The sequence below is a fragment of the Ralstonia sp. 25C genome (assembly GCF_051904805.1).
Taxonomy (GTDB): domain Bacteria; phylum Pseudomonadota; class Gammaproteobacteria; order Burkholderiales; family Burkholderiaceae; genus Ralstonia.
The window spans coordinates 2,606,219-3,067,591 of the sequence record NZ_CP196737.1 but is presented as its reverse complement, the minus strand read 5'-3'; the positions used below and the strand labels follow the sequence as shown (position 1 = coordinate 3,067,591).

General features: G+C 62.8%; 421 protein-coding genes, 2 tRNA genes, 1 other RNA gene and 5 pseudogenes (2 of these 429 only partly in view). 207 read left to right on the top strand and 222 right to left on the bottom strand.

The annotated features are described in order from the left end of the window. The 14 genes from glyA to ACS7SF_RS14315 form a co-directional block, all read left to right on the top strand. Positions 1–1,044, top strand: the 3' portion of a protein-coding gene (glyA, locus tag ACS7SF_RS14380) for a serine hydroxymethyltransferase (protein ID WP_426397490.1). The gene continues 204 nt to the left of window position 1, outside the view; 1,044 of the gene's 1,248 nt are visible here — the last part of the coding sequence; the start codon falls outside the window, past its left edge; it ends in the stop codon at positions 1,042–1,044. A 128-nt stretch (positions 1,045–1,172) separates the two neighbouring features. Then, positions 1,173–1,637, top strand: coding sequence for a transcriptional regulator NrdR (gene nrdR, locus ACS7SF_RS14375; RefSeq protein WP_426397488.1), 465 nt, complete (start codon positions 1,173–1,175; stop codon positions 1,635–1,637). A 98-nt stretch (positions 1,638–1,735) separates the two neighbouring features. Further along, positions 1,736–1,927: a prepilin-type N-terminal cleavage/methylation domain-containing protein gene (locus ACS7SF_RS14370; protein ID WP_439890410.1), complete on the top strand. Its 192-nt coding sequence runs from the start codon at positions 1,736–1,738 to the stop codon at positions 1,925–1,927. A gap of 43 nt (positions 1,928–1,970) precedes the next feature. Next, positions 1,971–2,840 (top strand): PilW family protein, encoded by an 870-nt coding sequence (locus ACS7SF_RS14365; protein ID WP_439890409.1) that lies wholly within the window; start codon positions 1,971–1,973, stop codon positions 2,838–2,840. Beyond that, positions 2,834–3,478 (top strand): pilus assembly protein PilZ, encoded by a 645-nt coding sequence (locus ACS7SF_RS14360; RefSeq protein WP_439890408.1) that lies wholly within the window; start codon positions 2,834–2,836, stop codon positions 3,476–3,478. Before ACS7SF_RS14365 ends, ACS7SF_RS14360 begins: the two co-directional genes overlap by 7 nt. Beyond that, positions 3,475–5,310 (top strand): pilus assembly protein, encoded by a 1,836-nt coding sequence (locus ACS7SF_RS14355; protein ID WP_439890407.1) that lies wholly within the window; start codon positions 3,475–3,477, stop codon positions 5,308–5,310. The genes ACS7SF_RS14360 and ACS7SF_RS14355 overlap by 4 nt, the downstream gene beginning before the upstream one ends. Continuing rightward, positions 5,310–5,717, top strand: coding sequence for a prepilin-type N-terminal cleavage/methylation domain-containing protein (locus ACS7SF_RS14350; protein ID WP_439890406.1), 408 nt, complete (start codon positions 5,310–5,312; stop codon positions 5,715–5,717). Before ACS7SF_RS14355 ends, ACS7SF_RS14350 begins: the two co-directional genes overlap by 1 nt. After that, positions 5,705–6,274 (top strand): GspH/FimT family pseudopilin, encoded by a 570-nt coding sequence (locus ACS7SF_RS14345; protein WP_439890405.1) that lies wholly within the window; start codon positions 5,705–5,707, stop codon positions 6,272–6,274. The genes ACS7SF_RS14350 and ACS7SF_RS14345 overlap by 13 nt, the downstream gene beginning before the upstream one ends. Positions 6,275–6,293: 19 nt before the next feature. Then, on the top strand, positions 6,294–7,406 hold the full coding sequence (ribD, locus tag ACS7SF_RS14340) for a bifunctional diaminohydroxyphosphoribosylaminopyrimidine deaminase/5-amino-6-(5-phosphoribosylamino)uracil reductase RibD (protein ID WP_439890404.1): 1,113 nt from the start codon (positions 6,294–6,296) through the stop codon (positions 7,404–7,406). A 6-nt stretch (positions 7,407–7,412) separates the two neighbouring features. Continuing rightward, the gene (locus tag ACS7SF_RS14335) at positions 7,413–8,057 is read left to right on the top strand and encodes a riboflavin synthase (protein ID WP_439890403.1); all 645 of its coding nucleotides are present in this window, start codon (positions 7,413–7,415) and stop codon (positions 8,055–8,057) included. 136 nt (positions 8,058–8,193) lie between these two features. Next, entirely contained in the window at positions 8,194–9,324 is a 1,131-nt protein-coding gene (gene ribBA, locus ACS7SF_RS14330) for a bifunctional 3,4-dihydroxy-2-butanone-4-phosphate synthase/GTP cyclohydrolase II (RefSeq protein WP_439890402.1), read from the top strand. A gap of 84 nt (positions 9,325–9,408) precedes the next feature. Further along, positions 9,409–9,903 carry a 6,7-dimethyl-8-ribityllumazine synthase gene (gene ribH / locus ACS7SF_RS14325; protein WP_439890401.1) on the top strand — a complete coding sequence of 165 codons (495 nt, stop codon included), beginning with the start codon at positions 9,409–9,411 and terminating at the stop codon, positions 9,901–9,903. A 51-nt stretch (positions 9,904–9,954) separates the two neighbouring features. Beyond that, positions 9,955–10,422, top strand: a complete 468-nt coding sequence (nusB, locus tag ACS7SF_RS14320) for a transcription antitermination factor NusB (RefSeq protein ID WP_012761449.1) — start codon at positions 9,955–9,957, stop codon at positions 10,420–10,422. Between the two features lie 43 nt (positions 10,423–10,465). Continuing rightward, on the top strand, positions 10,466–11,650 hold the full coding sequence (locus ACS7SF_RS14315; protein ID WP_439890400.1) for a pyridoxal phosphate-dependent aminotransferase: 1,185 nt from the start codon (positions 10,466–10,468) through the stop codon (positions 11,648–11,650). An 88-nt stretch (positions 11,651–11,738) separates the two neighbouring features. Here ACS7SF_RS14315 and ACS7SF_RS14310 read toward each other — a convergent pair whose 3' ends face one another. Beyond that, positions 11,739–12,932, bottom strand: coding sequence for a transglycosylase SLT domain-containing protein (locus ACS7SF_RS14310; protein WP_439890399.1), 1,194 nt, complete (start codon positions 12,930–12,932; stop codon positions 11,739–11,741). Between the two features lie 536 nt (positions 12,933–13,468). Here ACS7SF_RS14310 and ubiD point away from each other — a divergent pair. From ubiD to ACS7SF_RS14285, 5 genes are all read left to right on the top strand, one after another. Then, complete coding sequence (ubiD, locus tag ACS7SF_RS14305; RefSeq protein WP_439890398.1) at positions 13,469–14,980, top strand: 4-hydroxy-3-polyprenylbenzoate decarboxylase; 1,512 nt, start codon at positions 13,469–13,471, stop codon at positions 14,978–14,980. 120 nt (positions 14,981–15,100) lie between these two features. After that, positions 15,101–16,606, top strand: coding sequence for an NAD-dependent succinate-semialdehyde dehydrogenase (locus tag ACS7SF_RS14300; protein WP_439890397.1), 1,506 nt, complete (start codon positions 15,101–15,103; stop codon positions 16,604–16,606). A gap of 87 nt (positions 16,607–16,693) precedes the next feature. Further along, positions 16,694–18,748, top strand: a complete 2,055-nt coding sequence (locus tag ACS7SF_RS14295) for an acetoacetate--CoA ligase (RefSeq protein ID WP_439890396.1) — start codon at positions 16,694–16,696, stop codon at positions 18,746–18,748. A gap of 129 nt (positions 18,749–18,877) precedes the next feature. Beyond that, the gene (locus ACS7SF_RS14290; RefSeq protein ID WP_439890395.1) at positions 18,878–19,618 is read left to right on the top strand and encodes a hypothetical protein; all 741 of its coding nucleotides are present in this window, start codon (positions 18,878–18,880) and stop codon (positions 19,616–19,618) included. A 143-nt stretch (positions 19,619–19,761) separates the two neighbouring features. Then, entirely contained in the window at positions 19,762–21,099 is a 1,338-nt protein-coding gene (locus tag ACS7SF_RS14285; RefSeq protein ID WP_439890394.1) for a GGDEF domain-containing protein, read from the top strand. A 52-nt stretch (positions 21,100–21,151) separates the two neighbouring features. On the opposite strand, the gene ACS7SF_RS14280 is transcribed toward ACS7SF_RS14285, so the two are convergent. Next, on the bottom strand, positions 21,152–22,357 hold the full coding sequence (locus ACS7SF_RS14280) for an amino acid aminotransferase (protein WP_439890393.1): 1,206 nt from the start codon (positions 22,355–22,357) through the stop codon (positions 21,152–21,154). Between the two features lie 52 nt (positions 22,358–22,409). Further along, entirely contained in the window at positions 22,410–23,336 is a 927-nt protein-coding gene (locus ACS7SF_RS14275; protein WP_439890392.1) for an EamA family transporter, read from the bottom strand. Between the two features lie 120 nt (positions 23,337–23,456). Here ACS7SF_RS14275 and ACS7SF_RS14270 point away from each other — a divergent pair, with 120 nt between their 5' ends. From ACS7SF_RS14270 to trmB, 4 genes are all read left to right on the top strand, one after another. Beyond that, on the top strand, positions 23,457–23,963 hold the full coding sequence (locus ACS7SF_RS14270; protein WP_439890391.1) for an Lrp/AsnC family transcriptional regulator: 507 nt from the start codon (positions 23,457–23,459) through the stop codon (positions 23,961–23,963). Between the two features lie 106 nt (positions 23,964–24,069). Continuing rightward, the gene (locus tag ACS7SF_RS14265) at positions 24,070–24,477 is read left to right on the top strand and encodes a hypothetical protein (protein ID WP_439890390.1); all 408 of its coding nucleotides are present in this window, start codon (positions 24,070–24,072) and stop codon (positions 24,475–24,477) included. Positions 24,478–24,574: 97 nt separating this feature from the next. Next, positions 24,575–24,648, top strand: a tRNA-Gly gene (locus tag ACS7SF_RS14260). 86 nt (positions 24,649–24,734) lie between these two features. Beyond that, positions 24,735–25,505, top strand: a complete 771-nt coding sequence (gene trmB, locus ACS7SF_RS14255; RefSeq protein ID WP_439890389.1) for a tRNA (guanosine(46)-N7)-methyltransferase TrmB — start codon at positions 24,735–24,737, stop codon at positions 25,503–25,505. 18 nt (positions 25,506–25,523) lie between these two features. Here the strand turns inward: trmB and ACS7SF_RS14250 are convergent, their stop codons facing one another. The 4 genes from ACS7SF_RS14250 to ACS7SF_RS14235 form a co-directional block, all read right to left on the bottom strand. Further along, a complete protein-coding gene (locus ACS7SF_RS14250; RefSeq protein WP_439890388.1) occupies positions 25,524–26,636 on the bottom strand; it encodes an NADH:flavin oxidoreductase/NADH oxidase in 1,113 nt (370 codons plus the stop codon). A gap of 117 nt (positions 26,637–26,753) precedes the next feature. Then, positions 26,754–27,635 (bottom strand): undecaprenyl-diphosphate phosphatase, encoded by an 882-nt coding sequence (locus ACS7SF_RS14245; RefSeq protein WP_439890387.1) that lies wholly within the window; start codon positions 27,633–27,635, stop codon positions 26,754–26,756. A gap of 51 nt (positions 27,636–27,686) precedes the next feature. Continuing rightward, positions 27,687–28,280, bottom strand: a complete 594-nt coding sequence (locus tag ACS7SF_RS14240; RefSeq protein WP_439890386.1) for a DUF1439 domain-containing protein — start codon at positions 28,278–28,280, stop codon at positions 27,687–27,689. Positions 28,281–28,285: 5 nt separating this feature from the next. After that, the gene (locus ACS7SF_RS14235; RefSeq protein ID WP_439890385.1) at positions 28,286–28,543 is read right to left on the bottom strand and encodes a YkgJ family cysteine cluster protein; all 258 of its coding nucleotides are present in this window, start codon (positions 28,541–28,543) and stop codon (positions 28,286–28,288) included. A 214-nt stretch (positions 28,544–28,757) separates the two neighbouring features. Between ACS7SF_RS14235 and ACS7SF_RS14230 the strand changes: the two genes are divergently transcribed. The 4 genes from ACS7SF_RS14230 to ACS7SF_RS14215 all read left to right on the top strand — a co-directional run bounded on the left by ACS7SF_RS14230 (position 28,758) and on the right by ACS7SF_RS14215 (position 32,148). Next, complete coding sequence (locus ACS7SF_RS14230; RefSeq protein ID WP_439890384.1) at positions 28,758–29,501, top strand: TetR family transcriptional regulator; 744 nt, start codon at positions 28,758–28,760, stop codon at positions 29,499–29,501. A 95-nt stretch (positions 29,502–29,596) separates the two neighbouring features. After that, positions 29,597–30,247 (top strand): protein-L-isoaspartate O-methyltransferase family protein, encoded by a 651-nt coding sequence (locus tag ACS7SF_RS14225; protein WP_439890383.1) that lies wholly within the window; start codon positions 29,597–29,599, stop codon positions 30,245–30,247. 37 nt (positions 30,248–30,284) lie between these two features. Continuing rightward, positions 30,285–30,617, top strand: coding sequence for a rhodanese-like domain-containing protein (locus ACS7SF_RS14220; RefSeq protein ID WP_439890382.1), 333 nt, complete (start codon positions 30,285–30,287; stop codon positions 30,615–30,617). Between the two features lie 121 nt (positions 30,618–30,738). Next, complete coding sequence (locus ACS7SF_RS14215) at positions 30,739–32,148, top strand: TolC family outer membrane protein (RefSeq protein WP_439892763.1); 1,410 nt, start codon at positions 30,739–30,741, stop codon at positions 32,146–32,148. Here the strand turns inward: ACS7SF_RS14215 and ACS7SF_RS14210 are convergent, their stop codons facing one another. From ACS7SF_RS14210 to ACS7SF_RS14195, 4 genes are all read right to left on the bottom strand, one after another. Continuing rightward, the gene (locus ACS7SF_RS14210; protein WP_439890381.1) at positions 32,149–32,847 is read right to left on the bottom strand and encodes an META domain-containing protein; all 699 of its coding nucleotides are present in this window, start codon (positions 32,845–32,847) and stop codon (positions 32,149–32,151) included. A 103-nt stretch (positions 32,848–32,950) separates the two neighbouring features. After that, positions 32,951–34,267, bottom strand: a complete 1,317-nt coding sequence (gene waaA / locus ACS7SF_RS14205; RefSeq protein ID WP_439890380.1) for a lipid IV(A) 3-deoxy-D-manno-octulosonic acid transferase — start codon at positions 34,265–34,267, stop codon at positions 32,951–32,953. Next, positions 34,267–35,265, bottom strand: a complete 999-nt coding sequence (gene waaC / locus ACS7SF_RS14200; RefSeq protein WP_439890379.1) for a lipopolysaccharide heptosyltransferase I — start codon at positions 35,263–35,265, stop codon at positions 34,267–34,269. The genes waaA and waaC overlap by 1 nt, the downstream gene beginning before the upstream one ends. 43 nt (positions 35,266–35,308) lie before the next feature. After that, positions 35,309–36,697, bottom strand: a complete 1,389-nt coding sequence (locus tag ACS7SF_RS14195; protein ID WP_439890378.1) for a phosphomannomutase/phosphoglucomutase — start codon at positions 36,695–36,697, stop codon at positions 35,309–35,311. 166 nt (positions 36,698–36,863) lie between these two features. Between ACS7SF_RS14195 and ACS7SF_RS14190 the strand changes: the two genes are divergently transcribed. The 5 genes from ACS7SF_RS14190 to ACS7SF_RS14170 are packed head-to-tail and all read left to right on the top strand — an operon-like array spanning position 36,864 to position 42,850. Continuing rightward, a complete protein-coding gene (locus tag ACS7SF_RS14190; RefSeq protein WP_439890377.1) occupies positions 36,864–38,021 on the top strand; it encodes a glycosyltransferase family 4 protein in 1,158 nt (385 codons plus the stop codon). Then, complete coding sequence (locus tag ACS7SF_RS14185; RefSeq protein WP_439890376.1) at positions 38,018–39,334, top strand: sugar transferase; 1,317 nt, start codon at positions 38,018–38,020, stop codon at positions 39,332–39,334. Before ACS7SF_RS14190 ends, ACS7SF_RS14185 begins: the two co-directional genes overlap by 4 nt. Before the next feature lie 41 nt (positions 39,335–39,375). Next, positions 39,376–40,494, top strand: a complete 1,119-nt coding sequence (locus ACS7SF_RS14180; protein WP_439890375.1) for a glycosyltransferase — start codon at positions 39,376–39,378, stop codon at positions 40,492–40,494. After that, the gene (locus ACS7SF_RS14175) at positions 40,494–41,753 is read left to right on the top strand and encodes a lipopolysaccharide biosynthesis protein (protein WP_439890374.1); all 1,260 of its coding nucleotides are present in this window, start codon (positions 40,494–40,496) and stop codon (positions 41,751–41,753) included. The genes ACS7SF_RS14180 and ACS7SF_RS14175 overlap by 1 nt, the downstream gene beginning before the upstream one ends. After that, a complete protein-coding gene (locus tag ACS7SF_RS14170) occupies positions 41,750–42,850 on the top strand; it encodes a glycosyltransferase family 4 protein (protein ID WP_439890373.1) in 1,101 nt (366 codons plus the stop codon). Before ACS7SF_RS14175 ends, ACS7SF_RS14170 begins: the two co-directional genes overlap by 4 nt. A 126-nt stretch (positions 42,851–42,976) precedes the next feature. On the opposite strand, the gene ACS7SF_RS14165 is transcribed toward ACS7SF_RS14170, so the two are convergent. From ACS7SF_RS14165 to rfbB, 17 genes are all read right to left on the bottom strand, one after another. Continuing rightward, positions 42,977–44,059, bottom strand: a complete 1,083-nt coding sequence (locus ACS7SF_RS14165) for an MraY family glycosyltransferase (RefSeq protein ID WP_439890372.1) — start codon at positions 44,057–44,059, stop codon at positions 42,977–42,979. Between the two features lie 816 nt (positions 44,060–44,875). Continuing rightward, complete coding sequence (locus ACS7SF_RS14160) at positions 44,876–45,550, bottom strand: acetyltransferase (RefSeq protein ID WP_439890371.1); 675 nt, start codon at positions 45,548–45,550, stop codon at positions 44,876–44,878. 39 nt (positions 45,551–45,589) lie between these two features. Further along, positions 45,590–46,798, bottom strand: coding sequence for an acyl-CoA reductase (locus ACS7SF_RS14155; protein WP_439890370.1), 1,209 nt, complete (start codon positions 46,796–46,798; stop codon positions 45,590–45,592). Continuing rightward, positions 46,798–47,904: a LuxE/PaaK family acyltransferase gene (locus tag ACS7SF_RS14150; protein WP_439890369.1), complete on the bottom strand. Its 1,107-nt coding sequence runs from the start codon at positions 47,902–47,904 to the stop codon at positions 46,798–46,800. Before ACS7SF_RS14150 ends, ACS7SF_RS14155 begins: the two co-directional genes overlap by 1 nt. 24 nt (positions 47,905–47,928) lie before the next feature. Further along, the gene (locus ACS7SF_RS14145; RefSeq protein WP_439890368.1) at positions 47,929–49,299 is read right to left on the bottom strand and encodes an AMP-binding protein; all 1,371 of its coding nucleotides are present in this window, start codon (positions 49,297–49,299) and stop codon (positions 47,929–47,931) included. Then, entirely contained in the window at positions 49,299–50,045 is a 747-nt protein-coding gene (locus tag ACS7SF_RS14140; protein ID WP_439890367.1) for an SDR family NAD(P)-dependent oxidoreductase, read from the bottom strand. Before ACS7SF_RS14140 ends, ACS7SF_RS14145 begins: the two co-directional genes overlap by 1 nt. Before the next feature lie 8 nt (positions 50,046–50,053). Continuing rightward, positions 50,054–50,293 (bottom strand): acyl carrier protein, encoded by a 240-nt coding sequence (locus ACS7SF_RS14135; protein ID WP_439890366.1) that lies wholly within the window; start codon positions 50,291–50,293, stop codon positions 50,054–50,056. A 115-nt stretch (positions 50,294–50,408) separates the two neighbouring features. Next, positions 50,409–51,257 carry a glycosyltransferase family 2 protein gene (locus tag ACS7SF_RS14130; RefSeq protein WP_439890365.1) on the bottom strand — a complete coding sequence of 283 codons (849 nt, stop codon included), beginning with the start codon at positions 51,255–51,257 and terminating at the stop codon, positions 50,409–50,411. 92 nt (positions 51,258–51,349) lie between these two features. Next, on the bottom strand, positions 51,350–52,429 hold the full coding sequence (locus tag ACS7SF_RS14125; RefSeq protein ID WP_439890364.1) for a glycosyltransferase: 1,080 nt from the start codon (positions 52,427–52,429) through the stop codon (positions 51,350–51,352). After that, positions 52,426–53,316: a glycosyltransferase gene (locus tag ACS7SF_RS14120; protein ID WP_439892762.1), complete on the bottom strand. Its 891-nt coding sequence runs from the start codon at positions 53,314–53,316 to the stop codon at positions 52,426–52,428. Before ACS7SF_RS14120 ends, ACS7SF_RS14125 begins: the two co-directional genes overlap by 4 nt. Positions 53,317–53,428: 112 nt before the next feature. Then, entirely contained in the window at positions 53,429–54,514 is a 1,086-nt protein-coding gene (locus tag ACS7SF_RS14115) for a DegT/DnrJ/EryC1/StrS family aminotransferase (RefSeq protein ID WP_439890363.1), read from the bottom strand. Between the two features lie 121 nt (positions 54,515–54,635). Next, positions 54,636–56,510 (bottom strand): ATP-binding cassette domain-containing protein, encoded by a 1,875-nt coding sequence (locus ACS7SF_RS14110; protein ID WP_439890362.1) that lies wholly within the window; start codon positions 56,508–56,510, stop codon positions 54,636–54,638. After that, positions 56,500–57,303, bottom strand: a complete 804-nt coding sequence (locus ACS7SF_RS14105; protein ID WP_439890361.1) for an ABC transporter permease — start codon at positions 57,301–57,303, stop codon at positions 56,500–56,502. The genes ACS7SF_RS14110 and ACS7SF_RS14105 overlap by 11 nt, the downstream gene beginning before the upstream one ends. 265 nt (positions 57,304–57,568) lie before the next feature. Next, complete coding sequence (rfbD, locus tag ACS7SF_RS14100; RefSeq protein WP_439892761.1) at positions 57,569–58,507, bottom strand: dTDP-4-dehydrorhamnose reductase; 939 nt, start codon at positions 58,505–58,507, stop codon at positions 57,569–57,571. Positions 58,508–58,515: 8 nt separating this feature from the next. Continuing rightward, positions 58,516–59,067: a dTDP-4-dehydrorhamnose 3,5-epimerase gene (rfbC, locus tag ACS7SF_RS14095; RefSeq protein WP_439890360.1), complete on the bottom strand. Its 552-nt coding sequence runs from the start codon at positions 59,065–59,067 to the stop codon at positions 58,516–58,518. Further along, complete coding sequence (rfbA, locus tag ACS7SF_RS14090; protein ID WP_439890359.1) at positions 59,052–59,945, bottom strand: glucose-1-phosphate thymidylyltransferase RfbA; 894 nt, start codon at positions 59,943–59,945, stop codon at positions 59,052–59,054. Before rfbA ends, rfbC begins: the two co-directional genes overlap by 16 nt. Positions 59,946–59,954: 9 nt before the next feature. Next, positions 59,955–61,025, bottom strand: coding sequence for a dTDP-glucose 4,6-dehydratase (gene rfbB / locus ACS7SF_RS14085; RefSeq protein ID WP_439890358.1), 1,071 nt, complete (start codon positions 61,023–61,025; stop codon positions 59,955–59,957). A gap of 212 nt (positions 61,026–61,237) precedes the next feature. On the opposite strand from rfbB, the gene ACS7SF_RS14080 reads away from it, so the two are divergent. Next, positions 61,238–62,089: a symmetrical bis(5'-nucleosyl)-tetraphosphatase gene (locus ACS7SF_RS14080; RefSeq protein ID WP_439890357.1), complete on the top strand. Its 852-nt coding sequence runs from the start codon at positions 61,238–61,240 to the stop codon at positions 62,087–62,089. A gap of 9 nt (positions 62,090–62,098) precedes the next feature. Here the strand turns inward: ACS7SF_RS14080 and ACS7SF_RS14075 are convergent, their stop codons facing one another. From ACS7SF_RS14075 to ACS7SF_RS14045, 7 genes are all read right to left on the bottom strand, one after another. Beyond that, the gene (locus tag ACS7SF_RS14075) at positions 62,099–62,899 is read right to left on the bottom strand and encodes a lysophospholipid acyltransferase family protein (RefSeq protein ID WP_439890356.1); all 801 of its coding nucleotides are present in this window, start codon (positions 62,897–62,899) and stop codon (positions 62,099–62,101) included. After that, positions 62,886–64,163 (bottom strand): dihydroorotase, encoded by a 1,278-nt coding sequence (locus ACS7SF_RS14070; protein ID WP_439890355.1) that lies wholly within the window; start codon positions 64,161–64,163, stop codon positions 62,886–62,888. Before ACS7SF_RS14070 ends, ACS7SF_RS14075 begins: the two co-directional genes overlap by 14 nt. 8 nt (positions 64,164–64,171) lie before the next feature. Next, positions 64,172–65,143 (bottom strand): aspartate carbamoyltransferase catalytic subunit, encoded by a 972-nt coding sequence (locus tag ACS7SF_RS14065; protein ID WP_027678022.1) that lies wholly within the window; start codon positions 65,141–65,143, stop codon positions 64,172–64,174. Between the two features lie 70 nt (positions 65,144–65,213). Further along, the gene (gene pyrR, locus ACS7SF_RS14060; protein ID WP_439890354.1) at positions 65,214–65,732 is read right to left on the bottom strand and encodes a bifunctional pyr operon transcriptional regulator/uracil phosphoribosyltransferase PyrR; all 519 of its coding nucleotides are present in this window, start codon (positions 65,730–65,732) and stop codon (positions 65,214–65,216) included. After that, the gene (gene ruvX / locus ACS7SF_RS14055) at positions 65,729–66,166 is read right to left on the bottom strand and encodes a Holliday junction resolvase RuvX (protein ID WP_439890353.1); all 438 of its coding nucleotides are present in this window, start codon (positions 66,164–66,166) and stop codon (positions 65,729–65,731) included. The genes pyrR and ruvX overlap by 4 nt, the downstream gene beginning before the upstream one ends. Beyond that, on the bottom strand, positions 66,159–66,731 hold the full coding sequence (locus ACS7SF_RS14050) for a YqgE/AlgH family protein (RefSeq protein WP_426397386.1): 573 nt from the start codon (positions 66,729–66,731) through the stop codon (positions 66,159–66,161). Before ACS7SF_RS14050 ends, ruvX begins: the two co-directional genes overlap by 8 nt. Before the next feature lie 83 nt (positions 66,732–66,814). Then, the gene (locus ACS7SF_RS14045) at positions 66,815–67,564 is read right to left on the bottom strand and encodes a pseudouridine synthase (protein WP_439890352.1); all 750 of its coding nucleotides are present in this window, start codon (positions 67,562–67,564) and stop codon (positions 66,815–66,817) included. 76 nt (positions 67,565–67,640) lie between these two features. Between ACS7SF_RS14045 and ACS7SF_RS14040 the strand changes: the two genes are divergently transcribed. Continuing rightward, a complete protein-coding gene (locus tag ACS7SF_RS14040; RefSeq protein ID WP_439890351.1) occupies positions 67,641–69,194 on the top strand; it encodes a cryptochrome/photolyase family protein in 1,554 nt (517 codons plus the stop codon). Between the two features lie 64 nt (positions 69,195–69,258). Here the strand turns inward: ACS7SF_RS14040 and ACS7SF_RS14035 are convergent, their stop codons facing one another. From ACS7SF_RS14035 to ACS7SF_RS14010, 6 genes and pseudogenes are all read right to left on the bottom strand, one after another. Then, entirely contained in the window at positions 69,259–75,366 is a 6,108-nt protein-coding gene (locus tag ACS7SF_RS14035) for an Hpt domain-containing protein (RefSeq protein ID WP_439890350.1), read from the bottom strand. Between the two features lie 123 nt (positions 75,367–75,489). Next, positions 75,490–77,728 (bottom strand): annotated as a pseudogene (locus ACS7SF_RS14030) (methyl-accepting chemotaxis protein). Between the two features lie 249 nt (positions 77,729–77,977). Continuing rightward, positions 77,978–78,523, bottom strand: a complete 546-nt coding sequence (locus ACS7SF_RS14025; RefSeq protein ID WP_439890349.1) for a chemotaxis protein CheW — start codon at positions 78,521–78,523, stop codon at positions 77,978–77,980. A 53-nt stretch (positions 78,524–78,576) separates the two neighbouring features. Beyond that, positions 78,577–78,945, bottom strand: a complete 369-nt coding sequence (locus tag ACS7SF_RS14020; protein WP_426397376.1) for a response regulator — start codon at positions 78,943–78,945, stop codon at positions 78,577–78,579. Positions 78,946–78,990: 45 nt separating this feature from the next. Then, positions 78,991–79,467, bottom strand: a complete 477-nt coding sequence (locus tag ACS7SF_RS14015; RefSeq protein ID WP_439890348.1) for a response regulator — start codon at positions 79,465–79,467, stop codon at positions 78,991–78,993. Between the two features lie 312 nt (positions 79,468–79,779). Next, a complete protein-coding gene (locus tag ACS7SF_RS14010; RefSeq protein WP_021196743.1) occupies positions 79,780–79,965 on the bottom strand; it encodes a rubredoxin in 186 nt (61 codons plus the stop codon). 221 nt (positions 79,966–80,186) lie between these two features. Between ACS7SF_RS14010 and hemL the strand changes: the two genes are divergently transcribed. Then, on the top strand, positions 80,187–81,488 hold the full coding sequence (hemL, locus tag ACS7SF_RS14005) for a glutamate-1-semialdehyde 2,1-aminomutase (protein ID WP_439890347.1): 1,302 nt from the start codon (positions 80,187–80,189) through the stop codon (positions 81,486–81,488). 32 nt (positions 81,489–81,520) lie between these two features. On the opposite strand, the gene ACS7SF_RS14000 is transcribed toward hemL, so the two are convergent. The 3 genes from ACS7SF_RS14000 to dapA form a co-directional block, all read right to left on the bottom strand. Beyond that, positions 81,521–82,765, bottom strand: coding sequence for a S1 family peptidase (locus ACS7SF_RS14000; RefSeq protein WP_439890346.1), 1,245 nt, complete (start codon positions 82,763–82,765; stop codon positions 81,521–81,523). Positions 82,766–82,814: 49 nt separating this feature from the next. Then, on the bottom strand, positions 82,815–82,964 hold the full coding sequence (locus ACS7SF_RS13995) for a hypothetical protein (RefSeq protein WP_439890345.1): 150 nt from the start codon (positions 82,962–82,964) through the stop codon (positions 82,815–82,817). Positions 82,965–83,124: 160 nt separating this feature from the next. Continuing rightward, the gene (gene dapA / locus ACS7SF_RS13990; RefSeq protein WP_439890344.1) at positions 83,125–84,033 is read right to left on the bottom strand and encodes a 4-hydroxy-tetrahydrodipicolinate synthase; all 909 of its coding nucleotides are present in this window, start codon (positions 84,031–84,033) and stop codon (positions 83,125–83,127) included. Positions 84,034–84,440: 407 nt separating this feature from the next. Between dapA and ACS7SF_RS13985 the strand changes: the two genes are divergently transcribed. From ACS7SF_RS13985 to ACS7SF_RS13960, 6 genes are all read left to right on the top strand, one after another. Next, a complete protein-coding gene (locus ACS7SF_RS13985; protein ID WP_426397363.1) occupies positions 84,441–85,067 on the top strand; it encodes a LemA family protein in 627 nt (208 codons plus the stop codon). 13 nt (positions 85,068–85,080) lie between these two features. Beyond that, complete coding sequence (locus tag ACS7SF_RS13980) at positions 85,081–85,965, top strand: TPM domain-containing protein (protein ID WP_439890343.1); 885 nt, start codon at positions 85,081–85,083, stop codon at positions 85,963–85,965. Between the two features lie 15 nt (positions 85,966–85,980). Continuing rightward, entirely contained in the window at positions 85,981–86,505 is a 525-nt protein-coding gene (locus ACS7SF_RS13975; RefSeq protein ID WP_439890342.1) for a TPM domain-containing protein, read from the top strand. 966 nt (positions 86,506–87,471) lie between these two features. After that, positions 87,472–88,851, top strand: coding sequence for a sigma 54-interacting transcriptional regulator (locus ACS7SF_RS13970; protein WP_439890341.1), 1,380 nt, complete (start codon positions 87,472–87,474; stop codon positions 88,849–88,851). Beyond that, positions 88,793–90,190, top strand: a complete 1,398-nt coding sequence (locus ACS7SF_RS13965; protein ID WP_439890340.1) for a glycosyltransferase family 87 protein — start codon at positions 88,793–88,795, stop codon at positions 90,188–90,190. The genes ACS7SF_RS13970 and ACS7SF_RS13965 overlap by 59 nt, the downstream gene beginning before the upstream one ends. Further along, a complete protein-coding gene (locus tag ACS7SF_RS13960; RefSeq protein ID WP_439890339.1) occupies positions 90,187–91,320 on the top strand; it encodes an acyltransferase family protein in 1,134 nt (377 codons plus the stop codon). The genes ACS7SF_RS13965 and ACS7SF_RS13960 overlap by 4 nt, the downstream gene beginning before the upstream one ends. Here the strand turns inward: ACS7SF_RS13960 and ACS7SF_RS13955 are convergent. From ACS7SF_RS13955 to ACS7SF_RS13940, 4 genes are all read right to left on the bottom strand, one after another. Further along, positions 91,274–92,452 (bottom strand): glycosyltransferase family 87 protein, encoded by a 1,179-nt coding sequence (locus tag ACS7SF_RS13955; protein WP_439890338.1) that lies wholly within the window; start codon positions 92,450–92,452, stop codon positions 91,274–91,276. The two genes, ACS7SF_RS13960 and ACS7SF_RS13955, sit on opposite strands and share 47 nt — an antisense overlap. A gap of 92 nt (positions 92,453–92,544) precedes the next feature. Further along, on the bottom strand, positions 92,545–93,558 hold the full coding sequence (locus tag ACS7SF_RS13950) for a glycosyltransferase family 2 protein (RefSeq protein WP_439890337.1): 1,014 nt from the start codon (positions 93,556–93,558) through the stop codon (positions 92,545–92,547). Beyond that, positions 93,558–94,856 carry a glycosyltransferase family 87 protein gene (locus ACS7SF_RS13945; RefSeq protein ID WP_439890336.1) on the bottom strand — a complete coding sequence of 433 codons (1,299 nt, stop codon included), beginning with the start codon at positions 94,854–94,856 and terminating at the stop codon, positions 93,558–93,560. Before ACS7SF_RS13945 ends, ACS7SF_RS13950 begins: the two co-directional genes overlap by 1 nt. Positions 94,857–94,864: 8 nt before the next feature. Further along, positions 94,865–96,133: a glycosyltransferase family 87 protein gene (locus ACS7SF_RS13940; RefSeq protein ID WP_439890335.1), complete on the bottom strand. Its 1,269-nt coding sequence runs from the start codon at positions 96,131–96,133 to the stop codon at positions 94,865–94,867. A 961-nt stretch (positions 96,134–97,094) separates the two neighbouring features. Here ACS7SF_RS13940 and ACS7SF_RS13935 point away from each other — a divergent pair. The 12 genes from ACS7SF_RS13935 to ACS7SF_RS13880 all read left to right on the top strand — a co-directional run bounded on the left by ACS7SF_RS13935 (position 97,095) and on the right by ACS7SF_RS13880 (position 108,103). Continuing rightward, the gene (locus ACS7SF_RS13935; RefSeq protein WP_426397348.1) at positions 97,095–97,262 is read left to right on the top strand and encodes a Flp family type IVb pilin; all 168 of its coding nucleotides are present in this window, start codon (positions 97,095–97,097) and stop codon (positions 97,260–97,262) included. Between the two features lie 150 nt (positions 97,263–97,412). Beyond that, the gene (locus ACS7SF_RS13930) at positions 97,413–97,583 is read left to right on the top strand and encodes a Flp family type IVb pilin (protein WP_439890334.1); all 171 of its coding nucleotides are present in this window, start codon (positions 97,413–97,415) and stop codon (positions 97,581–97,583) included. 46 nt (positions 97,584–97,629) lie between these two features. Further along, positions 97,630–97,800: a Flp family type IVb pilin gene (locus ACS7SF_RS13925; protein WP_439890333.1), complete on the top strand. Its 171-nt coding sequence runs from the start codon at positions 97,630–97,632 to the stop codon at positions 97,798–97,800. A 101-nt stretch (positions 97,801–97,901) separates the two neighbouring features. Next, on the top strand, positions 97,902–98,447 hold the full coding sequence (locus ACS7SF_RS13920) for an A24 family peptidase (RefSeq protein WP_439890332.1): 546 nt from the start codon (positions 97,902–97,904) through the stop codon (positions 98,445–98,447). A gap of 61 nt (positions 98,448–98,508) precedes the next feature. After that, a complete protein-coding gene (locus ACS7SF_RS13915) occupies positions 98,509–99,957 on the top strand; it encodes an ATP-binding protein (RefSeq protein ID WP_439890331.1) in 1,449 nt (482 codons plus the stop codon). A 49-nt stretch (positions 99,958–100,006) separates the two neighbouring features. Next, the gene (cpaB, locus tag ACS7SF_RS13910; RefSeq protein ID WP_439890330.1) at positions 100,007–100,858 is read left to right on the top strand and encodes a Flp pilus assembly protein CpaB; all 852 of its coding nucleotides are present in this window, start codon (positions 100,007–100,009) and stop codon (positions 100,856–100,858) included. 108 nt (positions 100,859–100,966) lie between these two features. Next, positions 100,967–102,955: a type II and III secretion system protein family protein gene (locus ACS7SF_RS13905; protein ID WP_439890329.1), complete on the top strand. Its 1,989-nt coding sequence runs from the start codon at positions 100,967–100,969 to the stop codon at positions 102,953–102,955. A 26-nt stretch (positions 102,956–102,981) separates the two neighbouring features. Continuing rightward, a complete protein-coding gene (locus ACS7SF_RS13900; RefSeq protein ID WP_439890328.1) occupies positions 102,982–103,326 on the top strand; it encodes a hypothetical protein in 345 nt (114 codons plus the stop codon). Positions 103,327–103,442: 116 nt separating this feature from the next. Beyond that, on the top strand, positions 103,443–104,651 hold the full coding sequence (locus tag ACS7SF_RS13895) for an AAA family ATPase (RefSeq protein WP_439890327.1): 1,209 nt from the start codon (positions 103,443–103,445) through the stop codon (positions 104,649–104,651). Between the two features lie 39 nt (positions 104,652–104,690). Next, on the top strand, positions 104,691–106,055 hold the full coding sequence (locus ACS7SF_RS13890) for a CpaF family protein (RefSeq protein ID WP_439890326.1): 1,365 nt from the start codon (positions 104,691–104,693) through the stop codon (positions 106,053–106,055). Positions 106,056–106,105: 50 nt separating this feature from the next. Continuing rightward, positions 106,106–107,083: a type II secretion system F family protein gene (locus tag ACS7SF_RS13885; RefSeq protein ID WP_439890325.1), complete on the top strand. Its 978-nt coding sequence runs from the start codon at positions 106,106–106,108 to the stop codon at positions 107,081–107,083. A gap of 57 nt (positions 107,084–107,140) precedes the next feature. Next, entirely contained in the window at positions 107,141–108,103 is a 963-nt protein-coding gene (locus ACS7SF_RS13880) for a type II secretion system F family protein (protein WP_426397329.1), read from the top strand. Positions 108,104–109,430: 1,327 nt separating this feature from the next. Here ACS7SF_RS13880 and ACS7SF_RS13875 read toward each other — a convergent pair. The 12 genes from ACS7SF_RS13875 to ACS7SF_RS13820 all read right to left on the bottom strand — a co-directional run bounded on the left by ACS7SF_RS13875 (position 109,431) and on the right by ACS7SF_RS13820 (position 122,351). Further along, positions 109,431–109,877 carry a TadE/TadG family type IV pilus assembly protein gene (locus tag ACS7SF_RS13875; protein ID WP_439890324.1) on the bottom strand — a complete coding sequence of 149 codons (447 nt, stop codon included), beginning with the start codon at positions 109,875–109,877 and terminating at the stop codon, positions 109,431–109,433. After that, positions 109,870–110,367 (bottom strand): TadE/TadG family type IV pilus assembly protein, encoded by a 498-nt coding sequence (locus ACS7SF_RS13870; protein ID WP_439890323.1) that lies wholly within the window; start codon positions 110,365–110,367, stop codon positions 109,870–109,872. Before ACS7SF_RS13870 ends, ACS7SF_RS13875 begins: the two co-directional genes overlap by 8 nt. Positions 110,368–110,376: 9 nt before the next feature. Then, positions 110,377–111,621, bottom strand: a complete 1,245-nt coding sequence (locus tag ACS7SF_RS13865; protein WP_439890322.1) for a pilus assembly protein TadG-related protein — start codon at positions 111,619–111,621, stop codon at positions 110,377–110,379. 221 nt (positions 111,622–111,842) lie between these two features. After that, on the bottom strand, positions 111,843–112,289 hold the full coding sequence (locus tag ACS7SF_RS13860; RefSeq protein WP_439890321.1) for a GtrA family protein: 447 nt from the start codon (positions 112,287–112,289) through the stop codon (positions 111,843–111,845). A 118-nt stretch (positions 112,290–112,407) separates the two neighbouring features. Beyond that, complete coding sequence (locus tag ACS7SF_RS13855; protein ID WP_439890320.1) at positions 112,408–113,490, bottom strand: M48 family metallopeptidase; 1,083 nt, start codon at positions 113,488–113,490, stop codon at positions 112,408–112,410. A 13-nt stretch (positions 113,491–113,503) separates the two neighbouring features. Continuing rightward, positions 113,504–114,577 (bottom strand): YjgN family protein, encoded by a 1,074-nt coding sequence (locus ACS7SF_RS13850; protein WP_439890319.1) that lies wholly within the window; start codon positions 114,575–114,577, stop codon positions 113,504–113,506. Between the two features lie 242 nt (positions 114,578–114,819). Continuing rightward, positions 114,820–116,463, bottom strand: a complete 1,644-nt coding sequence (gene groL / locus ACS7SF_RS13845) for a chaperonin GroEL (protein ID WP_426397318.1) — start codon at positions 116,461–116,463, stop codon at positions 114,820–114,822. Between the two features lie 100 nt (positions 116,464–116,563). Then, on the bottom strand, positions 116,564–116,854 hold the full coding sequence (gene groES / locus ACS7SF_RS13840; RefSeq protein WP_009238929.1) for a co-chaperone GroES: 291 nt from the start codon (positions 116,852–116,854) through the stop codon (positions 116,564–116,566). 927 nt (positions 116,855–117,781) lie between these two features. Further along, complete coding sequence (locus tag ACS7SF_RS13835) at positions 117,782–118,384, bottom strand: TetR/AcrR family transcriptional regulator C-terminal domain-containing protein (RefSeq protein WP_439890318.1); 603 nt, start codon at positions 118,382–118,384, stop codon at positions 117,782–117,784. Positions 118,385–118,744: 360 nt separating this feature from the next. Beyond that, the gene (locus ACS7SF_RS13830) at positions 118,745–119,830 is read right to left on the bottom strand and encodes a porin (protein WP_439890317.1); all 1,086 of its coding nucleotides are present in this window, start codon (positions 119,828–119,830) and stop codon (positions 118,745–118,747) included. 104 nt (positions 119,831–119,934) lie between these two features. After that, positions 119,935–121,242 carry an MFS transporter gene (locus ACS7SF_RS13825; protein WP_439892760.1) on the bottom strand — a complete coding sequence of 436 codons (1,308 nt, stop codon included), beginning with the start codon at positions 121,240–121,242 and terminating at the stop codon, positions 119,935–119,937. A 50-nt stretch (positions 121,243–121,292) separates the two neighbouring features. Beyond that, a complete protein-coding gene (locus ACS7SF_RS13820; protein ID WP_439892759.1) occupies positions 121,293–122,351 on the bottom strand; it encodes a lactonase family protein in 1,059 nt (352 codons plus the stop codon). A 265-nt stretch (positions 122,352–122,616) separates the two neighbouring features. Here ACS7SF_RS13820 and acnA point away from each other — a divergent pair, with 265 nt between their 5' ends. The 11 genes and pseudogenes from acnA to ACS7SF_RS13765 all read left to right on the top strand — a co-directional run bounded on the left by acnA (position 122,617) and on the right by ACS7SF_RS13765 (position 134,624). Then, complete coding sequence (gene acnA, locus ACS7SF_RS13815) at positions 122,617–125,250, top strand: aconitate hydratase AcnA (protein ID WP_439890316.1); 2,634 nt, start codon at positions 122,617–122,619, stop codon at positions 125,248–125,250. A gap of 34 nt (positions 125,251–125,284) precedes the next feature. Continuing rightward, the gene (locus ACS7SF_RS13810; protein ID WP_439892758.1) at positions 125,285–126,181 is read left to right on the top strand and encodes a GntR family transcriptional regulator; all 897 of its coding nucleotides are present in this window, start codon (positions 125,285–125,287) and stop codon (positions 126,179–126,181) included. 14 nt (positions 126,182–126,195) lie between these two features. Beyond that, entirely contained in the window at positions 126,196–126,930 is a 735-nt protein-coding gene (locus ACS7SF_RS13805) for an ABC transporter substrate-binding protein (RefSeq protein WP_439890315.1), read from the top strand. A 293-nt stretch (positions 126,931–127,223) separates the two neighbouring features. Then, positions 127,224–127,378: pseudogene (locus ACS7SF_RS13800) on the top strand (transposase); the annotation flags it as partial. 50 nt (positions 127,379–127,428) lie between these two features. Next, positions 127,429–128,487 carry a DMT family transporter gene (locus ACS7SF_RS13795; RefSeq protein WP_439890314.1) on the top strand — a complete coding sequence of 353 codons (1,059 nt, stop codon included), beginning with the start codon at positions 127,429–127,431 and terminating at the stop codon, positions 128,485–128,487. 135 nt (positions 128,488–128,622) lie between these two features. Beyond that, positions 128,623–129,096: a helix-turn-helix domain-containing protein gene (locus ACS7SF_RS13790; protein ID WP_439890313.1), complete on the top strand. Its 474-nt coding sequence runs from the start codon at positions 128,623–128,625 to the stop codon at positions 129,094–129,096. A 161-nt stretch (positions 129,097–129,257) separates the two neighbouring features. Beyond that, on the top strand, positions 129,258–129,893 hold the full coding sequence (locus tag ACS7SF_RS13785) for a TnsA endonuclease N-terminal domain-containing protein (protein WP_439890312.1): 636 nt from the start codon (positions 129,258–129,260) through the stop codon (positions 129,891–129,893). Beyond that, entirely contained in the window at positions 129,874–131,844 is a 1,971-nt protein-coding gene (locus ACS7SF_RS13780; RefSeq protein WP_439890311.1) for a Mu transposase C-terminal domain-containing protein, read from the top strand. Before ACS7SF_RS13785 ends, ACS7SF_RS13780 begins: the two co-directional genes overlap by 20 nt. Further along, on the top strand, positions 131,841–132,698 hold the full coding sequence (locus tag ACS7SF_RS13775; RefSeq protein WP_247539946.1) for a TniB family NTP-binding protein: 858 nt from the start codon (positions 131,841–131,843) through the stop codon (positions 132,696–132,698). The genes ACS7SF_RS13780 and ACS7SF_RS13775 overlap by 4 nt, the downstream gene beginning before the upstream one ends. After that, positions 132,695–133,687, top strand: a complete 993-nt coding sequence (locus ACS7SF_RS13770) for a TniQ family protein (RefSeq protein ID WP_439890310.1) — start codon at positions 132,695–132,697, stop codon at positions 133,685–133,687. The genes ACS7SF_RS13775 and ACS7SF_RS13770 overlap by 4 nt, the downstream gene beginning before the upstream one ends. Continuing rightward, positions 133,665–134,624 carry a TniQ family protein gene (locus ACS7SF_RS13765; RefSeq protein ID WP_439890309.1) on the top strand — a complete coding sequence of 320 codons (960 nt, stop codon included), beginning with the start codon at positions 133,665–133,667 and terminating at the stop codon, positions 134,622–134,624. The genes ACS7SF_RS13770 and ACS7SF_RS13765 overlap by 23 nt, the downstream gene beginning before the upstream one ends. Positions 134,625–135,215: 591 nt before the next feature. Here ACS7SF_RS13765 and ACS7SF_RS13760 read toward each other — a convergent pair. Further along, positions 135,216–135,992 (bottom strand): trypsin-like peptidase domain-containing protein, encoded by a 777-nt coding sequence (locus ACS7SF_RS13760; protein ID WP_439890308.1) that lies wholly within the window; start codon positions 135,990–135,992, stop codon positions 135,216–135,218. 763 nt (positions 135,993–136,755) lie between these two features. Here ACS7SF_RS13760 and ACS7SF_RS13755 point away from each other — a divergent pair. Next, positions 136,756–137,466 (top strand): hypothetical protein, encoded by a 711-nt coding sequence (locus ACS7SF_RS13755; protein ID WP_439890307.1) that lies wholly within the window; start codon positions 136,756–136,758, stop codon positions 137,464–137,466. A gap of 21 nt (positions 137,467–137,487) precedes the next feature. On the opposite strand, the gene ACS7SF_RS13750 is transcribed toward ACS7SF_RS13755, so the two are convergent. From ACS7SF_RS13750 to ACS7SF_RS13740, 3 genes are all read right to left on the bottom strand, one after another. After that, positions 137,488–138,267 (bottom strand): hypothetical protein, encoded by a 780-nt coding sequence (locus ACS7SF_RS13750; RefSeq protein WP_439890306.1) that lies wholly within the window; start codon positions 138,265–138,267, stop codon positions 137,488–137,490. 217 nt (positions 138,268–138,484) lie between these two features. Beyond that, positions 138,485–140,668, bottom strand: coding sequence for a sensor histidine kinase (locus ACS7SF_RS13745; RefSeq protein ID WP_439890305.1), 2,184 nt, complete (start codon positions 140,666–140,668; stop codon positions 138,485–138,487). Further along, positions 140,640–141,338, bottom strand: coding sequence for a response regulator transcription factor (locus ACS7SF_RS13740; protein WP_439890304.1), 699 nt, complete (start codon positions 141,336–141,338; stop codon positions 140,640–140,642). Before ACS7SF_RS13740 ends, ACS7SF_RS13745 begins: the two co-directional genes overlap by 29 nt. Before the next feature lie 252 nt (positions 141,339–141,590). Between ACS7SF_RS13740 and ACS7SF_RS13735 the strand changes: the two genes are divergently transcribed. The 8 genes from ACS7SF_RS13735 to ACS7SF_RS13700 all read left to right on the top strand — a co-directional run bounded on the left by ACS7SF_RS13735 (position 141,591) and on the right by ACS7SF_RS13700 (position 146,616). Further along, positions 141,591–142,520, top strand: coding sequence for an AAA family ATPase (locus ACS7SF_RS13735; protein ID WP_439890303.1), 930 nt, complete (start codon positions 141,591–141,593; stop codon positions 142,518–142,520). Further along, positions 142,517–142,993, top strand: coding sequence for a hypothetical protein (locus ACS7SF_RS13730; protein ID WP_439890302.1), 477 nt, complete (start codon positions 142,517–142,519; stop codon positions 142,991–142,993). The genes ACS7SF_RS13735 and ACS7SF_RS13730 overlap by 4 nt, the downstream gene beginning before the upstream one ends. Continuing rightward, complete coding sequence (locus ACS7SF_RS13725) at positions 142,990–143,490, top strand: HORMA domain containing protein (protein ID WP_439890301.1); 501 nt, start codon at positions 142,990–142,992, stop codon at positions 143,488–143,490. Before ACS7SF_RS13730 ends, ACS7SF_RS13725 begins: the two co-directional genes overlap by 4 nt. Further along, the gene (locus ACS7SF_RS13720) at positions 143,490–144,395 is read left to right on the top strand and encodes a CBASS oligonucleotide cyclase (RefSeq protein ID WP_439890300.1); all 906 of its coding nucleotides are present in this window, start codon (positions 143,490–143,492) and stop codon (positions 144,393–144,395) included. Before ACS7SF_RS13725 ends, ACS7SF_RS13720 begins: the two co-directional genes overlap by 1 nt. A 7-nt stretch (positions 144,396–144,402) precedes the next feature. Continuing rightward, on the top strand, positions 144,403–145,164 hold the full coding sequence (locus tag ACS7SF_RS13715) for a DUF6602 domain-containing protein (RefSeq protein WP_439890299.1): 762 nt from the start codon (positions 144,403–144,405) through the stop codon (positions 145,162–145,164). 139 nt (positions 145,165–145,303) lie between these two features. Next, the gene (locus ACS7SF_RS13710) at positions 145,304–145,585 is read left to right on the top strand and encodes a hypothetical protein (RefSeq protein WP_439890298.1); all 282 of its coding nucleotides are present in this window, start codon (positions 145,304–145,306) and stop codon (positions 145,583–145,585) included. A 22-nt stretch (positions 145,586–145,607) separates the two neighbouring features. Beyond that, positions 145,608–145,877: a hypothetical protein gene (locus tag ACS7SF_RS13705; protein WP_439890297.1), complete on the top strand. Its 270-nt coding sequence runs from the start codon at positions 145,608–145,610 to the stop codon at positions 145,875–145,877. Positions 145,878–146,427: 550 nt separating this feature from the next. After that, on the top strand, positions 146,428–146,616 hold the full coding sequence (locus ACS7SF_RS13700) for a hypothetical protein (RefSeq protein ID WP_439890296.1): 189 nt from the start codon (positions 146,428–146,430) through the stop codon (positions 146,614–146,616). A gap of 52 nt (positions 146,617–146,668) precedes the next feature. Here ACS7SF_RS13700 and ACS7SF_RS13695 read toward each other — a convergent pair whose 3' ends face one another. Then, positions 146,669–148,696, bottom strand: a complete 2,028-nt coding sequence (locus ACS7SF_RS13695; RefSeq protein ID WP_439890295.1) for an AAA family ATPase — start codon at positions 148,694–148,696, stop codon at positions 146,669–146,671. Positions 148,697–148,979: 283 nt separating this feature from the next. On the opposite strand from ACS7SF_RS13695, the gene ACS7SF_RS13690 reads away from it, so the two are divergent. From ACS7SF_RS13690 to ACS7SF_RS13680, 3 genes are all read left to right on the top strand, one after another. Next, entirely contained in the window at positions 148,980–150,404 is a 1,425-nt protein-coding gene (locus tag ACS7SF_RS13690) for a hypothetical protein (RefSeq protein ID WP_439890294.1), read from the top strand. A 618-nt stretch (positions 150,405–151,022) separates the two neighbouring features. Continuing rightward, complete coding sequence (locus ACS7SF_RS13685) at positions 151,023–152,273, top strand: AAA family ATPase (RefSeq protein ID WP_439890293.1); 1,251 nt, start codon at positions 151,023–151,025, stop codon at positions 152,271–152,273. Next, positions 152,270–152,998, top strand: coding sequence for an HNH endonuclease (locus tag ACS7SF_RS13680; protein WP_439890292.1), 729 nt, complete (start codon positions 152,270–152,272; stop codon positions 152,996–152,998). The genes ACS7SF_RS13685 and ACS7SF_RS13680 overlap by 4 nt, the downstream gene beginning before the upstream one ends. A gap of 702 nt (positions 152,999–153,700) precedes the next feature. Here the strand turns inward: ACS7SF_RS13680 and ACS7SF_RS13675 are convergent. The 10 genes from ACS7SF_RS13675 to ACS7SF_RS13630 form a co-directional block, all read right to left on the bottom strand. Continuing rightward, positions 153,701–154,399 carry a response regulator transcription factor gene (locus ACS7SF_RS13675; RefSeq protein WP_439890291.1) on the bottom strand — a complete coding sequence of 233 codons (699 nt, stop codon included), beginning with the start codon at positions 154,397–154,399 and terminating at the stop codon, positions 153,701–153,703. A 32-nt stretch (positions 154,400–154,431) separates the two neighbouring features. Further along, a complete protein-coding gene (iaaH, locus tag ACS7SF_RS13670; protein ID WP_439892757.1) occupies positions 154,432–155,895 on the bottom strand; it encodes an indoleacetamide hydrolase in 1,464 nt (487 codons plus the stop codon). Positions 155,896–156,079: 184 nt separating this feature from the next. Further along, positions 156,080–157,078 (bottom strand): carbon-nitrogen hydrolase family protein, encoded by a 999-nt coding sequence (locus tag ACS7SF_RS13665; RefSeq protein ID WP_439890290.1) that lies wholly within the window; start codon positions 157,076–157,078, stop codon positions 156,080–156,082. Positions 157,079–157,137: 59 nt separating this feature from the next. Next, positions 157,138–158,133, bottom strand: a complete 996-nt coding sequence (locus tag ACS7SF_RS13660) for a SphA family protein (RefSeq protein WP_439890289.1) — start codon at positions 158,131–158,133, stop codon at positions 157,138–157,140. Between the two features lie 38 nt (positions 158,134–158,171). Further along, positions 158,172–159,194 carry a branched-chain amino acid ABC transporter permease gene (locus tag ACS7SF_RS13655; RefSeq protein WP_439890288.1) on the bottom strand — a complete coding sequence of 341 codons (1,023 nt, stop codon included), beginning with the start codon at positions 159,192–159,194 and terminating at the stop codon, positions 158,172–158,174. A 26-nt stretch (positions 159,195–159,220) separates the two neighbouring features. Then, the gene (locus ACS7SF_RS13650) at positions 159,221–160,087 is read right to left on the bottom strand and encodes a branched-chain amino acid ABC transporter permease (protein WP_439890287.1); all 867 of its coding nucleotides are present in this window, start codon (positions 160,085–160,087) and stop codon (positions 159,221–159,223) included. 1 nt (position 160,088) lies between these two features. Next, positions 160,089–160,781: an ABC transporter ATP-binding protein gene (locus tag ACS7SF_RS13645; RefSeq protein ID WP_439890286.1), complete on the bottom strand. Its 693-nt coding sequence runs from the start codon at positions 160,779–160,781 to the stop codon at positions 160,089–160,091. Next, complete coding sequence (locus ACS7SF_RS13640; RefSeq protein WP_439890285.1) at positions 160,768–161,481, bottom strand: ABC transporter ATP-binding protein; 714 nt, start codon at positions 161,479–161,481, stop codon at positions 160,768–160,770. The genes ACS7SF_RS13645 and ACS7SF_RS13640 overlap by 14 nt, the downstream gene beginning before the upstream one ends. A 50-nt stretch (positions 161,482–161,531) precedes the next feature. Continuing rightward, complete coding sequence (locus ACS7SF_RS13635; RefSeq protein ID WP_439890284.1) at positions 161,532–162,890, bottom strand: ABC transporter substrate-binding protein; 1,359 nt, start codon at positions 162,888–162,890, stop codon at positions 161,532–161,534. 219 nt (positions 162,891–163,109) lie between these two features. Next, on the bottom strand, positions 163,110–164,009 hold the full coding sequence (locus ACS7SF_RS13630) for a LysR family transcriptional regulator (RefSeq protein ID WP_439890283.1): 900 nt from the start codon (positions 164,007–164,009) through the stop codon (positions 163,110–163,112). Between the two features lie 94 nt (positions 164,010–164,103). On the opposite strand from ACS7SF_RS13630, the gene mdlC reads away from it, so the two are divergent. From mdlC to ACS7SF_RS13605, 5 genes are all read left to right on the top strand, one after another. Beyond that, the gene (mdlC, locus tag ACS7SF_RS13625; RefSeq protein ID WP_439890282.1) at positions 164,104–165,693 is read left to right on the top strand and encodes a benzoylformate decarboxylase; all 1,590 of its coding nucleotides are present in this window, start codon (positions 164,104–164,106) and stop codon (positions 165,691–165,693) included. Further along, a complete protein-coding gene (locus ACS7SF_RS13620; RefSeq protein WP_439890281.1) occupies positions 165,693–167,177 on the top strand; it encodes an aldehyde dehydrogenase in 1,485 nt (494 codons plus the stop codon). The genes mdlC and ACS7SF_RS13620 overlap by 1 nt, the downstream gene beginning before the upstream one ends. 12 nt (positions 167,178–167,189) lie before the next feature. Then, positions 167,190–168,125: a ketopantoate reductase family protein gene (locus ACS7SF_RS13615; RefSeq protein ID WP_439890280.1), complete on the top strand. Its 936-nt coding sequence runs from the start codon at positions 167,190–167,192 to the stop codon at positions 168,123–168,125. Positions 168,126–168,269: 144 nt separating this feature from the next. Continuing rightward, a complete protein-coding gene (locus tag ACS7SF_RS13610) occupies positions 168,270–169,661 on the top strand; it encodes an MFS transporter (RefSeq protein ID WP_439890279.1) in 1,392 nt (463 codons plus the stop codon). A gap of 445 nt (positions 169,662–170,106) precedes the next feature. Then, positions 170,107–171,114 (top strand): helix-turn-helix domain-containing protein, encoded by a 1,008-nt coding sequence (locus tag ACS7SF_RS13605; protein ID WP_439890278.1) that lies wholly within the window; start codon positions 170,107–170,109, stop codon positions 171,112–171,114. Between the two features lie 74 nt (positions 171,115–171,188). Here the strand turns inward: ACS7SF_RS13605 and ACS7SF_RS13600 are convergent, their stop codons facing one another. Continuing rightward, a complete protein-coding gene (locus ACS7SF_RS13600) occupies positions 171,189–172,466 on the bottom strand; it encodes an alpha-hydroxy-acid oxidizing protein (RefSeq protein WP_439890277.1) in 1,278 nt (425 codons plus the stop codon). A gap of 137 nt (positions 172,467–172,603) precedes the next feature. Between ACS7SF_RS13600 and ACS7SF_RS13595 the strand changes: the two genes are divergently transcribed. Next, entirely contained in the window at positions 172,604–173,773 is a 1,170-nt protein-coding gene (locus tag ACS7SF_RS13595) for a 4-hydroxybenzoate 3-monooxygenase (RefSeq protein ID WP_439890276.1), read from the top strand. An 80-nt stretch (positions 173,774–173,853) separates the two neighbouring features. Here the strand turns inward: ACS7SF_RS13595 and ACS7SF_RS13590 are convergent, their stop codons facing one another. Genes ACS7SF_RS13590 through ACS7SF_RS13570 form a run of 5 tightly spaced genes read right to left on the bottom strand, consistent with a single transcriptional unit; the run spans position 173,854 to position 178,630 of the window. After that, a complete protein-coding gene (locus ACS7SF_RS13590) occupies positions 173,854–174,339 on the bottom strand; it encodes a DUF411 domain-containing protein (protein ID WP_439890275.1) in 486 nt (161 codons plus the stop codon). Between the two features lie 21 nt (positions 174,340–174,360). Next, a complete protein-coding gene (gene copD / locus ACS7SF_RS13585) occupies positions 174,361–175,302 on the bottom strand; it encodes a copper homeostasis membrane protein CopD (protein WP_439890274.1) in 942 nt (313 codons plus the stop codon). Positions 175,303–175,306: 4 nt separating this feature from the next. After that, a complete protein-coding gene (copC, locus tag ACS7SF_RS13580; RefSeq protein ID WP_439890273.1) occupies positions 175,307–175,693 on the bottom strand; it encodes a copper homeostasis periplasmic binding protein CopC in 387 nt (128 codons plus the stop codon). A 46-nt stretch (positions 175,694–175,739) separates the two neighbouring features. Beyond that, positions 175,740–176,762 carry a copper resistance protein B gene (locus tag ACS7SF_RS13575; RefSeq protein WP_439890272.1) on the bottom strand — a complete coding sequence of 341 codons (1,023 nt, stop codon included), beginning with the start codon at positions 176,760–176,762 and terminating at the stop codon, positions 175,740–175,742. Further along, positions 176,762–178,630 carry a copper resistance system multicopper oxidase gene (locus tag ACS7SF_RS13570; protein WP_439890271.1) on the bottom strand — a complete coding sequence of 623 codons (1,869 nt, stop codon included), beginning with the start codon at positions 178,628–178,630 and terminating at the stop codon, positions 176,762–176,764. Before ACS7SF_RS13570 ends, ACS7SF_RS13575 begins: the two co-directional genes overlap by 1 nt. A 169-nt stretch (positions 178,631–178,799) precedes the next feature. On the opposite strand from ACS7SF_RS13570, the gene ACS7SF_RS13565 reads away from it, so the two are divergent. The 3 genes from ACS7SF_RS13565 (at position 178,800) to ACS7SF_RS13555 (ending at position 183,537) form a co-directional block, all read left to right on the top strand. Further along, on the top strand, positions 178,800–179,486 hold the full coding sequence (locus ACS7SF_RS13565) for a heavy metal response regulator transcription factor (protein ID WP_439890270.1): 687 nt from the start codon (positions 178,800–178,802) through the stop codon (positions 179,484–179,486). After that, positions 179,486–180,895, top strand: a complete 1,410-nt coding sequence (locus tag ACS7SF_RS13560; protein WP_439890269.1) for a heavy metal sensor histidine kinase — start codon at positions 179,486–179,488, stop codon at positions 180,893–180,895. The genes ACS7SF_RS13565 and ACS7SF_RS13560 overlap by 1 nt, the downstream gene beginning before the upstream one ends. Before the next feature lie 563 nt (positions 180,896–181,458). Next, positions 181,459–183,537, top strand: a complete 2,079-nt coding sequence (locus tag ACS7SF_RS13555; protein WP_439892756.1) for a copper-transporting P-type ATPase — start codon at positions 181,459–181,461, stop codon at positions 183,535–183,537. A 54-nt stretch (positions 183,538–183,591) separates the two neighbouring features. On the opposite strand, the gene ACS7SF_RS13550 is transcribed toward ACS7SF_RS13555, so the two are convergent. The 6 genes from ACS7SF_RS13550 to ACS7SF_RS13525 form a co-directional block, all read right to left on the bottom strand. Further along, positions 183,592–183,855 (bottom strand): DUF5676 family membrane protein, encoded by a 264-nt coding sequence (locus tag ACS7SF_RS13550; protein ID WP_439890268.1) that lies wholly within the window; start codon positions 183,853–183,855, stop codon positions 183,592–183,594. Between the two features lie 22 nt (positions 183,856–183,877). Further along, positions 183,878–184,549 (bottom strand): methyltransferase family protein, encoded by a 672-nt coding sequence (locus ACS7SF_RS13545; protein WP_439890267.1) that lies wholly within the window; start codon positions 184,547–184,549, stop codon positions 183,878–183,880. Continuing rightward, positions 184,549–184,812, bottom strand: coding sequence for a DUF2933 domain-containing protein (locus ACS7SF_RS13540; RefSeq protein WP_439890266.1), 264 nt, complete (start codon positions 184,810–184,812; stop codon positions 184,549–184,551). Before ACS7SF_RS13540 ends, ACS7SF_RS13545 begins: the two co-directional genes overlap by 1 nt. A gap of 243 nt (positions 184,813–185,055) precedes the next feature. Continuing rightward, positions 185,056–185,499, bottom strand: a complete 444-nt coding sequence (locus tag ACS7SF_RS13535) for a universal stress protein (protein WP_439890265.1) — start codon at positions 185,497–185,499, stop codon at positions 185,056–185,058. Between the two features lie 126 nt (positions 185,500–185,625). Beyond that, a complete protein-coding gene (locus ACS7SF_RS13530) occupies positions 185,626–186,270 on the bottom strand; it encodes a hypothetical protein (RefSeq protein WP_439890264.1) in 645 nt (214 codons plus the stop codon). Positions 186,271–186,275: 5 nt separating this feature from the next. Then, positions 186,276–186,398, bottom strand: coding sequence for a hypothetical protein (locus tag ACS7SF_RS13525; RefSeq protein ID WP_439890263.1), 123 nt, complete (start codon positions 186,396–186,398; stop codon positions 186,276–186,278). 422 nt (positions 186,399–186,820) lie between these two features. On the opposite strand from ACS7SF_RS13525, the gene ACS7SF_RS13520 reads away from it, so the two are divergent. Together ACS7SF_RS13520 and ACS7SF_RS13515 are read left to right on the top strand one after the other, a co-directional pair. Further along, positions 186,821–188,116: an MFS transporter gene (locus ACS7SF_RS13520; RefSeq protein WP_439890262.1), complete on the top strand. Its 1,296-nt coding sequence runs from the start codon at positions 186,821–186,823 to the stop codon at positions 188,114–188,116. A 40-nt stretch (positions 188,117–188,156) separates the two neighbouring features. Continuing rightward, positions 188,157–188,939, top strand: coding sequence for a substrate-binding domain-containing protein (locus ACS7SF_RS13515; RefSeq protein WP_439892755.1), 783 nt, complete (start codon positions 188,157–188,159; stop codon positions 188,937–188,939). A gap of 30 nt (positions 188,940–188,969) precedes the next feature. Here ACS7SF_RS13515 and ACS7SF_RS13510 read toward each other — a convergent pair whose 3' ends face one another. Together ACS7SF_RS13510 and ACS7SF_RS13505 are read right to left on the bottom strand one after the other, a co-directional pair. Then, positions 188,970–189,887, bottom strand: coding sequence for a LysR family transcriptional regulator (locus ACS7SF_RS13510; protein ID WP_439890261.1), 918 nt, complete (start codon positions 189,885–189,887; stop codon positions 188,970–188,972). Between the two features lie 107 nt (positions 189,888–189,994). Continuing rightward, positions 189,995–191,582 (bottom strand): annotated as a pseudogene (locus ACS7SF_RS13505) (isocitrate lyase). Between the two features lie 384 nt (positions 191,583–191,966). Between ACS7SF_RS13505 and ACS7SF_RS13500 the strand changes: the two are divergent. From ACS7SF_RS13500 to ACS7SF_RS13480, 5 genes are all read left to right on the top strand, one after another. Continuing rightward, positions 191,967–192,929 carry a chromate resistance protein ChrB domain-containing protein gene (locus tag ACS7SF_RS13500; protein ID WP_439890260.1) on the top strand — a complete coding sequence of 321 codons (963 nt, stop codon included), beginning with the start codon at positions 191,967–191,969 and terminating at the stop codon, positions 192,927–192,929. Positions 192,930–192,956: 27 nt separating this feature from the next. After that, a complete protein-coding gene (locus ACS7SF_RS13495; RefSeq protein WP_439890259.1) occupies positions 192,957–194,129 on the top strand; it encodes a chromate transporter in 1,173 nt (390 codons plus the stop codon). Positions 194,130–194,147: 18 nt separating this feature from the next. Continuing rightward, the gene (locus tag ACS7SF_RS13490) at positions 194,148–194,609 is read left to right on the top strand and encodes a chromate resistance protein ChrB domain-containing protein (protein ID WP_439890258.1); all 462 of its coding nucleotides are present in this window, start codon (positions 194,148–194,150) and stop codon (positions 194,607–194,609) included. A 397-nt stretch (positions 194,610–195,006) separates the two neighbouring features. Continuing rightward, entirely contained in the window at positions 195,007–196,764 is a 1,758-nt protein-coding gene (locus ACS7SF_RS13485) for a diguanylate cyclase (RefSeq protein ID WP_439892754.1), read from the top strand. Between the two features lie 78 nt (positions 196,765–196,842). Beyond that, complete coding sequence (locus ACS7SF_RS13480) at positions 196,843–197,511, top strand: glutathione S-transferase family protein (protein ID WP_439890257.1); 669 nt, start codon at positions 196,843–196,845, stop codon at positions 197,509–197,511. A 27-nt stretch (positions 197,512–197,538) separates the two neighbouring features. Here ACS7SF_RS13480 and ACS7SF_RS13475 read toward each other — a convergent pair whose 3' ends face one another. Beyond that, positions 197,539–199,341, bottom strand: a complete 1,803-nt coding sequence (locus ACS7SF_RS13475; RefSeq protein ID WP_439890256.1) for a methyl-accepting chemotaxis protein — start codon at positions 199,339–199,341, stop codon at positions 197,539–197,541. A gap of 481 nt (positions 199,342–199,822) precedes the next feature. Beyond that, positions 199,823–200,311, bottom strand: coding sequence for a hypothetical protein (locus ACS7SF_RS13470; RefSeq protein WP_439890255.1), 489 nt, complete (start codon positions 200,309–200,311; stop codon positions 199,823–199,825). A 230-nt stretch (positions 200,312–200,541) separates the two neighbouring features. Here ACS7SF_RS13470 and ACS7SF_RS13465 point away from each other — a divergent pair, with 230 nt between their 5' ends. The 4 genes from ACS7SF_RS13465 to ACS7SF_RS13450 are packed head-to-tail and all read left to right on the top strand — an operon-like array spanning position 200,542 to position 204,414. Then, on the top strand, positions 200,542–201,366 hold the full coding sequence (locus ACS7SF_RS13465) for a paraquat-inducible protein A (protein WP_439890254.1): 825 nt from the start codon (positions 200,542–200,544) through the stop codon (positions 201,364–201,366). Further along, a complete protein-coding gene (locus tag ACS7SF_RS13460; RefSeq protein ID WP_439890253.1) occupies positions 201,363–202,091 on the top strand; it encodes a paraquat-inducible protein A in 729 nt (242 codons plus the stop codon). Before ACS7SF_RS13465 ends, ACS7SF_RS13460 begins: the two co-directional genes overlap by 4 nt. Beyond that, positions 202,088–203,731, top strand: a complete 1,644-nt coding sequence (locus tag ACS7SF_RS13455) for an intermembrane transport protein PqiB (RefSeq protein ID WP_439890252.1) — start codon at positions 202,088–202,090, stop codon at positions 203,729–203,731. The genes ACS7SF_RS13460 and ACS7SF_RS13455 overlap by 4 nt, the downstream gene beginning before the upstream one ends. Further along, complete coding sequence (locus ACS7SF_RS13450; RefSeq protein ID WP_439890251.1) at positions 203,728–204,414, top strand: PqiC family protein; 687 nt, start codon at positions 203,728–203,730, stop codon at positions 204,412–204,414. Before ACS7SF_RS13455 ends, ACS7SF_RS13450 begins: the two co-directional genes overlap by 4 nt. A gap of 5 nt (positions 204,415–204,419) precedes the next feature. Here ACS7SF_RS13450 and ACS7SF_RS13445 read toward each other — a convergent pair whose 3' ends face one another. Next, entirely contained in the window at positions 204,420–205,883 is a 1,464-nt protein-coding gene (locus ACS7SF_RS13445; protein WP_439890250.1) for a PLP-dependent aminotransferase family protein, read from the bottom strand. 194 nt (positions 205,884–206,077) lie between these two features. Here ACS7SF_RS13445 and ACS7SF_RS13440 point away from each other — a divergent pair, with 194 nt between their 5' ends. After that, entirely contained in the window at positions 206,078–206,449 is a 372-nt protein-coding gene (locus ACS7SF_RS13440; protein WP_439890249.1) for a hypothetical protein, read from the top strand. Between the two features lie 28 nt (positions 206,450–206,477). Here ACS7SF_RS13440 and ACS7SF_RS13435 read toward each other — a convergent pair whose 3' ends face one another. Both ACS7SF_RS13435 and ACS7SF_RS13430 read right to left on the bottom strand, forming a co-directional pair. After that, positions 206,478–206,684: a hypothetical protein gene (locus ACS7SF_RS13435; RefSeq protein ID WP_439890248.1), complete on the bottom strand. Its 207-nt coding sequence runs from the start codon at positions 206,682–206,684 to the stop codon at positions 206,478–206,480. Then, positions 206,681–206,914: a hypothetical protein gene (locus ACS7SF_RS13430; RefSeq protein ID WP_439890247.1), complete on the bottom strand. Its 234-nt coding sequence runs from the start codon at positions 206,912–206,914 to the stop codon at positions 206,681–206,683. The genes ACS7SF_RS13435 and ACS7SF_RS13430 overlap by 4 nt, the downstream gene beginning before the upstream one ends. A gap of 180 nt (positions 206,915–207,094) precedes the next feature. Here ACS7SF_RS13430 and ACS7SF_RS13425 point away from each other — a divergent pair, with 180 nt between their 5' ends. Further along, positions 207,095–207,679, top strand: coding sequence for a hypothetical protein (locus tag ACS7SF_RS13425; RefSeq protein ID WP_439890246.1), 585 nt, complete (start codon positions 207,095–207,097; stop codon positions 207,677–207,679). Between the two features lie 133 nt (positions 207,680–207,812). Further along, on the top strand, positions 207,813–208,454 hold the full coding sequence (locus ACS7SF_RS13420) for a hypothetical protein (protein ID WP_439890245.1): 642 nt from the start codon (positions 207,813–207,815) through the stop codon (positions 208,452–208,454). A 398-nt stretch (positions 208,455–208,852) separates the two neighbouring features. Here ACS7SF_RS13420 and ACS7SF_RS13415 read toward each other — a convergent pair whose 3' ends face one another. The 3 genes from ACS7SF_RS13415 to ACS7SF_RS13405 form a co-directional block, all read right to left on the bottom strand. Continuing rightward, positions 208,853–211,027: a TonB-dependent receptor gene (locus ACS7SF_RS13415; RefSeq protein WP_439890244.1), complete on the bottom strand. Its 2,175-nt coding sequence runs from the start codon at positions 211,025–211,027 to the stop codon at positions 208,853–208,855. An 86-nt stretch (positions 211,028–211,113) separates the two neighbouring features. After that, complete coding sequence (locus ACS7SF_RS13410; protein ID WP_439890243.1) at positions 211,114–211,488, bottom strand: hypothetical protein; 375 nt, start codon at positions 211,486–211,488, stop codon at positions 211,114–211,116. 143 nt (positions 211,489–211,631) lie between these two features. Further along, entirely contained in the window at positions 211,632–212,618 is a 987-nt protein-coding gene (locus ACS7SF_RS13405; RefSeq protein WP_439890242.1) for a DUF6685 family protein, read from the bottom strand. 386 nt (positions 212,619–213,004) lie between these two features. Here ACS7SF_RS13405 and ACS7SF_RS13400 point away from each other — a divergent pair, with 386 nt between their 5' ends. Beyond that, positions 213,005–213,175, top strand: coding sequence for a hypothetical protein (locus ACS7SF_RS13400; RefSeq protein ID WP_439890241.1), 171 nt, complete (start codon positions 213,005–213,007; stop codon positions 213,173–213,175). 9 nt (positions 213,176–213,184) lie between these two features. On the opposite strand, the gene ACS7SF_RS13395 is transcribed toward ACS7SF_RS13400, so the two are convergent. Then, on the bottom strand, positions 213,185–214,399 hold the full coding sequence (locus tag ACS7SF_RS13395; RefSeq protein WP_439890240.1) for an HD-GYP domain-containing protein: 1,215 nt from the start codon (positions 214,397–214,399) through the stop codon (positions 213,185–213,187). Between the two features lie 316 nt (positions 214,400–214,715). Here ACS7SF_RS13395 and ACS7SF_RS13390 point away from each other — a divergent pair, with 316 nt between their 5' ends. Next, entirely contained in the window at positions 214,716–215,057 is a 342-nt protein-coding gene (locus tag ACS7SF_RS13390; RefSeq protein ID WP_439890239.1) for a hypothetical protein, read from the top strand. Positions 215,058–215,195: 138 nt separating this feature from the next. Further along, entirely contained in the window at positions 215,196–216,554 is a 1,359-nt protein-coding gene (locus tag ACS7SF_RS13385; protein WP_439890238.1) for an amidase, read from the top strand. Positions 216,555–217,157: 603 nt separating this feature from the next. Here the strand turns inward: ACS7SF_RS13385 and ACS7SF_RS13380 are convergent. After that, the gene (locus ACS7SF_RS13380) at positions 217,158–218,570 is read right to left on the bottom strand and encodes a methyl-accepting chemotaxis protein (protein WP_439890237.1); all 1,413 of its coding nucleotides are present in this window, start codon (positions 218,568–218,570) and stop codon (positions 217,158–217,160) included. Between the two features lie 137 nt (positions 218,571–218,707). Beyond that, positions 218,708–221,431, bottom strand: coding sequence for a bifunctional diguanylate cyclase/phosphodiesterase (locus ACS7SF_RS13375; protein WP_439890236.1), 2,724 nt, complete (start codon positions 221,429–221,431; stop codon positions 218,708–218,710). Between the two features lie 192 nt (positions 221,432–221,623). On the opposite strand from ACS7SF_RS13375, the gene ACS7SF_RS13370 reads away from it, so the two are divergent. Then, the gene (locus ACS7SF_RS13370; RefSeq protein ID WP_439890235.1) at positions 221,624–222,799 is read left to right on the top strand and encodes an alpha-D-ribose 1-methylphosphonate 5-triphosphate diphosphatase; all 1,176 of its coding nucleotides are present in this window, start codon (positions 221,624–221,626) and stop codon (positions 222,797–222,799) included. A 7-nt stretch (positions 222,800–222,806) separates the two neighbouring features. Continuing rightward, a complete protein-coding gene (locus ACS7SF_RS13365) occupies positions 222,807–223,571 on the top strand; it encodes a DUF1045 domain-containing protein (protein WP_439890234.1) in 765 nt (254 codons plus the stop codon). A 31-nt stretch (positions 223,572–223,602) separates the two neighbouring features. Here the strand turns inward: ACS7SF_RS13365 and ACS7SF_RS13360 are convergent, their stop codons facing one another. The 3 genes from ACS7SF_RS13360 to ACS7SF_RS13350 all read right to left on the bottom strand — a co-directional run bounded on the left by ACS7SF_RS13360 (position 223,603) and on the right by ACS7SF_RS13350 (position 226,224). Further along, on the bottom strand, positions 223,603–224,430 hold the full coding sequence (locus ACS7SF_RS13360; RefSeq protein ID WP_439890233.1) for a hypothetical protein: 828 nt from the start codon (positions 224,428–224,430) through the stop codon (positions 223,603–223,605). Positions 224,431–224,449: 19 nt separating this feature from the next. Beyond that, positions 224,450–224,839, bottom strand: coding sequence for a hypothetical protein (locus ACS7SF_RS13355; RefSeq protein WP_439890232.1), 390 nt, complete (start codon positions 224,837–224,839; stop codon positions 224,450–224,452). Positions 224,840–225,030: 191 nt separating this feature from the next. Further along, complete coding sequence (locus ACS7SF_RS13350) at positions 225,031–226,224, bottom strand: MFS transporter (protein ID WP_439890231.1); 1,194 nt, start codon at positions 226,222–226,224, stop codon at positions 225,031–225,033. A gap of 209 nt (positions 226,225–226,433) precedes the next feature. Here ACS7SF_RS13350 and ACS7SF_RS13345 point away from each other — a divergent pair, with 209 nt between their 5' ends. From ACS7SF_RS13345 to ACS7SF_RS13325, 5 genes are all read left to right on the top strand, one after another. Beyond that, positions 226,434–227,348, top strand: coding sequence for a Ku protein (locus tag ACS7SF_RS13345; protein WP_439890230.1), 915 nt, complete (start codon positions 226,434–226,436; stop codon positions 227,346–227,348). 17 nt (positions 227,349–227,365) lie between these two features. Then, on the top strand, positions 227,366–229,960 hold the full coding sequence (gene ligD, locus ACS7SF_RS13340) for a DNA ligase D (RefSeq protein ID WP_439890229.1): 2,595 nt from the start codon (positions 227,366–227,368) through the stop codon (positions 229,958–229,960). A gap of 165 nt (positions 229,961–230,125) precedes the next feature. Next, positions 230,126–231,670 (top strand): D-alanyl-D-alanine carboxypeptidase/D-alanyl-D-alanine endopeptidase, encoded by a 1,545-nt coding sequence (gene dacB / locus ACS7SF_RS13335; RefSeq protein WP_439890228.1) that lies wholly within the window; start codon positions 230,126–230,128, stop codon positions 231,668–231,670. Further along, positions 231,667–232,194 (top strand): molybdopterin-guanine dinucleotide biosynthesis protein B, encoded by a 528-nt coding sequence (gene mobB, locus ACS7SF_RS13330; protein ID WP_439890227.1) that lies wholly within the window; start codon positions 231,667–231,669, stop codon positions 232,192–232,194. Before dacB ends, mobB begins: the two co-directional genes overlap by 4 nt. 78 nt (positions 232,195–232,272) lie before the next feature. Beyond that, positions 232,273–233,445 carry a tetratricopeptide repeat protein gene (locus ACS7SF_RS13325; protein ID WP_439890226.1) on the top strand — a complete coding sequence of 391 codons (1,173 nt, stop codon included), beginning with the start codon at positions 232,273–232,275 and terminating at the stop codon, positions 233,443–233,445. Positions 233,446–233,516: 71 nt separating this feature from the next. On the opposite strand, the gene ACS7SF_RS13320 is transcribed toward ACS7SF_RS13325, so the two are convergent. The 8 genes from ACS7SF_RS13320 to ACS7SF_RS13285 form a co-directional block, all read right to left on the bottom strand. Further along, positions 233,517–234,554, bottom strand: coding sequence for an SGNH/GDSL hydrolase family protein (locus ACS7SF_RS13320; RefSeq protein ID WP_439890225.1), 1,038 nt, complete (start codon positions 234,552–234,554; stop codon positions 233,517–233,519). A 143-nt stretch (positions 234,555–234,697) separates the two neighbouring features. Beyond that, positions 234,698–235,711 (bottom strand): L-threonylcarbamoyladenylate synthase, encoded by a 1,014-nt coding sequence (locus ACS7SF_RS13315; RefSeq protein WP_439890224.1) that lies wholly within the window; start codon positions 235,709–235,711, stop codon positions 234,698–234,700. Between the two features lie 31 nt (positions 235,712–235,742). After that, a complete protein-coding gene (locus ACS7SF_RS13310; protein ID WP_439890223.1) occupies positions 235,743–236,978 on the bottom strand; it encodes a 5-(carboxyamino)imidazole ribonucleotide synthase in 1,236 nt (411 codons plus the stop codon). Between the two features lie 19 nt (positions 236,979–236,997). Next, on the bottom strand, positions 236,998–237,507 hold the full coding sequence (gene purE, locus ACS7SF_RS13305; protein ID WP_439892753.1) for a 5-(carboxyamino)imidazole ribonucleotide mutase: 510 nt from the start codon (positions 237,505–237,507) through the stop codon (positions 236,998–237,000). Between the two features lie 15 nt (positions 237,508–237,522). Then, a complete protein-coding gene (locus ACS7SF_RS13300; RefSeq protein ID WP_439890222.1) occupies positions 237,523–238,458 on the bottom strand; it encodes a phosphoribosylaminoimidazolesuccinocarboxamide synthase in 936 nt (311 codons plus the stop codon). Positions 238,459–238,571: 113 nt separating this feature from the next. Then, on the bottom strand, positions 238,572–239,636 hold the full coding sequence (gene fba / locus ACS7SF_RS13295) for a class II fructose-bisphosphate aldolase (RefSeq protein WP_021196627.1): 1,065 nt from the start codon (positions 239,634–239,636) through the stop codon (positions 238,572–238,574). Positions 239,637–239,725: 89 nt separating this feature from the next. Continuing rightward, complete coding sequence (gene pyk / locus ACS7SF_RS13290; protein WP_439890221.1) at positions 239,726–241,165, bottom strand: pyruvate kinase; 1,440 nt, start codon at positions 241,163–241,165, stop codon at positions 239,726–239,728. Positions 241,166–241,226: 61 nt separating this feature from the next. Continuing rightward, positions 241,227–242,423, bottom strand: a complete 1,197-nt coding sequence (locus tag ACS7SF_RS13285) for a phosphoglycerate kinase (protein WP_439890220.1) — start codon at positions 242,421–242,423, stop codon at positions 241,227–241,229. A 179-nt stretch (positions 242,424–242,602) separates the two neighbouring features. Between ACS7SF_RS13285 and ACS7SF_RS13280 the strand changes: the two genes are divergently transcribed. Continuing rightward, complete coding sequence (locus ACS7SF_RS13280; RefSeq protein ID WP_439890219.1) at positions 242,603–244,498, top strand: M66 family metalloprotease; 1,896 nt, start codon at positions 242,603–242,605, stop codon at positions 244,496–244,498. On the opposite strand, the gene rarD is transcribed toward ACS7SF_RS13280, so the two are convergent. From rarD to ACS7SF_RS13265, 3 genes are read right to left on the bottom strand one after another with little or no spacing between them, the layout of a single operon-like run. Beyond that, positions 244,484–245,398 carry an EamA family transporter RarD gene (gene rarD / locus ACS7SF_RS13275; protein ID WP_439890218.1) on the bottom strand — a complete coding sequence of 305 codons (915 nt, stop codon included), beginning with the start codon at positions 245,396–245,398 and terminating at the stop codon, positions 244,484–244,486. The two genes, ACS7SF_RS13280 and rarD, sit on opposite strands and share 15 nt — an antisense overlap. Beyond that, positions 245,395–245,718, bottom strand: a complete 324-nt coding sequence (locus ACS7SF_RS13270) for an AzlD domain-containing protein (RefSeq protein WP_439890217.1) — start codon at positions 245,716–245,718, stop codon at positions 245,395–245,397. The genes rarD and ACS7SF_RS13270 overlap by 4 nt, the downstream gene beginning before the upstream one ends. Beyond that, positions 245,715–246,509 (bottom strand): AzlC family ABC transporter permease, encoded by a 795-nt coding sequence (locus ACS7SF_RS13265; protein WP_439890216.1) that lies wholly within the window; start codon positions 246,507–246,509, stop codon positions 245,715–245,717. The genes ACS7SF_RS13270 and ACS7SF_RS13265 overlap by 4 nt, the downstream gene beginning before the upstream one ends. A 351-nt stretch (positions 246,510–246,860) precedes the next feature. Here ACS7SF_RS13265 and ACS7SF_RS13260 point away from each other — a divergent pair, with 351 nt between their 5' ends. From ACS7SF_RS13260 to ACS7SF_RS13240, 5 genes are read left to right on the top strand one after another with little or no spacing between them, the layout of a single operon-like run. Further along, positions 246,861–247,058: a zinc-finger domain-containing protein gene (locus ACS7SF_RS13260; protein WP_426397134.1), complete on the top strand. Its 198-nt coding sequence runs from the start codon at positions 246,861–246,863 to the stop codon at positions 247,056–247,058. Positions 247,059–247,095: 37 nt separating this feature from the next. Beyond that, entirely contained in the window at positions 247,096–248,121 is a 1,026-nt protein-coding gene (gene waaF / locus ACS7SF_RS13255) for a lipopolysaccharide heptosyltransferase II (RefSeq protein ID WP_439890215.1), read from the top strand. 45 nt (positions 248,122–248,166) lie between these two features. Further along, entirely contained in the window at positions 248,167–248,607 is a 441-nt protein-coding gene (locus ACS7SF_RS13250) for a YybH family protein (protein WP_009239042.1), read from the top strand. 34 nt (positions 248,608–248,641) lie between these two features. Beyond that, positions 248,642–249,730, top strand: a complete 1,089-nt coding sequence (locus tag ACS7SF_RS13245; RefSeq protein ID WP_439890214.1) for a YheT family hydrolase — start codon at positions 248,642–248,644, stop codon at positions 249,728–249,730. Beyond that, positions 249,723–250,304, top strand: a complete 582-nt coding sequence (locus ACS7SF_RS13240) for a DUF2946 family protein (protein WP_439890213.1) — start codon at positions 249,723–249,725, stop codon at positions 250,302–250,304. Before ACS7SF_RS13245 ends, ACS7SF_RS13240 begins: the two co-directional genes overlap by 8 nt. 6 nt (positions 250,305–250,310) lie before the next feature. On the opposite strand, the gene ACS7SF_RS13235 is transcribed toward ACS7SF_RS13240, so the two are convergent. Beyond that, entirely contained in the window at positions 250,311–252,020 is a 1,710-nt protein-coding gene (locus tag ACS7SF_RS13235; RefSeq protein WP_439890212.1) for a beta-barrel assembly-enhancing protease, read from the bottom strand. Between the two features lie 105 nt (positions 252,021–252,125). Here ACS7SF_RS13235 and moaC point away from each other — a divergent pair, with 105 nt between their 5' ends. Next, complete coding sequence (moaC, locus tag ACS7SF_RS13230; protein WP_439890211.1) at positions 252,126–252,602, top strand: cyclic pyranopterin monophosphate synthase MoaC; 477 nt, start codon at positions 252,126–252,128, stop codon at positions 252,600–252,602. 42 nt (positions 252,603–252,644) lie between these two features. Here the strand turns inward: moaC and ACS7SF_RS13225 are convergent, their stop codons facing one another. From ACS7SF_RS13225 to recA, 11 genes are all read right to left on the bottom strand, one after another. Beyond that, positions 252,645–253,127 (bottom strand): pilin, encoded by a 483-nt coding sequence (locus tag ACS7SF_RS13225; RefSeq protein ID WP_439890210.1) that lies wholly within the window; start codon positions 253,125–253,127, stop codon positions 252,645–252,647. 171 nt (positions 253,128–253,298) lie between these two features. After that, entirely contained in the window at positions 253,299–255,032 is a 1,734-nt protein-coding gene (locus ACS7SF_RS13220; protein WP_439890209.1) for a Wzy polymerase domain-containing protein, read from the bottom strand. Between the two features lie 179 nt (positions 255,033–255,211). After that, complete coding sequence (locus tag ACS7SF_RS13215; RefSeq protein ID WP_439890208.1) at positions 255,212–256,942, bottom strand: Wzy polymerase domain-containing protein; 1,731 nt, start codon at positions 256,940–256,942, stop codon at positions 255,212–255,214. A 114-nt stretch (positions 256,943–257,056) separates the two neighbouring features. Further along, positions 257,057–257,833: a TfpX/TfpZ family type IV pilin accessory protein gene (gene tfpZ / locus ACS7SF_RS13210; protein WP_439890207.1), complete on the bottom strand. Its 777-nt coding sequence runs from the start codon at positions 257,831–257,833 to the stop codon at positions 257,057–257,059. A gap of 96 nt (positions 257,834–257,929) precedes the next feature. After that, positions 257,930–258,523: a pilin gene (locus ACS7SF_RS13205; RefSeq protein WP_439890206.1), complete on the bottom strand. Its 594-nt coding sequence runs from the start codon at positions 258,521–258,523 to the stop codon at positions 257,930–257,932. A 179-nt stretch (positions 258,524–258,702) separates the two neighbouring features. Then, on the bottom strand, positions 258,703–259,398 hold the full coding sequence (locus tag ACS7SF_RS13200) for a TerC family protein (protein WP_439890205.1): 696 nt from the start codon (positions 259,396–259,398) through the stop codon (positions 258,703–258,705). Between the two features lie 148 nt (positions 259,399–259,546). Next, on the bottom strand, positions 259,547–260,428 hold the full coding sequence (gene sucD / locus ACS7SF_RS13195; protein WP_439890204.1) for a succinate--CoA ligase subunit alpha: 882 nt from the start codon (positions 260,426–260,428) through the stop codon (positions 259,547–259,549). An 84-nt stretch (positions 260,429–260,512) separates the two neighbouring features. Then, positions 260,513–261,679, bottom strand: coding sequence for an ADP-forming succinate--CoA ligase subunit beta (sucC, locus tag ACS7SF_RS13190; RefSeq protein ID WP_439890203.1), 1,167 nt, complete (start codon positions 261,677–261,679; stop codon positions 260,513–260,515). 77 nt (positions 261,680–261,756) lie between these two features. Then, positions 261,757–262,383 carry a DUF2889 domain-containing protein gene (locus ACS7SF_RS13185; RefSeq protein WP_439890202.1) on the bottom strand — a complete coding sequence of 209 codons (627 nt, stop codon included), beginning with the start codon at positions 262,381–262,383 and terminating at the stop codon, positions 261,757–261,759. 288 nt (positions 262,384–262,671) lie between these two features. Then, on the bottom strand, positions 262,672–263,151 hold the full coding sequence (gene recX / locus ACS7SF_RS13180; protein ID WP_439890201.1) for a recombination regulator RecX: 480 nt from the start codon (positions 263,149–263,151) through the stop codon (positions 262,672–262,674). A 96-nt stretch (positions 263,152–263,247) separates the two neighbouring features. Next, a complete protein-coding gene (gene recA / locus ACS7SF_RS13175; RefSeq protein WP_439890200.1) occupies positions 263,248–264,306 on the bottom strand; it encodes a recombinase RecA in 1,059 nt (352 codons plus the stop codon). A 270-nt stretch (positions 264,307–264,576) separates the two neighbouring features. Between recA and ACS7SF_RS13170 the strand changes: the two genes are divergently transcribed. Genes ACS7SF_RS13170 through ACS7SF_RS13160 form a run of 3 tightly spaced genes read left to right on the top strand, consistent with a single transcriptional unit; the run spans position 264,577 to position 267,138 of the window. Then, complete coding sequence (locus ACS7SF_RS13170) at positions 264,577–265,287, top strand: response regulator (protein ID WP_426397107.1); 711 nt, start codon at positions 264,577–264,579, stop codon at positions 265,285–265,287. Continuing rightward, entirely contained in the window at positions 265,280–266,839 is a 1,560-nt protein-coding gene (locus tag ACS7SF_RS13165) for a sensor histidine kinase N-terminal domain-containing protein (RefSeq protein ID WP_439890199.1), read from the top strand. Before ACS7SF_RS13170 ends, ACS7SF_RS13165 begins: the two co-directional genes overlap by 8 nt. After that, positions 266,836–267,138, top strand: a complete 303-nt coding sequence (locus ACS7SF_RS13160; protein WP_439890198.1) for a DUF4212 domain-containing protein — start codon at positions 266,836–266,838, stop codon at positions 267,136–267,138. The genes ACS7SF_RS13165 and ACS7SF_RS13160 overlap by 4 nt, the downstream gene beginning before the upstream one ends. Positions 267,139–267,145: 7 nt before the next feature. Here ACS7SF_RS13160 and ACS7SF_RS13155 read toward each other — a convergent pair whose 3' ends face one another. The 4 genes from ACS7SF_RS13155 to ACS7SF_RS13140 form a co-directional block, all read right to left on the bottom strand. Beyond that, complete coding sequence (locus tag ACS7SF_RS13155) at positions 267,146–267,796, bottom strand: 3'-5' exonuclease (RefSeq protein WP_439890197.1); 651 nt, start codon at positions 267,794–267,796, stop codon at positions 267,146–267,148. Between the two features lie 16 nt (positions 267,797–267,812). Continuing rightward, complete coding sequence (locus ACS7SF_RS13150) at positions 267,813–269,651, bottom strand: DUF294 nucleotidyltransferase-like domain-containing protein (protein WP_439890196.1); 1,839 nt, start codon at positions 269,649–269,651, stop codon at positions 267,813–267,815. Between the two features lie 64 nt (positions 269,652–269,715). Beyond that, a complete protein-coding gene (locus tag ACS7SF_RS13145) occupies positions 269,716–271,446 on the bottom strand; it encodes a cation acetate symporter (RefSeq protein WP_439890195.1) in 1,731 nt (576 codons plus the stop codon). Beyond that, positions 271,443–271,748 (bottom strand): DUF485 domain-containing protein, encoded by a 306-nt coding sequence (locus ACS7SF_RS13140; RefSeq protein WP_439890194.1) that lies wholly within the window; start codon positions 271,746–271,748, stop codon positions 271,443–271,445. The genes ACS7SF_RS13145 and ACS7SF_RS13140 overlap by 4 nt, the downstream gene beginning before the upstream one ends. A 499-nt stretch (positions 271,749–272,247) precedes the next feature. On the opposite strand from ACS7SF_RS13140, the gene ACS7SF_RS13135 reads away from it, so the two are divergent. The 5 genes from ACS7SF_RS13135 (at position 272,248) to ACS7SF_RS13115 (ending at position 277,311) form a co-directional block, all read left to right on the top strand. Next, the gene (locus tag ACS7SF_RS13135; RefSeq protein ID WP_439890193.1) at positions 272,248–273,951 is read left to right on the top strand and encodes an MFS transporter; all 1,704 of its coding nucleotides are present in this window, start codon (positions 272,248–272,250) and stop codon (positions 273,949–273,951) included. A gap of 48 nt (positions 273,952–273,999) precedes the next feature. Beyond that, positions 274,000–274,076, top strand: a tRNA-Met gene (locus tag ACS7SF_RS13130). A gap of 73 nt (positions 274,077–274,149) precedes the next feature. Beyond that, entirely contained in the window at positions 274,150–275,523 is a 1,374-nt protein-coding gene (locus ACS7SF_RS13125; protein ID WP_439890192.1) for a site-specific integrase, read from the top strand. 324 nt (positions 275,524–275,847) lie between these two features. Then, positions 275,848–276,960 carry a MobV family relaxase gene (gene mobV / locus ACS7SF_RS13120; protein ID WP_439890191.1) on the top strand — a complete coding sequence of 371 codons (1,113 nt, stop codon included), beginning with the start codon at positions 275,848–275,850 and terminating at the stop codon, positions 276,958–276,960. A gap of 51 nt (positions 276,961–277,011) precedes the next feature. Continuing rightward, entirely contained in the window at positions 277,012–277,311 is a 300-nt protein-coding gene (locus ACS7SF_RS13115; protein ID WP_439890190.1) for a hypothetical protein, read from the top strand. 789 nt (positions 277,312–278,100) lie between these two features. On the opposite strand, the gene ACS7SF_RS13110 is transcribed toward ACS7SF_RS13115, so the two are convergent. Beyond that, the gene (locus tag ACS7SF_RS13110) at positions 278,101–278,352 is read right to left on the bottom strand and encodes a helix-turn-helix domain-containing protein (protein WP_439890189.1); all 252 of its coding nucleotides are present in this window, start codon (positions 278,350–278,352) and stop codon (positions 278,101–278,103) included. A 350-nt stretch (positions 278,353–278,702) separates the two neighbouring features. Between ACS7SF_RS13110 and ACS7SF_RS13105 the strand changes: the two genes are divergently transcribed. From ACS7SF_RS13105 to ACS7SF_RS13080, 6 genes are all read left to right on the top strand, one after another. Next, positions 278,703–279,149: a hypothetical protein gene (locus tag ACS7SF_RS13105; protein WP_439890188.1), complete on the top strand. Its 447-nt coding sequence runs from the start codon at positions 278,703–278,705 to the stop codon at positions 279,147–279,149. Positions 279,150–279,158: 9 nt separating this feature from the next. After that, a complete protein-coding gene (locus ACS7SF_RS13100; protein ID WP_439890187.1) occupies positions 279,159–279,581 on the top strand; it encodes a hypothetical protein in 423 nt (140 codons plus the stop codon). A 184-nt stretch (positions 279,582–279,765) separates the two neighbouring features. After that, a complete protein-coding gene (locus ACS7SF_RS13095; protein ID WP_439890186.1) occupies positions 279,766–280,956 on the top strand; it encodes a DUF6402 family protein in 1,191 nt (396 codons plus the stop codon). A gap of 53 nt (positions 280,957–281,009) precedes the next feature. Beyond that, positions 281,010–281,393, top strand: a complete 384-nt coding sequence (locus ACS7SF_RS13090; RefSeq protein ID WP_439890185.1) for a hypothetical protein — start codon at positions 281,010–281,012, stop codon at positions 281,391–281,393. A gap of 93 nt (positions 281,394–281,486) precedes the next feature. Then, positions 281,487–282,098, top strand: a complete 612-nt coding sequence (locus ACS7SF_RS13085; RefSeq protein WP_439890184.1) for an ankyrin repeat domain-containing protein — start codon at positions 281,487–281,489, stop codon at positions 282,096–282,098. Between the two features lie 350 nt (positions 282,099–282,448). Continuing rightward, positions 282,449–282,775 (top strand): hypothetical protein, encoded by a 327-nt coding sequence (locus tag ACS7SF_RS13080; RefSeq protein ID WP_439890183.1) that lies wholly within the window; start codon positions 282,449–282,451, stop codon positions 282,773–282,775. Between the two features lie 9 nt (positions 282,776–282,784). Here ACS7SF_RS13080 and ACS7SF_RS13075 read toward each other — a convergent pair whose 3' ends face one another. After that, positions 282,785–283,750 carry an alpha/beta fold hydrolase gene (locus ACS7SF_RS13075; RefSeq protein WP_439890182.1) on the bottom strand — a complete coding sequence of 322 codons (966 nt, stop codon included), beginning with the start codon at positions 283,748–283,750 and terminating at the stop codon, positions 282,785–282,787. A 15-nt stretch (positions 283,751–283,765) separates the two neighbouring features. Next, positions 283,766–285,283, bottom strand: a complete 1,518-nt coding sequence (locus ACS7SF_RS13070; protein WP_439890181.1) for a flavin-containing monooxygenase — start codon at positions 285,281–285,283, stop codon at positions 283,766–283,768. 100 nt (positions 285,284–285,383) lie between these two features. Here ACS7SF_RS13070 and ACS7SF_RS13065 point away from each other — a divergent pair, with 100 nt between their 5' ends. From ACS7SF_RS13065 to ACS7SF_RS13055, 3 genes are all read left to right on the top strand, one after another. Beyond that, positions 285,384–286,031 (top strand): TetR/AcrR family transcriptional regulator, encoded by a 648-nt coding sequence (locus ACS7SF_RS13065; protein WP_439890180.1) that lies wholly within the window; start codon positions 285,384–285,386, stop codon positions 286,029–286,031. A 68-nt stretch (positions 286,032–286,099) separates the two neighbouring features. Beyond that, positions 286,100–287,296 (top strand): FAD-dependent oxidoreductase, encoded by a 1,197-nt coding sequence (locus ACS7SF_RS13060; RefSeq protein WP_439890179.1) that lies wholly within the window; start codon positions 286,100–286,102, stop codon positions 287,294–287,296. A gap of 20 nt (positions 287,297–287,316) precedes the next feature. Beyond that, entirely contained in the window at positions 287,317–287,895 is a 579-nt protein-coding gene (locus ACS7SF_RS13055; RefSeq protein WP_439890178.1) for a hypothetical protein, read from the top strand. Here ACS7SF_RS13055 and ACS7SF_RS13050 read toward each other — a convergent pair. The 3 genes from ACS7SF_RS13050 to ACS7SF_RS13040 all read right to left on the bottom strand — a co-directional run bounded on the left by ACS7SF_RS13050 (position 287,879) and on the right by ACS7SF_RS13040 (position 290,414). Then, complete coding sequence (locus ACS7SF_RS13050) at positions 287,879–288,211, bottom strand: cupin domain-containing protein (RefSeq protein WP_439890177.1); 333 nt, start codon at positions 288,209–288,211, stop codon at positions 287,879–287,881. The two genes, ACS7SF_RS13055 and ACS7SF_RS13050, sit on opposite strands and share 17 nt — an antisense overlap. A gap of 77 nt (positions 288,212–288,288) precedes the next feature. Next, the gene (locus ACS7SF_RS13045) at positions 288,289–289,029 is read right to left on the bottom strand and encodes a response regulator transcription factor (RefSeq protein WP_439890176.1); all 741 of its coding nucleotides are present in this window, start codon (positions 289,027–289,029) and stop codon (positions 288,289–288,291) included. Between the two features lie 467 nt (positions 289,030–289,496). After that, positions 289,497–290,414 (bottom strand): LysR substrate-binding domain-containing protein, encoded by a 918-nt coding sequence (locus ACS7SF_RS13040; protein ID WP_439890175.1) that lies wholly within the window; start codon positions 290,412–290,414, stop codon positions 289,497–289,499. A 150-nt stretch (positions 290,415–290,564) separates the two neighbouring features. Here ACS7SF_RS13040 and ACS7SF_RS13035 point away from each other — a divergent pair, with 150 nt between their 5' ends. Then, positions 290,565–291,470, top strand: coding sequence for a pirin family protein (locus tag ACS7SF_RS13035; RefSeq protein ID WP_439890174.1), 906 nt, complete (start codon positions 290,565–290,567; stop codon positions 291,468–291,470). 27 nt (positions 291,471–291,497) lie between these two features. Here ACS7SF_RS13035 and ACS7SF_RS13030 read toward each other — a convergent pair whose 3' ends face one another. Together ACS7SF_RS13030 and ACS7SF_RS13025 are read right to left on the bottom strand one after the other, a co-directional pair. Continuing rightward, the gene (locus tag ACS7SF_RS13030) at positions 291,498–292,541 is read right to left on the bottom strand and encodes a serine/threonine protein kinase (RefSeq protein ID WP_439890173.1); all 1,044 of its coding nucleotides are present in this window, start codon (positions 292,539–292,541) and stop codon (positions 291,498–291,500) included. 5 nt (positions 292,542–292,546) lie between these two features. After that, positions 292,547–294,208, bottom strand: a complete 1,662-nt coding sequence (locus tag ACS7SF_RS13025) for a DEAD/DEAH box helicase (protein ID WP_439890172.1) — start codon at positions 294,206–294,208, stop codon at positions 292,547–292,549. A gap of 528 nt (positions 294,209–294,736) precedes the next feature. Here ACS7SF_RS13025 and ACS7SF_RS13020 point away from each other — a divergent pair. The 28 genes from ACS7SF_RS13020 (at position 294,737) to ACS7SF_RS12885 (ending at position 325,804) form a co-directional block, all read left to right on the top strand. Continuing rightward, on the top strand, positions 294,737–295,792 hold the full coding sequence (locus ACS7SF_RS13020; RefSeq protein ID WP_439890171.1) for a TetR/AcrR family transcriptional regulator: 1,056 nt from the start codon (positions 294,737–294,739) through the stop codon (positions 295,790–295,792). Positions 295,793–295,906: 114 nt separating this feature from the next. Continuing rightward, positions 295,907–298,417: an acyl-CoA dehydrogenase gene (locus tag ACS7SF_RS13015; protein WP_439890170.1), complete on the top strand. Its 2,511-nt coding sequence runs from the start codon at positions 295,907–295,909 to the stop codon at positions 298,415–298,417. Positions 298,418–298,448: 31 nt separating this feature from the next. Further along, complete coding sequence (locus tag ACS7SF_RS13010; protein WP_439890169.1) at positions 298,449–299,861, top strand: 3-oxoacyl-ACP reductase; 1,413 nt, start codon at positions 298,449–298,451, stop codon at positions 299,859–299,861. Positions 299,862–299,868: 7 nt separating this feature from the next. Further along, positions 299,869–300,789 (top strand): MaoC/PaaZ C-terminal domain-containing protein, encoded by a 921-nt coding sequence (locus ACS7SF_RS13005; RefSeq protein ID WP_439890168.1) that lies wholly within the window; start codon positions 299,869–299,871, stop codon positions 300,787–300,789. A gap of 3 nt (positions 300,790–300,792) precedes the next feature. After that, positions 300,793–302,112 (top strand): acetyl-CoA C-acetyltransferase, encoded by a 1,320-nt coding sequence (locus tag ACS7SF_RS13000; protein ID WP_439890167.1) that lies wholly within the window; start codon positions 300,793–300,795, stop codon positions 302,110–302,112. A gap of 86 nt (positions 302,113–302,198) precedes the next feature. Further along, positions 302,199–303,941, top strand: coding sequence for an AMP-binding protein (locus ACS7SF_RS12995; protein ID WP_439890166.1), 1,743 nt, complete (start codon positions 302,199–302,201; stop codon positions 303,939–303,941). A 21-nt stretch (positions 303,942–303,962) separates the two neighbouring features. Further along, on the top strand, positions 303,963–304,871 hold the full coding sequence (locus tag ACS7SF_RS12990) for a DUF1571 domain-containing protein (RefSeq protein WP_439890165.1): 909 nt from the start codon (positions 303,963–303,965) through the stop codon (positions 304,869–304,871). Between the two features lie 200 nt (positions 304,872–305,071). Beyond that, entirely contained in the window at positions 305,072–305,992 is a 921-nt protein-coding gene (locus ACS7SF_RS12985; RefSeq protein ID WP_439890164.1) for an OmpW/AlkL family protein, read from the top strand. A 128-nt stretch (positions 305,993–306,120) separates the two neighbouring features. Next, positions 306,121–307,131, top strand: coding sequence for an NAD(P)/FAD-dependent oxidoreductase (locus ACS7SF_RS12980; RefSeq protein WP_439890163.1), 1,011 nt, complete (start codon positions 306,121–306,123; stop codon positions 307,129–307,131). 100 nt (positions 307,132–307,231) lie between these two features. Continuing rightward, positions 307,232–307,633: a hypothetical protein gene (locus ACS7SF_RS12975; protein ID WP_439890162.1), complete on the top strand. Its 402-nt coding sequence runs from the start codon at positions 307,232–307,234 to the stop codon at positions 307,631–307,633. A gap of 57 nt (positions 307,634–307,690) precedes the next feature. Beyond that, on the top strand, positions 307,691–309,058 hold the full coding sequence (gene miaB, locus ACS7SF_RS12970) for a tRNA (N6-isopentenyl adenosine(37)-C2)-methylthiotransferase MiaB (protein ID WP_439890161.1): 1,368 nt from the start codon (positions 307,691–307,693) through the stop codon (positions 309,056–309,058). A gap of 21 nt (positions 309,059–309,079) precedes the next feature. After that, positions 309,080–310,075, top strand: coding sequence for a PhoH family protein (locus ACS7SF_RS12965; RefSeq protein WP_439890160.1), 996 nt, complete (start codon positions 309,080–309,082; stop codon positions 310,073–310,075). A 2-nt stretch (positions 310,076–310,077) separates the two neighbouring features. Further along, positions 310,078–310,896, top strand: a complete 819-nt coding sequence (gene ybeY, locus ACS7SF_RS12960) for an rRNA maturation RNase YbeY (RefSeq protein ID WP_439890159.1) — start codon at positions 310,078–310,080, stop codon at positions 310,894–310,896. Between the two features lie 373 nt (positions 310,897–311,269). Beyond that, complete coding sequence (locus ACS7SF_RS12955; protein ID WP_439890158.1) at positions 311,270–312,418, top strand: hypothetical protein; 1,149 nt, start codon at positions 311,270–311,272, stop codon at positions 312,416–312,418. Positions 312,419–312,580: 162 nt separating this feature from the next. Beyond that, the gene (locus ACS7SF_RS12950; protein WP_439890157.1) at positions 312,581–313,474 is read left to right on the top strand and encodes an HlyC/CorC family transporter; all 894 of its coding nucleotides are present in this window, start codon (positions 312,581–312,583) and stop codon (positions 313,472–313,474) included. Positions 313,475–313,562: 88 nt separating this feature from the next. Continuing rightward, the gene (gene lnt / locus ACS7SF_RS12945) at positions 313,563–315,074 is read left to right on the top strand and encodes an apolipoprotein N-acyltransferase (RefSeq protein ID WP_439892752.1); all 1,512 of its coding nucleotides are present in this window, start codon (positions 313,563–313,565) and stop codon (positions 315,072–315,074) included. Between the two features lie 166 nt (positions 315,075–315,240). Further along, entirely contained in the window at positions 315,241–316,224 is a 984-nt protein-coding gene (gene glyQ, locus ACS7SF_RS12940; RefSeq protein WP_439890156.1) for a glycine--tRNA ligase subunit alpha, read from the top strand. Continuing rightward, positions 316,221–316,880: a hypothetical protein gene (locus ACS7SF_RS12935; protein WP_439890155.1), complete on the top strand. Its 660-nt coding sequence runs from the start codon at positions 316,221–316,223 to the stop codon at positions 316,878–316,880. Before glyQ ends, ACS7SF_RS12935 begins: the two co-directional genes overlap by 4 nt. A gap of 84 nt (positions 316,881–316,964) precedes the next feature. Then, a complete protein-coding gene (glyS, locus tag ACS7SF_RS12930; RefSeq protein ID WP_439890154.1) occupies positions 316,965–319,058 on the top strand; it encodes a glycine--tRNA ligase subunit beta in 2,094 nt (697 codons plus the stop codon). Positions 319,059–319,080: 22 nt separating this feature from the next. After that, positions 319,081–319,668, top strand: a complete 588-nt coding sequence (gene gmhB / locus ACS7SF_RS12925; RefSeq protein WP_439890153.1) for a D-glycero-beta-D-manno-heptose 1,7-bisphosphate 7-phosphatase — start codon at positions 319,081–319,083, stop codon at positions 319,666–319,668. 11 nt (positions 319,669–319,679) lie between these two features. Beyond that, positions 319,680–320,432: a lysophospholipid acyltransferase family protein gene (locus tag ACS7SF_RS12920; protein ID WP_439890152.1), complete on the top strand. Its 753-nt coding sequence runs from the start codon at positions 319,680–319,682 to the stop codon at positions 320,430–320,432. Continuing rightward, on the top strand, positions 320,429–321,295 hold the full coding sequence (locus tag ACS7SF_RS12915; protein ID WP_439890151.1) for a M48 family metallopeptidase: 867 nt from the start codon (positions 320,429–320,431) through the stop codon (positions 321,293–321,295). The genes ACS7SF_RS12920 and ACS7SF_RS12915 overlap by 4 nt, the downstream gene beginning before the upstream one ends. A 60-nt stretch (positions 321,296–321,355) precedes the next feature. Continuing rightward, positions 321,356–322,099: a hypothetical protein gene (locus ACS7SF_RS12910; RefSeq protein WP_439890150.1), complete on the top strand. Its 744-nt coding sequence runs from the start codon at positions 321,356–321,358 to the stop codon at positions 322,097–322,099. 103 nt (positions 322,100–322,202) lie between these two features. Next, positions 322,203–323,342, top strand: coding sequence for an MGDG synthase family glycosyltransferase (locus ACS7SF_RS12905; RefSeq protein ID WP_439890149.1), 1,140 nt, complete (start codon positions 322,203–322,205; stop codon positions 323,340–323,342). After that, a complete protein-coding gene (locus ACS7SF_RS12900) occupies positions 323,339–323,830 on the top strand; it encodes a hypothetical protein (RefSeq protein ID WP_439890148.1) in 492 nt (163 codons plus the stop codon). Before ACS7SF_RS12905 ends, ACS7SF_RS12900 begins: the two co-directional genes overlap by 4 nt. A 26-nt stretch (positions 323,831–323,856) precedes the next feature. Continuing rightward, positions 323,857–324,438 (top strand): dual specificity protein phosphatase family protein, encoded by a 582-nt coding sequence (locus tag ACS7SF_RS12895; protein ID WP_439890147.1) that lies wholly within the window; start codon positions 323,857–323,859, stop codon positions 324,436–324,438. A 69-nt stretch (positions 324,439–324,507) separates the two neighbouring features. Further along, positions 324,508–324,915 carry a lactoylglutathione lyase gene (gloA, locus tag ACS7SF_RS12890; RefSeq protein WP_439890146.1) on the top strand — a complete coding sequence of 136 codons (408 nt, stop codon included), beginning with the start codon at positions 324,508–324,510 and terminating at the stop codon, positions 324,913–324,915. Then, positions 324,899–325,804, top strand: a complete 906-nt coding sequence (locus tag ACS7SF_RS12885) for a DMT family transporter (RefSeq protein WP_439890145.1) — start codon at positions 324,899–324,901, stop codon at positions 325,802–325,804. The genes gloA and ACS7SF_RS12885 overlap by 17 nt, the downstream gene beginning before the upstream one ends. Here the strand turns inward: ACS7SF_RS12885 and rsmA are convergent. The 4 genes from rsmA to ACS7SF_RS12865 all read right to left on the bottom strand — a co-directional run bounded on the left by rsmA (position 325,791) and on the right by ACS7SF_RS12865 (position 331,706). Next, the gene (gene rsmA, locus ACS7SF_RS12880; protein WP_439890144.1) at positions 325,791–326,636 is read right to left on the bottom strand and encodes a 16S rRNA (adenine(1518)-N(6)/adenine(1519)-N(6))-dimethyltransferase RsmA; all 846 of its coding nucleotides are present in this window, start codon (positions 326,634–326,636) and stop codon (positions 325,791–325,793) included. The two genes, ACS7SF_RS12885 and rsmA, sit on opposite strands and share 14 nt — an antisense overlap. Before the next feature lie 33 nt (positions 326,637–326,669). Continuing rightward, complete coding sequence (gene pdxA, locus ACS7SF_RS12875) at positions 326,670–327,683, bottom strand: 4-hydroxythreonine-4-phosphate dehydrogenase PdxA (RefSeq protein WP_439890143.1); 1,014 nt, start codon at positions 327,681–327,683, stop codon at positions 326,670–326,672. A gap of 89 nt (positions 327,684–327,772) precedes the next feature. Then, entirely contained in the window at positions 327,773–329,269 is a 1,497-nt protein-coding gene (locus ACS7SF_RS12870; protein ID WP_439890142.1) for a peptidylprolyl isomerase, read from the bottom strand. 7 nt (positions 329,270–329,276) lie between these two features. After that, entirely contained in the window at positions 329,277–331,706 is a 2,430-nt protein-coding gene (locus ACS7SF_RS12865; RefSeq protein ID WP_439890141.1) for an LPS-assembly protein LptD, read from the bottom strand. Positions 331,707–331,871: 165 nt separating this feature from the next. On the opposite strand from ACS7SF_RS12865, the gene ACS7SF_RS12860 reads away from it, so the two are divergent. The 4 genes from ACS7SF_RS12860 (at position 331,872) to murU (ending at position 334,822) form a co-directional block, all read left to right on the top strand. Next, positions 331,872–332,942 (top strand): aminoglycoside phosphotransferase family protein, encoded by a 1,071-nt coding sequence (locus tag ACS7SF_RS12860; protein ID WP_439890140.1) that lies wholly within the window; start codon positions 331,872–331,874, stop codon positions 332,940–332,942. Continuing rightward, positions 332,942–333,667: an AzlC family ABC transporter permease gene (locus ACS7SF_RS12855; protein ID WP_439890139.1), complete on the top strand. Its 726-nt coding sequence runs from the start codon at positions 332,942–332,944 to the stop codon at positions 333,665–333,667. Before ACS7SF_RS12860 ends, ACS7SF_RS12855 begins: the two co-directional genes overlap by 1 nt. A gap of 106 nt (positions 333,668–333,773) precedes the next feature. Then, positions 333,774–334,100, top strand: coding sequence for an AzlD domain-containing protein (locus tag ACS7SF_RS12850; protein ID WP_439890138.1), 327 nt, complete (start codon positions 333,774–333,776; stop codon positions 334,098–334,100). 20 nt (positions 334,101–334,120) lie between these two features. Further along, the gene (gene murU, locus ACS7SF_RS12845; protein WP_439892751.1) at positions 334,121–334,822 is read left to right on the top strand and encodes an N-acetylmuramate alpha-1-phosphate uridylyltransferase MurU; all 702 of its coding nucleotides are present in this window, start codon (positions 334,121–334,123) and stop codon (positions 334,820–334,822) included. A gap of 21 nt (positions 334,823–334,843) precedes the next feature. Here the strand turns inward: murU and ACS7SF_RS12840 are convergent, their stop codons facing one another. Beyond that, positions 334,844–336,916 (bottom strand): putative bifunctional diguanylate cyclase/phosphodiesterase, encoded by a 2,073-nt coding sequence (locus ACS7SF_RS12840; RefSeq protein ID WP_439890137.1) that lies wholly within the window; start codon positions 336,914–336,916, stop codon positions 334,844–334,846. A 240-nt stretch (positions 336,917–337,156) separates the two neighbouring features. Here ACS7SF_RS12840 and ACS7SF_RS12835 point away from each other — a divergent pair, with 240 nt between their 5' ends. From ACS7SF_RS12835 to ruvC, 7 genes are all read left to right on the top strand, one after another. Further along, positions 337,157–338,536: an aminopeptidase P N-terminal domain-containing protein gene (locus ACS7SF_RS12835; protein ID WP_439890136.1), complete on the top strand. Its 1,380-nt coding sequence runs from the start codon at positions 337,157–337,159 to the stop codon at positions 338,534–338,536. A gap of 5 nt (positions 338,537–338,541) precedes the next feature. Then, positions 338,542–339,780 carry a UbiH/UbiF/VisC/COQ6 family ubiquinone biosynthesis hydroxylase gene (locus ACS7SF_RS12830; protein ID WP_439890135.1) on the top strand — a complete coding sequence of 413 codons (1,239 nt, stop codon included), beginning with the start codon at positions 338,542–338,544 and terminating at the stop codon, positions 339,778–339,780. Positions 339,781–339,783: 3 nt separating this feature from the next. After that, positions 339,784–341,031, top strand: a complete 1,248-nt coding sequence (locus ACS7SF_RS12825) for an NAD(P)/FAD-dependent oxidoreductase (protein ID WP_439890134.1) — start codon at positions 339,784–339,786, stop codon at positions 341,029–341,031. Positions 341,032–341,226: 195 nt separating this feature from the next. Beyond that, positions 341,227–342,294 carry a tRNA dihydrouridine synthase DusB gene (gene dusB, locus ACS7SF_RS12820; RefSeq protein ID WP_439890133.1) on the top strand — a complete coding sequence of 356 codons (1,068 nt, stop codon included), beginning with the start codon at positions 341,227–341,229 and terminating at the stop codon, positions 342,292–342,294. Then, a complete protein-coding gene (locus ACS7SF_RS12815) occupies positions 342,291–342,524 on the top strand; it encodes a Fis family transcriptional regulator (protein ID WP_048934022.1) in 234 nt (77 codons plus the stop codon). The genes dusB and ACS7SF_RS12815 overlap by 4 nt, the downstream gene beginning before the upstream one ends. 87 nt (positions 342,525–342,611) lie before the next feature. Beyond that, on the top strand, positions 342,612–344,186 hold the full coding sequence (purH, locus tag ACS7SF_RS12810) for a bifunctional phosphoribosylaminoimidazolecarboxamide formyltransferase/IMP cyclohydrolase (RefSeq protein ID WP_439890132.1): 1,575 nt from the start codon (positions 342,612–342,614) through the stop codon (positions 344,184–344,186). Between the two features lie 99 nt (positions 344,187–344,285). Further along, entirely contained in the window at positions 344,286–344,831 is a 546-nt protein-coding gene (ruvC, locus tag ACS7SF_RS12805; protein ID WP_048934020.1) for a crossover junction endodeoxyribonuclease RuvC, read from the top strand. 1 nt (position 344,832) lies between these two features. Here the strand turns inward: ruvC and ACS7SF_RS12800 are convergent, their stop codons facing one another. Further along, a complete protein-coding gene (locus tag ACS7SF_RS12800; protein ID WP_439890131.1) occupies positions 344,833–345,579 on the bottom strand; it encodes a class I SAM-dependent methyltransferase in 747 nt (248 codons plus the stop codon). A 151-nt stretch (positions 345,580–345,730) separates the two neighbouring features. Here ACS7SF_RS12800 and ACS7SF_RS12795 point away from each other — a divergent pair, with 151 nt between their 5' ends. The 4 genes from ACS7SF_RS12795 to ACS7SF_RS12780 are packed head-to-tail and all read left to right on the top strand — an operon-like array spanning position 345,731 to position 349,361. Beyond that, a complete protein-coding gene (locus tag ACS7SF_RS12795) occupies positions 345,731–346,870 on the top strand; it encodes a glycerophosphodiester phosphodiesterase (protein WP_439890130.1) in 1,140 nt (379 codons plus the stop codon). Positions 346,871–346,924: 54 nt separating this feature from the next. After that, positions 346,925–347,506 carry a Holliday junction branch migration protein RuvA gene (gene ruvA / locus ACS7SF_RS12790; protein ID WP_439890129.1) on the top strand — a complete coding sequence of 194 codons (582 nt, stop codon included), beginning with the start codon at positions 346,925–346,927 and terminating at the stop codon, positions 347,504–347,506. A gap of 51 nt (positions 347,507–347,557) precedes the next feature. Further along, the gene (ruvB, locus tag ACS7SF_RS12785; protein WP_439890128.1) at positions 347,558–348,634 is read left to right on the top strand and encodes a Holliday junction branch migration DNA helicase RuvB; all 1,077 of its coding nucleotides are present in this window, start codon (positions 347,558–347,560) and stop codon (positions 348,632–348,634) included. 16 nt (positions 348,635–348,650) lie between these two features. Then, on the top strand, positions 348,651–349,361 hold the full coding sequence (locus tag ACS7SF_RS12780; RefSeq protein ID WP_439890127.1) for a queuosine precursor transporter: 711 nt from the start codon (positions 348,651–348,653) through the stop codon (positions 349,359–349,361). Here the strand turns inward: ACS7SF_RS12780 and ACS7SF_RS12775 are convergent. The 3 genes from ACS7SF_RS12775 to tyrS are packed head-to-tail and all read right to left on the bottom strand — an operon-like array spanning position 349,358 to position 351,825. Next, positions 349,358–350,038 (bottom strand): histidine phosphatase family protein, encoded by a 681-nt coding sequence (locus ACS7SF_RS12775; protein ID WP_439890126.1) that lies wholly within the window; start codon positions 350,036–350,038, stop codon positions 349,358–349,360. The two genes, ACS7SF_RS12780 and ACS7SF_RS12775, sit on opposite strands and share 4 nt — an antisense overlap. 18 nt (positions 350,039–350,056) lie before the next feature. Next, positions 350,057–350,557: a D-aminoacyl-tRNA deacylase gene (dtd, locus tag ACS7SF_RS12770; RefSeq protein WP_439890125.1), complete on the bottom strand. Its 501-nt coding sequence runs from the start codon at positions 350,555–350,557 to the stop codon at positions 350,057–350,059. Then, positions 350,554–351,825, bottom strand: a complete 1,272-nt coding sequence (gene tyrS / locus ACS7SF_RS12765; protein ID WP_439890124.1) for a tyrosine--tRNA ligase — start codon at positions 351,823–351,825, stop codon at positions 350,554–350,556. The genes dtd and tyrS overlap by 4 nt, the downstream gene beginning before the upstream one ends. Before the next feature lie 177 nt (positions 351,826–352,002). Between tyrS and ACS7SF_RS12760 the strand changes: the two genes are divergently transcribed. Continuing rightward, the gene (locus ACS7SF_RS12760; protein ID WP_439890123.1) at positions 352,003–353,157 is read left to right on the top strand and encodes an anhydro-N-acetylmuramic acid kinase; all 1,155 of its coding nucleotides are present in this window, start codon (positions 352,003–352,005) and stop codon (positions 353,155–353,157) included. A 66-nt stretch (positions 353,158–353,223) separates the two neighbouring features. On the opposite strand, the gene erpA is transcribed toward ACS7SF_RS12760, so the two are convergent. The 5 genes from erpA to rplM all read right to left on the bottom strand — a co-directional run bounded on the left by erpA (position 353,224) and on the right by rplM (position 355,993). After that, the gene (gene erpA / locus ACS7SF_RS12755) at positions 353,224–353,598 is read right to left on the bottom strand and encodes an iron-sulfur cluster insertion protein ErpA (RefSeq protein ID WP_252676715.1); all 375 of its coding nucleotides are present in this window, start codon (positions 353,596–353,598) and stop codon (positions 353,224–353,226) included. Between the two features lie 127 nt (positions 353,599–353,725). Beyond that, on the bottom strand, positions 353,726–354,130 hold the full coding sequence (locus ACS7SF_RS12750) for a bactofilin family protein (protein ID WP_439890122.1): 405 nt from the start codon (positions 354,128–354,130) through the stop codon (positions 353,726–353,728). A gap of 43 nt (positions 354,131–354,173) precedes the next feature. Further along, the gene (locus ACS7SF_RS12745) at positions 354,174–354,929 is read right to left on the bottom strand and encodes a DUF6776 family protein (RefSeq protein WP_439890121.1); all 756 of its coding nucleotides are present in this window, start codon (positions 354,927–354,929) and stop codon (positions 354,174–354,176) included. 230 nt (positions 354,930–355,159) lie between these two features. Next, positions 355,160–355,552 (bottom strand): 30S ribosomal protein S9, encoded by a 393-nt coding sequence (gene rpsI / locus ACS7SF_RS12740; protein ID WP_004633190.1) that lies wholly within the window; start codon positions 355,550–355,552, stop codon positions 355,160–355,162. 12 nt (positions 355,553–355,564) lie between these two features. Beyond that, the gene (gene rplM, locus ACS7SF_RS12735) at positions 355,565–355,993 is read right to left on the bottom strand and encodes a 50S ribosomal protein L13 (RefSeq protein WP_426396983.1); all 429 of its coding nucleotides are present in this window, start codon (positions 355,991–355,993) and stop codon (positions 355,565–355,567) included. A gap of 621 nt (positions 355,994–356,614) precedes the next feature. On the opposite strand from rplM, the gene ACS7SF_RS12730 reads away from it, so the two are divergent. Continuing rightward, a complete protein-coding gene (locus ACS7SF_RS12730; protein WP_439890120.1) occupies positions 356,615–357,061 on the top strand; it encodes an OsmC family protein in 447 nt (148 codons plus the stop codon). A 1-nt stretch (position 357,062) separates the two neighbouring features. Here ACS7SF_RS12730 and rnpB read toward each other — a convergent pair. The 4 genes from rnpB to ACS7SF_RS12710 form a co-directional block, all read right to left on the bottom strand. After that, positions 357,063–357,404, bottom strand: an RNA gene (gene rnpB / locus ACS7SF_RS12725) — RNase P RNA component class A. 19 nt (positions 357,405–357,423) lie between these two features. Further along, positions 357,424–358,218, bottom strand: a complete 795-nt coding sequence (locus tag ACS7SF_RS12720) for a DUF3025 domain-containing protein (protein ID WP_439892750.1) — start codon at positions 358,216–358,218, stop codon at positions 357,424–357,426. 4 nt (positions 358,219–358,222) lie between these two features. Then, a complete protein-coding gene (gene pyrC / locus ACS7SF_RS12715; protein WP_439890119.1) occupies positions 358,223–359,257 on the bottom strand; it encodes a dihydroorotase in 1,035 nt (344 codons plus the stop codon). Positions 359,258–359,289: 32 nt separating this feature from the next. After that, positions 359,290–360,588, bottom strand: a complete 1,299-nt coding sequence (locus ACS7SF_RS12710) for a glycerate kinase type-2 family protein (RefSeq protein ID WP_439890118.1) — start codon at positions 360,586–360,588, stop codon at positions 359,290–359,292. A gap of 184 nt (positions 360,589–360,772) precedes the next feature. On the opposite strand from ACS7SF_RS12710, the gene ACS7SF_RS12705 reads away from it, so the two are divergent. Next, on the top strand, positions 360,773–361,603 hold the full coding sequence (locus ACS7SF_RS12705; RefSeq protein WP_426396976.1) for a class II glutamine amidotransferase: 831 nt from the start codon (positions 360,773–360,775) through the stop codon (positions 361,601–361,603). Positions 361,604–361,667: 64 nt separating this feature from the next. On the opposite strand, the gene ACS7SF_RS12700 is transcribed toward ACS7SF_RS12705, so the two are convergent. From ACS7SF_RS12700 to ACS7SF_RS12670, 7 genes are all read right to left on the bottom strand, one after another. Continuing rightward, positions 361,668–362,402: an amino acid ABC transporter ATP-binding protein gene (locus ACS7SF_RS12700; RefSeq protein ID WP_439890117.1), complete on the bottom strand. Its 735-nt coding sequence runs from the start codon at positions 362,400–362,402 to the stop codon at positions 361,668–361,670. Then, the gene (gene gltK, locus ACS7SF_RS12695) at positions 362,399–363,082 is read right to left on the bottom strand and encodes a glutamate/aspartate ABC transporter permease GltK (protein WP_048934005.1); all 684 of its coding nucleotides are present in this window, start codon (positions 363,080–363,082) and stop codon (positions 362,399–362,401) included. The genes ACS7SF_RS12700 and gltK overlap by 4 nt, the downstream gene beginning before the upstream one ends. An 18-nt stretch (positions 363,083–363,100) precedes the next feature. Further along, positions 363,101–363,829: an amino acid ABC transporter permease gene (locus ACS7SF_RS12690; RefSeq protein ID WP_439890116.1), complete on the bottom strand. Its 729-nt coding sequence runs from the start codon at positions 363,827–363,829 to the stop codon at positions 363,101–363,103. Between the two features lie 220 nt (positions 363,830–364,049). Continuing rightward, positions 364,050–364,958: a glutamate/aspartate ABC transporter substrate-binding protein gene (locus ACS7SF_RS12685; RefSeq protein ID WP_439890115.1), complete on the bottom strand. Its 909-nt coding sequence runs from the start codon at positions 364,956–364,958 to the stop codon at positions 364,050–364,052. Positions 364,959–365,490: 532 nt separating this feature from the next. Beyond that, positions 365,491–366,792 carry a Glu/Leu/Phe/Val family dehydrogenase gene (locus ACS7SF_RS12680; protein WP_439890114.1) on the bottom strand — a complete coding sequence of 434 codons (1,302 nt, stop codon included), beginning with the start codon at positions 366,790–366,792 and terminating at the stop codon, positions 365,491–365,493. 174 nt (positions 366,793–366,966) lie between these two features. Further along, positions 366,967–367,911 carry a LysR substrate-binding domain-containing protein gene (locus tag ACS7SF_RS12675; protein ID WP_439890113.1) on the bottom strand — a complete coding sequence of 315 codons (945 nt, stop codon included), beginning with the start codon at positions 367,909–367,911 and terminating at the stop codon, positions 366,967–366,969. Positions 367,912–367,935: 24 nt separating this feature from the next. Then, positions 367,936–369,774: an ABCB family ABC transporter ATP-binding protein/permease gene (locus tag ACS7SF_RS12670; RefSeq protein WP_439890112.1), complete on the bottom strand. Its 1,839-nt coding sequence runs from the start codon at positions 369,772–369,774 to the stop codon at positions 367,936–367,938. Between the two features lie 92 nt (positions 369,775–369,866). Here ACS7SF_RS12670 and ACS7SF_RS12665 point away from each other — a divergent pair, with 92 nt between their 5' ends. Next, complete coding sequence (locus tag ACS7SF_RS12665) at positions 369,867–370,304, top strand: acyl-CoA thioesterase (RefSeq protein ID WP_439890111.1); 438 nt, start codon at positions 369,867–369,869, stop codon at positions 370,302–370,304. 61 nt (positions 370,305–370,365) lie between these two features. Here ACS7SF_RS12665 and ACS7SF_RS12660 read toward each other — a convergent pair whose 3' ends face one another. From ACS7SF_RS12660 to ACS7SF_RS12535, 26 genes are all read right to left on the bottom strand, one after another. After that, complete coding sequence (locus tag ACS7SF_RS12660; RefSeq protein ID WP_439890110.1) at positions 370,366–371,130, bottom strand: enoyl-CoA hydratase; 765 nt, start codon at positions 371,128–371,130, stop codon at positions 370,366–370,368. A gap of 31 nt (positions 371,131–371,161) precedes the next feature. After that, positions 371,162–372,115: a DegV family protein gene (locus tag ACS7SF_RS12655; RefSeq protein ID WP_439890109.1), complete on the bottom strand. Its 954-nt coding sequence runs from the start codon at positions 372,113–372,115 to the stop codon at positions 371,162–371,164. A 213-nt stretch (positions 372,116–372,328) separates the two neighbouring features. Beyond that, positions 372,329–373,528, bottom strand: coding sequence for an acetyl-CoA C-acyltransferase (locus ACS7SF_RS12650; protein WP_039599108.1), 1,200 nt, complete (start codon positions 373,526–373,528; stop codon positions 372,329–372,331). Between the two features lie 29 nt (positions 373,529–373,557). Then, positions 373,558–376,035, bottom strand: a complete 2,478-nt coding sequence (locus ACS7SF_RS12645) for a 3-hydroxyacyl-CoA dehydrogenase/enoyl-CoA hydratase family protein (protein WP_439890108.1) — start codon at positions 376,033–376,035, stop codon at positions 373,558–373,560. An 83-nt stretch (positions 376,036–376,118) separates the two neighbouring features. Further along, positions 376,119–377,906 carry an acyl-CoA dehydrogenase C-terminal domain-containing protein gene (locus tag ACS7SF_RS12640; RefSeq protein ID WP_439890107.1) on the bottom strand — a complete coding sequence of 596 codons (1,788 nt, stop codon included), beginning with the start codon at positions 377,904–377,906 and terminating at the stop codon, positions 376,119–376,121. A gap of 51 nt (positions 377,907–377,957) precedes the next feature. Next, positions 377,958–378,548 (bottom strand): TetR/AcrR family transcriptional regulator, encoded by a 591-nt coding sequence (locus ACS7SF_RS12635; RefSeq protein WP_199032971.1) that lies wholly within the window; start codon positions 378,546–378,548, stop codon positions 377,958–377,960. 403 nt (positions 378,549–378,951) lie between these two features. Then, positions 378,952–380,610 carry an acyl CoA:acetate/3-ketoacid CoA transferase gene (locus tag ACS7SF_RS12630; RefSeq protein ID WP_439890106.1) on the bottom strand — a complete coding sequence of 553 codons (1,659 nt, stop codon included), beginning with the start codon at positions 380,608–380,610 and terminating at the stop codon, positions 378,952–378,954. 42 nt (positions 380,611–380,652) lie between these two features. After that, the gene (clsB, locus tag ACS7SF_RS12625) at positions 380,653–381,921 is read right to left on the bottom strand and encodes a cardiolipin synthase ClsB (RefSeq protein WP_439890105.1); all 1,269 of its coding nucleotides are present in this window, start codon (positions 381,919–381,921) and stop codon (positions 380,653–380,655) included. Further along, on the bottom strand, positions 381,918–382,664 hold the full coding sequence (locus ACS7SF_RS12620; RefSeq protein ID WP_439890104.1) for an endonuclease/exonuclease/phosphatase family protein: 747 nt from the start codon (positions 382,662–382,664) through the stop codon (positions 381,918–381,920). The genes clsB and ACS7SF_RS12620 overlap by 4 nt, the downstream gene beginning before the upstream one ends. Before the next feature lies 1 nt (position 382,665). After that, on the bottom strand, positions 382,666–383,151 hold the full coding sequence (nudB, locus tag ACS7SF_RS12615) for a dihydroneopterin triphosphate diphosphatase (protein ID WP_439890103.1): 486 nt from the start codon (positions 383,149–383,151) through the stop codon (positions 382,666–382,668). A gap of 114 nt (positions 383,152–383,265) precedes the next feature. Beyond that, positions 383,266–384,132, bottom strand: coding sequence for a hypothetical protein (locus tag ACS7SF_RS12610; RefSeq protein ID WP_439890102.1), 867 nt, complete (start codon positions 384,130–384,132; stop codon positions 383,266–383,268). 147 nt (positions 384,133–384,279) lie between these two features. Next, a complete protein-coding gene (gene aspS, locus ACS7SF_RS12605; protein WP_439890101.1) occupies positions 384,280–386,106 on the bottom strand; it encodes an aspartate--tRNA ligase in 1,827 nt (608 codons plus the stop codon). A 96-nt stretch (positions 386,107–386,202) separates the two neighbouring features. Beyond that, positions 386,203–386,952, bottom strand: coding sequence for a DUF502 domain-containing protein (locus ACS7SF_RS12600; protein ID WP_439890100.1), 750 nt, complete (start codon positions 386,950–386,952; stop codon positions 386,203–386,205). Between the two features lie 31 nt (positions 386,953–386,983). After that, positions 386,984–387,322 (bottom strand): FmdB family zinc ribbon protein, encoded by a 339-nt coding sequence (locus ACS7SF_RS12595; RefSeq protein WP_426396940.1) that lies wholly within the window; start codon positions 387,320–387,322, stop codon positions 386,984–386,986. A gap of 245 nt (positions 387,323–387,567) precedes the next feature. Continuing rightward, on the bottom strand, positions 387,568–389,007 hold the full coding sequence (locus ACS7SF_RS12590; protein WP_439890099.1) for a sodium:solute symporter family protein: 1,440 nt from the start codon (positions 389,005–389,007) through the stop codon (positions 387,568–387,570). Positions 389,008–389,228: 221 nt separating this feature from the next. Further along, positions 389,229–389,858, bottom strand: a complete 630-nt coding sequence (locus ACS7SF_RS12585) for an SAM-dependent methyltransferase (RefSeq protein WP_439890098.1) — start codon at positions 389,856–389,858, stop codon at positions 389,229–389,231. 23 nt (positions 389,859–389,881) lie between these two features. After that, positions 389,882–391,459: a ubiquinone biosynthesis regulatory protein kinase UbiB gene (gene ubiB / locus ACS7SF_RS12580; RefSeq protein ID WP_439890097.1), complete on the bottom strand. Its 1,578-nt coding sequence runs from the start codon at positions 391,457–391,459 to the stop codon at positions 389,882–389,884. After that, complete coding sequence (locus ACS7SF_RS12575) at positions 391,456–392,121, bottom strand: ubiquinone biosynthesis accessory factor UbiJ (protein WP_439890096.1); 666 nt, start codon at positions 392,119–392,121, stop codon at positions 391,456–391,458. Before ACS7SF_RS12575 ends, ubiB begins: the two co-directional genes overlap by 4 nt. 145 nt (positions 392,122–392,266) lie before the next feature. Continuing rightward, positions 392,267–393,307, bottom strand: coding sequence for a Tim44 domain-containing protein (locus ACS7SF_RS12570; protein ID WP_439890095.1), 1,041 nt, complete (start codon positions 393,305–393,307; stop codon positions 392,267–392,269). A gap of 126 nt (positions 393,308–393,433) precedes the next feature. Continuing rightward, positions 393,434–394,165: a bifunctional demethylmenaquinone methyltransferase/2-methoxy-6-polyprenyl-1,4-benzoquinol methylase UbiE gene (gene ubiE, locus ACS7SF_RS12565; protein WP_439890094.1), complete on the bottom strand. Its 732-nt coding sequence runs from the start codon at positions 394,163–394,165 to the stop codon at positions 393,434–393,436. 52 nt (positions 394,166–394,217) lie between these two features. Beyond that, the gene (locus ACS7SF_RS12560; RefSeq protein ID WP_426396927.1) at positions 394,218–394,634 is read right to left on the bottom strand and encodes a gamma-butyrobetaine hydroxylase-like domain-containing protein; all 417 of its coding nucleotides are present in this window, start codon (positions 394,632–394,634) and stop codon (positions 394,218–394,220) included. Between the two features lie 35 nt (positions 394,635–394,669). Beyond that, positions 394,670–396,514: an ABC transporter ATP-binding protein/permease gene (locus ACS7SF_RS12555; RefSeq protein ID WP_439890093.1), complete on the bottom strand. Its 1,845-nt coding sequence runs from the start codon at positions 396,512–396,514 to the stop codon at positions 394,670–394,672. Positions 396,515–396,611: 97 nt separating this feature from the next. Next, the gene (locus ACS7SF_RS12550) at positions 396,612–397,055 is read right to left on the bottom strand and encodes an HIT family protein (RefSeq protein WP_439890092.1); all 444 of its coding nucleotides are present in this window, start codon (positions 397,053–397,055) and stop codon (positions 396,612–396,614) included. Beyond that, the gene (locus ACS7SF_RS12545) at positions 397,052–401,059 is read right to left on the bottom strand and encodes a DUF3683 domain-containing protein (RefSeq protein ID WP_439890091.1); all 4,008 of its coding nucleotides are present in this window, start codon (positions 401,057–401,059) and stop codon (positions 397,052–397,054) included. The genes ACS7SF_RS12550 and ACS7SF_RS12545 overlap by 4 nt, the downstream gene beginning before the upstream one ends. A gap of 200 nt (positions 401,060–401,259) precedes the next feature. Then, entirely contained in the window at positions 401,260–401,841 is a 582-nt protein-coding gene (locus ACS7SF_RS12540; RefSeq protein WP_439890090.1) for a YqaA family protein, read from the bottom strand. A gap of 57 nt (positions 401,842–401,898) precedes the next feature. Next, a complete protein-coding gene (locus tag ACS7SF_RS12535) occupies positions 401,899–403,146 on the bottom strand; it encodes a nucleoside recognition domain-containing protein (protein ID WP_439890089.1) in 1,248 nt (415 codons plus the stop codon). Between the two features lie 138 nt (positions 403,147–403,284). Between ACS7SF_RS12535 and ACS7SF_RS12530 the strand changes: the two genes are divergently transcribed. Next, on the top strand, positions 403,285–403,764 hold the full coding sequence (locus ACS7SF_RS12530) for a hypothetical protein (protein ID WP_439890088.1): 480 nt from the start codon (positions 403,285–403,287) through the stop codon (positions 403,762–403,764). Positions 403,765–403,773: 9 nt separating this feature from the next. Here ACS7SF_RS12530 and ACS7SF_RS12525 read toward each other — a convergent pair whose 3' ends face one another. From ACS7SF_RS12525 to ACS7SF_RS12515, 3 genes are all read right to left on the bottom strand, one after another. After that, a complete protein-coding gene (locus ACS7SF_RS12525) occupies positions 403,774–404,682 on the bottom strand; it encodes an ion channel (RefSeq protein WP_439890087.1) in 909 nt (302 codons plus the stop codon). Between the two features lie 423 nt (positions 404,683–405,105). Next, the gene (locus ACS7SF_RS12520; protein WP_439890086.1) at positions 405,106–405,546 is read right to left on the bottom strand and encodes a hypothetical protein; all 441 of its coding nucleotides are present in this window, start codon (positions 405,544–405,546) and stop codon (positions 405,106–405,108) included. Next, positions 405,543–406,064, bottom strand: coding sequence for a lysozyme (locus ACS7SF_RS12515; protein WP_439890085.1), 522 nt, complete (start codon positions 406,062–406,064; stop codon positions 405,543–405,545). The genes ACS7SF_RS12520 and ACS7SF_RS12515 overlap by 4 nt, the downstream gene beginning before the upstream one ends. Before the next feature lie 252 nt (positions 406,065–406,316). On the opposite strand from ACS7SF_RS12515, the gene ACS7SF_RS12510 reads away from it, so the two are divergent. The 9 genes from ACS7SF_RS12510 (at position 406,317) to ACS7SF_RS12470 (ending at position 416,772) form a co-directional block, all read left to right on the top strand. After that, positions 406,317–406,829: a hypothetical protein gene (locus ACS7SF_RS12510; RefSeq protein ID WP_439890084.1), complete on the top strand. Its 513-nt coding sequence runs from the start codon at positions 406,317–406,319 to the stop codon at positions 406,827–406,829. 96 nt (positions 406,830–406,925) lie between these two features. Continuing rightward, positions 406,926–407,600: a hypothetical protein gene (locus ACS7SF_RS12505; RefSeq protein WP_439890083.1), complete on the top strand. Its 675-nt coding sequence runs from the start codon at positions 406,926–406,928 to the stop codon at positions 407,598–407,600. Between the two features lie 114 nt (positions 407,601–407,714). Beyond that, positions 407,715–409,235 carry a threonine ammonia-lyase, biosynthetic gene (gene ilvA / locus ACS7SF_RS12500; RefSeq protein ID WP_439890082.1) on the top strand — a complete coding sequence of 507 codons (1,521 nt, stop codon included), beginning with the start codon at positions 407,715–407,717 and terminating at the stop codon, positions 409,233–409,235. A 29-nt stretch (positions 409,236–409,264) separates the two neighbouring features. Further along, positions 409,265–409,780 (top strand): DUF4822 domain-containing protein, encoded by a 516-nt coding sequence (locus ACS7SF_RS12495; RefSeq protein ID WP_439890081.1) that lies wholly within the window; start codon positions 409,265–409,267, stop codon positions 409,778–409,780. 22 nt (positions 409,781–409,802) lie between these two features. After that, positions 409,803–410,639, top strand: a complete 837-nt coding sequence (queF, locus tag ACS7SF_RS12490) for an NADPH-dependent 7-cyano-7-deazaguanine reductase QueF (protein ID WP_439890080.1) — start codon at positions 409,803–409,805, stop codon at positions 410,637–410,639. A 206-nt stretch (positions 410,640–410,845) separates the two neighbouring features. Further along, entirely contained in the window at positions 410,846–413,524 is a 2,679-nt protein-coding gene (locus tag ACS7SF_RS12485; RefSeq protein WP_439890079.1) for an inverse autotransporter beta domain-containing protein, read from the top strand. Positions 413,525–414,025: 501 nt separating this feature from the next. After that, a complete protein-coding gene (locus tag ACS7SF_RS12480) occupies positions 414,026–414,256 on the top strand; it encodes a hypothetical protein (RefSeq protein WP_439890078.1) in 231 nt (76 codons plus the stop codon). Positions 414,257–414,750: 494 nt separating this feature from the next. Beyond that, positions 414,751–415,224: a hypothetical protein gene (locus tag ACS7SF_RS12475; RefSeq protein ID WP_439890077.1), complete on the top strand. Its 474-nt coding sequence runs from the start codon at positions 414,751–414,753 to the stop codon at positions 415,222–415,224. A 225-nt stretch (positions 415,225–415,449) separates the two neighbouring features. After that, positions 415,450–416,772, top strand: a complete 1,323-nt coding sequence (locus ACS7SF_RS12470; protein ID WP_439890076.1) for a transporter — start codon at positions 415,450–415,452, stop codon at positions 416,770–416,772. Between the two features lie 10 nt (positions 416,773–416,782). On the opposite strand, the gene ACS7SF_RS12465 is transcribed toward ACS7SF_RS12470, so the two are convergent. The 5 genes from ACS7SF_RS12465 to ACS7SF_RS12445 all read right to left on the bottom strand — a co-directional run bounded on the left by ACS7SF_RS12465 (position 416,783) and on the right by ACS7SF_RS12445 (position 422,398). Next, complete coding sequence (locus ACS7SF_RS12465; RefSeq protein ID WP_439890075.1) at positions 416,783–417,334, bottom strand: hypothetical protein; 552 nt, start codon at positions 417,332–417,334, stop codon at positions 416,783–416,785. 38 nt (positions 417,335–417,372) lie between these two features. Then, on the bottom strand, positions 417,373–418,062 hold the full coding sequence (locus tag ACS7SF_RS12460; RefSeq protein ID WP_439890074.1) for a C39 family peptidase: 690 nt from the start codon (positions 418,060–418,062) through the stop codon (positions 417,373–417,375). 19 nt (positions 418,063–418,081) lie between these two features. Then, positions 418,082–418,567: a hypothetical protein gene (locus tag ACS7SF_RS12455; protein WP_439890073.1), complete on the bottom strand. Its 486-nt coding sequence runs from the start codon at positions 418,565–418,567 to the stop codon at positions 418,082–418,084. A 129-nt stretch (positions 418,568–418,696) separates the two neighbouring features. Next, a complete protein-coding gene (locus tag ACS7SF_RS12450) occupies positions 418,697–419,971 on the bottom strand; it encodes a hypothetical protein (protein WP_439890072.1) in 1,275 nt (424 codons plus the stop codon). A 711-nt stretch (positions 419,972–420,682) separates the two neighbouring features. Further along, complete coding sequence (locus ACS7SF_RS12445; RefSeq protein ID WP_439890071.1) at positions 420,683–422,398, bottom strand: AMP-binding protein; 1,716 nt, start codon at positions 422,396–422,398, stop codon at positions 420,683–420,685. Between the two features lie 498 nt (positions 422,399–422,896). Between ACS7SF_RS12445 and ACS7SF_RS12440 the strand changes: the two genes are divergently transcribed. Then, a complete protein-coding gene (locus tag ACS7SF_RS12440; protein ID WP_439890070.1) occupies positions 422,897–423,415 on the top strand; it encodes a gluconokinase in 519 nt (172 codons plus the stop codon). 11 nt (positions 423,416–423,426) lie between these two features. On the opposite strand, the gene ACS7SF_RS12435 is transcribed toward ACS7SF_RS12440, so the two are convergent. Together ACS7SF_RS12435 and ACS7SF_RS12430 are read right to left on the bottom strand one after the other, a co-directional pair. Continuing rightward, positions 423,427–424,230 carry a hypothetical protein gene (locus tag ACS7SF_RS12435; RefSeq protein WP_439890069.1) on the bottom strand — a complete coding sequence of 268 codons (804 nt, stop codon included), beginning with the start codon at positions 424,228–424,230 and terminating at the stop codon, positions 423,427–423,429. A gap of 66 nt (positions 424,231–424,296) precedes the next feature. Then, positions 424,297–425,256 (bottom strand): annotated as a pseudogene (locus ACS7SF_RS12430) (alpha/beta hydrolase). Positions 425,257–425,420: 164 nt separating this feature from the next. Here ACS7SF_RS12430 and ACS7SF_RS12425 point away from each other — a divergent pair. Further along, positions 425,421–425,855: a YeeE/YedE family protein gene (locus ACS7SF_RS12425; protein WP_439890068.1), complete on the top strand. Its 435-nt coding sequence runs from the start codon at positions 425,421–425,423 to the stop codon at positions 425,853–425,855. Between the two features lies 1 nt (position 425,856). Next, the gene (locus tag ACS7SF_RS12420) at positions 425,857–426,270 is read left to right on the top strand and encodes a DUF6691 family protein (protein ID WP_439890067.1); all 414 of its coding nucleotides are present in this window, start codon (positions 425,857–425,859) and stop codon (positions 426,268–426,270) included. 17 nt (positions 426,271–426,287) lie between these two features. Here the strand turns inward: ACS7SF_RS12420 and ACS7SF_RS12415 are convergent, their stop codons facing one another. Next, complete coding sequence (locus ACS7SF_RS12415; protein WP_439890066.1) at positions 426,288–427,058, bottom strand: glycosyltransferase family 2 protein; 771 nt, start codon at positions 427,056–427,058, stop codon at positions 426,288–426,290. A 34-nt stretch (positions 427,059–427,092) separates the two neighbouring features. Next, positions 427,093–427,353: a phosphopantetheine-binding protein gene (locus ACS7SF_RS12410; RefSeq protein WP_426396889.1), complete on the bottom strand. Its 261-nt coding sequence runs from the start codon at positions 427,351–427,353 to the stop codon at positions 427,093–427,095. Positions 427,354–427,787: 434 nt separating this feature from the next. Here ACS7SF_RS12410 and ACS7SF_RS12405 point away from each other — a divergent pair, with 434 nt between their 5' ends. From ACS7SF_RS12405 to ACS7SF_RS12360, 10 genes are all read left to right on the top strand, one after another. Beyond that, positions 427,788–428,432, top strand: a complete 645-nt coding sequence (locus tag ACS7SF_RS12405) for a hypothetical protein (protein WP_439890065.1) — start codon at positions 427,788–427,790, stop codon at positions 428,430–428,432. 27 nt (positions 428,433–428,459) lie between these two features. Beyond that, positions 428,460–430,166, top strand: a complete 1,707-nt coding sequence (locus ACS7SF_RS12400) for an AMP-binding protein (protein ID WP_439890064.1) — start codon at positions 428,460–428,462, stop codon at positions 430,164–430,166. Continuing rightward, on the top strand, positions 430,163–431,125 hold the full coding sequence (locus ACS7SF_RS12395; protein WP_439890063.1) for an LpxL/LpxP family acyltransferase: 963 nt from the start codon (positions 430,163–430,165) through the stop codon (positions 431,123–431,125). Before ACS7SF_RS12400 ends, ACS7SF_RS12395 begins: the two co-directional genes overlap by 4 nt. Beyond that, complete coding sequence (locus ACS7SF_RS12390; RefSeq protein WP_439890062.1) at positions 431,122–431,739, top strand: LolA family protein; 618 nt, start codon at positions 431,122–431,124, stop codon at positions 431,737–431,739. Before ACS7SF_RS12395 ends, ACS7SF_RS12390 begins: the two co-directional genes overlap by 4 nt. 8 nt (positions 431,740–431,747) lie before the next feature. Then, the gene (locus tag ACS7SF_RS12385) at positions 431,748–434,210 is read left to right on the top strand and encodes an MMPL family transporter (RefSeq protein ID WP_439890061.1); all 2,463 of its coding nucleotides are present in this window, start codon (positions 431,748–431,750) and stop codon (positions 434,208–434,210) included. Then, positions 434,207–435,070, top strand: coding sequence for a polysaccharide deacetylase family protein (locus ACS7SF_RS12380; protein ID WP_439890060.1), 864 nt, complete (start codon positions 434,207–434,209; stop codon positions 435,068–435,070). Before ACS7SF_RS12385 ends, ACS7SF_RS12380 begins: the two co-directional genes overlap by 4 nt. 72 nt (positions 435,071–435,142) lie before the next feature. Beyond that, entirely contained in the window at positions 435,143–436,348 is a 1,206-nt protein-coding gene (locus tag ACS7SF_RS12375) for a beta-ketoacyl-[acyl-carrier-protein] synthase family protein (RefSeq protein ID WP_439890059.1), read from the top strand. A gap of 9 nt (positions 436,349–436,357) precedes the next feature. Further along, entirely contained in the window at positions 436,358–437,197 is an 840-nt protein-coding gene (locus ACS7SF_RS12370) for a beta-ketoacyl synthase chain length factor (protein WP_439890058.1), read from the top strand. Then, positions 437,194–437,652 carry a hotdog family protein gene (locus ACS7SF_RS12365; RefSeq protein ID WP_439890057.1) on the top strand — a complete coding sequence of 153 codons (459 nt, stop codon included), beginning with the start codon at positions 437,194–437,196 and terminating at the stop codon, positions 437,650–437,652. Before ACS7SF_RS12370 ends, ACS7SF_RS12365 begins: the two co-directional genes overlap by 4 nt. Positions 437,653–437,675: 23 nt before the next feature. After that, entirely contained in the window at positions 437,676–437,993 is a 318-nt protein-coding gene (locus tag ACS7SF_RS12360) for a hypothetical protein (RefSeq protein WP_426396871.1), read from the top strand. 72 nt (positions 437,994–438,065) lie between these two features. On the opposite strand, the gene ACS7SF_RS12355 is transcribed toward ACS7SF_RS12360, so the two are convergent. The 15 genes and pseudogenes from ACS7SF_RS12355 to ACS7SF_RS12285 form a co-directional block, all read right to left on the bottom strand. Next, positions 438,066–438,554, bottom strand: a complete 489-nt coding sequence (locus tag ACS7SF_RS12355; protein ID WP_439890056.1) for a hypothetical protein — start codon at positions 438,552–438,554, stop codon at positions 438,066–438,068. Further along, on the bottom strand, positions 438,505–438,636 hold the full coding sequence (locus ACS7SF_RS12350) for a hypothetical protein (protein WP_439890055.1): 132 nt from the start codon (positions 438,634–438,636) through the stop codon (positions 438,505–438,507). The genes ACS7SF_RS12355 and ACS7SF_RS12350 overlap by 50 nt, the downstream gene beginning before the upstream one ends. A gap of 432 nt (positions 438,637–439,068) precedes the next feature. Continuing rightward, positions 439,069–440,415: a zinc finger domain-containing protein gene (locus ACS7SF_RS12345; protein ID WP_439890054.1), complete on the bottom strand. Its 1,347-nt coding sequence runs from the start codon at positions 440,413–440,415 to the stop codon at positions 439,069–439,071. 1,032 nt (positions 440,416–441,447) lie between these two features. Next, positions 441,448–441,972: an ATP-binding protein gene (locus tag ACS7SF_RS12340; RefSeq protein WP_439890053.1), complete on the bottom strand. Its 525-nt coding sequence runs from the start codon at positions 441,970–441,972 to the stop codon at positions 441,448–441,450. After that, positions 441,969–442,388: an ASCH domain-containing protein gene (locus tag ACS7SF_RS12335; RefSeq protein ID WP_439890052.1), complete on the bottom strand. Its 420-nt coding sequence runs from the start codon at positions 442,386–442,388 to the stop codon at positions 441,969–441,971. Before ACS7SF_RS12335 ends, ACS7SF_RS12340 begins: the two co-directional genes overlap by 4 nt. 7 nt (positions 442,389–442,395) lie before the next feature. Next, a complete protein-coding gene (locus ACS7SF_RS12330; protein WP_439890051.1) occupies positions 442,396–443,820 on the bottom strand; it encodes a GNAT family N-acetyltransferase in 1,425 nt (474 codons plus the stop codon). Between the two features lie 136 nt (positions 443,821–443,956). Next, positions 443,957–444,340 carry a hypothetical protein gene (locus tag ACS7SF_RS12325; RefSeq protein WP_439892807.1) on the bottom strand — a complete coding sequence of 128 codons (384 nt, stop codon included), beginning with the start codon at positions 444,338–444,340 and terminating at the stop codon, positions 443,957–443,959. Positions 444,341–444,463: 123 nt separating this feature from the next. Beyond that, a pseudogene (locus ACS7SF_RS12320) lies at positions 444,464–444,610 on the bottom strand (HNH endonuclease); the annotation flags it as partial. Positions 444,611–444,739: 129 nt separating this feature from the next. Continuing rightward, positions 444,740–445,882 (bottom strand): hypothetical protein, encoded by a 1,143-nt coding sequence (locus ACS7SF_RS12315; RefSeq protein WP_439890050.1) that lies wholly within the window; start codon positions 445,880–445,882, stop codon positions 444,740–444,742. Between the two features lie 3 nt (positions 445,883–445,885). Further along, positions 445,886–447,169 carry a hypothetical protein gene (locus tag ACS7SF_RS12310; protein ID WP_439890049.1) on the bottom strand — a complete coding sequence of 428 codons (1,284 nt, stop codon included), beginning with the start codon at positions 447,167–447,169 and terminating at the stop codon, positions 445,886–445,888. Positions 447,170–447,671: 502 nt separating this feature from the next. Continuing rightward, positions 447,672–449,468 (bottom strand): DUF2326 domain-containing protein, encoded by a 1,797-nt coding sequence (locus ACS7SF_RS12305; protein ID WP_439890048.1) that lies wholly within the window; start codon positions 449,466–449,468, stop codon positions 447,672–447,674. Beyond that, positions 449,455–449,703: an ABC-three component system middle component 8 gene (locus ACS7SF_RS12300; protein WP_439890047.1), complete on the bottom strand. Its 249-nt coding sequence runs from the start codon at positions 449,701–449,703 to the stop codon at positions 449,455–449,457. The genes ACS7SF_RS12305 and ACS7SF_RS12300 overlap by 14 nt, the downstream gene beginning before the upstream one ends. Further along, entirely contained in the window at positions 449,687–450,646 is a 960-nt protein-coding gene (locus ACS7SF_RS12295) for an ABC-three component system protein (RefSeq protein ID WP_439890046.1), read from the bottom strand. The genes ACS7SF_RS12300 and ACS7SF_RS12295 overlap by 17 nt, the downstream gene beginning before the upstream one ends. Positions 450,647–450,863: 217 nt before the next feature. Beyond that, on the bottom strand, positions 450,864–451,202 hold the full coding sequence (locus ACS7SF_RS12290) for a HigA family addiction module antitoxin (protein ID WP_439890045.1): 339 nt from the start codon (positions 451,200–451,202) through the stop codon (positions 450,864–450,866). A gap of 368 nt (positions 451,203–451,570) precedes the next feature. Then, on the bottom strand, positions 451,571–451,858 hold the full coding sequence (locus tag ACS7SF_RS12285) for an H-NS histone family protein (RefSeq protein WP_439890044.1): 288 nt from the start codon (positions 451,856–451,858) through the stop codon (positions 451,571–451,573). Positions 451,859–451,987: 129 nt separating this feature from the next. On the opposite strand from ACS7SF_RS12285, the gene ACS7SF_RS12280 reads away from it, so the two are divergent. Together ACS7SF_RS12280 and ACS7SF_RS12275 are read left to right on the top strand one after the other, a co-directional pair. Next, positions 451,988–452,539, top strand: coding sequence for a hypothetical protein (locus tag ACS7SF_RS12280; RefSeq protein ID WP_439890043.1), 552 nt, complete (start codon positions 451,988–451,990; stop codon positions 452,537–452,539). Between the two features lie 59 nt (positions 452,540–452,598). Further along, positions 452,599–453,570 carry an HNH endonuclease gene (locus ACS7SF_RS12275; protein ID WP_439890042.1) on the top strand — a complete coding sequence of 324 codons (972 nt, stop codon included), beginning with the start codon at positions 452,599–452,601 and terminating at the stop codon, positions 453,568–453,570. Positions 453,571–453,690: 120 nt separating this feature from the next. On the opposite strand, the gene ACS7SF_RS12270 is transcribed toward ACS7SF_RS12275, so the two are convergent. From ACS7SF_RS12270 to ACS7SF_RS12260, 3 genes are all read right to left on the bottom strand, one after another. Next, the gene (locus tag ACS7SF_RS12270; protein WP_439890041.1) at positions 453,691–454,551 is read right to left on the bottom strand and encodes an HNH endonuclease; all 861 of its coding nucleotides are present in this window, start codon (positions 454,549–454,551) and stop codon (positions 453,691–453,693) included. Positions 454,552–454,554: 3 nt separating this feature from the next. Next, on the bottom strand, positions 454,555–456,117 hold the full coding sequence (locus ACS7SF_RS12265; protein WP_439890040.1) for an AAA family ATPase: 1,563 nt from the start codon (positions 456,115–456,117) through the stop codon (positions 454,555–454,557). Positions 456,118–456,931: 814 nt separating this feature from the next. Next, entirely contained in the window at positions 456,932–457,243 is a 312-nt protein-coding gene (locus ACS7SF_RS12260; RefSeq protein ID WP_439890039.1) for a hypothetical protein, read from the bottom strand. A gap of 764 nt (positions 457,244–458,007) precedes the next feature. Here ACS7SF_RS12260 and ACS7SF_RS12255 point away from each other — a divergent pair. After that, positions 458,008–458,325: a helix-turn-helix domain-containing protein gene (locus ACS7SF_RS12255; protein WP_439890038.1), complete on the top strand. Its 318-nt coding sequence runs from the start codon at positions 458,008–458,010 to the stop codon at positions 458,323–458,325. Positions 458,326–458,589: 264 nt separating this feature from the next. On the opposite strand, the gene ACS7SF_RS12250 is transcribed toward ACS7SF_RS12255, so the two are convergent. The 3 genes in view from ACS7SF_RS12250 to ACS7SF_RS12240 are tightly spaced (each overlapping or abutting the next) and all read right to left on the bottom strand, a layout consistent with a single transcriptional unit that may run on beyond the window. Continuing rightward, entirely contained in the window at positions 458,590–459,054 is a 465-nt protein-coding gene (locus ACS7SF_RS12250; RefSeq protein WP_439890037.1) for a hypothetical protein, read from the bottom strand. Continuing rightward, positions 459,051–461,105 carry an integrase gene (locus tag ACS7SF_RS12245; RefSeq protein WP_439890036.1) on the bottom strand — a complete coding sequence of 685 codons (2,055 nt, stop codon included), beginning with the start codon at positions 461,103–461,105 and terminating at the stop codon, positions 459,051–459,053. Before ACS7SF_RS12245 ends, ACS7SF_RS12250 begins: the two co-directional genes overlap by 4 nt. Continuing rightward, positions 461,098–461,373 carry the final stretch of a site-specific integrase gene (locus ACS7SF_RS12240; RefSeq protein WP_439890035.1) on the bottom strand. The gene runs 1,278 nt beyond the window's last position, so only the last 276 of its 1,554 coding nucleotides appear in the window; the start codon falls outside the window, past its right edge — the gene reads right to left on this strand; its stop codon occupies positions 461,098–461,100. Before ACS7SF_RS12240 ends, ACS7SF_RS12245 begins: the two co-directional genes overlap by 8 nt.

Genomic DNA, 461,373 nt, shown 5'->3' with positions numbered 1-461,373 from the left:
TGCGAATACGTGGACGTGGTGGAACAGCTCGCCATCGACCGCGTGAAGCAACTGTTTGGCGCTGAAGCCGCCAACGTGCAGCCGAACTCGGGCTCGCAAGCCAACCAGGGTGTGTTCTTCGCCATGCTCAAGCCGGGCGACACGATCATGGGCATGAGCCTGGCCGAAGGCGGCCACCTGACGCACGGCATGGCGCTCAACATGAGCGGCAAGTGGTTCAACGTGGTCAGCTACGGCCTGAACGCCCAGGAAGACATCGACTACGACGCGCTGGAAGCCCTGGCGCAAGAGAAGAAGCCGAAGCTGATCATCGCTGGCGCATCCGCCTTTGCCCTGCGCATCGATTTCGAGCGCATCGGCAAGATCGCCAAGTCGATCGGCGCGTACTTCATGGTGGACATGGCCCACTACGCTGGCCTGATCGCCGCAGGTGTGTACCCGAACCCGGTCCCGCACGCTGACTTCGTCACCACAACCACCCACAAGAGCCTGCGCGGCCCGCGCGGCGGCGTGATCCTGATGAAGGCCGAGCACGAGAAGGCCATCAACTCGGCGATCTTCCCCGGTATCCAGGGCGGCCCGCTGATGCACGTGATCGCCGGCAAGGCGGTGGCGTTCAAGGAAGCGCTGTCGCCGGAGTTCAAGGCTTACCAGCAGCAAGTGGTGAAGAACGCCGCCGCCATGGCCGAAACGCTGATGGCCCGTGGCCTGCGCATCGTGTCAGGCCGCACCGAGAGCCACGTGATGCTGGTGGACCTGCGTGCCAAGAACATCACCGGTAAGGAAGCCGAGAAGGTGCTGGGCGATGCGCACATCACCGTCAACAAGAACGCGATTCCGAATGACCCGGAAAAGCCGTTCGTGACCTCGGGTGTGCGCCTGGGCTCGCCGGCCATGACCACGCGCGGTTTCAAGGAAGCCGAAGCTGTGAAGGTCGCACACCTGATCGCCGACGTGCTGGACAACCCGCACGACGAAGCGAACATCGCTGCCGTGCGCGCCAAGGTGTCCGAGCTGACCAAGCAGTTCCCGGTCTACGGCTAAGCTGTCGACCAGGGTCGAAGGCGTACACGCCTAAGGCCACGTAGTACCCTGCCGCGATAGGCCTGCCCGGCTATCGCGGCGTTGTTCTTTTTAGCGCTGTGCGTTCTAGGGTTTCCGAGGAGACCGGCATGAAATGCCCTTTTTGCGGCCACGCGGCCACCCAGGTGATTGAAACCCGCATGTCGGAAGACGCCGACACCGTACGCCGGCGCCGCAAGTGCGAAGCCTGCGACCGCCGCTTCACGACCTACGAACGCATCGAGTTGTTCTTCCCCGCTGTCGTCAAAAAGAACGGCAGCCGCGTCGATTACGACCGCAACAAGGTGAAGGATTCCATGCGCCTGGCGCTGCGCAAGCGCCCCGTGTCCGCCGAGGCCATCGACGAGGCCATCGCGCGCATCGAAGAAAAACTCCTCAGCCACGGAGAGAAGGAAATCGGCAGCGACCGTGTCGGCGAGTTGGTGATGCGGGAGCTCAAGCGGCTGGACAAGATCGGGTATATCCGCTTTGCATCGGTGTACCGCAGCTTTGAGGATGTCGCCGAGTTTCGGGATGTCCTTGACGAGATTTCCGCGCCAAGCGTGCGCAAATAGGTTGCTCAGTGGTCAAAGCGCGGGCATTGACCACATGTGACAGTTACCCGCCCCAATCCGCACTAACTTGAGCGGCTCCGCCACGCGTCAGCCGCTCCATGTCCGTCCGCCCTCGCCCCGCCCGCCAACGCGGCGCCATCCTGATTGAATCGCTCATTGCTCTGGCGCTGCTTTCGCTGGGCGCGGCTGCGATGTTTCACGCGTTCGACTCCATCGAGGCCGCCAGCTATGCCTCGCGCCAACTGAGCGCAAAAGCTCGTCCCCCGCTGGTACAACCCGCGCCGCTTTGACATGACGTACCCGCTTATCCGGCCTGCGCGTGGCGTATCGCTGGTGGAGCTGCTGGTCGGTATGGTCATCGCACTGATGGTGCTGGGCATCGCGCTGCAGCTGACCTTGATTGCACGGCAACGCTATCTGCGTCTGGCCGACGAAGCGCTCATGGAGGATCGCGGCATGCAAGCGCTGGAGTTGATTCGCACCGCAGTACAGCAGGCGGGGTGGATTGCGGACACGCCTGCTACCTCGCTCGTGCGCCGTTGGCCCGGTGCGAACGATGCGCTGTCGCTGGAGGGTAAAGACAATTGCGGCAGCCCACACATGCTGTCCGAGTTTGGCTGTAATTCCAACGGAGAGCGGGGCAGCGACGCCCTACTGGTTCGCTTTGCAGGGCGCAACACACAGCCCGATGGAAAAAACGAAGACGGTGCCACACGCGATTGCAGTGGCCGCGGCATACCCGAGCGCATTGACGGCGCAAGCGACCCACGCTTGGGATACATGATGTTGTATGCCTCCCGGAGCAACGGAGAGCTGCAATTGATGTGTCGCTCCCTTACCCGCGAGTTCACCGGCGCCCCCAAGGAGCCCATTGCAGGCTCCGGCATGGTGCGCGGCATCGACACCCTGCAACTGCTCTACACCATTGCAACGCGCCCAGGTGTAGCCCTATCAGCAGGCGGCATGCAAGACGCAGATTGGCGCCACGTGCAGCAAGTGCACGTGGCTGTGGTCGTTCGCGGCGACAACGTCGCTATCAGGCCACCCGAGTCCAACAGAATCACCCTCTTCCCGGGGTTGTCCGCGCAGGCGACCGACCAAGATCTTTACTTCACCCCGACAGACCCACGGCGCAACCGCAGACTCTTCAACGCCACACTCACCGTGCATAACCCGCTGTACTGTGAGGTGGACGCATGCTGAACTCGAACCCGCTCACTCATGCGCGCGGATTCTCGATTGTTGCCGTCATCAGCGCGCTCATCATCATCAGCCTGTTGATGGTGGCGGCCCTGCATATCGCGCGTGATCAGCGCCGACGCGCCACGCTCTATGCGGATCACGCCCTTGCCATGCGCGAAGCCGAAGCAGCGTTGGCGGCTGCGGAATGCGAGTTGGCGCTCGCCACGAAGACCCCCACCAGCCAGGCTTGCGGAGCGCCACCGCCCGCCGCACGCATCGCAGCACTAGACCCGATCACGCTCGCCGGCTTTGCCCCCGGCCGTTGCGGGACCGATGCAACCACACGTGGCCTGTGCTGGCCAAATTCAGGTCAAACCGTGCAAGACCTCGCCCACTTTGAGCCCGATCAGAACAACAACAGCAAGGCCAAAGCCGTCGAACTGGACACATTCACCACCGCAGACACGCGCGACAAACCTGCACACCGCGCCCGCTATGTCATCGAGCCCATTCCCGACACCCAGCCCGGACTCTGGACACATGCCGGCACAGAACGTACGCCCCCACTCTTCCGTATTACCGCCATCGGCTTCGGCAACGACGAGGACGTCAATGTGATGTTGCAATCTGTCTACCGTGTGCGGGCGGTTGCGCCATGAAAGCGCAACACATCGGCGCGTGGCTGGCTGCCGCGTTGCTCGGCTTCACCCCAGGGGCGATCGCCGACCCGGCGGCAGGCCAGTTGCCAACCCATCTCGTCATCGCGCACGGCGACGATGCGTGGAGTGGCCGGCTGCGCGCGATGCAGTTCCGCCCCACGCTCGGCACGCTAGATGCACCAGCGCCGTCCGACCTGTGGGAAGCGAGCCGCCTGTTGGATAGCAATAGCGCAGCGCCCAACACACGCCAACTCTGGACGTTCAACCGCGATGGCGCCGGAGCGCGCAAACCAGCGGCACTGCAATGGGAAGCGCTATCGGCCGCCCAGCAAGCAGAACTCAATGCCGACGACCAACTCGGCGCCGTGCGCATCGACTACCTGCGCGGTATTCGCAGGGATGAACATGCGGGCGCGCACCTGAGGTCACGCACATCGATCCTGGGTTCCATGCGCGGCGCTCACGCTCTGTTACTCGGGCCGCCGGGCTTTGTCTTGGACGCGAGCCATACAGCGTTCCGCAAAGATCATGCGCGGCGAGCATGGATGGTCTACGTCGGCGCGAACGATGGGCTGCTGCACGGCTTTGATGCCCTTACCGGCATCGAATGCTTTGCGGTCATGTCGGACGCCGTCCTGCCAACAGCAGCGCGTAATGCATCGCCAAATCGGCCCGTACCGTCAGCGGTTTGCAGCCGGCCATTTGTCGCCGATGCATCGACAGGTGCGCAGTGGCGTTCGGTGCTCGCATGCGGCAACGGCTCCATGGGGCGTGGCTTGTTCCTGGTGGACGTCACGGACCCCGAGTCCGCCAGCGCTCCTCCTCTGCTGGCCTATGACGACACCGACGACCCAACCGTGGGCCGGATCGACGGCCCCATTCCGATTGTGCCGCTGGCCGACGGCACGCAATCGCATTGGTTCGCCATCAGCGGCAATGGCGAGGGTGACGCGCAAGCCGAAAGCCGCCTGTTGCTGCTGGCACTGAACCAGCCCGGCACGTCCGCATGGTCCAAGAACACAGCGCATGCCATCACAGTGCCGGCGGCCGGTAGCCGCGGTGGATTGGGTGCGACGGCTATCGCGCTGAACGCGCAAGGGCTTGCCACCTATGCATACGCGGCGGACACGCAAGGCCAAATCTGGCGCTTCAATCTGAGCGGCGCATCGCCCTGGCCCAATGCACTGGGCACCAACGACGAACAGCGGCGCACACCGTTTTTTACGGCCAAGTCGAGCGAAGGTGCAACGCAGCGCATTATTTCCCCCCTCTTGTTGGCAGCTAGTGCTGCCGGCTCGTTATTAGTCTTCACCGCTGTCGATGGCGACAAGCACGCCACCGTGTACGGCGTCTTGGATACCGCTGCTTCCGCGCGCAATCTTGGACGCGAACACCTCGCCGGCCGCAGCGCCACCGCCGACGCTGACGCCGTACAGATCAGCGCGGATGGCAGCAGTGGTGCGGCTGGCTGGCGCATCGATCTGCCTGTGGGCCAAGTACCCGAAGATCTATCCACCGCCGACACGCACACCTTGCTGCTGACCACACGCGATGCAGACGACCGTCAGCGCGCCTATCTGCTGAACCCAAGCACTGGTCTGCCCACAGAAAAAAGCGGGCGCACCGGGCAAATCCTTGCCGGGCCGCCACTCATCACCACCCAGGCTGAATCACCCACTCAGCCGCCAACCGGTGAGCCCCCCACGCAAACCACACACACGAGCCTGTGGCAGGTCGATGGAGACCGTATCCGCCGGATGGAAACCCGCACCTACACGCGCCGACTCGGCAGGCTGAGCTGGCGCGAGATGACCGAAACCGGGGCACGCTGATGCGGCGCATACACGCATACACCCTGCTGGAACTGATGGTGGTCGTTGCCGTGGCGTCTGCGCTGGCGTTTATGGCCATGTCCGGCTGGCCGGCGTATCGAGACCGTTCCCGTCGCGCAGCGGCCGGTGCGGCCCTGGTGGCAACCCTCGCCCAGTTGGAACTGCGACACGCACGTACGGGCACGTATCTGCCCCCGGACGACTCCCCAGGCCCGACGCTGCGGGTCGATGGCTACTCGATCAACGTCTCGCCAGATTGCACCGGCATTGACTCTGTCCGTCGACCCAGGCAGTGCATTGAGATACAGGCGGTCCGTGTTCCCCCCGTCCAATCCGATGCGTGCGGCACGCTCACCCTGCGCAGCACCGGTGAGCGTCTGCCACCTGACCCAGCATGCTGGCCATGACCCGCTCGACACGGCGTATCCAGCAGATGGGCGTGACGCTCCTTGAACTGGCCGTCGTGATGACCATCGTCGGCATATTGGCCGTGATAGCGGTGCCCTCGATCGTCGACCGCTGGCAGCGCGCGACGGTGATCTTGCTTGCTGAACAGTTTGCGAGCGCGGTATCCCTTGCCCGGGCCACCGCCCAGTATCAGCACGTTCAGGCGCATCTACGTCCACAAGGCGCGGCCGCAGACTGGTCTAGGGGTTGGGAAGTGGTCACGTCGCCGCCCGCGAGCTCTCCGGACAGAACATCGAAGCCGGCGCAAGAAACCCTGTTGTCGGCGTCCCCTTCCATCCCCCCCACCGTACAGATCACGTCCAAGTTCCCTGACGACACGTTTTCGTTTGCACCTGTGGGATACTCACGCAGAGGCAACGGTGCCTTTCTGTCTGGTACGCTGACCATCACCAGCGGCCGGCATACGCGCAGGGTGCGGATCAACGACGTAGGCCGCGCCCGCATTTGCGACCCGAGCACGGACACGAATTGTCCGGTCGACGGCGACACCCCTTAACTTCCCCACGCTTCGCACCATGTTCTCCGACTTCGACCACGCCATGATGCAACGTGCCCTGGCGCTGGCCGAGAAGGGGCTCTTCACCACCACGCCCAACCCGCGCGTGGGCTGCGTCATCGTGCAAGGCGACGCCATCATCGGCGAAGGCTACACACAGCCCGCGGGTCAGGACCATGCGGAAGTCCAGGCCATCAAGGATGCCCAGTCGCGCGGCCAGGACGTGCGTGGCGCCACCGCTTATGTGACGCTGGAGCCCTGCAGCCACTTCGGGCGCACCCCGCCCTGCGCGGATCGCCTGGTCGAAGCTGGCATCGCGCGCGTGGTGGCGGCCATGGAAGACCCCAACCCCGCTGTCTCCGGACGCGGCCTGCAGAAGCTGCGCGATGCCGGCGTCGACGTGCGTTGCGGCCTGCTGGAGCGTGAGGCGCGCGAGCTGAACATTGGCTTCGTCTCGCGCATGACGCGTGGCACGCCTTGGGTGCGCGTCAAGGTTGGCGCGTCGCTGGATGGCCGCACCGCGCTGGACAACGGCATCAGCCAGTGGATTACCGAAACCGAGGCGCGCAACGACGGCCATCGCTGGCGTGCCCGCGCGTGCGCCATCCTCACCGGCATCGGCACGGTACGTGAAGACAACCCGCGCCTGACCGTGCGCGCGGTCAACACGCCGCGCCAGCCGCGCCGCGTGCTGATCGACTCAGCGCTGGACGTGCCGCTCGACGCGCACATCCTCACCGCCGACGGGCACCACGAACCGACGCTGATCTTTGCCGCGCAACCCGAAGCCGGCCGCATGCGCGCCCTGGCCGAGCGCGGCGCCGAAGTCATCCTCCTGCCCAACACTGCCGGCAAGGTCGATTTGGCGGCCGTGCTGCGCGAACTGGGCCGCCGCGAGATCAACGAGCTACACGTCGAGGCAGGTTTCAAGCTCAATGGCTCGCTGCTGCGCGAAGGGCTGGTCGACGAGATCCTCGTCTATCTGGCGCCCAAGGTGCTCGGCTCGGGCCAGGGCATGTTCAATATGGGGCCGCTGCAGACGCTGGAAGGCGCGGCAGAATTCTTCTTTCACGATATCTCGCGCATCGGGGGCGATCTCCGCATCCTGGCGCGCCGCAACCCAACGGATTGATTGCTCATGTTCACCGGAATCGTCGCCGCAGTTGGCCGCATTGAAACCGTCTCGCCGCTGGGCGCAACCCCCGATGCCGCTGATGCTGGCGTCCGCCTGTCCATCGATGCCGGCGGATTGCCGCTGGCTGACGTTGCCCTGGGAGATTCCATCGCCATCCAGGGCGCCTGCATGACGGTCGTCGCCAAAACCGATACCCGTTTCGACGTCGATGTGTCGCGCGAATCGCTGTCCAAAACTGTCGGACTGGAACGCCCAGGCGAAGTGAATCTGGAAAAGGCGCTGCGCTTGGCCGACCACATCGGGGGCCACCTCGTCTCGGGTCATGTGGACGGCCTGGGCACCGTCACGCATTTCGCGCCGGTGGGGGAATCGCACGAACTGCGCGTGCGCGCCGCGCCGGAACTGGGCAAATATCTGGCCTATAAGGGATCGGTGGTCGTCAACGGCGTGTCGCTCACGGTCAACAGCGTGCGCGACGATGCCGACGGCTGCGAGTTCTCGATCAACTTGATCCCGCACACCGTGGCGGTCACGACGCTCAAACACCTGAAGGCCGGCAGCCAGGTCAACCTGGAAATCGACCTGATCGCCCGCTATGTCGAGCGCATGCTAAGTCACACCACACTCGCGCGGCCTGTCGCCGCTTGAACCCCGTTCGCGCCTGGGTTAGGCGACATCGCGGGGGCCACCTTCGCGTACAATAGCGGGCTTCCCATTTATGCAGTCGCAGGCCACCGAAGTTACAAATTCCGGGGCTGGCCCGCGACGCGCCTCCCGCTACGCCATGTCGATCGCCACAGTCGAAGAAATCATTGCCGAAATCCGCGCCGGCCGGATGGTCATCCTGGTCGACGAGGAAGACCGTGAGAACGAAGGCGACCTGGTCCTGGCGGCCGATTTCGTGACGCCGGAAGCCATCAACTTCATGGTCACGCATGCGCGGGGCCTAGTGTGCCTGACGCTCACCGAAGAACACTGTGATCAGCTGGACCTGCCGATGATGGCGAGCCGCAACGGTACGCAGTTCGGCACCAACTTCACCGTATCGATCGAGGCGGCCGAAGGCGTGACCACCGGCATTTCCGCTGCCGACCGCGCCCGCACCATCCAGGTGGCCGCCGCCAAGAACGCCAAGCCGTCGGACCTGGTGAATCCGGGCCACATCTTCCCGCTGCGTGCCCAGAAGGGCGGCGTGCTGATGCGCGCTGGCCACACCGAGGCCGGTTGCGACCTGACCGCACTGGCCGGCCTGACGCCCGCCGGCGTGATCTGCGAGATCCTGAAAGACGACGGCACCATGGCGCGCTTGCCGGATCTGGTGGCGTTTGCCCAGAAACACGGCCTGAAGATCGGCACCATTGCGGATTTGATCGAATACCGCAGCCGCACCGAGAGCATTGTCGAGCGTGTCGGCGAGCGCACGATGGAAACGCAGTTCGGCACGTTCCACGCCGTCGCGTTCCGTGACCGCGCTGCGAGCCGTGCCCACCTGGCGCTGGTCAAAGGCACGCCGACGCCGGACACCGAGACGCTGGTGCGCGTGCACGAGCCGCTGTCGGTGCTGGATTTGCTCGAGTGCCAGCGCACCACGCATTCGTGGAGCGTGCCCGCCGCCTTGCGCGCCGTGCAGGCCGCGCCGGCCGGCGTGGTGGTCCTGCTCAACTGCGGCGATTCGCCGGACCGCCTGTTCGCGCAGTTCACCGCGCTGGATGCCCCGCACGAGCGCCCGCGCGCCAAGCCCGACCTCCGCCTTTACGGGATCGGCGCGCAAATCCTCAAGGACGTGGGTGTTGGCAAGATGCGTGTGCTGGCCTCGCCGCTCAAGCTGCCGAGCATGGCCGGCTACGATCTGGAGGTCACGGCCTACCAATCGATGGCCGATGCCCCGGAAACGGCTTCAGCCACCACCCACTAAGGTTTCGTACGGCAGCTTCGGCTGCCCCGCTGATTTCTTCTTTTCTGACGCTGCCCTGTGCGGCAACTCCAACCGGAATACACCATGGACCACGGTTTCTACCCGACCAATCTGAACGGCGAAGGCCTGCGCATCGGCATCGTCCAGGCGCGCTTCAATGAACCCGTGTGCGAAGCACTGCGCGAAGCGTGCGTCGCTGAGCTGGAACAACTCGGCGTGGCCGGCGAAGACGTGCTGCTGGTGACCGTGCCGGGCGCGCTGGAAGTGCCGCTGGCGCTGCAGAAGATGGCCGAATCGGGCCAGTTCGACGCACTGATCGCACTGGGCGCCGTGATCCGCGGCGAGACGTACCACTTCGAGCTGGTGTCGAACGAATCCGGCGCCGGCATCACGCGCGTGGGCCTGGATTTCAACATCGCCATCGCCAACGGCATCCTGACCACCGACACCGACGCACAAGCCCACGCTCGCACCCGCGAGAAGGGTCGTGACTGCGCCCGCGCCGCCGTTGAAATGGCCAACCTGACGAACGATCTCGACGGTCTGCAGGATCACGGCCAGGAAGACGAAAACGAGTAAACGCGCGAATCAGCGCCGCGAATATGCGCCCACCGGCGCAAAGGCTTTTCCATGACGCAAGACAATTCTCAGGCCAAGACCAAGGCGCCCGCCAAGAGCGCGCGCCGCCGTGCACGCGAACTCGCACTGCAGGGTCTGTATCAATGGCTGCTCAACCGCAACGACCCGGGCGTGGTCGAAGCGCATCTGCAAGACGCACAAGGCTTCAACAAGGCCGACCGTGCGCACTTCGACGCCCTGCTCCACGGCGCCATCCGCGAAGAAACCACGCTGACCGAGGCCTTCACGCCGTATCTGGACCGCCCGGTCGCCGAGCTGTCGCCGGTCGAGCGCGCTGCCCTGCTGGTTGGCGCGTACGAGCTGGTGCACTGCGTGGACATCCCGTACAAGGTCGTGATCAACGAAGCGGTTGAACTGACCAAGACCTTTGGCGGCGTGGAAGGCTACAAGTACGTCAACGGCGTGCTGGACAAGCTGGCCGCCCAGGTGCGCGCTGTTGAGGTTGCCGCCCGCCGCTGATCGCGGCGTTTGTTGTTCGCCTGACCTTTCGCATCGCTTGAAGATGGACGCCCACCGCTTGCAGACAGCCGCCCGGCTGGCCAATATCCGCGCTTTTCACGTGATGGAGCTGGCCAAACAGGCTCGCGAACTGGAACTGGCGGGACGCAGCATCATCCACATGGGTATCGGCGAGCCGGATTTCACCGCCGCCGAACCCGTCGTGCACGCGGCCGCCGATGCCATGCGGCGTGGCGTCACGCAATACACCGGCGCGCTGGGCATTCGCCCGTTGCGCGAAGCCATCGCCCGTTACTACCAGTCCACCTACGGTCTCGACATTGCGCCGGAGCGCATCATCGTCACGGCCGGGGCATCTGCTGCGCTGCTCTTGGCCTGCGCGGTGCTCGTGGAAGTTGGCGGCGAAGTGCTGATGCCCGATCCGAGCTACCCGTGCAACCGTCACTTCGTGGCTGCTTTCAATGGCACGGCGAAGCTGGTGCCATCGGGGCCGGAAGCACGCTTCCAATTGACGGCCGAGCAAGTCGACGCCAACTGGAGTGACCGTACGCAGGGCGTACTGCTGGCGTCCCCGTCCAACCCGACGGGCACGTCGATCCTGCCGGACGAGCTGCAACGCATTGTGCAAACAGTGCGTGCGCGGGGCGGGTTCTCCATCGTCGACGAGATCTACCAGGGCCTGTCGTATGACCACGCTCCGGTCTCTGCGCTGTCGTTCGGCGACGATGTCGTCACGATCAACAGCTTTTCGAAGTATTTCAATATGACGGGCTGGCGCCTGGGCTGGCTGGTCGCGCCCACCGAACTGGTGCCTGAGTTCGAGAAGGTCGCGCAGAACCTGTTCATCTGCGCGTCGGCGGTGGCACAGTATGCGGCACTGGCGTGTTTTGAGCCGGAAGCGCTGGCCATCTATGAAGACCGCAAGGCCGAATTCCGCCGCCGGCGGGATTTCATCGTGCCGGCGCTGGAGTCCCTGGGCTTTAAGGTGCCCGTCAAACCGGATGGCGCCTTCTATGTGTATGCAGACTGCCGTGGCGTGAACCATCCGCACGCCAACGACGCCGATGCGCTCACGCAGTCCATGCTGCATGACGCGGGAGTGGTGCTGGTGCCGGGGTTGGATTTCGGCCCGCACACGGCGCAGCGCTACATCCGCCTGTCGTATGCAACGTCGATGGATCATCTGGAAGAAGCGGTAGCCCGACTGGGCAGGCTGTTCGCCCGTTAGCCCAAGCGCTGCGCGTCGCCCAAACAAAAAGGCCGTCCCGAAGGACGGCCTTTCTTATATAGCGAACGCAAACTGCAATTGCCGAGGCTCAGGCTTGGCCTTGATGCGCGCTGCCTTCCAGACGTGCTTCTTCCTGCTGGCCGGCGACCGGCTGCTTATCGGCTGGCTTGGCAGTTTGCGCCTTCGCATCGGCCTGCGTCACGGGCGCGGCTGCAGCCACCGGCTTTGCTGCCGGCTCCCGCTCGGACGCCATGGTCACCGGGGACTTGTGCCCCGTCGCCACCATGCGCAGGCGCGAACGCTCCTGCAGCACCTTGCCACCATAGCCGCTGCCATCCGTCGTCACCGCACCCACGTACAGCTTCAGACCACCCTCGATCGAGCCGGCACGCGCGATGCAATCCTTGAGCACCAGCGCACCCACCTTGATATTGGCGTACGGATTGAGCGCAGCACCCACGCCGCCGATCGCCTCGTACTTATCCTTGTGGATGTTGGTCATCACCTGCATCAAGCCCTGCGCACCCACGCCGCTTTCGGCAAACGGGTTGAAGCTGGACTCGATGGCCATCACGCCCAGGATCAGCAGCGGGTCCACGCCGACTTCCTTACCGGTCTGGTAAGCCGCCTTCACCAGTTGACCCGTAGCGGTCGCTGCTACGCGGTACTTGCGGGCGATGTACTCCGCCACAGCAGCCTGCTCGCGCGGCGTACCGGCGGTTGCGGACTCACGCGCGTCGCGGACGACCTGCGTGTTCGGGATCTGCGCGGCCAGTTCGGCCACAGACGGCACCTTGGAGAGCGTGTCCCAGCCGGCAGCCGCCACCGTGCCGCCTTGAGCCGCGGCAGGCGCCACCGCCTGGACGGCACCCGTCCCGGCTGACGGCGCAGTCGGCGCAAAAGCGACCGGCTGTACGCCAGCCGCAATCGCGGACGACGGACCGACCGAAGCGACATTGGTGTCCACACCGGGCGTGAAATGCAGCACGCGCTGGGCGACGACGGCACGCCACTCGCTGTTGAGCGAGAGCGCCACCGCAGCCACCACCGCGAGCACGCCGATGCTGTTGAGCATGACATGCCCGCCGCGGAAGACCCACAGCACGCCAGGATGCAACTCATTGCGGGACGCGACAGCGCCCCCTGCGTTCAACTCCATGCGCAGCTTACGAGGCAGCGCAACTTGACCAGCACGCGCAAGGCGGTGGCCAACCGGAGCAACGAGCCGGCGTTGCAGCGCCGAACCGAGCCCGGAAGAATGAAGGGTTTTCCAACCGTTCATACTTACCTCCGTCCGCTGCGCAGATCCGGTGGGCGCCTTTCTTTTGCATGGCGCCGTGCGTTTCGAATCGCAACGGTTTTTAGTAAGGATGCCGCGCTGTTGCAGTCAGCCGGCATCTGTTGGGGGCACTCCCCTAGTGCCCAGAGAATACGGGCCGTGTCCTTGGGGAGGTCACGTCCCGCAGCGATGCTGTAGTGCTCTGGCGTCGCCCCTCATTCGAACGAGAGATAGGCGAAGGCAATAGCCGAAAACATGTTGCAACGCAACAATTGCCAGATCGGAATGGATTGTAGGAAGCGCATTATGCCAAGTCAATCATAAAGAAGTAAGTTTTTATATCCAAAAGTTATGATTTGACCCGCGTTGTTGGGACTAGCTGACCTGCGAGGCGTTCTGTCATCAGGGTGCCGCGAAGTTTTGCCCGTACAATCGCGGCCACCCCGCCTACACCAAAAAAAAGCGTCCCGGGACGATCATTCGGCCGTTTCGGGGGTGCGTGATGGCGTCCAACCATTACCTTTCGTTACAAAATCTCCATGCAATACAGAGACTTACGTGACTTTCTCGCCCAGCTGGAGCGCACGGGCGAACTGCGCCGCGTGCGTCAGCCGGTGTCACCGCGGCTGGAAATGACGGAAGTCTGCGACCGCCTGCTGCGTGCTGAGGGCCCTGCGGTGGTCTTCGAGCAGCCGGTGGACGGTACGCGCAAGTACGACATACCCGTGCTCGCCAACTTATTTGGCACCACCCGCCGCGTGGCGCTGGGCATGGGTGCGGAATCGCTCGACGAACTGCGCGATGTGGGCCGCCTGCTCTCCGCATTGAAGGAACCTGAGCCGCCGCGCGGCCTGCGCGAAGCTGGCAAGCTGTGGACGATGGCCAAAGCCGTGTGGGACATGGCGCCGCGCAAGGTGTCGTCGCCGGCGTGCCAGGAGATCGTGTGGGAAGGCGACGATGTGGATCTCGCTCGCATTCCCGTGCAGACGTGCTGGCCGGGCGATGCGGCACCGTTGGTCACGTGGGGGCTGGTCATCACGCGTGGGCCGCACAAGAAACGGCAGAACCTGGGTATCTATCGCCAGCAGGTGATCAGCCGTAACCAAGTCATCATGCGTTGGCTGGCGCACCGGGGCGGCGCGCTGGATTTCCGCGAACACGCGATCGCCAATCCGGGGCAGCCGTTCCCGATTGCCGTGGCGCTGGGCGCGGACCCGGCCACGATCCTCGGCGCGGTAACGCCGGTGCCGGACACGCTGTCCGAGTATCAATTTGCGGGCTTGCTGCGTGGCAGCAGAACCGAGTTGGCGACGTGTCTGACGCCCTCGCTCGCGCAGGCGCAATTGCAGGTGCCCGCTGGCGCGGAGATCGTCCTAGAAGGCCACATCCAACCAGATCCGACACACCCGAGCGGCTATCAGCACGCACTCGAAGGCCCCTTCGGCGATCACACCGGCTATTACAACGAGCAGGACTGGTTCCCCGTGTTCACGGTCGAGCGCATCACCATGCGGCGCGACCCGATCTACCACTCGACGTATACAGGCAAGCCGCCCGATGAGCCGGCCGTGCTGGGCGTGGCACTCAACGAAGTGTTCGTGCCGCTGTTGCAGAAGCAGTTTCCGGAGATTGCGGATTTCTATCTGCCGCCTGAGGGCTGTAGCTACCGCATGGCGCTGGTCAGCATGAAGAAGCAGTACGCCGGCCACGCCAAGCGCGTGATGTTTGGCGTGTGGAGCTTCCTGCGGCAGTTCATGTATACGAAGTTCATCGTGGTGGTGGACGACGATGTGAATCTGCGCGACTGGAAGGAAGTGATCTGGGCGATCACTACCCGCGTGGACCCGGCACGCGACACGGTCATGGTCGAGAACACCCCGATCGACTATCTCGATTTCGCCTCGCCCGTGTCGGGTCTGGGCTCCAAGATGGGCATCGACGCCACCAACAAGTGGCCCGGCGAAACCACCCGTGAATGGGGTCAGCCGATCGTTATGGATGCGGCCATCAAGGCCAAGGTCGACACCATGTGGGACACGCTCTTCCAATAGCCACAAGGCTTGGCGGCTCAGTCTGCGAGCGAACGGTCGTTCGGTTATTCTTACCGAGTTAAGCGACTGCTGCATCTAAAAGGCGGGCCTTTCGGTCCGCCTTCCTTTATGGAGACCGCCATGGCCGAAGCACACGACTCCCGCACCGCCAACGCACTGGAGCGCATCAAAGACCGCTCGCTCATCAAGACGCAGTCCTACGTGGATGGCGCCTGGGTAGGTGCGGCGGACGGCGCCACCTTCTCCGTTCACGACCCGGCCACCAACGCGCACCTGGCTGACGTCGCCAACCTCGGCCACGGAGAAACGCTGCGCGCCATCGACGCCGCCAATGCGGCCTGGCCGGCCTGGCGTGAGCTGACCGGCAAGGAGCGCGCGACCCTCCTGCGCCGCTGGTTCGACCTGCTCATCGCCAACGCCGACGACCTCGCCGCACTGATGACCGCCGAGCAAGGCAAGCCGCTGGCCGAGGCCAAGGGCGAGATCGTCTACGGCGCGTCCTTCATCGAATGGTTTGCCGAAGAAGCCAAGCGCGTCTCCGGCGACGTGATGGCCAGCACCTGGCGCGATAAGCGCATGGTGGTGCTCAAGCAGCCGGTGGGCGTGTGTGCGTCCATCACGCCGTGGAACTTCCCGCTGGCGATGATCACCCGCAAAGTGGCGCCGGCATTGGCGGCGGGCTGCACCATCGTCATCAAGCCGGCCGAGCAGACGCCGCTTTCCGCACTGGCGATGGCCGAACTGGCACACCGCGCGGGCATTCCCAAGGGCGTGGTCAACGTGGTGACTGGCGACGCCGATCGCTCGATCGCCATCGGCAAGGCGTTGTGCGAATCGCCGATCGTGCGGCACCTGTCGTTCACCGGTTCGACGCCGGTGGGCCGCATCCTGATGCAGCAGTGCTCGCCGACGGTGAAGAAGGTGGCGCTGGAGCTGGGCGGCCATGCGCCGTTCATCGTGTTTGACGACGCCGACATCGATGCCGCCGTGGAGGGCGCGGTGCAATCGAAGTACCGCAATGCGGGCCAGACCTGCGTGTGTACGAACCGCTTCTACGTGCACGCCTCGGTGTACGACGCGTTTGTCGAGAAGCTCTCGGCCAAGGTGCGCGGCATCAAGGTCGGCAATGGCTTCGACACGGGCGTGGTACAAGGCCCGTTGATCGACGATCAGGCCGTGGAGAAAGTGCAACGCCACATCAGCGACGCGACGCAAAAAGGCGCACGTGTGACCGCTGGTGGCAAGCTGATGGCGGGCTTCGGCTCGCAGCGCTTTGTCGAGCCCACCGTGCTGGCCGACGCTACGCCCGACATGCTCATCGCGCGCGAAGAAACATTCGGCCCGGTCTCCGCCATCTTCAAGTTCCACGACGAGGCGGAAGTCGTGCGCCTGGCCAACGACACCGAATTCGGCCTCGCCTCGTACTTCTTCAGTCGCGACATCAGCCGCATCTGGCGCGTGGCCGAGCAGCTGGAATACGGCATGGTCGGCATCAACACCGGGCTGATCTCGAACGAGGTGGCGCCGTTCGGCGGCATCAAGCAATCGGGCCTGGGCCGTGAAGGTTCGGTCTACGGCATCGACGAATACCTGGAACTCAAATACCTGTGCATGGGCGGCATCTAAGCCGTCACACCACCCCATTGGCCGACCCGCCACATAGAGCGGGCGGCCTTCCCGCTTGCCGATGCACCCATTCGGCGGAGGAGACACATGAGCACCATCCAGGAAGGCGCCCTGCTGTGGACGCCATCGGCTCACGTCATCGCGCGTTCGCGCCTGACGCGTTACCTCGACTGGCTCGCGCGCGAACGCGGGCTGCGCTTCTCGGCCACCACGCCTGAGGGTTACGCCAAGCTCTGGGATTGGTCCACCACCGAACTCGAAGCGTTCTGGACCTCCGTCTGGGACTACTTCGACCTGCGCGCCTCCACACCCTTCACGAAGATACTGGGCGACCGAGCGATGCCCGGCGCGCAATGGCTGGTCGGCGCCAAGCTGAATTACGTCGATCAGGTCATGCGCCACGTGGAGGAAGGCGGCAGCCCCGACCGCCCCGCCATCCGCTACGCCAGCGAGACCAAACCCCTGGCGGATCGGTCGTGGCGCGAGCTGCGCCAGCGCGTCGCCTCGCTGGCCGATGCGCTGCGCAAGATGGGTGTCGTGCCAGGCGACCGCGTGGCCGCGTATCTGTCGAACACGCCGGACGCCATCGTCGCGTTTCTCGCCACGGCCAGCGTCGGGGCGATCTGGTCGGTCTGCGCGCCCGACATGGGCCAGGTGGCCGTCACAGACCGCTTCCGCCAGATCGAGCCCAAGGTGCTCATCGCCGTGGATGGCTATCACTATGGCGGCCGCTCGTTTGAGCGCACCGACGTTGTCGCAGAGATGATCGCTGCGCTGCCGACGGTCGAACACCTCGTGCTGGTGCCGCAACTGCTTGGTGATATCAACCGTGCGCACTTCCCGCAAGCCAAGGACTGGCGCTACCTGACAGCGAACGACGTGCCGCTCGTCGTGACGCCGGTAGCGGCCGATCACCCGCTGTGGATTCTCTATTCGTCTGGCACCACCGGCATGCCCAAACCCATCGTGCATGGGCACGGTGGGCTGCTGCTCGTGCAGACGGCCATGGGCGCGCTGCATCTCGACCTAGGCCCCGACGACGTCTACCACTGGTACAGCAGCACCGGCTGGGTCATGTGGAATTCGCAGGCGAGCGGGCTGCTGGGCGGGGTCACGCTGGCCATCTACGACGGCAACCCCGGTACGCCCGATCTCAACACGCTGTGGCGCTTCGCGCAGGACGCGGGCGTGACGTTCTTCGGCGCGGGCGCGGCGTTCTTCGCGAATTGCCTGAAGGCCGGGATCGAGCCTGGCCGCGATTTCGACCTATCGAAGCTGCGCGCGATCGGCTCGACCGGCTCGCCGCTCTCGGCCGAGGCCTACGACTGGATCTACCGCCACGTGAAGGCCGACGTCTGGCTCAACCCGATCTCGGGCGGCACCGACTTTGCCGGCTGCTTCGTCGGCGGCGTCGCCACCCTGCCCGTCTACGCAGGCGAGATGCAATGCCGCAACCTCGGCTCGCGCGTGGAAGCGCTGGATGAAGCCGGCAAACCCCTCATCGACGCCGTGGGCGAGTTGGTCTGCACCGCGCCCATCCCGTCGATGCCGCTCTTCTTCTGGGGCGACACCGACGGCAGCCGCTACCGCGACAGCTACTTCGACATGTACCCCGGCCAGTGGCGCCACGGCGACTGGATCAAGATCACCCCGCGCGGGGGCGCCATCATCTATGGCCGGTCGGACGCCACCATCAACCGCCACGGCATCCGCATGGGCACGGCCGAGCTGTATCGCGTGGTGGAAGACCTGCCGGAAGTACTCGACAGCCTGGTCGTCGATCTGGAATTCCTCGGCCGCGAATCGTTCATGCCGCTGTTCGTGGTGCTGCGCGAAGGCGCGGTGCTGGATGACACGCTGCGCAATACGATCAATGCGCGCGTCAAGGCGGGGTTGTCGGCCCGGCATGTGCCCAACGTCATCGAGCAGGCGCCGGACGTGCCGCGTACGTTGTCAGGCAAGAAGATGGAGGTGCCGATCAAGAAGCTGCTGCTCGGCGCCCCACCCGAGCGCATCGCCAACCCCGACGCGATGGCCAACCCGGACGTGCTGGCGTGGTATGTGGACTATGCCCGCACGCTGGCCGCGCAAACCAGCACAGCAGCCGAGGCCACCCCAGCGCTGGAATCGTGGCGGCTCTAAACCGATTGATCGCCAGAGGTTCTACAATCTCCACCAATCGTACGATGGCATGGCGCAGACAGGCTGACTAACGTACAGCGTGCACCGGCACGCCAAGAGGTCGGGCTCGCTGTTTAACGGGGATTCACCATGCTTGCAACGACGAGCGTCCTGATCAAGACGGAGGACGGCCGCGAGGCGCTGGCCGCGCGCCGCCACGATATGCAGATACGCCAGCGGCATCTGCTCATCCTCATTGATGGCGCGCGCACGGTCGGGCAACTGCATCAGCTGCTCGACAACTGGGCCGATCTGGACGAATTGCTCCTTGGGCTGCAACAAGCCGGCATGGTGGACGTGCTGCCGGGGGTGCTGTCGGACCTGCCTGCCGCGGCGTCGCCCGCTGACGCCTTCGACCCCATCGCCTATTTCAATCGCCCGTTGTTTGACGACGAGGCCGAAGCGGTCACGCTATCCCCCATCTACGACGAATTGCCGCCGCTCACCGGCATGACGCTCGGCCTGCAGACCACCGCCGCCCCAGCCGACATGCCGGCCGCCAACGAGTCCCAACTGACGCCCGTTGACGTGGCGCCCGTGTCTGCCGCCGCCATACCCACGGCGCCGGTCGTATCCATATCGTCCGTCACACCCGAACTGGCCGACGTCCTGCCGAATGTGATCAAGGTCGAGCTGATGCGTTTGGCGCAGCACCACTTCGGCTCTGCAGCCGGCGCCGCCATGCCGCTGCTGCGCGCATGCGGGGAAGACACCCAATCGCTGTGCGACGTGATTGCCGCCTGCGCCCAGGCAGCCGAACCCATCGTCGGCGACCGGGCAGCCGCCCGCTTCGTTGACGACGCCATGCACGCGATGGCGCAACGGCGCTAGGCGCCCACGGGCGTACAAGCCTTCACACGGCAGTACTTGCCTCGTCACAGATTCCACCGGCCCAAAAAGCCTCCGGCCACTTTGCGCGCGCTGCAGAACAGCGGACAATCTTGCTGTTCTGCTGTTCGCTATCCTCCGCCGGTATGTCCGACCTCAACCCCTCCGAAACCGCCCGACATGCCCTACGCGAGCTTGCCTCGCGCAAGCTCGCCCCCACGCCAGACAACTTCGCAGCCATCTATCACGAGATTGCCGGCAGCAACCCAAACGGCGGCACCGAACGCGCCACGCTCGTCCGTGAACTGCGCGAACACATCGCGCGCACCATCGAGCGCTGCCTGCCCGCCCTGGGCGAAGACGATGCCGCCATCGGGCCCGCCGCTTCCGCGCTGGTCGCAGCGTGCCGGTCAGAGTCGGAAAGCCTGGCGCACCTGAACGCGAGACTCGCGACGTTCAACCATTGGCTAGCACTGGCCGCAGAAGACCAGAACGAGATTCGCAAATCGCTCCTCGGGTTGCTGCAGTTGATCTTTGAGAACATCGGCGAACTCTCGCCGGATGATCGCTGGCTGCGCGGCCAGATCGATGCGCTGATGAAGGCCAGCGAAGCGCCCGTCAGCCTGCGCCGGCTTGACGACCTGCGCCGCCGCCTCAAAGAGGTGATTCACAAGCAGGGCTCGCTGAAGACGAAGTCCATCGAAGCCCAGGAAGAGATGAAGCGGCTCCTGGCCTCGTTCATGGAGCGTCTCTCCGCCGCGGCGGAGATCTCGGGCGAGCACCATCGCCAGATGGAGGCGTGCGCCAAGAAGATCGAATCGGCCACGTCGATCGCCGAGATCGCACCGGCGATCCAGGATGCGCTGTCCGCCACCCGCTGGATGTCGCTGGAATCCGCCCGCAATCGCGATGAGCTGTCGGTGATGAAGAAGCGCGCCGAAGAAGCCGCCAACGAGGTCGCGACGCTGCGCAAGGCGCTGGATGCGGCGTCGGCTTCTGCGCGTCATGATCTGCTGACCGGCACCCTAAACCGCAAAGGGCTGGAAGAAGCGCTGGCGCGCGAGGTTGCGCACGCGGCACGCGAAAGCTCGACGCTGTCGATCGCGTTTCTGGACATCGACAACTTCAAGGCGATCAACGACACCCACGGGCATAGCACCGGCGATGAAGCGCTCTCGCATCTGGCCCAGGTGGCACGTGAAGCGATGCGCCCGCAAGACACGCTGGCCCGCTTTGGCGGCGAAGAATTCGTGATCCTGATGCCCGATACGGGCCTGGAAGATGGCGTCCAGACCATCATTCGGCTGCAGCGCGCGCTGACCCAACGCTTCTTCATGGCGGGCGATACGCGGCTCTTCATCACGTTCTCGGCCGGCGTGGCCGAACTGGGCAAAGACGAAGCACCCATGTCGGCGATTCAGCGCGCGGATCGCGGCATGTATCAGGCCAAGCGGGCGGGTAAGAACAAGGTGGTCATGGTGTGAGTGGACTGCCGTGGTGCACGGCAAAGTCCACCCAAGTCCACCTGCAGGCCCATCAGGCCGCCATCTGTGCCGCATCGGCGGCTACCGAGACCAGCGCCCCCGCCACCCTGCCGATCTGCTCTGACGCCAATCCCGCGATGTTGATACGCCCGCCCTGCGTGCCATAGATGCCGTGATCCACACGCAGGCGCTCCATGGCATCGGCATCCAGCGGCAGCACAGAAAACATCCCCTTGTGCCGCGACAGGTTCTGTAGCGCGCTGGGCGCCCCCAGGCTGACGAGCGCATCGTCCAGCCGGCGCCGGGTGCCGATGATGCGCTGACGCATGTGTTCCAGCTCATCGCGCCAGCACGCCGTGAGCGTGGTATCGGCGAGGATGGTGGCGACGATGGCGGCGCCGTGGTCTGGCGGCATCGAATAGTTGCTGCGCGTAATGCGCTCCAGAACGCCGCTGACGGGCTGCAAGGCCGCCGCGTTCTTGCCGATTACCATGGCGGCGCCGGTGCGCTCGCAGTATAGGCCCATGCTCTTCGAGCAGCTCGCCGCCACCAGCACTGTGTCCAGCGCATCCACCAGCAACCGCAAACCTTGGGTGTCTTGCTCCAGACCTTCGGCAAGCCCCAGATACGCCATGTCGACCAACGGCACCAGCCCTTGCTCTGCGCAGCACGCCGCGACGGCCTGCCAGACGCTAGCGTCCATGTCGATGCCCGTGGGGTTGTGGCAGCAGCCATGCAGCAGCACGATGTCGCCCGCACGCGCGGCGGAAAGGTCCTCGAGAACGGCGTCGGCATCGAGCACGCCGCCCTCGGCGCGCCAGCGGTAGCGCTCCACCGCCAGCCCTGCGGCCCGCATGATGGGCACATGGTTGACGTAGCCCGGGTCGGACACCCACACGCGCGCCCCAGGCGACGCCACAGCGATGAACTCCGCCAGCAACCGCAGCGCGCCTGTGCCGCCGACGGTCTGCATCGTGTACTGGCGGGCCAGGCGTCGTGCATCGTGGCCGAGCAGCAGCGTGGCAAGGCCCGCATTGAAATCGAGATTGCCCGCCAACCCGCGGTAGGTCTTCGAGGCGCCGGCAGCTGCCAGGCGCTCCTCTGCGGCCTTTACGGCGGCCATGACCGGCGTGCGCCCGGATTCATCCCGGTAGACGCCCACCACCAGATCGACCTTGTCGGGCCGGGCGTCAGCGCGGAAAGCGGCAGTCAGGCCCCAAAGCGGGTCCGGGGCAACGGTTGCGAGGGTCGCGAGCATGTGTGGTCTCCGCAAGAGTGATGCGAGGGTCTAAGTTATGTGTCAACAGACCCTAGGCACGGTTTGCCAGGATCACGCCAGCGGTGATCACGGCAACGCCGCACACAACGGTCAAGGTCAACGATTCGCCCAGCAGGGGCACCGCCCCTAGGCATGCCAGCGCGGGTGCCAGCGAGCCGATGGCGGAACAGCGCGGCGTATCCAGATGGCGGATCGCCAACGCATACGACACGCTGGAAATCACCCCAACGCCCAGACCCTGGGCCAGCAAGAAGGGCATGGCGTTCGACAAGGTGAAATGCCCGATGTGGCTATCGACCAGGCCCACGCTCACCAGCAGCACCAGCACCAGGAACGAAGGCACGCTCAGCAGCAGCGCGCAGCCGATGGCATCGAGCCCGGCGCGGCGCAACCCCAACGTGTAGCTGCCCCACAGCAGGCTGGCCAGCAGCAGCGTTGCCGCCCCGCCGACGAACGCACCCTGCGGCGCATGCGATTGCGACACCAGCAACAGCATCACGCCGACAAGAATGATGGCGATCGCCCGCGCCCGGGCCGCGCCGATTCGCTGACGATCCAGTGCATAGGCGACCAGCGCCACCGACAACGGCGTGGTCCCCGCGATGAGCGCAGCAACGTGGGCGGCGGAGGTCGCCTTGCCGCCGGCAGACGCCATGAAGAAAAACGGCAGGCCGGCGCCAGCCAGAATCATCAGCGCACTGAGCGGCTTCACACGCCGCAGCATCGACCAGCGTGATGGCAGGAACGGCAACAGCAACAGCGTCGGCAAGCCGAAACGGATCAGCGCCACATCACCCGTCGCCAAGGGCGAAGCGCCAATGGCGCGAATCGACAAGGCGAAGCCGGCCCAGATCAACACCGTCAGCACCATCGCCGCATACCCGATCAGCGGATTGGCCTGAAAGGCTGCTCGCCCAGCCGAACCACCCGCGCCCACCCCCCATGTCAAACCGCGCATTCTTGTTCTTCCTCGATTTTCGAATGAAGACAGAATGCCTCAGCATAAAAAGTAGTATCTTGCGATTTCCACCAAGCAAAACAGCCACGTTGGCAGAATCTGCCACTCCAGGAAAGTCGCATGGACAAGAAAGACAGACAGATCATTGCGGCCCTCCAGAAAGAAGGCCGCCTGACCAATCAGGAGCTGTCGGAACGGGTCAACCTGTCACCCTCGCCTTGCCTGCGACGGCTGCGGCTGCTGGAAGAGGCCGGCGTGATCCGGGGCTACACGGCCATCGTCGACGAAGAGGCGTACGGCCTGCCCGTCACGGCGTTTGTCCATATTCGTCTGCAGCAGCACTCTCGGGACGTGGTCACGACGTTCGAGAACCGCATCCGCGCCATCGACGCGATCCTCGACTGCTACGTGCTGACCGGTGAAGCGGATTACCTGCTGCGCGTGCTGGTGGAGAGCCTGCAGGACTACGAGCACTTCGTCCGCAGCCAGCTGCATGCGATTCCGGGCATCGCGGCCATCGATACGAGCTTTGCTTATGGTGTGGTGAAGCGGTCGACGGTGTTTCCGGCGTGGGATGAAAATCGACGGAGCGCGGGGCGGCGGCGTGAAAAGCCTTCTGGCGGATAACTGAATCACCGCAAGAATTCGGCACATCTCTATTGCGTTGCACATGCCAGAATTCGTGGCTATTCACCAGGCAACTCGATACCCCCTTCCCCTTCAACAGAACGAAATGATGAAAACAGCCATAAGACTTGCTGCTTTGATTGCAGTGATGGTGTGCAGCGCTGCCGCGCAAGCAGAAACGGGGAAGATCAAGGTATGTAGATATCCGCGCATCTCATCGACCGCCGACGGAAAGGTGGTGAATTTCCCGCCCCTGAACTATGTCGGCGCATGCGACAAGAATGGGGAAAACTGCCGATCGATCACCGTCAGCGCTGAAGCTGGCAAGATCGGCAAAGAAAAGAAAGCGTGTGCCGTACTTAACGCCACCGTGACAGAGTCGGACGGTATGCCCATCAAGGCTGGCACCGAACTGCGACCAAGCTTCTCATCTGACGAGTTCCGAGGCTATGACGTACTGGCCGGCGATTTCATCGGTGCCGCAAAGGTCGTTGTTGCCTCCGACTTCAAGTAATCATCGCCGGAAAGGCGTCCAAGTCACTTCTGGATTCGCCGCCCACGTTGCTCTCACTTGCCGAACCGCCGCCACCCCGCATAGAATGTGGGGCTACGCGGGCGTCGTATAATGGTAATACCCTAGCTTCCCAAGCTAGAGCCGTGGGTTCGATTCCCATCGCCCGCTCCACCGAACAGTCTGAAGCCGCCCTCGGCGGCTTTTTTGTTGCCTGCTCGCCCTTCATTCCATCGACGGGCAATCGGCACGGGATCTTCATGCAGCCCATCGAACAGCCGGGCACCGGCCCCGACGACATCACGCCGGAATCGCAAGACACCAATAGCGCCGATGGCACTGAGAAGGGCTCGGACGTCGGCCACCCACGCCGCATCCGCTCCTTCGTACGCCGCGCCGGCCGCACGTCCACCGGCCAGCAACGCGCCATCGACGAACTCGGCCCGCGCTTCCAGCTGCCCTACTCCGCCGAGCCGCTCGACTGGGAAGCCGCCTTCGGCCGCACCGGCGCGAAGCGCATCTTCGAGATCGGCTTCGGCATGGGCGAGACGACCGCGCACATCGCGCAACTGCGTCCGGACGATGATTTCCTGGGCGTGGAAGTGCATGAGCCGGGCGTGGGCGCGCTGCTCAAGCTGATTGGTGAACGCGAGATCGGCAATATCCGTATCTGCTCGCACGATGCAGTGGAAGTGCTGGCGCACATGATTCCGGAAGGCACGCTGGATGGCATCCACGTGTTCTTTCCCGACCCGTGGCACAAGAAACGCCACAACAAGCGGCGCCTGATCCAGGGTCCGTTCGTGGCCCGCCTGGCGGCACACCTGAAGCCGGGCGGCTATCTGCACTGCGCGACGGACTGGGAGGAATACGCCCACCAGATGCTGGAAGTGCTGTCCGCCGAGCCGACGCTCGAGAACACCGCCGACGGCTTCGCGCCGCGCCCCGACTATCGCCCCGTCACAAAGTTCGAGAAGCGCGGCCTGCGCCTCGGGCACGGCGTGTGGGACGTGGTCTTCCGCAAGCGCTGACCACGCCCCACGCGCACATCAGCGCCCGCCGAAATGCGTCTCGCCGAAGAGGTTCTTGGCGTGACGCGGGAAGGCGCGCCAGTATTGCGGCGGCGCCTTGACGGTGGCGCCCAGCTCCGCGGCCGCCGCCCACGCCCAATGCGGGTTGTAGAGGAAGGCACGGCCGACGGCGACCAAGTCCGCCCGCCCTTCCGCCACGATGGCCTCCGCCTCGTGCGCCTCGTTGATCAGACCGACAGCAATGGTCGAGATGTCCGCCTCGTTGCGGATCTTCTCGGCAAATGGCACCTGGTAGCCGGTCGACAGCGGAATCTGCTGCAGTGGCGATACGCCGCCTGACGACGCATCGATCCAGTCGCAACCACGCACGCGCAGCGCCTGCGCAAACACCACGGAATCTTCCGGCATCCAGCCGCCCTCGACCCAATCGGTGGCCGACACGCGCACGCCCACCGGAATGTTGTCCGGCACCACGGCACGCACGGCGTCGAAAATCTCCAGTGGATAACGCATGCGGTTCTCGCGCGAGCCGCCGTACGCATCGGTGCGCTGATTGGCGATCGGCGAGAGGAATTCATGCAGCAGATAGCCATGCGCGCAATGGAGCTCGATGGCGGCCATCCCCAGGCGTACGGCGCGGCGTGCGGTGCCGACAAACTGCTCGCGTACGCGGGCTAGGTCGGCATCGGTCATCTCGCGCGGCGCACGCTCTTCCGGGCGCTGCGGCAATGCGGAGGGACCCATCGTCTCCCAGCCGCCCGCATCGAGCGGGAGCAGCGCACCACCCTCCCACGGCCGTGCGCTCGATGCCTTGCGGCCCGCATGCGCGATCTGCATGCCGATCGGCACCAGCGCGTTCTGTCGAATGGCGGACAGCGTACGTTCCAGTGCGGCTTCCGTCGCGTCGTCCCACAAACCCAGGCAGCCGTTGGTGATGCGGCCTTCCGGCGACACGGCCGTCGCCTCGATCATCAACAACCCGGCTCCCGACAGCGAGAGGCTGCCCAGATGCGTGTGATGCCATGCGGTGGCCCGGCCGTTGTCTGCCGAGTACTGGCACATCGGCGAGATGACGATGCGGTTCTCAAGCGTAAGACCGCGCAGTGAAAAAGGCTGGAAGAGTGCACTCATGATCGGGAGACTCGGTGGTCAGCGGCTGACGGAAGCAAGCCGCCAGTGTGTCCGAATCCGCCCGATCGTGCAGACGGCGCGAAAGCCTCGCGCCAAGGAAGGGAAATGCGCGCCTGCTTAGGCTTGCCAGGCGATCAGGTGCGTGTACGCCGTCACCAGCACGATGATGCCGAAGATGATCCGGTACCACGCAAAGCCGCGGAAATCGTGCGTGGCGATGAACTTCAGCAACCAGCGCACGCAGAAGAACGCCGAGATGAACGCGGCCACAAACCCCACCCCGAAGATCGACAGATCATCGGCCGACAGCAGCGCACGCGACTTGTACAGCTCATACACCGTCGCGCCAAAAATCACGGGAATCGCCAGGAAAAACGAGAACTCCGTCGCCACCTTGCGCGACAGGCCGAACAGCAGGCCGCCGATGATGGTCGAGCCCGAACGCGACGTACCCGGAATCAGCGCGAAGCACTGCGCGAAGCCCACCTTGATCGCATCGGAGATACGCAGGTCGTCCAGCGTTTCGATGCGCGGCGCGCCGGCCTTGGCGGCTTCGAGCAGCGCATTGGCGCGCGGGTCGTGCGTCTCGCCGCGATGACGCTCGCGCCATTCGGCCCACAGGATCACCAAGCCACCAATGATGAACGCCGATGCCACCACGATCGGGTTGAACAGATGCGCCTTGATCGACTTACCGAAGATCAGCGCCAGCGTGATCGCGGGAATCGTCGCCACGATCACGTTGATCGCAAAACGCTGCTGGCGCGCGTCACTGGGCAAGCCCTTGATCACGTCGATGATCTTGTGGCGGAACTCCCAGCACACCGCCAGGATGGCGCCGAACTGGATCACGATCTCAAAGATCTTGCCCTTCTCGTCATTGAAGTCGAGCAGTTGGCCGGCGAGGATCAGGTGGCCAGTGCTGGAGATGGGAAGGAATTCGGTCAGACCTTCGACGATGCCGAGAATCAGCGCTTTGATGGCGAGTGCGATGTCCATGCAGTGGGCAAAGAGGGAGAAAAAAACGAAGCGCTGGGCGTGCTACCGAGCTCAGGGCCGCTTGGCCTGAACGTGTACGCCTTCGGGCAAAACCGTGATTGTACCGGGCTCGACGGCAATTCCCGCCACTTTCAGCTGCTCGGGTTTGAAGGTGTAGACCGCGTAGTCATTGAGCAACTGGCCGGCGATCAATGAGCCGATCGCGCTGATCTGCGGGCCCACGCCGCCGGGCACGTTCTGCAGGTCGAAGCGATCGACGTTGGGCTGATCCAGGCGAATCGAGCGGGTCGGCGCGTCGTAGTGCAGGCCGCTGGAAACGGCCAGCGGCCCCGTTAGCGGCTGGCGAAACAGACCACTCTGCACCTGCGCGTCCGCTTGGATGGCGATGCGGTTGCGTGCCGCGTCCAGCGTGATCTGCGGGTTGGTCAACGTCACGTCGAAGAAGCCCAGGAAGCGCCGCTGAAACGGAAACTTGCGCGCCAGCGCTTCTTGCATCTGGCCGCGTGAAAAGGTGTAGCCATCGCCTGTCCAGCCTGTCGGCATACACGCGACCAGCACGGCCGCCACCGCGACAGCAACAGCAGTTGCCCCGGCCCACCAGCGAACACGGTTCGGGCGGGATGCAGGTTTCGTCGAATCGTTCATCTTGGTCAATGCGCTGCGGTGGCGATTTCGAGCCGGGTCAGGAACTGCATGGCATGGACAGCAGATGCGCCGCACATATCCGGCTCCGGCTGCAGGCTGCCGCAGACTGCCGGACGGTCCGGTCGGCCGAAGATGCGGCAGCGGTTGGCGTCGTCCAGTTGCGCACAGCGCACACCAGCCGGCTTGCCGTCGGGCATGCCAGGAATCGGGCTGGAGATGGAGGGCGCAATGCAACACGCGCCGCAGTGGGGTCGGCAGTCCATGGCCGGGTGATGAAGGAAATCGCGGTGGAAACCGCTATTGTGCACCAGCACATTCGAGGCCCAATCCGATTGACAACAGCGATTGCCAGCACCGATGCCGCTTGACCCACACTTGCGGCATGCGTACATTAATGACCCGAAAGTAAGTTATCTGTGAGTCAGTGACGCCAGTGGCGTTTCTGCACCGGCCCACACCCCCAACGCAGTGACCGACGTGACCGACCGAGATTCCGAGTCTTCCGCCAAACGCTGGACGCGCCGTAAAGAGGCCCGCCCGCAAGAACTGGTTGCCGCCGCGCTGAACCTGTTCGTGGCGCGCGGCTATGCGGCCACGCGCCTTGAAGACGTGGCGGCTGCGGCGGGCGTGTCCAAGGGCACGGTCTATTTGTATTTCGCCAACAAGGAAGAGCTCTTCAAGGCCGTGGTGCAGGAAAATCTGGTTCCCGCGCTGGCCGAGGGCGAAGCCCTGATCGACAGCTTTGACGGCACCAGCGAAGCGCTGCTGCATGAAATCCTGATGGGGTGGTGGGAGCTGATCGGCGAATCGCCGGCTTCGGGCCTGACCAAACTGCTGATGGCCGAGTCGGGCAATTTTCCCGATCTGGCGCAGTACTACAACGAAGAAGTCATCGAGCGCTGCGACCGCCTGTTTGCCCGCATCCTGGCGCGCGGCGTCGCCCGCGGCGAGTTCCGCGACACCGACGTGGATCTCTCCACGCTGGCCCTCACCGCGCCCATGCTGTTCCTGATGATGTGGAAGCACTCGTTCGGCCCGTGCGCCGCCAAGGTGCTGGAACCCAAGGCCTTCATTACGCATGTCGTGGCGCTGATGCTGCACGGGCTGTTGCGCAGCCCGGTACCGGGCGCAGTGGTGCCCCCGCCACCTCCGCTCACCGAACAACCGTGGCGCGCGCTGCCCGAGGGCGGCAGCAATGCCGATGAGAGCGCCTCGTCATGACACTGTCTGCCGGAATGTCCTCCGGACTTGCTAAAATGCCGGGTTTGTCGTCAAACCCTCATTTGCATCACTCGCTCCGCGTGGAAGGCATGCCCATGGACATCGAAAAATCCCGGTTCAACATGATCGAGCAACAAATCCGTCCGTGGGACGTGCTCGATACCGACGTGCTCGACCTGCTCAGCGTCGTCAAGCGCGAACACTACGTGCCCGAGGCCTACCGCGCGTTGGCCTTCGTCGACATGGAAATCCCGCTGGCGGGCGGCCAGAACATGCTGGCCCCGCGTGTGGAAGCCCGCGTGCTGCAGGAGCTGGCCGTGCGCAAGCACGAAGACGTGCTGGAAATCGGCGCGGGCTCGGGCTACATGGCTGCCCTGCTGGCGCACCGCGGCCGCCAGGTCACCACGCTGGACATCGTGCCCGAACTGGTTGCCTTCGCCCGCGACAACCTCTCCCGCAATGGCGTGACCAACGTCAACGTGGTGGAAACCAGCGGCGCGCAAGGCTGGGGCGATGGCCTGTACGACGTGATCTGCGTGTCGGGCTCGGTGCCGGCCGTGCCGGAAGCCCTGCTCAAGCAGCTCAAGGTCGGCGGCCGCCTGGCGATCTTCGTGGGCGGCGCACCGGTCATGGAAGCGCAACTCATCACGCGCCTCGCCAACACCGAATACCAGACGCGCAACCTGTTCGAAACGTACGTGACGCCGCTGGTGGGCGTGTCCGCCCCTTCGCAGTTCCGTTTCTGAGCGATTGACCCAACCCGCTCGGCTCACCCCAATCATCATGCAACAGCTCGCTCCCACCGCCCTCGCCCAATGGCTCGCCGACGCTTCGCGCGCGCAGCCCATCCTGCTCGACGTGCGGTGGGCGGAAGAACTGGAAGTCTGCGCCCTGCCTGGGATCACGCATATCCCCATGGACCAGATTCCAGCACGTGCCGGCGAGCTCAATGCTGACCAAGACATCGTCTGCATCTGCCACCACGGTGGGCGCAGCGCGCAGGTCGCGCAATTTCTGATCACGCGTGCGGGCTTTGATGCTGCGCGTGTGTACAACCTGCAAGGCGGCGTCCATGCCTGGGCCAACCAGGTAGACCCGCAGATGGCGACGTACTGATTGGGGAAGCTGCCGCCGGACGCCGTTGACTGAACGCGGCGTCTGCGCTGCCTTCCGAACGCGAACGTTTTCCTCCTCGTCCGGGGGCTTTATGAGTGTTGCTCGCAGTAGCCGCATGCGGATGGCCGCGCGCGGTTCGCTGGTTGTGCTGTGCTGGTCGATGTTGCCGATGTTCGCGTGGGCGCAATCCCAACCGAACGTGCCGGCCGCGACCGACCTTCTCTCCGCTTACCGCGCCGCGTTGGCCAACGACCCGCAATTCGCGTCGGCCCGCGCGCAATCGCTTGCCCAGCGCGAAAAGCTCACGCAAGGCCGCGCCGGCCTGTTGCCGCAGATTGGCGGCGCGTGGAGCTCAACGCGCATCATCTTCGATCAAACCGCGCCGGCCGAATTCAACAAGACGTTTTCGTCAACCGGCTGGACGCTATCGCTTTCGCAGCCGCTGTTCCGCTGGGACCGCTGGGAAACCTACAAGCAAGGCGAGATTGCCGCACAGGCCGCCGAGGCCTCACTCGCGCAAGCCCAGCTCGACCTCATCACGCGTACGGCGCAAGCCTACTTTGATGTGCTGAATGCGCAGGACACGCTGCAGCTCGCTACCGCACAGCGCGACGCGATCCAGCAGCAGTACGAACAGGCACGCCGCAACTTCGACGTCGGCAACGCAAACATCACCGATGCGAACGACGCGCAGGCACGGCGCGATGCAATTGATGCCAACGTCATCGCGGCGCGCAGCGACTTCGAGGTCAAGCAATCGGCGCTCAGACAGATCATCGGCGAGCCAGTCGGCCCGCTGGCAGGCGTGCGCGCTGGCGCTCCCATTCCGCAGCCTGAACCGGCCGCCGCAGAACCCTGGGTGGACCAAGCCCGCAGCAGCAACCTGCAAGTGGCACTCGCGCAATACAACCTGCAAAGCGCTGAGCGCGATGTGAAGAAGGCCAACGCTGGCCATCTGCCGTCGGTGGACTTGGTGGCGCAGACGGGTCACACGAATGCCAGCGGCAACCAGTATCTGCCCTCGCTGCCGGGCGGCGCACGCTTTGATAACTCGCAGATTGGCGTGCAGGTGTCGATTCCGATCTTTGCGGGCGGCGCGATCCAGTCCCGCGTGCGCGAGAACATTGCGCTCGAAACCAAGGCCGCGAACGATCTTGAGTTCGCCCGCCGCTCCGCTGAGCAAGGCGCGCGGCAAGCGTATATCGGCGTGATTGCGGGGCTGGCGCAGGTGAAGGCGCTGGAAGCGGCTGAACTGTCGGCACGCACGGCGTACGACTCCAACCAGCTCGCCTACGGTGTAGGCGTGCGCATCGGCACCGATGTGCTGAACGCGCAGGCCCAGCTGTTCCAGGCGCGGCGCGATCTGGCACGCGCGCGGTACGACACCATCCTGAATGGCCTGCGGCTCAAGTCGGCCGCCGGCTCGCTCTCCGAGGCCGACGTGATTCAGGTGAACACACTGCTGACGGCCAACGGATCGAGCGATATCACCGCGCTGCCACCGCGCCCGAATCGATCGGCCAAGCGCTGATTAGTGCGTCTGGCCGCGCGGCGGCAACGGACGTTCAGCAAACTGCAGCAGCGCGCCGCTGGTGGTCTTCCAGATGATCTGGCGGCCCTGCTTGCCGTCTGCCGAGGGCTGCATGCCGACGGTCGCCAGCGGCGATTTCAACGCCTCCAGGAACGCGGTTTCCAGCTCCATGCGCGGCGGATCGCATGCCATGCGCGTCGAAACGAGATTGCCGAAGCGCATACCCGAGGCCAGCTTCTCGTACGGCCCCGAAAAGCGGTTGCAGCCCGAGTAACCCGACACCACACCGTTGGCCGCATCCAGGCCCGCACTGAACTCGACCGAGATCGGCTGCGCGGCCGGGTCCGCATTGTCCTCTTCTGTGGAAGGCAGTTCCTTGGGGGCGGCGCCGGGCTCTTGCCAGCGCACCAGCACAAAACGGGAGCGGCCTTCGCTCTGGGCTTGGGTCAGCGTGGCCTGGCCAGGGTTGGGCGCAGCGCTAGCGGGCGTCGGCTTGGTTTGGGCGGCCGGTACCGATGCGGAGGCAACCGGCACAGACGCAGCAGCGGACGGTACGGCCGGCTTGGACGAGGCCGCTGGCGTCATGCAGCCGGCACCGATGATGGTGGCGGCTGTGAGCGAGGCCAGCGCTGCTGCCGTCAGCACCACCCGGCGGGGCGTCTGCAGCAGGCTCGGCTTAGGACGATTCGGTTGAGACATGAACGGGTCGTAGACAGTGACAGAGTGCAAACTGCGTGAAGAGCCATTAGTCTGCACGGCTCGCCATGAGTTCGCACTTTTCGTGCCGAAACCAGCGACTGCGTTACAGCGTCGGCAACACCAGCGATGCCACGGCCTCTACAGTGCGTGCCGTCGCGCCCCCATGCGTGGCCGCAAACGCCAGCGCTGCACGTGAGGCGGTTTCCCGCGCATCGGCATCCGACAACCACGTATCGATCACGCGCATCACCGCGCTTGCATCTTCAACCTGGACACACGCGCCCGCGGCCACGGCGTCGCGCGTGGCCTGCGCAAAATTGAACGTGTGCGGACCAATGACCACCGGGGTGCCAACCGCACACGCTTCGATCAGGTTCTGCCCGCCCAGCGGCAGCAGGCTGCCGCCGATGAACGCCGCTTCAGCAGCGGCGTAGTACAGCACCATTTCGCCCATCGAATCACCGAGCAGGACGTCGGCATCGCGCAAAGCGGCGTCGTTGGACATACCAGCGCCCGACACCGTCATCGCGCTGCGGCGGGCCACACGCAGGCCCGCGCGCTCGGCCAATTGCGCGACCTCATCAAAGCGCTGCGGATGACGGGGCACGAGAATCAACAACGGGTGCCGACGTCCGGCATGCTGCGCGCGATGCGCTTGCCAGGCCTCCAGCAACAACGCCTCCTCGCCTTCACGCGTGCTGGCGGCGACCCAGGCGGCGCGTCCACCCAGGGCATCGTGCAGCACGCGCCCAGCCATGATCTGATCCACATGCGGTGTGATGTCGAACTTCAGGTTGCCGGTCACACGCACGCGCGGCACACCAAGTGAGCGATAGCGATCCGCATCGTCCGGTGTTTGTGCCAGCACGGCGGCAAGCTGTGCGTATGTCTCGCGCGCGGCGTCACCGAGTCGGGCCGTGCGCCGATGGCTGCGCGCAGAAAGGCGCCCATTCACCAACACCATCGGCACGCCGGCCGCATAGGCGCGCTCGATGAGCACGGGCCAGATTTCGGTCTCCATCAGCAGCCCGAGGCGCGGCTGGAATTGGCGCAGGAACCGGTCGACCGCGCCGGTGAGGTCATACGGCAGATACGCCTGGATAACACGGCCGTTGCGCTGTGCAGCGAACTCCGCGCCAGTGCGGCGGCCCGTCGGCGTCATGTGCGTGAGCAGCACAGCGTGGTGCGGAAAGCGCGCGAGTAATGCGTCGATCAGCGGCTGCGCGGCGCGTGTCTCGCCGACCGACACGGCGTGCACCCACAGCAGCGGCCGATCAGGGTTGACGCGCGGGGGATAAAAACCGAGCCGCTCACCGACGTGCTGGCGATACCCGGGCTCCTTGCGACCGCGCCACCACAGGCGCAGCAGTGCGAACGGCAATGCAATGCGCCACAGCCAGCGATACAGAACGCGCAGCATCAGAGCACACCCAGCGCACGCAGCGCATCAAGCGCTTGCGCGCTGGTGGGATGGGCCTCGGCGCTGCCGAGGTCGTGCACGTTGGGCGTCCAGTAACCGCCCGTGCGCCATGATGTGGTGAAGTTGTAGAGCGCCACAGTCGGCTTGCACAGCGCAGCGGCAATATGCACGAGACCCGTATCCACCCCCACCACGGCCGTCGCTTGTTCAAGAAAGGCCGTCACATCGGGCAGCGACATGCGCGGCGGAATCACCACCCGCCCCACCGTGCCGGGCACCGCAGCAACGATGGCCTCGCGAATGGATTCACTGGTGCGTCGCTCCACCTCGCTGCCCCACGGCAGCGCGATGGCGTAGTCGCGCGCCAGCAGCTCGCGCGCAACGTCCACCCACGCAGCTTGCGGCCACCCCTTGTCGGCACGCGACGTGGCATGCACAAGCGCCACATACGGACGTGGCAGCGGGAACGGCAACTCAGCCCGCGGCTGCAGACCAAAATCGATGGTATCGGGCAGCGTGTAGCCGAGCGCTTCCGCCACCATGCGGCGCGAGCGCTCGACCACATGCACACGCGGCTCCATCATGATCTTGCGTTGGTAGAACAGCTTGGCGAGCGGCTCGTAGCCCGCACCATCCGTGCGATTGCCCAGCCCCGCGACAAAGCCGCTTGGCGTCAACCTGGCCTGCGCCGCAATCAGCGCGGTCTTGATGAGGCCCTGCGTATCGACCACCGCATCGTACGATTTGGCGCGCAACGCACGGCGGAACGCCGCCATCTCGCCCCACGTCTTGCCGGAACCCAGCGACTTGCGCCAGCGCCGCAACGCAAACGGAATCACGCCCTGCACGCCGCGCACAATGCGCACGATGCCGGCAAAGCCTTCTTCGACCACCCAGTCGATCTCGGCACCCGGATACGCACGCAGAATGTCCGCCACGACAGGCGTGCAATGCACCACATCGCCAAGCGACGACACCTTGACGATCAGCACACGCATGCCGTCATCCTTTCCCCCAACTTCATGAACGCGGACAGATCGATCAGAACGGCAGTGCCGCGTCCGGCTTTTCAGCCAGGATCGCGTGACGGAACTGCGCCTGAATGCGCGCCATGGCCGCATCGTTATCGGCCTCGAAACGCATCACCACCACGGGCGTGGTGTTCGACGGGCGCGCCAGGCCAAAGCCGTCTTCATATTCCACGCGCACACCATCGATGCGGATGACTTCCTTGGCACCGTCAAACGTGGCGTTGGCCTTGATCTTGTCGAGCAGCGCGAACGGCTCGCCTTCAGCACATTTCAGTTGCAACTCCGGTGTGCAATGCGAGTTCGGCAGCGCGTTCAGTGCAGCGCTCGGATCCGCCAGTCGCGAAACGATTTCCAGCAGGCGCGCGCCCGTGTACAGGCCGTCATCAAAGCCGTACCAGCGGTCCTTGAAGAAGATGTGGCCGCTCATCTCGCCAGCCAGCGGCGCGCCGGTTTCCTTCAGCTTGGCCTTGACCAGCGAATGGCCGGTCTTCCACATCGTCGCCTTTCCGCCATGCTCGCGGATGAACGGCGCCAGCTTGCCTGTGCACTTCACGTCGAAGATGATCTCGCCGCCCGGATTGCGCGACAGCACTTCCTGCGCGAATAGCATCAGTTGACGGTCGGGGAAGATCACCTGGCCGTCCTTGGTGACCACGCCGAGGCGGTCGCCATCGCCATCAAACGCGAGGCCAAGCTCGCAATCGGTCGTCTGCAGCGTGCGCACGAGGTCTTGCAGGTTCTCGACGTGCGCCGGGTCCGGGTGGTGGTTCGGGAAGTGACCATCCACCTCGCAGAACAACTCCGTCACCTCGCAGCCCATCGCGCGGAACAGCTCGGGCGCAAACGCACCTGCCACGCCGTTGCCGCAGTCCACGGCAATCTTCATCGGGCGGCTCAGCTTGACGTCGGAGACGATGCGGTCGATGTACTGTTGACGGATATCCACCTGGACGTAGTCGCCCGCGCCTTCGGTGAAATCGCCCTGCTCAATGCGAGTGCGCAGCGCCTGAATTTGCTCGCCATAGATGGCTTGGCCGGCCAAGACCATCTTGAAGCCGTTGTAGTCCGGCGGGTTGTGGCTGCCGGTGACCATCACACCCGACGTGGCACGGCGGCCGGCCAGTTCAATGTTGGTGCCGAAGTACACCATCGGCGTAGCGACCAAGCCCAGGTCAATCACGTCGACGCCGCTTGCGCGCAGGCCGTCTGCCAGCGCTGCCAGCAGTTCGGGGCCCGATAGGCGGCCATCGCGGCCGATGACGACGGCGGATTCGCCCTTGGCGCGCGCCGCCGCTCCGAAAGCACGGCCGATCAGGCGAGCGGTTTCGGTATCGACGGTTTTTCCGACGATGCCGCGGATGTCGTAGGCTTTGAAGATGGTGGGGTCGATGCTGCGCATGGAGTCGTCCACAAGATAGAAATACGATGTTCGCAATTGTAAACGGTCAATGGTGTACGCCCGCATTGCGGCGATCTACGAACGATATAATTGCGAGTTGGGCTTTCTGTGCCGGCCTGCTTCCGCGCCCATTGGCGCACCTTACCCAGCCTGACGCGGCCAATCCATGCCTGCGACCTCACCATCCGACCGTCCGCGTGTTGCCTACCTGATTACGAACTCCGAAACCGGAGGGGCACAGGCGCACGTCGCCGATCTTCTGCAAGCATTGCGCGATCGCGTTGAACCGGTGCTGCTCGCTGGAGGCAACGGCCCGCTGTTCGCCGCAGCCGAGGCTGTGGGCGTGAAAACCATACCGCTAACACGACTCGATAACGCACTTTCCCCTATACGCGCGATTGCCGCACTGTGGCAGCTGATGCGCGCCTTGCGGACTGCGAAACCCGATCTAATCCACGCGCATAGCGCCAAGGCAGGCATATTGGGACGGTTGGCCGGGGCGCTACTCGGCATTCCCGTGATCTACACGGTGCACGGCTTTGCTTTCAAGCCAGCCGCCCCCGTTCCTCAGCGCTTTGTGGCGCATACCGCCGAATGGCTATTGGCGCCATTCGCCACGCACATGATCTGCGTGGCAAACGCCGAACGTGCCCTGACCGCAACATTACCAATTGCTGCGTCGCGTATCAGCGTCATACATAACGGTATTGCAAGCAGCAATGCCCTTGCCACGCCAGATGCGCCAGTCAGACGTATCGTCATGGTGGCGCGCCTGGCTGCGCCGAAGCGAGGGGATCTTCTTATCCGCGCGTTTGCCAGTGCGGCATTGCCTGATTGCGAATTAGTCCTGGCGGGAGAGGGGCCGCAGCAATCGTCCTTGCAAGCTCTGGCCGACAGCCTGGCGCCTGGTCGAGTGAGATTCGCGGGCGCAGTGACGGATGTACCCGCGTTGCTGGCATCCGCCCAGATTTTTGCGCTCGCGTCCGACCATGAAGGTTTTCCAATCTCCATCCTGGAGGCCATGCGTGCGGGCTTACCCGTCATTGCGAGCGACCTGCCCGGTATCCGCGAGCAGTTTGAAGGGGGTACCTGTGGGGTACTCGTTTCCAACAACGATGAGCAAGCCTGGACATCTGCACTGATGAACCTGGCGAAAGACGCCACCTTGAGAGCAAACCTGGGACAGAAAGCCCAAACGCGTTGGAGGCAGGCATTCGGTGTTGATTCGATGGCCGATTCGACTTGGCAGGTTTACGTACAGGCACTGACACGGACAGCGAAGACGCATCGCTTGGCAGCACGCCCAACAGCAGGCGAACAATGAACGAGAGCCACAGCGCCAAACCCGCCTCCCTTCCGATCCGAGTCCAAAGTTCGGAGACGATCCGACGCGCCACTCGCATGCTGGGGTGGGCCGCCCTGGGACTGCTCCTTCTGGGGCTCAGCCTCGTATTGGCAGAATTCGCCAACCAAGCTGGCTATGTAACGAATGTCTTCCGGCGCACGCTGCTATGGTCCGCCGTACCTTATCTGTTGGCCTTCGTGCTGCTGCATCGCTCGCTGCATCTACCCACCATGGAAGGCAATAGCCTGACCGGGGTGGCTGCCACGCTACCCTTCGCGGCACTGCTGTTCGTGTTTGCCTCCTTCCATATCGAGTATTCGCGGGGCGCCCTGCTGGTCGCCTATCTGATTACGTTGATCTGGATCTGGTTCGGCTACCGGCGTTTTGTGCGCAACTACCTGCCGGTGTTCGGCTACACCGACACCGCAGCACTGACACAACTTGAGCAAATTCTCGCTATGCCCGGTGCGGCGCCGGCCAGCCCGAGCCGCTTTCAGCGCATCGACTCCCTCGCAGAAGCCGTGCATTGCGACGGTCTGATGCTTGACCGCAACGCAACGGCTGACCCGGAGCGCACCCGCACGCTGGCCCAGTTCAAGCTCAGCCATGTGCGCATGTATTCGGTAGAGCGGATTGGCGAAATGCTGACGGGCCGCGTAGGCCTGGCGCACATTGACGAGAATTTTCTCGACGATTACGCCGCCCACTATTTCTACAGCTTCATCAAGCGCGCGCTTGATCTGGCTATGGTGCTCTGCATGGCTCCGCTCGCATTGCCAGTAGGGCTAGTGGTTGCTGCAGCCATCCGGCTGGAATCACCTGGTCCGGCACTGTTCCGGCAAGTACGTGTCGGACTGTTCGGCAAGCCGTTTACGATGCTCAAGTTCCGCAGCATGGGCGTCGAGGCGACAGCGCCCGCACAATTTGCCGCCAGACAGGATCCGCGTGTCACCCGTATCGGTCGCGTCATTCGCAAGTATCGACTGGATGAAATCCCGCAGCTGTGGAACGTTCTCCTCGGCCACATGAGCCTGATCGGGCCTCGGCCTGAGCAGGTTCCCATGGTGGATGAGTTTGCCCGAACCATCCCCTACTACCCCTACCGCCACTTGGTCCGGCCCGGGCTATCGGGCTGGGCCCAGGTCCAACAAGGCTACGTTGGCACACACGAAGAGACCGTGACCAAACTCAGCTATGACCTGTATTACATCAAGCATTGCTCCTTCGCTCTAGACCTGCTGATTGCAGTGAAGACGTTGCAGACGCTGCTTACGGGGTATGGGGCACGGTAAATATGGCAGCCTATGTAGCGTCCGCCGCGGGTGCGGCAAGCATGCGCATCCTGTTGCTCAGTACAGGACTGAAGCTGGGTGGCGCCGAACAACAAGTCGCGGCATTGGCCCGCCAGTTCGTCCACCTCGGACATCACGTGGCAGTGGTCAGCCTGACGCCGGGCCGCGACGTTGAACTGCCCACCCCGGTAACGGTGGTACAACTGGGTATGAGAAAAACACCGCTGTCTATGGCGCGAGCGCTTTGGAAATTGCGTGCCCTCGTGCGGGAGTGGCAGCCAGATGTTATCCATGCCCATATGGTGCACGCCAACCTGCTTGCCCGGATGCTTGCTGCAAGCGGTACCGCAACACCCGTCATCTGCACGGCGCACAGTGCGCGGGAAGGCGGGCGTTTGCGCATGCTGGCCTATCGGCTGACAGACCGCTGGGCACGCTTGACCACACATGTCAGCGCGCAAGGCCGCCTGGCCATGGTCAAAGCCGGGGCCGTATCCGCCACACGCATCAAGGTGGTCGCCAACGGTATCGATACGCAAATGTATCGACCTGACACCGTTCTCAGGCAACACGGCAGGGCGGCATTGGGCCTGCCGGATGATGTCCGCCTATTGATTAACGTCGGCAGGCTTGTGCCGGAAAAAGCGCAGGCCATGCTGATCGATGCCTTTGCGCAGCTCAACCCCGACATCGACGCTCGGCTGCTCATTGTGGGAGAAGGTCCGGAGCGCGATGCGCTGGAGCGGCGCATCCGTCATCACGGCTTGGAGGAGCGCGTCATCCTGGCTGGCGCACGCCGAGACATTGCCACCCTACTCAACGCGGCGGATCTATTCGTACTCTCTTCCGACGTCGAAGGTATGCCGCTCGCCCTTGCCGAAGCACTCGCGTGCGGACTGCCCGCGGTTGCGACCGACGCGGCAGGCGTTGCGGAACTACTCAATAACTGCGGAGAAATCGTGCCCCGAGGCAACGCTTCCGCCCTTGCAGAGGCCATGCAGCAAGCGCTGATTCACCCGCAGACCGATACCGCCGCACAGGCAGCGCGGCGCGAACGCATCTTGTCGCGCTTCAGCCTGGAAGCCGTCGCGCATCAGTGGCTAGCGTGCTACGCGCAGTTCATCCGCCCAGCGCGCATGACCACTGAGGAGACCGCGTAATGCAGCGCAACGTCGCTAACAATCTGATGTGGATGCTGACCGAGCGTGGGGTGCAGATCAGCGTCGGCATTGGTGTGGTTGCTATGCTCGCCCGCGGGTTGGGCCCCGAGGGATTTGCCCACTTCCAATATGCGCAAGCCGTCGTCTACATCGCGTCTTCAATCGCCTTGCTTTGCAGCGGAGAGGTGGTCGTCCCCCGCTTGGTGGCGAGCCCGGACCCCATGGCGCAGCATCGGTTAGTCGTGCACGCTTTCGGCCTCAGATTGGCCGCAGGTATGCTCGCTTACCTGTTGATGTGCTGCTTTCTGATCGCCACCCACCAAACGATCGAATTCTGGCTGCCATCGCTCATCCTTGGCATCGCGGTGTTGCTGCGCGAGCCTTCCGGCATTGTCACGACGTGGATGCAGGCGCATACCAGAACCCGCCCGAACGCCCTGTTCAACATGATGTCGCTTGGCGTCAAAGCGAGCATCGTCGGGCTTCTGCTGGCGCTGAGCGTGCACAGTGTACCCACATATGCAACCGCTTTCGCGGCGGAAGCCGTTGTCATGGCGTGTCTGCTCGGCGGTTTCTATTTGGCTCGCGCCCCGCGTATGCAAGTCGAATACGATGCGCCGCTCGCCCGGGAACTGCTCCGCAACGGCCTGCTGTTCTGGGTTAGCTTCATGCTCATGATGGGGTCACGCCGCATCGACCAGCTCTTGCTCAAACCGCTGGTCCCGTTGAGTGAGTTGGGTGCCTATGCTGCCTCGATGCAGATTCTCGACAACTTTGTCATGGTGGCCACGATCCTTGCCGCCGGGCTCGCGCCCATCTATGTGTATGCGCAACCAACGCCGACTGCAGCGCGCCGCAACATCCTCAAGATCGCCGCAGGCATGACTGCCATCGGTGCGACCGGCGCCCTGCTCATTGCCGTCTGCGCGCACTGGATCATCCACCTGCTCTATGGCGCCGCCTTTGCCTCCGCAGTCAATCTGCTGCGCCTTGCGGCGCTGGCCTCAACGCTGGTCTTTGCCGACGTCGCGCTCACCCTGCTGCCCATCTTCCTGCGTCGCCCAGGTGTGATCGCCCTGAAGTGGGGGATTGCGTTTACCGTCACCGTCATCATCGACGTCGTTGCCATTCCGCGGCTAGGCGTAGAAGGCGCAGTTCTGGGCTACGCGATTGCCAATCTGTTTTCCGTACTCTTCGGCATCGCTGTATGGGTTCGTTGCCGCAGCCAACAGCCGACGATGGAGAAGGCCCCCGCATGATGGACCGCACCGCGCAGCGTCCACGCGTATGCTTTTTGACAGGCACACTCAATGCCATGGCCGGCGCCGAACGAATGACGGCCACCGTTGCCAATGCGCTAGCAGAACGCGGCTTTACCGTCAGCGTGCTCAGCCTCTGGGATCGATCAAGCTGCTTCTCGTTGCACCCTTCGGTCCAGCATGACGCGCTGTTCGATCAGCGCCCGTCATTCAAACGCGCTTACGCCGCAACCGTCTTCGGCATCAGGCGGCACGTTAAACAACTTCGCATCGACGTACTGATTCAGGTCGACACCATGCTCGCGCTGTTTGCGCTGCCCGCCACACTAGGGCTCGGTGTGCGACACATCGCCTGGGAGCATTGCCATTTTGACGAAGACCTGGGCAGGCGCGCCCGCAGGCTCGCTCGGCGCCTCGATGCGCGGTACTGCCAACACATCGTCGCCCTGACCGAGCGCGACCGCAACCGATGGATAGAGGCAGCCCAACCGCGGGGCTCGGTGGCCTGCGTACCGAACCCGCTGCCTTTCGCCATGCCCGACCAGGCTGCATCCAGGACGACCAAAAAGGTCTTGGCAGTCGGCAGGCTTGTCCAAGCAAAGGGGTTTGACGTGCTGCTGCGCGCCTGGGCCGTTGTTGCACAACAGGCACCGGACTGGAAGCTGATGATCGTAGGTGAAGGCGAAGAGCGCCCAGCGCTCGAAGCCCTGCGCAGTCAGTTGGCGCTAGATGACAGCGTGGAGCTGCCTGGCATCTACCTCGACGTGACAAAGGCCTACGAGCAGGCCACGATCTTCTGCCTCAGCTCACGTTACGAAGGCTTCGGATTGGTGTTGATCGAGGCGATGGCGTACGGTCTGCCGATTGTCTCTACAGATTGCGAGACTGGGCCGCGTGAATTGCTTGGTGACGGTCAGGCCGCGGTTGTGGTGCCTGTTGATGATCCGGCAGCGCTTGCGGCTGGGCTGCTAAGCGTGATCGACCAACGAGAGATTGCGGCACGGCTCGGCACAGCCGGAAGACAGAAAGCCGATGCGTATTCGCTTGGGCGCATCGCGCTGCAGTGGGAGATGTTGCTACAACCCCCAGCTCAGTGAGCGAGCAGTCGGCGCAAGGCGCGCAGAAGCTAGTGAGCGCCTATAAGCCCCGGCTCTTCAAATTCTCCAGCCAAGCTCATTCGGTTCAAGAACGTTGCATCGTTCTGTGCGATCGGCGCTCGACTCTCACTGCCCATGCCACCGCGAAAACAATCGACGCCCCCGGCGAAGAAACAACGCGGCATTACTCATCGCCGCCAAATGCAACACTGTCACGATCATGAACGACAGGAACATCCACGACTCAGGCATGCCCAGCTTCCACGCCACAGTACCAATCATTCCCAGAACAACATTGCTGGCGAGGATGGTCCAGATCACCGCATTCTGCGACATCCCCATGCGCGACAGAATGTGATGGAGGTGGGTACGGTCAGCCGACATCGGATTGCGTCCGGAAAAAACCCGGCGCGTCACCACCGAAAGCAGATCAATCAGCAGCAAGCCAACGACCCACAGCATGACGGTCGGCGGAACATGCCGACGCGCCTCGTTGTAGGCGGGTTGCGAAAGCTCCACCGCAAACCAAGCAATGGCCAACCCAAGCATCAGGCTTCCAGCATCCCCCAGGAATACACGGCGGCTCCGGCGCAGCGGATTGGGCATGTTGAAAACCAGAAAGCCGACCAATGCCCCAACCAGCACCACGCAGATCCGTTGCGCTGCGTTGTTGCCAACCTCCCCCGCCAAGTAGGCGAGCCAACCCAATACGATGGCAGACAGGCCTCCGGCCAAACCGTCCAGCCCGTCGGACATATTGACGGCGTTGATCACTGCCACGACTGCGAACAGCGTCAGCGGGATACCCCAGTTTGCGAGATCGACTTCGCGCTTGCCCATGAGGTCGCCCAGCGACGACAGGAAAATCCCGCCCCAGGACGTCATCAGCACACCCGCAAACAGCTGTGCGCCGAGCTTCGTCAAAGGAGACATCCCTTTGAGGTCATCGATTAAGCCAACAAAAGCAAGAACACACAGGCCGCCGAACAAGGCAACGTAGTACCCCTGCGAACGCATGAAAAGGATGCCACCGACACCCACCGCTACGAGGATCGCGAGCCCCCCGACGAGCGGCACATCGCCGTCATGACGTTTGCGCCCACCCGGCCGATCCAGCAGGCCACCCCGCTTGGCCAAGGGACGCAGCAATAGCACGGCTACGGCGCTCACCAGCGCCGACATTGCCGGTACCCAGAAGAAATCGAACATACGAATCCCGTCGTCAGTATCTGCGCGGCGCACGAAGCCGGAACTGCCAGTAGGCAACAGAGGTCATTAATCGGGCAAGACTTTGCATGTGCCAAGTGAGGTAGCGCCATTTACGGCGGCTTGCTCGCTGAGCATCGTGCACAACTTCACTGCACTGAACCCAAGTGACCGCACGGCCAATAAGGTGAACCCGCAAGCAAATATCGACATCCTCACAGTAGAGATGATATCGCTCGTCAAAGCCGTTTAACGCAGCAAAGGTGCCTCGATCGAAAACGAGGCACATGCCAGCTAGCCAGTCCACCTGTTGTTTTGATACTGAAACCAAATAGTCTGGCTCGAACCGTCAACGACTCCAGCGCAATAACAAACGGGCCAGTGTTGGGACTTTCCTTGCGCTGTCCTCAAGTCGACCACTTGGCGTAGTCACTCTTGGGCCCACTACACCTGGTTGATGTGCGATCGCTTTGACCAGTGCCGCTAAGCAGTTAGCCGTTAACCGTACGTCAGGATTCAGAACACAAAAATAAGGGGCCAAACAAACACGAAATGCAGCATTATGGTTTTCACCAAACCCTTTAGGGCAATCATTCTGAATCCAGACTAGATTAAACGCGGGATCCTCGTCAATGACACAACGTTCTTCCGGCAAATTCTGCGTCACGATCACCTGTATGGGCAATTGACGCGCTGCGCGCATGAGTTGCTGCAACAACGGCGCCAACAACTCCCCCTGACCATGACTCACAATAGAGACCGTAAGCTGTGGCTGAGGGTTGCCTCCCCTCGGTTGACTCCCCACCGAATCCAATCCCATCAGAGCACACGCAATTGATTCACTTGATACACACCGCGAGAAGAGATCAACTGACGGTCCTGAGCATTGACGCGAACTCCGGTGTGGGAGTCCACGATGCACGCATCTCCGATATGTATACGGGGGTAAATCGTTGCACGGGTGCCCAGAAAACACCCAGTACCAATCGCTGCGTCGCCGTTGAGGGCGGCATAGGGCGATAGCACCGAATAGGCCCCTACTACTGCACCGTGGCCGACACTGCAGTGCACGTTTGCAACGCTTCCTTTATGAAGGGATGCCTTGCTGTTAACGATGGTGAATGGGCAAACGAGCACGCCAGAATCAATTCGTGCGGACGGCGAGACAATAGCCGAACCATGCACATAGGCGGGAGTTTCCACTTCATTTGCCGCGAGCAGTTCCATCACAGTGCGCCGCCCCTTCACTGAGCCAATCGCTACCACAACCGCCTGCCCCTTCACCGGTCGATACCCCTTGATTGAACCGAGGTGTTTTGTGTTTTCGCCATCAGGCAATTGCAATTGCTCGCTTGGCGTATCATCGATAAAGCCGGCGACCGTCGGGCCACCGCTGCGGGCTTCCGCTTGCAGATAGTCGTATATCTCCAACCCAAAACCACCGGCCCCTGCGATAACAACTGATGTGATTGGGGACGCGTGAATCAACGGCATAGTGCTTCGATTATGTTTTAAGAAATTAATTGAATGCGCTTAGGCAATAGTAATCTCGCGCATAAATACACGCAGCAAATCAAATCCATCCCACACTGGCGCAAAATCTAGTGCTCGCCCGAATGGAACAATTCGGTCTATGCCTGCAAGCGGGACTTCAGTCACAAAAGTCTTCAAGGTATGCTGATCAAATCCAGCGTAGGACACTGTCTGGACCCTTCGGTCCAACAATGGTCGCAGTGCATTCAAGTCCGGCAATGCGGCCTCAAAAAATAGGCCCGCGCCACAATGCAGTTGATCATGTAACGCCGGACGATCAAGCCACACTCTTACAAGGTCATTGTTGACGGTAGTTGGGACGCTCACCTGCGCCTCAATCGCCATGATGTCTTCGGCAACCAGCTTGTTGACATAGTCGGCATCAGCAAAGCGCTCCTGCCGCGCCACCACACGTTGTTCAAGGCGCATCCAAAAGTCAGCGGCAGCGTCCTTGGCAGCCGCCTCATTACCTACCCAGAGCACAAGCCGCGGGGACGAGCAAGCCATCTGATCAAACCAATACGCGTCGTTATAGAACGCGTCCACCCAACTCTCCTTCCGCTCCACGTCGGCAGCATGCCATGCCGAAGCATCGATCAGCGCCAGCGAATACTTGTTGGCGAAGGCTACTTCGGAAGCCGTCGGTGGCAGGGGAATTTTCCGAATCTGCTCAACCGTAGTATTCCCCCCCCAGATCGCCCGAACATCGCACACGGCTGAAAACCGGGCTGTAATCTGATCATCCGGCGCATAGCGCACCAGTAGCGTCCGTTGAGCGATCGCCTCGTGGACTGGATCCCTCAGAAGCTGGCCAATGGCCCCAACCAACAAATCAGCTTGCACCGAAGCTTTGCTAGAAAGGCGCACAATGTTGCGGTTACCCGTCAGCAGAGAAAGGAACCACGAATAAACAAAGATCGTGTCAACGTTGGATGGTGCGATGTGCAGAACGGTGCCTCGCGGCACCAGTAGCGCATTTCCCTGGCGTTGCTCCAAGTCTGTACGTAAGCGTTCGAGATTGGCCTTGCGCATCCAAAAGGCCAACGCCGTTAACTCCGGATACATTCGAGCTTCCGGCATCCGCATTAGCGCCGAGGACAGCGCCTCCACAAATGCCAATGATGCCTTGTCAAACGACGGCAACGGCGCTACGCCTCGCAACGCTTCGGGTGATGGGGCATCTGGCAACAAAGGCTCGTATTGGTTCATCACCCCTCCACTACCGTGCCGGCCACGTCGGCTGCATGAGTGTCACTACACCCTCGCAATTCAGCCTTCGCAACACGGCCATGCACTCGGAACGTTCGACCCAATCGCCCACATGGACAGTCGTCGATACCAATCCATTCGCCCACGTCTTCGGTCAGGAGGCTATGCCCCGGATAGCTGGTGGGCAAGGCAGACAATACTTGGATCAATCCCTGCTTCCCCCGAGACAACACTGACCAATCACGCGCGTCCCGAATCAAGACGTCTGCAAACACCGGTGCGTGCAGACGCCCGTGCTCGCATTCCATAAAAATCGAACCGACCTGTTCGACCATGCCATAAAAATTGTGGATGGCCTGAATATTAAACGCGGCGCCCAAAGCGCTCTTAAAGGTGTCATTATCCACCGCCTCATCAAGCAACTTCTTCCAACCACCGCTGTGAATTAGAATCGCATTCTCAAATTTTGGCGGATCTGGAATATCCTTAAGCGCCTGGTAGAAATATTTCCAAACCATGAAGGTAAAGCCAAACAAGAATACGCGTTGGCCTCGATGGCGCTCCAAGAAGGCTCGTATCGCAGCAACGTCCGGCGTCATGTCCTCGTCACGCAGAGCGTAGGTATGATCCCGCCCGAAATTTGACAGCCCCAAGATGCCAGCACCGCGTGCCGAAAAGGATTGTCGATTCTTAATGACACCCGGATGATCAATAATCAGCATTGGCAGGCGTGCCTTACCGAGAAACTGCTGCAGGATCAGCACGAGCGCCTTTGTTTGGGCCATTGATGTGTCGCGATCGAGCACAATGCGAGACACGCGCTGCGAAGTCGTGCCCGACGATGTCAACACCTTGAACACATCTTCCGCCGGCACTGAACTGAGTTCGTATTCTTTGAATAAGCGCACTGGCAAAAACGGTACTTGGTCCAACGCGAATCTCTGACCATCCTGATATCCGTGGGCACGCAAAATCCGGGCATAGGGGTTGCATTCCTGCATATGCCGCCATGTAAGCTGGCTCAGCGTATCGGCCAAGGCATCCGATTTTTTCTCGCGGTCTAGGCCATAGACCGGCCAAGCGAAATAGGGACGTTCGTTCGTCATAGTGTTCCCGCGCTACCGCGATGTTCAGGGGACAAGCGTCGCCAGCAGATCTGAATATTGCACCTTGCCCGCACCGGACAGCGGGAACTCGTCCACCACATGCACGCGAATCGCAGACCGATGCAGCCGATAACGTGCGCTCAGTTGTGCGACCAGTTCGCTCGCAGCATCCGGCGTCGCTCCCTTCCAGGCAACGACCAGTAGATCGTCTCTACCGGTAACCGCAACATCGTACTGCGCCTCGCGCAGATGCGACTCAACTTCGTCAAGCCCGATACGATTACCAAATACCTTGATGAACCGCTTCAGGCGCCCAGCAATATGAAAGTAACCATCATCGTCTCGCCAGGCTAAATCTCCAGTCAACAGCATTCCGTGCTGTGTATCCGGCAACGCGAGATCTTCCTGCCGATCCGCATAGCCCATCATGACGTTCGGCCCGGTATACCTCAGTTGGCCGGTCTCACCCACACCGCTAATGACTTGACCGTCATCGGAGACCAGCTCAAGCGCCCCGCCTGGAATGGCGATCCCGATTGAGCCAACCTTATCCAGCACGCGATCAGACGGTACATACGACATGCGAGCCGTAGCCTCTGTCTGCCCATACATCACGAAAAAACGCTGCCCCCGTGAGGTCGCTAGCTCGCCAAGCCAGCGCACAAGATCCGGTGTTAAACGCCCACCAGCTTGGGTTAACATACGCAACGATGGCAATTCCATACGCTCGAAGCGCAACTGTTTCAGCATGGTGTAAATGGTCGGTACACCCGCTAAGCTTGTCGCTCCATGGTCGCGGAACATATCCCAGAATTTACGGGCCGTCACCGGCTGGCTCGTCAACAGAATCGACGCTCCCACAGCCAAGTGACTGTTGAGGACGGACAAACCGTACGAATAGTGGATCGGAAGGCTCGTAATCGGCCGTTCGGCCTCAGTCAAGCTCAAGTATTGACCAATGGCCTCCGCATTTGCCTGGAGATTGGTTTCGGTCAATTTGACAAGCTTGGGCGAACCAGTGCTACCTGAAGTGGACAGCAAAAGGGCTACATCGGGGTGCACTAGAGGGGATGATGCAGCGCGCGAGCGCCAGACACCTTCGGTAGACCACACGTGCGCAATACCAAAATGGGTATAGAGCCGTTGGCGCAGATCCTCTTCGAGTTGAGCATCCACGAGCAATGCCGGACATCCTCGGCGAAGTGCCCCCAAGTAGGCGGCCACCGAAGGCAATGCATTTTCACACTCGATCGCAACCAACGTACGCGGCGCCACCCCTGATGCGCGGAATACGGTGTCCGCCTTATGCACCAGTTCCGCATAAGAGATGCAAGCTCCGTCCTCAAGAATTAACGCAGGCCTGCTACCGTAGGCTGCCAGGCGATGGGCGAACATCAAATTAGCATCCCCCCATCGACACCAATGGTCTGCCCCGTCACATAGGAAGCCAGGTCAGATGCCAAAAACAGCGCAACCTTAGCGATCTCATCTGGAGAACCGATCCGCCCCATTTTGACTGAAGCAATGCGTTCAGCAAATTTTTCCGAGCCCACCGATCGCGCCATGTCTGTATCGATAAATCCTGGCGCAATTGCATTCACGCGAATATTCTGCGGCGCCAGCTCTTTCGCCAAAGACTTTGTAATTCCAATGACGGCGGCCTTACTACCTGCATAGACCGCCTGGCCAACGTTGCCGTTGGTACCAATAATCGATGCGAGGTTGATAATGCTACCACTCTTATTACGGGCCATTAGACGGCTCGCATACTGAGCGCAATAAAGAACTCCGAATGTATTCGGCTCAAACACTCGATGAACTTGGGCTTCGGTTACCATGCTGATTAAGGCATCATCCAAAACACCCGCATTGGAGACAAGTACATCAAGCCGCTTGTACTCTTTGAAAATAAGCTGGAAAGCGTCCCGTACGCTTTCTGGATTTGTCACATCCAATACGACCGTGGAAACTCGCACACCTTCAACAGAGGCCTCGAGTTGCGCCTTGGCAACATTAAGCAGCTCCTGGGTACGGCCGGACAGGACCACACAGGCCCCTTCTTGCGCAAAAAGCTGCGCAGTTGCGAACCCAATGCCACGGGCAGCGCCGGTGATCAGCGCGATCTTGTCCTTGAGCAACATTACTAGTCTCAGAAAGCGATTTCGTACTTCGACAGAATTTCTTTGGCTTTGCCAACTGAACTCATGTTGACGATGTCATCAGTGTCCATCATGATGTCGAATGCACTCTCTATCTCGGCGATCAAGGCCATGTGAGCAACCGAATCCCACTCGGGAATCGTGTTGTAAGTCAGATCATCCACGACCTTTTCCAGCGGGATCTGTAAAGAACTGGCGAATACTTGATGTAATTTCTCGGTATTACTCATGAATAAATGAAGAGCAAGTAAATGATGAAGAGGAACTAAGCACCTCGCGGCAACTGAGGTAGCGCGATTGTAGACCAATGAGCCCCTCGGGGCATGAGATAGGACAGGACGTCACTCATAGCCTACCCGTGTGACCAATCAGGCCATGCCACAGACCTTTGAACATCAGTCTTGCCCGCTCGGAACGAGGACCGATGCTTAGCACAAAGAACACCAAAAATTGCAGCAGCCTGAACAGATGCGCGCACTTCCACCCAAACGGCATCGGCACCGTACGCAGCATCAAGACCGTATTGCGAAACATGTAGTAGTTCCGAAACGGAGAATGCACGGGAACCTCACGCATACGCCCAAACCAAATGCGGACCACCCGGTCTCCGAGGGAGTGATCTAGCAAGGCGTCACACACACCGAAAATTCGGTAACCGGCGTTTTTCGCACGTAGACACCATTCTGTATCGACATGGTCGATGAAGTACGACTCGTTCATACCGCCAATCGCGCTCAATATGTCCAAGCGCAACAGCGTGCCCGACGAAATCAGGAAGTCTGCCTCGACGAATCCGTGCCCCGGAGCGCATTCAACACGCGAAACCACTCCATTGCGCATCTTGACGAATTTCGACCGCACACCTGTACGACGGTCGATTGTTACTGGCCCCACAGCAGCAACGAGCTCCCCCCGGGCACGCAAGGCAAGGTCAGTTGCCAACAGCCGTCCCACCATGTGGGGTAGGGGCAAGCTGTCATGATCCATAAGAAGTCCGTACGAGCACCCCAACTCACCCAAGCGCCGAAGCCCGATATTGTGAGCCGCGGCAATACCGACGTTGGCTTCAGCTCCGATCACCTCGATACGCGCTGACGCTGAATGACGCGAGAAATCAGGAGCGCAGCGCGAGGCGTTGTCCACCACCACGATCCTGTGCACCTGCCCTACCAACCGATCGACCAACTCGTCCAAGTGGCTAGGGTCCGCGTTGTAGGTAACTACCACAGCCCCCACATGATGCGCGGCGGTATCAGAAAGCTCCTCTCTAGGAGCATGCCCGGCGCTCATCGTGACAATCGGCGACGAATCCGCTGCTTCAATTCTTGAACAAGTACCCGGCCCGGCATCAATGTCAACGGATTACCTGGGCGGAACGCGTCCGCCTCCCCCATTAACTTATGGAACGCACGGTCATCCAACGCGTAGTCTTTCTGGAGCACCTCTCGGTGGGACGGGCTGGCCAGTAGATCAAAGAGCTTGGTCACACCCACCACCTTGTACATGTGTCCCAGCCACTGGTTGTAACCAAAAAAGAGCAGGGCCTTCTCGATGTCGGCATGCACGTCCGACGGAATCGGGTTGTGGACAAGCCGATCCCCAAACGCCTCCACAAGCAGTTCCGATGACACGCCATCGAAGAACTCCCGAGCAATCATGTAGTGCTCGTTCATTGTCCGTATGGAGTTTGCCGGTGTGTGACTGCTCGCATTTTCGCCTGGCAAGATCCGAAAATTAATCAATTCACGATCCGAAATGTGAAACTGCCACCTGCGAATGAACCGCACCCACATCTCAAAGTCAGGCAATTGTCGGTAGCGATTATCGTACGTCCCAATTTGCTGATATACCCCGCTTCGGATCAGCATCGTGGGATGGCAAAGACAGTTACCGTGATCGAAGAAGCGCCGCAGCCATGCCCCGCGCGATCTATTTTCTTGATCGAACACGGTACCGAACTGCATGGTTGACTTATCAACCGGTCGGCCGTCGCGGTCAAAATATTGCGCACGCCCAAATACCGCCGCCAACTCGGCGTTCGACTCAAGGATATCGACTTGATACGATAACTTACCCGGCAGCCAAGCATCGTCGGAGTTGATCAGCGCGATATATTTCCCACGACACCGCGAAATTAACTCGCGTGTTACCACGCCAGCACCGCGATTAACCTCGTGAGGGAATATCTGCATGCGCGGGTCGCTAATACTGCGAATAGCGGCAACGGTCTCATCCGGCGAACCATCGTCTGCGACCAACAACTCCAGATCTTCGTAATCTTGCGTAAGAACACTACGAATCGATTCGGCAACAAACGGCGCGTGATTGTATGCCGGCATGATCACCGATACGGTAGGCGCCTTCATACCAGCCCTCCCATTGCCTTCCGAACAACACGCTTACAGATAGGCGGAACCATCCATCGCAGAATTGTCACCGCCACGGGTGGCAGACACTCCATGACCAAACGGAGCCCACCTCGCACCACTCGACGCAAAGTGACTCCCGCTGGTAACACTGCGACTTCTACACCACCGGCGCCGGCCGCACGCAATCGCACCGCCAGCGCCTCAAATTCAGCATGAAAAACTTGGTCAGTCACAGCGTCGTACTGAGGAATCACTTCAAGCTGAGACGTGAGTTTCTGCCGATGTGTCAACAGACTCCAAGAACCCGCACCGTGAATGCGATAAATCGACAACGGTGCGTCGAGAAATCCAATTAGCCCCTGACGACCGATGGTGATGTTAACTGCCCAGTCATAGGCACGAAGATCAAATAACGCACTTGGCAAATTCCTCAATGCCGACACCCTATACAAGCAAGTAGAGAAATTGCCAATCAGGTTATCGGCAATCAGGTCACGGCTAGACAAATACCGGAAGCCATCCGATGCTGGCACGCGCTCAGTGTATCTAGACTCGTCCTCCGAGTAGACGAAGTAGTTAGATCCACACAGAACGCATTCGCGGTGAGCATCCAAAAAGGCAAGCTGCCGCGACAGCTTCGTTGGGCTGCACCAAATATCGTCACCCTCTAGTACGGCTACGTATTCGGAATCAATTGCGGCAAAACCCCGTTGATAATTACGTGTGATGCCCATGTTCGGTGCCTCCGGCAGAAACCGAAATTGCACGCGAGGATCCCGACCTACGTACTCCCTAATAATGGCGCGAGTACTGTCCGTCAACGCATCATCAGCCACGACGATCTCGAAATTCTGATCGATGTCTTGCCACAACACACTATCCAAAGCTTGTCGGATATATGCAGCGTGGTTATATGTGACCAGCAGAATACTAACCTTCAAATTTGCCTCACATTGACTTGGGGACGAGTACTACGGACTTTAGCTCAGAAAACCATTAATACTTCAGGGCACGATGAATCAGTCGGCAAATCATATCGACCTCTTCGAAGGACAGCGAGTGGTACAACGGCAGACACAGCACGCGCCCAGCGATGTCATCACACACAGGGGTCGCCTTGACGCTGCGCACGTAATTGAGCGACCCAAGCGACGGGAAAAAATACCGTCGCGGAAACACACTGTGCAAATTCAAAGTTTCGATGACGGACAGGTTGATCGCCTCGCTTTCGAAGACGACCGGATAGTAGGCGTTGTTGTACCCGCTGTGCTCAGGAATCTGCGGTCGGACGATATTGAGCCCGCGCAGATTATGGTCATAGCGTGCACACAAGTCAGCGCGCGAGCGCAAAATATCATCCAGATGCTCCAGATTACAAAGACCCATGGCAGCATGGAATTCGGAGTTCTTGCCGTTTATTCCCACACCATCGAACTCAGTCGGTGATACGTGCCCAAAATTGCGCATGCGAGCAAGTGTGCGTAACAACTCTGGCTGCTGCGTGACGACAGCTCCACCTTCAACCGTATGAAAGAGCTTGGTTGCATGAAAGCTGGTTGTCGATATGTCGCCGAACGCGAAAAGCGATTTACCACGATAGGTCGTACCAAAGGCGTGTGCTGCGTCGTAAATCACCCTAAGGTTGTGCCGCTGCGCTATGCGCTCAATGGCCTCCACATCGCATGGTGTGCCATAGACGTGCGTCGCTAAAATGCCAGTCGTCTTCTCCGTAATCAGTGCCTCGATGCTACTGGGATCAATATTGAACGTGCGAGCACAGATATCAGCCATTACCGGCGTGCAGCTTTCCCACACGATACTGGACGTAGTTGCGACATAGCTGAACGGAGTGGTAATTATCTCCCCTGTTAGATTCAGCGCCTTGATGGCTAGTTGTAGCGCGACCGTCCCGTTCGACACAAACAGGAGGTGATCCAGACCAAGTCGCTCTTTTAGCCTAAGCTCCAACTCGTTAACGAGAGGGCCATTGTTAGTCAACCACTCGCGCTCCCAGATTTGCTGGATATACCTCTGATAGCTCGCAAGAGGCGGTAGAAAAGGCTTGGTGACATTGATGTTCATCTGCACTGCCCAAAAAAGACTTTGTTGGATTTATTGAGTTTACCCGACACCGCCCTACCCCCACCTTCGTTCGAAGGCTCCTGAGCAGCCACGCATATCGTCCAAACTCCAAAAAATACCGTCACTTGCGCCCCTCGAAAATGAGATCCTGATGGAATGGCCGACACTCCAACCCCTGCAGAGGGATGTGCTCACTCTCTCGCCACGGCACGGAAATCACATCGTCGAAACCGGCTCGCCTCATTGCGGAGGCTAGCGCGGCTGAATCATACACATACTGATGCCCCCAACTGCGAAGGCTCTCATTAACAAGGTCTGCCCGTTCCTGCACTACCCAACCGACATCCAGCCATTCATCCAATTTCCCTTCGGAATATCGTTCCACCAGATATTCCAATGACGGAGTGGACAGTCGCAACACCGCTCCTGGTTTGAGCACGCGATGGGCCTCGATGAGAAATGCAAGCCCATTCGCTTTCGGAAGATGCTCAATAAAATGTTCACAAAAAATATAATCGACCGTTTCGTCCGGAAATGGCAGCCCTTTTGCAAGATCCCATCGATAAACGCTAGGCCCGCCATACGCATCGATATTGATCCAACCAGGTATTACATTGTGCCCACACGCCACATGCAATTTGAGTGGCGACGTACTTGGGTCGACGTCAGTCAAAACCTTTGGGGGAGCATCCTCTTCAGGCATGCCATCCGCTGCGGTTTCTTGGGTGAGAAACTGAATCCCCTCTAGAGAGCCGAAGCGGAGGTTACCGTAAATATTCCATTCGCCGATCACGCCAAACTGGGCTGCGACAGCAACAAAATCGGCAATCACATAGTCTTCAGCAACTTGGCTCACTGGATCAGAATCGGGAGCTGGCCGGGACAACACTGCCGCCACATCATAACGTCCACGCACAAACGCGCACGGTACTCGCCACTTGGCCTTATAAACATCACCCGCCTTAACGTTCGTGAGAAATTGATTCTCAAGCAGGTTATCGATGTAGGCAACATCTGCACCTGTTCGATCCCTCACATGGATACCCATACCCACCATGGCACTATCGACGTTCATCTTGAACGAAGCGACGATGTACACGTCCTGGCCATGCTCGAAAGTTTCCCTTGGTCGACCATATTCGTCAACAGTTTCCACAGACAGATAGGTCGCAGCTCCATCACCAACACGTTCGATAGTCGCCGTCTTCTCAAATCCCACCTCGTCCTGTGCTTTCTTCTCATGCACAATTCCGGTGTACAGATTTGCGACGTGTGCTGTGTCAGCAAAAGCAAGCATTTTTCCCTGTTCTAGCAATACAGCCTTCGAACAAAGCGATTTGACCGCACTAATATCGTGACTTACGAAAAGCAACGATAGTCCATCGTTCATCATGCGGCGAATACGGTTCATGCATTTCGCCTGAAACACTGAATCGCCTACAGCCAGAGCCTCATCCACAATCAAGAGCTCCGGTTCTACGTGGCATGCTACCGAAAATGCCAAACGTACATACATGCCACTAGAATACGTCTTGACCGGTTGGTCAATAAATTGACCAATATCCGCAAACGCGGCGATGTCATCGAATTTCTCGAGAATTTCATCCCGTGTCAAACCCAGGATGGCGCCACTGAGCATGACGTTATCCCGCCCGGTAAACTCCGGATTGAAACCTGCGCCCAACTCAAGCAACGCCGAAATCTTACCGCGCGTGATTACCTGGCCATGGGTAGGCAACAGGGTACCGCAGATAATTTGGAGCAGCGTCGATTTGCCGGCTCCGTTCCGCCCGATGATTCCAACAGTCTCCCCACGAGCAACATTGAAGTTTACGTCCTTGAGCGCCCAAAACTCCTTGTGGTAAGCCCGCCCGCCACCCTGTTTTTTCCAAAGCCGAGATGCGATAGATTGTTTAAGACGATCGACAGGTGCGTCATAAATATGAAACACCTTAGAGACGTCCTGCACGTGCAAAATGGCATCATCACATGACATCAGCAAATCCCCGGCGAGTCTTTTGAAACCATACAAAACATAGCAACGCAAAAATCAACGATATGGCGAGATAAACAATATACTCAAGCACATTAGGAATAACGCCAAAGAATAAGACACTTCGCACCTGATCGATTGCCACCGTTAAGGGGTTTATATACATCAGCGGCCGAATTTTTTCTGGCAATGCTGTGATCGGAAAAAAAATCGGAGACGTAAACGGCAAAACAGCCGTAAAAATAGTCACAAATTGACTAATATCCCGCAGATAAACGCCAAACGAAGACAATAACCACGAGAATCCCGCAGCAAAAAACACTATTGGCAGCAGCGCCACAGGCAGCAAAATCGACGTCCAGTGCAAATACCCTCTAACCACGCCAAAGAAACAAAACCATACACCAAAGCCAATAATCGCATGAAAGAGAGCCGACCCAACCACGACCCATGGAAGAATCTCCAGAGGGAAAACAACCTTTTTTACGTAGTTCGAATTAGCCAAAATCAGGGATGGCGATCGGTTTAGGCATTCACCGAGAAAATTAAATACCAACAAACCGCAGAAAAGCAACATAGCAAAATCGCTTCTCGATTCGTCAACTGCACTCCACCGCGCCTTGAATACAACACTGAAGAAGAATGTGTAAACAACCAGCATCAACAATGGATTAACGACCGCCCACAACAAGCCCATCAGAGATCCGCGATATCTAATGGAAATATCGCGCTTAATCAGCTCCGTCAGCAAATAGCGATTCGCAAACAGCGATCTAAATAACGAAAAAATATGCATACCCAATTGCTCACAATCTCATCTAGTACAGCCTGCGGGCGAGTCACCCAAACTCGTACCCGAACAGCCTCCCCACTGCGGGGATCGCGAAATTGCCCTTTTGTCACCGCACTCGGCCGAACTTGATTTGCGGTGCGAAGTCGATGGCGGACGTTGGCTTCCGCCAATGCCATGAGTACGCAGCGCCGATTTTGCTCGCCAGCACCTCGACCGACGGACTGGTACAGCAAGCCAAGCGCCAAACCGCTTGCCCCACTGAAGGACCCTAGGCGCCGCCGCCCGTCATACCTTCATTCACACACAATGCAAGAGCTTCCTGCCACGTCGGAGGCTCCAGACAAAACTGCGTTCGCAATTTGTCGTTGCAAAGGACAGAGTTAGAGGGTCGCGCCACAGGAGTCGGATATTCCGAAGAGGCGATTCGCGTAACTTTCGGGCGTCTCTCTATATCAGAAATCGCAATACGGAATATCTCGGAAGCAAAATCCGCCCACGTAGTGACTCCGGCCGCAGTAAGGTGATAAATACCGGACTTTTGAGCCCACCAATCCTCTGCATTAGATACAACTGGAGATTTTTGGGCCAGAATATGGCCCGTTAACGTTGCAATCGTGCGGCTCCAAGTTGGTGCGCCGTACTGATCATCGACGACCTTCAACTCATTCCGCTCACGAGCAAGCCGAAGCATTGTCAATAGGAAATTCTTTCCACGCATGCCGTACACCCAACTAGTACGGAGCACAAGATAACGCTTCGCTGTACCAACTACGGCCTGCTCTCCAAGCAGTTTGGTTTTCCCATAGACATTCAACGGTTCAGTAGCGTCGCTTTCCGTATACCCAGCGTCGTCGGCATGCCTTTGGCGATTTCCACTAAAAACGTAGTCGGTAGAGTAATGAATGAGCCCTGCTCCAATGTCATTTGCGCACTCGGATAGCAGTGCGGGAGCATCTGCATTTACCAACCTTGCTGCATCGACATCGGTCTCCGCACGATCAACAGCCGTATACGCCGCCGCGTTCACAATGACGGACGGTCGGATGCGCGCGACAGTCGCGCGTATGGCCTTGGGGTCGTCCAGCGACAAAGCTGCACGATCGAGAGAAACGATCGCACCCAGGCCACTCAGCGTGCGCGCCAACTCGAAGCCAACCTGACCGGTTGAACCGATAATCAAAATTGGACCGGTTGCGCGTGATGTCATTGTTGGATTCAATTAAATACCTCTGCTTCCCGGAGCATCGGTGCAGCCGCGTCCTTTGCGGCCACGACGGGCTGACCGACCAGAGGCCATTCGATGCCGATGGCGGGATCCGACCAATGAATGGACCGTTCCCATTCTGGGTACCAGTAATCGGTAGTCTTGTAGAGAAAGTCAGCCGATTCAGAAACCACTAGAAAACCATGGGCGAAGCCTGGCGGGATCCATAGTTGTCGCTGGTTTTCTTCGGACAGGCTTACCCCAACCCAAGCGCCAAAATTCTTAGATTCCTTTCGAATATCAACTGCGACATCAAATACCTCTCCGCTGGTAACACGTACCAACTTCCCCTGAGCACGCTGAATCTGATAGTGGAGACCACGCAACACCCCCTTTGACGAGCGCGAATGGTTGTCTTGGACGAAGCTGACCGTAGGATCCACCTTTTCTGCAAACTCCCGCGCATTAAAGCTCTCAAAGAAGAACCCGCGACTATCACCAAACACCTTCGGTTCGATAATTTTCACTTCGGGTAGCGCGGTCGGCGTTACTTGGATTGCCATACTGTTTGATCCGAAAGAATGTTCTGCAAGTATTGGCCGTAGCCATTCTTCGCGAGTGGCTGAGCTAGTTGCAGCAGTTGCTCGGCATTAATCCAGCCTTGTCGATACGCGATCTCTTCAGGGCACGACACCATCAAGCCTTGGCGCTTCTGCAGCGTTGCGATGAACGTCGCTGCCTCGATAAGCGAGTCGTGCGTCCCAGTATCGAGCCATGCATACCCGCGCCCCATGATCTCGACGCTCAGCTTACCGGCGGTCAGATAGCGCGAATTGACGTCCGTGATTTCAAGTTCCCCACGCGGCGAAGGTTTGATATCCGCCGCGATGTCGCATACATCGTTATCGTAGAAATACAGCCCAGTGACGGCATAGTTCGAGCGCGGCGCTTTGGGCTTTTCTTCGATCGAAAGTGCCTGGAAATCCTTGTCGAACTCCACTACACCGTATCGCTCGGGGTCATGCACGTGGTACGCAAAAACCGTCGCACCCTCTTGCTTGCTGTTGGCGCTGCCAAGCTGCCGCGCCAAATCATGGCCGTAGAAGATGTTGTCACCCAGGATTAGTGCAGAAGGGTCGTTTGCAACAAAGTCCCGGCCGATGATGAACGCTTGGGCAAGCCCATCCGGCGACGGTTGGACCGCGTACTGAATATTCATCCCCCAACGACTTCCATCGCCCAACATAGCGGAAAAACGCGGTGTGTCTTCGGGCGTTGAAATCACGAGAACATCTCGGATCCCTGCAACCATCAGTGTCGACAAGGGGTAATAAATCATCGGCTTGTCGTACACCGGCAGCAACTGCTTGGATACCGAGTGGGTGATCGGATAAAGCCGGGTGCCTGAGCCACCGGCCAGGATAATGCCTTTGCGTGCCATGGAGGTTCCTTACTGCCGCTTTTCGTAGTTCGTTGCGACCCAGTCGCGATAAGCGCCCGACACCACGTCCTGCACCCAGACCTGATTGTCCAGATACCACTGGACGGTCTTGCGCAGACCCGTCTCAAAGGTCTCGGCGGGTTTCCAGCCAAGCTCGCGCTCCAGCTTGCGCGCATCGATGGCATAGCGGCGGTCGTGGCCTGGGCGGTCCTTCACGAACGTAATCTGATCGCGGTACGAACCGGTTGCCTTGGGCTTCAGCTCATCCAGCAGGTCGCACAGCGTATAGACGACGTCCAGGTTGGTCTTCTCGTTCCAGCCACCCACGTTGTAGGTCTCGCCCAGACGGCCGCGCGCGAGCACCTCGCGGATCGCCGCGCAGTGGTCGCCTACATAGAGCCAGTCGCGCACGTTCTGACCATCCCCGTACACCGGCAGCGGCTTGCCGCTGAGTGCGTTGGTAATGATCAGCGGAATCAGTTTTTCCGGGAAATGGTACGGACCGTAGTTGTTGGAACAATTCGTGGTCAGCACCGGCAGGCCATACGTGTGGTGGTATGCGCGCACCAAATGGTCCGAGGCTGCCTTGGAGGCCGAGTACGGGCTGTTGGGGGCGTACGGCGTGGTTTCCGAGAATTGCGGGTCGGTCGCGCTGAGCGAACCAAACACTTCGTCGGTGGAAACATGCAGGAAGCGGAACGCCGCCTTGGCGTCTGCGTCCAGCCCGCCCCAATAGGCGCGAACGGCTTCGAGCAGGGTGAACGTGCCGACGATATTGGTCTGAATGAACTCGCCGGGGCCATGGATGGAGCGATCCACGTGGCTTTCGGCTGCGAAGTGCACCACGGCGCGCGGCTTGTACTGCTCGAACAGGCGATCGAGCGCGGCGCGGTCACAGATGTCCGTCTGCGAAAACACGTGGCGCGAGTCGCCTTCTACGGTGGCCAGGGTCTTGCGATTGCCCGCGTAGGTCAGCTTGTCGACGTTGACGATGCCGTCAGCGCTGGGGTTTGCCAGCCAGTTCAGAACAAAATTGCCGCCAATGAAGCCGGCACCGCCTGTGACGAGAATATTGGACAACCTCTGTGCTCCTTGTCGCGTGTCTCTATACGCGGCTGGGTCCGCGCCATGCCCGGGTCAAGGGCGGCGGACTTTGTTGAATGCAATAAGAAGTGGCGTATTCTATCCGACCCTAGGGTTACCCCTCCCAAACGGCCCCATCTTTTTGTAGCGCGTTGTAACACCTGAGACCTTGACGTCTCGTTATGGGCGACGCGCGACTTGCAATTCACATGACAAGCGCGTCACCCGCCCCCTACGCCATCGGCGACCTCCAAGGCTGCTGCTCTCCCCTCCAAACGTTGCTGGCCGCCCTCCCTATCGACGGCCCTCTGCGCTTTGTCGGCGACCTCATCAACCGCGGCCCCGAGTCCCTCGCCACGCTCCGCCAAATCATCGCGCTGTGCGAGTCGGGCCGCGCCCGCACGGTGCTCGGCAACCACGACATCCACCTGCTGGCGGTGGCCGCCGGCGTGCGCAAGCCGGGCAAGCGCGACACCCTCACCGAAATCCTCTCCGCGCCCGATAGCGACCGGCTCATCACATGGCTGCGCCACCAACCGTTGGCCATCTTCGAAAATGGCTTCCTCATGGTGCACGCCGGCGTGCTGCCTCAATGGACGACGGGTGACGTATTGGAACTGGCTGGCGCGGTGGAACGCGAGCTGCGCAGCGCCCATTGGAAAACCTTCCTCGCAGACGCGTTTGGCAACCATCCGGACAAGTGGAGCAACGATCTCGTCGGCATGGACCGCCTGCGTCTGACCATCAACGCCCTCACGCGCCTGCGTTTCTGCAAGCCCGACGGCACGATGGAATTCGAGACAACGGACGCGGAAGGTGCGCCGGATGGCCACATGCCGTGGTTCGATGTGCCAGGCCGGCGTACACGCGGCACGCCGATCGTCTTCGGCCATTGGTCGACGCGCGGGCTGGTGATGCGCGATGACGTGATGGGGCTGGATACAGGCTGCGTCTGGGGCGGCAAGCTGACGGCGGCGAAGCTGTCGCTGGCGCCGGCCGGCCGGGACGTGATCCAGGTGGAGTGCGAGCAGGCGCAGGACCCGCTCGCGCACAAGAAGTAACCGCCTGACCTAGCCCGCGCGGGCGATCAGGGCCGCAACGGCTTCCTGGCTGTGCGCGGCCAGCGCGCGGCGGTCCATCTCGGGGGCCACGGCGGGGCCCACGACCACTTCCGCCACCAGCGGCGGCCCGTTCAGGATGGCGTTGATCGTATCCATCAGCGACAGATCGCCGATGTAGGCGGGAATGGTCGTCAACTCGCCAGTCGCGGCAATGCGATAGCGCAGCGCCAACGGTCGGATCGGCGCGCCGGCGCTCACCGGTGCCTGGAACAGGTTGGCGTGGAACGGCAGCAGTTGCAGCCCGTCCGACGTCGTCCCTTCGGGAAACACGCAGATGGCATCCCCCGCGCGCATGGCATCGGCGATGGCGTGCATGATGCGGTGCGCATCGCGTTTGCGGGCGCGCTCGACAAACAGCACGCCGGTCTGCGCGCACAGCCAGCCGATCACCGGCCAGCTACGAATCTCCGACTTGGCGACAAAACGCGGCGGGCACCAACTGTTGATGGCGTAGACGTCGATCCACGACACGTGGTTGGACACCAGCATCGAACCCGCCAGGTCCTTGCCTTCAACCGGCTCGCCATGCACGACAAGCGAGACGCGGAGCAGCGCCAGCAGCTTGCGCGACCAGCGTTGAATCAGCGCCTGTTTGGTGCGCGGCTTGACCCACCAGAACAGCAACGCGCACGTGAGCAGGCCCTCGACCAGATGCACGAGCAACCGCGACTTGCGCAACAGATGCTTGCGCTGCGGCGTGCTCGTCGTCTCGGTGGGCACGCTTGCCACGCGTTGATCAATGCCCGTCATAGGCAAGGTGACCGGCAACCAGCGTGGCGCGCACGCGGCCTGCCAGTTCGTAGCCCAGGTACGGCGAGTTCTTGCCCTGGCTGCGCAGCGTGCGCGGCTCGAGCTTCCAGATGGCTTCCGGGTCGAACACGCACACATCGGCCATCGCGCCCACTTCCAGCGAACCCGCATGCAGGCCCAGCACACGTGCCGGCTCGCTGGTGATGCGCGCCAGCGCCTTCGGCAGCTCGACCTTGTGCTCCGCGGCCCAGCGCAGCGTCAGCGGCAGCAGGGTTTCGAGGCCGGTCGCACCCGGCGTGGCTTCGGCAAACGGCAGCAGCTTCTCGTCGTCGTCCACCGGGGTGTGGTCCGAGCAGATCGCGTCGATGGTGCCATCGACCAGTGCGCGCACGATGCCATCGCGGTCGCGGCCCGAGCGCAGCGGCGGCACGAAGCGCATCTGCGAGTTGAAGTAGCCGATGTCGACGTCGGTCAGCGAGATATGGTGGACGTTCACGTCGCAGGTGACCGGCAGGCCTTCGGCCTTGGCGCGGCGCACGAGGTCGATGCCGGCCGCAGACGACAGACGGCACAGGTGCACGCGCGCGCCCGTGCTGCGAATCAGTTCGAAGATGGTGTGCAGGCGCACCGTCTCGGCCATCACCGGCACGCCGGAGAGGCCCAGGCGCGAAGCCAGCGGGCCGCTTGCCGCCACGCCACCCTTGCCCAGATACGGATCTTCCGGACGCAGCCAGACGGTAAAGCCGAACGTCTGCGCGTATTGCATCGCGCGCATCAGCACCTGCGTATCGATGATCGGCGAGTCGGCTTGCGAGAAGCCCACGCAGCCCGATTCCGTCAGCTCGGCCATCTCGGTCAGCACCGCGCCCTTGAGGCCCACGGTGAGTGCGCCGAGCGGATACACATGCGCCTGATTCAGGTTGCGCGCGCGAAACTTGAGCATCTCGACCAGGCCCGGCTCATCCAGCACCGGGTCGGTGTCGGGCGGGCACACCAGCGAAGTCACGCCGCCGGCCATCGCCGCAGCCATTTCCGATTCGAGCGTCGCCTTGTATTCGAAGCCCGGCTCGCGCAAGCGGGCGGACAGGTCGATCAAGCCCGGACAAACAATCAGGCCGGTCGCGTCGATGGTCTTGTTGGCGTGAAAATCCGCCGGCGCGTGGCCCACGCCCACCACCTTGCTGGCGGCGATGTATAGATCCTGTTGCGCGTCGATGCCGTTGGCCGGGTCGATCAGGCGGCCGCCTTTGATATGCAGTTTCATCGGTCTTCTTAGTCGTTGTTGCCGGCAACAATGCCCATCACGGCCATACGTACGGCGATGCCGAACGTCACCTGGTTCAGGATCACCGATTGCACGCCATCGGCCACGGCGGAGTCGATCTCCACGCCGCGGTTCATCGGGCCCGGGTGCATGACAATGGCGTCGGGCTTGGCCAGCGCCAGGCGTTCTTGCGTGAGGCCGTAGGCCTTGAAGTATTCCTGCGCGGACGGCAGCAGCGCGCCGCTCATGCGCTCGTTCTGCAGGCGCAGCATGATGACCACGTCGACGCCCTTAAGGCCCTCTTCCATGTTGTGGAAGACGCGCACGCCCATGTGCTCCAGGCCGCCCGGCAGCAGCGTACGCGGGCCGATGGCGCGCACTTCGGCGCAACCCAGCGTCGTCAGTGCATGGATGTCGGAACGCGCCACCCGCGAGTGCAGAATGTCGCCGACGATCGCCACCGTCAGGTTGGAGAAATCCTTCTTGTAGTGGCGGATGGTGAACATGTCCAGCAGCCCCTGCGTGGGGTGCGCATGGCGGCCATCGCCCGCGTTGATCACGTGGACGTGCGGTGCGACGTGTTCGGCAATCAGGTACGGCGCACCGGAGCTAGCGTGCCGCACAACAAACATGTCCGCCTGCATCGCCGACAGGTTGTTGATCGTATCGAGCAGCGACTCACCCTTGCTGGTGGACGACGCGTTGATGTTCAGGTTGATCACGTCCGCCGACAGCCGCTTGGCCGCGATCTCGAACGTGGTGCGCGTGCGCGTGGAGTTCTCGAAGAACAGGTTGAACACGCTCTTGCCGCGCAGCAGAGGCACCTTCTTCACCTCGCGGTCGGAATCCGATACGGAGACGAATTGCTGCGCGGTGTCCAGCACGTGCGTGAGGATGTCGCGCGACAGCCCCTCGATCGACAGCAGGTGCTTGAGCTCGCCGTTTTTCGTGAGCTGCGGGTTGGCGAAAGTCTTGGGCATGGAGAAGACGAAAGCGACGAAAAAGCGACGACGGGGTCAGGTCAAAACAGAAGCGATGCAGCGCAGGCGCTCAGGCACCCTTGGGCTCGCGCGTGAAAACGAAGCGTGCGGAAGCACCCTCACCGGATTCGCTCAGCACGAGCGACTCATTGGCAGGCAGCGTGACGCGTTCACCGATGTAATCTGGGGCGACGGGCAACTGACGTTCGCCGCGGTCAACCAGCACGGCCAACTCCACCGCAGCGGGACGGCCATAGTCGAACAGCTCGTTGATGGCCGCGCGGATGGTGCGGCCGCTGGCCAGCACGTCGTCCACCAGCAGGATGCGGCGCTCGTTCACGTCGAACGGCAATGTGGTCGGCTGGGCCTGGGCGTGCAGGCCCTTCTTGGCGTAATCGTCGCGGTGCATGGCGACGTTGACGACGCCGTATTCCGGCAAGCCAAGGTCATGCGCCAAGCGCTTGGCAATCCAGGCGCCGCCGCTGACGATTCCAGCGACTGACCAGGCATGGCCGTCGGCCATCCGCGTGCGCAGCTGTGCAACGAGGCTCTGGTAGAGGGCCTCGGCATCGATCTGTTGCGATGTCATGATTCGTCGAAGAACTGTTGGAGGATGATGCGCGCGGCCTCAGCGTCGAGCACATCGTCGGAGGCACCGGCATCCTGGGCGGCAATCGACGAGTAGCGTTCGTCCACCCAGGTGACCGGCAGGCCATAGCGGCCATGCAATTGATTGCCGAAGCGTTTGGCGAGCTTGATCATGGGCTGCACCTCGCCATTGGGGCCATCGGGGTGCACAGGCATGCCGACGACGAAGCCGACTGGCTGCCACTCTTTGATCAAGCGCGTGATCTGCGCGAAGCGAAAATCGACTGACCGGTTGGGAATGGTTTCCAGCGCCCGTGCCGAGCGTGAAATCGTATTGCCCAGCGCCACGCCGATGCGTTTTTCGCCGTAATCGAATGCCAGCAAGGTGCCGTCAACAGGCACGGGGGCGATGGCCGGATGCACCGGCTCAGGCATGCCCTGCCTCGCCCGACAGCATGGCGGGGTTGATACCGAGCAGGTTCAGCGCAGCGGCAAACCGCTGCTCGGCAGGCACATTGAAGATGATTTCGGGATCGGCCTGGACAGTCAGCCAGCCGTTACGGCTGATTTCGTCTTCCAGTTGGCCAGCGCTCCAGCCGGCGTACCCGAGGGTCAGGATAAAGCGATGCGGGCCACCGCCCTGGGCGACGGCTTCGAGCACATCCTTGGAGGTGGTCATTTCCAGCCCACCCGGCACGGCCAGCGACGACGAATACGCGCCCGTGGCGTCGTGCAGCACAAAGCCGCGCTCGGTCTGCACCGGGCCGCCGTAGTACACGGATTGTTCTGCGAGGGGGTGGATTTCGAGCTTGAGATCGATCTTGTCGAACAGCGTCGCTAAGTCGATATCAATGGGGCGATTGATCACGAGCCCGAGCGCGCCGCGCTCGTTGTGCTCGCACATGTACACGACCGTTCCCGAAAACGTGGAGTCCGCCATGCCAGGCATAGCGATCAGGAACTGATTCGTGAGATTGATAGGTGCGTCCGGCGAGGCCATACAACTAGTTTACCAAAAGCCCCCGGCCATCGCCCCTTTCATTTGGAGGAAACGGCCTCGGCGGCAAGATTTTTTGTGCTGACTCAGGCACCTGTGCCGGTTGCGCGCGGGGGCGTGGCGTTCAGCGCTTCCAGGTCGGCCGCTTCGAGCCAGCGCCACTCGCCCGGCGCGAGATCGCCCAGCGAGAGCCCGCCGATCGTGCTGCGATGCAACCCGGCCACGTGGTTGCCCACCGCAGCCACCATGCGTTTCACCTGGTGGTATTTGCCTTGGGTGAGCGCCATGCGCAGGTGGTGCGTATCGACACGCTCGGCCCAGGCAGCGCTCACGTTTTCATTCTCATCGGCCAGCAGCACGCCGGCACAGAGCTGCGCAACCTGGGCGTCGGTCACTGGTTCGGCGGTGGTGATTTCATACACCTTGGGCACCTGATGGCGCGGGCTGGTGAGCGCGTGGACGAACTGACCATCGTCAGTGAGCAACAGCAGGCCGGTGGTGTCCTGATCGAGCCGCCCAACGCACTGCACGCCCCGCTCGCGCAGCGGCACTGGCAGCAGCGTGTACACGCTCGGATGGTGCTTCGGCTTCTGCGAGCACTCCACCCCGGCCGGCTTGTTGATCATCAGGTAGGCGCGTGCGTGATAGGTCCAGCGTTCGCCGTCCACGTCGAGCACCAGACCGGCGGTATCGACCAGCGCGTCCGGGTCTTCCATCTCGACGCCGTCAATGAACACCAACCCCGCGAGCACGAGGTCCTTGCAATAACGGCGCGTGCCAAACCCCTGCGATTGCAGGATGCGATACAGCGGAAGACGAGCAGAAGAATCAGCCATGACAACAACGTGAAGAAGACAATACAGCAGCGTTTTTGCGATACGCTCAGCCGGTCTCAGATCCAGCCGAACATCGATGCCCACCGCCACCCAACGCCGCACACCTTATGCAATTGGCGCGCATTTCCAGCGCGGGCTGGTGTGGTTCCGGCGTGATCTACGGCACTTTGACCATGCGGCGCTGCATTATGCCCTGCGCCACTGCCGCGAGGTCTATTGTGTGTTCGTCTTCGACCGCGACATCCTCGACGCGCTGCTCGCGTGCGGGCTGAAGGCAGACCGCCGCATCGAGTTCATCCGCGCGTCCATCGAGGCATTACGCGAGGCGTTGCGCGAGGCCGGCGGCGACCTGATCGTCGTGCACGACCACCCTCGGCAGGCGATTCCGGCGCTTGCACGCCAGCTTCATATCGAAGCCGTGTTTGCCAACCACGACGAAGAACCGGTCGCGCAGGCCCGTGACGAAGCCGTGCGCAAGGCGCTGGAGCAGCAACCGTGTGCCTGGTTCGACTTCAAGGACCAGGTGATTTTCGAGCGCCATGAAATCCTGAACGGCCAAGGCAAACCGTACGGCGTCTTCACGCCTTACAAGAACGCCTGGCTGGCCGCGCTCACGCCGTTCGACCTGCGCGCGTATCCGACGGAGCCGTACTTCGGCGCGCTGGCCAAGCCGCCGCAAGCGCTGACGCACGCGACACCCTCGCTGGAAGCGATGGGATTCGCCCCTTCGAACCTTGCCGAGATCGCCCTGCCGACCGGCATGGCCGGCGCCGAAGCGCTGCTCGATGACTTTGAAGCGCGGATGGATGACTACCGCGCACGCCGCGACTTCCCCGCCGTGCGCGGGCCGAGCTATCTGTCGACGCACCTGCGCTTCGGCACCATGTCGATCCGCACCTTGGCCGCCCGTGCCCACGCGGCCATGCTGCGCGGCAGCCAAGGCGCGGCAACCTGGTTATCGGAACTGATCTGGCGGGACTTCTATTTCATGATCCTGCACCACCGCCCAGACTTGGCTGACGGTGCATCGTTTCACCCGGAATTCGACCGCGTCCGCTGGGTCGACGGCGAAACCGGTGACACGCGTTTCGCGGCGTGGAAGGCGGCGCGCACGGGCTATCCGCTGGTAGACGCCGCCATGCTGCAGATTCACCAGAGCGGCTACATGCACAACCGGCTGCGCATGGTGGCGGCCTGCTTCCTCATCAAGGACCTGGGCGTCGACTGGCGACGCGGCGAGCAGTACTTTGCCGACGTGCTCAACGATTTTGATTTCGCGGCCAACAACGGCGGTTGGCAATGGGCGGCGTCGAGCGGCTGTGACGCGCAACCGTGGTTCCGCATCTTCAACCCGGTCACGCAATCGGAGAAGTTCGACCCGCAGGGCCGCTTCATCCGCAAGTACCTGCCGCAACTGGCGAGGCTGCCTGACAAGTACCTCCACGCGCCGTGGACAGCACCGGCCAGTGTGTTGAAGGAAGCCGGCGTGGTATTGGGCGAAACGTACCCGCATCCGATCGTCGATCATGCGGCCGCACGCGCGGCCACGCTGGACCGCTATGCCGTCACCAAGGCCAATCGCACATCAGGCGCTCAAGCCGCCGCGCTGAGCAAAAGCGAGGCCGAATAACGCACCAAAGACAACGGGCCGGTAATGATGCACCGGCCCGTTATTCTTTCTGCCTGAGGCTGCGTCAGCCTGCCTTGGCCGCCGGCGCGCGTTCGCCGATGAGCGTGCGCAGATGCTGCAACAACTCCTCTTCGTTGTACGGCTTGCCGAGGTAGACGTTCACGCCGATCTCCGCTGCGTAACGGCGATGTTTGTCTGCCGTACGCGAGGTGATCATGATGATCGGCGTAGCGCCGATGCGTTCGTCCGCACGCACGTTGCGCGTGAGGTCGAAGCCATCCATGTGCGGCATCTCGATGTCGACGAGCATCGCATCCGGCGTGACTTCCTGCAGTTGACGCAGCGCATCCACACCGTCGCGTGCCAGCACGGCCTGGTAGCCCGATCGCGTGAGCAGACGCTGCGTCACCTTGCGCACCGTGAGCGAATCGTCGACCACCATGACGATCGGCTGCGTGGCCAGGCCCGGCACCGCGTCGGTGTTGCCGCTGCGCGAGAGCTCGGCCACGGCGCCCGTGGTTTCCTGATCGCCCTGCGGCAAGCCCAGCGCGGCAGCTTCACGCTCGAAGCGCTGCGTGAGCACCACCGGGTTGTAGATCAGCACGATCTCGCCGTCACCCAGCGTGGTCGCACCCGCGATGCCTTCCAGACGTGCGAGGTGCGGGCCAATGTGCTTCACCACCACTTCGCGGTTGCCGATCACTTCGTCAACGTGCACGGCTGCGCGGTCGGCGCCGCTGCGCACCACCACGGCGGGCGAGTACTTGCGCGCCCCCATTACGGGCTGTGCTTCTTCAAGCAGCGCACCGAAGTAATGGAACGGCACCGGGCCCCCTGACGTACTGGGCAGTTGCAACGCCGCAGCGTTGTAGGCCTCCGCCAGCGCTTGCGGACGCAGTTGCTGCACGTGGTCGATCATGCCCGACGGAATCGCGTACACACGCTCGCCCACACGCACCAGCAGCACCTGCGTAATCGCGGTCGTAAGCGGCAGGTGAATCGTGAAGCGCGTGCCGACATCCGGCGTGGTTTGCAGCGAGATGCGGCCGCCCAGGGCCACCGTCTCTGCACGCACCACATCCATGCCCACGCCACGGCCGGCCAGCTCCGACACCTGATCGGCGGTAGAGAAGCCCGGCGTAAAGATCATCTCGGTGAGGCGTGCGTCGCTGGCTTCTTCGTCGGGGGCCAGCAGTTGGCGCTCGAGTGCGCGGGCACGGATGCGGTCTAGGTTCAGGCCACCACCGTCATCGACGAAGTTCAACACCACTTCGTTGCCTTCCTGCTGCACTTCGAGCGTCAGCTCGCCCGCGGGAGCCTTGCCCTTGGCGCGGCGCTCGTCGGCAGTTTCAATGCCGTGCGCAACCGCGTTGCGGATCATATGCTCGAGCGGGCCACCCATGCGGTCCAGCACGCTGCGATCCAGTTCCACCGTACCGCCCTTGATGAACAGGCGGACTTCCTTGCCGGTTTCCGACGCAGCCTGGCGAGCCACGCGATACAGGCGGTCTGCCACGGTATCGAACTGCACCATGCGCGCGCGCATCAGGCTGCGCTGCAGGCCACGCGTGAGGCGTGCCTGCGTTTCCAAGTCCAGCGATGCCTGATCGAAACCGCGGAACAAGTTCTGCTGCACCGTGGCCACGTCGTTGACGGACTCGGCCATCATCCGCGTGAGTTCCTGCAGGCGCGTGAAGCGGTCGAATTCGAGCGGGTCGAAGGCTTCGGCGTGCGCTTGCGCATCGGCAATGCGCGACTCCATCTGCGTTTCGGCCTGGATTTCGATCTCGCGCACCTGCGAGCGCAGACGCGCCACGTTGTCGTTCAGTTCCGACAGATACGTCTTGAGCGCATCGACTTCCGATTCCAGACGCGCACGCGCGGCACCGACTTCGCCAGCATCGTTGATGAGCGAATCGAGCGCACGGGCCTGCACCCGCACCATGGCGCGCTGGCGTTCGGCCACTTCCAGGGCTTCGGCTTCGGGGCTGCGCGCGCCGGTCAGATTGACGCTCGTCGTAGTTGCCACTGCGGGCAGCATCGACGCGCCGGATGCTTGCGTATCCGCCGACATCTGCGGTGCATCGGCAGCGTCGGCCAGACCGGCGTCCAGCGGCAGCACCTTGCCTGAGCCCAGCGCATCGACGTGTGCCTGGATGCGGTCGAACCAGACGTAGAGCTTGCGGAACAGCGCGTCGTCCACGCGGTTCTGGCGCAGGCCGCCTTCAATGGCGCTTTCCATTTCGTGGGCGACCTGGCCCAGCGTCATGGCGCCTGCCATGCGCGCACTGCCCTTGACGGTGTGCAGGTTCCGCAGCAGCAGGCCGGAGGCGCTACGGTCTTGCGGCGCGGCTTCCCACGCGCGCAGATGCTGGCCGAGTTCGGGCAGCGCCGCGTGGGCTTCTTCCAGGAAGATTTCCAGCAGCGCTGGGTCCAGCGCGTCGGTCGGCGCCTGGCGCACGAGTTCGGCCACCGCTGGCTCAACCACGGGCGGCTCGTACACCGGCGTCAATTGCGCGAGATCTTGCGCGGGCGCGAAGGCAGGCTCGTCTGCCAGGCCAGCAGTTTCGCTCTCGGCTTGATCAGCTTCGGCAAAGGCTTGCGGCGCCGGCTCCAGCGGCAGGCGCGGACGCACCAGCACGCGCTCGCACAACTCTTCCAGGCTGCGGCGCAGCGGCTCGTCGGTCTCGGGCCAAACGCTGGCAGCAAACTGATGCAGCATGCCGCGCATGCGCTCAACAGCCTGGTCGAGCAAGCGGAAATCGCCCGGATGCATCGCTACGGGGCGGCTGTTCAGGTTCAGCAGCACCTGTTCCAGCGCATCGGCCAACTGGCGCACGGGCTCCAGCTCAACCACGGCGGAACTGCCTTGCAGCGTATGCGCGGCACGCAGGGCCAGCTCGCTCGGGGGCGTGCGGCCTTCATGGCGCCACTCCGAGAAATCCACCCCCAGGCGACGGATCAGATCATCCGCTTCTTGCAGGTAGACGTTGTACAGCGCCACACTCACACGCACGGGGCCGATGACCTTCACACCATCGTCGTGCGGCACCTCTTCCTGCTCGCCGGTCTGCGCGAACGGGAAGGGAATCACCTTGGCGTCCGCTTCGGCTTCGCTGGCGACAGGCTCAACGACAGCGTCTTCGGCCAATTCAACGGCTTCGGCCGTCTCCGTGATCGGCTCAGCAACGGGTTCGATCGCCGCCGCTTCCATGATCGGCTCGCTGGCGAGCTCGACCAGGGGCTCGACCACCGGCTCCACGAACGGCACCACAACCTCAGGCTCGCTGACTTCGGGTTCGATAGCGGGTGCCGTCGCCTCAGGCATCGGCGCTTCGACTTCCGGCAGCGGGGGTTCGTCGTCCCACGTGAGCGTCGCGGCTTCGTGTGGCTCGACAGCCGGCTCCTGCGGTGCGGACTCGACTGCCAGCGCTTGCGGTTCTGCCGGCGCTACATGTTCGGCAGGTGCATGTGCTTCCTGCACGTCGTGCGACGTCTCGAGCCACACGAACGGGCCGCCATGGCGTACGCGTTCGGCAGCGGCGACCAGCGGTTCGATCGGGTGATCGGCTTGCGGCGATTGGGCAATCGCGGCTGCCCATGTCGACAGCTCGGATTCGGCACGCGTAAGGAGCGCAGCCAGATCGCGGTTAGGTACACGGCTCTCGGCCAGCCACACGTTCATGACCTGTTCGATGGCCCAGGCAGCCTCGCCATAGCGGGTGAGGCCGACCATGCGGCCCGAGCCCTTGAGCGTGTGGAAGGCACGACGCAATTGCGTGAGCAGATCCAGGTCCGAGCCGGTCGCCACGCCGCCGCTGCCGGCTTCGGCAGCAGCATGCAGCGCATCCAGATCTGTACGTACGCCGGCCAGCACTTCCTCGGCTTCAGACAGGAAGATGTCGAGCAGCTCGGCATCAATGGATTGCGTATCGCGCGCGACAGCCGCGGGGGCGGCAGCGTTGGATTCGGCGGCCGGCGCGGCAGCCGGTGCGGCCAGCGCCGCTTGCATACGCTCCAGTGCGCCCGCACTGCCCGCTTGCCAAGCATCGAATTGGGCCAGCGCCTCTTCCAGACGGCGGCGGCGCGCCGGGTCATCGTCGATGGCAGCGGCGTCGCGGGCTTCCTGCAGCGCAGTGCGCAACTCAACGGCCAGCGGATCGGTTGGGTCCACAGGCTGCTTGGCCAGCAAGCGATCCAGCATGGCCTGCAGCGGCGATGCCGCATCGGCATCCGCAGCATGCGTATCGGTTTCCGTAGCGGCTTGGGCTTCGCGGCGGACCAGCATGCCAGTTTCGGCGTCGAAGGCAAAGGCCTGCCAAGCGGTCTCGCGCTCGGTCGGGGTCAGCTTGCCTTCAATGACGATCTCGTCGACCTGCCCACCGGTCAGCTCGGTGCCGGCAGACAGCGCATCCAGCAGGCCCTGCAGCCCGCTGACGTTGGCGGCCAGCGCAGCGAGGTAGCGCTCGCGGTCGGCCGCTGCGTCAACGCCGGCAGCTTGCAGCGCGGCGATGGTCGATTGCGCGACTTCCGTGGCGTGCACGGCTTCGTAGGCGTCCAGCGCAGCAAAAGTCCCCTGCATTTCGCCGAACAGTCGGGCGGCTTCTTGCAGGCCACCGCTTTGTTCACCCTCGCGCTCAAAGGCGTCGAGGTGCGTCTCGGCCGAAGCCAATTGCGTTTGCAGCGTGCGGACCTGCTCGGCACGCGCACGGCGTTGTGCGGTTTCGTCGGCCAGCAGGGCGAGCCATGCGGGCGCGCTGTCGTTGTCGGGATCGTGGGCGGCCAGTTCGCTGCAGCGTGCAGCAAACCAGGCGCTGCGCAAATCGCCGGATTCGCCATGCAGCGCCCACGGGCGGGCCAGCATGCGCGCGAGGAACTGCAGCGTGGGCGCCACGTCGTGGTCACGCGTTTCCGTCAGGCGGGACGACAGTTCCGCCAGTGCGGGTTGACCCAGCGCATGCGCGTGCATGGCCAGCGTCTGCAGCGCGGCGTCGATCTCTTCGGCGTCGGGAGCGGGCTGCTGGCTCAGCGTTTCGAGTGTGCGGCCCACGCGTTGCAGCATGTCGCTGGCATCGGCGGGCAGCAGTGCGTAGTACTGGCGCGTATGCAGCGCACCGGCGGGTGCGTGCGTGGGCGGAATCGCAAAGGCCTGCACGCAGGCAACGATATCGGGCCCCAGCGTGTCATCGCCCACCGGGGCGGCAGGCGCGTTGTGGTAAGCCATGCCCGCCAGCAGGTACAGCGCGTCGGTCAGCAGACCCTGCGGCAGGTGGATGTTGTTGTGCGAGTACTGGCGCAGCAGCAGGTTGACGCGCGCGGCCAGGCGTTTGGCCGTCATGTCGACAGGCACGAGGCCCGCACGCAGCGCACCGAAGGTCAGCGCCAGCACGAGCCAAAGATCACGCTGCAGGTCATCACCCGTGCGGCGCGGTTCGCGCTCCAGTGCGCGGATGCTGTGCAGCAGTTGCTCCAGCGGCGCATAGGCGGCTGCCGCGGCGGCGGGGTCGATTTGCGCGCCCTCGCCGGCCGGGGCGCGCAGCGCAGTCAGCAGCGCGAGTTCGAATTTGCGGCGCAAGCGCGCCAGGCCCGGCAGATCACGCGAGGGCAGCAGCAGCGCCGGCAGGTGGCGCAGTTCATCGGCCCACAAGTCAGCCGGGTGAATACGCTCTTCGCCCAGGCGGGCGAGCACAGCTTGATACGGTTGGAACAGGCGCAGCGGCTCTTCGGCCATGCCGGCCATCAGGTCGGCCACGTATTCCTGCACGGCCTGCACGGCGCGCGAGAACACATCCAGCGTCTGCATGTCCGACGGCACGGTGCCGGCATCCACCGCGTCGAGCAGCCGCTTGGCGGCCTGGCAGTACACGTCGATCCCGCGCAGGCCGACGATCAGCAGTGCGCCGGCGGCCTGGTGCAGATATTGACCGGCCAAGCGCAGCGACGTGGTATCGCGCGCGCCAATGACTTCCGGGTTGGCGACGATATCGGCCACGTATTCGCCGAACTCGCGCACGGCGTCGTCCAGCGCGGCGCGCATGTTGGGCGCTACCCAGGCCAGCGCGGAAAGATCGCGTGCCGGCACGGCAGACTTCTGACGCGCCACAGGGGCTCCCACCGCCTCAAACGAGGCAGCATCTGGCGGGGCGGGCTGCGCGGAAGATTGATGATGCATATGTGCTTCCAAAAAGCAGGAGGCGGTTGCCGCGATTGCCCGGGGTTGGCCCCTTCGGCGTTCCCGCCCGAAATCCAGTGACGGCGTCGATCGTGACGCCGTTACGTCTCGCAGTTACGCAGCTTAGGCGATACGGAACCGTGCCACCGAGTCACGCAGCTCTTCAGCAAGCTGCGTGAGCTGGCGCACCGACTGTGCGGTCTGGCGCGTACCGGTTGAACGTCTGTTCCGTGATGTGCAGGATCTGTTCGATGTTCTGCGCCACATCGGAAGCCAGCGTCGCTTCGTGCGAGGTCGTCTGCGAGATGCTTTCAATCAGTTCGGCAAGCTGGCGCGACACGCGGCCGATCTCCACCAGTGCGGTACCGGCGTTATCGGACAGCTTCGCCCCTTCCACCACACCCGCCGTGCTGCGCTCCATAGCGTGCACCGCGTCTTGCGTATCGGTCTGAATCGTGCGGATCAGCGCACCGATCTGCTTGGCTGCCTCGGCGGAACGTTCTGCCAGGCGCTGCACTTCCTCTGCCACCACCGAGAAGCCGCGGCCGGCTTCACCAGCGGATGCCGCCTGGATGGCAGCGTTCAGTGCCAGCACGTTGGTCTGCTCGGTAATGTCCGAGATCAGCTCCACGATTTCACCGATCTCCTGCGACGATTCGCCCAGGCGCTTGATCCGCTTCGAGGTTTCCTGGATCTGGTCACGGATGTCGTTCATGCCCGTGATGGCGTTCTGCACGGCCTGCTGACCTTGCTCGGCTGCGGCCAGCGAGGCGCGTGCCACATTGGCCGATTCAGCTGCGCCGCGCGAGACCTGCGTAATGCGGTCGGCCATCTCCACCACCGACTGACCGGTCTGGCGAATCTGGCGGGACTGCTCTTCCGATGCGGCCACCAGGCTTTCCGACGTGCTCTGCACTGCGGACGATGCCTGCGTCACCTGCTCGGCCGTCTGCTGCACCCGGCCGACCAGCTCGCGCAGTTCTTCCACGGTGTAGTTCACTGAGTCAGCAATAGCACCGGTAATGTCTTCCGACACGGTGGCCTGCTTGGTCAAGTCACCGTCTGCGATGTCCTGCAGCTCGTTCATCAAGCGCAGAATTGCGGCCTGCGTGTTGTCGTTGTTGCGCTTTTCCACCATCCGGCGCTCTTCCGCTTCACGCTGACGGGCTTCTGCTTCCATCGTACGCACGCGCGAATCGCGCAGGTACAGGGCAGCCAAGCCGGCCAGGCAGACCACGGTCAGGATGGCCGACAGCACCACCCCGCCCAGGGTCAGCGGGCGGTTACGCACGCTGCTCGAATACGCAGACTGCAGCTCCGACAGGTTGGCACGCAGCTTTTCGTTGTCGTTGAAGATCTGCTGCTGGGCGCGCTTTGCAGCAATCAGGCCCGGCAGGTTTTCCAGAATGATCTGCGTGGTCTTCTGCACATTGTCGAAACGCGACTGCAGTTCCACCAGGTAGCCCTTCGTTTCGGGATCGGTCACCGGCGACAGGCGCAGCGCTTCCGAGCCGTTGAGCAGGCCGTTCAGGGTTTCGTTGAAGGTGTTGGTGTCCTTACCGAGCAGGAACGCCGTTTCCGGGTTCACGCCTTCACCGGCCAGGAACTCGTTCATGTTCTTACCCAGACGCTGCGTCAACATCACCAGCTGCGACGAGGCGGCCACTTCACGGGCCGGCGCGTTGGTCTGCAGCTTCATCGACGAGATCTGTTCGGCTTCTTCCAGCAGTTCGGGGTTGGACGCGTTGAACACGTTCAGCGTCTTACCCACCGCCACCAGCGTCTTTTCCTGTGCGAGCACGGCTTGGGCGCTCTTGTCGCTGCGCTTCCACTCGTCGATCGACTTTTGCAGCAGCGCTTCAGCGTCGCCGCCGGACGTGGCACGCACGCCGCGATCGGAGTTGCCGTTCTTGAGCGCATCCAGGTTCTCTTGCAGGCGCGCGCGGCTTTCCTTGAGCTGGGCGAAGGCGTTGGTGTTACCCAGCAACGCCACCGGCACTGCCTTGGCCAGACGCTGCGAGTGCATCAGCGTGTCACCGGCAATTTCAATCTGCACCGAACCGTTGTTTGCCTGGCGGTTATCCAGGTACACCGAGATCAGCAGGGCCAGCAGGCCGACCACCAGGCCGATGGTGAAGACACGCTGCTGTGCGGCAAACGGCACGCGCTCCATCCAGCCGATGATGGCATCGACCGGGGTGCGGCCCAACTGCGTGGGAGCACCAGCGGGATTGTCGTCATCCTCGCGGGTCGGATCATCCAACTGCACGGAAGCGGCGGCCAATGCGCCCTCCACGGCAACCTCTGGCGCCCCTGCCTCGCTCTTGGCACGGCGACCCGCGTTGAACCACTTGAACCCCATAGGACCCTCTTGTTTTGTCGATGCCACTGTCTCGTCTTGTCGAGAACAGCCGCATGGATTTCCCATCCGCGGCCACACCTTGTCTTGCCTGGCGTGGTCCGCACCTCTTGCCCCTACGCGCGTTTCGCTCCGGGTGCGAATGCGCGCACTCTTTCTTGTTCGTTGCCGGGCCGATCGAGCGGCACCGGTCTGACCTTCAACTGTTCAACTGACTAAACGGCTGATTTGCTGAGGACTTGCGCCGCACCATCATGCGCGGCTGCGACCCACCTGCAGGAAGGCCGGGTCGGCCAGCAACTGGCGCACATCCAATTCACGCCACAACAAACCCTGAGCATCGCGCCAGGCGCGGCCCTGCCACGGACGGTTCTCATCCGGCGTGGCCTCGGCCGGCTGCAGATCACTCAGGCTGCGCAGGCCCGCCACGCGCGGCACCAGAATCGCGCAGGCGCGCTGTGGGTCTTTTGACAGGACCACGATCTTGGCGCCCGCGTTGCCGGCCGTCGCGGCCTCGCCGCAGAACAAGCCCAGATCGATCACACCCAGCAATGTGCCGCGCGCATTCACGAGGCCCAGATACCAGGGTTGCGTCAGCGGCACGCGTGCGGGCGGCTGGTAGTCCAGCACTTCGCCCGTTTCGGTCAGCGACAGCAGCCAGTGGTGCTCGCCGATCTGCACCCCCAGAAAGCCTTCCGACGACGACTTGGCGCGCGCCTCTTGCAGGCGGCGTGCCAGCATCGCCTGGTATTCATGCAGGCGCTGGCGGGAGGTCAGATTCGTGCGGGTTTCGGTCATGTGCGATGCCTTGCGGGCGCTTCGGACGATTGCGGGCGATGGCGGGATGCCGCTTACTGCGGCAGCTTGCCGATCTTTTCGAGCAGCTCTTCGGCCTTGACCGGCTTGACGATGTAGTCCGACGCGCCTTGGCGCATGCCCCACACGCGGTCGGTTTCCAGCCCCTTGGTCGTGCAGATGATCACGGGGATGTTCTGGAAGCGCTCGTCCTTCTTGATGGCGCGGGTGGCCTGGTAGCCGTTCTGGCCGGGCATCACCACGTCCATCAGGATCAGGTCGAAGGTCTCGGCTTCGAGCTTGGCCATGGCCTGATCGCTATCGGCAGCCACCGTCACCTTGAAACCGTTCTTGCCGAGAATTTCCGACAGGTGCAGCGCTTCGGTCGGGGAATCATCGACCACCAACACTTTCTTGATTGCCATAAAACAGTCCTTCGATTGATAGAGATGCCGTCATTGCCTGGCAGCTTATGCCGCCGACAAATGCGTCTGGACCGCCTCCAGCAGTGCCTCTTTGGTGAAAGGCTTGGCGAGGTGGTCCACCGCCCCGACCGACTTGCCCCGCGCGCGGTCAAAAATACCGTCGCGCGAAGACAGCATGATCACGGGTGTGGCATGAAATTTTGGGCTTTTCTTGATGAGCGCGCACGTCTGATAGCCGTCCACGTTCGGCATCAGGATGTCGCAGAACACGAGATCAGGCTTCAGATCGCCGACCTTGGCCAGTGCGTCGAAGCCATCTTCGGCCAGCACGACCTGACAGCCAGCCTGCGTAAGGAAGATCTGCGCGGTACGGCGAATGGTGCTGGAGTCGTCAATGACCAGCACTTTGGTGCCGGCAAGAGGACTTGCCAGTGGTTGGGATTCGGTCAGTTGTTCCACCCGCGCGGATTGCATCTTGTTCTCGGCATACGCGACTACGGCGACCTCGGGTCGCCACGACATTCTGACCGGATGGATCGCGGCAAATCGCCGCGCAGCGTGCCCTTCCTATGGGAAGAGGCCCCCGCTGACGACGACTTCAAAACTACGCCCCCCGGCCCGCTTATGAAGTGTGAAGCTCAGAATTTGACGAAGTGTGACAAGTCACCCATCCGCCGTCAATGATGCCGTTCATGCGACGGCCCTCGGACGGGTGCTTGTGGCATGGAAGCGACGAGCTTCATCGAGCCGTCACTTCTTGGTATTTGGCTGTCGGCAAGAGGGCGACCGCTCACTTGCCGCTCATTTGCCGACGAAAGACAGGTCAGATCCGACTCAGATCTGCACCATTTCGAAGTCTTCCTTGCGCGCGCCGCACTCGGGGCACGTCCAGTTGATGGGCACGTCTTCCCACTTCGTGCCGGGGGCGATGCCGTCATCCGGTGCGCCTTGTTCTTCGTCGTAGATCCAGCCGCAAATCAGGCACATCCACGTCTTGAGTTCGGTATTGGTATCGCTCATAGGGTAAAGCTGGGTGGTTCCGTCTATTAAAATGGCAGGCCAGATGGTACCGAATCACGCTCGCGTGCGCCATAACGGGCGCCCAGCGAGCACGTTGTTTGATTGCATCCCAGCTGCTTCTGCATCAAACCACCGCACAATCGGCCTCAATCGCCCTTAGTCACCTTTAAGCCCATGCTGCAGCGGCATCCCGCGCGGCCCTCCTCTCCTCCAACGCATCCATGTCGAACTCCTCCCGTAGCGCCGCCCTGTTTGAACGTGCCCAGAAGACCATTCCCGGTGGCGTGAATTCGCCGGTGCGGGCGTTCCGCTCGGTGGGCGGCACCCCGCGCTTCATTGCCAAGGCAGCCGGCCCGTATCTGTGGGATGCCGACGGCACCCGTTACATCGATTACGTTGGCTCGTGGGGCCCGATGATCGTCGGCCACGCGCATCCGGACGTGGTGCGCGCGGTGCAGGAGGTGGCAGCGGACAGCTTCTCGTTTGGCGCGCCGACCGAGGCGGAAGTCGTCATGGCAGAGGAAATCTGCAAGCTCGTACCCTCCATCGAACAGGTACGACTGGTGTCGTCCGGCACCGAGGCGACCATGAGCGCCCTGCGACTGGCACGCGGTTTTACCGGCCGCGACCTGATCATCAAATTCGAGGGCTGCTACCACGGTCACGCCGATAGCCTGCTGGTCAAGGCCGGCTCGGGCCTGCTGACCTTTGCCGACACGACGCAGAACGCGCCGTCGTCCGCCGGCGTGCCGGAAGACGTGGTCAAGCACACGATGGTGCTGCCGTACAACGACGTGGCTGCACTGCGCGAGGCATTTGCACGCCACGGCAAGGAGATCGCCGCGGTGATCGTCGAGCCGGTCGCCGGCAACATGAACCTGGTCCGCGGCAGCACCGAATTCCACCAAGCCATGCGCGCGCTGTGCACCGAGCACGGCGCCGTGCTGATCTTCGATGAGGTGATGACGGGCTTCCGCGTGGCGCTGGGCTGCGCGCAGTCGCTGTACGGCATCACGCCGGACCTGACCTGCCTGGGCAAGGTGATCGGCGGCGGCATGCCAGCCGCAGCGTTTGGCGGCCGCCGCGACATCATGGGTTTCCTGGCGCCGCTGGGCAGCGTGTATCAGGCGGGAACGCTATCGGGCAACCCGCTGGCCGTAGCCGCCGGTTTGACCACGCTGCGCCTGATTGCGGCAGAGGGCTTCCACGACAAGCTGGCCGCGCAGACGCGCAAGCTGGTCGATGGATTGTCCGACCTCGCCCGCGAAGCCGGTGTGCCGTTCGCCGCAGACAGCGTCGGCGGCATGTTCGGCATTTACTTCCGCGAAGGCGTACCGACCAGCTTTGCCGAAGTGACCAAGAGCGACGTGGGGCGCTTCAATGCGTTCTTCCACGCGATGCTGGATCAAGGCGTGTATCTGGCGCCGTCGGCATTTGAAGCGGGCTTTGTGTCGGCCACGCATGATGACGCGATTCTTGATGCCACGTTTGAGGCGGCTCGGAAGGCGTTCAAGGCAGTTTGAGGACAGGGGACCGCACGGTCCCCCTTTTTATCTCACTCGAACCGGTGCTCGGCCAGCTCCAGCGTTTCGGCAACCACGTCGGATCGGTTGGAAAAGCCGCCGGTAAACCGCACCACTCGCCCAAGCTCGGGTGCATACCAAAGTGTTGCCTTGTACTGAACGGGGACGGTGCCCATGCCGTTCATGTAGCCACTCCGATTCAGATAGCCGCGATAGGCGATGCGGATCGCCCGATAGCTGCCGGCTGCCACCCGAATCGTCTCTTCCTGCTCGGCCACGCCTTGCAGGCTGATGTCTTTCGATCGCTTGGATCGGCTGTACTCGACCTTCCAGCGGCTCCCCACCGTCACATTGGCGGGCACCCAGCCTCCCGGCGGCGCACCCACATCAAATTCGCCACCGACCGGGGAGTTGATGCGATCCAGCCGGCCGTCTTTGAATTCCACGCGCGCGCCCTGGTTGAAGATCACGCGATCGTTTTCGATACGATCAACGCGATACGTAACCTGCTGGCTCGTGCGCGTCAGGTTGTCGGTCAGCCGATAGCGCCACACTTCGCCCACGCGCGGCGCACCGCCGACGACATCCGCCGGCTGGATCGTCGCCGGGACCGGTGCCGTTTGCGGCAACGCACCGGCCGTCTGCCGATAGCTCGCCATGGCGGCAGCACCGCGTGCGTTGATCTGCGAAATCCACGACGCAGGGACGGCCTGCTGACGCGTTTCCGCTGACGAGGCCGGGTTCATCAGGATGCCGACCAGGCGGCCGTTTTCGTCGAACAAGCCGCCGCCAGCGCTGGCGGTATCGGGTTCGACAGACACGTCAATACGGTCCAGCGCGCCATTGGCGCCCGCCCGCAAGCCGGCAACGGTGGCTTCACGCACGGCCAACGCCGGACCGATGACCGACGCGGCAACGACTTTCTGGCCGAAGCCCGGCGCCGCCATCGGCGACAACGGCGCGGCCGGTACGTTGAGGTCTGCCACCTTCAGCAAACACAGGTTGCGCTCCACGTCTGGCGCATCCAGCGTGGCGCCGTAGGTCACGTTGCCGCGATGGACCGAAATGGAGCGGGCGCCCGCCAGCACATTGCACGCGGTGACGACTTGGCCCGGCCCCGTCACGATGCCGGAGCCCGTGCGCAACATCGCGCCCTGCGGGCCGTAGACGTAGACGGCGTACACACTGGTGTTCAACTGATCCAGGCTGATGGCCAGGGCAGGCGCGGCGGAGGCGCAGAGCAATCCAAAGACAACAGGTAGGCGAGATAGGCGCATGGTGGCGTCAGAAACGATTTGGGTAGTTTGGGAAACTGGATGGTGATGGTCAGCGCGGTAACACGTAGCGCAGGTCATCCATGGCGACCGGTTTGGCGTCTGGGCTCTGCTGAATCGACGTGCGGGGCGTTGCCAGCGCGTTGGTCGCCACGCCGGCAGACGGCGTGCTGGCGACAATCAATAGTCGGACGAGCCGCATATCCCCCCGGAGCTGTGGCGTGGTTTGTTCTTTTCTGTCTGCCGCGTCTGCCTATGTCTGCGCAACGCTGCATTGAGGCAGACGGCCGGTACTGTAGCGCGTGGTGTGATCTAGGCACCCCCTACTCGCGCAGGGGTGCACTATAAACGGAACCGGCCAATCAGAGCAGCGTCACCGCTTCCTGCAACTGAGCCGCCAGCGCCTCGGACGCCCGCATCATCGGCGCGCGCAGGACGTTCTGGATCAGCCCTTCGGCGGCGAGGTGCGCCTTGAGTGGCCCCGGGTTCGTCTGTGCGAACAGCAAGCGGATCACCGGCGCCAGCGCGTGGTGCAAGTGGCGCGCATCGTTCAAACGCTGTTCTTGTACCGCCCGCGCCATCTCAACAAACAGTTCGGTCCGCACGTGGGCCGCCGCAATGATCGCGCCCACACCGCCCGCGCACAGCGTGCCGAACACCTGAGCATCCTCCCCCGCCAACACCTGTAGGCGCCCATCGGCAATCACGCGCTGTGTCTTGTCCGCATCGCCACCGCAATCCTTGATGCCGTGGATGTTGGAGTGGGCGGCCAGCGTGAGCAGCGTTTCAACGTCGATGGTTGCGCCGGTGCGGTACGGAATGTCGTATAGCAACACCGGCACGGGCGACGCGTCCGCCAGCGCGGTGAAGTATTCGAGGATCCCGTCCTGCGACGGGCGGATGTAGGACGGTGTGGGGATCAGGAACGCGGCGGGCCGATGCTCGGCAAACCGCAGCATGCGCTCGCGCACCGGCGCCAGGGCGCTACCCGAGACGCCCATCACCACGGGCAAGCCGTCGGCGGCGGCGCGCACGGTGTCGAGCACATCGGCCTGCTCCTGGTCGGTCAGCGCGGCGGCCTCGCCCGTGCTGCCGCAGGCCACGAACCCGGCCACGCCTTGCGTGCGGTAGCGGGCCACTAATGTATACAGCGCACCGTAGTCGACCGACCGCGCCGCGTCGTCGACAAACGGCGTCACGATGGGCACCCAGATGCCGGCATACGACGGACGTGCGGTGATGGACGGATGAGTGGATGAATTTTCAAGCACGACAACACTCCTGGACGAATCAACGACCGATCAAGAACCGTCAGAAGCGCATCGGGAATACAGGGCCCGCGAGATGCGGGTGAGAGGTCAACCGTGTCGAGTGAGTCGGTCAGCCGCTGTTCCGTCGCCCATCTGACGGAACAGCGCTCCGGTCAGACGAGCGGCTGTTTGGAGGCTTTTTTGGCGTGCGCGCGCGTCGACGCGACCGACAGGCTGAAAGCCGGTGCCGTGCAGATCGACGAGGTAAGGGAAATCGCGCGCATGGAAATTGTCAAAAAAGTCCCCATACCGTACTGATATGTGATTGGGGCGTCAAGCGCATAAGCTACAGTGCGCTGGAACGCCAAGAGACGATGTCTGTCTCATGCCACATTCTTTTCAGATTCAGATCCAGACAAGAGGACTCCATGACCCCTGCCCTGACCTTCCGTTCGACGCGTTTTTCGGTGCTGCGCTGGCTTGCGCTCTCGCTGGCCGTGCTGGCGGCGCCGTTTCTCTCCGCCTGCGGCTATAACGATTTCCAGGCCAAGGATGAAGCCACCAAGGCTGCCTGGTCGGAGGTCGTCAACCAATACCAGCGCCGTGCGGACCTGATTCCGAACCTCGTCAACACGGTCAAGGGCTACGCCTCGCACGAGAAGGACACGCTCGAAGCCGTGACCAAGGCGCGCGCGGCTGCCACGAGCTTCCAGATCACCCCGGAGGTGCTGAACGATCCGGCGGCATTCCAGAAATTCCAGCAACTGCAGGGCGAGTTGTCGAGCGCGCTGTCGCGTTTGATGGCGGTGTCGGAAAACTATCCGCAGCTCAAGGCGGATCAGTCGTTCCGTGATCTGCAGTCGCAACTGGAAGGCACCGAGAACCGCATCACCGTGGCACGCCAGCGCTATATCAAGTCGGTGCAGGACTACAACGTGCTGGCCCGTAGCTTCCCGACCAACCTGACGGCCAAGGTGATGGGCTATCAGGTCAAGCCGAACTTCACGGTCGAGAACGAGAAGGGCATTTCCACCGCCCCGGCGGTGAAGTTCTGACGGGCTGACCACCATGCCGATCCGCGCGCGCGCATTCTTTGCCTTCCTGCTGACAACCGCCTTGTGGTTGATCGTGCTTGCCGCCGCGCTGCCGGCGCGTGCACAGAGTGACATGGTGGCCGTACCGCCATTGGCCGCGCGTGTGACCGATCTGACCGGCACGCTGAGCGCCCAACAGCGCAACGCGCTCGAACAGGTGCTGGCCGATTACGAACAGCAGCACGGCAGCCAGATCTTCGTGCTGATGGTGCCCACCACCGCGCCGGACCCGATTGAGTCGTACGGCATCCGCGTGGCCGAGGCGTGGAAGGCTGGCCGCAAGGGCGTGGACGATGGCGCCATCATCCTCATCGCCAAGGACAACCCGGCAACGCTGCGCAAGATGCGGATCGAGGTCGGGCGCGGGCTGGAGGGGTCGCTGACGGATGCGCAATCCAAACGCATCCTGCAGGACGTGATGGCGCCGCACTTCCGCCAGGGCGATTTCTATGGCGGGCTGTCAGCCGGTATTTCGGCCATCCAGACCGTCATTGCGCAAGAGAGCCTGCCGCCGGCGGAACGCGCCAAGCGACAGCAGTCGGGCGGCGGCATCGGCGATTGGCTGCCGGTGCTGTTTCCGCTGGCGATCATCGTGTTCTTCGTGCTGAGCGCGGCGATGCGTTCGGGTGGCCGTGTGACAGGCAGCCTGCCCGGCCGGCCGGGCTCGCGCGTGATGATGGGCAACCGTGGCTGGGGCCCGGGCACCATCGGCGGCTTGGGTGGCGGACTCGGGGGGGGCTTGGGTGGCGGCTGGGGTCGCGGCAATGGCGACTTTGGCGGCGGAGGTGGTGGAGGGGGCGGCTTCGGTGGAGGCGGTGGTGGTGATTTCGGTGGCGGCGGCGCCTCCGGCAACTGGTAACCGGTGAACGTAGCCATGGCATCCCAACCCCGACACCCCCGTGGCGCACGCCGCGCCCTCACCCACCTGCTGACCACGCCGGCGCACGCACGGCGCGCGTTTCCGCCGGACGATCTCCGCAAGCTCGAAGCCGCCGTGCGCGATGGCGAACAACGGCATCGCGGCGAAGTGCGCGTCGTCATCGAAAGCGCGCTGCCGGTGCGCGATGCGTGGGCCGGCGTCAGCCCGCGCCACCGCGCGCGTACGCTGTTTGGCCTGCTGGAGGTGTGGAACACGCACGAACACGTGGGCGTGCTGCTCTATATCAACCTGGCCGACCACGCGGTCGAGATCCTGGCCGACCACGGCATCGCCGCCAAGGTGGATGCGCACGCCTGGCGCACCGTCTGCGACACCATCACGCGTGGCTTTGCGCAGCGTGTGTCGATCGCGCCGGTATGGGATGCGCTGGCGCAGATCAACGACATTCTGGCCACGCACGCGCCCTCCGATGGCACGCCACGCGCCAATGAACTGAGCGATCGGCCACTGGTGCTGTAGCGTCGCACCGGCGAGCGTTTTCCGGCGCGTGTTTCAGCGTTGATACGAATTCGCACGCCCAAGGGAACGCATAGGCGACACGCCCAGGCAGCGAGGCGTCTCATCTTTTAGGATGAGACGACAGCCAGCGTGCCCTCATGAATCTGCGTCATTTCCTCCGGCGCGTTCCACCACATCGACGACAAAACGCTACGCCGTTTCCGCGACGCACCTATGCGTGGAGCGATACAGCGCCACCCACTGCAACAACCACGCACGCAGGGATGGGCCGCATGTTTCACGGATGCAACCATCTCAGCGCCCTGTGGTTGTCCCCACGTTTTTGCATTGCAGCAGGGGGTTCTCGTCACATGTTGCGTCCGTTTGCGCGACTCTCGGCGCACAAATCAGCCGTGTCTTGGGCGATTTCCACCAGCCGCCCTGGCGATTCGGCACGTATCCAATTCGAAACATCCACCTGACACCTGCCGCTGCAAAGACCGCGAGTCGAGCCCAAGTCGTTGTGGGGCAAGGGTTTCGTCGTCGTGGCATGGTCGTCGCTCTACTGTCCGGGGCCGCAAGGCCAAACAGCGATCCGAACGCTCGGTAAGCACATCGCACCGAGACCGCAGGACACAGATTCACGACGGAGTGCCCGTCCAACGGCGTTCCAAGGGGAAGTTCAGCAACACACGGCGTGCGCCGGCCACACAAGATGGCCAAGCACCCAAAGTAGAAGTTGAAGTGTCCGGGGGTAGCGTCGGTGCGAACCGATGCCCAAAGCCAGTCTCGAGCCAACGAGACAGCCAGGCTGCCAAGCGTGCACTGCACGTCTGCCGCTGCATGGCACAGAGAGGTTCCTCCCCCAGACTGCATTTGCTGCATTTTCGGATAGGCGGTCTTTCGCCCTTGTCCGATGGCTGGTCCAGCAGTCCATTGGTGCCGCAACAGCAAGCGCGGCCCCATAAAAATGTTTTGGGGGAAAACATGAACGCGTACATCAACCGTCCGTTGCTCTATGTCTCGCTACGTCACGATGCAACGCGTTGCCGCTACCTGGCTCAGCAGGGCTGGCGACTGATCTTCGCTAACAACCGCCGCGATCTCGAGGCGCTGAATCTGGGCGATGAGCCCGTCCTCGGCGGCCTGCTCGATCTGGACTGCGGCTACTCCGACGCGGAACTGGAAGAGCTGGAGCCCTGGCTGGCGCAGCAGAACATCGGCTGGATTGGCGTGGTCGCCAATGGTGACTTGCTGTCGGAGCCGATGCGCAAGCTACTCGGCCTGTACTTTGTCGACTACTACAACATCCCATGCGACAGCGCGGAACTGGCGCGCGCCCTCGGCCACGCCATCGGCATGGCCAACCTGCGCCCCGCCACCTTGCACGCGCGAGATGCACTGCGCCCCGATGGCATGATCGGCAACTGCCCTGCCATGCAGTCCTTGTTTCGCGGCATTGAAAAGGTCTCGAAGTGGGATACGCCCGTGCTCATCTCGGGTGAGTCGGGCACCGGCAAGGAACTCGCCGCACGCGCGGTCCACTGCGCTTCGCGCCGCGCCGGCCAGCCATTCATTGCCGTCAATTGCGCCGCCATTCCGCCCACGCTGCTGATGTCCGAACTGTTCGGCTACGAGCGGGGCGCCTTCACCGGCGCGGTCAAGCGCAAGCTCGGCCGCATCGAGATGGCACATGGCGGCACCCTCTTCCTCGACGAAATCGGCGATATGCCGCTGGAAAGCCAGACCAGCCTGCTGCGATTTCTGGAAACCGGCTGCATCGAACGGCTGGGCAGCACGGAGTCGGTTGCCGTCGACGTGCGCGTCATCTCGGCCACCCATGTCGACCTGGAAGCGGCCATCGCAGCCGAGCGCTTTCGCGGCGATCTGTATCACCGCCTTTGCGTGCTGCGTGTCAGGCAGCCCGCCTTGCGTGAGCGCGATACCGACATCCTGCTGCTGGCCGAACACATCCTGAATAACGTCCGCAGCCAGTCGCCCGAACACATCAAGGGGTTCTCGCCGACCGCGCTGCGCGCACTCAGCTCGCACACCTGGCCAGGCAATGTGCGCGAGCTGATCAACCGAATCCGGCATGCCGCAGCCATGTGCGAAGACGGCATCATCAAGCCGGCCGATCTGGATTTGCAGCCGCCCGCAGAGCCTTCCCGCCCGCCCACTCTGGCCGAGGCCCGGGAAGCGGCGGAGCGCTGCGCCGTCAAGGAAGCCTTGCAACGCAATCATGAACGGCTCATCGACGTGGCCGAAGAGCTGGGCATCTCACGCGTCACGCTGTTCCGGATGATGCGTGAGCACAAGCTGCAGATCCGCAAGGGAGAGCTGGGGATGGTGTGCGTGCAGGGATAAACAGGGGCGGACCATGTCAGTCAGCCAGCAGAACAAACAACAAACGGCGCGCATTGACCCTGCGCCGAGACCGAGGGAGGGAGGTTGGCCGGGCACCCGCCGCCTCACTGTGTATGGCGGGGCCCTGCTCTTTCTCGAATACTTCGTGCTCGGGATATGGTGGTGGGGCCACCATGTCCTGAAGAACACCACCATTCCGTCGCCGGGGTGGGATCTGGGCGTCTTCTGGAGCGCCGCCGGCCTGGCCATGACGCACGGTGCCACGGCGGCCTATGACTGGGCGTTGCTCCGCGCTGCGGAGGCCGCCATCCTGCCGCCGGACATCTTTGGTCCATTCTCCTATCCGCCAACGTTCCTGCTGCTGATCTACCCGATCGGGATACTGTCGTTCGGCGCGGCAACGGTCGCTTTTTCGAGCTGCGGCGTCGCGCTGTATCTGGGTGCGATCCGGTCGACGCTGGCATCGCAGCAAGTGCCCTGGGTCGTCCCGGCCCTCGCATTTCCTGGCGTCTGGGTGACGCTGCTCACCGGACAGAATTCGCTCTTCACGGCGGCGGCGGCGGGCGCTGCGCTGGTGCTGCTACGGCGCTCTCCGGTGGCAGCGGGTGCGTGCATCGCCGTGCTTTGCATCAAACCGCAGTTGGGCGTGTTGTTCCCGCTCTATCTGCTGTGCGGGCGCCAGTGGCGGGCACTCATGTCAGCGGCATTCTTTTCAATGCTGACCCTGGTGGTGAGCTGGCTCGCATTCGGCACCGACACCTTTGTTGCCGCCGCGAAGAGCATGGCCATGTTCCGCCATGCCATTGTCGAGAACGGCGGGGTGATCCTGTATGGCGCACCAACGGTGTTCGGCACCTTGCGATCCGCTGGGGTTTCGACCACGGTGTCGTATGCGATGCACGCGTGCGTGGCGACACTGGTGATTGGCGCCTGCATCTGGTTGTGGCGCAGACCCTGCCGCTTCGAGTTACGCGCTGCCTCACTGCCCATCGCGACGTTGATGGTGCAGCCCTACCTCATCTACTACGACCTGGCGTGGCTGGCCTTGCCGATGGCTTGGCTCACGATCGACTTCGTACGCCACGGCAGCAACCGCTTCGAAAAGGCGGTGGTCCTTGCCGCCTGGCTTGTCCCTGCGCAGGGTTTGTTCGCCGTGCTCTCGCACCGGACGGGGCAGTGGGCGCCAATCGTGCTGGTCGCGTTGCTCGCCGTTGTCATGCAGCGCGCGCGTGCTGCCCAACGCGCGGTCTCGCCGCGGGAGGCCTTCAACACGGCAGCACAACCCGTTGCCGCGACGGGCGCAAACGCAGCCAATCCGGCACAGGGAACAACAGCGTGATCAAGAGCTTTGAAGGCTTGCGTGGCATCGCGGCCTTGTTCATCGTGGTGCATCACATGTTCTGTGCATGGCCGCACCCGCTCTCCGCCAACGCCTATCTTGCGGTGGACCTCTTCTTTGTCCTCAGCGGCTTCGTCATCAGCAGCGCATGTGGCCCGCAGTTGTCGAACGTGGCCTCCCTGCGCATATTCATGATCCGCCGCATCGGCCGCCTCTGGCCAACGCATCTGACAACTACCGTGTTGGCCCTCATCGTGGCCCGCCATCTGCCGCAGGTTGGTGAGACGCTCGCGCTTGCCACCATGTCGCAGGGCCTGAATGTCTTCCAGGCGGGCATAGGCAACGCCGTGAGCTGGAGCACCAGCGACGAAATGTATGTCTACCTGCTGTTCGGGGTGGGCTACGTCCTGCTGCGCCGCGCTGTCCGCATGGGGGTGTTCGCAGCATTGGCTTTGACGGCATGCGCACTGGCTGCCTGGATCGAGATCGATCGTGCCTGTCTTCTTCAGGGCGGTTGCCTCAGTAAGTTGGTTCACCAGTTCGGCTGGCTGCGGTGTATTGCAGGCTTCTTTGTTGGCACCCTCATCTATGAGTTCCGGGATCGTCTTGTCACGTTGACGAGCCACCCCGTCTTTCAGGTGGCTGCGTGTTCAGCAGCGCTGTTCTTGCTCATTGCTGCTGACACTCTTCCAGGGTCCGCATTGACCGCACCGCTGACGTTCGGCGCGCTGATCAGTGCGCTCATCAGTGACCGCGGCCCCGTCGCACGCGCCCTTCAAACGCCGGCTGCGCTGTATCTCGGCAAGGTGTCATATCCGCTGTACCTTGCGCATGGCGTCATGTTGCCGCTCGTCGTCAGCATGCCGGCGGACATCGGTCTCATGGATCAACTCGTGACCTACGCGCTCTTTCTCTTCTGGGCGTTCGCGGCTGCCCATCTGCTGCACAACTACGTCGAGATGCCATTTCGTCATCGGTTCAATGCGTGGTCTCAAGCGCTCTCGCGTGCCACGCCGTCGCAGGCGCCGACCCAGAGCCTCCATGAGACGCTGCGCGCCAGCGCTACTACGCAACCACAGCGTCTCAAACCAGTCGGGACCCGCCAGCCACGCGCGCAGCAAGACCGCTAGCCGGTTGCCTCTGCGCTTCAGTGGATGCGAGATAGCGCCGCATCACGATGACCAGCAACGCCCCCAACACCGCGGGCAGCACCTGAAGGTAGCGGCCGACATACGCTGCAAGAACGCCTTGCACAGGTGCCAACCACGCCGCAGCCAGCAGAACCCACTCCAGACGAGTCAATGCCTGGACCCTGGCATCGCGCATCAGAAACACGATTGGCAGGACCATCCATACCAAGTCATAGAACATGATGTAGGGCTGCACCAACAGCGTGGCCACCACGAAGGCCGTTGCGCGAAGCTCGAAGCGGGCGCGCTTGACCCACAAGAAGGCCATGACCATCACGGCGGGTACGGCAACGGACGCATGGAGGGCGTAGGCCACACTCACCGGCAAGCCCAGGCTGCGGCCGATGGCAAATACAGTCGGCATACCAAGCCACATCTCACGGCCCCCCTGCTCCACCACGATCCGGCTGAATTCGGGAAGATACGCAGCAAACGCGCGCCACGCATCCACCCCGCAGACGGCGACGCTGCCGGCAACGAAAGCCGAGGTGCACAGGCTCGCAACAACAAGCGCTTTCCATTGCCGACCGCATACCAGCACCAGCGGAAACAGCACACCCAGTTGAGGCTTGATTCCGAGTACCGCGATGCACACTCCGGCAAGTCCCGCGTGGGTTTCCAGCAAGGCAAGGGCGGCCCCGGCTGCAGACACCGTCAACAGCGAGTTCTGGCCCAGCCCCAACGCAACTGGCACCCCTGGGAACGCGGCAAGCCAAGCCAGCCACGCACGGTCGAGGCCGCGGCTGATGCGCGCAAGCATCACGCCATAGACGGACAAGCCCAGCACAAAGTAGAGAATGAGTGCCGCCCCGAATGGCAGCAGCCCGAAGAGAAGGACCGTCAGCAGGAACGTCGGCGGATACGGCCATGGGGAGTAGCCGATCTGGTGCCGCAACGACTCTTCCATCGGCTGCATCCATTGCGCCGAAAATACCGCTGCTGCGTGGTGTTCCACCGCAACCCGGGCAGCCGACCAAAAGACCGAGAAGTCGTAGCCGAGCATGGGTGCCGACCAATCGTCCAGCACGTAGAACCGGAGGCCCCAGATCCCCAGCGCCAAGATCTGCAGCACCCCTGCCACCATCGCATAGACGGTCAGCCGACGCGCCAGGCGGTGCCCCGATTGCGTTGCCGACATGACGCGCCTCCCATGCTGGAATGCGCCTAGCCGCGCTGGCCCCGCACCATCTGGAGCACGCGTCGCTCCCCCGTCAACCGGCTGCGCAGCCGGCGCTCCTGATAGCGGCGCTTGACGAGATAGATCGGGCGCCCCTTGGCCTCGTCGTAGATGCGGCCGATGTATTCCCCCACCACGCCCAGCCCGATCAGTTGCAAGCCGCCAAAGAACAGCAGCAGCGACAGTAGCGAAGCGTACCCCGGCACATCCACGCCCAGGACCATGGTGCGCGCAATGATGTAGCTGCCGTACACGAATGCCAGGCTGGCAATCGCCAGACCGATATACGTCCAACTCCGTAGCGGCCAGGTGCTGAAGCTGGTGATGCCCTCCAGCGCAAAATTCCACAGGCGCCAGCCGGAGAATTTCGACTGCCCAGCGCTGCGCGCCTCCCGCTCGTACGGGACGATGACGGTGTTGAAGCCCACCCAGGCAAACAGGCCCTTCATGAACCGGTGGCGCTCGGGCAACTGCTTGAGCGCATTGACGACGGCACGGTCCATCAAGCGGAAATCGCCAACGTTCTCCGGTAGCTTCAGGTCGGACAACGTGTTGTGAACGCGGTAGTACGCCGCAGCCGTCACGCGCTTGAGGAAGGTATCGCAGGCGCGGCTGGCGCGCTGTGCCAGGACCACTTCCGCGCCCTTCTGCCAGTGCGCCACCAAGGTGGGAATCAGTTCCGGTGGGTCCTGCAGATCGGCGTCGATCGGAATCACGGCGTCGCCCAGTGCCTCGTCAATGCCGGCCGTCAGCGCCGCTTCCTTGCCGAAGTTGCGCGTCAGGTCGATCACCCGTACGCGCTCGTCCAGATGCGACACGGCGATCAGCTTCTGCAGCGTGTCATCCTTGCTGCCGTCGTTCACGCACACGATCTCGAACTGCGTGATCTCGATCGACTCCAGGATCGGCACGACGCGTGCAAAGAAGGACTCCAGCGCCTCGCCTTCGTTGTAGAAGGGCACCACCAGCGAAAGCAGTTGGTTTCTCTTGTAATCCGACATCATTGTTCTCCCCGTCCAAGGCGCCACGGCACGCGACTGTGCGGCGCGGTGCGTGTGCGCTCAAGATGAATGCGGCGCGCGATATGCGCCAGGGCCAGCAGCAATACAACCGGCATCAGCTGAACGCCGATTCGGTCAATCAGAAGCATTCCGCCCAGCGGCAGAAGCCACAGCAGGATCAGCCATTCACGTTCGCCAGGCAGCCACCCGTCGCGCCATGCGTAGGAGGCCAGCCAGGCGATGGCCAGACCGAGGAAGGCCAGGTCGTAGTCGTACAAATAGGGGCTGGCGAGCATGCTGGCCGTCAGGACGGCAGCGGCGCGCAGTGCAAAGCTGCACGGCCGGCCCCATGCATAAGCAACCACAGCGCAGGCCGCCACTACCCCCAACCCGTGCAGCGTGTAGGCCAACACCACCCCACCGTGCAGCATCTTGGCCATGGCAAAGAGGGTCGGCATGCGTTCAAGGTGCACCGCGCCGGATTCCACGACCGACCGCGCATACGCCGCGTTATGCAGAAATGCGATAAACGACTGTGGACCAAACGCCACCAGCGCCAGCCCTGCCAGCGCCAGCGAGGTCAGTGCCATTGCAATCAACGCTGTCCATGCTCTCGCGCACACCAGGGCAACGGGAAACATCAAAGCCAACTGCGGCTTCACCGTCAGCAGTGCCAGCAGCATGCCTGCGGCAATCGGGCTGGCGGGCCGCCTGGGCCGAGGCGAATGCAGCAGCGTGAGGGCCAGGCCAGCACACGCCGCCAGCAACAGTGCGTTCTGCCCGGTGGCGAGCACGACTGCAATCCCGGGGAACGCGGCGCAGGGCAACCATGCCTGCGGCCACGGCACGATCCGGCTGACCACCCAGAGGAAGCATCCGACGCTGACGCCCAGGAAGACGAGTACAGCGAGCCCATACGGCAACAGCCCGAACGGCGCGACGAAGGGTAGGAACGTTGGCGGGTAGAACCAAGGCAGCCAACCCTGGGTGGTCGCCACCAGTGGCACGGTTGCCAGTTCCAGGCTATGAAGTATGGCCACATCGTAGGCAGCGAGCGGGTGCCCCTGCAGGACCAACTGCGCGGCGCTCCAGAACACCAGAAAATCGCCGCCCAGCGGAAAGACGCCCGAGACCTTCAACACACTGGCACGGACAGCCCAGATCGCAAAGTACGAGACGTAGCACGCCAGCGCGGCCATCGAATACACGCGCAGGCGGTCCGGGCCCAGCCAGTGGCGCGCGTCCGCTGCAGTTGCTTCGGGGGTCCTGTGCTTGAGCAGGTTCCAAGCGGTGGCCATGGTGCCCCTCACATCCGCGTTGCCACGCGGCGCACAACAAGCGCCATCATGACCATCAGAACCAGCGGCCCGATCTGCGGCAGCTTCAGGTAGGGATTGGCGTGCTCGTAGAGCGGTAACAGCCAAGCCACCACGAGCAGCGTTCGCTCGCCGCTCGACAAGCCATTGCCACTGCGCTCACGCACGCCGTCACCCACCACCCCGGCAATGGCAACACCCAGCCATGTCAACTCGTAGTCACGCAGATACGGCGACACCATCAGCGTGGCAATGGCCAGCGCAGCGGCACGCAGCTCAAACGCCGTCGTCCGCCGCCAGACATAGGCCATCGCGCCGGCCATCGCCAACGCGACCAACGCCTGTACGGCGTAGGCGCCCGTCACGCTCGCCCCGGCCAGCCGGGCGGCGGCAATGGGCGTTGGCATGCCCCACCACAGGTTGGCGCCGCCTTCGATAAAACTCGTCCGCACCCATTGCGCATTGGCAAGGAACGCCGGCACCGTGCGCCAGCCACACACCAGCACGCTCACGCAGGCAAACGCCACCGTCGTCAGCAGCGCACTGGCCAGTGCCCTCCATGCACGCGAGACCACCAGCGCCAGCGGGAACAACACCGCCAGCTGCGGCTTGATGGCCAGCACACCGATCAGCACACCCGCAAGCACAGGGCGCTTGTTCAGGTGATACACAGCGGCCCCCGCCAAACCCGCCGTCAACAGCGCGTTCTGGCCCGCAAGAATGGTGATGAGCGTGGCCGGCGCAGCCAGCACGGGCAGCCACACCCCTTGCCGCCAGGGGTGCTGCGCCCCCACCAATGTGCTGATCGATCTGAAATAGAAGAGCCCCGTGCCCGCGAGGAATAGCAGATAGCTCACGGTCAGCGGCAACAGTGACAGTGGCAAGACCATCAGCAGAAAAGTCGGTGGATAGAGCCAGGGGAGGATCAGTTCGGCGCCCTTCCCCAAGGTTCCATGCTCGGTAATCACCGCGGTGAGTTGGCGCACGTCGTAGGCCTGCAGAGGCCCCTGCGTCAACGCGAGATGGGAAGCCCCCCAGAACGCCGAGAAATCCGTTCCCGGGCGCGCCACCGCCGCATCGGCAAAACCCTTGCTTGTCCAGGCCCAGCCAAGCAGCAGCGCACAGAACAGAACCAGCACCGCACCGCTGTAGGCGCGTACCCGGGCCAGGTTGACCCAGTGGCCAGCGGCATCCCCATCCGCCGCACGAACCGCAGCGGCGGCGCCCGTGGCTGGTAGACGCACAGATCTCTGGCTCATGCTGCTCCTCGCGTCGGTTCCGGGTGGCGCGCGGCACATGATGGCTGTGCTGCGTCGAGTGGGCTTCATCACGCGCGACAGCTTCGCGCTGCGTGCGGGTCTTAGAGCCCAGTCTTGTTCGCGCACTCGGATAAGGCAAGGCAGGGCATGCGCCTGGCGGTCAGTTTTGGCACCGCTCGATCGGCAAAATGGCATCGACGTTTCAGCGCTGAAGCGTGAGGACATTTCCCCCAATGCGTTGTGGCGACGGCCTTGCTGCGCGCAACCCCATGAGAGCGGCGCCAGGAGGATCGATCAACGTTTCCATCCGGAAACGTCGCCCGGCGATGGGCACACCCCCGGCTAGGGCGCGGTGGAGGGCCTCATGCGGCCCCCCAGCCGACGCGGCGGCGATTTCCACCATCCACTACGCCAATCCCCCACCCGTCCATTTGTATGAGAGCCCCCTTGCGCTGCGTCATCCCTACGTAGCCTCATCCAAATCGACGTGCCACGCCACGCGTTTCCCCCTGGCAACTCCTCGGCCCCGGAATGCGGGCATCCGCCCTCCGGCACGCACCGCGACACTCCCGAATTTCCTGCAAAGCCTTGTCGCACATGGAAGTGCGTGGGGGTGGCCCGGCTCTTGCCTATGCCAGTTCGCAGGACATCATCACCGCCGCCTTGAACGGGGAGCAGCAGGTTCGCAGCAGACGGCGAAGCAAAACGGAATCTCCAATTCAGAGCATCGAATTGAACAAGGGATCGAAACCCATGCCGACTAACAACACGCCTACATCGCCCGTACGGGACAACACACAGCGCAGCGCCGCGCGCTGTGTGTCACCTGAGTTCCTGCGGGCAGATGACAGCAGCGAGGGCTGCTGGCCGTTCCATGCCTGTGCCATCTGTGCGCCGCCGACATGACCTCTTTCGCTTTGGCTTTTCGAACGCGCATGTTTTCCCACTGAAGGAGATTGTCATGAACTACCTCAACGCACTCAAGCACTTCGCCCGTGATGAAGATGGTGTGACCGCCATCGAATACGGCCTGATCGCCGCCCTGATCGCTGTCGTGATCATTGCTTCGGTCAAGCTGGTCGGCACCAACCTGAGCACCGTGTTCAACAACATCGCCAACGCGCTCTAAGCGCGCAGATGTTGCAAACGCGTGGCTCATTGCATCCGACTGAAACGCAATGCACGTCAAGCGAAAGCAGGCGTGGGTCGCCATCAACCTGGCAACCCACGCTCCAGCAACACAAGGCAGAACTTCTGCCTCTGGCAAAGGGAGATTGTGATGAACAGTTCCAGCACGCTTCTACGGCAGTTCCTGCACGACGACCAGGCGGTCACTGCAATCGAGTACGGCCTCATCGCCGCCTTGATTGCCGTGGTCATCATCGCCTCGGTTCAACTCGTCGGTACGAACCTGAGCACGGTGTTTTCCACCATTGCGGCCGCGCTCTAAAGAACCGCCAACGCGATCAGCTACCAGCGCTATGCAGGAGACCAGCATGCACAAGCCCATCAACCCCAGGAAGTGGCTGCGCGACGATCAGGGCGTGACATCGATCGAGTACGCGCTGCTGGGTTCGCTTATCGCAATCGTCATTCTCGCCTCCGTCATAGCGCTGGGTAGCAGCGTGAAGTCGCTCTACGAAATGATCGCTGCGGCCATGCCGTGATGCCGCACAGCACCGAACAACAACAACAACAACAACAACCTTTGCAAAACCCGACCCCATCGAACTGAACACGCACCCACACCAAAGCACCCGAGGACACCATGAACGACGCCACCCTGCTCTCGCCAATGATCGGCCCCGTTGCCATGGGCGTGGCGCTGACTGCGGCGGCTATCGACGCGCAGCATCGCCGTATCCCGAACTGGTTGACCTTCGGTGCGTGGCTGGTAGCGCTGCCGTTGCAGGTGTTGATCCACGGCATCGGCACTGGCGTGCTGGAGTGGACGTCCGGTTGGCTTACGGGCCTGGTGATCTTCCTGCCCTTCTATCTGCTGCGCGGCATGGCTGCGGGCGACGTCAAGCTCATGGCCGCCGTGGGTGCGTGGCTGGGTGCCTTCATGGCCTTTGAGATTGCGCTGGCCACGTTCGTGATCGGCGGCGTCTGGGCGTTGGCATTCACCCTTCGGCACAAGCGCATGGCGCAACTGCGCCGGAACCTGCGCGATGTTCTGTTGACGTCGGGACAGATCAGCCGCGAAGCGGGGGCGCCCACGCCGCAAGCCGATGCGTCCTGGTCGGTGGGCACCCTGCCATACGGCGTGGCGATTGCCGCCGGCACGATTGCTGTTCTGTTTGTGTCGGCTTGATGACCCCCATTTGCACACCTCGACGCGCACTTCCTATCCACTCGGCCAAACGGTGACGAAAATGATTGGAGACCCAAAGATCGAGCACACAGCATTCGGGCATGCCCAGCATGCGCCGCGCGCGCTCGAAGCTGTGCCGCTGCCTACGGGGTCGGATGCTGTCCGGCGCGAGCCCGCCGCCCCTTGGCACATCCTGCCGCGCACCGTCGCCGAAACCGGTTTGGACATCGCGCTGCTGCTCGGCCTGCTGATGAAAGTGGCCTATCTGCATCGCAGCGCTACGCTGGTCATGCTGATGGACACCATCAAGCTGCCCGCCATGGTCATCAATGAAGTTGCCGCCTACGCTGTGCGCGAGCGCATGCTGGAAGTGGCCCACAGGGGCGCGAACGATCTGGACGTGCGGTTCCACCTGACCGATGCCGGCTATGTGCGCGCCGCCGAATTTACCGCGCGCTGCAGCTATGTCGGCGCCGCGCCCGTCACGCTGGAGGCCTACGTTGAATCCGTTCAACGGCACTCCATCCAGTTCGCCTCGCTGTCCAAGACCGATGTCACCGCCGCCTTCAGCACGTTCGTGATGCCGCCGGACCTGCTCGACGACGTCGGCGTGGCGCTCAACACGAGCCGTGCGCTGATGCTCTATGGCCCTGCCGGTGGCGGCAAGACCTATCTCGCCCAGCACCTCGGGATGCTGCTGCCCGGCACGGTGCCGGTGCCGCACGCCATCACCATCGCCGGCGAAATCATCCAGATCTTCGACCCGCTCGTACACGTGGCACAGGAAGACGATGGCGCTCCTGTTGTCTCCACTGCCCGCCGCCCGCTGGACCGCCGCTGGCAGATGTGCCATCGGCCCGCGGTGCTCTCGGGCGGCGAACTCACCCTGGAGATGCTCGAGCTGCGCTATGACGGCACCACCGGCTTCTACCAGGCGCCCCCGCACATGAAGGCCAACTGCGGCATCTACATCGTCGATGACCTGGGCCGCCAGCAAGTGGGCGTGAGCGAGTTGCTCAACCGCTGGATCGTGCCGCTGGACCGCCGCGTCGACATGTTCTCGCTGCGCAACGGCGTGCGGTTCTCGGTGCCGTTCGATGTGTGGCCGGTCTTCTCCACCAACCTCGAGCCTGCCCAGCTTGGCGACGATGCCTTCCTGCGCCGGCTCGGCAGCAAGCTCTATGTGGGGCCGCTTTCGGTGGCCGACTACCGCGAGGTCTATCTGCGCGCCGCGCTGGATCTCGGTCTGCAGAACGCAGCCGCTGCTTTCGACTACCTGCGTGAAACCCTGCACGGCGGCAGCGGCAAACCGTTGTTGGCCTGCATTCCGCGCGATCTGCTGCGCCTGGTGGCGTCCGCCGTGCAGTACCACGGCGGGCCCTCCGAGGTGACGGAAGACGCGCTGCGCCGGGCATGGCAAATCTACTTTTGTTCGCACACGGATTTCAAGGCAACCGATTCCATGAGTGCGGGCACGGGCTGGCGGCAAGACATGCAGGCTCGCACCTGAACTTTGCATATCCGATCCGCTTTATTGGACTCAGAAGGGGGAACTCATCATGAAAAACGCGCGTGCAATCGTGATGCTGGTCGTCGCATTGGTGGCGGGGATCGCGGCCGTCGTATCGGCATCACGCTGGCTGTCTCAGCAGTCATCCAGCTCCGTCAAACAAGTCGTCGTGGCCGCCAGCGACATGGACCTCGGCCAACCGCTGGGCAACGAGCAGTTGCGCACGGTCAGCTGGCCCGCCGGCAGCCTGCCACCGGGCACGTTTGACGATCCCAAGGCGCTTCAAGGTCGTGTCGTGCGCGCGAGTGTGCAAAAAGGCGAACCGATCCTGGAAAACAAGCTCGCGCCCATCGGCACTAAAGGCGGTCTGTCTGCGGTCATCGCAGAAGGCAAGCGCGCCATCACCGTACGTGTGAACGACGTGGTGGGCGTGGCGGGCTTCGCACTGCCGGGCAACCTGGTCGACGTCATCGTCAACACCAACGAAGACGCGAAGAGCGCAAACAACAATAACAACAGCATCTCCAAGATCGTGCTGGAAAAGATCCTGGTGCTGGCGGTCGCGCAGCAGGTGAGCCGGGACGATACCCAGCCCAAGGTCGTCAACGCGGTCACGCTGGAAGTCTCGCCCGATCAGGCAGAAAAGCTGGATGTGGCACGCAGCGTGGGCACGCTCTCGCTGGTGCTGCGCAATCAGGTCGACGTTGCCGCCACGGCAACCGGCGGCGCCACGAAAGGCACCTTGCTGGGTACGCCTGCAGCCGAGCCCGCACCGAAGGTCGTGATGGTTAGCGCCCCGCGCGCAACGGCCAAGGTGCACCACGTTGCGTCAGGCACGGTCCGGCAACGCGACTGCATCGGTGTGCTGGCCGGCGTGCAAGGCAGCATGGAATGCTTCTGACCCACCGCACCTGACAGTCCTTCAACACGCATTGCAACGTAGAGGTTAACCAACCACAGCGTATCAACCGCATTTTCATCTTGTGCAGCAGACCCTCGGGGGGGAGCTATGAAGACGAACCAAAAAACCAATGTCGCCACTGTCGCGCTACGTCGCGCACAGGTCCTCGGCAGCACACGCATGCTCGTCCTGGCGAGTGCCGCCGGTGCCATGCTCTGCATGCCGCCGCACGCGACAGCACAAACGGCCATGGAAGCCGGTGCCGTAGCCAAGTCCACCACGGCGCCGGTCGTGATGCAGTCTCGCGGCGGAGTCTCCGCGCCGATGCAGATGACGATCAGCATGAACCCGGCGCTGGCGACCGCGCCGGCGGCTGACGTACGCGGCCCGAACTGCACGGGCGCCGTGCGCGGCGAGAGCAGCGTGGTGGTCCCGGTTGGCAAGTCTTTGCTCATCTCGCTGCCGGAGCCGGTACGCAACCGCACCCTGGGCAATCCGGGCGTGGTGCAGGCGACCATGGTGTCACCGCAATCCATGTACCTGCTCGGCCGTAGCGTGGGCACCACCAACATGATCGTGCAGGGCCGCAGCGGCGCTTGCAGCATCGTCAACGTGGTGGTCAACGCAGATGCCGGCGGCTTGCAGACCTCGCTCGCACAGTTGATGCCGGGTGAATCGAAGATTCGCGTGATGACCGCGGCAGACAGCCTGGTGCTCGCCGGCAACGTGTCGAGTGCACAAGCCGCACAGCAGGCCATGGAAATCGCGCACGCCTATGCTGCCTCCGCTCAAAGCGGCGCAGACAAGGGCGGTGGCGCGGCCGGTGCACTCGGCGGTGGCGGAGGCGGCAGCAGCGGCGGTGCGCCGGTCATCAACATGATGATCGTCGACACGCCGCAGCAGGTCATGCTGGAAGTCAAAGTGGCCGAAGTGTCGAAGACGCTGCTCAACCAGCTGGGCTCGGCACTCAATGTCCAGGGCGGATTCGGATCCTGGAGCGGGGGTCTCCTGACCTCGCTGCTGACCGGCTCGTCCACCGCGTTGTTCGGCAACAAGGCGAACAACAGGCCCTTCCAGGTTCAGCTGGACGCGCAGAAGAACGACAGCCTGGTGAAGATCCTTGCCGAACCGAACCTCGTCACGCTCAGCGGGCAGGAAGCGAGCTTCCTGGCGGGCGGCAAGATCTACATCCCGGTGGCGCAGAGCAGTTCCTCGGGCGGCGCACCCACCATCACGCTGCAGGAAGAGGAGTTTGGCGTTGGGCTGAAGTTCACGCCAACCGTGATGGCCAATGGCCGCATCAACCTCAAGGTGGCGCCGGAGGTGTCGGAACTGTCGCCCACGGGCGCAACGGTCACGGGCGCAAACACGAACGGCCAGACCATCCTGCCGCTCATCACGACCCGGCGTGCTTCCACGACCGTGCAAATGCGCGACGGCGAAAGCTTCGCCATCGGCGGCCTGCTGCAAGACAATGCGCGCGGTTCGCTCAAGGCATTGCCTGGCGCAGGCGAGATCCCGGTCCTGGGCACGCTGTTCCGCAGCACGCAGTTCCAGCATGATCTGACGGAGCTGGTCATCGTCATCACGCCACGGCTGGTGCAGCCGATGCAGGCCGCATCGGTTCCGTTGCCCACGGACAGCTTCTCCACGCCCAGCGACCTCGCGGTCTACATGACGGGCAACATGGAAGGCTCGGGTACCAAGACCCGCACGGCCAAGCCGGCAGGTGCTGCGGCAACTCCTGCCGCCCCCGCACCCGCGCCAAAGATGCCCGCACAGGCACCGAGCTCGCAGGCACCCGTGCCAGCCCCGGCTGCGCCCGCACCCGTCGCTCCGGCCGCGCCCGCACCGCGCACTGAGCTGAGCACGGTCGCGCCCACGCAGCCCGCGAACGATGCGCCGGAAACGCCAGCCCCAGTTGCGGAAACTGCGCCCACGCCCACCGTCACACCTGCCCCGGCGCCCACCGACGACAACGCTGCACGTGTCGCCCGGATCGAAGCCACCGCAGCGCGGTTGGCCCAAGCCAGGAACAAGACGCAAGGCCGGCAGACGGCGGTGGCCGATACGACCACAACCCCGCAGACACGCTGACCCCGGGAACCATGTGGAGAGATGCCATGAACACCAACTTCAAACGCCTGCAACGTGCCGCACTCGTGATCCTGGCTTGCCAGGCCCTGACTGCCTGCATGACCACGACACCCTTCTGGGACAAACACTTCGGCGAGGCCGTCACCAGCGTCAAACAGGCGCAGGTGATCAATCCCGACGCACCCGCCGGCCTGCCCGCGCTGGATGGCTACGACGGCAAGGCCGCCGTGGCCGCCATGAGCAACTACGACCGTTCCATGACGCGCTCCCCGGCTGGCGGTAGCGGCTCGGGCGCCAGTGGATACGGCGGTGGCGGTGGTTTCGGCGGCGGTGGTTTCGGTAGCGGCATGTCAGGCGCCTTCTCGCGCTGACTGGGAATGGCGGGGGCCCGACCGGCTCCCGCCATCGCAAGCCTGATACCACACCGGCCCATCCGCTGCGCGATGCAACGCCATACAGAACACACGACCGAACGGGGAACTTTGCCATGCTCAAGATCTTGATTGCGTCCGAAGACGGCGAACGCCTGGCGGACCTCGCACGCCTGGTAGCCGCCGCCGGTAGCTACCAGGTCATGCGCCTGCAGGCCGCGCCCGGCAGCCTGTCTACACATGCCTGCCAACTGCGCGGCGCCGATGCGCTCATCATCGACCAACCCAGCGGCGGCGCCAGCCAGATGCTGAGCATCGAACTGCTGCGGCAGCAGTTCTCCGATCTGCCCTGCATCCTCGTCACGCAAACCCAGGAACGCGATGACCTGATCCGCGCACTGCGGGCTGGCGTCAGCGACATCCTGACCTGGCCCCTGGAGCGCGCACAGCTCACCGCGGCGCTCACCCGGCTGGAAACCAACCACACCCCGAGAGCGCGCGAGGAAGCGCGTGTGATCGCCTTCATCTCCAGCAAAGGCGGCGCCGGGTCCAGCTTCATCGCCAGCAACGTCGGCTACACGCTGGCCACACACGCACACAAGCGCGTGCTGCTGCTCGACCTGAACACGCAGTTCAGCGACACGCACTTTCTGGTGAGCAACATCACACCGCCCGCCACGCTGGCGGAAGTGTGCGCACAGGTGGACCGGCTGGACGACGCCTTCCTGGAGGCCTGCCTGACACGCGTTGCCAGCGGCTTCGACGTTCTGGCCGGCGCGACCGACCCGATCAAGGCAGGCGAGATCAAGAAGAACAAGATCGAGTACGTGCTGTCGCTGGTGTCATCGGTCTACGACTTCATCCTGGTCGACGTCGGGCAGGCGATCAACCCGCTGTCGATTGCGGTGCTCGATCACAGTGACCAGATCTGCGTGGTGGTTCAACCGACCATTGCCTTTGCCCGCACCGGACGCCGCCTGCTCGACATCCTGCACGGCCTGCACTACCCCGCCGAGAAGCTCCGTCTTCTGGTCAACCGGCACGGCAAGCGCGACGAGCTGCCGCGCTCCACGCTGGAGCAGGTCTTCGGTCAGAAGCTTTTCCATGTGCTGCCCGACGACGCTTCGGCCGTCGACGACGCCATCTGCCAGGGTATGCCGATCACCCAGCACCACCGGCACAGCGCCATGGCCAAGGCCCTCGTAGCACTGGCCGACGTCTTCGTCACGGCACGCGAGAACGATCGCCACGCCACGCAAGAGAAAGGCTTTTCATTGGGCAAGCTTTTCACGCGGGCCAAGACGTCGTCTCCAAACATTGCCTGACTTTCTTCTGTCGATTCCTCCTGCCAGACGGAGCCCATCATGTCGATCCGCGAACAGCTATCCCGCCCAGACCCTGCGCCGCTGTCCATGAACGGACACGCGCCACATCACCACAAGGTGGCGGGCCACCCGGCCTACCGGGACTTCAAAAAGACCGTCCACGAAGTCGTGCTGGACCGCGTGGACCTGGAGCGGCTCGCCCGGTTTCCGAGCGAGCAGGTGCGCCACGAAATCAGCACGCTGGTCAACAACATCATCGACGAGGAAAAGCTGCTGCTCAACGATACCGAGCGGCGCCAGATGACCACCGATGTGTATGACGAGATGTTCGGCTTCGGCCCCCTGGAGCCGCTGCTGCAGGACCCGACGGTGTCTGACATCCTGGTCAACACGGCCAAGCAGGTCTACGTCGAGCGGCGCGGCAAACTCGAACTCACCGACGTCACCTTCTACGACGATGCCCACCTGATGAAGGTGATCGAGAAGATCGTCTCGCGCGTGGGCCGCCGCATTGACGAAACCAGCCCGATGGTGGATGCGCGCCTGCCCGACGGCTCGCGGGTGAACGCCATCATCCCGCCCTCGGCCATTGATGGGCCCCTGCTGTCGATCCGCCGGTTTGCCACCAACCCGCTGCAGGTGTCGGACCTGATCGATCTCAAGACACTCACGCCGCCCATGGCCAAGCTGATGCAAGCCTTGTCGCAGGCCAAGGTGAATGTGCTGGTGTCGGGCGGCACGGGCAGCGGCAAGACCACGCTGCTGAACATCCTCTCGGGCTTCATTCCGGCCGACGAGCGGATGGTCACCATCGAAGATGCCGCTGAACTGCAACTGCGCCAACCGCACGTGCTGCGCTTGGAAACGCGTCCGCCCAACATCGAGGGCAAAGGCGAGATCACGCAGCGTGCACTGGTGCGCAACGCCCTGCGCATGCGGCCCGACCGCATCCTTCTGGGCGAAGTGCGCGGCGGCGAAGCGCTGGACATGCTCAACGCCATGAACACCGGCCACGAAGGGTCGCTCACCACCGTCCACGCCAACACCCCGCGCGACGCACTCACGCGCATGGAAAACATGGTGAACATGGCGGGCCTGAACCTGCCGCCCAAGACGATCCGGCAACAGATCGCCTCAGCCATCACCGTGATCATCCAGGTGGCGCGGCTGACCGACGGCCGTCGCAAGGTCATCAGCATCCAAGAGATCACCGGCATGGAAGGCGATGTCATCAACATGCAAGAGATCTTCACCTTCCAGCGCACGGGCATTGCGCAAGACGGCTCCGTCAAGGGGCACTTCCGCGCCACGGGCGTCTATCCGAAATTTGCTGAACGGCTGCGCGTGTTCGGGGTGGGCTTGCCAGACGAGACCTTCGACCCGGCAAGGCACTTCGAGGCTTGAGGGCGGCACAGGAACAGTCAGCCCGATACCCAAAAACGGGGGCACCCTAAATGAACGAAATCTTCTACGCCTTCGCCATCCTGCTGTTCGCGGCGGTCGTGCTCTGCATCGAAGGGATCTACCAGTGGTGGAACAACTACCACGGCCCCGAAGCCAAGCGCGTTGATGCCCGCATTCGAGCATTGTCTGCGGGCGGACACGTCGGCGCCGAGCAGCTCTCGATTCTCAAAAAGCGCCTGCTGAGCGAATCGCCGCACTTCCAGCGCTGGCTGATGAGCCTTCCGCGCGTGAGCGTGGTGGATCGCTGGCTGGAGCAATCCGGCAGTGCCTGGTCGGTCGCGCAACTGGTGGGGTACACCATCGTGGTTGGCGTCTGTGTGCTGATGCTGGGCGCATTGCTGCCGATTCCATTCAGCATCGTCGCGGTGTGCGCGGTGTTCGCGTCGATGCTGCCCGTGCTGCATATCGCCTCGCTGCGTCGCAAGCGCCTCAAGAAATTGGAGGCGCAGCTTCCCGACGCGGTCGACATGATTGCGCGCGCACTGCGTGCCGGGCACTCCTTCGCCAGCGCGCTCGGCATGGTCGGGCAGGAAATCAAGGCGCCGATGGGTCCGGAGTTCCATACCACCTTCGAAGAGATCAACTACGGTGTGCCGCTCGACGAGGCATTGACCAACCTCGCCAAGCGCGTGCCGGTCAATGACCTGCGCTACTTCGTGATCGCCGTGCTCATCCAGCGCGAGAGCGGCGGCAATCTGGCGGAGATCCTCGACACCATCGGCAACCTGGTACGCGAGCGCCTGAAGCTGTACGACAAGATCCGCGTGCTGTCTGCCGAGGGCCGGTTGTCGGCATGGATTCTGGGCCTGCTGCCCTTCGCCACGGCCGGCATGATCCTGATCGTCAATCCGGACTTCATGAAGGTGCTGTGGACGGACCCGATGGGTCTGAAGATGATCGGCCTGGCGCTGCTCAACATGGTGCTCGGGCTGATCTGGATGCGAAAAATCATCCGCATCCGGGTCTGATGCAGACGTTGCCGACCACCTGACAACGTGACCTCGTTTTCTTGGGGGGAGACGATCATGCAAGCCATCTATTTCAATCAGTACTTCATCCTGGCCCTGATCTTCGTGGCCGCCTTTGGCGGCGCGCTGGGGCTGCTGCATCTGTTCTCTCCGAACCGCAACCGCGGCCGGATGCAACAGATTGGCGGCCACACCGTCGAGACGGATCTGACCGGCGGCGCCGACCATGCCTGGGTGGAAAAACTCGCCACGTGGGCCAAACCGGTCTCACAACTGTCGTTACCGAAAGACGGTTGGGAAAACTCACAGCTGCGCCTGCGCTTCATGAATGCAGGCTGGCGGCAGGCCTGGGCGCCGTCGCTGTACTTCGCCGTCAAAACGGTGCTGGGGCTCGCCTTCCCGCTGGTGGGGCTGCTGGTGGTGAGCAATTGGCCGGGGCACCACGACCAGGAATTTGTCCTCGCCATCCTCGGGCTGCTGAGCGCCATCGGCTACTACCTGCCCAACGCGGTGCTGGCGCGCAAGGTGGAGCACCGCAAGCGTGCTGTGTTCGAAGAGTTCCCCGACATGCTCGATCTGCTCACGGTGTGCGTGGAGGCTGGGCTTGGCCTGGATGCGGCCATGATGCGCGTGGCGGATGAACTCGCCTTGCGCTGCCCGGTGATGGCCGAGGAGATGCAACTCACGCTGTTGGAGCTGCGTTCCGGATTCGCCAAGGAAAAGGCGCTGACCAACCTGGCGCTGCGCACCGGCGTGGAAGACGTCGATCGGTTTGCATCGATGCTGATTCAAGCCGATCGCTTCGGCACCAGCCTCGCCGACTCACTGCGCGTGCTGTCCGACATGCTGCGCACCAAGCGCCGGATGCTGGCCGAAGAACAGGCTGCGAAGATTGCGCTGAAACTGCTGTTTCCGCTGATCTTCTTCATCTTCCCCACGCTGCTGCTGGTGTTGCTCGGCCCAGCGTTCATCCAGATCTACCGTGTGCTGCTGCCGACCATGACGGGCTCAGGAAGCTGACACACACGCGCGGAGATCGCTGGTCGTAAAGGCCCCCGGACTATCACCTGGCGTATGCGCTGGAGCGGTGGTCCTGTTCCCGGACGCGCGCCGGGTTTTTTCCTTTTGGGTTTTGGAGAGTTGGGGGCAGTGGTGCATCGGCTTCGGCTTGGGTTTTGGGGTTGGTGGTGCATCCCTGGTTTCATCCCTTGCCGGGGCGGGCCTTTGTGGTCCATCCCCTGCCGGGGCTGACTCACTTTCTTTGTCTTGCCAAAGAAAGTAAGCAAAGAAAGGCGCGCCCGAGATGGCGAAAGACTCCTTGAATTTCTGTCGCAGGGAGGGGAAGGAGCCAAACTCGCTTCGCTCAGACAAGGCTCCTTCCTTTTTTCCTCCCTGCAACAGAAATTCAAGGCGCCATCTGGGGCAAGAACGGCCACACCGTCGCGGAGCCGTCGGCACTGGCTCCCTGACTCGCGGCGTTGGTTCTCTGGGTGCTGATGTTGACGCTTTGAGTGCCAGCGATGGCTGTTCGAGCGTCAGCATTGACTCTCGGAGATCCGACACCGACGCTCCGAGACTTGGCGCTGCTCTCTAGAGTCCCGATGTTGACGCTTTGAGTATCAGCGTTGGCTCTTTGAGCGTCAGCACCGGCTCTTGGACACCCGACGCTGACGCTTCGAGGTTCGACGCTGGCTCCATTGGGTCCCCAATGTTGACGCTTTGCGTGTCAGCGCCGGCTCTCTGAGAGTCAGCATCGGCTCTTGGAGGTCCGACACTGACGCTTCGAGACTCGGCGCTGGCTCTCTGGGGTCCAAATGTTGACGCTTTGCGTGTCAGCGCTGGCTCTTTGAGAGTCGGCATCGGCCCTTGGAGCCCGGGCGTTGACGCTCTGGGCTTCGACGTTGGAGCTTCAAGCATCAACGCTGAGGCTTTGCACTTCGACAGGACCAAGAATCACAGCGCCACGGGACAGCCCACCGACGGTGTGGCCGTACCCTGCCCTAGATGGCGCCTTGAATTTTCGTAAGCGGGCGGAAAAAAGGCCGGGAACTGTCTGAGCGAAGCGAGTTTTCCCGGCCTCCGCCCGGTTACGAAAATTCAAGGAGTCTTTCGCCATCTCGGGCGCGCCTTTCTTTGCTTACTTTCTTTGGCAAGACAAAGAAAGTGAGTCGCCCCCGGCAGGGGGTGAAACGGAGATGGACCAACAAGGCCCGCCCCGGCAGGTGATGAAACCAGGGATGCACCACCCACAAAAACACACCCCCACAAGAAATGAAAAAGGGATAGACCACCAAGCCCATCCCTCAGAAAAAACCAACAAACCAGACCAACAGCGAAAAACAAAACCTCAAGAACAAACACTGCTGCTATTAGGATCCTGCCCCATGATCTCCCGCGGCAAGTAGGTAGAAAACCCCGGCACAGCAAGATTTGAGAATCCAATCCAGGTCGCCGGCGAATACGGCGCCACCGTCATCCCCGTCACGCTGACAGCAACGCCACCGCAACTCGTGGCATCGCAGCTCGCGCTGACTGCACCACTGGTGTCATACCACTGCACCGACACATTCGCGGCCTTGAGCGTCGGCAGAATGGTCTGCATCTTGCTCAACACCGATGTCGACCCCTGCCCGCACACCACCGCCTGCCGAGCGCCCCAGCGTGTCGCCTCGCCCACGGCGTTCCAAGTAAAAAGAATGCGCCCAAAGTCGAGGATGCCAAGCAGCACCGTGAGAAAGAGCGCCACCACAAGGGCGAACTCGACCGCCGTCGTACCTTTCTGATGCTTATTCATAGGACTGCCTCATGGTCACTGAGATGTTCCCGAACGGGAACGAAGTGATCGACCCGCTCCCGCCGGCATAGAAGCGCAGGAACGCCATCATGTCGATGACCGGATTGAACGTGTAGCCCGAGATCGTGACGGTGACGGTATTGATCGCCGGGTTGGTGCCTTGCGCGATGTTGGAGGTGCAGCCCGCATTGGACGCATCGCAAATGGACACCATGCTGGACGTCAGCCCCGGCACCAGTGGCGCCTGTGTTTGGGCGACCGTGGGCGTGCCGTAGACGGCCAGGTTGGTTGCGGTGGTATAGGACGTCGCGTTGCCGGCAGCTTGCGTGCTCAGGTAGCGAGTCGCGTCTCGCGTCGCCTTGGCCAGCGTGTTGTACGTATAGATGGCCCGGCCGAATTCCGTGATCCCAAAGGTGATGGCCAGCAGCAGGCTGAGTGTGAGAGCCAGCTCGACCAGTGCCACGCCATGTTGTCGTTGTCGCGTCTTCATGGCTCGCTCCTATTGCACGAGTGCCGGAACCAGCGGGCCCTTGACACCACCCGCCAGGCCACTGGGTGAGCATGGGCTGCTGGCGCTCCCTGCATTGCCCAGGAACTCGAACTGCGGCGTGTTGTGAACACCGTCAATCGGCTGCAGCATCAACATGCAGGCGAAGTTGACGATCTTCGACGCGGAAGACAGCACCGGCACGAGCACGATGCGCCGATTCGCACCGTAGGTGGCGAGATCGCCGCTGCTCCCGCTTGTCGCCAGGCTCTTATAGCCGCCCTTGACGTTGAGCCCGGTGATCTTGTCCCCGCCGGTGACGCTCGTACCGCTATCGTCGTAGTTGGCGTAGGCGAGCCGCTTGTTCTTGAAGTTGGCTGCGCTCTTGTCCGAACCCGATGCCGGCGTGCCGCTGTATGCGTTCTGCGGCACCGTGTTGGTCCAGTTGGTCGACGTGTAGGAGTAGCCCGTGAAATCTGGCTGCTGTTGCGACGCGCCGGACTTGTTCTTGTAGATGCCAAAGCGGGCGTTCCAGTTATCGTCAACCGAGACCTTCGCACCGGGCGTGCCGAGCTGGTCGCCGATCTTGGAGTTGCAGTAGCCCTGATCCATTTCGGTCTTGGTCTCGCTGGCACTGGTGGAGCCATCAAGGTTGTACCAGCCCATCTCACCGGGCGTGGTCGAGCCACCGGCATACAGCATGCTGACCCACTCCCCAATCTGGAAACCGTAGTTGGGCGCGGTTCCACCGGTTTTCGGGATCAGCCCCACTGGAATGGGGCACGTGCTCTGTGCGTGCACACGCGTGGCCACGGCCAGCGCAGCCACCGCATTGCTGGTGGCGCCGCCCACGAACTTGATCAAGCGCGCCGTGATCCCGCTTTTGGAATGCGTGCACTTGACATAGCTCGACGTGTTGGGCGCCACGCCGGCCGCGCTGTATGCGCCGTTCAGTGCGGTGCTGAACGTGATATCGGCCCCCGTCAACGATGCGGACGAGGCTTGATAGACAACGCGGTTGGCGTTGGCCGCCGTCACCCCCGCATTCGTCGCCCGTGTCAGCGCATCGGAGGCGCCATCGAGCTCCTGGGCCGCCGACAAGGCACAGCTATCCACCGCCGACTGAAGCTCCGTCTTGGCCACGAACAAGCCGCTCAAGTCGATCACCAAACCCGCCATTCCGAGCAACACGGCAAGCATCAGGCCGACCATCGGGAGCACCGCCCCTCGTTCTCTCTGCTTGGTATACGCGCGCATATGCCTTCGCCTCCGCCGGTATGCATGGCTATCGGGCGTCGTACTGACTGCCTGCGGCGACTCGCCGGTCGCTTGCAGGTTTCCCCGTCCCTTATCGTCAGTTGTAGCTGCCGCAAACGCAGTCCGAAACTGGCCGTAGGTATGATTCAGCGATGAAACGCGAAGCCGCCTGGTGGCTTGCATCCCGGGCGGTTTGTGCAGGCAGCCCATGTGGCCCTCCGCTAGCGGAACGTCCAGAACCGATGCAAGACAAAGGTGAGCGGCGGCACCACCGACAGGATCGCCGCGAGCCCGATCCAGTAGTTCAGGCCCAACGTCTGGGCCAGCCACGAGATCGCGAGCGTCAGCGCCAGGCAGAGCAATGAGACGGCATAGAAGCGCAGGAAATTGGCGCGCCCGGGCTTGGCCGAGAAGCTCCACAGCGCATTGAGCAGGTACGAGCAGACGTTGGCGCAGACAAACGCCACGCCATTGGCCGTGACCTGAGAGGCAGAAAACCCGTTGATGAGCGTGGTGGCGATGGCCACGTGCACGCCGGTGGCGACCACACCGGAGACCCCGAAGCGGAACACGCGGATCAGCATCATGCGATCCGGCAACCGTTGTGCAAGCGTTGGCGGCAGCACACCCGCCAATGCGTTCATGACGCCCGATTCTGCGTGTCGCATGATGTCCCCCGTCCCTCTGCGATCATTCTTGGTGGCGCAGGCGGGGGGAGAAATCGATCAAATGGATGACGTGGCTGTCGGGAATCGGATGAGCGGGTGATGCGGGACGCGCGGTACGTCACTCCGCATCGCTACGATCGCTGCCGCCGTGGGTGCGGTCAAAACGGCGCAGCGTGTCGATGCGCTCGCGCGTGAGCGGGTGCGACGAGAAGAACGCCGAAGCGTCGTCATCGTTGGCAGCATCGGCTTTCTTGTCGGCATCAGGCTTGTGCGTGCCGCCATGCGTGTCTTCCAGCGCCTGCAGCACGTCGGCAAAGGCGCCGACCGACAGGCCGTTGTTCTGCAGCAGCCGCGCGGCGTAGCGGTCGGCATCGCGTTCGTAATCGCGCGAATAGCGCAGCGTCAGCATCGCTGCCGGCACGCCCGACAAGATGGTCGACACATCCCCTAAGAGCAGCGCCGCCGTCGCCCCAATGGCCGACGACTGAATCACCTGCCGCAAGCCATGCTGGTTTTCCACATGGCCGGCTTCGTGCGCGAGCACACCTGTGAGGCCATCGCCCTCGCCCACCAGCTTGACCAGCGCATCCGTCACGATGATGTCGCCGCCGGGCAGCGCAAAGGCGTTGGCGCCGATCACGCCATCCCGAAACACGATGTGGTACGTGTACGTGGCCCCCGGGTCGCGCAATGCATTGAAGCGCGCGCGAATGCGGTCTTGCTGCGCGACGGGCAGCTTGCTCGGTGTGAGCCAGCGCTCGTCCATGGCGGCCAGCGTGCTGCGGCCAAGCTGCGCTTCCACGCGCTGCGGCACCATGCGCGCCGCCACTTGCGCCGCCCACGGCAAGCCGTAGCGATACCCCAGCACCAGCACCGCCACCATCACCACCAACGCGCCCAGCGCCAGCTTCCAGCTGTTCTGCGCGCGCACGATCCAGCCTTCGTGGTGCCCCGTGCGATGCAGCAGCGCGTTGAGCGCAACTTGCTCGGCGGGGTCGCCAATCTCGGCAAAGGCGCCGTCCGCAAAGGTGATGAGCCGGGGCGCGTGCTTGACGCGCTCTGACACGCGCAACGTGTCGAGCGGTGCCCGGCGCAACAGCGTGCCGTCGGTGCTGTACAGCAGCGCCTCGCCCGCCTCGACGGCAAGGCGCACGGGGTGCGCACGCGAAGTGTGGCCGTCGAAGTAGGTGGCGAGGATCACGGCGCTTAAGTAGTTACAGAGCGATGTCGATGTCGTACCAGTCGACCGCTGCGTCGCCCAGCGCGCCCACCTTGGTGCTTTCTCCAGCCACGAAGGTATCGAGCGAACCCGCAGCCAGCAGCGTCACCGAACCCAGCTTGTAGCGCGCCGTACGGACACGCGCAAACGGTGTGAACAGGCCGACGGTGATGACGGTCAACACCGCATTCGACACGAAGATCCAGAACAGCTTGCCGGCACCAACCTGACTCTGGAAGCGGTTCGCACCCAGCGTGGTGTGGTTCCAGATCACGTTCTGCAGCTGCGCCATCACATACGGCGTCAGGAACAGCAACGATGCATACAGGAAAATCCCGACCGCAATGAGGCCGAGGATCTGGCCCGGGCCCGGTGCGCGCACCAGCGACACGCCCAGCGCCATCGACAGCAGACCGGCCACCACCACCGCCAGAATGGCCAGCCCGAACGCGCGCAGATAGATGCCGTAGAAGTTGCCCGGCGTGGCCGAAAAATCGAACGCCGCCGTGCCGAAGCGCGTGTTGCGATGCTGATAGCGCTTGAAGCGCTGGTGCGCCAGCGGCGCCAGCAGGTACAGCGAAAACACGCTCAGGATCGGCCACACCAGGAACACCATGTAGCCCTCGGCATCCTTGCCCGTGAAGGCGAAGCGCAGCCCGCGGTAGCTGGAATTGGCCATGCGGAAACGCAGCGAGCGCACCAGCAGCCACGGAAACGCGGCCGCCATCAACGCCAACAGCACCAGCCCCACCAGCGGCGACGAATGGCCCAGCAGGTTGAACGCCACCGCCAGCACGAAGATGATCGCGCGGCCCTTGAGAATGGCGTAGGGGCTGCCGTGGTAGTCGAAGCTCGATCCGTCGAGCTGCGTGTTGCGGTAGAAATACTGCAGCGTACGCACCTTCGCCCAGGCGCCGTAGATCCCCACGGTGACGATGGTCAGCAGCAGGTTGACGATCCAGATGCGGAAGTATTCCGAGCCACTGCCGGTAAAGCGCAGCCGCAAAGCTTGCGGGGCAGCCGGAGCTGGGGCGCTGCCCAGGATGGGCTCGCGTGCGATGTCGTTCATTTGATTTCCCTTCCCTGTGTTGTTGTCATGCCCGCATGGAAACCAAGGCGCGCGGGTGGGCCGATTGTAACGACCTCGCTGCGATGCAACGTTTACAGCCTGTTAATAAATCGTCCGGCACACGGTCAACCAAAGGGCAGAAAAAGGGCAACAAAAAACCCCGCAGGCTTGCACCCACGGGGTCTTTTGTTCGGAACAGCCATCCGGAAGGGATGGCCGGGCCGGGTTGCCGGACAGGCAAATTACATCATGCCGTCCATGCCGCCCATGCCACCCATGCCGCCCGGCATTGCCGGAGCTGCATCGTCCTTCGGCAGTTCTGCCACGGCGCAATCCGTGGTCAGCATCAGCGAAGCAACCGAAGCAGCGTTCTGCAGCGCGGTGCGGGTCACCTTGGTCGGGTCCAGCACGCCCATTTCCACCAGATCACCGTACTCGCCGGTGGCGGCGTTGTAGCCGTAGTTGCCGTTGCCTTCGATGACCTTCGACACCACAACCGAAGCCTCGTCGCCAGCGTTGGTGACGATCTGGCGCAGCGGCTCTTCCATGGCGCGCAGCACGATCTTGATACCGGCGTCCTGGTCAGCGTTGGCACCCTTCAGGCCGGAGATCAGCGCACGGGCGCGCAGCAGTGCAACACCGCCACCCGCCACGATGCCTTCTTCCACGGCAGCGCGCGTTGCGTGCAGCGCATCTTCCACGCGGGCCTTCTTTTCCTTCATTTCGACTTCGGTGGCAGCGCCAACCTTGATCACGGCAACACCGCCGGCCAACTTGGCCACGCGCTCTTGCAGCTTTTCACGGTCGTAGTCCGAGGTCGCTTCTTCGATCTGGGCACGCACTTGCTTCACGCGGGCTTCGATGTTGCGGGCATCGCCAGCGCCATCGATGATCGTGGTGTTTTCCTTGCCGATTTCAACGCGCTTGGCTTGGCCCAGGTCGTTCAGGGTTGCCTTTTCCAGCGTCAGGCCGACTTCTTCAGCGATGACTTGGCCGCCCGTCAGGATGGCGATGTCTTCCAGCATGGCCTTGCGGCGGTCGCCGAAGCCCGGAGCCTTCACAGCAGCCGTCTTCAGGATGCCGCGGATGTTGTTGACCACCAGCGTTGCCAGGGCTTCGCCTTCGACGTCTTCAGCGATGATCAGCAGCGGACGGCCAGCCTTGGCCACTTGCTCCAGCACCGGCAGCAGGTCGCGGATGTTGCTGATCTTCTTGTCGAACAGCAGCACGAACGGGTTGTCCAGCTGGACAACTTGCTTTTCCGGGTTGTTGATGAAGTACGGCGACAGGTAGCCGCGGTCGAACTGCATGCCTTCCACGACATCCAGCTCGTCGGCCAGCGACTTGCCGTCTTCCACGGTGATCACGCCTTCCTTGCCGACCTTGTCCATGGCTTCAGCGATGCGCTGGCCGATGGATTCGTCGCTGTTGGCCGAAATGGCGCCAACTTGAGCGATTTCCTTGCTGGTGGTCGTCGGCTTGCTGATCTTCTTCAGCTCTTCGACGGCGGCCGTCACAGCCTTGTCGATGCCGCGCTTCAGGTCCATCGGGTTCATGCCCGCGGCAACGTACTTCATGCCTTCGCGCACGATCGACTGGGCCAGCACCGTTGCGGTGGTGGTGCCGTCACCGGCGTTGTCGCTGGTCTTGGAAGCGACTTCCTTGACCATTTGCGCGCCCATGTTCTGCAGCTTGTCCTTCAGCTCGATTTCCTTGGCGACCGACACACCGTCCTTGGTCACGGTCGGGCCACCGAAGCTGCGCTCCAGCACCACGTTACGGCCCTTCGGGCCCAGGGTCACCTTCACTGCGTTGGCGAGAATGTTCACGCCTTCGACCATCTTGGCACGTGCGGCGTCGCCGAACACTACGTCTTTAGCTGCCATCTTGAGAATCTCCGAGATCTTTGGATGTTGCCCGCGCGCCCTTAAGCTGCGCCGGCAATGAGGATTGGGTTACAGGTAAGCCTTGCGAACGAGCGCGTGCTTACTTTTGCACCACGGCCATGATGTCTTCTTCGCGCATGACCAGGACTTCCTGACCATCCACCTTGACGCCCTGGCCGGCGTACTTGCCGAACAGCACGCGGTCGCCGACCTTGACGTCCAGCGCGATCGCATTGCCCTTGTCGTCTTTCTTGCCCGGGCCGACGGCCAGCACTTCGCCTTGATCCGGCTTTTCAGCGGCGGCGTCAGGGATGACGATGCCCGAAGCGGTCTTGGTTTCGTTGTCCAGGCGCTTCACGATCACGCGGTCGTGCAAAGGACGCAGGTTCATACACAACTCCTCAATGCAAAGTGAGTGTTTATTCACAAAACGCGCCGCAAGACGCGGCGCATCGGGAAAGCATCGGGGGTCGGAGGCATTGTTAGCACTCCTGCCCGGCGAGTGCTAATTATAGGGACGGGGTATTACGATTTCAAGAATGGGGAATGCCCGGAGGGGGTTGTCGAGATTCACTCAATTTGGAACTTTGGTCACTCAATGTGGAACTCTCGGGCGCAGATGTACACAATCCTGGCCAACAATCTCTTTAATTTCAATGGCTTAGAGTTCACTAGAGCGGTCTGACACAACGCGCTGACTTTCACCCGGCGCTGCATTTCTCGGCTGCGGAGCGTTCCTGCATCGCCAATGAAGCAGGCCCGCAAACACGGGTTTTCCCTGAAGAGGAGAGCCGCCGGTGCGGCCGGGATACCGGCCAAACCTAGCTCCATGCCACCTTAGTGACCTATTTGCCACTTATATCCAATAGCGCGGCCGCCGCGCTGATCCATCCGATTCGCAGCGTCGCCCTCTGGCAAATTTGGCCAGCGCTCGCGTCTAGCCGGATGGAACGCTCCAGAAGATCGGAACCGCCGACTGAATACCGATGACTGCGAGCGAGAACAAGATGACGGACGCAGTCAGAGAGTGGTCCGACAATCCGAGTACCGCAAGAGAGATCGAGCAGACGATCGCAGGAAGTGCGAAGTGCCAGCGCCGCTCCATCTTTCGATCGGAATGAGCACCGTTGAACCACATGCCAGCGCCGGCAAGAAGGCTTGGGCCACCAATGAGGAGTTCAATATCAAAGGCCGAGTAGGCAAAGAGCCGGCGCTCCTTCTGCTGACCATGCTTAGTGCGCCCCGTACGAGGACAGGCAACACAAACGCGCGCCCGCAGTTGCAACGATACGTTGTAGCCTGGCAGGCGCTAGACCTTTCATGCCTGATAGGCAGCAACGAATGCCTTCATAGCGCGCCTTGCGATAGATTCGAGTTGGGTTGGCGGCACGTTATCGAGTGCATGCAGCAGAAACTTCAGCAACAGCTCCGACTCCAGTAGCCCGCACAGATGCGCAGCAGCCACTTCAGGGTCATCGCGACGCAGTTGACCTCTTTCCATGGCGGAGGCTAGAAATTGCGTTGTCAGGTCCATGTACGGCTTCACTGCCCTCGCATATATCGTTGCCCCCAACTTGCTATCGGCAGGGGTGGAAAAGACCAGTCTGCGAAGCGCCTGAAAGCGCGACGAATACACCGTTTGCAGCAGTCGCACTCCAAACGCGAACAGCAAGTCTTCTATGGATTCTGCTGAGGCATCTAGCTGTTCGAGAACTCCGCCTATTTCCTGTGCTGTAGCGGCAATGATGACTTCGTAGTACAGCTCTTCCTTCGACTCGAAGTAGCTATACAGCGTGCCCTTGGAACACTTGGCACGCTCGCTGACGTGGGACATTAGGGTTCGCTCATAACCCTGTTCGAAAAACACTTCCGTGGCGGCGCTCAGCAACTGCAGCCGCTTCTGTTCCGTCTTAGTCCGCACTGCTCCCCCTTTGTCGAACTCGTGAGTTCGATTTTGCCCGAGCGATGGTACACTTCAAAATCGAACTCATTGGTTCGATTTTAGACTAGGAGGAAATCAATGTCGGATATGGACCACATTCGTAAACCCAAGCCTCTGCGGCTGTGGGACACATACGCCTTCCCCGCTGTGTACTTCGCCTTGTTGGGAGCGATATTTCTTATCCTCTATTTGGCCTCGCTGTGGAAGCACGCTTAACGTGTGGGTAGCGCTCCACCTTGCTTTTTTTTTCGTATCCAAATAGCCGGCCGAAGATGCGACTAATAGGATGAGGCGCCCCAACTCCGTCGGGCGCGCCTTTTAGCTGGGGACGTCTACTCCTCAGAACTTGTGACGCATGCCGGCCAGGATGCCGGTCTGGCCGCTGCCGGCCAGCACCGTGCCGCCGCTGCCCAGTGCGAGTGACGAGCCGTTCCGATTCAGTGCGCGGGCGGCGGTGAAGTACAGGTCGGTGCGCTTGGAGAGCGCGTAGTCGGCCTGCACGATGAAGAGCCACGGATCCTGGTTGTTTGCACGGTTGTCCAGGTAGTAGGCCGAGCCGGTCACGGACCACGCAGGCGTGAAGTTGTACGTGGCGCCCAGCCAGTACATGTTCGAGCGCAGCGCCGTGGTCAGTGCCGTGCTGCCCGTTGAACCACCGTATTGCGAACGCGCCCAGCGATACCCCGCCACCAGCTTGACCGGCCCCAGCGCGGTCGCTGCACCGAAGGCGAGGTTCTTGTTGGACAGGTCCTGCGAGGCGGCGCTGGAACCCTGCGTCTGGTCATATGCCAGCGCAAAGCTAGTCGCACCCACGGCATAGGCGAGTTGCCCGCCGATCTGTCGGCCCGCCTTGCTGGCACCCGGGATTTCTCCACCAAAGCCAGCGTCCCAGCCTGTGCTGTAGGTGGCTTCGACTGTCAGCCCGCCGAAGATGCCGAGATACTTGATCGAGTTGTCGATGCGCTGAGCGAACACCGAGTCCATTGATGTGATGGAGTAGCGCGCGCCGACGCCGAGCAGGTCGTACGTCTTGGCAAAGTCGTAGATGGGCGCGTCTTGCCGACCGAGCGTGACGGTACCGGCGCTGCCCTGCAGCCCGACATACGCGCTGCGGCCAAACAGGCGCGAGGTGCTGCCGGTGCCGTTGGCGAGTGTGCCGGTGTCGAGGTTGGTGCCGTTCTCCAGCAGGAACAGCGCCTTCATGCCGCCGCCCAGGTCTTCCACGCCACGCAGCCCAAAGCGCGAGCCCGACTGGTTGCCCGGCTGCATGCGCACAACGGATGCCCCACCGCCGCCCGTCTTCGGTACGTTGTTGATGACTTCGATGCCGATGTCCGCCACGCCATAGAGCGTGACGCTGGATTGCGCATGTGCCAAGCCCGCGGCCATGGTGGCGGCCAATGCGGCCAGTTGCAGACGTTTCATGAATTCTCCTGGGTTGGGTTGTAGGTAAGCAGGCAGCAGCCGGCCCGCCGGGTGGCTCGATACCCGGCAGCCGGAGAAGAACAACGGATAAAGAGGAGGTGGGCTCAGCCGCCTTGCGACGGCTCAATGGAGACGGCTTCCGTCACGCGCACCAGCAGCGTCATGACAAAGGAGATGGCCAGCAGCGCCGCCAGGAACAGCAACCCTGTCGTGGTGCTGTGCGTCTGGCCCTTCAGATACCCGATGGCAAACGGCCCGACAAAGCCGCCGAGGTTGCCGATGGAATTAATGACGGCAATCGACACGGCTGCGGTGGAGCGCGTGAGGAACAGCGTCGGTAGTGCCCAGAACGGCGACTTGAACGCATACAGGCCGGCCAGGCTCAGGCAGATCATCACCATGGCGATGACCGAGTTGCCGATAAAGCCTGCGCCCAGGAAAGCGAGCGCTGCCACGCCCAGCGGAATCGCCGAATGCAGCCGGCGCTCGGCGCGCTTGTCGGAGCGACGCGACCACCAGATCATCGCCGCCGTCGCAACCACATACGGCAGCATGGCGATCAGCCCGACCTGCGTATGCGACAGTGTGGATGAGAAGCCCTTGATGATCTGCGGCATCCAGTACCCGATGCCCAGGCTGCCGCACTGGTAGACGAAGTAGATGAACGATAGGTACAGCACCTTCGGGTTGAACATCACCTTGAGCGTGCCCAGGTGTGCGGCGGCGGGGCGGGCCTTTTTGTCGCGCTCAAGCTCCGCGAGCAGCCAGTCGCGCTCGGCTTCAGACAGCCAGCGCGCATCCTTCGGGCGGTCGGCCAGATAGAGGTAGCACAGCACACCGCCGACGACGGCCGGTGCGCCTTCAAGCAACAGCATCCAGCGCCAGCCGCTCCATTGCAGCCAGTGGACGTTGTCCATGATCCACGTGGAAAGCGGCGCGCCGATGATGTACGAGACGGGAATCGCTGCGGTAAAGAGCGACACCGTGGTCGCCAGTTCGCGCGCGCAGAACCAGTACGTCAGGTAGACGATGATGCCGGGGAAGAAGCCGGCTTCCGCCACGCCCAGCAGAAAGCGCAGCACGTACAACTGCGTCGCGCTTTGCACAAACGCGGACGCCATCGCCACGATGCCCCACGTGACGAGGATGCGAGCGATCCAGCGCCGCGCACCAAAGCGGTTGAGCATGACGTTGCTTGGCACCTCGAACAGAAAGTAGCCGATGAAGAAGATGCCCGACACGAAGCCGAAGGCCTCGCTGCTGAGCGCCAGCTCCTTGTTCATCTGCAACGCCGCGTAGCCGATGTTGGCGCGGTCGAGATACGAAATGATGTACAGCACGAACACGAACGGGATGATGCGCCAGGTGATCTTGCGCACGATCGCATGTTCGTTCGGCAGTGCCGCGGGCATCGTGCTCGGGTGTGTTGAGGCGGAGGAGTTGGGCACGGTATTCACCTTCTTCAAACCGGTTGCGAAAACACCATGCAGACGGGGCTGCCGCTCTGCACGCTGTGGCCGGTCGGGCGCAGGCGCCCGCTGTGTGGGTCGATGCCGAAGGCGACGATGGTGTCGCTGTCTTCGTTCAGCGCGTACAGGTGGCGCCCGCCCGGCGCGATGGTGAAGAAGCGCGGCGTGCGCCCGCCGGTCTTGTCAGCGCCGGTGAAATGCAGCAGCCCCGTGGCGGCGTCGATGCGGAACACGGCGATGCTGTCGTCGCCGCGGTTGGAGGCGTAGACGAAGCGGCCCGCAGCGTCGACTTCAATTTCCGAGGCGCGGCTGTTGCCCGTGAAGGTGTCCGGTAGCGATGACAGGACCTGCCGCGGCGTGAGCGTGGCGGTAGCGCTGTCGTATCCGTAAGTGGTGACGGTCGAATCCAACTCGTTGACGACGTAGGCGAAGCGGCCGTTCGGGTGGAACGCCACGTGGCGCGGGCCGGCACCTTCGCGTGCTTCCACAAAGCTGGGCGCGGCGGGCGCGAGCCGGCCATCGGCAAAGCGGAAGGCGAAGGTACGGTCCAGGCCCTTGTCTGGCACGATGACAAAGCGGCCCGTCGGGTCGAACGGGTTGAAGTGCGGCTTGGCCTGTTTCTGCTCAACGCGGTGCGGGCCGAGGGGGCCGTCGAGCTTGACCAGCTGCGTGACCGCCCCGAGCGCGCCGTCACTGGCAATCGGCAGCACGGCCAGGCTCGCGCCAATGTGGTTGGTCACCACCATGAACTGGCCCGACGGGTCGATCGCCAAGTGCACCGGGTTCTTGCCCTGCGTGCTCTGCTTGTTGATGAAGGTTAGCTGGCCGCTGGTGCGGTCGACTGCGAAGGCGCTGATGTCGCTTAGGTCGCCATGCACCGTGTAGAGGCGGTCGCCGGCGCGGTTGATCGCCAGGAACGACGGGTTCACCAGGTCTTTAACGATTTGTACGGGCTCAAGCGCAGCCGTGTGCGTGTTGACGCGGAACACGCTGATCCCGTCGCCGCGGGCGTTGCGTTCGCGCGTGGTGCGCGAGCCAACGTAGGCATACATAGTCATGGGCTTCGAAGTTGTTAAGGTGGGGTGCGAGGCAGCGTTGGCCGCGGCGTTTTGGGCAGACATGCCGACGGACGCCAGCGCGCTGCCCGACAGAGCGGCCTGCAGCAGACGCCGTCGCGCCAAGCTCGGCTGGGACGGATGGGTGATGGGGTCCGTCGAGTTGGCGGGGGCCGGTTTCATGCTTGTCTCCGTGTGTTTTCTATGGATTGGGGTTTCCACTTGATTGCATTTTTTCGTATACAAGTGCAAAAATACAGTCATGGAAAACACCTACACCCCACCCGAAGCGTCGGTAAGTGTTGATGGCGACACTTATCGCTATGTCGATCTGCCCGCGATGTTCGGCAGCAAGCTCATCCGCCTGCCGGTTGTGCTGCGGTTGTTGCTGGAGAACGCCATCCGCAACACGCAGGGCGAGGAACGCGAGCGCGCGGTGCATGGCGTGCTGCGCTGGCTGGATACCGGCACCAGCGAGGAAGAGATCGCCTTCCAGCCGAACCGCGTACTGATGCACGACACGACGAGCACGCCCGCGCTGGTGGACATCGCCGCCATGCGTGATGCATTGGCGGAAGCCGGCGCCGACCCAGCCGCGCTCAACCCGGTGTTGCCGGTGGATGTGTCGGTTGACCACTCGCTGGCGGTCGAGGCCTATGCGCAGTCCGACGCCGCCACGCAAAACTTGTACATAGAGATGCGCCGCAACGCAGAGCGCTATCGCTTCCTGCGCTGGGCGTCGAGCACGTTGCGCGGCGTGCGCATCCACCCGCCCGGCACGGGGATCATGCACACGATCAACCTGGAGCAATTGGCCACGGTAGCCACCGTGCAGACCATCGACGGTGCACCGTGGCTGGTGCCCGATACCCTAATCGGCACCGACAGCCATACGCCGATGATCAACGGCATCGGCGTGCTGGGCTGGGGCGTAGGCGGGCTGGAAGCACAGACAGTAATGTTTGGCATGCCGGTCATGCAACGCATTCCGGATGTGATTGGCGTGCGGCTGGACAGCGCGTTGCCGGCCGGTTCATCGGCCACCGATCTGGCACTGACGGTGACCAAGGCGTTGCGCGACATCGGCGTGTCGGGCGAATTTGTGGAGTTCTTCGGCCCCGGCGTGGCCACGCTGACGGCGGGCGAGCGCTCCGTGGTCGCCAACATGGCGCCGGAGTATGGCGCGACCACCGGCTTCTTTCCCGTGGATGCGCAGACGCTGGCGTACCTGCGCGCGACCGGCCGCACGGAAGACGCCATCGCACAGGTCGAGGCGCTGCATCGCAATGCCGGTTTGTGGTTCGACCCTGACAACACGCCGCGCTACACGCGCGTCATCGAGGTTGATCTGAACACTGTGCATCTGCATGTGGCCGGGCCGCGCCGGCCGCAGGATCTGCTGCCCTATACGGAGACGGGGCGTTCGCTGTCTGCCGTTGTGCCGAACGCTCGACCGAGCGCAACGCTGCCTGCGCACCCCGTCGCCATCGCTGCGATCACGAGCTGCACCAACACGTCGGACCCTGCGCAGTTGATCGCGGCAGGACTGGTCGCGCGCCGTGCACGTGAACGCGGCTTGCGTGTGCCGGCGTGGGTAAAGACGTCGCTCGGGCCAGGCTCGCCTGCCTCAGCGGAATATCTCCAGCGTGCCGGGTTCGTCGAAGATTTATCGGCGGTGGGCTTCGACATCGTCGGCTTCGGCTGCACGACCTGCATCGGCAACTCTGGTCCGTTGACGGCGCCGATTCAGCAGGTCATTGCGAGCGGCGAGACAGCACCCGTGGCTGTGCTGTCGGGCAACCGCAATTTCCCGGGGCGCGTGCATCCGGACCTGAGCCTCGGCTTCATCATGTCGCCGTCACTGGTGATTGCGTTTGCGCTGGCGGGCGATGCCGCGCTCGACTTGAGCCGTCAACCGTTGCAAACCACCGCGGACGGTACGCCCGTCTATCTACGCGATTTGTGGCCGAGGCGCGCCGAAATCGATGCGCTCGTTGCGCAGGGCACCTCGCCCACGGACTATCACCGCGCGTTTGCCATCGCCACGGCCAACCCGATGTGGGCCGCCATCGATGCGCCCACCACCGCCCGCTACCCGTGGGATGCGGGGTCCACCGCGCTGCGCCGCCCGCCGTTTGCAGCGTTGGACGCGGGCAGCCAGCTTGGCGAGTTCGACGCCCACCCGCTGCTAGTGCTGGGCGATGACATCACGACCGACCATATCTCGCCGGCTAGCGCGATCCCGAAAGACAGCTTCGTCGCCGATTTCCTTGTTGAACGGGGCGATGATCGGAACGACTTGAACGTCTTCGCATCACGCCGCGGCAACTGGGAAGTGATGGTGCGCGCCGCGTTCTACAACAAGACGCTGGTGAACCTGCTGGCACCCGGTGCGCCGGTGGCGCACACCGTGCACGCACCGAGCGGCGATGTCATGCCGATCCACGAAGCCGCTCAGCGCTATCACGATGAAGGAGCCTCGGTCGTGCTGCTGGCGGGTGCGCGCTACGGCACAGGGTCGTCGCGCGACTGGGCCGCCAAGGGGCAGCGGCTGCTCGGAATCCGGGCGGTCATTGCGGTAAGCTTCGAGCGCATTCACCGTTCCAATTTGATTGGCATGGGCATCTTGCCGCTGCGGTTTCCGGCGGGGATGAATCCGCAGGCGCTGGCGATTCAGCCGGGCGATACGGTTCACATCTCCGCGCTGCCGGAGCGCATCGAACCGCGTTGCACCGTCCCGATCCGCATCCGGCGCGCCGATGGCCGCGTGGAAGCGTTCGAGGCCACCGCTGCCGTGGAAACGCAGCTCGAAACCGCGCTGCTCCGCCGTGGCGGCGTGATCCCCTCGATCCTGGGGGACACGCTGGCGACGCAACACTCGACCGCCTCGGCGTAACCCGCAGATGCCCGTGCCCCATGCCTCACGCGCCATGAAGCACGACCGCCCCATCGCTACGCAAATCGTCGATCTGATCCAGGCCGAGGGCCTGGAGGTCGGCTCGCACCTGCCCGCGCAGATGATCGCCGACCGGCTGCGCGTGTCGCGCTCGCCCGTGAACGAGGCGCTGGCACTGCTGCATGAGAAGGGCGTCCTCGCGCGCGAGAAGAACCGTGGCTACTTTGTCGCCAAGCCGGTCACGGCGCCGGCTTCGGTGGTCGCCACCGAACTAGGCTTGGACGAGGACGGCGTGGTCACCCGCGCGTACTTCCAGATCGCCGACGACCGCCTCAAGGGCCTGCTGCCCGACGAGTTTACCGAGCAGGCTATCCGCACACGCTATGAGCTGACGACCACGCAGCTCAACAGCGTGCTCGGCCGCATCGCGCAGGAGGGCTGGGCAGAACGCAAGCCAGGTTACGGCTGGCAGTTCTCGACCATGCTGACCACGCCCGACAGCCTGCTGCAGTCGTACCGCCTGCGGCTGGCGCTGGAGCCTGCCGCGTTGCTGGAGCCCACGTACCGGCTGGAAGCACGCGTCATCGAACGGCTGCGCGCCGCCGAGAATCACCTGCTCGATGGCGGCATCGAAACCGACACCGCCGACCAGCTCCACGACCGTGGCGTGCGCTTCCATGAATCGCTGGTGGAGGCGTCTGGCAACGCGTTCTTCATCGACACCATCCGGCGCGTCAACCGCGTGCGCCGCCTGTTGTCGTATCGCTCGATGCAGCATCGCGAGCGCTATCCCGAACACGCCAAGCAGCACCTCCGCATCCTCGAACTGCTCGAACGCGAGCGCAACGAAGAGGCCTCGAACATGATGCGCGCGCACCTGCGCCACACGCTCGACGCCATCTCCAAGATCTCGAAGATCCTCACCCCTTAGCCAACGAACGCACCATGTCCATCGATTCAACGCTGCTTGCTGCTCTCGCCCCCACGGGGGTTCTGCGTGCTTCCATCAACACGGGTAACCCGATCCTGGCCGGGTTGGATGCACATGGGCAAGCGGTCGGCGTGTCGGTTGACCTGGCGCGCGCGCTGGCGGAAAAGCTCGGCGTGGCGCTGCAACCGGTGGTGGTTGACGCGGCAGGCAAGTCGGTCGACGTGGTGTCGCAGGAGCAGGCCGACATCGGCTTCTTCGCCATCGACCCGCGCCGCGCGACAAGCATCTCATTCACCGAACCCTACGTGCTGATTGAGGGCTACTACCTCGTACGTGACGATTCGCCCGTCCATACCAATGCCGACGTGGACCACGCAGGCAATCGCGTTGTGGTCGGCAAGGGCAGCGCGTACGACTTGTTCCTCACGCGTGAGCTGCAGCAAGCGGAGATCGTTCGCGCGCCGACGTCACCCACGGTGGTGAAGACCTTCCTGGAGACGCAGTGCGAAGTGGCGGCAGGCGTGAAGCAACAGCTCGAAGCCGATGCGGCGCACATACCAGGGCTGCGCCTGTTGGACGAGCGCTTCATGGTGATCCGCCAGGCCATGGGCGTGCCGATCAGCCGTGGTGCAGAAGCTGCGGCGTATGTCGCCGGCTTTGTTGAAGCGATGAAGGAGTCGGGCTTCGTTGCAGAGGCATTGCAGCGGCATGGGGTGACGGGTGTTTCCGTGGGCCCCTCCCGGGGCTAAAAGCGAATCGCTCGGCTCTTCATAGTCGGACATGACCGCGATCTTGTTATCGTCGGAAAAGTCGGGAAGCGCAGTGATTGACTCGCGCACCCCACCGAGCAGGTAGCACAAGTAATGGTGAGCCCAGTTGTTCATGTCTTCCGCGTGGCGCCGCAATCCTCAATCGGGACCCTTACGACCATACGCCTCAGATCCGTGCCCCTCATTTGAGCGAAGGCCACCTTGTTCGAGGTATCGCCTCGGGCGATCGCGATTGGCCGAAGGTGTACATGGCCTTGCGGCCCACAGCAGATGACCGTGACGGCAGCTTCCAGCCGCTGCTCATTCCCAAGCACGAGCGACGCTTTAAGAGCTTCGACGACAAGATCGTCGCCATATGCGCCCGGGCATGACCGTGCGCGAGATCCAGGGCTTCCTGCTTGAGCAATATGCAACGGAAGTCTCGCCACGCCGATAACGCGTGACAATTGGGGCATCTGCTTAACCACGGCTGTCGTCATGTCCGTTCGCTCCGCTAGCCCTGCCTTGGCGGCCGCACTGCTGTTCGGCGCAAGCACGCCATTGGCCAAAACCCTGACGGGCTCGATTTCGCCGATCTTGCTAGCAGGCCTGCTCTATCTCGGCAGCGGCCTTGGCTTGGCAGAAGTGCTGCTGGCTCGGCGGCTGATTGGGAAATCCCCTGAGGCCGCGCAGCCTGGACCGGCTATTCCACGCCGCGAGATTCCGTGGCTGCTCGGCGCCATTCTCGCCGGCGGGGTGGCGGGCCCAGCACTGTTGATGACGGGGCTGACCCGCACCGGAGCTGCCTCCGCGTCGCTGCTCCTCAACGTCGAAGGGGTCTTCACCGCGTTGATTGCTTGGATAGTGTCCAAGGAGAATGCCGATCGGCAGATCGTGCTCGGGATGATTGCCATCGTTGCAGGCGGCGCGCTGCTGTCGTGGCAGCCGGACGCAGCGAGCTTGTCACCGAGCGCGTTGCTGATCGTGGCCGCCTGCGCCTGCTGGGCGATCGACAACAATTTGACGCGCAATGTCTCGTCCAACGATGCGGTGCTGATCGCCTGTCTGAAGGGGGTGGTGGCGGGCACCTGCAACACCGGTCTTGCGCTGGCCGCCGGCAATGCGCTACCCACGGAGGTACCGCTGGTCTCGGCGATGCTGGTTGGCTTTGCTGGGTATGGCGTCAGCCTGGCGCTGTTCGTGGTGGCGCTGCGGCACCTTGGCACCGCGCGCACGGGGGCGTATTTCTCAGTGGCGCCGTTATTTGGCGTCGTGATCTCCCTCCTGATCTGGCCGGAAATCCCTGGGGTGTTGTTCTGGTTGGCCGCAGCCTTGATGGCGCTCGGCGTCTGGCTGCATCTGCGTGAACGGCACGAACATGAGCACGTGCACGAGCCGATGGAGCATACGCACGTGCATCGACACGATGAACACCATCACCACGAACATGATTTTCCATGGGACGGCAAGGAGCCGCACGTGCATGTGCATCGGCACGAGCCTTTGGTCCACAAGCATCCGCATTACCCGGATATCCATCATCGCCACACCCACTAGGCCGCGATTTCGTGCGTCGATTGCTCTCTAGCAACTGCTACACGCGGCAATACGCCTCACGGTTACATGTCTAGACAGACAATACTTATCAACCACAGTAAAAAAAGCGTTTTAAGAGAAATTTCTCGAAATTTCTTGAAAACAGCAACCCGGTTTCTTAGGCTTAGCGCCAAAGAACTTTTCGACTCTCCGATGAGCCCATTCTCGATAGTTCTAAGAACGCTGCGTGCAAAGTCTGAGCTTGCACAGGGAGAATTCGCGGCGCGGCTGGGCTATCGCCAGTCGTACATCTCCGCACTCGAATGCGGCTCCAAACTCCCAAAGGAAGTGGAGCTCATCCGGCGAATCGTCCGCGTCCTAGATTTGGATGACGCAGATGAAGCAAGCCTACGTGACGCTTTCGAGGTATCACGTCACTTCAGTCTGCCTCCGCGCGGTGCTCCCGCTTCCGCCTACCACCTGTGTGCGCAATTTTCCCAGGTGCTGCCGAACCTCAGTCCAGCAGACGTCAAAGCCTTGTCAGCGGTGTTGGAAGTGTTCCAGCGCGGCAGCCGGACGGTTGCTCGCGTGAGCCGCGCGGCGGAGCACGCGAAGGAGATACCCATGTAGAAAATAAAAACGCCACCTAATCCCGGAGGACTAGGCGGCGTGGAGATATCTTTCGATACCCCCTGTTGGCGCAGTTAGTATCGAACTCACTATCCCACCTGTCAAGTCCTCTTCAAGCCTTCCCTTTGGGAAGAGGGAATCCCTTTGCTTGGAGAGACCTCATGCCTGCCGCAAGAAAGGTCGTCACCCGTTCGCCGCACCGGCGAGTGGGGCTTATCGCCTGTCCGTGGTTCCAGCCAACCCCCATCGAATACGAGAGTCTGCTGGAGCGCGACTTTGTGCGCTTAGCTCTTCTGGACCTTCGATTTTCTTCGATCTCCCATCAACCTTTTTCGCTGGATCTCGAAGAATTCGGCACCTATTTCCCCGACTTCCTTCTCGTTGGTCCTGACAAGAAAGTCGTAGTCGAGGTGAAGCCTGACGTGCGGGCACGCGACGACAGGAACAAGCCACGATTGGCATGTGCCCAGCGACTTCTGCAGGAGAAGGGCTTCCAGTTCGTCGTGGCGACGGACAAGCAAATCCACCGAGGCAAGCGCCATGTGCGCGCATCGGTGCTGCTTCGGCATGCACGGAGCCACGTTTCCAGCGGGATAACGGAGAGGGTCCTGACCGCCGCATCCCATTTTCCTGCGGGGACCACGATCCGCCATCTGGCATGCGAGGCAGCCGCGCCGGTTGAGACGGTTCTGCATTTGGTTGGGCGTAGGCGTCTTCGGATAAACACAGCGTTCGACTTCGATGAGGCTCAGTTGGTCTACCCGGTCGGAGGCGTCGATGTCGATCTACACGCTTGACACGGACCTAGTCGTTCAAAGCGGAGACGCTCAATGGCGTGTGCAGCGCGTTCTGGACGACCAGTACGTTCAACTCGAGAACCAGACGACGGGCCGTATCCGCCGGGAACGCATCGCAAAGCTCGCCAGCGACATTTCCTCCAAGAAGCTGACTGTGGTGAGAGATAGCGGACCTCTGCCATCTAGAAAGTCGGCAGACGCATGCGCAATGGTCGTATGCACAACCACACTCCCTCCACGACAGAAGGCAGACTTTGAACGCACATACGCATATGTCCGGCATATGCGTAAATGTGGCATCACCAGAGGCCAGCGAGCCCGAATCTCCGAGGCCATAGCTTCCGTTGCCGAGAGGCTCGGGGATGAAAGACCGCCCAGCACCCCGACGGTCATGCGCTGGATGCGATTTTATGAGAAGAACGAAGGCAACACCGCCAGCCTGGTGTCCCGCCACGTAAACCGGAGCTCTTCTCGAAGAAAAGAAACGCTGGTCCTCCAGCTCATCAGGAAGGTTCTGGCCCGCCACTATTTCGTTCGAGACGGCTGCACATTGCGCGAAGCGCATGACAAGGTGCTCCGCAAACTCAGCGAAGCCACCAAGGACGAAGCGTCCTCGGAAGCAGACGCATCGGTCAGCCTATCAACGGTTCAGCGAATCGCTCGCGAGACGTCTCCGTTTGATCGGGACCGAGCTCGATTGGGAGTGAGCCAGGCGCGCGCCAAATGGCGCTTCGCCAAACCTGGAGGGTACGCAACGCGGCCTCTCGAGCGGGTCGAAATGGACCACACGCTCCTGGACCTCGTCGTACTCGATGATCAACTAGGCATACCACTCGGTCGCCCTGTTATCACGTTCCTTGTTTGTAGCTTCAGTGGTTACATCCTTGGTTTTTTCATCTCCTTCGAAGGCGAAACCGTTGGCCGCGTCGTGCAGAGCATCAAGGTCGCCGTGCAACCCAAAGATGCGATCACCGCAGGCCAGGGACTGGTCAACCCTTGGCACGCCATGGGATTGTGGGAAACGCTCGTGCTCGACAACTCTCTGTCATTCCACTCTCCTCACATCCGTCACGTCGCGAGCGACCTTTGCATGGACGTTGAGTACTGCCCGGTTCGCATGCCGTGGTTCAAACCAGTCGTGGAACGTCAACTTGGTGAACTGACTCGACAGCTGCCGGCAAAGGGGCGGCCAAAGAAGCCTGGAGTCAGCCCTGACCCGGTCGATCCCAATAAGAGCGCATGCATCACGTTCAGCGATCTGTGCTTCGGCGTCCTTCAATGGGTTGTCGATGTACATCCGTTCGAGATCAACGAGCGAAAGATGGCGCGCCCCATCGATCTCTTTCGGGAAGGCCTTGCCAGTTGTCCTGCCCCTACGCTCATGGATGACACGAGCAGTCTCGATGTCCTCGCTGGCCTAAGCGGTACGGCAACCGTCGATCACAGCGGCATCGTTCATCAATGGATCCGCTACGCCAGCGACGAGCTTGGCGCGATTCGTCGCGAAATGGGTGCGAAGTTCAAGGCGAACATCAAGTACAACCCATACGATCTGGGCAGCGTGTTTGTGCAACACCCTCGCAGTGGCTTGTGGACCGCCGTCGAAGCCCGTGACCACGAATACGCTGCAGGATTGACCTCGACACAGCATCGATTGATTCGAAAAGCGGCAGAGGAAAAGCTCACCTTAGCAAACGCCGAAAGGGTTCTCAGAGAAGCTCGTCTTGCTCTTCAAGATCATTGGGCTCAAGCCATCCGCGGCGGCCGACGCATCAAGCGGGGGGCTCGTGAATTTGCTCTCGTCCAAGGCTTCAGCTCTTTGTCACGCACCCGTTCGCCGAGGAAAGCGTTCGACGCGTTGACTATTCCCATAGTCACGGACACAGACCCGGCCGCCCCCGACAACGATGAAATTCCGACCTTTGAAGTGTTCGTTGGAGATGAGTCATGAGCTACAGCCACAGAGCAATACAAGCCGGCTACCGCATCAACCAGATACGTATTCACCATCCAGCTTTCAAAGATGCTTTGGATGGAGTTGGACGCATCATCCAGCTCGGGAACAACTTGGAGCATCCGGTGGGGACATGCGTCATCGCACCATCTGGCGCAGGGAAGTCCTTTCTCATCGAGTCCGTCCAACGCAACGTCTGCAACTGGCCGTTTCTTCGCCCGGAGAGTGTATTGGTTGCGTCTCTGAAAGAGGCTCCCACCGTAGCCCAGATTCAGGAAGACCTACTTGTCGACTTCAACTACGTAATCCCGCCAAGGACGGGGCGAAAGACCAACGCCGCGCTCTTCAATGTCTTGGTCGCTTCGATCGAGCAACACGACATACAGCTGATCGCCATTGACGAGTATCAGCACGTCTTCCTTTCCCGCAAGGACGAGGTACGCGTCGCCATCAACGATTGGATCAAGCGACTGATGACGAAGACCTCCAGGCCTGTTCTGCTATCCGGCACCGAACTCCTGCGCGGCATCGAAAAAGCCGACCCACAGCTGACGACGCGGATCTCATCGATCTTCAATCTGCCGGAGTTCCAGAACGACCTGGATTGGCGTGGCGTGCTGAATGGCTTTGTGACGGCCACAAGCGATGTAGACCTGTCGGAACTGAACACCTACGCAAAGCCTATATTCAATGCAACGAAGGGGGTCATGCGTACCTTGAAGAGCCTCATCATTGAGGCAGCGATGATCGCCATTGACGCCGAGACGACCAAGGTCGAGAAGGATCATCTACGGTTGGGCTTTCTCCGGCTGTTTGGTCCGGGGTCCAGCAGAAGCAATCCGTTTGCATGATGCTGCGAACGGAAACCATGCCGTATCCGCGTCAGGAGGAAATCTCGCCGGAGGAGGATGGGGTCGGATTCGCTCTGCGCATGGCGATAGCGAACGGCTTGACCTTCTGTGATCTGGCTCGGCATCTTGCTACGCCGGGACACCTCTATCTTCCAGCTACTGCCTGCGGCTCAGTCGCCTTCATGTTCGGGTGCACGCCGGAGCGATTGAAAAGAGCCTTTGTCGTCCGTGAGTCTCATCAAGGGGCGCAATCAGCGAATTTCCTCGACCATCACTTCCTGCGCCCCTACCACCTCAGGCAGGGGTCCCCGCAGCTTTGCCCAGCGTGTCTCGAAGAAAACCACCGCGCGCTGGCAGCGTGGTCTGTGTGCCTCGTCACATCCTGCCCCAAACACGGTCTCCGCCTCCAGGATCAATGTCAGTGTGGCCGGTCGATACGCTGGCGTCGGCCCGCACTCGATATTTGCGAGTGCGGGTTGTGCTTGACCACGCGGGACCAAGTGCCCGTCGTCGCGGATGCACGGGAGCTTGCCGTCAGCAGGCACATTGCAGATCTGTTGAACGCTGCTCCCGGCCAATCGGTCGTTCGGACCGCAAGTTGCCTTCCAATTGGATTCGGCAACCTTTCCATTGATACGTTCCTGCGGTTGTTCTGGATTTTTGGGATCGTTAACTCGTTACAAGCCGAGGACCATCCGAGATGCGCGAACCGCTGCCTCTCCACCGACGAAGCAGCGGCTCTTGTACGGCGGGCATTCGATCGCCTCGTCTCCCTCGTCACACGTCGCCCGTCTTGCGAGCTAGTCCGCATCCCCATACCGGCATTGCGGGCCCTGTATGAAGACTGCACAACGCAGGACGATCTGCGGTGCCTCTCGTCCCTCATCTCGCGCTTGCACAAGCGAGCGCCTACTAGACAGCTCCTTCGCCTGACCACCATTGACCATCAATTGCCGTTGTTTGGAGATGCTGATGAGCCGACCACTTAGCCTCGTGCATGCGCCGTACCCGTTCCCACGCGAGTCAGCGGCGTCATGGATTCACCGCACCTGCCAGTTCCATGGAGTTACATACCGGACGCTGGCCGGATATCTGAGCCTCAAGCCGGTCAGGGACCCGGATCTCGCCACATCGCACGACCATGTGTACCGTATCGGCGCTGGCACTGGTGTCTCACCCAAGCGACTTAAAGAACTCGCTGATGTATTCAACGTGGTACGACAGCACCCACAACTGAAACAGCTGCTGAACTTTGAGCGAAAAACACCTACGTATCGGTTCTGCCCTCAATGCTTAGCAACGGACTTGGTCCCATACCTTCGCATTGAATGGCGATTCAAGGATTGGAATTTTTGTCCCGAGCATCGATGCAGGATGTCGGATTGCTGCCCGACCTGCCGCACGAAGATACGAGCGGCGAAACCATGCATCAGTAGCTCAAGTGATGAACCAGTAAGCATCTTGCACTGCGCGACCTGCAAGAAGCCGCTTGCCAAGTTAGGCGATGAGGCCGCGCGGGAGGTGTGGGTTTCTCCAGCAAAGCTCGCCATTCAGCGAGCTATCGTCTCAGCGGTACGAAGCGGCATCTTTCGCATTGACGGGCTCAAAGTACCGCTACCCTTGGCCTTCATGCTTTGGATCAAAGACAATCGCGACGTTGTTAAGGAATGCATATCCCGGGGGGCGCATCGCCCAGAAAATGAACGTCTGAAGTTCATCATGAGGGAGCTCATCGAGTCGTACTGCATACAACGCGGTAGCCGGAAGTCTCTGGAGGAGCTGCTCCACCGCCGAAAGCGGTGGATGAAGAAGAAGCGGACGTGTCGAGCCGAGGCATGCTATGAAGACTTCATCAGCCGCCAGGCAGCGCGTCAATCTGGACATGAAGACGGGGAACCAGCCGGGAAACCGACACAATCAACGTGACGCAGCGAGATGCCCTTGAGACCCCTTGGCTGTAGCTGCCTGCGCGCCTGCGGGAGCGGACTCGAAAGCTCAAGTGGATAGATCTGCTCGCCGGCGCAGTTGGCAAGAGGCGCACCATCAATATTCGGTAAAGACACCATATTTACTGCGCAGTGGATATGGCGCACAGCCCACGCAGACGGTTTGACGAAGCGGGATAGCAGCCACTATGCTGACCTGTGCAAAGCTCCGATCGACTGTCATTCTCGAATGACGGAGCTCGGGCTTCTTCTTTGGCTCGGCGCTTCGCGCTGACTTGGCCTGTCCGATTGGTATGACGACGAACAGACGTAGGGCGATGCGACCGGCGGTGCTGGACATGCTGCAAAAAGGCATGGCGGTCATCCTTCGCCACGCCGCAGCCGCGCGTGCCCAGCAATCGCAGTCTGACCGGTCAGCGCCAGTGGTGCTTCGAACGAAATTGCGAGTCGCGTCCAAGAAGGCTCCAACAGATGCAGGGTAGCCACTCGGGCAGCAGACGTCACTACCGAAATCTCGCAAGATGCCTCGGGTGAGGACTATCCGCCCGTCGCCTAACCCGCCCAAAGGGCTCTAGGACGCCCGGTTCGGTTCACCGATATCGCCCCATCGATGATCCAGTTCGTGACCAAAATCGGGAAAGCAATGAGCCACCAAGCGCTTGTCATTCCCCTGATACCACTCCTTGAAGATTCCAACCGGTCTAAGGCCGATTGCTCCAGTTGTCTTTGAAAAGAGCAACTGTGCTACCGGGGCTCCGCTCATACCTTTCAAATTGGGAGTGTCGTTAAACGTACCCCCCTCCTCGAAATAGACGGTCTTTGGGTCGTACCGAAACAGCAGTACACCTCTCTTCCAATCATGTTCGAAACCGTGGCAGACGATATTCAATACTTGAAAACCCTGCCCCTTCCTCCGAATATCGAATCGGTTTTTCACCTCCGGAAACCCGAAGATCATGAAAGACGAAGTCGCAACCATGTCGGAGCGTTGGCCGGAGACTAACGCGACCCATGCCTTGTTGGCCATCAAAGCAGGGAGTCTGACGAATGCACAGTCCTCTTCTTCGCTTTGCAATGCTTCGAGGCCATCCAGACGGACCTGTTCTCCGTCAATCATGGCGCAGAGCCCTTGTCCACTCCCATAGTCGCGAAGTACGTGTTGGGCTGTTGCGATGGAAGCGCTCTTGCCAGTCGTAAGCAGAAAGCCGGTTCCCATCGTCAGAACGGCGAAATCGTGGTGCGGCTTTTTCACGTGAAAGGACACAAGACAGCTTCGCCACCGCTCGATTAGATTGTTCCCTATAGACTCAAACGGGGCAGACGGGAAATGCTCCAGGAGTGTCTTCATTTGTCCTATCGTGTGAAATCTCGAGTCCTAAATCAACGGCTCAAGACGGCTCAACTTTAGAAATGCACCGTGGAAATGAAAGCAGATAGCCGCTTGTTATTAGGTGCCAGTGGGCTGCAGACGAGCTAGGTATTTCGACGGTATGCGGACGCTACGCGGCGGAACATCGGCGGGTTCCATTGCCTTCTCCAGCACCCGATGGCACCTAGCCGAGAGATACGATTGCAACGTGTCGACATCCTCTTCAGTCAGCTTCTGCAGCAACGGCTCCTATTGGGAACGGGCCCTACATCGTCTGCGTACCGATCGCGGGGAGCAGGTCAATCTTGCCACAGGCGGCCGAAGCCGGGCAGAATCAAGAATGCCAGAAAATGCAGCAAACTCCGGCTCCCCAGAACAAAGTACAGAGACAGCGCGTCTGCAGCCCACTTAGTGGGCTTAGTACGCCTGAGCCTGCCACATCGTTCATTGCCGAACTACGAAGCACAAACAAATGTGATCCATAAAATGTGATCGATATTATGATTACGTCGATTTCCCATCTGGATGAACCGAGAATCGATTGATGAAGATAAATAGTGGAAGAGCGTTCTCGATCGCAACATTGCTCGTCTTTGTTCTCTCTGCTGTGGGATATCTTTGGGGATCTCCCTCCAGCATCTTGGACGTGCGCGGAAGAGATGCGTGCCGTCCAGGTTCGGCGGAAGCAAATAGCGGACGGGTCTACTTGCATGTTACGGGCGGAGCCAACGGCAGTTTCAAGATGAAAGGCACGGTATTCATCCCAATATGGCTTTGGCCGCACGGCGTCTCTACATCGCAACGTGGATGGCTCGAATTGCCTCAGATGGCCCAGGATGGCGAAGTACATGTTCCCTGGATACCCACATTAGTCTCGCCTCCTATCAAAACGGAGCTTGCATCGGCTGCCGTCTACCAGATGGAGGTCGAGGAACAACCTATCGGCGTTGGCTCGCTTCGCTCATATCCACTGGACAAGTACTGGGTGGGCATTCAATCGGCGCGACTGACGCTGCCAGCGCAAACGGGGCACCCCATGGAGAATCTTCCGCTCGAGCTGCATGTGCGCTTCGACGGTGAGCCTGGTTGGGACGCACAGAGAAAGATTGGTGTGGACAGAGGCATTAGCGACAAGCCCTATGCGGTGACCCATGAAGCAAGTGATCAATCGTCAAATGCACAAGGCTGTGGGCTCATTATCCATAGAAGCCCGTGGTATGTCGGACTAGTCGGATCATTACTCGCAGTGCTGCTCGTCCCAGCAATATACGTCTGGCGCCGACCACTGGAGCCAGCAGGACTAGAGTTAATTGCTGCGATTCTTGGTGTGGCAACTATACGGACTTATTTGATTGGCGCACCGACGGCCGTCGGCAACCTGTTGCCCTTTGACTTTGTACTAGCCTTAATAGTCGGCGCCGTCGCCTTCATTCCATTGTGGAGGTCGGACTAGTATCAGATCCCATCATCTCGGCTAGGGTATTCGTTGCCAGCCCTTCCGAGGCCCACGCGCAGACAAGCGCAAGGATCGGGGCACTTTCAGCTTTGCAATCAGGTCTTGGAGCGTCACAATCAAGAATATTTCCCCCACCAGCATTGGTGCCCAGTGAGCCAACTGCACAACGTTCAAGGTGGCCTGACGCGATACAACAAACCACAGGCCGCAGAACATGACTACAGCTGAGCCTGTCACCCACGCACCAAACCAAAACGCAGATCGCCCTTTTCGAATTTCATCGAAATAGGCTCCTTTCGACTTGGTATTCTGTATGCGATGATCACCGTGAATGGCGCCTACTAGCTCAAGCTCCGGATTTGAGGCTGTGTGGTACACCTCCACAATGGCACCGTGCTTGATAGGTAAGCGTTCGAAGGTCAATAGGCGCTCGCCGTCATCGTAGGGCGCAGTGTTGGCACTCACGCCGGCTAGGGACTCGCGGATGACATTCGCTGCCAAGATTCGGCTGCCCTGAGGAGCTTTAATTCTTATAGGGTCGCCCGAGGAAATATCTACACGCGTTAGCTCCCGGTTGCCTCCATTCCATACGTACACCAAGGTACGGGTGACCTGTGGCACCGTTTCGCCAGCGAATTGCACTTCGATTGGGGCCTTAATCCCATTTCTTGGCTCGATAACCGCTAGGCCATCACAGAGTGCGATCAGTCGCCTTCTCGGAATTACCCACCAAGCAAGCCATGCCGTAATCACCGCGCCGAGGGCAGCGACAGCTGCAATAGTGGTGTCGATAGTCATAAGCGATGTATAAATGGAGTCACCGGCGAATTCTACCGGCACCCGTCGCAATCTACCGACGACTTCGGCATCCCCCCTCGGCATGAGTATGCGATGGGGTCTCCCAATGCCCCTTTGTGGCGCTTTTCGCAACCGAACAGAAGAGTGCGCATGCGGCGAGCCATTCTGTAGAAGAGCAGGCATCTTTGCCAATGGCACCGAGCCATAGCAAAGCCGCTCAATCGTGGCTCGATCGTGGAAACTGCAACACCAACGAAACGCCGCCCACCTCATTGCGAGCCTGGAGGGTTACGTTCATCGCCAACGCGTAGATGCGAGACGCGAAGAGGCCAAGCCCACTATTGCTCAGTGCATCACTGTCGGATACCCCAAGGTCGAAGATTCTTTCGATGTCCGCCTCTGGAATAGGTACTCCACGATTGAAAACGGCCAACTCAATAAGGTCACCGGGCTCCGATAGCCGAAGCTCAATGTTGGTTCCCGTCTCACGATAGCGTTGGGCGTTATCGAGGAGGTTGTCCAGTATTTGCTCCAGCTGGATGGAATCCATTTGCACGACAACCCCATGTGCCGGGCCAACGTATTCCACGCCTCTACCATCTTCGTTCAGATTGTGCGCAAACCTCTGCAGCCAATCGGCTAGGTCGTGTGGGGCCATCGCAATCTCGCCAGACCGAAGTCCATCCTCGACGCCGGTCGCCTCATGAAGCGCCTCCACAGCACGACGAATGCGGGAAAGCTTCTGTTGAACTGGCACCTGATCCTTTGTGGTGTTCACAAGAGATTGCAGCGGAGCTCGAATCTCGTGTCCGATAGCATCGAGAATTGCCTTCCGGTTCTGCACGTGAGCTTCCGCCAGTCGCAGCTCCTCGGCGCGCCGAGACTCCTGTTTGCGTAGTCGCTTGACCAAGTTCGCATCGCGCGAGCGGCTGCGCTTCAGCAGTAGGTAGAAAACGCGCGCCAAGGTGCCAATTTCGTTCCGCGCGGCGAACTGCTTCAGGTCGCCGCCCCCGGTAGGCCGCACAGCCATCGCGTATGCCATCGCCCGAAGGCGACGTAGCCTTAGAACATTGTGTCCCCAATATAGGGCCAAAACCACGATGAGCGCGACTGCACCAGAAATCCACGTGAACGCGCGTGTCGCTAGGTCGGGCAACATAAATGGAGTCGCGGTGAGCGTGGCGCTGGCATTCCTCAGTCCACCAATCCGAACAGTCTGAGTGGCGGAAACTGGCGCGCTCTGAAGAGTCCCCTTGGAGATAATGAACTCGGACCAGCGGTCAGCGATGTTTTGCCACCAACCGTCAAGTCGTGTTGTTGATTGACTGATACCGGCATCGTCAGAGCGCCAGATGGCGCGCCGAGTACCTCCAGCGCCGATGGAGCTAACCTGCAAGGACGCCCGTGAGGGGACGGCCGCCAGGTACGCCTGAGTCAGCGAGACGACCGGCGTGCCGGCTTTCCCCGGGGGGACATCAAAGAGAACTTCCGGCTCTACGTCAGGACCTGCCTTGTCGTAGACCTTCAAACCGATGGTGATTTTCTTCAGGGCAGCTGATGGCCAAGTCTCATCCGCGCTCGATGGCTGGAGAAACGCGGCGTCAATGCGCCCCACCACTGTCACGAAGTGCTGCGGTGCGCTTCCATCCTCTTCCATTTGGCTTTCGAAGGCCTGGCCGCTCACAAGCCGCGACGGCGCTCCACCTTCACCCGATGCGAAGCCAGAAAGCTCGTGAACCTGCTCAAAGCGCGCCAACTGCGAGGGATAACGTGAGCGCGCCAACGGCGGCACCTGGTAGGCCAATGTAAGCCTACCTTCGCGCTGCCCGCCGAATGTGAGTACGACGCGATTTACGTCGGCTAGCGGCCGTCCAGCGCGGTGACGCTCAATCTTGCTCGATGGATAGCGCAGTGAGAAATAGACGTACCGTCCAGTCTGGTCCCCCGGTACCGCTGCGAAGCAAGCTCTCAAGTTTCCGGACAGCGCACCGTCCCGTCGCCCCCCCTGGTACTCCACCTGACATGCGCGAGGAGGCTCAAAATTAATGTCTCCGGTCTTGAACGCCTTGGCGTTGCCCCTCTGCAGCAAGTAGGAAAAGAACGATCGGCTCAACGTGACGACGCTTAGCGGCCGGGAGACAGCGGAAAACTCCACTGGATTCTCAAGCAGCGATGAACCGTCGGGCTCGCGAATGCTGAGCAGAAACTGGGCAAGCTGTCCGTTCAGCTCTGACTCCTGGACTCGCTGCTCCTTCTTGTTCGCTGAGATGCTGATATCAACGACAGCCCCGACCAAACAAAAGATTAGGAGGATGAGAAGTGCTACGGTGAGGAGCGTGAAGTCCCAGCTCTGCAGGCGTTGCAGCCAGCGTTTACGTTGAAGTTTTCCAGCGGTAGCCACGGCCCGGCTCGTTCTCAATTCGGTCGAAGTCTGGGTCGACATCTCGGAACTTCGCGCGTACGTTCGACAGTTGCGTCGCGATAGCTTTATTGGTCATTCCCGACTTTAGATTTTTCACTAGGTTACGTGTCTCCACCACGGTGCCAGGTCGTTCTATCAAGCACTGAAGAATACTGAGCTCGGTTAGCGTTAGCGACACAGGTCTTCCGTTCCACAGGTATCGATTCTTCCGCTGCAAGTCAGCAGTCAGACCTTCTGGTAAGCCCTGCTGGGTCGTCAGGTCCCTACCTGCCTCAGAACTCGCCCATTCAAGCGCGTGCTCAATCTTGTTGATGAAATCCTGCTCATCGACGGGTTTTGCAATGAAGTCATAAGCGTGCAGCGTAAGCGCCAATCCTCTGAGGTTGTCCTCCGGCATCCCTGAGACAACTATAGTCGGCCAGCTCGCGCGGACGTCACTCAGCAGGCCCAGACCGGCATACCGGTTCTTCGGACCAACCCCAAGCTCGATGTCCATGATGACCAAGTCGAACTTCTCCTCCTTCAGCAGGCTCTCAGCTTCCGTCTTATTGAAAGCCTGCCGCACGTCCGCCTCCAGAGTGCTCTGAATCAGCGCCTTCAGATTGTCGCTGTCCTCGCGTACGTCTTCGATGATGGCGATGCGGGTCATGGGGGCCTCGAAAGAGGGTTTTTGGGAGACCTATAGCATCTCACGTCCGCATGCAAGATTCACAGGCAAGCGGTTCAGGTTTCTTGATCAAGGGACGGCCGGGATAAGAAATGCGGGTCGTGTCCTCTGGAAACGTGTCACAGCGCCAAGCGCAGCCAGCACACCTGAACCAGCCTTCCACCAACCCTTTCCGGCTTGCTGGAAAAATTCTGTCCATCGAAACAACGGCGTCCGCACGAGGACGGGACAGATTTGAACGCCAACACCCACGCACAGCAGCTGATGCGGCCTGAAGACCTTCCGCGCGGCATTTCCGCCGTCCGCGCGCTTCCCCATGCGTCGCTTGACGCGCTCTGGGACAGCATCATCGTCGCGGACGACATCAAGGAGCGCTTGCTTTCGCAGGCCATCCTGAACTTCGCCCTGCGCCCCAAAGTCTCGCGCGACCAGCTGCCGATGCACGGCGTGATTCTTCTCGTCGGTCCCCCGGGCACCGGCAAGACCTCCTTGGCGCGCGGCTTGGCTAGCAAACTCGCGGGCTACATGCCCAAGGCCAAACCGCAGCTGATCGAAGTCGACCCCCATGCTTTGACGAGTTCCGCAATGGGTAAGACGCAACGCGCCGTGAGCGAGCTGTTCTCGCAGACCATCTCGGAACAAGCGAGCAACGGCCCTACCGTCGTTCTTCTGGACGAGGTCGAAACGCTGGCGGCCGACCGTTCGCGGATGAGCCTGGAGGCCAATCCGGTGGACATCCATCGCGCCACGGACGCTGTGCTCGTCCAACTCGACTCACTCGCGGAGCGACACCCAAACATCCTATTCATCGCCACAAGCAACTTCCCCCAAGCGATCGACGACGCGTTCACGTCTCGCTGCGACCTGGTCATCGAAGTGCCGCCGCCTGGTGGAGAGGCCGTCGTCCAAATTCTCGAGCAATGCCTGAGCGGTCTGGCAAAGCAATTCCCGACGCTCGCGGCCATGGCGGGCTCCCGGGACATTGCCACGGTTGCACGCGCGTGCGAAGGCCTGGATGGCCGCGCCCTTCGCAAAATGGTGGTGAACGCGATGGCAATGAGCCGCGAAGTGGCTGTCGACCCGAACAAGCTGACGACAGCCCATCTGCTTGCAGCAGCGAAGGATGCGAAGGTGGCGCGCTCGCGCAAGGAGACCAGCAAGTGAGTACCGTCCGCCGAGACTTTCGTAGCGTCCCGTCCCGAGACGCTGCCGACACGTGGAGCGCCATTGTTGATCTCATCACCGCGAGCAGCCCCAACGAGGATGCCCGCAAGGAACTCATGAGCGTGGCGGGGATTGTGGCCAGCGTCATCACCGAACAGACGCCGAAATCCAGTCCCATCGTCGTGACGTGCGACGGCCTGCGTACACGCATCTACTGCCTATATGACGACGACGCGCTCGATGATTCGAACAGCAACGAAGCAAAGCTGGGGTTCGATGCGACCAAGGGCAACTGGCAGGTGTCTGTGGCTGTCGCTACCGATGACTTGTCCTGGGTCCAGGCTGCGCTGAAGCTGCAGACCAGCCGAGTGGTCGCGCGAGATGCGGAGAGCGGCTTCGAAGTTGATGATGACAAGAAGTCGGCCAACGCGTCCGCTGTGACGCTCGACTTGGAGGGGTTCCTGAAATCATGAGTTCCGTTTCCGTTTACTCCTACACCCACTCGGTCACGTATGTCACCGACAACGTCCTGAAGAGCCTGAAGGACATCATTCGGTTGAGCGGCCTTTCTCCTACGAAGCTGGTCAGTAGCTGGGAGAGCAAGCACCGCGCCATCAAGACCTGGATTGAGTCAAGGCACCTCGAGCGCGTTGAACTGGAAATCTACAACCCGCTCACGAACGCATTGATTCTTCGCTGGGACCTAGACATCGTTTACCAGTGGTCCGATGGCGATGGCTCGTTCTACACGGACACCGAGCAGTTGAAATACGCCATCAGGAAGGCCGGCGTCGCGCCTGAGAACGCGGGCTACGACGTCATTCTGAAGACCAAACCTGGGCGGCCGGACGTTGCTGGTTGGGGTCCTTGCTTGTCCCGTTCAACCGAAGGCATGGTGCGCCAGACCCTTGGCTCAACTGTCGAACATAGCGGCCTCGGGGCGAACGCTGCTTATTGGAGGACCTGCTGATGATTTCCCTTGACGATGCATTCCGCAAGTTCAAGTCACGGCTTGAGCTCAATGACCGCGAGCAAGCAAACGCGTCCAAGCGCCACACCGAAGTTCGCGAGCACATCCGCTCGAAGTTCTCGATTCAGCGGGATTTCCTTACCGGCTCCTACGCTCGGCACACAAAGACCAAGCCGCTGAAGGACATTGATATCTTCTTTGTGCTGTCCGACGCCGAGGAAGAGAAGTATCGTCCTCAGGCACCGTCCGTCGTGCTTGATGATTTCTACAAGGCGCTTGTGGAAAAGTACGGAAAGGATGCTGTGCGCAAGCAGGGGCGGTCCATCAACGTCGACTTCGGTGTGGTCGTCGATGCCGAGGACAACACGGACTACCGGGTGCTCAGCGTGGACGTCGTTCCCGCAGTCGCGATCGATGACGATTACGAGATTCCAAACAGCGACACGGGCAAGTGGATGAAAACCAACCCCGACATCCACGCTAACGAAGCGCGGGATGCCCACCAGGCGTTTTCTTGCGAGTGGAAGGGCCTCGTTCGGATGATCAAGTACTGGAACAACAACCCGAAGCACGGTGCCGACAAGCCCGTCAAACCATCCTTCCTCATTGAGGTGATGGCGCTGGAGTGTCTGCACGGTGGTTGGCAAGGCCGCTTCGACTACGAGCTACAGACGATGTTCTCGTCGCTGGCGGACCGTATTAAGGACGAATGGCCCGATCCGGCTGGTCTGGGCTCACCCATCAGCGACGGGATGGACGACGCGCGCAAAGACCGCGCGCAGCAACTGCTGCTCGCTGCAAGCCGTGAGGCTTCCAATGCCATCCACTTGGCTCGTAAAGGTCAGAACGGAGAAGCCCTGAAAGCTTGGCGCACCCTGTTTGGCCCGAAGTTCCCGCTGTCCTGAATCGTCTATGACCCAGAACCCAATTCCCGCCACCGCGCTCGGCGCGGCTGCCGACGATACGACTTGGCTCAAACAGGCGTTCGCGAACGTCCAGACCGCTCTCAGCAGTCAGATGGCTCTCGCCACCCAATCCATTAGCCACGCCGGCACGATGGGCTCCGTGAACGAAGAGCACTGGCTTTCGCTACTGCGCTCCTACCTGCCGAACCGCTACGAAGTCGCGACTGGCATCGTCATCGACTCGAAGGGAAACCGCAGCGACCAAATCGACGTGGTCATCTTCGACCGGCACTTCACTCCCACGCTGCTTGACCAGATGAATCATCGCTACATTCCGGCCGAGGCGGTGTACGCGATGTTCGAGTGTAAGCCCGAGGTGAACAAAGGCTACATCGCGTATGCTGAAAAGAAGGCCGCGTCGGTTCGCGGCATGACGCGGACTTCAGTGACAATTTCCCATGCCGGCGGCACGTTCCAACCAAAGCCACACTTCCGCATCCTTGCAGGACTGCTTGCGCCGCGCTCGGGCTGGGTCAACGGCCTCGACGATACGTTCCTAAGCAACCTCAGCAGCGACGACATCCTGGCCCTCGACTGCGTTTGCGCGCTCGACCACGGGTGCTACGATAGATACGACGGAGGCCCGCTCCTTGTGTCTGAGCACGGGGCGATGATGTTCTTCCTGTTTCGCTTGCTCGCGCGACTGCAGAGTCTTGGAACGGTGCCTGCAATTGATTGGGCAGCGTACAGCCGCATTATCAAGGCCTGAAAAGCGACCCGAGTGGCGGCGAGCGGTCCAGGTGATAGGACAAGCGCACCACGCTTCCTCTCAGTCGTGCAGATTCTGTTCGATTCACCGTAGCGGCCGCTGTTGCGTCACTCCTGGTTATCCCATAGGAAACATCAAAATGACTAAAGACCAGCGCTTGGAAGAGCAAGAACGGCAGTACCAGGACAGCGTCGCCAAATCCATCGCACATGATGCGGCTGCCTTGGTCCAACAAGGCTTCACGCGGCTGCAAGCATTGGCCAAGGCGCGGGAAATCAACGATAACCAACAGGCGGCGGAAATGGACCCTACGGGTGCGATGGGAACGCTCGCAGAAGCACAGTCCCCAACTCCGCCGGCTGGCAAAGAACGGCAGACTGCCGCGATTGCGGCTCAGCTAGTTAAGAAGCTAGGACAGTAGGTCAAAAAATTGGAGCGAACGAATGATCATTCTTGATACCTTCCAGCACAAAGGTACTTCCGTTCAAGTCCGGCTTTACGACGATGGCGAGCGATTCATTGTGCGGGCGACCGACAGCGCAGGCAAGCCTCTTAACGGCTACGTCTACTCCGTCGCCAAAATCGATCAGATTGATGCGATTATCGCAGCCGATCTAGTACCACTGAAAGAACTCGCAAGGACCGCGCGTTCTGATATCGAGGCGGAGATATGGCAACAGTACCTCGATGCGGTGACCGCTCTCAAAAATTGATTTGAAAACATGACCATGCCCTTCGAAGAAGCTGACGCACAAACGAGACTTATGAACCAACTGACCCGAATCGGGAACGAGGTTCGAGGGCTCCTGTCGTCCAACGAGCTGTTGCAGGATGTCCGGTACAGTGCGGCCAAAACAAGTTTGGAGCAGACGCTTAGCAACCTTGTGGCCACAGAAGATGCTATCGGATACACACCGCGCCTCAAAGACTAGAAAAGGATGAAGAAACCTCACGTTCAGGAAGTCAATTCCTCAGCGGACGGGGAACAGCCCTGTCGCAGGGAGTTCAGGTTCCGGATTAGAAGTTCTGAACCCATCCACCTAATCGGAAATACTGGCGCCTAGCTGATAAGAAGGCGTTAGCGATCGAGCCGACGCCTGCCAGCAAGAGAGGTGGCTAGGCCCAAGCAGTGAAGCTTCCGATCGAACACGCCGCATGGTCGATTCTGATTCGACATCTACCGACGCGCGACTTCCAGTACCTAAGCCCGAGCACGCATCGTTTTACGAAGGCAGATCTTTGCCACTCAACCTGGAGCAAACCATGTCCGTTGCTTTCTGTAAGTTTCCCGTCCCCGGTGGCGGAGAGGTGTATGTGAATGCGTCTCAAGTTCTGTATTTGAGATCGTACGATGGTGACGAGACGACATGCGTCTATTTCGAGGCTGAACAATCGATTACCGTGAACGGTTCAGCCGCTCAAGTCGCGCAGCAACTGCAGGCGATTCGCTGACCAGCTAGCTCCCGCCAAAGCGAATGCTCAAAAATCCGGTGCAGGTAAGGAACTAGCTCTCGAAGGCCCTAGCATTTCGAGCGGCCAGCTTGTCCAGACGGTCGTTGATCAAGGCAAACAGCGTCTCGAATCGCGCAAGGCTCTCGTCTGGCACCACCTTCGCGGGCTCCAACGCCATCTTCTTGAGGAACAAGCGTGTCGGTCGCGTCTTGTGAAATGGGATTCCGAGGCCAACTAATCCTGCCTCTATGCGCTTCGCAACTCGCGGAATGTTCGAGTTTAGCGCCAACGTCTTGCCCTTCAGCTCAGTAGCGTAGCTCTCTCGCACGAGAGCCTCATAGACCGCTGGGCCGAGGAGGTCCTCAATGTCCGCCTCATGGGGTGGAGACGCAAAGGCTTCTGACACGAAGACGACATTCTGCTCACGGATGAGTTTCGCCTTCAGCAACTCATCTTTGGTCGTCTTCGAATCGCGTTCGGTATCGAGCAAAACCAACACGTTGAGAGACTCGGACGTTAGCAGCGCTACCATGTATGAAACTTTCTGCGCTCCACCGGCCGGGGTTATCGTGAGCGCGGGACTTAGTGAAGTCTTACCCTTGTCAGATGCGTAGGCGCTCACAGCGCTCATGATCCAGAAGTCCGTCACTCCCTCAACCACCAGGTTGTTTGGACCAACAAAGAGGCTTTGGGCAAGATCGTAGCCGAGTGCCGCTTGGAGCGGGAACAGCGTCCTGGCATCTCCTGTTGGATCGTTCGTGACGGTGGTGCCAGCTTCTTCCGCAATGTTAACGGTACGAACTGAATCCAGCGCATGCGTTGGCACCATGAAGGGCGAGTGCGTTGAGTAGAGAATCTGATTGGAGAAATCCACCTCGAGGTGGTGCAGGAGATCCGATTGGGACTTCGCATGCAAATACAGGCCCGGTTCATCCAGCAGAAGCACGGCGTTCTCCGCATGGCCTCCATCCGTGTCAGCCGAGAATGTGATGTAGAAAGCGAAGAACCACTGAAAACCTCGACTCCTGTCGTTGAGATTAACCTCTACGTCGTAGGTGCTCGTTGGGTCAGAGATGATCGTGTCGAGGTGGTGTGCGTCGAGGTTGAAGCGAATCTTGAGCGCGCGATCCTTCCACAGCCGTTTTATCTCGCCTGTGACAACTGCACTGGCGCGGTTCGCCAGTTGATTTCGCGTTTCGTAGTCGTTTTGTCCGTGTAACCTCTGAAGCTCATCGGGATTGAGCCCCGCAACCTTGCACAATTTCTCGAAATTCTTGTCCGAATCATTCTGCAGGCTCTGAGACCTTCGCTGGAGGTAAGCGGCAATGTCTTGGTGGCCATCGAGTTGCGGGTATTCATCGACATAGATGAACTTCGGAATTGCACCAATAGCCCAGTCCCGAGCCTTCTGCTGAGCATCCTTGTCACCCATGATGCTATCGGCCAGATCTTCGAGTTCGGTGAGTGTTTCCTCTTGTTTTTCGGTCAGTTCGGTATCAGCACCTGCTAACGCAGTCCGCAAAGCCTTTGTCGCCGCAACGGCCTGACTGGCCCATGTATCGCGTGGCCTCGTGCTGGAAGCCGCAGTCTCAAAGGCGTCGGCGGCTGCATCCAACACGGCGGGGGCCTCCCGCTTCTGCGCTGCGACGCGCACCGCCGCGGCTACTTTTCTGACCTTGTTCTTGGTCTCGGACTCATCAAAAGAAATCGGGTTGAGCTCTGGAAACCGCGCAGTCCTTGTCGATTTGCCGTAGCTGCGCTCGATGACGACCTTGGTCACTTCCGTAGCCCGTGGAAGAACCTCAAGCAGAGACTCCTTTTCATCATCGTCTAGAGCCCATGTCGTTGACAAGACAGGCGTGTAGTCTGTGCACTCCTCCAGGCGCCTGTGGCGGGGGAAATCTTTGATGGGACTCAAGGCCTGGAACCCTTCAATTGGATTCAGGCTGTGCAGTGCACGAAGCAAGTTCGACTTGCCGCTCTCGTTTCGCCCCAGGAGAGCGGTAATCCGAGAGGCCGCGATTTCCCCGCTGTCGTTGATTGAGCGATAGTTGCGAACTCGGAATGACTCCAGCCTCATAGTGCCCCCACGTCTCGTTAGTTCCGCACAATGATAGATCGATCCGGCTAAGCAGATCGCACGAGCGATTCGTTGGTGTCTCAACGTAGAACTGTCAATCTCCACAGCGACGAACCCTCCTTCAGAAGGGTGGCTGTGAACCTACGGCCGCCCTTGCCCTTTGCTACATTGATTTGCAGTAGCAAGAATAATTGACCGCATTCACCGTGGGACCAACTCTCATCTGCGGGATGCGGCAAGTTAGCACCGAGTTCGATTGTCTTGAACACGTCGAGTGGCTGCAGTGCTGCCGTTCACCACAATCAAGGGGGAGCAAATGAGAAGAACTGTGGTGGTGCTTGTGATCGTGTTGAGCGGATTGGCTTGCGTCCCGGCAGCCGCAAGTGCGCAAGCAACAATCGTCGCAGGCGCGCTCGTGGGAAAGCGGGTATCGCAGATCATTGATGAATTGAGGATGACGGCGGTCAATTTGTTGGCGCAGGCGGATAACACCGGCAACGCCATGATTTCTCATGGCGCCAACGAGGCCAACGTCTTGGCCCAGAATCTTTCGTTCCAGTTCCGGGATCGGCTCGATCAGACGTTCGATCGACTGGGTGACGACGAAAAGCTCTTGCTGATCGAAGCTGAGGAGATGCGAACCTCGTTGGCGCAGACCGTCGACAAGGCATACGATGCCAAGGACACTTTGGCCATCGACCTGAATCGGATGTTGGATCGTTTCCCGTTCCTGAGCAAAGGCTTCTTCCTGCAATCGGTCCGTGGTCTCGCCTACTTCCCGGGGGCTGGCAACTACAAGCTCAAGGTAACTGCCTCCACGCTTGGGATCGACGAATCTCTTACGACCAATGTGGCCATGTCGATCGACGGCAAACCGGTCGAGAGCCTTGAGGTGGACCAGGCACAGCAGCGTGGCCAAGCGATCATCACGGTCCCGAACGCAGTGATAAGCCCAAAATTCAGCGACACAGATCTGGTGCTCGTGAAAGCGGTGGTCACCTTCGATGTGGAACGAAAGCATGGCTTCGGACCGTTCAAATGGACTTCGAAGGAAGGCCCATTCGAGGTGCCGTTGACCATCTCGCTTTACCCACGGACAGCAGCAACCATCACCGCTACTGCGAGAGCACCTGTGTACGCCTGGACACCCGCCGGGTCGATAGCGATCAGCAAGGACACGCCGGATCGACACTGCAATAGCCATTGCCGCGGCGAGCCCACCAGGGGCCCAAATCGAATCGAGATGGTGGTCGCCGGGGGGAACGTTCTGTCGGCCGGCGCGAAGCGATTTGTTGGCTCACCATCTTTGGCCTGCACCGGTGGTGGCGGAGCGTGCGGCTTCAACGGCGCGCAGAACACCTACATTACTGACAACGCGACGAAAGCTGTGGCCACCTGGGACACTTGGAGTCGCCCCACGACCTGGACGCTGACGACAAGCGTCGAAGAGTACAAGATGACCAGCGACGCGCCCTACGCAGGACAGAGCATGAAAGTGCTGTTCGGCCAGCCCCTGAGCCTTGACTACCCCAAGGGTTCTACCGTGAAGGCAATCAGCGTCAAGACTTTCACCAAGAATGAGTACACGATCTTGGCTGGCATCGCCGATCCGAAGGACATCCTGAGTTATAAGGGGCAGGAGCCAAACGCTCCACCGACGGTGGATCGGTTGATCTACCAAGTCAATATGCCCGAGGGTGTGCAATGAAAAGTTGCCCGGCTTGGGCTGCGCGACCGTGTCTTTCTGTAGCCGACTATCGGAAGAGCGGCCATAAAAGTCCCTGCAGGGCGGGTAATTTCGTTCAGTTAAGGTCTTTCCGAAGATATCGACCGGCGTAACGCGCGGGACGGGACTTGACGGTCCGATCGCATTTGCGGTCGGACCGTTGACGTTGATGAGCAGCTTGAGGTGCTCTCGCCGATAGAATTCATCGGTCATACCAATTTTGAGATACCGGCACGGTCAAGCAGTGCAAAACTAACAATGGCTCAACTCCTGTCGACGACCTGCGATGGGACGAGCACAAGGGATACCGTGATGCAATTGCAAAACTGCGAAAGTCGATAGCTATCGCTGCGTCATCGACGGAGTTGATTCGATGTCGAGAAAGCAAGACCATATTGGTCGGCCGCAATGAGGCTGGAACACCTACGGCACTCCAAGCTTTACGACAATTAAACCCACCGTTGGATGCCCCCAAATTCGATACGCCGCGTGACTAGCCGTCAGCCGAGTTCACGCGAGAAGCGGATTCAATCATTGCAGGATTTGTAAGCCAAAATATCCGGGGAGACATGGATGGCGCGTGCGAGGACTAACGTCCCGTTGAATTCAGCAACGGAACAGCTACTTGACTTGTTGCAAGAGCGGGTCACGGCGTCAACGCGAAGCAGTCGAGAAGGCCGAGTCACTTATATCATTGGGAACAACGGCACGGGCAAAAGCCGTGTTCTTGGTGCGCTGGCAGAGCGCTTAAGCATCATACGTCCTGCGCGAACTGTCGCCTGTATCGCTAACTCAATTCACGATCGCTTCAAATACGGCGACAGCGGCCGAGTGCGCTACCTGGGCGCTAGAAATGCCACAAATGCAGTCTTTCTATCGGCCATCGATCGCCAGGTCATTCGGTTGATCTTGCAAGCCATGGCCATAGACCGCAGACTCTTTGGTGCTTTGTGTGAGGCAGTAGCCATGGGTCTAACCTTTAGGCTTGGGGAAGACTTCGAGAGTCAAGTGAGGAAACTCCTTGCAGTGCCACCTGAACGTATAAAGGGAAGAAGAAAGGCCAATACTTTCAAGGCACTTGGCGCTGCACGTCCTCTGGCAGTTCTTCGCCGAATCGCCGATGGGCCAGGTCGTTTTGAACGCTTGAGTGAAGTTCAAATCCGCACGCTTCTTCAATACGTTGAGCTGGGAGTCGACATCGAACTGAATGTTGTACTTTCAAGCGGAACGTCGATGAACTTTGGGCAGCTAAGTACAGGCGAGCAGAATAGGATGCTGGTGCTCGCCAAAGTACTTAGCGTCATGGAGCAAGGCACAGTCTTTCTGATTGATGAGCCGGAGATAAGCCTACATCTGCACTGGCAGATGAGATTTCACGAGACGCTGATGACGCTCTTATCGAGGGTGACGCGATTCCATGTCGTGGTCGCCACGCACGCGCCAGTCGTTATCAGCGAGGCGGCAAAGTATGACCCACTTAGTCAGAAAAATCTCGTTGCCATCTTGCGCCACAACGTTAAAGCAGGAGGGCGACCTAGCGACCTGTCTCCAGGTATGGGTGAGGTGACCCTGGAGACTCACAGTTTTGCCGAGGTCGCAAGCCACGATCAGTTGGTACTGAGATACTTTCAGTCTTCCCCATATCACGCTAGAGAAATCAGCGTGGAGATTGCTGACACCGTCTTATCCGTCGCAGAGGGAGTCAAAGAATCGCCCGACGCAGTGGACCTCCTTCAGCGCCTGAAGGCGACAGAAGGGCTTTCCGACGAAACACAGGCGCAAATCGACGAAGCCATTGTTCTCGTTCGTCGTGACTGGATCCAGTCCATCAAAGAGAGTGAGCTCCAATGAACTCGTTATGCACTGACGAGCAAAAAGAACACCTTCTCAAGCTGACTACGCTGATTGGTGAAGAAAAACTCAGCGGGCAGGAGGCATGGTCCGCGTTCTCTACCCCAGAAAGATTCAAAAAGTTCAAGGGTAAACGGCCAAAAACGAAGCGCTTCGTCTTTGCTGAGGCGGAGGTGCAGACTTATAAAGACCTTCGGCAGATTGTCCAGAACAAGCTCTTCGAAAGGTGCGGTGGTAGCTGCTCGTATTGCCGGCGGCCCGTTGGGCACTACGGATGGGCGTGGCACATTGAGCATGTTCTACCCAAATCGAAATATCCAGCCAAGACATTTTTGCTCTCCAATCTCACTGTCGGCTGTGTCCATTGCAACATGTGGAAAGGCAGCAAGGTCGACAGGCAGCTTAGGACGCAGAAATTGCCGATCATTAATCCTGTCGAACAGAATTTCCAATACTCCCAGCACTTGAACTTCGTGCAGATCGGAACAGAATCGTTGAGCTTCGCAAAGTACTTTCCTCGCACGCCGGAAGGCCACAAGACATACGAGTTGCTGTCATTCAAGGAACTCGAGCGCGCGCTTGCTATTAACGGATTGGATGGTTCCGCCGCTGCACTGCATGAGCGACTCACACGTGGAATGCAAATTGGATTGGGCACTACGGAGGGGCAGCAGCTCGCAGCACTTCTCCAACGACTGAAGACGTCGATCTATAACTTGCCTTGACTGACGGCGAGCCAGCCAGACGTCTTAGAGGTTTGCTTCGTGCGAAGCGAAACGACAGTGTGGTGACAGGGGTGAATCCGTTTCATAGGCGTACACCGTGCACGTCACCCCAGTGGGTGACCGTCACCTCCCTCTTTAACCGTAAAGACCGGCTGGTTTGCTCGCCGCCGATAGGAACAGCTCGATGACATGAGCACCTATGGCATGCGCCACAAAGATCACATCGGGAAGTTCCAAATTCAATGACTCGGACCCCAGATAGTTCCAAGTTAAGCGAACCAAGAGTTCCAAGTTCGCTGAACAACTCCGCTGGGAACGGCCATACGGCGCGCTCAGCAGTTCCACGTTGAGTGAATCTCGACAGGGGTGTCGAGATTCACTCAATTTGGAACTTTGGTCACTCAATGTGGAACTCGCCGATGCGCATCGATGCACAAAAAATGAAAAAAACCTTATTTTTCAGCGAGTTAGCGCTACGTGAGGCGTTCGAAGTCACGGGCCACCTTGGCGCCTGACGACTATGAGGAGCCGACTCAATTGAAGTTGGCTGCCACGGCTGCCATCGACGGCGAATTGCTGCGGGTGATGGAAGTCCTTGTGTTCAAGGTAAGAGGGAAGCAACAGATGCTGGCGCGGGCGTACGCCGACGAGCGCGCACTGCCACCAGCTTACGTTGCGGCTCTACGCTGCGCGAGAGCTCGCTTAACTCGTCTGCTGGACGGTCAACTGATAGCCGCGCGCATAGACCGTCTTGAGCTCCACGCCAGTCGCCTGCCCGAAGCCCAGCTTCTTGCGCAGCTTGTAGATGTGCTGCTCGATCGAGCGCTCGACAAGGCTGGCTTCGATTCCCCATACCGCAGAAGCGATCTGCTGGCGTGACAGAAACGCCCCAGACGAGGAGAACAACAGCCAGGCCGTGGCGAATTCGCGTGCGGTCAACCGAACCGGTGCATCGTGCAATGTCACCGTGCGAGTCAGCTGACATAGGCGGTAGGGCCCGACCACCACTTGCCTGTGCGTGGCGACCTGCGTTGACCTGTCGCCCGCGCGCAAGATGCGGCGAACACGGGCGCACAATTCGTCGGCGGTGAAGTGACCCGAGATGATGTCTTCGATGCCGGCCTCGAAGGCGGCGACCATCTCATGGCGGTCGGCAAACTGGCCAAATACCAACGTGGGCGAACGCATGCGGGTGTTGCCCTCGCGCCCGGCCAGCAACAGTCGGCCGGCCGTGCTGAACTGCTGTGCATCGATCATTAGCAGATCGAAGACTTCAGTGCGCCCAGCGCGTATCAAGGTCAATGCGTCGTCGAATCGCACGCATGTCACATCCTCCGCTGACAAGCAAGCAGCGATGAGGGCGAAACTGGCGGCGTTGGTGGTGAGTACGGCAAATTTCATGAAACGCCCGGTTGCTGCGACGCCAGCCCAATTCAAATTCGCGGAGCAGGCAGCACCCCGAGAACCTTCTCGAGAGCAAGGCCAATGCCCAGCAACTCGCCATCACTACCGATTGGGCCATCAAGGCCAAGACCTACGGGAAGACCGTTTTGCGTGAGGCCAGCAGGTAGCGTCAGCCCCGGTATTCCGGCAGTACTTCCCGGATCGGTGTTTCGAATCAGCGTGGCAAACGTATCGACCGGCGCGCCACCGTTGATCGATAGCTTGCCGGACCCGTGCTCGGCGTCGATCGGGGGCGCCGGGACCACTACCGTGGGAAAGATCATGGCGGCGACGCCGTTCCGGCTGAAGTAGTCGGCGTATAGCGCTTGCATGGCTGGCCGAAACTTGCCTATGGCGGCTGGATACGCCGCGCCAGCCACATCGCCAACCACTGCCTTCATCGCCGCCTTGACATCCGGACTCGCCACATGCGCCCCGATGTCTTGCAGCGAGATGCCGTGAACGCCCGTTGCGCTCAGATACGCAGGGATATCCTCGTGAGCTTCGTGCAATGCGATCGGGCCCGCAGCCTTGTCCGTCAACTCGCGCAAACCGTTGATGTCCGCATCGACCAAGACAACGCCTGTGGCTTTGAGCTTTTCAATCGCGGCGCGCATCACGGCGGTCACCTGCGGATCAGCATCCGCCCAGAGACTTGCCGGGACGCCGAGTCGAAGACCTTGCAGGGGCACTGGTGTGGCCGCAGGGCGACCGCTCATCACCGAATCAAGCAGGACGACGTCCTCCACCGTGCGGGCCATTGGGCCGATCGTGTCGCGGGTATGACTGATCGGAAGCACGCCCGATCCGTCGTAACGCCGCTGTGCGGATCCATTCCCCACCGAAGGCCGTAAGCCCGCGAGGCCGCACAAGGCTGCAGGGATACGCACGGAGCCTCCTGTATCCGTGCCGAGCCCGGCGGGGGCAATTCGCGCAGCGACAGCCGCACCCGTGCCGCCGGATGAGCCGCCGGGGACACGTGATGGGTCGTATGGATTGTGTGCGGGGCCGGCGAACGCGGTTAGGTTCGTGTTGGTAGCACCAAACGCGAGTTCGTGCATATTCGCCTTGCCCAGCACAATCGCACCGGCGTCGACAAGCCGCTGCAGCGTCGGTGCGCTTTCCTTGGGCTGGACATGAGCGAGTGCTGGCGTGGCGCCCGTCGTCGGCAAGTCTTTCGTATTGATGTTGTCCTTCACCACAATGGGAAGGCCGGCCAGGGCGGGTAGTGCTGCGCCGCGCGCGCGAAGTTCATCAACTCGCTTCGCTGCTGCCAGCGCGCCTGCCTTGTCCACGACGATCAAGCTATTCAACGCAGCGAGCCGTTCGGCTCGCGCGCTTAGCGTGTCGACATATTCCTCTGCGGACAACCGCCCAGTACGAATCGCTTCGACAGCTTGCGTAGCGGTGAGCTGGACTTGCGCGTCCGCTGATAAAGGCTTTGTCTCGAACATAGTGCAGCCACTTAGACTGAAACCCATGGCACTGACGGCCAGTGCCAACCCGGCTCCTCGTTGGACCCCATCGAGTTTTCGCATAGCACGCACAACGGCCGTCATCCGAAGGCGCCGGGCAGAAACACTGGTTAGTTTCATAAGGAAGGTGACGTAGTGGTAGATGAACTGCGGCGCTTTGAAACTACAGCTCTCTCGCAACGTCACCCTCGACCGGAGAGGCGAAGTCTTCAACCCGTTTGCTCTTCCTTGGGTTGAACAACAACCGGTAGACATCAGGACGTGAGTAATGCCCAACCGGGTCCATCGCATTCTTGGCGACACCGATCTGAGCCAGGTCGATCTCTGCATAGAGCAGGCCTTCAGCGTCTTCCGGCAGCTTGTCGCACAGGGGACGGCCGTCAGGCCCGTAGATCACGGCATGGCCGCCGCCAACGTGGGTGAGCGCGTGCTTGTCAGGCGTATCGCAGAGCTCATCGATCATCTCTTGAGAAATGACTGCGCAAGGTGCGAGGACAAAGCATCCGCCCTCCACCGCGTAGACTTTGCTCACAGCATTGTTGACTTCCCAGCCAAGCGCATGTGCAAACGGCTCGTACGTGGAGAAGCTCGGCCAGCAGGCGATATGCACCTGTTCGTGCTGGGCATACATCGCATATTTGTTGAGCGAGAGAATGTTCTCCCAGCAACACAGCGCGCCCACCCGGCCCAGCGGGGTGTCGTGTACCGCAAGATCGCTGCCATCGCCCTCGCCAAAGACGGTGCGCTCTGCGTGGGTGGGCCGAACCTTGCGCCGCTGGTGAATCGTTTCACCGTCCGGCCCGATCAGCCACTGGGCGATATAGAGCGTACCGCCGTCGCGCTCGGACAGCCCAAGCGATACGGTCATGCCATGCTTGCGCGCGGCCTCCGCTATGCGCCGTGCCTGCGGGCTGTCATACACCAGCGAGTTGTCGAAATAGCGTTGGACATATCCACGGGCAATCGCCCACGCGGGCGCACCAAGCCAGATATGCCATGGATACCCGGGGACCCACGTTTCTGGAAACGCGATGAGCTTGGCACCTGCGGCGGCGGCTTCCTCGATGTACCGGATGGTCTTGTCGACCGTTGCATCCAGATCGAGATAAACCGGTGCAGCCTGCACCACCGCGACTTTGTATTTGGGATGCACAACTCCCATGATGACCTCCCGAGTATTGAGCGGAGCGCGATCAAGCGCCCCGACGTATGCCAAAGGCGTTAAAACATGATCCGAGTCTTCAACCAGACGGCGGTGCCCTGCGTACGGTTACGCTCGGCAAACTCCTTCTGGACTTTGGCTGTCAGGAACCAGCCCTTGCCGTTGTCGAACTTGACCGACGGGCCGATTGCAAAGCCACGGCCCTTGGAGTCCGGCACCGTCGCGCCCCCTTGCGTGTCATTGCTCAACTGCTGATACCAATAGCCACTGACGCCTGCCACCCAGCCTGGCGCCACCGCGTAGCCTGCCGCATAGTCCAGGATGAATTCGGTGCCTGACTTGTAGTTGGTCGCTGTGTTTTTCTGGTTGATGTTCAGCGTGGCCTTGAAGTCGCCATTGAAGCCCGATGGGTTGACATAACTCATCGTGTAAAGCGGCTGGATCGACCAATAGTTGCGGCCGATGTTGGTCAGATCCCCAAGACGATAGCCCCCCGTGGGCGCCACCAGATCAAAGCCGATCACGTCGTGCAGGTGCTCCGAGTAGTGATGCACGAGCCCGGGCCCAAAGGTGATGTCGCCCAATCCGGTTTTCGTCTGACTGGCGCCGCCGGCTTTCACCGTCAAGTTGACCAGCGGAAAGATCGAGTGCACCACCAGGTTTCCGCCTAGCAACTGCAGCGGGGTGGACCATACGACGCGCGTTGCCGCCACAACGGCCTGGACCTTGAAATTGGGAATCGGCGCATTGTTGCCATTGGCATCTTTCAGTTGATCTGCCGTATAGAAGTTGCCGAACTCCAGTACATAAAGACCCGGCGGCGGCACTGCGCCCATCAAGTAGTTGTCGGCGCCAGCCGCATAAGTCGAGCCACCGCCTTCCGTGGCATAGCTCGCAGACATTCCGAATGCCAAGGCCATTGCAACGCCTGCCTTGCCGATCTTCCGTTTCCTCATTTCCATCTCCAATTGCGCTCCCCTGAACCACTTATCTGGCCGCCGCGTGGTTTGAACCGGCGCGCGACTCCCCCTGCAGGAAGCGCTCGCTTCCCGCATGTGCTCTGCTTCAAATCGGATTGACTTGCGCGACTGCGCTACCTTTCGGACTGCCTCTTGTCAGAAGACACGCAGGTGGCAGGCATGCTGCGGCGAATTCCAAAGGGATCGAGCGCGTAGCGCCGCGTTACCAGGGCCCACAGCCCGCCCGGTGACACGACCATCGTTGCGATGGCCAGTACGCCCAGCCCGATGAAGTACCAGGTGCCGTAATCGCTGAAGCTCTCGCGCAACAGGAAATACACCGCGGTACCGAGGATCGGCCCCTCCAGCGTGCCGATCCCGCCGAGTACCGCAATGAAGATGGCAGTGGCCGTCCAGTTCAGTGAGAAAGCAGCATCCGGCGTGACCTGCAATGTGTTCATGTAGGCCACGGCTCCGGCCGTACCTGTGAGCGCGGCCGCCGTGCACCACAGCACGAGCTTGGCGCGCTTGACGGGGACCCCGCTCGCGGACGCGGCCGGCTCTGCGTCACGCACCGCACGCAGGGCGAGTCCGAGCCGCCCGCGCAAGATCGTACGCACCACCAACAGGCTGCCCACGGCGACAACCAGTGCTGCCCAATAGACCCCTGCAGTCCGATGCCACCGGTCAAAGTTGCTCAGCGCATCCAACGGCATGCCGCCGCCCGCACCCAATGGTTCTGCATTGAGCGTTGCAATACGGAGCATTTCCGCCAGTACCCATGTGCCAACGCCAAAGTAAGGGCCGCTCAATCGAAACATCGGTACGGAGGCGATGGCTGCAAACAGCGCCGTGATGCCGCCAGCCACGGGAAGCATCCACCACGGGTTGAGGTCCAGCGTGTTGGAGAGAGTGAACAACGCATACGCCCCCACGCCCACAAAGGCCTGATGACCGATCACCACAAGCCCGCCGTAACCGGTCAACAGGTTCCACGCAAGCGCGATGGCGAACACCGTAAACACCTCAACCAACAACCGCTGCATGGCGAAATCCGTGGCCCACGGCACGCACACCAGCGCGACTAGGAGCAGTGCGCAAAACGCGAGGCGTGCCGGCGCAAGCCAAGACAGGTGTGCACCCGTTGTCGGCTGCATGGCATTCAGTTTGCGAATCCCGTCCATCATTTCCTGCCTTTTGCAAAGAGCCCGTCAGGCTTGGCCATCAGCACAACGAGAAAGACCAAGTGGCCGAAGAAGGCGCCCAGCCCCGTATGCACACGAGCGCCCACCACCTGCCCCAACCCCACCACCAACGCACCGATGAACGTGCCCCACAGGTTGCCGAGCCCACCGAGCACAACGGCCTCAAAGGCATACAGCAGTCGCTCAGGCCCGGCCGTGGGAGAGAACGGCGTCCTGACGCCGTATAGAACAGCAGCCAGCGAGATCACAACTAGCACGAACCCCGTTACCAGCGAGAAGAAGCTGCGATCGTTGATCCCCACCAACCGGGAAGTTTCCGCATCGTCAGCCACTGCACGCGCCTGACGGCCGAACCGCGTGCGCGCGATCAGCAGATGGGTGAGTGCGTACACGGTTACGCTCGTCAACGTAATGGCCAGCGGCAGCACACCGATCGATACGCCGCCCATCGTGATACCCAGCGTGCCGAAATCACCGGCGGGCAGGCTGCGGGTATCCGCTGTGAACACCTGCTGCAGCGCGTTCTGCAACACGATCGACAGGCCGAAGGTCGTCAATAGCGGTGAAAGCGCATCGCGCCCCACCATGCGGTTGAGCAACAAGCGCTGGAGCAGCCAGCCAATGCAAAACATGATGGGCAACACCAACAGCAACGCGGTGAACGGCCCAGCCCCCGTCAACAGCATCACGACACTGGCCAGATAGGCCCCCAGCACAATCAGATCGCCATGGGCGATATTGATCATGCGCATCACACCCAGGCTCAAGCTCAAGCCGAGCCCAAACAGCGCGTAGAGCGAGCCCAGCATGAGCCCGTTCAATAGCGTTTCAATGACGGCGGGCATCTCAAACTCCAAAGTAGGCGTGTGCGACTTGCGCGTGATCGGCCTGTGCCGAATCCCCCGACAGCACGACACGCCCCTTCTGAACACAATAGAAGCGCTGGGACTCGGTCAACGCGCGGCGAACGTTCTGCTCAACCAGGAAGATCGCCACCCCATCATCGCGAACCTGCGCCAGCAGCCGGTACACCTCGTCGACTGCCGCCGGAGAAAGGCCCAGGGAGATCTCGTCGCAGAGCAAATACTGCGGATTCGTGACCAGTGCACGCGAGATCGCCACGAGTTGCTGCTGGCCACCGGACAACGCGGTCGACGGTCTTTGACACAACGGCTTGAGCACCGGCAGCGCCTCCAGCACCCGTTCGATGCTCCACGGCCCGCTGCGCCCATGACTGGCTGCAAGCTGCAGGTTCTCCAGCACGGTCAAGCTCGGAAACAGGCGGCGCCCCTCCGGCACGAGCGCGATGCCGCGCGCCAGTTGCTTGCGCTCAGGGTCACCGCCGATGGGCTCACCATCGAGGGTGATCGCCTCGTGGCGCACCCGAAGCGCGCCCATTAGCGAGCGCAGCAACGTGGATTTCCCGGCGCCATTGGCGCCAATCAGAGCGACAGTCTCCGCCGGCGCCAGTTGGACGTCGACATCGAACAGCGCCTGGAACAGACCGTAGTGAGCGCAGAGCCGATCAGTGCGCAGCATGGTGTGCCTCGTCTTCCAGTTCGCTGTCCATATCGGACCCCAGGTACGTTTCACGAACGACCTGGCTGCGCAATACGGCCTGGGGTTCGCCGTCCTGCAGAATGGCGCCGCTGGCCAACACCACGAGCCGGCGTGCCACGGACACCAAGGCATGCACGAGATGCTCGATCCACAGTACGGTCACACCACTCTTGTTGACGGCGGTCACAAGCTCTAGAAGCTCCACCACCTCGGCTTCCGTCAGCCCACCGGCAACCTCATCGAGCAAGAGCACGCTCGGCTGCGTGGCCAGTGCACGCGCCACTTCAAGGCGCTTGCGTTGCAGTAGCGTCAGCCTGCCTGCGGGCAGATCGCCCAGCGCAATGAGTCCGCACTGCTCCAGTGCGTCGCACGCGCTGGCCTGGGCGGCTCGGCTGTGCAGACCTGCGCCAAAGGTGGCCGCCACCAGCGCGTTCTCGTAGACCGTCATCGCCGGGAAGGGCTGCGGAATCTGAAACGTCCGGCCTATGCCTGCCCGACAGCGTGCGTCGGCCCCCAGCGGGGTCAGGTTCTTGCCGGACAGGCCCACGCTTCCGGTATCGCAGCTCACGCCCCCAGAGATCATGCCGAACAGCGTCGTCTTGCCAGCGCCATTGGGGCCGATCACGCCGACGAACTCGCCGGCGTTCACACTGAGGTCCAGCGGCGGAATGATCGTCATGTCGCCGTAGCGTTTGCTGACGCCGCACAGTTCAAGTAACACGTCGTCCCTCACGCGTTCTTGAGCAGCGCAAACGGCCGCTGGATCGGTACTTCCGGCGCGGTGCGGTTATGCGTAATGGCGATCTCCGGCTTGCCACCTGCGCCCACATGCCACTGCCCGCCAACGACGCGGATCTTCGAGACGTTCTTGATGCCACTGGTGGTGAAGTCGAGCTTGCCGATCACCGTCTCATGACGCAACGTGCGCAGCGCATCGGCCACGGCCTTGGGGTTCTTCGGGTTGCCGCTGGACTTCAGCGCCTGGATGCCGGCCTCGAACAGCGCATGCACCACACCGATCGGCTGCGTCCATTCGCGGTGCGTTGCTGCCTGATAGCTATCGGCAAGCTGCCGTGCTGTCTGCCCGGTCAAGCTCGATTTGAAGGGATAGGCTGGCGTCCACCAGACTTCCGTCGACATGCCTTCTGCGCTCGGTCCAAGCGCCGCCACACCAGATGGGAACAACAGGGCCTTGGCGACGGTGGCCACCTTGGGCTTGAACCCCATCTGTGCCGACTGCTTGACGAATGTGGCCCACTCCGGCGGGCTGAACAGCCCGGTGACGATCTCGACCTTTTCGCGCTTGAAGGCTTGGATGTACGCAGAGAAATCATCCGTACCGACCTGGAACTTGCCGATATCGACAATGCGGTAACCGGCCTTGGCGAACTGCGCCGGCAGACCGAGCTTCGCGTCACCCATGGCGTTGCCCGGCACATCATTGGAGAACACGCTGCCCACCACCTTGTCGGTGGGCAAGCCGCTCCAGATGTCGAGGTAGACGTTCCCGATGTCTTCCAGCCCCCAGAAAAAATGGAAGGCGTTCTTGAACCCTTTGTCCGGCGTCCCCTTGAGCGGGAACATCCATGCTTGCCAGGGCCCCATCGTCGTCAGGCATGGCACGCCATTGAGCTCGCACTGCTGCGACATTCCGGCGGCCACCGATGCCTGCCCGAGAATCAGGTCGACGTTGTCCTTGTTGATCAGCTCTGCAGCAAGGTTCGACTGGCGGTCCGGGCTGCTCTGGTCATCACGCGCCAGAATTTCGACCCGATAAGTTTTGCCGCCGATGTTCAAGCCGCCGGCAACCGCGCGGCGAATCTGGTCCAGCGTGAATTCGTCGGCCTCGGCGAAAGGAGAGAACGGCCCCGTACGGGGGCTGATATAGCCGACCCTGATGACGTCGCCGCCCGCAGCCTCCGCCTTGCCGATGCCGGACAATGCCGCGGCAACGACCGCGCCTGCCGATTGACGCAGGAACCGTCGGCGACCTCCGTTGCTATCCGAAGCTGCCGTAGCGGACCCTATGTCGCTCGGGTGGTCGGCTTTATCGTCCGCTGTGTGCGGATGTTGGCTGCATGCGGTCATACACTCTCCCCTTAGCCTGTCGATCAGAAGCCGCAATCCGCTCTGCTTGCGCTCTGCGTGAGCACGCGGATTGGTTGTGGCTTGGAAAGAAGTCTAAGAACGAGGTGCGGGCGATGCTTTGCCAGAACACTCCACAAACTTGTCTGGGAATCTCTTGCGGGGATTACCCCAAGTGCCGGATTTTCGAGCGAATAGGCGAACTACGATGCGCAATCAAGCTCAGGCCGTCAGTTGGCGCAGCGCTTCGAGCAATTTGACGGCGGGGCTGGGCAGAATGCCGTGGCGGCGCCGGAACGCAGTGAGCGTGCGGCGCGCCACCAGGCCGGGAATCGGCAGCGGCTCGATCACGCCGGCGCGGCGTTCGGCGTCGATCATCGGTTCGGCCATCCAGCTCAGGAAGCCGGAGCGCGCCACGAGGCTCTTGAGTGCCGTCACCGAGCGCGTTTCCACCACGATGTTCGGCAGGCCAAGACCGGCAGCTTCGAATATCTGGCGCATGTGCTCGTAGGGGCCGGTGCCACGTGGCGGAATGGCCCACGGCGCATCGAGCGTATCGGCCAGCATCAGGCTGGGGCGCTGGCGCAGCGCGTGCTCCGGTGATGCGACCACGAAACTCGCATCCTCCCAGCGGCAATCCGCGATGGCGATGATTTCCTCGGTATCCGGCATCGCAATCGACAGCGCGAGGTCAATCTCGTGCTTAACGAGTCCCTCGGCCAGCCGATCCCACACGCCTTCCAGTATCTCTACGCGTAGGTTAGGCCAGCGCGCCACCACGTTACCCACGGCTAGCGGCAGGACGTAGCTTGCGATGCTGCCCACTGCCCCAACGCGGATGGTGCCCTTGGCGAGCCCGCGCATGGCGTCGATCTCTTCACGTGCGTAGTCCGCCTCGCGCTGCAGCAATGCAGCATGCGGCAGCAGCGCTTGCCCGATGGCGGTCAACTGCATGCCCTTGGAGTGCCGCTCAAACAGCGGTGCACCGACCTCGTCTTCCAGCCGCTTGATGATGCGGCTCAGCGCCGGCTGGGTGACGTGCAGGACGTCCGCCGCACGCCCGAGGCTGCCGGCGGAAACGATGGTGGTGAAGGCGCGCAGTTGGCGCAGATCGAAGGCCATGCAAGAAGGTAATGACTTTTTCCCCAGAATTCAATATCGCGGCAAGGGGGTGGGCTTCCATACTGCTCTCCAAGAACAAGGAAGGAGACACTGCATGACCCGCACTTCGCTCGCGCTTGTCACGGTGCGCGACGCCACGATCGACTTGCTTCGCCGCCTCGGCATGACGCATGTCTTCGGCAATCCAGGCTCGACCGAGTTGCCGATGTTCCGCGACTTTCCAGAAGATTTCCACTACATCCTTGGCCTGCAGGAAGCCGTAGTCGTCGGCATGGCCGATGGCTACGCACAAGCGACCGGCAACGCCGCGCTGGTGAACCTGCATTCGGCTGCTGGCGTCGGCAACGCCATGGGCAACATCTTCACGGCCTTCAAGAATCGCACGCCGCTGGTGATCACCGCCGGGCAACAGGCGCGGTCCATCCTGCCGTTCGATCCGTTCCTCGCTTCCAATCAGGCGACGGAACTGCCCAAGCCGTACGTGAAATGGAGCATCGAGCCCGCGCGCGCGCAAGACGTGCCGCTGGCGCTGGCCCGCGCCTATCACATCGCCATGCAGGAGCCGCGCGGCCCTGTGCTGGTGTCGATTCCCGTAGATGACTGGGACCAGACGACGGAGCCCGTCGCCGTGCACGAAATGGCCACCACGGTGCGGCCCGATCCGGTCACGCTGGCGCGCATTGGCGACCTGCTGGATGCGGCGCAACGGCCGGCGTTCGTTGTGGGAGCTGCGGTGGATCGTGCTGGCGCGTGGGATACCGTCGTGCAACTCGCTGAAACCCACAACGCGCGCGTGTTCACCGCGCCGATGGCCGGGCGCGGCGCGTTTCCCGAAGACCACCCCCTATTCGCCGGTTTCTTGCCCGCGATGCGCGAGAAGATCGTCAGCCTGCTGCAAGGGCACGACGTGGTGTTCGCACTCGGCGCACCGGCATTCACGTACCACGTGGAAGGTCATGGGCCGCATGTGCCGACGGGCGCGAAGCTCGTGCAACTGATCGACGACCCCGCCACCGCTGCGTGGACGCCCGAAGGCATTTCCGTCGTTGGCAACATCCGCCTGGGTGTGCTCGATCTGCTCGACCGCCCCGCGCCACCGGCACGACCGCTGCCGCCTCCACGCGCTAAAGCGCCGCGCGCTGAGCCGGGTTCGCCCATGTCAGCAGCCTTCGTTTTGCAAACGCTCGACGCCGTCCGCGGCGCGACAGACATTGTCGTCGAAGAAGCCCCGAGCGCGCGGCCAGTCATGCAGGCCAATCTGCCGATGCGCCGCTCGGGCGGGTTCTACACGATGGATAGCGGCGGCTTGGGCTACGGCATGCCCGCTGCAGTGGGTGTTGCTCTGGCCACGCCGGGTACGCGCGTGATCGGCTTGATTGGCGATGGATCCAGCATGTATTCGATCCAGGCGCTCCGGAGTGCCTCGCTGCTTGAGCTTCCCATGACATTCGTCATCCTCAACAACCGCCGCTACGCGGCCCTGCAGGAGTTTGCCCCGGTGTTCGGTTTTGCCGCCACCGACGAGGTGCAGGGTACCGACTTGAACGGTATCGACTTCGTCGGTCTGGCTCGCGCCATGGGCTGCACTGGCGAGCGCGTGAGCGACCCGCATGCGCTGGAAGCCGTGCTGCGCACCGCATTGAAGTCCGCCGGACCAACCCTGATTGAAGTGGAGATTGCCTGATGACCCATACGAACATTGCCCCGCTGGACGCGGCGCAAAACATCTCGATGCTGATCAATGGCGAGCACGTGCAGGCTGCCAATGGTGCAGTGTTCGAGCGGCGCAATCCGCTTGACGGTACCGTCGCCACGCGCGCGCCGGCCGCAACGGTGGAGGATGCCCGTCGTGCAGTGGATGCCGCTGCCGCAGCCTTCCCCGCCTGGGCCGCAATGGGCCCGTCCGAGCGGCGCGCGTTGCTGATGCGTGCTGCACAAGCGCTCGAAGCGAAGGGCGAGGCGTTTGCTACCGCAATGGCTGTCGAGACGGGTGCCTCCGCGCTGTGGGCTGGCTTCAACGTACACCTCGCCGCCAGCGGTCTGCAGGAAGCCGCTGCGATGGTCACGCAGATCACCGGCGAGATCATCCCCTCCGATGTGCCTGGCAGCCTTGCGATGGGCGTGCGTCAGCCGGCGGGCGTGGTGCTCGGCATTGCGCCGTGGAATGCGCCCGTCATCCTGGCGGTGCGCGCGATTGCGTTGCCGCTGGCGTGCGGCAACACGGTCGTGCTCAAGGGGTCGGAGGTTTCGCCCGCCACGCACGGGCTCATCATTGAAGCCTTGCAAGAGGCCGGCTTGCCAAGCGGCGTGGTCAATTTCGTGACGAATGCCCCGGCCGACGCGGGCGCAGTGGTGGAAGCGATGATCGCCCACCCGGCCGTGCGGCGCGTCAACTTTACGGGCTCCACGCGCGTGGGCCGCATCATCGCGCAGACGTGCGCGACATATCTGAAGCCCGCTGTGCTGGAACTTGGCGGCAAGGCGCCGCTGCTGGTGCTGGCGGATGCGGATATCGATGCTGCTGTCGATGGCGCGACCTTCGGCGCGTTCGCCAATTCGGGCCAGATCTGCATGTCTACCGAGCGCATCATCGTCGACGAAGCCATCGCCGATGCGTTTGTTGCGAAGCTCGCGGCGAAGGCCGCTTCGCTGCCGCTGGGCGATCCGCGCAAAGGGCCGGCGGTGCTTGGCTCGGTGGTCGACATGAGCACAGTCGACCGCTGCAATCACCTCATCGACGACGCACTCGCCAAGGGCGCGAAGCTGCTGTGCGGCGGCAAGGCCGACAGCACGCTGATGCCCGCCACGCTGCTCGACCACGTCACGCCCGACATGCTGATCTACGCGGAAGAATCGTTCGGCCCGGTCAAGGGCATCGTGCGCGTGAGCGGTGACGATGCCGCCGTCGCGTGTGCGAACGACAACGCGTACGGTCTGTCCTCCGCCGTATTCAGCCGCGATGTAGCGCGCGCCATGAACGTCGCGCGCCGCATCGAATCGGGCATCTGCCACATCAACGGCCCCACCGTGCACGACGAGGCGCAGATGCCGTTTGGCGGCGTCAAGGCGAGCGGCTTTGGGCGCTTCGGCGGCCGCGCCGGCGTGGCGGAGTTCACCGAGCTGCGCTGGATGACGGTGCAAACCACGCCGCGCCATTACCCGTTCTGAGTTGAGATGCCAATGAAGATTGCGATCCTCGGCGCGGGTGCGATGGGCTCGCTATTTGGCGGGCTGCTGGCCGAAGCCGACCACCACGTCACGCTGCTCGACATCAACGACGCGCATTTGCACGCGATCACCACCCACGGTTTACGGCTGGAAACCGACACCGGCGACCGCCACGTCCGCAACCTGCAAGCCTTACGCCCGGGGGACGCGACAGACGTACCTGACTTGCTGATCGTCTTCACCAAAGCGATGCATACGCGTGCAGCACTTGCGAGCGTGCGTCACCTGATCGGCGAGTCAACGCATGTGCTGACGCTGCAGAACGGCCTGGGCAACGTGGAGGCGCTGGCTTCAGTCGTGCCGCAGGAACGCATCTTCGTCGGGGTGACGACATGGCCGGCGGACCTCGCTGGCCCGGGCCATGTGCGCTCGCACGGCGCGGGCGCGATCCGCCTGATGACGGCGGATGGCGCACAACGCCCACTGCTGACTCCCGTGGTGGATACGCTATCCGTCGCTGGCCTGAACTGCCAGGCCGACGCCAACGTGTGGGGCGCCGTGTGGGAAAAGGTTGCCTTCAACGCTGCGCTCAATCCGCTGTGCACGGTGCTGAACCAGCCCGTCGACGCGCTGGGTGCGGTGGAAGACGGCCCGACGTTGGCGTTAAGCATCGTGGACGAAGTGCTGACCGTGGCGCGCGCCAGCGGCATCACCGTCAACGCTGACAAGGTGAGCGACAACGTGCGCCACGCCATCGTCGCGCATCGCGGGCACAAGCCGTCGATGCTGCAGGACGTGCTGGCCGGACGGCCGACCGAGATTGAATCCATCAACGGCGCCGTGGTGGCGACAGCGCGCCGGCATGGCGTGCCCGTGCCGCACACCGAGACGTTGATGCAACTCGTGCGGTTAGTGCAGGCGCGGTCCGTGCCTCAGCAGGCACCCTAGCTGGCCGAGATACCCAGGTTTTATTCGATGGCGCGCAGACGCCACCTCAACGGAGACAACCATGATGTGCAGTCCCAAATTGGTGAACGCGGCGGCGGTATTGCGTTGCGCGTTCGCGTGTTCGGCGGCCCAGTGGAGGCCTGCATGAACAAGAACCAGGCCACGGTCGATATCGGTACGGTCCTTGATGACGGGCCGTTTTCCCTCGCGCAGAAGATGGCGGTGCTGCTGGCAGCGTTTGCCATCGTCATGGACGGCTTTGACGGCCAGTTGATCGGCTTTGCCATCCCCGTCCTCATCAAGGAGTGGGGCATCACGCGCAATGCGTTTGCACCAGCAGTGGCCGCGGGCCTGATCGGCATGGGGCTGGGCAGCGCACTGGCGGGGCTGTTTGCTGATCGCTTCGGGCGACGCTGGGCGCTGATCGGCAGCGTGTTCCTGTTTGGCGTGGCGACGTGCGCAATCGGTTTTGCGCCAAATGTGGCGACGATTGCCGCGTTGCGCTTCATCGCCGGCCTGGGCATTGGTGGTGCGCTGCCAAGCTCCACGACGATGACGGCGGAGTTCACACCTGCGCGTCGCCGCACGCTGGCCGTGACGGCCACGATCGTCTGCGTGCCGCTGGGCGGGATGCTGGCAGGCCTGTTTGCGGGCCACGTGCTGCCGCTCTATGGCTGGCGCGGACTGTTCTGGATCGGCGGCGCACTGCCGCTGGTGCTCGGGTTCGTGCTGGTGGCTGCGCTGCCCGAATCGCCGCGCTTCCTGGCCCGTCGCCAGTCGCACTGGCCGCAACTGGCGCAGTTGCTGTCGAAGATGGGACGCGATGTGCCGGCCAATGCCGTGTTTGCCGATATGGCTGGCCAGAAGGTCATCCAGCACGCGAGTTTCCGTTCGCTTTTCGCGCCTGGGCAGGCACGTGACACGATTGCGCTCTGGGCGGCGTTCTTCATGTGCCTGCTGGCCGTGTACTCGGCGTTTAGCTGGCTGCCGACGATGCTGGCTTCAGAAGGTTTGAGCGTGAGTGTGGCGGGCTCGGGGCTGACAGCGTACAACCTGGGCGGCGTGATCGGCGCCTTGGTTTGCGCGGTGACGATTGCGCGATGGGGTTCGCGCTGGCCCATGGCGCTGTGTTGCGTAGGCGCAGCCGCGAGCGCCTTCGCCTTGCAGGGTGTCGACGCCAAGCTCAACACGAACCTGCTGATCGTCGGCCTCGGGCTGCACGGGCTGTTCGTCAACGCCGTGCAATCGACGATGTATGCACTGTGCGCCTACATCTATCCGACGGCGGTGCGCGCGACTGGCACCGCATCGGGCTTGGCGTTCGGGCGGCTGGGCGCCATCCTCAGCGCGTTTGCTGGAGCCATGGTCATCACCGCAGGCGGGGCAGTGGCCTATCTGGCGATGCTCGGGATCGCGATGTTGGTGGTGCTCGCCGCGCTGCTGGCCATGCGCGAACAGATTCCGCGTCTGACTGCACGGACAGGCAACGCCATGACCGCCCCGCCCAGCCGGCAGGCCAACGCTCTCAAAACGTAGCGGCCACACTTCGGCGGTGCGATCCTGCACCGCCACTCCCGTCAACGGGCGGAGGGAAGACGCCGCGTTTGGCCGGCGTAGGACTGCGCAAGGTAGCTCGGTCATGTCATGCCTCCCAGTACGAGCGCCGCCGCTGTCTACGGCGGCGCCGACTCAGACGGAGTAAGGCTGCTGCGGCAAGAGATCAAGCGTTCCTGCACGGAACATCCTTCTACGTGCGTGGCCGTGCCCCACACAACACTTCTGCCCCTTTGGCACCGTAGGCATCCGGGAAGCCACGCATACGAAGCCCGGGAAGTCCCTGCTATGTTGAAGTCGCGCTCGCAGATATCCCCGGCCCGCTCATGATCCGTATGCCTGTGGGCATGCACTTTGCATTTGTGGCCACGTCCAAATTCAATCGCTGAGGGCTTCTTCCGTGACACACCTTGACGCCACGCGCAGCATGGAACCCATGGGTTCAAAGGTGGCTGCCCCTCAGTCTTTGAGCACCAGTTCTGTGCCGCCACATGAGCGATTTGCCTACTGGCTAGACATGATCTGCACGGTTTACGTGCAACTGAACTGTGCCTCTCCTGGCGATCTGGGTTTCTTCGGCAACATTGATTTCGGCGCGCTCGGCCCGTTGCGGCTGACGCGTTTGAGCTCGAGTGCACAGCGAATCTGGCGGCCGTTGTCAGACATCCGCCGGGAAACCGAGGACTACTTCCTCGTTCAGGTACAACGCGCGGGGCGCGGCGTGGTGTGTCAGGACGAGCGGCAAGCGGTGCTCGAGCCAGGTGACTTTGCCATCTACGATTGCACACGCCCGTACGAGCTGCATTTCGATGGCACCCATCACGACGTGTCCGTCCTTCGTGTGCCTCGCACCTGCCTCGAAAATGCCGTGGGCAGCGTGAATGAACTCACAGCCACCACGGTGCACCGGCAAAGTACGCCGGCAAGCCTGCTCCTGTCGATGTTGGACCCACTTCACGCGAACATCGCTAACGTCCACCCGTCAGCGGCGGGCAGCATGTCGGACAGCTTGGTCAGCATTGTGGCGGCCGGCCTGCGCAGCCTGCCAAGTGCAAACGCCCGCAGGCCTTCGAACCTGCAGGCGTATCACCTTGAGCGCGCCAAGGCTTATGTTCGGGATCACCTGCGGGAGGCTGGCCTCACCGTCAACGGCATTGCCGAGGCGCTCTCCGTCTCTCCAGGGCACCTGCATCGCCTGTTCCAGAACGAGCCGCTGCCATTGAGCAAGCTCATCTGGAAACTGCGGCTCGAAGGTTGCCAACGCGATCTGGCTGATGTCCGCTACCGTGAACGAGGCATCTGCGATATTGCCTTTTCCTGGGGATTCAGCGACGTCACGCACTTCAGCCGCTGCTTTCGCGAGCACTTCGGCATGCCGCCCAGAGAATGGCGGTTGTGCAACGATGTCGATCGAAAGGGTGCGCTAGCCGCCTGAAACGCCTCACACCTATGCCGGCATATGGCGCGTGTGTCGGGGGCTGGCGAGGGGTGCAAGGTTCGCCGGCTCTTCTATGTAAGGTGCTCCGGCCCCAATGCAGCAGCGCTTGCACATCCGATGAGCGCGAGCGTGCGGTCGATATCCGCGCGGAACATGGATAGGACGTCATCGACGCCGGCCTCTCCACTCGCGGCGAGGCCGTAGAGCAATGCGCGCCCAAGCATCACCGCATGCGCGCCGGAGGCCAGCGCCTTGACAACATCTCGGCCATTGCGAAAACCGCTGTCGACCATGATCGTCATCGTGTCGCCGGCCGCCTTTGCAATGTCGGACAGCACGTCCATGGGCGCCGGAAAATCAGCCAACTGCCGGCCGCCGTGGTTCGACACAATCACGCCGTCAATGCCGAGCGCACGGCAGCGCGCCGCATCGCTGGCGCTCAAGATCCCTTTGACGAATAGCTTGCGAGGCCAGTTGTCGCGCAGCGCGGCCAAATCATCCCAGGAAAAGCCCGCGTCCATGCGCCGCTGCAAAAGCGCGGCTTGAACCTCCAGGCTGGCGGCGCCCTCAGTTTGCACATTCGGCAGCGTTGGGAAGCCACCTCGAAGCTGCCCAGTCAGCCAAGCCGGGTGAGTCAAGGCATCCAGAGCAAGACGCGGCGTCAAACGCAGCGGTACAGAAAAACCATTGCGCAAATCGCGTATGCGATTGCCGTTGACCGTGACATCGGTGGTAAGCACCAAGGCTTCGTAGTCCGCTGCCAATGCGCGCGCGGTCAGGGCACGGGCATGCTCGCGGTGCACGACGTACAACTGAAACCACAGTCTCGCAGTTGAGCGTCGCGCCAAGTCTTCCAGTGACACGTTGGAGGCCGTCGACAGCACGAACGGAATGCCGGCCCGGGCAGCGGCTCGTGCCAGCATGACGTCGCCATCGGGCCGGCACGCACCGGTCAGCCCCATGGGCGCGACGACCAACGGTAGCGCTGCACGCTGCCCAGCCAGTTCAATCGACAAATCCCGATGCCGGACATCGGTCAGCCTGGAAGGCTTGAACTGGAAGTTGTCGAATGCGCTGCGGTTTCGCTGAAGCCCGGATTCGTCATCGGCACCGCCTTCGATGTAATCGAAGACCATACGAGGCAAATACCGCTGGGCAGCACGCCGATAGTCTTCGACGCTGAACGACGGCTTCATACGCCGCAATCTCCTTTGGGTTGAATGAGTCAGTGCATCTGCGCGCACTGACTGGGAGCCGCCGTATTCGATAGCAGGCACCTTGGGATTGTCACGACAACACACCGCAATCTCATATTGCCAATTTGGCGAAAAGTCATTCCGTACCGGCATGGCTTGCATCCTGCCCCAGCGCTGAAGCCGACCCGCACCTCTATCTGCAATTCGGATACTGAATATCCGCAATATCGCGTTGCTGATTGCAATTGGCTTACCCAAACTCGCCTCCAGAAGTTTGATCGGAGACAAGTATGCGTACACAAGTTGGCATCATCGGTGCGGGCCCGGCGGGTCTGCTGCTCTCTCACCTGCTTCATTTGCGCGGTATCGACTCCGTCGTGCTGGAGTCCCGCAGCCGCGAGCAGATCGAATCCACAATTCGCGCAGGCGTGCTCGAACCCGGCACGGTGGATCTGCTGGCCGAAGCTGGGCTAGGCACAAGAATGAAAGCCGAAGGGGCAGTCCATCATGGGTTCGAGCTTGCATTTGCGGGCAAGCGGCGCAGGGTGGATCTTGGCGAGCTGACAGGCAAGGCCATCACCGTGTACGCACAGCACGAGGTGCTTAAAGACCTGATTGCTGCCCGCTGCGCTGCAAACGGTGCGTTGTACTTCAACGTGTCGGAAACAACCATCCACGGCATCGATTCCGATACGCCGACCATTCGATTCGAGCACGACGGTACCGAGCAGACGGTTCACTGCGACTTCGTCATCGGATGTGATGGCTCTCAAGGCGTCTCCCGGGCGGTAATCCCATCAGAACTCCGACGGGACTACGAGAAGGTCTTCCCGTTTGGCTGGTTCGGCATTCTCGTTGAGGCGCCGCCTTCGTCCGACGAATTGGTGTACGCGCACCACGACCGTGGCTTCGCGTTGGTCAGTACCCGTTCGCCATCCGTGCAGCGCATGTACTTCCAGTGCGACCCTAAGGATTCCGTCGATGCATGGTCGGACGACCGGATCTGGGCAGAAATGCATGCGCGCGTGGACACGGAGGATCAGCAGGTCGTTGAAGGGAAAATCTTTCAGAAGAACATCGTTGGAATGCGGAGTTTCGTCTCGACGAAGATGCAACACGGTCGTCTGTTTCTGACGGGCGATGCCGCCCATATCGTCCCGCCGACTGGCGCGAAGGGACTGAACTTGGCTGTCTCGGATGTGCGCATCCTGACTGCTGCCCTGCAGGAGTTCTATCTGACCGGCCGCCCAGATCTGCTGGAGGCATACAGTGAAACCGCCCTGCGGCGTATCTGGCGAGCGGAGCATTTCTCTTACTGGATGACCCGCATGATGCATCGGATGGATGGCGTATCGCCATTCGAACAGCAGCTACAGATCGCCGAGCTGGAGCACGTCACCACTTCACGAGCTGCATTGACCGTACTGGCCGAGAACTACGTTGGAACAGCGGCGGTTTGAAGTCTCGAACAGTGAGCCGCTTGGGGATTTGACAGGGCTCCAACTCTAGAGAGGCGCGATGGCTGATCTTTGGCGCTTGGCTAATACGCCTGATACACGCTCGATTGGCCATCGGTTCCGATGAGCAGCACGTTGTAAGCCATGCGGCGCCCGCCATAGGCAGGCCCATCCATTCCTGGTGCACCAAGCGGCATGCTCGGCACCGCTAGGCCGACCGCTTTCGGCCGCTCACGCAGCAGTCGCTTGATCTCGCGAGCCGGAACGTGGCCTTCCAAGGCATAGCCTTGCACCATGCCGGTGTGGCACGAGGCATAGCGGTCAGGCATCTGCGCTTGTCTTCTGGCCTCCACGGTGTCTTCAACGTCGTGCGCCACAACGTCGAACCCGTTGTCCCGCAAATGCGTGAGCCAGTCTTTGCAGCAACCGCATGTCGGTGTCTTCCAAACTTCGACCACCGGCTTCGATGCTGCCTTCTGGGCAAAGGCCATGGCGGGCAGGAGCGCCAGCCCAAGTGCGAAAGCACGCCTGGTTGAGGACAACGGTTTCACTTGCGAGGTGGTAGTCATAGCGTCATCAGAAATAGGGTGTCAGGTGCCTGCCGGAGACAGTACCCCCAGCCAAGCCACCAACACAAGGATCACCACAGCGAGCGTGGCCTCTGTCATCAAACTCTGGCGCAGGGCCAGCACCGCTTCAATGGGGTCGCCATCTTTCAGCGCTCGCTCAAGGCGTGGGCTCAGCCGGTACCGGTTGGCGGCCGCCAGCGCGAGCATCAGCACGAACAGTGCAAGCTTCGCGAGCAACAGGCGGCCGTAGGCCGTCGTTACCAAACCCTCGATTGTCGGACCCACGATCAACACGTAGTTGAGCACGCCCGTCACAGCCAACGTGGCGACGATCACGGTGCCCGCGCGGGCAAAACCGTTCGACGACCGTCCGAGCAAGTCGGCTGCTCCTGAGGAAAACGCGCGCGCCTTCGTGGCAAGCACGACGAACGCAACCAATGCCCCGACCCACGCGCCTGCCGCCACGAGGTGAGCAATGTCGGAAACCAAATGAAGTGCACCACGTGTACCGTCGTCCATCGCTCCATGGCCCGCCCAGGCGATCGTCGCCAAGGCAACGGCACCGAACGCCGACGCCATACCGAAACGCAGTGCGGGACGATTGCGCAGCATGGCGAGGCACGCAAATGCGGCCAACAAGACGGCCACGCGCACCATCCATGCCATGCCGACCGATGTGCCCGTCATGATCATGCCGAAGACGTGCGTCGTCAGTTCGGCATATTCGCTGGCTCCGGTCATCGCTTTGGCCATCACGACCATGCTGGCCAACGACAGTCCGATACCGAGGACTGCCGCGATGCCGATGATCTGGATGTACTGCCGCGCGACGATCGAAGTGCCCTCACCTGGCCGCATGGCGTGGATGCCTGCATTGACACAAAAGAGCGCCACGCCAAACAGAACCATCAGGTCGAGATAGAGCGCAAACCGTAGCGCCACGACCAACCAATCGTCAGGCATTGACTTACTTCACCTGGAACGAGAAGTTGCCGTTCACGTTGTGCGTGTCCGACGACACGGCACGCCAGTCAACGCGGTACGTGCCTGCCGACAGCGGCTGCGAGGGCGTGATCACCATGGTCTTGCCATCTTCGCCGCCCGAGACTTTGGTGGCCACCTTCATCGGGGCGTGGTCGGCCATGCCAGGCATGCCCGTCATGACGAGGTTGGCGCCAGAGAATTGCGGCATGAGTGTTTCAGAAAAATGCAATTCGATCTTGGCGGGCGCCGCCACCTCGGCCTTATCTGCAGGTGTCGATGCGACAAGCTTCGGATGCGCGAGCGCGGCCGACGCCAGAAGCGCCAGGGAAGTGCCGATGATGGCCTTAGTAGCAAAACGAGATGTGAACATAGGGCGTCTTTTGAGGTTGGGAAGGATTGGGGAGACTGGGGGGGACCTAGAACCAGAGGCGCACACCGGCGACAAGGCGCGTATCGCCACGGCGCCCGCCGGCGGCTTCGATCATGTTGGCCGTACTACCAAAGGCCTGGCTACGTTCGATGCCGATATACGGGGCAAACTGGCGACTGAACTCGTAGCGCACGCGTACGCCAACTGTCGCGTTGGAAAGCCCGCTACCAATCGCGAGCTCAGGGTCACGCTTGCCATAGAAATTGGCTTCAATGCGTGGTTGCAGGATCAGACGCTGCGTTAGCAGCAGCTCGTACTCGCCGGACAGCCGCAACGCGGTGCGACCGCTATTGCCCACATAGGCCGTGGCCTCGACCTCGAACCAGTACGGGGCCAAGCCTTGCACGCCGAACGCCGCCCAGTTGCGCGCGGGTCGGCCAAAGCCTGCGTCATTGCGGATACCGAGTTGCGTATCCCAGAACGTCGCCACGGCATGACTCCATAGCAGTTCGGTGCGCGCTTCTTCAAACCGCCCTTTCGATACATCGCCCTCGGCTTTGAGGACGGCCTTGTTGTACACGCTGCCGTACCGCGCCTGCAATTCGTAAGCGGTTGCATTGGCATCGTTGCCGTGTACCCACTCGAGCCGGTCTACCAACACCGATCCGAAGTTGTGTTCGTCCGCCATCATCATCATGTGTCGGGGGTCGCCCAGCGCATATTTGCCGGAGCCGAGTTGGTATCCACCCGAGTAGGCATCGGGATCGCGCGCATCGGCAGGCGCGGAACCGCCCTGCATGTTCATGCTGCCATGGTCCATAGCCGGCATGGCACCGTGATCCATTCCTTGCATCGAGCCGTGGTCCATGCCCGGCATCGCGCTGTGGTCCATCCCTTGCATTGCATGGCCCATACCCTGTTGCTCGGATTGGGGCGCTGGCACGGTCCCTCCGTCCATCAACTGGATTTCCTGAGCCGAGGCGACGCCAATGCCGGCAACAGCCAGCGCCACCGTCACTAGTGTCCTTACGTGCTTGCGCATGATCGATCGGTTGTGAAAGTCGAGCATCAGGTCACCACCACTTCGCGGAACATACCTGCGTCCATGTGCAGCATCAGGTGGCAGTGCCAGGCCCAGCGGCCGAGCGCGTCCGCCGTGACCAGGAAGCTGATCCGCTGAGCAGGCTGGACAGGGAAGGTGTGCCGGCGCGCGAGGAACGTGCCGTCCGGCATTTCCAGTTCGCTCCACATGCCGTGCAGGTGCATGGGGTGCGTCATCATCGTGTCGTTATGGAGGATGACGCGTAGCCGCTCCCCATACCGGAAGTGGACCGGTGACGATTTGCCGAACTCCACGCCGTCGAACGACCACGTGTAGCGCTCCATATTGCCGGTCAGGTGCAGTTCCACTTCGCGCTCGGGGCCGCGCTTGTCCATCGGTCCACCGATCGTATGCATGTCGGCGAGCACCAGGACGCGGCGCCCGTTGTTGCGCAGGCCAACGCCCGGGTCATCCAGGTTGGTGCGCGCCATGTTGACATGCATATCGGTGCTGGGGCCATATTCCGTGCGGGCGTGTCGCGCTTTCTTGCTCGGCACCTTCAGGCTGTCCGTAGCGCCACCGGCTTGCCCATGCTGGCTGTGGTCCATCGTCTGCATGCCACCGGCATCCATCATGGTCATGCCACCATCGTCCATCATCTGCATGTCCCCATGATCCATACCGGACATCGCGCTATGGGCCATGCCTGACATACCACCATGGCCCATGCCACCCATGTCCCCCATCATGTCGGACATGGACAACCATTCCACCTTGTCGAGCGCCGGCACGGCCGCCTGCAGGCCTTGGCGGACCGCCAGCGTGCCTCGCGCATAGCCGGTACGGTCCATCGACTGCGAGAAGATCGTATAGGCGTCGTCCTTGGGCGAGACCAGTACATCGCAGGTCTCGCCGGGGCCGAAGCGGAATTCGTCCACCGTCACCGGCTCGATGTTCTGCCCGTCGACCTGCACCACCTTGAGCTTCAGCCCCGGGATGCGCACGTCGTAGAACGTGTTGCCTGAGCCGTTGACGAAGCGCAATCGCACCGTCTCACCCGGCGAGAACAGGCCCGTCCAGTTGCCGGCGGGGGTGACGCCGTTGGTGAGGTAGGTCAGCGTCGCGCTGGAAAGGTCGGCCAGATCGGTCGGGCTCATGCGCATCTGGTTCCACATCGCCCGCTTGTCCATGGCGGCCTTCCAACCGTCGTTGGAGACGTCGCGGAAGAAATCCACCACCGTGGGCTGGTGGTAGTTGTAGTAATTGCCCTGTGTCTTGAGCTTGGAGAGGATCCGCATGGGGTCCTCATCCGTCCAGTCGGACAGCAAGACGCTGTAGTCGCGATCGGAGCGGATCGGGTCGCCGCCGGCGGCATCGATGATGAGTGCGCCATAGACCCCGGTCATTTCCTGAAAACCCGAGTGTGAGTGGTACCAGTAGCTGCCGCTTTGCCGCACCTTGAAGCGGTAGGTGAAGGTCTCGCCGGGTGGAATGCCGTGGAAGCTGATGCCGGGCACGCCGTCCATCTCGAACGGCAGGATGATGCCGTGCCAGTGGATCGACGTTGGCTCGCGCAGGCGGTTCGTGACGCGCAGCGTGACGGTGTCACCTTCGCGCCAACGGAGCGTGGGGCCAGGCAGCGTGCCGTTGATGGTCGTGGCCATGGTCGGCTTGCCGGTGAAGTTCACCAGCGTTTCGTCGATGACCAGATCGAATTCAGTGCCGCGCAGCACGGGCGCCGTACCCAGCGCAGTCGATGCGACCGAAGCCGCCAACGATGAAGTGAAACCACCCAGCCCCAGGCCGGCGATGACACCACCGGCGGCCAAACCTTGCACGAACCGCCGGCGAGGCAGGTTCGGTAGCAGGATGCCGGATGCACGATTGCTGCGCATGATCGAGTTTTCCTTGCGTAATGTCGGACAGAAGCTGCGTGCAGGCTACTCACCCCCAGGCTACCTTCACCTGACCGAAACATTACAAATCGGTCATCTTGGCGTGATGTGCCCTGCCGCGCGGTACTCTACAGCCACCTACAAGCACAAGAAGTGACCCACGCCCAATATGAAGCTGCTAGTCGTCGAGGACGAACCCAAAACCGGAGAGTACCTGCAGCAAGGTCTGACCGAGGCCGGCTTCGTGGTCAACCTGGCCCGCAACGGCATCGACGGGCGGCACTTGGCCATGACAGGCGATTACGACCTGCTGGTGTTGGATGTGATGCTGCCCGACGTGGACGGTTGGCAGATCGTCCAGTCCTTGCGGGCTGCCGAACAGGCCGTGCCCGTGCTGTTCCTGACGGCGCGCGACAGCGTGGCCGATCGGGTCAAGGGGCTTGAGATGGGCGCCGACGACTATCTCGTCAAGCCGTTCGCCTTTGCCGAATTACTGGCGCGCGTACGCACGCTGCTGCGCCGAGGGACAGGCGCAGTCTCGGCCGACCGCATCCAGGTTGCTGATCTTGTCTTGGACCTGACACGTCGACGGGCCTCGCGTGGTGGGCAGAAGATTCCGCTCACGAGTAAGGAGTTCTCGCTGCTTGAGCTGCTTGCCCGGCGCCGTGGCGAGGTCTTGCCACGCTCGCTGATCGCCTCCCAGGTCTGGGACATGAACTTCGACAGCGACACCAACGTCATCGACGTCGCCATCCGCCGGCTGCGCGCGAAGATCGATGACAACTTTGAGCCGAAGCTGATCCATACCGTACGCGGCATGGGCTACGTGCTTGAAGATCCCGAGGAGGCGGCCTGATGAGACCGCTTCGGGGCCAGTTCTCCCTGACCACGCGGCTGACCGCGTACTTCGCGCTGTGCTCGGCCACCGTCTTGCTTGGCCTCGGCATCGTGATTGCGCTGGCCATGGACAACCATTTCGCGGTCGAGGACTACACCGCACTGCGTGAGAACGTCAGCGTGATTGCGAAGATTGTCGAATCGGGTCCGCCCCAACAGGTGCCAGAGCGCATCCGTGAAGCGCTGCAACATCGCACCGATCTGGTGGCACGCATTCAAGGGCCGGATCGCCAACCGCTGTATGCGACCCAGGATTTCGACTTCGAGATCGCGGCACAGACGTTGGCGCGGGTGCCGAAAAAGCGCGATGCACTCGTCTGGGAGCAAGGTGGGCAACAGTACCGGGGCATGCACGCGACCATCCCCCTGCGCGACGGCTCCGCTGGCGCCCTCGATGTCTTGCTGGGCATCAACACGGACATCCATGCCCACTTCCTTCACACGTTCAGAGGCACACTGGCGTTTTATATCGCTGTCGCCGCGCTGGCCACGGGCCTGTTCGGATGGTGGGCCGCGCGTCGCGGCTTGGCGCCGTTGCGCACCATGGCTTCGCGGGCCCGGACAGTGACCGCCGACAAGCTCGACGAGCGTATGCCCGTTGAAACCGTCCCCGAAGAGGTTGCGGACCTTGCCGTGACCTTGAACGCCATGCTGGAGCGGCTACAGCATGATTTCCGTCGGCTGTCCGACTTCTCGACCGACATCGCCCACGAGCTGCGAACGCCGATCACGAACTTGCTCACGCAAACAGAGGTTGTGCTTTCCCAACCCCGAGATGCGACGAAATACCACGATGTGCTGACCTCCAACGCGGAGGAACTCCAGCGTCTCGCGCGCATGGTGTCGGACATGCTCTACCTCGCCAAGATGGAGCACAGCCTGACGCTGCCAAGCGCCGAGGACATTCACATCGCCGACGAAGTCCGCGCTCTGTTTGAGTTCTACGATGCGCTGGCCGAAGACAAAGGGGTCCAGCTGGAACTGCGCGGGGATGGCCACGTCACGGGCGACCGCCTCATGCTGCGACGGGCACTGAGCAATCTGCTCTCCAACGCGCTGCGTCATACGCCGCGCAACGGACACGTCGCCGTCTCGATCCACAGCGACCGCGAGGGTGTCACGATTTCGGTCGACAACGACGGTATCGAGATCGCACCGCATCTTCTGCCGCTCATCTTTGAGCGCTTCTTTAGAGCCGACAAATCCCGCGCCCGACCGGAATCAGAAAGCGCCGGTCTCGGACTGGCGATTACCAAGGCGATCGTTGTGGCACACGGCGGCACCATCGCCGTGACGCGTGCTGATGGGCGCACCCGCTTCTCCATTCGCTTACCGCATTCCGCCGAGGCGGCCAGCAGGCTGGCATAGCGCGGAGTCTTTGACGCGGCGTCCAGGCAGGTGCGCCAAGAGGCAGCTTGACGTGCATCAATGGGGGATCGCGATTGTCTTCTACATTGGCAGTGTGGAGCTTTGGCGCCCGTCACACTTGATGGAACAAAACATGGCCATGATGCGGATGATGATGGGTGGCCAAGGCATGAGTATGAGCAGCGGAATGGGCGGCATGATGTCGAAGTAGCACGGATAGCCGCGCAGTACAGTCTTCGCACAACGGCCACCATTGACCCTCCCTGCATGGGAGGGTTTATCGTTTTTTAGGCAGGAGAAAAACACGATGCTTCCCTAAGCAAGGCATTCGGCAGTAGGCGAAACCAATAGGAGCGATATCCATGGAAGAGCACCGCCATATCCACGCAGCCGAACACGATCACACGCACTCGCATGATCAGCACGCCGGCCATCGTCTTGACGGGCACGGTGCAACACATGAACACGGCCGGACCGCAACGGGCCCGGTAGGACATATCGACAAAGACCGTGGTGCGTCCGCCCTGGCGGAGTCCCAAGCAGGGACCATTTACACGTGCCCGATGCATCCGGAAATCCGCCAGGACCACCCAGGCAACTGCCCGATCTGCGGCATGACGCTGGAGCCTGTCATTCCGGAGTTGGACGAAGAAGAGAACCCGGAACTGAACGACTTCCAGCGGCGCTTTTGGTGGACGCTGCCGCTCACCGTTGCGGCGTTCATCCTGGCGATGTTCGGACACCGATACGGCTGGATGGACGCTTCGCAGCAAAGCTGGGTCGAGCTGGCCCTGTCGACGCCCGTGGTGCTGTGGGCGGGTTATCCGTTCTTCCAGCGGTGCGCTCAATCGTTCCTGCATCGCAGCCCGAACATGTGGACGCTGATCGGACTGGGCACAGGCGCCGCGTATCTCTACAGCGTGATCGCAACCGTCGCGCCAGGGCTGTTTCCTCAGACGTTCGCGGAGCACGGCCGGATCGGCGTCTACTTTGAAGCGGCAGCGGTCATCATTTCCCTCACGCTGGTGGGCCAACTGCTGGAGCTGAAGGCGCGGTCGCAAACGTCGGCCGCAATCAAATCGCTGCTTGGCCTCGCCCCCAAGACAGCCCGGCGCGTCAACGCCGACGGCACCGAAGCGGATGTACCGCTAAGCCACGTGCACGTTGGCGACCGGCTGCGCGTGCGCCCCGGCGAGAAGGTGCCCACCGACGGTATCGTGGTCGAAGGCACAAGCTCGCTGGATGAATCCATGATTACCGGCGAGCCGATCCCCGTGACCAAGCGGGTGGGCGACCGCGTGATTGGCGCGACGATGAACACCGCAGGCAGCTTGATCATCGAATCGGAGAAAGTGGGTTCTCAAACCGTTCTCTCGCAGATCGTCCAGATGGTTGCCCAAGCGCAGCGCTCCAAAGCGCCCATGCAGCGTATGGCGGACAAGGTTGCGGGCGGTTTCGTTGTGGCTGTGGTGGCCGTTGCTGTGCTGACCTTCTTCACCTGGGGATTCCTTGGGCCGCAGCCAAGCTGGGTATATGGGCTGATCAACGCGGTCGCCGTGCTGATCATCGCGTGTCCATGTGCGTTGGGCCTTGCCACACCGATGTCCATCATGGTGGCCAGCGGCAAGGGTGCATCCAACGGCATCTTGTTTCGCGATGCGGCTGCCATCGAGAACCTGCGCAAGGTCGACACCCTTGTTGTCGACAAGACGGGAACACTCACCGAAGGCAAGCCCGCCTTTGAACGCAGTGTGGGCGCCAACGGTTTCGATGACCTAGAGGTGCTTCGCTTAGCGGCCAGTCTGGATCAAGGCAGCGAACACCCATTGGCTGCGGCCATTGTGGCGGCCGCCAGAGGGCGCGGACTGTCTCTGCAGAAGGCAGAGGACTTTGAATCCAGCAGCGGCATTGGCGTACGCGGCGCTGTCGCCGGCAAGAAGCTGGCGCTGGGCAACACGGTGTTGATGGAGCAAGAGCGCATCGATGCCGCCCCACTGGCCCAGGCCGCAGATGAACTGCGAGCCCGTGGCGCGAGCGTCATGTACCTGGCCGCAGACGGCACGCTTGCCGGTTTGCTGGCCGTGTCCGATCCAGTCAAACCGACAACGGCCGAAGCGTTGGCGCAATTGAAGGACGGGGGCATTCGTGTGGTGATGGCCACCGGCGACGGCACGGTAACGGCAAGGGCGGTCGCTCAGTCGCTGGGCATCGCCGAGTTTCACGGGGAAGTCAGGCCCGCCGATAAATTGGAACTTGTGACGAAGCTTCAAAGCGAAGGCCGAACAGTCGCCATGGCCGGGGACGGGATCAACGATGCGCCCGCGTTGGCGAAGGCCGATGTCGGTGTCGCCATGGGCACGGGCACGGATGTCGCCATGAACAGTGCGCAAGTCACGCTCGTGAAGGGCGACCTGCGCGGCATCGCGCGCGCACGGAACCTGTCCGAGGCGACGATCACCAACATGAAGCAAAACCTTGGCTTTGCGTTCGTCTACAACGCCCTGGGTGTGCCGCTCGCCGCCGGGGTTCTCTACAGCACGACCGGTTTGCTGCTGTCGCCTATGATCGCGGCGCTTGCGATGAGCCTGAGTTCGGTGTCGGTGGTATCCAACGCGCTGCGTCTGCGCCGGCTGCGTATCTAGTCCCACGTGGGGCAGTGTTCACACTGCCCCGCTGAGCCCACTGAGCCCACCGATTCAAATCGCCGGCGGAAGCTTTGCGCTCAGCCAGGCAAAGAATGTCGCCGCAAAAAAGGCCCAGACACCGAGGACGACATCTGCATACACCGTGCCCCCGAGTGTTGCCTTCCCGCTCTGCAGCGCATGGAAATCGATGCCATGGAACAGCGCCATCATGAAGCGCATGAACGGCTCCGGAAATGCATACCAGACCATCGCGCACAAGGCGTAGAACAGCATGACCGTGAGGGCGAACGTGGCACCGGTTTTGAACGGCTTCATGGCAGCCTCCTGATTCCGTACGTCAGAGCTTCCGATGCACCTTGTCGTGGTGGACAACTTCGCCAAGGCGGGGAAAGAATGCGGGTGTCCGGTCCCGATAGGCTTCATATTCCTGCCCGAACTCAGCCTGCGCTTCGGCTTCCTCAGCCTTTGCCAAGCGCACATACATCCAAACGAGAATCGGGAACATGGCCAGTGTCAGCAGTGTCGGCCACTGGAAGAGAAAGCCGGCCATGATGAGGATGAACGCCACATACTGCGGGTGCCGCAAGCGGGCGTAGATCCCCGTGGTCGCCAATCGGTGGGCGCTTTGGGCAACGTAGAGCACGCGCCACGCCGTGGCGAGCAGGATGAAGCCGCCAAAGATCAGCACGTTGCTCACGATGTGAAAGAAGCCGAAATGCGGATTGGCCCGCCAGCCAAACATGACTTCCAGCAGATGCCCCGAGTCATGCGAAAGAAAGTCGACGCCAGGAAATTTCGCCGTCAACCACGGATACAGCAGATAGATCGTCAGCGGTATCCCGTACATCTCCGTGAACAACGCGACGATGAATGCCGAGAACGCGCCGAACGAGCGCCAATCCCGCTGCGTTTGCGGCTTCGTAAAGCTGAAGGCGAAGATGATGAAGACGGCGGAGTTGATGAACACGAGGGACCACAGGCCGTACCCATATGTGCTGTCGTGTTGCATCACTGGTCTCCCTTGGCGTCGGCACCGTCAGCCTTGGCCGAGGGGTGACCATGATGTCCATGACCGTGACCGCCATGCATGAATACATGCATCAGCGGACATGCCGCCAGCAGCAGAAACGGTAGGAACTGGATGACGTGCGCCTGATGCTCGGTCCACAGGAAGTACGCAACAACCAACAGAAAACCGATCAGTACAAGCTTTGATCGCGCGATGGCCGGCGCAGCCTCGTCACGTTGCTGCCCATGTTGGTGATTCTCCATTTCCACCTCCCGCCAAAGATATTGGACAAGCCAAGCAAGCTACGTCTTCAGTATTGGCGTGGTGCAGAGATGGGAATTGACCGCGATCAACGCGATCGCGGATGACGCGTTCTTGTACGACACGGCATTCAACGCGCCCTGCTTGCCAGGGCCACAACTGCCGTATCCGGTTCAGACGCACCACGCGTGCCCTCTTAACCCGTAGGGCCGCACCTGCCAAGGACCGCTGGCTGCCTATGTACCTTACCCGACCAGACCGGATGCTTTCACCAGAATGACCGGACATTCCGCCCGGGCGACAACGCGATTCGCCACGGACCCCAGCACGGCGTCGACGAACGCGCCACGCCCGTGTGAACCCATGACAATCGCAGCGGCCTGAACCGACCGGCTGTATTGAACAATGCGTTCCGGGGCGAACCCGACCAATCCATGCGTTTCAAAGGGGATGCCCGCGTCGCGCAGGATCGCAACGGCAGAGGCCATGGCCTTGTCGCTCTCCTCCTGATGCCAAGCGGCGAGGTCGGCCTGCCCGAGAAAGCTCCTCACCTCTCCACTGACCTCGGGCGTGCAATGAAGCACGTGTACGGTGATGTCCTGCACCAGCAGGTTGCGGCCTGCTATGCAGCGGGCGGCCGCGTCTGAGTAAGCGGAGCCATCCGTGGCCAAAACAATGTGCTGCGTCATCTCTATACCCTTCACGAATCGGTGGATACGGCCAACGTACTCCATGTGCGATGGCGCACGCTGATCTCGATCAATCGATGCGGAGGCGTCGTCGTACCACGTAATGCGATGCTCAGCAGCGTCAGATCAGCGCTCTGCCTTGGTCCGGGCGTCTTGCGAAGATGAGGCGACTGGCTCCTGGCGCCGCCACCTTAGGCGCCTCGCCTGCAAGAGGTGGCGCCAATCCACTTTGGCGAAGCCGTACACGATCGCCAGAAACACGACCTGGGACACGACAAAGTACACACCCATATACGCGCCGTCGAACCGGGTCTCCTCATCCAGATAGCGGGCACCGAGCTGAGCAATATGCGTCCAGGTCAGGTAGCTCATCCAGCGGCCGATGAAGAACGGCAGCCCGATCAACCATAGCCGCATCCCCGTCAAGCCGTATGCGATGAAGATGTAGTTGGACGGGAACGGGCTGAATGCGTACGCGAGCATCAGCCCGACCGTCATACCCTTGCGGTCTTCCAGCCAGGCGCGCACCACATCAATGTTCTGGCGATCGGCCTCGCGCATCCAGCGGTTGCGCACGAGCGAGCAAGACAGCCGCGCCAGCACCAGGCGGCCGACCGTCGCTGCACACGCGGCAACGCCTGCCAGCAGCACCGGGTCGGCATCGGGTTGCGAGAAGCCGATCCACGACATCACCATCCACGTTGGCGGCGCAAAGGCCGGCATCACATTGAGCAAGAAGACTGTTCCGAACAACGCCAGCAGGTTTGCCATGATGATCAAGCCTCCGCTCCCAGCACATGGAACAGCTCGTCTTCTTGCGCGCAATGCAGCCATAGGATGACGGCATCAGGATCATCGGCGGACATGTCAGCGACGATCCTGCCCAATAGCTTCGTCACGCGGAATATCTCGGGATGCATGCCACTCATGCGGCACCGGTCCCTCCGACAAGGATCGGAAGCCAGCACTTCTGACGCGTTCATCTTCGCCAATGTGGACACAAGGGGCTTGTGGCAAGTCAACAAGTGCGGTGCAACGCGTGCGCCTGCCGTCAACGGGGTACGAATCAGGACAACAGTGGAGAGGCTTGGGCTGGAGGTGGCTGATTGATCCGATCTCAAATGAGAATCAGCCGCCACAAGAGGCGCTGTGCACGTGCAGGCCAGCTTGTTTCCGAGCGCGCGGCCAGATTGATAACCACAGAACATCAATCCTTCCAAAACTTGCACTTCTCGTTTGCCGGTCTCCCCGCGAACATTGCCAAAACCATAAACGCCGGCACCACGGCGTATTTTTTCTTTGGCTTTCAGGAGACACCTTGATGCACCCTTCGCCCAGCCTTTCGAACGGGCACGCAAAGGCCGCCGCGGTATTCCGCGTGACCGCCGGGAATTTCCTGGAGCAGTTCGATTTCTTCCTGTTCGGCTTCTACGCCACGCAAATCGCCAACGTCTTTTTCCCTGCCGACAGCGAATTCGCCTCGTTGATGATGACGTTTGCCGTCTTTGGCGCGGGCTTTCTGATGCGGCCGTTGGGCGCCATCGTGCTTGGCGCCTATATTGACGACGTTGGCCGTCGAAAAGGCCTCATCGTCACGCTCTCCATCATGGCAAGCGGCACCGTCCTGATTGCGTTCGTCCCGGGTTACGCCACGATCGGGCTTCTGGCACCGGCGCTCGTGTTGTTGGGGCGTCTGCTGCAGGGCTTTTCGGCGGGCGCGGAGTTGGGCGGCGTGTCGGTCTATCTGGCCGAGATTGCCACGCCCGGCCGCAAAGGCTTTTTCACGAGTTGGCAGTCCGCCAGCCAGCAGGTGGCCATTGTGGTAGCGGCTGGCCTGGGCTTCATGCTGAACCACTGGCTGAGCGCATCGGCCATCGCCGCGTGGGGCTGGCGCGTACCGTTCTTTGTCGGCTGCATGATCGTGCCGTTCATCTTCCTGCTGCGCCGCAATCTGGAAGAGACGCAGGAGTTCAAGGCGCGCCGGCATCGCCCCAGCATGAAAGAGGTGTTCCGTACGCTGGTGCAGAACTGGGCCATTGTCATCGCCGGCATGATGCTGGTTGCGATGACCACCACGAGCTTCTACCTCATTACGGTCTACGCGCCGACGTTCGGCAAGACGGTCCTGCATCTGAGCACCGCCGACAGCTTGCTCGTGACCTTATGCGTTGGCGTGTCGAACTTCGTGTGGCTGCCGATCGGTGGTGCGCTCTCCGACAAGATCGGCCGCCGGCCGCTCCTCGTCGCCATGACGGTGCTCACCATCGCCACCGCCTATCCGGCGCTGTCGCTGCTCGCAAATGCACCAAGCTTCATCAACATGCTGCTCGTGCTGCTCTGGCTCTCGTTCCTGTATGGCCTCTATAACGGCGCGATGGTCGTCGCGCTGACGGAAGTGATGCCAGTGCAAGTGCGTGTTGCAGGCTTTTCGCTCGCCTATAGTTTGGCAACGGCGGTCTTTGGTGGCTTCACGCCCGCCATCTCAACAGCGGCCATCCACCTGACCGGCGACAAGGCGGCGCCGGGCTACTGGATGAGCTTCGCCGCCGTGTGTGCGCTCGTTGCAACGTTCACGCTCTATCGCCGTCGCGCAGTGGTACTCAACCCGGCGCATTGATGCACAACCCCTACGTTCCTGCATGACCACAACAATGACAATGAAGAACCTGTTTCAGAAACTCTGCGCGGTGGCGCTCGTTGCAACTGCCGCTGCAACGGCAAACGTTCAGGCGGCCGAACTGCATGTCATGAGTTCGGGCGGCTTCACCGCGGCCTACAAGCTGCTCGGGCCCAAGTTCGCGGCCCAGTCGGGCAACACGCTGAACACCGCGCTGGGCCCGTCGATGGGCAAATCGCCCGAGGCGATTCCGAACCGGCTCGCGCGTGGCGAACCTGCGGATGCCGTGATCATGGTCGGTTACGCGCTTGACGATCTGATCAAGCAAGGCAAGGTGATCCCGGATTCGCGCGTTGAACTGGCCGACTCCCGCATCGGCATGGTGGTGCGCGCTGGCGCAGCGAAGCCCGACATCAGCTCGGCGGAAAGCCTCAAGCAAGTGCTGCTCCACGCCAAGTCGATTGCGTACTCAGACAGCGCGAGCGGCGTCTATATCGAGCGGGAGCTGTTCAAGAAGCTCGGTATCGAAGAGCAGGTCCAGTCGAAGGCCAAGATGATCCCGCGCATTCCCGTGGGCTCCGTGGTGGCGAACGGCGAGTACGAAATCGGCTTCCAGCAGGTGAGCGAACTGCTGCCGGTGGAGGGTGTGACCTTCGTTGGAAAGATCCCCGAGTCGCTGCAATCCGTTACGCGCTTTGCGGCGGGCATTCCTGTCGGCGCGCAGCATCCGAAAGAAGCCAAGGCCCTGCTCGACTATCTCGCCTCTCCCGGCGTGCAGGCCGACGTGAAAGCGACGGGGCTCGATTCCGTACCCGCACATTGAAACAGCGCCTGCGTAACCAGCAGGCCCGCGTTATGCCCGACTTTTCGTCACCGCACTGCGCTTCGCTTCGATGACCATCCTGTGAAACGCCTCGGCTGCCGGCGTGAGTGCGCGGCCGCGCCGCTTCACGATTCCCACACGGCGCTTCACCACCGGTTCAACCAGCGGCACACTCGTCAGCACGGGGTGGTCATGCGCGGGCATAGCCATGGATGGCACGGCGGCAACGCCCAACCCCGCCTCGACCAAACCCAGCATGGTGGTGACGTGCCGCGTCTCGCAAACGCTGGGCGCGCGCGGCGCCACGGCCGATAGCGCCTGATCGAGCAACAGACGGTTGCCGGACGTCTTGTCTACCGACACGTAGTCGTGCTCGTACAGCTCGCTCCAGGTCACGCGTTTCTTGCCTGCGAGCGGATGGTCGCGGCGGCAAGCCGCCACAAAGCGCTCCTGTAGCAGCATTCTGAACTCGATCTCGGGCTCCTGGCTGCCCATAAAGCTCACACCAAAGTCCGCCTCGCCGCTGATGACGGCACCCAGCACCTCGTTCGCACTGGAATCGATCAGCTTCACGCGGATGCGCGGAAACCGCTGGTGATAGCTCGCAATGAGGCTCGGCAAAAAGTAGTAGGCCACCGAAGGCACACAGGCGATGGTCACGTGGCCCAGGCGGCTCGAAGCCACGTCGCGGATGCCGAGCAGCGCGACGTCGAGATCGTCCAGCAGCTGTTCCGCGCTGCGGGCAAACACGCGGCCGACCGTGGTGAGCGTGACGCTGCGTGTGGTGCGCTCGAACAGCGCCACGCCCAGCGCGTCTTCGAGCTTGTCGATCCGCCGGCTTAACGCAGGTTGGGAAATGCTGATCGCCTCGGCGGCTTTGCGGAAGTTTCCCAGCTCCACCACCGCCCGAAACGCCTGCAAGTCCGTCAAGTCAAAGTTGATGCCCACGGGTCGGTCTCCGCATTGAGATGCCGAGCATTGTGCGGGATTCCGCGGAATGACAAAAAGAAAACGCCAACCCGAAGGTTGGCGTTTTGCTTGCGGCGTGACGAGGATCAGTGGAACTGATTCATCGTGTTGTCCTTACCCGCAGCCTTCAGCGCGGCTTCACCGCTGAAGTATTCCTTGTGGTCGTCGCCGATGTCCGAGCCCGACATGTTCTGGTGCTTCACGCAGGCGATGCCCTGACGGATCTCCTTGCGCTGCACGCCAGCCACGTAGCCCAGCATGCCTTGGTCACCGAAGTATTCCTTGGCCAGGTTGTCGGTCGAACAGCGCGGCGGTGTGGTACGTCGGCAGCGTGATCAGGTGGTGGAAGATGCCGGCTTCACGCGATGCATCGGCCTGGAACGTGCGGATCTTCTCGTCAGCCAGTTTCGCCAGTTCGGTGTCGTCGTATTCCGTGCTCATCAGCGCGGCGCGCTCGTAGGCGGACACATCCTTGCCGGCTTCCTTCATGGCGTCATACACCTGCTGACGGAAATTCAGCGTCCAGTTGAACGACGGGCTGTTGTTGTACACCAGCTTGGCGTTCGGGATGACCTTGCGGATTTCGCTCACCATGCCGCCGATCTGCGCGATGTGCGGCTTCTCGGTTTCGATCCACAGCAGATCGGCGCCGTTCTGCAGCGAGGTGATGCAATCCAGCACGCAGCGTGCTTCGCCCGTGCCGGCACGGAACTGGAACAGGTTGCTCGGCAGGCGCTTCGGACGCAGCAGCTTGCCGTCGCGCTTGATGACCACGTCACCGTTGCCCAGTTGGTCAGCCGACAGCTCTTCGCAATCGAGGAACGAGTTGTACTGATCGCCAAGGTCGCCCGGCGTGTTGGTCACGGCGATCTGCTTGGTCAGGCCAGCGCCCAGCGAATCAGTACGCGCCACGATGATGCCGTCGTCCACACCCAGCTCCAGGAACGCGTAGCGAATCGCGCGGATCTTGGCCAGGAAGTCTTCATGCGGCACGGTGACCTTGCCGTCCTGGTGGCCGCACTGCTTCTCGTCCGACACCTGGTTTTCGATCTGGATGCAGCATGCACCCGCTTCGATGAACTGCTTGGCCAGCAGGTACGTGGCTTCAGCGTTGCCGAAACCGGCGTCGATGTCGGCAATGATGGGCACGACGTGCGTCACGTGGTTGTCGATCTTCTCTTGGATGGCGGCCTTGGCGGCAGCGTCCTTGGCGGCGTCCAACTCGCGGAACAGGCCGCCCAGTTCACGGGCATCCGCTTGGCGCAGGAAGGTGTACAGCTCGCGGATCAGCGCGCTAACCGAAGTCTTCTCATGCATCGACTGGTCCGGCAGCGGGCCGAACTCCGAGCGCAGCGCAGCGACCATCCAGCCCGACAGGTACAGGTAGCGGCGCTCGGTACTCTTGAAGTGCTTCTTGATGGAAATCATCTTCTGCTGGCCGATGAAACCGTGCCAGCAACCCAGCGACTGCGTGTACTTGGCCGGATCCGCATCGTAGGCAGCCATGTCGGCGCGCATGATCTTGGCGGTGTACTTGGCAATGTCCAGACCCGTCTTGAACTTGTTCTGCGCACGCATGCGGGCAGCGTACTCAGGGTTGATGGCATTCCATGCGCTGCCGTGGGTCTCTTTCAAGGCAGCCACTGCCTTGATGTCGTCTTGATACTGGGCCATGTCAATTTCCTAGAAATAAACCGCGTTTGAGAAGAATCGGTTGCGTGTGCAGCTACGGGATTCGAAGCGAGCAGCGTGGATTTATTGTAGGGCGGCTTTGATGCAGCGCGACATGGTCTTATATAAGACATAAGACTTAGTTTTTCTTTATTTATCAAGGAGATAGGCGACAAATTTTGCGATGCGAAACGTTTTTTCAGGAAACGGAACGCGGACACGAGAGAAATCTCCGCCAGATCCCGCAATGTGAAATGCACTTTCAGGCGTCGGAGCGATGGACCCCGGGACCCCAGATTCAGACTGACGCGGCCTTTCAAGGCACATCATTTCGTAGCGATCGCTACATCCTTGCAGCAGTTATGACGCCACGCCTATCCTGCCGTCATGACGCTCACTTCAGATTCCTGGCTGCTGCTCATCGTCAGCCTGCCCACCACCAGCGCCACGGCCCGCATGCGCATCTGGCGCGCGATCAAGGCGCTCGGTTGTGCTGCCCTGCGCGACGGCGCTTACCTGCTGCCCGCCCATGTCGAGCCCGCCGCGCAACTGCGCCAGTTGGCCGACGAAGCGCTGCAGGAAGGCGGCCAGGCATGGGTACTGAGCGTGCAGGCGCTGGAGGCCGCCGAGAACGCCGCCTACCGCGCCCTGTTCGATCGCACGCCGGACTACACCGCGTGGCTGGCCACGCTGTCGGAAAGCCGAAAGACGCTGCACGATCTGCCGGCGGCGGAACGCAACCGCGTGCACCGCCGCCATGCCCGCGCCTACGAGGCCATCCGCAAGATCGATTTCTTCCCCAATGAAGCCGCCGTGCGTGCCGACGCACAGTGGCGCGACTTTGCAGCGGCGGTGGAGGCCGTGCAGTCACCGGGGGAACCGCGCGCCGCCGCGGGCGGCATTCCGCGCCGAGACCCTGCCCAGTACCAAGGGCGCCTCTGGGCGACGCGGCGTCATCTGTGGGTGGATCGCGTCACCAGTGCGTGGTTGATCCAGCGATGCATTGATCCGCATGCGCGCTTTCTCTGGCTGGAACACCCGGCCGATTGCCCACCCGATGCCCTGGGCTTTGATTTTGATGGCGCCGCCTTCACGCACGTCGGCGAGCGCGTCTCTTTTGAAGTGCTGCTCGCCAGCTTCGGGCTGGACGACGACCCTGGGCTCGCCCGGCTCGGCGCCATGGTGCATGCGCTGGACGTGGGCGGATCGACTACGCCGGAGGCCGGCGGCTTCGAAGCCATTCTGGCGGGCGCCCGCAAGCGCCTGGCCGATGACGATGCACTGCTGGCGGAAATCGGCGCGGTGCTCGATTCCTTGTATGCGCATTTCTCCGGCAGCCGCAAACGCTGACATCCAACCCGATCCACAGGTGCTCCGATGAACGCTCCTCAAGAACGCCCGGCTTATACGCTACGGCAACTGGTGTTGTACTTCCTGCGCCTCGGCGCGCTCGGTTTCGGTGGCCCCGTCGCGCTGGCCGGCTACATGCGGCGCGACCTGGTCGAAACCAAGCAGTGGATTTCCGAGGCCGACTACAAAGAAGGCCTCGCGCTGGCGCAACTGGCGCCCGGGCCGTTGGCCGCGCAATTGGCGATCTACCTCGGCTACGTGCACTACCGCATCGTGGGCGCGACGCTCATCGGCATCGCCTTCGTGCTGCCGTCCTTTCTGATGGTGGTGGCGCTCGGCTGGGCCTATGTGCGCTTTGGCGGTCTGACGTGGATGCAGTCGGTGTTCTACGGCGTGGGCGCGGCGGTGATCGGCATCATCGCCATCAGTGCCCACAAACTCACGACCAAGAGTGTCGGCAAAGACAAACTGCTGTGGGCCGTCTACCTCGTGCTAGCCGCCGTGACAGTCATCACGGAATCAGAGGTGGCGTGGCTGTTTTTGGCGGCAGGCGTGCTCGTGTGGTTCTGGCGCGCACCGCCCAAGTGGTTCCGCCAGGGCAAGTTGAACGCCGTGGCTGCCGCGCCAATCTCCGCCGCCGGCGGCATCCTCAGTTCGGTCGATTGGCCGCTGCTCACGCAGATTGGTCTGTTCTTCGCCAAGGCCGGTGCGTTTGTGTTCGGCTCTGGGCTGGCCATCGTGCCGTTCCTGTATGGCGGCGTGGTCACGGAGCACCACTGGCTCAACGAGAAGCAGTTCGTCGACGCGGTCGCCGTGGCGATGATCACGCCCGGGCCGGTGGTCATCACCGTCGGCTTTATCGGCTATCTGGTGGCGGGCCTGCCCGGCGCGTGTGTGGCCGCGCTCGGCACGTTTCTACCGTGCTACCTGTTCACTATCCTGCCGGCGCCGTACTTCAAGAAGTACGGCAAGCTGCCCGCCATCCTGGCGTTTGTCGATGGCGTGACGGCAGCGGCGGTCGGCGCCATTACCGGCGCGGTGATCGTACTTGCCAAGCGGTCGATCGTCGATGTGCCAACGGCGCTGCTGGCCGTGGCCACCGTCTTGTTGCTGGTGAAGTTCAAGAAGCTGCAGGAGCCGGTGGTCGTGGCAGGTGCTGCGCTGATCGGCCTGGCGCTGTATCCGCTGCTGCATCACTAATGTGAATGGAGGTTTGCCATGCAATGGATCACGCGTGAACGCCCTAAGATCGACCGCATCGCCTGCCCGTGGCTGATCGCCCGCTTCATCGACGAGACGCCGGATTTTCTCTATGTCCCGCCCGGCGACGTGCTGCGCATCGCCAATGAAACCGGCGCCATCCCGTACGACATTCCCGGCGTGGAACTCACGCACGTGGGCGAACTGTGCAGCTTCGATGCGTTTCTCAGCAAATACCAACTTGACGGCAACCCCGCCCTGCAGCACCTCGCCCGCATCGTGCGCGGTGCGGACACGTCGCGTCTGGACCTCACGCCACAGTCGAGCGGCCTTTACGCGATCTCGCTGGGCCTGTCGCAGGTATTTACCGATGATCTGGCGATGCTGGAACACGGGCTCGTGATGTACGACGCGCTGTATGCGTGGTGCGAGCACTGCCAGACAGAAACGCACAACTGGCCGCCCAAGATGCCGGCTTGATGGCCATCACAGCGAGGCCATGCATCGCAAACGTTGGCACCCTGGTGTGATCTTCATGGCCTTCCTATTCTGAGTTTGTAGGTGTGGGCAATTCTCCGAACGCGCTGACGCCTATGTGCTTCTTCGCGCAGCCCGTCCGAACTAGACCGTTTTCATGGTGCTCTGCGGCGTCAATCCGCACTCTGAGGGGGTTTTGCACCCCCGCCACATAGGTTTTCATTTGTTTGCACTCTGCACGTCACGTCGGGGTTCAATGGCGTGGTAAAGATGCCGGCCATCTTGCCGTTAGCCTCGATAGGCACCCCGCGCAAGCCCGCGTGCCGATGCCGTTGTCACCCCTGCCCAGAGTCGCTCGCCCAGACGCCACCGCTTTCCCTTCATGTCCACTCAAACGTCGATGGACAAGCGCTTTGGTGCTAGCGTGGCCATCGTCCTCGTCCCTGTGTTGTCGCTGTCGTGCTGGCTGCTGGGCTACGCATGGCTGGCCTATGGGCGCGCGGACGATGCCGCACGTAGCTTCCAAGCGCTGCGGATGGCATTGCTGGTCATGGAAAAGGTGTCGGCCGAGCGCGGCCCGACCAACGGCGTGCTGGGCGAAGACCTGCCGATACCGGCCGCACGCCTGACCGCCCTGCACCGCGTACGCACCGCCAGCAACGAACACCTCGCCCAACTGCTCGACAGGTTGCGCCCCGAGCATTGCCCGGCCTGCGCAACCGACGCCGACGCCGTGCGGCGCGCGCAAGCCGATCTGACCAGTGCGCGCCAGAACATCGACCGCTTGATCGCCGAGCCGCTACGTTCGCGCGACAGCCATGAACTTGCCAATGCGGTGGACCGCATGATCGCGGTCATCCCCGAATTTCTGCCGGTGGTCAACCTCCGCACGGCCAGCATCACGCGCGGCGATCCGGATGTGCTCAACTGCCTGACCCTGGCGCGGCTGTCGGCGGATCTGCGCGAATACGCCGGCCAGCTGGGCTCACGCCTGACGGGCGCGCTGGCCATGCATCGCATGCTGACGACCGATGAGCAATACGCCATCGAGCGCACACAGGGCCGCATCGATCAGCTCCGCGCCATGATCGACACGCGTGTCGTGGGCCGGCCCGGGCTGGACCAGGACGCCATTGAGGCCCTCACCACGCAGTACTTTGGCGATGGCCTGAACTACCTGCAGCGCGTGCGCAACCTGGCCAGCCAACCCGGTGGCGTGGGCATCAGCACCGGCCAGTTCGCCGAGCGCTACGTGCCGACCATGCGCGCCATCACGGATTTCCGCGACAGCGTGCTGCGGCTGGCAGAAGACGACATCCGCGAACACCGGCGCGCCATGCTGCTGGTGCTGCTGGGCTCGGCGGCGGCGGTGTTGTCGGTGCTGGGCGCATTGGCGTGGATGACGATTTCGTTCCGCCGCCACGTGGTCGGGCCATTCGTCAATGCCACACGACTGATCGACGCCATCGCGCGCGGCGACCTGGGTGTGCATATTCCCGCCGGCTTTGCGCGGCACGAGATCCGCGCGATGTTCGATGCCATCCGCGTGCTGCGCGTCAACAGCATCGAGCGCCGCCGGCTGGAGGTGGAGCGCGCGCACCTGATGCAGGAACTCGCGCGCATGGCCGAGACCGACCCCCTCACCCAGTTGCTCAACCGCCGCGCATTTGAAGAACGCGCCGAGGCCATGTGCCATTCGACCGCGCCCAAGGCGAAGTTGCTTGCGCTGATCATGTTCGACATCGACCACTTCAAGCGCATCAACGACACCTACGGCCACGCCGTGGGTGACGAAGCGTTGCGCACCGTCGCGCGCCTGTGCCGCGCGGATGGCCCGGCGGCCGACGTGGTGGCACGTATCGGCGGCGAAGAGTTTGCCGTGATGGTGTGGGCCGATTCGCGCGAACACGCACGCATGTTGGCCGAACGCCTGCGCCAGCGCATCGCCGAGGTGACCGTGCCCACCGGCACCGATGCCACCTGCCGCATGACGGCCAGCTTTGGCGTGGCCCTGGGCCGGGCGGCCGACCAGCCACCGCTGGAAACCCTGCTGCGACGCGCCGATCATCTCCTCTATGCCGCCAAGCTGGCCGGGCGCAACTGCGTGATGACCGACACACCGCCGACGTCGCACGATCTGTCAGCGGCGGCGGAATAACCAAGCGGATTTTTTGGGACGACGGCACCGTCCTGCTCTACATTGGCAACTCCCCGTTCCACACCCCCGGAGTTGCCGATGCCGCAAGACCGTCACCTGATTCTCTATCACTCCCCGCGCAGCCGTTCCCGAGGCGCGCGCATGCTGCTCGAAGCGCTGGGCGCCGACTATGAAGTGTGCGCCTTCGATCTGACCACGGGTCAGCATCGCTCGCCCGAGTTTCTGGCCATCAACCCCGTGCACAAAGTGCCGACGCTACAGCATGGCGATGCCATCATCACCGAGCAGGTGGCGGTGTATCTGTATGCGGCAGAGCTGTATCCGGAAGCCGGGCTGTCGCCGGCGGTGGGCGACCCATTGCGTGGGCCGTATCTGCGTTGGATGGCGTTTTACGGCTCATCGTTCGAGCCGGCCATTGTCGACCGCTCCCTGAAGCGTGAGCCTGCGGCGTATTCGCTTTCGCCGTATGGCGACTTCGATACCGTCATCAAAACGCTGACCGCGCAGCTGGAACACGGCCCCTACCTGCTGGGCGAACGCTTTACGGCGGTGGACGTGCTGTGGGGCGCGGCGCTGGCCTGGACGACCGCGTTCAAGCTGATGCCCGAAACGCCGCTGGTGCGCGCGTATATCGACCGCGTCATGGCGCACCCGGCGCTGCAGCGTGCACAGGCTGCCGATGCCGCCCTGGCGGAAGCGCAAGACAAAGCAAAGGCCGGGGCAACAAACGCCGCCCCGGCCCCGTGACACTGCAACTGCGTACGTTTAGCGGACTTAGTGCGAGAGTCGGAACTGCCCCACGGCCTCGTTGAGGTTGTGGGCTTGCTCCTCAAGTGACTCCGCAGCGGCAGCGGCCTGCTCGACCAGCGCGGCGTTCTGCTGGGTCACCTGGTCCATCTGGTTGACGGCCTGGTTGACCTGCTCGATGCCGCTGCTCTGCTCTTCCGACGCGGCCGAGATCTCGCCCATGATGTCAGTCACGCGCTTCACCGCGTCAACGATCTCGGCCATGGTCACGCCAGCCTGATCGACCAGCGCCGTGCCGTTGGAGACGCGATCCACCGAATCGCTGATCAGCGCCTTGATTTCCTTGGCCGCGCCGGCTGAACGCTGCGCCAGGCTGCGCACTTCGCTCGCGACCACGGCAAAGCCGCGGCCTTGCTCGCCAGCGCGTGCGGCTTCCACCGCGGCATTGAGCGCCAGGATGTTGGTCTGGAACGCGATGCTTTCGATCACGCCAATGATGTCGGCGATCTTCTTGCTGCTCTCGTTGATGCCACCCATGGTGTGGACGACCTGGCCGACCACATCGCCACCGCGCGTGGCCACATCCGATGCCGTCACGGCGAGCTGGCTCGCTTGACGTGCGTTGTCGGCGTTCTGCTTCACGATGCTCGTGAGCTCTTCCATGCTCGATGCGGTTTCTTCCAGCGAACTCGCTTGTTCTTCCGTGCGCTGCGAGAGGTCCGCATTGCCGGCGGCAATTTCTTGCGCGGCCGAGCGCACCGAATCGCTACCCAGGCGGATCTGCTGCATCACCGCCGTCAGCTTGTCGGCGAACGTGTTGAACGAGCGGGCGATCTGCGCGACTTCGTCTTCACCATCCGACGGCAGGCGCTTCGTCAGGTCACCGCTGCCCGAGCCGATGTCGTCCATCGCATCGCGGATCAGCGACAGGCGGCGGAACGCACGCGCAGTCATCGCACCGACGATCAGCGCTGCCACGATGGCCACCGCCACCAGGGCGCCGGCGGAAGTCATCACCAGCGAACGCATGCCGGCGGTCGCATCGGATTTGTCCAGTGCCACGACGAGGCCCCAGTCGGTGCCCTTCACGCCTTGGCGCCAGAGCAGCTTGGCGGCGCCATCGACCGCCACTTCCGTGGGCTTGTCGGCTTGCGCCAGCGTCGCCAGCGTCACTTCATTCAAGCCCGCCGACAGATCGGTGGCGGGCTTGAGCGTCAACTTATCGTCCGGGTGTGCAACGATCTTGCCGGCTGCGTTGACGATAAAGCCGAAGCTGGCCGGCGTCGGGTGGATCGCCTTCACGTTGGCGATCACGCTGTCCATGGCCACGTCGCCACCGATCACGCCCTTGAGGCTGCCACCTTCCAGGATGGGCACGGCAAAGGTCACCACCAGCTTGCCGGTGCTCGCGCTCACATACGGTGGCGTCACCACCGGCTTGCCGGCGTCCACGGCCTGCTTGTACCAGGGGCGCGCGGTCGGGTCGTAGGTGGGCGGAATGCCTTCGGGGTCAGAGAATTTGTACGTCTTGTCGGGGTAGCCGACATACACGTTGATGAAGCCGCCCGCGTCACGCACGGTCTTGAGCACCGGGATCGGGTCGGCAGACAGCGCCGTGGCCTGCAGGGCGACCATCATCTGGGACTTGGATGCGACCCAGTCGTCAATGCCAGCGATGTGGCCGCGCGCGACAGACTGCAGGTTCTGCTGGATGGATGCGTCGTTGTACGAGCGCGTAACCAGGTAGTTAAGACCACCAGCAAACGTCAGTGCGCCGACCACGATAGCCACGCAGGTCAGCAAAATTCGGGTACGAATGGATGCAAGCATATGGTTTCCTACGAAGCCCATGGCAGGGATTCCACCATGTAAGGCATGCGGCACACGACCTTGTTGGTCCTGCCGTCGAACAAGAAACGGCCGTGCCAAGGAAATCTGAAGCCCGATGTCGCGCACGTTCCATGGATTTGTCACGTTGCCCCTGCAGGCAACGCCCTACAAGCGCGCGCAGGACAGTCGCACAGTGCAGTCGAACTGCTTGATGCTGCACTGCAGACTGGGACAAACACTCGTACACCTGAGGACACAACACCAGCCTGTGCCAGGCGATCCGCGCGATGCAAGGCAGAGGCCCGATCCGGACGGCACATCGCGCTTCTCGCTCGCAAGCTGTTGCTTTACTACTCGGAGACGTCAACGTTTGCGAACCACCTCGTTGTGCCCCCGGGCTATTTACTCATCCAAACGTCCATCGAAGATCATTGCTGCATCACGCAGCGCAACTGCACTAACGCCGGCGTGGGGCACCGAACTATCGGCTGCCCCCACCCGCGCTACCAGCACCGACCCCAGTACCACCGCCTACACCAGCACCCGTGCCGCCGGCCGCACCGCTGTTGCCTCCACCACCGGGGGCACCAATCCCGCCCGTACCCGGCGCGCCGCCTGTACCTGTACCCGGAGCGCCCGGGCCGGTTCCGGTGCTGCCGCCCATCACGCCGCCCGACGTTGCCGCGCCGGTCGAATCGTTGGCGTTACCACCATAGCCACCGCGCCGTTGGGCGCCGGCAGCACCGCGGTTGCGCGAGGACCCTCGGTTGCCATTGGCGTTCGTATCGGCCGAGGCTGAGCCGGTACTGTCGGTGGCGGTGCTATCCGTTGCAGTGGGCCCCGTGGGCGCCATGCCTGAGCCAGTGGCGGAACTGTTGGACTGTGCGCCTGCCGCTTGGGCGTGGGCCACACCAGCGCCGCCTGCCAGCGCCAAAGCCACCAAGAGAGAAGAGACTCGGAATGCGGTCATGAGAGAGCTCCTAGATTGAGAAACAACCCTCAGCAATGAGCAAGGGCCGTTCCGCCTTCACCTGGTGGTGGGCCCAGCACTTTGGCGCCAGCAGTGGGTCTAGAACGTTCCGTGCTATGGGTGCGTGAGGCCCTACGTCACAATGCGTGGCGAATCGCTACGCCCGGCCTATACATTCATCGCTGTATGTATAATCGCCCGCACCCGGCGCCCATCCGCCCGGGCCAACGATGGAGTTGTTCAACGTGAGATTCCCCTTCCCGCTGCCGAAGTCATGGCGCGCGGCCCTGCCCGGGCTGGCGTCGGACCACGCATCGGGCGCCCCTTCCGATCGCCCGCGCGCGCCGGTTGCGCAGCCCTTGCCCGGCGATCCGGATGCCTGGATCGCGTGCGAGCACTGCGACACCCTGCATCGGCACGAGGTCATCGCGCTGGATGAAGAGGCGCATTGCACGCGCTGCGGCGTCAAGCTGTACCGCAACCAGAGCGAGCGCCTGTCGGTGCTGCTGCCGCTGCTGATCACGGGGATCATCGTCTACGTCGTGGCCAACGTCTTTCCGATTGCCGAGATGGACGGTGGCGGCAATCGCAACGCCACCACGCTGTGGGGCGCCATCGAGGCGCTGTACGACTACGGCATGGTGTTCGCGGCCGTGCTCGTGGCGCTCACCACCGTGCTGTTTCCGCTGATGTACATGTCGGTGCTGGCGCCACTGCTGGTCGCGCGGGTGCGCGGGCGGCAGCATCCCTCCGCCGCGCTCGTGCTGCGTGCGGCGGCCATGATCCGGCCGTGGGCCATGATCGAGATCTTCATGCTGGGCGTGGTGGTGGCGCTCATCAAGGTGGCGCACATGGTGTCGCTCGAAGCCGATGCGGGCCTGTGGGCATTTGCCGCGCTCACGGTGTTCCTGACCATCGCTCTGTCGATTGACCTGCGGCCGTTTTGGCGCGAGATCGGCCTGACGCTGCCACCGCGCACGCACGTCGATGCGCCCACCGGCCTCGATGTGGCGGCTCGCCCTGGTGAAGCACCCAACGGCGAGGACCGCGCATGAGCGCCACAACGAGTCCCGCCCCGGCACAACCGGCGCGCCCGCTGCGTGCCGCCGCGCGTGGCCTCGCCACCTGCGAGCGCTGCGGCCTGCTGGCGCGCATGCCCCACGCCGAGGCCGCCACGCAAGCCGTACTCACCCACGAAGATGTGCCCGAACCCGCGACGCCAGCGCCCGTGTGCCCACGCTGCCTGTCGCCGTTGCATGTGCGCAAGCCCGACAGCCTCGCACGCTGCTGGGCACTGCTGATTGCCGCGATGGCCATGTACCTGCCGGCCAACATGCTGCCGGTCATGATTACCGACACGCTGCTCGGCAGCCAGCAGGACACCATCATGAGCGGCATCGTCTATCTGTGGACGTCGGGCTCGTGGCACCTGGCCATCATCGTGTTTATCGCCAGCTTTTTTGTGCCGCTGGCCAAGCTGGGCATCCTCGCCGTGCTGTGCCTCTCGGTGCAGCGTCGCTGGCACTGGAACCCACGCCTGCGCACGCGCCTGTATGTGATTGTCGAGGCGATCGGCCGCTGGTCGATGCTCGACGTGTTTGTGGTGACGCTGTTGGCGGGACTGGTACACCTGTCCACGCTGGCCATCATCAAGCCCGGCCCTGGTGTCGGGCCGTTTGCCGGCGTGGTGGTGCTGACCATGTTCGCCGCCCGCTGTTTTGACCCCCGCCTGATCTGGGACGCCATCGACGAGCCCGATCCCGAAGAGACCGACGCATGACCGCCCCTGCTGATCAAGAGACCGTTCCTCCGCCGCGCCGTACCAAACGCAAGCGCTGGCTGCCCTCGCTGATCTGGCTGGTGCCGATCGTCGCGCTGCTGGTGGGCGGCACGCTCATGGCCCGCGTGATCCTGGCGCGCGGTGCGCTGGTGAGCGTCACCTTCAGCTCGGCCGAGGGCATTGAAGCCGGCAAGACGCGCGTGAAATACAAGAGTGTCGACATCGGCGTGGCGAAGGCCGTGGGCCTGACGGAAGACCGCTCCGGCGCCGTGGTGCAGATTGAACTCACGCACGACGGCAAGGCCTTCGCCGCATCCGACACGCGCTTCTGGGTGGTGCGCCCACGCGTGGCCGCCGGCAGCATCTCGGGGCTGGGCACGCTGCTTTCCGGCGCCTACATCGGCGTGGATGGCGGACGCTCGCACGACAAGAAATCCGAATTCAAGGGCCTGGATACGCCGCCCGCCATCTATGCCGACACGCCGGGCAAGCAGTTCAAGCTGCATGCGCAGGACATCGGCTCGCTCGATATCGGCTCGCCGGTGTACTTCCGCCGCGTGCGCGTGGGGCAGGTCACCGCCTACGACATCGACGCCGACGGCAAGGGCGTGAGCCTGCAGATTTTCGTGAACGCGCCCTTCGACAAGTTCATCACGCGCGGCACTCGCTTCTGGAACGCCAGCGGCATCGACCTGAAGCTCGACGCCAATGGCCTGAAGGTCGACACGCAATCGCTGCTGACGGTGGTGCTGGGCGGCATCGCCTTCCAGACGCCAGAAGGCGCGGACCATGAGCCGGCCGCACAGGACGCCACCTTCGATCTCATGCACAACGAGACCCAGGCGCTCAAGGACCCGGAGCACATCTCGCAGACCGTGGTGATGTACTTCCACCGTTCGCTGCGCGGCCTGACAGTGGGCGCGCCGGTGGAATTCAAGGGCATCAACGTGGGCGAGATCAAATCGATCGGCATCCACTACAGCAAGAAGCGCCACGAGTTCGTGCTGCCGGTCACGGCCACGCTGTACCCGACACGCTTTGGCATGGACATCCGCGAAGACAACGCCGACCACGCTGAGGAAGACGTGCGCACGCAGTTCGACGTGCTCGTCCAGAACGGTATGCGCGCGCAGTTGAAGAGCGCGAGCCTGCTGACCGGCCAGCAGTTCGTGAACCTCGACTTCATCGACCCGGCAGAACGCGGCAAGACACCGCCGCGCTTTGGCGTGCGCGACCGTGATGGCGCCTACGTCTTCCCGACCGCCGACAACCCGACCGACGACATCGAAGCCCAGATCGCGGGCATCGTGAAGAAGCTCAACAAGGTGCCGTTCGAGCAGATCGGCCAAGACGTCCACAAAATGCTCGGCTCGCTCGATGCCACGCTCAAGCAGACGGAACAACTGGCCAAGACGGTCAACAGCGACCTCGCTCCGCAGATGAAGGAAACGCTGGCCGAAGCGCGCCGCACGCTGAACGCGGCACGCCAGGTCTTCGGGGAAGACGCCCCGCTGCAGCGCGATGCACGCGACACGCTGGACCAGGTCGCCAAGGCCGCCGCGTCGGTGCGCGTGCTGACCGACTATCTGCAACTCCACCCGGAATCGCTGATCCGGGGCAAGTCCAAGGACGCGCAATGACCCGGGCGAACATGACCACGATGACACTGTCTTCCCTTCGACTGGCCGGCGCATTGGCGGCCACCGCGCTGATGGCGGCATGCGCCTCGCCCGAGCCGACGCTGCATACGCTGTCGGTGCGGCCGGCGGCCACGAACGCGGAACGCTTCCTGCGTGCGTTCCGCCTCGCAGGTGTGCGCGTGCCCGATCGCCTGGACAAGCCGCAGATCGTGCTGCGCACGTCGGACAGCGAAGTGCAGGCGCTGGAGCAGCAGCGCTGGGCGTCGCCGTTCGGTTCGGAGTTGCGCGATGCGCTGTCGGCCCAGCTGGCCGGCGCGCTGTCTGCCGTGGATGTGGGGGGTGGCGTGGTGCCGGCTGGCGTGCCGCTCTATCGCATCACGGCCGACATGCCCAGCTACGACGCACGCCCCGGCCAGAGCGTGGCGGCGTTGGTGGCCTGGCGCGTGACACGCGATGCGGCGACACCGGGCTCGGCGGGTGCACCGGGCATGCCGGGCACAGGCGGAGCTCCCGCCCTCGCCTGCCAGACCACGTTGACGGCACCAGTGGCGGCGGACGCAAGCGCGAGTGTTGACCCTGTCGTGTCTTCAACGCAGCAGGTGGTGCAGCAGTGGTCTGCGCAGATCGCGCAGAGCGTGCTCGCGCTGGAGTCGCACGCGTCCGCCCCGGCGGGTTGCCGGTAGCCCGATCAGGCGTTGGCGAGTTGCGCCGTCAGCTCGCCCAGCGTGGTGAGCGCGGCTTCCAGATTGGCCGAGGGCGGCAGCCCGAAGCAGATGCGGAAGAAGTGGTCGAAGCGGTTCAGGTTCGAGAACATCGTCCCCGGTGCAATGCGGATGCCGCGCGCCAGCGCCGCCTCGAACAAGGCCATCGACGACACATTGGGTGGCAGTTCCACCCACATCGCGAACCCACCCGCCGGCACCAGTAGCCGCGTGCCGGCCGGAAAGCTCGCCGCAATCGACTCCGCCATGCGCTCGCGCTGTTCGCGCATGGTCTGGCGCAAGGTGCGGAGGTGACGGTCATACGCCCCCGAGGCAACAAAGCGCCCCACCACGACCTGCAGCAACGAATCGTTCGGCCGCGACTGCGCGAACTTCAGCATCTGCACACGCTCATGCCAACGCCCGGCGATCACCCAGCCCAGGCGTACGCCAGGCGCCACCGTCTTTCTCAACGACGCGCAGTAGATCACGTTGCCCGTGCGGTCCCACGCTTTGATGGCCTTCAGCGGCGTGGGGCTGTCGGCCATCGGGCTGTAGGTATCGTCTTCGATCAGGACGATGCGGTTGGCATCGCAAAAGGCCGCCATGCGCCGCTTGGCCGCGTCCGGCATGATGCTGCCGAGTGGGTTCTGCAAGTTGGGCACCACAACCACCGCGCGGATGTTGCCGTACGCGTGCACCGCCATTTCCAATGCTTCGATGGACATACCGGTGCGCGGGCTGGTGGGAATTTCCACGGCGCGTAGCCCCAGGCTTTCCAGCACTTGCAGCAACCCGTAGTAGGTGGGCGATTCCACTGCCACCGTGTCGCCCGGCTGGGTCACGGCGCGCAGCGCCAGATTCAGTGCCTCGATACAGCCGTGCGTGACGATCACCTCGTCCGGCGCAATCTGCACGCCCATGTCGAGCGCGCGGCGGGCCACGGCGGTCTGCAGTTCCGGATGCCCGTTGGGCGTCACCGCTTCCGTGAGCAACAGTGGGTAACGGCGCAGCACCTGCGTAGCCACCCGGTTGAGCGCGGCAGACGGATACAGCGTAGCCGCCCCAGTAGCGCCCGCCAGGTCGATGCGCACATCGGCATGCTGCCCGCGCGCCACGATGGCCGACACGCGCGCATGCACGCCCACATAGGCAGCGGGATCGGGCGTGGCGACTTCCGGCTCCTTCACCGGTGCAAGCAAGGCCCGGCGCGGCTGGCGCACGAAGTAGCCCGAGCGCTCGCGCGCTTCCAGCCAGCCTTCCGATTCCAGATGTCGGCACACCTGCAGCGCCGTCGAGAGGCTCACGCCGTGCGTGCGCATCAACGTCCGCACGGAAGGCATGCGCTGCCCCGCTGCCAGCACCCCGCTGCGGATCGCGCCGAGGTAGTGGTCGGCGAGCGTCCGGTACAGCGGCTGCGCGGGGGGCGGGGTCAACTCGATGACAGACATGGCGGGCGGGAGCGCGGTGAGGTGTCCGGCACATCATGCCGCCAGCGCCGCAACCGCAACAGATACAGACAACGCGAAACTGTACCGTAACAGATCGCCACGATGGCCCGCCTGTTGCGGCCCCTGCGCTGACGTCTGTGTCTGTTGGGCAGAGGCAGCCCTCCCTACGCTGCAGTCATGTTCAGGAGATCGACATGACTGCGCAAACATCCCGCCCCTCCCACCCGCTCCACCAAGCGCCCGAACGGCTGGCCGTCGCCGCTGGCTGTGCCAGCGTCCAATGGTGGCCAAGTGGCACCACGCTCATCGTGCTGGAAGGCCGCGCCACGCTGGTCCAACCCGCACAGTGGGTGGCGGATCAGACGCTGCGCCCACATCAGCCGCTGAGTGCCGGGCACGCGCTCGTGCTGGATCGCTCAGGCTGGTGGGGCCTGCAAGCCGATGCGGGGAAGGTCGTGCAATTGCAAATCGTGCTGCCTGCCGCAGCCGCGTCACGCCTGCGCTGGTCTGCGCTTCGGCAGTGGCTGTTCGGCTGGGCGGTGCCGCGCCAGACATCGCGTGGCTGAGGCCCAGCGCAGTCCCCGTCTTATCCGCTCATTTGCCCGCTTTGTGCGGTGAGCCGGCAGGATGCTTGCCGTCGTCGGGGTGAATGGATGCGTTCTCGAAGTCGCCCGGGTCTTCCTCGCCGACGCCGCTTTCGCTAGGGACCGCGGGCACCACCGGACGCTTTGCCGTCTCACCGGGGTGGGCATCCGCATGGTGTCGGCCGTTGTGCTTGCCGGTGTCCTTGTGCGTGCTCATGGCTGTTTGCGGCTGTTCTGATGCTGGCCAAGGCGCTGCTGGTTCTGCGGCATTTGTCCGCCATGCGCGGCGGCGCGGCCATCTTCCGCTGGCGACTGCACCGGGCGCTTGCCCGATTGCTTGGTGCCGTGCGGCATCGCGGCGCGCTCGGCGCGATCGGCTTCCACACGTTCCTTGGCCGCGTCCAACTGTGTTGCGGCGGTCGGTTTGTGCTGCGGTTGTTGCTTCATGGTCTGGCTCCTTGTCGGTGACTGCAGGGTGACAGCAGGATCACGGGGCAGGCCCGCACCCAAGGGGGACGCAACCTGCGTGCCGCCGCCGCACCGCAAGAACCCACGCTCGTATGGGTATCCGCCTTGCTGCGCAGACAGCATCGCGCCAAGCGCGCGCAGCACGCACGGAGACTTCACATGGCAACCAGCAATCTGTATCGCACCGGCGAATCCCCGGCCCAGACGGGCAAGGGCCACGGGACCGACGCACTCGGCCCGTCCGACAGCTCGGATTCGGGCAGCGACGTGGTCGGCGGCCCGGGCTTGGGCAGCGACGTGGAAGACCGCTTTGACGAGGACCCAGCTGTCCGCCCGCACGGCAACGCCGCCAACCGCACCGCCGGCGCCGACTTGGGCGACGCCAACCTCGACAGCGACACCGATTCCACGGGCACCGGCGAGCGCCTTGCCGCCGGTCATGAGCCCGTCATCCGCGAAGGCGGCGATCTGATGCCCGACGCCGTGCACGATCTGAACGATCCGAATGCCGAAAGCCCCATCGACGACGCCCAGTTCGAGCACGCCACCGAACTGGCCGGCGAAAACGACGACGCCGATGCGCCCGATGCCGTAGACCTCGACGACACGCCGATCGACCACCAACCCGGCGCGCGCGACCTGCCGCTGCGCTCGCCCACCGGCGGCACCGACTGGTCCGACAACATGCGCCGCAGCCGGCCGACGAACAAGGGGCGCGGCGTGCCCGGCAAGCATCGCGAGTAGCGACTCGGGCCCGCTCAGCGCGTTGTTGCGAGCGGGCCTACACTGGCGGCGGACCGTTGCGCGCGCGTCTCAGTTGGGCGCCAGGCATCGGGCCGCCTGCCCACGTTTGGGCTAAACCCGCCCCCTTCTCCCCATGACACTTCAACGTTTCTCGTTCCGCGCGGCCGCGCTGGTGGTTGCAGTGGCCTCTGCCCTGCCCCTGGCCGTCTCCGCGCAAAGCCAGCCGGCAACCGCGCGTGTGCGTGCCACCATCACCGCCGCGCACGGCAACAGCCTGGATGTGACCGACACCGCCGGTAACAAGGCCACCGTGGCACTGCCCGCCGATCTCACCGTCACGCAAATCGCGCCGACGGAACCCTCAGCCATCCAGCCCGGCAGCTATATCGGCACAGCCGCCGTCAAGCAGCCCGACGGCACGTTGCGCGCGCTGGAAGTGCATGTGTTTCCGGAAGCCATGCGCGGCACGGGGGATGGCCATCGCCCATACGACCTCGGCGCCAACAGCACCATGACCAACGGCACGGTCGAGCAAGCCGGCGCCGTCACGGGCGTGAGCGGCACGCAGGGCCGCACGCTGTCGGTCAAATACAAGGACGGGGAACAACGCATCGTGGTGCCGCCCGAGGTGCCGATCGTCACCTTCGCGCCGGGTCGCCGCGATGAGCTGAAGGCCGGCGCCCATGTCGTGCTGTTCGTGCGCGCCGATGCGCAAGGCGCCCTGACGGCGCAGCGCGTGCTGGTGGGCAAGGACGGTCTCGTCCCGCCGATGTAAGGGTGGCGGCGCGCCCCGGCGACCGCCGCTCTTCGGGTAGCGCGCGGTGGACCCGCGCTGCCCCGCCTCCAACAGACAAGGCTGAGCCCTGGACGCCGGCCATCGCGCCGTCGACATCCGTGAACGCCCCTTTTTGGCGCGTTCACGGACCTCGGACAGGCATTCACGGACCCCAGACTGCCGTTAATGCTGCTTTTTTAGGCATTCACGCGCCGCAGACTGGCGTTGTCGGACCTCAGACCGGCGTGAATGCAGCTTTTTTGAGCATGAACGCAGCCCAGACTGGCGTTGCCGGACCCCGAAGGTCCAACCACGGTCCGCACGGCACCGATGGCGGGTGTCGGAGCCCCATCACCGGGTCCTCCACCTCCGCCACCGGCACCCGGGCGGGCGACGCCTCAGAACGGCTTGCTGACCGACAGCAGGAACGTGCGGCGCGGCGCAAACTGCGGCGCGCCCACGCCAATCCCCGTGCCGTCGCGCAACTGATAGCTGCGGTCGAAGATGTTCAGCACCGTCAGCCGCGTCTTGAACTTGCCGAGCATCGGCACGTTGAAGTCGCGAGCGGCGCCCAGGTTAGCCTGCCAATACGCCGGCAGGTGGTTCGTGTTCGCAAAGCCATTGCGCAGGCCGGTGCCGAACAGCGCATCGGCCATCCACGTCGTGCCCCAAACCTTGTACGACACGCCGGCCGACGCGGTCAGGCGCTGGTCGTGGTCGAGGTTGACCCAGTGGCTGTTGATGTAGGCGAGTTCGTCGGCACCAAAGTTGAACTGGCCCGTCTCAATGCCCTTACCCTGCGCGCGCGACACGGCCATGTTGAGGTACGCGCCAAAGTTGCCATTGCGGTAGTTGGCGCTGCCCTCCAGCCCGTAGATGCGGCCACGCTCGTAGTTGAACGCCGAATACAGCAGCGCATTGCCGAACTGCCCTTCGTCCTGCAGATGGCGCACGTCGCGGTAGTACGCATCCAGGCCCAGCGTGAGGTGCGGCGTGAGCTGGTGCGAGACCCCCAGGTCAAAGTAGTTCGAGCGTTCTGACTTGACCGCCGTGTTGGCGTCCGACGGCAGCGCATTCGTCGTGCCGGCAAAGGCCTGCACCGACGTGGTATCGAACTTCTCGGTGGGCGGCGGCGTGAAGTAGCGCGCGTAACCGGCATGCACACGCGTGCGCGGCGTCAGGTCGTACGTCACGCCCAGGCGCGGGCTCAACTGCTGCTCGCTGACGATGGTGTTGACGTGGTCGTAGCGCGCGCCGTAGTTGACGGTCAGCTTGTCGGTGGGCTTCCACTCGTCTTGCAGATACACGCCCAGGGTCGTGCCGCTGCCGCTGTGGTTATCGACGATGGTGAACGGCGTGCCGCTGGTCTGCGCACCGGTGTCGTCGGCGGGGAACACGCTCGATGTGTTGTCCGCCACAAAGCGCTCGCGCTGCACGAACACGCCAGCGCGCAGCGTGTGCTTGTCGCTCAGCTTGTAGCTGGCATCGCCCTGCAGGCCGTAGGCCTCGTTGCGGCGCGTGATGTCGGCCGCCACGCCGTTGTAGACCAGGTCGCCAATCGGGTCGGGCGTGTAGTCGATGCGGCTGGCGCGGCGGAACACCGACACCTGGTAGTCCAGCTTGGGCGACACCTTCTGCTGATACGTCAGGATCTGGAAGTCGGTCTTCTCGCGCTGGTTGGCGTTGAGCGCTTCCGAGGCCGGCGGCACGGCACCATCCAGCGTGAACTGCGGTTGCAACCCAGGCCGCGTCGGAATCTGGAAGCGGCTGTTGGACGTGCCGAACATGAAGCTCACGCGGCTGTCGTTGTCGAGCAGGTACGAGAGCATGCCGAACGACTTGTTCTGCGTGGTGTGGTCGTGCGTGGCGTTGCGGTTGCCGGTGGGGTTCTCGATGCCAAGGTTGTTTTCGGCAAACACACCGCTCAGGTAATAGCTGAAGCGGTCTTTCTGGCCCTGGATCTGGGCGTTGACCTCGTGCGTGGCATTGCTGCCCAGCACCGTGCCGATCTCGCCGCTGATGGCTTTGGGCTCGCCGTCTTCATCGTTGGCGGCGCCCTTGGTGGTGATGTCGACCACGCCTGCGGTGCGATAGCCGTACTGCGCCGGCAGCGCACCGGTCAGCACGTTGATCTGGTTGGCGAAGCGCGTGTCGAGCATCTGCCCAAACCCGCTGATCGGCTCGGGGATGATCACCCCGTTGATGCGGTACTGCAGGTTGGAGTGGTCCCCCCGCACATGCAGTTGGCCATAGGAATCCTGCACCACCCCTGGCGCCTGCAGCAGCACCTGGTTCAGCGGGGTGGCATCACCCAGCGGCAGGCGGGCGATGTCGTCGGTATCGAATTTGTAGACGGAGCTGCCGGTATCCGGCGACAGGCCGTTGCGCGCGGCGTCCAGCCGCTTGGCAGTGACGCGGGTTTCGCTGAGATCGCGCACGTTGGTCGCGGGCGCGGGGGACGTGGTGGTGGTGGCGGGCGTGGCGGCCTCCTGCGCGAACGCAGAAACGGCAGCAACGGAGGGCAGGACGGCGGCCAGCGCCATCACCAGCTTGCGGGGCTGGAACGGAATCATGAAAGAACCTTTGAATCGAGCAGATGCGTCAAACAGCGGCGCGTGCACGCATCAACACAGCGGGCACGCCAGCGGCAAAGCAGGAATCAAAGGAGGAATGGCGGGTCGCGCGAACACACGGCCACCGGAAACACCGGTGTCGCCGCACGAAAACGGACATGGGGAAAATGCCAGCGCCGCGTATGCGACAGGCGCAGCGCCATGAGCACCGGCAATGCTGCCGCGAGCACGGCAAAAGCCGCGCACTGCAAGCACGCGGCGTGTTCCTGTGCGGGCTGGCTGCCACGCTCTGCACTGGCGGGCTTGGCCGCAGTGTTGAACTCAACCGATGCCCCGGTGCTCCACTCGCCCCAGTGCGACAGCGCATGCCGCAGCGCGCCCTGCTGACCGAACAGCAGCAGCACAGCCAGCAGGCAAGCCAGCCAGCGCACATGCAGGAAGGAGGAGCGGAAGGGACGCACAGTCGGGAGCGTAGATGCTGGCGCGCAATATCACCCCGATATTGCGAACGCCAATGCAACTAAGTTGCGAATTCTGACACCAGCCGCCGGATTCAGCAATCCGTCAGGTGGAGGGCAGAATCCGCAACCCTAGCTTCCGTGTATTACAAACGCGTGTGCGCGAAGCCCGGCATGAGGCCGGTCGGCACGCCCAGGCTCGGCACCGTCACGCGCTTCCAGTTCGGGCGGGTCTTGCGGGTGCCCTCGGCACGCTGTGCGGGGGCGCCGACCTCAGTGGCATCGTGCAGGCCGGCGAGCCAGGCACCGTAGTCGAACCAGCCATCGCGCACGAGCTGCTCGCCCACGCAACGGGCGAAGTGGTCGGCCTTGGGCAGGAAGCAGAGCTCGAAGCCTTCGGTCTCACGGCGGCCGTGCATCCAGCGGTGCGGCACCTGGTGGTTGGCCAATGCCTCGGACAGCCGCGTGCCGTAGCGCTGCTGGCCCTGGCGGCGGGCGCCAATCACGTAGAAGTCATCCAGCAGCCGGCGCAGCCCCAGCGCGGAGCGCGCATGGCGCACCTCGGCATCGACCAGCAGCTCGCGATTCTGTGTGCGGGCCTGCAGTGCCAGCGCAGCGAAATGGTGCGCGCCCCACTCGTTCATGTAGAACAGCTCGCCGCCGGCAAAATCGTAGGCGCGGAACACATTGACCTGATCTGCGTAGCGGAACACGTGGCGCCGGTTGGCGGCAAAGTCGGCATCGGTACTGTGCGGAATGCGGCGGCAATGCTGATGCGCAAACACCAGCATGCTCGGAAACGAATGCACCGAGCACGGCGACTGCGCCAGGCCCGTTACCGCGCGGATGTCGATCTTGCGATGTTCGCGGCGCACGCCCACGAGCTGGCTCAGGTGGTGGTGCAGCGCATCCACCCAGTCGGCGTGCGGCAAATGCTTGGGAAACAACTGGTGCGCCGGCTCGGCGACGCCAGCTTCAAACAGAAACGGCACGCTTTTGTGCCAGATATCGAGTTTCCAGTGCGAGAGCGCGTCGCGCTCGGTGCGATGGTCCGTCACGGATTGCGTGACGTTGAAGGCCCGCGACTGGTGTACCCAGTGCGACGCCGCATGCAGCCAATTGGAAACGTTCATGTCACCCCCCGGAAGACTGAATCGTTTGTTTGCGAATTGCCGACCTCGCTCTGAATGTGTGGCGATTGTTCAGCAATGTAAAAACCAACGACTCAACCGTACCCCACTTTAGAGGGGTGCGCCATGAACATTTTTGAACTTCGTGTTAAGAAAAATACACATGACTCGTAGGGGCTTGTGTCCGCTGAATCACTGAAATGGGAGGTGAAGGGCATGCCATGCGGGATGCAGCGCTAGGCGCAAAGCGCAGCAATAGCCGGCTATTGCGAGCATTTGCAACGACGCGATGCGCCCGCAGGGCATGACAAGCACCGACCCATTTCAGTGATTCAGTGGACTAGGCCCGCGGCATGCTGGAAGACAGCATCCGAGACCGGGAGACCGCGATGCCCACCCGACGAGACCGTTCCGAAACCGATACGACGCAACGCCCACAACCGGCTCACCCCGAGGGCCAGCCGGAACCTGGTCAGCGCAAACCTGCCAGCCCGCTCGTGCCGCGCGACACGCAGCCGAACAAGCCGGAGCAAAAAGAGCCGCCTGTGGAAAACGTGTGAATGCGTCGCTCAGACCAGGCACATGTCGGACACTTCCTCGTCCGACAGGCCCCAGGTGCTGGCGTCTTCCACGGTGACGATGGAATCGTCCGACTTGCCCAGGCTGATGCGCTCGGGGCGCACACGCGTCTTGGTGTTGCCCGAATAGAAGATGACGACGTCGGGCTTGAGCGCCGATGCCTCGTTCTGGTGGACCACCACCCCGAGCCGGTTCGTGCGCAGCTTGACCAGCGTGCCCACCGGGTAGATGCCCACGCTGCGCGTGAAGGCCTGGAACACCGTGCGATCGAATTGTGTGTCGGTGCGGGCCATCATGTATTTCAGCGCCTGCGCCGGCGACCACGCATGGTGATACGGGCTGCTCGACGTAAGCGTGTCATACACATCGCAGATGGCGCCCATCTTGGCCCACAGGCTGATGCCGTCGGCCTTCTGGGCGTCGGGATAGCCGGTGCCGTCAATGCGCTCGTGATGGTGCAGGCAGATCTCGCGCGCAATGTCGCTGAACTGCCCCGTGCCCTGCAGCAGGTGATGGCCGCCGACGGCGTGGGTCTGCAGCAGTGCCAGTTCGTCCTTGGTCAGCGCCGTGCTCTTGTCGAGCAGCGTGCGCGGCATCGCCGATTTACCGATGTCATGCACCAGCCCGCCCAGCCCGCATTCGCGGATCTCGTCTTCAGGCAGGCCCAGCGTGCGCGCGAGCGCCACCATCAGCGCGCAAACGGCGAACGAATGCAGGTAGGTGTAGTCGTCTTTGTTCTTCAGGCGCGCCAGGGCGATCAGGGCATAGGAGTTGCGTGCCAGCGAGTTGGACACATCGTCTACCAGCAGCAGCGCCTTGTCGGTCTCCAGCGCCTTGCCCATGCGGGCTTCGGCAAACATGTGGCCCAGCGTCGCCTTGCCGCTTTGCATGAGCTGCTGGGCGTACTTCCACTCTTCCTTGAGGGAGGTGGGCGTGACCGGCGGCCGGGCGGCCAACGTCTCGCGCGTAAGCGGCTCAGGTTCGGGCGCGGCGGCCGGCGCAGGCATCAGCGCCTTGGGCAGGACGTCCTCGCCGCGCTCCGGGTCGATCCAGATTTCGGAAATGCCGGCCTTCAGGATGTCGTCGATCTGACCCTGGTGCGACAACTGGAACTGCGAACGCCAGAATGGATGCTTCAGCCAGGACCCGCCTAGCTTCATCACAAACATACCGACACGCAATTGGTTCGCATCGATTCGCTTCATACCCGCCTGCCCTCGGCTCAATGTCCGGTTTTGATATGTGGATAGGGATGCGGCGCACCCGCCGACATCGGTGGCTCGCTCTCTTCTCTATGTGGGTGCTCTGGGCCACAAGAGAGTCGGCCGCCCTTGGCTTATCGGCGGACTTGCGCAAAACTTGAGAAAAAAGCGGCTCGGGCGAAGTGGAGTCTGCCCGGCACGGGGAACGTCGGCAATGGTAGCGGTCGAATCAAACAAGTGACGCGTCAAGACCCCCGCCCGTCGGGCTGGCGGTCGGTCACGGGCGACATACACTAGGCACCAAGGATGCGTATCTGCCATGACTCACGATCCCTCAGCCCAACGCAAGCAGTCCGGCCCCGATGATTTCGCGCTCAACCGCGAAGCCATCCGCTGGCTGGCGTCCCTGCCGGATGGCGTCCGCCCCATTGAACTGGGCCGCGACTACCCCCGCATAATCAACACCATCGCCGCCAAGTGGGTCGATTTCATCGGCTGCCGGCGGTACCTCAACAGCCTGCAGATCGATGACCGCGGTGGCCGCCAGGGTTTCCGGTTCGAGATCGTGCAAGAGATCTGCACGCTGCGCGAGTATTTCGACTCGCTGTATCCGCCCGACAAGGACCTCTGGCAAAAGGCCATTGATGCCAAGCGGCCCTAGCCCTAGGCCGGCGTAACCCAGCCACGGCCCGGGCAGTCCCCACCCCGGGCCGTTTGCTTTTCAGGCGATGGCGCGACGAAGGCCACCCCATGTGCGCCACCGCTATGCTGTCGACTCATCCCCCCCGGAGACTCCCGCATGATGTCCCCCCGCACGAACATGATCCGCACACTGGCTGCCGACCTGGCGGCCGGTCGCGTCACCAGCGTCACCCTGACCGAAGCCGCCCTGGACCGCGCAAAGAGCCACCGTGCCGCTGACGGGGCTGCCTATGTCAGCATCGACGCGCAAGCCGCGCTCGCCATGGCCCGTGCCGCAGATGCCGCGCGTGCAGCGGGCAATGTGCCGTCGTTGCTGGCGGGGCTGCCGGTGTCGATCAAGGATCTGTTCGACGTGGCTGGCCAAGTCACGGCAGCCGGCTCGCGTGCACTGGCCGATCAACCGCGCGCCACCGCTGACGCCGTCGCCGTGGCCAGATTGCGTGCCGCCGGCGCGGTGCTGCTCGGCCGCACCAACATGAGCGAGTTCGCGTTTTCGGGCTTGGGCCTCAACCCGCATTACGGCACGCCACGGACGCCAGCCGACGGCACGCGTGCCGCCGGCGGCTCCAGTTCCGGTGCCGCAGTCACCGTGGCGGGCGGCATGGCGGTCGCCGGGCTGGGCACCGACACGGGCGGATCGATCCGCATCCCCTCCGCGTTCTGCGGCCTGACCGGCTTCAAGCCGACCGCACGCCGCGTGCCGATGACGGGCGGCGTACCGCTGTCCACCTCGCTCGACTCCGGCGGTCCGCTCGCCAACTCGGTCGACTGCTGCGCCATCGTCGATGCCATCCTCAGCGGTGAATCTGGCAACCCCGCCCTCGACACCGACGCCGTACCGCTGGCCGGTTTGCGCTTAGGCGTCACGCAGGACTACGTTGGGGCGGACCTCGACGACACTGTCGCTACCGCGCTCAACCGCGCCGTGGAACGACTCCAACGCGCCGGTGCGCACATCGTACGTTTCGACTTCCCCGAACTGCTCCAACTGCCCGAGATCAACAGTGGTGGCGGTCTGGCGGCGGCCGAATCCTACGCGTGGCACCGGCCGCTGCTGGCACGTGCTGAAGCGCAGTACGACCCCCGCGTTGCCACGCGCATCCGCCGTGGTGAACAGATGAGCGCTGCCGCGTACATTGACATGCTCGATGCGCGCGCACGCATGATCGCCGCTGCGCGCAAGCGGCTGGGCAACCTCGATGCTTGGCTGATGCCGACGGTGGCCATCGTGCCGCCGGAAGTCGCACCGCTTGAAGCCGATGATGCGCAGTTCTTCCGCACCAATGCGCTCGTGCTGCGTAACCCCAGCGTGATCAACTTTCTGGATGGATGTGCGTTGACGCTGCCCGTTCACGCGCGGGATGAATTGCCGGTGGGGTTGTCGTTGTGTGGGTTGGCTGGGGATGATGCGCGCATCTTGCGCGTGGGGCGGGCGGTGGAGTTGGCGTTGGGCTGATTGATTGTCGTTTTGATGTTGGTGGTGCATCCCCTGTTTCATCCCCTGCCGGGGCTGACTCACTTTCTTTGGTCTTGCCCAAAGAAAGTAAGCAAAGAAATGCGCGCCCGAGATGGCGAAAGACTCCTTGAATTTCCGTAACCGGGCGGAGACGGGAAAAACTCGCTTCGCTCAAACAGTTTCCCGTCTTTTTTCCGCCCGCTTACAAAAATTCAAGGCGCCATCAAGGGCAGAACGTCAAAAGAGAAAGGCCAACCCATCGTGAGGTTGGCCTTGTCGTTTGGGGATGACGTCTCGACGGTTTGGTTTTTGTCCTTTGACTTTCCCTGCCCTATGCGGCGCCTTGAATTTCTGTTGCAAGGAGGAAAAAGGAAGGGAAACTGTTTGAGCGCAGCGAGTTTTTCCCTTCCCCTCCTTGCGACATAAATTCAAGGGGAAGTCGCCGCATCGGGCGCGCCTTTCTTTGCTTACTTTCTTTGGCAAGACAAAGAAAGTGAGTCGCCCCCGGCAGGGGGTGAAACGGAGATGGACCAACAAGGCCCGCCCCGGCAGGGGATGAAACAAGGGATGGACCACCAACGATCAGAAGCCCCGGTCAAAAGACTACCCAGTCACCTTGTACCCCATCCGAAACCCACCCCAATGCCGTCCCCTCACATAAATCGGCGCCGACACATCCTTCATCATCGCAAATGTGCCGTTCCCCATATCGCGGCGATACGTCTGCAGCAAGAACGCTTCGGTATTGCGCGCGGCGCCCAGCCCCGTGCGATCGGTAAACAACCGCCGGTTACGGCTATTGGCCGCGTTCCAAACCGGATCACTGCCCTGCGGCTGCGAGAACTTCAGGTTATGCGTCGGCAGATAGCCATTGGTGTCCACCGCCGCGCAAAACACCACGCGCGGGTCGAGCTTGAGCAACGGCTCCTGCACCGCAGGCAGTACCTTGTCGGTAAACGCTGTGAACCGCGCTATGTGCTGCGGCGGGTCCGTGTTGGGCACCGGCTGATATGCGCGATCAAACAAATCGCTCTCGCTGATGTCGCCGCGCGCAACCGCTGTCTCGAACAGCGTGCTGATCTTGCGCGCCGCAGACTGCACGGCTTCGATGAACGGCGTATCCGCGCTTTGCACACCAGTCGAGGCCGTCAGCCGGATCAGTGTTTCGGAAGACCCGAGCAAACCCGCTAGCTGTTTCTGCGCGCTGTCGATGTTGTGGCTCGATTGCTTCACACCTTCGGCCATTGCCTCTACCTCGTGCGCCAGGGATGCGCATTCGGTCTCGATGGCGGCAGTGGATTCGGCAATGTTGGTGGCCTCCGCGTCGAAGCGTGCAATGGCCTCGCCCGCCACGCCGATCACCGCGCCAATCGCCTGTGTGCCCGTATCCACACGCTGGGCGCGCGCGACGTTGACGCTGCTGTCGCCGATCAGCTTGTCGGTCTGGCCCGACAGATCGGCCAGCGTGGACTCGATGCGGTGCGTGGCTTCGGCGGTCTGGCCGGCGAGCTGCTTGACCGCGCCCGCCACGACGGCAAAGCTGCGGCCTGATTCGCCCGCGCGGGCGGCCTCAATGGCGGCATTGATAGCCAGCAGATTGGTCTGCTTGGCGATCTGTGAAATCTGCTCGGCGGCCTGCGCCACGTGTACCAGCGCCTCGCGCAGATCGGTGATCTGTCGCTCCATGCTCGCTACGCCAACGGCCAGTTCGCGAATGTCGTGCAGCGAGGCTTCCACCGTGGCACGTGAGCCGCTCACCTCTTCGCTGGCGTGCGAAGCGACTTCCCGCGCGTGGCGCGCAGCCACGGCAATGTCGTGGTTGCCGCGCATGGTGATGTCGGCGGCGCTGCGCAGCTGATCAAACACATCGGCCTGGCGACGCAGGCGCACGGCCACGTCTTCGACGTTGCCCGACACTTCGCAGATGCCCATGCCGACCCGGCCGGCTTCTTCGGCAATGCGCGCGACGAGTTCAGGAGAGGCATTCGGGCCGCGGCCCCAGGCAAATGGCTTCACTGCGTTGGTCTCCAATGCTGTTGTGTGCGCCGACGCTATCCGCGGCGGAGCGACCCTCTACGGGGTTATCGGCGCGACAGAATGCGCGCTTGAGCGACGTTAGCTGCGCTGTCTTACGCAAGCATTACGTCAACACATTACGTCGACAGGGATGCCAAGGCCGAGGCACCACGGCGCAGCCGGGCTTCGTAGGCGGAGGCTGTCATGGGGGCGCCAAACAGGAAGCCCTGCAGCTTGTCGCAGCCGGCGGCCTGCAGAAACTCGGCCTGTTCCAGCGTCTCGACGCCCTCCGCCGTGACGGTCATATCCAGTGACGCGGCCATCGCCACCACCGCGCGCGAGATCACCACCGAATCCCGATGGCGCGGAATGCCCGACACGAACGAGCGATCCACCTTCAGGTTGTCGATCGGAAAGCGTTGCAGATACGACAGCGACGAATACCCCGTACCGAAATCGTCGATCGAGATGCGGATGCCCAGCGCGGTCAGCGCGTCCAGCACCGGCATCACGGCGGCGGTGTCGCGCATCAGCAGCCCTTCGGTGATCTCCATTTCCAGCGCGCGCGCAGGCAACCCGGCGTCGGCCAGACAGCGGCTGATGGTGGGCACCAGGCTCTCGCCAAACTGGCGCGGCGACAGGTTCACGGCCACGAAGAACTCCGGCATGCACGTGGCGCGCCAGTGCGCAGCCTGACGGCACGCCTGCGCCAGCACCCATTCGCCGATGTGGCTGATGAGGCCGGAATCCTCGGCCACAGGGATGAACTCGGCGGGCGACACCTCGCCAAGCTCCGTGCTATGCCAGCGCAGCAACACCTCGGCACCCACCATGTCCATCGACGTAGCATCGACAATGGGCTGGAAGCGCAGCGAAAGCTCCTCGGCCGCCAGCGCACGGCGCAGATGGTATTCGAGCTGGAAGCGCCGTTGCGCACGCTGCGACAGCCGTGCGGTGTAGACGCGGTGCTGGTTGCGTCCGTTCTGCTTGGCGTTGTACATGGCGGCGTCGGCACAGCGCAGCAGCGTGGCGGCATCGCTGCCGTGCTCCGGATACGCCGCAATGCCAATCGAAGCGCCCAGGTAGTACTCGGTACCACCCGTGGAAAACGGCTGCGCAATCGACTGGATGATGCGCTGGGCCAGCCGCTCGGCCTCGCCTAGCGAGCACACGTTATCGAGCAGCACGACAAATTCGTCGCCGCCCAGTCGTGCAAGCGTGTCGCTCTGGCGCACGCAGGCCGACAGGCGCTGCGCGACGATACGCAACAGGTGGTCGCCCGCTTCGTGGCCGGCGGTGTCATTCACCTTCTTGAAGCCGTCCAGATCGAGGAACAACACCGCCAGTTGATGGCCGTCGGCGGCGGCCTGCTCCATCACCGCCTGCATGCGTTGCGAGAAATACGCGCGGTTGTAAAGGCCGGTGAGCGCATCACGCTGCGCGAGGAAGGTCAACTGCTGCTGGGCCGCGCGCGCAGGGCCAATGTCGTTGAACGAGATCAGCACCGCGCTGGGTGCGTCGTCGCCGGGCCGGATGATGGGCAACACGTTCTCGTGCACCCACACCACGTCGCCGTCCACCAGTTCCAGCCCGATGGTCAGGCCGAGCAGCGGGCGGCCGGTCCTCAGCACCACATGCGTGGGCCGTTCGCTGTAGGGGATCTCTGTGCCGTCTTCGCGCAGCGACCGTCGCATCAGCGCCAGATGGCTGGTGCCTACCGGCGATGCATTGCCCGCGCGCAAGATGCGGCGCGCGCTTGGGTTGCACGCCAGGATGGTGCCGTCGGCGGCCTGCACGACGATGCCTTCGGTCAGGTTGTCGACCGCCAGGCGATAGCGCTCTTCGCTCTCTTGCAGTTCGCGCGCGATGTGCGCCTTCTGGATCGCCACACCCACGATGTCGGTAATGCCATGGAGCAGGTCGATGGCATCCGGCGTGGGCGTGCGGGGCGTGTGGTAGTAGACGCCCATCGCGCCGATCATCTGCGCGTTGTCGCCGCGAATGGGCGTGGACCAGCAAGCGCGCAAGCCCAGCGGCGCGACGAGATCACGGTAGCCGTCCCACAGCGGGTCGGTCTCGATGTCTTCAACGATGACGCACTTGTTCAGGAACATGGCCGTACCGCATGAGCCAACGGTCGAGCCGATCGCGATCCCGATCAGTGCCTGCGACAGCAGATACGGCAACGATGGCGCCACGGCCTGCGTGATGTGCTCGCCATCGCTGGAGAGCAGCACCGAGCAGATTGCGCCATCGCCGAGCAGGGCCTCCACCAGCCGGCACACCTCGGCCAGCAGATCGGGCAGCCGCACGTTGCGCGAGCTGAGTTCGAGCACGGTTTTTTCGCAGCGCAGCAATTCCTTGGCACGTGCGGTTTCGGCAGCCAGCGCCCGGTAGTTGGCTTCGGATTCGCGCAACGCCTGTTCGGCCTGCTTGCGCTGGCTGATGTCGCGTGCGACCACCTGAATGGCGGTGCGCCAGCCGAGTTGGACGGGGGCAGACAGCACCTCCACATCCACCGGCGTGCCATCGCAGCGCAGCAGTGTTTGCTCGGTGGGCGGCAGGCCGGCGCCGTGCGCGATCATCCACTCGCGGCGCTCACGGGCAAGCTGCACCGAGCTGTCGTGCACGAAGTCGTCAAGCTCGCGGCCGACGATGTCGCGGGCGCTTTGTGCGCCAAATAGCCGAACGCCTGCCTCGTTGATGAAAACGATGATGTCGTCCGCCACGATGTACAGCGCATCCGGCATCTGCCGGACGAGCGCCTCGTAGCGGTCGTCAGCGAGCGGAAGCGGCTTGATGGTGCCCTCGATCACATGGGTGTCGGAACCATCGGACCGCTCTGCGGAGGTGGCGTCCATAGTTGGCGTGTTTTTATGGATATCGACCACCGTATCCGGAAAGTTAAGGTATTTGGAGGGGCCTCCCCACTTCAGAGTGGGGGAAATGACCGATACCGCATCAGACGGCACGCCCTTTGCGGCACAATGCCGGCACCCCCATCCGTGCGGTAGAACACGGAAACCGTAGGTCGGGTCTCGGATACTTGCCACATGCAATCGTTTTCGTCTTCGGTCGGCCACATTGCCGGCCTTGTCTCGCGCCGTACCTTGCTGGCCGACGGGCTGGCCGAAGCCGCTGTGCAGTTTCGCGAGGGCCGCATCGTTGCGTGTGATGCCCACCCCACGCGCGGCATGCTCGACTGCGGCGACCTGCTGGTGTTGCCCGGCATTGTCGACCTGCACGGCGATGCGTTTGAGCGCGCCGTCATGCCCCGCCCCGGTGTGGCGTTTCCGTACGAAACCGCACTGGCCGATGTGGACGCCCAACTGCTCGCCAGCGGCATCACCACCGAATTCCACGGTGTGACGTACTCATGGGAAGGCGGCCTGCGCGGCCACGCCTATGCCGTACGTATGCTCGACACACTCGATGCCATGCGCCCGCACCTCGGCGCCGAGCACCTGATGCACCTGCGCTTCGAGCTACACCACGCCGACGGGCTGGCCGATGCCCTGGCCTGGATGCGCGCCGGCCGCGTGCACTTTCTCTCGTTCAACGACCATCTGCCGATGATGCGCAACAAGCTCGGCGATGCGCGCAAGGTAGCGCAATACGCCGACCGCGCCGAGTGCGATGTCGATACCTTTCTCGCCCGCCTGCATGCCGCGGCCGTCCATGCCGACAAGCTGGACACAGTAACCAGCACGCTCGCGCAGGCCGCCCGGCAACGCGGCATCCGCATGGCCTCGCACGACGAGCCGGACGTGGCCACACGCAGTGCCTTCCACGCCCACGGTTGCACCGTGACGGAATTCCCGCTGACGGAGGCCGTCGCCCGTGCTGCGCGTGCACATGGCGCGCACACCGTGTTTGGCGCACCCAACGTGGTCCGCGGCGGCAGCCACAACGGCGCCCCCGATGCGGCCGCCATGGTGGCGGCAGGGCTGGGTACGGTACTGGCCTCCGACTACTACTACCCCGCGCTCCTAGCCGCGCCGTTCAAACTGGCCGAACGCGGCATCGCCCCATTGGCGCAAGCGTGGGCGCTGGTGGCAGCCAATCCTGCAGAGGCCGCCGGCTTGGCAGACCGTGGACGCCTCGCAGCAGGCCTACGCGCCGATGCCATCGTGGTGGACGATCGCCGCCCCGGTCTGCCGCGCGTGGTGGCCGCCGTCGTAGGTGGCCGGCTACGTCACGCAACAGCGCATCTGCCCCTCATCAGCTAGGCGCAGGATGGACGCCGCCCTGCAACCCGTACAGCCCGCCGAGCAACCACTGCCCACGGCCTGGCGGTACGCGCTCTACCTGCTGCCGCCGGAACCGTGGTACAGGTTGGGCACCCGCTGGCTCGGCCGCTGCGCGCTGCACAATAAAGCCATCCCACCCGACCAGCGGCAAGACTTGGCCGACGATGCCCAAGTCGACCTGGCCACGCTCGACCGCTGGACCGAGGCGCCCCGCCACTACGGCCTGCACGCCACGTTCAAGCCGCCGTTCCGCTTGGCCGACACGCATACCGTCGATGCACTCGATGCCGCACTGCGCCGGTTTGCAGCGCAGCACACGCCCTTCACCATCGAGCCAGCGTTGCAGACGCTGCGCGGTTTCCTGGCCTGGCGTCTGCGCCACGGCGACCCTGCCCGCGACGCACTGCACGCCTTCGCCGATGCCTGCGTGCGCGAGTTCGACGACTTCCGCGCCCCTGCGGCCGCCACCGAGTTGGCACGCCGCCGCAAGGCCGGCCTCTCGCACATGCAAGAGCACCATCTGCAGCGCTGGGGCTATCCGTACGTGTTCGATACGTTCACGTTTCACATCACGCTCACCGGGCAGCTGAGCCATGAGGAGCAGCTCGCCTGCTACCGCGCGCTCGAAGCCGCCAGCGTGGCGTTACCGCCCACCCTGTCGATCGACCACGTCGCGCTCTTCACGCAAGCAGCGCCCAATGCGCCGTTTACCGTGGCGCGCATCTACCGCTTTGATGGCGGCATCGAATGATGTCGTTTGAAGCGATGTGTCGCCCGCGCGCTCAGCGCTTCAGGTCGACCACGTCGATGACTTCCGTCTGACCGTGCTGCTCGACCTCCTGACGCATCACCACGGCAGCTTCGGGGCAGAACCAGTCGGTAATGTGGGCCACGGTCGGCGCGGGTTCGAGCGATTCATTGCCCAGCCGCAGCACACCCAGCGTCGCCGTGCGGGTGTAGCGGATCGGTCGGCATTGCAGGACGCCCACCACCGTGTTCATCGGCTGCGGTGGACCTACCTCGCGCTCAGACACCTCCACCTTGGCGTGCTCAGCATGCATGCGGCCCACCGAAATCCCCAGGCGGGGCGATACCACGTCAAAGTCGAAGCTCGATTCATAGGTGTCGCCGGGCAGCATCTCGGCCTCGGGCGCCAGGCCCGCTCCATAGAGGAACATGCCCGAGATGGCGGTGCTGACCGTGCCGACCAGATCGGCATGCTCGCTTTGCGCAAACACACGGCCGTTGATGCTGACGATGCGCGTGACCACGCCCGCTTCATCCACCAGCAGCTGGTGCTCCTGCACCGTCTCAATCGGTCGGCCACCGAGCGCCACCAAGCCCGATTTGGCGTAGATATGCAGGCCGATCTCGCAGCCGTCCTGGATGTCGCGGTTGACGTCGTGCAGCGTGAACTCGACGATCATCGGCGTCTTGCCGTTGCCGTCCAACCGCACGCGGCTGCCGTCATGGACCCACGGTGCCGTGCACAGCCCCGCCGCATACGCGGGCGAGGCCGGCGCCAGAACAGCGATGGCGGCGATCGCGGCAGCGACAGCGCTCCACAAAGAAAAACGCCGATGCATCGGGCGATGCATCAGCGTCTTCATGAACCGGAATGCCACGGGCTTACTGCTTGGGCGCGTCCTTCTTGTTGGCGCCTTCGCTGTACGGGTCGAACTTCCCGCCTGCCTTGGCACCCTGGCTGTACGGATCAAACTTGTCGCCGGCCTTGGCGCCTTGGGTGTACGTGTCGTATTTGCCCTTTTCGACATTCGCCGGCTGGGCACCCGGGTTGAGTGCGCTGGCGGTGCTGTCGTCCTTGTTGGCGCCCTGCGAATACGGGTCGAATTTATCGCCGGCCTTGGCCCCTTGGGTGTACGGGTCAAACTTGTCACCGGCCTTGGCGCCTTGCGTGTAGGGGTCGAACTTCTTCTGGTCCGTCTGTGCGTGGGCCATGCCACCGATGGCGGCCAAGACAGCCACCGCTGCCACGAGGTTAAGACGTTTGTACGGCATCTGAAGCTCCTTTCCTATGGGTCGTTTGGGCTGATAGCACAGCCTCGTTTTGAACGTATCCCGATGCCGCCATCACGGTTTGGACATGACCGCAGCGCCGGAAAACCCCCTCTCCTCGCCGTAAGCTATGGCATGCGCAGGCGAAAGTCAACGCACAGGAGTTGCCCGTTTTTTAGGCAGATTGACAAAGATCAGCGGGGTATGTCGGGGTGCTTCGGACGAATCGCGCCGGGCCCCATGATGGCGATCAATGCCATCGTCAACGCCACAACCGACAGGCCCCAGCGCAAGTCCGACCGGTGCGCGATCAGCCCGATGATGACGGGGCCGATCAGCAACCCCACATACGCAAACCGCGCCACCGCCGCAATGCCTTCCGCTGCAGGCACCCCAGGCAAGCGCGATGCGGTGATGAAGAAGATCGGCACCATGTTCGCCGCGCCCACGCCCATCAGCGCAAAGCCCGCCAGCACGGCAGCCGGATCAGGCCACAGCAATGCCAGCAGGATGCCGCCCGTGGCCAGCACACCGCTGGTGCCGAGCACGCGCATGTTGCCCCAACGCCCGCGCGCGAAATCCCCGCCGAAGCGGGCCAGCGCCATGCCGCCCGAAAACGCCGCATAACCGGCACTGGCAATGGCCTCCGGCGATTGTGCAATCTCGCGCATGTACACCGTCGTCCAGTCGTACATCGCCCCTTCGCCAACCAGGCCCAGGAATGCCAGCACGCCGAGCACGAACAGCGTGCGACCCGTGGTCGGGTGCGCAGGCTCCCCTTCGGCATGCACATGGTCCGGCAACATGAACGGACCGGCGCACAGCGCAGTCGCCATGACCACGAGCGCCATGGCGCCGCAGTGCACCGCAGGTGGCACGCCGAGCTCCAGCAGCACGCCGCCCATTGCGGCACCCGCCATGCCACCCAGGCTGAACATGCCGTGCAGCGACGAAATGATGGGCTTGTGATGATTGGCTTCCACCGTGGCGGCCTGCGCATTCATGGCCACGTCAAAACCCGCGTTAGTGATGCCGAACAGCAGCAGCACCGCCAGCAGCGTCGGGTAAGTGGGCATCAGCATCAGCAGCGCGGTCATCACGCCGAATGCCACGCCGCCCTGCACGCTGGCGCGTCGCGTGCCGATGCGCGCCACCCATTTGCCGGCGAATTTCATGGCAAGGATGGCCCCCGTGGCCACCATGAACATCGCCAGCGACAACGACGCCTCGGACAACCCGAAGCGCGCCTTCACCGTAGGGATGTGGATGCCCCAGGTCGCAAACGTTGCACCGTTGACAAAAAAAAGCGCCATCGTCGCTGCACGCGCCGATAGAGGAAGCCGGCGGGGTTGCAGCGCGCCGGCGGACTGAACGAATTCGGAAGACATGAAGGACCGCGGAGAAAAGCGATGCGGCGCAAATCGGTTGCGCCGCAAAGGCACCATGCTACCGCGCCACGCTGAAGAACGTATGACGGCCACCCAAGCACCACATGGCGCGGCAAGCAGCGCCATGCAGCGCCGCCCGCACATGCGGTAGGTATGCCGCTTGCGTCACCAGTCAGCACCATGGCATCCAACGCATCGGGAGACCCGTCATGCCCCGCGTGATCTGGAAAGGCGCCGTCAGCTTCGGCCTCGTCCACATTCCCGTCGCGCTGTATCCGGCCACCCGCAGCGACGACCTCGACTTCGACTGGCTCGACCGCCGCACCATGGACCGCGTCGGCTACAAGCGCATCAACAAGGCCACCGGCAAGGAAGTGCCACGCGAGCAGATCGTGCGCGGGTACGCCTACGAAAAAGACCGCTACGTCATCCTGACCGACGACGACATCCGCGCCGCCAACCCGGTCTCCACGCAGACGGTGGACTTGCTGGCCTTCGTGAACGCGGCCGACATTCCGTTTCTGTATCTCGATACGCCGTACTTCCTCGCCCCCGACCGGCGCGGCGAGAAGGTGTACGCGCTGCTGCGCGAGGCGCTGGTACGCACACAGAAGATCGGCGTGGCCAATGTCGTGCTGCACACCAAGCAGCATCTGGCGGCGCTGATCCCGATGGGGCCGGTGCTGGTACTGCACACGCTGCGGTGGTCCAATGAAGTGCGCGATTGGTCCGAGCTCGACATACCGGCCGAGGGCGCCAAGGCCGCCAAGCTCACCGCCAAGGAAATCGACATGGCCGAAAAGTTGATCGATGACATGGCCGACACGTGGGACCCAACCGCGTACCACGACACCTTCCGCGACGACATCCTCGCGCTGGTCGACCGCAAGGTACGCGAGGGCCGCACTGAGTCCGTCGAACCGGTGGAAGGCGAGCGCGCGGCACCCCGCGCCGATAACGTGATCGACCTGACCGATCTGCTGCGCCAGAGCCTGGCACGACGCGGCAAGGGCAAAGGCGCATCCGATGACGAGGCCCAGGAAGAGGCTGCCCCGCGCAAGCGCGCACCTCGCAAGACGGCCACCAAGACCACGCGCAAAACCGCTGCCCGTAAGCGTGCATAACGCAGGAGGCCGACGCCATGCCACGCCACCTTGCCGACTACCGCCGCAAGCGCGATTTCACGCAGACCCAGGAGCCGGCCGGCGCACGCCGCAAGGCCGACGAACGCCGTAAAAACAGCGATAACGGCGCCCTGCACTTCGTCATCCAGAAACACGACGCCACGCGGCTGCACTACGACTTCCGGCTCGAACTCGACGGCACGCTCAAGAGCTGGGCGATCCCCAAGGGCCCGAGCCTGGACCCGCACGACAAGCGCCTCGCCGTGCATGTGGAAGACCACCCGCTCGACTACGCGGACTTTGAAGGCCACATCCCCGAAGGCCAATATGGCGGCGGCGACGTGATCGTCTGGGACCGGGGCACGTGGCACCCGCATGGTGACCCGCGCAAGGCGTATCGCGAAGGCAAGCTCAAATTCGATCTCGACGGGGAGAAGCTGCATGGCGCGTGGGCGCTGGTGCGCACGCATTTGCGCGCCAGCGGCAGGCAACCCAAAGAGCAGTGGTTACTCATCAAAGAGCGGGATGTACAGGTGCGTGCCGCGTCGGATTACGACATCACGCGGGCACTGCCCGGCAGCGTCATCAGCGGCAAGCATGTCGGCGAGGATGCTAGCGAGGATGCCCAAGACGCTCCGTCCGCAAGCGTGCAACCGCCAGCCGGTGCTGTGCCGGCTGCGCTGCCCCCTACGTTGGAACCGCAACTGGCGACGCTGGTGGACACCGCGCCCGCCCACGGCGAGTGGGACTACGAAGTCAAGTTCGACGGCTACCGCATCCTCGCGCGCATCGACGGCCACACCATCCGCCTGTTCAGCCGCAACGGCCGCGACTGGACGGCCAAGCTGCCGCGCCAGGCGCGCACACTGCATGCGCTGGGTCTGCGTGAAGCGTGGCTCGATGGCGAGGTCGTCGTGATGGGCGAGCGCGGGGTGCCCGACTTTCAGGCGCTGCAAAACGCGTTTGAAACCGCGCATGCCGAACACATCGTCTACTACCTCTTCGACGTGCCGTTCTGCAATGGCATGGACCTGCGCAACGTGCCGCTGCGCGAGCGGCGCGCACTGCTACAGCGCATTCTGGAGGCGGCGCCCGGCGACCTGGACCGTGATGCCGTGCTGTTCTCGGGCACCTTCCACGCGGCGCCGGAAGACCTGCTCGCTTCGGCCTGCAGCATGTCGCTCGAAGGCGTGATCGGCAAACGCGCCGATGCCCCCTACCGCGCCGGCCGCAGCCCCGCGTGGATCAAGCTCAAGTGCGGCCAGCGGCAGGAATTCGTGATCGGCGGGTACAGCGCGCCCAAGGGCAGCCGCAGCGGCTTTGGCGCGCTGCTGCTCGGCGTATATGACGATGCCGGCGCGCTGCGCTATGCGGGCCGCGTCGGTAGCGGCTTCAACGAGACCAGCCTGAACGCGCTGCACCACGAGCTCAGCGGCTTGACGATCGACGCGCCGCCCTTTGCCAACCCACCCACCGGCGCCGATGCGCGCGACGTGCAATGGGTCAAACCCGAGCGCGTGGCTGAAATCGCCTTTGCGGAGTGGACGCGCGAGGGCATCGTCCGTCAGGCGGTGTTCCAGGGCTTGCGCGATGACAAACCCGCGCGCAGCATCGTGCGCGAGACTGCCAAGCCACCGAGTGCCGCCAGCAAGGACAACCGCAAGGAGAGCCGTGCCGTGAGTGCTGCCGAACGCAAAGTCCGACCGGGTGCGGAGCGCATCGCCGGGGTGGACGTCACGCATCCGGATCGCGTCATCGAAAAGGCCAGTGGCACCACCAAGGCCGATCTCGCACGCTATTACGCAAGCGTGGCCGACTGGCTGCTGCCGCATCTGCGGAACCGGCCAACCTCGCTGGTGCGCGCGCCGGACGGCATTGAAGGCGAGCGTTTTTTCCAGAAGCATTCGGCTGCCCTCAAGCTGCAGGGCATCACGCAACTCGATCCGTCGCTAGACCCGGGCCACCCCTCGCTGCTGGCGATCAACTCGGCCGAAGCGCTGGTCGGCGCCGTGCAAATGGGCACGGTGGAATTCCACACATGGAATGCGTTGGCCGACCGCATCGAGCAGCCTGACCGCATCGTCTTCGACATCGACCCGGACCCGGCGCTGCCCTTCGCACGCGTGATTGAAGCCACGCAGCTCATGCTGGCGATGCTCGATGAACTGGGCTTGAAGGCGTTCCTGAAGACCAGCGGCGGTCATGGGCTACACGTGGTGGTGCCGCTCACGCGGCGGGAGTCTGCCGGTTGGGACCTGCTCAAAGGCTTTGCCCACGCCGTAGTGCAGCACATGGCGGCCACCTTCCCCGACCGCTTTGTCGCCAAGATGGGCCCGCAGAACCGCGTGGGCAAAATCTTCATCGACTATCTGCGCAACAACCGCGGCGCCAGCACGGTGGCGGCGTATTCGGTGCGCGCGCGGACGGGGCTGCCGGTGTCCGTGCCCATCCGCCATGACGAACTCGAAGGGTTGCAATCGTCCGCCCAATGGACGCTGCGCACGCTGCCGGATCGGCTCGCCAAGCTCAAAGACGATCCGTGGGCGGATTACGCGGCCACACGCCAATCCGTGACCGCCGAGATGCGCAAACGCGTCGGCGCCGATGGCTAACGCGTCACCCGCGGACGATTCACTCAGAGTTGGGCGGCGAATTGGGTGGCAAATTGGGCGGTAAATGGCCGCCTGCTTGTCGGCCGAAGCACGGGGTTGCTGCGTTAACATGCCTGCGTCCGCACATGGCGCCCGCGCATGTGCCCCACTCCGCCCCCCTGCCCGATGGCCCGAATTCGTCCGACCCGTTTGCCGTATCTGTCGCGCTGCGCACTGGCCTGCGCGATGCTTCTCACCCTCACCGCCGCGCCGCTGGCACACGCCAAGAAAGCGAAAGCCCGCGTCGCGCATACCGCAGCCGCCACGGCAGCCCAAACACGCCAGGCTGCGAACAACCCCGCCGGCCTGCCCGCCAATGTGGCGTTGGCGTTTTCGCGCGCGCATATCCCGTTAAGTGCAGTCAGCGTGTTTGTCGTGCGCACGGGCAGCGCCTCGCCCATCCTGCAATGGAACGCCGACACGGGCATGAACCCCGCGTCGACCATGAAGTTGCTGACCACCTTCGCGGGGCTGGACATGCTCGGCCCCGACTTCCGCTGGAAGACCAGCGCCTATGCCGACAAGGAGCCCGTCAACGGCACACTCAACGGCAACCTCTACCTGCGCGGCCAGGGCGATCCGAAGCTGATTCCCGAAGAGCTGGTCAAGCTGGTGGCCGACGTGCGGCGCGCTGGCGTGAACGAGCTGGCCGGCAACATCGTGCTGGATCGCACGTACTTTGAGAGTGGTCTGTCTGAATCGGCACCGCTGGACGGCGACAGCGCGCGCGCCTACAACGTGGCGCCCGATGCGCTGCTGTATTCGTTCAAGACGCTGACGTTCACGCTCGCGCCAGATGCCGGCAACGGCGCGATCAACATCGACGTGTCGCCGCCGCTGGCGCAGTTGCAGATCGACAACCAGTTGCGCGTGACGCGCGGCGGCTGCGGCGATTGGAAGACCAGCTCGGGCGCCAACATCAGCACGCAGACCGACGGCCACGTGCTCGCCAGCTTCGACGGCCGCTATGCCGCCGCATGCGGCGAGCGCGTCTTCAACATTGCCGCGCTCACGCATGCCGATTTCATCTGGGGTGGCTTCCTCGCCCTGTGGCAGCAGGCCGGTGGCACGACGCGCTTCACGCCGGGCCTGCGCGAGGGCAAGGTGCCGCACCAGGCGGTGCTGCTCGCCACGCACTACGGCCCGACGCTCGCCGAAGTGGTGCACGACATCGACAAGTATTCAAACAACGTGATGGCGCGCCAGCTCTTCCTCACCATCGGCGCGGAAATCGGCCGCAAACCGGCATCGGTGCGGCAAACGACCGAGGTCATCAACCGCTGGCTCGCCAAACAAAACCTCACGATGCCGGAACTGGTGCTGGAGAACGGCTCGGGGCTCTCGCGCATCGAGCGCATCAGCGCGCGCAACATGGGCCGTCTGCTGCAACAGGCCGATGCCAACCCGAATGGCGGCATCCTGCGCGACGCGCTGCCCGTGGTGGGCGTGGACGGCACCATGCGCAACCGGCTCACCCGCGCAGGCGTGGCCGGCAACGCCGAGATCAAGACCGGCACGCTCAACGACGTGCGCGCCATTGCCGGCTATGTGGAAGGCGAAGGCGGCGAGCGCTTCGTGGTGGTCAGCATGATCAACCACCCCAACGCCAGCGCTGGCCAAGCGGCGCATGATGCGCTGCTGCAGTGGATCTACCAGGGTGCGCCGCGATGAACCCACACGTCGCGCTGCTGGGCATCACGGGCACATCGGGCAGCGGCAAGACCACGCTCACCGAAAAGCTCATCGCCCGCTTCGTGCGCGACGGGCGCCGCGTGGCGGCCATCAAGCACACGCACCACGGCTTCGACCTCGATTCGCCCGGCAAAGACTCGTACCGCATGCGCGAAGCCGGCAGCGCGGAAGTGGTACTGGTGGGCGGCGAACGCCTGGTGCTGATGCGCGAATATGCGAACACGCGCGAGCCCGAACTGGCTGACGTACTGGCGTTGCTCTCGCCCGAGACCGACCTCGTCATCGTGGAAGGCTACAAGCGCAGCAGCTTGCCCAAGATCGAGGTGTTTCGCCCATCGCTCGGCCGCGCGCCACTGTGGCCGGAAATCGGCGGCGTGGTGGCAGTGGCCACCGATGCGCCCGAGGCAGTCGCGGTGCCCGCAGGCGTGGCGGTGCTTGATCTCAACGACGTGGAGGCGGTGTATCGGTTTGCGGCGCAGCAAGTGGCCAGTGCTTCTACATGAAGCACTCTTAACATCCGGGCCGGGCGGCTTGGCTATGATGGGCATTCCAGTTTTTCGCCAGCCCCCCGCCTTAAAAAAATGCGTTTCCGTCTGTCAGCCGCGCTCCTTGGCGCGGCCTTTTTTTGCTCTGCTCTGCCGGTCGCTGCGCGCGACTGGATCGCCCCCAATACCACCCTTGGCCGCGGCGCGCAGGTCCACCAGTTTGTGCTGATCGACCCGACCACCAGCCGGCCGATGCCCAACGCGCGCTACCGCCTGTTCCTGCCCGACCACACCATCGCCGGCAAGCCGCCCAAGGCGGGTGAAACCGATAGCGTCATCTTCGGCACCACCGACGGCGCCGGGCGCACTGCCAAGGTGAGACTGCCGAAGCGCTACGCGGCGGCGCGCTGGGTGTTCGACGCCGTCGTAGGTGACGGCGATTTTGGTGAGTCGTTCCGCCTGGTCAGCACGCTTGGCAGAGCACCAATTAAGGGGCACCCCTACTTGGTGGACGTGGTGGGTGCATACATGGTCTGCGGCCACTCCAACAGCGATGGGAACACGGTCTACGTGCAATCGCGAGAGTCGCGCACCGTGAACCTCGAAAGCGCCGTAAGCTTGACCCCCGCCGACGATGCCTGGTGCGCCAGCACGGGCCGAGCGATTGCCGACAGCTACGGCACGCCAGGCGCGCCCGATCTCTTCACGCAGTACCTCGGCACGCTCACCGCCAACACCACGACACTGAGCGACGACCTCCAGGGCCGCATCGCACGCAAGCTGATGTCATTGGCCATTGCCGAGCGCAATGCCGAACGGATCGACTTCGCACTCGATCTGCGCCCCGTGCCGGAAGACGAACTCAACAGCGTTGGCTACGAACTCGCCGATGCGGGGCTGCGCGTGGAGCGCGGCCTGTCGATGATCGAGACCTATCTGGCTAAGCATCCGGACGACCCCTTCGCCCTCGACAGCAAGGGCTGGGCGTTATACCGACTCGGCCTCAATGACGAAGCGCTCACGTGGTTCGACCGCTCGATCGCCGTCTTCGCCAAACCCGACGGCACCTACGAAGCCAGCGAGGATGCGGTACGCGAAGCGCGCGCAGAAGGCCTCGCGCACAAAGGTGAAGTGCTGTGGAAACTTGGCCGCACCGACGAAGCGCAGGCGAGCTTCAAGCAAGGCCTCGTCATCTCGCCGCAAAACGATGTACTCATGGCCACGCTGGCACGCCTAGCGGTGACATTGCCGTCGGCCAACGCGCAGTAGCGCACACCTCCGCCGCCAACAAAAACGCCCGCTTCGCGCGGGCGTTTCGTTTTGATGCAGTGACTGCGGAATCAGTGGACCAGATTGTCCGCCAGCAGACGTTGCAACACATTGCTGGCAATCAAGCGATGGCCGCCCGTGGTCGGGTGCACGCCGTCTGCAAACAGGTAGGTCGTATCCGCGCCCGTGGCAACCAGCGTATTGGCCGAGCAGAACAGCGAGCTGCCGCCAGCGGTCGGCACCAGCGCGTTGATCTTCGTGGCATCACACGCCGGCGTGCTGGTGTTGCTGAACCCGAACATTGCGCCGTTCTGGATCACGGCCGTCAGCTGCGAGTTGAAGTCGATCACGCGTGCGGTGGTGCCGGCCAGCCCATTCTGCAGCGTGGTATTGAACGTGCCCACCAGCGAATGCAGCAGCGCCTGGCCCGCTACGCCGCCTGCTACACCCTGCGGCGTCAGGCTGCTGTCGGGCAGGTTGAACACGTAGAGCTGCGTCGCGTTCTTGCTGATCATGTCCTTGATGTAGCCGACCAGGTCCGTCGCCGCCTGCTGCACCTGCGCCGTGGCGATCGCGGGCGTCACCGTGGTCGGGCTGGCAGCCACGGCGGCCGCCCAGAAGAAGATGTCGTTGTTGCCACCGAAGACGAACACCAAGTCACTGCTGCCGTTGAACGTGTTGTTGCTCGCCGTGTAGAAGTTGGCCAGTTGCTGCTTCACCGGATACGTCAGTGCGCCACCAGCGTGGCCGATGCCGTTCGGATCCGTCACGCGCGCACCGCCCTGTGCATAGTCGGTGCAGCCCGCCTTCGGGCAGTTCTGCACCGAGGTGCCGAAACCCATGACGGCCGGCGTGAGCGCCACACCCATTTGGGAGGCCACCGTTTCGACCCACACCGGGCCCGGATTGGTGGTGAATCGGCCGCCACCCACAGCGGCTGCCGCCGGCGTATAGGTGCCGGCATCGCTCAGGCTATCGCCGAACACCACCACGCGCTGCACCTTGACAACGTTGTCGTTACCGCCCTGGTCGGATTCACCGCCGCCGCAAGCGCTCAGGCCCAAGGCCAGGGCTGCCGATGCGACGCCCATCCATTGACGCAACTTCATGGTCTGTCTCCCGTATGGAATTTTTATGATCTGTGGTGCCGCGGTATGTAACTTCGCCGCGCACCTTTGCGGCACGCGAAACGACACAACGACCCAGTGTAGCGAGGTAGACGACCGTTCGACGAACGGTGGCCCCGGAAGAATTAGAGGCCTGACTCGAACGCGGCGGCGGCGCGACGCAGGCGGTCGTTGACGGCAGCCCAGGCGGGCGTGTCGGCTAGGGTTTCCACCCAGATAGCGTCATACCCGCCGCGATCGAGCTCGCGCAGCAGCGCGTACAACGCATTCGCATACGCGGCCGGCGTTGCAGGCGCGGTGCGTTGGTCGCAGCCGGCAGGCAACGCAAGCGGCGTGCCCAGCCACACGATGCGCTTGCCGGGCGGCAGCGCTGCAATGCGTGCAGGCACATCGGCGGCGCTCAGCAGATACAGCGGCGTGCGCGGCGCGTAGTGCGCCTTCAAGGTGCCGGAAGCGCGCGGTGCCGCTGCATCCGGCAGCGACGGCAGTTCGCCCGTCACGCGTTCGATGTCTTCTGGGGTGATGGCGCCTGGGCGCAACAGCACGGGGCCGATGCCCTGGTCCAGGCGCGAGAGATCGATGATGGTCGATTCAATGCCCACGTCCACGCCATCGCCTTCCAACACGAACACGGCATCGCCGAATTCATCGCGCACGTGCTGGGCGGTGGTCGGGCTGACCTGGCCGAACTTGTTGGCCGACGGGGCCGCAATGCCACCGCGCCCACGCTTGAAGCGCGAGAGCAGCGCCTGCGCCACCGGATGCGACGGGCAACGCAGCCCGATGCTGTCCTGCCCGCCAGCTACGGCTGCGGGGATGTGCGGGGCACGTTTCAGAATCAACGTCAGCGGACCGGGCCAAAACGCTTCGATCAGCTGCAGCGCGATGCCAGGCACCTCATCGGCCCAGTAGGAGATGTCCGCCCCATCGACCACGTGCACGATCACCGGATGATTGGACGGACGGCCCTTGGCCGCGTAGATCTTGGCGATGGCTTGCGGGTTCTCCGCATCGGCACCGAGACCGTAGACGGTCTCGGTCGGGAAGGCGACCAGCTCGCCCGCCTCCAGCGCGCGGGCGGCCTCGTCGAGGCGCGCGGCGGGAGGCATCACGTAGGGCGTCTTGGTCCGATGCGGCATGGCGTGGCTCGCTCGCTTTCGTCTTATCGTCTTAGTCGGGCTGCAGGCCGAGCACGTGTGCAGCGTGGCGGAACGCTTCATCCACCACTTCCGGCGACGTGCCGACACAGTTGACGTGGCCCATCTTGCGGCCGGGGCGCGCATCGGCCTTGCCGTACAGGTGGACCTTTGCGCCGCTGTGGCGCATCACCTCTTGCCACGCCGGTGTGCGCTCCAGACCGTACTCGAACCACACATCGCCGAGCACGTTGAGCATGCGCCCCGGCGAGTGCTGACGCGTGCTGCCCAGCGGCAGGCGAGCCATCGCACGCACCTGCTGCTCGAACTGGCTGGTCTCGCACACATCCATGGTGATGTGGCCGGAGTTATGCGGGCGCGGCGCCATTTCGTTGGCCACCAGCGAGCCGTCCTGCAGCACGAAGAATTCGATGCACAGCACGCCGACGTAGCCCATCTCTTCCGCGATCATCGCGGCGGCGGCACGGGTGCGCGTGGCAATGTCGTCCGACACACTGCGCGACGGCATGATCGTCGAGAACAGGATGCCGTCGCGGTGCGCGTTCTCTGCCAGCGGCCACGTGGCAGTCGTGCCGTCGGCGGCGCGGGCGGCCAGCACGGACACCTCGTAGGCGAGCGGCAGCATCTTCTCGAGCACGCATGGCACGTGTTGCATAGCGCCCCAGGCGGCACGCAGCTCGTCGACCGTGGAGACGCGCGCCTGGCCCTTGCCGTCATAGCCCATGCGGGCAATCTTCAGGATGCCGGGCAGCAGGTCAGCGGGCAGTTGCTCGATGTCGGCTTCGTGCTCGATCACCCAGCTCGGAGCCGGGTGGATGCCGGTGCGCGCCGCGCACAGCGCGAAGAATTTCTTCTCGGCGATGCGGTTCTGCGCGATCGACACGCAGTTGGCGCGCGGCGCGACGAAGGCGCCGAGTTGCTCCAGACGGTCCAGTGCCTGCGCGGGCACGTTCTCGAATTCGGTGGTCACCGCCGGGCACAGCGCAGCCATTTCGGCCAGCGCGGCTTCATCGGTGTAACCGGCGCACAGGTGACGCTCGGCGATGGTGCCGGCGGGGCTGTTCGGATCCGGGTCCAACACGCACACCTTGTAGCCCATCGCCTGCGCGGCGTGCGTGAACATGCGGCCGAGCTGGCCGCCGCCGAGCATGCCCAGCCAGGCATCAGGCAGGATCGCGTTGGGAACGTTCAGCGCGCGGGATTCCGCGGTGTGGGCTTGCGCCAGGCGCGGGTTCAGGTCGTCGGCCATGAATCAGGTCGTAGGTTGCTTAGGCGCCGTGCACAGGGAGCGTCATGCCGCGTGCGACTTCGGTCTGTTGCGCGCGGAAGGCTTCGAGCTTGTCGGCCAGGGCCGAGTCGGTGGTGGCGATGGTCGCGATGGCCGCCAGCGCTGCGTTGGCTGCACCCGCTTCGCCGATGGCAAACGTCGACACCGGAATGCCCTTGGGCATCTGCACGATGGAGAGCAGCGAGTCTTCGCCGCGCAGGTACTTGGACGGCACCGGCACGCCGAACACCGGCACGATCGTCTTGGCGGCGATCATGCCCGGCAGGTGCGCCGCCCCGCCGGCACCGGCGATGATGGCGCGCAAACCCCGGCCGCGTGCGGCTTCGGCGTAGCGGAACATGTCGTCCGGCATGCGGTGCGCCGAGACGACCTGCGCCTCGAACGGAATGCCGAACTGGGTGAGCATGTCGACGGCGTGGCGCATGATTTCCCAGTCGGAGCTGGAGCCCATCACCACGCCAACGAGCGGAGCGGATTGCTGTGCAGTCATCGTCATGGCTCCGGTTTAACGCAGCGACTGGCCCGTCAGGCGGGTCAGCGCTTCGCGGTACTTGTCGGCAGTCTTTTCGATCACGTCGGCGGGCAGTTCCGGGGCCGGGGCGGTCTTCGGCCAGGGCTTGCCGTCGATGCGCACGGCTTCGAGCCAGTCACGCACGAATTGCTTGTCGAACGACGGCGGGTTGGTGCCCACCTGGTACGAATCGGCCGGCCAGAAGCGCGACGAATCGGCGGTGAGCGCCTCGTCCATCAGCGTGAGCGTGCCGTTCTCATCCAGGCCGAACTCGAACTTGGTGTCGGCGATGATGATGCCGCGCGTGGCGGCAAAGTCAGAGGCTTCCTTGTACAGGCGGATGCTCACGTCGCGGATCTGCGCGGCGAGGTCCGGGCCAATGCGGCGCTCGACTTCGTCGAAGGAGATGTTCTCGTCGTGCTCACCCACGTCGGCCTTGGCGGCAGGGGTGAAGATCGGCTCGGGCAGCTTCTGCGCGTTCTGCAGGCCCGGGGCCAGATGCACGCCGCAGACGGCGCCGGTGGCCTGGTAGTCCTTCCAGCCGCTGCCGGCCAAATAACCGCGCACCACGGCTTCCACCAGGATCGGCTTCAGGCGCTTGACCACGATGGCGCGGCCGCGCACCTGGTCGACTTCGTTCGGGGCCACCACGGTTTCCGGTGCGATGCCCGTTTCGTGCGTCGGCACGATGTGGCGCAGCTTGTTGAACCAGAAATCCGACATCTGCGCGAGCACCTTGCCCTTGTCCGGAATCGGTTGGCAGAGGATCACGTCAAACGCCGACAGGCGATCGGTGGTGACCATCAGCAGCTTGTCGTCGCCAACGGCGTAGTTCTCGCGCACCTTGCCACGGCCAAGCAGCGGCAGGCTGGTGATCGACGATTCGTAAAGGGCGGACGATGCAGCGGGGTTGGTAGATGCGGCGGACACGGCGGAACCCGAGAGGAGATGAGAAAACGTGGAAGGCCAGCATTATACGTGGCCTGTGCAATGCAAAACGGCTGGCGCGATGCCAGCCGTTTGCTCGATGTGACGCGAAAGGCTTATTGCACCACTTGCGCCAGCTTGCCGTTTGCGTAGTCAGCGGCCATCACCGACATACCCACCGGCTTGATCTTGCCTGCCTGGCCTTCACAGCCGAACTGGATGTAGCGGGCCTTGCAGACCTGCTTGGCGGCTTCGCGAGCGGGCTTGAGCCATTCGCGGGCGTCGAACTTGTCCGGGTTTTCAGCCAGGAACTTGCGCACCGCGCCGGTCATGGCCAGGCGAATGTCGGTGTCGATGTTGATCTTGCGCACGCCGTACTTGATGGCCTCCTGGATCTCTTCGACCGGCACGCCGTAGGTTTCCTTCATCTTGCCGCCGTACTGGTTGATGATGGCCAGCAGTTCTTGCGGCACGGAGGACGAGCCGTGCATCACCAGGTGGGTATTGGGGATGCGCGCGTGGATTTCCTTCACGCGGCTGATCGCCAGGATGTCACCCGTGGGCTTGCGCGAGAACTTGTACGCGCCGTGGCTCGTGCCGATGGCGATGGCCAGGGCGTCGAGCTGCGTCGCCTTGACGAACTGGGCAGCCTCTTCCGGATCGGTCAGCAGCGACGAGTGGTCGAGCACGCCTTCAGCGCCAATACCGTCTTCCTCGCCAGCCATGCCGGTTTCCAGCGAGCCCAGGCAGCCGAGTTCGCCTTCCACGGTCACGCCAACCTTGTGGGCCATTTCCACCACGCGGCGCGTCACGTCGACGTTGTAGTCGAAGTCGGCCGGGGTCTTGCCGTCTTCACGCAGGGAGCCGTCCATCATGACCGAGCCGAAGCCCAGGTCGATGGCGCCCTGGCAGATCGCCGGGCTTTGGCCGTGATCCTGGTGCATCACCAGCGGGATCTCCGGATAAGCCTCAACAGCTGCCTGGATCAGGTGCTTGATGAAGGACTCGCCGGCGTACTTGCGGGCGCCTGCGCTGGCTTGCAGGATGACCGGCGCGCCGGTTTCCTTGGCGGCTTCCATCACGGCCTGGACTTGTTCCAGGTTGTTCACGTTGAACGCCGGCAGGCCGTAGCCGTTTTCGGCGGCGTGGTCCAGCAGTTGGCGCATGGAAACGAGTGGCATGGTTTTCTCCTATGGGTCGATCTGTATTCGGTTCTCAGGAACGTATCTTGTTGGGATAGCAATCTACGTTCCGTCGTGGGCGTCAGGCCTCAGTGCATGCCGACGCGGACAATCTTGAGTGTGTTGGTGCCGCCGGCCTGGCCCATCGGCTCACCGATGGTCAGGACGATAAAGTCGCCGCGCTGCACCACCCCGCGTGCGACCAGCAGTTCTTCGGCTTGGTGCAGCGCCTCGTCACGGTCGGTGCTGGTAGCCAGCGGCAGCGCCTGCACGTTGCGGTACAGCGCCATCTTGCGCTGCGAGCCCACGTTGGGCGTCATCGCGTAGATCGGCACATTGATGCCATGGCGGCTCATCCACAGCGCGGTGGCGCCAGAGTCCGTCAGGGCGGCAATCGCCTTCACCTGTAAATGGTAGGCCGTGAACAGCGCCCCCATGGCGATCGATTGGTCGATGCGGCTGAACGTCTGGTCCAGGAAATCGGTATCCAGCTGCACCGGCTGCGATTTTTCGGCTTCCGCGCAGATGGCGGCCATCGCCTCGATGGTCTCGACCGGGTAGCGGCCGGCGGCGGTCTCGGCGGAGAGCATCACCGCATCAGTGCCGTCCAGCACGGCGTTGGCGACGTCCGACACCTCGGCGCGCGTCGGCACGGGGTTGACGATCATCGATTCCATCATCTGCGTGGCGGTGATCGTCAGCTTGTTGGCTTCACGCGCGAGCTTGATCATGCGCTTCTGCAGCGCCGGCACGGCAGCGTTGCCGACTTCCACCGCCAAGTCGCCACGCGCGACCATGATGCCGTCGGACGCGGCCAGGATCTCTTCGAGCACGCCTGGGCGGATGGCCTCGGCGCGCTCGATCTTGGCGATCATGCGCGGCTTGTGGTTGTGCGGCGCACCGGCCACCACGGCCAGTTGCCGCGCCATTTCCATGTCGGTGGCGTTCTTCGGGAAGCTGACCGCGACGTAATCGGCGCCCAGCGCCATCGCGGTCTTGATGTCTTCCATGTCCTTGGCGGTCAGCGCCGGGGCCGACAGCCCGCCGCCCTGGCGGTTGATGCCCTTGTTGTTGGACAGGTCACCGCCGATCTTGACGACGGTTTCAATCTCTTCACCGACCACCCGCTCGACCTGCAGCACGATCAGGCCGTCGTTGAGCAGCAGCAAGTCGCCCGGGCCGACGTCGCGCGGCAGCTCCTTGTAGTCGAGACCGACGCGTTCCTGGTTGCCCAGTTCGCAACGGGCATCCAGCGTGAAGCGGTCACCAGGGGTGAGCGTGATCTTGCCGCTTTCGAACTTGCCCACGCGGATCTTCGGGCCTTGCAGGTCGGCCATGATGGCCACTTCGCGGCCCACCGAGCGCGCCACCTCACGCACAAGCTGTGCGCGGTCGATATGGTCCTGCGCCGTGCCGTGCGAGAAATTCAACCGCACCACATCCACCCCGGCCGCAATCATGCGGGTCAGGATTTCCTGCGTGCTGGACGCAGGGCCGAGGGTGGCGACGATCTTGGTGGCGCGGGTCATGGGCGGCGGTGTCTCGTTGGTGTTTGTTGTTAGATGACGCGAAATCAAGCGGTGAGCGCAATCAGTCCTTGGCGCGCTGCTCCAGGATTTCCACGGCCGGCAGCGTCTTGCCTTCCAGGAACTCCAGGAATGCACCGCCGCCGGTGGAGATATAACCCACCTTGTCGGCGATGTTGTACTTGGCGATGGCAGCTAGCGTGTCGCCACCACCCGCGATCGAGAAGCCCGACGAAGCGGCAATCGCCTCGGCCAGCACCTTGGTGCCGTTGCCGAACTGGTCGAATTCGAACACGCCGACCGGGCCGTTCCACACGATGGTGCCGGCGGCCTTCAGTTGGTCGCCCAGTTGGGCAGCCGTCTTCGGGCCGATGTCGAGGATCATGTCGTCGTCCGCCACGTCCCTCACATCCTTGACGGTGGCAGCGGCGGTGGCGCTGAATTCCTTGGCGCAGACCACATCCACGGGAATGGGCACCGACGCGCCGCGCGCGGCGAGCATGTCGATGATGGCCTTGGCATCGCCCACCAGATCGGCTTCCGCCAGCGATTTGCCGATCTTCAGGCCCGCAGCCAGCATGAACGTGTTGGCGATGCCGCCGCCGACGATCAGGTTGTCCACCTTGTCGGCCAGCGATTTGAGGATGGTCAGCTTGGTCGAGACCTTGGAGCCGGCCACGATGGCGACCAGCGGGCGCTTCGGCGCACCCAGCGCCTTGCCCAGCGCGTCAAGTTCTGCGGCCAGCAGCGGGCCGGCGCAGGCGATGGGAGCGAACTTGGCGATACCGTGCGTGGTGGCTTCTGCGCGGTGCGCGGTACCGAAAGCGTCGTTGACGTAGACATCGCACAGCTTGGCCATCTTCTGGGCCAGTTCGTCGCTGTTCTTCTTCTCGCCCTTGTTGACGCGGCAGTTTTCCAGCAGCACAACCTGGCCGGGTGCGACTTCCACGCCGTCGACCCAGTTCTGCACCAGCTTCACATCACGGCCGAGCAACTCGGACAGGCGCTTGGCCACCGGGGCCAGCGAGTCTTCGGGCTTGAATTCGCCCTCGGTCGGGCGGCCCAGGTGCGAGGTGACCATCACGGCGGCGCCAGCGCCCAGGGCGGCCTGGATGGCCGGTACGGAGGCGCGGATACGGGTGTCTTCGGTGATGTTGCCGGCATCGTCTTGCGGCACGTTCAGGTCAGCGCGGATAAACACACGCTTGCCGGCAAGCTTGCCTTCGGAGATGAGATCGGACAGACGCAGGACGTGAGGCATGGCAGCAACGGAAGGAATCACGGAAAACGACGATTTTACCCGATCACTCTTGCCTCCTTGCCGTAAAACGGACGAACGAAATCCCGAGTCCCCTGAATAGGGGAAGGCGCCCATCTCCACAATCCTCCACAAAGTTAGAATGTGCGCACAAACAAACATAAAAACGTCGGGAGTTTTCCATGAGCCTAGTGCCAATCCTGGGCCGCACCACGCTGGCGGCCGCCTTGACGACCCTGTTGCTGACCGCGTGCGGCGGCGGCGATGGAGGGGCCACCAGCACCACATCGAGCACCTTGCCGGACGGTGGATCGACCGGCACCCCTGGCTCGCCGACGACACCGGCTGCAGGCCCGCTCACGCTCAACCAGCTCGAATTTGCGCAAACGCACGTCCTGCCCGAGGGCGGCCTCACCTGGACGCTGCCCAACACCACGGGCACGCTGCAACTCACGGCTAATCGCGGGGCCTTGGCGCTGGTGTCGATCGGCCAAGCGGATGTGCAGCAACCCCAGCTGGAAGCCTGGTGCAACGGGGCGCTGGTCGGCAGCCTGGTACTGAATGCGCCATCCGCCCTGCCGCCCACCGAATCCAATGGCCGCGCTTACGCAACCGACCGCTGGAGCGTGACTGTGCCCACCGCTTGGATGGTGCCCGGCACGTCGTTCCGCGTGTCCGCGGCCAACTACAGCGCCAGCACGAGCCACACGCCAAGCTTCGGCACGAACGCCGACATCACGCTGCGCGTGCTGCCGTTCTATCTGTTTGGCGCGAACGATTCGAACACGACGCCCCTGTCGACGGTCAAGACGCCGGACGTGGCTACGCAGCAGGAAATCTTCGCCAAGTGGCCGGTCTCCGCCTTGACAGCGGTGAATCATCCGATCGGGCGCGTGTCGTGGCCGAGCATGGTGATTGCACCCCGCACAGACAGCGCCAACGTTGCACAGCCCGCCTACGTGGTCACGGCCATGAGCCAGCAGAAAGAAGGCTATGCGGTGATGAGCTCCGTGCTCAGCCTGATCCAGAGCCTGCGCAACGCCAACGGTGAAGGCCCGACCAACAACCAGTACTACGCGCCGATCCTGCCCGTCGATCCGGTGACGAACCGGCCGGTGTCACTCGGCGGCGGCCTGGGAGGTGGCAGCGCGGGCGTGGGCGACCAGAACTACACCGGTGTCTTCATCCATGAGCAAGGGCACGCGTTTGGCCTGCCCCACGCCGGCGATGCCTACACCGCCGGCACGTATCCGTATGCGGGCGGCAGCCTGACCGGTTCGGTATGGGGCTACGACCCGAACAAGAACCAATTCCTCGACATCCGCGTGCCGACTACGGCCAGCAGCTACGCCAACTGTGCGAGCGGCCACCAGACCGATTCCGCCAACCGCTGCATCAAGCAGGACCCGATGCAGGGCGGCGCGGGCGATCAATCGCCGGGCTACAAGTTCGCGACATTCTCGGATTTCAATACTGGGAAAATGCAGGCCTGGCTGCAGGGCCGCATCCTGGTCGACGCGGCCTCGCCCACCGGTTACAGCCAGTGGAATACGACCACCCAGGCGCGCGTCGCGTACACGCCCACGACCAGCAGCAACGGCCTGTACGGCATCAATCAGAATCTGCCGGCGCAGAGCAACGTGCCGGTCTACGCCATCGCCATCACGTTCAGCCGCGCGGGCACGGCGGGTGTCTCGCAGATCTATCCGCCGCTGCCGTTCACGGGCAACCTGATCCAGACGTTTGACCCGGCCAGCACCGCCGACCGCGCCGCCATCGTGCCCAACACCGGCACCTATGCGTGGTACTGCCACGCCAGCGGCTGCGATTACACCGTACGCGTGACCTACGCCGACAACTCGCAGATCACGCGGGTGCTGCAAGGCGGCTTCCGTCCATGGTTCGCACCGACGGGCACGCCCGCCGCGAGCACAACCGACCCCACCAGCGGCAACAGCTTCAAGCTGTGGACGATCAACGTGCCAGGCGACAAGGCCATCACCAAGGTGGAGTTGCTGGATACGCCGATGGCGTGGAACGGCCTGCCCGCCACGCCCACGGTGCTACTTAGCCGGTAACACCTGAGGGCGCCGCTGCAAACGCAGCGCGCCCTCGGCGCTGTAGAGCGCCAGCCCCACCCAGATCAGCACGTAGCCGGCGACCTTCGGACCGGCGAACGGCTCGTTGTACAGCCACACGCCCAGCAGCAGTTGCAGCGTGGGGCTGACGTACTGCAGCAGGCCCAGCAGCGACAAGGGAATGCGCCGCGCCCCCGCACCGAACAGCAACAACGGCAGCGCCGTCAGCGGACCGGCCAGCGCCAGCAGCAGTTGCATCCCCGGCGATGCGGCCAGGAACGCGTTCTGGTGCTGCGAGGCCAGCCACCCCAGATAGCCCAGCGCCAGCGGAAACAGCAGCAGCGTCTCCAGCGTCAAGCCTTCCAGCGCGCCCAGCGGCGAGGTCTTGCGCAACAAGCCATACAGCCCAAACGAGAACGCCAGCGCCAGGGCAATCCACGGCAACGTCCCGGCCTGCCACGTCAGCCAAGCCACCCCGCAGGCGGCCATCGCGACGGACATCCACTGCACCGGCCGCAAGCGCTCGCCCAACACCAGCAGCGCCAGCATCACGACTACCAGCGGGTTGATGAAGTAGCCGAGGCTGGCGTCGATCACATGGTCATGGTTGACGGCCCAGATGTACGTCAGCCAGTTGGCCGCCAGCAGGAGCGTGCTTGCCGCATAGCGGCCCACCACGCGCGGCTGCTTGCGCAACGCCCACAGCCAGGTCCAATGGCGCTTGGCAAGCAGGATCACCACCATCACCGCCAATGACCAGATCACCCGGTGCGAGAGGATCTCCACCGGCGACACCGCCTTGAGCAGCTTGAAGTACAGCGGAAACAGGCCCCACATCGTGTAGGCCAGGAACGCGAAGATGGCGCCATTGCGCGTGGAAGCCGAGCCCGACATGTTCATCCCCAGAGACGCAGCACAGTGAACACCGCCATGCCGACGACGACCATCCCCAGCATGCGGCGCGTCACCACATAGAACACGGTCGCGGCGATGCCCGCCATCAGGCGCGGGTTGGTCCAGCTCGCGTCAAAGTGGCCGTGGTTCCAGAGCAGATCGGGCAGCACGATGGCGATGAGCGCCGCAGCCGGCGCAAAACGCAGTGCGTGCTGCAGGCGCGTGGGTAGCGTCAGGCGGTTGCCCACTGCCAGAAACAGCGAGCGCGTGAACACGGTGACCGCCGTCATGCCGATGATGACCAGCCAGATTTCCAGCGCGCTCATGCGTCGTCCTCCGGGGTCGGGGCCACCGCGGCACGGCGGCGCTGCCATTGCAGGCGGGCGGCGGCCTCATCGGCGGCCAGGCCGGCGGCCATCGCACCGGTCACGGCAATCACGAGGCTCAATCGATACGGCAGCTTGAACGCGATGAGCGCCAGCACCGCCGCCACGGCCACCGCCATCAGCGCGGCACGGCCACGAATGGTCGACACCATGACAGGAATGAGCGCGAGCGTCCCGGCCAAGGCCAGGCCCCACGCATCAGGAAACAGGCTCGCCGCAACGATGCCCAGGATGGACGACACCTGCCAGGCCACGAAATTGAGCAGGACCAAGCCCCAGTAGTAGCCCTCCTTGCCCGCTTGCGGCGCGGCCGACGGATACCGCTGGGTGAACATCACAAACGGCAGATCGCCGTTGAACACGCCCAACACCACCCGCCGCACGAACGGCAGATGGCCGAAATGCTGCATCAGCCCCGCACTGAAGATGATGAAACGCACGTTGACGATGAACGCCGTCAGCAACACCGTCCAGATCGGCAGCCCGGCCGCCAGCAGCGGCAGCACCGCCAATTGCGATGACCCGGCATACACCAGCAGCGACATGCCGATCGCCTGGGGGAGCGTCAGCACCGACTTGCTCATCGCCACACCGGTCACCAGGCCCCAGGCAAACACGGGTACCGTCGATGGCGTGTAGGCACGCACGCCGGCCAGGAAGCCGTCGCGCTCGGCGGGGTCGATGGCTTGCCAGCGCTGTTGCAACGCGGCGCGCCAGCGGGCTAGCGCCATGCTGCCCTCGCAAGCGGCGAATGCATCTCTTTTTGAAGGACCGGCCAGAGGCTGCCGGCAGCGCCGGAATACGCAAAGCAGCGCGGGGACGTCGGGGGCGACATGGGTGGCTCGCAGGAAACCTGCGATTATACTTTTTGTATTAAGTGTCTGCTTAACGCCCCGCAGACGGCGACGGCGATACAACAACATCGCACCGGCAATTCATGGCCATCACCACGCGCCGCAACAATCGGCGTTGGCGCGCCCGCCCCCACCCCTTACAATTTCAGCTTTGCCAGCATTTGAGCCTGCCGCATAACAAGACATGGCTGGCCCTGGCCAGACCCTGTCGGCACTTCTCACCTCATCATGACCACGCAAACCGCACCCACGATCGAAATCGGCGCAGATGACCTGCCGCTGCACTGCCCGACCGCCAAGACGCCGACCTGGAACTACCACCCGCGCGTGTTCCTCGACATCGCCGATACGGGCGAAGCCAAATGCCCGTACTGCGGCACCGTCTACAAGCTGGCTGCCGGCGTTGAACTGAAGGGCCACCATTGAGCCCGATTCACCCGCTGTACGCCGATCAGGCGAGTTGATGATGCGCAAGATCTTGGTAGTCGCCCCCAACTGGATCGGCGACGCGCTGATGGCGCAACCGCTGTTTGCGCAGATCAAGGCGCGGCACCCGCGCGCGCAGATCCACGCGATCGCCCCGAAGTGGGTGGCGCCCGTGCTCGCGCGCATGCCGGAAATCACCCGCGTGCTGCCCACCGAACTGGCGCACGGCAAGCTGCAGCTCGGCAGCCGCACCATGTTCGCGCAGCAGCTCAAGAACGAAACGTTCGATGCGGCGTATGTGCTGCCGAACTCGTTCAAGAGCGCGCTGATCCCGTGGCTGGCCGGCATTCCGCTGCGCATTGGCTACAAAGGCGAATCGCGGCTGGGCGTACTGAACGTGCGCTACCCGAATCCGCCCAAGAGCGAGCGTCCGCCGATGGTGCAGCACTATGCAGCGCTGGCGTTCAAGCCCGGCGCCAAGCTGCCCGACACGCTGCCCGATCCCAAGCTGAATGTGGACGTGCAGCGCGTGGCTGCCACCTCGGCCAAATTCGGCATTGCCGGCAATGCGCGGCTGATCGCCTTCTGCCCGGGTGCGGAATACGGCCCCGCCAAGCGCTGGCCCGCCGAGCACTTTGCCGAACTCGCGCAGATGCTGCGCCGCTCGTTCCCGTACGCGCAGATCATCACGCTCGGCTCCGGCAAGGACCGCGAGACGGCCGACGCCATCGTCGAGCGCGCGCCGTTCGTGCGCAACCTCTGCGGCGAGACCTCGCTGGATGAGGCGATCGACCTGCTCGCGCGCTCGGAAGCCGCCATCTGCAACGACTCGGGCCTGATGCACGTGACCGCTGCCCTGGGGCGCCCGCAGGTGGCCGTATTCGGCTCCAGCGACCCGCGCCACACGCCGCCGCTGTCGCCTGCTGCGAGTATCATGTGGCTCCACCTGGAGTGCAGCCCGTGTTTTGCACGCGAATGCCCGCTGGGCCACCTGCGCTGCCTGCGCGACATCGGCCCCGAGATGGTGTTTCATGAATTGCGCCGGCTGCTGCAGCCGCAGTAACCACAGTAACCACAGCGCGCCCCTCCCCCCAAACCTTCGCCCGCCATGCCACGATTTGCCCGCCTGTTCGAAGCCGCCGAGGACATCCTCGAAGCCTATCGCGATGCGCTCAAGCGCCGCGATGCCGACGGTGCGCTCAAGCTGTGGCTGGATGAGGATTCGGTCAGCTTCATCCTGCCCGACGGCCAGCGCCTGCACGGCCACGAGCAACTGCGCGGCTGCCTCGATGCGCTGGTCGAAAAGAATCCGGTGTGGATCGAATGCCTCAGCCAGCAGGTGCATTCGTCGCTGGGCGTGTCGATTTTCGAAGCCACGGAAGCACTGCGCTTTTCCGCCACAGCCACCGAGGCGGATCTGTACGTGCACACGACCTACGTGTTGATGCAGAACCACGAAGGCTGGCGCATCGCCCACGTGCATTCCAGCCAAGCTGCTGAAGAGCGCGTGGCCGCCTCCATCGCCAGCGTCACGCACTCGCTCCACTAAGCCCGCCGCTCTGGCGTGGCCGCCGTATCGTTTGATGATGCATCCGCTTCGCCACGCCCCCCCTGTTGATCTGAACCTTGGCGCCCTGCTCGCGGGGCCGTTCGAGCCGCATGCCTTCCGCTCGCCGTGGTGGCTGATCGGCGGCAATGCGCAGACCATCGTGCCGGCGCGCTTGTGGCGCTTTCCGCGCATCACCTACCGGCGCGAGCGCTGGACCACGCCCGACCACGACTTCATCGACCTCGACTGGGCCACGCATGATGCAGACGCGCATGCGCCGCTCGTCGTCATGTTCCACGGGCTGGAGGGCGACTCGCGCAGCCACTACGCACGGCTGCTCATGGACGCCCTGCGTGCACGCCGCTGGGCTGGCGTGATCCCGCACTTTCGCGGCTGCTCCGGCGAGATGAATCTCGCCCCGCGCATGTACCACTGCGGCGATGGCGCAGAAATCGGCTGGATTCTTGAACGACTCTATCGCGAGCACTGCGCGCCGCAAGGGCGCAAGCTGCTGGCCGTTGGCATCTCGCTGGGTGGCAATGCGCTGCTGCGTTATCTGGGCGAACGCGGCATCGACGCGCGTTGCGTGAGCGCTGCGGCAACCGTGTCCGCGCCGCTGGACATGCGGGCCGGTGGCGCCGCGCTGTCCAAGGGCTTCAACATGGTCTACACGCGCATGTTCCTGCGCACGCTTAAGCTCAAAGCCAGCGCCAAGCTCGATCAGCATCCGGGCCTATACGACCGTGCTGCGATGCTCGCCACGCGCAACCTCGGCGAGTTCGACAACCTCGTCACCGCGCCGCTGCATGGTTTTCGCGATGTGCTCGACTACTGGACCCGCGCGTCGTCCAAGCCCGTGCTGCATGACGTGCGCGTGCCCACCCTGGTGCTGAACGCGCGCAACGATCCATTCCTGCCGGGCCAGCACTTGCCAGGTCCCGCAGATGTGTCGCCCGACATCGTGCTCGACCAGCCGCTGCATGGCGGCCACGTCGGCTTTCTGCTGCGACATGACGCTGGTCTGCGCCACCTCGCCGGCCGCGTCGATTGGATGCCCGCGCGCGTGCTGCGCTTCTTTGATGACGTGCTGGGCCGCACACCGCACGACAATGCCCATGGATGACATCGTCCGCCAGGCCATGGCCAAGTGGCCCAACGTGCCGGACTGCTTCGGCTGGCTCGCGCTGGACCGCCGCGGCCAATGGCGCATGCGCAACGAGTTCGCGCAGGCCAACAAGCTGTCGGGAGACCCGATCAGGCATGCGCCGCTCGTCGATTTCATCGTCCGCAATTATGCGCATGACGATGCTGGCCGCTGGTTCTTCCAGAACGGGCCACAGCGCGTGTTTGTCGAACTCGATTACACACCGTGGATCGTGCGACTGATGCCCGACGGCGAAGCGCAGGCCTTCACCACCACGAGCGGTGCCACTTTTACGCCCACTGGCTGCTTTGCCGATGAGCGTGGCAACGTGCTGCTATCGGGCCACGTGGCTGGGCGGGAAACGGAAGAAACGATCGCCGTCCTGCACGATCACGACCTGGAGCCGTTTTCCGCGCTGGCGCAGTGGCATGGGGACGCGTGCGGCGCCGCGCTCGGCACCCTCACCGTCGGCGCGCATCGGCTCGACATCGAGCCCATCCACAGCACGGAAGTCGCGCGGCGCTATGGGTTCGTACCGCACCCGGCCACGTAGCACGCCCTACTTCGGCAGCGCCTTTTCCTCGACCTTCTCTTCCTTGTACTGCCGCTCCATCTGGTGCAGGCGCGCGTCGACTTCCGACAGCGTGTAGAAATCCCCATCCCCCGCATCCCGCGCGAGCTTGAGTTGCTCGACGGCCGAACCCCAGGCGCCATCGCGCGCGTACTTCTCGGCCAGCGCGCGGTGCTGCTCGACACGCTTGCCCTGATCGGCATACGCGCGGGCTAGCATGTCCCACCAGATTGATTGCGTGGTGTCTTCGCGGGCTTTGTCCTTCAGATAGGGAATCGCCTCGTTCGTGTTGCCGGCGGCCAGCAACGTCTGCGCGTACGTGATACCGACCGCGCGAGAGAGCGGATACGCCGTCAGCGCGGCGCGCGCGAGCGTCATGGCTTCCGGCGTGCGATTGCGGGCGCGTGCCAGCTCGATGGCCGTCACGTCCAGATCCGCACTGCCGGACGTGATGCCCGGGATATTGCCGTACAAGCGACGCGCTTCCAGCAACGCCTGATCCGCCTCATCCAGCCGCCCCGCCAGTTGATTGGCGACCGCGATGCCGTACCACAGCGCAGCACGCTTCTCAACCGGCGCATCCGGCGCCGACGTCAACTGCGAGCGCATCGCATTGCGCACATCGAGGTAAGCGCTGGTGGAGGTCTCCTGCAACACACGGGCGCGCACCTTGGCGAAGCCGAATTCCGGCCGACGGGGCTGACGTGGATGCGGCAGGCCGCGCGCGCGGTCTTCCATGTCGGCGATGCGCTCGCCGGTCAGCGGGTGGGTGCGTGCGTAGCCGGGAATCACACCCGTGTCGGCAATGTTGGTCACACGCTGCAGACGTCGGAAGAAGTCCGGCATGCCGTCCGGGTTGTAGCCGGCACCAGTGAGCAGCGTGAAGCCGACGCGGTCCGCCTCGCGCTCAGCGCTGCGCGAAAACGCCAGCTGGTTCGACACCGCCGCCGCTTGGCCGCCAATCGCCAGCGCCTGCGCGGCATCACCGCTCTTGGTGGCCGCCAGCCCGGCAAGCAGAATCGACGCCAGCGCAATCCACATCGACTCGCCCGACTTGTCGATGCCGCGCGCAATATGCCGCTGCAGCACGTGGCCGATTTCGTGGCCGAGCACCGAAGCCAGCTCCGATTCGCTATCCGTGGCCACCAGCGTGCCCGTATTCACGCCGATATAACCGCCCGGCAGCGCAAACGCGTTAATGCCCGGATCACGCACCGCAAACAACTCGAAGCTCGAGGCCGACGCCGACGTGCTGCCCGCCACATGCTGCCGGCGCGCCGCTTCGATCAGCTTGTAGCCGATACCGTTGAGGTAATCGGTCAGCAGCGGATCGGGCACGTAGTCCGGGTCCCGGCGAATCTGACGCATCACCCGGTCGCCCAGGCGGCGCTCCGTCTCCGGCGACAGCGCCGCCGTGGATGGATCCCCCATATCGGGCAACTCATACGTCGGTGCGTCAATGACGGTCGGGTCCTTCTGCAGATACGGCGATTGGCGACCGATCTGCACGCTGCGGTTCAAGTTGCTTTGCACCTGATCGGCCGCTGCTGCGGAACCCAAATCCAGAGGCATCGAAGCCGCCGGCGCCGAAGCCGCTGCTTGGGCCAACACAGGCAACGGCAGCGGCGTAAGCCACGTCGACAACAACACAGCAGCCGTCAGCTTACGAACGCGCGGCCGAAAAATGGAAAGCGTCATACGGAAAGCAGGGAGTGCGGAATCAGCGCGGCGACATCGCCGCAAGCCGGGTGCTTGCTATCATAAAACGCTTCGCACTCTGCTCCGCAAATCGCGCTGTTACCCATGTCGCAACTCACCCATTTCGATTCCGCCGGACAAGCCCATATGGTCGATGTCGGCGACAAGGCCGTCACGCACCGCGTGGCCGTAGCCACCGGCACGATCCGCATGCTGCCTGAGACGTTTGCGCTGGTGCGCGACGGCACGGCCAAGAAAGGCGATGTGCTGGGGATTGCGCGCGTTGCGGCCATTCAAGGTTCCAAGCGGACTTCGGATTTGATTCCGCTGTGCCATCCGTTGGCGTTGACCAAGGTGGCGGTTGATTTTGCGCTGGATGAGGCAGCGAGCACTGTCCGCTGTACGGTGCGTGCTGAGACGCGTGGGCAGACTGGGGTGGAGATGGAGGCGTTGACTGCCGTTCAAGTCGGCCTGCTCACCATCTATGACATGTGCAAAGCCGTGGATCGGGGGATGGTGATCGGGGATGTGCGGTTGATGGAGAAGCGGGGGGGGAAGTCGGGGGAGTGGGTGGCCACCTGACACACAAAAAAGAGCGCTGACTAAGCGCTCTTTTTTTCCGCATTAGGTCTTTGCAGGCACCCCTGTCTTTGATTGGCTACAGGGCTTAGTGCTTGCGCCTGTTGCTACGCCAACAAAAATCCACGCGAGCACATTCGCGTTCGTCGCACCGTCGGGAGTGGCGGTGACCGTACAGCTACCAACAGCCGGTTGTCCCTCCATGCTAATGACCCCCCCACTGCCCAGGGTTACCTTCGCATTTGCAGGAGCCGGAAGTTGTTCATAGCCTATCTGCGTTTTTAAGAGATCAGAGGTATCGCATGTTCCAGCAATCGTGCCGCTATTTTTCTGGGCACACTCAGCAATTGCCAGCTTCAAGGGTTGAATCTGTGTATACACTTCCGCCCACTTTGAACGCGTCACGTAGTCTTGATACTGCGGGACAGCAATGGCAGCCAAGATGCCAATGATGGCAACCACAATCATCAACTCGATGAGGGTGAAGCCGCGCTGGCGCTGATGGTTGCTTCGATATTGAACTCGCATAGATTTCTCCACAATTTATGATTTCGATTCACTCGGAAACCCGATGTGAAGCGAGATTAGTGGACAACCTTGCAATATGGATATCAGACAATAAATTTTTACCAGCGCATAATCCAGTTCTTAAAAATCAATCTCGCGCTTCAATTCAGAAAATTTACATTGAACTCCTATTCATTCTGCGCTAGCGAGAAGTTTTTCCGATTTTAGACGCGAACAGAAATTCTTTAAGCCGCCAACGTTGCGCTGGCAGGCCTGGCTCAGCAAGGCACTTTGCGCAGCGAAATCCGTCCAGTAGTGATTGTGAAGACGCCGGACCTGAATGACGGCTTCTTCATTCTTACCTTGGAAGGCGAGCGCCAGCGCATACCGCTGGATCGTCGAGGACGCGGGGTAGAACTGCACCGCCTGCCGCTCAAGCTTCATCAGCAAGGGGGCTGTTTGCTCAGTGACAGACGCGTTCATGGCCGTGACCAATGTTGCGTAAGGGGTGAGCAACACGGGGCTGCCTGGGTGCCCTGCCGATTCGATACGCGCGCCCGGCACGAAATAAAGCCGCTCGAGCACACGGTAATCCGCCCACAGACGGACAAGAAGCACCGCCCCCAAAACAACGATCACCCCCGAGAAACCCCAGGCAACGGGTGGCGAAGGAAACCGTAGCGTCCTGTTGTCGAGCAAGCCCAGAACGAAGGCAAACGGAAACAGAAAAAACACGTAGTGAAGCGGGTACTCCAGCAACGAATGCACAACCATCACGGCAATCACGGCGGACAGGAATGCCACCTCCGGAGACCGCAGTCGCTTGGGTAATTCAAGCGACCACCACGCAAGCGGAACCAACACCGCCAGCAAACCGGCCATGCCCGCCTTTGCCAAGAGGTCGAGCACGATGTTGTGTGCATTCATCGACATCTCGACCTGGCCGACTGTGTCTGTTTGCACATATTGATTCCATGCGTAGTCGCCCCAGCCGCCGCCGAGCCACGGGTGCGCGAGGAAGATGTGCCAAGCATGCTTCCAGAGCAGCGGGCGCAGGCCCACGCCCTCCTGCATGCGCTGCCCCATGGAGCCCGGCAAGTCGAGCGCCCAAGCGCCATTGGCGAGCGAGATCAACCCGCCCCAGCTCTGGTACGCCAGCGCAAGCAACAGCACGGGACCGCAGAGTGCGAGCAATCGGATCAACCAAGCACGGCCCCGCGCTTCTGCTGCAAGCGGTATACCGGCCAACAGCCCAACCAGCGCAATGTGGATCCACGTCACCCGCGAGAACGTCAATGCCATGCCCAGCAGCAAGGCGAGCACGGCGACCGTCAGCAAGCCGAGGCACTTCCGGTGGCGCTGCCCCAGAAAGAGACATGCCGCCAGTCCAAACGCGAGATACGTACCGACGTGATTGGGTTGATTCAGATTGCCCCACATGCGCCGCGCGCTGCCCGTCGGGGTCATTGAGAAGAAAGTCTCCGGCAGGTTCGGCACGCGGAACACTTGCACCAACTCAATCGCCACTGTCAGCAAGCCACCAATGGTGACGGCGACCGCAAGGGCATCCAACACCCCTGGCAAATCGCGGCAGCGCGCGCCTAACCCGCAGATGACGGCAGCCGCCAGCAACGCCGCGATGGCTCCGGAAGAGAAGAATGGATTGAGCGGTGGCGCAATCGCCAGCTGCAGGATCAACACTGCAATCAACGCCAGTGGCGCAAGCGCGGCTCTCGGCAGGCCAACGGCTTGGCCCCACGTGGCGCCCAATACCGCCGCCCCCAGCGCGATCCAGCATGCGGCTGCCACCCACTCGGAATAGAACGTGGGGATGGGATAGGTATGTGGCGCGACCAGGAACGGGATCACCCAGCACGCCCCCAGGGCTAGCCAGACCGGTAACAACAGAACGGAGAATCGGCGCATCGGTGAATAGGACTGCGGAGATGCTGAAAACGAAAAGAGCGCCCGGAGGCGCTCTTGCTAGGCGGGCTAGTTTAGCTTAGGGGCCATGCTCAGTACTAGGCCGAGGCATTCATAGGCGGGAAATCAGCTTGGCAACTTCTTCCAACGCCGGCGAGACAGTGCTGGAGACACACGTACGCTCAATCTGCACCAGCGAGCAGTTTCTCAGCCTTGAGCCTTGAGCAGAAAGCTTCGAGCCCCTCCACCTGCTTGGTGCAGGCGGACGTCAAGGACCGCGATTGTTGAGGATATTCCGCCCAATACTGATCGTGTAACCGCCGGACCTGAGTGACGGCTTCATCGGTCTTCCCTTGAAATGCCAACGTCATCGCCCAGTGCTGAACTGGGCCCGGCCCAGGGTAAAACCGCACCGCTTGGTGCTCGATCGCGGCCAAGAGCGGAGCCATTTCTCGTGTTACGGCCGCGTTGTTAGCGATCGATAGGTTACCGTAGGGAACCAGCAGCAATTGCCCACTCTGCTGATAGCGCGGCAACGCCGTTGCCATGTCATCAAGCGAGTAAAACAACTGCTCGACAGAGCGGTAATCGATCCACATCCGCCCCGTCAACACGACGCTGCAAACGGTGAACACACCGACCAGCATCCACGTCATATTGGAAGAGGGAAAGCGGAGCTGACGCTCGTCCACGTATCCCAATGCAAAAGCAAAGGGCAGCAGGAAATAGAGGTAATGCAGCGGATATTCCAGCATCGAATGTGCTGCCATGACTAAGATGATGGCGTAGAGAAAGGCAAGCTCAGGTGTGACGCGACGCTTGCATGCAGCCAGCAGCAGCGCAAAAAATGGCAGCACCACCGCCAGCAACCCGACAACGCCCACCTTGGCCATCAAATCCAGCACGATGTTGTGCGCGTTCATGGCCATTTCGACGCGGCCAAGGACATCGGTCTGAACGTACTGATTCCAAGCGTAGTCGCCCCAACCGCCCCCGAGCCACGGATGCGACAAGAAAATGTGCCATGCGTGGTTCCATAGCAGCATCCGCGCCCCAACGCCTTCACCCATCCGCTCCCCTAGCGACGATTGCAGCCCCAAGCTCCACAGCACATTGGCATAAGCAACCAGCCAGTTACACACCCCATAGGCCAACACTAGACCAGCCACCGGCGCACACATTTTTGCCCAGCGACGAGCACCTTGCGCCTCCGCAGACCAAGCCAATCCGGCAAGCCCGCCGACCAGCACGATATGCACCCACGTCACGCGAGAGACAGTGAGCGCCATGCCCAACAACAAGACGACGCCGACACCTGTCAGCACAACACGCAAGTGCTGACGCTTATGCGCCAGAAAGAAACACGCCGCCAATGCAAACGCCAGGTAAGAGGCCACATGGTTGGGTTGATTCAGGTTTCCATGCATGCGGCGGCCAATGCCGGGTGGCGTGACCGAGAAGAACGCGCTGGGTAAATTCGGGACACGAAACAGATGCAACAACTCAATCGCCACCGTCAGCAACGCGCCGAAGATAATGGCCACCGCAACCGTATCCAAAACGTCAGGCACTCTACGGCACCATGCCCCGAAGCAGCAGATGACTGCAGCCGCAAGCAAGGCCACGATGGCCGCGAATGAAAAGAACGGATTCAGCGGCGGAGCAACATTCAATTGCAAGATCAACACCACGATCAATGCCAGTGGCGCGAGCACAATTCTCGGCACTTCAACGGTTTGCCCCCACATGACACCCACAATTGCCAGCGCGAATGCGATCCAACAAACGGCGGCTACCGACTCTGAATAGAACGAGGGAATGGGGAACGTATGCTTTGTCACCAAAAATGGGATCACCCAACATGCCCCGAGGGCTAACCAGACTGGCAGCAACGAAATGGAGAATCGACGCATCTGTAAATAGGGGCAAGAAAGGCTTGAAACAAAAAAGCGCCCGAAGGCGCTTCTGCTGGTTCTCAGTTTAACGCAACGGTTGGCCCAGGCGCTGCAGTCACGGCGGCTAGCCGTTCAGTCAAAGCCATCGACGGGCGCATACCCCTTAACGCTGCCCTGAGCATCGAGCAACACGACCCACGCATCCAGTTGCTTTCGGCTCACCAGCGGCAAATAAAAGACTTGGTCAAGCGGCAGCCCGGTTTTTTGCGCAGCTTCCTCAACGACAGCCTGCTTGCCCTGCGGCAGCTTGCCCCTCAACTCGGCGAGCTTCTTCATGCGTTGCTGCACCACTGGCCGGCTTTTTTCGTAGCTTTGCCACCAACCCGGGCGGGCACTCGGTTGTAGACCTTGGAACGATATGTCGAGGCTTTTCAAAGCCTCATCGTTATCTTTGGGAGGACGCGTTCCCAGAAGGACTGGGCCTGTCCATGACAGCGCTTGGAATTGAGACGGGGCCTGTGGCAAATCGCTTGCGTCGATTTCCGCCGCAGAAACTGCCACTAAGCGATCCACTTCAAAAACCAAGACCACTGGGCGAGCCAAGCTCACACTGTAGAGCCCATACACCAATGCGGCCAGCTGCACCAACGCCACCAAAGACAAATCCAACGTCAATGTGCGGCGTGATTTGGCCGGATTGACCAGTACAGCCGTGAGCAGCGGACCACAAACCACATCCACACTCACCATGACCCAGAAGAGATGCTGGCCGCCAGACAATACCCGGAAGGGATATGGGAACCACACCCCCAAAACGACGGCTGCAGCCGCCAGCGCCAGCAGCACACTCAAGCCCAGATGAAGACTTGCCGCTCGAATGGCTGCGCGAACCCTAACGTGATTGAACATTGAAGAAAAAAATCGTAGTCCAAAAAAAAGGATTTCGGTTTCCCGAAATCCTTTTCCGAACACTTCCCAAGATTTAACCTAGGAAATTACGTCCTATTAACGGCATTCTGCGGGAGCGTACTTTGCCAGAATCGTAGCATTAGCAGTGCCGGTAAAACCGTCAACTGCCGCCTTGCCCGCGCTATAGCAAGTCCACTTGATAGCGGTTGCAGGCGGGACACCTGCCTGCAACGGGGCGCCCGCAGCCGACGGCGCCACAACCAGTTGGTTGCTACCAGTCGGCACCATCGAAGAAGGATACGCCACGGTGATGACCCCAGCAGCGGTGTCTCCGACAACGCTGAGGACGTTCTTGGAAACCAGGCCAGTAGTTCCGGAAGTAGCGGTGTAGCCATTCAGCCCGCAGCTAGCGCCAGAGTTGCACGACGATGTCGTACCGTTGGCACTCGTTGGCATGGTTGCAAACAAACCGCCGCTAGCAGCCGGCGTACCGTTAGCAGCATTGTCCGCCACGACAGGCTTCAGACCAGCGGCCAACACCAGACCTTCCGACACTTTCGTGCGGATGGTGTAATCCTGATAAGCCGGCAGCGCGATGGCAGCCAGAATACCGATGATCGCGACCACGATCATCAGTTCGATCAGCGTGAAACCCTTCTGGACACGCTTGTTGAGTCGCATCGACTTCATGAAATCCCCCGGATTGTTTGGTTAAAGATGATGCGAGGGGGATAGAGCATGGACCGTGCCAGCCGAAAAAGCGTGCTTGTCAGCGAAAAGCTGACGCGGTTCGTATGAGCGGCGTGACAGACTGTGACAACTTTTGACACCAGTTGACGAAGTTCGTCAATTTGCGATTCATAGATCACTTATACGTGCCGCACCGTCCGCCGGCTCAACCATCGGCCCAGCGCCACTACAAGCAACGCACCCAGCAGCCCAACCACCACATCCGCATACGGCACCGCCTGCTCAAACCAAGCCGCATCCACCGGATCCGTCACCAACATATCCCCCGCCAAATAACCCAGCAACGCCGCCCCCAACGTCACGATCATCGGAAACCGCGCCATCACCCCCACCAGCAGCGTGCTGCCAAAGACGATGAACGGCACCGACAGCCCAAGCCCCAGCACCAGCAGCAAGAACGCCGTCCCCGGCGGCCCCTTCTCTGCCGCAGCGGCCACGGCGACGACGTTATCGAGCGACATCACCAAATCAGCAATCAAGATGGTCTGAATCGCGGGCCACAGGCCGTCGCGTTGATGGTGATTCGCTTCTTCTTCTTCTGCTTCGGCCAGCAGCTTCACGCCGATGTAAACCAGCAGCACCGCGCCGATCGTCTTCAGATACGGCAACGCCAGCAGCTTGACAGCCAGGATGGTCAGCACGATGCGCAATACGATGGCGCCCGCGCTGCCCCAGAAAATGGCCTGCTTCTGCTGGCGCTTGGGCAAATTCCGCGCAGCCAGCGCGATGACGACCGCGTTGTCGCCTGACAGCACAACGTTGGTCAGGATGATGGAGCCGAGTGCGAACCAGAATGCGCTTGAGGTGAGCGCCATAGTGTTCCTGAAGCCGTTCTTATGGGAAGGATGATCTGCTTATACACATGTCGTGCCGAGGTCGCACGTTGCATCATCGACAAGCCTCGCGCACAAACAAAAACGGGAGCCGAAGCCCCCGTTCTCGCACAACCTCGAACCTTGCCGATTACAGCATCGCCTTGAGCAGACGCGCCATTTCCGACGGGTTCTTGGTGGTCTTGATGCCGCACTCTTCCATGATGTCGAGCTTGGCTTGCGCGGTGTCGGCACCGCCCGAGATCAGCGCGCCGGCGTGGCCCATGCGCTTGCCCGGAGGCGCGGTCACGCCAGCGATGAAGCCCACCACCGGCTTCTTCATGTTGTCCTTGATCCAGTAGGCCGCGTTGGCTTCGTCCGGACCACCGATCTCACCGATCATGACCACGGCGTCCGTTTCCGGATCGTCGTTGAACATCTTCATCACGTCGATGTGCTTCAGACCGTTGATCGGGTCGCCGCCGATGCCGACTGCCGACGATTGGCCCAGGCCCAGCGCGGTCAGCTGGCCCACGGCTTCGTACGTCAGCGTGCCCGAGCGCGACACCACGCCGATGCGGCCCTTGCGGTGGATGTGACCCGGCATGATGCCGATCTTGATTTCGTCCGGCGTGATCAGACCCGGGCAGTTCGGGCCCAGCAGCAGCGTCTTGCTGCCGGCCTTACGCATCTTGTCCTTGACCATCATCATGTCGCGCACGGGGATGCCTTCGGTGATGCAAACCACCAGGTCCAGTTCGGCCTCAACGGCTTCCCAGATTGCGTCAGCGGCGCCTGCGGGCGGCACGTAGATCACCGACACGGTTGCGCCGGTTTGTGCCTTGGCGTCCTTGACGGTTGCGTAGATTGGGATGCACTCGAAGTCTTCGCCGGCCTTCTTCGGGTTCACGCCAGCCACGAAGGCGGCCTTGCCGTTGGCGTAGTCGCGGCAGCCGCGGGTGTGGAACTGGCCGGTCTTACCGGTGATCCCCTGGGTGATGACCTTGGTGTCTTTGTTGATCAGAATCGACATGCTGTAATCCTTGTTGGCCTTTTGGCAGCGAGTCGCCTCAGTGAGCGCAACTCGCGTTCGCGTATGGTTGGTTCAGCGGGCGGCTTACTTGCCGGCGGCTGCGGCCACGACCTTCTCGGCGGCCTCTGCCATCGTGTCTGCGGCGATGATGGGCAGACCCGAGTCGGCCAGCATCTTCTTGCCGAGGTCTTCGTTCGTGCCCTTCATGCGCACGACCAGCGGCACCGACAGCGACACAGCCTTCGCCGCGGCGATCACGCCTTCAGCGATCACGTCGCAACGCATGATGCCGCCGAAGATGTTGACCAGGATGGCCTTCACGTCCGGGTTCTTCAGCATCAGCTTGAAGGCTTCGGTCACCTTCTCGGTGGTGGCACCGCCGCCCACGTCGAGGAAGTTGGCCGGCTCGCCGCCGAACAGCTTGATGGTGTCCATCGTGGCCATGGCCAGACCGGCGCCGTTCACCAAGCAGCCGATGTTGCCGTCCAGCGAGATGTAGGCCAGGTCGAACTTCGAGGCTTCGATTTCGGCCGGATCTTCTTCATCCAGATCGCGGTAAGCCACGATTTCCGGGTGACGGAACAGCGCGTTCGAGTCGAAGTTGAACTTGGCGTCTAGCGCGATGACCTTGCCGTCGCCGGTCAGGATCAGCGGGTTGATTTCCGCTTGCGAAGCGTCGGTTTCCCAGAATGCCTTGTACAGGCCTTGCAGGGCTTGGCGGGCTTGCGCGATCGAAGCATCCGGCACGCCGATCTTGCGAGCGATGTCGTCAGCGTCAGCGTCGGTCAGGCCGGTCAACGGTTCGATGATCAGCGTGTGGATCTTTTCCGGGTGCGACTCGGCAACTTCTTCGATGTCCATGCCGCCTTCGCTCGAGGCCATCAGTGCGACCTTCTGCGACACACGGTCCACCACCAGCGACACGTACAGTTCCTTCTTGATGTCCGCGCCTTCTTCGATCAGCAGGCGCTTGACCAGCTTGCCTTCCGGACCGGTCTGGTGCGTCACCAGCGTCATGCCCAGGATGCTGCTGGCGTATTCCTTGACCTGGTCCATGCTCTTGGCAACCTTTACGCCGCCGCCCTTGCCACGGCCACCCGCATGAATCTGTGCCTTCACGACCCACACCGGGCCGCCCAGGGTTTCAGCAGCCTTGATGGCCTCGTCGACCGAGAAGGCCGGAATGCCGCGCGGAACCGGCACATTGTATTTGCGCAGGATTTCCTTGCCTTGGTACTCATGGATATTCATGCGTGTTTCCTTTGCTAGGCAGAGTGAGTGTGATGAATGTTGAGGTCGAAAAAATGCGTGCGAGCGGCTCAGTCCCGTCAGGACGACGGTTCCGGCGACGGCTCGGTAGCTGGCGGTAGGATCTTGGCTTCGGGCTGGTAAGCGAACCAGCGCGGATAGTGCTTGCGGACCACCTCGCCCTCTAGATGCAGGGCATGGCAGCCGTGGAGTTGGTAAGGCGGCGTCTCGCCAGGCTCGATCGGCCGGTGGTCGTTGGAGTTGTCGCGCACCGGAAAAACGTCACCCGCGAAGGCCTGAATGGCGGCGGTCGGCAGCACGCCGCAGAGTTCGGTCAGGTGCGTACACCCCGCCACGCCGCCGAGTCTCTCACGCGAGGCCTTTCGGAAACCCTTCATCAGGTTCAGGCCGATGAGCTTGCGGTAGGCCGGGCCGATCGTGTCGCAATGCGTGGGGTACGGCACCCAATCGGAACACGCTTCGGCATCGACCACGTTCATGTGGGTATCGATGGTCACGCGCAGCCACAGGTCGTGCAACGGCTGGCCTTCCGGGCGGACGTTGCCACCAGCGAGCGCGATGTCACGCGGCTTAGCATCGGTCAGGTGCGCTTCGATGTCCCACAGGCCGTCTTCCCGCAAATAGGCCTCCACCGTGATGGCACGGCGGTGACGCATGGCGCGCGGGACGGGGGCAGACAAAGGCATGAACCAGACAGACCGATAGGACCGATGGAGGGAGGCGCGCAAATGTGCTGCGCAACACCTGTAGAACGTGCATGGCTGCGCAGTCGCCGCCACTCACGAGCACAACCGCCCTGCCACGGTAGTAGAGGGCGATATCGAAGCCTTGGATTTTAACACGTCGTCACGACTGAACCGGGTCAGTTGCTGCAACGCGGTAGCAGCGCGGTGACAACAACCGCAGAGGGCGCAACGCGCGGGATCGGCACGCAGAAGGATTGTCCACGCAGATTGTCGCGAGATCGGCGACGTTCACGCAGGATCGTCACCGTCGCCGAGCAGTTCATCCGCCCCCGAGATGATGCGTGACACCACGGAACGCGAGAAACCACGCGCCATCATGTAGCGGACCTGCTTGGCACGCTCGGCCAGGTCGGCAGGTGGCCGGCCGAAGCGCTTGTCCCACAACGCCTTGGCCCGGGCGGCCTCGGTACTTTGCAACTGGACCTTGACCTCGCCGAGTGTCTCTTCGCTGAGGTGATGCGTTTTCAGTTCCTGCATCAGCCGCGCAGTGCCGTAGCGGCCGGCACGACGGTGCACCACGCTTTCGGCGAAGCGGGTGTTGGACAGCCAGTTTTCACGCTCCAGCCCGTCGAGCAGCGCATCGACCTCTTCCGGCGATTCCGCATGCGGAGCGAGCTTGCGGCGCAGCTCCGCCCGGCTGTGCTCGCGCCGGGACAAATAGCCCAGCGCGCGCGCCTTGAGCGACAACGGTTGACGGGGCAACGGCATACGCTTTCACGCCCAAAGAAAAAACGCCCGCCGTTGGGGGACGGCAGGCGTATGAAGCTCGATAGAGCCGCCGATCTGCGCCGACGGCCAACCCAATTACTCTTCGCCGACTTCCTCGGTCACCACAACAGCGTCCATCGGCGTCACGCCCAGGACTTCGCGGACCTTGTTCTCGATCTCGCGCGCCAAATCGGGGTTCTCGCGCAGGTATTCGCGGCAGTTGTCGCGGCCTTGGCCGACGCGCTCGCCGCCGTAGCTGTACCAGGCGCCGGACTTCTCGACCACCTTGGCTTCCACGCCCAGGTCGATGATTTCACCCTCGCGCGACACGCCCTGGCCGTAGAGGATGTCGAAGATGGCTTCGCGGAACGGCGGCGCCACCTTGTTCTTGACGACCTTGACCTTGGTTTCGTTGCCGACCACGTCGTCGCCCTTCTTGATCGAGCCAATGCGGCGGATATCCAGGCGCACCGAAGCGTAGAACTTGAGCGCGTTACCACCCGTCGTGGTTTCCGGCGAACCGAACATCACGCCGATCTTCATGCGGATCTGGTTGATGAAGATGACCATGCAGTTGGTCTTCTTGATGGTGCCGGTCAGCTTGCGCAGCGCCTGGCTCATCAGGCGGGCTTGCAAGCCGGGCAGCGCGTCGCCCATCTCGCCTTCGATTTCCGCCTTCGGCACCAGTGCGGCCACCGAGTCGATGACGATCAGGTCGACCGAGCCCGAGCGCACCAGCGCGTCGGCAATTTCCAGGGCCTGTTCACCCGTGTCCGGCTGGGAGATCAGCAGGTCCGGCACGCTCACGCCGATCTTGTCAGCATAAGTGACGTCAAGCGCATGTTCTGCATCGATGAACGCGCAGGTGCCGCCCAGCTTCTGCATCTCGGCCACGACCTGCAGCGTCAGCGTGGTTTTGCCCGACGATTCCGGGCCGTAGATTTCAATTACGCGGCCGCGCGGCAGGCCGCCGACGCCCAGGGCCACGTCCAGCCCCAGCGAGCCGGTGGAAACAACCTGGACCGGCTCCACCTCGGCGTCGCCCATCTTCATGATGGAGCCCTTGCCGAACTGTTTTTCGATCTGCGCGAGCGCAGCAGCCAGCGCCTTCTGCTTTTCCGCGCTCATCGTGGCTGCCTTCTTGCCGTCTTCCATGGTCGTCCTTCGTGCAAATTGGTGTATAAATGGGCCGCAGGGGCTTGCGATTCCAGCGGTTGCCTGCAACAACGGGCCGCGAGGTGATCGCTCTGAAACGGCCCAATTCCATGACTTTAGCGCCGCCAAGACTACAGCACCGCGAATTCGGAGTACTGTATAAAAAACCAGTGGTTTTGACAAGTCTCCAACACGAATGTCGCGCAAAAACCATGTAGCGGGCGGGATGGGCGAGTTAGACACGCGCCCGAGCATCGCGGGGAGACACGCATGCGCATCCTGATTGCCGAAGACGACGCCACCCTGGCGGACGGGCTCACACGCTCGCTGCGGCAGGCCGGCTATGCCGTCGACCAAGCCTCCGACGGGGCCACCGCCGATGCTGCGCTCTCTGCGCAGACGGCCCAGACCTATGACCTGCTGATCCTCGACGTGGGCCTGCCGCGCATGTCGGGGCTGGAGGTGCTCAAGCGCCTGCGCTCGCGCGGGGCGATGCTGCCGGTGCTGATCCTGACCGCCGCCGACAGTGTGGAAGAACGCGTCAAGGGCCTGGACCTGGGCGCCGATGACTACATGGCCAAGCCATTCGCGCTCTCTGAGCTGGAGGCGCGCGTGCGGGCACTGGTGCGGCGCGGCGCAGGCGGCGGGGCCACGCTGATCCGCCATGGGCCGCTGGCGTTCGATCAGGTCGGGCGCATTGCTTATATCCACGATCAGTTGGTCGAATTGTCGGCACGCGAGATCGGGCTGCTGGAGATCCTGCTCGCCCGCGTCGGCCGACTGGTATCGAAAGAACAATTGGTCGACCACCTGTGCGGCTGGGGCGAGGAAGTCAGCAACAACGCCATCGAGGTCTACATTCACCGGCTGCGCAAGAAGATCGAGGTAGACGGCATCCGCATCGCCACCGTGCGCGGGCTCGGGTATTGCCTGGAACGCGCGGCCGCCCCGACCCCTGCCGCAACCGCCGCCCATGGGTGATCGGCTGGCCTGGCCGTGGCGCCGTCCTCGCGCACCGCAGCCTGACCCTGCCAGCGCGGCGCCCCAGACGGACGACCGCGACCTCGCCGATACCTTGCCCCACCTCGAAGACGACGCCACCCGGCCCGTCGCGCGCTCGCTCTTCGGCGAGATTCTCGACTGGATGCTCGCGCCGCTGCTGTTGCTCTGGCCGATGAGCATTGCGGTGACGTATCTGGTGGCCAAGTCGATTGCGAATGCGCCGTACGACCGCGCGCTGGAATCGAGCGCCATCGTGCTCAGCCAGCAATTGCGCGAAGTGAATGGACGCGTGACGCTGCAATTGCCGATCTCCGCGCGGGAAATTCTGCGTGCCGACGAGACCGACAACATCTATTACCAGGTGCTGGGCGAGAGTGGCGAGTTCGTCTCGGGCGATCGCGACCTGCCGCTACCCCCTGAAGAAGACGCCAGCGCCGGCAGCCTCGTGCAATTGCGCGACGACCATATCCACGGCGCTGAGATCCGCGTGGCGTATACGTTTGTGCAGCGCCCCGGCATGACCGGCGGCAAACCTGCGCTTGTGCAGGTGGCCGAGACGCTCGACAAGCGGGCCCAACTGGCTAACGAAATCATCAAGGGCGTGATCCTGCCGCAGTTTGTGATCCTGCCGCTGGCGGTGATCCTCGTTTGGTTCGGGCTCACGCGCGGGCTGGCGCCGCTCAATGCAATCCAGGAGCGCATTCGCGCGCGCAACCCGGGCGACACCAGCCCCATTGATGAAGGCGCGGCGCCTCAGGAGCTTACGCCGCTGGTGGCGTCATTCAACGATCTGCTCGGGCGGCTGGAGCAATCGGTACAGACGCAAAAGCGCTTCATTGCCGATGCGGCGCATCAGATGAAGACGCCGTTGGCCGGCCTGCGCATGCAAGCCGAGCTGGCCCAGCGCGAGCAATCGCCGGACGAACTGCGCCGCACACTGGCCCATATCGCTGACAGCTCGGACCGCACTGCGCACCTCGTCAAGCAACTGCTCTCGCTGGCGCGCATGGAGAACATGGGGGCGACCGACGGCCTGGTGCCGTTGGATATTTGCGCGCTGTCGCGCCAAGTCGTGGCGGATTGGCTGCCCAAGGCGTGGGCCAAGCAGATCGACCTCGGCTTCGAAGAGCCCGGCCCGCCGGTCATGACGCCCGGCAACGCGACGATGCTCGCCGAGATGCTCAACAACCTGCTCGACAACGCGATCCGCTACACGCCCGACGGCGGGCATATCACGGTGCGCATCACCACGGCGCCGTTCGAGCCGTTCGTCTTTATTGACGTGGACGACACGGGCCCCGGCATTCCCGTGGTCGAGCGGGAACGCGTCATGCAGCGCTTCTATCGCATCCTTGGCACGCAGGCGGAAGGCAGTGGCCTGGGCTTGGCCATCGTGCGGGAAATCGTGCAGCAGCATGGCGGCGATATCGAGGTGCTCGATAACGTGTACCAAACATCGCCGCGGCTGGCGGGCGCGCGTTTTCGCATCACGCTGCACCGCTGCGCGCCGGATGAGGCGCCGAGCGCATGAGCATCACGCCCGGCACCCCAGCACGCCGACGCTGGATCACCAACATGCGCTGGATTGCCGCGCTGCTGGGGATATGGTTTGTGGTGACGTTCGTCGTGGCGTTCTTCGCGCGCGATTTGTCGATGCACATTTTTGGCTGGCCGTTCGCGTACTGGGTGGCGGGCCAAGGGGCGCCTATCGTCTATGTGCTGATCACGGTGCTGTATGCGTGGCGCACCAATCGTGCAGCGGCTGCCGAAGAAGATGCAGAGGCCGCGCACACGCACCCGGCCGAGCCCTCACCGCCACCGTCGATCTAAGCCAGAGTCATGTCGCGCCGAGTTGGCGGAGTTTGACGAACGCCAGCGCGGCCATCACCGCATCGTTGAGCGCATCATGCGCATCCCAAGTCGGGAGTTTCAGCTCTCGCATCAGCGTGGCGAAACGCAGGTCGAGATCGGCATCGCCCTGCTGCCTATACGGCGGCAACTGCCGAAACTGATAGTCGTAGTACAACGCGGAGACTTCGATCTTGGGCTGCGGCAGGCCGATGCCGAGCATTGGCACCAACACGCGATTGAGCATCGCCACATCAAACTCGAGGTAGTAGCCCACCAGCGGCCGGCTGCCGATAAAGTGCAGCAGCGCGCGGATAGCCTGCTCAATCGGCACACCCTCTTCCAAATCCCGCTTGCGCAAGCGATGCACGCAGATGCTCTCTGCACCCACATTGCGCTGCGGCTTGATGAGTAACTCCAGGCGTTCACTCGTCAGGATGCGGCTGCCGACGATACGGACCGCGCCGATGGAGATGATCTCGTCGGTGCGCACATTCAAGCCGGTGGTTTCGCAATCGAGCGCGACCCATTCGTCGGCAAGCGGTGCGTCGAACAGGAAGCGGAACGCCGGATCACGCAGCTTGCGCAACAGGCGGCGCCTTTGCAGCGCATCTCGCCAGTTGGAAAACAGCGTCGTCATGATGGCCGGCGTGTGGTTACAGCCATTCGGTGCGCCAGCGCTGCCGCAGCAGTGCCTTGAAGCGCTTGACCGCACTCAGCGCATCCTTGAGCAGATCCCGCTCCAACGACGACAGGCGCGACAGATGTACGTCACCCAACACCGGCTGATGCGCATCGATGTCTGCCAACCCCGCCTTGAGCCGCAACGCCATCAGGAAGTGCAGGCTTTCACGTAGCTCATTGGCCATCTGCGCGTCGATCGCTTGCGCGCGCACCAACGCGTCCAGCCTCGGCACCGTGCCGGTTTCGTCAAGCACGTGGTGAGCGAGCGCGAGGCTGCGCACGCCGTGGACGATGGGGAAAATACCTTCCTTCTTCACGTCCAGTACGGGGTCGGCATCGCCCAATCCCAGCAGACGATCGCGCCAGCCCGGGGCCGCGCTGAAGGCTTCGATGGCGGCGGCGAAGCGGCCGAGCACGGCGTCGTTGTCGAGCGTCAGGTCCAGCAAGGTGCGACGCAGTTGCTTGAGCAAGGCGGCATCACCGCACACGGCGTGCGCATCGAAGAAGATTGCCAACTGCATCAGGCCTTCCGAGCTCGGCAGGATCAGCCATTCGCGGATGCGCCTAGCAAAATCACTTGCGCTCATGCACCACTCAGGCCGGCTGAGCATGATGCCGCCCGGGCACGGTGGATAACCGAATGCGGCGAGTGCGTCGGAAAAACGTTCGACGATCTGCTGCAAGTCGGGCGGTGGCACATAGCCGTCGCGCAGCACCAGGGCGTTGTCCTGATCGGTCTTGAGCAGTTGCTCGCCCCGCCCCTCGCTGCCCATGACGAACAGGCAGCTGCTGGCGACAAGATCCGGCGGCGCAATCATCTGCCACGCGCGTTCAAACAGGCGCGCGTTGATTTCGCGCACGAGGTGAGCGATGTGGTCCACACGCGAGCCGCCACGCAGCAGCAGCGCCACCATCCGCGTGATTTGCGCGGCCACTTGCGCAAGGGCATCAAGATCCTGCGCCAGGTTGATCTGCACGGTCAGCAGATACGAGTGGTTGGCCAGGAAGCTGAACACATCCAGCGATTCCAGCAGGCCGACAATCGCATCATCACGCGTGACGACGAGGCGGTGCACGCGATGGCGCAGCATCAGCGTCAGCGCGTCGCCGATCTGCGCGGATGCGGGCACGGTGATCAGCGAAAACTGGCTCATCTGCCCGACCGGCAAGCGATCCAGCGGCGCGCCCTGCAGGATGGCGCGCTGCAGGGAACTGCGCGTGAAAATGCCCACCCGCGGCGGGCAGCTGGCGCCGTCGTTGCTGCTATCGCGCACCAGCACGTTTGAGGTGTTATGCGCCTGGAACAGCCTGACCACGGAGACGACGTCCGTGTCCGCATCGACAAAATGGGCGGGCCGAATAAACGCGTCGCTCACGCGGGACACCGCCAGCGACTGCATCGTTTCCAGGCTCTGCCGCTGCGCGATGGCGCTGAGCTTGCTGCCGAGGTCTGAGAACAGCAGCGCGCCAAACGTGGCATTGGTGGCAATGAGGTCGCGCACCGCCTGGCGCGCGATTTGATACGCCACGACTTCTTCGGTGGCGACGAAGCGGCTGCTGGCTTTGCCGGCCACCAAGGCGCGGCCGTCGAAGCAATCGTCGGGGCCGTAGGTAGCGACCAGTTCGTCGCCATCGTATTGGGCGACGCCGCCCTTGATGATCACAAACAGGTGCAGCGGTGCCGCACCCACATCGAGAATGACGTCGCCTTCGGGGTAATAGCCGATGTCGACAGCGTCATGCACCAGATGCTGTTCGTCCTGGCTCAGGCAATCGAAGGGCCAGACGGAGAAGTTGAACGTGCTGGGCATGGTGGCTGCAGAGGGTAGGCGACGCGATGCATCGCCCTGCCCTCGTTCAGCGTGCCGTGCTCGCTCAGTGGCCCGATGCGCCGGCAGCGCCGAGGCCCGTTTCCGAACGCACCTGCTGCGCCGCGAACGAGGCCTTCTCGTTCTTGGCGCGCACGCTGGTGTCCAGCACCGAGAAGAGCCACACGCCGACGAAGCCGATCGTCATAGAGAACAGCGCGGGCGAGGTGTACGGGAACCACGCCGAGCCCTTCGGATAACCCAGCGTGGCTTCCCACACCGACGGCGAAACGATCGTCAAACCCACCGACGAGATCAGCCCGAGAAAGCCGCCAATGACCGCGCCACGCGTGGTGCAGCCCTTCCACAGCATTGACAGGAACAGCACCGGGAAGTTGGCCGACGCCGCCACCGCAAATGCCAGCGACACCATGAACGCGATGTTCTGCTTTTCAAACGCAATGCCCAGCAGCACGGCGATCACGCCCAGCACCAGCGTGGTGATGCGCGACACCCGCAGTTCATCCGCGCTGTTGGCCTTGCCGTGTTTGAAGACCGTGGCATACAAGTCATGCGACACCGCGGACGCGCCCGACAGCGTGAGCCCTGCCACCACCGCCAGAATCGTGGCAAAGGCCACGGCCGAGATGAAGCCGTAGAACACATCGCCGCCCACCGATTTAGCCACCAGCACTGCCGCCATATTGGCCGTGCCCGCACCGCCCTTGATCACACCCTTGGCCACATCGGACAGCTCTGGGTTCGTCAGCACCAGCGTGATCGCGCCGAAGCCGATGATGAAGATCAGGATGTAGAAGTAGCCGATCCAGGTGGTGGCCCAGAACACCGATTTACGGGCTTCCTTGGCGTCCGGCACCGTAAAGAAACGCATCAGGATGTGCGGCAGCCCAGCCGTGCCGAACATCAGCGCCATGCCGAAGGAGATGGCCGAGATCGGGTCCTTGATGAAGCCGCCCGGCGACATCACCGACAGGCCGATCTTGGTGGCCTCGTCGGGCGATTTGCCGGCGTTGGCGGCAATCGCCGTCTTCACCTCAACCGCCTTGGCGAACAGCGCTTCGGGGCTGAACCCGTACTGCGCCAGCACCATGATCGCCATGAACGTCACACCCGCCAGCAGCAGGCAGGCCTTGATGATCTGCACCCAGGTCGTGGCCGTCATGCCGCCAAACAGCACGTAGACCATCATCAGCGCGCCGACGATGACCACGGCCACCCAGTAGTCCAGGCCAAACAGCAGCTTGATGAGCTGGCCGGCACCGACCATCTGCGCGATCAGGTAGAACGCCACCACCACCAGCGTGCCGACGGCGGCAAAGCTGCGGATCGGGCCTTGCTCAAACCGGTAGCCCGCCACATCGGCAAAGGTGAACTTGCCCAGGTTGCGCAGCCGCTCGGCCATCAGGAACGTGATGATCGGCCAGCCGACCAGGAAGCCAATCGAGTAGATCAGCCCGTCGTAGCCCGACGTCATGACGGCCGCGGAAATACCGAGGAACGACGCCGCCGACATGTAGTCGCCCGAAATCGCCAAGCCATTCTGGAAGCCGGTGATGCCGCCACCGGCTGTATAGAAATCCGCCGCCGAGCGCGTGCGCTTGGCCGCCCACTTGGTGATCCACAACGTGCCCGCCACGAACAGCGCAAACAGCACGATGGCGGTGGTGTTGGTGGCCTGCTTGGCGGTCTGTCCAACATCGCCGCCGGCGGCGAACACCGCGCCACAAGTGCCAGCGGCAAGCAGCGCCACCAGCATCGTTGAAAAATGCTTCTTCATTTGGCGATGTCCTTCAGGATGTCCTGCGTCAGTTGGTCGTATTCGCTATTCGCGCGGCGCACGTAAATGCCGGTGATGACGACAGTGAACACGATCACCGCCATGCCCACCGGCACCCCTACGCTCATCACGCCAGCGCCCAGGGGCTTGGCGAGAAACGGCTTGTCGAATGCGATCAGCGCGATGTAGCCGTAGTACACGACCAGCATCAGCACCGTCAGAACGAGGCCGAGCTTGTTGCGCCGCTGCTTGAGCTGCGCATATTTCGGATGCGCCTCGATTTTTCCTACCAATGAATCCATCGCCTGTCTCCTCTATCTCTCTTGGAACGAGTGCGCCGATTCTTATTGGCGAAACTGACTGAACTCTTACTCAGCCTCCCTTCAATGGCATTCCACCGATAGTGGTTTTCCCTAGCGATGCGGACGACCGTGCTGCCCGCTGCGATGCCGCGCTGATTCAGATTGCGTGGGAGGGCGACATCAGCAGCGCGCGATTTTTGTGCGTATGCACATTGACGACGCTCTCAGCTGCGTTGTGGCCTGCAGCGCATTTGAGGTGTTTTGGATGATGCAACGCACTAGACGCAGTGGCGGACCCGCAGCGTCGTCACGCGTGCTTGAAATACCCAAGTCTTTGATTTTGTTGAGATCACAGTGCGTGCGAGGCACGCCCGGCGCACATCCCTTTGTCAGAACGCCGTAAGTTTCGCTTTCCACAATCGTTCACAGTTCTGCGGGCGCCCGTGTTGCGTTGTCATGTCCATGCCCAGCGGGATGATCCAAAAAATCAGGAGACAACATGGCAACCGTGCAAAGTGCACCGAATGCGCCCGCCGGGCGCATGCAGCCCGCGCCCATGACACGCGAGGAGAAGAAGGTCATCTTCGCCTCGTCACTGGGGACGGTGTTCGAGTGGTACGACTTCTATCTCTACGGATCGCTGGCCGCCATCATCGCCAAGCAGTTCTTCTCGGGGCTGGACCCGACGGCGGCATTCATCTTTGCGCTGCTGGCGTTTGCGGCGGGCTTTCTGGTGCGCCCGTTCGGCGCGCTGGTGTTCGGCCGCCTGGGCGACATGATCGGGCGCAAGTACACGTTCCTGATCACCATCGTCATCATGGGCACGTCGACGTTCATCGTCGGTCTGCTGCCGTCGTACGGCACGATTGGTGTGGCTGCGCCTGTCATCCTGATCGCCCTGCGCATGCTGCAGGGCCTGGCGCTGGGCGGTGAGTACGGTGGCGCTGCCACGTATGTCGCCGAACATGCCCCGCACGGCCGCCGCGGTGCCTACACGTCGTGGATCCAGACCACCGCCACGCTAGGTCTGTTCCTCTCGCTGATCGTCATCCTGGTGGTGCGTGAGCTGACCGGCAAGTCGTTCGACGATTGGGGCTGGCGCATTCCGTTCCTGGTGTCGATCCTGCTGCTCGCCACGTCGGTGTATATCCGCCTGTCGATGAGCGAATCGCCGGCATTCCAGAAGATGAAGGCCGAGGGCAAGACCTCCAAGGCGCCGCTGACGGAATCCTTCGGCCAATGGCGCAACCTGAAGATCGTGATCCTGGCACTGATCGGCCTCACCGCTGGCCAGGCCGTGGTCTGGTACACGGGCCAGTTCTACGCGCTGTTCTTCCTCACGCAGGTGCTGAAGGTGGACGCGTTCACGGCCAACGTGCTGATTGCGGTGGCGCTGGCCATCGGCACGCCGTTCTTCGTGTTCTTCGGCTCGCTGTCGGACCGCGTCGGCCGCAAGTGGATCATCATGGGCGGCTGCCTGCTGGCTGTGCTGACGTACTTCCCGCTGTTCAAGGCGCTCACGCACTACGCCAACCCGGCGCTGGAGCGCGCGCAGCAAACCGCGCAGATCGTCGTCAAGGCCGATCCGAACGAATGCTCGTTCCAGGGCAGCCCGATCGCCCGGGAAGTGGATTTCCGCTCGTCCTGCGACATCGCCAAGCGCACGCTGGCGCAATCGTCGGCCAGCTATGAGACGGTGGAAGGCCCCGCCGGTACCGTCGCCACGGTGACGATCGCCGGCAAGGAAATCGCTTCGCTCAACGCCACCCGCACCGCCGACGGCCAGGCATTCGACGCCGACAGCAAGACCAAGATCGCCGACTTCAAGAAACAGGTGGCGGAATCGCTCAAGGCGGCCAACTACCCGACCAAGGCCGACCCGGCCCAGATGAACACGGTCATGGTGCTGGTCATCCTGGTGATCCTGGTGATCTACGTGACCATGGTCTACGGGCCGATCGCGGCGATGCTGGTGGAGCTGTTCCCGACGCGCATCCGGTACTCGTCGATGTCGCTGCCGTATCACATCGGCAACGGCTGGTTCGGGGGCTTGCTGCCGACCATCTCGTTTGCCCTGGTGGCGCAGAACGGCAACATCTATCACGGGCTGTGGTACCCGATCTGGATTGCGGCCATCACCTTCGTGATCGGCGCGCTGTTCGTACGGGAGACCAAGGATGTGGATATTTATCGCAACGACTGACGAAGGGGGTTGACACATCCTCAGAAACCGGTAGAATCCCGCTTCTTCGGCGAATTAGCTCAGTCGGTTAGAGCGACGGAATCATAATCCGCAGGTCCGGGGTTCGAGTCCCTGATTCGCCACCAAACTTAAAAAGGGCTTTGCAATCAATAGGTTGCAGAGCCCTTTTGCTATTCGGTGGGTCACTTGGTGTGTCACATGCACAAGTTGCCCCGCCTCTATCAGTCCCGCCATGGGGTCTACTACCTGCGAATCATTCGCAACAAAGTCAAGACCCGCCTCTCATTGGGGACAAAGGACTTTCGGATTGCTAGACTGTTCGCCTTACGGCTGAACATGGAACTGGCAGTGTCCAACCCCGACTTTGACCCCGACAAAATCCGCAAGCTAGACATTGAAGTCAGCCCCACGGGTGGGGTGAATTTCAAGGACGTAAAAGCTCACGATCTGGACACCATATCCGCCGTTCTGGACCGGCTGGGCCTTCGTGAGCAATACGCACAAGAGGCTATCAGTTCTGTACTGGCTCAATCGGCGCGAGCCTCTTCTTCAGGAACGCTGCCTGTCGGCATGCCCCAAGGGGAACGGGTTACACCCAAGAGCCAGTCATTCAGCGAAGTCGTCAAGCTCTATCTCATTGAGAAGAAACTCGACAACGTTCCCAAAACCCTCTATGACAAGGAACGCATTTATACCGAGTTCCAAGGGTTCTATAGCGACCACGATATTAATCAATACACCGCCAATGAGGCGGTAAGCTACAAGAACCGTCTATTGGCTGAAGGCAGTTCTGCCAGTCAGATCAATGCCCGCCTGTCGTTCATGCGGTCCCTGTTTGAATATGCGATAGGCAACAACCTGTACTTTGCTCCCAATCCCTTCGAGAAGGTCAAGGTATCCAATAAATCCAAATTAAAGCAGCAGGTGCGGTCCTACAAGGAATTGACCACGGAGGACCTGCAAACGATCTTCAATGAGCCTGCCTATCGCAAGTTCATGCACAGCCCCGACTATTATTGGTTGCCCTTCCTCGCCCTCTATACGGGTGCCCGTGAGAACGAACTGGCAAGTTTGACGTTCCGCCATATCTATCAGCATGAAGGCGTATGGGTGCTGGATATCACTGCCGAGATTGCCAAGAACAAGAATTCGGTTCGCATGATTCCACTGCATAACGCCATACTGGAATCGAAGTTTCTGGACTATGTGGAGCAATCCAAGGCCACCCGAAAGGACGGCTATGAAATGGTTTTCTTCCCCAAAAAGCTCCCCACGGAAGGTGGGAAAAACGGTTTCGGGAAAAATATTTCACGCCGCTTCGGTGACTATCTTGACCAGTTGGAGATTACGGATGACAGAAAAACCTTTCACTCGTTCCGCTCAACCTTCATAAATGAGATGACCAATCTCAACGTCCACCCCGCCATTATTATGGGGATAGTGGGCCACTATGAGCAATCAAAAGTGGACTTGTCCTCGCCCCACTTCGTGAACTACCAGAAGAAAAAACCAATTCACATTCTCAAAGAGGCAATCGACAAATTGGCGTATCCAGTCAAAAGCTGGCACTGACAACTCGGAGAAGTAACACTTATCCTGATTGGAATAGCACCGAGAAAATCAGGCCGAGTGTCAAGAAAGAATGCCACCGAAGAGTGGCATTTTTTATTGGCATTCGGAAGGGTTGTTAAGGGCTGGCCCTTAAGGTCCGGGGTCTTTTGTCTTTTGGGAGTCCAGAGGGTGAAACCCTATGGCCTACGGAACCTAGGTTAGCGAAGCGATCTAGGTTCCAATAGTAGGTGATGTCCCATTCTGGGACGTCGATTTGCCTTTCGGCAATTTCACGCTACGCTATTAGTAGGGCGGGAGAAAAAATACGATAAAAAGCCCGGATTTATGTATGCAATATTAAGAACCAGAAAGCTAAAAAATCGCCTGCAAATTTCACGTGCCTGTCAGCACAATTTGCGAACCAGGCAGCAGCCAAATATCGATTCTACTCGCAGCGAGCTCAACCAAATTTTGGTCAACGCGCTTGATATTGATATCGCGGACGCGACAGATTTTCAGCACAAGTTGAGCGAGCATTACGCCAAACTTGGCATTAAAGAGAAGAAAAACAATGTGCTCGCCTTCGAGTACCTAGCGACGGCTTCGCCTGAATTTTTTGAGGGCAAGTCAATCGAATTTGTCGGCAAATGGGCAAGCGAGCAAGTCAAATTTATGAGGAATAAATTTGGCGATCAACTGAAATTCGGCGTGCTCCACTTGGACGAAAAAACGCCGCATATCCACTTTTTTGTATCGACTGAGACCAAGTCAATGAAGAGGTACAAGAATCGATATGGGGAGTGCGAGAAAGAAACTTGGTCCTTGAATTCCGAAAAAATCAATCCTGAATTTCTACAGAACCTGCAAACCGAGTACGCCAACAACAATAAAAAGTACGGCCTCAGTCGAGGTGTTAAAGGGTCAATGCTTCGCAATGTCCCCATGAAACATTTCTATCGCACTGTGGATAAAATCATGCGGACTAGTTTCAAAAAGGAAGTTGACCGCGTTCTGGAAGGCTTCGAGGCAAGTGTTGGCGAACGTCTCAGCATGGTGAAATTGCGCGAAAAAATCGCTCAACATATCCTGCCCTACCTGAACGGCGCATTTCGTCAGCAAACGGCGTTTAACGAGTTCTCCAAGCTGGATTTTCATAAGCTTCAGGAGGAATTGATTGCCGAACGCCAAAAACTGACTCAGGAGCGGGCCGCCGTCAAAGTTGAGCAATCGGAGCTTGATAAGCGAAAGGATGTCTATAGGGAGGCAATCAATACGAAAGTTGGCGATGCCGGGCTCCTGTTCAGCTATCAAGACCGCATGCTTAAATTGGAGGAGGAACTAAAAGCAATGCGGATGGAAAACAAGGAGTTGAAATACAGGCTCAAGCCTAAAATTTCGGCGTTTAGACGAATTTCCGAATGGGTTTTTGAACGGTTTGTGAAACGAAAGCCAGTTTGACTATTGCTATCCGCTGGATTTTTTGTAAATTGTTTCCTTTAAGGAGACAACATGAACAAGAAGAAATCACGCTCAACCAAGGCTGTGCCACCCGGCTATACGCAAGCAAGCTTTGGCGAAATATTCACAGAACATGCGGAAGGCGAAATTTTTGGCGTTCCATTCACATACTCGAAGATTTCAACCAATGGAAAGAAGGACGTGTACGCCTATGGAATGTATGGCAGGGTTATGGGTGAAGATGCTTTCCATGAGGAAGTGAAAAATCTCATAGCAAAGCAGCGTCTCCATGAGAATTTGACAGCGGAGCTTGACAAGAAGTCTGGCGACAGCAAGAAAACCAAAATATGAGAAAAGCACCTTCGGGTGCTTTTTTATTTCCCCTTAATTCCTGAACTTCCCAAAAATTGATGTTTAAAGGGCCGCCGTCATTTTAAGATACTATCGTATCTTATTTCCCTACGGGTACTATTCTATGTGATGGTTTTCTATATCGTACTCTGTACTTGTATTTATATCGTACTTTGTACCCTACGGGTATAAATCTCTATCAGGGACTTGCTCCGCCTTTACCTTCGCCTATCGGCTTGGTGCCGGCAAAGTCTTCCCTAACCCGCGATTAAAAAATCCAGGTTGGTGACTCTGCCTTTATTTGGAACCACGGACGCACCGTTAGTTTTCTTCGCCCAAATAGCCGGGTGGAATTGAGTTAAGCATTCCTACTTTTCGGTTCACACTCTTACTAGTGCTGTAGCGGGGTCCGAAATCGCGTCTTTCCCTGTGGCTTTGCTACATTCCCATTCTAACCACTTGCCCTATAGAATTTTGGTCAGGCTTGCAAACTTTCCTACGTGTTGATTTATCCATTTCGCAGTCACATTTGATTTCTGGAGCTTCTGCATTACAACCTGATAGTAGGCTACTGCTGACTTTATGGAATCGGGAGGTTTCTTGACGGGAGCAAGTCCCAGTGAAGGAGCGTCAATTTACCCGACGCATAAATAAAGTAATACAGAGATACGAAATAAATTCGCACTTGTCAAGCGACAACAAAAAACCCAGCTTTCGCTGGGCAGTTTGTACTTTTTTATGCGTCGCAGGAGACTTGCCATTGACAAAACACATAATAACGACGATTCGTCATTTGTCAACAGCAAGATCGTCCATATTCTCAAAAAATTCTGACGGCTTTAAATTTAAAGCTCGCACGATCTTCATTATGTTGATCAGTGCCAGATTGTGCTCCCCTCGTTCAATCCCGCCCATATAGCTACGGTCAATCCCGCAGAGGTCGCCAAACGCCTCCTGTGAGTAGCCCTGCTCCTTCCGAAGACGGCGAACCGTTGCCCCAAACGCAACCAATGCAGCGGGCTTTTCATGTGCTGTAACCATGGCTCATGGTCTCGACTTGACGCACAAGACACCACGGGATATGGTTCCCGTCATTGCGGCATATGGTTACCATTTCCGCAAGGACCGTACCTAAACCCTAGTACAGGCAGAGCATGAAGACACTACGAACAGCGGGGGCCGTGTTGGTATCCGCTCTATTGGCTACGGCATGTGCCGAGCTACCGCAGAAGCTGGACCAGGTAGCGGATAACCTCCGCTCCATGGGTCAGGGTGGGATTGGAGGGGCTGTAGCAGCAGGACCAACGAAGTTCAGTCAGTCGGGGCTGGCTGGTGTGTTCAAAGGCACTGACGGGGCTCAGTGGCCTCGTGTAGCTCTAACCATAGAGGACATGCCAGCGGATGCCGATCTGCTGTGGATTACGTGGCCTATGCCATATCGTGGCGGGACACCTTCGGCAAGTGCGACGGCGGCACCTGCCAACTACTGCATTACGGTTTCGGCAGTGGTTTGGAAGAGCGAGAAATCGTCACAGCACTTTGACCATATCCCCTATTGCGGAAAGGACGCCAAGCTCGGGGCAATTACCGACGATTATTCATTCTCGTTGCTTGGTTGGGCACAGTTCGCTAAAAACGGCGTCAAAAACACCGGAAATTCTCGCACCTTTGGACCCAATCCACCGCTCAAATCGTTTCCGTCTCGCTCAATCATTATTGACAAAACAAGTTCAAGAGCGGGCTTCATGTTTGCCAATCTGGTGATGAGTTTGGGAATGGACCTCACCGTTGATTACATGCATGAGAGCCGTCTTTGGGTTGTTAGCACTGTCCGATAAGGGATTGAAATGCAAGAGTACATTGGAAACGATTTGGAGTTGGGGCCGAGCAAGCCAAGCGGGCTATGGCGGACCTACACCTATATTAAGGTAGGCGGGAAAATTCTCAAAAAGGTCTCAGTGAAGGAAACTCTGGACGTAGTTTTGCGGGATCAATGCAAACGGGAGGGAGCTTGCAAGCTGTGGATCATTAGCTGGTTCTTCCGCCCTCTCATTGTGGGAATCACGCAGGACGACGGCCAGACCTTCCGCCAGAGCCTTGGGCAAGGATATTTTTGGGCGGGTACAGCCACTCTATGTATGTTCTTTTCTCTGCTATTAATTGATACCGCACTCGGAAAGTTCCTCTTTGTGTTCTTCTTCTTGTGTGCATTGCCTTGCTTCCTGCTCATTCGTAAAGTGCGGAAAGTTGAGGCGGACCACTCTTACTGACCGACTCCCAGCACAACAAGAAAGCACCTGCGGGTGCTTTTTTTGTTCCCGTTTCCTCGCTTTGATTCCCTCCAAGGGTGCACCGAAGTGTCAAATTTCTAGAAGCAAAGATTGACAATTGTGTCGTGGGCTCTGTGGTATTCGTATACGTGCACCACACGATCAAACCGTGAGATAAAGAGAAATGAACAGCTACGAGTTTTCCTTTCTAGAGAAGGGGTTGATTCGCCCACTATGGCAAATGTCAGGAGAAACTTGCACCGCCATAGACGCGAATGAGTTCGACCTGTCAATGGAAAAATCCCCTCCGAAACTGAGTTATCAGGAACCGCCTCCACCCAAACCCCAACAAGCTCCGAAACCTTTCAGAGGGTTGTCTGTGGAGTTGCGAGAATGGCTATTGACTCGCCCACCGGCTCCCCCGCCACCACAACCTAAGCCAGTGGCTCCTGTAGTTGTCAGGAAACCACGAGTCGCGCCTTTTGATCTGCAAGACATTCCAGACGCAATGGACCGGATTGGCTGGCCCGTATCGGCGAAGCTACAACGCAGGTGGTTTGCTGGAGCACTAAACTATGCGAATACCGACGACGGTGCACGAGACGGTATCAATCAGAACGGCAAGCCATTTCCGCCCAGCATGATTGACACTACTACCATTAAACTGGATTGGCTATTTCGTTTTCCAAGAGCGAAAGAGGCGTTTGACTATCTTTCCAGAAAGGATGTGCTATTCACGCCGCACTCCAAAGATGCATTGGTGAAGAAATTCAGGAAATTTAAACCCTCTGGACAGTGCTTGAGTACATGGAAGTTATGTAATGAAAATATGCACGAGTATCATAAAAACTTCCAGTTTCAGCTTGTCCATGTTGACTCTGATTTTTACAGCAAACTAAAAATGTTCATGCGGGGTACGGCAGCACCGAATGGCATTTGGATGGATGACTTATACGGGGCACTTGGAGCATTCACGTTTGATGCTGCCATTGATAGCTATTCGTACATGGTCTACAGCAATGGACTGGCTCGCTTGGAAATTTATGGGTTATCCATATACGCACGGGACGTTTTTACTTTCCATGACCGCTCGGACGAATGGGGCACGCAATACCTTGGCCATTGGAACAAGACGGGTTTTATAATTATACCCGCAGCAACTATTGCTGGAGAGGTAACAAAATCTGATATTCCTTGGTATACGGTAGCAAGAAATGGTCTAATTACAGAGAAAAACGTCTACTACCCCGTGCGAAATAAGGATTATAGAAACTGGCAACTTCAACACGGTCAAGGTGGAGACTTTATTATCTACTCCGATAGACGACGCGTTCCATTGGCAGATCCAATAGTTGTTGAGTTTTATTTAGAGTAGGTTGTTCCTCTGGCTAGCTTGATGGAGGCGTTTGTTTGAGTCGATCTGCACAAGTGGCAACAACGCTTCCTAGCTGGCCTTTCCCCCATGTAACAACTACAGTTCAGCATATGCATTCAAGAATTGCGAAGATCGCATTTATTACCGCCATTACGGAAGCTGTTACATTAATTGCGATCAATATCATGGCTACCTCTCGGGAGACCTATACTGAGGGTGTCGGCATTGTCCCCAGTGGCGTGGGTCTTTTCGCTATAATTTTGCTTCTCATTCTTTTGTCTAGTGCTTTATGGATACTGCTCCTATTGATCACCCTTACTCGGCGCAAAGATATTGATTCTGGCGGTAGATTAATTCTTGGTGTATCGCTTCTTGCTCGTGTTTTTATTGTATCGGTACAGCTATATGTAATCTTTTCTGCACCCCATTATTCCTAGCACCCTGCGGCGTGCTTTAATTTTTCACAAATCCGATTAATTGACTTCTTTTCGCTATTTCGTATAATCCCGTGAGTGATGACGAGGAAGACAATGCGAACGGTATGGGAAATTGAAGATGAGCTAGAGTTTCATAAGGAGCAAGGCAATATCGGTGCGGTCATGGATTTAGTGGACGAGTTGGGGAATATGTCCGATTTGCTGTGCAATGCAATTGCCTCCGACAAGTTGGATATGGTTGCCGAATTGGGGGAGTTCGGGCTTGACCTCACTAGTCCGCTTTATCTGAGTGTCGCCGCCGCGAATGGACGGTGTGAAATAATAAGGTACTTGGTTGAATGCGGGGTCAACGTCCGAACTGATAGCGAAGCTCTCGGCTATGCGGTATCAAATGGGCACACTGACGCCATTCAATGCTTGGTGACTCTTGGGGCAGATATTCGTGCTGAAAACGATAAAGCCGTCAAGGCTGCAATCGAGGCAGCCGCCGCCCATAAGCATAGTTTTGAGCAATCAGTTGCTATTATCTGCTGCCTATTGGAGTTGGGTGCAGGTATCGACGCCGTTATTGAATGGGCAAAGAAAGCTTCCAATACCGAATTGTTGGAATGGGCTAATTCTTACAAGCAAGCCAAGGAATTGCGCGACAGCTTGGAAAAGAACCTCGTCAACGGTGAAACCAAAGCCCCAAAACAGAAGGTCTGAATTGACTTCGGTCTAGCACTCATAGGAGGTCTGCCGTTGGCGGACCTTGCTGTTTGGGGGCGAACGTGTGACACTTGGTGCGTCACTTTTTCATTCGCAACCCCACCCGCCAGAATGGCAAGTTGCTGATTTATCAGGGAATTTTCCAAAAGCCCGGAATCTCCCTGATTCGCCACCAAATACCAAAAAGCCCTGCTTCGGCAGGGCTTTTTGCTTTTCCGGCTCCATTCTCACGCACGCCGCCCCTCGCAACGCGATCATCCCCAAGCAGCAGATCTGGCATGCGGCCGGCGCAGCGTCGATACTTCAGCACGCCTGCCATCCGCCCAACACATCACCCAGGAGTTCGCATGACGCGGTTTGCAACGCTCGTCACCACACTTGTCGCCGCCGCTGGCATGGCGGCATGCGCCACCGCCGGCACCGAAGCCAGCCCAACGGGAAAAGACATCCCCATGGCCGATCACGCGCAAGCCGGCGGCACGTGCCACGCACCCGCAACGGACGACGCACTCATCGGCAAATCAGAGCAGGAAGCCACGGCGCTGCTGGCCGGCTGCCTATGGCGCATCAGCGAGCGCGACGGCAAAGCGCTGCCGGGCACGATGGATTACCGTGAAGAACGCCGCAACCTCGGTCTGCAGAATGGCAAGGTGATCTGGGTGCGGCGCGGCTGACGCGCGTTCCTATGCAACGGCCTCGGCCCGGGCGGGCGCCGAGGCGGCGACACCGAGCACCCATTCCGTCGTCAACGCGGGTTGCGTCACGGGCAGCATGTGCCCACCTTCCACCACGCGCAGATTCACTCGGTCGAGCTTCTGCTTGAGCGCCTCGCCCTGGCGCTTGACGTTCAAAATGCGGTCGCCCCGGCCGTACAGCACGTCCACAGGCACCGTCATCGACGCATAGCGGCGCTCCATGTCCGGCAGATCCTGCGACGCGCAAACCAGATCAGACGACGCCGCATAGAACACCTGCGGGCGCAGCCCCAGCAAGCCACCGCCCTTGAACGGAAAATCCTTCGGCATCGATTCCGGCGCAAACACGGCCGCAACGGCCTTGCGCGAATTGAGGATCGACAAGGGAATCGCCAGCGTCCACGACACCAGCCGGCGCACCAGCGGCGACGGCAGCACCAAGCCGCCGAACGCGCCAGGCGGAGCGCTTTCGGCGTGCGTCAACGGCGCAATCAACGCGAGGCGGCGAACCAGGTGCGGATGATTCAGCCCCACCGCCAGCGCAATCGCGCCACCTAGCGAATGCCCGACCAGCACAGGCTTGTCGAGCCCGAGCGCCTCAATGCACTGTGCGACCACGCGTGCCTGGGCGTAGATGTTGGCAGGGGAATCGGCCCCGCGCGCGGAACACCCCGAGCCCGGCCGGTCGATCGCAATCACGCGGTGGGACTGCGCCAGCCGCTCCACATCCAGGTAGGCGAAGTTACGCAGATTGCCGCATAGACCATGCACAAGCACGATGGCTGGGCCCTGCCCGCGATCGACGTAGTGCACGCGGTCGCCGCCCACGTCGATGAACTGGCCCTCCGGCGGAAAGCCCTTTGCGACACGTCGGGCGATGAAGAACGTGAATGCAACCAGCGCCGCCAGCACCATAAGCACCAGCGCAACGACGGACAGGACGATCTGGATCATGGTGTTCTCGCTGGGTTACGCAGGTTGCGCAGCGCCGGCCGGCTGCGCGCGGCGCTCGAATCGCATGGCGCTATCGGCAAGCGAGCCAAATTTGAGCATCAGCACATCCCGTGCGTAGTTTTGATACGACTTCCATGGCTGCTTCGTGCCCTGTTTCGGAAGGATGGACGCGGCGCGCTGGATGTAGCCCGAGGTCAGGTCGACGGCGGGTTCGCGGTCCATGGCTGCGTCGTCAAGACGCGGCATGCACGTATCAAACCCATTGGCCTGCATGTGATTGAGCAAGCGGCAGACGTACTGCGCAATCAGCTCCGCCTTGAGCGTCCACGAGGCATTGGTGTACCCAAACGATGACGCGAGGTTCGGCACGCCGCTGTACATCATGCCCTTGTACGACACCGTTTCCGCCAGGTTCACCGCACGGCCATCGATGGTGATGGCCGCCCCGCCCAGCACCTTCAGCTTGAGCCCGGTCGCGGTGACGATCACGTCCGCATCGAGATGCGCACCGCTCTTAAGTTGTAGGCCCGTGGCCGTAAAGCGCGCGATCTCGTCCGTGGCAATGGAGGCCTTGCCCGAGTGGATCGTCTTGAACAGATCGCCGTTTGGCACGAGACACAAGCGCTGGTCCCACGGGTTGTAGCGCGGCGTGAGGTGCTTGCGCACGTCGAATTCGGGGCCCAGCTGCTTGCCCGCCATGCGGATGATGAAATCCTTGAACGCCTTGGGTTTGCGGCGCGCCAGGCTGTAGAAGTACATCGTCAGCAGCACGTTCTTGGTGCGCACCAGGCGATGCGCGAGCCCCGACGGCAGCCAGCGTCGCAGCATGTTGGCCACGGCGTCTTGCTCCGGGCGCGACACGATATAGGTCGGTGAGCGCTGCAGCATCGTCACGTGTCGCGCCGTTTCGGCCATCGCAGGCACAAGGGTGACGGCCGTCGCGCCGCTGCCGATCACGACCACGCGCTGGCCGGCATACGACAGATCGTTCGGCCAATGCTGGGGATGCACGATGCGGCCCTGAAACCGGTCCATGTCGGGCCACGTCGGCGCATGACCTTCTGCATAGTCGTAGTAGCCGCTGCACATGTAGAGGAACTGGCAGGTGAAGTGCACCGGCTCCTCACGGCTGCCGTCACTGCGCAGTGCCTGCACCGTCCAGCGCGCAGCGGATGAATCCCAGCTCGCGCCCGTCACCTTGTGGCGAAAGCGGATCGACTTGTCGATGCCGAACGCGCGCGCCGTGTCGCGGATGTAGTCGAGGATGGTCTGGCCGTCGGAGATGGCCTTATCGCTGTGCCATGGTCGAAAGCTGTAGCCCAGCGTGAACATGTCGGAGTCGGAACGGATGCCGGGGTAGCGGAACAAGTCCCACGTGCCGCCGATGGTTTCACGCCCTTCCAAGATGGCAAAGCGCGCCGACGGGCAGCGCTCTTGCAGGTGATACGCGGCGCCCACGCCGGAAAGGCCGGCACCGACGATCAGCACGTCGAAGTCCGTGTCTGGCACAGCGGGCGCGGTGGTCGTCTCCATGCGGTCCGGTCTCCTGTTGGCGGCACGGCGGATTTCGCCTTAAATGTGGTGTGCGTTGTCACCAATTTAATTTTCAGGCGCCCTAACGTCAAACTGGGAAATGGAGAAAACATTTGAAACGGCCAGAAAAGGCCGCCCGTATGGGGGTGTGGCGTCAGAGGCACGTGCCGCTGACCGCCGCGATGTGCTGATCGGCGCAGCCACGCAGATCTTCGGCACCGTGGGGTTTCGCAAGGCCACGGTGCGTGCCGTGTGCCAGGCGGCGAAGCTCAACGACCGCTATTTCTACGCTGCATTCGAGAGCCTGGAGGCCCTGCTACGCGCCACGTACCAGCAGCACGCCGACGACTTGCGTGCCGCAGTCTCGCAAGCCATTGCGGGCGTCGACGGAGGCATAGAGGCCCGTGTCGATGCGGGCCTGCATGCGTTCTTCGCCTTCCTGCGCGACCCATGCGCTGCCCGCGTGCTGCTGTTGGAGGTGATGGGCGTGAGCCCCGAAACCGATGCGACGTACCAGCGCAACCTGCTGGAGTTCGGCAAGCAAATCATGACGCTCGCCCTGCCGTCCGGCACGGAGGGCGCCGATATCCGCGCCGACGCCCGCATCCTCGGTCTCGCGCTCGTGGGCGCCATGACCAACGTGGGCGCTGCATGGCTGCTGACCGGCTATCGCGATCCCGAAGACACCATGGTCCGCAACTGCCGCCGCGTCCTGCTCGGCACGCTGCGGGCCACAACACCAGGCTGACCACGCGAACTGCCTTAACGTGCGCGGCGTATCGTTATCATTTCGGGCAAACGATCCGCCACGCTTTCATGACCGCACCCCGCTCGCTGCGCATCGGCATTGCCGGCGCAGGCAACGCCGGCCTTGCTGCCGCCATAGCCGTTGCCCGCCAGGGACACGATGTCCACGTCTTCGAAAAACATCCGCAACTGACCGCCATGGGCGCGGGCCTGCTGATCCAGCCGCAGGGTATCCGCGCGCTGGAGGCCCTCGGCGTGGGCCGCGAACTGGAAGGCATCGGCGCACCGATCGACCGGCTGATCGGCCTGAGCCATCGCGGCTGGCGCTTGCTCGACATCGACTACGCCGACGCGCCCGGCCGGGCAGTCACGCGGCCCGCGCTCTCGTCGATGTTGTACGACGCCGCCTTACGGGCTGGCGCGGCCTTCCACTTCGGCTGCGGCATCGAGCAATTGCAACGTGATGGCGCGCAGGCCCACATCACCCACGCGCAGGGCGAGTTGACATTCGACCTGTTTGTGATTGCCGATGGCGCGGCCTCCTCACTGCGCGAGCCCGCCGGGCTGGCCGGCCCATCGAGCACCTACCGCTGGGGCACGCTGTGGTTTCAGGCGTGGGTCGAAGGGTGGGATGCGCGCGTGCTGCATCAACGCTTTCGCGGCACGCGCGAGATGATGGGCCTGTTGCCCACCGACGTGGACGGCACGCGCACGCGCCTGTCGATGTTCTGGAGCCTGCGCGCCGACGCCGTGCAAGCCTGGCGGCAAAGCGACATCGCCCAGTGGAAAGCGCACGTACTGAGCCTCTGGCCGCAGGCGGCGCCCGTGGTCGGCCAGATCCGCTCGCACGACGATCTGTCCTTTGCCGTCTATCGCCACACGTGGCCGCGCGCGCTGGCCAAGCCGCCCTTCTGCGTAATCGGGGACGCCGCCCACGCGATGAGCCCGCAACTCGGTCTGGGCGCCACACTGGCCGCGCAGGATGCGTTGGCGTTGGCCTCGTGCGTGCAAGCGCATGGCGCCGCCGATGGCGCGCTCGCTTACCACGCGCGCCGGCTGCGCACCGTGCAGGCTTACCAGACGCTCAGCCGCGCGCTCACGCCGTGCTTCCAGGCGCAATACGGCGGGTGGATGCGCGACGTGGTGTTCACCACCGGGCTGCGTATCCCAGGCGTTGCCTGGCTGATGAAGCGCAGCCTGGCGGAGCCGCCCGCACGCGACGCCGCATTCACCGCTGCCCCCGCCAGCGAAGAACCCCAGGCATAACGCCAGCACACACTGCCGCCATGCATCTGCTACAGACGTTCCTGCCCGAACACCAGTTCAGCGAACAGCATCAAATCCGCATCAACGCGGCGCCCGGCCGCGTGCTAGACATGGTCCCGCAGCTGGACGTGACCGAATTCCCGCTCGTGAAGTTATTTCTGGAGTTGCGTGCCGTGCCCGCGCGCATCGCCGCGGCGCTGGGCAAGCCTGTCGGCGAACGCCGTGTCGATGCGGGCTTCGGCTTGCACGAGTTCATACCGCTGGGCCGCGATGCAGATCGCGAACTCGCCTTCGGGCTGATCGGCCGCTTCTGGGAGCCGACCGCTGGGCTCATCCGCGTCAACGCCGATGCGTTCCGCGCATTCTCAACGCCCGGCGTGCCCAAACTGGTAATGACGTTTGTTGCCGAGCCGGACGGCGCCGGCACGCTGCTGACCACGCGCACCTGCGTGTACTGTCCGGATGCCGCATCGCGACGCCGCTTTACGCCGTACTGGCTGCTGATTCGCCTGCCAAGCGGGCTGATCCGCCGGACGATACTGCAGCGGATCAAGCAACTTGCCGAGACGGCGGCTGCCCCACTTACACGTCCAGAATAACCAGCGTGCCCGCGCTGCCCGCATCCACGCTGTGCGGCACGCCGGCCGGCACCACGTAGACCTCCCCGCGCGACACCGTCACCGGCGCACCGTGAATACGCAAGCGCAATTCGCCATCAATGACGAGCAGGCCTTCCGCGTAGTCATGCACCTCGTCGGGATACGGCGTGCCATCCATGCGCAGCACCTTGAAGTTGCCGCCACCAAATCGCTCCAGCACGCGAGACGACCACGCTTGCGGCAGTGCATCCGCAACGGCAATGAGGTTGACAAGCGACACACCGGCCTCGGCAGAAGAATGGAATGCCGCGAGCATACCAGCGGCCCTCATGCAAAACGGGCGACGCCGCTTTCCCGCGACGTCGCCCGATGCGTGGGTTGACCGGTGTGCGCTTATTCGTCGTACGCCATCGCGTCCGCGTCGGCCAGCGCGCCCATGTCATCCACCGGCTTCAGGTGGTCCAGGCGATAGCCGTGCTTGTACACCGCCACCAGGCGCACTTCGTTCACCGGCTCGATATTCAGCTTCATGCGGATGCGCGAGACATGGCTGTCGATCGTGCGCGTGTACTCCGATGAATTGCGGCCCCACACCTGCCCGAAGATGTGGTCGCGCGACAGCGTACGGCCCACGTTCGAGAAGAGCAGCAGCGCGAGCTGAAACTCAATGCCCGTCAGCGTGACCGGCTCACCGTGCAGCGTGACCTGCTGGCGCTGCGGGTTGAAGTGGTACGGGCCCACATCAAACGGCAGGCGGCCATACGGAATCGGATACGCACGGCGCAGCAGCGCATCCACGCGCGCACGCAGCTCGGGAATGCGGAACGGCTTGGCGATGTAGTCATCCGCGCCTTGCGTCAGCGCGCGCACGAGGCTCTTCTCGCCTTCTTCGGCGGTCACGAACAGGATCGGCAGCACGTCCTTGTGGCGGCTGCGCACCACGCTCAGCACGTCGATGCCGAGCATGCCCGGCGTATGCCAGTCGAGGATCAGCATGTCGTACGAAGAGCGACCCAGCATGCGCAGCAGCGTCGCGCCATCGGTGTAGGTCACCACGTCGTGCCCCGATTGGGACAGGATCTGGACGATGACTTCGCTCTGGAAGGGATCGTCTTCAAGCAAGGCGATTCGCATGTTCGGCTCCATGAAAATTGCGCACATGCGTGCCGGGATGGCGCGGGTACAAATTGCACCCAATCGGTCGCGACATTGCGCGATCCGTTGCATGTGTTACGTGTCTGCAATTTTCATGGCGAGGTTTGCTACGAACCATGAGAAGAGTCCTAATTTGTGGAGACTCTTGAAACACGCTACCCGGTATGCATTGGCGAGAAGCCGGGCAAAAAAAAGCCCGGACAACGAGGTCCGGGCGGCGGTGTTTCCCACAACGTGACGGGATCAGAAACACCCAAGGGTCGCGTATGCCGAACACACTGCAACACACCGGGGGGACGCGCTGCAGTGCTTCACGGGGGTAACGTCAAGGAGGGTCCGACGTACTTGTCCGGCACACGAGGGCGCATGATGCCGTGCGATGGGCGGAGTTGGCGCATCCGTGACAATATTTAACGGAGCAAGCCCACCTGTAAAACAACCGCGTCTTAGGCGGGATCCGCGTTTTCCAGCTCTTGCCGGATGGACTCCGTCAGCATGTCGATCAACAAGCGAACACGCTTGGGCACGAAGCGCGCCGAGGGGGTAACGAGATTGATGGGCTCGCCGCTGGTGGCGTAATCGGGCAGCACGCGCACCAAGCGCGGGAGTGGCGCATTGGCACGCGCGACGGCGCTCGCATACAGCGGCAGCGGTCCGATGCCGGCCCCCGAGGCAATCAGCGTCTCCAAGTAGATGAGACTGTCGGCATTCAAGCGCGCGCGCACGGCCACAGTTTTCAGGCCATCGGGGCCGACCAGGCGCCATTGCGTTTCGCCGCGGCCGGTGCCACGAAAGTCGAGGCAACAATGGTCTGCCAGCGCCTGCACGGTCTGCGGCGCACCACGTTTTTGCAGGTAATCAGGCGACGCAAATAGGCCGATACGCAGCACGCCCAATGGCCGCGCCACCAGCGAGCTATCGGCGAGGCGGCCAACACGGACGGCGAGGTCGAAGCCTTCCTGCACCAGATCGACATTGCGCGGCGTCAGCACCACGTCCAAATCGATCTCCGGGTATTGCTGCATGAAGCGCGCCGCCACCGGGGCGACGAGTAAGCGCCCGACATCTTCGGAGGAGGTGATCCGCACCTTGCCGCGCGGCAGATCCTGCAACTCTCCGGCGCAGGTGGTGGCGCGTTCGATCTCTTCGAGCGCCTGGGACGCCACTTGGTATAGGCTCTGCCCCGCGTCGGTGAGATGCAAGGTGCGGGTGGTGCGCTGTAACAGTCGCACGTTCAAATCTTGTTCGAGCGCAGCAATGCCCCGGCTGACGGACGATTTCGGCAAATCCAGCCGCGTTGCCGCCGCGGTGAAGCTGCCCGCTTCAACAACGCGCACGAACAGCGCCAGTTGGTTCAGATCCACGGTTTCCTCCTGTTGTGGGCGCACTCGCCGGGCGGTGGTTGTCATTGTCTCGCCGGGAGCAACATTTTTTCCCACAATAACCGACTAGTGCGGACGGGGCAACCACCCTACATTTGCGGTATGACAAATCCCCGATTCCAGGAGAACAACATGGAAACCCTCGTGCAACCGCAAGTGCAGCAAGTGCAACATGCTCGCCGTGTGGAGCGCCTCGTCACCGGCCGACCCACCTCGGACGGTGCGGGCGTGAAGCTCACGCGCGTGCTGACGAACAACCTGCAGCGCCGGCTCGATCCGTTCCTGATGCTCGACGCGTTCCGCAGCGATGACCCGAATGACTATCTCGCCGGTTTTCCCGATCACCCGCACCGCGGCTTTGAAACGGTGACGTACATGATTGCGGGCCGCATGCGCCACCGCGACAGCGCTGGCAATGAAGGGCTGCTGCAACACGGCGGCGTGCAGTGGATGACGGCCGGCAGCGGTGTCGTGCACTCCGAGATGCCGGAGCAGGAAGATGGCGTGATGGAAGGCTTCCAGCTCTGGCTGAACCTGCCTGCGCGCGACAAGATGACGACGCCGTGGTACCGCGATATTCCGTCGGCCGAGATTCCCGAGTTCACGACGGAAGATGGCGTAGCCGTGCGCGTGATCGCCGGCGAATCGCAAGGCGTGCAAGGCGCGATGACGCGTGAAGCGACGCAGCCGCTGTACCTCGACATCACGTTGCCGGCCGGGGCATCGTTCGCGCAATCGCTGCCGGAAAAGCACAACGCGTTCGTCTACGTGTTCCGCGGCAGCGCGCTGGTGGGTGATGCCGAAGCACCGGGCAACGCGGGCCTGCAGCGCGTGGAGGACAAGCAGATGGCCATCCTCGCCAACACGGAAGGCAGTGATGGCGTGGTCATCCGCGCAGGCGATGCCGAGGCACGCGTGCTGCTGGTGGCGGGCAAGCCGCTGAACGAGTCGATCGCGCAGTACGGCCCGTTTGTGATGAACACGCAGGAAGAGATCTTCCAGGCCGTGCGTGATTTCCAGGCTGGCAAGTTCGCTTAAAGCCCAAAGAAAAACCGCCGCTCGTTTTCACCAGAGCGGCGGTTCGTCCAACAGCGCGATCTGCTCGCGCAATTCCAAGACCCGGTCCTGCCAATAGCGTTGCGTGTTGAACCACGGAAACGCGGCAGGGAACGCCGGGTCATTCCAACGACGCGCCAACCACGCGCTGTAGTGGAGCAGGCGCAGCGTGCGTAGCGCTTCCACCAGATACAACTCGCGCGTGTCGAATTCGCAGAAATCCTCATAGCCGGCCAGCAGGCTGGCGAGCTGCGATTGCATCGATGCGCGATCGCCCGAGAGCAGCATCCACAGATCCTGCACGGCGGGGCCGGTGCGGCTGTCGTCAAAGTCGACGAAGTGCGGGCCAGCGCTGCGTAGCGGATCGCCTTGCTTGGCGTCGCCCTCTTCGATCCAGAGGACGTTGGAGGCGTGGCAGTCGCCGTGCAGACGTAGCAGCGAAACGTCGCCTGCACGGTCGTAGCAACGGCGCACGCCGTCGAGCGCGGCATCGGCCACGCTGCGCCAGGCGGGCAGCAGATCAGGTGGGATGAAGTCGTGTTCGAGCAGCCAATCGCGCGACTGCACGCCGAAGGTGTCGATGTCGAGTGCGGGCCGCGCCATGAAGGGGCGTTGTGCGCCAACAGCGTGGATGCGGCCGAGGAAGCGGCCCATCCATTCGAGCGTGTCGTCGCGATCAATCGCGGGCACACGGCCGGCGCAACGCGGGAAGACTGCGAAGTGCCAGCGCTCGAAGGCGTGCAGCGTGCGGCCGTCTATTGCCAGCGGCGCGATCACGGGGATCTCAGCGGCGGCGAGTTCCTCGGTGAACGCGTGCTCCTCGACGATCTGCGCGTCGTTCCAGCGGCCAGGGCGGTAGAACTTGACCACCACCGGCGCGCTGTCTTCCACGCCGACCTGGTAGACGCGGTTCTCGTAGCTGTTGAGCGCGAACATGCGGCCGTCCGACGTCAGCCCGACCTGCGCCAGCGCATCGAGGATGCTGTCGGGCGTCAGGCCATCGTATGGGGCGTCGGCGGATGCGGGTTGGCCGCTGTCGTCGCTACCATGCATGAATGTCAGCCTTTGCGGCCGCCCAGCAATGCAGCGGCTTTGGCGAACAGGCCGTTGAATGGTTGCTTGGCCGGCTGCGCGGCTTTCTGAGCCGGTTGTGCCGCTTGCGTGCTCGAGGCACGACGCTGACCGCCCTGCCCGTTGCCTTGCGCCTGGCCCTGGCGCTGACCACGTCCCTGCGATTGACCGTTGCCCGCGCCGTTGCGATGGCCGCCCTGCGGCTTCGGTGCTGTCTGGCCATCGCGCTGGCCTTGTGCTTGTCGTTGGCGGCTGCCGCCGCCGTTGCGACCCTGACCTTGGCTTTGGCCCTGACCTTGGCCCTGACCATTGCCGGTCAACTCACGACGCGGTTCCCGAGGCTCACGCGGAGCACGTGGCTCGCGCGGTGCAGCGTTGCCACCGGCAGCTTGGCGCGGTTGCTGGCTGCGACCACCGCCCGGACGACCACCCCGCGCATTACCGCCGCGGCCGGCCGAGTTGCGGCCATTCGGAATCGGCTCCGGCGCGATGCTCGGGTCCGGCTCGAAGCCTTCCAGCACGGTGCGCGGCAGTTCGCGCTTGATCAGGCGTTCGATGTCGCGCAGCAGGCCGTGCTCATCCACGCAGACCAGCGAGATCGCCTCACCCTGCGCACCCGCGCGGCCCGTACGGCCGATGCGGTGCACGTAGTCTTCCGGCACGTTCGGCAGGTCGAAGTTGACGACGTGTGGCAGTTGGTCGATGTCGATACCGCGCGCGGCGATGTCGGTGGCGACCAGCACGCGCAGCGTGTTGGCCTTGAACTCCGACAGCGCACGCGTGCGCGCGGATTGGCTCTTGTTGCCGTGGATCGCCAGCGCGGGAATACCGTCGCGCGTGAGCTGTTCGGCCAGGCGGTTTGCACCGTGCTTGGTGCGCGTGAAGACCAGCACCTGGTGCCAGTCGTTGTCGCGCACGAGCTTGGCGAGCAGTTCGCGCTTGCGCTCGCGGTCGACCGGGTAGATGCGTTGCTCGACCGTCTCGGCCGTGGTGTTGCGGCGCGCGACTTCGATCAGGGCCGGCTTGTCGAGCAGGCGGTCGGCGAGTTCACGGATGTCGTCCGAGAACGTCGCCGAGAACAGCAGGTTCTGACGCTTGGGCGGCAGGATGTTGAGAATCTTGCGGATGTCGTGGATGAAGCCCATGTCGAGCATGCGGTCAGCTTCGTCCAGCACCAGCAGTTCGATGTGCGACAGGTCGATGGTCCGCTGGCCTACGTGGTCCAGCAGACGGCCCGGCGTGGCCACGACGATGTCGACACCGCGCTTGAGCGCGTCGATCTGCGGGTTGATGCCAACGCCGCCGAACATCACCATCGACTTCAGCGGCAGGTATTTGCCATAAGCGCGCACGCTTTCTTCCACCTGCGCGGCGAGTTCACGCGTGGGGGTGAGCACCAGCGCGCGGATCGGGAAGCGCATGCCGCTGGGCGTCTGCACCTTGTTCGGCTGCGTGGCAGAGAGACGGTGCAGCAGCGGCAGCGTGAAACCGGCGGTCTTGCCGGTGCCGGTCTGTGCACCGGCGAGCAGGTCACCGCCCTTAAGGACTGCAGGGATGGCCTGGCGTTGAATCGGAGTGGGTTCGGTGTAGCCGAGTTCGGCCACGGCACGTACCAGCTTGTCTGACAAGCCGAGTTCGGAAAACGACATGGAAAAGCGATTGGACCGGCGTGTCCCGCGCATTCGTTCGTGCGCCAATCGTGGACAAAGCCTGGGTAGGTGACGGGGCGACTGGACCCCGGGGACTGCATGGACTGCAAGAAGGGCGCTAGTTTAACAGGGTGCCGTGTCGCGACGCCGTTTTGCGATGTTGGGGCACGCCAAGTCGAAGGCAGCGCGCCCCCGCGCCACAGTCGATGTGCACACAACGCCGCAGTGCTCGTTAGTCCGCTTCAAGCGCCGCTTCAGCCGATTGGCGGACCCGATCGCGGCTGCGCAAACATGGCTTTAGCGCCCTCGATGTTTGCGCACACTCACTCTCCGTATCAACAACTACGAGCCACGCCGGGGCAAATCCCCGGCTCTAGAGGGTTCGCTCGAATTGCTCGCTTGGCGTTTTCAAACGTCTGTTCCTAACATGCCCTGGCAACACAAATACACATGTTTGAATCGTTCGTTCGAGCGCTGCAGTGCAGCAATCGACGCCGATATCGGACCAAAAAACACGAGGTTGGAGACATGGGACGTCCTGGAGCAGGTGACACCAAGGGCCGCATTCTTGAGGCCACCGAACTGCTGTTCATCGAGTTCGGCTACGAGGCGATGTCGTTGCGGCAGATCACGGCGCGCGCCAAGGTCAATCTGGCGGCGGTCAACTATCACTTCGGCAGCAAGGAAGCGTTGATGCAGTCGGTGCTTGGGCGCCGGCTCGATCCGCTCAACACGCGCCGGCTGGCGCTGCTCACGGCGTGCGAAGAGCGCTGGACCAAGGAACAGCTCACCTGCGACCACGTGCTCGGCGCACTGTTCGTACCGGCGCTGCAGATGGCGCGCAACCCCGACACCGGCGGCCCCGCATTCCTGCGTCTGATGGGGCGCGTGTATTCCGACACTTCGCCGTTTGTGCAGAACTATCTGCTCGGGCACTACGCGCCAGTGTTCGGTCGATTCTTCGAAGCGTTCTCAAACGCGCTGCCGCACGTCCCACGCGCTGAGCTCGGCTGGCGCCTGCACTTCTCGCTCAAGGCGCTCGCCGGCGTGCTGGCGGCCGATGACCTCAACAACCTGCTACCGATGTTCACGCAGGGCAAGCCGATGACCGATGCCTCGCTGCTGGCGCGACTCACGGCGCTGGTGGTGGCCACGCTCAACGCTCCGTTGCCGGGCGAAGCCGGCGCGCTAGACCAGGTGGTCGAACTGGCCGAAGCGCAGGCACCCACCCCCGCGGCTCAGGCCAACGATGCGCCCAATGGCAGCGAAGGCAACGGCCACGGCGGCTCCACGCGCCAAGCCGGTCACGGCAACGGCCGCGCCACCGAACGCAGCACAGCACCAGCCACCACCTCACCATTCTCGGGCGATCTGTTCGGCCGCACGCCCGGCGCCCGCGCCGGCGCCACCGCTGATGCGCAAGACGACCTCGGCGAGGATGCGGACGACGATCACCCGGACGATGGCGACGGCGGCGCCGCCCCCACCGCGCGCACCCGGGCGCTGGCCATCCGGCGCAGCAATGCTGCCCGCGCAATCTTCCCGGCCAATCCGATGCGCCCCTGGCGCAGCCCCGGCGCCTGATCACGCAGACGCCGCGCGGCGCTCCCGCGCCCAGGCACGGGAGTCGCTCCGGCATTCGGCACGCGCCGCATGTTCGAAACATCCGGCGCAGGAACGCAGCGAATGGAGACCCTCATGACGGCGATCTGGATCGTCCTGCTTGGCATCGGCGTGCTCGGGCTCGCCAGCCTGGAAGCCTCGGCATTTGCTTGGTTGATCGCCACCGGCGTGTGGCTGGTGGCCGGCGCTTGGCTCGGCCTGGTCGGCCCGGTGATGACCACGGTACTTGCCATCGTATTCGTGCTGCCAGCGCTCGTGTTCACGCTGAAGCCGCTCCGCCGCGCACTCATCACGCGCCGGGTGCTGGCGATGTTCCGCAAGATCATGCCGGAGATGTCGGAGACCGAACGCGACGCCATTGAGGCGGGCACGGTCTGGTGGGACGCCGAGCTTTTCTCCGGCCGACCGAATTGGTCGCGGTTGCTGTCTTCGCCGCAGCCGCGCTTGTCGCCCGAAGAACAGTCGTTCCTCGACGTTGAAACCGAAAAACTCTGCGACCTTGCCAACGACTGGGAGAGCACGCAGATCTGGCAGGACATGTCCCCCGAGGCGTGGGCCTATGCCAAGCGCTCAGGCTTCCTCGGCATGATCATTCCGAAGGAATACGGCGGCAAAGGCTTCTCGGCGTACGCGCATTCGCAGGTCATCATGAAGCTGTCGACGCGCTGTTCTGCAGCCGCTGTGTCGGTGATGGTGCCCAACTCGCTGGGCCCGGCCGAACTGCTGCTGCACTACGGCACCGAAGCGCAGAAGAACCACTACCTGCCGCGCCTCGCCCGCGGTGAAGAGATCCCCTGCTTTGCACTGACCAACGCGTATGCGGGGTCCGACGCAGCCGCCATCCCCGACGTGGGTGTGGTCTGCCGAGGCATCCACGAGGGCCGCGAGACGCTGGGCTTCCGCGTGACCTGGAGCAAGCGTTACATCACGCTCGGACCGATCGCGACGGTGCTCGGCTTGGCCTTCCGCGCGGTCGATCCGGATGGCCTGCTTGGCAGCGACAAAGAACCCGGTATCACCTGCGCACTCATCCCGACCAAGCATCCGGGCGTGAACATCGGCCGCCGCCATTGGCCGCTGAACGCGGTGTTCCAGAACGGCCCGAACTGGGGCAAGGATGTATTCATCCCCATCGGCTGGGTGATTGGCGGGCAGGCGCAGGTGGGCCGTGGCTGGCGCATGCTGATGGAATGCCTGGCGGCGGGTCGCGCGATCTCGCTGCCGTCGTCCAACGTGGGGCTGTCGAAGATTGCCGTGCGCAGCACCGGTGCGTATGCCGCCGTGCGCCGCCAGTTCCGCACGCCCATCGGCAAGTTCGAGGGCATTCAGGAAGCGCTCGGCCGCATGGGCGGCAACCTCTACATGATGGATGCGGCGCGGCGCCTGTCTGCGCTGGCCGTGGACCTGGGCGAGAAGCCCTCGGTCATCTCCGCCATTGCCAAGTACCACGTCACCGAACGTGCGCGCGATGTGGTCAACGATGCGATGGACATCGTGGGCGGCAAGGGCATCTGCATGGGGCCGAACAACTTCCTGGCGCGTGCGTATCAGCAGGTGCCGATCGCCATCACGGTGGAAGGCGCGAACATCATGACGCGCTGCCTGATTATCTTCGGGCAGGGTGTGATCCGCTGCCATCCGTATGTGCTGCGCGAGATGACGGCTGCGCAGGGTGCCGATTCGCCCGAGACGCTGCGTGCGTTCGATACGGCGCTGTTCGGCCACGGGGCGTTCATCGCGGGCAATTTTGTGCGCGCGTTCCTGCATGCGCTGTCAGGCGGGCGCGTGGCACCAGCACCATCGAATGCGGCGCCCGAAATGCAGCGCCACTACCAGGCCGTCAACCGCTTCTCGACCGCGCTGGCGCTGCTGGCCGACGTGTCGATGTTCACGCTGGGCGGCACGCTCAAGCGCCGCGAGAGCATCACCGGCCGGCTGGGCGACATCCTTTCGCAGATGTATCTGGTTTCGTCGGCGCTCAAGCGTTTTGAAGACGAGGGCCGCCCGGCGGAAGATGCGCCGCTGGTGCACTGGTCTGTGCAAGACGCGTTGGTGCGCGCGCAAGACGCGCTCGACGGCGTGCTGGCGAACTTCCCGAACCGCGGCGTGGCGGGGCTGCTGCGCGCGATGATCTTCCCGTTCGGTGCGCCGTATCGAAAACCGTCTGACGCACTGGCCGCGCAAGTGGCCGAACTGATGCAGACGCCAGGCACCGCGCGCGATCGCCTGCTGGCCGATTCCTACTGCCCGACGCCTGAAATCGACCCGATTGCCTACGGCGAAGCCGCCTTCCGCCTGCAACCGGCGGTCGACGCCATCGAACAACGCTTGAAACCCGCCATCCGAGAAGGCAAGCTGCCGCCCGTGCCGCAAAGCCTGCCGGATTTCGAAACGTGGACCGCGCAAGCGGCGGCACAGGGCCTCATCGACGAGGCCGAACGCAAGCAACTGTGCGACTACGCGCGCTACGGCGAACACGCCGTCGCCGTGGATGACTTCCCGCCCGACTTCAACCTGCTGGCCGATCTGCAGCGCCGTAAGGATGCGCTCGATGCGCTGCAGGCGGCGGAACGTCGGGCGGCTTGACGGCGCGACATCAAACAAGACAACAACAACGATGCAAGACAAGTATCTCGATTTCGTCGGTTCCGGTTTCGGCAAGTGGCTGTCGGCCAACCTTGGCCTGCCGCAGCCGGTACCGCTGCGCCGCTATCGCGCTGGCGAGCCGGAATTCGTCGGCCCCTTCCTGGTGGCCGTGGCACCCGGGGGCGCCATGCGCGAAACGCTCGCCGCCCTGTTCGCGGAGATCGGCGTGCCGACGCGCTTTCACGAGAGCGACCCGGAGTGGCTCGGTGTAGCCAACCGGCACGGGCAGATCACGGGCCGCTTTGTTGCACCCACGGGCAAGGACGGCGATGCGTTTGACCGCATTGGCGGCATCGTCTTTGACGCGACGGGCATCGTCTCAGTCGACGGACTCGACGCGCTGTATCACGTGTTCCATGACGGCGTGCGGGCCATCGGTCGCTGCGGCCGCATCGTCGTGATTGGACGCCCGCCGGAAACCTGCAAGACATCGGAAGCTGCGATTGCACAACGCGCGCTGGAAGGCTTGACCCGGTCGCTAGGCAAGGAAGTCCGACGCGGCTGCACAGCGCAGCTTGTCTACGTGGCTGAGGGTGCGGAGCATGTGGCGGCGTCGACCTTGCGCTTTCTGCTGTCGGCGCGCTCCGCTTATGTATCGGGCCAGGTGGTGCGGGTGCATGCGGCAGCGCCAGTCTCCGTGGATTGGCAGAAGCCGCTGGCCCGGCGTACCGCGCTCGTGACCGGCGCTTCGCGCGGCATCGGCGCGGCCATTGCGCAGGTGCTGGCGCGCGACGGCGCACGCGTGTTGTGCCTGGACGTGCCCGCCGCACAGGACAGCCTCAACGCCGTCGCCCAAGAGATCGGCGGTGAAGCGTTGGCGTATGACATTGCGGCGGCGGAAACGCCGGCCTTGCTCGCACAGCAACTCACCGCCCTCGGCGGCATCGACATCCTCGTGCACAACGCCGGCATCACGCGCGACAAGACCATCGCCCGCATGACCGAACCCGCGTGGCGCGGCGTGCTCGACATCAACCTCACCGCGCAGTTGCGCATCAACGAGGCGCTGCTGGCGGCCAATGCGCTGCGTGCGGGTGGTGCCATCGTCTGTGTCTCGTCCATCAGCGGCATTGCGGGCAACCTGGGGCAGACGAACTACGCGACGTCCAAGGCCGGCGTGATCGGCCTCGTGCAAGCTGGCGCACCGTTGTTGGCAGAACGCGGCATCACCATCAACGCTGTCGCGCCGGGCTTTATCGAAACGCAGATGACGGCCGCCGTGCCGTTTGCCATTCGCGAGGCGGGCCGCCGCATGAACGCCATGAGCCAGGGTGGCCAACCCGTCGACGTGGCCGAGACAATTGCGTGGTTTGCGAACCCCGCATCGAACGGCGTCACAGGCAACATCGTCCGCGTGTGCGGGCAGAGCCTGCTCGGAGCTTGAGACGACCATGCGCACGCTGGCCTTGTCCTGTCCGATGACCGCGACGCAGACACTCGTAACCGAGCCGCCGTCGCCGGGGGCATTGGCCTGGCGCGCGCTGCTGTCGCAACGCAAGGGCAAGCGCGGTGGCCCGCTGCCGCGCCACACGCTGGTGCGCCAGGAGGTGCCGCTGGACGCCGCGCACATCGCGCAATACGCCGCGGTGTGCGGGTTCTCGCCCGCCCATGGGGTGCCGATGACGTATCCGCATCTGTTGGGCTTTCCGCTGCAACTCATGCTGATGACGGAATCGGCATTTCCGTATCCAGTGATCGGCCTGGTGCACCTGTGCAACACGATCCGCCAGCACCAGCGTTTGCGGATCGGCGAGCGCGTGCGCGTGGAGGTGCGCCCGCGTCGGCTGTTCCAGCATGCGCGCGGGCAGGCGTTCGCCATTGAGACGACCATCCTCAAGGCGCGCGCGGTGGTGTGGGAATCGCTCTCCACCTACTTGCGTGTGGGCGTGCAGTCGCCGCAGGGTGCGCCGTTGATTGCGTTGCCGGTCGCGCCCGACCTGTCGCCCGATGGCCGCTGGGATGCCCCCGCAGACACCGGGCGCCGCTACGCAGAGGTGTCCGGCGACTGGAACCCCATCCACGTGTCGAGCATCGGCGCGAAGCTGTTCGGCTTTGCGCACCCTATCGCGCATGGCATGTGGACCAAGGCGCGCGCACTGGCCGCGTTGCTGCCGGCCGCGCCGCTCATGGCAGGCGAGGTGACAGCCGAGTTCAAGACACCGCTGTCGCTGCCCGGCTCCGCCACGCTATGGCAAGCCGAGCAGGCCACACCCAGCCGCGCGTTTGAGGTGCGCAACGCTGCCGGCGACAAACCTTATCTGCGCGGCATGCTGACGCTGCCGCCAGCACAACAAGAAAATACTGGAGATTGATCAATGCTCGTCAATGCGCAGGTGCGCCGCGTCGCCATCCTTGGAGGTAACCGCATTCCGTTCGCCCGCTCGAACACGGCCTACGCCACGGCGTCGAACCAGCAGATGCTGACCGCCGCGCTGCAGGGCCTAATCGATCGTTTCAACCTGCACGGCATGCGTCTGGACGAAGTCGTCGCCGGTGCCGTCATCAAACACGCGCGCGATTTCAACCTGGCACGCGAGACAGTGCTCTCCACCACGCTCGCCAAGCAGACGCCCGCATACGACGTGCAGCAAGCGTGCGGCACGGGGCTGGAAGCGGCCATCCTCGTCGCCAACAAGATCGCCCTCGGGCAAATCGACGTAGGCATTGCGGGCGGCACGGATACCACCTCCGACGCGCCCGTCGGCCTGAACGAAAAGATGCGCAAGATCCTGCTGGAGGCGAACCGCGCCAAGTCCACCGGCGCGCGCATCAAGGCCCTGGCCGGGCTGCGCCCGTCGATGTTCGTGCGCCCACTGCTGCCGCGCAACAGCGAGCCCCGCACGGGCCTGTCGATGGGCGAACACTGCGAGCTGATGGCCAAGCGCTGGGGCATCCGCCGCGAAGACCAGGATGCCCTCGCGCTGCGCAGCCACCAGAACCTGACCGCAGCCTATGAACGCGGCTTCTTCACCGATCTGATGACCGCCCACCTCGGGCTGGATCGCGACAACAACCTGCGCAGCAACCTCACCATCGAACAACTGGCCAAGCTGCAACCCGTGTTCGACCGCGGCGCCAGCGGCACCATGACCGCAGGCAATTCCACTCCGCTCACCGATGGCGCATCGTGCGTGCTGCTCGCCAGTGAAGACTGGGCGCGCACGCACAACCTGCCAGTGCTCGCCTACATGACGTGCGCCGATACGGCCGCCGTCGATTTCTTCAGCGGCACGCCCGAGCAGAACGAGGGCCTGCTGATGGCGCCGGCCTATGCCGTCTCGCGCATGCTGCAGCGCGCGGGCCTGACGCTGCAGGACTTCGACTATTACGAGATCCACGAAGCCTTCGCTGCACAAGTTCTGTGCACGCTGGCCGCTTGGGAATCGCCCGAGTACTGCCGCGAAAAGCTCGGCCGCAGCGCCCCCATGGGCAGCATCGACCGCAACAAACTCAACGTGAACGGCAGCTCGCTCGGCACCGGCCACCCGTTTGCCGCCACGGGCGGGCGCATTGTCGCCACGCTCGCCAAGATGCTGGCGCAACGCGGCAGCGGGCGCGGGCTGGTGTCGATCTGCGCGGCGGGCGGGCAAGGCGTCGTCGCCATCCTGGAGCGCCCTGAAAACATGTCGCAGTGAACCAATGGGCCAACGGGAACGGCCCGCCTCAAAAAACCCGCGCGGCGCATAACGAAAACATGCCGCGTTTCATGGACGGAGACACCATGAACACCGTTGCCGACCGCAGCAATCTGACCGACCGCATCTGGCTGAAGTCGTATCCCGAAGGCGTACCTGCGGAGATCAACCCCGACCGCTATCACTCGCTGGTCGAGGTGTTTCGCGAATCGGTGGAGAAGTACCGCACGCGTGTCGCCTACGTGAGCGTCGGCACGGAAATGACCTACGGCGAATGCGAACAGCAGGCCAAGCACTTCGCGGCATGGCTGCAGTCGCGCGGCGTGAAGAAAGGCGACCGCGTGGCGATCATGCTGCCCAACAGCCTGCAGTATCCGGTGTGCCTATTCGGCACGCTGCTGGCCGGCGCCATCGTCGTCAACGTGAATCCGCTGTACACGGTGCCGGAGCTGGCCCACCAGCTGCGCGATTCCGGCGCGCAGACCATCGTCGTGCTGGAAAATTTTGCGCGCACGTTGGAGCAGGCGCTGCCGGGCACGCAGGTCCGCAACATCGTCATCACCGGCATTGGCGACCTGATGGGTGGCGCGTTCAACCTCAAAGGCCGTGCGCTGAACTTCGTGATGCGGCATGTGCAGAAGCAAGTGCCACCGTACACGCTGCCCGCGCCGATCTGGCTGCGCGAAGCGCTGGCCGCGGGGCGCTCGCGGGCGCTGCAGCCGGTGCAACTGGCATCGGGAGACATTGCCTTCCTGCAATACACCGGCGGCACCACCGGCGTGGCCAAGGGCGCGATGCTCACCCACCGCAACATCATCGCCAACCTGCTGCAGGCAGAGGAGTGGTCCAAGAGCATGCTCACCGGCGGCGCGGAGACCAACGTCACGCTGCTGCCGCTGTATCACATCTTCTCGCTCACGGTGAACCTGCTGATGTTCATGACCATGGGCGGGCGCAACATCCTCATCGCCAATCCGCGCGATACCAAACGGGTGCTCTTCATCTTGCGAAAGGAGCGCTTCTCCGGCATTGCGGGCGTCAACACGCTGTTCAACCTGCTGCTGGAAGACCCCGAGTTTGCCAAGCGCGATTTCTCTGCGATGAAGATCACCATCGGCGGCGGCATGGCGGTGCAGCGTGCCATTGCGGAGCGCTGGAAGAAGGTCACCGGCCACACCATCGTGGAAGGGTATGGGCTGACGGAATGCTCGCCCGTCGTGTCAATGAACCCGCCGGACATCACCGAATTCAGCGGCACGATCGGGCTGCCGGCGCCCTCCACCGAAGTGCGTTTCAAACGCGACGACGGCACCATCGCCCCCTTGGGCGAACCCGGCGAATTGCAGGTCCGCGGCCCCCAGGTCATGCGCGGCTACTGGCAGCGCCCAGAGGAAACCGCCAAGGTCATCGATGCGGATGGCTGGTTCTCCACCGGCGATATCGGCGTGATGGACGCCAACGGCTATATCCGCCTGATCGACCGCAAGAAGGACATGATCCTCGTCTCGGGCTTCAACGTGTATCCGAACGAGATCGAAGACGTGGTGGCACTCCACCCGGAGGTGCTGGAGGTGGCGGCCATTGGCGTGCCCGACCCGGTGGCAGGCGAACGCGTGAAGATCATCGTGGTCCCCCGCACCAGAGCATTGACGGAAGCCGCGCTGCTCGAACACTGCCGCGCGCATCTGACCGGCTACAAGATGCCGCGCATCGTCGAATTCCGCCACGAAGAGCTGCCCAAGTCGACGGTGGGCAAGATCCTGCGGCGCGAACTGCGCGATGCCGATCCGGACATCCAGCGCGCCCGCGCGGCACAGGTACCGCAATAACGCGCCAACCAGGAGACTCGCATGCGTGCACGCACTGTTGCCCTGATGACGGCGCTGGCTTGTTGCGTCCCAAGCTGGGCCCAGACCCCGGATGGCTCCGCACCCGTTGCATCTTCGGTGGCGGTGGCGACGCCGGCCTCGCAGTCCGCCGCCATTGCAGCCTTTGCCGCCATGGACATCAGCAGACAGGCTGCGTGGCTCAGCACGCAGGTCCACGCCAACGCATTCGCCAACTGGGCTGACGACGACATCCTCGCCATGGCGCAAGCCATGAAGCCCGAAACGCTGGTGCGCTGGCTCAAGGCCGAGGTGGCCAATCTGCCGGAATACGAATACCGCATGCGCCGCCAAGAACGCGTGAAGGACCAATGGCAAAGTCAGCCGTCACTCATGCTGGTGCGCTACCGCCACGCGCCGCGCCAGATCTATGCGCGCTGGCTCAAGGGCGGCGCGCACGCGGGCCAGGAAATCATCTACGACGAAACCGTGCGCAAAGACGAGATGTATGGCCACCTGGGCGGCGTCTTCGGCTTCGCGGCCATCTGGAGCGCGCTCGACGGGCAGCTCGCCAAATCGCAGTCGAACCACACCGCGCGCGAGCTGGGGCTGCAGTTCATCGTCGATACCGTGGAGCGCGATGGCCGCGCCCACGTTGCCGCCGGCGAGACCGGCAAGTTCAACGAAGCCCGCGTGGTGACCGAAAGCGGTGAACGCATGCTGGCCCTGACCTGGGATTCGCCCACCGGGCCACCCGCGTTCTACGCCAAGCGTGTACGGCTGTTCTTTGATCTCAAAAACCCGTGGGTCCGTGTTGAAGAATCATGGGATGCATCGGGCAACCCGCTTGAAAAAATTGCCATTGAAAGCGTGACGCGCAAAACGTGGAACGACCAAACCTTCAACCCAAAGAACCCGGAATACAAGTTTTGAAACCCCACCCGCAGACCGTTGTGCACCAAGGCTCCGCCGGTTGGCGGACGGCTTCAAACATGACTAGGGCAAACCCTTGTTGCGTGCGTACCAGCTAGAGGAAAGCTTCAACGAACGCAGAGAAATCGCTGCGTTATGCTGCGGAAACACAAATCGCCACACTTAGGCGAAATAACAATTCCATCCAGAGAGACAACCACATGAACCGCACCGCCCGCCGCTTTGCCGCAGCCCTTGCCTGCGCTGCTGTCAGCACCCTCGCAGCCTCCGCTGCTCACGCGCAATCCACCGCAGAGTCCAACGTCGCTGCAAGTGCCAGCACCGGCTCGGGCAGCTCCGGTGGCGGCGGATTCGGGCAATTCATGGACGACTACGTCTGGGGCCGTAACGTCATGGCGGTGGGCTGGTTCTACATCCGCCCGATGGATTCGGCCACGCCGCTGACCACCACGACCAGCGCCCTGGGTCTGGGCACGTACCAGTCGCCGGGGACCGATGTGAAGGTCAGCAACGCCAACACGCTGTCGGTCACGTTCACGCACTTCTTCAACGACAACATCGCCGGGACCTTCGTGGGTGGCGTGCCGCCCAAGTTCAACCTGTACGGCAGCGGCAACGTGATCGCGCCGGTGCCGGTGATCGGACCGCTGACGCTGATCAACCTGGGCCTGCCGCAGAACAACCCGGTTGCCACGGTGCGCGAGTGGAGCCCGACGATCGTCGCGCAGTACTACTTCGGCACCAAGGAGAGCAAGGTCCGTCCGTTCGTCGGCGGCGGCGTCAGCTACAACTTCTTCACCAACCTGCGCCTGAACTCCAACTTCGTGAACGCCATGCAGAACCTGGGGCAGGTGCTGCAACTTGGCATGGGCCAGGTGCCGACCGGCCCGGCCAAGGTGACGGCCGAGACCTCCAGTTCCTGGACGCCGGTGGCCAGCGTCGGCGTGTCGTATGAGTTCGCCAAGAACTGGTCCGCCATCGGCACGGTGTCGTACCTGCCGCTGAAGACCACGTTGACCATCACGATCCGCAGCCAACAGGGTCAGGTGCTGGCCACCAACAAGACCGACATCAAGGTCGACCCGCTCGTGTTTGGATTGGCGATCGGCTACAAGTTCTGAGCCGCCGGGTTGCTCAATCGCAAACGCCACCTCCGGGTGGCGTTTTTCATTGGGGCATGGAGCAATAGAGTCGATATGATGGCGGGATTCTGCTGACCCATCCCTCGCCTGCTTAACCCACCTCGTCCATGACCCAGCCTTCCATCGCCATCGTCGGAGCCGGTATTGCCGGTGTTGCCTGTGCCAACGCGCTTGCCGCGGAGGGCATCGCTGCCACCGTCTACGAGCGCGCGGGTGGCGTGGGTGGCCGGCTGGCGACCACGGTGTTGCCCGAAGGTGCCCCAGCGTACGCATTCGACCATGGTGCGCAGTCGTTCAACGTGCGCAGCGAGGCCTTCCGCCGCGCGGTGGATGCGGCCGGCCGACAAGGCTCCGTCCTGCCATGGCCCGCGCGCTGGGGGCATCGCACCGCCGATACGCTGCAAGCGGATACGCGTGACGAAGCCCGCTACGTCGGCCTGCCGGGCATGGGCGCACTGGTGCGCAGCCTCGCCACGCCGCTGGACGTGCGCTTTGGCCACGCCGTCACGCGCATCGCACACGAGGGGCGGCACTGGACGATCGAGCGCAACGGCACCGGTACTGGCACCAGCACCGAACACGCCGACATCGTCGCCCTGGCCCTGCCCGCACCCGAGTTACCGGCGCTCTTTCACGGTGCCACGCCGGCTTCGCTGCAAGAGATCATCGCGCCGGTGCGCTACGCCCCGTGCTGGGCGCTGATGATGGGCTTTGCGCAACCGCTGAACCTGCCGTACGACGGCATCCGCATCGACGACGACATGCTCGCCTGGGCTGCCCGCGACAACGCCAAGCCGGGCCGTGTGATGGTCGACGAGTCCTGGGTGGTGCATGCGTCCCCCGCCTGGTCTGCTGCACACGCCAACGACACGCCCGAGCAAGCGCTGCACGCCATGCACGCGCGCTTTGCCGAGGCCTTTCCCGGCACGCCCGAGCCCGATGTCATGGCCGCCTACCTGTGGCCGCATGCGCTGGTGGAACAGGCCGCCGGCCTGCCCTGCCATTGGGATGCCGCCGCCCGCCTTGGCGCCTGCGGTGACTGGTGCGAAGGCCCCCGCGTGGAAGCCGCCTTCCTCAGTGGTGTGGCGCTGGCCGCAAAGATCGCCGAATCGCTGTAGAGAGGAGCCACCGGGCGCCACCGAGCGTTACAATGTCGGGTTGTCTCGTGTTTCGTGTGCCGGGTCGCTCACCCGGCGGTGGCTTTCCTCTGACGACGCCATGCGTACCCGACGCCAAGTCCTCGCCCTAGCCTTTGCTGCCGTTGCGGCATCGGTGCCAATGCTGTCCGCCCACGCGCAGGTGCTGCGCAATATTCCGGCGAACGCCCCGGCGGCCCAGTTGACCGTGAACTCGGCCAGCACTGGCACGCTGAGTACCGGCAGCACCGGCGTGGTCCGCATCCTTCTGCTCGGCCTGACCAGCAGTAGCGCGGAGATCAACTTCGCCCCGGGCGTGCGGATCCTGTCGCTGGACGGGCGTCTGCTGCCGCCCGCTTCGGTGGTCGGCCAGACGTTCAAGGTGCGCTATCAGCTCGACCTGTATCGGCAGTTGCTGACGGCCTGGGTTGTCAGCGATGACGACTACAACGCTGCGGTGGCCGCACAGGCCCAGTCCCAGTAGTCAGAACAGAAAGCCCCACGAAGCACGTGCCCCCAGGTCAACCACTGTGAACGGCACATGAAAAAAGTCTTCATCAAAACCTACGGCTGCCAGATGAACGAGTACGACTCGGACAAGATGTCCGACGTGCTCAACGCGGCTGAAGGTCTCGTCCCCACCGACACGCCCGAAGATGCGGACGTGATCCTCTTCAACACGTGCTCCGTGCGCGAAAAGGCGCAGGAGAAGGTGTTCTCCGAACTCGGCCGCGTGAAGGCACTTAAGGCGCTCAAGCCGGACCTCGTGGTCGGCGTGGGCGGGTGCGTGGCCAGCCAGGAAGGGGCTTCCATCGTGGCGCGCGCGCCTTACGTGGACGTCGTCTTCGGCCCGCAGACGCTGCACCGCCTGCCGGACCTGATCGCCGCGCGTCGCCGCACCGGCCGCTCGCAGGTCGACGTGTCCTTCCCCGAGATCGAAAAGTTCGACCACCTGCCGCCCGCCCGGGTGGAAGGCGCGACCGCCTTCGTGTCGATCATGGAAGGCTGCTCGAAGTACTGCAGCTATTGCGTGGTGCCCTATACGCGTGGTGAGGAAGTCTCGCGCCCGTTCGACGACGTGCTGGCCGAAGTGGCCGGCCTGGCCGAGCAAGGCGTGCGCGAAGTCACGCTGCTGGGCCAGAACGTCAACGCCTACATCGGCAAGATGGGCGATACCAGCGAGCGTGCTGACTTCGCCCTGCTGCTGGAATACGTGGCCGAAATTCCCGGCATCGAGCGCATCCGCTACACGACCAGCCACCCGAAGGAATTCTCCTCGCGCCTGATCGAAGCCTACGCCACCAACCCGAAGCTGGTCGACCACCTGCACCTGCCCGTGCAGCACGGCTCCGACCGCATCCTGATGGCGATGAAGCGCGGCTACACGGTGCTCGAATACAAGAGCAGCATCCGCAAGCTGCGCGCGATCCGACCCAACATCTCCATCGCCACCGACTTCATCGTCGGCTTCCCGGGCGAGACCGATGCGGACTTCGCCAAGACGATGGACCTGATTCACGACATCGGCTACGACACCTCGTTCAGCTTCATCTACAGCCCGCGCCCCGGCACGCCTGCGGCCAACCTGCACGACGATACGCCGCAGGCCGTCAAGCTCGAACGCCTGAAACATTTGCAGGCGACCATCGAAGAGAACGTTGCACGCATCAGCCAAAGCATGGTCGGCAGCACGCAGCGCATCCTCGTGGAAGGCCCGTCGCGCAAGGACCCGACCGAGCTGCACGGCCGCACCGAGAACAACCGCGTGGTCAACTTCGCTCTGCCTGACCTGCCGCAGGCGCGCCGCGACCAACTGATCGGCCAGATGCTGGATGTGCGCATCGTGCATGCCTTCCCGCATTCGCTGCGCGGTGAGGTTGTCGCAAACGACGACCGCGTGACCCACTGATCATCAACACAGACGGATTGGATGAAACCGAGCACCGCTGAATTCACCGCGCCCAAGAACGACAACGCACGCCTGCAGAACCTGTGCGGGCCGCTGGACGAAAACCTGCGCCAGATCGAGCAGGCGCTGGACGTGACCATCAACCGGCGCGGCAGCAAGTTCACCGTGCGCGGGGCCAACGCACAAGGCGCGGCCAACGCACTGGAGACATTCTACAACGCTGCGCGCGATCCGCTGTCGGTGGACGATATCCAGCTCGGCCTGGTGGAAACCCGTCAGGTGGCCGCTCACGGCAGCTACCTGCCGGAATCGATCAGCGCCGAGGCCCCTGATGGCAAGGACTTGTCGCCGGTGCTGCATACGCGGCGCACGGATCTGCATGGCCGCACGCCGATGCAGCGCGAGTACCTGCGCAGCATCCTCTCGCACGATCTATCGTTCGGCATCGGCCCGGCGGGTACGGGCAAGACGTATCTGGCGGTGGCCTGCGCGGTGGATGCGCTCGAGCGCGACGCCATCAAGCGCATCGTGCTGACGCGCCCGGCCGTGGAAGCCGGCGAACGCCTGGGCTTCCTGCCCGGCGACCTCGCGCAGAAGGTCGATCCGTACCTGCGCCCGCTGTACGACGCGCTGTACGACCTGCTCGGCTTCGACAAGACGCAGAAGATGTTCGAGCGCCAGATGATCGAGATTGCGCCGCTTGCGTACATGCGCGGGCGCACGCTCAACCATGCCTTCATCATCCTGGACGAAGCCCAGAACACCACGCCGGAACAGATGAAGATGTTCCTCACGCGGATCGGCTTCGGCTCCAAGGCCGTGATTACCGGCGACACGACGCAGATCGACCTACCGCGCGGCCAGAAGAGCGGCTTGATCGAAGCACAGCACGTGCTGCGTGACGTGCGCGGCGTGGCGATGACGCGCTTTACCAGCGTCAACGTGGTGCGGCACCCCCTGGTGGCCCGCATCGTCGAGGCTTATGACGAATTCCATGCACAGCACAAGGACGCCTGAACGTGGCCAAAGCTAAAACCAAAACCAAGAAGACCCAACCCGAAGCCGCCGAGTCGTTCGGCCCGCGCGTCGACGTGTTCGACGCCAAGGGCAAACCCAAGACGGTGGATGCCAGCGCCGTGCGCATCGCCTTTGCCGACGGCCGCAGCCTGATCATCAGCGTGCCCGACACTGCCGATGGCGCCATCACCCTCGTCGCCGAACACTCGGACACCAACACGAACGCCATGCTGTCGCTGCGCCCGGAGCACCACGACAGCGTCACGCTCCGTATTGAAGCCGAACCGGTCCAAACCGAGCGCACCGAAGACCTCGACGACACGTTCTGGAACAACGGCCGCGAAGCCATCGACGACGCGGAGATGCTCACGCTCGACCTGACCGTCCAGTACGGCGACGAGCTCAAGGCCGCCGCGCGCAAGGCACTGCCCAAGGAGCAGGACATCGAAGCGTGGATCGCCCCGGCGCTGTTTGCCGATGCGCAGCTCAACGTGCGCTTTGTCGGCGAAGAAGAAGGCCGCACGCTCAACCGCACGTACCGTGGCAAGGACTACGCCACCAACGTGCTGACCTTCTCGTACGCAGAGAAGGAAGACGACCCCGTCTCGGCCGACGTCGTGCTGTGCTGCCCGGTCGTCGAGAAGGATGCGAAGGAACAGAAGAAGCCGCTGCTCGCACACTACGCGCACCTGATCGTGCACGGCGCGCTGCATGCGCAAGGCTACGACCATGAAGACCCGGCCGATGCCGAAGAGATGGAAGGCATCGAAACGCAGATTCTCGGCGAGCTTGGTTTTGCCGATCCATACGCGGACCGCTGAAGAAGCACCGTCCCGCATGCTCAACGCCGGCCTCGCGCCGGCGTTTTGCTTGTTGCGTGTTCCATTTCTGCAGCAAGCCGTTTCAACGCTGAATCAACCTGCGTAGCCGCAGATCCAATCCCCACAACGGTTTACGGGGTTTCCTCCGCCATTTGGCGCATGGCCGCGCCGGTCAAACCACGCATGCGCTGCGCAACGGTGGTCGGCCATCCGGCACCCCCGCCGTTCTCCATACGGCGCATGGGTTTTGCCGTAGCGATTCCTATCCTCCACGCATAAGCCGCCACTCGAGCGAGCTCAACGAACGTCGGCGCAAACGAGCGCCATGGGCCAACCCACGCACAGACGGGCACGGCCCCGCGGGGAGGTCATCATGCGTCAACGCTTCATGGACAGCATTCCGTGGACCACGCTGCTCGTCGGCGTGGGAGTCGGCACTGCGCTCGCGGTCACGCCGCGCATCGCCCATGCGGATCACAAGCAATCGTGCTACGCGGGCATCGTCGTTGTGTTTGACGGTGCATGGCACCCGGGTGCGGTGGTGGGCTGTCGCACCGTCAATGTGTCCGACAGCAACAACGTGGTCGGCGCCGAAGTGAACCTCATGATCGCGCAGGGCACGATCCGGCCGCGTGTGCAGGCCGTGGTCGGCAGCACCAGCGTGCAGGCGCTGATCGGGGGTGGATACGATTTCGCGAGCAGCAAGACCCTGGTGGGCGTCGGCGTCACGGGTGACCATTGGCTAGGCGGCGTAGACAAAGAGATCGCCGGCCGCTGGACCGCCTACGCCGGCGCCAGCACCCTGGGCCGGTATCACGGCAACACGCACGACCCGGTCACGACACCGGCACCCGCGACGGCCAACAACATCACGCCGCCCCCGCCCACGAACAACAACGCGCCAGCCCCCACTCCGACGCCAGGCAAGTCGCCGAGTCCGAGTCCGAGCCCAAGCCCGACGCCGACTCCAACCCCAACTCCAACGCCGACCCCAAGCCCCGCCCCGGTCCCCTCCCCCTGCGGAAGCTGCCATGGCGGTGACCATGGTGGTCATCATCACGGCGGGCATCACGATCACGGCCATCACCATCACCATGACCATGACCACGATCACGATCACGACCATGACGGCCACCACGGTGGACATCACGGCGGCGATCACGACCGCGGCGGCGATGGTGACCATGACCATGGCGGAGGTGGCGACCATGACCACGGTGGCGATGGTCACGGCGATCACGACCACCATGGCAATGGCAACCACGGGCACCATGGGGACGATCACGACGACCATGATCACGGCGGCGACGGCCACCATGACAACGACCATGGCCATCACGACCGAGGTGGCCACCCCGACCACGACGAGGACCACGGCCACGACGACCGAGGCGGCGGCGATGACCCCGGCACCCACCACGATGGTGGCAATGATGGCAACGACCACCACGGTGACGAGGGCGGCGCAAACCCCGGCAGCGACGGTCACCATCACCCAGGCGACAAGGACGGCAGCGACTGACCGTTACCCCCTTCGGCAGCGCGCCCCAGCCATGCCGCCCGAGCCGGCCACCTGAAGTGCAGCGTCATCCACTTCAGGTGGCCCGTGGCTCGCCTGGCGTCATCTGGATCGCCAATCTTTTGGTGTATGCTGGCCCGATGTTGAACGACGCGCGACCGCGCCATGAATGATCCGTATCCCAGTCCGAAGCCAGCCGACAAACCCCGCTCGCTGCTGGAACGCCTGACCGACCTCATCTCGCCCGAGCCCGAATCGCGGGCCGAGCTGCTCGAAATCCTCCAAGACGCCCATGCGCGCAACCTGATCGACGCCGACTCCCTGTCGATGATCGAAGGCGTCTTCCAGGTCTCGGACCTGTGTGCGCGCGACATCATGATTCCGCGCGCGCAGATGGATGCGCTGAACATCGCCGACGCACCGTCCGAATTCATCCCCTTCGTGCAGGAAGCTGCGCATTCGCGCTTCCCCGTCTACGAAGGCAGCCGTGACAACATCATCGGCATCCTGCTGGCCAAGGATCTGCTGCGTTTCTATACCGATGAAGACTTCGACGTGCGCGACATGCTGCGCCCGGCCGTGTTCATCCCGGAATCCAAGCGCCTGAACGTGCTGCTGCGCGACTTTCGCGTCAACCGCAACCACATCGCCATCGTCGTCGACGAATATGGTGGCGTGGCCGGCCTGATCACCATCGAAGATGTGCTGGAGCAGATCGTCGGCGACATCGAAGACGAATACGACATCGAAGAGGAAGAAGACAACATCCTCGCGACCGCCGATGGCCACATGCGTGTGCGCGGCCTGACCGAAATCGAGCAGTTCAACGAAGCCTTCGGCACGCAGTTCTCCGACGAAGACGTCGACACGATTGGCGGGCTGCTGTCCAACCACCTGGGCCGCGTGCCGCACCGTGGCGAGAAGATCGTCATGGGTGCGCTGCAATTCGACGTGCTGCGCGCCGATGCACGCCAGGTGCAGGTGCTGCTGGTACGCCGTATGACTTCGCCGGCCGGCGGCAACGCCGTCGCCGACACCTCCGGTTCTCACCCCGCCTGATTCTTCCGTGCCTGCTCAGTTCTCTTCCCCTGCCGACCGTTCCCGTCGGCAGGATGCTCCGCTTGTGTCGCCCGCCGTGCCGCCTGCGGTGCCCCTTGCACGCCTGCGTTTTGCGATGCCGCTGGCGGCCCTGCTGGGCGTCATGCATACGCTGTCGTTCGCGCCCAACCACTGGTGGTGGCTGCAGATCCTCTCGCTGACGGGCCTGGCCGCACTGGTGCAGCGCGCGCCGCGTCTGCGTGATGCGGCCTGGGTCGGGTACGCGTTTGGGCTCGGCTGGTTCCTGTCGGGCGTCTGGTGGCTCTATATCAGCATGCACGTCTACGGCGACATGCCAGCCTGGATGGCCGCGCTGGCCGTGCTGCTGTTCGCAGGTTATCTGGCGCTGCATCCAGCGCTGGCGGTGTGGGCGTGGCAGTGGCTGACACGCCGTGGGCGATGGTCTGGTGCCGCATCAGCGCTGGTGTTCGGCGCAGCGTGGGCTGTTGTGGAGTGGCTGCGCGGCACCGTGTGGACGGGCTTCCCCTGGATCAATGGCGGCTACGCGCATACCGACGGCCCGCTCGTCGGCTACGCGCCGCTAGTGGGTGTGTACGGCATCGTGTTGATTGCGGCCGTACTGGCCGGCCTGCTGTGTGTCGCTGCGGAGCGCCGGCTGCACTGGCTGGCGGCTGTCATCGGCGCAATCGTGCTGGCGGCCGGCTGGCCGCTGCACAACGTCGCCTGGACGCAGCCCGTGGGCAAGCCGATCTCCGTACGTCTCTTGCAGGGCAACGTGCCGCAGGACGTGAAGTTCCAGCAGACCGGCATTGAGCGCTCGCTAGCGCTGTACACCAAGATGGTCACCGAGAAGCCCGCGCAGCTGGTGATCACGCCCGAGACGGCTTTCCCGATCATGGTTCAGGACATGCCGCAGGAGATCGCGCTGGCCATCCGCACCTATGTGGACACCACGGGCTCCAGCGTGCTCTTCGGTGCGGCCAGCCAGGATTCGGCGGTGGACTACACCAACAGCGTGTTCGGCGTCGGCCCGCAGTTCCAGGGCGTGTACCGCTACAACAAGCACCACCTGGTGCCCTTCGGCGAGTTCATCCCCTTTGGCTTCCACTGGTTCGTCAACATGATGAACATGCCGCTGGGCGATTTCCGGCGCGGCCAGCTCGTGCAGCCGCCCATGCCTGTTGCTGGTCAGTATCTTGCGCCCAACATCTGCTACGAGGATTTGTTCGGCGAGGAGATCGCTGCCTCGCTGCGCCATGCCGATCAGCCGGCCACGATCCTCGCCAACACGACGAACCTGGGGTGGTTCGGCGACACCATCGCGCTGGACCAGCATCTGCAGATCTCGCGCATGCGTGCGCTGGAGACGGGCCGCCCGATGCTGCGCGCCACCAATACCGGCGCCACCGCCGTGGTGCGCCCGGACGGCAGCGTGCAGGCACGCCTGCCCGTCTTCACGCTCGGCACGCTGCAGGCTGACGTGCAAGGCACACAAGGGCTGACGCCCTTTGTGCGCGTGGGCAACGCCCCGGCGGTTGGGCTGGGCGCGCTGGTGCTGCTGATCGCATTCGTACGCCGTCGCAGGGCCGGCGCGAACTGAGCGTTGGCCGCCTGGAGGACTTTCGAGACACTTTCCGGGCCGGCTGACAAAAAACGCTAAAATTCAACGTTTTACGGTGGGCACCCCAGCAAAGCGCGCGGTGCCCACCGCTGCATTCCACCGCCGCGCGGCACTGTGTTGCCACGACGGACCAACGGGTACCACCATGCTTACTTTCCAGCAAATCATTCTCAAGCTGCAGTCGTACTGGGACGCCCAGGGCTGCGCCCTGCTGCAACCGATCGACCTCGAAGTCGGCGCCGGCACCTCGCACGTGCACACCTTCCTGCGCGCGATCGGCCCCGAGCCGTGGCGTGCCGCGTATGTGCAACCGTCGCGCCGCCCCAAGGACGGCCGCTACGGCGAGAACCCGAACCGCCTGCAGCACTACTACCAGTATCAAGTGGTGCTCAAGCCGGCGCCGGAGAACATCCTCGACCTGTACCTCGGTTCGCTTGAAGCGCTGGGCCTGGACCTGAAGCAGAACGACGTCCGCTTCGTGGAAGACGACTGGGAAAACCCCACGCTCGGCGCCTGGGGCCTCGGCTGGGAAGTCTGGCTCAACGGCATGGAAGTCACGCAGTTCACGTACTTCCAGCAAGTGGGCGGCCTGGACTGCAAGCCCGTCACCGGTGAGATCACCTACGGCATCGAACGCCTGGCCATGTACATCCAGAAGGTCGAGAACGTCTACGACCTGGTTTGGACGGAATGGGAAGAGCCCGGCCCGAACGGCCCGGTCACACGCCGCCTGACCTACGGCGATGTCTATCACCAGAACGAAGTCGAGCAATCGACCTACAACTTCGAACACGCGGACACCGCCGTGCTGTTCCGCCGCTTCGCGGAACACGAAGCCGAAGCCAAGCGCCTGATGGGCGCGCCCGCGGAAGGGGCAACGGATGACGGCGCCCCTGTCGTACAACTCGCCCTGCCCGCCTACGAGCAAGTGCTCAAGGCCGGCCACACCTTCAACCTGCTGGACGCACGCGGCGCCATTTCGGTGACGGAGCGCGCGGCCTACATCGGCCGTATCCGCAACCTGTCGCGCTCGGTGGCGCAGGCCTATTACGACTCGCGCGAGCGGCTCGGCTTCCCGATGTGCGGCACGGCCTATGCCACCGCCGCCAAGACACCGGAGGCCGCATGACGGCCACCCGTGCGCGGCGTGGTCTGGCACTGCTGACCGCCGCGTCCATCGCTGCGCTGGCACTGCCGGCGAGCGTTGCGCAAGCGGCGCGGCATCGCGCGGCCAAGCCGGCATCGACGGAAAAGATCTACGTGGTGCCGAGCAACCTGACGCAGATGTGCGTGGCCGACGCCAAGCCGCTGCAGCAAGCGCTGAATGGCGCCTGGACGCCGCCCCCGCCTGCGCTCGACCAATGGACGAGCCTGGCGCGGACCATGGCATGCGACCTGTCCGGCGCGCGTGACCTGGGCTGGCACCGTGTGCCGCTGCGCACGTACGCCACCGCCCTGCGCTTCCCCTTTACGTGGGTGGAATGGCAAGGCGTGGGGGCGAAGGCGCAGCGCCGTGCGCGGGTGTTCCGCGCGTCGACGCAACTACCGAGCCGGCTCGAATTCAACGTGTCGGGCACGCTGCAAGAGGTGCGCTACGACGCGCGGCGCGGCACGTTGTCTGCCCGCTTCCTGCGCCGCGATGCGGCTGCGCCTGGCACCAATCCCGCGCCGATTGCGCCACCGCCTCCGCCGGGGCAATGCGCGGGTACCCAATTGCAGTTCCAGCAGCAGGGCGGCGTGTGGCTGCTCTCGGGCGTGGAGCCCGTGCCGGGTTCGCCCTGTTAAGCCTTGCTGATCTGAACCTAACAACGTAACCGCCGCACACAAGACGTAAGCGGCGCAGAACAACGACGTCACCGATTCAACGCTATGTCCCCCCTCCTGATCGAACTGCTGACCGAAGAACTGCCACCCAAGGCGCTGGCCCGCCTGGGCGAGGCGTTTGCGCGCGGCCTGTTTGACGGTCTGTCGGCGCAAGGCCTGCTCGAAGAAGGCGCTGCCGTGGAAGGCTTTGCCACGCCGCGCCGCCTGGCCGCATCGATCACCGGCGTGCGCCGCACCGCGCCCGATCGCGAACTGCGCGAGAAGGTGCTGCCCGTGACCATCGCCTTCGACGCCGAGGGCAAACCCGCCGCACCGCTCATCAAGAAGCTGGCCGCGCTGGCCAAGACAGTGGGCGTAGAAGCCATCGCCCCCGAGTCGCTCGAACGTGCGCCGGATGGCAAGACCGAGGCGCTCTTCTACCGCTACACCGCACGCGGCGCCGTGCTGGCTGATGGCCTGCAGACCGCGCTGTCGCAAACCATCGCCAATCTGCCGATCCCGAAGGTGATGACGTATCAGCGCCCGAACGGTGACAACGTGCAGTTCGTGCGCCCTGCGCACAAGCTGATTGCGCTGCTCGATAGCGAAGTCATTCCCGCGAGCGTGCTCGGCCTGCAATCGGGCAACGTCACGCTGGGCCACCGCTTCCTGTCGGCCGGCGAAATCGTCATCAAGGACGCCACTTCGTACGCGAGCACGCTGGAGTCGCAGGGCAAGGTCATCGCGAGCTATGCCAAGCGCAAGGACGCCATCCGCACCGAGCTGCTCAAAACGGCCGGCGCCGATACGGTCGTCATGCCGGAATCGCTGCTGGACGAAGTGAACGCGCTGGTCGAATGGCCCGTGGTCTACCCCTGCCACTTCGAGGAAGCGTTCCTCGCCGTGCCGCAGGAGTGCCTGATCCTGACCATGCAGACCAACCAAAAGTACTTTGCGCTGACCGACGCCCAAGGCCACCTGCGCAACCGCTTCCTGATCGTCTCGAACATCGCCACCGACACGCCGCAGGCCATCATCGAAGGCAACGAGCGCGTGGTGCGCCCGCGCTTGGCCGACGCGCGCTTCTTCTTCGAGCAGGACAAGAAGAAGCCGCTGGCCGATCGCGTGCCGCTGCTCTCGCGCGTGGTCTATCACAACAAGATCGGCACGCAGCTTGAGCGCGTGTCGCGCCTGCAGGCCATCGCCGGCCAACTCGCCGAAAAGCTGGGCGCGGATAGCTCCCATGCCTCGCGCGGTGCGCTGCTGGCCAAGGCCGATTTGCTGACCGACATGGTCGGCGAGTTCCCCGAGCTGCAAGGCACGATGGGCACGTACTACGCCCGCCACGACGGCGAACCCGATGACGTGGCGCTGGCCTGCTCCGAGCACTACCAGCCGCGCTTTGCCGGCGACGCGCTGCCCTCCACTGCTACGGGCACCGTGGTGGCGCTGGCCGACAAGGTGGAAACGCTGGTCGGCATCTGGGGCATCGGCCTGCAGCCGACGGGCGAGAAAGACCCGTTCGCACTGCGCCGCCACGCGCTGGGCATCCTGCGCATGCTGATCGAGAAGCCGCTCACGCTCACCATCAACGACGCGCTGCAGATTGCTGCTGCGAGCTTCGATGGCATCGCCGCCGTCAAGCCGGACCTGGCCGCCATCACCGACTTCCTGTACGACCGCCTGCGCGGCTACCTGAAGGACAAGGGCTACAGCACCAACGAGGTGGAAGCCGTGGTCAGCCAGCGCCCGCAGCGCCTGGACGACATCGTCGCGCGCCTCGAAGCCGTTCGCGCCTTTGCCGCCCTGCCGCAAGCCGAAGCCCTGGCTGCCGCCAACAAGCGCATCACCAACATCCTGAAGAAGACCGACGTGGCCATCGGTGCGGTGCAGCCGCAACTGCTCAAGGAAGATGCCGAGCGCGCACTGCATGACGCCATCGCCTCGGCCGAACCGCACGTGCACGATGCCTTTGCTCGCGGCGATTTCACCACCGCGCTCAAGACGCTGGCCGGTCTGCGCGAAGCGGTCGACACCTTCTTCGACGGCGTGATGGTGATGGCGGATGACACTGCCCTGCGCGACAACCGCCTCGCAGTGCTGGGCCAGTTGCACGGCCTGATGAACCGCGTGGCGGACATCTCCAAGCTGGCCGCCTAAGCCTGGTGCTCCGGAGCCTGACATGCCCCACATTCCCAAGCTGGTGATCCTCGACCGCGATGGCGTGATCAACCTTGATAGCGACCAGTTCATCAAGTCGCCCGACGAGTGGATCCCCATCGACGGCAGCCTGGAAGCGATTGCCGAGCTGAACCAGGCCGGCTACCAGGTGGTGGTGGCAACCAACCAGTCAGGCATCGGACGCGGGCTCTTCGAAGCCGCCGCGCTCAATGCGATGCACGAGAAGATGTACAAGGCGCTCGCTACCTACGGCGGGCGCGTCGATGCGGTCTTCTTCTGCCCGCACACTGCCGCCGATGCCTGCGACTGCCGCAAACCCAAGGCCGGCATGTTCATCGAGATCGCACGCCGCTTCGATGTCGATCTGACGGGCGTACCGGTGGTCGGCGATTCGCTGCGCGACCTGCAGGCCGGTGTGGAAGTCGGCGCCGTACCGCATCTCGTACTGACCGGCAAGGGCACCAAGACCCGTGATGCCGGCAACCTGCCTCCGGGCACCCAGATTCACCAGGACCTGCGCGCGTTTGCGCGTGCGCTGCTGTCCCCCGCGCCGCACAGCACGCCCACGCGTGCCCCCAGCGCTCCCTGAATTCGCCCCCAATGACTTTTATCCGCTCCCTGCTGTACCTGCTGTTTCTGGTCGTCTGGACGCCGATCTATGCGGTGGCCTGCTTCATCGTGTTTCCGTTCATGAACCCGCACCGCCGTTTCTGGATGGTCTCGGGCTGGACGAAGTCCGCCATTTGGATGGCGCGCTGGATGGTCGGCATCCGCTGGCAATACCAGGGTTGGGAGCACATCGAAGAGGCCGTTGCCACCAACAAGCAGGTGGTGCTGCTCTCCAAGCACCAGTCGGCATGGGAAACCATGGCGTTCGTGGCGACCATGCCGCGCCCGCTGTGCTACGTGTTCAAGCGCGAACTGCTGTATGTGCCGTTCTTCGGCTGGGCGCTGGGCATGCTCAAGATGGTGCACATCAACCGCAAGGACGGCGCCAACGCCTTCGCCTCGGTCGCCCGCCAGGGCAAGGAACGCCTGGCGGATGGCGCATGGGTAATCATGTTCCCGGAAGGCACCCGCACGCGCTCGGGCGACCCGAAGCCGCGCTACAAGAGCGGCGGCGCGCGCTTTGCCGTGGATACCGGCGCGTGGGTCATCCCCATCGCGCACAACTCCGGGCGCGTATGGCCGCGGAATTCGTTCCTGAAGTATCCGGGCCTGATCACCCTGTCGGTCGGCCCGGCCATCTCGACCGCCGGCAAGACCAGCGACGAGCTCAATCGCGAAGTCGAAGCGTGGATCGAAGCAGAAATGCGTAGAATCGACGCCGATAGTTACCGCGAGCGCGCATGAAACTGCTGCGACCCCCGACTTCGCCCACCACTGCCGACAGCGTTCAGCTTGAGTTGCCGCTGCTCGCGCCGGAAGTCGAACCGCAGCCGCAATCCCCGCTTCTCACACCGTCTGCTTCCGATCCTGCCGCCCCGCTTGGGCCCAACCAGCGTCGCCTGACATTGGGCGAGCGCGCCTTGGTCTACAACCTCAAGCGCTCATCGCGACGCACCATCGGCTTTGTCATCGACGATCGCGGGTTGTCCATCACGGCACCGCGCTGGGTCACGCTCAGCGAGATCGAACACGCCATCGCCGAAAAGCAGAAGTGGATCTTCGCCAAGCTGGCCGAATGGCGCACCAATGCTGCGCGCCGCATGCTGCCGCCCATGGCGTGGGAAGACGGCGCCACGCTGCCCTTCCTGGGCAAGACGGTCACGCTGAAACTGGAGTCGCCCATCGGGGCGCTGATGTTCGACGCGGACGCGTGCGTACTGCACCTGGGCCTGCCGCCTTCCACCACCGAACAGCAGATCAAGGACCGCGTACAAGGCTGGCTGCAGACGCAAGCACGGCGCCTGTTCGGCGAGCGGCTCGAGGTGTACGCCGAGCGCCTCGGCGTGCGACATAGCGCGTATGCGCTGTCTTCCGCCGCCACGCGCTGGGGAAGCTGCACGGCGGACGGCAAGATCCGCCTGAACTGGCGACTCGTGCATTTTCCGATGAGCCTGATCGACTACGTGGTTGCCCACGAGCTGGCGCACCTCAAGGAAATGAACCACAGCCCGCGCTTCTGGGATACGGTCGAATCGATCTTTCCCGAGTTTAAAGAAGCGCGCGAACAGCTGCGCTCGCATCCGCCGGAATATCTGCCGGCGTTCTAAGGGGTTCGCCCCCCTGAGCCACCTGCGCTGCGCACGGCTGACCGCGCCGCCCCGTCATTCATGATCTTCGCTCCTACGCTGTCCCTGCTGGCGTTCTTCGTTCTCTTCATCGTGCCGCTCATCGGCGTGTTCGGTACGATTCCAATGGCCTGCGTCGTCGTGGCAAGGTGGCGCACGAAGCAGCCTCCGCTCTCTCGGAAAGCGCGGCGATGGATGTGGGGGCTGGCGGTCTTCCTGGCCGTAGCAGATCTGTGGGCGGGTCTCGTGGCTTACCAGATGCACAGTACTACGCTCGACATCAGAGAAAAATCCGCGAACCGGGCCGCGCGAGAAGACTTCATCCTCGATCGGGACTTTCAGTACGGCGAGCTGGTCGTTCCGGCTGGCAGCCAGATCAACCGCTACGACCCGTTCGACAACGGCGAGAAAGACATGCCCCTCGCATTGCGGGGTCTGCGCGCTGTACGGTTTCCCCGTCCGGTGCGCGTCGCTGGAGTCACCGCCGATGCGATGGACGTATCCGGCCGAGCAAAACTCGTCTTGAGCGAGGACCAGCGCATCGGTCCGCTGTTCGCGCACAACAAGCACGGGAAATTGACCCGGGATGGTCAGCCCGCATCCGTCGCTTGCAAACGTGGGCAGATCGCCAGCTTCGATGTGCCTTCGATTCCCTACGACATCGTGGCGGAATTCGCCAAGCCCGAACCCGATGGCCCCGATGCGCGCTTCAAACCGAGCCAGTGGCAGTTCCTGGGCTGCGATGCCGACACGCGGATCGACCTTCCGCCCATCGCGCCACGCTAACGCATCGGTTTGCGGCCTAACCGGAAGAGGCATTCCGCAGAACCGCACAGTTGGTGGAGAATACGGCACCCCGGCATCATGAAGCCGGGCTTCTGCCACCACCATGAAAAAGATTCTGCTCCTGAGCGTCAGCGCTGGCGCCGGCCACATGCGGGCCGCCGAGGCCATCCGCACCTATGCCGATGCACACCCCGCCGGCATTGAAGCCACGCACCTCGATGTGATGGACTTCGTGTCGACCGGCTTTCGCAAGCTGTACACCGATTTCTATATCAAGCTGGTCAGCAGCCAGCCGGCGCTGTGGGGCTATCTGTACCAAAAGACGGACGAGGCCGCGCCCAGCGCGCTGTCGCAAAAGCTGCGCCGCGCCGTGGAGCGGCTCAGTTGCCGCGCGCTGCTGTCCGAGATCAAGCGCCAGCGCCCTGACGCCATCATTTGCACGCACTTCCTGCCGGCAGAGTTGCTCTCGCGTGAACTGCGCAAGGGGCACCTCGACGTGCCGGTCTGGGTACAGGTGACGGACTTCGATCTGCACAGCATGTGGATCGTGCCGAATATGCGCGGCTACTTTGCCGCCAACGAAGAAATCGCCTGGCGCATGCGCGAGCGTGGTCTGGCCGCAGATGCCGTGCATGTGAGCGGCATTCCGATCATGCCGGCCTTCGGCAAACCGCTCGACCGTGCCACGTGTGCGGCGGAGTTCGGCATGGATCCACAGCGCAAGACCTTCCTGATGATGTCGGGCGGCGCCGGCCTGGGTGGCCTCGATACCCTGGCCGAACGCCTGCTGGCGATGGACGGCGACTTCCAGCTCGTGGCGCTGGCCGGCAAGAACAAAACGATGCTGGAAGCGCTTCAGCGCGTTGCGCAGCGCCATCCGGGGCGGCTCTTCCCGCAAGGCTTCACGCAACAGGTGGAACGTCTGATGGCCTGCGCCGACCTCGTCATCACCAAACCCGGAGGGCTGACCACCTCCGAATGCCTGGCGATGCAGTTGCCGATGATCGTCAACTCGCCCATCCCCGGCCAGGAAGAACGCAACGCCGATTTCCTGCTCGAACAGGGCGTCGCGCTCAAGGCCATCGACGATGCGGCCCTGGAGTTCCGCATTCACGCGCTGCTCCGGGAGCCCGATCGCCTGGTCACCATGCGGCGTAAGATCGGGCCGCTGGGCCGCCCGCATGCCGGGCAATTCGTGCTCGACCGCGTGCTCGGGCTCACTGCGCAGGCCGACGCCGCATGAGCACCGCCGCCTTCGTTCCGCAGCGCCGCACGCTGGCGCTGGTGGCCTGGGTGGTGCTGCTCGGGTTCTTCTTCGCCAATGTCGAAATCCAGATCGAAGGCAGCGCCGGCTGGGCCGCCAATCTGCCCACCTGGCGGATTGAAAAACACTGGCTGCTCGACCTCTTCTGGGGCGGCCGCCCGATGACGGGCTACCACGCCTGGGTGTTCCCGTTCGTGGCGCTGTTCTTCCACCTGCCGGCGGTCTTCAACGGCCAATGGTCGTGGCGCATCGAGGCACGCATCATCGCCTGCATCATGCTCTTCTGGCTGGTGGAAGATTTTCTATGGTTCGTGCTGAACCCCGCGTACGGTATCGCGAAGTTCACGCCAGCTTACGTGCCGTGGCACATCCACTGGATCGCCTTTGCCCCGACCGACTATTGGACGATGAGCGCCGCCGCCTTCGCCCTGTTCTTCTTCTCGCGTGCACGCACTGCGGCACGCTGATCGACGACCGCACTCCCACGATCGCCATGCGCATTCTTGCTGTTGCCACTGCCGTTTTCCTGTTTGCTGGCGTGCTGACCTTCGGCAGCGCAGAGTCAACGCCCGCACCCGCCCCCCGCCCGTTGCAATGGGCGCAGAACGTACCGGAGTCGCCGGTGAGCAATCTGCACCGCATCACGCCCTCGCTCTACCGTAGCGCGCAGCTCTCGAAAGACGATGTCCCGCAGTTGCAGAAGCTTGGCATCAAAAAGGTCATCAGTTTCCGAGCCTTCCACTCGGACAGTGAGATCCTGGCAGGCAGCGGCATCACGCTGCAGCGCATTCCCATCAACACCTGGAACATCCGCGACACCGATATGGTGACCGCGCTCAAGGCCCTGCGCGCACTCGACCACGAAGGCCCAGTGCTGATCCACTGCCAGCACGGCGCGGACCGCACGGGGCTGGTGTCGGCGCTGTACCGCGTGGTGTACCAGGGCTGGACGAAAGAGCAGGCGCTGGAGGAGCTGCAACACGGCGGCTACGGCTTCCATGCCATCTGGCAGAACATCACGCACTATCTGCAGCGGGTGGATATCGAGCAATTGCGCCGGCAGGTCGAGAGCTAGGCGCCTGCACGTTCGGGCATCCGCTCCTACAATATCGCCTTCCCCGCAGTCCCCCAAGGAAGGAAACCCATGCGAATGCTCCACACCATGCTGCGCGTCGGCGACTTGCAGCGCTCGATCAATTTCTACACCCAGGTGCTTGGCATGCAACTGCTGCGCACCAGCGACAACCCCGAATACAAGTACTCGCTGGCCTTCGTCGGCTACGGCCCGGAAGCCGGCAACACCGTCATCGAGCTGACCTACAACTATGGCGTGAGCGCGTACGAACTCGGTACCGCGTTCGGCCACCTCGCCATTGAAGTCGACAACGCCGCGCAGGCCTGCGACCAGATCCGCAACGCGGGCGGCAAGGTCACCCGCGAAGCCGGTCCCGTCAAAGGCGGCAGCACCATCATCGCCTTTGTGGAAGACCCGGACGGCTACAAGATCGAGTTGATCCAGGCGCGCTCGATGCCCGATGGCAACCGCCACTGACGCGGTCCGCCGGCCGCTGGACAGCATCGCCATCGGGCTGATGCTGGTGCTGTGCATGTCGTGGGGCTTCCAGCAGGTCGCCATCAAGATTGCCGCGCACGATGTGGGGCTGATCATGCAGGCCGGCGTGCGCTCTACGATTGCCTCGCTGCTGGTGCTGGCGTTTGCGCTGTGGCGCGGTACGTGCCTGTCGGTACGCGATGGCACGCTGCCGGGTGGCCTGGTCGCGGGCTTGCTGTTCGGCGTCGAGTTCCTCTGCATCTTCATCGGCCTGGGCTACACGACGGCCTCGCGCATGGCGGTCTTCGTGTACACCGCACCCGTGTTCACCGCACTCGGCCTGCACGTCTTTGTGCCGGGCGAGCACCTGCGGCCGCGCCAGTGGCTCGGCATTGCGGTGGCCTTTGCGGGGATCGTGCTGGCGTTTGCCGACGGCATCCTGCGCCCGGCTGCGGGCCCGTCGACATCGGTGGGCGATGCACTGGGTGTGGTTGCGGGCGCGCTATGGGGCGCCACGACCATCGTCGTGCGGGCGAGCAAGCTGTCGAATGCGCCAGCGGCCAAGACGCTGCTGTATCAGTTGGCTGTCTCGGCCGTGCTGCTGATGGTGATGGCGCTGGGCACAGGTCAGATCTTCACCGCCAACCTGACGCCGACCGCGCTGGCGAGCCTCGCGTACCAATCCGTGCTGATTGCGTTTGCGAGCTACCTGGCGTGGTTCTGGCTACTGCGCCGTTACCTGGCGTCGCGGCTGTCGGTGTTCTCGTTCTTGACGCCGCTGTTTGGTGTGGCCTTTGGCGTGTTGCTGCTGCACGAACCGGTCGGCCTGCGGTTTGCGCTGGCCGCAGCATTGGTGCTATCCGGCATCCTACTCGTCAATCTTCGCTAAGGTCTGACACGCTGCCGGCAATGCGATTTGCCGGCAGCGCGTTCGCTACCGCCACGAAGTCTTCCACCGGCACCTCTTCTGCGCGACGGCCGAGGTCGAAACCCAGTGCCTCGAAATCGATCACATCACGCAGCGCGCCCAGCGTGTTGCGCAACACCTTGCGCCGCTGCGAAAACGCCATCGTCACCACGGTGCCCAGCGCGCGCATGTCCACCGGCGCATACGGCGATTTGTCCGCCGGCCACGGAATCATCCGCACCACGGCCGAATCCACCTTGGGCGGCGGGTTGAACGAACCTGGCGGCACATCCAGCACCTGCTCCATGTAGTACCGCACCTGCAGCATCACCGAGAGCCGGCTGAACGCCTTGCTGCCCGGCGCGGCCACCATGCGGTCGACCACCTCTTTCTGCAGCATGAAGTGCTGATCACGCACGCGGTCAGCAAACGCCGCCAGGTGGAACAACAGCGGACTGGAAATGTTGTACGGCAGGTTGCCAACAATACGCAGGGATCGGCCCGGCACGTGTAGCGAACCAAAGTCGAACGCCAGCGCATCGCCCGCATGGACGATCAGCCGATCGCCAAAGCGCTTCTGCAGGCGCGCCACAAGATCGCGATCCAGCTCGACCACCTGCAGCGTGCGTACACGCTCCATCAGCGGCACGGTGAGCGCGCCCAGGCCGGGGCCGATCTCGACGAGCACATCGTCCGGCTGCGGATCGATGGCGGCCACAATGGCGTGGATCACGCCGTCATCCACCAGAAAGTTCTGGCCGAAGCGCTTGCGGGCCTGGTGCCCCTGGTGAACGCCGGTCGTGGATCGTGCCATCGCGAAACTCGCAGTCAAAAAGAGAAACAGAAATCAGGAAGGTGTGCGGGCCGTCTGGCGCGCCATGGCAATGGCCGTGTCGATGGCCTCGATCAGGCTGCTGAACTCGGCGCGGCCCGTGCCCGCCAGATTCAGCGCGGTGCCGTGGTCAACCGAGGTGCGCACAAACGGCAGCCCAAGCGTGATATTCACACCACGGCCGAAGGTGCCGTACTTGAGCGGCGCCAGACCCTGATCGTGATACATCGCCAGCACGCAATCGGCCTCCGCCAGCAGGCGCGGCTGGAAGAGCGTATCGGCCGGATACGGGCCCCGCGCGTTGATGCCACGCTCCAGCGCACGGGCAATGGCCGGCTCGATCACTTCCATCTCTTCGCGGCCGAGGTGGCCCGACTCGCCGGCGTGCGGGTTCAACCCCGTCACGAAGATGCGTGGCGCGTTCACCGCAAAGCGCGCACGCAGTTCCTGCTGGAGGGTGTCGAGCGTCTCATCGAGCACCTCGGGCGTAATCGCGTCCGGCACGTCGCGCAACGGCAGATGCGTAGTTGCCAGCGCCACGCGCAGCATGGCGTTGTTGTGTGCAGGTTGTGGGCCGGCCAGCATCATCACCACGCGCGGCGTGCGGCTGCGCTCGGCCAAGTATTCAGTGTGACCGGTAAACGGCACGCCCGCGTCGTTGATGGTGCTCTTCTGCACAGGCGCGGTGACCATCGCGTCATAACGGTCGGCTGTGTCCAATAGGCAGCCGTCGATGGCGGCATCGAGCACATCCAGCACATAGCGCCCATTGGCGGCATCGAGCAACCCCGCGCGCACCGGCGCACCCAAGGGCCGATCGACGATGGTCAGCGCCGTCGACACAGCACGCCAGAAATCGCCCTGTCCGATCGCCTGGGCACGCTCCTGCAGCAAGGCGGCATTGCCGATCACGTGCCACTGCACGTCGGCATAGCGCGACGCCTGCCGCGCGAGGTGCAGCAAGGCTGCCACGGTGATGTCTGGACCGATGCCGGCGGGCTCGCCGGTGGTGATGGCAATGTTCAGCATGCGACGCTTGTCTACAAAGGAGTCGATGTCATTCTAGAAACACCACGGCCGCCCGCAGGCGGCCGTGTGCGATTGCGCAATGCCGTCGCTTACTGCTGACGGTTGACGCGGTATTCCACGTGGGCGCTGTCACGCAGCTCACGCAGCCAGTCTTCGTACGCCGCCTGCACCTTCTGCTCGCGGATCACCGAGCGCGCATAGTCGCGCTGGCGGTCCACCGGCACCTCGGCCTCGCGGCGGCCTTCCACCTGGATCAGGTGCACGCCAAACTGGCTCTGCACCGGCTGCGAGACATCGCCCGGCTTGAGCTGGTTCATCGCCTGCTCAAACTCCGGCACCAGCTGGCCGGGCGATACCCAGCCCAGCTCGCCGCCCGCGCTCGCCGAACCATCCTGCGAGTAGCGACGCGCCGCGTCACCAAAATCGTACCCGTGCACGATGCGATCACGCAGACCGGCCAGTTGGCGGCGTGCGTCGTCGGCCGACATGGTCGCGCCGGTCTTGATCAGGATGTGGCGCACCTGCGTCTGCTGTACCTTGGTGGCGATGGCCGTGCTCGGCGCGCGCTTTTCCAGCAGCTTGATCACGTGGTAGCCAGCCGGGCTTTCGATCACCTCGCTGCCGACCTGACCGGCCTTCATGTCGATCACCGCATTGGCAAACACGGCCGGCAGACGGCCGATGGGGCGCAGACCCAGTTCACCACCCTGCGAGGCATCCTGCGCCGCGGAATTCTCGCGCGCCAGCTTGGCAAAATCGGCGCCGCCCTGCGCTTGCTTGAGCAGCGCCTCGGCCTTGCTGCGGGCCGCAGCCTTTTGCTCGGCCGTCGCCCCCTCGGCCACTGGCACGAGGATCTGCGCGACGTTGTATTGCTGCTCGCCAGCAGCAGCGGCACCGCCGCCCTGCTGCGCGAGGAAGTTGTCGATCTCGCCGTCGTACACCTGGACCTTGGAGTCGACGTCGCGTTCGCGCAGACGCGCCATCAGGATTTCCTGGCGCAAGTCCTCGCGATACTTGTTGTAGGCCATGCCCGATTCCGCCAGCTTGCCCTTGAGCTGCGGCACCGTCAGATTGTTGCGCTGGGCCACGGTTTCCACGGCGCGGTCCACATCGGCGTCCGACACACGGATGCCGCTTTCCTTGGCGGTCTGCGCCTGCACGCGCTCCAGGATCAGTTGCTCCAGCACCTCGCCGAGCATATCGGCGCGCGGTGGCAGCGGGCGATTCTGTGCCTGGAAGGTGCGCTCCACTAGATCCGCCCGATTGAGCAGCTCGCGGCGGGTGATGACGTCGGTATTGACCACGGCCACCACTTCGTCAACGAGCTGGCTGCGCGGTGTGCCGCTCACCGTCGGCCCGGGTAGCGTGCCTTGCAGCAACGGCTGGCTGGGCGACGAAGTCGGGTTGGCGAAGATGCCGCGCACGGCACCCTTCTTGGCCGGTTGCGCCTGCTGCGCCAGGACGGCAGGCGACAGCATGGCGCCCGCCATCAGTGCCACCAGCATGCCGGCCGCGGTCGCCTTACGCATAGGCAGACGGCCCGAAGATGCCACGCGCGTGGCAGAAGCGGTCGATTGGAAAGCCATGATGTCGTTATTCATATTGATCCAGCACGGACGGCGTAATCGGCTGCGCGGACACCGGCTGATAGCCAGGCACGTTCAGACGAATCACGTCGATCGGATTGTTCCCCACCTTCGACAGGCCCTTGAACTCGATCTGGGCAAAGATGTGTGTCGTATAGCCCGAAACCGCGTTGCTGTAGCGCTGCACCGCCAGCCGGCCAACCCAACAGTCGGCGACATACTCGAGGCCAAGCAGCATGTCCGACGGCTTCTTCGCATCCATGTCGTAACCGATGCGGCCCAGGCCGTACAGGCGCCGCGTGATCGGCCACTGCGCCGAGATATCGGCCTGCTCCAGCGGCAGCTGACCGGTGTTGGCATCTTGCCGGTAGTAGCGGTAACCGAGGTTGATCACCTTGTTGGCTTCCGGCTTCCAGCTCAGCGCAACGGTCGAGCGCATGAGGCGGTCGATGTCCTGATTGTACTGAAGGTTCGTATCGAAAAAGATGCCGCGGAACATCTGGATCGTGGTCGCGCCCAGCAGGTCCGAATAGCGGCGCACCGATGTGGGCGCAGCACCAGCCAGCGTCACGCGCTGGCCTTCAAAGTCGATACGTTGTGCGATCGTGGCGCGCAACCGCTCAATGCCCGATTCCGCCTCGATGAAACGCGTGGTCACGCCGGCCGTCAGCTTGTTGTTGTCGGCAATACGGTCGTAACCGGTGTACGGGTTCTCGGTGAAGATCTGGCCGAGGTTGTAGTCCGACTGCGCGGTGTCAAACAGCGGAATCTGCGACTGGTCTCGGTATGGCGTGTACACGTAGAACAGGCGCGGCTCCAGTGTCTGGATGTAGCTCACGCCAAACAGCCTGGAGACCACCGATGCATCGCGCTCGAACGTCATGCCGGAATCGAGCGAGAACGTCGGCAGCGTGCGGTTAATCTGCGATTGCTGCGTGTCGCCGGCCGGGCGATCCAGTCGATAGGACGTGGCGTTCAGGATGAACTTCGGCGTGACAAACCAGCCGGGGCGGATGATCGGATAGCTGATCGTCGGCTGCATGAACAGGCGCTCGCCTTGGACGACGTTGTCCACCGGAATGGAGAAGCGCGTGTAGTCGGTCTGGAAATTGATGTCGAAGCCGCCGACGTCATACCGGTTGTACGTCAGATTCAGTTGCGGCTCACGTTCATACGGCGGCGACAGCGGCGTGGTGGCCGTCGACAGCGTCTGGAACTTCTGCACGCGTGCCAGCGCAACCCAGTCGCCGAACGAATACGTGACGCCGCCCTCTTGCACGTACTGGCGCTGCGTGGCCTGAACGATGCTGCGGCCGAGGTCGTCCGGATACGTGCTGTCGGAGACCTTGTTGTAGTTGACGTAGGCGTTCAGACCCGGCGCCAGGCGTTGAGTGTGCTGCACGGCGAACGACCAGCGGTTGCGGCCCGCCTCGCGGTCATCGGGGAGGAACTCACCGCGCAGGACACCGCCGTATGAGGCGCCGAGATAGCGGTATTCCGCGCCCAGTTGCAGGCCACGCGTGGTCAGCAGACGGGGGTACAGCGTCAGATCGCGGTTGGGTGCGATGTTGAAGTAGTACGGCAGCGTAACGTCTGCACCGCTGCGGCTGTTGTAGCCGAACACCGGCGGGAGGATACCGCTGCGCCGGTCGTCGTTGAGCGGGAAATCCATCATCGGCGTGGCAAACACCGGCACGCCCATGAAATGCAGCACGCCGTTTCGACCGGAGCCGACCTGACGGTCGCTGTCGATGTCGATGCGGCTCGCGCTGAAGTACCAGTCAACGCTGTCGGGCGAACACGTGGTGTACGTGCCGCGCGTGATGCGGCTGTTGTCCTTGTCGATGAAGTCGATGCGCTCGGCGGTGCCGTGGCCGCCCGTCGTGTGGAATTCGTAGGACGGCGTGCTCATGGTGCCTTCGTTGGCGGTGACCTTGAGCTTGGCGTCCGGCCCGGTGACCAGCGTGCCGCCCTTGAACAGCCGCACGTTGCCGGTGGCGGTGGCGACGTCGGTGTCCTGGTTGTAATCCAGCGTGTCGCCCTTGATGACGGTGCCATTGCGGCGCAGCTCGCCATGGCCGCGCAGATGGACATCTTCGTTGGTGCGGCCGTCCATGGTGTCAGCGGCGGCAAACGACGGGACCGTGTTGTCGGGGCGTTGGACCGGCTCGGCCATCTTGGGCACCAACGGGCTGCCGCCCGGCGTGGTGGGGCCGGAGGTGGCCAGCGCCGTCACGGACGAAGCTGGCGTCGCCACCGAAGCCGCCGGCTGGGCGATCCCTTGGCTTTGCGCGCTCGACGTTGCCGTCCAGACACCGGCCAGTGCAAACACCAGCGGGCGCAATGCCAGCGTGCTGCGGCGGTTGGGGCTCGCCTGCTCGGGCACGGTCACAGCAGGGCGCTGCCGGGGTTTCCTGGCTCGGTTCGGTTCGGTCATGCAGATCGGGAACTGGGCTGCGTGCGCACAGGCGCGCACGGGCACATCATCGTCGGTATTCCGCCGCCGGGCACGGCCCTGGCAGGGCTTGCGGGCACTCGCAGCGAAACTCGGTCGGGTATTATACGGGGCTTCCTTCCTGCTCCATTCCAGCGGTCCCTCAGCATGGCTTCCACCCCCGGCGCCACCGGCGCAAACGACGCGCGCCTCCAACCCCTGCGCGACTGGCTCGGCACATTGCCCGCCGCCCACGGCCTGCGCATCGATACCCTGCAACCGGCCTCGGCCGATGCCAGCTTCCGCCGCTATTTCCGCGTGGAAGGCGCTGTCAACGGCCAACCCGGCACGCTGATCGTCATGGACGCGCCGCCGCCCCAGGAGGACTGCCGCCCGTTCGTCCACGTGGCCGGCCTGCTGAACGGCGCTGGCGTGCACGCGCCGAAGGTGCTGGAACAGGATCTCGCGCAGGGTTTCCTGCTCCTCACCGACCTGGGCCCGCAAACCTACCTGCAATCGCTGCGCGAGCACAACTTCGATCTCGCCTACGCCAATACGCTGTTCCGCCCGGCCATCCATACGCTGGTGCGCTGGCAGCTGGCCTCGCGCGAGGGCGAGCTGCCGCCGTACGACGAAGCGCTGCTGCGCCGCGAACTGGCGCTGTTCCCGGATTGGTACATCGACTGCCACCTGCAGCGCCCGCTGGATGCCACGCAGCGCGAATCGCTCGACAAGGTGTTCAAGCTGCTGGTCGACAGCGCTCTGGCCCAGCCGCGCGTGTACGTGCATCGCGACTACATGCCGCGCAACCTGATGATCAACGCGGCTGACCCGTCGCAGCCCGGTGTGCTGGACTTCCAGGACGCCGTGTACGGCCCGATCACCTACGACGTGGCCTCGCTGCTGCGTGACGCCTTCCTGTCGTGGGAAGAAGAAGAGGAGCTCGACTGGGCGGTGCGCTACTGGGAAGCTGCGCGCAAAGCCGGCCTGCCGGTTGACGAGGACTTTGGCGAGTTCTACCGCGCGCTCGAATGGATGGGCGCGCAGCGTCACCTGAAGGTGGCCGGCATCTTCGCGCGCCTGTGCTACCGCGATGGCAAGACCGGCTACGTGGAAGACACCCCGCGCTTCATCGCGTACCTGCGCCGCGTGTGCAGCCGCTACAACGCGCTGGCGCCGCTGGCCCGCCTGCTCGATCAGCTCGAAGACCGCGCCCAGCAGGTCGGCTACACGTTCTGATGTCATCCCCCCGCGCGACTGAGTTCCGCGCCGGCGCGTTGGCGCTCGCCCCCATGCTGCTGGGCGTGGTGCCGTTTGGGCTGATCTACGGGGTGCTGGCCACGTCGGCGGGCATGCCCGCGTGGCTGGCCGTGGCGATGAGCGCCATCGTGTTCGGCGGCGCCTCGCAGATGATCCTGGTGCAACTGTGGGCCGGCGGCGCGCCCGCGCTGATCATTGCGGCCACGGTGTCGATGGTGAACCTGCGGCATGCGCTGTACTCCGCCAGCATCGCTCCGGCGCTGGCGCATCTGCCACGCCGCTGGAAATGGCTGATTGCCTATCTGCTGACAGACGAAGCGTTCGCCGCCATGAATCGGCGCGTGGTCACGGCGCAGCCCGGCAGCGAGGAAGCAGCGTACCGCCACTGGTACTTCCTGGGTGCCGGCGTGGCGTTGTGGACGAGCTGGCAGGCGTCGACCCTCATCGGTGTGGTGCTGGGCGCGCAGGTGCCGACCACGTGGCCGCTCGATTTCTTCCTGCCGCTCACGTTCATCGCCATCGTGGTGCCCTCGCTTCGCACGCGTGCGCAACTGGCGGCCGCATTGGCGGGTGCGGCGCTGGCCGTGGCGTGGACGGGCTGGCCGCACAAGCTTGGGCTGATGAGCGCGGCGTGCGTGGGTATCGCCATTGGGGCGATCGTCGAGCGCTTGCTGAGCAAACCCAAGAAGGAGGTGGCGGCATGAGCAGTAAGCAGGGGCCCCACGCAGTGGGGATGCGCACGACCGCGAATGCCGCCGGCTGCCGGCACTACCGCCTCACGCCGACTGCCACGCACAAGGAGGCAGCAGCATGAAGGCCTTGATCCTCCTGGGCGTGCTGCTGATTTCCGGCGCGGCAACGTATCTGATCCGCCTGTCGTTCATCGCGCTCGAAGGGCGCATGAATCTGCCAACGTGGTTCCGCAGCGCCCTGCCCTACGTGCCAGCGGCGATGCTGACCGCGCTCATTGCGCCCGACCTGCTGATGCGCGACAGCGCGCTAGCCGTGTCCACCGACAACCCGCGCCTGATCGCCGGCATCGTTGCCATCGTCATCGCACGGGTGACCAAGAGCGCGATGTGGACCATTGTCGGCGGCATGGCCGTCCTACTGATTCTGATGAAGGTGATGGCTTGAATTCGACGCTGCATTCCACAATGCGGGCGATGATCTTCGCCGCCGGGCGCGGTGACCGCATGCGCCCGCTGACCGACCACACACCCAAACCGCTGCTTAACGTGGGCGGCAAACCGCTCATCGTGTGGCAGATCGAACGCCTGGCCGCTGCCGGCGTGCGCGACATCGTCATCAACCATGCATGGCTCGGCGCACAGATCGAAGCCGCGTTGGGTGACGGCAGCACCTGGGGCGTGCGCCTCGCGTATTCGCCCGAAGGCGAAGCGCTGGAGACAGCGGGCGGCGTTGTCCAAGCGATGCCGCTGCTGCATGCCGGTGATGGCCATAGCGTGTTCATTGCCGTGAGCGGTGACGTGTTTTGCGATTACGACTACGCCGCGCTGCGCGAACGCGCACCGGCATTGGCTGCGCAGACCACGCCGGGCATGCATCTGGTGATGGTGCCCAATCCGCCGTACCACCTGCGCGGCGATTTCGCCCTGGACGACACGGGCGCGCTCCACGCCGACGGCACCGAGCGCCTCACGTTCGGCAACATCGGCCTGTACGACACCCGCCTGTTTGCCGGCATTGCGCCCGGCACGCGGATGGCCATGACGCCGCTGTACCACCAGGCGATTGCCGAGGGCCGCGCCACGGGCGAGCGCTTTGACGGCCGCTGGGAAAACGTCGGCACGCCAGCCCAACTGGCCGCACTCGACGCCGAAGTGCGCTCGCGCTGAGTCCCTGAGCCCTTTACAGCGTTACACCGTGACGCCGTTAGCCACCGCGGCGCTGAGCGATGCCGCCGTCATCGGGCGGCCCAGCAGATAGCCCTGCAGCGAATCACAGCCGAGCCGCGTCAGAAACGCCTGCTGCTCGGCGGTCTCGACACCCTCCGCCACGATGCGCAGGTTCAGCGTCTGCCCCAGCGCCACGATGGCCGAGACGATGGCCGCATCTTCCGTGTCATGCGCCAGGTCGCGCACGAAGCCTCGATCGATCTTCAGTTCGCTGGCGGGCAAGCGCTTGAGGTACAGCAGGCTGGAATAGCCCGTGCCGAAATCGTCGATCGAAATGCGCACGCCCATCGCATCCAGTTGCTGGAGGATGTGCAGACTCGCATCGGCATCGCGCATGGCGGTGGATTCCGTGATTTCCAGCACCAGGCTGTGCGGATCGAGCGCATGGCGGGCCAGCGCGTCGCGCACGGTGTCGATCAGCGCGGCGTGGCTGAACTGCAGCGCGGACAGATTCACGGCGACCGTCCACGTGGTGTGTCCCTCGCGGCGCCACTGCGCCATCTGGCGGCACGCTTCATCCAGCACCCAGGCGCCAAGCGACACAATCAGGCCGGTTTTTTCGGCCAGAGGGATGAACTCGTGGGCCGGCACCAGACCGCGCACCGGATGTTGCCAGCGCACCAGCGCCTCCACGCCGGTGATGGGGCCGTCGGGCGCGTGGAACTTCGGCTGGTAGTGCAGCACGAGTTCATTGCGCTCCAGCGCCAGGCGCAGGTCCTGCACAAGCTGCAACTGCTTGTGCACGTTGGCGTTCATCGAAGGCTCGAAGAAGCAGTAGGCGTTCCGGCCCAGGCCCTTGGCGTGGTACATGGCCGCGTCGGCATTGGTCAGCAGATCGTGCTGGTTGGCGCCATCGCCCGGATAGATCGCAATGCCAACGCTGGTGGACACACGCAACTCATGGCCGCCCGACATGAAGGGCTCGCGCACCACCTCCAGCAGCGCATCGGCCAGGCTGCCGGCGTCTTGCGGATCGTCCACCTGCGCGAGCACGACAAACTCATCCCCGCCGACACGCGCCACGGTGTCCTGCTGGCGAACACTGCTGACGATACGCTGCGCCACGTCGATCAACAGTAGATCGCCGACGTGGTGGCCATACACATCGTTCACGGCCTTGAAGCCGTCGAGGTCCATGAACATCACCGCGAAGCGACGCTTCTCGCGGTCTGCGGTGCGTATAGCCTGGTTCAGGCGATCGTCCAGCAGCAGGCGATTGGAGAGCTTGGTGAGGTTGTCGTGCAACGCCAGATAGGCGAGCTCTTCGTTCGCCTCGGCCAACGAGTTCGCCAGCACCGTGGTACGCGCCTCCATCCGCATGTCGAGCACGGAGATGATGAGCGCGATCGCCAGCACGGCCAGCGTGACGATAACGATCACCAGCGCCAGCCATTCGGCGCTCACGCCGGTGCGGGCCGCGCTGCACACACTGCCCAGTGGAAACGCAGCGGCTTCCATGCCCGTGTAGTGCATGCCGACAATGGCCACGCCCATCACCACGGCAGAGCCGGCGCGTAGCGCACGCACGCGATGCGACTGACGACGTAGGTGGAAGGCAATCCACAGCGCCGTCCCCGAGGCCAACACAGCAACCAGCACCGACAGCGCAAACATCGCGGGGTCGTAGTGGATACCCGGCGTCATGCGCAGCGCGGCCATGCCCGTGTAGTGCATGCCCGCCACGCCGGCGCCCATCAGCAGCGCGCCGCTCGCCAACCGTGGCCACGGCAGTTCGCGCTGACTGACCAGCCACAGCGCAAACGCCGACGCTGCAATCGCAATGGCCAGGGACGCCAGCGTGATGCCTACGTCATAGCCAAGCGGAATCGGCAGGCTGAAGGCCAGCATGCCGACAAAATGCATCGACCAGATACCCAACCCCATGGCCGATGCCCCGCCGACCAGCCACCACAGTGCGGCGCGGCCGCGTGCGGTACTCACCCGTCCCGCCATGTCCAGCGCGGTATACGCCGCCAAGATGGCCACGAATAGCGACAGGAGAACGAGAAGCGGGTTATAGCTGCTGGCGAGCATCGGGATTCCTTCTGAGCAGAGCGAGCCAATGCGGCCATTTCAATGCAGGCGGAGGTCGCAACATAAAGAAGCGACACAACGGTCTATCGACCGCGCCGGGCCGAGACTTTAGACGACTGGCCGCGACGTCACAATTTTCTTTGCAATTGAGATGCGCTCAGATGACCCCGCGCAGGCCCAGAGAGCTCCACGGGGCGGCGTTACAATCGACGCATCCTTTTTGCCGCTGGAAAACACGCCATGTCCGCCACCGAACTCGCTTTCCTCCAGACCTATCGCCAGCGCCGCGAGCGCGTCGCGCAATGGCTGCGCGCGGCAGGCGGTGGCGTCGCCATCGTGCCGACCGCACCCGAAGCGATGCGTAACCGCGACAGCGACTACCCCTATCGCCACGACAGCTACTTCTACTACCTGACCGGCTTTACCGAACCTGAAGCGGTGCTCGCCATCGTGGTGCCTGCGGGCAACGCACCGGCACGCAGCGTGCTGTTCTGCCGCCCCAAGCACGAAGAACGTGAGATCTGGGACGGCTTCCGCTTCGGCCCCGAAGGTGCCCGCGAAGCTTTCGGCCTGGATGAAGCGCATTCGGTGGAAGAGATTGACGCGGCGCTGCCCAAGCTGCTCGCCAACGCGGCCGCCGTGGCGTATCCGCTGGCCGAGAGCGGCACGTTCGACCGCCGCATGCGCCGCTGGCTCGGTGCCGTGCGCATGCAGGGCCGCGCGGGTGTGTCGTCGCCGCACCAGGCGCTGGATGTGCGCGCCATCCTCGACGAACTGCGCCTGTTCAAGGATGCGGGCGAGCTCGACATCATGCGCCGCGCCGCGCGCATCTCCGCCGGGGCACATGTGCGCGCCATGCAAACGTCGCGGGCCGGCCTGCGCGAATACCACCTCGAAGCGGAACTGCTGTACGAATTCCGCCGCCATGGCGCGCAGAGCGTCGCCTACAACTCCATCGTCGCCACCGGCCCGAACGCGTGCGTACTGCACTACCGCGCCGGCAACGCCGAACTGCGCGACGGCGACCTCTGCCTGATCGACGCCGGCTGCGAGCTGGACGGCTACGCGTCGGACATTACGCGCACCTTCCCCGTCAACGGCCGCTTCTCCGGGCCGCAGCGCGAGCTGTATGAACTCGTGGTCGCAGCGCAGGAAGCCGCCATCGCCGAAACGCGCCCCGGCGTGCCCTACAACGTGCCGCACGACGCCGCCACGCGCGTGCTGGCCCAAGGGATGCTCGACACCGGCTTGCTCGACGCCAACCAGGTCGGCACACTCGACGATGTGCTCGCCGGCGGCCAGTACCGCCAGTTCTACATGCACCGCACGGGCCACTGGCTCGGCATGGACGTGCATGACGTGGGCGAATACCGCACGCCGAATACGTCAGCGCCCGCTGAAGGCGAACGCCCGTGGCGCCCGCTGGAAGCCGGCATGGTGCTGACCGTCGAACCCGGCATCTACGTGCGCCCCGCGCCCGGCGTGCCCGAGCAGTACTGGCACATCGGCATCCGCATTGAAGACGACGCCATCGTCACGCCCGAAGGCTGCGAGATCATCACGCGCGACGTGCCCGTCGCCGTGGACGAAATCGAAGCGGTGATGCGAGGCCAGCAATGACGGACATGACTACCACAGGTGTCACGCAGGCGGACTTCGACGTCGCCATCGTCGGCGCGGGGCCGGTGGGGCTGGCGCTGGCCAACTGGCTGCTGCGCGATACCGACTGGCGCATCGCCCTGTTCGACGCACGCGATGCCGAAGCTGCCGCGCATGACCCGCGCGCGCTGGCGCTGTCGCACGGCTCGCGTGTGCTGCTGCAGGAGATTAGCGGTTGGCCCACGCGCGCCACGCCCATCACGCATATCCATGTCTCGCAGCGCGGCCACTTCGGGCAGGCGCATATCCGCCGCGAGGACTACGACGTGCCCGCGCTCGGCCATGTCGTGCAATACGGCGACCTGAGCGCCGCGCTCAACGCCGCGCTGGCCACGCAGATGCAGCGTCACCCGAACCGCCTCACCCGCTACGACCACACGCCGGTCGAACGTGTGGAGCAGCTACCACGCGCCGACGGCACCATCGCCCCGGCACGCGTGCGGGCGCTCCAAGGTGAGCGACATGAGGGCCGTCACCCGCTGGCCATCGAAACCGAAGTCGTCATCCAGGCCGAAGGCGGCCTGTTCGACGACGCGCGCAAGCAGGCCGGCAGCCTCGCCCACGCGCGCCGCCGCGACTACGGCCAGACCGCCATCGTCGCGCACGTGCGCTGCAGCGCGCCGCTCGACGGCTGGGCGTGGGAGCGCTTCACGCCCGAAGGCCCGCTCGCGCTGCTGCCGCAAGACGACGCGCAAGGCCCAGGCTACGCGCTGGTCTGGTGCTGCTCGCCCGAGGAAGCGCGGCGCCGCGCCGCACTGCCCGACGACATCTTCCTCGCCGAACTGAGCGCCGCGTTTGGCGACCGCATGGGCCGCTTCACGCATGCCAGCCCGCGCCACGCGTTCGCGCTCGGGCTGCATGCGCAGCGCATTCCGGTGGACCGCCGTGTCGCGGCCATCGGCAATGCCGCACAGACGATTCACCCTGTCGCCGGCCAAGGCTTCAACCTCGGCCTGCGCGATGCGTTTGAGATGGCCCGCGCGCTGCGTGATGGTGCAACGCCTGCCACCCTCGCCCGCTTCGCCCGCGAACGCGCGTTCGACCGCGCCGTCACCATCGGCCTGACCGACCTGCTGCCGCGCGCGTTTGCCGTGCCCGGCCGCACGTTCGGCCACCTGCGCGGCGCAGCGCTTACGCTGCTGGAATGCCTGCCGCCGCTCAAGCACGGGCTGGCGCGGCAGATGATGTTCGGGCAGCGGGGCTAGGGCATGCAGATCACGGTGGTGGGTGCTGGGATTGTCGGTACGGCATGCGCACTCCACCTCCAGCGCGATGGCCATCAGGTCACCCTGCTCGACCAGGCTGGCATCGGTGAAGGCTGCTCGTTTGGCAACGCCGGCTGCCTGAGCGTGGCGTCGGTCGTGCCGATGGCGCTGCCAGGCATGCTGAAGCAGGTTCCCAAGTGGCTGGCCGACCCGATGGGACCACTCACCGTGCGCTGGCCTTACCTGCCCCGCGCGCTGCCGTGGCTGTTGCAATGGGTGCTCGCCGGCAATGAAGCGCAGGCCCGCGCGACCGCGAAGCCGCTGGCGAACCTCTTTGGCGCGACCTTCGCCGGCTACCGCAGCCTGCTCGATGCCGCGCAATACGACAGCCTGATCCGCCAGACGGGCCACCTGTATGTCTGGCGCACGCTGACGCGCTCATCGGGCGATGTGCTGGCGCAATCCATCCGGGACGCCACCGGCGTGCGCTCGCAAGCCCTGAATGCCGGTGAGGCACGCGAGCTCGAGCCCGCGCTGGCCACTGACATCCAATCCGGTCTGCTGCTCCCAGACAACGGTTTCACAGTCAACCCGGAGCGACTGGTCAAGACCCTGGCGGACAACTTTCTGGCGGCGGGCGGCACGTTCCTACGGCGCAAGGTGCTGGATGTCGAATTCGGCCGCAGTGACGCCGGCGGCCCGACGCGCCTGCACACCGATTGCGGCACGCTGCCCGTCTCCAAGCTCGTGCTGTGCGCGGGTGCGTGGTCGAAGCGGCTGGGTGCGAAGCTCACCGGCATCCGCATCCCGCTCGATACCGAGCGCGGCTATCACGCCACGCTGCACACGCCGACCGTGCAGCCTTCACGGCCGATCATGGATTGCGAACGCAAGTTCATCGCCACGCCCATGGAATTCGGCCTGCGTATTGCCGGGACCGTGGAAATCGGTGGCTTGGATGCCTCGCCCGACTACCGCCGCGCGCGCATCCTCATGCAACAAGGTCAGCAACTCTTCCCCGGCCTCACCTTTGCGGACGACAGCCAGTGGATGGGCCATCGGCCGTCGATTCCCGATAGCCTGCCCGTGATCGACCGCTCGGAGCGCTACCGCAACGTGTTCTTCGCGTTCGGACACGGCCACTTGGGCATGACGGGCGCCCCCGGCACGGCGCGATTGATTGCCGATCTGGTCAGCGAGCGCACGCCCTTCATCGACGCCCGCCCCTACGGCCTGCAGCGCTTCCGGTAACACCAGCCACGGCAAATACCCGCCCGCCGACCGCACTGCCGCATAGTTTGTGCACAACATTTAGGCAATCCGGCGGTTTGGCGGTAAAATCCCGTCCTCGCATTTTTCACTCCCCGTCGCTCCGCCACTCTGTTGTCAGATTTGGGCGGAAGGGGTGTTTTTTCGTTTCTTCCAGCCGCTTCTTCTACGCCAGCCTTGCAGATCGGACCGCATACCCTCCGCAACAACCTGTTCGTCGCCCCCATGGCGGGTGTGACGGACCGCCCGTTCCGCCAGTTGTGCAAGCGGCTGGGCGCGGGCTATGCGGTGTCGGAGATGGTCGCGTCCAACGCGCAACTCTGGAAAAGCGAGAAGACCATGCGGCGTGCCAATCACGAAGGCGAGGTCGAGCCGATCTCCGTGCAGATCGCCGGTGCCGAGCCGATGATGATGGCCGAGGCCGCGCGCTACAACGTCGATCGTGGCGCGCAGATCATCGACATCAACATGGGCTGCCCGGCCAAGAAGGTGTGCAACGTGGCCGCCGGGTCCGCCCTGCTGCAGAACGAGCCGCTGGTCCAGCGCATCGTCGAGGCGGTGGTGGGTGCGGTGGGCGACCGCGTGCCGGTCACGCTCAAGATCCGCACCGGCTGGGACCGCGAACACCGCAATGCATTGCGCGTGGCACACATCGCGCAGGACGCGGGCATCAGCATGCTGACTGTGCATGGCCGCACGCGTGCGGACCTGTACCACGGTGATGCGGAGTACGACACCATCGCAGCGGTCAAGGCGTCGGTGCGCATTCCGGTGGTGGCCAACGGCGATATCACCACGCCGGCCAAGGCTAAACATGTACTGGCCGTGACCGGTGCGGATGCAATCATGATCGGCCGCGCGGCGCAGGGGCGCCCGTGGCTGTTCCGCGAGATCGAACACTTTCTGAACACCGGCACGCTGCTGCCGGCGCCGGAAGTGGAAGAGATTCGCGGGATCATGAATGCGCACCTGGAAGAGCACTACGCGTTCTATGGCGAATTCACCGGCGTGCGCACTGCACGCAAGCACATCGCTTGGTACACGCGCGGGTTGGCGGGGGCCAACCTGTTCCGCCACCGCATGAACACCATCGAAGACACGGCCGAGCAGTTGGCGGCCGTCAATGCGTTCTTCGACGAGCAGCGTGCGCTGTCCGACCGCCTGGTCTATGAAGATCAGGCCAGCGGTGGCGACCACCCCACGACGGGCAACAACGACAACAACAAGGAACTGCTTGCCGCATGAGCCGCAACCCGATCGAACGCTGCATCCGCGACAGCCTGGATACGTATTACCGCGACCTGGATGGCGAGAACCCGTCCAACGTCTATGACATGGTGCTGCAGGCCGTCGAACGGCCGCTGCTGGAAACCGTGATGGCATGGGCGTCCAACAACCAGTCGCAGGCTGCCGATTACCTGGGCATCAACCGCAACACGCTGCGCAAGAAGTTGCAGCAGCACGGGTTGCTCTGAGCCCACCGACCGATTTCTCCTTCTGACGGCGCCCAGGGGTATCAACCCAGCGCCACATCCGCTCACCGGCCCACCGGTATTTCCACCATGATCCAGCAAGCCCTGCTTTCCGTTTCCGACAAGACCGGCATCGTCGACTTTGCCCGTGCCCTGCACGAGCGTGGCGTCAAGCTCCTCTCCACCGGCGGCACCGCCAAGCTGCTCGCCGAATCGGGCCTGCCCGTGACGGAAGTAGCCGACTACACGGGCTTTCCGGAAATGCTCGACGGCCGCGTCAAGACGCTGCACCCGAAGGTGCACGGCGGCATCCTGGCCCGCCGTGATCTGCCCGAGCACATGGCCGCGCTGGCTGAACACAGCATCCCGACCATCGACCTGCTGGTGGTGAACCTGTACCCGTTCCAACAGACGGTGGCCAAGGACGAATGCACGCTGGCCGACGCCATCGAGAACATCGACATCGGCGGCCCGACCATGCTGCGCTCGGCGGCCAAGAACCATCGTGATGTCACGGTCATCGTTGATCCGGCCGACTACGCCACCGTGCTGGCCGAAATGCAGGCCAACAACAACACCGTCGGCTACGAAACCAACTTCATGCTGGCCAAGAAGGTGTTCGCGCACACCGCGCAGTACGACGGCGCCATCACCAACTACCTGACCAGCCTGGGCGCCGACAAGTCGCACAGCACGCGCAGCGCGTATCCGCAGACGCTGAACCTGGCCTTCGACAAGGTGCAGGAAATGCGCTACGGCGAGAACCCGCACCAGTCCGCCGCCTTCTACCGTGACCTGAAGGCGGTCGATGGCGCGCTCGCCAACTACAAGCAACTGCAGGGCAAGGAGCTGTCGTACAACAACATCGCCGACGCCGATGCCGCGTGGGAATGCGTGAAGTCGTTCGACCCGGCCAAGGGCGCGGCGTGCGTCATCATCAAGCACGCCAACCCGTGCGGCGTGGCCATCGGCGGCACCGCGCAGGAAGCGTATGAGAAGGCCTTCAAGACCGATTCGACCTCGGCCTTCGGCGGCATCATCGCCTTCAACGTGCCGCTGGATGAAGCTGCTGCACACATCGTCGCCAAGCAGTTCGTGGAAGTGCTGATCGCCCCGGGCTTTTCGGAAGGCGCACGTGCCGTGTTCGCGGCCAAGCAGAACGTCCGCGTGCTGGAGATTCCGCTGGGCAAGGGCGTGAACGCGTATGACTTCAAGCGCGTCGGCGGCGGCCTGCTGGTGCAGAGCCCGGATGCCAAGAACGTACAGCCGAGCGAGCTGCGCGTGGTCACCAAGCGCCACCCGACCCCGAAGGAAATGGACGACCTGATGTTCGCCTGGCGCGTCGCCAAGTTCGTCAAGTCGAACGCCATCGTGTTCTGCGGCGGCGGCATGACGCTCGGCGTGGGCGCCGGCCAGATGAGCCGTGTGGACTCGGCCCGCATCGCCAGCATCAAGGCGCAGAACGCAGGCCTCACGCTGTCGGGTTCGGCCGTGGCGTCGGATGCGTTCTTCCCGTTCCGCGACGGTCTGGACGTGGTGGTCGATGCCGGCGCGTCGTGCGTGATCCAGCCGGGCGGCTCGGTGCGCGACGATGAAGTGATCGCCGCCGCTGACGAGCGCAACGTGGCGATGATCTTCACGGGCACGCGTCACTTCCGTCACTAAGCAAATACGGTCGTTCGACCGATCAACGGGGCAAGGCGTAAACTGGCGCCTTGCCCCGTTTTTCTTTGGCTCTTCACTCACGCTTACTTTTTCATAGGCATGCGCATCCTCGGCATCGACCCCGGCCTTCGCACCACAGGTTTTGGCGTGCTCGAACGGCACGGCCACAAGCTCGTCTACGTGGCCTCGGGCACGATCAAGAGCAACGGCAATGCCGATTTGCCCAGCCGACTGAAGACGCTGTACGACGGCGTCTCCGAGCTGGTGAGCACGTACCGGCCCGACTGCGCCTCCATCGAAAAGGTGTTCGTCAACGTCAACCCGCAGTCGACGCTGCTGCTAGGCCAGGCGCGCGGCGCGGTGATCTGCGGACTGATGAGCGGCCACCTGCCGGTGTTCGAATACACCGCGCTGCAGCTCAAGCAGGCGGTGGTCGGCTACGGCCGCGCCAACAAGGACCAGGTGCAGGAAATGGTCGTGCGCCTGCTCAACCTCGAAGGCAAACCCGGCTCGGATGCGTCCGACGCGCTGGGTGTGGCGATCTGCCATGCGCATGGCGGCGAGACGCTGGCCGCCATGGCTGGGCTGGCGCCACAGCTTGCGCAAAAGGGCTTGCGCGTGCGGCGTGGGCGCCTCGTCGGCTGACCTACGTCGAAGCGACTTCCGCGATCTTCTTGAAGATCAGAATCTGCGATCGACCAAACGCCAACCGGAAGCCCGTCAGCAGACGGACCGGATTCCGCACACCAGGGTAAGTGCCCTTGGCCGTGCGACGGGACACAGCCCAAGTCCATGCATACGCAATGGGTTTGAGTAGCAGGTACAACGGAATCAGAATCTTCTTCTTTGCCCGGTCGGTACGAATCTCAACCAGTTCCGCACCGAAGCATCCCATGATGTAACTGAGTTGCAGTGGGGTCAGTGAGCTGATGTGCCCGCGATCCACGGGGCGCCCGTGGGTCTGGCGCACACCATCCGGTCCGAACTGGTAGAACGTCCCCGTAAAGAGAAATTGCAGGCGCGACCGGAAGTTGATCACATTGGGCGTGGAGATAACGATGTGCCCATCCTGCCGCGTAATCCGAGCCAACTCCCGCATCAGTTCAGTCGGGCTAATGACGTGCTCAATGCCTTCCATGCACGTCACCAGATCGAACGCCGCATCCCCAAATGGAAGCCGCCCCTCCATGTTGGCATAGACGAATCCATCCTTCCCGTGAATATCCGCGCGAGTCACCTCGTGGCCAAGCTGCTCGATCTGCCGTGCGAATACGCCTGAACCTGCGGGAATGTCCAACGCCTTGCGCGGCTGCTCAGACAAGTGGTCCTGTACGAACCGAAGAATCTCTTGCATGTAGCCAGTGAAGCCGGAGACATATGTGAAATCGCGCATTGGCAAGAACTCAAAAAATCGGAGCAGCCAATGCTATGCGGGGCCGTGGGATCGGATACGGCAATGAACTCTTTTTGACAGCTTTTGCGAACTCCTGGCTGTCGCTGGCGCATCCGCCTACCATTCGGAGGCCCGTCTTCAGGAGCCCCCGATGCCGCGCCGCCTCATCCTGCTGAGCCCGTTGATCTTGAGTACGTCGATTGCCCTGTCCGCCTGCCGGCTGGAATACAACCACGGTAGCGGAGGCGGCGGCGATGCCACGCCCATCGCCATAGTGCAGGTGATCGGCCACCGCGGCGCGTCGGCATTGCGGCCTGAGCACACGCTGGCCTCGTACCAGAAGGCCATTGACGACGGCGCGGACATCATCGAGCCGGATCTCGTCTCCACAAAAGACGGTGTCTTGGTCGCGCGCCACGAGAACGAAATCTCCGGCACCACCAACGTGGCCGACGTGGCCGCGTTTGCCGGCCGCAAAACCACCAAGACCATCGACGGCCAGAGCGTCACCGGCTGGTTCACCGAAGACTTCACGCTCGGCGAATTGAAAACGCTGCGCGCACGCGAGCGCATCCCCAGCATCCGCCCCGACAACGTCGCCTACAACGACCAGTTCGACATCCCCACGCTCGACGAGATCATCGCGCTGGCGCGCGACCAATCGGCCAAGCTCGGCCGCAACATCGGCATCTATCCGGAAACCAAGCACCCCACGTACTTCCAGTCGATCGGCCTGCCGCTGGAAGACAAGCTGATCGACGGCCTGCGCGCCGATGCCTTCACTGCGAACCGCACGACGGTCTACATCCAGTCGTTCGAAGTCGCCAACCTCAAGACCATCCGCAACAAGATCGGCAGCAGCCAGCCCAACTGGAAGCTCGTGCAACTGATGGGCACAGCCAGTCGGCAACCCTACGACTTCGTGGTCGCTAAGGACAGCCGCACCTTTGGCGACATGATGACCAGCCAGGGCATGCGCGACATCGCCGCCTATGCCAACGGCGTCGGCCCGGACAAAAGCAGCATCCTGGGGCTGGATGCCAACGGCAAACTCACCGACCCGACCGACCTGATCCGCAACGCGCACAACGCCGGGTTGATCGTCCATCCGTACACGTTCCGCCCGGAGAACACGTTCCTGCCGCCCTCGCTGCGCAGCGGCGCGGACAACACGCGCAACGTGAGCGGCTCGATCACGGAAATCCAAGCCTTCCTGCGCGCGGGCGTCGACGGTTTCTTCACCGACGATCCGGCGGTCGGGCGGCAAGCGGTCTCGACCTTCAAGCGTTAAAACCCACCCGGCATCGGCTACACTGCGTCCCGTTTTGGAGGAGGAACCCCACCCATGATCGGACGCATCGCCGGGACGCTGATCGAAAAGAACCCGCCGCACCTGCTGGTCGATTGCCACGGCGTCGGCTACGAAATCGACGTGCCGATGAGCACGTTCTACAACCTGCCCGCCACCGGGGCGCCGCTTGTGCTGCTCATCCAGCAGATCGTGCGCGAGGATGCGCACCTGCTCTACGGTTTCGGCACCGCTGCCGAGCGCGAAACCTTCCGCCAGCTCATCAAGATTTCGGGCATCGGCGCACGCATCGCGCTGGCCGTGCTGTCGGGGATGTCGGTGGCTGAACTCGCGCAGGCCGTCACGCTGCAGGAAGCCGGGCGGCTCACGCGCATCCCTGGCATCGGCAAAAAGACGGCCGAACGCCTGCTGCTCGAACTCAAGGGCAAGCTCGGTGCCGACCTGGGTGCAGTGCCGGGCGGCCCAGCCGTGTCGGACGATGCGGTGGACGTGCTCAACGCCCTGCTGGCGCTGGGGTATTCCGACAAGGAAGCCGCGCTGGCCATCAAGCAGGTGCCGGCCGGCACGGGCGTGTCGGAAGGCATCAAGCTGGCGCTCAAGGCGCTCTCCAAAGGCTGATGCTTGGGCGCGGCAAGGCGGTAAAATGGCCGCCACTGCCTTCCGCCCGTCATGATCGAAACCGACAAGCTCGCCGCCAAGGCCGTCTCTGCTGAACGCCTGATTTCAGCCTCCCCCGCCTCCCCCAACGAGGAGGCGTTCGAGCGCGCGCTGCGCCCCAAGCTGCTCGACGAATACGTCGGCCAGGAAAAGGTGCGCGGCCAGCTCGACATCTTCATGACGGCGGCCAAGAAGCGCCAGGAAGCGCTCGACCACGTGCTGCTGTTCGGCCCGCCCGGCCTGGGCAAGACGACGCTGGCGCACATCATCGCGCGCGAGATGGGCGTCAACTTGCGCCAGACCTCCGGCCCCGTGCTGGAGCGCCCGGGCGACCTGGCCGCGCTGCTCACCAACCTCGAAGCCAACGACGTCCTCTTCATCGACGAGATCCACCGGCTCTCGCCCGTGGTGGAAGAAATCCTGTACCCGGCGCTCGAGGACTACCAGATCGACATCATGATCGGCGAGGGCCCGGCGGCGCGCTCGGTCAAGCTCGATCTGCAGCCGTTCACGCTGGTGGGTGCCACCACGCGCGCCGGCATGCTGACCAACCCGCTGCGCGACCGCTTCGGCATCGTCGCGCGGCTGGAGTTCTACACGCCCGCCGAACTGGCGAAGATCGTCAAGCGCTCCGCTGGCCTGCTGAATGCGCACATCGTTGACGAGGGCGCGCTGGAAATCGCCAAGCGCTCGCGCGGCACGCCCCGGATCGCCAACCGCCTGCTGCGCCGCGTGCGCGACTATGCCGAGGTGAAAGCCGATGGCATCATCACACGCGAGGTGGCCGACGCTGCCCTCGCGATGCTCGATGTGGATGCGGTTGGCTTCGACCTGATGGACCGCAAGCTGCTCGAAGCGATCCTGCACAAGTTCAACGGCGGGCCGGTCGGCATCGACAACCTGGCCGCCGCGATCGGCGAAGAGCGCGACACGATTGAAGACGTGCTCGAACCGTACCTGATCCAGCAGGGCTACCTACAGCGCACGCCGCGCGGGCGCGTAGCCACGGCCTCCGCGTACCTGCATTTCGGGCTGGGCGCCCCCAAGAGCGGCCCGGTGCGTGAGCTCTGGGACGACAACAACAACTAACCTCCCACCCGCCGCCATGACTGCTCAAAGTCCTCAGCGCAGCTTCCGCTATTACGACTTCGTCATGGCCGCGTTCGTCACAGTGCTGCTGTGCTCGAACCTGATCGGCGCGGCCAAGGCGGCGCAGATTACGTTGCCCATCATCGGGCCCGTCACGTTTGGCGCAGGCGTGCTGTTCTTCCCGATCTCGTACATCTTCGGCGACATCCTCACCGAGGTGTACGGCTACGGGCGCGACCGGCGCGTGGTGTGGGCCGGCTTTGCCGCGCTGATCTTCGCGTCGTTCATGTCGCTGGTGGTGCTGGCACTGCCGGTGGCGCCCTTCATGGCCGACTACCAGAAGAGCCTCACCGACGTGTTCGGCAACACTCCACGCATCGTCGCCGGGTCGCTCATTGCATTCTGGTGCGGCAGCTTCGCCAACAGCTACACGCTGGCGAAGATGAAGATCGCGACGGAAGGGAAATGGCTGTGGACGCGCATCGTCGGGTCCACGATGGTGGGCGAGGCGGTGGATTCGTCGCTGTTCTACGTGATCGCCTTCTATGGCATCTGGCCGCATGAACAGGTGCTGCGCGTGGCCATCGCGCAATACATCCTCAAAACCGGCTGGGAGATCGTCGCCACGCCGCTCACCTACCGCGTTGTCGCCTTCCTCAAGCGCGCCGAGAACGAGGACTACTACGATCGCGATACCAACTTCACGCCGTTCCGGCTGAAGGTTTAAGGCACCCGCCGATCGACTTCATCGAGCACCAGCAAATCCAGGTGCGCGACATCGCCCCACTGCAGCACGGTCAGTTGATGACCATCGGATGAGAGCCGGTTGATGCTGGCGTTGCGCAACTCGTGCTGACGCGGCTCGGTGAGCGTCATCGCGTTGGCGTGGCGATACAGGCAATCCAGCACGCCGCCGTGGCTGACCAGCGCGATGCGCTCGCCAGGGTGGCGGCGGATCAGGCGCAGGGCGGTCTCCACCGCACGCTCATGGAATTGGGTGAGTGTCTCGCCGCCGGGCGGGGCGAACTCGGGTACGCGGTTCTGCCACGCATCGAATTCGGCCGGATGCTGCTCGGCGACTTCGGCGTAGGTCAGGCCTTCGAACTGACCATAGTGACGCTCGCGCAAACCGGCGTCATCGCGCACGGTCACGCCCACTTCATCCGCCAGCGCCTGCGCAGTCTGCTTCGCACGCGACAGATCGCTCGCGTAGACGGCATCGAAGCGCTCGCGGGCGAGCGCCTTGCCCAGTTGCGTGGCCTGCTCCAGCCCCTGCGTATTCAACGGCACGTCAAGCTGACCTTGCAGGCGGCGCTCGCGGTTCCAGTCGGTCTCGCCATGGCGGACGAGCACGATGTGGGTGATCTGCGGCATCAGCATGGGGATGGCGGCGGCGCGTGGCATCACGGGTTCCCGAACGAGTCAGACAGATTTGGCGATTTCCGGTGCGGCCACGCGCGCAACTTGCGGCGCGATCTGCAGCCAGAACGTGACCGGGCCATCGTTGACGAGCGACACCTTCATGTCGGCACCGAACTCGCCGGTGGCGACGATGGGGTGCTGCGCCTGGGCCCGCGCCACGAAGTGCTCATACAGCCGGCGGCCGTCTTCCGGCGCGGCAGCGGGCGTAAAGCTCGGGCGCGTGCCGGACTTGGTATCCGCCGCCAGCGTGAACTGCGACACCACCAGCAAGCCGCCTGCCTGCCCGTTGCCGTCCATGTTGCGCACCGGCAGGTTCATCTTGCCCTGTGCATCGGAGAACACGCGGTAGTTCAGCAGCTTCTCCAGCAGGCGGTCAGCCTCGGCGGCGGTATCACCGCGTTCGGCGCACACGAGCGCGAGCAGGCCCGGGCCGATCTCGCCGACCACGCGGCCATCCACACGGACAGCCGCTTCCGACACACGCTGGATCAGTCCGATCACGACAACACCACGCGCGCAAAGCGGCGCTTGCCGACCTGCATGACGAACGTGCCGGCTTCCACCTTCAGCGCCTTATCGCTGACGACAGTGCCGTCGATCTTCACGCCGCCTTGTTCGATGTTGCGGTTGGCGTCCGACGTTGACGGGCACAGACCGGCCTGCTTGAGCAGTTGCGCGATGCCCAGCGGCGCGCCCGACAGCTCGATCTGCGGAATGTCGTCCGGCACACCGCCACGCGCGCGGTGGTTGAAGTCTTCCAGCGCGCGCTCGGCGTCGGCCTGGCTGTGGAAGCGCGCGATGATTTCCTGCGCCAGCAGCACCTTGCAATCGCGCGGGTTGCGGCCCAGCGCAATCTCCTGCTTCATCAGATCGATTTCGGCCAGCGGGCGGAACGACAGCAGCGTGTAGTACGTCCACATCAGGTCATCGGAGATGCTCATCAGCTTGCCGAACATCTCGTTCGGCGCCTCGCTGATGCCGACGTAATTGCCCTTGGACTTGGACATCTTCTCCACGCCGTCCAGGCCGACCAGCAGCGGCATCGTCAAGATGCACTGCGGCTCCTGGCCGTATTCCTTCTGCAGCTCGCGCCCGACCAGCAGGTTGAATTTCTGGTCGGTGCCGCCCAGCTCCAGGTCGGACTTGAGCGCGACCGAGTCGTAACCCTGCATCAGCGGGTACAGGAATTCGTGCACCGAGATCGGCACGCCGCCCTTGAAGCGCTTGGTGAAGTCGTCCCGCTCCATCATGCGGGCGACGGTGTAGCGCGAGGCCAGCTGGATCATGCCGCGCGCGCCCAGCGGGTCGCACCATTCGCTGTTGTAGCGGATCTCGGTCTTGCTCGGGTCCAGCACCATGCTGGCCTGGCGGTAGTAGGTCTGCGCGTTGGCCTCGATCTGCTCGCGCGTCAGCGGCGGGCGGGTCGAGTTTCGGCCGGACGGATCGCCAATCGTCGACGTGAAATCGCCGATCAGGAAGATCACCTGATGCCCTAGGTCCTGCAACTGGCGCATCTTGTTGAGCACCACCGTGTGGCCGATGTGGATGTCGGGCGCGGTCGGATCCAGGCCGAGCTTGATACGCAGCGGCACGCCGGTGGCGGCGCTGCGGGCGAGCTTCTGCTCCCAGTCTGCCGCGACGAGGAGCTCATCGCAGCCGCGCAGCGAGACTTCCATCGCGTGCGCCACCTCCGGCGTCACCGGATACTTGGGTTTGCCCGGCGTGGCGTTGTCGGATGCGGGTGCGTTGGAAGCGTCAGATGCGGTCATGGCAAAAAGAAAGGTCACCGCGCCGCAGAATGGAAAGCGGCGCGAACGGATCAACAATCGGGGAAACCGGTGCGTGCGCGATGGCCGACATCGAATCCAACGGGCCGGCTGCGCAATCCCGTGATTTTACCGTGATGCGTCCATTTGGCCCGCCATTGCGCTGGTAAGCTGTCGCGCATGAGCCATCCCGACCACACCACACCCCGCAGCGACCGCTACATCGGCTTGATGTCCGGCACCAGCCTGGACGGCGTCGATGGCGTACTGGCGGACTTTTCCGGCGAGCACCCAGCCGTGCTGGCCGACGCGTACGTGCCCTTTCCGACCGAACTGCGCCAGCGCTTTCTGGACCTGCAGCACGCCGGCCACGACGAGATTCACCGCGAAGCGTTGGCTGCCAACGCGCTGGCCGCGGTCTACGCAGAATGCGTCGCCAAGCTGCTCGCCGCCACCGACCTGACCCCGCATGATGTGCGGGCCATCGGTGCGCATGGGCAGACGATCCGCCACCAGCCCGGCGCGCACGATGGCGTCGGCTACACGCGCCAGACGCAACACGCCGCGGTGCTGGCCGAGCGTGCCGGCATCGACGTCATCGCCGATTTCCGCAGCCGCGACATCGCTGCCGGCGGCCAGGGCGCACCGCTCGTACCGGCGCTGCACCGCGCGCTGTTCGGCCTGCCCGACGCGTGGCGCGTGGTCTGCAATATCGGCGGCATCGCCAACCTGACCGTGCTGCCGCCGCAGGCAACGGACGCGCGCGACGCTGTGCTCGGCTTCGATTGCGGCCCCGGCAACGCGTTGATGGACTACTGGGTCCACACGCACCAAGGCACCCGCTACGACGCCGATGGCGCCTGGGCCCGCACCGGTCACGTCGACGCAGCCCTGCTCACGCGCCTGAAGGCCGAACCGTTCTTCGCCGCGCCGCCGCCCAAGAGCACCGGCCGCGACCTGTTCAATCCGGCGTGGCTGCAACAGACGCTCGGCGATGCGCTCACCGCTGCCCGCCCCGAAGATACGCAAGCCACCCTGCTCGCCCTGACCGCCGACACCATCGCCGATGCCGTACGCGCGCACGCGCCGCAGGCGACATCGCTGCTGGTCTGCGGCGGCGGCGCACGCAACGGCGCGCTGATGGCGCGTATCGCCCAGCAGCTGGCCGGCGTGCAGGTCGCCCCGACGGACGACTTCGGTGTGCCCGCGCATCAGGTCGAAGCGCTGGCCTTTGCGTGGCTCGCGCGGCAATGCGTGCGCCGCGCCCATGGCAATCTGCACACGGCGACCGGCGCCTCTGGCGGCCGCATCCTCGGCGCGATCTATCCGGCCTGAGCGCCGGATCAGCAGGCAACAAAAAAGCGCACCGAAGTGCGCTTTTTCTTTGGCAGCGATGCCGCGTCAGACCGAGAACGACGAGCCGCAACCGCAGGTGGTCGAAGCATTCGGGTTCTTGATGACGAACTGCGCGCCGTTGATGTCTTCCTTGTAGTCGATCTCGGCGCCCACCAGGTACTGGTAGCTCATCGAGTCGATCAACAGCGACACGCCATTCTTGGTCATGGTCGTGTCGTCTTCGTTGGTCTCTTCGTCAAAGGTGAAACCGTACTGGAAGCCCGAGCACCCGCCGCCCTGCACGAACACGCGCAGCTTCAAGGCCGGGTTGCCTTCCTCTTCAATCAGTTGCTTGACCTTGTCCGCAGCGCTGTCGGTAAAGACCAGCGGAGCCGGAACCTCGTTCACATCGGGCGTGGCTGCCTGCGCGACTGCGTTCATGAAAATCTCCTGTGGGATGCGTCTGAAACTTGCCTGTATTTTAAGCTCAAGCTGCAAATCGTGCCGAAGCCCCGCATTTCAAGTGGGCATTGTGCGGTGCGCCAACAACGGCCGGCGCACGGCGTGATCAGTCCTGGTTCGATGCCAGCTTCAGATTGGGCAGCAACTTCACATCGCCGGGTGCCGCGTGCGTCAGCGTGCCCATGACGACGGCACCTTGGTGCATCTCGAGCGCGGCGTACTGCACGTTGCCCTCGATACGCGCCTTCGGCTGCAACTCGAGCAGCTCGGCCACATGCACCGGGCCGACCACCGTGCCGTTCAGGATCAGGTGCCCGACATGCACTTCGCCTTCAACGCGTGCACTGTCGGTAATCACCAGCATGCTGGGCTTTTCGGGATCGCCGTAAATATTGCCCTTGATTTCGCCGTCGATCCGCAAACCGCCGGAGAAGCGCAGATCCCCCTCCAGCTTGGTGCTGGCCCCCAGCAGCGTTTCGATCGCCAGCCCTTTCTTTTTGCCAAACAGCATCGTCGACTCCTCTATGTACGGATCATCGACAGGACTACGCCCGTCAGATAGAAAAACTCTGGCTCGCCTTGATCTTGCCGTTCTGCAACACCTTCACCATCACCGACTTCACCGTTGTGCCTGCGGGCACGTCCACAGCGCCTTCCAGACGCTGGTAGTGCGTGAGCTTGACACGGGTGGCAGTGGCAGCCGCCCCGCCAGCCGCCGCCCCCGGGAAATCGATCGTAGCAGGTTTGCCCCCCTGCACCACGTTCAGCGTGAGGGCCAATTGCCCCTCGAACTCGGAGACCGGTGCAAAGGCCTTGCCGCCGCCTTGCATGAGCAAGACGCGGAAACGCAAGCGCGTCGGCTGGGCCTCATCCGGGGCGATGCGGAAGCTCCGCACGTAGATGCCGGCGGAATTGGTGGGCGCGGGCAACAGGCTGTCGAAGAAGGCCAGATCCTCCTTCAACTGCGCGTTCTCGGTTTCCAGGGCCTTGAGTTGCTCGGCCATCTGCGCCTGGGCGCCTTCAGCCATGCCAAGTCGGGCATCCACGGTGCCGGCGGACGCGGCGAGCTTGTCGCGCTCGGCCTGCACAGCAGCCAGCTTGGCGGTCAACTCGCGATTCATCGCTCGCAGGTCGCTGTCGTGCGGGCCCGTCAGGCGGCGCCCTTCTTCGAAGGCCCACAGCGCCGCCGCGGCGGCGACCCCCAGTACCACCGCAATCAGCAGGACCGTCACTGGCCATGGCAATCGCGAACGTACGGTGACGTTCGGGGCGAGCACGGAAGCGCGACGCAATAAGCGACGCGCCTTCATACGCGCGCCTCCTGACCCGCGTTGCGAATCAGAATCGGTTTAGGCGAAACAGCGGATTGCATCATAAGGACCAAACGCTAACGAAATGTGAATTGTAGTCCCACCGACATGTCGGAGCTGTTGCAAAGGGTAAGCGAGGCGCCGGAATGATCACACGGCTTGATTGGCGCGCACAAAACAAAAAACCACACCCGAGGGTGTGGTTTCTTGCTGAAGCAGCAGGAAGCGGATTAACGCTTCGAGAACTGCTTGGCGCGGCGGGCCTTGCGCAGACCAACCTTCTTACGCTCGACTTCACGTGCATCACGCGTCACCAGACCGGCCTTCGACAGGGCGGGCTTCAGCGTTGCATCGTAATCGATCAGGGCGCGGGTGATGCCGTGACGCACAGCACCGGCTTGGCCGGTTTCACCGCCGCCGACCACGTTGACTTTGATGTCGAACGTAGCTGCGTGGTTGGTCAGCTCCAGCGGCTGACGCACGATCATCAGCGAGGTTTCACGAGCGAAGTACTCGTTGATGGCCTTGCCGTTGACGATGATGTCGCCCTTGCCGGACTTGATGAAGACACGTGCCACAGCGCTCTTGCGGCGGCCGGTGCCATAGTTCCAGTTACCGATCATGGATGTGGCCCCTTAGATTTCCAGCGCTTTCGGCTGCTGTGCTTCGTGCGGATGCGTGCCTTCGGCGTAAACCTTCAGCTTCTTGATCATCGCGTAGCCCAGCGGACCCTTCGGCAGCATGCCCTTCACAGCCTTTTCCAGGGCACGGCCCGGGAAACGCTGCTGCATCTTGCCAAACGTCGTTTCGTAGATACCGCCCGGGTAGCCCGAGTGGCGATAGTACTTCTTGTCGGTCGTCTTGGCGCCCGTCACGCGCAGCTTGGCTGCGTTGATGACGATGATGAAATCGCCCGTGTCGACGTGCGGAGTGAATTCAGGCTTGTGCTTGCCGCGCAGTCGGTGTGCCACTTCGCTGGCGACACGCCCGAGGACCTTGTCCGTCGCGTCAATCACGAACCAATCGCGCTTCACCTCATGGGGCTTTGCGGAAAAGGTCTTCATGATTTTTCCAAATATTGAGTCAGTGCCCGAGTGGACCCGTATCGTGCGTTGACTGCTCACGAACGGATCGTCTTTTGCTGCCTGTTTTTCCGCGGGCAATCCGGAAAAGATTTCGATTGTACCCCGCAAGCAGCCCTTGACACAAGGAAAAAGGCGCGCTCCGACTGTAGGGACGAAAAAAAACCCAAGCTATTGAGCTTGGGTTTGAATCCACCAAAGGAGGAGGGTGGAGGAGACACCTGCTGACCGTTGACTTGGTGGGTTGCACCGCGTCAGCCGATCCAATGGTGCAAATTATACCCATTTCTGGGGCACACGCAAGGTAATTTGCACTACGAAATTGCATTTCGTAATGCGGAAAGCATGCAGACGCACACCGAATCTCAGCAATCTTTTAATAATCAATGACTTAGGGAAATTCAGCTTCGTGAATGAGGTTGCCCGCTAGAGAATTTCTTCGAATCCAAGCCCAATTCCGGTGCAAAGAAGGCGGGTTGCACCTTCCCGCATGAATGTCCGTGTCAACACGAGATCACCCTAGGGCCCGCAGCCGGGTTTCGCCCGGATAGCTACAATGTGGCTTTTCGTCGGCGCTGGCCGACTTCTGCTCAAGGATTGGACATGGATTGCACAGTCACCTGGACCGGGCCGGACGGCATGGCCTTTTTGGCGGAAACCGGCAGTGGACATCTCGTCACAATGGATGGCGCACCGGATGGCGGTGGCCGCAACCTTGCTCCGCGCCCGATGGAAATGGTGCTGCTGGGCACCGGCGGCTGCACCGCCTATGACGTGGTGCTGATCCTCAAGCGCGGCCGCGTGGATGTGCAGGGTTGCAGCGTCAAGCTGCACGCCGACCGCGCCGATACCGATCCGAAGGTCTTCACGCGCATCCATTTCACCTTTACGGTGACGGGGCGCAATCTGAAACGGGAAACGGTAGAACGTGCGGTCCAGCTGTCGCACGAGAAGTACTGCTCGGCGTCGATCATGCTGGCCAAGACGGCCGAGATCACGCACTCGCTGGAGCTGGTGGACTTGGCCACGCAGCCGACGGCATCGGAATAAGAAGCGAAGCGGACCGATAAGCCGGATTCTGTGCGCCGCATGGCCGAAACCAGCGGCGTGACAACCATTCCTCTAGACCGGCTGTTGCCAGCCGGCTCAAGCTCCCTACCCGCAGACTCAGCGAGCCGCTTCATCGCCTGCTTACTTGGGATTGCTCCGGGTGGAGGTTACCGCGTTTCACCCTTCGCCCTGACCGAAGCCGGGGCGAAGACTCGTCTCTGTGGCCCTATTCCGCACGTCACCGTGGATGGTCGTTAGCCATCACCCTGCTCTATGGAGTCCGGACTTTCCTCCCCTTGCGCTCACACGAGGCGGCGCAAGCAGCGGTTGTCTGGTCCGCTTCGCGAGGCGCGAGTCTAGCACTATTCAGGGATAACCCGCCGGCGGCCCGGGCGGAAGACAGTCGTATCTAGATAGAAGCCGGCATCTTCATTGGCATCGCACCAGCCCGGGATGCCCATGACGGGCAGCGGGCGGAAATCGCGGGGCGTCAGTTCGGTGTTGAGCAGGGTGTCCGCCAGAACAGTGTCGAGCGAGACCCGATCCGCCGGCAACGCAGACACGCTCACAGGCCACGCATGCGCGGTGATCGACTTGTACGGCGCGACCAGCTTTTCCAGCAAGGCATGGCCGAATGGCAAAACGATGCACGACGCACCCCATGTTGCCCTGCCCTGGACAAACAAACCCCGCCAATCGAAACCGGTCAGGCAGCGTTCGGGCGCGTCGTCGGTGTGTAGGAAGATGAGCGCGTTCTCGTCGAACAGCGTGGCGGCATCACGGACGGTGCCGCGCGCCGCGCCGATTCCCGCTTGCGAGATCGCCCACGCCTGACGCGCGTTAAGCGCCGCCTTGGCGCGGGGCCAGTGCAGCCAAATCAGGGCGTTGAAGAAGTCGTGAAGGTTGTCGCGCGTGGGGACTTCGCCGGTTGCGGCGATGTGCGCTTCGTAGGCCGTGCCGGTAGGCAACGCGCTTTGCGGGATGAAGCGCAAGGCATGACCGCCGGATGTGCAGATCGCCTGCGCGGCGGGATGCGCGTTCAGGGCATCCCGGACATCGGCGCCGCGCGCAATCGCGTCTGCGATGGGCGTGCCGATTGGTGCAAGCGGTGCGAACGCCGGATGGGTCCAGTCGATCGCACCCAGGTCATCGACCAGCAACTCAGACCGACTTCCAGCGCAGCATTTCACCGCCGCGCAACGGCACCAGCGTCTGCTCGCCGAACGGCACTTCGGCGGGCAACTGCCATTGCGAGCGGGTGAGCGTGAGCGTCCCGGCGTTGCGCGGCAGGCCGTAGAAATCGGGGCCGTTCAGGCTGGCAAAGCCTTCGAGCTTGTCGAGCGCGTTGGCGTCTTCAAAGGCCTCGGCGTACAGCTCCATGGCGTGCAGCGCGGTGTAGCAGCCGGCGCAACCGCACGCGTGTTCCTTCATGCCCTTGGCATGCGGTGCGCTGTCGGTGCCGAGGAAGAAGCGCGGGTGGCCCGACGTTGCGGCCGCCACCAGCGCTAGGCGGTGCGTCTCCCGCTTGAGCACCGGCAGGCAGTAGTAGTGCGGGCGGATGCCGCCAACAAGCAGCGCGTTGCGGTTGTACAGCAGGTGATGCGCGGTGATGGTCGCGCCGACGGGCCCTTCCGCATCGCGCACGTATTCAGCGGCGTGCTTGGTGGTGATGTGCTCGAACACGACCTTCAGCGCGGGGAAGTCGCGGCGCAGCGGCAGCATCACGGTGTCAATGAAGACGGCTTCGCGGTCGAAGATGTTGACGGTCGGGTCGGTCACCTCACCGTGCACCAGCAGCGGCATGCCGACTTCCTGCATCGATTCGAGCGTCTTGGTGCAGCGGCGCAGGTCCGTGACGCCCGCATCGCTGTTGGTCGTGGCGCCGGCCGGATACAGCTTCACGCCGTGGATGAAACCGCTGGCCTTGGCCTCGCGGATCACCTCGGGCGACGTGTTGTCGGTCAGGTACAGCGTCATCAGCGGCTCGAACTGCGTGCCGGCAGGCAGCGCGGCGAGAATGCGGTCGCGGTAGGCGCGCGCCTGCGTGGTGGTGGTCACCGGCGGCTTGAGGTTCGGCATGATGATCGCCCGGCCGAACTGGCGCGCGGTATCGCCCACCACGTCGGCGAGCGCGTCGCCATCGCGCAGGTGCAGGTGCCAGTCATCGGGGCGGACGATTGTGAGAGTGTCGGTCATGGAGGTGCAGCCTTCAGATGCGGAATGCAGATTCAAAGAATGAGGATGACGCGGTAATCGTTGACGTTGGTGCGCGTCGGGCCGGTGACGATCAGGTCATCGGCGGCGGCGAAGAAACCGTAGGCATCGTGTGCGTCCAACGCAGCACGGGCGGTGACACCCTTGGCGGCGGCACGGGCAATGGACGCAGGGTCGAGCAGCGCGCCCGCATTGTCCTCCGATCCGTCGATGCCGTCTGTATCGGCAGCGAGCGCGTAGACGTTGTCCATGTCTTCGAGCGTGACGCCGAGGGACAGCAGGAACTCCGCACAGCGCCCGCCGCGGCCGCCGGTCAGGCCCGCCGGGATCGTTACCGTGCATTCGCCGCCGGAGATGAGCGCGACCGGCGCGGCGAACGGCGTGCCGTGCTGACGAATCTGCCGCGCCAGGGCGCCATACACCTGGGCGACCTCGCGCGCCTCGCCGGTCACGGTATCGCCCAGGATGGCCGCGCGGATGCCCCGCGCCGCGAACACCTGCGCGCCAGCTTGCAGACTGTGCTGCGCGGTGGCGATGACGTGATTGGTGACGCGCACGAAACAGGCATCACCGGGCTTGGGCGTTTCGGCAATCTCGCCGTGTGCGCCGCGCTCGAGATGGGCGCGCACGGTATCGGGCATCTGCGCGCCCCAGCGCTTGAGGACGGCGAGCGCGTCGGCATAGGTACTCGGATCTGGCACGGTCGGGCCGCTGGCGATGGCGCTTGGATCGTCGCCAGCCACGTCGGAAACGATGAGCGTCGTGACCAGTGCGCGTGATGCGGCTGCCAGACGCCCGCCCTGGATGCGCGACAGATGCTTGCGCACGATGTTCATGTCGGTGATCGGCGCGCCGCAGCGGAGCAGTTCGCGCGTCACCGCCTTCAGATCCGCCATCGGGATGCCCTCGGCGGGCAATGACAGCAAGCTCGAACCGCCGCCCGAGACCAGCACGATGAGGTGGTCGTTCTCAGTGAGGGCCGAGACGCGCTCGAGGATTTCCTGCGCGGCCTGTTCACCAGTTTCATCGGGCACCGGGTGGCCGGCTTCGATGACGCGGATGTGCTCGGTCGGCAAGCCATGTGCATAGCGCGTGACGACCAGCCCTTCGATCTGCGCGCAGCCGGCATAGGCCTGCTCGACCGCCAGCGCCATCGACGCCGCCGCCTTGCCGGCGCCGACCACCAGCGTCTTGCCGCCAGCATGCGGCGGCGGGAGAAAGCCGGCGACGATCTTCAGCGGGTCAGCCGCGCTCACGGCCGCAGCGTAGCTCTCCAGCAAAAGGGCTCGGGCGGCGGCACGATCAAGCTTCATGGGGTGACGTCCAGTTAGGCGAGGTTGAGCGAACGGGGATACTCGTTTGATGCCAATTCTGGCGGGATGCGGCTTGAGCGCAACGACGGGCGGCTCAGCCGGCGCCGAGAACGCCAAGTCGCTTGGCACCCCCCGCGGCCGGCAGGATAATGACTATTTTATTGCATCCGACTTTTCCCCCACCATGTGCCAGCTGCTGGGCATGAACTGCGCCGAACCGACCGATGTGACGTTCTCGTTCACCGGGTTCGCCGCGCGCGGTGGCGTGACCGACCACCATGCCGACGGCTTCGGCGTCGCCTTCTTCGAAGACAAGGCCTGCCGCCTCTTCATCGACAACCAGTCAGCCGGCACCTCGCCGGTGGCCGAACTGGTCAAGCGCTACCCGATCAAGTCGAAGAACGTTATCTCGCACATCCGCAAGGCCACGCAGGGCACGGTGCGGCTGGAAAACTGCCACCCATTCATGCGCGAGCTGTGGGGCCGGCACTGGATCTTTGCGCACAACGGCGATCTGAAGAACTTCTCGCCGTTCCTATCGGGCGTCTACCAGCCGGTGGGCGATACCGACAGCGAACTTGCCTTCTGCTACATCATGCAGTCGTTGCGCAAACGGTTTCCGGGGTCGCAGCCGCCGCTCAACGAGCTGTTCTACGCGCTGTCGGACATCACCAAGGAAATCACGCGCTACGGCGTGTTCAACTTCCTGCTGTGCAACGGGCAGGCGCAGTTCGCGCATTGCTCGACGCGGCTGTACTACATCGTGCGGCAATGGCCATTCTCGACGGCGCATTTGATTGACGCCGACATGACGATCGACTTCGCCAAATACACCACGCCCGCCGACCGCGTGGCCGTGATCGCCACCGCGCCGCTCACCGACAACGAGGTCTGGACGCAATTCGTGCCGGGCGAACTGCTGATGTTCGAATCGGGCCAGGCCACCATGGCAACCAAGGTGCCGATTCCGGAAGCGGTACAGATCGCCAACGCAGCCAATACAGCCTGCACCTGACACGATCGTCGCCCAACAAAAAGCCGCTCCTGAGAGCGGCTTTTCTTTTGCCGGAGACCTGCTTTTAATGCGACAGGATCTTCGACAGGAATTGCTTGGCGCGATCGGAGCGAGCGTCGATGTTGCCGAAGAACTCTTCCTTCTCGCAGTCTTCAACAATGCGACCCTGGTCCATGAAGATCACGCGATTGGCAACCTTGCGGGCGAAACCCATTTCGTGGGTCACGCACATCATGGTCATACCTTCCTTGGCCAGCTCCACCATCACGTCGAGCACTTCGTTGACCATTTCCGGGTCCAGCGCGGAGGTCGGCTCGTCGAACAGCATGCAGATCGGGTCCATCGACAGCGCACGGGCAATCGCCACGCGCTGCTGCTGACCGCCCGACAGCTGGCCCGGGTACTTGGCAGCGTGCGCCTTCAAACCCACGCGATCCAGATACTTCAGGCCCTTGGCCATCGCCTCTTCCTTGGAGCGGCCCAGCACCTTCTGCTGCGCGATCGTCAGGTTTTCGGTAATCGACAGGTGCGGGAACAGCTCGAAGTTCTGGAACACCATACCCACGCGCGAACGCAGCTTCGGCAGGTTGGTGCCCTGGCCGCCCACCGAGGTGCCATCAACCAGGATCTCGCCCTTCTGGAACGGCTCCAGCGCGTTGACGGTCTTGATGAGCGTGGACTTGCCCGAACCCGACGGGCCGCACACCACCACCACCTCGCTCTTCTTCACGCTGGTGGTGCAATCGGTCAGCACTTGGAAGGCGCCATACCACTTGGAAACGTTCTTGATCTCGATCATTGGGTCACCTTCTTCTGAAGTCGCTTCACCAGCACGGAGGCGCCGAAGCAGATCACGAAATAGCACAAGCCGGCAAACAGCAGCAGTTCGACAATACGGCCGTCGCGCTCACCGATGTTGTATGCCTGCGTAAAGAAGTCCGACAGCGCGCTCACGTACACCAGCGATGTATCCTGGAACAGGACGATCGCCTGGGTGAGCAGCAGCGGAATCATGTTGCGGAACGCCTGCGGCAGGATCACCAGGCGCATGGCCTGGCCGTACGTCATGCCCATCGCATAGGCCGCGAACATCTGCCCGCGCGACACGCTCTGGATACCGGCGCGGATGATCTCCGAGTAGTACGCCGCTTCGAACAGCGCGAAGGCGACCAGCGCGGACGTCATGCGCATGTCGGTGGCCGGCGACAGGTTGAAGATCTTCTGCAGCACCTGCGGCACGATCAGGAAGAACCACAGCAGCACCATCACCAGCGGGATGGAGCGGAAGAGGTTCACATACGCCTGCCCGAACCACTGCAGCGGCTTGATGCCCGACAGGCGCATCATCGCCAGCAGTGTGCCCCAGACGATGCCGACCAGAATGGCCGTGCCCGTGATCTCCAGCGAGAGGAGCATCCCCTCGCCGAGCACGCGCATGTTGTCGGCGTTGACGGATGAGAAATCGAAGTGATAAGCCATGAAGTGTCCTCGCCTCGATTACTTGCCGCCGATGAAGCCAGGCAGCCGGGAACGTGCTTCCACCCAGCGCATCAGGCCCATGACGGTCAGGTTGATCAGCATGTACATCAGCGTCACGGCGATGAACGATTCGTACGGCTGCGCGGTGTAGTCCACCAGTTGGCGGCCTTGCGCGGCAAGCTCGAGCAAACCGATGGTCGATGCCACGGCGGAGTTCTTGAAGATGTTCAGGAATTCCGAGGTGAGTGGCGGCACGATGATGCGGAACGACATCGGCAGCATCACGTAGCGATACGTCTGCGCCAGCGTGAAGCCCATGGCCAGACCAGCATTGCGTTGGCCGCGCGGCAGCGAATTGATCCCCGAGCGCACCTGCTCGCACACACGCGCCGCGGTAAAGGTACCGAGACACAGCATCGCGCACAGGAACATCGCCGTGGCGGGGTTCATCTGCTTGATGTAGTCGCCGCCCGGCACGAGTTCGGGCATGACGAAGTACCAGATGAAGAGCTGCACGATCAGCGGAATGTTGCGGAACAGTTCCACATACGCTGCGGCAAAGCCCGACAGCCACTTGTTCGGCACGGTGCGGAGCACGCCGAGCACGGAGCCGATGACCAGCGCGATGATCCAGGCGGAAAGACCGAGCACAACGGTGGTCTTCAAGCCCGACAACAGCCAGTCGAGATAAGTCTGATTCTGGGCGGCTTCCGTAAAGAAGACACCCCAGTTCCAGTGGTAATTCATGATGGTTCCCCTCTGCGCCTGCCCCCTCCTGCTGCGCGCCCTGATCTTGGCCTGCGATGCGCGCCACACGCGGTGTGCGGCGAGCTTCCCAGGCCAACGTCGGGCCAATCGCTACGGACGGGAACAGACTCCTAAAAAGAAACGGAAGGGTGATGACCTGTTGACCGGTCTTTGCCTTCCGTTTCGATGACGCTTCTTTCAGGCCCGTTGAGGGAGCCGATCAGTCAAGAGCCTTGTCGTTCGGGCTCTTGATCAGCGCCTTCATGTCGTCCGACAGCGGGAACTCCATGTTCACGCCCTTGGGCGGAACCGGGGTCTCAAACCACTTCTTGTACTCGGCGTTGATCGTGCCGTCCTTCATCATGCCGGCGATGGTCTTGTCGGCCAGGGCCTTGAACGGCTTGTCATCCTTGCGGACCATACAACCGTAGGCTTCGCGCGATTGCGGCTTGGCCACGACCACCCAGTCGTTCGGGTTCTTGGCCTTGGCGCGCTCGCCGTACAGCAGCGCGTCGTCCATCATGAAGGCAACAGCGCGGCCCGATTCCAGCGTCAGGAACGACTGGCCATGGTCCTTCGTGCTGATGATATTCATGCCCAGCTGCTTGTCATCGTTCATCTTGCGCAGCAGGCGTTCGGACGTCGTGCCGGCCGTCGTCACGACGTTCTTGCCCTTCAGGTCAGCCCAATCCTTGATGCCCGAATCCTTCTTCACCATGATGCGCGTGCCGATGATGAAGATGGTGTCCGTGAACGACACCTGCTTCTGGCGCTCGAGGTTGTTCGTGGTCGAGCCGCACTCCAGGTCGATGGTGCCGTTCTGCAGCAGCGTGATGCGGTTCTGCGAAGTGACCGGGATCTCGTTGATCTTCAGATCTTTCAGGCCGAGTTGCTTCTTCACGTCCTCAGCGATCTTGGTGGCAACGTCGTACGAATAGCCGATCGTGCGGACACCGCCGACGTTGTAGCTGAACGGAATCGACGAATCGCGTACGCCCAGCGTGATGGTGCCGGTATCTTTGATCTTCTTCAGCGTACCAGTCAGCTCTTCTGCGTGCGCAGCGCCGCCGAATGTACCCACAGCGACACCAACGGCAGCAAGCACAGTTGCCAGCTTGGCGAGGTTCATGAAAGTCTCCTTTTGACCATGAAAGAGAAAGACGGGACTGTACCAAAAAACATATAGCGACAGTATTGGTGTTGCCACTACATCGTTGAATCGAACGGCGTTTTTTCCCTTGGGCACGGCCTTGCCGCAACCCTGCATTCCGAGCTATCGGACAGCTTGCATCGCGCCTTTCCGGAAAACCGGAAATGTCACGCAGCCGCCTTTTACCGACCGACTCTGCACGATCGGCACGCAAGTGCGATCGCTTGAGCGGGTGGCCGCCAACTACTCAGGAAAACCAAAGGGAGAATCGTCTGCCCGATGTGCGCTCTCTGTCGCTTACACGAACCCAACTGGAGAATAGACGAAGGGCGACGACATCATCGATGCCGCCGCCCTTCTGATGGTGCAGTGTCCCGGGACGCTATGGTTGGCCCCATGAACACCGGCTTTCTTCAACCGTCGCGCATGGCCGCCTGATCGGCGGCGACGCGATAGACCGGAGCAGCGCCCTGTTGGAGCACCGCACCGGTATTGATCAGCGCGTCGCCGATCAGGGGTACAGACCGCGCTCTTGGCGGGCCTGCAGAATCCGCGTGCAGGCGATGATGAACGCCGCCGTACGCAGAGTAACCTTGTTGTCCTGAGCCACCTGCCAGATGGCGCGGAACGCGTCTTGCATGATCCGTACCAGGCGCTGGTTGATCTCGTCTTCGGTCCAGAAGAAGCTCGAGAAATCCTGCACCCACTCGAAATAGCTGACCGTCACGCCGCCGGCGTTGGCGATCACGTCCGGGCAGACCAGGATGCCCTTGTCGCGCAGGATGTCGTCCGCCTCAGGCGTCGTGGGGCCGTTTGCACCTTCGACGACAATCTTTGCCTTGATATGGGGCGCGTTCTTGGCGGTGATCTGGCCTTCCAGCGCAGCCGGGATCAGGAATTCGCAGTCCAGCGCCCAGAAATCGTCTTGCGAGACGGTCTCGGCGGCAAAGCCGGCCACGCTGCCGTTGTGGTCAACGTGCATGATCAGCGCGTCGACATCCAGGCCGTTGCCGTTGAACACGATGCCCTTGTGATCCTGCACGGCGATGACCTTCGCGCCGGCGTCATGGAACAGCTTGGCGGCCACGCTACCGACGTTGCCGAAGCCCTGCACCACGATGCGTGCGCCCTTGACGTCGACACCGAGGTTGCGTGCGGCTTCGCTGCCGACCACGAACACGCCGCGGCCCGTCGCCTCACGACGGCCCAGGCTGCCGCCCAGGGCGATCGGCTTGCCGGTCACCACGCCGGTGGCGGTGGCGCCTTCGTTCATGGAGTACGTGTCCATCATCCACGCCATGATCTGCGCGTTGGTGTTCACGTCCGGTGCCGGGATGTCCTTGTTCGGGCCGATGATGATGCCGATCTCGCTGGTGTAGCGGCGGGTCAGGCGCTCGAGTTCACCGGAAGACAGCTTGCGCGGGTCGACGCGGATACCGCCCTTCGCACCGCCGTACGGCACGTTCACGGCCGCGTTCTTCACCGACATCCATGCCGACAGCGCCATCACTTCCGACAGCGTCACGTCCTGGTGGAAACGCACGCCACCCTTGCCCGGGCCGCGCGACGTGTTGTGCTGCACGCGATAGCCCTCGAAGTGGGCGATGCGGCCGTCATCCATCTGGATGGGCACGTCGACGATCAGCGCGCGCTTCGGGCGCTTGAGCGTTTCAACCCAGCGTGCGAGCGAACCGAGGTAGGGGGTGACCCGGTCGACCTGCTGCAGATAGATGCCCCACGGACCGAGGTTGTCGGCCGGCAGATAGGACGGGATGGAATGCTGGAGTGTCGACGGAGATGCGACATTGGACATGGTTGTCTTCCTCTTTTGAACCTTGGTAAGGCCCCTGGTTTGGGAACTGCGGTCCCACAAAATGCCCGCCAGCTTAGGGACCGCCCAGAACGAAATCCAATGCCGTTTTTACATCGGGTTATGCATATGGCGCATAACCATCATGAGGAAAGCTGCTCCCCTTAGATCCTCCCCTTAGCCGCCCAGCGCGCTCCACAGCGTGTCGATCAACTCCCGTTTGCGCTTGGATTGAGGGTGGCGCCGATCGGGGGCGCCGTTCTGCGGGTGCTCGCGGTAGAGCCGGATTTCCATTTCGATGGATAACGTGCCACCGCCCTTGCCTTCGGCGCGCACCAGCCGCCCGGCGGCGACCTCGTCGCGTACCGCGCTTTCTGGCAGGAAGGCCACGCCGTGGCCCGCCAGCGCCATCACCTTGAGCGCCTCGGCCATGTCGGTCTCGTAGCATTTGTCGAGCAGCGGCGCCACCGGCGAGTTCTCCAGCAGCACGTCGACCATGCGCCCCAGAAAGGCGTTGGGCGTGTAGCTGAGGTAGGCAATCGGTTTGCGCGCAGCCGGTGCCAGCCGGTAGATCGGCCGGCCGCTGGCATCGGGCTTGGAAAACGGCGACAGCCGCTCCGTGCCCAGCACCAGCATGTCGTAGCGCGTCGGGTCGAGCTGGATCATCTGGCGCGCATGGTGATAGACCATGACGAGATCGCAACCGCCTTCCACCAGCGTCATCACCGCATCGTGCACGTTCAGCGCGCGCAGGCGGCACTGCAGCTTGCCGACCTTCTCTTCCACCTGCGCAAGCCAGCCCGGAAAGAACGTGAGCGACAGCGTATGCGGTACCGCAAAGTCGATCGTCGAGGCACTGGCCGGGCGCTGACCGCGCATCAGCGCGCGCGTTTCGCTCACCTGCGCGAGCATCGCCAGCGCCTGTTCGTAGAAGACCTCGCCGGCGGGCGTGAGCCGCGTCGGGTAGCTCGACCGGTCGATCAGCTCATTGCCGAGCCACGCCTCGAGTGATTGGATACGGCGCGAAAACGCCGGCTGCGTCACGTGCCGCAATTCGGCCGAGCGCGAAAAGCTGCGCGTTTCGGCTAGGCTGATGAAGTCTTCCAGCCATTTGAGTTCCATCGCGTTCCCTCTTCCCCAACCTGCTTATGCGTTCTCTGTGTTTTCGGCGTCTTCGGCAACGCGCTCAGGTTCGCGCGCCTGCATGCGCCACATCTGCGCGTAACGCCCATCGGCACGCAGCAGCGATTCATGCGTGCCGCGCTCAATGATGCGACCGTGCTCCATCACCAGAATCTGGTGCGCGCGTACGATGGTCAACAACCGATGCGCAATCACCAGCGTGGTGTGGTTCTGCGCCAGGCTCATCAGTTCTTCCTGGATGGCGTGCTCGGTGCGCGAGTCCAGCGCGGAGGTCGCCTCGTCAAACACGAGGATCGGCGGACGCTTGAGCAGCGTGCGCGCAATGGCCACGCGCTGCTTCTCGCCGCCGGAGAGCTTCAGCCCGCGCTCGCCGACCTGCGTGTCGTATCCATCGGGCAGCGATTCGACAAAGTGGTGAATCTGCGCGGCGCGGGCGGCTTCGATGACTTCTTCGCGCGTGGCGTCGGGGCGGCCGTAGGCGATGTTGTAGTAGATGCTGTCGTTGAAGAGCACCGTGTCTTGCGGAACGATGCCGATGGCGGCACGCACGCTGGATTGCGTAACGTCGCGCAAATCCTGGCCGTCGATTTGAATGGCACCCGACTTGACGTCGTAGAAGCGGAACAGCAGCCGCGCGAGCGTCAACTTGCCCGAGCCGCTCTGGCCCACCACAGCCGTGGTCGTACCGGCCGGAATGGTGAAGTCGACATCGAACAGGATCTGGCGCTTGGCTTCGTAGCTGAAGTCCACATGCGCGAAGCGGACTTCACCAGCGTGCACGGCCAGCGGCTGCGCATCCGGCTTGTCGGCCACCTCGCGATTCGTCTGCAGCAGGGTAAACATGCGGTCCATGTCGGTCACGGCCTGCTTCAGCTCGCGGTAGATCACGCCCAGGAAATTGAGCGGAATGTAGATCTGCAGCATCAGCGTGTTGACCAGCACCAGATCGCCCAGCGTCATGTGCCCGGCGGCCACGCCTTGGGTGGCGCGATACAGGATCAGGATCAGCGCGGTGGCCACGATGAACTGCTGGCCAAAGTTCAGTACCGACAGCGAATTCTGCGAGCGGATGGCGGCAGCGCGGTACTTCAGCAGGTTCTCGTCGTAGCGGCGCGCTTCGTATTCTTCGTTGCCGAAGTACTTGACAGTCTCGAAGTTCAGCAGCGAATCGATCGCCTTCTGGTTGGCGCGGGAGTCCAACTCATTCATCTTGCGGCGGAAGTTGGTGCGCCAGTTCGTCACCGTGACGGTAAAGACGATGTACGCCACCAGCGCGCAGAACGTGATGAGCGCAAACCACACGTCGTATTTCACGAAGAAGTACGTGATGACGAGGCCCACTTCCACCAGCGTTGGCAGGATGCTGTACAGCGAATACGAGATCAGCGATTGAATGCCGCGCGTGCCGCGCTCGATGTCGCGGCTCATGCCGCCAGTCTGGCGCTCCAGGTGAAAGCGCAGCGACAGCGCATGCAGATGCCGGAAGACCTGCAGCGCGAGCGTGCGCACCGAACTCTCCGTCACCTTGGAGAACAGGATTTCACGCAGCTCGGAAAACAGCGACGTCGACAGCCGCAGCAGCCCATACCCCACGATGATGCTCACCGGCACGACCAGTAGCGCGCGCGGGTCGCTGGGCGACACGTTCATCGAATCGATCAGCCGCTTCATGACCATCGGCACACCCAGGTTGGCGACCTTGGCAGCGATCAGGAAGGACAGCGCCAGCGCCACGCGCCATTTGTACGCCAGGAGGTACGGCAGCAGACTCTTGATGGTGCGCCAATCGCCACGGTTTCCCCCTGGCGGAGGCGGTTCGGAAGAGGCGGGGAAGCGGCGCATGTGGCGGTGCAATAAATTGGCGGATTGTGTATTCTCCCACCGATCACCCTGGCGCGCCGTGCGTCCAATCCGGCGGTGCCCGCCCCGCTTCCATGTTGCCCCGCATCATCATGTCCGATACCCAAGCCACCCCTGAAACCGTCACGCTGCCCGCCGACAAGCAACCTGCCGTGCGTGTGATGCCGATGCCGTCCGATGCCAACGTGCACGGCGATGTGTTCGGCGGCTGGATCATGTCGCAGGTGGATATTGCGGGGTCGATTCCGGCGGCATTGCGCGCCAATGGGCGCGTCGCGACGATCGCGGTCAACTCGTTCGTCTTCAAGCAGCCCGTGTATGTGGGCGATTTGGTGAGCTTCTACGCGAGCGTGGTCAAGACGGGCCGCACCTCCATCACCGTGGATGTGGAGGTCTATGCGCAGCGCATGGGCAGCGATGGCCACCATGCCACCGTCAAAGTCACGGAAGCCACGCTCACCTACGTCGCCACCGACGACAGCCGCAAGCCACGCGTGTTGCCGGCGGTCTGAAACGTCACGCCCAACAAAAAACCCGGCCTACGCCGGGTTTTCTTTTGCTCGAGAGACATGCTCAGTTGAACTTGGAGAAATCCGGACGGCGCTTCTCGAAGAACGCAGTGAACGCCTCACGCGCTTCGGGCGCACGCAGCATCTCGCCAAATTGTTTGCCTTCCAGCGACATGCGCGCGGCGATCTGCGGCATGGCACCTTCCTTCATCAGCCGCTTGGTGGCGCGCAGCGAAGCGGGCGGCAGCAGCGTCAGCTTGCGCGCCTGCGTGCGCACAAAGGCATCCAGTTCGCCGGCCGGCAGCACGCGGTTGACTAGGCCGAGCTCACGCGCCTCGTTCGCATCGAACGGCTCGCCGAAGAGCAGCTTGTCCGCCGCGCGGTGGTAGCCCGCCAGTTGCGGCAGCAGCAGGCTCGATGCCGCTTCCGGGCACAGGCCAAGTTGCGCGAACGGCATCGACAGCTTGGCCGTCTCCGACGCGTACACGAGGTCGCAATGCAGCAGCATGGTCGTTCCCACGCCCACGGCTGCGCCGCTCACGGAGGCAATCAGCGGCTTGGTTGCCGTGCTGATCGCCTTGAGGAACTGGTGCACGGGGGCGTTCTCGTCTTTGGGCGGATTCTTCATGAAGTCTTCGAGATCGTTGCCGGCCGTGAAGACGCTCTCATGGCCCGCCAGCACGATCACGCGGATGGCGGGATCGGTCTCGGCAGCCACCAAGGCATCCGCCAGCGTCTGGTACATCGCGGCAGTGATGGCGTTCTTGCGGTCCAGACGGTCGAAGGTGAGGGTCAGGACGCCGTCTGCGGTCTCGGTACGAATCGACATGAAAACTCCAGGGATAAGAGCCCGTGCGCGACTAAATTGGCACAGGGGAATCAGATAGATAACCGACGGAGAACGCGTTGGCCCCCACGTTCAACGCCACGGTCAGGCTCATCGGCGCGAGCAGCACTTCCACTCCGTGGTCCTGTGCGGTTCGCATCAACGCTTGCACCGGCTCCATGCGGCGCACGTTGTCGAGCGAACCGGAATACGTGATCGCCACCACGGGTGTGGCCAGACGCTCTTCGGCGATCATGGTTTCGGTATGCGCCAACAGGCGGCGAATCCCTTCGTCAGAGCCGCGCACCTTGGCGATGGCTTCGGTCTCGCCACGGTGCATGTGGATGAGCGGGCGCACATTGAACGCCGTGCCCATCATGTAGCGGCCCCAGGTGATGCTCTTCTCGCCCTTCTGCTTGGCGCGCGTGTACATGTACAGCAGTTCGTCGGGCACGAGGTAGACGTGCGAGGCATCGCGCAGGCGGTTCTCGACCACGTTGACCACGTCGCGCACCTCGGCGCCTTCGCGCAGCATGCGCGCGGCCTCGTGCACCATCAGCGCCTGGCCGGGGCCGATGGCGCCGGTGTCCACCACCGTCAGTTCGAACAGGCCCGAGCGGCCGGCGTCCTTGCGCGGCTTGAAGCTCTTGGCCGTGGTGCCCACCACCGCACCGGTGGCATGGCTGTAGAAATGGCTGCGTGAGCTGGCGATCGTCAACAGCAATGCGCGGTCGTGCTGCGTGACCACGTGCTTGAGGAGGAAGTCTTCAATCTCACGCTCCAGCAGCGGGATCGATTCGGCGTAGTGGTCTTGCTTGTCGACGAGGTATTTGCGATAGAGCTGCGGCAGCGCCGCCTCGTCGCGGCGATCTTCCACAAACTGCTCGCCCGCACGAATGCGGAAAGGCACCACGCCCAAACCCAGTTGATCGATCATCGAACGCGGCATATCGCACGCCGCGTCGGTCAACACAATCGTGTCGCCCATCGCACCCTCCTCTTGGTGCACCGCCGGTGACCCGGTGGTGTGTCTCCTCTGTCGCGGAATCAGGGCTCCGCTTCTATCGCGTGCCCACTGGCGTGGGCCGCATTCTTCGGCGCGCTTGTTTTATAGTGCTCTGCGCGCCTGCGCAATCATGCGTGGTGAGACGGGCGATTTACAAGCAGGGGGAAGAACTTAATCCTTCCCCCTGACGTGGGGTCACATGCGTTCGAAAATACCCGCAGCGCCCATGCCGGTGCCGACGCACATCGTCACCATGCCGTACTTCAGGTTGCGACGGCGCAGGCCGTGCACGACGGTGGCTGCACGAACAGCACCCGTGGCGCCCAGCGGGTGGCCCAGCGCGATCGCGCCGCCCAGCGGGTTGATCTTGCTGGTGTCCAGGCCCAGGTCCTGAATCACGGCCAGCGACTGCGCAGCAAACGCTTCGTTCAGCTCAATCCAGTCGATCTGATCTTGCGTCAGGCCGCCCGCCTTCAGCGCCGCAGGAATCGCTTCCTTCGGGCCGATCCCCATGATTTCCGGCGGCACACCGCGCACCGCAAACGACACGAAGCGCGCCAGCGGCACCAGGTTGAACTGCTTGAGGATCTTTTCCGACACCAGGATCAGTGCACCCGAGCCGTCCGACGTCTGCGAGCTGTTGCCAGCGGTCACGCTGCCCTTGTTGGCGAACACGGCGCGCAGCTTGCCCAGCCCTTCGAGCGACGTATCGGCACGCGGGCCTTCGTCCAGCGACAGCGTGCGCGTCTTCAGGTCGATCGCGCCCGTGCCCAGGTTCGGGAACTTCTCGATGATCTCGATCGGCGTGATCTCGTCCTTGAATTCACCGGCTTGTTGCGCGGCCAGCGCCTTCTGGTGCGAAGCCAACGAGAAGGCATCTTGCGCCTCACGCGAGATCTTCCATTGCTGGGCGACCTTCTCGGCGGTCAGGCCCATGCCGTAAGCGATACCGATGTTTTCGTCGCGCGTGAAGATGTCCGGCGACATCGACGGCGAGTTGCCCATCATCGGCACCATGCTCATCGATTCGACACCGGCGGCGATCATCACATCGGATTCGCCCACGCGGATGCGGTCGGCCGCCATGGCCACGGCGGTCAGGCCCGAGGCGCAGAAGCGGTTGACGGTCACGCCGCCCACGGTGTTCGGCAGGCCAGCCAGCAGCGCGCCGATACGCGCCACGTTCAGGCCCTGCTGCGCTTCGGGAATCGCGCAGCCGACGATGGCGTCTTCGATCAACGCCGGGTCCAGGTTCGGCACCTGGGCGACAGCGCTCTTGAGGATGGTCGCCAGCAGATCGTCCGGGCGCAGGTTCTTGAGCGTGCCCTTGGGTGCCTTGCCGATCGGGGAACGCGTCGCGGCGACGATGTAGGCGTCTTGCAGTTGCTTGGTCATGATGAAACTCCTGTTCTCTGTCGCGGCGATTAGTTACGCACCGGCTTGCCGGTCTGCAGCATGCCCATGATGCGTTCCTGGGTCTTGGCGCTGCCAAGCAGATCCACGAAGGCCTTGCGCTCCAGCGCCAGCAGCCACTCTTCGTCCACCAGTGCACCGGCTTCCACGTCGCCACCGCACACGGCTTCGGCGATGCGCGAGGCGATCGTGAAGTCGTGCTGCGAGATGAAGCCGCCGTCACGCATGTTCACCAGCGATGCCTTGATAGTCGCGATGCCCGAACGCCCCGCCACCGGAATGCCCACCGCACGCAGCGGTGCGCGGTAGCCCGAATCGGACAGCGCACGCACTTCGTTGCGCGCCACGTGCAGCAGCTCGTGCACGTTGAAGACGATGGTGTCGGATGGCAGCAAGTAGCCGATCTTCTGCGCGTCCAGCGCGGAAGACGACACCTTGGCCATGGCCGCCGCCTGGAAGCGGTTGGTCAGGAACTGCAGGATGTTGGTGCTGCCTGCGGCCTGCGCAGCCTTGGCAGCGGCCAATGCAGCTTCCTTCAAGCCACCACCGGCCGGCACCAGACCCACGCCCACTTCCACCAGACCGATGTACGTTTCCAGCGCAGCCACACGCTTGGCCGAGTGCAACAGCAGCTCGCAGCCGCCGCCCAGCGCGATGCCCGACGCAGCGGACACGACCGGCACGCCGGCGTACTTCACGCGCATCATGCCGTCCTGGAACTTCTTCACGAACGGCTCGATACCCTTGGCGCCGCCCATCATGAAGGCCGGCATGGCTTCTTCCAGGTTGGCACCGGCGGAGAACGGACCACCCGGCGCGCCCAGCTTGAGCGACGTCGGCTGCCACACCACCAAGCCCTTGTAACCAGCTTCCGCCAAATCAACAGCGCGCGTCAGACCGTCAATGACGCTCGGTCCGATCGTGTTCATCTTGCTCTTGAACGAGATGATCAGCACGTCGTCCTGACCCGCCGCATCGTCCACCCAGATGCGCACGGCATCGGTCTCTTCGATGGTCTTGCCATACGTGAGCGGGTTGACTGTGGTCGCGCCCTTGATCGGTGCGCGGAACACCTGGCGGCCGTACACCGGCAGCGTGCTGCGCGACAGGAATGCGTTTTGGTTAGCCGACCACGAACCCTGTGCCGAATGCACACCGCCGTTGTCCGCCACCGGGCCGGAGAACACCCACTGCGGCAGGGCTGCGTTCGACAGCGCCTTGCCGGCTTCGATGTCTTCCTTCACCCACTCGGCCACTTGCTTCCAACCGGCTTCTTGCCAGTCTTCGAACGGGCCGCTGTTCCAGCCGAAGCCCCAGCGGATCGCCAGATCGACTTCTGCCGCGGAGTCCGCAATCTGCTCCAGATACACGGCGATGTAGTGGAACACGTCGCGGAACACCGCCCACAGGAACTGCGCTTGCGGATTGGTCGATTCACGCAGCAGCTTCAGACGCTCGGCCGGTTCCTTCTTCAGGATACGCACGACCAGTTCGTCGGCCTTCTTGCCGCTCGGGCCGTACTGGCCGCTTTGCGGGTCCAGCACCTTGATGTCCTTGCCTTCCTTCTTGTAGAAGCCGGCACCGGTCTTCTGGCCCAGGGCACCCGCTTCCACGAGCTTGGCCAGCACGGGCGGCGTGGCGTAGACCGGAGCGAACGGGTCGTCCTTCAGGTTGTCCTGCATCGTCTTGATGACGTGCGCCATGGTGTCCAGGCCCACCACATCCGCCGTGCGGAACGTGGCCGACTTGGCGCGGCCCAGCTTCGAGCCCGTCAGGTCATCCACCACGTCGAACGGAATGCCGTACTTGGCCGATTCCGCAAACACCGCCAGGATCGAGAAGATGCCGACGCGGTTGGCGATGAAGTTGGGCGTGTCCTTCGCGCGCACCACGCCCTTGCCGAGCGCGGAGGTCAGGAACGTTTCCAGCTTGTCGAGGATGTCGCCACGCGTGTGCGCGGTCGGGATCAGCTCGACCAGGTGCATGTAGCGCGGCGGATTGAAGAAGTGCACGCCGCAGAAGCGCGACTTCAGCTCGGCGTCAAAACCGTCCGACAGTTCTGTGATCGACAGGCCCGACGTGTTCGACGCGAAGATCGCGTGCGGCGCGATGTGCGGCGCGACCTTCTTGTACAGGTCGTGCTTCCAGTCCATGCGCTCGGCAATCGCTTCAATGACGAGATCGCAAGCGCGCAGCTTTTCGATGTCGTCTTCGTAGTTGGCAGCCTGGATCAGGTTGGCGTCGTCCTTGATACCCAGCGGCGCCGGCGACAGCTTCTTCAGGTTTTCAATCGCCTTGAGCGCGATGCCGCTCTTCGGGCCTTCCTTGGCCGGAAGATCGAACAGCGTGACAGGAACCTTGGCGTTGATCAGGTGCGCGGCAATCTGCGCGCCCATCACGCCTGCGCCCAGGACGGCAACGCGTCGGACGAGGAAGTTGGAGCGCGCGCCAGCTTGCGGCTGGGCGACGGGGAGTTCTGTACGGGTCATGACATCCTCAACTGAAAAGAGGAAAGAGACGAGCGGGGCGACGGTCTGTGTGCGTCGCCCCGAGGGGGAGTGCCGCTGTTTGCTTAGAACAGATCGGCTTCGAGTGCCATCAGCGTCGCACCGCCGGCACGTGCCATGCGGATCTGCGAAGCCGTTTCGGGCAGCAGCTTGGCGAAGTAGAAGCGTGCCGTCGCCAGCTTGACCTTGTAGAACGTGTCGCCGCTGTCTTGCTTTTCCAGGGCGATCTTGGCCATGCGGGCCCAGAAATACGAGAACACCAGGTGGCCGACCACGCGCAGGTACGGCACAGCAGCCGCGCCCACTTCGTCCGGGTTGGCCATGGCCTTCATGCCGATTTCCATGGTCAGTTTCTGGACCTTGTCACCGATGTCGGCCAGCGGGTTGATGAACTCCTGCATGGCTTCGTTGGTGCCTTCGGCCTCGACAAAGTCCTGCACCAGCTTGCCAAACTTCTTCATCTTGGCGCCCATGTCGCCCAGGATCTTGCGGCCCAGCAGGTCCAGCGACTGCACGGTGTTCGTGCCTTCGTAGATCATGTTGATGCGGGCATCGCGCACGTACTGCTCCATGCCCCACTCGGCGATGTAGCCGTGGCCGCCGAAGACTTGCATGCCTTCGTTGGTGGAGATGAATGCGTTGTCGCTCAGGAAGGCCTTGGCGATCGGGGTCAGCAGCGCGACGAGGTCGGCGGCGTCCTTGCGCACGGATTCATCCGAGTGCGACAGCTCGCGATCGATCTGCAGGGCGATCCAGTAGCTGAATGCGCGGCCACCTTCGGCAAAGGCGCGCTGCGTCAGCAGCATGCGGCGCACGTCCGGGTGCACGATGATCGGGTCAGCCGGCTTGTCCGGTGCCTTTGGACCCGACAGGCTGCGCATCTGCAGGCGTTCCTTGGCGTAGGCCGCCGAGTTCTGATACGCGACTTCGGTCAGGCCCAGGCTCTGCATGCCGACACCCAGGCGGGCGGCGTTCATCATCACGAACATGGCGTTCAGGCCCTTGTTCGGCTCGCCGACCATCCAGCCCTTCGCACCGTCGAGGTTGATCACGCACGTGGCGTTGCCGTGAATGCCCATCTTGTGTTCGATGGAGCCGCACTTCACGGTGTTGCGCTCGCCCGGGTTGCCGCTGGCATCGGGAATGAACTTCGGCACCACGAACAGCGAGATGCCCTTCGTGCCGCCCGGTGCGTCCGGCAGGCGTGCCAGCACCAGGTGGATGATGTTCTCAGCCAGGTCGTGCTCGCCTGCCGAGATGAAGATCTTCGTGCCCGTGATGGCATACGAGCCATCTGCCAGCGGTTCCGCCTTGGTGCGCAGGATGCCGAGGTCGGTGCCGCAGTGCGGCTCGGTCAGACACATCGTGCCGGTCCACACGCCCGACACCAGCTTGGGCAGGTAGCGCTGCTTGAGCTCGTCGGTGCCGTGCGCATGCAGGGCTTCGTACGCGCCGTGCGACAGGCCGGGATACATCGTCCAGGCCTGGTTGGCCGAGTTCAGCATCTCGTACAGCGCGTTGTTGATCAGGATGGGCAGACCCTGGCCGCCGTATTCCGGGTCGCAGCCCAGCGAGGGCCAGCCGGCCTCGACGTACTGCTGATAAGCCTCTTTGAAGCCCTTCGGTGCGGTCACCACGCCATCGCCGTGGTACGTGCAGCCTTCGCGATCGCCGGATTGGTTGAGGGGGAAGATGACTTCGGAGCAGAACTTGCCGGCTTCCTCGATCACCTGATTGATGGTGTCGGCATCGATCTCCGCGTGCTGCGGCATCTGCTTCAGGTGGTCCTCCACGCCGAGAAGCTCGTGGAGAACAAACTGCATGTCACGCAGCGGTGCGGTGTATTGACCCATCTTGCAACTCCTTGGTGTGTACTGTGCGACCGCTAGGTGTGCGATGCCGCATCAGGTTCGGTAAGACTGAATGAGTTTGTTGAGCGCCACCATGGCCAGCTCGGCGCTGTCGGGCAACCGCAGGAAGCGCGCATCGTGATGCAGCCCCAGCTCCAGGCTGTACATCTCGAACAGCATCAACCGCGGGTCCGCTTCCGCACGCAGGTGGCCTTCTTCCTTGGCCTGCTCGATCGCGCGGGTCAATGCCGCCCGCCAGATCGTCACGCTCTTGACGAGTTCGTCGCGCACCGGACTCTCGGCACGATCGTCGTACTCCACCGCGCCGCTGATGTAGATGCAGCCTGTGGTCACTTCCTGAATGCGCTTTTCCATCCAGCGGCGCACCATGCTCCACAGACGCGGCAGACCGCGCGGTTCCGTCAAGCTCGGGTAGAAAACTTCCTGCTCGAACCGTTTGTGATATTCGCGGACCACTTCCACCTGCAGATCTTCACGCGAGCCGAAGTGTGCAAACACCCCGCTCTTGCTCATCTGCATGCGCTCCGCGAGCACACCGATCGTCAACCCTTCCAGTCCGTCGCGCGAGGCCAGTTCCAGCGCGGCATCGAGAATCGCCGCACGCGTCAGCTCGCCCTTGCGCATCGGCGTGGCAGCTGCGTGATTCGATTCGTGACGAGCGGTCGGGTGACGCATGATGATTTCTCTCCGTTCTTTTCTGGGGCGCAACATGCTGAAAATTAGCGTCTTGGAGGGCGCCTTTTGCATGCCGGGCAGGACTGTAAACCAGCCTGCGCGAACACTCTAGCCCAAAATCGAACGGTCGTTCAATTATTTACAGCCGCCTGTTATGCGGCAAGTGTTTTATTAGAAAGCGCCATCTAAATGAAGGCGCCGCAAAGAATGTCATCGCACCGCAACCTGATTCTCGCAAAGCCTTTTGGATAGAGGCTTTGCAGGGTGTGCGCCGCACACAGAAAAGACGTGCGGCGCAGCATGGCCGGACATATTTCTAGTGCTACCCATCAGTAAATAAAACGCACAGAAATCAGGCCGACGTGGTGGTTGCGCACATGGGACCACGGCGAAAGATACGTGCGTCCATTTCACGCAGATCGGGTGCCACGGCAACCTCGGCGGCACATTGGCCGAGGACGTCGCGGTGCAAATCGATACCCGGGGCGATCTCAGTCAGCGTAAGGCGGCGGCCCTGTCCGTCGTCACGCATTTCGAAGACGGCGCGCTCGGTGACGTAGCGCACGGGGATACCGGAGCGCGCCGCGTACTCCCCGTTAAAGGTCAGATGTGACACGGCCGGCACGATCTTCTTGAGCCGCCCTTCCTGCACGATGCGCAGCTTGCCGTCTTCGGCTTCGACCTGCAGACCGCCGGCGGTAAGGGTGCCCATGAACACGATGGAACGCGCGCTCTGCGTGATATTGATGAAGCCGCCAACGCCCGCGACGATGGTGTCGCCGCCCTCGCCGAACAGGCTCACGTTGACGTTGCCCGCGCCATCCAATTCGGCGAGGCCCAGGATGGCGAGGTCGATGCCACCGCCTTCGTAGAAATCGAACTGCGCAGGCTGGTCGACCACCGCTTCGGGATACGCCGACGCGCCAAAGCTCAACCCATCCGCCGGCGTGCCGCCGATGGGGCCGGCTTCCACCGTGAGCGTGAAGCCGCGCGCGCCCTCTTGTTCGGCAAGCGCGCCCACGGCGGCGGGCATGCCCACGCCGAGGTTCACGACGCGGGGTTGCTGTGCCATCAGTTCCAGCACGGCGCGGCGCTGCACCAGCGTGCGGGCGTCGAGTGCGCCGTGCAGATTGGCTTGCAGCGCCTCGCTCGCCTCGATGGCGTCTTCCTTCAACTGGATCGCCTCACCTTGCCACGGTCGGATATAGGTGGGGTTGAACGCCTCGCCAAAGGTCATCTGGTGCTCGGCTTCGTCCTCGGCAACGACCACGTAGTCGACGAGGATGCCCGGCACATGGATCGCCTGCAGGTTGTCGTGCCGATCGACCAGACGGCGGACTTGCGCGATGACGATGCCGCCGGAGTTGCGCGCAGCCTGCGCCATGGCCAGTAGTTCGTGGTGGAAGGCCTCTTCGTGCGTGCTGATGTTGCCGCGTGGATCTGCGGTCGTACCGCGCAGGAACACACAATGCAGCGGGAAGCTGGGATAGAACAGGTAGTCGTCACCGCGAAAGCGTTCGTACTCGACCCATGATGTGCCGGCAGCGCGTGCGGCCTTGGCTCGCGCGTTGATGGCGCCGCCGTGGTAGCGCGCGTCAAGTTCGGTGCGCGGGTCGACGAAGGTGTGCAGGCCGATCTTGGTCAACACGCCAGGCTTGCCGCCCGCGATGGCGCGGTACAAATGCGTGAGTACGCCCTGCGGCAGGTTGAACGCATCGCATTGCTCTGCCAGCGCCAGGTCGGCCAACCGCGTGGCCGAGCGCCAATGGCCGCCGACCACACAACGCGTCATGCCGGGATTGCCGAAGTGGTTGACGCCGCGCGTGGCGCGATCCCCCTGCCCGGCAGAGTAGACCAGCATCAGATCGCGCGGCTCGCCGGTGGCCAGAAAACGGCGTTCGAGCGCATGCGTGACGGCCTCGGCGTGGCCGGCGCCGACAAAGCCGGCGCACGCGACCGTCCACCCAGGCTGCACCAGCCGCGCAGCGGCATCTGCTGTGATGACTTGCATGTCTGCTCCGATGTCGTTTTATTTTTGCTGACGGCGTTGCCGCTAGTAGTGGGCTGCCCGCCCGCTGATGATCACGCCCAGGCGCACGATCTGGTAAGCGCACCAATCCGTGGCGCGCCACCACCAGCGCCGCGCGGCGTGCGCATCGGCCAGCACGGGCCGCGCTTGATGATCGATGGCATGCTCTAGGGCCACGCGCAGCCGACCCGCCACTTCCGCATCCCACGCAACCACGTTGGCCTCGCGGGCGAGCAGCAAGCTGAACGGGTCGATGTTGCTGGAGCCGACCGTGGCCCAGCGGTCATCCACGACCGCCACCTTGGCGTGCAGGAAGCTGGCGGTGTATTCGTAAATTTCCACGCCGTCACGCAACAGCATGTGATACAGCGAGCGCGTTGCGTAGTGCTGCAAGCGGTATTCAACCTGCCCCTGCAGCAGCATGCGCACACGCACGCCGCGCCGCCGACACGCTGCCAACGCGCGCATGAACCGCACGCCCGGCAAGAAGTACGCGTTAGCGATGATCACCTCATGCCGCGCCGTGCCCAGCGCACGCAGATACTCGCGCTCGATTGCGCGCCGGTTGCGCACGTTGTCGCGCAGCACCAGGGAGGCCAGCACCGTACCCGGCGCCCGTTCGCTTTGCCGTCCCGATGCGCCGCGATGGCGCGGGCGCGGTGTATCGGTGATCACCGGAAAATCGGCGGCGACGCCCGTCACCCCCACCTCGCGCATGCCAGCGCGCACGCCCATCTGCCACCAGAGCCGATCAACCGTCAGCGCAATCTGTGCAACCAACGGCCCGCGCACCCGCACGGCAAAGTCGTAGCGCGGTCCCAGCGCGGTGTCGTTGAACGGCGCATGGTTGAAGTCATCGATGATGTTGATGCCGCCGACAAACGCCACGTCGTCATCCACAACGGCGATCTTGCGATGCAGCCGCCGCAGGTACCGACGCTGCAAACGAAAGCCGCGTACCGGACGATAAATGCGCAGCGTCACCCCTGCCGCTTCGAGCATCGCCGCGATACTCGCGGGCAGCAGGCCGGTGCCGAAGCCGTCGATGGTGAGGCGGACCTCCACGCCACGCTGTGCGGCGCGGACCAGCGCTTCGGTCACGCGATGGGCGGTCGCATCATCGGTGTAGATGTAGGTTTCGAGCGCCACGCGGCGTTGCGCGGCGTCGATGGCTTCGATCAAGGCGGGGAAGAACTCTGCGCCGCCGCACAGCAGGTCGACGTCATTGCCCGGCAGGGGCTTGCCCCGCCGCCACTCGGAGCGCAGCGGGCCGGCATCGCGCACGACCCTCATGGGCGCGCCAGTTCCGCCATCAGGGGCACGTGGTCGGAGCGCTGCGCCCACTCGCGGCCGGTCAGTGCATGCGCGCGCTCAATGTCGAAACCGCGCACGTAGATGCGGTCCAACCGCAGCCACGGCATGTGGCTGGGGAAGGTGCGCACGGGGCGCGCATCGGCGGCGCGGTCGGCCACCTCGGTGGCGCCCAGCGCCTGACAGATGACGCGGTCGAGCCTGTTGTTCCAATCGTTGAAATCGCCCGCCACCACGAGGGGCGCATCCTGCGGCACCACGGAGCGCACGCGCTCAATGAGCGCTTCTGCCTGACGCTGACGGCTGCGCGCAAACAGGCCGAAGTGCGCACACAGCAGATGGACCTCGCCGAAACCGAGATCGGTTACGGCATGCAGCAACCCGCGCTGCTCAAATCGGTGGTCAGAGATGTCCAGGTTTTCCGACAGCAGGATCGGAAAGCGCGAGAGGATGGCGTTGCCGTGGTGCCCATGCTCGTACACGGCATTGCGTCCGTAGACCGTGTGCGGGTACACGTCGGTCGCCAGATAACGCAGTTGCGTGTAATTCGGGTCGAACAGCTCGGCGGCTACCAGACGGTCGTTGCGGTCCTGCACTTCCTGCAGAAAGACGATGTCGGCGTCCATGGTGTGCAGCCCCTGCCGCACGTCATGCACACGCACGCGCCGCGCAATGCCCGTCACGCCCTTGTGGATGTTGTAGGTGGCGACGCGCAAACGGAGCATGTCAGACCCGATCCTTTGCCAGTGCAGCCTGACGGGCCTGATACGCGGCCAGGCGTTCTGGCAATTGCAGAATGGCTTCGGCGTTGCTGCGCGAGAAACAGCGCGCGGCGGCCTCTTCGTAGGGCAGCCATTCCGCTTGCACGTGCTCGCGCGGCGACAGTCGCACCGGCACCTTGCTGTTCACCAGCAGGCCGAACCAATGTTCGGTGTTGCGCGTGACGCCCGGCGCGTAGCGGTGTCGCCAGTGCGGGTAGATCTCGTATTCGATGTGGTGGCCCCAGTCGATCAGATGGTGTCGCGTCGAGTTAATGCCGGTCTCTTCCAGCACCTCGCGGTGCGCGGTATCGGTCAGGGGCTCATCCAGCGCATCGCAACTCCCGGTAACGGATTGCCAGAAACCGGGGTGGTCCGCCCGTTCCATCACCAGCACATGCAAATCCGGCGTGTGGATGACGACGAGGACGGAGACAGGAATCTTGTGCGACATGGCGGGGTAGCGACGGACGGCACGGGTGGCCGCAAGCCCATAGCTTACCGCAGGCAGGCACGCGCCACGGCCGTGCCCAAGCAATCAACGGGCCGCGTCGGCAGGCCCACGCCGTCACGCTGCGCGCAAAGGGCCTTGACCGGTACGCGTGCGCGTCAGCCACAGCGCCGCCTCGTCGACGGCGTGCTCATGGCCAAGCTCGTGGCGCACTGCGGCAATCAGGCGATCCAGCATCGCCGTGTAATCTTCGGCCGCGCGTTGGGACTGCACCCATAGGCCGTCTGCGCGGTCGGCAAGTTGTTGGCGGAGCGCGGCGAGGTGCGTGGTCAGTTCGCGCTCGCGCGTGCCGAGTGCGTTGAATTTCTGGATAAGAAAGCGCTGCACCTCGGTCTGCTCCGATTGCGCGTTGGCTTGCTCGAAGCGCACGACGATGGCGGAGGTTTCGCGCTCGATGCGCTGGAGTTCATCACGGCCATCGCGCTCGGCGGTTTCGAGTGCCTGCAGGGCACGACGCTCGGCGAGCAAGGCGCGCACATGTTCCGCAAAGCAACGCTCGGCCGCCAAGTGCACTTCGGCCAGCGCACGTGGCGTGTCGTAGACGAGCGGGTGTACGGGTGCCTCTGGGGCCGCGGCCGGCAATGCGGTATCGGGTACGCGCAGGTTGGCCACCAGGTGCAACCAGTGCAGGCGCGCGGCAGACAAACGGCTCAGGGCGTGCAGTGCCTCGCTCAACCTGGCGGTCGATGCGGCCGGTGCCAGCCCCGCCGGCTGCCCGCTCTGCGCGGCGGCTGCAATCTCGGGCACGCATGCTGCGACGGTGGTGGCCACCGCCTCCGTCATGGCGATGGCAGCACGGCGGGTGCCTCGGCGAATCTCGATCCATGCCACGAGCATCACCACCAGCACGGCAATCAGCCAGGTCAGCAGAAATTCGGCGTGCGCCACCACCCAGGTGCGCATGAAATCGATGAAGTCCATCAAAACATCCTCCTTCTTGTCACCCCACGTGACTGCAGCGAAAGAGAAGGTTTAGCAAGTGCCGTTCCTGCATCGAAACCCACGCCCAAAAAGAAACCGCGCCGCCCTTTGCAGGCGGCGCGGCTTCTGTACAGCTTGAAACGACGGGGGTTAGGCCGTGGTCGCGCTTGTCGGTGCAGCCACCTTCGCTTCGGCGGCACGCAGACGAATGTGCAATTCGCGCAATTGTTTCTCGTCGACCGGGCTCGGCGCCTGCGTGAGCAGATCCTGCGCGCGCTGCGTCTTCGGGAAGGCGATCACGTCACGGATCGAATCGGCACCAGCCATCATCGTGACAACGCGGTCCAGACCAAACGCGATGCCGCCGTGCGGGGGCGCACCGTACTGCAGCGCATCCAGCAGGAAGCCGAACTTGGCACGCGCTTCTTCCTCGCCGATCTTCAGGGCGCGGAACACCTTGCTCTGCACGTCTTCGCGATAGATCCGCACCGAGCCACCGCCGATTTCCCAGCCGTTGAGCACCATGTCATACGCCTTGGCGATGCACTTGCCCGGATCGGTTTCCAGGTATTCCAAGTGCTCGTCCTTCGGGCTCGTGAACGGGTGGTGCATGGCCACCCAGCGGGCATCTTCCTCGTCGTATTCGAACATTGGGAAGTCCACCACCCACAGCGGCTTCCAGACGTCTTCGAACAGGCCAGCGCTCTTGGCGAAGTCGGAGTGACCGATCTTCAGGCGCAGCGCGCCCATCGCGTCGTTCACCACCTTGGCGCGGTCGGCACCGAAGAACAGGATGTCGCCGTCTTGCGCAGCGCTGCGCTTGAGGATCTCGGCGATGGCCGCATCGTGCAGGTTCTTCACGATCGGCGATTGCAGGCCGTCGCGGCCCTTGGCCACTTCGTTGACCTTGATCCAGGCCAGGCCCTTGGCGCCGTAGATCTCGACGAACTTGCCGTAGGCGTCGATGTCACCACGCGACAGGGCAGCACCGCCCGGCACGCGCAGGGCCACCACGCGGCCGCCGTCGGCGTTGGCCGCAGCCGAGAACACCTTGAAGTCGACGTCCTTCATCGCGTCGGTCAGCTCGGTGAATTCCAGCTTCACGCGCAGGTCCGGCTTGTCCGAACCGAAGCGGGCCATCGCCTCGCGGAACTCCATCACCGGGAACTTGGCATCCAGCTCGACCGACATGGTGTTCTTGAACACCGTGCGGATCATTTCTTCAAACAGGTCGCGGATTTCCTGCTCAGTCAGGAACGACGTTTCGCAGTCGATCTGGGTGAATTCGGGCTGGCGGTCAGCGCGCAGGTCTTCGTCGCGGAAGCACTTGGTGATCTGGTAGTAGCGGTCGAAGCCCGACACCATCAGCATCTGCTTGAAGAGCTGCGGCGATTGCGGCAGCGCGAAGAACTGGCCGGCGTTCACACGCGAGGGCACCAGATAGTCGCGCGCGCCTTCGGGCGTGCTCTTGGTCAGCATCGGCGTTTCGATGTCGATGAAGCCCTTGTCGTCCAGGTACTTGCGCACTTCCATCGCCACCTTGTAGCGCAGGCGCAGGTTGTATTGCATCTGCGGGCGGCGCAGGTCCAGCACGCGATGCGTCAGGCGGGTGGTTTCCGACAGGTTGTCGTCGTCCAGCTGGAACGGCGGCGTGACGGAGGCGTTGAGCACCGTCAGTTCGTGGCACAGCACTTCGACCTTGCCGCTGGCGAGGTTGGCGTTGGTGGTGCCTTCCGGGCGGGCGCGCACAACGCCCTTCACCTGCAGGCAGAACTCGTTGCGCACGCCTTCGGCCACCTTGAACATCTCCGGGCGGTCCGGGTCGCACACAACCTGCACCAGGCCTTCACGGTCGCGCAGGTCGATGAAGATCACGCCACCGTGGTCACGACGGCGATGGGCCCAGCCCGACAGCGTGACGCTCTGGCCGAGCAGTTGTTCGGTGACCTGACCGCAGTATTGAGTACGCATTTGCATGTTGTGGTTTTCCGCGAAGCGCGCCGCCAACAGAGCGTCGCGCGTGAAAGTTGATCGAGGGGCCGGAGGAGGACTCGCTACCGGCTGAATGTGGGACTAAGGCGTGGATACGGCGCCGCCAGCATCGGGCAGCGCGGTCGGATTCGAAGAGTCGCGCGGCACGCTGTGTTGCGTGCCAGCCGGCGACCGGTCCTCCGTCTGTGGCGATGCATCGGGCGGGTCCATGCGGCGCGGCAGCGCTTCAGGCGCCACCACCCCCATCGACACGATGTACTTGAGCGCCGCATCCACCGTCATGTCCAGCTCGATGGTGTCGGCCTTGGGCATCATCAGGAAGAAGCCCGAGGTGGGGTTCGGCGTGGTCGGCACGTACACGCTGACGTACTCGCCCTGCAGGTGGTTTTCCACGTCCCCGCCAGGGCGGCCGGTCAGGAAGGCGATCGTCCACGAGCCTTCGCGCGGGTACTGCACCAGCAGCGCCTTGCGGAACGCATTGCCATTGGACGACAGCAGCGTGTCCGATACCTGCTTGACGCTCGAATAGATCGGCCCGACCACGGGAATGCGGCCCAGCACCGCTTCCCACCACGTCACCAGCTTCTGGCCGATAAAGTTGTGCGCCGCCACGCCCACGATCAGGATGAACGCCAGCGTAAGAATCGCGCCCACGCCGGGAATGCGCATGCCGAACAACTGATCGGGCTGCCAGGCCGACGGCAGCAGCGCCAGGCTCTGGTCCATCGTGCCGATGATGAGCGACAGCACCCACAGCGTGATCGCAAGCGGGACGAGCACCAGAAGACCGGTCAGGAACCACGTCTTGAGTGCGCTGGTTTTCTGTTTCATGGGGCGATGGACCGAGGAGTCTGGAACGCGATCAGTGGCACGCGCACGACGTGCCGCAACCGCCGGAGGCTGCCGGTGCGGCGCTGGCCGTGCTGGACGATGCGCTCTCAGACGAAGCAGCCGGTGCGGCGGCCGGGGCTGCCGCGTCCGTCTTCGCTGCCGTGCCCGTGGCGGACGCGCCGCCCGAGCCACCGCGGAAATCCGTCACGTACCAGCCCGAACCCTTGAGCTGGAAGCCGGCAGCAGTGAGCTGCTTTTTGAACGCCGGCGCGCCGCATGCGGGGCAATCCGTCAGCGGCGCGTCGCTCATCTTCTGCAGCACATCCTTGGCGTGGCCGCAGGCGTCGCATCGATAAGCATAGATCGGCATGGTGTCCTCACCCTGGAACAAACGAAATTCGAGAAAACGATGGAAATGCCCGCGCAGGCCGCGAACAGGGCGCCGGAAACGCGCACAGGCTCGCGATAGATCGGGGCAACTGCGTGCAACACAAGTGCCGCCACGCAAAGCCTTGAATTATAAACCCTTTCGAAGGGATTCCCGACCGCGGATGCGGAGCTTGCGATGGCAGGGCGCCACAAAGTGGCACGCCGCGCACGCCCACCACCGGACGATCAGACTTGCGGAGCCGCCTTAGTGGTCGGCGCGCGGTTTTCGATCCACTGCGGCCCAAGCGAACCCAGGATCATCGCGCCGAGGCTCGCCAGCAGACCCACCAATTGTGGCGGGAGCATCGCATTTGGCACGAAGACCTCGCACCAGATCCACGCTGCCAGACCGAGGATGATAGCCAGCAAGCCGCCTTGCTTGGTCGCGCGCTTCCAGAACAGGCCGAACGCGAGCGGCACGAACGCCGCCACCAGCGTGACCTTGTAGGCACTCTCCACCATATGGAAGATCGAGAGCTGCGAATTCAGCGCGAACAGCGTCACCAGCGTGGTAAAGACCAACACCACCGCCTGCATCACACGCAGGAACCGCTTGTCATCCATGGCAGGCAGCAACGGGCGCAGCACGTTCTCGGCAAAAGTGACGGACGGCGCCAGCAGCGTGGCGCTGGCGCAGCTCTTGATGGCCGAGAGCAGCGCGCCGAAGAACATCACCTGCGCGACCAGGGGCGCATGTTCCAGCACCAGCTTGGGCAGGATGAGTTGCGAATCGGTGTTGATGTATTTCTCGACCATGGCCGGGTCGATCAGCGTGGCGGAATACGCCAGGAACATCGGCACGAAAGCGAACAGGAAATACAGCACGCCGCCCAACACCGAGGCCGTCCCGGCAATGCGTTCGGTGCGCGAGGACGTCACGCGCTGGAACACGTCCTGCTGCGGAATCGACCCCAGCATCATGGTGATCCAGGCCGTCACAAAGCCGATCACCTCGATCGGATTGAAGGCGGGCCAGAACGCAAACTTGCCCGAAGCCGCCGCATGCGACACCACCGTGCCCACGCCGCCGGCCTGCCCCGAAACTTCCCAGCCGATGTACAGCATGCCGATCACGATGATGATCATCTGAATGAAGTCGGTCACCGCCACCGACCACATGCCGCCGAACAGCGTGTAGACGAGCACGCTACCCGCGCCGATCACCATACCCAGATCTTGCGAGACGGCACCATCCGACACGGTATAGAACACCAGGCCCAACGCCTTGATCTGCGCCGCCACCCAGCCCAGGTACGACACGACGATGCACAGCGTGGTCAGCGTCTCGGCCACGCGACCGAAGCGGTTGCGGTAGAAGTCGCCAATGGTGAGCAGGTTCATGCGGTACAGCGGCCGCGCGAAGAACAGGCCTACGAGCACCAGGCACAGGGAAGAGCCAAACGGATCGGCCACCACGCCGTGCAACCCGTCCTTGAGGAATTCGGCAGGAATGCCGAGCACAGCCTCGGAACCGAACCAGGTGGCGAACACCGTGGCCGTCACCACCGAGAACGGCAGGCCACGGCCAGCCACCGCGAAGTCGGCCGTATTGCGCACGCGAAGCGCAGCCCACAGGCCGATGCCGACCGAAATCACCCAGTAAACAATGACAAACCAGATCAGCATGGCACGCGCGAAAGAGGCAGGAATCCCGTCGGCGGCTAGGGCGCCGGGCGAAGTGGCCGGATTATAGCGATGGGACCCGGCCCCGGGGCATTGGTGCGACCACGAATGCGCCCTGCCCTGCCACTTTTTTACGCGCCGGCCCCGGACGGGCGTCTGCGGGCTTTTCGGGATGGCCGTCGATGTTGCATTGCGCCAACACTTGCCACCATCACCGCGCGGGTTCAGGTGCTTCGGCGCCGCCAGACCTGCCAGCGCTCGCGCCCGGCAAACACCGGCATGGAATCAGCTTCGGCGATAGGCGTGTCGCTGAGTCGCTCGAAGGCGGGTGACAGCAGCGCGTCCAACTCGGCTTGCGTGGTTTCGAACGGCGGGCCTTTGGGCACAGCCTCCCGCCCCTCGACCACGGCAAAAAAGCCGGCCAGCAAACCGCTGGGCGGTAGCAGCTTTGCAACCTGTGCCGCGTAGTCCGGCCACAGGCGGCGCGGCATCGCGCACAGAAAGGCGCGCTCGTATATCCACTGCACCGGCCGGCGCGGCGCAAAGCGGAAGAAATCCGCCAGCTCAACCACGTCGCCATGCGGGCCGAGTACGGCCTTGGCCGAGGCGACAGCGCTCGGCGCAAAGTCGATCGCCGTGACGGGCCAGCCGCGCTCGGCCAACCAGCCGGCTTCGTAAGCGTTGCCGCAGCCGGGAATCAGCGTGGAAAGCGGCGCAGGCTGCGCTTGGATGAATTGCAGGAAGGCTGCGGGCACGCCGTTCGCATCCCAGGGCGTGTGTTCACGGTCGAAGCGCTCGTCCCAAAAAGCGGGATCAGCGGCGTCGCGGGACTGGAAGACGGGCGGTTCGGCCATGGCGTTAAGAAAGGATCGGGAGATCAGTAACGGGCCATCCAGGCCAGCACATGCGTCGCGATGATGCCGACAGCAAACCCGCCGACGAACAGCAACGCGGCCGACAACAACCGGTTGGTGCGCTTTTGCTCCGCCAGCAGCGCGGTCAGCGCGGCAGTGTGCACCTTGCCGTCGTCGCGGGCGTGGCGGTCCAGAATCTGGTGCACCAGGCGCGGCAGATCGGGCAGCTTGTTGGCCCACTGCGGCGCCTCCACCTTCAGACGCTCGACAAAACCGCGCCAGCCGATCTGCTCGTGCATCCAGCGCTCGAGGAAGGGCTTGGCGGTCTTCCACAGGTCCAGGTCCGGATCGAGCTGGCGGCCGAGGCCTTCCACGTTGAGCAACGTCTTCTGCAGCAGCACGAGCTGCGGCTGCACTTCCACGTTGAAGCGGCGCGAGGTCTGGAACAGGCGCATCAGCACGAGGCCGAGCGAAATCTCGCCCAGCGGCCGATCAAAGTACGGTTCGCAGCAGGCACGAATAGCGCCTTCGAGCTCTTCCACGCGCGTCTCTTCCGGCGCCCAGCCGGATTCGATGTGCAGCACCGCCACGCGGTGGTAGTCGCGCTGGAAGAACGCCAGGAAGTTCTGCGCGAGATAGTTCTTATCGAACTCCGACAACGCGCCGACGATGCCGAAATCCAACGCGATATAGCGGCCCAGCGTCTCGGGCGCCACGCTCACGAGGATGTTGCCGGGGTGCATGTCAGCGTGGAAGAAACCGTCGCGGAAGACCTGCGTGAAGAAGATCTCCACGCCGTCGCGCGCGAGCTTGTGCATGTCGACGCCGGCGGCGCGCAGCTCTTCCGTGTGCGAAATCCGCATGCCATGCATGCGCTCCATCACGAACACTTCCGACGTGCACCAGTCCCAGAACACCTCGGGCACCAACAGCAAATCGGAGTTGGCGAAGTTGCGGCGCAACTGGCTGGCATTGGCCGCCTCGCGCATCAGATCCAGCTCGTCGTGCAGGTACTTGTCGAACTCGGCGACCACCTCGCGCGGTTTGAGGCGCTTAGCATCGGCCCAGAGTTTTTCCATCCACGTGGCCAGGTCGCGCATCAGCGCGAGGTCACTGTCGATGACGGGCAACATGCCTGGGCGCAGCACCTTCACCGCCACCTCGCGGCCATCGCACGGGCCGCCGCGCAGCGTGGCGAAATGCACTTGCGCAATCGATGCGCTCGCCACCGGGTGATGATCGAAGCGATGGAACAGCGCCGACAGCGGCTTGCCCAGCGACTTCTCCACGATAGCCGCCGCCACCTTCGGGTCAAACGGTGGCACGCGGTCCTGCAGCTTGGCCAGTTCGTCGGCTACATCAGGTGGCAGCAGATCGCGGCGCGTTGACAGCACCTGCCCGAATTTCACGAAGATGGGGCCAAGTTGCTCAAGCGCGAGGCGCAGGCGCACGCCGCGTGGCAGCTTCGGCTTGCGCCCCAGCGTCAACAGCCACACCAGCGCACGAATGCGGCGGCTCTTGAACCCCGACAGCGCGAGCTGATCCAGCCCGTAGTACAGGATGACGAAAATAATCTTGCCCAACCGGAAGAAGCGCGTCATGCCGATTCACCCGCGCCGGCCTTCGAGGTTGCGGGGCGCGCGAGCGTTTCGAGTCGCTCCAGGCGTTTGGCGAGGCGCGCCTCCGCATCACGCAGCGCAGCCACATCGGCGGCAAATTGCGCGAGGCGTGCATGGCGCACCAGTGTCGGCTGCTCATCGGTCAGATACGACGCCACGGATTCCGCCAGCGAACGGCCAAGGCGTGTGGCCTCGGTGCGTGCGGCTTGCGCGCCGTTCACCATGCGCTGCGCGATCACGTCGCCAAACACGCGCGACAGATCCTCTGCCGCATCCCAGCGCAGATTGCGCAACAACGTGGACAGCACGTTGGCAAACTCGGCTTCGCCTTCAATGCGTACGTGCTTTAGCACGGCGGCCTGGCCGCCTGTCGCGTATTCGCTCGCCGCCGCAGCCAGCGGCACCACCACAGTGACAGCGGGCTGCACATCCTCCTTGGGCGCCTCGGGCATCGTGACGAGGCCTGCGGAATCCACCTGCAGCGTCACCGACACCGGGGCGAGATCAAAACGCGCGGCGCGGCCGGCAAATGGACGCAGCGTCTCCTGCGCCCAGGGCTCCTGGCGCAGCAGATGATTCAGCGCGAGCAGCAACGGCTGCATCAGCACAAGCGGAAACGAAGACGAAGTAGCAGTCGAAGACATGCGGCAAGGGTGCGCAAAAGCGGCCAGAAACAAGCAGGTGACGGGCAACAAAAAGGGCCCGAACCGAATGGTCGGGCCCTATTTTACGGGCAATGCAGAAACAGCCGTTTTGCGCCGCTTCAAGCCTTATTTCATCAATGCAGCATCACTGCAATTGCTGGATACCCGCCAGCACCCAGCCACCCGCGCCTTGCGTCGGCTTGGTGAGGTTCCACACCTCCGCAAACGGCTGGGCCGGTGCGTTGGCTTCTTCACGGATCATGCCCGAGAAGCGCACGCTGGCCAGGTACTCGGTGGCCTGCGTCTCAATGCCAAGCATTTCGGCCTCGACCGAAACCACGTCAGTCTTGTTGGGCGTGGTGCCGCGGTCCGCCAGATCCATTTTGATCTCGGCGAACATCTCCGGCGTGGTGAACTCGCGGATGTCGTTCAGGTTGCCGGCGTCCCATGCGGCCTGCAGGCGAATGAAGTAGACCTTGGCGTTGCGCAGGAAAGCTTGCGTGTCGAAATCTGCCGGCACGCCCCACGGTTGCTGCGGCGCCGCTACGGCAGGCTGCACGTTTGCGGCAGGTTCAGCCGGGCCACCCAGGTTCCAGGATTGTGCGGCCGTCGGCGCGCCAGCGCCCAGACCCGACGTGTTACCGCTGTTGAGCGACGCTGCCGCCGGCGTGGAAACCTGCGGAGCCGGCGCGGCAGGCTGCGGCACATACGGCTCGCGGTCACCACCCAGCGACGGCCCACCCGTGGCATACGCCAGGCCTTGCGGACGGCTGCCGCGCACCTTGCGGATGATCCACATCACCACAAAGGCCACCAGGGCAATCAAGATCAGGTTCGACAGCAACGAGGCGAGGCCCGCACCCAGGCCGAACTTCGACAGCAAATAACCGATGCCCAGACCTGCAGCCAGACCACCCAGCATGCCACCCCAGTTGCGGCCAGGCTTTGCGACCGGTGCGCCCGGAGCGGGTGCTGCCGGCGACGGTTGCGCTGCCGGTGCAGCCTGCTGCGTGGGCGACGGCGTCGTTGCCGGCGGTGTCTGCTGACGTTGCGTCACCGTCGACGACTGCTTGCCGATGCTGCGGCTGCCGCCCATGCGCTTGGCGTTGGCGTCCAGCGCCGTGCCGAATGCGAGCGTCGCAACCAGCGCGCCCGCCATCAATTTTCCACCCCAATGCAAACTCATCGCTGTCTTCTCTCCAATGGCAGTGACGCCGTTAGATGAAGGCGCCCATGCCGAATTCAATGTGAGGATCGTGGCATATCGCCGCAGCGTACTGCATCGCCCATCCGGTGGACCGATGAAGACAGCTCAGAGGCGACGACCCACGTGCAGTGCTACGACACCCGCAGTCAGGTTGAAGTATTCGACCGAGTCCAACCCGGCCTGTTCCATCATCTGCTTGAGCGTTTCCTGATCCGGGTGCATGCGGATGGACTCGGCCAGGTAGCGGTAGCTCTCTGGATCGCCGGCTACCTTGCTGCCCAGCCACGGCAGTACCTTGAACGAGTACACGTCGTAGGCCTTCTCCAGCGGCTGCCACACCTTGGAGAACTCCAGCACCATCACCTTGCCGCCCGGTTTGACGACACGGCGCATCTCGGCGAGTGCGCGATCCTTGTGCGTCATGTTGCGCAAGCCGAATGCCACTGTCACGACATCGAAGTAAGCATCTGGAAAGGGAATGTGCTCGGCGTCGCACAGTGCGGTGGGCGTGAGCACACCGGCGTCGAGCAGGCGATCACGGCCGACGCGCAGCATCGACTCGTTGATGTCGGTCAGCCACACCTCGCCAGTGGGGCCGGCCTGGCGCGCGAAGGCCTTGGCCAAGTCACCCGTGCCGCCGGCAATGTCGAGCACTTTGTAGCCGGGGCGCACCGCTGCCTGGGCGATAGTGAACATCTTCCACACGCGGTGCAGGCCGCCGGACATCAGGTCGTTCATCACGTCGTACTTGCTGGCGACGGAATGGAACACGCCAGCGACCTTGCCGGCCTTCTCGCGCTCGTCGACCTGCTCGAATCCGAAGTGGGTTTTGCTCATGACAGAAAGGATGCGGAAAGCGGCGCACACGCGCCGCAAAGTGAATCGGGAATCAGTGGCTGTGGCCGCAGGCGTGACCGGCGTTGGCGGCCATGGGGGCGTCACGGTCGAGGCCGGCGGCGGCCAGGCGGTCGAGATACGCCTGCCAGAGCGCGTCGTGCTCGACACCGAGGCGGTACAGATAGGCCCAATCGTAGATGCCGGAATCGTGGCCGTCGGAGAACAGCGGCCGGATCGCGTAATTGCCCACCGGCTCCACGCCGACGATGCCCACATCGCGCTTGCCAGTCTGCAGCACTTCCTGGCCGGGCCCGTGTCCCTGCACTTCGGCCGAGGGCGACAGCACGCGCAAGTACTCAAACGGCAGGCGGAACTGCTTGCCATCGGCAAAGGCGATCTCCAGCACGCGCGATTGCGTGTGCACGGTCAAGCCAGTCGGGTGCGGGGTGTCGGCAGACAGTCCGGCCATGAAAAACGTCTCGTTGATTGCTTAAAAACTGCGCTTCAGGAAGCCGCCAGCGCTACGTGCGCGGGCTCTTCCACCACCCGATAGCTTACCGCAGTCAACGGATCGCCCTCAGGGATATAGCGCAGGCGGCGATGGTGGAATCGTGCCACGGTGCTGCGGTGCGCCACGCTAACGATGGTGACATCCGGCATCGATTCGAGCATCAAGCTGTACATGAACGCCTCGGTGTCTTCATCGAGTGCGCTGGTGGCCTCGTCGAGGAAGAGGTAGTCGGGGCGCTGCAGCAAGGCGCGCGCGAAAGCTAAGCGCTGTTGCTCGCCGGGAGAGAGGCGCAGGCTCCAGTTGCTGACTTCGTCGAGCAGATCGACCAGCGCGGGCAGACGGCAAGCGATCAGTACCTGCGTGAGACGCTCGGCGGTGTATTTCGTGGCGAGATCGGGGTACGACAGCGCGTCGGCCAGCGTGCCGGACGGCAGGTAACTACGCTGCGGCAGGAACAGCACGCGGGCATCGTCGGGGATTTCGATGCGGCCCGTGCCGTACGGCCAGATGCCGGCGATGGCGCGTACCAGCGTGCTCTTGCCGCAGCCCGACGGGCCATTGACGAGCACGCGCTCGCCGCGCACGAGGGTCATGTCGAAAGGTTCGACCAGCAGGTCGTCCGGCTTACGGTTCGGCAGGTTCAGCGCCAGGCCACGCGCCTCGATAGCCGGCACGGCAGCGGTTTCGACCTCGACATCACGTACGCCGGCACGATGCTCTTCTTCGCGCTCGGCGGCGCGAATGGCTCGCTGGAACTCGATCAGACGGTTGGTGGAGGCCTTCCAGCTCACCAGCGTGCGGTAGTTGGTAACGAACCACGACATGGCGTCCTGCACCTGGCCGAAGGCGGTGGCTACCTGCATCATGCCGCCCAGCGTGAGCGTGCCGCCAAAGTAGCGTGGCGCCGAGACCAGAAACGGAAAGATGATGGCGAATTGCGCATAGCCGGAACTGGCGAAGGTCAGCCGCCGCGTGTAGTCCATCAACTGGTTCCAGTTGGTGCGGATGCGCTCGAACCGGCCGCGCAGGATGGCTTTCTCGGTCGGCTCGCCGCGGTACAGGGCGATGCTCTCGCTGTTCTCGCGCACGCGCACGAGCAGGAAACGGAAATACGCTTCATAGCGTTCCTGCTGGAACGACAGCCCGATCAGCGGCCGCCCCACGAAGTGAATGATCACCGAGCCGATGATCGAATACAGCAGCGCAAACCACACCATGTACCCGGGGATGACGAAATCGTGCCCACCCAGGCTGAATGCCAGCGGCCCCGACACGGCCCACAGGATGCCGAAGAACGACACCAGCGTGACCGCCGAATTCAGGAAACCGAGCGCCAGCGTGAGCGTTGCATCGGTGAAGTTGCGCAGGTCGTCGGCGATCCGTTGGTCGGGGTTGTCGGCGCTGTGTGTCTGCTCGAGGCGGTAGAACGCCTGCTTGCCGAGCCAGTCATCGAGAAAGCTACCGGTGATCCACGTTCGCCACCGCATCTGCAGCATCATCGAGTAATACAGCCGCATGATGGAGCCGAAGATCAGCAACGCGGCAATCCACGAAAAGCGGCCCAGTTGGGTCCAGAATTCGCCGTAGTTCTTCTGCTCGAGCGCGTTGTAGAAGAGCCGGTTCCAGTCCGTGAACAGCACGTTCATGTAGACCAGAAACAGGTTCAGGCCGATCACCAGCGCAAGCAGCCCCCAGGCTTTGTGGCGATCTTCCGAGAACCAGTACGGGCGGATCAGTTGCCACGTCTCGGACAGATTCAGCCGGCCGTGGTGAACATTCAGCTCGGCGATGGAGTCCTTGTGGGAATCAGGCGTGGCGGCGGTGCGCGGTGTCGTCATGGCGATGGCTGGGTCACGACAGAAAAAAGAATCTGACGGCCTGCGCGCCCCGTGGGTTCCGCGCAGACGGTGGTGATGCGTTACCGGTGGTTACCGGTCAGGCATCCGCGAGCGCAGACTGTAGCGCGTACGACAAGGCCGGCAGCTTGGCGGCCACCTCGGCTATGCGCGTTGCATCCGCCTCGCGCTGCGCCGGGCCCCAAACCGCTTCGGGGAAGTGCGTATCCCATCGATAGCGCGGGATGACGTGCCAGTGCAGGTGCGGAACGAAGTTGCCGAAGCTGGCGAGGTTGATCTTGTCCGGCGCCAGCTCGGCGCGCAGCACGCGCTCCACGCGCGTGACGACTTCCATCAGCCAGTGGCGATCGGCGTCAGACAAATCAGTCTGCTCGGCGACGTGGTCATTCCAGATGACGCGGCAGAAGCCTGGAAAGCGCGCGTGTTCAACCAGCACCACGCGCGCCCGGGCATTGCGCCAGACGGGCTCGCCGCCGTCGGTCTCGCACAATGCGCAGCCGGGTGCGCGCTCGCCCGTCGTCACACCAGCACCCGCTCGATGCCGCCAGCGTTGGCATGGGCGACGTAGTCTTCCAGCCAGGTCTCGCCGAGCACATGGCGCGCCATCTCGACCACGATGTAATCGGCTTGCACCGACGCATCTTCGCTATAGCGCGACAGGCCTTGCAGGCACGACGGGCAGCTCGTGAGGATCTTCACGTTGTCGTTCGGGCCACCGGCGCGCAGCTTGTCGGCGCCCTTGCGCATTTCCTCTTCCTTGCGGAAGCGGATCTGCGTGGAGATGTCGGGGCGCGTCACAGCCAGCGTGCCGGATTCACCGCAGCAGCGATCATTCTTTTCGATCGCGCTCACCTTGCCGTCGGCACCCTGGTTGCCGCCCATGAGCTGGTTGACCAGCTTGGTCGGGTCCATGGTCTTGATCGGCGTGTGGCAGGGGTCGTGGTACATGTACCGCGTGCCTTGCACACCGTCGATCTTCACGCCCTTCTCCAGCAAGTACTCGTGAATGTCGATGATGCGGCAGCCCGGGAAGATCTTGTCGAATTCATACCCGGCGAGCTGGTCGTAGCACGTGCCGCAGCTCACCACCACCGTCTTGATGTCGAGGTAGTTGAGCGTGTTGGCCACGCGGTGGAACAGCACGCGGTTATCGGTGACGATCTTCTCGGCTTTGTCGAACTGGCCGGTGCCGCGTTGCGGATACCCGCAGCACAGGTAGCCCGGCGGCAGCACGGTCTGCACGCCCGCGTGCCAGAGCATCGCCTGCGTGGCCAGACCGACCTGCGAGAACAAGCGCTCCGAGCCGCAGCCCGGGAAGTAGAACACCGCCTCGCTGTCGGGCGTGGTCGCCTTCGGGTTGCGGATGATCGGGACGATCTCGTTGTCCTCGATATCCAGCAGTGCACGCGCCGTCTTCTTGGGCAGGTTGCCCGGCATCTTCTTGTTGATGAAGTGGATCACCTGCTCGCGCACCGGCGCCCTGCCCACCGTGGCGGGCGGATGCGCGGTCTGCTTCTTGGCGAACTTCTTCATCACCTCGTTGCCCAGACGCTGCGCCTTGTAGCCCCAGTCGATCATCACCTTACGCGTCAGGTTGATCGTCTCAGGGTTGGTCGCGTTCAGGAAGAACATCGACGCTGCGGTGCCAGGGTTGAACTTCTTCTGCCCCATCTTGCGCAGCAGGTTGCGCATGTTCATCGACACGTCGCCGAAGTCGATCTTGACCGGGCACGGCGTTACGCACTTGTGGCAGACCGTGCAGTGGTCGCCCACGTCGGCAAACTCTTCCCAGTGCTTGACCGACACGCCGCGGCGCGTCTGCTCTTCATACAGGAAGGCCTCGATGAGCAGCGAGGTGGCGAGGATCTTGTTGCGCGGGCTGTACAGCAGGTTGGCGCGCGGCACATGCGTGGCGCACACCGGCTTGCACTTGCCGCAGCGCAGGCAGTCCTTGATCGACTCCGAAATGGCGCCGATGTCGCTCTGCTGCATGATGATCGACTCGTGCCCCATCAGGCCGAACGACGGCGTATACGCATTGCGCAGGTCGGCGGCCAGCCCTTGCGGGTCGTTCACGTCGCGGAGCAGCTTGCCCTTGTTGAAGCGACCGTTCGGATCGACGCGACGCTTGTACGCAGCAAAGTCGGCGATCTCGTCGTCGGTCAGGAATTCCAGCTTGGTGATGCCGATGCCGTGCTCGCCCGAGATCACGCCGTCGAGCGAACGCGCCAGCGTCATGATGCGGGCCACAGCCTTGTGGGCGTCCTGCAGCATGTCGTAATCATCCGAGTTGACGGGGATGTTGGTGTGCACGTTGCCGTCGCCGGCGTGCATGTGCAGGGCCACGAAGACGCGACCGCGCAGCACCTGTTTGTGGATCGCCTGCGCCTCGTCGAGGATCGGCTTGAACTCGCCGCCGTTGAAGATTTTGCGCAGCTCGGCGCGAATTTCCGCCTTCCACGACACGCGGATGGTGCGGTCCTGCAACAGGTGGAACAGATTGGCGTCGGGCTGGTTCACCAGACGGTCGTCGATGGTCTGTGCGAGGTAGCCCAGGCCCAGGCCGATCAGGCTGGCGCGCGCCGTGGTGACCGGCGTGTCGAGATGGTCCAGCAGGTACTGCCAACGGGCGCGCGTGGCACGCAGCAGTTGCTGCGCTTGTTGCACGCGGTCTTCCAGCAGTTCAGCGCTGGGGATCTCATTGGCGTCGTCGGTGCGGCCCAGCGGCAGGTTGCTGCCCGCAAAGAAATCGAGCAGCGCGTCGGTCAGCTTGAGCTTGTTCTTGATCGACAGCTCGATGTTGATGCGCTCGATGCCGTCGGTGTACTCGCCCATGCGGTTGAGCGGAATCACCACGTCTTCGTTGATCTTGAAGGCGTTGGTGTGCTTGGAAATCGCTGCCGTGCGCGAGCGGTCTAGCCAGAACTTCTTGCGTGCCTCGGGGCTCACGGCCACGAAGCCTTCGCCGCTCTTGCCGTTGGCCAGGCGAATCACCTCCGAGGTGGCGCGCGCCACGGCGTCATCGTCGTCGCCGACGATATCGCCGATCAGCACCATCTTCGGGAACGCATTGCGCTTGCTCTTGGTGGCATAGCCGACGGCGCGCAGGTAGCGCTCGTCCAGGTGCTCCAGACCAGCGAGGATGGCACCGCCCTTTTTGGTCTCGCCGTCGAGGTAATCCTTGATCTCGACGATGCTCGGCACCGAATCACGCGCCTGGCCGAAGAACTCCAGGCACACGGTGCGAATCGACTTCGGCATGCGATGCAAGATCCAGCGCGCGCTGGTGATGATGCCGTCGCAACCTTCCTTCTGCACGCCGGGCAGGCCAGACAGGAACTTGTCTGTCACGTCCTTGCCGAGGCCTTCCTTGCGGAATTTGCGGCCTTCGATGGTGAGTGTTTCGGTGCGCAGCAGCTTGCTGCCCATCGGCGCATTGCCGTCGAACCACTTCAGCTCGAACGTGGCGACCGGCGCATCGTGGATCTTGCTGAGGTTGTGATCGAGGCGCGTAACTTCGAGCCAGTTGCCGTCCGGATCGACCATGCGCCACCAAGCGAGGTTGTCCAGCGCGGTGCCCCACAGCACGGCCTTCTTGCCGCCCGCGTTCATGGCGACGTTGCCGCCGATGCACGATGCGTCGATCGAGGTCGGGTCCACGGCAAAGACGAGGCCAGCCTTTTCGGCCGCATCCGCCACGCGGCGCGTCACCACGCCGGCGCCCGAATAGATCGTCGCCACGGGGTGGTCGACGCCCGGCAGATCGGTCATCTCGACCGCATCCAGGCGCTCCAGCTTTTCGGTGTTGATGACCGCCGAGAACGGCGTGAGCGGTACGGCGCCGCCGGTGTAGCCGGTGCCGCCTCCGCGCGGGATGATGGTCAGACCCAGCTCGAAGCAGCCCTTGACGATGCCGGCGATCTCTTCTTCCGTATCCGGCGTGAGCACCACGAACGGGTATTCGACACGCCAGTCGGTGGCGTCCGTCACGTGCGAGACACGCGATAGGCCGTCGAACTTGATGTTGTCCTTGGCCGTGACGCGGCCGAGCACCTTCTGGGCGCGGCGGCGCAGGTCGTACACCTGGGCGAATTCTTCCTGGAACGCCTTGACGGCACGGCGGGCATGCACAACCAGTTGCTCGACCTTGGTCGCGCGCACATCGCCTTCTGGGTCGTGATGCGAATCGTGGTCGGCCACGCGGCGCTTCTCGATCTCCGCCAGGCGGTGATTGAGCGCGTCGATCAGCATCTGGCGGCGCTTGGGCGTCTCGAGCAGGTCGTCCTGCAGATACGGATTGCGGCGCACCACCCAGATGTCGCCCAGCACTTCGTACAGCATGCGCGCCGATCGGCCGGTGCGGCGCTCAGCCCGCAGCTCGCTCAGGATCTGCCACGCAGACTCGCCCAGCAGGCGGATAACGATTTCCCGATCCGAGAACGAGGTGTAGTTGTAGGGAATCTCGCGCAGCCGGGGCGCAGCGTCGTGCGCCGTGAGTTTGGCGTCGATCAGAAGTGGGGCATTCATGGCGTGCCGCTGGGGAGGGGAGCGCGGCAAAGAGAGCCCGAGCCGCGCGGTCTTTAAAGGGCGATTGTACTGCAAGCTGCAACGTTGATGCATTGCAACAACGGTATCCCTGCCGGTGGCATGGGCGCCAAAACCATCGCATTTTCAATGGCTTGCGAACCCTGCAAGCTCAAATACGTGATGAGAAAATCACGCAAACGTCACATCATGACGTTCTTGATCCAGCCCAGGATGCCGTGCCAGAAGCCATCGGGCAGCGTCATCAGGGCCCCCGTCATGACCAGATAGCGCAGGAACTTGCCGATGGCCATGTACATGACGCTGGGCCAGAACCGCAGGCGCAGCCAGCCGGCCAGCGTGCAGAGCGGGTCGCCGATGCCCGGCAGCCACGACACCAGCAGCGACACCGGGCCGATGCGGCGCATCCAGCGAAAGTACTTCTTGTCGAGCGGGGGCTCGCGGTGGCGCTTGGGGTGCGGCACATGGTGGGCGTGCTCGGCGTTGTGTTCGCGGCGACGGCGGGCAAGGTGGAACCGCACCAGCGCCAGCTTGGCCGCATAGCCCATCCACCAGTCGACCGCGCCGCCCAGCGTGTTGCCGAGCGTCGCCACGATGATGGCCGGCCAGAACATGTCCGGATTGAGCCGGATGTACGCGAAAACCGCCGGCTCGGAGCCCAGCGGCAGGAGCGTCGCCGAGATGAAACTGACGATGAAGATGGCTGGCAGCCCGACCGTGGGCAGGGCAAGCGTGGCAAAAAGCGTGTCGATCCACTGTTCCATGCGGTCGATTGTAGTGGCCGGGCGGCCGCGGCGTCGCTTGGGAGCCGCCCTACCCCGTCAGGCAAAGAACAAGTAGGCGACGAGCACGGCGCCGACCAGCCCGATCAGGTCCGCCCACAGCCCGCAGGCCAGCGCGTAGCGCGTGTCCTTGATGCCGACGCTGCCAAAGTAGACGGCCAGCACGTAGAACGTGGTCTCGGTCGAGCCCTGGATGATGGCGGCCAGCTTGCCCTGGAAGGAGTCGACGCCGTAGGTGGTCATTACGTCGACCATCAGGCCGCGCGCGCCGGCACCGGACAACGTCTTCATGATGCCGACGGGCAGCGCCGGCACGAAGCGCGTATCGATGCCGAGCTGCGAGAACAGCGCGGACAGCCCCTGCATCAGAAAGTCCATGCAGCCCGCCGCGCGGAACACGGCAATCCCAACCAGCACCGCCACCAGATACGGCACGATGCCGATGGCCACCTGGAAGCCGTCCTTGGCACCGTCCACGAACGTCTCGTAGACATTGATGCGGCGGATGGCCCCACACACCAGGAACGCCACCACGATGGTGAGGATGGCGCCCGCGCCGATCAGGCCGATCCAGGCAGCCATCTGCTGCGGCGGAAACTGGCGCAGCCACGCAAACAGCAACCCCATCAACGCGACAAAGCCGCCGAAGTACGCCAGAAGCGCCGGTTTGAACAGGTTGATGCGCTGGTACCACGCCACCGCCGCAATGCCGGCGCAGAAGCCGATGAACGTGGACAGCAGCGTCGGCAAGAAGATGTCCGCCGCGTTGAAGCCGACCAGCCCCTGCTTGACCGCCATGGCCTGACGGATGGCGATGACGGAGGTGGGCACCAGCGTCACGCCCGCCGTGTTCAGCACCACGAACATCAGTTGCGCATCACTGGCGCGCTGCGGCTGCGGGTTGATCTGCTGCAACTCGCGCATGGCCTGCAGGCCCAGCGGCGTGGCGGCGTTGTCCAAGCCAAGCACGTTGGCCGACACGTTCATCATCATCGCGCCATTGGCAGGGTGGCCGGCGGGCACGGAAGGAAACAGGTGCCGCATCAGCGGGTTCACCAGCCGCGCAAACAGGTCGACCACCCCGGCGCGCTCGCCCACGCGCATGATGCCGAGCCATAGCGCCATCATGCCCGTCAGGCCGATCGCGATTTCAAAACCCGTGCGCGCGGCATCGAACATGGCGGTCAACATGCGGGAGAAGACCTCCATGTCGCCCTGCGCGACCTGCACGCACGCGGTGATGAAAGCGACAAGGAAAAATGCGAGCCAGACGAGATTGAGCGCCACGGTGCGTCCATTCAGAGCGGAAGCGGCTATTGTGCCGGACCCGCTGCCCGCACCGTCCCTTTGCTTGACCTGGTAGAGACAGAGCGGCGACCTATACTGCCCTGCATCCGGTGCAAACCGCTGCGTGCGGGAGGCCACATGGTCAAAGTGCTCTTCGCGGGGTTGGCCGGCGGGCTGACCTTGAACGTCGCCATGCTGCTGACGTTCCGGCTGATCGGCTTCGGCTGGAACGGCGGCGGTTTCCTGCTCACGTCGCCCATGCAGAGCCGCAAGCTGATCGCAGTCTGGACGCAGATCGAGCCGCTGCCGCTGATCGTCGCCAACCCCGCGCCGATGATCATCGGGCTGATGCTGTTTGGCGTGGTCCATGCCGCCATGTACCACTGGCTGGCGCCGGCGTGGCCGGCAGGCATTGCAGCCAGAGCGCTGCGCTTTGGCGGCCTGACGTTCGTGCTGTCCTACGGCTTCTTCGAATTCTTCACACCGGTCAACCTGCTTGGCGAACCGCTCATGCTGGTACTGGCGGAGCTCGGCTTCTGGGCGGTCATTGCGGCAGCAGAAGCCTGCGCCATCGCAGCGGTCATGGAATGGCGCGCAACGGTTCCCCTGGCTGCGTAGAACAGCGCGCTAAGTCCCGGTGGCAGGCTCGTCGACCGGCTCGATCTTGTGGAAGTTGTCATAGTCAACCGTGGTCACGCCGTCTTCGTCGCGGATCAGGTCGAGATAGCGGTGGTTCCAGCGGATCGCGTCGTGCCGCCACGAATAGCGCGCCTGCACGGTTTGCGCAGCCGTCTCGTCAGCACCTTCGATAGTGAGCAGCAGCAAGGCGTCGCCTGCCGCCAGCGATTCCACCGTGGCGTTGTGCAGCGGGCTGGTCTCGTCGATGACGTGCATCATCACCCAGCCCAGCAGAAAGATCGGGTGCTCGCTGCGCTCGAGTTTCAGGTCGCGGATCTTGTAGATCGAATAGCCCTCGGGCGAGCGCTCGTCCTGCATCAGCCGCAAGCGGGCTGTGGCCTCGGCAATGACGTTCTGGCGAGCATTCGCAGCACGCAGCATCAACGTGGGCGTGCCGTTGATGGTGCGCACGACCGGATTGCGGGCAAACAGGATCTTGGCGCGCGGCCGGGAAAAGCGCGCGAACACCAGCCCCGTCGCCATGGCAATCCCCGACATACCGATGAAGATCTCCAGCGTGGCGATGATGTGCGCGTACGTGGTCTGCGGGTGCATGTCGCCGTAGCCAACGGTGGCCAGCGTCTCGACGCTGAAGAAGAACGCCCCCGCAAAGCCCGGCGGCGACTGATTGGCGATGGGCGCATCGCCTAGCGAATACAGCCCCGCAAACACCGCGTTCATCGTCAGAAACAGCGTGGCCAGCAACGCAAAGAAGGTCGGCCAGTTGACTTCCAGCGCGTGGTGGTAGATGTCGCGCCAGCCCAGCGGCGGCATGCCGTAGGCAATGACGTGTTGGGTGCCGGACCAGATTTTGCGGCCCCGGCGCACGCGCTGGGTGGGGGATGACGGGGTATTCAAGACGACTTCTCCCTCGAAGTTGTATCGGCGGCTGCGGGCTGACCTGCCCTCTCAGAGATTTGCCTTGATCGCAGACGAAGCGCTGGGATTATGAAATTTCGTCCTAACGATCGCAACTTCATCGCCCTCTTGCGAGAGGAACAGCCCATTCAATCACGCCAACAGAAGGCAAACCATGCCTGTCAGTGGGACAAGTTGCGTTTCTCAATTCTGAGTATGTCGAGTTTCGTTAGCGACTCTGAATGTACCCACCGAGCATCTCCACTCCAGCGACGACCACACCCCCGATACGTTGCTGTTGTGGCATACCGTTATCCGGCTACGAGCGCGCCCAGTTACCCCAGTTACTCAAGCGCGCGAAGGATGGCGATCTGGCGTTGCCAGGCTGGAGTCGCAGTGGCCGCGCCCTCCTGATTGAGATGTCTATCGGCTGACTTTCTTTGCCTCAAAAAAGAAACCATCTTGATTGAAGATTAAGTGCTTACCGTGTCGGTTCGGTTTGACATAGAAGTCAAAACATCGTGCGTCGATATGCCGGACATTGTGTGGCAGGCCAAGCAAGATCACGTCCGTACTGTCCATCTTATACGCCGTGCCGATTTCTTTTGAGATGTTGCCGGTACTCTCCGTTACGGATTCGACCGCGCACTTATGCTGACCGAACCGGATTTCCTTAGGGCGGATAGAGAGCGTCTTTCCCACCAATTTGTTTGCTGCAGATTGCGACATGGCTGTGATGTTCGCGGAGGTTGGTGTGGAGATGACAAGCCAGTCTCCGGTGATGTCAGGTGGTATGCCTTCCGCATGGCAAACGAGGGCGGCGCAAAACAAAACGCTGCCAATCAGTGCATGAACCCGGCTCATTCAAAGCTCCTTGCTTCTTCGTTGCGACGTTTGATCAAGCCATTTGAGCGTTGAAGGATCTTTCTGCCGTGCTTGTCGCGAAGCGGTTTTCCATCTTTGCCCGTGAGTGTCACGTAGATATACGTCTTTATGATTTTTGCCGCTTCCTTCAGCTTGCCATGATTGACAAGCTGGAGGACAGGGCGCGCGCCACCTGAGCCGGTGTTGTAGGTGAAGCTGACGAGCGCATCAAACTGCTGCTGGGAGAGCGCCTGCCGCGTGACATTTCGTTTGACTGCGGCCTCCGCATCCAGAAGTCCATGCGCCAAGCTCCGTTCAATGCGTTCGTCTCCAACAGTTTCCGCAAGCTCCGCCTCGGAGCAAGGCCCTCTATGGGTAAGCGTGCCTACGCCGTAGGAGCAGTTGTTTCCCTGGTCGTCGTAGTAGTGGTCTTTCACACCTTCGTGGACCCGAATCGCATACACACCGGACGCGCTGGTGCGCATGGAGCGAACTTGAAGTTGAACGGTCGTGGACATTTCTCAGATTTCACTTGTTGAACCGAAATTTTGGGCAACTGTAGGACACGCAGGAATCGCTGAATGTGAACTGTTGTCGCTCATTTGGGAGGCTATGTTTCGCAAAGCGCGGTCATGCTGGGTCTCAAGTCATTTCTGCGACAATCCCGCATGAATGCTTCTGCTTCTCTCTTCCCCGGATGTGCCGCCCCACGTGCTGTTGGCGGAGTGGCCTCGGTCCACATTCCGCCGATGCTGTAATGCGCCATCAATATGAAGCAACAAATCATTGGCCTTCTTGCTGCAACACTCTGTTTTCAAGCCGTGGCTCAAGGCGATTTGGGCGTGGTCGAGCTGAAGAAAAGCGGCAGTCGCCTGTATTCAACGCAAGAGATCGCACCCGGCACAGAAATCGCGGCGATCACAGCGGAAGGCGTCTATCGCTGTTGTTATCGAGTGGGCAACCCCGACCCACAAGGTGCCGAGCGAATAGCGGACTTGTTGCACACCGACACGACCCCGATGGGGTACACGCTAACCCCTTCCAACAAGAAAGCGCGTGTCACGGCCCCCATCATCGGCGTCGGCCTTCCCGCCAAAACTGTTGTGTCGACAGCCTCCCGGTCGCCCGAGGGCACTACATTTAGCTGGAATGGCGACGCGTATCAGCTCAACCAGTGCACCACCGCTGAAGGCGTTCAACTGACGCTGAAACGGCGCGACCATGCGGTCAGTCGGTATTACTTGAGCCTTGGATACGACGTTGATCCGACGTGTAAGCCCTAGGGAAAAGCAGGCGCCTCCATTTTCCACAAATGGTGGCGCCGCTGCTTTTTGAAGGCGACCAGAAGAAACAGCGGTCCCGACACTGATCAGCCCCTCATGCAAGACCAACTCATAGCCACGCGTGCCCCGCGCGGGGCGTACTGGCAACTCGGCTCGTTACCACCCCAAGCCGGTCATCTACTTCTGATTGGCTGGTGCCTCCCCCGGCTCTCGGCCGGTGATGGCGTGCCACCAAGTCTGGTGACCAACGCACTCGCCCGAGCCTTGGTGTCCGTCGCGACCGTAAGCTTTCTGGCATCGACTGTTGTTACTGGCGCGCATGACAAACAGCACGCGCTCGGCACCGGCGGTATTGCCGAATACATCCGATCCCGCTGGATGCACGCACCGACGCATGCCACGCTGTTATCCACCTCGGATGCCCAATCGGCGGCCCAACTGTTCGATGACGACGGCTACCCTTGGCATCTGCAAGGCCAAGTCGCCTTGCTTTCGGCTGCGGATGCCGACATCGCTTCACTCAATCGCAAAGCCGTACTCGCCCTGATCGAGCCGGACTGGATGACGAGCGCCGCTGCACTTGCCAGCAGGGGGATCCGCGGCGTCTTGCGCCCCGGCGTCGACGGGGCTGTGGTCGGCATCCTGTGCTTAAACAACACGTTTGAGCAGGCGTTGGTGGCCGCCTTGCAACGCGAATCCCAATCCGCAGGGCTGGACTGGACGTTGCTTTCCGAAGATGCGTTTGCGCAAGCGTTGAGGCACACCAGCTAAACCCCGGCCACGAAGCGGCAGCACGGACCCCAGCCGTGCAGACCGCCCCACCCATCCGCCAAGGCGCCCCGTGATAGCCTTACGGGCTATTCCCAGTCCAACCCGGTCCGCACCATGGCCATCGATTACCTCAAGAAAATCCTCACCGCGAAGGTCTACGACGTCGCGGTGGAAACCGAGCTCAAGTTCGCGCCCAACCTGTCGGCGCGCACCGGCAACCGCGTCTACCTCAAGCGGGAAGACGACCAGCCGGTGTTCTCGTTCAAGCTGCGCGGCGCCTACAACAAGATGGCCTCGCTCACGCCGGCCGAGCGCAAGCGCGGGGTGATTACGGCATCGGCCGGCAACCACGCGCAGGGCGTGGCGTTCAGCGCGGCCCGGATGGAATGCAAGGCCGTCATCTGCATGCCGGTGACGACGCCGCAACTGAAGATCGACGGCGTGCGCTCGCGCGGCGGCGATTGGGTCGACGTCGTGCTGCACGGCGAGAGCTATTCCGACGCCTACACCCACGCCGCCAAGCTGCAGGAAAAGCACGGCTACACCTTCGTGCACCCGTTCGACGATCCGGAAGTGATTGCCGGCCAGGGCACCATTGCCATGGAAATCCTGCGCCAGCATCCGCAGCCGATCCACGCGATCTTCTGCGCGATTGGCGGCGGCGGGCTGATCTCGGGCATTGCCGCGTACGTGAAGGCCGTGCGCCCGGACATCAAGGTGATCGGCGTGCAGAGCGTGGATTCCGACGCGATGGCGCGCTCGGTGGCCGCCGGCAAGCGCGTCGAGCTGAAAGACGTGGGCCTGTTTGCCGATGGCACCGCCGTCAAGCTGGTGGGCAAGGAAACCTTCCGCATCACGCGCGAGCTGGTCGACGAGATCATCACCGTGGATACGGATGCCATCTGCGCGGGGCTCAAGGACGTGTTCCAGGACACGCGCAGCCTGCTGGAGCCCTCGGGCGCGCTGGCCGTGGCCGGCCTCAAGGTGTACGCCGAAAAGAACAAGCTCAAGAACGAAGCGCTGGTGGCCGTGGCCAGCGGCGCCAACATGAACTTCGACCGCCTGCGCTTCGTGGCCGAACGCGCCGAGGTGGGCGAGGCGCGCGAAGCCGTGTTTGCCGTGACGATTCCGGAAGAGCGCGGCAGCTTCAAGCGCTTTTGCGAGCTGGTCGGCTGGTCGCGCAACGTGACGGAGTTCAACTACCGCATTGCCAGCAAGGACGCCGCGCACATCTTCGTGGGCGTGCAAATTGCGTCGCGCGCGGAGGGCGACAAGATTGCCGACAACTTCCGCAAGCACGGCTTCCCGACGCTGGACTTGTCGAACGACGAACTCGCCAAGCAGCACATCCGCTACATGGTGGGCGGGCGTTCACCGCTGGCGGAGAACGAACTGCTGTACCGCTTTGAATTCCCCGAACGGCCCGGCGCGCTGATGAAGTTCCTCTCCAGCATGAGCCCGAACTGGAACATCAGCCTGTTCCACTACCGCAATCAGGGCGCGGATTCGAGCAACATCCTCGTCGGCATTCAAGTGCCGAAGAACGAGAAGCGCGAGTTCAAGGCGTTCCTCACCACGCTGGGCTACAAGTCTTGGGACGAAAGCGAGAACCCGGTCTACAGCCTGTTCCTGTAGCGCTGTCGCATAACGCTATCGATGCATTCATGAAAACGAAGTCCATCATCGCAAAGACCGCGCTTGCTACCGGAGTGCTCCTGGCAGGAGCCGTGCAAGCGCAGCGGCCCCCGGCGATTCACCCCGAGGCCCTGGGCAAGACCGTCTGGCTGACGACGGAGGTGTACATCGACGGGCAACCGCATACGAACGTCAAGGATGATTACCCTGGCGTCGTCGGCATCTCCAGGTGGGATTTGCAAACGAATCGGTACGAATTCTTCGACACCCAGACCGGCGAGTCCAAGCGCGCCTTGGGTGGTGGCGGCTACTTCTTCATTACCGGCGACAAGAAGTATCACGTCCTCGTATCGGACAAGGGCACCGGCGGCGTTGCCCGCGAGCTGCAAAAACTCGACGACAGCGAATTCACCTATACCCGCGTGGTTCCCGAAAAGATGACGGCAGGGAATCCGCCGGTGAAAATCTGGGTCGTCCATAAGCCGTATCGTGGACAACTCAATATCCGGTGGACCGACACCGTCGTGCGTTCACTCACTCCGTAACCAAGGCAATCGGAGCCTTGCCATGAGCAACCATCCTGAACATTCCCCGCTGGGCAAGACCTCCGCCTACAAGACGGAATACGACCCGAGCCTGCTGTTTCCGATTCCGCGCCAGGGCAAGCGCGACGAGATCGGCTTGGCCGCAGGCAGCGCCCTGCCCTTCTTCGGCGTGGACCTGTGGAACCTGTACGAGCTGTCGTGGCTGAACCTCAAGGGCAAGCCGCAGGTGGCCGTCGGCACGGTGATCGTGCCGGCGGATTCGCCCAACATTGTTGAATCGAAGTCGTTCAAGCTGTATCTGAATTCGTTCAACCAGACCAAGGTGGCGTCGTACGAAGCGCTGCAGCAGCTGATCCACCACGATCTGTCGGAGGCGTGCGGTGCCCCGGTGCAGGTGCGCATCGCGCCGCAGGAGGAGTTTGCGCGGCAGAAGATGGGCGAACTCGACGGCATGCTGCTCGATCGCCTGGACATCGAAACCGACATCTACCAGCCCACGCCCGAACTGCTGCACGCGGATGAGGAAGAAAGCCCCGTGGAAGAAACGCTGGTCTCGCACCTGCTCAAGTCCAACTGCCTGGTGACGGGCCAGCCGGACTGGGGCAGCGTGCAGATCCGCTACGTGGGCGCGCCGATCAACCAGGAAGCGCTGCTCAAGTACCTGATCTCGTTCCGCGAGCACAACGAGTTTCACGAGCAGTGCGTCGAGCGCATCTTTACCGACATCCTTCGCCAGTGCCGGCCGGTCAAGCTGGCGGTGTATGCCCGATACACGCGACGCGGCGGGCTGGACATCAACCCGTTCCGCACCAACTACAACACGCCGTGGCCGGACAACCTGAGGAATGCGCGTCAGTAGCGCACCGCACGACACGCACACGGAAAGCGCCTTCGGGCGCTTTTTTCATGGCCCGACGTGTTGTTCTCCCGCCTCCCTGACAGCCCACGCGACTAGGAATACTCCTAAATCCCTCACCCCCAAAAACCCATTAGGACCATTCTCATTCGAAGAAAAGGTCACGATCTTTAACGTGCCTGGTGAACATCCACCAAACGAGGATTCTCATGACACCAGGACGCAAGACATCACGTCGCCAGCAAGGCTGGCAAACGTGGGGCAAGCGCGTTGCGCTCACCCAGATCGCCGCACAGATTGGCCTGATCGTCGGCCCCCTCTATACCGCGCACGTGTATGCGCAAGAGGCCGACGAGCAAGCGCAACAGCAAGATCAATCGCAGAAGCAGCAAGACGCCCACCTGCAAAAGCTGGCCGAAATCACCCAGCAGATCGGCCAAGCCAGCAGCACGCCCAATGGCAACGTCAACCTCAAGGCCATGGCCGGTCAGCAAGTCGGCAGCGCCGCCGCCGAGGCCGCGCAGAACGCCCTGAGCCAATTCGGCACCGCCCGTGTGGACCTGGGCGCCGTGCACGACATGCGCAACTTCAGCGGCGCGGTGGACACGCTCATCCCGCTGGCCGACACCGAATCGAACCTCGTGTTCACACAGCTCGGCCTGCGCCGCAATGACGGCCAGATCACCGGCAACCTCGGCTTTGGCCACCGCCACTTCACCGACAACTGGATGCTCGGCTACAACGCCTTCTACGACCAGAACATCAGCCGCGGCCATCAGCGCTTCGGCGTCGGTGTTGAGGCTTGGCGCGATTACCTGAAGCTCTCCGGCAACGGCTACTTCCGCATCTCGAACTGGAAGGAATCGCACGAGCTGCTCGACTACGACGAGCGTCCCGCCAACGGTTTCGACCTGCGTGCCGAAGGCTACCTGCCGTCCATGCCGAGCCTCGGCGCCAAGCTGATGTATGAGCAGTACTTCGGTAACGAAGTCGGCCTGTTCGGCCCGAGCAACCGTGCATCGAACCCGGCGGCGGTGACCGTCGGCCTGAACTACACCCCGATCCCGCTGGTGTCGTTTGGCGTGGACCACCGCCGTGGCAATGGCGGCAACAACACCAGTGCCAACGTGCAATTCACGTATCAACTGGGTCAACCGTGGGCCAAGCAGATCGACCCCCGCCAAGTGGCTGCACGCCGCAGCCTGGCCGGCAGCCGCATGGATCTGGTCGAGCGCAACAACAACATCGTTCTGGAATACCGCAAGCGCCAGGTCATCAAGCTGAACCTGCCGACGCAGGTTGCGGGCAAGAGCCTGGACACCGTGGCCCTGCAATACAGCATCGAATCCAAGTACGGCCTGAAACATATCCAATGGCAGGATGGCGCGCTCGTGGCCGCTGGTGGTGCCGTGGTCGATGCCGGCGGTGGTAACTACCAGGTGCGCCTGCCGGCGTACCAGCTTGGCATGGCCAACAGCTACCCGCTCACCGGTGTGGCGTACGACGTGCAGGGCAACGCCTCGTCCATGGCCGCCACGACTGTCGTCGTAGCCCAGGCCGACGTGGATGCGGGCAAGACGCTAGTGGAAGCGTCGCCGTTGACGATTCCGGCCACCGGCAAGGGTACGTCGGTCGTGACGATCAAACTGATCGACGACCGAGGCAACGCCATCGCCGGCATGGCTGCAGCTATGAGCGCAACACTGGCCGAGACGCTGGATGGGGCGGCAGCCGTGATGAGCCTGCCGGCACAGCCCGCCACCATGACCCCGATTACCGAAGTGGCGCCGGGCGTATATCAACTGACCATCACGTCGGGCACGCGTACTGGGACGGTGGTCGTGACGCCGTCGCTGCAGGGCACAGTCCTGAGCCCGATCTCGATCGCGGAAGTGGCGGATGCGGCAAGCGCGGGCTTTGATGCAGGCAACTTTGTCGTGATCACCGATGGTGTGGTCGCAAACGGCACCGCCACCAATCAGGTGCGCGCCCTCGTCACCGATGAAGCCGGCAACCCCGTGCCGAACATGGGCGTGACGTTCAAGCTGAGCGGCGCGGCACAACCGGCGCCCGGCAGTTCGCTCACACAAACGACGGACGCCCACGGCTATGTGACGCTGCCCCTGATCAACCTGAAGGCGGAAGCCGTGAAGGTGGACGCAACGCTGGCCAACGGTGCAGAGGCAAGCGTGGAGGTCAACTTCGTCGCCGACCCCGCGACCGCAAAGTTCGATGGCGCGGTCACAGTGAACACAACCAAGATCATGGCCAATGGCTCGGATGCCGCGGAGTTCACCGCGACCGTGAAGGATGCGCACGACAACCCGCTGCCGAACATGACCGTGACGTGGAGCACCAGCGTAGGTGACTTGTCGGACGTGACCGTGGTCACGGATGCCAGCGGCAAGGCAACCACGAAGCTGACGCACACCTCGCCGGCTGTGGATGCAAAGGATCAGAAGGCCACCGTCACCGCCAAGCTGGATAGCGGTACACCCGTCAGTGCACCCACCGTCGACCTGATCGTGCCGATCTCGAAGTACGTCGACAGCACGCGGCATGACTTCAAATGGGATGATCCTCCGAAGGAATATCCCATCACGGTGTCGGGCCGTAGTGGCACGGCCTCGGCGTCGGCAAAGGTCAATGTCGATATCGACTACACGGCGTCTCGACTGTCGGTGCTGGAACTGCGGTTGGTTTCACCGACCGGCACACAGATCGTTCTGAAGAAGAATGGAGACACCGGTAGCTTGCGTGACAAAACCTATGACGTGGACCTGTCTACCTACTCGGTCAACGGCACCTGGAAGCTGTGGGTAGAGGATGGCACGACGTCGCCAGCAGGCACCGCGGGCACCGTCTATAGCTGGAGCGTTGAGTTGTAATGCTGTGGCGGCCTCTGCGTGCACGCCGCACTTCAAGAGCGATGCCTGAAGACCAGGCACGCTCAACAACCCAGGCCCCTCGCCAGAAAGCGAGGGGTTTTTTCTTGGCGCTTGCAATCCATCGACGGGCGCGAGCACCTTCCCGCCGCAAGATCGAATGCGTCATCCAAGCCACCCTGCCCTACGCCAATTCTGATTTATAGTTCCGCCCGTTGTTTCAACGAAGCCATAGCCCCTACACTCGCCGGCACTGCTTTCGGTGCCATAGAGAAAGTGGTCGAGGTGTGGAAGCCTCGTACATCACGGGCAAGTGCCGGGCATAGGTGCTTGTCCTCAACGCTATGGCTTGGCTTCGTCTCAAAGGGCGAGCCAGGCTCGAACGGCTTCGGCCGTGCCGGTTGTGATGTACCGGTCTTCCACCCTGCCTGTGCTCGCCCACCCTCCTTCTTCATCAGCAGGGTCGGGCACACGGTTCCATTCATTGCATGAACAGGACGCCCAATGACCCACCCCACCCCCGATTCCCCCGACCCACGCCGCGTTGAAGCGCACGCCGAGCTGTACGACAAGCTCTGCAAGCTGCGCATGATGCTGGCGATGCTGTACGCCGGCGGGTTCGACCACTTCAAACGCATTGATACCGCGCTCCAGGCCGATTACCTGTGTACCTGCGTGCAATACGCGGAAGACGCCTACACGGCCATGCTCGTCACCGACGGGCTTGCCGGGTAAATCGCCCCGCTCACGACCACGACACCACCGTGCATGCAAGTGCGACACGCGTGCATGCACGGCCCACCTGAGTTCACGCCCGTCAGACTGGCATCAACGCCAGTCCAAGAGCCGTGGATGCATAAAAAACCAGCATGAACGACGGTCTGCGATGCGTGAACGCCAATCCGACATGCGTGAATGCATAAAAAAGCAGCATTAACGGCAGTCCGAGACGCGTGAATGCGAGTCCAACATGCGTGAACGCATAAAAAAGCAGCATTGATGACGATCTGATTGGCATCAACGCCAGTCCAACACACGTGAATGCATAGAAAAGCGGCATCAACGTCCACGCCCCGCGCGTTCATGACGCAACACCAGCCGTTCGCATAGGAATTACCTGATTCTTCGGCCCAAAACGGCCTTCAGTCTTGTCATGCAGGCCCCTGACGCCCCACGCTCGCGCGGCCGTGCGCTCCGGCGCTGCCATTTCCCTCAAGACAAGGATCGTCATGTCACAAAACCTGATCTCCCTCGACCTCAGCCCAACCGAATGGAAGGCGATCGACACCACGCTGCAGACGCTGGAGTCGCAACTGCGTGGTCTGATTGACCTGAGCACCGAACAGCGCGGCAAACTCGTCAAGATGGGCGACAAGTCCGAAGCGTTTTGCCGCAAGGCCCTGGACGTGCTGACCAACAACCCCGGCGTGCTGCCCGGCAACTTCAATCTGGCGGAGATGCAGCGCGACCTGCAGGCCTTCGATGCCCTGCGCGGCCGCTTGCTACGCGTGGAAAGGCTCTACGAAAAGATGCGCGACTCCCAGCTCGCCCTCGGCAGCGACGTCATGAGCGCAGCGCTGGACGGCTATGCCTTCCTGAAGGTGGCGGGCAAGGGCGAGGGGTTGGACCTGGCACGTCAGGCGTTGTCGGTGCACTTTACGGGCGGGCCACGGAAGAAAGCACCGGTGGAAGAAGCTTCGTAGTCGGTTGCTGTTGTGTGTCCATACCCCCTCGCCAAAACGAGGGGTTTTTTCTTGCTCCGGCGATCAACCAAACGAACATGCACGCCTCGTCCGTTTTATGGACGGCAACGCCCTATCGTTTCTCATGCGCTCGCCTATAGTGATACCGCAGTAAGCCACCCGGGGGAATCGTGAAGCGTCCGTCCGCTGTTTGTGGACAGGCCGCTCTCGACGGGGGACATTGCCATGACGCAAACGCCATGGAAGCCGCAGTGCGGATCAATGCATGCGGTTACGTGCGCATGCCTGCTGTTGTGCAGCGGGCCGGTCCTTGCACAGACCAACAATGCGGTGGACGACAAGCCACCCAGCCTGGAAGCGCTGCAGCGCGAGCTTGCCGATACGCAGGCGCGCCTGCAGGAATTGAAGCGCTCGATCCAGCAGCAGGAAGCCCATGTGCGGCGCATGCGGCGCGCGCTGGGCATGAGCGAGGGCCAGCTCGACACCGTACGCGGTGCCGGGGCGCCCGGTGCGGGCGGAGACACACCGCAGGTCGCGCAGAATGACCAGCCCGGTGCAACGCCCGTCGGCAAACCGCCGGAGCCACCGGACCAGCCGCCACGCATCGCGCAGATCTTCGACGAGCCCAGCGCGCTCACGCCGCCGGGCAAGTTCGTCGTGGAGCCGTCGTTACAGATGGCGTATTCGTCGTCGGACCGCGTGGCGCTGGTGGGTTACACCATCATCCCCGCGCTGTTGATCGGGCTGATCGACGTGCGGCAGGTCAAGACCACCACGCTCACCAGCACGCTGGCCATGCGCTACGGTCTGGCCAAGCACTGGGAGGTGGAAGCGCGCGTGCCCTACGTCTACAGCACGAGCGACACCGTCAGCCGCGAGCTGTTCACCGGCACGGCCAGCGACAACGCCTTCAGCTCGCACGGCCATGGCATTGGCGACGTGGAGCTGACGGCGCGCTACCAGATCAGCGCGGGCGGCGTCGACAAGCCGTTCACCATCGGCTGGATGCGCTTCAAGACGCGCACCGGCAAAGACCCGTTTGAAGTCACCACCGACTGCGTGACACGCTGCGTGAGCAACACCACGGGCACCGGCCTGCCGCTGCAGCAGCCGACAGGTTCGGGCTTCTTTGCCATTCAGCCGGGGCTGACATGGCTGTATCCGACCGACCCGGCGGTGTTCTTCGGCAGCATCAGCTACCTGCACAACTTCGAGCGCAAAGACGTGAGCCTGACCCTGGTGGACGGCTCCAAACAATTCCTGGGCGACGTCAAGGCCGGCGACATCATCGGCCTGAACTTCGGCATGGGGCTGGCCTTGAACGAGAAGGCAGCGTTCTCGATCGGCTTCGACCAGAGCATCATCGGGCCGACCAAGCAGAACGGCCAGCGCGTGCCGGGCTCGGTGCGCACCATTCTCGGCACGCTGCTGGTGGGCTACTCGTACCGCATTTCGCCCACAACCAGTTTGAACCTGTCGGTCGGCGCGGGCCTGACGCGCGACACGCCAGACCTGACCGTCACGCTGCGGGTGCCGATCCAGTTCTAGTTTGCGCAGATCAGTGGAGCATGGTCACTACGTTGGCCAGCGCCCCTTGCAGCACGTTGGCGAGATTCATCTGACGGAACTGCGGCAGGCTGTTGACGGCCGCGTTGATGGTCGTCACGGCTTGCAGCGTCTGGTTGTTCAGGCTGTTCTGGATGATGGTGGCCGCCGTTGCCGCGCCCGTTGCCACATCGGGCGGGGCCACGTTGTTGGGCCCGTTCTGCACGAGGTTGCTGGTCGTGACCACGTTCACAAGCTGCTGCGCCTGCGCGGCGGTCATCCGCGCCACGTCGGGAATATTGACGGCAGCGCTGGCGACCAGATCCCCATTGATGTAGACCGCGCGATCGATACCAAACGAGATATGCAGGCCCGCGACTGAGGGCACATCAAACCCGCCGCGCATGTCGTCGAGCTGGTCTTCCGACACGGCCTGCCACGCGTGCACAGGGTTGTCTTCCATGCCGGCCGCCAGGGCGCGTGTTGGCCCGGCCAGCGCCAGAAGCCCTACGGCCCATATCGTTACACTGCGCACCCCACTCAGCGCTCCATTCCTTCGCCCCATGATGCTCTCCTGCCCTACCGCATGTGGCTGGCCTGCGCTCAGAAATCGCTCGGGCCGTGCTTGGGGATGACGATGTTCCCCAGACCCGTTCGATCGACGCCTTCGCTCAGTGGCGCACGCGGTGCCACACGCCAATCCGACCCCGCGTTGAACGTAGCCTGCCCTTCGCGGTTATGGATGACGAACAGCAAATGGTTGTCCCACATGCCTTCAAAGCTGGCACGGGGGATGGCGCGCGTGCCCATGGCCGGATCGCCCACCAGCACGCGCCCTTCCTGCACGCCCTTGACCACCACGAAGTGGTGATAGCCGTTCTCGCTCAGCAACACGATGGCCGGCAAATGGGCACCGTTCAATGCCTCCAGCGGCTGCTCGAAGCCGTCGGCCTCAAAGCCTTGCGACTCCAGATAGCGCTTGATGTCGAGCAGCGAAAAACCTTCGCGCCGGATCTTCTCCTGATTGCCATGCGTGTACATGGCCTGGAACACGGTCTGCTCGCTCACCGCATAGCCGTATTGGTACGTGAGCAACGTCGCCACGGCCGCTGAGCCACAACTGAAGTCGTAGCGCTGGTGAATGGTGCGCAGGAAGCGCGCCTCCTTCATGCTCGTCACCGGCACGGCATACGTCGCCCCGCCCGTGCCGAGCATGTCGACGGAACCCGCCAAAGCGGGCGCGCACGCTGGCATCAGCAACGCCGTCAGCGCCGCAGCACACGTCTTGCGCATCACCACATCCTTCACGAACTCAGGGCCGGAACTGCACGTTGACGATGGTGGAATTTTGGATCAGCACGTTCGCTCCGCTGTTCTGGATGACCGTGGGGATCCCGGCGGCATTGGCAAACGAGCCGTCGCGCACGATGTTCGACCCCGTCGCCACATTCACGGCGGTGTTGTCGCTCACGGTGCCCGAGAGGCGCGCGTCGTTGACGGTCTGGTAGAGGTCTTGCGTACCGCCGCGATAGCCGTCGAGCTTGTCTGCACCGACCGCATGACCCAGACTGGGTACAAACGCTGGCACCGACACTGGCACCAACGCGGTCGCGGCGACCGGGGGACGCACCGCTTCCGTATTGGTACTGGCTGTCTGCGCACCGTCTGCGATGAGCCCATCCTCCGCCGCCATTGCTACTGCTGCTGGCCACACTGCCAGGCCGCATGCCAGAAGCAACGCCATCGGCCACGCCGCCCATCCTGCTGTGGTTCTTGTGATTCTTCTGTCGGATCGCATCGAATGTCTCCTTCTCACGTTCCGACTGCGGCCGGGCCACTCGCGCAGCCCGGCCGGTCTATCGCTGCCGGTGCGCCATCACGTCATGGCGCCGGCAGCGTCGCTTCCCCGCTCATGCCGGATGCCGGGTCATTTGCCCACGTTCAGGTTGGCCTGCACGTTGATGCTTTGCTGGATGAGGGAAGCAAAGCCGCTGTTCTGGCTCGCCACCATCACGCCCGCTGCGGACTGGCCGACGCTGGTCATGGCATTGGACATGTTGAACGTGCCCGCATCCACGGTCACCGTACCGCCAGCACCGCCGACGCCGCCAACCGCGCCGTTGCCGACGCCACCGTTGCCAACGCCGCCCGCACCGCCTGCAGCACCCACTGCGCCGACGGCGCCATTGCCCGCCGTGGACGAAGCCGCGCCGTTGGTTGCGCTGCCGTTGGTTGCGCTGCCGCCCGCGCCACCGGTGCCGGCCACATTGGTGGCTGCACCACCGGCCGCGCCTGCGCCGCCGGTGCTGGTGCCCGTGGCCGTGCTGGTGCCAGTGCCGGCACCACCCGAGGCAGTTGAACTGCCGCTGGTGCCTGAGCCGCCTGCCGCGCCGTTTCCGCCGGCGGCGGCTGCTGCGCCACCCGTTGCCGAGCCCGAGCCATGATGGTGATTGGCGTCACCGCCATTGGAGCCACCGGCACCGCCGCCGCTGCCTCCCGCGCCGCCGCCCGCCGCGCTGGCACTGCCTGCCAGGCCGCCCAGACCGGCACCCAGGCTTGCCGAGAGCGTGCCGGAACTGCCGCCGTTACCGCCACCGCCCGCGTTGCCTGCAGCGCCACCGCCATTGCCACCGTTGCCGGCCGTCGCGCCGCCGTTGGTTGCGCTGCCATGCGTCACGCTGCCCGAGCTGCCGCCCGCGCCGCCGCTGCCGCCTGCACCGCCAGCGCCACCGTTGCCACCCACGCCTGTGCCGCCGTAGCCGTAACCGCCACGCCCACCAGCGCCCCCATTGGCAGAGCCACCGTTATTGGTGGCGATGTTCCCAATCCCGGAGATGCTGAGGTTGGTGACCGTGCCCTCCAGTTTGGAGATGGCAATCGCCTTGCTCGTGTTGAAGGAGTTGGTAAAGGTCGCGGTGGACACCCCGCCGTTGTTGCTGGCTGCGGTGCCATAGCCTGCGGCACCGGCTGTACCGCTGTTGTCGCGGTTGCTGCCCTGGCTTGAGTTGTTGTGTTGATTCGAGTTGTCTGTTGCTGTGGTCGTTGTTGTGGTGTCTGTGTCAGTACTGGTTCTGGTGATGGTCAACGTATTGGTCTGGGTCTTGTCACCCGCGCCAGACGCCGAGTTCCCGATATCGGCCAGTGCAACGCCAGAGACCCCCAATCCCATGGCGATCGCGGTGGCCAGTAAGGTCTTCTTCATAACGCACTCCATAAAGGTGAGAGGGGCGGTCGGAAGCGCGGCCAGTGGGGCCGGCGCGCTCTGCCTGTGGGAAAACAACATCACCCACCCCGGGCGGCCTCGTTCGCATATTCAATGCCACGTTTGCGGGGCGTTTGCGTACGGCCGTGCTAAGCGTTTGAAAACGCGAAGGTTTCAATCGCACGCTCCCGTGCCTCGGCACGGAATGGCCCGCAATCGTGTCGCGCCATGCAACTTTGGGAGGGGGATTTCACGCGCCTTGGTTGCAGCGCTGATACAGCGCCTTCACCCGCTTGCCGCCCATGCGCATGCGGTCATCGGCCGAAGAGGCAAACCACGCGCGCGCATGCGCCGGCCCGTGCCGTTTGCAACGGGCAATGCGTCAGGTGTTTCAGAGCTGATACATCGGCGCACCCTGGCTCACATTGCGTGAGCGGCCGATCATGGGCGGCATGCATGCCGTGGCGCACCTCATGCCGCGCAACATCCTGCGATGTGGATGGACACCGCGAACGCGCCGGCCCGCGCGCCCGTTTTCATGCGAGTGCCCCCTATCGTCAAGACGCGTACGGGGACCCTGTCTTGATACCCACGCCTCGTGCTGCCCGGGCCATCGAAAAAAATTGCGCGCGGCAAGCATCGTCATGGCAACGTCATGGCAACAAACGACCGCGCGCAACCTGTTCGCATTTCAACTGCGCAACCGCTAGCTCAAGCCGTGGCAGCCACTGTCAGCTTGAGCTCTTCGATCATGCGGTCGCGCATGACGAACTTCTGCACCTTGCCCGTCACCGTCATTGGCATCTCGGTGACGAAGCGGATGTAGCGCGGGATCTTGTAGTGCGCGATCTGGCCTTTGCAGAATTCGCGGATCTCCTCTTCCGTGGCCTGCTGGCCGGGCTTGAGCACGATCCACGCGCAGACCTCTTCGCCGTACTTCGGGTCGGGCACGCCGAACACGTTCACGGCCTGGACCTTCGGGTGGCGGAAGAGGAATTCTTCGATCTCGCGCGGGTACACGTTCTCGCCGCCGCGAATGAGCATGTCCTTCACGCGGCCGACGATGTTGCAGTAACCCTCGGCATCAAACGTTGCCAGATCGCCCGTGCGCATCCAGCCGTCGTGGATGGACTCGGCGGTCTTGGCCTCGTCGTCCCAGTAGCCGAGCATGACCGAATAGCCCTTGGTGCACAGCTCGCCCTTCTCGCCCACGGGCACCACCTCGCCGGCGCCGTCCACCAGCTTGACCTGCAGATGCGGCTGGATGCGACCGACGGTGGTGACGCGCTTGTCGAGCGGGTCGGTCACCGCGCTCTGGAACGACACGGGGCTCGTCTCGGTCATGCCGTAGGCGATGGTGACTTCGCGCAGGTTCAGCTCCGACACCACGCGCTTCATCACCTCGATCGGGCACGGCGATCCGGCCATGATGCCGCCGCGCAGGCTCGATACGTCGAAGGTCTTGAAGTCGGGATGATCGAGCTGCGCGATGAACATGGTCGGCACACCGTGCAGTTGCGTACAGCGTTCTGCCGCCACGGTCTGCAGCGTGGCCAGCGGGTCAAATGCCTCGCCCGGAAACACCATGCACGCGCCGGTGGCCGTGCAGGTGAGCACCGACATCACCATCCCGAAGCAGTGGTACAGCGGCACGGGAATGCACAGCCGATCGCCCGCCTGCAGATTCATCGCCATGGCAACGAAGCGCGCGTTGTTGACCACATTCACGTGTGTGAGCGTGGCGCCCTTCGGCGCGCCGGTCGTGCCGCTGGTGAACTGGATGTTGATGGCGTCGTCGGGCGACAGCTGCGCCGTGATGGCATCCAGCGCATCAACGGGTACGCTTTTTCCGCGTGTGATGACATCGGCAAAATTGAGCATGCCCGGCGTTACGGCCTCGCCCATCCGGATGACCCAGCGCAGCGCGGGCAGCTTGGCGGCATGCAATGCGCCGGGCTGTGCGGTCGCCAATTCGGGGGCGAGCGTCTGCAGCATCTCCAGGTAGCGCGAGGTCTTGAACGCTTCGGCCGCCACAATGGCCTTGCAGCCGACCTTGTTGAGCGCGTATTCCAGCTCCGAGAGCCGGTACGCCGGATTGATGTTGACGAGGATGAGCCCCAGGCGCGCCGTCGCAAACTGCGTGAGCACCCATTCATAGCGGTTGGGCGACCAGATGCCGATGCGGTCGCCCCGCTCCAGCCCCAGCGCGTGCAGGCCGGCGGCCAGCGCATCGACCTGCTCGGCAAAGGCGCGCCACGTCCAGCGCACGTTTTGCTCGCGGAAGACGACTGCCTCTGCGTCGGGGTAACGGCGCACGGTGTCGGCCAGCAGCGCCGAGACCGTCACATGTGCCAGCGGCACCGACGTATCGCCCACTACGTACGACACACCACCACGCGGTCGCGCGTCGAATCCTTCACCAGCCATGGATGTCTCCTGATCAACTCGGCCACATGCGTCATGAGCCGCGTTTTTGTTATGAATGACTGTACCTAGGGCCTGTCATCCAATCAGACGGTCGCGCGCGAGGGGCATTGGGGTCGCAGGGCTAGGCGTGGACGGCGCCGTTTAGCCGGCTAAACAAGCCGGCCGCAACGACGCCATGCGGCCCAAATGCCCCTCGCCCTTCGGGTTGACCCGATCCGGGGCTATCTACTTTGTCGGCGCGCCTTGCAAATGGAATGACCATTTGCGGCGGCGTCCTTCGCGTAGCTGGTCCCGGCTCGGGTCAACGCGCGCCCGTCTGATTGGATGGCAGGTCCTAGCCTTGCATGGAATTTGACGCAGCTTGACGCTTTTGGCAATCCGTTCCCGGACGAACAATGACGCGGAACAATTGCTGCAACGCAGCAGCAAAAATCGGCGTCCGGCAGCGTCAACGCGCTAACATGCCGGCCTGACGTTTTCTTGCACGCGGGATTGGCGATGATCGTTGTAGTGATGGGTGTTTCGGGTTGCGGCAAATCGACGGTGGGCCAGAAGATTGCCGAGCGGCTGGGCTGTGCGTTCCGTGATGGCGATGAGTTCCACAGCGAGGCCAACCGCGCCAAGATGCACGCCGGCATCCCGCTCAACGACGACGACCGCAAGCCCTGGCTCGAAAGCATCCGCGCCTATATGGACGAGAAGACGAGCAACGGCCAATCCCTCGTAGTGGCCTGCTCTGCGCTCAAGCAACGCTACCGCGACGTGTTGCGCGGCAATGCCGCCAACGGCAGCCACACCGAGTTCGTCTATCTCAAGGGAAGCTTCGACCTGCTGCAAAGCCGCCTGGCCGCGCGCAAGGAGCACTTCTTCAACCCGAACCTGTTGCGCAGCCAGTTCGAAGCGCTGGAAGAACCGACCGACGCCGTGGTCGTCGACATTGCGCTGCCGCCGGACGCCATCGTCGATGAAGCGGTCAAGCAACTGCAGGCGCGCGCCGCGCATCGCCCCGCCGCCTGAATCCCGCCCAATCAGCTGCGTATGAGTTGCTGCAGCACGGCTTGCACGTCGCCGTGGCAGACGCTGCTCATGCGGTCTTGCTCTTGCGGCGTGTCGATCTGCTCGTGCGCCTGCAAGCCCAGTTCAATGAGCGATTGCACACGCGGCACCCAGTGGCGGCTGAGCTGCGTTTCCAGGTCGGCCGCCATGCGCTCGGGGTCGCCAAAGTAGAGCTGGCCACCATATTCGCGCTGAATCTCCTTGCGGATCATCTCGGCGGCGCGCGGTAACACGGCGCGGTTGACGGCCACATGCCGCAGTTCGTGCTCGCGGATGGCGTTGTAGGCGCAACTGCCCGGCGCGAACTCGCGCGCGACCGTCACCCGAAAATCGCTCAGCACCAGCTCCACATCCACGGACGGCCGCAGGCACGTGGTGGGCGGCTGCGTCGGCAGCGCCATGTAGTGCGTGGTGACACTGAATTGCGCCCCCAGTGTCGCGTACGTTTTGCCCAGCACACGCGCCGCACGATCGTACGGCGGGGCCTCGGCGGTCAGTTGGTCGACGGAGCGGTCGTTGGAAAAGGTCAGCGGGGTTTCGCTGGCATGCACGGTCACATGCATGGGGCCGAGCTTTTCGTCGCAGATCTTGAGCCAGTAGCTTTTGGAGGCCGACACGCTAGCCGGCACGCCCGCGCGGCCCTCCGTGGTAGCCGCGGCAACGGTCTCGATGGGCGCAAAGCGAACCTTCGCCAACTGCGCGCGATGGTGCCGGCTCCATACCAAGCCGCCGGCAACGCATGCCAGCACCAGACCCAACACCACCACCCGACGCATGCTCGGCTCCCCGTTTGCGCATTCCGGCCGGTCTGCGCAGGGGCGCCGGTCGGTTGATTGGCTACATCATGCCGGTGTCAGTTGCACCGGTTCTCTGTTCTCACGCCGGGCCGCGACCAGTTGTCTGATCTGCTCGCCCGACCGTTGGAGCGCAATACGCGCCTCTGGTAAGAAAGGATAGAAGATCGGCCAGACGTGCGGAAGACGTCAACCCATTTCTACCGAAACGGATACCCCTGCCGCGCGCGCCCGGTCGGCCATTCGGAGGGTGTCGTCGCGCAGGACTTCGCTGCTGCTGACATAGCAGTGCAATGGCGGCAAGCCCGCGAAATCGGCATACAGCGGCGAGGCCAGCGGGTGGTCCGTCGGCGCGCCGGAATCGCCCAGGTAGAGCGCCGCACCGTGGGCCATCCAAGCGCCGCGGAACATCACGTCGGATTCATCGTTATCGATCAGGCTCTGGCCGGTGGCGGCGAGGTCCGTCCACGGTGAATAGAGAATCGCACCGGCCGGCAGCGGGTCCGCCGCATCGCGCAACGCCACCAGCAACGCCAGGGCCAATCCGCCGCCCGCAGAATCGCCCGCCACCACGATGCGCGACGGCGCCACACCCTGCGCCAGCAGCGTGCGATAGGTGAAGAGCGCATCTTCCACCGGCGCAGGAAACGGGTGCTCGGGCGCCAGGCGATAGTCCGGCACGCACACACGCGAGCGCGCATGCGTCGCCAGCCCAATGGTGATGGGGCGATGCGTGCGCGGGCTGCAAAAGAAATAGCCGCCGCCATGCAGATAGAGGACGACCGGGGCATCGGCGTGGAGGTCCGGATCAGCGGGTTCGATCCACTCACCCGTCAGGCCATGGTTTGCCGGCGCGATGCGCCAGTCCGGCGGCAATTCCACCGGCCGCGGCATCTTGCGCTTCTCGGCATGCAGGCGCGTGGCGATAGGGTCGAAGGGCTCCCGCTCGGTCGGCCTCTTGACCTGGTTGCGCACCATTCGCGAGATCACCCAGTTTTGCCAGCTCATCGTGCGACCCTCCGCTCGAAACATCCAGCCTAGCGACGATGCGCTGCCCAGACAATCGGTCCGCACCCTGTTGGAGCCAGCTGGCGCGAACTTGGCGAACAATCTACAAATTTATATATCATCCGATTTTTCCGATTCTCTTTACTGATTTCACGGCTGCGCTCATGTCCATCGACTTCGCACATTTCACGCCCGGCGCATCGCTGGTTGGCGGCTTGATCATCGGGTTGGCGGCGGCCGTGCTGGTGCTCGCCAACGGACGCATCGCCGGCATCAGCGGCATTCTCGGCGGGCTATTGCAACGCCCGCGCGGCGACATGGACTGGCGCGTCGCGTTTCTGGTGGGGCTCATTGGGGCGCCCATGCTTGCTGCGGTGCTGGGCCATCCGGTGGTGCCAGAGATTGCCGCCGGCTGGGGCGAAGTCTTGGCCGCCGGCTTTTTGGTCGGCATCGGCACGCGCTACGCGGGCGGCTGCACGAGCGGCCACGGTGTCTGCGGCCTATCGCGCGGGTCCGTACGCTCGCTGGTGGCCACGCTGACGTTCATGGCGGCAGGCATCGTCACCGTGTTTGTGATGCGCCACGTGGTGGGAGGCTGACATGGCAACGATCATGGCGCTCATCGCAGGCCTGCTGTTTGGCGTGGGGCTCATCGTGTCGGGCATGGCCAATCCAGCCAAGGTGCTCGGCTTTCTGGACTTGGCGGGCCACTGGGACCCATCGCTCGCCTTTGTGATGGCCGGCGCGATTGCGGTGGGCACGCTGGCGTTTCTCCTCGCTGGGCGGCGCGGTCGATCCTGGTTTGGCAGGCCAATTCAGTGGCCGACAGCCACGGGCATCACCGCGCGGCTGGTGTTGGGCAGTGCGGTCTTTGGCATCGGCTGGGGATTGGCAGGGTTTTGCCCTGGGCCCGCGCTGGTGGCACTGGGCGCGGGTGTGCCGAAGGCGATCGGCTTTGTTGGCGCGATGCTGTTGGGGATGGTGGTGTTCAGTCTACTGGAGCGTAAGCGCTAAAGCGGGGCGGCAACCGGCTACCAGCCGCAGCGCACCCGCCGCGCAATCATCCAGGGCAATCGCAGCAAACCCGCCACCAACAGGCGCAGGTGCATGCTCACCAGCAAGACGTTGTCGCGCAGATATTGGAAATGCGACACACCGCCCTCGTCCCGGCGGAAGTAACGCACGGGCGCATCCAGCCGGATCGGGCGCACGCCGGCCCAGCACAGGCGCACAGCGGCTTCGGGGTCGAAATCGAAACCACGCATCGATGCATGCCGCCGCATGAGGGCCGCCAGCGGTGCGATGGGGTAGACGCGAAAGCCGAATAGCGTGTCGCCGATACCCGCCCACAGCGTTTCCACCTCCGCGCAGGCGTTGGACAGGCGCCGGCCCTGCACACGCGCCCACGGCGCACTCGCATCGAACACCGGCTGGCCGAGGACCATCGCACCCGGCGCGGCCTGCGAAGCCGCCATGAACGCGGGGATGAGGTCAGCGGGATGCTGGCCATCGGAATCCATGGTCAGCACATGTGTGAAGCCGCTGGCGGCGGCGGCGTTGAGCCCCGCGAGCACGGCCACGCCCTTGCCACGATTGCGCGGCAACACGATCACGCGCAGGCCCGGGTCTTGCGCGGCCATCGCCTGCAGGCGCTCGGTACTGCCATCGGTGCTGCCGTCCACGACCACCCACACGGGGTTCCACTGCGCGCGCGCGCTGCGCACGGTGTCATCCACTTTGATGCCCGGGTTGTAGCTCGGGATCAGGACAAGGTGCGTGTTGGATGCGCCGGTCATCGGCATGGCTCTGGCGTCGGTGAAGCGGAACGTCGGGGCCTTAGCGCGTGCGGTGCTCGGCCACGTAGGTGGCCAGCGCGCCCAGCGAGGCGAAGATCTTTTCGTTGTCCGGATTGGACGAGCGCAGCTCAAAGCCGTACTTCTTGGAGATCAGCAGCGCGATTTCGAGGATGTCGATGGAGTCGAGCCCGAACCCTTCGCCGTACAGCGGCGTGTCGGCCGTGAGGGTATCGAGTTGGATGTCTTCGAGATTCAGCTCGCCGATCACGAGGGTGGCGAGCTCTTTTTCCAGGTCGTTCATCAGTCTTGCATGCACGGGCAGCCCGCAGCGAGGGAATGCGGCCAGAAACGACGACATCCTTCCTCGCCCGAAACCCTGCCTTGCCCTGCCCCCGCCCGTGTCTTAGGGGGTCGTTTAAGCTACGCGGATTCTAGACGAAGGGTTACATATCGTATAGCGCAAAACCGTGACAATGACCGCAATATCGCCGCGTTTACACGAAGTGACGCAAACGATTCAACGGCTTGCGTGGCGCCGCCAAGCGGTAGCGGCTTGCCCGTTGGCGCGGCCAAATGTTGTACATCCGGTTACAAAGCCGCCGCCAGCGGATCGGGTGGAAACGGCCACCGGCCCTAGAATGTGGCCGCCAGAACGCGCCGTCCGACCTGCTGGTAGGCGCCCTGACCCACCCCAAAACCCGCGATGCCGCACCGTTTTTTCCGCCTTTCCTTGCTATGGACCGCCTGATCAGCCTTGCCCGTGCCGTGGCCGGCGTGGCGGCGGTCGTGGCGTATCAGCTGGGGGCGCACTATGCGGCGGCCACCCCGGGCGCGCATGGCGTGGGGCTTGCGATGGCGCTCGTCCCGCCGCTGGCGATTGCAGGGGTGGCCGCTGCGCGATCGGCTCGCCGCGTGTGGCTGCTGCCGCTGTGGGCTGTCGTCTATGGCGCGTTGTGGGTGTTGCGCGAACCGCTGGCGCGTCATTTCGGCTGGGGCCTGTATCTGGAGCATGTGAGCTTCAACCTGATGATGGCCTACGTGTTCGGCCACACGCTGTCGGCCGGGCATGAGCCGTTGTGCACGCGCTTTGCTGCTGTGGTGCATGGCACGCTCACGCCACGCATTGCGCGCTATTCGCGGCACGTAACGCTGGCGTGGACGCTGTTCTTTCTCGCCACGGCGGCCGTCTCCACCCTGCTATTTGCCACGGCATCGATCGTCACGTGGTTGACGTTTGCGAACTACCTGTCGCTGCCGCTGGTGGGCGTGATGTTCGTGGCGGAATACCTGTGCCGGCGCATTGCGCTGCGCGGCGAGCCCAGCTCCAGCCTGTTCGATGCGGTGCGCGCGTATCGGCAATCCACGCACACCCCACGCTGAACCACCGGTCTATCTCACCAAGGCACCATGCCGACTTATCCGCTGGTCTCCCATTCATCACTGGACCACACGCTCGCCTGGCGCGACGGCGCGCCGGTGCCGGTGCGCGCATTTCTGGCTGACGTGATAGCGCTGGCGGCGTGCCTTCCCGCTGGCGGCCACGTGTTCAACGCCTGCACCGACCGCTACCGTTTTGCCGTCGGCCTGTGTGCGGCGCTCATAGCCGGAAAGGTCAGCCTGTTGCCGCCCATGCAAACGCCGCAGATGGTGCATCAGCTTGCCGCGTTCGCGCCCGACGTGTTCTGCCTCTATGACGCGCCGTCGTGCCCCGTTGATCTGCCGAGCTTCCGCTACCCCGATCCCATGCCGGCCGCGACCGCCCCCACTCAGGTGCCGCAGATCGACGCCGAGCAAGTCATGGCGGTGCTGTTCACGTCGGGCTCGACAGGCACGCCCGTGCCGCATCGCAAGACATGGGGTGCACTCGTGCAAGGCATGCGCGCAGCCATGGTCCAGCTCGGGCTGAACGATGGGCGCACATTCACGCTGGTCGGTACGGTGCCGGCACAGCATATGTATGGCTTTGAGGTGACGGTGCTGCTCGCGCTGCAAGGTGGCCTGGCGTTCAGCCACCGGCAGCCGTTCTACCCCGCGGACATCCGCGAGGCGCTGGCCGACGTGCCGCAGCCGCGGGTGCTGGTGACCTCGCCGGTGCACCTGCGCGCACTGCTGGCGTCGGAGCCCACGCTGCCGAATGCTGCGTTGGTGCTGTCGGCCACCGCGCCGCTGTCGGCAGCGCTCGCGCGGGAGGCGGAATCGCGCCTGAGCGCACCGCTCATCGAAATCTACGGCAGCACCGAAACCGGCCAGGTCGCCACGCGCCGCACCGCGCAGGACACGGCGTGGCGCTTGTACCCGGCACTGCGCATGGAGGCGCGCGCCGTGCCGGGTACAAGCGCCACAGAGGACGACGGCCCCACCGTGTGGGTCTCCGGCGGCCATGTCGAAACGCCGGTGCCGATGGGCGACGCGATCGAACTGCTGGACGACACGCACTTTCTGCTGCACGGGCGCAAGGCGGATCTCATCAACATTGCGGGCAAGCGGTCTTCGCTGGCGTATCTGAATCACCAGCTCAATGCGATCCCAGGTGTGGTGGACGGCGTGTTCTTCATGCCAGACGATGCGCCCGCCGCCCCGCATGCACACGGCGGCGCAGCCGTGACGCGGCTGGTGGCGCTAGTGGTGGCGCCAGGCCTGAGCCAGACTGGCGTGCTGCGCGCCCTGCACAACCGCATCGACGCTGCCTTCCTGCCGCGCCCGCTGCTGATGGTGGACGCGCTGCCGCGTAACAGCACCGGCAAACTCCCGCGCGATGTGCTGACCGCCCTCGTGGCGCAGCACTGGCCGCGCCATCACAACATTGCATCTGCCATGCGATTCACCATCCCTGTCGACCATCCTGCCTTGCCTGGCCACTTTCCCGGCCACCCCATCGTGCCCGGTGTGGTGCTGCTTGACCATGCACTCCAGCACATCGGCGCAGCACAGGGGCGCTCGCTCGATGCCTGCAAGATCAGCTCGGCCAAGTTCCTCAGCCCGGCCGCGCCGGGGGAGCCGCTCGATGTGGCGTTCGACACCACAGCCAGCGGCGCTATCCGCTTCACCATCCGCACAGGTGAGCGCGACGTGGCCAGCGGCGTGCTGTCCGCACCGGAGAACACGCCCGCATGAAGCGCCCCGAATGGGCCGAGCGCCCCGAGCGCAGCAACGTGCTGCTCCTGCGTGTGATGACGTGGCTCTCGCTGCGGCTGGGGCGGCCGTTCGGGCGTGGCGTGCTCCGGTTGATTGCGGCGTACTTTGTCGCGTGCTCACCCGCAGCGCGCCGGGCCTCGCGCGACTACCTGCGCCGCACGCTGGGCCGCCCGGCAGGCCTGCGCGATGTGTTCCGGCACATGTTCACCTTTGCCACCACCATTCACGACCGCATCTACCTCATCAACGGGCGTTTTGATCTGTTTGATGTGCAACTGCAGGGGCAGGCCCATGTGCACGATGTGCTCGCGCAGGGGCGCGGGGCCTTTCTGCTGGGCGCGCACCTGGGCAGCTTCGAGGTCGTCCGCGCACTCGGCCGCACGGTGCCAGACCTGCGCGTAGCCGTGGCCATGTATGAAGACAACGCGCGCAACATCAACGCGGCCGTCGCGGCCATCAACCCGGCAGCGGCGCCGGAAGTGATTCCGCTCGGACGCGTCGACGCCATGCTGCAGGTACGCGAGGCGCTGGACAGCAACCGCCTGGTCGGCATGCTGGCCGATCGCACGCTGCTGCGCGATGCGGGCGCGTCCGTACAGCGCATGGAGTTTCTCGGCGGTACGGCGGCATTTCCGCTCGGGCCGCTGCACATGGCGGCCCTCCTCAAGCGGCCCGTGCTGTTCATGACGGGACTGCACCTGGGCGGCAATCGCTACACCGTGCATTTCGACTTGCTGGCCGATTTCACGGAGGTGCAACGCGCAGACCGCGCCGCCGCCGTGCAAGCTGCGCTCGCACGCTATGTCGAACGCGTCGAGCACTACTGCCGCACGGCGCCCTACAACTGGTTCAACTACTTCGACTTCTGGCACGATGCCGGCGCTGCCGCAGCCCCCCACTCCGCGCACACCGAACCGCCCGAAACCCTGACGCCATGACCGCAACGCGCCCCCTCTTCCGCGCCTGTTTTGCCTTGCTCACCGCGAGCCTGTTGGCCAGCACCGCCCATGCCGCTGACAACAGCGCCGCCGGCGCTTGGACCCTCGACCGCCTGATGTCCACGCTGGCGCACAACAAATCGGGCCGCGCCACCTTTACGGAAACCAAATACCTGTCGATTGCGGAGCAGCCCGTGGAATCGTCCGGCGAGCTGGTGTTCGTTGCGCCCGATCATCTGGAAAAGCACACGCTGCGGCCCAGGCCCGAACATCTCGTCATCGACGGCGACAAGCTCACCGTCGAGCGCAACCAGCGCAAGTTCACCATGCCGCTGGCGCAGTACCCGGAGCTGAACGCCTTCATCGAAAGCATCCGCGCCACGCTGGCGGGCAACCGCTATGCACTCGAAGCGATCTACAAAGTGGCCATTGCAGGCCGTGGCGATGACTGGACGCTCACCCTCACCCCCATCGACACGCGCATGCAGAAGGTCGTCAGCACGATCACGCTCGACGGCACGCGCGACATGCTGCGCAGCGTTGCCATCCGCCAGGCTGACGGCGACCACTCGCTGATGCGGCTGCAACGCGTTTCCGCCAACGCACCCCAATGACCGCACCGATGGCCACCACGACGAACGCCATGCACGCGCTGCGCCGACCTGCGGTGCTGCTGTGGCTGCTCGGCCTGCTGCTCTGCGCGGTGGTGATCGGGCGCACGAGCTTTACGGCGGATCTGTCCGCCTTCCTGCCGCGCTCGCCGAGTGCGGAGCAGCGCGTCTTGGTCGACCAGTTGCGTGAAGGGTTGGTATCGCGGCTGATCCTCGTCGGCATCGAAGGCGGTGACGCGGCCACGCGGGCCGCACTGTCTCGCCAAGTCGCCGGCACATTGCGCGCCGATGCCCAATTCAGCGCCGTCAACAACGGCGAACCCGTGAGCGAAGCGCGCGACCGGCAGTTCATCTTTGCGCATCGCTACGTGCTCAGCCCCGCCGTCACGTCACAGCGTTTCTCGGCGCAAGGGCTGCACGCAGCGCTGGGCGAGAGCCTGGACCTGCTGAGCTCGTCCGCTGGGCTCGTCGCCAAGAACCTGCTGCCGCGTGACCCCACCGGCGAAGTGGCGGCACTGGTGAGCCAGCTCGACGGCACCGCGCTGCCATCGTCGATGCACGGCGTGTGGGCTTCGCGCGACGGCCAGCGTGCCGTGCTGGTGGTGCAGACCGCCGCCGCCGGCTCCGACACCGACGCGCAGGCCAGCGCCATCCGCGCCGTGCGCGCTGCGTTCGAAGCAGCAACCCATACCGTGCCGAATGCGGCATCGACGCGCATCCTGATGACGGGCCCCGGCGTGTTTTCCGTCGACGCGCGCGACACCATCAAGCACGACGTCGAGCGCCTATCCACGCTGAGCCTGATCCTCGTGGTTGCGCTGCTGCTGACGGTGTACCGCTCGCCGCGCACATTGGCGCTGGGGCTGTTGCCGGTGCTGTCGGGCGTAGCAGCAGGGCTGGCTGCGGTGAGCCTGACGTTCGGCGCCGTGCATGGCCTCACGCTGGGCTTCGGCACCACGCTCATCGGCGAGGCGGTGGACTACTCGATCTACCTGTTCGTGCAGTCTGCGCGGGCAGGCGGTGCCAAACCGGGCGCCAACCCGGACACAAGCGCGGTCGACAGTCTGCGTGCATGGATTGCAGCGTACTGGCCGACCATTCGCCTGGGCGTGCTGACCTCGGTGTGCGGTTTTGCGTCGATGCTGTTCTCGGGCTTTCCGGGCCTCGTGCAGCTTGGGCTGTATTCGATCGTCGGGCTGGTGACGGCCGCGCTGGTGACGCGCTACGTGCTGCCGCATCTGCAAGGCGCGCGCGTGGCCGTGCGGGATGTGTCGCGGCTCGGCGCGTGGTTGGCCCGCGTCACGCTGGCCGCGCCACGTCTGCGCTGGCCGCTCGTGCTCGTGCTCGCTGGCGCGTGCATCACGCTTGCGCTGCATCGCGATGGACTGTGGAGCCGTGAACTCGCCGCGCTCAGCCCGGTGCCGGCGAAGAGCCAAGCGCTCGACGCCAGCCTGCGCGCGGACGTGGGTGCGCCGGATGTGCGCTACCTCGTCGTCATCCCCGCCGCAACAGAGCAGGCCGCGCTCGAGGCTGCCGAGAAGGTCGGCGCGCAGTTGCAACCGCTGGTCGATCAAGGCGTGCTTGCCGGGTTCGAAACCCCCGCGCGCTACCTACCTAGCGATGCCACGCAGCGCACGCGTCTGGCCAGTCTGCCGCCCGCCGATGTGCTGACAGAGCGCATGCGCAGCGCCGTGGAAGATCAGCCGATCCGAGTGAAGGCCAAGCTGTTCGCCCCCTTCATCGCCGAGGTGGCTGCCGCGCGCGCGCAACCACCGCTGCGGCGCGCCGACCTGCAAGGCACGTCGATGGCGCTGGCGGTGGATGCGCTGCTGACCCAACGCGACGGCCAATGGAGCGCCATGCTCCCCTTACGCGCGCCCTCAGCACCGGCAGTCGCACCAACCGCGTCCAACGAGCCCAGCCTGAATGCCACTCCCATACGCACAGCCGTCGAACATGCGGGCGTGCCGGGCGCACTCTTCATCGATCTGAAAGCCGAGGCCGACCGCCTGTACGTGAATTACGTGCACGAAGACCTCCGGCTGTCGCTCGCCGGCTTTGCGGCGATTGCGTTGCTGCTGCTCGTGGCCCTGCGCTCGCCGCAACGTGCAATGCGCGCGCTGGCACCCCTGGTGGCGGCAGTGCTGGTAGTGACAGCCGGTTTTGCGCTAGCGGGTGTGCAACTGACCATCCTCCACCTCGTCGGCATGCTGCTGATCGTGGCGGTGGGCTCGAACTACGCGCTGTTCTTCAACCAGGGCGGCGAGCACGCGCAAAGCATCGCGCCGCAGACGCTGGTGTCGCTGCTGGTGGCCAACCTGGCGACCGTGGCCGGCTTTGGCCTGCTGGCCTTTTCGCGCGTGCCAATGCTGGAAACCTTCGGCCTGACGGTCGGCCCTGGCGCCATGCTGGCGCTGGTGTTTGCTGCCATCCTGGCGCCCACCACACATCCCGCTCGCCCTGCCTCCGCATGAACGCCCCGTACATCTCTCCACTTGGCACGGCACGACGCTGGAAGCCGACGCCGCTGATCCAAGGCACGCTCGCCTTGCACGCCGGCGCGGCAGCGGCCCTGGTGGCACAGCCATCGGCCTGGCCGTGGGCCGGCGGCGCCGTCATCGCCTCGCACCTCGCGGTGATGGCCGCCGGGCTGTGGCCACGCAGCACGCTGCTCGGCCCCAACTGGACGCGCCTGCCCGCAACCGCCGGCCGGCAGATCGCGCTCACCATCGACGACGGCCCGGACCCCGAGGTCACACCGCGCGTGCTGGATGTGCTGGACGCATACGGCGCCCGCGCCACCTTCTTCTGCATCGGTGAACTGGCGCGTCGCCACCCGCGTACTGTGGAAGCGATCGCCGCGCGCGGGCACGCCGTGGAAAACCACAGCCAGCGGCATCGGCACACGTTCTCGTTGCAGGGGCCCGGCGCACTGCGACGCGAAATCGAAGCCGCGCAAGACACGCTGGCTGACATCACCGGCGTGCGCCCGCTGTTCTTCCGCGCACCCGCCGGGCTGCGCAACCCCTTCCTTGAACCCGTGCTGTGCCAACTCGGCCTGCAACTGGCGAGCTGGACCCGGCGGGGCTTCGACACCCGTTCAAGCAGCGCCCAGGCGGTCGCCGGACGGCTGCTCCACCACCTCGCCCCGCAAGACATCCTCCTGCTGCACGACGGCCACGCCGCGCGCGATGCACAAGGCACCCCCGTGCTGCTCACCGCCCTACCAATCGTGCTGCAGGCCGCAGCGCAGGCGGAGTTGCGGTGCATCACGCTGCGCGCCGCCCTCGCCCCTGAGCCCGCGCGGGTGACCGCGCCGCAAATCGCCATTTGATAAAATTTGTGAGTTACCGGCACACCAGTTGCTGGACCTCATCCCCGCCAAACGCCCTCCGACACCCCCGCCGTGAAGCCCCTATTGGTCACGCATTTCACCGCCACGAGCTGCCTCGGACGTGGCCTTGACGCCACGCTCGATGCGTTGCGCAGCCAGCGTGGCGGCCTCGCGCCGTGCGACTTCCCACGTGCCGACCTCGACACCTGGATCGGCGCCGTCAACGGCGTGGACGCCGAGTCCATCCGCGCAGATCTGGCCCACTTTGACTGCCGCAACAACCGCCTGGCGCAGATCGGCCTCGCACAAGACGGCTTTGCCGGGCACGTGATGGCCGCCAAGGCACAGTACGGCGCCAAGCGCATCGGCGTGTTCATCGGCACCAGCACGTCGGGCATTCTCGAAACCGAATACGCGTATCAGCACCGCGATGCACAGACCGGTGCGCTGCCCGCGAGCTTCCAGTACGCGCAAACGCACAACATCTATTCGCCGGCAGCCTTCGTGCGCGCGGTCTTTGGGCTGGGTGGTCCAGCCATGGCCATCTCGTCGGCGTGTTCGTCGGGCGCCAAGGTGTTTGCCTCGGCGCGGCGCATGCTGGAAGCGGGCCTGATCGACGCGGCCGTGGTAGGCGGTGTGGATTCGCTGTGCCTGACCGCGCTGTACGGGTTCAACTCCTTGGAGTTGCTGTCGCACATGCCGTGTCGGCCGTATGACGTGGCGCGCGATGGCATCTCGATCGGCGAAGCCGCTGCGTTTGCGCTGCTCGAACGCGTGCCGAACGATGCGTTGGCCGGCGACGCCATCCTGTTGCTCGGCATTGGCGAATCGAGCGACGCGCATCACATGTCGTCGCCGCATCCCGAAGGCCTGGGCGCGCGCGCGGCCATGGTGCAAGCGCTGCAAACCAGCGGCCTGGCGGCATCGGACATCGACTACATCAACCTGCACGGCACCGGTACGGCCAGCAACGACACTGCCGAGGCCCGCGCCATGCAGCCGCTGTTTGACGGTACGCCATGTAGCTCCACCAAGGGTGCGACGGGTCACACACTGGGCGCTGCCGGTGCGCTGGAAGCCGTGATCGCGGCGCTGACGCTGCGCCACCAGTTCGTGCCCGGCGGCATCAACACCACGCAGCCCGACCCGGCCCTCGCCGTGAACTACGCCACCACGAGCCGCGATGCCCGCGTGCGCACCGCGCTCAGCAACGCCTTCGGCTTTGGCGGCACCAACTGCAGCCTGATCTTCGGCCGCGCCGACGCAGCCCGGAGCTAATGCCGCACCATGACCCGACTCAGCGCCTTCATTGAAAGCATCGGCCTGCTCGGCCCCGGCCTGCCCGACTGGCCGCACACCGCCGACGTGCTCGCCGGCCGCACACCCTACGCGCACGCGCCGACCACGCTGCCGCCGCCCGCCGGTCTGCCGCCCATCGAACGCCGCCGCACCGGCCCCGTCGTCAAGCTCGCCCTGGCGGTCGGCCATGAAGCAGTGGCCGCCTGCGGGCGCGATGCCGGCACGCTGGCCACCGTGTTCACCTCCTCCGGCGGCGACGGGCAGAACTGCCACGTCATCTGCGAGACCCTGGCCAGCGACGAAGCTGACAATCGCAAGCTCTCGCCCACGCGCTTCCACAACTCCGTGCACAACGCGCCAGCCGGCTACTGGAGCATCGCCACACACGCCATGGCGCCGTCCAATGTGCTGTGCGCGCACGACGGCAGCTTTGCCGCGGGCCTGCTCGATAGCGTGTGCCAAGTGGCCGTCGATGGGACGCCCACCCTGCTGATCGCCTACGACAGCCCCTACCCCGAGCCGCTGCACGCCATGCGGCCCGTGTCCGATGCGTTTGCCGTAGGGCTGGTGCTGGCGCCAGAAGCCACCGCAAAGACGCTGGCGCGCATCGACATCGAACTCACCGACGTGCCCGCGACCACGCTAGCCGCGCCAGGACTGGAGGCATTGCGGCACGGCAACCCCGCCGCCCGCGTGCTGCCATTGCTGGATGCCCTGGCAACGCGGCGCGCGCAGCGCGTGGTGCTCGACTACCTGCCTGATACCCGCCTGCAGGTGGAGGTCGTCCTGCCCGATGCCACAGGCACCTTCCGCGACATCGCAACATGACCGCAGATGCACCGCTTTCACCACCGCTGGATCGCGACTGGATTGCCGCACGCATTCCGCACAGCGGCACGATGTGTCTGCTCGACACGGTGCTCGCCTGGGACGATGCCCACATCCACTGCACCGCCACCAGCCACCGGGACCCTGCCAACCCGCTGCGCTCCAACGGGCAGCTGGCCGCCGTCTGCGGCATCGAATACGCGGCCCAGGCAATGGCTGTGCACGGCGCACTGGGTGATACGACACAGGTGCGCCCGCGCGCGGGCTTCCTCGCCAGCGTGCGCAGCGTCGAGGCGTTTGTCGCACGGCTCGACACCATCGACACCCCGCTCGACATCGAGGCCGAGCGCATCGGCGGAGACGGTAACAACGTGTTGTATTCCTTTACCGTGCGCGGTGGCGCGCGCATCCTGTTGACAGGTCGTGCGGCTGTCGTGCTCGACGCCGCTGTATGAACTCGCCCAGGAGGAATCTCGCCGTGAAAGGTCGCCCGCTTCTGATCCACTCGCTGATCCCCGCGCTGATGCTGGCATTGCTCAGCCCCCTCGCCCACGCCGACTTGTCTGAAACGAAACAAGAGATCAAGCAAGACACAAAAGACGCCGCCAAGAAAACGGGCCACGCCGTGCGCGATGGCACAAAGGCCGTGGGCCACGCCACGCGCGACGGCGCGAAAGCCGTCGGCCATGCCACGGCCAATGGTGCCCGTGCGGTCGGCCACGGTGCCCGCGATGCGGCGCACGCCACCAAATGCGGCGTCAAGCATGTGTTCAAGAAGGGATGCTCGAACGGCTAACGCCGCGCGCAGATAGCAAAAAACCCGGCAGTCCGCCATGGACGCCGGGTTTTTTGTTGTCGGGTGAGCGGACTATCGCGTCCGTTGCTCCCCCTCCGCATGCGTCTCCCATTTGATCGACTCCGGGTCGCCAATCGTGTTGTCGCCCTGGCTGAATCGACCGTGCTGCGGGGCAATGTTTGCGTCCTCCTCCCACGTCGCCTGCTGCGTGAACGTGCCGGCCTTTCGGTCGAACTTCAGGAAATGGTGCGCGGTTTTTCCACCCCAGTCAGAGGACGGCAGCGAGATGTAGTGAACCGCGTACTGATCATCGGTGAGGTGGCCGCGCACGACGTAGACACCATAATGCTCTTCGCCCTGCGAAATGATCTTGTAGACGCCGTTGTCGTAGTAGTACAGCGTTGCGTCGGGAAACGGCTTTTTCTCGTACAACTTCTCGTAAAACAATTTCTGCTTGACCGTCGGCTTGCCAAACTTGACTTCGACGGACGCGGGCTGAGCACCCCCACCTTCAGCCGCCATTATCGGGGCGGCCACAAGCGCCAGGATCGAGAAAATCATTCTTCGCATCATCACAATCTCCAGAAGTCGGGTTGCCGTTGATCACGGCAAATTCAAAGGCATATTCACGGGGAGCATCCATGCACGGCGCCTGAAGCGGCCTCGTGCCGGCTTTCAATTTGCACGGAGGATGAAAAATTGACCGCAGAACTCAAATCCGCCTTGGTCGAGTGCAGATATTTCAAAATCCACGAATAGCACAATATACGGCAAAAATATTACCACCGTAGTGCGACTGAGGATTATTGAAAATAAAGAAAGTCATTCCGATTATTTCGATCGATACACGGAACCTTTGGTCCCGCATCGACCTACCCGCCTGAAAACCGGAAAGCCAATGAATAAAGGCCCTGTAAATTTCCGCTCAACCTTTTGGTGGGGAAAAATTTACAGGGCCTTGCTTTACCGATTTAGACCAGTTTTTCTTAGAACGGTCGTGAGCATTACGCGAGGTGGACCGACGAACTCTTCTCGAGGTATTCGCCGGCGATTTCAGCGCGGATACCGACTCGGATCACGGTGATGCCTGAGCCGCCACAGCCGTCTGCTCGGTCACCGACTGAGATGCCGTCGAAGCCGTCGGCTTGCCCAGCATGAAACTCACCTGCACACAGAGAATGCTGATCACGGACAGCAACGGCAACAACCACCAATCACGCGAGGTGACCACTAGCCAGCGGCGCTTCGGACGAACGCTGGCCGCTAGCAAGTCAGCGCGCTGCGTCTCAGTCAACTCGGCCACGTGGGCGGATGCCAGACGACGTTGCGCAAGCACGGCACTTCTCAGCCGCTGTGAGTACGTCAGGATCGAGTTGCGTCGATCCACGCCATAACGCCAGGCCATGAACAGGAACGTGAGCAGGATGAACGGATGCTCCATCCCTTTTGAAATGCCGTCGACAACCAGCACCCACAGGGCCCAGAGTGTCGCCGCCATGCCAGGGATATACCCGCGCCACACAGCACTCTGGCGCCTCGCATCCACCGGTGAGGGATCTGCCACGAAGTTGGTGGCATCGCTGCCGTCGACCCACACCTCATAAGTCTTGTTCTCGTACTCATAGATCACGTGACAGATCGGCACGTAAAGCTTGCTGTACTGCTTGCCGATCGATGCGCTCCAGTGCCAGTCGCTCTGACGGTCTCCTTGGCGATGCGCTTCGACGCTCATGCTGATCACGCCATCGACCTGCGCTTCGCCGCGATCGCGATAGGCCTCCGGCTCAGCCACCGTGAAAGCCTCCACCTGCATGCCGCTGGTGTATGCGGCGTCATAGCGTGTCGCGCTGGCGAGCCCGCGACAGCCCTCGACCAAGCTGGCAACCACAGGAAGCGCGCTCTGCTTCAGGCGGCTACCTGCATACGTCGCTACGCCAAGCGTACCGACATCGTGGCCGCTGGCAGGCGACCAATCCGTGACCGTCCGTGTCTTCGTGACAGTTTTGCTGTTCCCGTCCGAATCGCGCTCGTATTCGGTGTAGGACTCGGTCCGGTCAAAACCGAAGCTGGCACTCCACAGTGCCTGGAATCCGCCGCTGTACATGTAGGCCGGAACATAGAACTGCTCGACCGTCTTGAACGCCGCTTGCTCCACCAGATCGTCCGGTGTGTAGTCGCCAATCGCCAGGAACTGCCGGACCGAATCCAGGAGTTGATCCTTGGTGACGGACAAGGGCACGATCAGTTCTTCTGGCCCAGTGGGGGCCTTGTCAGCCTCGCTTGCAGCACTGGCGACCTCGGGCTCGGGCTCGATCTGCGTGACAGTACGGCAGTAAAGACACTTCAGCGCGCGGGCACCCGGCGAGTACTCGAGGCTCGCTCCGCAATTCGGGCAGATCAGCGCGCGCTCACGGTTTTCCAATTGGCTCTCCCATTGAACCCCATCCATCACGGACGGAGTCCCTCGTTCTTGTTTGTTGGCGACCGCTCAGTCGAGCGCTCTTTATACAGTCACGCCGTGACACCTACCTCCCCGCAACAAAGGGAACTGGCAAGGCCGACACGACGTTTTTCGCACACGTTGCACAACGCACGGCGCACGACTTCGGTGCACGCATGGAACGACCCGCCAGAATGAGAAAGGCCCCGCAGTGCATGCCCGACCGGGTGGTCAGACAGCGACTGCGGGGCCTTTCCCGTATGGAAGGCGCTGTATTCCGATTAAAACGGTTATGAGCACTTCTGCGCGTAAACAAGGCCGCCAGGGCCCCGCAGCGCAAGCCCTAGCTCTGGCTCTCTCATCAGAACGGTAAACAAACGACGCTCGAGCAGCCCGCATTGTTTACAGTTCTTGCGCGTCCCCACTTGAGCAGAAACCGCCGAAGATGAGGCGTAGCCCATGGATAGTTGGAGTTGCGGAAGAATAGACGAAGCCCCGAGGTGGGTTGGTCAAAGGGAAGACCTCTGCAGCTGGCCGAACCAATGTGTCCGTGGACAGAACGGGACCTTAGACCACGTTGCGATGAACGGAGCCGGCGTCAGAACCGACCGAGGTTACTTGGGGGGTATCGCGCAGCACCGGCAATGAGTCCACGCGTTGTGGGTCGCCTGCTGGACTGCTGGAACACACATTCCGAATACAACAGACGCCGACGGCACCTAGCATATTGACGTAGGGTTGGGCACAAGGCCCTGCCAATCCAATGGCTCAGGCCATCATATCTCAAAAATCGACTACGCCCAAGTCGGAAACGTGGGCGGCGCCAAGACGGTGTCCGTGGGACAAAGGCGAAATGGCCGGCTTCCGCGGTGGGTCTAGAAACCACACTCAGAACGTATTCTTGGACTCTAGCGTCCAAGGCTACTGTCGGCAATGCGGTCACCCACCCAGTGAGGGGCAGCAACTTTGTTCCGCCCCTAGACGGACTGGGTGAGCCCCCGAGCCGCAGGCCGGTCACGCCAAGAGCTTCGCGACAGTCTCTTTAACCTCCGCTTCCGACGGAGAAAACAGCCTGAACAGAGGAATATTAAGTTGGCGACAGATGAATTCAGCGTGCCGCAGCTCCTTTTGAGCAAAGACTTCGATTTCCACTTGACTCCACGTGTCGTCGCCTCGCCGCAGAAGCCTGTCAGCAATGACCCTGCTTTCTGCCTCCAAGAGGAGAACGCCATGAAGCATCAGTTGCTCGTAGGTTTCTAGTCCGATCTGCTCGTGAATCCCCACGGCGCGACGCAGCACGAAGTGACCATCTAGAACGATCTTCTGGCCTTCATGCTCCAAGCGATGGACCGCCGCTATCAAAGCGTGCTGGTTCTCATCAATGTCATCAACTTGGCGCGACATGGTCCAATTTGCCAGTCCTCTCTGCTCTCGGATCAGCTGGCTTGCTGTTGCGTGCCGCACACCGAGACTCTCGCAAACAGGTTTGAGAACAAAGGTCTTTCCTACCGCATGGACCCCGGCTACGAACAGCGTCACTTTTGCCCCTTTCGTCCAATCAGCTTCTTTTCAAGCTTCGCGAATTCGCTTGCGTCCAAGTACCGAAACGACTGCGGCGGCACAAAGTTGTCGATCACGTCGGACGGCGCCAAGCTCTTCGGCGGGCTGAAGACCCGGCCCAGCAATACCGCAACACCTTTGGATTTTCCCGTGAAGTAGGTCCGTAGCTCTTGTCGAGTCAACCCGCCGCCCATGTCCGTGCATGTCTTCCATAGTGCGGTGGGAGATGCAACTACGACCTCTACTACTTCAACCATGCCGACGATCTTTTGAACCGGCGCACTCGAGTAGAGCACGATCATGCCAACGCCCTCAGCGGCCCACGAGCGACGAAACTCAACTCGCTTGGAGCCAGAGAGAATCAAGTCGGCATACTTCGGCTTGATGGAAAGCAAGACAGCTCTACCGCATGGCTGCGGCGAGGACCCTTGAAAAAGCGACATCAGAAACCTTACAAATAGATTGAATTGGGCCCGTCACGACCCCATCAAGAATGAGTCGATCGTACCCGACGATCGTTGTGAAGTGGCCAACGAGTCGGAACAGCATGACTTTGGTTGGTTTTTGCGCCAGCGCGTCTATCTCGCCAATGCTGTAGACGGTGCGACGGCTCACCAAGCTGGCGATCTGCGCTCCATCACTGGATACCTCAAATTGCTCCACCACCCCCAATGAGGTCACGGCCTTCTCGTCCATCGTTCGATAAAACAGCAGGACATCGCCGGGTCGGATCGAGTTTGTCGGAGCGTGGCACAGATACGCCAGCTTGATTGCGTTTCCAACGTTGCCACTTGGTGCGAAGAGCCTCGGCTGAACCGGTACGTAGTCCGGGAAAAGGGTCTCGTGATAGTGCGGTTTGATTGGCACCAAGAACTTCTGAACTGCTGGGTCGGATCGATAGTGCGGAAAGAAGCGGCGGACGTACTCGACAGGTGCCACGCCATCCAGTGGAGGCCGCTCCACGGGATGCGACTTGACCAACACCATGTCGCCTTTGTATGTGCCACGTTCCTCAAAGCCGAAATTCATCAGAACACGGATGAGGTAGTCCTGGCTCTCCGGCCTCGCAGTGATGAAGATGTGCTCGCAGCCATTTTCCGTCGCATATCGGAATGCCGCCTTCAGGAAGAGCTCGCCAATCTTCCTTCCTCTGACCGATTCGCCGACCTTGAACGTACAGAGCTTTAGAGCTGCGCCGTTCAGGACGTCGCCACTATCGCTGAAGACTTCGTCGGTTTGGACCTGATAGATGCATATGGCGGTCAACGTACCACCATCGTCGCGGTACACCCAAGCGTGGCGATCCTCTCTCGCCTTACGGCGAAACCATTCATCGAAACCATCGCGCCCATCAACAGGCGGATAGCCTGCTCGCAGGCTGTCAAAGAATGCCGTCGGGAGCTCTGGCGTAAGGCTATGAAGAGGTGCGCCTTGGATATTCGGCAGAACAATCTGCCGAGTTTCGTGAAGTCGTTTTAGCCAATCTTCCGCTGTCTGAATCGTGTAGACACGATGGGCAAGACCACGAGAACGCGCCTTTGCGTGAATTCCACGATCTTCAGTAACCAGTGCGTGGACTGCGTCGCAGTGGAGAGCATATAGAAGCTCGTTATCGCACGCGTCGTTTGGTCCGGTGCTGGCTGTGTTCCAAACACATGGGGCGGGGTCTTGCAGCGCTGGGTACAACCGAATCCGTTGCAGATTCCGCTGACGTCGCTCGGCATTGCTATCCCGCTCGAAGTCGGCAATGTTGGCGGGGTGGTACATCAACTGATGCCCACCGATACTCGCTAGCCGAACAAAGTTCGTCAAGTTACCTTCGAGCACTTGGTACGAGTCCTGAAGTGGAATCAGGACATTCGTGTCAAGCAAGAACCGTAAGCGCTGCGGCATAGCCCGTCGCCCAATGGATGCTGGATAGCGTCAGATATGATGGCAACAGAGCATCAACGCGGACATTGGTTTAGACATTTTTTCCTACATAGAGTGGAGAGGCCCAATCGTGCGCCTCCAACCACTGACGATAGCCGTCATTCTCCCTCCCGCCCAAATTCAAGACAAACTCGACTCCAAACAGGGCGATCACCAAATATGCTTCTGAAGACCGAGTATAGAGAATATCGAACTCGTTCAGTAACTCGAAATACTGGTCACCATCTCGGAAAACAGCATTGATCGGATACAGAGTTCTGGTCGTGAATGGCCAATCTGCGCCCTCGTTGTAGCGAGCAAATTTGCGCAACTCGTCAAGCTCGCGGCAGTTGACCAGTTCATCGTTCCAACTCGGCACTTTCAGAGTCTTGTGGGCGAGGACCTCAAGTCCGACCTTGGCCAAGAACCGGGACATCTGGCGTAGCGCCGGGCGATCGACACCGTCAGCAGGCTCCCAACTGGGGACACGGCCACGCTTGTTAGGCACCTCCAGGCCAGCGCGTATGTGCCGAAATATGGGCGACTCGAGAATTTGCCGCTCTACCTTTCTTGAGAAGTATTGATTGCAGCTATCGCATACCGTGCCAACCGGCAACACATGCTCCGGACTCCCCAGTGACTCCGGTACGATGTGCTCTACCGAGCAACTGGTTGACGAATCCTCTTTGCAGAAAATGCATCGCATGGGCCGAGCGCCTCAAATCAGGAGTGGTCCCCGAACTACCGTTCCATCGCACAAGCGACCGATTGCTTTGGACCGCCTCTCATAGAGAAGAGGCGAGTCAACGTGTTAACGACTCGCCCCGACGGGCTACTAGCTCTCGAAAAGCGGTCCGGGACTACTCTTATCTCCAAGAGCCGGCACCTTCGGCTTACCAGCAACAGACTTTGTAGCGACGTTGCCGCTCCATGCGTCTGCGAACGCTGATCGCTCCAGTCCCGCGAAGTCCATCAGTACACCCAGGAATGACTTCTCTTCAAGCGGGAGTTGGTCGAAGCCCTGTAACTCGACTTTAAATCCCTCAAACTCCAACGAGCGAGCAACGCGAAATAAAGCATCTCCTTTGAGTTGACTCAGCACATGATCGGCAACCACTTCGGCAGGGATACTTTGGAAGTCTTCCTGAATTGCATTCAGCATTGATTGTGAGATAGCTCGTCCGTTAGGTGCATAGCGCTCAATTAGGGCTGCAGCGACACGCACCTTCTCCATGCCTGAAACCTCGTCCTCGTCACCATAGCGGATTACATTCAAAATCGTGTTCCGTCGCTCCTCAGTCGATTTGAAAGACACTTTCGTGAGAGCGAAGTCTAAGGTAATCGCAACGATAGACGCGGCAATATATGCTAATCGCAACGCAGCCTCAGCCGCACCGCTGCTGGGATGACAGGCCCCAAGAACACGAGCAAAGCCAACGAAGTGGTCTAGCGCCCGATTCACTGTGCCTGAGCCAAATCCATCGATAAGTCCAGCCTTCAGATCTTGATAGCGGAGCTGAAGATCTTTGTTTCGGCGCCCCCTGTTGACGGCCTTTATTGCCTTATCGAGATCCTCTTCGCTTAGCCTGTCTGCAAAGAGTACCTTCTCGCTCTCGGCCATACGCTTCAGATCAGCGCCATCCAAGACCGCAACGCCAAGACGTGACGAAATCTCTTTGAGCATCGACCTATTGTCAGTAGTTGCCACATACGCACCATCTACTTGCAATAGCTCAAACAATCCTCTGGTCCAGAGCAAGCGTTCGATCGCCTTGGGCTTCAATTTCGACTTTGCGTCGACGATCTGGCGCCTACGCGAGGACCCTGTCGGTCGCTCGTACAACCAGATGTCCACGTCGGTCAAATCGTCGCCGTCAAGCTGCAACGGGACCCCGCGCACCGCGTACATACCGGCACGAAGGAAGTAGGCTCGAAGAAGCTCCTCCAGCAAGTAGCCCTTTTCTCCTGTTTTTGCCATTTCTTAGATGCCCCTTCCGGCCCGAAGCGCGCTCAGAATGTCGTGAGTGTGTCTCTTGCTTGGCTGTGATTGCCTCTTTCTCGTCTGTTCGCGAGCGTACTCTGGACCTTGGTAGCCGGTCATTGGGGCACTCGGCGGCACATTGATCGATTCTGCATTTGCGTTACCGCGCTTCAACACCTGTAACGCAAGTTCACCCACTTCCCTCTTCAATAGCTTCATGCTGAACATGCCCGACGTCGTAGCAGGGATCAATTGAACAACGCGATTCTGTTCCAAAACACGGTAGTCTGCACCGATTGCGGTGGCTGGGCCAATTGTTCGACCAGCAATGAGAGCGTTGAGAATCCAGTCAAAATTTAGGATACGACCCTGTGAAGACGGGCGAAGCTGCATGCCGTATGACAATGCGGAGACCAAGGCCTTTGCCATATCGAACGTATCGTCTATCAGCGGATTCACGAATTTGTGAAAGGCGCCCGGTAGTGTCACGAACGCATGATCACCACGCTCATTGGCAACGGTGTTGACCTCGAGCACACCCGCAGCCTTGAGCTTCTCGAACAACGCCTGGCCTAAAACCTGCTCGCAGCTATTCGCGTATATACATCCTGCTTTGTTTAATTGATCGGTTATCGCCGTCAACGAGCTTTGCTCCGCTGATGATAGGGACGACAACACTCGCGCAGCCTTTGCTACTGCATCCTTCTTGAACAAATTGCCATTGAAAAGAAGGATGCTGGACGGGTCATCCCCTTCCTGATCGACGAATCCAATTTCAGCAGAGCGGCGCAAAAAATCACCAACATCAGCGGACTTCATTTTGAACGTGTCGCCGACATATTCCTTTGCATCGGCAAGTGGAAGCGGAGCCCGCGAAGCCAGCTCGCCAAGCGCGATCGCCGCACGTTCGTGACTTCCTGGTTGCGCTTCGTCAAAAATATCGGCCGCATGTGACAAGACGCTTCGGGTCGTGACACCCAAGACCTGTACGTCATCGCCAGCGATGTCTATCAACCGCCGCCCTTTGAGCAGTTGAAGATAATGCGCTAGCTCCGTTCGAGGGTTGAGCTTAGTGGCCATGGCGATCGCAGCCACCTCCTCCTTCCCGAGTGTGGCTTCGTCCGTTTCTCCCAGCCGCATCAGGAGTTCAGCGGCCTTTCCGGCCTCATCGAGGGCCGAATATTCCGCAGGCGCTGCTGTATCTGAAATTATCTTCCTAGAATGGTGGATAATCCACGCGCCTGTTGTCTCTTTATCCAAGCTTAAAGCCATTCCCTTCCCCATAAAAATCTCCGAACCTTTTTTTGGCAACCGCGTTACGTGCCACCTCGGTCTGCCTCACATTATCACGGTTTCCAGATTTTTCTGGCCATCCGGGATTTTCCCCTCAGGTAAAGGAGACTCGATTGCGGACCTTGACCAAGATACCTACCAACTTGGTAGGTATTGTTGTAGGGCAAAGCCTGGAAATGCCAATACGAGTATGAGCGAGCCCGACGCGACGAACTTACGCGCAAACCTGCTTCGGCGATATATCAACAACACGGGAAAAACGCTGGTCATGCCTCATACGTTTGGGGGCAGGGCCGAAACTACCGAGGTCGCTCTAGCGACGACAAGGGATCACATCAAGATTACATAGAGGTCCGGTACATCCGCAAACGGTGGGCTGTTTGGCAGGAGAAAGCAGCTTCTGCAGTCTAGTCAGAAACCGCCCTCCGGGCGGAAAACTCGGGCGACGCAAACGCCCCGAGCTTGCCCCATCAAAACCGAGCCGCTGTTGGTGTTACCACGCCTTGATACGGAATAGACGGCCTTCCGGTCCTTCGTCGTGAAGGGTCAACACAACCTCGTCGGGAGAGAAAACGGGCAGTTCGTCGTCAACTGCCGGCGGCATATCGGATGCAATCAGAGTGATAACGGGCTGGACGCCAAGGTCCGCATACTGGCGAATCACTGCAAGGAGGTTGGCCTTCTTACGTTCGTCCAAAGACTCGAAAACGCCGTCGTGATAGACGAAGCGGGGGAACTTCTCATGAAGGTGCGCTCGCACAACGGCGAGGTCGAACGCAATACATAGGAGCTTACGGTAGGTATGTCCGAGGCCGGCACTGGTGGCATTACCTGCATCGTCAAGGATGTCGGCCTTGAACTCAAGATGCCCCTCCCCGTTGACGCGCACGTTGAGTAACGCCTTGTGCGCGATCACGTCCTCGACGATCTCGCTGAAGTAGAGGCGAATGGTAGAGAAGAGACTACCGTTGTCGGCGCTCTGCGCCTCGACGTTGGATTCGATCTGCGATTGAAGATGCGTGCACTCTTCAGAGAGCGCGCGAATCTCCCCTCGAAGTTCCTGCAAGCGATGAAGGAAGCTGCGTTGGCGTTCCAACGTTGCAATGTCGGCGCGCAGCGTCACGAGGTCATCCGTGACCTGCTTGTACTTGGCGAACACGTCCGTCCCACTCAGGAAACCCAGCATATCGGAACGACGCTTGCCGAGCGTGTTCAGCTCTCCGCCGATGGTTTTGAGTTCCGCTTCGACCTCTGCACGCTCCTCTTGGAGATAGCCACGCCGCTCCTCAGTGATGGCCCGGTTGAAAGCGATTAGCTGCTCAAAGTCCCTCTTGATCTGCCCTGAGAACAGAACCCCTGCTTCCCTGAAGAGGCGCTGCGCCTCCTCGGGGTTGAACAGTATCTGATCCTCTTCGAGCGAGGCGGCGATCTTCTTCTTGCTTTGATTCAGCGAGTAGCGCTGCGAGTTAAGCGCGGCGATGCGCGTGTCGATTTCATCGACAACTTGCTTCGTGCGCTCCTTGTCCTGCTGGCGAAAATCGAAGGCGTCGAGCAACTTCTGCTTCTTTTCCGCATCCTTTTGTTTCAAAAGCAAGATGCCTTCGATGTTGCCGATGTCATCACCCGAACCACCAAGCTCAGCCTTCACCGTTTCGGCCTTGGCCTTTCGCTCCTCAAGCTGCATCTCTTTCTCGTAGCGCAGCGCGATGAGTTTGTAGTCAAAGCCCAGGATGTGGGAGACGTATGGCTTCCACTCTGCATGCGAGCCGACGAACCGGCGGAGTTGGAAGACCTCCTGGAAGTCGTCCTGACTACGGAGCTGATACCCAAGCCCCTTTCGAAAGTCCCAAGGGGACACCGCGCGCCAGTCGAGCAAGCTGTCAAGCATTTCGCGAGCACGATCGAAGGGCAAATTGGCGTGATCCCAATCAGCCTCAGGCAGCTCGGTGAAGTCCTGATGCGAAGCGTCGTGCTTCTTGAAACTAATCTTGGTAGCCTCATCAACAGCGCGCCGCACCGTTACGTACGAGGCGTCGCCGAGCTCGACCTCTAGATAGAAGACGAAATCCTTGAATAGGTCTTCATGCTTGAACAGGAAGAACTTCGGATCGCGCCCTGCCAGGAAGCAGAAGTCGATCATCCGCCCTAGCGTCGTCTTGCCGAGGTTGTGCGTATCCTTGTTGCGATTCTCGGGTAGCCTGATCTCGGCGAGGACGACGTTCAAGCCCGACCGAAAATTGACCGGGCCGAACAGGTCGGGCTTGTTGCAGTAGAGCTTAGACAGCTTCATTTGGCCCCACGTATTCGATGGCATCAGTCTTGGGGCGATACTCGATCAGTCCGAGAAGGAACAGAAAGTTGAGCGCAGGCAGGAACAAAACGTCTCCACCAGCGACGGTCTTCTTTGCATAGGTGCGCAAAGCGCTGTAGCCGTCCAGCCTGCGTTTGCGAAGGCGCGCAAGCAAGAGCAGCGCGACATTCACGACTGTCCGATCGGGATGCGAATGCTTAGTTGGCCGCAGCATCGTCGCTCTCCCCGATGTCGCAGTTCCAGTACATATAGAAGAGCATGACGCGGGTCAGCCGTTTGTTCCCACTAAGCAGTGGATCGCGCTTGAAGAGGATATCTAGCAGGTACTCCATCACCTCATCGAACGACTGGTAGTCCTTGCGCTTTGAGATAATTTTAAGCTGGAATTCATCGACGACAGACTCGTACATCCGCAGTAGGTCATCGTTCTCAGGTGCGGCGAGGAAGACCTGGACCTGCGCTGTCTCTTTCAAATAGCGTGCGCGTAAAGCCTTGGCATACTCCGCGCTCATGCCGTTGACTTTGTTCTTGATCTCGTACGGCGTTCGCGGGGTCGGCGGAGCATCAAGCGTGGCTGCCGCTTTCTCCATGTGACGGGCCAAGGCCTGGACGACCTCCGACAGGTCGTCCGGGCTGACGATCAGGGGAGAATCGACGGGGTCGAGGCAGGCCTTGCCCGGCACGTCCGGAAACTCCTTGAGCCAGCTTTCCAACAGTTCAAGGCCACACAGCATGATCGAAGGCACCGGGAGGCCGCACGTCTTGGCTATGTGCGCGCGGATATCACTCTCTGTGTTACCTGTCAGGCGACGATTGGCGAAGAGCATGTAGTGATCAAGCTCCTTGCCATCGCGCAGCTTCTTGATACGCGGAACCTCCTTGCCGATTACGGTGTTCTCTGACTTCGGATTGAAGAAATCGCCTTCCGAAAAACTGCGGTTGTAGCCGTTCGTATGTTTAGCCTGAACGATGACAGTACCGTTCCACGGCGCGGCCTTACTCGGCAGATACTCAGCAACACCAACGAATTTGGCGTCGCGTCCGCCATCGACACCTTTAGCGAAACCTTGCACGCCCATGCCGAGCAGACGTTGACAGATAAGCACGACGAGCTGCTCGAACTGGTCTTCGCTCAGATCCTCATAGGCGTACTTCATTCGAAAGCGACCTGGTTACTGTTGAATGTGCGTGCGAGAGAAGGCGAAAAGACAGCCGCTTCCTTTCTCAGGGCTTCCGCGTGTTGCGTAATGGAGCTTAGGACTGACCGGCAGCGGTCTCCAAAGCACGGAGTGTTGGTTTCAGAGAAATCCCCGTCCTGATCCTTGAGTTGAGCATTGATCTTGACGCGGAAAAGGACTTCGCTCGCTCCCCGCATCAGGCGGTCCTCCCATGCGAGTGCGTCGCTTGGCGCTTTGTGGGCTGCACGTTGCGGTGCAAGCGCGTCGGCAACTCGCCGATCTCACGGCCTGTTTCGGTCTTCGCAACCTCAAGGTCGTATCGCACCTGCAGAGTCATCCAGTACTCGGGTTCGTTGCCGAACCAGTGGGCTAGACGAAGGGCAGAGTCGCCCGTGATGGCGCGCTTGCCGTTCACGATCTGCGTAATACGGTTGGCTGGCACGTGAAGCTGCCGAGCCAGCTCGGTCGGTGTTACGCCGAGCGCCTCAAGCTCGTGCGCTAGGACTTCGCCCGGGTGATGGGCCGTAGCAGTCATCGGCGGCTGTGCTCGGGAGCTGCTCGGTGGTGCTAGCTCCCCCTCATTGTGGAGTTGGCAGGGTAGCCTCCTTTGACGATGTACGTCAATCGTAAATCACCTCTACTACTACCCTGAGGAGGGTCATCTGCAGCCACGTGACGACCGTGCGGCGTTGAAACTTCCGCTCCGCGTCATCCATGCGATCGACGGCTCTCGGCTGGGAAGGGTCCTCGGCCTGCCGCTACAATGCCGCCTCCTCCCGATCCGTTGCTGCCGATTGCGATCGCACATCTCGCTGTGGCTGCCTGTCAACTTGGCTGTAAAACCTACGAGAAGGACGAATAGAAAAAGCCAGCCGGAGCGGGTTTGTCGAACGTCCTTTAGGACTAGGCGATCAGGAAGCGATCGAAATTCTTGCCTGCAATCCACGCGGGCGCACGGCCTCGTCCCGTCCAGGTTGCTCCTGTCTTGGGGTCTTGGTATTTCGGCGCAACGGTTCGGCGAACCTTCGCTTTGGTCTTGGACGACAAGCCAATGTCCTCTGCCGTCAGACCATAGTCCGCCACAGTCTGTTTAACCTGGGCAATGACTTGTTCAAGCTCTTTGAGGCGGGCGCCTTCAAGCTGTTCTTCCAGCTTTTGCTTCTGAGCGAGTAGTTCTTTATACGTAGCCATGGTTCCCTATGGTTGTTGTCGCAACAACACTGCAGCATATGCAAGAAAACGGCAAAAAGATAGACGCCTGTGCTTGCAGGGAATATATACGTTCGATAATGGCCTATCCCAACAATGGAAGGAACAACGATGCAGATCGTCAGACGCCTGTTCGTGGTGCCACTCGCCAACAACAATCATGGCAAGACGACCATGATCCGTGCCTTAGTCAATCAGGGGCAAGGTACAGCACTCAAGAGCATTCAAAAGAATAGCCGCTCGCTGACGAGCCCGTGGGGGAGACCGATTGACGCATACGTCTTCGGGCGCTCATACCAAGAGATAGAAAAAACGCCCTATGGCACAGTCGAAGCGGCGTTAGATGGCAATGACCCTGATTGGCGCAAGCGTGAACTCGTAATCATGCCTAGCCATGTCACGGGCATCACAAACAAACAGAGTTCGGACGACGTTGACCAGATGATCGACGCCGCTCACAGAGCAGGCTTCGATGTGATTTGCGCAACGGTAATCTTCACGGGCGAGGACGAGGAGGACCGAACTCAATTTGCGGCCATCTGGAGCAAGGCCTGGGATGAGCGATGGACAATCCCCAATCCTCGGCCGTTGAAGGCAGACGGTCAGCTCGAAGCCCTCGGGCGGGATCTGTGGACTTGGATTTGCAGGGCGCTAGCCTCGTGACTGTTCTCTGATATACGTGCTTTTGTTGGACTGGAAACTCACTTACTCGAGCCCCGAACATGGACCCCATGCCCGAAGCGACGGACTTTTACGAACAGAACTATCGCGCGGTTTGCGCCTATGTCTTGAGGGACAGTGACAAGAAAAAGGTGATCTTAGGGAGTTCAGCAAATCGGAAGTGCCGCTTTTGCGGGAAAGAACCCCCAGAAGTCAGTTTCAAGCTCGAAGCCCACGCCATACCGGAATCCCTCGGTAACAAGAAGATTTTCTCGCTATACGAATGCGATACCTGCAATAAGTTCTTCGGCAACGGAATTGAAAACGACTTCGGAAACTGGTCAAAGCCAGCACGGTCGCTGGGCCGACGCCGAGGAAAAAATGGCATACCAACCCTCAAAGGCAGCGGCGATTCCAGTTGGAGAATGGAGTGGTCTAACAACCAGTTCTCTGTCACAGCCGGAAACGACGAAAACGACATGCCGTTCAAAGCATCCGACGACATGCGAACTTTAACTTTCGAGTTGAAGCGTGATCCGCACACACCTATTGCGGTTTTGAAAGCCTTCGTGAAAATGGCTCTCACGATCATCCCCGATGAGGAACTGCCGAATTTCCGCGAAGCGTTGGCTTGGATTAAGAATCCACTGCATAGGGAAGAAATTCCACTCCTGGCACCGGTTTTGACTACTTTTACCCCCGGGCCTCAGCCAATAGATACGATCACGGTTGGGGTCATATGCCGCAAAGCTGAGTCCGTACAGGCGATACCCTATGCCTTCCTCATTCTTGTGTATGGCAATGACATGTTTCAAGTAGCGCTACCGTCGCCTGAGCGCGATCCAGTATTTGAAAGCGAGGCTCCGGTTGTCATAAAACCATTCCCGAAGTCCCCCTCGTCAAATGGCCCTCATCAGCTATACACGATAGACCTTTCAAACACAGAGGTGATCAAAGACTCGAAGATTACGTCGACCATGAAATTTGAGCAGGCTATACCAAGCGATCTCCGCGATTTCAACAAATCGTCGTAACTCGGGTGGCCTTCACAACGTCGCCTAGTGCGGATGCGGACACTGTAGCCGCACCAATAACTGGCGGCAACAAATGCAGCCGATAGCGGTCTGCACAACGGTGCTACTGTCGTTGACCGCTTACGGCTGCGGATTCAGCCGGTGGGTACGAACGACCTCGAAACCACCATCGCAGAACTCATCGTTAGCGGCCAACGCCCGGTAGAGCTTTGCAAGCCAATAGTTGGGCCCCACCACCTCCTCGAAGTCCCGCGCACCCTCCAAGAGTTTCTCGACTACCCGCGCAGCATCTTCCCCGAAGCCATAGGCTCGCCGAAGGGCGGGATACTGTTCACCAAGGTGCCACAGGCCCATCCGACGATACCTGTCAGCGAGATCGAGTTCGGCGAAGTGAGATTGAAGATGTCGAAACGTTCTCATTGCCATTCCTTCTGGGCGTGTGAGTCGATACGACAGAATAAGCGCATCTGCCTCTATCCGAGCCCGCACGGCGAGAAACGTCGCGTCAGGAATTGCGTCGAAGCATGGGTGCAAAAACATCCTGACATCCGTTCCCGCTTGCAGGATGCGGTCGCTCTTTCGCGTATTGCAGACTGTGCAACTCGGAACCAAGTTCGTAGGGAAGATCGAGAACTCGGGATATCGCTCCTTGGGCAGATAGTGATCCAGCGTTGAAGACTCGCTGAGTCCGCACAATGGGCATCGCGCCACGATGACTCTATCCAGAAGCTTTCCCCGTAGCGCCGTCATCGGCTGCGTCTCTACCGTATAGGCGTGTCGCATCGCCTCCTTCTGGAGATCCGTAAGGTCAGCCACATCAAGTCCACCTACTTCGGGGACGGTCGCGTCATACTCCTGATAGGCAGCGAGAATCCGCGGCCGAGCGACTCGCATGCGCGCCCCCCTTGGGGCCCGCTTTGCGGTAGCGATTTCATCAAACACGGCCGTCGCGTCAATGGCGAGAAGCGGGATAGAGCGCATCCCTTACTCCTCACTCTCGTCACGAACGCTCAACACATAAGATCGCGCCGCAAAGCCAAGTTTGCGGCCAAACATCTCCTCGATTTCCTCAAAGGTATATCGCGGCGCCAACGTCTTGAGCGTCTCATGCCAATCGGTCGAGCCATCCCCGAGGTTAAATACCTCCTGGGTGATGACGCCGATACCCTCCGCAAAAGTTTCGATCGAGGGAGCGAAGACACGATTCTGATCAGCCGCTCGGCGCAGCACCTGAACGTATCGGGCCGGCGTCTCCTGCAGCACCACTGGCGAGTGCGTCGCAATGATGGCGTAGCCGTCAAATGCCTCGATGCACGCTCGGACGCTCTTGAGGAAGGCGGCCAGAAGCGGCGGGTGGAGATGGGTTTCAGGCTCATCGATCAGTACGAGGGTCGGTTCTGATCCTGAAATGTGCGCCGTGAGCTCAGTAACAATCTTCAGGACCACCTTGTGGCCGCTGCTAAGACCCCGGAACAGATCGCCGATGTCACCTTCGTTCCGGTTTAGGTAAAGCTGGGTCAGACCAATTCGCTGAAATGATGGATCGCGCAGTAGCGGCTTCAGAATCTCAAGCAGATTCTGCAAACGGTCTGCCTCCCTGACGCGGCGCAGGGCTTGGAGAAACTCCGCCTGGATCTCTGCCGGCGTGCGTAGCCGGTAGGTTTGTTCTCCGTCGGGACCATCGTCATCGGACCGCTCGCGTAACCCGCAATAGACGTAGCCGAACAATTCGCCTTCATCCTGGAGCCTCTGCTTTTCGACCTCCGTCTGGCCAGGGATCACAAAGGTGTCGAACGCGCTGTATGAGATGACTACGACCGTCTTGAAGGGTGGCGCCGTTCCAACGAACCGCCCTGCGGCATTCCGCAATACATCTTCCTTCGTACTGTAGCCGTACCCACTTGCCACGATCGCTAAGTTCGACAGCAGACGTGTCTTGCCAGTACCGTTGTTGCCGATGAGGGCGTTGATCCTATTTGGCAAGCGGCCTCGACGCCGGAAATCGAATTCTACGGTAAAGGAGTTGGCATCCCTTGCCACGCGGGTCTTAAACTTCACGCGAAAGCCTGCACTTCGCCGCTTCGTAGGCAGCGTAGGCGCACGAAGGAGGCGCGCGGCGTCAGCGATCGTCCGCTCCGCTCCTCCGAAACGCAACATCGAGACGCGATAGCCCTCGGTGTCCTCTACGGCCGCTTTCGCGTCGTCGCTATAAGCGACATCGCGCAAACCTTCCAAAAATGGTTGGAAAATGTCGGGCCCAAGCTTGTAGAGTTTTTCGTAGTAGTCTAGGTCAGCACCAAGTGAGGCGTAGCCTTCTGCGAGCCGCTCAAACGAGCGACGCGGCATCGCTGTATAGCCGCTAGTACGATTAGCCTGAATGATCTTGATAGTGCCAAGTTCAATCACGTCGTCGACCGAGCGGTACAGAGTCACATTGAACGTGGACTTGTACCCATAATCGTCCCAGTTATCCTGGACAAGTACAGCGTGCGGATATCGATTCGTTCTTGGGGAATCCCCATCTCTGAATTCAACTACAAAGCGCACGTCTTTTCCTCCCACGACGTTTCCCGCATTGCGGGGCGGGATGGTCTAAAGTCCGAGCTTACTCTAACTGACTTTCCGCTACTCGTTCAGCAGAGGCAGTCCGACAAGATCCGAGCGGTCCATTACCGTTAGCGCAGATCGCGCCGGGGACGTTCGACTGCTGTCATCGCCTTCCTCATCAGGCAATAGTCCCCTAGATCTGTATGGTCAGCCCAGCATTGAATACAGAGTTCTCTGCAGTCCGCCCTTTCGGCGCATAGCCCCTCGGGTTGCAGATAACACGACACTCCCCCACGGCGTAGTCGCAACTGTCACGCATATGACTATGGATCCACAGATTGGCCAATTGGACCACACCATCCATGCGACTGGCATACGCCGGCGTCAGCGGATCATATTGATACCGCAGGGCGACACCCTGTTCCGAGGGGGCATGGTGGGTGACAACAACGCGTTTGCGCTGCGTTGGAACCATCAGCTCACCTATCGCTTACCTCTGATCGTCGTTCGCAGGCGGCTCATAATGCGGCAACTCCCATGGTGCCTTGCCGTGCCACTTGCGGTAGACCCCCTTTAGCCGCTCCTGGCGGTAGCCCTCAAAATCATGCTCGTACTTACAACCGCACCAGTCCTCACCGTCGATTCCAGGGCAAGCCCCGAAGTACATCCACGCACGGAACTCCGCACGAAATGGCTCAGGGATATCAACTAGGCGGACGTAGTGGGTGTTATCCGCCGTCACTCGCGCAATGTTCAAGTTGCGCAGCACTTCCAAATCTGCCTGCATAGCGATCAATCTCGGGGGAATCAGAATTCAGGGCACATCGACATCCACGAGGGCATGATCGCGCTCCAAGCTAGCGACTAGAGCAAGAAACTGTTTCGCTCCAAGAATCACGAATGGCTCCGCACCCTGATAGACGATCTCGATCGAACCGGCTTTGGCACGTTTGAGCACGGCCGCGTATTGCGTCTTGAAGACAGACATCGGTGTGCCGGCAACGTTGACATCTTTCGCACCAACGCGTGCCGCAATCGCTCTGATCGCCACTCGAAAGTCGCGTGAACGGCGCCGTGTGGCAACTAGGCCGCCTCTCTGATGGCGTGCGAATTTACGCGTGATCACGCCGGTCCCACCGGAGGGTAGTTTGAACGGATCAAGAAGCCAGTTCGGACTCGAACGTCAGTCATTTGGCCTTCCATTGTCGAGTGGCTGCGGTTAGATCGCTTCCGCTTTGCTTCACGGGGGTCCAGCCTTCCGCCCACTCCATTGTCCATTCGGCGTCCGCGGTTGGCGGAGGCTGCGAGGGCATACACGGCTGAGTTTTTCCATCGTGGGTCATGTAGCTGAACCACGTCGCACCCGCCACAACGTAGCTGTACAGGGCAATAAGCGGCACCAGCTGACTCTCTGATTCACGTGCGTCGGAGAAGTCAAAGACGTACACGCGATAGTCGTCCCGACCAAACGACCGTAAGTCTTCACACAACTGCTGAGGAGACGTCACCAGACACGCGCGCAACAGCTTCGCCCTGCTCGGATTGTTTGGGCCCCGATCAATCAGGAAACACTGTACGTCGGTTCCAATGCCTACGTAACGCCATGACTGGAGTGGTAGTTGCGAGGATAGCCATGCCGGTTGACTAGCCTCGTAGCCGTATTCCGTGAGCAACATGTCTCAGTTCCTGAAACGAACGACGAAGCGTCGATCTCGCCTATCCGAGTTCTCTCAATCAGCGTTCGCAACACTTAACGCAACAAGACTGAGAGTGGGCGGGCAAATCCCGAAATCCCTGGGGCAGCGGATTCTACGCACACCAAAAAGAGATGTAAAGACTGTCTGTTTATAAACTGACTTATTTTCATCTGTAGATTCATCTAATGCGTTGATGGATGCTCGCCAGATGGCAGAGCTCACACCTGAACAACAGACGGCCCGTCAGCGGTTGTCCGGCAACTTGAAGATGCTTCGCGGTCGGATGGGCCTCTCCCAAGAAGCGCTCGCTGACCTTGCGGGGCTACATCGCACTTATGTAAGTCAAGTGGAGCGGTGTATCGTCAACGTGTCTCTTGACAATATCGTCTTGCTCGCCGCCGCCCTCGGCGCAGAGCCTGTTGATCTCTTTCAGGAACCTGGTGAAGTCCTACCGATTCGTCCGGGGCGCAAGCCCTCCAGGGCTAAGGCCAACACCGGAGGGCACGACTGAGGAGTGCTCCGAGAGGGGAATTCCTGATCGAGGTTCTAAGTCGAGTGCGCCGGAAACTGGGCGCTGAAAAAACGTGACGATCTACAACATCGAACGCATCGCCTTCGCACGGCAGGTCAAGCCCGCCGCGTTGCTTCAGAAGTCAAAGTCGTAGCCCTGAGAGGGTAGGACTCGTTTTCCTCCGTGCCATTCGGCATCAGCCGACACGGCGCACATGCATCGGACATTTCAGCAAATGGGTTCGCGCACGGGCTCGTCGATTGGTCAGGAACGACTGGATCGCTTCTTGTTGCCCGCACGAGGCCTATCGCTACGCGCACGATCGACCGGAGGTAAGGGGTTGTCCAAAAACTCTTTCGTCAGATTTCGGGTGTCAGCGTTGTACGCCCACCGAGCGAACTGCTCCAGCAACCCTTGGTTTTCTGCCTGCAGCCGCTGGTTCTCTGCCTCTAACCGCGTGATCCTGTCCAGCGCAATCTTCAATTCGGGCGACTCGGCTTCCTTCGGCTCCTCTTCATTCTGCCCGGATAGCGCTCTCTTTCGAACGGTGAAAGCCAGGCGAATTCGTTCATGCCGATGAAGCGCCTGTCGCGTGTACTGCTGCCCGGTACGACTTGCGACTGTTTCCACCAAACCATCCCAGCTCAACTTGCCGCGCCAGCCATCGAGAATCGCAGCGATGTCGGCGATCTGCTCATCGCCAAGGTTACGACTCCTGGGCCTCTTCATGTGGTCTCCCCGCTGGGTGCCTGAAGTCGTGGTAGCGATGAATCATCCTCCAGCCCCAACAGACGCGCCCTGGCTTGCGCCGCGTGTTCGAGCCGCGATGGCATGTCCGCAGGCTTGAGTTGAATCACGGTCCCCCGTGGAATTTTGGGATCATTCAAGATGTCTACGAGTGCGCTCACGCGATCCAAGAGAAGACGATGGTGTTCGACCCATTCGTACGCGCCAAACTCACCCTCGCGCTCAGCGTGTTCCGCCTGTGTCAGCAGTCGCTGCGCCTCCGCATGCGCCTGCCGGATTCGGGTCTCCTTTTCCGCGTCCCCCTTGATGCACACTTGCTCGTTGCAGTTCAAACAATCCCGATGCAGCTGGCAAGGCGACATCACGTAGTCATGGATGCAATAGCCGAAATCCGTGGCGTGCGCCGTCGCCACTTTCAACCGCGCGAACTCGTCTCGAGAAATCAGCGCAGCTCGTGGTCGTGTCGCCACAGGTCCGGACATCCGCGTGTCCTCACCGACCACCGACCGAATCCGTTCGACGATGGCCTGCGGCGTTTCATGGTCATAGGCCCGGTTCTGCCGGACGTCCTTTCTTCCCGACCATTTCGCGATATCCAGTTGGCTCAGGCCACCGATCTGCGCGAGCGTATTCAGGTAGTGGCGGAACTGGTGCGTCGTCACATGAATGCTGCTGCCGTCCGGCTCATGGAAACCGTAGCGTTCAAATAGCGATTCGACACCGTATTCCGACCTGCCACCGAGTCGATCACCAATCTGACCATGTGAGACCGCATCGATAACAGAGCGCATAGTGGCCTTGCTCTCACTCAGCGCATTACGCTGCACTACCAGAAGCGTCTCGCTGTACTTCATCCCATTGGTCTGATGCGCGATCGGAAACGCCCTAGGGAGCATTCTTATCAACACTTTCTCGACGTCGGCGAAGCGCACGTACACCTTCTTCCCTCGTCTCTCCTCTGGAAGCTTATTGTCCCGGCGCCAAGTATTCACCGTGTCTTTTGCTACAGGATCCGCAAACACGATTTGTCCAACATCTACCATGCTGAGCCATTCCGCAGCACGCAGATGCTCGAGATCCTCGGGAAGATAGAGTTGCCCGGGATGCAGTTCGTACCAGCGTGCGACCTGTCGTGCCTCATTCGTGACCTTCCGAATCTTGCCGATTGCCTCCTCAACAACACTGGTCATCGACGGGATGATCCACTTCACCATCGGCTCAGCGTCCTTGCCAGGCCACCATCTCAAACCGTAGGCATCCGCACCCGATTCCTTGATTGACTGACGGACTTCGCAGTCCACCGGTAACTCAAGCACTTCAGCAATGCGATCTGGCGCGGCACAGAGAATCGCGGCCACAGAAGACACCAGCACGTCGCCAGTTCCCGCCGCCAGACGAAATATCTTCGGCAAAGACTCCAGCGCCGCCTCACTCGGCATCTTCGCGGCGCGGCGCTCATCGGCCTCCTTGCCAACCCGTTCGGTATCGATAGGCCGCGGCAGCGAACTGCGCCATTGCATGGGAACGATCACCAGGTTGTGGTCTGTAAGGAAACGGGCAACCAGTTCCAATTGACCAGCCGTCCGGTAGGCGGTAGCGCCGGCTAAACGTTCTTTCAAAAGTTGTACCGCTCGATTGAGAATCTGCGCAGTGACCTGAACCGGATCGGAAGTGCCTACCTCGTTTAGCGCAGCCTCCAGCGACCGCAACGCTGCCACACGCTGACCGATATTCTTGGTCGGCCGCATGGCGTGTTGGTAGCGAATGTACGACTTCGCGAACGCTTTGAACGGCTCGCTCATCATGACCCGACCGCGCTTTTTTTGCGCCGTCTCGAAATTGCTGAACACGACGAGCACCGCATGATGTTTGCCTTTGAGATGGACAGTGTCCGATACATCCCACACATCCTCATCGAAAGGCAGCGACTGCCCGAACACAGTCAATCGCGTTCGGCAGAGCTCGACAAACCGCGCCATGTTCTCACTGGCATCGGCCTCGACCCGCGGCATAAACGTGAACACGTCAGCCATGTGATTCTTGTCTTACGAGATGTTCAGTGTCGCAGCGCTGAATAACCTCAGCCACCGCGAAGATGGTCCGATCGTTCACGCAAGCGATACGTTTGTCGACTTTGAAGAGGCGTTCGCGCTCTGCGAGCAAATACTCCAGCACCTGTTCATGCGGCCCATCCAGCCAAGGCTCGAAGCTCTTGCAGGTGTAGCAGGCAATGGGCTTGAGGAATCCGCAAAAGCCGTGTTTCCCGCAACTGGAGATCGCGGCAAAGTTCCCCGTGATCGC

Coding starts and splice junctions, on each gene's coding strand:
- nrdR (WP_426397488.1), top strand. CDS start 1,173: ATGAAATGCCCTTTTTGCGGCCACGCGGCCACCCAGGTGATTGAAACC.
- ACS7SF_RS14370 (WP_439890410.1), top strand. CDS start 1,736: ATGTCCGTCCGCCCTCGCCCCGCCCGCCAACGCGGCGCCATCCTGATT.
- ACS7SF_RS14360 (WP_439890408.1), top strand. CDS start 2,834: ATGCTGAACTCGAACCCGCTCACTCATGCGCGCGGATTCTCGATTGTT.
- ACS7SF_RS14355 (WP_439890407.1), top strand. CDS start 3,475: ATGAAAGCGCAACACATCGGCGCGTGGCTGGCTGCCGCGTTGCTCGGC.
- ACS7SF_RS14350 (WP_439890406.1), top strand. CDS start 5,310: ATGCGGCGCATACACGCATACACCCTGCTGGAACTGATGGTGGTCGTT.
- ACS7SF_RS14345 (WP_439890405.1), top strand. CDS start 5,705: ATGCTGGCCATGACCCGCTCGACACGGCGTATCCAGCAGATGGGCGTG.
- ribD (WP_439890404.1), top strand. CDS start 6,294: ATGTTCTCCGACTTCGACCACGCCATGATGCAACGTGCCCTGGCGCTG.
- ACS7SF_RS14335 (WP_439890403.1), top strand. CDS start 7,413: ATGTTCACCGGAATCGTCGCCGCAGTTGGCCGCATTGAAACCGTCTCG.
- ribBA (WP_439890402.1), top strand. CDS start 8,194: ATGTCGATCGCCACAGTCGAAGAAATCATTGCCGAAATCCGCGCCGGC.
- ribH (WP_439890401.1), top strand. CDS start 9,409: ATGGACCACGGTTTCTACCCGACCAATCTGAACGGCGAAGGCCTGCGC.
- nusB (WP_012761449.1), top strand. CDS start 9,955: ATGACGCAAGACAATTCTCAGGCCAAGACCAAGGCGCCCGCCAAGAGC.
- ACS7SF_RS14315 (WP_439890400.1), top strand. CDS start 10,466: ATGGACGCCCACCGCTTGCAGACAGCCGCCCGGCTGGCCAATATCCGC.
- ACS7SF_RS14310 (WP_439890399.1), bottom strand. CDS start 12,932: ATGAACGGTTGGAAAACCCTTCATTCTTCCGGGCTCGGTTCGGCGCTG.
- ubiD (WP_439890398.1), top strand. CDS start 13,469: ATGCAATACAGAGACTTACGTGACTTTCTCGCCCAGCTGGAGCGCACG.
- ACS7SF_RS14300 (WP_439890397.1), top strand. CDS start 15,101: ATGGCCGAAGCACACGACTCCCGCACCGCCAACGCACTGGAGCGCATC.
- ACS7SF_RS14295 (WP_439890396.1), top strand. CDS start 16,694: ATGAGCACCATCCAGGAAGGCGCCCTGCTGTGGACGCCATCGGCTCAC.
- ACS7SF_RS14290 (WP_439890395.1), top strand. CDS start 18,878: ATGCTTGCAACGACGAGCGTCCTGATCAAGACGGAGGACGGCCGCGAG.
- ACS7SF_RS14285 (WP_439890394.1), top strand. CDS start 19,762: ATGTCCGACCTCAACCCCTCCGAAACCGCCCGACATGCCCTACGCGAG.
- ACS7SF_RS14280 (WP_439890393.1), bottom strand. CDS start 22,357: ATGCTCGCGACCCTCGCAACCGTTGCCCCGGACCCGCTTTGGGGCCTG.
- ACS7SF_RS14275 (WP_439890392.1), bottom strand. CDS start 23,336: ATGCGCGGTTTGACATGGGGGGTGGGCGCGGGTGGTTCGGCTGGGCGA.
- ACS7SF_RS14270 (WP_439890391.1), top strand. CDS start 23,457: ATGGACAAGAAAGACAGACAGATCATTGCGGCCCTCCAGAAAGAAGGC.
- ACS7SF_RS14265 (WP_439890390.1), top strand. CDS start 24,070: ATGATGAAAACAGCCATAAGACTTGCTGCTTTGATTGCAGTGATGGTG.
- trmB (WP_439890389.1), top strand. CDS start 24,735: ATGCAGCCCATCGAACAGCCGGGCACCGGCCCCGACGACATCACGCCG.
- ACS7SF_RS14250 (WP_439890388.1), bottom strand. CDS start 26,636: ATGAGTGCACTCTTCCAGCCTTTTTCACTGCGCGGTCTTACGCTTGAG.
- ACS7SF_RS14245 (WP_439890387.1), bottom strand. CDS start 27,635: ATGGACATCGCACTCGCCATCAAAGCGCTGATTCTCGGCATCGTCGAA.
- ACS7SF_RS14240 (WP_439890386.1), bottom strand. CDS start 28,280: ATGAACGATTCGACGAAACCTGCATCCCGCCCGAACCGTGTTCGCTGG.
- ACS7SF_RS14235 (WP_439890385.1), bottom strand. CDS start 28,543: ATGGACTGCCGACCCCACTGCGGCGCGTGTTGCATTGCGCCCTCCATC.
- ACS7SF_RS14225 (WP_439890383.1), top strand. CDS start 29,597: ATGGACATCGAAAAATCCCGGTTCAACATGATCGAGCAACAAATCCGT.
- ACS7SF_RS14220 (WP_439890382.1), top strand. CDS start 30,285: ATGCAACAGCTCGCTCCCACCGCCCTCGCCCAATGGCTCGCCGACGCT.
- ACS7SF_RS14215 (WP_439892763.1), top strand. CDS start 30,739: ATGGCCGCGCGCGGTTCGCTGGTTGTGCTGTGCTGGTCGATGTTGCCG.
- ACS7SF_RS14210 (WP_439890381.1), bottom strand. CDS start 32,847: ATGTCTCAACCGAATCGTCCTAAGCCGAGCCTGCTGCAGACGCCCCGC.
- waaA (WP_439890380.1), bottom strand. CDS start 34,267: ATGCTGCGCGTTCTGTATCGCTGGCTGTGGCGCATTGCATTGCCGTTC.
- waaC (WP_439890379.1), bottom strand. CDS start 35,265: ATGCGTGTGCTGATCGTCAAGGTGTCGTCGCTTGGCGATGTGGTGCAT.
- ACS7SF_RS14195 (WP_439890378.1), bottom strand. CDS start 36,697: ATGCGCAGCATCGACCCCACCATCTTCAAAGCCTACGACATCCGCGGC.
- ACS7SF_RS14190 (WP_439890377.1), top strand. CDS start 36,864: ATGCCTGCGACCTCACCATCCGACCGTCCGCGTGTTGCCTACCTGATT.
- ACS7SF_RS14185 (WP_439890376.1), top strand. CDS start 38,018: ATGAACGAGAGCCACAGCGCCAAACCCGCCTCCCTTCCGATCCGAGTC.
- ACS7SF_RS14180 (WP_439890375.1), top strand. CDS start 39,376: ATGCGCATCCTGTTGCTCAGTACAGGACTGAAGCTGGGTGGCGCCGAA.
- ACS7SF_RS14175 (WP_439890374.1), top strand. CDS start 40,494: ATGCAGCGCAACGTCGCTAACAATCTGATGTGGATGCTGACCGAGCGT.
- ACS7SF_RS14170 (WP_439890373.1), top strand. CDS start 41,750: ATGATGGACCGCACCGCGCAGCGTCCACGCGTATGCTTTTTGACAGGC.
- ACS7SF_RS14165 (WP_439890372.1), bottom strand. CDS start 44,059: ATGTTCGATTTCTTCTGGGTACCGGCAATGTCGGCGCTGGTGAGCGCC.
- ACS7SF_RS14160 (WP_439890371.1), bottom strand. CDS start 45,550: ATGCCGTTGATTCACGCGTCCCCAATCACATCAGTTGTTATCGCAGGG.
- ACS7SF_RS14155 (WP_439890370.1), bottom strand. CDS start 46,798: ATGAACCAATACGAGCCTTTGTTGCCAGATGCCCCATCACCCGAAGCG.
- ACS7SF_RS14150 (WP_439890369.1), bottom strand. CDS start 47,904: ATGACGAACGAACGTCCCTATTTCGCTTGGCCGGTCTATGGCCTAGAC.
- ACS7SF_RS14145 (WP_439890368.1), bottom strand. CDS start 49,299: ATGTTCGCCCATCGCCTGGCAGCCTACGGTAGCAGGCCTGCGTTAATT.
- ACS7SF_RS14140 (WP_439890367.1), bottom strand. CDS start 50,045: ATGTTGCTCAAGGACAAGATCGCGCTGATCACCGGCGCTGCCCGTGGC.
- ACS7SF_RS14135 (WP_439890366.1), bottom strand. CDS start 50,293: ATGAGTAATACCGAGAAATTACATCAAGTATTCGCCAGTTCTTTACAG.
- ACS7SF_RS14125 (WP_439890364.1), bottom strand. CDS start 52,429: ATGAAGGCGCCTACCGTATCGGTGATCATGCCGGCATACAATCACGCG.
- ACS7SF_RS14115 (WP_439890363.1), bottom strand. CDS start 54,514: ATGAACATCAATGTCACCAAGCCTTTTCTACCGCCTCTTGCGAGCTAT.
- ACS7SF_RS14110 (WP_439890362.1), bottom strand. CDS start 56,510: ATGTCATGTGATGATGCCATTTTGCACGTGCAGGACGTCTCTAAGGTG.
- ACS7SF_RS14105 (WP_439890361.1), bottom strand. CDS start 57,303: ATGCATATTTTTTCGTTATTTAGATCGCTGTTTGCGAATCGCTATTTG.
- rfbD (WP_439892761.1), bottom strand. CDS start 58,507: ATGACATCACGCGCAACCGGTCCAATTTTGATTATCGGTTCAACCGGT.
- rfbC (WP_439890360.1), bottom strand. CDS start 59,067: ATGGCAATCCAAGTAACGCCGACCGCGCTACCCGAAGTGAAAATTATC.
- rfbA (WP_439890359.1), bottom strand. CDS start 59,945: ATGGCACGCAAAGGCATTATCCTGGCCGGTGGCTCAGGCACCCGGCTT.
- ACS7SF_RS14080 (WP_439890357.1), top strand. CDS start 61,238: ATGACAAGCGCGTCACCCGCCCCCTACGCCATCGGCGACCTCCAAGGC.
- ACS7SF_RS14075 (WP_439890356.1), bottom strand. CDS start 62,899: ATGACGGGCATTGATCAACGCGTGGCAAGCGTGCCCACCGAGACGACG.
- ACS7SF_RS14070 (WP_439890355.1), bottom strand. CDS start 64,163: ATGAAACTGCATATCAAAGGCGGCCGCCTGATCGACCCGGCCAACGGC.
- ACS7SF_RS14065 (WP_027678022.1), bottom strand. CDS start 65,143: ATGCCCAAGACTTTCGCCAACCCGCAGCTCACGAAAAACGGCGAGCTC.
- pyrR (WP_439890354.1), bottom strand. CDS start 65,732: ATGACATCGCAACAGATCGATGCCGAGGCCCTCTACCAGAGCCTCGTT.
- ruvX (WP_439890353.1), bottom strand. CDS start 66,166: ATGCCTGAGCCGGTGCATCCGGCCATCGCCCCCGTGCCTGTTGACGGC.
- ACS7SF_RS14050 (WP_426397386.1), bottom strand. CDS start 66,731: ATGGCCTCGCCGGACGCACCTATCAATCTCACGAATCAGTTCCTGATC.
- ACS7SF_RS14045 (WP_439890352.1), bottom strand. CDS start 67,564: ATGGCTGATTCTTCTGCTCGTCTTCCGCTGTATCGCATCCTGCAATCG.
- ACS7SF_RS14040 (WP_439890351.1), top strand. CDS start 67,641: ATGCCCACCGCCACCCAACGCCGCACACCTTATGCAATTGGCGCGCAT.
- ACS7SF_RS14035 (WP_439890350.1), bottom strand. CDS start 75,366: ATGCATCATCAATCTTCCGCGCAGCCCGCCCCGCCAGATGCTGCCTCG.
- ACS7SF_RS14025 (WP_439890349.1), bottom strand. CDS start 78,523: ATGACCGAAACCCGCACGAATCTGACCTCCCGCCAGCGCCTGCATGAA.
- ACS7SF_RS14020 (WP_426397376.1), bottom strand. CDS start 78,945: ATGGCAATCAAGAAAGTGTTGGTGGTCGATGATTCCCCGACCGAAGCG.
- ACS7SF_RS14015 (WP_439890348.1), bottom strand. CDS start 79,467: ATGTCGTGGCGACCCGAGGTCGCCGTAGTCGCGTATGCCGAGAACAAG.
- ACS7SF_RS14010 (WP_021196743.1), bottom strand. CDS start 79,965: ATGAGCGATACCAATACCGAACTCAAGACGTGGATGTGCCTGATTTGC.
- hemL (WP_439890347.1), top strand. CDS start 80,187: ATGTCGAACTCCTCCCGTAGCGCCGCCCTGTTTGAACGTGCCCAGAAG.
- ACS7SF_RS14000 (WP_439890346.1), bottom strand. CDS start 82,765: ATGCGCCTATCTCGCCTACCTGTTGTCTTTGGATTGCTCTGCGCCTCC.
- ACS7SF_RS13995 (WP_439890345.1), bottom strand. CDS start 82,964: ATGCGGCTCGTCCGACTATTGATTGTCGCCAGCACGCCGTCTGCCGGC.
- ACS7SF_RS13985 (WP_426397363.1), top strand. CDS start 84,441: ATGACCCCTGCCCTGACCTTCCGTTCGACGCGTTTTTCGGTGCTGCGC.
- ACS7SF_RS13980 (WP_439890343.1), top strand. CDS start 85,081: ATGCCGATCCGCGCGCGCGCATTCTTTGCCTTCCTGCTGACAACCGCC.
- ACS7SF_RS13975 (WP_439890342.1), top strand. CDS start 85,981: ATGGCATCCCAACCCCGACACCCCCGTGGCGCACGCCGCGCCCTCACC.
- ACS7SF_RS13970 (WP_439890341.1), top strand. CDS start 87,472: ATGAACGCGTACATCAACCGTCCGTTGCTCTATGTCTCGCTACGTCAC.
- ACS7SF_RS13950 (WP_439890337.1), bottom strand. CDS start 93,558: ATGTCGGATTACAAGAGAAACCAACTGCTTTCGCTGGTGGTGCCCTTC.
- ACS7SF_RS13945 (WP_439890336.1), bottom strand. CDS start 94,856: ATGGCCACCGCTTGGAACCTGCTCAAGCACAGGACCCCCGAAGCAACT.
- ACS7SF_RS13940 (WP_439890335.1), bottom strand. CDS start 96,133: ATGAGCCAGAGATCTGTGCGTCTACCAGCCACGGGCGCCGCCGCTGCG.
- ACS7SF_RS13935 (WP_426397348.1), top strand. CDS start 97,095: ATGAACTACCTCAACGCACTCAAGCACTTCGCCCGTGATGAAGATGGT.
- ACS7SF_RS13930 (WP_439890334.1), top strand. CDS start 97,413: ATGAACAGTTCCAGCACGCTTCTACGGCAGTTCCTGCACGACGACCAG.
- ACS7SF_RS13925 (WP_439890333.1), top strand. CDS start 97,630: ATGCACAAGCCCATCAACCCCAGGAAGTGGCTGCGCGACGATCAGGGC.
- ACS7SF_RS13920 (WP_439890332.1), top strand. CDS start 97,902: ATGAACGACGCCACCCTGCTCTCGCCAATGATCGGCCCCGTTGCCATG.
- ACS7SF_RS13915 (WP_439890331.1), top strand. CDS start 98,509: ATGATTGGAGACCCAAAGATCGAGCACACAGCATTCGGGCATGCCCAG.
- cpaB (WP_439890330.1), top strand. CDS start 100,007: ATGAAAAACGCGCGTGCAATCGTGATGCTGGTCGTCGCATTGGTGGCG.
- ACS7SF_RS13905 (WP_439890329.1), top strand. CDS start 100,967: ATGAAGACGAACCAAAAAACCAATGTCGCCACTGTCGCGCTACGTCGC.
- ACS7SF_RS13900 (WP_439890328.1), top strand. CDS start 102,982: ATGAACACCAACTTCAAACGCCTGCAACGTGCCGCACTCGTGATCCTG.
- ACS7SF_RS13895 (WP_439890327.1), top strand. CDS start 103,443: ATGCTCAAGATCTTGATTGCGTCCGAAGACGGCGAACGCCTGGCGGAC.
- ACS7SF_RS13890 (WP_439890326.1), top strand. CDS start 104,691: ATGTCGATCCGCGAACAGCTATCCCGCCCAGACCCTGCGCCGCTGTCC.
- ACS7SF_RS13885 (WP_439890325.1), top strand. CDS start 106,106: ATGAACGAAATCTTCTACGCCTTCGCCATCCTGCTGTTCGCGGCGGTC.
- ACS7SF_RS13880 (WP_426397329.1), top strand. CDS start 107,141: ATGCAAGCCATCTATTTCAATCAGTACTTCATCCTGGCCCTGATCTTC.
- ACS7SF_RS13875 (WP_439890324.1), bottom strand. CDS start 109,877: ATGAATAAGCATCAGAAAGGTACGACGGCGGTCGAGTTCGCCCTTGTG.
- ACS7SF_RS13870 (WP_439890323.1), bottom strand. CDS start 110,367: ATGAAGACGCGACAACGACAACATGGCGTGGCACTGGTCGAGCTGGCT.
- ACS7SF_RS13865 (WP_439890322.1), bottom strand. CDS start 111,621: ATGCGCGCGTATACCAAGCAGAGAGAACGAGGGGCGGTGCTCCCGATG.
- ACS7SF_RS13860 (WP_439890321.1), bottom strand. CDS start 112,289: ATGCGACACGCAGAATCGGGCGTCATGAACGCATTGGCGGGTGTGCTG.
- ACS7SF_RS13850 (WP_439890319.1), bottom strand. CDS start 114,577: ATGAACGACATCGCACGCGAGCCCATCCTGGGCAGCGCCCCAGCTCCG.
- groL (WP_426397318.1), bottom strand. CDS start 116,463: ATGGCAGCTAAAGACGTAGTGTTCGGCGACGCCGCACGTGCCAAGATG.
- groES (WP_009238929.1), bottom strand. CDS start 116,854: ATGAACCTGCGTCCTTTGCACGACCGCGTGATCGTGAAGCGCCTGGAC.
- ACS7SF_RS13830 (WP_439890317.1), bottom strand. CDS start 119,830: ATGAAACGTCTGCAACTGGCCGCATTGGCCGCCACCATGGCCGCGGGC.
- ACS7SF_RS13825 (WP_439892760.1), bottom strand. CDS start 121,242: ATGCCCGCGGCACTGCCGAACGAACATGCGATCGTGCGCAAGATCACC.
- ACS7SF_RS13820 (WP_439892759.1), bottom strand. CDS start 122,351: ATGTATGCCTACGTTGGCTCGCGCACCACGCGCGAACGCAACGCCCGC.
- acnA (WP_439890316.1), top strand. CDS start 122,617: ATGGAAAACACCTACACCCCACCCGAAGCGTCGGTAAGTGTTGATGGC.
- ACS7SF_RS13810 (WP_439892758.1), top strand. CDS start 125,285: ATGAAGCACGACCGCCCCATCGCTACGCAAATCGTCGATCTGATCCAG.
- ACS7SF_RS13805 (WP_439890315.1), top strand. CDS start 126,196: ATGTCCATCGATTCAACGCTGCTTGCTGCTCTCGCCCCCACGGGGGTT.
- ACS7SF_RS13795 (WP_439890314.1), top strand. CDS start 127,429: ATGTCCGTTCGCTCCGCTAGCCCTGCCTTGGCGGCCGCACTGCTGTTC.
- ACS7SF_RS13785 (WP_439890312.1), top strand. CDS start 129,258: ATGCCTGCCGCAAGAAAGGTCGTCACCCGTTCGCCGCACCGGCGAGTG.
- ACS7SF_RS13780 (WP_439890311.1), top strand. CDS start 129,874: ATGTCGATCTACACGCTTGACACGGACCTAGTCGTTCAAAGCGGAGAC.
- ACS7SF_RS13775 (WP_247539946.1), top strand. CDS start 131,841: ATGAGCTACAGCCACAGAGCAATACAAGCCGGCTACCGCATCAACCAG.
- ACS7SF_RS13770 (WP_439890310.1), top strand. CDS start 132,695: ATGATGCTGCGAACGGAAACCATGCCGTATCCGCGTCAGGAGGAAATC.
- ACS7SF_RS13765 (WP_439890309.1), top strand. CDS start 133,665: ATGCTGATGAGCCGACCACTTAGCCTCGTGCATGCGCCGTACCCGTTC.
- ACS7SF_RS13760 (WP_439890308.1), bottom strand. CDS start 135,992: ATGAAGACACTCCTGGAGCATTTCCCGTCTGCCCCGTTTGAGTCTATA.
- ACS7SF_RS13755 (WP_439890307.1), top strand. CDS start 136,756: ATGAAAGGCACGGTATTCATCCCAATATGGCTTTGGCCGCACGGCGTC.
- ACS7SF_RS13750 (WP_439890306.1), bottom strand. CDS start 138,267: ATGACTATCGACACCACTATTGCAGCTGTCGCTGCCCTCGGCGCGGTG.
- ACS7SF_RS13740 (WP_439890304.1), bottom strand. CDS start 141,338: ATGACCCGCATCGCCATCATCGAAGACGTACGCGAGGACAGCGACAAT.
- ACS7SF_RS13725 (WP_439890301.1), top strand. CDS start 142,990: ATGAGTTCCGTTTCCGTTTACTCCTACACCCACTCGGTCACGTATGTC.
- ACS7SF_RS13720 (WP_439890300.1), top strand. CDS start 143,490: ATGATTTCCCTTGACGATGCATTCCGCAAGTTCAAGTCACGGCTTGAG.
- ACS7SF_RS13715 (WP_439890299.1), top strand. CDS start 144,403: ATGACCCAGAACCCAATTCCCGCCACCGCGCTCGGCGCGGCTGCCGAC.
- ACS7SF_RS13710 (WP_439890298.1), top strand. CDS start 145,304: ATGACTAAAGACCAGCGCTTGGAAGAGCAAGAACGGCAGTACCAGGAC.
- ACS7SF_RS13705 (WP_439890297.1), top strand. CDS start 145,608: ATGATCATTCTTGATACCTTCCAGCACAAAGGTACTTCCGTTCAAGTC.
- ACS7SF_RS13700 (WP_439890296.1), top strand. CDS start 146,428: ATGTCCGTTGCTTTCTGTAAGTTTCCCGTCCCCGGTGGCGGAGAGGTG.
- ACS7SF_RS13695 (WP_439890295.1), bottom strand. CDS start 148,696: ATGAGGCTGGAGTCATTCCGAGTTCGCAACTATCGCTCAATCAACGAC.
- ACS7SF_RS13680 (WP_439890292.1), top strand. CDS start 152,270: ATGAACTCGTTATGCACTGACGAGCAAAAAGAACACCTTCTCAAGCTG.
- ACS7SF_RS13675 (WP_439890291.1), bottom strand. CDS start 154,399: ATGAAATTTGCCGTACTCACCACCAACGCCGCCAGTTTCGCCCTCATC.
- iaaH (WP_439892757.1), bottom strand. CDS start 155,895: ATGTTCGAGACAAAGCCTTTATCAGCGGACGCGCAAGTCCAGCTCACC.
- ACS7SF_RS13665 (WP_439890290.1), bottom strand. CDS start 157,078: ATGGGAGTTGTGCATCCCAAATACAAAGTCGCGGTGGTGCAGGCTGCA.
- ACS7SF_RS13660 (WP_439890289.1), bottom strand. CDS start 158,133: ATGCGGGAAGCGAGCGCTTCCTGCAGGGGGAGTCGCGCGCCGGTTCAA.
- ACS7SF_RS13655 (WP_439890288.1), bottom strand. CDS start 159,194: ATGCAGCCGACAACGGGTGCACACCTGTCTTGGCTTGCGCCGGCACGC.
- ACS7SF_RS13650 (WP_439890287.1), bottom strand. CDS start 160,087: ATGCCCGCCGTCATTGAAACGCTATTGAACGGGCTCATGCTGGGCTCG.
- ACS7SF_RS13645 (WP_439890286.1), bottom strand. CDS start 160,781: ATGCTGCGCACTGATCGGCTCTGCGCTCACTACGGTCTGTTCCAGGCG.
- ACS7SF_RS13640 (WP_439890285.1), bottom strand. CDS start 161,481: ATGACGATCATTCCGCCGCTGGACCTCAGTGTGAACGCCGGCGAGTTC.
- ACS7SF_RS13635 (WP_439890284.1), bottom strand. CDS start 162,890: ATGACCGCATGCAGCCAACATCCGCACACAGCGGACGATAAAGCCGAC.
- ACS7SF_RS13630 (WP_439890283.1), bottom strand. CDS start 164,009: ATGGCCTTCGATCTGCGCCAACTGCGCGCCTTCACCACCATCGTTTCC.
- mdlC (WP_439890282.1), top strand. CDS start 164,104: ATGACCCGCACTTCGCTCGCGCTTGTCACGGTGCGCGACGCCACGATC.
- ACS7SF_RS13620 (WP_439890281.1), top strand. CDS start 165,693: ATGACCCATACGAACATTGCCCCGCTGGACGCGGCGCAAAACATCTCG.
- ACS7SF_RS13615 (WP_439890280.1), top strand. CDS start 167,190: ATGAAGATTGCGATCCTCGGCGCGGGTGCGATGGGCTCGCTATTTGGC.
- ACS7SF_RS13610 (WP_439890279.1), top strand. CDS start 168,270: ATGAACAAGAACCAGGCCACGGTCGATATCGGTACGGTCCTTGATGAC.
- ACS7SF_RS13605 (WP_439890278.1), top strand. CDS start 170,107: ATGGAACCCATGGGTTCAAAGGTGGCTGCCCCTCAGTCTTTGAGCACC.
- ACS7SF_RS13600 (WP_439890277.1), bottom strand. CDS start 172,466: ATGCCGGTACGGAATGACTTTTCGCCAAATTGGCAATATGAGATTGCG.
- ACS7SF_RS13595 (WP_439890276.1), top strand. CDS start 172,604: ATGCGTACACAAGTTGGCATCATCGGTGCGGGCCCGGCGGGTCTGCTG.
- ACS7SF_RS13590 (WP_439890275.1), bottom strand. CDS start 174,339: ATGACTACCACCTCGCAAGTGAAACCGTTGTCCTCAACCAGGCGTGCT.
- copD (WP_439890274.1), bottom strand. CDS start 175,302: ATGCCTGACGATTGGTTGGTCGTGGCGCTACGGTTTGCGCTCTATCTC.
- copC (WP_439890273.1), bottom strand. CDS start 175,693: ATGTTCACATCTCGTTTTGCTACTAAGGCCATCATCGGCACTTCCCTG.
- ACS7SF_RS13575 (WP_439890272.1), bottom strand. CDS start 176,762: ATGCTCGACTTTCACAACCGATCGATCATGCGCAAGCACGTAAGGACA.
- ACS7SF_RS13570 (WP_439890271.1), bottom strand. CDS start 178,630: ATGCGCAGCAATCGTGCATCCGGCATCCTGCTACCGAACCTGCCTCGC.
- ACS7SF_RS13565 (WP_439890270.1), top strand. CDS start 178,800: ATGAAGCTGCTAGTCGTCGAGGACGAACCCAAAACCGGAGAGTACCTG.
- ACS7SF_RS13560 (WP_439890269.1), top strand. CDS start 179,486: ATGAGACCGCTTCGGGGCCAGTTCTCCCTGACCACGCGGCTGACCGCG.
- ACS7SF_RS13555 (WP_439892756.1), top strand. CDS start 181,459: ATGCATCCGGAAATCCGCCAGGACCACCCAGGCAACTGCCCGATCTGC.
- ACS7SF_RS13550 (WP_439890268.1), bottom strand. CDS start 183,855: ATGAAGCCGTTCAAAACCGGTGCCACGTTCGCCCTCACGGTCATGCTG.
- ACS7SF_RS13545 (WP_439890267.1), bottom strand. CDS start 184,549: ATGCAACACGACAGCACATATGGGTACGGCCTGTGGTCCCTCGTGTTC.
- ACS7SF_RS13540 (WP_439890266.1), bottom strand. CDS start 184,812: ATGGAGAATCACCAACATGGGCAGCAACGTGACGAGGCTGCGCCGGCC.
- ACS7SF_RS13535 (WP_439890265.1), bottom strand. CDS start 185,499: ATGACGCAGCACATTGTTTTGGCCACGGATGGCTCCGCTTACTCAGAC.
- ACS7SF_RS13530 (WP_439890264.1), bottom strand. CDS start 186,270: ATGGCAAACCTGCTGGCGTTGTTCGGAACAGTCTTCTTGCTCAATGTG.
- ACS7SF_RS13520 (WP_439890262.1), top strand. CDS start 186,821: ATGCACCCTTCGCCCAGCCTTTCGAACGGGCACGCAAAGGCCGCCGCG.
- ACS7SF_RS13515 (WP_439892755.1), top strand. CDS start 188,157: ATGAAGAACCTGTTTCAGAAACTCTGCGCGGTGGCGCTCGTTGCAACT.
- ACS7SF_RS13500 (WP_439890260.1), top strand. CDS start 191,967: ATGACGCTCACTTCAGATTCCTGGCTGCTGCTCATCGTCAGCCTGCCC.
- ACS7SF_RS13495 (WP_439890259.1), top strand. CDS start 192,957: ATGAACGCTCCTCAAGAACGCCCGGCTTATACGCTACGGCAACTGGTG.
- ACS7SF_RS13490 (WP_439890258.1), top strand. CDS start 194,148: ATGCAATGGATCACGCGTGAACGCCCTAAGATCGACCGCATCGCCTGC.
- ACS7SF_RS13485 (WP_439892754.1), top strand. CDS start 195,007: ATGGACAAGCGCTTTGGTGCTAGCGTGGCCATCGTCCTCGTCCCTGTG.
- ACS7SF_RS13480 (WP_439890257.1), top strand. CDS start 196,843: ATGCCGCAAGACCGTCACCTGATTCTCTATCACTCCCCGCGCAGCCGT.
- ACS7SF_RS13475 (WP_439890256.1), bottom strand. CDS start 199,341: ATGCTTGCATCCATTCGTACCCGAATTTTGCTGACCTGCGTGGCTATC.
- ACS7SF_RS13470 (WP_439890255.1), bottom strand. CDS start 200,311: ATGACCGCATTCCGAGTCTCTTCTCTCTTGGTGGCTTTGGCGCTGGCA.
- ACS7SF_RS13465 (WP_439890254.1), top strand. CDS start 200,542: ATGGAGTTGTTCAACGTGAGATTCCCCTTCCCGCTGCCGAAGTCATGG.
- ACS7SF_RS13460 (WP_439890253.1), top strand. CDS start 201,363: ATGAGCGCCACAACGAGTCCCGCCCCGGCACAACCGGCGCGCCCGCTG.
- ACS7SF_RS13455 (WP_439890252.1), top strand. CDS start 202,088: ATGACCGCCCCTGCTGATCAAGAGACCGTTCCTCCGCCGCGCCGTACC.
- ACS7SF_RS13450 (WP_439890251.1), top strand. CDS start 203,728: ATGACCCGGGCGAACATGACCACGATGACACTGTCTTCCCTTCGACTG.
- ACS7SF_RS13445 (WP_439890250.1), bottom strand. CDS start 205,883: ATGTCTGTCATCGAGTTGACCCCGCCCCCCGCGCAGCCGCTGTACCGG.
- ACS7SF_RS13440 (WP_439890249.1), top strand. CDS start 206,078: ATGACTGCGCAAACATCCCGCCCCTCCCACCCGCTCCACCAAGCGCCC.
- ACS7SF_RS13435 (WP_439890248.1), bottom strand. CDS start 206,684: ATGAGCACGCACAAGGACACCGGCAAGCACAACGGCCGACACCATGCG.
- ACS7SF_RS13430 (WP_439890247.1), bottom strand. CDS start 206,914: ATGAAGCAACAACCGCAGCACAAACCGACCGCCGCAACACAGTTGGAC.
- ACS7SF_RS13425 (WP_439890246.1), top strand. CDS start 207,095: ATGGCAACCAGCAATCTGTATCGCACCGGCGAATCCCCGGCCCAGACG.
- ACS7SF_RS13420 (WP_439890245.1), top strand. CDS start 207,813: ATGACACTTCAACGTTTCTCGTTCCGCGCGGCCGCGCTGGTGGTTGCA.
- ACS7SF_RS13415 (WP_439890244.1), bottom strand. CDS start 211,027: ATGATTCCGTTCCAGCCCCGCAAGCTGGTGATGGCGCTGGCCGCCGTC.
- ACS7SF_RS13405 (WP_439890242.1), bottom strand. CDS start 212,618: ATGAACGTTTCCAATTGGCTGCATGCGGCGTCGCACTGGGTACACCAG.
- ACS7SF_RS13400 (WP_439890241.1), top strand. CDS start 213,005: ATGCCCACCCGACGAGACCGTTCCGAAACCGATACGACGCAACGCCCA.
- ACS7SF_RS13395 (WP_439890240.1), bottom strand. CDS start 214,399: ATGAAGCGAATCGATGCGAACCAATTGCGTGTCGGTATGTTTGTGATG.
- ACS7SF_RS13390 (WP_439890239.1), top strand. CDS start 214,716: ATGACTCACGATCCCTCAGCCCAACGCAAGCAGTCCGGCCCCGATGAT.
- ACS7SF_RS13385 (WP_439890238.1), top strand. CDS start 215,196: ATGATGTCCCCCCGCACGAACATGATCCGCACACTGGCTGCCGACCTG.
- ACS7SF_RS13375 (WP_439890236.1), bottom strand. CDS start 221,431: ATGGACGCCACCTCCGCAGAGCGGTCCGATGGTTCCGACACCCATGTG.
- ACS7SF_RS13370 (WP_439890235.1), top strand. CDS start 221,624: ATGCAATCGTTTTCGTCTTCGGTCGGCCACATTGCCGGCCTTGTCTCG.
- ACS7SF_RS13365 (WP_439890234.1), top strand. CDS start 222,807: ATGGACGCCGCCCTGCAACCCGTACAGCCCGCCGAGCAACCACTGCCC.
- ACS7SF_RS13360 (WP_439890233.1), bottom strand. CDS start 224,430: ATGAAGACGCTGATGCATCGCCCGATGCATCGGCGTTTTTCTTTGTGG.
- ACS7SF_RS13355 (WP_439890232.1), bottom strand. CDS start 224,839: ATGCCGTACAAACGTCTTAACCTCGTGGCAGCGGTGGCTGTCTTGGCC.
- ACS7SF_RS13350 (WP_439890231.1), bottom strand. CDS start 226,224: ATGTCTTCCGAATTCGTTCAGTCCGCCGGCGCGCTGCAACCCCGCCGG.
- ACS7SF_RS13345 (WP_439890230.1), top strand. CDS start 226,434: ATGCCCCGCGTGATCTGGAAAGGCGCCGTCAGCTTCGGCCTCGTCCAC.
- ligD (WP_439890229.1), top strand. CDS start 227,366: ATGCCACGCCACCTTGCCGACTACCGCCGCAAGCGCGATTTCACGCAG.
- dacB (WP_439890228.1), top strand. CDS start 230,126: ATGGCCCGAATTCGTCCGACCCGTTTGCCGTATCTGTCGCGCTGCGCA.
- mobB (WP_439890227.1), top strand. CDS start 231,667: ATGAACCCACACGTCGCGCTGCTGGGCATCACGGGCACATCGGGCAGC.
- ACS7SF_RS13325 (WP_439890226.1), top strand. CDS start 232,273: ATGCGTTTCCGTCTGTCAGCCGCGCTCCTTGGCGCGGCCTTTTTTTGC.
- ACS7SF_RS13320 (WP_439890225.1), bottom strand. CDS start 234,554: ATGAAGTTGCGTCAATGGATGGGCGTCGCATCGGCAGCCCTGGCCTTG.
- ACS7SF_RS13315 (WP_439890224.1), bottom strand. CDS start 235,711: ATGCCGCATCGGACCAAGACGCCCTACGTGATGCCTCCCGCCGCGCGC.
- ACS7SF_RS13310 (WP_439890223.1), bottom strand. CDS start 236,978: ATGGCCGACGACCTGAACCCGCGCCTGGCGCAAGCCCACACCGCGGAA.
- purE (WP_439892753.1), bottom strand. CDS start 237,507: ATGACTGCACAGCAATCCGCTCCGCTCGTTGGCGTGGTGATGGGCTCC.
- fba (WP_021196627.1), bottom strand. CDS start 239,636: ATGCCACTCGTTTCCATGCGCCAACTGCTGGACCACGCCGCCGAAAAC.
- pyk (WP_439890221.1), bottom strand. CDS start 241,165: ATGACCCGCGCCACCAAGATCGTCGCCACCCTCGGCCCTGCGTCCAGC.
- ACS7SF_RS13285 (WP_439890220.1), bottom strand. CDS start 242,423: ATGCCTCACGTCCTGCGTCTGTCCGATCTCATCTCCGAAGGCAAGCTT.
- ACS7SF_RS13280 (WP_439890219.1), top strand. CDS start 242,603: ATGAGCCTAGTGCCAATCCTGGGCCGCACCACGCTGGCGGCCGCCTTG.
- rarD (WP_439890218.1), bottom strand. CDS start 245,398: ATGAACATGTCGGGCTCGGCTTCCACGCGCAATGGCGCCATCTTCGCG.
- ACS7SF_RS13270 (WP_439890217.1), bottom strand. CDS start 245,718: ATGAGCGCGCTGGAAATCTGGCTGGTCATCATCGGCATGACGGCGGTC.
- ACS7SF_RS13265 (WP_439890216.1), bottom strand. CDS start 246,509: ATGGCGCTAGCCCGCTGGCGCGCCGCGTTGCAACAGCGCTGGCAAGCC.
- ACS7SF_RS13260 (WP_426397134.1), top strand. CDS start 246,861: ATGACCACGCAAACCGCACCCACGATCGAAATCGGCGCAGATGACCTG.
- waaF (WP_439890215.1), top strand. CDS start 247,096: ATGATGCGCAAGATCTTGGTAGTCGCCCCCAACTGGATCGGCGACGCG.
- ACS7SF_RS13250 (WP_009239042.1), top strand. CDS start 248,167: ATGCCACGATTTGCCCGCCTGTTCGAAGCCGCCGAGGACATCCTCGAA.
- ACS7SF_RS13245 (WP_439890214.1), top strand. CDS start 248,642: ATGATGCATCCGCTTCGCCACGCCCCCCCTGTTGATCTGAACCTTGGC.
- ACS7SF_RS13240 (WP_439890213.1), top strand. CDS start 249,723: ATGGATGACATCGTCCGCCAGGCCATGGCCAAGTGGCCCAACGTGCCG.
- ACS7SF_RS13235 (WP_439890212.1), bottom strand. CDS start 252,020: ATGACGCTTTCCATTTTTCGGCCGCGCGTTCGTAAGCTGACGGCTGCT.
- moaC (WP_439890211.1), top strand. CDS start 252,126: ATGTCGCAACTCACCCATTTCGATTCCGCCGGACAAGCCCATATGGTC.
- ACS7SF_RS13225 (WP_439890210.1), bottom strand. CDS start 253,127: ATGCGAGTTCAATATCGAAGCAACCATCAGCGCCAGCGCGGCTTCACC.
- ACS7SF_RS13220 (WP_439890209.1), bottom strand. CDS start 255,032: ATGCGCCGATTCTCCGTTCTGTTGTTACCGGTCTGGCTAGCCCTGGGG.
- ACS7SF_RS13215 (WP_439890208.1), bottom strand. CDS start 256,942: ATGCGTCGATTCTCCATTTCGTTGCTGCCAGTCTGGTTAGCCCTCGGG.
- tfpZ (WP_439890207.1), bottom strand. CDS start 257,833: ATGTTCAATCACGTTAGGGTTCGCGCAGCCATTCGAGCGGCAAGTCTT.
- ACS7SF_RS13205 (WP_439890206.1), bottom strand. CDS start 258,523: ATGAAGTCGATGCGACTCAACAAGCGTGTCCAGAAGGGTTTCACGCTG.
- ACS7SF_RS13200 (WP_439890205.1), bottom strand. CDS start 259,398: ATGGCGCTCACCTCAAGCGCATTCTGGTTCGCACTCGGCTCCATCATC.
- sucD (WP_439890204.1), bottom strand. CDS start 260,428: ATGTCGATTCTGATCAACAAAGACACCAAGGTCATCACCCAGGGGATC.
- sucC (WP_439890203.1), bottom strand. CDS start 261,679: ATGAATATCCATGAGTACCAAGGCAAGGAAATCCTGCGCAAATACAAT.
- ACS7SF_RS13185 (WP_439890202.1), bottom strand. CDS start 262,383: ATGCCTTTGTCTGCCCCCGTCCCGCGCGCCATGCGTCACCGCCGTGCC.
- recX (WP_439890201.1), bottom strand. CDS start 263,151: ATGCCGTTGCCCCGTCAACCGTTGTCGCTCAAGGCGCGCGCGCTGGGC.
- recA (WP_439890200.1), bottom strand. CDS start 264,306: ATGGAAGACGGCAAGAAGGCAGCCACGATGAGCGCGGAAAAGCAGAAG.
- ACS7SF_RS13170 (WP_426397107.1), top strand. CDS start 264,577: ATGCGCATCCTGATTGCCGAAGACGACGCCACCCTGGCGGACGGGCTC.
- ACS7SF_RS13165 (WP_439890199.1), top strand. CDS start 265,280: ATGGGTGATCGGCTGGCCTGGCCGTGGCGCCGTCCTCGCGCACCGCAG.
- ACS7SF_RS13160 (WP_439890198.1), top strand. CDS start 266,836: ATGAGCATCACGCCCGGCACCCCAGCACGCCGACGCTGGATCACCAAC.
- ACS7SF_RS13155 (WP_439890197.1), bottom strand. CDS start 267,796: ATGACGACGCTGTTTTCCAACTGGCGAGATGCGCTGCAAAGGCGCCGC.
- ACS7SF_RS13150 (WP_439890196.1), bottom strand. CDS start 269,651: ATGCCCAGCACGTTCAACTTCTCCGTCTGGCCCTTCGATTGCCTGAGC.
- ACS7SF_RS13145 (WP_439890195.1), bottom strand. CDS start 271,446: ATGAAGAAGCATTTTTCAACGATGCTGGTGGCGCTGCTTGCCGCTGGC.
- ACS7SF_RS13140 (WP_439890194.1), bottom strand. CDS start 271,748: ATGGATTCATTGGTAGGAAAAATCGAGGCGCATCCGAAATATGCGCAG.
- ACS7SF_RS13135 (WP_439890193.1), top strand. CDS start 272,248: ATGGCAACCGTGCAAAGTGCACCGAATGCGCCCGCCGGGCGCATGCAG.
- ACS7SF_RS13125 (WP_439890192.1), top strand. CDS start 274,150: ATGCACAAGTTGCCCCGCCTCTATCAGTCCCGCCATGGGGTCTACTAC.
- mobV (WP_439890191.1), top strand. CDS start 275,848: ATGTATGCAATATTAAGAACCAGAAAGCTAAAAAATCGCCTGCAAATT.
- ACS7SF_RS13115 (WP_439890190.1), top strand. CDS start 277,012: ATGAACAAGAAGAAATCACGCTCAACCAAGGCTGTGCCACCCGGCTAT.
- ACS7SF_RS13110 (WP_439890189.1), bottom strand. CDS start 278,352: ATGGTTACAGCACATGAAAAGCCCGCTGCATTGGTTGCGTTTGGGGCA.
- ACS7SF_RS13105 (WP_439890188.1), top strand. CDS start 278,703: ATGCCAGCGGATGCCGATCTGCTGTGGATTACGTGGCCTATGCCATAT.
- ACS7SF_RS13100 (WP_439890187.1), top strand. CDS start 279,159: ATGCAAGAGTACATTGGAAACGATTTGGAGTTGGGGCCGAGCAAGCCA.
- ACS7SF_RS13095 (WP_439890186.1), top strand. CDS start 279,766: ATGAACAGCTACGAGTTTTCCTTTCTAGAGAAGGGGTTGATTCGCCCA.
- ACS7SF_RS13085 (WP_439890184.1), top strand. CDS start 281,487: ATGCGAACGGTATGGGAAATTGAAGATGAGCTAGAGTTTCATAAGGAG.
- ACS7SF_RS13080 (WP_439890183.1), top strand. CDS start 282,449: ATGACGCGGTTTGCAACGCTCGTCACCACACTTGTCGCCGCCGCTGGC.
- ACS7SF_RS13075 (WP_439890182.1), bottom strand. CDS start 283,750: ATGATCCAGATCGTCCTGTCCGTCGTTGCGCTGGTGCTTATGGTGCTG.
- ACS7SF_RS13070 (WP_439890181.1), bottom strand. CDS start 285,283: ATGGAGACGACCACCGCGCCCGCTGTGCCAGACACGGACTTCGACGTG.
- ACS7SF_RS13065 (WP_439890180.1), top strand. CDS start 285,384: ATGGAGAAAACATTTGAAACGGCCAGAAAAGGCCGCCCGTATGGGGGT.
- ACS7SF_RS13060 (WP_439890179.1), top strand. CDS start 286,100: ATGACCGCACCCCGCTCGCTGCGCATCGGCATTGCCGGCGCAGGCAAC.
- ACS7SF_RS13055 (WP_439890178.1), top strand. CDS start 287,317: ATGCATCTGCTACAGACGTTCCTGCCCGAACACCAGTTCAGCGAACAG.
- ACS7SF_RS13050 (WP_439890177.1), bottom strand. CDS start 288,211: ATGCTCGCGGCATTCCATTCTTCTGCCGAGGCCGGTGTGTCGCTTGTC.
- ACS7SF_RS13045 (WP_439890176.1), bottom strand. CDS start 289,029: ATGCGAATCGCCTTGCTTGAAGACGATCCCTTCCAGAGCGAAGTCATC.
- ACS7SF_RS13035 (WP_439890174.1), top strand. CDS start 290,565: ATGGAAACCCTCGTGCAACCGCAAGTGCAGCAAGTGCAACATGCTCGC.
- ACS7SF_RS13030 (WP_439890173.1), bottom strand. CDS start 292,541: ATGCATGGTAGCGACGACAGCGGCCAACCCGCATCCGCCGACGCCCCA.
- ACS7SF_RS13025 (WP_439890172.1), bottom strand. CDS start 294,208: ATGTCGTTTTCCGAACTCGGCTTGTCAGACAAGCTGGTACGTGCCGTG.
- ACS7SF_RS13020 (WP_439890171.1), top strand. CDS start 294,737: ATGGGACGTCCTGGAGCAGGTGACACCAAGGGCCGCATTCTTGAGGCC.
- ACS7SF_RS13015 (WP_439890170.1), top strand. CDS start 295,907: ATGACGGCGATCTGGATCGTCCTGCTTGGCATCGGCGTGCTCGGGCTC.
- ACS7SF_RS13010 (WP_439890169.1), top strand. CDS start 298,449: ATGCAAGACAAGTATCTCGATTTCGTCGGTTCCGGTTTCGGCAAGTGG.
- ACS7SF_RS13005 (WP_439890168.1), top strand. CDS start 299,869: ATGCGCACGCTGGCCTTGTCCTGTCCGATGACCGCGACGCAGACACTC.
- ACS7SF_RS13000 (WP_439890167.1), top strand. CDS start 300,793: ATGCTCGTCAATGCGCAGGTGCGCCGCGTCGCCATCCTTGGAGGTAAC.
- ACS7SF_RS12995 (WP_439890166.1), top strand. CDS start 302,199: ATGAACACCGTTGCCGACCGCAGCAATCTGACCGACCGCATCTGGCTG.
- ACS7SF_RS12990 (WP_439890165.1), top strand. CDS start 303,963: ATGCGTGCACGCACTGTTGCCCTGATGACGGCGCTGGCTTGTTGCGTC.
- ACS7SF_RS12985 (WP_439890164.1), top strand. CDS start 305,072: ATGAACCGCACCGCCCGCCGCTTTGCCGCAGCCCTTGCCTGCGCTGCT.
- ACS7SF_RS12980 (WP_439890163.1), top strand. CDS start 306,121: ATGACCCAGCCTTCCATCGCCATCGTCGGAGCCGGTATTGCCGGTGTT.
- ACS7SF_RS12975 (WP_439890162.1), top strand. CDS start 307,232: ATGCGTACCCGACGCCAAGTCCTCGCCCTAGCCTTTGCTGCCGTTGCG.
- miaB (WP_439890161.1), top strand. CDS start 307,691: ATGAAAAAAGTCTTCATCAAAACCTACGGCTGCCAGATGAACGAGTAC.
- ACS7SF_RS12965 (WP_439890160.1), top strand. CDS start 309,080: ATGAAACCGAGCACCGCTGAATTCACCGCGCCCAAGAACGACAACGCA.
- ACS7SF_RS12955 (WP_439890158.1), top strand. CDS start 311,270: ATGCGTCAACGCTTCATGGACAGCATTCCGTGGACCACGCTGCTCGTC.
- ACS7SF_RS12950 (WP_439890157.1), top strand. CDS start 312,581: ATGAATGATCCGTATCCCAGTCCGAAGCCAGCCGACAAACCCCGCTCG.
- glyQ (WP_439890156.1), top strand. CDS start 315,241: ATGCTTACTTTCCAGCAAATCATTCTCAAGCTGCAGTCGTACTGGGAC.
- ACS7SF_RS12935 (WP_439890155.1), top strand. CDS start 316,221: ATGACGGCCACCCGTGCGCGGCGTGGTCTGGCACTGCTGACCGCCGCG.
- glyS (WP_439890154.1), top strand. CDS start 316,965: ATGTCCCCCCTCCTGATCGAACTGCTGACCGAAGAACTGCCACCCAAG.
- gmhB (WP_439890153.1), top strand. CDS start 319,081: ATGCCCCACATTCCCAAGCTGGTGATCCTCGACCGCGATGGCGTGATC.
- ACS7SF_RS12920 (WP_439890152.1), top strand. CDS start 319,680: ATGACTTTTATCCGCTCCCTGCTGTACCTGCTGTTTCTGGTCGTCTGG.
- ACS7SF_RS12915 (WP_439890151.1), top strand. CDS start 320,429: ATGAAACTGCTGCGACCCCCGACTTCGCCCACCACTGCCGACAGCGTT.
- ACS7SF_RS12910 (WP_439890150.1), top strand. CDS start 321,356: ATGATCTTCGCTCCTACGCTGTCCCTGCTGGCGTTCTTCGTTCTCTTC.
- ACS7SF_RS12905 (WP_439890149.1), top strand. CDS start 322,203: ATGAAAAAGATTCTGCTCCTGAGCGTCAGCGCTGGCGCCGGCCACATG.
- ACS7SF_RS12900 (WP_439890148.1), top strand. CDS start 323,339: ATGAGCACCGCCGCCTTCGTTCCGCAGCGCCGCACGCTGGCGCTGGTG.
- ACS7SF_RS12895 (WP_439890147.1), top strand. CDS start 323,857: ATGCGCATTCTTGCTGTTGCCACTGCCGTTTTCCTGTTTGCTGGCGTG.
- gloA (WP_439890146.1), top strand. CDS start 324,508: ATGCGAATGCTCCACACCATGCTGCGCGTCGGCGACTTGCAGCGCTCG.
- ACS7SF_RS12885 (WP_439890145.1), top strand. CDS start 324,899: ATGGCAACCGCCACTGACGCGGTCCGCCGGCCGCTGGACAGCATCGCC.
- rsmA (WP_439890144.1), bottom strand. CDS start 326,636: ATGGCACGATCCACGACCGGCGTTCACCAGGGGCACCAGGCCCGCAAG.
- pdxA (WP_439890143.1), bottom strand. CDS start 327,683: ATGCTGAACATTGCCATCACCACCGGCGAGCCCGCCGGCATCGGTCCA.
- ACS7SF_RS12870 (WP_439890142.1), bottom strand. CDS start 329,269: ATGGCTTTCCAATCGACCGCTTCTGCCACGCGCGTGGCATCTTCGGGC.
- ACS7SF_RS12865 (WP_439890141.1), bottom strand. CDS start 331,706: ATGACCGAACCGAACCGAGCCAGGAAACCCCGGCAGCGCCCTGCTGTG.
- ACS7SF_RS12860 (WP_439890140.1), top strand. CDS start 331,872: ATGGCTTCCACCCCCGGCGCCACCGGCGCAAACGACGCGCGCCTCCAA.
- ACS7SF_RS12855 (WP_439890139.1), top strand. CDS start 332,942: ATGTCATCCCCCCGCGCGACTGAGTTCCGCGCCGGCGCGTTGGCGCTC.
- ACS7SF_RS12850 (WP_439890138.1), top strand. CDS start 333,774: ATGAAGGCCTTGATCCTCCTGGGCGTGCTGCTGATTTCCGGCGCGGCA.
- murU (WP_439892751.1), top strand. CDS start 334,121: ATGCGGGCGATGATCTTCGCCGCCGGGCGCGGTGACCGCATGCGCCCG.
- ACS7SF_RS12840 (WP_439890137.1), bottom strand. CDS start 336,916: ATGCTCGCCAGCAGCTATAACCCGCTTCTCGTTCTCCTGTCGCTATTC.
- ACS7SF_RS12835 (WP_439890136.1), top strand. CDS start 337,157: ATGTCCGCCACCGAACTCGCTTTCCTCCAGACCTATCGCCAGCGCCGC.
- ACS7SF_RS12830 (WP_439890135.1), top strand. CDS start 338,542: ATGACTACCACAGGTGTCACGCAGGCGGACTTCGACGTCGCCATCGTC.
- ACS7SF_RS12825 (WP_439890134.1), top strand. CDS start 339,784: ATGCAGATCACGGTGGTGGGTGCTGGGATTGTCGGTACGGCATGCGCA.
- ACS7SF_RS12815 (WP_048934022.1), top strand. CDS start 342,291: ATGAGCCGCAACCCGATCGAACGCTGCATCCGCGACAGCCTGGATACG.
- purH (WP_439890132.1), top strand. CDS start 342,612: ATGATCCAGCAAGCCCTGCTTTCCGTTTCCGACAAGACCGGCATCGTC.
- ruvC (WP_048934020.1), top strand. CDS start 344,286: ATGCGCATCCTCGGCATCGACCCCGGCCTTCGCACCACAGGTTTTGGC.
- ACS7SF_RS12800 (WP_439890131.1), bottom strand. CDS start 345,579: ATGCGCGATTTCACATATGTCTCCGGCTTCACTGGCTACATGCAAGAG.
- ACS7SF_RS12795 (WP_439890130.1), top strand. CDS start 345,731: ATGCCGCGCCGCCTCATCCTGCTGAGCCCGTTGATCTTGAGTACGTCG.
- ruvA (WP_439890129.1), top strand. CDS start 346,925: ATGATCGGACGCATCGCCGGGACGCTGATCGAAAAGAACCCGCCGCAC.
- ruvB (WP_439890128.1), top strand. CDS start 347,558: ATGATCGAAACCGACAAGCTCGCCGCCAAGGCCGTCTCTGCTGAACGC.
- ACS7SF_RS12780 (WP_439890127.1), top strand. CDS start 348,651: ATGACTGCTCAAAGTCCTCAGCGCAGCTTCCGCTATTACGACTTCGTC.
- ACS7SF_RS12775 (WP_439890126.1), bottom strand. CDS start 350,038: ATGCCACGCGCCGCCGCCATCCCCATGCTGATGCCGCAGATCACCCAC.
- tyrS (WP_439890124.1), bottom strand. CDS start 351,825: ATGACCGCATCTGACGCTTCCAACGCACCCGCATCCGACAACGCCACG.
- ACS7SF_RS12760 (WP_439890123.1), top strand. CDS start 352,003: ATGAGCCATCCCGACCACACCACACCCCGCAGCGACCGCTACATCGGC.
- erpA (WP_252676715.1), bottom strand. CDS start 353,598: ATGAACGCAGTCGCGCAGGCAGCCACGCCCGATGTGAACGAGGTTCCG.
- ACS7SF_RS12750 (WP_439890122.1), bottom strand. CDS start 354,130: ATGCTGTTTGGCAAAAAGAAAGGGCTGGCGATCGAAACGCTGCTGGGG.
- ACS7SF_RS12745 (WP_439890121.1), bottom strand. CDS start 354,929: ATGAAGGCGCGTCGCTTATTGCGTCGCGCTTCCGTGCTCGCCCCGAAC.
- rpsI (WP_004633190.1), bottom strand. CDS start 355,552: ATGATCGGTAACTGGAACTATGGCACCGGCCGCCGCAAGAGCGCTGTG.
- rplM (WP_426396983.1), bottom strand. CDS start 355,993: ATGAAGACCTTTTCCGCAAAGCCCCATGAGGTGAAGCGCGATTGGTTC.
- ACS7SF_RS12730 (WP_439890120.1), top strand. CDS start 356,615: ATGGATTGCACAGTCACCTGGACCGGGCCGGACGGCATGGCCTTTTTG.
- pyrC (WP_439890119.1), bottom strand. CDS start 359,257: ATGACCGACACTCTCACAATCGTCCGCCCCGATGACTGGCACCTGCAC.
- ACS7SF_RS12710 (WP_439890118.1), bottom strand. CDS start 360,588: ATGAAGCTTGATCGTGCCGCCGCCCGAGCCCTTTTGCTGGAGAGCTAC.
- ACS7SF_RS12705 (WP_426396976.1), top strand. CDS start 360,773: ATGTGCCAGCTGCTGGGCATGAACTGCGCCGAACCGACCGATGTGACG.
- ACS7SF_RS12700 (WP_439890117.1), bottom strand. CDS start 362,402: ATGATCGAGATCAAGAACGTTTCCAAGTGGTATGGCGCCTTCCAAGTG.
- gltK (WP_048934005.1), bottom strand. CDS start 363,082: ATGGCTTATCACTTCGATTTCTCATCCGTCAACGCCGACAACATGCGC.
- ACS7SF_RS12690 (WP_439890116.1), bottom strand. CDS start 363,829: ATGAATTACCACTGGAACTGGGGTGTCTTCTTTACGGAAGCCGCCCAG.
- ACS7SF_RS12685 (WP_439890115.1), bottom strand. CDS start 364,958: ATGAACCTCGCCAAGCTGGCAACTGTGCTTGCTGCCGTTGGTGTCGCT.
- ACS7SF_RS12680 (WP_439890114.1), bottom strand. CDS start 366,792: ATGTCCAATGTCGCATCTCCGTCGACACTCCAGCATTCCATCCCGTCC.
- ACS7SF_RS12675 (WP_439890113.1), bottom strand. CDS start 367,911: ATGGAACTCAAATGGCTGGAAGACTTCATCAGCCTAGCCGAAACGCGC.
- ACS7SF_RS12670 (WP_439890112.1), bottom strand. CDS start 369,774: ATGCGCCGCTTCCCCGCCTCTTCCGAACCGCCTCCGCCAGGGGGAAAC.
- ACS7SF_RS12665 (WP_439890111.1), top strand. CDS start 369,867: ATGTTGCCCCGCATCATCATGTCCGATACCCAAGCCACCCCTGAAACC.
- ACS7SF_RS12660 (WP_439890110.1), bottom strand. CDS start 371,130: ATGTCGATTCGTACCGAGACCGCAGACGGCGTCCTGACCCTCACCTTC.
- ACS7SF_RS12655 (WP_439890109.1), bottom strand. CDS start 372,115: ATGGGCGACACGATTGTGTTGACCGACGCGGCGTGCGATATGCCGCGT.
- ACS7SF_RS12650 (WP_039599108.1), bottom strand. CDS start 373,528: ATGACCAAGCAACTGCAAGACGCCTACATCGTCGCCGCGACGCGTTCC.
- ACS7SF_RS12645 (WP_439890108.1), bottom strand. CDS start 376,035: ATGACCCGTACAGAACTCCCCGTCGCCCAGCCGCAAGCTGGCGCGCGC.
- ACS7SF_RS12640 (WP_439890107.1), bottom strand. CDS start 377,906: ATGGGTCAATACACCGCACCGCTGCGTGACATGCAGTTTGTTCTCCAC.
- ACS7SF_RS12635 (WP_199032971.1), bottom strand. CDS start 378,548: ATGCGCAAGGGCGAGCTGACGCGTGCGGCGATTCTCGATGCCGCGCTG.
- ACS7SF_RS12630 (WP_439890106.1), bottom strand. CDS start 380,610: ATGCAAGTCATCACAGCAGATGCCGCTGCGCGGCTGGTGCAGCCTGGG.
- clsB (WP_439890105.1), bottom strand. CDS start 381,921: ATGAGGGTCGTGCGCGATGCCGGCCCGCTGCGCTCCGAGTGGCGGCGG.
- ACS7SF_RS12620 (WP_439890104.1), bottom strand. CDS start 382,664: ATGCTCCGTTTGCGCGTCGCCACCTACAACATCCACAAGGGCGTGACG.
- nudB (WP_439890103.1), bottom strand. CDS start 383,151: ATGTCGCACAAGATTCCTGTCTCCGTCCTCGTCGTCATCCACACGCCG.
- aspS (WP_439890101.1), bottom strand. CDS start 386,106: ATGCAAATGCGTACTCAATACTGCGGTCAGGTCACCGAACAACTGCTC.
- ACS7SF_RS12600 (WP_439890100.1), bottom strand. CDS start 386,952: ATGAAACAGAAAACCAGCGCACTCAAGACGTGGTTCCTGACCGGTCTT.
- ACS7SF_RS12595 (WP_426396940.1), bottom strand. CDS start 387,322: ATGCCGATCTATGCTTATCGATGCGACGCCTGCGGCCACGCCAAGGAT.
- ACS7SF_RS12590 (WP_439890099.1), bottom strand. CDS start 389,007: ATGCTGATCTGGTTTGTCATTGTTTACTGGGTGATTTCGGTCGGCATC.
- ACS7SF_RS12585 (WP_439890098.1), bottom strand. CDS start 389,858: ATGGCCGAACCGCCCGTCTTCCAGTCCCGCGACGCCGCTGATCCCGCT.
- ubiB (WP_439890097.1), bottom strand. CDS start 391,459: ATGACGCGCTTCTTCCGGTTGGGCAAGATTATTTTCGTCATCCTGTAC.
- ACS7SF_RS12575 (WP_439890096.1), bottom strand. CDS start 392,121: ATGTCTTCGACTGCTACTTCGTCTTCGTTTCCGCTTGTGCTGATGCAG.
- ACS7SF_RS12570 (WP_439890095.1), bottom strand. CDS start 393,307: ATGAGTTTGCATTGGGGTGGAAAATTGATGGCGGGCGCGCTGGTTGCG.
- ubiE (WP_439890094.1), bottom strand. CDS start 394,165: ATGAGCAAAACCCACTTCGGATTCGAGCAGGTCGACGAGCGCGAGAAG.
- ACS7SF_RS12560 (WP_426396927.1), bottom strand. CDS start 394,634: ATGGCCGGACTGTCTGCCGACACCCCGCACCCGACTGGCTTGACCGTG.
- ACS7SF_RS12555 (WP_439890093.1), bottom strand. CDS start 396,514: ATGACGACACCGCGCACCGCCGCCACGCCTGATTCCCACAAGGACTCC.
- ACS7SF_RS12545 (WP_439890091.1), bottom strand. CDS start 401,059: ATGAATGCCCCACTTCTGATCGACGCCAAACTCACGGCGCACGACGCT.
- ACS7SF_RS12540 (WP_439890090.1), bottom strand. CDS start 401,841: ATGGAACAGTGGATCGACACGCTTTTTGCCACGCTTGCCCTGCCCACG.
- ACS7SF_RS12530 (WP_439890088.1), top strand. CDS start 403,285: ATGGTCAAAGTGCTCTTCGCGGGGTTGGCCGGCGGGCTGACCTTGAAC.
- ACS7SF_RS12520 (WP_439890086.1), bottom strand. CDS start 405,546: ATGAGCCGGGTTCATGCACTGATTGGCAGCGTTTTGTTTTGCGCCGCC.
- ACS7SF_RS12515 (WP_439890085.1), bottom strand. CDS start 406,064: ATGTCCACGACCGTTCAACTTCAAGTTCGCTCCATGCGCACCAGCGCG.
- ACS7SF_RS12510 (WP_439890084.1), top strand. CDS start 406,317: ATGAAGCAACAAATCATTGGCCTTCTTGCTGCAACACTCTGTTTTCAA.
- ACS7SF_RS12505 (WP_439890083.1), top strand. CDS start 406,926: ATGCAAGACCAACTCATAGCCACGCGTGCCCCGCGCGGGGCGTACTGG.
- ilvA (WP_439890082.1), top strand. CDS start 407,715: ATGGCCATCGATTACCTCAAGAAAATCCTCACCGCGAAGGTCTACGAC.
- ACS7SF_RS12495 (WP_439890081.1), top strand. CDS start 409,265: ATGAAAACGAAGTCCATCATCGCAAAGACCGCGCTTGCTACCGGAGTG.
- queF (WP_439890080.1), top strand. CDS start 409,803: ATGAGCAACCATCCTGAACATTCCCCGCTGGGCAAGACCTCCGCCTAC.
- ACS7SF_RS12485 (WP_439890079.1), top strand. CDS start 410,846: ATGACACCAGGACGCAAGACATCACGTCGCCAGCAAGGCTGGCAAACG.
- ACS7SF_RS12480 (WP_439890078.1), top strand. CDS start 414,026: ATGACCCACCCCACCCCCGATTCCCCCGACCCACGCCGCGTTGAAGCG.
- ACS7SF_RS12475 (WP_439890077.1), top strand. CDS start 414,751: ATGTCACAAAACCTGATCTCCCTCGACCTCAGCCCAACCGAATGGAAG.
- ACS7SF_RS12470 (WP_439890076.1), top strand. CDS start 415,450: ATGACGCAAACGCCATGGAAGCCGCAGTGCGGATCAATGCATGCGGTT.
- ACS7SF_RS12465 (WP_439890075.1), bottom strand. CDS start 417,334: ATGGGGCGAAGGAATGGAGCGCTGAGTGGGGTGCGCAGTGTAACGATA.
- ACS7SF_RS12460 (WP_439890074.1), bottom strand. CDS start 418,062: ATGCGCAAGACGTGTGCTGCGGCGCTGACGGCGTTGCTGATGCCAGCG.
- ACS7SF_RS12455 (WP_439890073.1), bottom strand. CDS start 418,567: ATGCGATCCGACAGAAGAATCACAAGAACCACAGCAGGATGGGCGGCG.
- ACS7SF_RS12450 (WP_439890072.1), bottom strand. CDS start 419,971: ATGAAGAAGACCTTACTGGCCACCGCGATCGCCATGGGATTGGGGGTC.
- ACS7SF_RS12445 (WP_439890071.1), bottom strand. CDS start 422,398: ATGGCTGGTGAAGGATTCGACGCGCGACCGCGTGGTGGTGTGTCGTAC.
- ACS7SF_RS12440 (WP_439890070.1), top strand. CDS start 422,897: ATGATCGTTGTAGTGATGGGTGTTTCGGGTTGCGGCAAATCGACGGTG.
- ACS7SF_RS12435 (WP_439890069.1), bottom strand. CDS start 424,230: ATGCGTCGGGTGGTGGTGTTGGGTCTGGTGCTGGCATGCGTTGCCGGC.
- ACS7SF_RS12425 (WP_439890068.1), top strand. CDS start 425,421: ATGTCCATCGACTTCGCACATTTCACGCCCGGCGCATCGCTGGTTGGC.
- ACS7SF_RS12420 (WP_439890067.1), top strand. CDS start 425,857: ATGGCAACGATCATGGCGCTCATCGCAGGCCTGCTGTTTGGCGTGGGG.
- ACS7SF_RS12415 (WP_439890066.1), bottom strand. CDS start 427,058: ATGCCGATGACCGGCGCATCCAACACGCACCTTGTCCTGATCCCGAGC.
- ACS7SF_RS12410 (WP_426396889.1), bottom strand. CDS start 427,353: ATGAACGACCTGGAAAAAGAGCTCGCCACCCTCGTGATCGGCGAGCTG.
- ACS7SF_RS12405 (WP_439890065.1), top strand. CDS start 427,788: ATGGACCGCCTGATCAGCCTTGCCCGTGCCGTGGCCGGCGTGGCGGCG.
- ACS7SF_RS12400 (WP_439890064.1), top strand. CDS start 428,460: ATGCCGACTTATCCGCTGGTCTCCCATTCATCACTGGACCACACGCTC.
- ACS7SF_RS12395 (WP_439890063.1), top strand. CDS start 430,163: ATGAAGCGCCCCGAATGGGCCGAGCGCCCCGAGCGCAGCAACGTGCTG.
- ACS7SF_RS12390 (WP_439890062.1), top strand. CDS start 431,122: ATGACCGCAACGCGCCCCCTCTTCCGCGCCTGTTTTGCCTTGCTCACC.
- ACS7SF_RS12385 (WP_439890061.1), top strand. CDS start 431,748: ATGGCCACCACGACGAACGCCATGCACGCGCTGCGCCGACCTGCGGTG.
- ACS7SF_RS12380 (WP_439890060.1), top strand. CDS start 434,207: ATGAACGCCCCGTACATCTCTCCACTTGGCACGGCACGACGCTGGAAG.
- ACS7SF_RS12370 (WP_439890058.1), top strand. CDS start 436,358: ATGACCCGACTCAGCGCCTTCATTGAAAGCATCGGCCTGCTCGGCCCC.
- ACS7SF_RS12365 (WP_439890057.1), top strand. CDS start 437,194: ATGACCGCAGATGCACCGCTTTCACCACCGCTGGATCGCGACTGGATT.
- ACS7SF_RS12355 (WP_439890056.1), bottom strand. CDS start 438,554: ATGATTTTCTCGATCCTGGCGCTTGTGGCCGCCCCGATAATGGCGGCT.
- ACS7SF_RS12350 (WP_439890055.1), bottom strand. CDS start 438,636: ATGGATGCTCCCCGTGAATATGCCTTTGAATTTGCCGTGATCAACGGC.
- ACS7SF_RS12325 (WP_439892807.1), bottom strand. CDS start 444,340: ATGTCCCGGTTCTTGGCCAAGGTCGGACTTGAGGTCCTCGCCCACAAG.
- ACS7SF_RS12315 (WP_439890050.1), bottom strand. CDS start 445,882: ATGGCAAAAACAGGAGAAAAGGGCTACTTGCTGGAGGAGCTTCTTCGA.
- ACS7SF_RS12310 (WP_439890049.1), bottom strand. CDS start 447,169: ATGGGGAAGGGAATGGCTTTAAGCTTGGATAAAGAGACAACAGGCGCG.
- ACS7SF_RS12305 (WP_439890048.1), bottom strand. CDS start 449,468: ATGAAGCTGTCTAAGCTCTACTGCAACAAGCCCGACCTGTTCGGCCCG.
- ACS7SF_RS12300 (WP_439890047.1), bottom strand. CDS start 449,703: ATGCTGCGGCCAACTAAGCATTCGCATCCCGATCGGACAGTCGTGAAT.
- ACS7SF_RS12295 (WP_439890046.1), bottom strand. CDS start 450,646: ATGAAGTACGCCTATGAGGATCTGAGCGAAGACCAGTTCGAGCAGCTC.
- ACS7SF_RS12290 (WP_439890045.1), bottom strand. CDS start 451,202: ATGACTGCTACGGCCCATCACCCGGGCGAAGTCCTAGCGCACGAGCTT.
- ACS7SF_RS12285 (WP_439890044.1), bottom strand. CDS start 451,858: ATGGCTACGTATAAAGAACTACTCGCTCAGAAGCAAAAGCTGGAAGAA.
- ACS7SF_RS12280 (WP_439890043.1), top strand. CDS start 451,988: ATGCAGATCGTCAGACGCCTGTTCGTGGTGCCACTCGCCAACAACAAT.
- ACS7SF_RS12275 (WP_439890042.1), top strand. CDS start 452,599: ATGGACCCCATGCCCGAAGCGACGGACTTTTACGAACAGAACTATCGC.
- ACS7SF_RS12270 (WP_439890041.1), bottom strand. CDS start 454,551: ATGCGCTCTATCCCGCTTCTCGCCATTGACGCGACGGCCGTGTTTGAT.
- ACS7SF_RS12255 (WP_439890038.1), top strand. CDS start 458,008: ATGGATGCTCGCCAGATGGCAGAGCTCACACCTGAACAACAGACGGCC.
- ACS7SF_RS12250 (WP_439890037.1), bottom strand. CDS start 459,054: ATGAAGAGGCCCAGGAGTCGTAACCTTGGCGATGAGCAGATCGCCGAC.
- ACS7SF_RS12245 (WP_439890036.1), bottom strand. CDS start 461,105: ATGGCTGACGTGTTCACGTTTATGCCGCGGGTCGAGGCCGATGCCAGT.